422 protein-coding genes, 8 tRNA genes and 8 pseudogenes (1 of these 438 only partly in view) are annotated in these 461373 nt (G+C 71.5%); 261 read left to right on the top strand and 177 right to left on the bottom strand.

Annotated features, from left to right (window positions below; translation table 11 throughout):
- Positions 1-630, bottom strand: partial view of an ABC transporter substrate-binding protein gene (locus OVA28_RS14695; RefSeq protein ID WP_268097461.1) — the beginning only. Its footprint begins 918 nt before the window's first position; 630 of the gene's 1548 nt are visible here — the first part of the coding sequence; the start codon lies at positions 628-630; its stop codon lies beyond the left edge, outside the window.
- A 61-nt stretch (positions 631-691) separates the two neighbouring features.
- Positions 692-1642 (bottom strand): alpha/beta fold hydrolase, encoded by a 951-nt coding sequence (locus tag OVA28_RS14690; RefSeq protein WP_268097460.1) that lies wholly within the window; start codon positions 1640-1642, stop codon positions 692-694.
- 63 nt (positions 1643-1705) lie between these two features.
- On the opposite strand from OVA28_RS14690, the gene OVA28_RS14685 reads away from it, so the two are divergent.
- A complete protein-coding gene (locus OVA28_RS14685; RefSeq protein ID WP_268097458.1) occupies positions 1706-2692 on the top strand; it encodes a siderophore-interacting protein in 987 nt (328 codons plus the stop codon).
- A 4-nt stretch (positions 2693-2696) separates the two neighbouring features.
- Complete coding sequence (locus tag OVA28_RS14680; RefSeq protein WP_268097457.1) at positions 2697-3515, top strand: ABC transporter ATP-binding protein; 819 nt, start codon at positions 2697-2699, stop codon at positions 3513-3515.
- Between the two features lie 225 nt (positions 3516-3740).
- Here the strand turns inward: OVA28_RS14680 and OVA28_RS14675 are convergent, their stop codons facing one another.
- The 5 genes from OVA28_RS14675 to OVA28_RS14655 all read right to left on the bottom strand — a co-directional run bounded on the left by OVA28_RS14675 (position 3741) and on the right by OVA28_RS14655 (position 9324).
- Positions 3741-4097, bottom strand: coding sequence for a Fe-S oxidoreductase (locus tag OVA28_RS14675; protein WP_194625470.1), 357 nt, complete (start codon positions 4095-4097; stop codon positions 3741-3743).
- 3 nt (positions 4098-4100) lie between these two features.
- On the bottom strand, positions 4101-5519 hold the full coding sequence (locus OVA28_RS14670) for a dihydrolipoyl dehydrogenase family protein (RefSeq protein ID WP_268097456.1): 1419 nt from the start codon (positions 5517-5519) through the stop codon (positions 4101-4103).
- Between the two features lie 132 nt (positions 5520-5651).
- Entirely contained in the window at positions 5652-6473 is an 822-nt protein-coding gene (locus OVA28_RS14665; protein ID WP_194660363.1) for an arginase family protein, read from the bottom strand.
- A 56-nt stretch (positions 6474-6529) separates the two neighbouring features.
- Positions 6530-7255, bottom strand: coding sequence for a PspA/IM30 family protein (locus OVA28_RS14660; protein ID WP_194660364.1), 726 nt, complete (start codon positions 7253-7255; stop codon positions 6530-6532).
- 65 nt (positions 7256-7320) lie between these two features.
- Positions 7321-9324 carry a TPM domain-containing protein gene (locus OVA28_RS14655; protein WP_268097455.1) on the bottom strand — a complete coding sequence of 668 codons (2004 nt, stop codon included), beginning with the start codon at positions 9322-9324 and terminating at the stop codon, positions 7321-7323.
- Positions 9325-9541: 217 nt separating this feature from the next.
- Between OVA28_RS14655 and OVA28_RS14650 the strand changes: the two genes are divergently transcribed.
- Both OVA28_RS14650 and OVA28_RS14645 read left to right on the top strand, forming a co-directional pair.
- Complete coding sequence (locus tag OVA28_RS14650) at positions 9542-9745, top strand: hypothetical protein (protein WP_071274881.1); 204 nt, start codon at positions 9542-9544, stop codon at positions 9743-9745.
- Between the two features lie 109 nt (positions 9746-9854).
- Positions 9855-10433: a 4'-phosphopantetheinyl transferase family protein gene (locus OVA28_RS14645; protein ID WP_268097454.1), complete on the top strand. Its 579-nt coding sequence runs from the start codon at positions 9855-9857 to the stop codon at positions 10431-10433.
- Here OVA28_RS14645 and OVA28_RS14640 read toward each other — a convergent pair.
- The 5 genes from OVA28_RS14640 to OVA28_RS14620 all read right to left on the bottom strand — a co-directional run bounded on the left by OVA28_RS14640 (position 10430) and on the right by OVA28_RS14620 (position 17879).
- The gene (locus OVA28_RS14640; protein ID WP_268097453.1) at positions 10430-11773 is read right to left on the bottom strand and encodes a M1 family metallopeptidase; all 1344 of its coding nucleotides are present in this window, start codon (positions 11771-11773) and stop codon (positions 10430-10432) included. The two genes, OVA28_RS14645 and OVA28_RS14640, sit on opposite strands and share 4 nt — an antisense overlap.
- Before the next feature lie 17 nt (positions 11774-11790).
- A complete protein-coding gene (locus OVA28_RS14635; protein ID WP_268097452.1) occupies positions 11791-15825 on the bottom strand; it encodes a Pls/PosA family non-ribosomal peptide synthetase in 4035 nt (1344 codons plus the stop codon).
- Positions 15826-15869: 44 nt separating this feature from the next.
- Positions 15870-16916, bottom strand: a complete 1047-nt coding sequence (locus OVA28_RS14630; protein WP_268097451.1) for a Gfo/Idh/MocA family protein — start codon at positions 16914-16916, stop codon at positions 15870-15872.
- A 68-nt stretch (positions 16917-16984) separates the two neighbouring features.
- Positions 16985-17056, bottom strand: a tRNA-Arg gene (locus OVA28_RS14625).
- 217 nt (positions 17057-17273) lie between these two features.
- The gene (locus tag OVA28_RS14620) at positions 17274-17879 is read right to left on the bottom strand and encodes a hypothetical protein (RefSeq protein ID WP_268097450.1); all 606 of its coding nucleotides are present in this window, start codon (positions 17877-17879) and stop codon (positions 17274-17276) included.
- 41 nt (positions 17880-17920) lie between these two features.
- On the opposite strand from OVA28_RS14620, the gene argS reads away from it, so the two are divergent.
- From argS to prmC, 9 genes are all read left to right on the top strand, one after another.
- Complete coding sequence (gene argS, locus OVA28_RS14615; RefSeq protein WP_268097449.1) at positions 17921-19585, top strand: arginine--tRNA ligase; 1665 nt, start codon at positions 17921-17923, stop codon at positions 19583-19585.
- 70 nt (positions 19586-19655) lie between these two features.
- Entirely contained in the window at positions 19656-20417 is a 762-nt protein-coding gene (locus OVA28_RS14610; protein WP_268097448.1) for an LmeA family phospholipid-binding protein, read from the top strand.
- 67 nt (positions 20418-20484) lie between these two features.
- Positions 20485-21927, top strand: coding sequence for a diaminopimelate decarboxylase (gene lysA / locus OVA28_RS14605; protein ID WP_268097447.1), 1443 nt, complete (start codon positions 20485-20487; stop codon positions 21925-21927).
- A gap of 29 nt (positions 21928-21956) precedes the next feature.
- Entirely contained in the window at positions 21957-23264 is a 1308-nt protein-coding gene (locus OVA28_RS14600) for a homoserine dehydrogenase (RefSeq protein WP_267424444.1), read from the top strand.
- 109 nt (positions 23265-23373) lie between these two features.
- Complete coding sequence (gene thrC / locus OVA28_RS14595) at positions 23374-24453, top strand: threonine synthase (protein ID WP_194660375.1); 1080 nt, start codon at positions 23374-23376, stop codon at positions 24451-24453.
- A gap of 44 nt (positions 24454-24497) precedes the next feature.
- A complete protein-coding gene (gene thrB / locus OVA28_RS14590; protein WP_268098223.1) occupies positions 24498-25442 on the top strand; it encodes a homoserine kinase in 945 nt (314 codons plus the stop codon).
- Between the two features lie 194 nt (positions 25443-25636).
- Positions 25637-27943 (top strand): transcription termination factor Rho, encoded by a 2307-nt coding sequence (rho, locus tag OVA28_RS14585; protein ID WP_442780827.1) that lies wholly within the window; start codon positions 25637-25639, stop codon positions 27941-27943.
- 3 nt (positions 27944-27946) lie between these two features.
- The gene (gene prfA / locus OVA28_RS14580; protein WP_194660377.1) at positions 27947-29029 is read left to right on the top strand and encodes a peptide chain release factor 1; all 1083 of its coding nucleotides are present in this window, start codon (positions 27947-27949) and stop codon (positions 29027-29029) included.
- Between the two features lie 12 nt (positions 29030-29041).
- On the top strand, positions 29042-29917 hold the full coding sequence (prmC, locus tag OVA28_RS14575) for a peptide chain release factor N(5)-glutamine methyltransferase (RefSeq protein ID WP_442780826.1): 876 nt from the start codon (positions 29042-29044) through the stop codon (positions 29915-29917).
- A gap of 71 nt (positions 29918-29988) precedes the next feature.
- On the opposite strand, the gene OVA28_RS14570 is transcribed toward prmC, so the two are convergent.
- The gene (locus tag OVA28_RS14570) at positions 29989-30636 is read right to left on the bottom strand and encodes an HAD family hydrolase (RefSeq protein ID WP_268097444.1); all 648 of its coding nucleotides are present in this window, start codon (positions 30634-30636) and stop codon (positions 29989-29991) included.
- Positions 30637-30674: 38 nt separating this feature from the next.
- Between OVA28_RS14570 and OVA28_RS14565 the strand changes: the two genes are divergently transcribed.
- The 21 genes from OVA28_RS14565 to OVA28_RS14465 all read left to right on the top strand — a co-directional run bounded on the left by OVA28_RS14565 (position 30675) and on the right by OVA28_RS14465 (position 57477).
- Positions 30675-31349 carry an L-threonylcarbamoyladenylate synthase gene (locus tag OVA28_RS14565; RefSeq protein WP_194660378.1) on the top strand — a complete coding sequence of 225 codons (675 nt, stop codon included), beginning with the start codon at positions 30675-30677 and terminating at the stop codon, positions 31347-31349.
- Positions 31346-32599, top strand: coding sequence for an MraY family glycosyltransferase (locus OVA28_RS14560; RefSeq protein ID WP_194660379.1), 1254 nt, complete (start codon positions 31346-31348; stop codon positions 32597-32599). Before OVA28_RS14565 ends, OVA28_RS14560 begins: the two co-directional genes overlap by 4 nt.
- Positions 32596-33090: a hypothetical protein gene (locus tag OVA28_RS14555; RefSeq protein ID WP_194660380.1), complete on the top strand. Its 495-nt coding sequence runs from the start codon at positions 32596-32598 to the stop codon at positions 33088-33090. The genes OVA28_RS14560 and OVA28_RS14555 overlap by 4 nt, the downstream gene beginning before the upstream one ends.
- A 180-nt stretch (positions 33091-33270) precedes the next feature.
- Complete coding sequence (gene atpB, locus OVA28_RS14550) at positions 33271-34056, top strand: F0F1 ATP synthase subunit A (RefSeq protein WP_139200640.1); 786 nt, start codon at positions 33271-33273, stop codon at positions 34054-34056.
- Between the two features lie 61 nt (positions 34057-34117).
- A complete protein-coding gene (gene atpE / locus OVA28_RS14545) occupies positions 34118-34360 on the top strand; it encodes an ATP synthase F0 subunit C (RefSeq protein ID WP_071274929.1) in 243 nt (80 codons plus the stop codon).
- 8 nt (positions 34361-34368) lie between these two features.
- Complete coding sequence (locus OVA28_RS14540; RefSeq protein WP_194660381.1) at positions 34369-34950, top strand: F0F1 ATP synthase subunit B; 582 nt, start codon at positions 34369-34371, stop codon at positions 34948-34950.
- Between the two features lie 2 nt (positions 34951-34952).
- Positions 34953-35747 (top strand): F0F1 ATP synthase subunit delta, encoded by a 795-nt coding sequence (locus tag OVA28_RS14535; protein WP_194660382.1) that lies wholly within the window; start codon positions 34953-34955, stop codon positions 35745-35747.
- Positions 35748-35854: 107 nt separating this feature from the next.
- A complete protein-coding gene (gene atpA / locus OVA28_RS14530) occupies positions 35855-37483 on the top strand; it encodes a F0F1 ATP synthase subunit alpha (protein ID WP_194660383.1) in 1629 nt (542 codons plus the stop codon).
- Positions 37484-38386 (top strand): F0F1 ATP synthase subunit gamma, encoded by a 903-nt coding sequence (locus tag OVA28_RS14525; protein WP_194660384.1) that lies wholly within the window; start codon positions 37484-37486, stop codon positions 38384-38386.
- Between the two features lie 43 nt (positions 38387-38429).
- On the top strand, positions 38430-39884 hold the full coding sequence (gene atpD / locus OVA28_RS14520; RefSeq protein ID WP_071274944.1) for a F0F1 ATP synthase subunit beta: 1455 nt from the start codon (positions 38430-38432) through the stop codon (positions 39882-39884).
- 1 nt (position 39885) lies between these two features.
- Entirely contained in the window at positions 39886-40149 is a 264-nt protein-coding gene (locus OVA28_RS14515) for a F0F1 ATP synthase subunit epsilon (RefSeq protein ID WP_194625493.1), read from the top strand.
- Positions 40146-40916 carry a YaaA family protein gene (locus tag OVA28_RS14510; RefSeq protein ID WP_326493770.1) on the top strand — a complete coding sequence of 257 codons (771 nt, stop codon included), beginning with the start codon at positions 40146-40148 and terminating at the stop codon, positions 40914-40916. The genes OVA28_RS14515 and OVA28_RS14510 overlap by 4 nt, the downstream gene beginning before the upstream one ends.
- 95 nt (positions 40917-41011) lie before the next feature.
- Positions 41012-41566 carry a hypothetical protein gene (locus OVA28_RS14505; RefSeq protein ID WP_194660385.1) on the top strand — a complete coding sequence of 185 codons (555 nt, stop codon included), beginning with the start codon at positions 41012-41014 and terminating at the stop codon, positions 41564-41566.
- A gap of 53 nt (positions 41567-41619) precedes the next feature.
- Positions 41620-42366, top strand: a complete 747-nt coding sequence (locus OVA28_RS14500) for an FHA domain-containing protein (RefSeq protein WP_268097443.1) — start codon at positions 41620-41622, stop codon at positions 42364-42366.
- 39 nt (positions 42367-42405) lie between these two features.
- Positions 42406-43227 carry a PP2C family protein-serine/threonine phosphatase gene (locus OVA28_RS14495; protein ID WP_268097442.1) on the top strand — a complete coding sequence of 274 codons (822 nt, stop codon included), beginning with the start codon at positions 42406-42408 and terminating at the stop codon, positions 43225-43227.
- A 129-nt stretch (positions 43228-43356) separates the two neighbouring features.
- Positions 43357-44769 carry a serine/threonine-protein kinase gene (locus tag OVA28_RS14490; protein WP_194660388.1) on the top strand — a complete coding sequence of 471 codons (1413 nt, stop codon included), beginning with the start codon at positions 43357-43359 and terminating at the stop codon, positions 44767-44769.
- Positions 44766-50639, top strand: coding sequence for an Ig-like domain-containing protein (locus OVA28_RS14485; protein ID WP_268097441.1), 5874 nt, complete (start codon positions 44766-44768; stop codon positions 50637-50639). Before OVA28_RS14490 ends, OVA28_RS14485 begins: the two co-directional genes overlap by 4 nt.
- Positions 50640-50694: 55 nt before the next feature.
- Positions 50695-51666 (top strand): AAA family ATPase, encoded by a 972-nt coding sequence (locus OVA28_RS14480; protein ID WP_194660390.1) that lies wholly within the window; start codon positions 50695-50697, stop codon positions 51664-51666.
- A complete protein-coding gene (locus OVA28_RS14475; RefSeq protein ID WP_268097440.1) occupies positions 51663-53075 on the top strand; it encodes a DUF58 domain-containing protein in 1413 nt (470 codons plus the stop codon). The genes OVA28_RS14480 and OVA28_RS14475 overlap by 4 nt, the downstream gene beginning before the upstream one ends.
- A complete protein-coding gene (locus tag OVA28_RS14470; RefSeq protein ID WP_268097439.1) occupies positions 53072-55585 on the top strand; it encodes a transglutaminaseTgpA domain-containing protein in 2514 nt (837 codons plus the stop codon). Before OVA28_RS14475 ends, OVA28_RS14470 begins: the two co-directional genes overlap by 4 nt.
- A 68-nt stretch (positions 55586-55653) precedes the next feature.
- On the top strand, positions 55654-57477 hold the full coding sequence (locus OVA28_RS14465; RefSeq protein ID WP_268097438.1) for a hypothetical protein: 1824 nt from the start codon (positions 55654-55656) through the stop codon (positions 57475-57477).
- Positions 57478-57525: 48 nt separating this feature from the next.
- Here the strand turns inward: OVA28_RS14465 and OVA28_RS14460 are convergent, their stop codons facing one another.
- From OVA28_RS14460 to OVA28_RS14450, 3 genes are all read right to left on the bottom strand, one after another.
- Positions 57526-57900 (bottom strand): hypothetical protein, encoded by a 375-nt coding sequence (locus OVA28_RS14460; protein WP_268097437.1) that lies wholly within the window; start codon positions 57898-57900, stop codon positions 57526-57528.
- Between the two features lie 116 nt (positions 57901-58016).
- The gene (locus tag OVA28_RS14455; protein ID WP_268097436.1) at positions 58017-58292 is read right to left on the bottom strand and encodes a hypothetical protein; all 276 of its coding nucleotides are present in this window, start codon (positions 58290-58292) and stop codon (positions 58017-58019) included.
- Positions 58293-58330: 38 nt separating this feature from the next.
- Positions 58331-59494, bottom strand: coding sequence for an asparaginase (locus tag OVA28_RS14450; protein WP_268097435.1), 1164 nt, complete (start codon positions 59492-59494; stop codon positions 58331-58333).
- Position 59495: 1 nt separating this feature from the next.
- On the opposite strand from OVA28_RS14450, the gene OVA28_RS14445 reads away from it, so the two are divergent.
- The 12 genes from OVA28_RS14445 (at position 59496) to rbfA (ending at position 73862) form a co-directional block, all read left to right on the top strand.
- Positions 59496-60008 carry an OsmC family protein gene (locus OVA28_RS14445; protein WP_268097434.1) on the top strand — a complete coding sequence of 171 codons (513 nt, stop codon included), beginning with the start codon at positions 59496-59498 and terminating at the stop codon, positions 60006-60008.
- Positions 60009-60024: 16 nt separating this feature from the next.
- Complete coding sequence (locus OVA28_RS14440; RefSeq protein ID WP_268097433.1) at positions 60025-60993, top strand: FKBP-type peptidyl-prolyl cis-trans isomerase; 969 nt, start codon at positions 60025-60027, stop codon at positions 60991-60993.
- 41 nt (positions 60994-61034) lie between these two features.
- Positions 61035-62129 (top strand): 1-deoxy-D-xylulose-5-phosphate reductoisomerase, encoded by a 1095-nt coding sequence (dxr, locus tag OVA28_RS14435; protein ID WP_268097432.1) that lies wholly within the window; start codon positions 61035-61037, stop codon positions 62127-62129.
- An 85-nt stretch (positions 62130-62214) separates the two neighbouring features.
- Positions 62215-63543 (top strand): M50 family metallopeptidase, encoded by a 1329-nt coding sequence (locus OVA28_RS14430; RefSeq protein ID WP_194660399.1) that lies wholly within the window; start codon positions 62215-62217, stop codon positions 63541-63543.
- Between the two features lie 39 nt (positions 63544-63582).
- Positions 63583-65076 (top strand): purine-cytosine permease family protein, encoded by a 1494-nt coding sequence (locus tag OVA28_RS14425; protein WP_268097431.1) that lies wholly within the window; start codon positions 63583-63585, stop codon positions 65074-65076.
- The gene (locus tag OVA28_RS14420) at positions 65073-65627 is read left to right on the top strand and encodes a cysteine hydrolase family protein (RefSeq protein ID WP_268097430.1); all 555 of its coding nucleotides are present in this window, start codon (positions 65073-65075) and stop codon (positions 65625-65627) included. Before OVA28_RS14425 ends, OVA28_RS14420 begins: the two co-directional genes overlap by 4 nt.
- 83 nt (positions 65628-65710) lie before the next feature.
- Positions 65711-66841 carry a flavodoxin-dependent (E)-4-hydroxy-3-methylbut-2-enyl-diphosphate synthase gene (gene ispG / locus OVA28_RS14415; protein WP_194660807.1) on the top strand — a complete coding sequence of 377 codons (1131 nt, stop codon included), beginning with the start codon at positions 65711-65713 and terminating at the stop codon, positions 66839-66841.
- Between the two features lie 59 nt (positions 66842-66900).
- Entirely contained in the window at positions 66901-68652 is a 1752-nt protein-coding gene (locus OVA28_RS14410; protein WP_268097429.1) for a proline--tRNA ligase, read from the top strand.
- Positions 68653-68888: 236 nt separating this feature from the next.
- On the top strand, positions 68889-69881 hold the full coding sequence (nusA, locus tag OVA28_RS14405) for a transcription termination factor NusA (protein WP_194625511.1): 993 nt from the start codon (positions 68889-68891) through the stop codon (positions 69879-69881).
- Between the two features lie 162 nt (positions 69882-70043).
- Positions 70044-70382 (top strand): YlxR family protein, encoded by a 339-nt coding sequence (locus OVA28_RS14400; protein ID WP_083393124.1) that lies wholly within the window; start codon positions 70044-70046, stop codon positions 70380-70382.
- A gap of 74 nt (positions 70383-70456) precedes the next feature.
- The gene (infB, locus tag OVA28_RS14395; RefSeq protein ID WP_268097428.1) at positions 70457-73288 is read left to right on the top strand and encodes a translation initiation factor IF-2; all 2832 of its coding nucleotides are present in this window, start codon (positions 70457-70459) and stop codon (positions 73286-73288) included.
- Between the two features lie 112 nt (positions 73289-73400).
- Positions 73401-73862, top strand: a complete 462-nt coding sequence (gene rbfA, locus OVA28_RS14390) for a 30S ribosome-binding factor RbfA (RefSeq protein ID WP_268097427.1) — start codon at positions 73401-73403, stop codon at positions 73860-73862.
- Between the two features lie 61 nt (positions 73863-73923).
- Here rbfA and OVA28_RS14385 read toward each other — a convergent pair whose 3' ends face one another.
- A complete protein-coding gene (locus OVA28_RS14385; protein WP_268098220.1) occupies positions 73924-74790 on the bottom strand; it encodes an A/G-specific adenine glycosylase in 867 nt (288 codons plus the stop codon).
- A 94-nt stretch (positions 74791-74884) separates the two neighbouring features.
- Here OVA28_RS14385 and OVA28_RS14380 point away from each other — a divergent pair, with 94 nt between their 5' ends.
- The 5 genes from OVA28_RS14380 to OVA28_RS14360 all read left to right on the top strand — a co-directional run bounded on the left by OVA28_RS14380 (position 74885) and on the right by OVA28_RS14360 (position 78152).
- Positions 74885-75331, top strand: coding sequence for a hypothetical protein (locus tag OVA28_RS14380; protein WP_268097426.1), 447 nt, complete (start codon positions 74885-74887; stop codon positions 75329-75331).
- 22 nt (positions 75332-75353) lie between these two features.
- Entirely contained in the window at positions 75354-76295 is a 942-nt protein-coding gene (truB, locus tag OVA28_RS14375) for a tRNA pseudouridine(55) synthase TruB (RefSeq protein ID WP_194660407.1), read from the top strand.
- On the top strand, positions 76292-76657 hold the full coding sequence (locus OVA28_RS14370; protein ID WP_194660408.1) for a hypothetical protein: 366 nt from the start codon (positions 76292-76294) through the stop codon (positions 76655-76657). The genes truB and OVA28_RS14370 overlap by 4 nt, the downstream gene beginning before the upstream one ends.
- A 71-nt stretch (positions 76658-76728) precedes the next feature.
- Positions 76729-77178, top strand: coding sequence for a hypothetical protein (locus OVA28_RS14365; protein WP_194660409.1), 450 nt, complete (start codon positions 76729-76731; stop codon positions 77176-77178).
- Positions 77179-77189: 11 nt separating this feature from the next.
- Positions 77190-78152 carry a bifunctional riboflavin kinase/FAD synthetase gene (locus OVA28_RS14360; RefSeq protein WP_194660410.1) on the top strand — a complete coding sequence of 321 codons (963 nt, stop codon included), beginning with the start codon at positions 77190-77192 and terminating at the stop codon, positions 78150-78152.
- Between the two features lie 88 nt (positions 78153-78240).
- Here OVA28_RS14360 and OVA28_RS14355 read toward each other — a convergent pair whose 3' ends face one another.
- Together OVA28_RS14355 and OVA28_RS14350 are read right to left on the bottom strand one after the other, a co-directional pair.
- Positions 78241-79473, bottom strand: coding sequence for a DUF349 domain-containing protein (locus OVA28_RS14355; protein WP_268097425.1), 1233 nt, complete (start codon positions 79471-79473; stop codon positions 78241-78243).
- A 112-nt stretch (positions 79474-79585) separates the two neighbouring features.
- Positions 79586-80404, bottom strand: a complete 819-nt coding sequence (locus tag OVA28_RS14350; RefSeq protein WP_194660412.1) for a peptidylprolyl isomerase — start codon at positions 80402-80404, stop codon at positions 79586-79588.
- Positions 80405-80519: 115 nt separating this feature from the next.
- On the opposite strand from OVA28_RS14350, the gene OVA28_RS14345 reads away from it, so the two are divergent.
- From OVA28_RS14345 to OVA28_RS14230, 24 genes and pseudogenes are all read left to right on the top strand, one after another.
- Entirely contained in the window at positions 80520-81872 is a 1353-nt protein-coding gene (locus tag OVA28_RS14345) for a replication-associated recombination protein A (protein WP_268098219.1), read from the top strand.
- 235 nt (positions 81873-82107) lie between these two features.
- Complete coding sequence (rpsD, locus tag OVA28_RS14340; RefSeq protein WP_194625521.1) at positions 82108-82737, top strand: 30S ribosomal protein S4; 630 nt, start codon at positions 82108-82110, stop codon at positions 82735-82737.
- Positions 82738-82858: 121 nt separating this feature from the next.
- Positions 82859-83056, top strand: a complete 198-nt coding sequence (locus OVA28_RS14335; protein WP_194660413.1) for a hypothetical protein — start codon at positions 82859-82861, stop codon at positions 83054-83056.
- Between the two features lie 78 nt (positions 83057-83134).
- Complete coding sequence (gene alaS / locus OVA28_RS14330) at positions 83135-85792, top strand: alanine--tRNA ligase (RefSeq protein ID WP_268097424.1); 2658 nt, start codon at positions 83135-83137, stop codon at positions 85790-85792.
- Between the two features lie 8 nt (positions 85793-85800).
- Positions 85801-86247 (top strand): Holliday junction resolvase RuvX, encoded by a 447-nt coding sequence (gene ruvX, locus OVA28_RS14325; protein ID WP_268098218.1) that lies wholly within the window; start codon positions 85801-85803, stop codon positions 86245-86247.
- 353 nt (positions 86248-86600) lie between these two features.
- A pseudogene (locus OVA28_RS19150) lies at positions 86601-87407 on the top strand (endolytic transglycosylase MltG); the annotation flags it as partial.
- 34 nt (positions 87408-87441) lie between these two features.
- Entirely contained in the window at positions 87442-87918 is a 477-nt protein-coding gene (mltG, locus tag OVA28_RS14315) for an endolytic transglycosylase MltG (protein WP_326493758.1), read from the top strand.
- Positions 87919-87975: 57 nt separating this feature from the next.
- Entirely contained in the window at positions 87976-89196 is a 1221-nt protein-coding gene (gene aroC / locus OVA28_RS14310; protein ID WP_194660416.1) for a chorismate synthase, read from the top strand.
- On the top strand, positions 89193-89747 hold the full coding sequence (locus OVA28_RS14305) for a shikimate kinase (RefSeq protein ID WP_268097422.1): 555 nt from the start codon (positions 89193-89195) through the stop codon (positions 89745-89747). The genes aroC and OVA28_RS14305 overlap by 4 nt, the downstream gene beginning before the upstream one ends.
- Entirely contained in the window at positions 89744-90841 is a 1098-nt protein-coding gene (gene aroB / locus OVA28_RS14300; protein ID WP_416354637.1) for a 3-dehydroquinate synthase, read from the top strand. The genes OVA28_RS14305 and aroB overlap by 4 nt, the downstream gene beginning before the upstream one ends.
- 116 nt (positions 90842-90957) lie before the next feature.
- Positions 90958-92649: an ABC1 kinase family protein gene (locus OVA28_RS14295; RefSeq protein ID WP_268097421.1), complete on the top strand. Its 1692-nt coding sequence runs from the start codon at positions 90958-90960 to the stop codon at positions 92647-92649.
- Positions 92650-92753: 104 nt separating this feature from the next.
- Positions 92754-93314, top strand: a complete 561-nt coding sequence (gene efp / locus OVA28_RS14290; protein WP_071275071.1) for an elongation factor P — start codon at positions 92754-92756, stop codon at positions 93312-93314.
- A gap of 9 nt (positions 93315-93323) precedes the next feature.
- Entirely contained in the window at positions 93324-93776 is a 453-nt protein-coding gene (gene nusB / locus OVA28_RS14285) for a transcription antitermination factor NusB (protein ID WP_194660418.1), read from the top strand.
- Positions 93777-93834: 58 nt separating this feature from the next.
- On the top strand, positions 93835-94398 hold the full coding sequence (gene pyrR / locus OVA28_RS14280; protein ID WP_194660419.1) for a bifunctional pyr operon transcriptional regulator/uracil phosphoribosyltransferase PyrR: 564 nt from the start codon (positions 93835-93837) through the stop codon (positions 94396-94398).
- Positions 94395-95372 carry an aspartate carbamoyltransferase catalytic subunit gene (locus OVA28_RS14275; protein WP_071275080.1) on the top strand — a complete coding sequence of 326 codons (978 nt, stop codon included), beginning with the start codon at positions 94395-94397 and terminating at the stop codon, positions 95370-95372. Before pyrR ends, OVA28_RS14275 begins: the two co-directional genes overlap by 4 nt.
- Positions 95369-96736 (top strand): dihydroorotase, encoded by a 1368-nt coding sequence (locus OVA28_RS14270; RefSeq protein WP_268097420.1) that lies wholly within the window; start codon positions 95369-95371, stop codon positions 96734-96736. Before OVA28_RS14275 ends, OVA28_RS14270 begins: the two co-directional genes overlap by 4 nt.
- Positions 96733-97278, top strand: a complete 546-nt coding sequence (locus OVA28_RS14265; protein ID WP_194660422.1) for a PH-like domain-containing protein — start codon at positions 96733-96735, stop codon at positions 97276-97278. Before OVA28_RS14270 ends, OVA28_RS14265 begins: the two co-directional genes overlap by 4 nt.
- Positions 97275-98474, top strand: coding sequence for a glutamine-hydrolyzing carbamoyl-phosphate synthase small subunit (gene carA, locus OVA28_RS14260; RefSeq protein ID WP_194660423.1), 1200 nt, complete (start codon positions 97275-97277; stop codon positions 98472-98474). The genes OVA28_RS14265 and carA overlap by 4 nt, the downstream gene beginning before the upstream one ends.
- Positions 98474-101767, top strand: coding sequence for a carbamoyl-phosphate synthase large subunit (gene carB / locus OVA28_RS14255; protein ID WP_268097419.1), 3294 nt, complete (start codon positions 98474-98476; stop codon positions 101765-101767). The genes carA and carB overlap by 1 nt, the downstream gene beginning before the upstream one ends.
- On the top strand, positions 101764-102654 hold the full coding sequence (gene pyrF / locus OVA28_RS14250; RefSeq protein ID WP_268097418.1) for an orotidine-5'-phosphate decarboxylase: 891 nt from the start codon (positions 101764-101766) through the stop codon (positions 102652-102654). The genes carB and pyrF overlap by 4 nt, the downstream gene beginning before the upstream one ends.
- Entirely contained in the window at positions 102651-103580 is a 930-nt protein-coding gene (gene gmk, locus OVA28_RS14245) for a guanylate kinase (RefSeq protein WP_194660426.1), read from the top strand. The genes pyrF and gmk overlap by 4 nt, the downstream gene beginning before the upstream one ends.
- A 34-nt stretch (positions 103581-103614) precedes the next feature.
- Positions 103615-103881 (top strand): DNA-directed RNA polymerase subunit omega, encoded by a 267-nt coding sequence (rpoZ, locus tag OVA28_RS14240; RefSeq protein ID WP_056124209.1) that lies wholly within the window; start codon positions 103615-103617, stop codon positions 103879-103881.
- Between the two features lie 5 nt (positions 103882-103886).
- Positions 103887-105101, top strand: a complete 1215-nt coding sequence (gene metK, locus OVA28_RS14235) for a methionine adenosyltransferase (RefSeq protein ID WP_268097417.1) — start codon at positions 103887-103889, stop codon at positions 105099-105101.
- Positions 105102-105109: 8 nt separating this feature from the next.
- Positions 105110-105388, top strand: a pseudogene (locus OVA28_RS14230) (primosomal protein N'); the annotation flags it as partial.
- Between the two features lie 1815 nt (positions 105389-107203).
- On the opposite strand, the gene OVA28_RS14225 reads toward OVA28_RS14230, so the two are convergent.
- The gene (locus OVA28_RS14225; protein WP_194660429.1) at positions 107204-107674 is read right to left on the bottom strand and encodes a DUF4383 domain-containing protein; all 471 of its coding nucleotides are present in this window, start codon (positions 107672-107674) and stop codon (positions 107204-107206) included.
- A 112-nt stretch (positions 107675-107786) separates the two neighbouring features.
- On the opposite strand from OVA28_RS14225, the gene OVA28_RS14220 reads away from it, so the two are divergent.
- The gene (locus OVA28_RS14220) at positions 107787-108728 is read left to right on the top strand and encodes a methionyl-tRNA formyltransferase (RefSeq protein WP_268097416.1); all 942 of its coding nucleotides are present in this window, start codon (positions 107787-107789) and stop codon (positions 108726-108728) included.
- Complete coding sequence (locus tag OVA28_RS14215) at positions 108725-110227, top strand: RsmB/NOP family class I SAM-dependent RNA methyltransferase (RefSeq protein WP_268098217.1); 1503 nt, start codon at positions 108725-108727, stop codon at positions 110225-110227. The genes OVA28_RS14220 and OVA28_RS14215 overlap by 4 nt, the downstream gene beginning before the upstream one ends.
- 9 nt (positions 110228-110236) lie before the next feature.
- On the opposite strand, the gene OVA28_RS14210 is transcribed toward OVA28_RS14215, so the two are convergent.
- Positions 110237-110830, bottom strand: coding sequence for a hypothetical protein (locus OVA28_RS14210; protein ID WP_268097415.1), 594 nt, complete (start codon positions 110828-110830; stop codon positions 110237-110239).
- Between the two features lie 45 nt (positions 110831-110875).
- On the opposite strand from OVA28_RS14210, the gene rpe reads away from it, so the two are divergent.
- The 16 genes and pseudogenes from rpe (at position 110876) to OVA28_RS14130 (ending at position 129588) form a co-directional block, all read left to right on the top strand.
- Entirely contained in the window at positions 110876-111541 is a 666-nt protein-coding gene (gene rpe / locus OVA28_RS14205) for a ribulose-phosphate 3-epimerase (protein WP_071275113.1), read from the top strand.
- 9 nt (positions 111542-111550) lie between these two features.
- Positions 111551-111814 (top strand): phosphoribosyl-ATP diphosphatase, encoded by a 264-nt coding sequence (locus tag OVA28_RS14200; RefSeq protein WP_071275117.1) that lies wholly within the window; start codon positions 111551-111553, stop codon positions 111812-111814.
- Between the two features lie 44 nt (positions 111815-111858).
- Positions 111859-112698 carry an ATP phosphoribosyltransferase gene (gene hisG / locus OVA28_RS14195; RefSeq protein WP_194660433.1) on the top strand — a complete coding sequence of 280 codons (840 nt, stop codon included), beginning with the start codon at positions 111859-111861 and terminating at the stop codon, positions 112696-112698.
- Complete coding sequence (gene hisF, locus OVA28_RS14190) at positions 112695-113483, top strand: imidazole glycerol phosphate synthase subunit HisF (protein WP_268097414.1); 789 nt, start codon at positions 112695-112697, stop codon at positions 113481-113483. The genes hisG and hisF overlap by 4 nt, the downstream gene beginning before the upstream one ends.
- Before the next feature lie 7 nt (positions 113484-113490).
- Positions 113491-113862: pseudogene (gene hisI, locus OVA28_RS14185) on the top strand (phosphoribosyl-AMP cyclohydrolase); the annotation flags it as partial.
- Between the two features lie 83 nt (positions 113863-113945).
- The gene (locus OVA28_RS14180; protein ID WP_268097412.1) at positions 113946-115511 is read left to right on the top strand and encodes an anthranilate synthase component I; all 1566 of its coding nucleotides are present in this window, start codon (positions 113946-113948) and stop codon (positions 115509-115511) included.
- Positions 115508-116236 (top strand): Trp biosynthesis-associated membrane protein, encoded by a 729-nt coding sequence (locus OVA28_RS14175; protein WP_268097411.1) that lies wholly within the window; start codon positions 115508-115510, stop codon positions 116234-116236. Before OVA28_RS14180 ends, OVA28_RS14175 begins: the two co-directional genes overlap by 4 nt.
- Entirely contained in the window at positions 116223-116462 is a 240-nt protein-coding gene (locus OVA28_RS14170) for a DUF6704 family protein (RefSeq protein WP_194660437.1), read from the top strand. Before OVA28_RS14175 ends, OVA28_RS14170 begins: the two co-directional genes overlap by 14 nt.
- 16 nt (positions 116463-116478) lie before the next feature.
- Positions 116479-117252, top strand: coding sequence for an indole-3-glycerol phosphate synthase TrpC (trpC, locus tag OVA28_RS14165; RefSeq protein ID WP_268098216.1), 774 nt, complete (start codon positions 116479-116481; stop codon positions 117250-117252).
- A 48-nt stretch (positions 117253-117300) separates the two neighbouring features.
- On the top strand, positions 117301-118515 hold the full coding sequence (gene trpB / locus OVA28_RS14160) for a tryptophan synthase subunit beta (RefSeq protein WP_268097410.1): 1215 nt from the start codon (positions 117301-117303) through the stop codon (positions 118513-118515).
- A complete protein-coding gene (gene trpA / locus OVA28_RS14155; protein WP_194660439.1) occupies positions 118512-119306 on the top strand; it encodes a tryptophan synthase subunit alpha in 795 nt (264 codons plus the stop codon). The genes trpB and trpA overlap by 4 nt, the downstream gene beginning before the upstream one ends.
- Before the next feature lie 214 nt (positions 119307-119520).
- Positions 119521-120510 (top strand): prolipoprotein diacylglyceryl transferase, encoded by a 990-nt coding sequence (gene lgt, locus OVA28_RS14150; protein WP_268097409.1) that lies wholly within the window; start codon positions 119521-119523, stop codon positions 120508-120510.
- Positions 120511-120807: 297 nt separating this feature from the next.
- Positions 120808-125328 (top strand): glutamate synthase large subunit, encoded by a 4521-nt coding sequence (gene gltB, locus OVA28_RS14145; RefSeq protein ID WP_268098215.1) that lies wholly within the window; start codon positions 120808-120810, stop codon positions 125326-125328.
- A complete protein-coding gene (locus tag OVA28_RS14140) occupies positions 125321-126778 on the top strand; it encodes a glutamate synthase subunit beta (RefSeq protein WP_268097408.1) in 1458 nt (485 codons plus the stop codon). Before gltB ends, OVA28_RS14140 begins: the two co-directional genes overlap by 8 nt.
- Before the next feature lie 145 nt (positions 126779-126923).
- Positions 126924-128370: pseudogene (gene pyk / locus OVA28_RS14135) on the top strand (pyruvate kinase).
- A 123-nt stretch (positions 128371-128493) separates the two neighbouring features.
- On the top strand, positions 128494-129588 hold the full coding sequence (locus OVA28_RS14130) for a VIT1/CCC1 transporter family protein (RefSeq protein ID WP_268097407.1): 1095 nt from the start codon (positions 128494-128496) through the stop codon (positions 129586-129588).
- 25 nt (positions 129589-129613) lie between these two features.
- Here OVA28_RS14130 and OVA28_RS14125 read toward each other — a convergent pair whose 3' ends face one another.
- Positions 129614-130153: an HdeD family acid-resistance protein gene (locus tag OVA28_RS14125; RefSeq protein WP_268097406.1), complete on the bottom strand. Its 540-nt coding sequence runs from the start codon at positions 130151-130153 to the stop codon at positions 129614-129616.
- A gap of 116 nt (positions 130154-130269) precedes the next feature.
- Here OVA28_RS14125 and OVA28_RS14120 point away from each other — a divergent pair.
- The 3 genes from OVA28_RS14120 (at position 130270) to OVA28_RS14110 (ending at position 131689) form a co-directional block, all read left to right on the top strand.
- Positions 130270-130351: transfer RNA gene (locus tag OVA28_RS14120), tRNA-Leu, on the top strand.
- Positions 130352-130526: 175 nt separating this feature from the next.
- Positions 130527-131132: an ANTAR domain-containing response regulator gene (locus OVA28_RS14115; protein ID WP_071275157.1), complete on the top strand. Its 606-nt coding sequence runs from the start codon at positions 130527-130529 to the stop codon at positions 131130-131132.
- Positions 131133-131218: 86 nt separating this feature from the next.
- A complete protein-coding gene (locus tag OVA28_RS14110; RefSeq protein WP_268097405.1) occupies positions 131219-131689 on the top strand; it encodes a GNAT family N-acetyltransferase in 471 nt (156 codons plus the stop codon).
- A gap of 5 nt (positions 131690-131694) precedes the next feature.
- Here the strand turns inward: OVA28_RS14110 and OVA28_RS14105 are convergent, their stop codons facing one another.
- Positions 131695-132063, bottom strand: a complete 369-nt coding sequence (locus OVA28_RS14105; protein ID WP_268098214.1) for a PaaI family thioesterase — start codon at positions 132061-132063, stop codon at positions 131695-131697.
- Positions 132064-132190: 127 nt separating this feature from the next.
- On the opposite strand from OVA28_RS14105, the gene polA reads away from it, so the two are divergent.
- From polA to OVA28_RS14070, 7 genes are all read left to right on the top strand, one after another.
- A complete protein-coding gene (polA, locus tag OVA28_RS14100; protein ID WP_268097404.1) occupies positions 132191-134836 on the top strand; it encodes a DNA polymerase I in 2646 nt (881 codons plus the stop codon).
- 22 nt (positions 134837-134858) lie between these two features.
- Positions 134859-136538: a DUF885 domain-containing protein gene (locus OVA28_RS14095; protein WP_268097403.1), complete on the top strand. Its 1680-nt coding sequence runs from the start codon at positions 134859-134861 to the stop codon at positions 136536-136538.
- Positions 136539-136722: 184 nt separating this feature from the next.
- A complete protein-coding gene (gene rpsA, locus OVA28_RS14090) occupies positions 136723-138180 on the top strand; it encodes a 30S ribosomal protein S1 (RefSeq protein WP_268097402.1) in 1458 nt (485 codons plus the stop codon).
- A gap of 99 nt (positions 138181-138279) precedes the next feature.
- Entirely contained in the window at positions 138280-138891 is a 612-nt protein-coding gene (gene coaE, locus OVA28_RS14085) for a dephospho-CoA kinase (protein ID WP_268097401.1), read from the top strand.
- The gene (locus OVA28_RS14080; protein ID WP_268097400.1) at positions 138888-139946 is read left to right on the top strand and encodes a BPSS1187 family protein; all 1059 of its coding nucleotides are present in this window, start codon (positions 138888-138890) and stop codon (positions 139944-139946) included. Before coaE ends, OVA28_RS14080 begins: the two co-directional genes overlap by 4 nt.
- Positions 139947-140009: 63 nt before the next feature.
- A complete protein-coding gene (locus OVA28_RS14075; RefSeq protein WP_268097399.1) occupies positions 140010-141563 on the top strand; it encodes a class I adenylate-forming enzyme family protein in 1554 nt (517 codons plus the stop codon).
- The gene (locus tag OVA28_RS14070) at positions 141560-142750 is read left to right on the top strand and encodes an acyltransferase (RefSeq protein WP_268097398.1); all 1191 of its coding nucleotides are present in this window, start codon (positions 141560-141562) and stop codon (positions 142748-142750) included. The genes OVA28_RS14075 and OVA28_RS14070 overlap by 4 nt, the downstream gene beginning before the upstream one ends.
- Before the next feature lie 52 nt (positions 142751-142802).
- Here the strand turns inward: OVA28_RS14070 and OVA28_RS14065 are convergent, their stop codons facing one another.
- Entirely contained in the window at positions 142803-144128 is a 1326-nt protein-coding gene (locus OVA28_RS14065) for an MFS transporter (RefSeq protein ID WP_194660452.1), read from the bottom strand.
- Positions 144129-144410: 282 nt separating this feature from the next.
- Between OVA28_RS14065 and uvrB the strand changes: the two genes are divergently transcribed.
- The 11 genes from uvrB to OVA28_RS14010 all read left to right on the top strand — a co-directional run bounded on the left by uvrB (position 144411) and on the right by OVA28_RS14010 (position 158675).
- Complete coding sequence (gene uvrB, locus OVA28_RS14060) at positions 144411-146501, top strand: excinuclease ABC subunit UvrB (protein WP_268097397.1); 2091 nt, start codon at positions 144411-144413, stop codon at positions 146499-146501.
- Positions 146491-147432: an SDR family NAD(P)-dependent oxidoreductase gene (locus OVA28_RS14055; protein ID WP_268097396.1), complete on the top strand. Its 942-nt coding sequence runs from the start codon at positions 146491-146493 to the stop codon at positions 147430-147432. The genes uvrB and OVA28_RS14055 overlap by 11 nt, the downstream gene beginning before the upstream one ends.
- A 48-nt stretch (positions 147433-147480) precedes the next feature.
- Positions 147481-150546 (top strand): excinuclease ABC subunit UvrA, encoded by a 3066-nt coding sequence (uvrA, locus tag OVA28_RS14050; protein WP_228504830.1) that lies wholly within the window; start codon positions 147481-147483, stop codon positions 150544-150546.
- Positions 150547-152643: an excinuclease ABC subunit UvrC gene (gene uvrC / locus OVA28_RS14045; RefSeq protein WP_268097395.1), complete on the top strand. Its 2097-nt coding sequence runs from the start codon at positions 150547-150549 to the stop codon at positions 152641-152643.
- Positions 152644-152793: 150 nt separating this feature from the next.
- Positions 152794-153681, top strand: coding sequence for an RNase adapter RapZ (gene rapZ / locus OVA28_RS14040; RefSeq protein WP_194660456.1), 888 nt, complete (start codon positions 152794-152796; stop codon positions 153679-153681).
- 78 nt (positions 153682-153759) lie between these two features.
- Positions 153760-154740, top strand: a complete 981-nt coding sequence (gene whiA / locus OVA28_RS14035; protein ID WP_194625569.1) for a DNA-binding protein WhiA — start codon at positions 153760-153762, stop codon at positions 154738-154740.
- A 166-nt stretch (positions 154741-154906) separates the two neighbouring features.
- Complete coding sequence (gene gap / locus OVA28_RS14030; protein ID WP_194660457.1) at positions 154907-155911, top strand: type I glyceraldehyde-3-phosphate dehydrogenase; 1005 nt, start codon at positions 154907-154909, stop codon at positions 155909-155911.
- Positions 155912-155915: 4 nt separating this feature from the next.
- Positions 155916-157133, top strand: a complete 1218-nt coding sequence (locus tag OVA28_RS14025) for a phosphoglycerate kinase (protein ID WP_268097394.1) — start codon at positions 155916-155918, stop codon at positions 157131-157133.
- Between the two features lie 43 nt (positions 157134-157176).
- The gene (tpiA, locus tag OVA28_RS14020; protein WP_194660459.1) at positions 157177-157956 is read left to right on the top strand and encodes a triose-phosphate isomerase; all 780 of its coding nucleotides are present in this window, start codon (positions 157177-157179) and stop codon (positions 157954-157956) included.
- Positions 157957-158060: 104 nt separating this feature from the next.
- Positions 158061-158312, top strand: coding sequence for a preprotein translocase subunit SecG (secG, locus tag OVA28_RS14015; protein ID WP_071275211.1), 252 nt, complete (start codon positions 158061-158063; stop codon positions 158310-158312).
- Positions 158313-158315: 3 nt separating this feature from the next.
- The gene (locus OVA28_RS14010) at positions 158316-158675 is read left to right on the top strand and encodes an RNA polymerase-binding protein RbpA (protein WP_071275214.1); all 360 of its coding nucleotides are present in this window, start codon (positions 158316-158318) and stop codon (positions 158673-158675) included.
- 315 nt (positions 158676-158990) lie between these two features.
- On the opposite strand, the gene pgl is transcribed toward OVA28_RS14010, so the two are convergent.
- The 6 genes from pgl to tkt all read right to left on the bottom strand — a co-directional run bounded on the left by pgl (position 158991) and on the right by tkt (position 167362).
- On the bottom strand, positions 158991-159761 hold the full coding sequence (gene pgl / locus OVA28_RS14005) for a 6-phosphogluconolactonase (RefSeq protein WP_268097393.1): 771 nt from the start codon (positions 159759-159761) through the stop codon (positions 158991-158993).
- Between the two features lie 109 nt (positions 159762-159870).
- Positions 159871-160815, bottom strand: coding sequence for a glucose-6-phosphate dehydrogenase assembly protein OpcA (locus OVA28_RS14000; RefSeq protein ID WP_268097392.1), 945 nt, complete (start codon positions 160813-160815; stop codon positions 159871-159873).
- Positions 160812-162350, bottom strand: coding sequence for a glucose-6-phosphate dehydrogenase (gene zwf, locus OVA28_RS13995; RefSeq protein WP_194625575.1), 1539 nt, complete (start codon positions 162348-162350; stop codon positions 160812-160814). The genes OVA28_RS14000 and zwf overlap by 4 nt, the downstream gene beginning before the upstream one ends.
- Before the next feature lie 22 nt (positions 162351-162372).
- The gene (locus tag OVA28_RS13990; protein WP_268097391.1) at positions 162373-163998 is read right to left on the bottom strand and encodes a glucose-6-phosphate isomerase; all 1626 of its coding nucleotides are present in this window, start codon (positions 163996-163998) and stop codon (positions 162373-162375) included.
- Positions 163998-165113 (bottom strand): transaldolase, encoded by a 1116-nt coding sequence (gene tal / locus OVA28_RS13985; protein ID WP_268097390.1) that lies wholly within the window; start codon positions 165111-165113, stop codon positions 163998-164000. The genes OVA28_RS13990 and tal overlap by 1 nt, the downstream gene beginning before the upstream one ends.
- Positions 165114-165265: 152 nt before the next feature.
- Positions 165266-167362 (bottom strand): transketolase, encoded by a 2097-nt coding sequence (gene tkt, locus OVA28_RS13980; RefSeq protein ID WP_268097389.1) that lies wholly within the window; start codon positions 167360-167362, stop codon positions 165266-165268.
- A gap of 389 nt (positions 167363-167751) precedes the next feature.
- Here tkt and OVA28_RS13975 point away from each other — a divergent pair, with 389 nt between their 5' ends.
- Positions 167752-168675 (top strand): heme o synthase, encoded by a 924-nt coding sequence (locus OVA28_RS13975; protein ID WP_194660465.1) that lies wholly within the window; start codon positions 167752-167754, stop codon positions 168673-168675.
- A 275-nt stretch (positions 168676-168950) separates the two neighbouring features.
- Here the strand turns inward: OVA28_RS13975 and OVA28_RS13970 are convergent, their stop codons facing one another.
- Complete coding sequence (locus OVA28_RS13970) at positions 168951-169922, bottom strand: COX15/CtaA family protein (protein ID WP_268097388.1); 972 nt, start codon at positions 169920-169922, stop codon at positions 168951-168953.
- Between the two features lie 263 nt (positions 169923-170185).
- On the opposite strand from OVA28_RS13970, the gene sufB reads away from it, so the two are divergent.
- The 5 genes from sufB to OVA28_RS13945 all read left to right on the top strand — a co-directional run bounded on the left by sufB (position 170186) and on the right by OVA28_RS13945 (position 174411).
- Positions 170186-171604 carry a Fe-S cluster assembly protein SufB gene (gene sufB, locus OVA28_RS13965; protein ID WP_267419285.1) on the top strand — a complete coding sequence of 473 codons (1419 nt, stop codon included), beginning with the start codon at positions 170186-170188 and terminating at the stop codon, positions 171602-171604.
- A complete protein-coding gene (gene sufD / locus OVA28_RS13960; RefSeq protein ID WP_268097387.1) occupies positions 171605-172897 on the top strand; it encodes a Fe-S cluster assembly protein SufD in 1293 nt (430 codons plus the stop codon).
- Complete coding sequence (locus tag OVA28_RS13955) at positions 172897-173223, top strand: non-heme iron oxygenase ferredoxin subunit (protein ID WP_194660469.1); 327 nt, start codon at positions 172897-172899, stop codon at positions 173221-173223. Before sufD ends, OVA28_RS13955 begins: the two co-directional genes overlap by 1 nt.
- 85 nt (positions 173224-173308) lie before the next feature.
- On the top strand, positions 173309-174082 hold the full coding sequence (gene sufC, locus OVA28_RS13950) for a Fe-S cluster assembly ATPase SufC (protein ID WP_194660470.1): 774 nt from the start codon (positions 173309-173311) through the stop codon (positions 174080-174082).
- Positions 174082-174411, top strand: a complete 330-nt coding sequence (locus tag OVA28_RS13945; protein WP_123653503.1) for a metal-sulfur cluster assembly factor — start codon at positions 174082-174084, stop codon at positions 174409-174411. Before sufC ends, OVA28_RS13945 begins: the two co-directional genes overlap by 1 nt.
- A 344-nt stretch (positions 174412-174755) precedes the next feature.
- Here the strand turns inward: OVA28_RS13945 and OVA28_RS13940 are convergent, their stop codons facing one another.
- Positions 174756-175355, bottom strand: coding sequence for a biotin transporter BioY (locus OVA28_RS13940; protein ID WP_268097386.1), 600 nt, complete (start codon positions 175353-175355; stop codon positions 174756-174758).
- Between the two features lie 115 nt (positions 175356-175470).
- On the opposite strand from OVA28_RS13940, the gene OVA28_RS13935 reads away from it, so the two are divergent.
- Positions 175471-177069, top strand: coding sequence for an ABC-F family ATP-binding cassette domain-containing protein (locus tag OVA28_RS13935; protein ID WP_194660472.1), 1599 nt, complete (start codon positions 175471-175473; stop codon positions 177067-177069).
- Between the two features lie 150 nt (positions 177070-177219).
- On the opposite strand, the gene OVA28_RS13930 is transcribed toward OVA28_RS13935, so the two are convergent.
- The 3 genes from OVA28_RS13930 to OVA28_RS13920 are packed head-to-tail and all read right to left on the bottom strand — an operon-like array spanning position 177220 to position 178957.
- Positions 177220-178194, bottom strand: a complete 975-nt coding sequence (locus tag OVA28_RS13930) for an SURF1 family cytochrome oxidase biogenesis protein (RefSeq protein WP_268097385.1) — start codon at positions 178192-178194, stop codon at positions 177220-177222.
- Positions 178191-178526: a hypothetical protein gene (locus tag OVA28_RS19220; protein ID WP_416354638.1), complete on the bottom strand. Its 336-nt coding sequence runs from the start codon at positions 178524-178526 to the stop codon at positions 178191-178193. Before OVA28_RS19220 ends, OVA28_RS13930 begins: the two co-directional genes overlap by 4 nt.
- Positions 178526-178957 (bottom strand): DUF3099 domain-containing protein, encoded by a 432-nt coding sequence (locus OVA28_RS13920; protein ID WP_194660474.1) that lies wholly within the window; start codon positions 178955-178957, stop codon positions 178526-178528. Before OVA28_RS13920 ends, OVA28_RS19220 begins: the two co-directional genes overlap by 1 nt.
- Before the next feature lie 177 nt (positions 178958-179134).
- Here OVA28_RS13920 and fabG point away from each other — a divergent pair, with 177 nt between their 5' ends.
- Complete coding sequence (gene fabG / locus OVA28_RS13915) at positions 179135-179848, top strand: 3-oxoacyl-ACP reductase FabG (RefSeq protein WP_268097384.1); 714 nt, start codon at positions 179135-179137, stop codon at positions 179846-179848.
- Positions 179849-179956: 108 nt separating this feature from the next.
- On the opposite strand, the gene serB is transcribed toward fabG, so the two are convergent.
- Together serB and OVA28_RS13905 are read right to left on the bottom strand one after the other, a co-directional pair.
- Positions 179957-180595 (bottom strand): phosphoserine phosphatase SerB, encoded by a 639-nt coding sequence (gene serB / locus OVA28_RS13910; protein WP_268097383.1) that lies wholly within the window; start codon positions 180593-180595, stop codon positions 179957-179959.
- 54 nt (positions 180596-180649) lie between these two features.
- The gene (locus OVA28_RS13905; RefSeq protein WP_194660477.1) at positions 180650-181891 is read right to left on the bottom strand and encodes a glucose-1-phosphate adenylyltransferase; all 1242 of its coding nucleotides are present in this window, start codon (positions 181889-181891) and stop codon (positions 180650-180652) included.
- A 47-nt stretch (positions 181892-181938) separates the two neighbouring features.
- Here OVA28_RS13905 and glgA point away from each other — a divergent pair, with 47 nt between their 5' ends.
- The 3 genes from glgA to OVA28_RS13890 all read left to right on the top strand — a co-directional run bounded on the left by glgA (position 181939) and on the right by OVA28_RS13890 (position 184441).
- Positions 181939-183135 carry a glycogen synthase gene (gene glgA / locus OVA28_RS13900; protein WP_194660478.1) on the top strand — a complete coding sequence of 399 codons (1197 nt, stop codon included), beginning with the start codon at positions 181939-181941 and terminating at the stop codon, positions 183133-183135.
- Between the two features lie 144 nt (positions 183136-183279).
- Entirely contained in the window at positions 183280-184062 is a 783-nt protein-coding gene (locus OVA28_RS13895) for an ABC transporter ATP-binding protein (protein WP_194660479.1), read from the top strand.
- Between the two features lie 130 nt (positions 184063-184192).
- Positions 184193-184441: a type B 50S ribosomal protein L31 gene (locus tag OVA28_RS13890; RefSeq protein ID WP_071275272.1), complete on the top strand. Its 249-nt coding sequence runs from the start codon at positions 184193-184195 to the stop codon at positions 184439-184441.
- A 187-nt stretch (positions 184442-184628) separates the two neighbouring features.
- On the opposite strand, the gene OVA28_RS13885 is transcribed toward OVA28_RS13890, so the two are convergent.
- Both OVA28_RS13885 and treS read right to left on the bottom strand, forming a co-directional pair.
- Positions 184629-185375, bottom strand: coding sequence for an exonuclease domain-containing protein (locus tag OVA28_RS13885; protein ID WP_268097382.1), 747 nt, complete (start codon positions 185373-185375; stop codon positions 184629-184631).
- An 88-nt stretch (positions 185376-185463) separates the two neighbouring features.
- Positions 185464-187218, bottom strand: coding sequence for a maltose alpha-D-glucosyltransferase (gene treS, locus OVA28_RS13880; RefSeq protein WP_194660481.1), 1755 nt, complete (start codon positions 187216-187218; stop codon positions 185464-185466).
- 118 nt (positions 187219-187336) lie between these two features.
- On the opposite strand from treS, the gene OVA28_RS13875 reads away from it, so the two are divergent.
- Positions 187337-188326, top strand: coding sequence for an alpha/beta fold hydrolase (locus OVA28_RS13875; RefSeq protein ID WP_268097381.1), 990 nt, complete (start codon positions 187337-187339; stop codon positions 188324-188326).
- 5 nt (positions 188327-188331) lie between these two features.
- The gene (locus OVA28_RS13870) at positions 188332-189402 is read left to right on the top strand and encodes a glycosyltransferase family 4 protein (RefSeq protein ID WP_268098213.1); all 1071 of its coding nucleotides are present in this window, start codon (positions 188332-188334) and stop codon (positions 189400-189402) included.
- Positions 189403-189482: 80 nt separating this feature from the next.
- On the opposite strand, the gene OVA28_RS13865 is transcribed toward OVA28_RS13870, so the two are convergent.
- Positions 189483-190259 carry a hypothetical protein gene (locus OVA28_RS13865; RefSeq protein ID WP_268097380.1) on the bottom strand — a complete coding sequence of 259 codons (777 nt, stop codon included), beginning with the start codon at positions 190257-190259 and terminating at the stop codon, positions 189483-189485.
- A 170-nt stretch (positions 190260-190429) separates the two neighbouring features.
- Here OVA28_RS13865 and OVA28_RS13860 point away from each other — a divergent pair, with 170 nt between their 5' ends.
- Entirely contained in the window at positions 190430-190639 is a 210-nt protein-coding gene (locus tag OVA28_RS13860; protein ID WP_194660484.1) for a hypothetical protein, read from the top strand.
- 25 nt (positions 190640-190664) lie between these two features.
- On the opposite strand, the gene OVA28_RS13855 is transcribed toward OVA28_RS13860, so the two are convergent.
- Together OVA28_RS13855 and OVA28_RS13850 are read right to left on the bottom strand one after the other, a co-directional pair.
- On the bottom strand, positions 190665-191303 hold the full coding sequence (locus OVA28_RS13855) for a histidine phosphatase family protein (protein ID WP_268097379.1): 639 nt from the start codon (positions 191301-191303) through the stop codon (positions 190665-190667).
- Positions 191304-191384: 81 nt separating this feature from the next.
- Positions 191385-192218 (bottom strand): Sir2 family NAD-dependent protein deacetylase, encoded by an 834-nt coding sequence (locus OVA28_RS13850; protein WP_194660486.1) that lies wholly within the window; start codon positions 192216-192218, stop codon positions 191385-191387.
- A 96-nt stretch (positions 192219-192314) separates the two neighbouring features.
- Between OVA28_RS13850 and OVA28_RS13845 the strand changes: the two genes are divergently transcribed.
- Together OVA28_RS13845 and OVA28_RS13840 are read left to right on the top strand one after the other, a co-directional pair.
- Entirely contained in the window at positions 192315-193133 is an 819-nt protein-coding gene (locus OVA28_RS13845) for a TrmH family RNA methyltransferase (RefSeq protein ID WP_268097378.1), read from the top strand.
- Between the two features lie 90 nt (positions 193134-193223).
- A complete protein-coding gene (locus OVA28_RS13840) occupies positions 193224-194471 on the top strand; it encodes a D-alanyl-D-alanine carboxypeptidase family protein (protein WP_268097377.1) in 1248 nt (415 codons plus the stop codon).
- Here OVA28_RS13840 and OVA28_RS13835 read toward each other — a convergent pair.
- A complete protein-coding gene (locus OVA28_RS13835; RefSeq protein WP_194660489.1) occupies positions 194468-195256 on the bottom strand; it encodes an SGNH/GDSL hydrolase family protein in 789 nt (262 codons plus the stop codon). The two genes, OVA28_RS13840 and OVA28_RS13835, sit on opposite strands and share 4 nt — an antisense overlap.
- A 23-nt stretch (positions 195257-195279) precedes the next feature.
- On the opposite strand from OVA28_RS13835, the gene OVA28_RS13830 reads away from it, so the two are divergent.
- The 5 genes from OVA28_RS13830 (at position 195280) to OVA28_RS13810 (ending at position 201303) form a co-directional block, all read left to right on the top strand.
- Positions 195280-196533 (top strand): acyl-CoA dehydrogenase family protein, encoded by a 1254-nt coding sequence (locus tag OVA28_RS13830; protein WP_268097376.1) that lies wholly within the window; start codon positions 195280-195282, stop codon positions 196531-196533.
- Complete coding sequence (gene dinB / locus OVA28_RS13825) at positions 196530-197780, top strand: DNA polymerase IV (protein WP_194660491.1); 1251 nt, start codon at positions 196530-196532, stop codon at positions 197778-197780. Before OVA28_RS13830 ends, dinB begins: the two co-directional genes overlap by 4 nt.
- A 98-nt stretch (positions 197781-197878) precedes the next feature.
- Entirely contained in the window at positions 197879-199669 is a 1791-nt protein-coding gene (locus OVA28_RS13820) for a DEAD/DEAH box helicase (protein WP_268098212.1), read from the top strand.
- A 31-nt stretch (positions 199670-199700) separates the two neighbouring features.
- Positions 199701-199904: a hypothetical protein gene (locus OVA28_RS13815; RefSeq protein WP_194660492.1), complete on the top strand. Its 204-nt coding sequence runs from the start codon at positions 199701-199703 to the stop codon at positions 199902-199904.
- 70 nt (positions 199905-199974) lie between these two features.
- Positions 199975-201303, top strand: coding sequence for an NAD(P)/FAD-dependent oxidoreductase (locus tag OVA28_RS13810; RefSeq protein WP_071275294.1), 1329 nt, complete (start codon positions 199975-199977; stop codon positions 201301-201303).
- A 73-nt stretch (positions 201304-201376) separates the two neighbouring features.
- Here OVA28_RS13810 and OVA28_RS13805 read toward each other — a convergent pair whose 3' ends face one another.
- The gene (locus OVA28_RS13805; protein WP_268097375.1) at positions 201377-201799 is read right to left on the bottom strand and encodes an alpha/beta fold hydrolase; all 423 of its coding nucleotides are present in this window, start codon (positions 201797-201799) and stop codon (positions 201377-201379) included.
- A gap of 299 nt (positions 201800-202098) precedes the next feature.
- Here OVA28_RS13805 and OVA28_RS13800 point away from each other — a divergent pair, with 299 nt between their 5' ends.
- Together OVA28_RS13800 and OVA28_RS13795 are read left to right on the top strand one after the other, a co-directional pair.
- Complete coding sequence (locus OVA28_RS13800) at positions 202099-203238, top strand: zinc-dependent alcohol dehydrogenase (RefSeq protein WP_268097374.1); 1140 nt, start codon at positions 202099-202101, stop codon at positions 203236-203238.
- A 17-nt stretch (positions 203239-203255) separates the two neighbouring features.
- Entirely contained in the window at positions 203256-203840 is a 585-nt protein-coding gene (locus tag OVA28_RS13795) for a hypothetical protein (RefSeq protein ID WP_268097373.1), read from the top strand.
- A gap of 162 nt (positions 203841-204002) precedes the next feature.
- Here OVA28_RS13795 and OVA28_RS13790 read toward each other — a convergent pair.
- Positions 204003-204088 (bottom strand) — tRNA-Leu (locus OVA28_RS13790).
- 179 nt (positions 204089-204267) lie between these two features.
- Here OVA28_RS13790 and OVA28_RS13785 point away from each other — a divergent pair.
- The 3 genes from OVA28_RS13785 (at position 204268) to mshC (ending at position 207722) form a co-directional block, all read left to right on the top strand.
- Complete coding sequence (locus OVA28_RS13785) at positions 204268-205593, top strand: M20/M25/M40 family metallo-hydrolase (RefSeq protein ID WP_268097372.1); 1326 nt, start codon at positions 204268-204270, stop codon at positions 205591-205593.
- 63 nt (positions 205594-205656) lie between these two features.
- A complete protein-coding gene (locus tag OVA28_RS13780; RefSeq protein WP_194660497.1) occupies positions 205657-206484 on the top strand; it encodes an undecaprenyl-diphosphate phosphatase in 828 nt (275 codons plus the stop codon).
- Entirely contained in the window at positions 206481-207722 is a 1242-nt protein-coding gene (gene mshC, locus OVA28_RS13775; RefSeq protein WP_268097371.1) for a cysteine--1-D-myo-inosityl 2-amino-2-deoxy-alpha-D-glucopyranoside ligase, read from the top strand. Before OVA28_RS13780 ends, mshC begins: the two co-directional genes overlap by 4 nt.
- Before the next feature lie 230 nt (positions 207723-207952).
- Here mshC and OVA28_RS13770 read toward each other — a convergent pair whose 3' ends face one another.
- Entirely contained in the window at positions 207953-208885 is a 933-nt protein-coding gene (locus OVA28_RS13770; RefSeq protein WP_194660499.1) for a proteasome assembly chaperone family protein, read from the bottom strand.
- A 140-nt stretch (positions 208886-209025) separates the two neighbouring features.
- Here OVA28_RS13770 and OVA28_RS13765 point away from each other — a divergent pair, with 140 nt between their 5' ends.
- The 9 genes from OVA28_RS13765 (at position 209026) to OVA28_RS13725 (ending at position 220386) form a co-directional block, all read left to right on the top strand.
- A complete protein-coding gene (locus OVA28_RS13765) occupies positions 209026-209814 on the top strand; it encodes an HAD family hydrolase (RefSeq protein WP_268097370.1) in 789 nt (262 codons plus the stop codon).
- 26 nt (positions 209815-209840) lie between these two features.
- Positions 209841-210878: a tRNA (adenine-N1)-methyltransferase gene (locus OVA28_RS13760; protein WP_268098211.1), complete on the top strand. Its 1038-nt coding sequence runs from the start codon at positions 209841-209843 to the stop codon at positions 210876-210878.
- A gap of 43 nt (positions 210879-210921) precedes the next feature.
- Positions 210922-211827 (top strand): FKBP-type peptidyl-prolyl cis-trans isomerase, encoded by a 906-nt coding sequence (locus OVA28_RS13755; RefSeq protein WP_194660500.1) that lies wholly within the window; start codon positions 210922-210924, stop codon positions 211825-211827.
- A 95-nt stretch (positions 211828-211922) separates the two neighbouring features.
- Positions 211923-212945, top strand: coding sequence for a helix-turn-helix transcriptional regulator (locus tag OVA28_RS13750; RefSeq protein ID WP_268097369.1), 1023 nt, complete (start codon positions 211923-211925; stop codon positions 212943-212945).
- On the top strand, positions 212938-213909 hold the full coding sequence (locus tag OVA28_RS13745; protein ID WP_194660502.1) for a helix-turn-helix transcriptional regulator: 972 nt from the start codon (positions 212938-212940) through the stop codon (positions 213907-213909). Before OVA28_RS13750 ends, OVA28_RS13745 begins: the two co-directional genes overlap by 8 nt.
- 1164 nt (positions 213910-215073) lie before the next feature.
- Positions 215074-215826 carry a twin-arginine translocase subunit TatC gene (gene tatC / locus OVA28_RS13740; RefSeq protein WP_194626190.1) on the top strand — a complete coding sequence of 251 codons (753 nt, stop codon included), beginning with the start codon at positions 215074-215076 and terminating at the stop codon, positions 215824-215826.
- On the top strand, positions 215823-218273 hold the full coding sequence (locus tag OVA28_RS13735) for a DEAD/DEAH box helicase (protein WP_268097368.1): 2451 nt from the start codon (positions 215823-215825) through the stop codon (positions 218271-218273). Before tatC ends, OVA28_RS13735 begins: the two co-directional genes overlap by 4 nt.
- A gap of 101 nt (positions 218274-218374) precedes the next feature.
- Positions 218375-219931 (top strand): apolipoprotein N-acyltransferase, encoded by a 1557-nt coding sequence (gene lnt / locus OVA28_RS13730; RefSeq protein WP_268097367.1) that lies wholly within the window; start codon positions 218375-218377, stop codon positions 219929-219931.
- 104 nt (positions 219932-220035) lie between these two features.
- On the top strand, positions 220036-220386 hold the full coding sequence (locus OVA28_RS13725) for an RNA polymerase-binding protein RbpA (protein ID WP_071275321.1): 351 nt from the start codon (positions 220036-220038) through the stop codon (positions 220384-220386).
- Between the two features lie 68 nt (positions 220387-220454).
- Here OVA28_RS13725 and OVA28_RS13720 read toward each other — a convergent pair whose 3' ends face one another.
- Positions 220455-221660 (bottom strand): SPFH domain-containing protein, encoded by a 1206-nt coding sequence (locus OVA28_RS13720; protein WP_268097366.1) that lies wholly within the window; start codon positions 221658-221660, stop codon positions 220455-220457.
- Complete coding sequence (locus OVA28_RS13715) at positions 221657-222130, bottom strand: NfeD family protein (RefSeq protein WP_268097365.1); 474 nt, start codon at positions 222128-222130, stop codon at positions 221657-221659. Before OVA28_RS13715 ends, OVA28_RS13720 begins: the two co-directional genes overlap by 4 nt.
- A 148-nt stretch (positions 222131-222278) precedes the next feature.
- On the opposite strand from OVA28_RS13715, the gene OVA28_RS13710 reads away from it, so the two are divergent.
- Both OVA28_RS13710 and OVA28_RS13705 read left to right on the top strand, forming a co-directional pair.
- Positions 222279-223040 carry an SDR family oxidoreductase gene (locus OVA28_RS13710; protein ID WP_268097364.1) on the top strand — a complete coding sequence of 254 codons (762 nt, stop codon included), beginning with the start codon at positions 222279-222281 and terminating at the stop codon, positions 223038-223040.
- A 40-nt stretch (positions 223041-223080) separates the two neighbouring features.
- Positions 223081-223539: an NUDIX hydrolase gene (locus OVA28_RS13705; protein WP_194660507.1), complete on the top strand. Its 459-nt coding sequence runs from the start codon at positions 223081-223083 to the stop codon at positions 223537-223539.
- On the opposite strand, the gene OVA28_RS13700 is transcribed toward OVA28_RS13705, so the two are convergent.
- Positions 223523-223921, bottom strand: coding sequence for a VOC family protein (locus OVA28_RS13700; RefSeq protein WP_194660508.1), 399 nt, complete (start codon positions 223919-223921; stop codon positions 223523-223525). The two genes, OVA28_RS13705 and OVA28_RS13700, sit on opposite strands and share 17 nt — an antisense overlap.
- Before the next feature lie 77 nt (positions 223922-223998).
- Between OVA28_RS13700 and OVA28_RS13695 the strand changes: the two genes are divergently transcribed.
- Together OVA28_RS13695 and OVA28_RS13690 are read left to right on the top strand one after the other, a co-directional pair.
- Positions 223999-226365 (top strand): excinuclease ABC subunit UvrA, encoded by a 2367-nt coding sequence (locus OVA28_RS13695; RefSeq protein ID WP_268097363.1) that lies wholly within the window; start codon positions 223999-224001, stop codon positions 226363-226365.
- A 298-nt stretch (positions 226366-226663) separates the two neighbouring features.
- Complete coding sequence (locus OVA28_RS13690; RefSeq protein ID WP_194660510.1) at positions 226664-226816, top strand: hypothetical protein; 153 nt, start codon at positions 226664-226666, stop codon at positions 226814-226816.
- Between the two features lie 79 nt (positions 226817-226895).
- Here OVA28_RS13690 and OVA28_RS13685 read toward each other — a convergent pair whose 3' ends face one another.
- A complete protein-coding gene (locus OVA28_RS13685) occupies positions 226896-227858 on the bottom strand; it encodes an SDR family NAD(P)-dependent oxidoreductase (RefSeq protein WP_268097362.1) in 963 nt (320 codons plus the stop codon).
- A 69-nt stretch (positions 227859-227927) separates the two neighbouring features.
- On the opposite strand from OVA28_RS13685, the gene OVA28_RS13680 reads away from it, so the two are divergent.
- From OVA28_RS13680 to OVA28_RS13665, 4 genes are all read left to right on the top strand, one after another.
- Positions 227928-228560 (top strand): TetR/AcrR family transcriptional regulator, encoded by a 633-nt coding sequence (locus OVA28_RS13680; protein WP_268097361.1) that lies wholly within the window; start codon positions 227928-227930, stop codon positions 228558-228560.
- A 188-nt stretch (positions 228561-228748) separates the two neighbouring features.
- Positions 228749-229675: a GNAT family N-acetyltransferase gene (locus tag OVA28_RS13675; RefSeq protein ID WP_268097360.1), complete on the top strand. Its 927-nt coding sequence runs from the start codon at positions 228749-228751 to the stop codon at positions 229673-229675.
- Between the two features lie 145 nt (positions 229676-229820).
- Entirely contained in the window at positions 229821-230360 is a 540-nt protein-coding gene (locus OVA28_RS13670) for a cupin domain-containing protein (protein WP_268097359.1), read from the top strand.
- Between the two features lie 455 nt (positions 230361-230815).
- Positions 230816-233560 carry a helix-turn-helix transcriptional regulator gene (locus OVA28_RS13665; RefSeq protein WP_268097358.1) on the top strand — a complete coding sequence of 915 codons (2745 nt, stop codon included), beginning with the start codon at positions 230816-230818 and terminating at the stop codon, positions 233558-233560.
- Between the two features lie 73 nt (positions 233561-233633).
- Here the strand turns inward: OVA28_RS13665 and OVA28_RS13660 are convergent, their stop codons facing one another.
- Entirely contained in the window at positions 233634-234119 is a 486-nt protein-coding gene (locus tag OVA28_RS13660; RefSeq protein WP_268097357.1) for a GNAT family N-acetyltransferase, read from the bottom strand.
- A 127-nt stretch (positions 234120-234246) separates the two neighbouring features.
- Here OVA28_RS13660 and OVA28_RS13655 point away from each other — a divergent pair, with 127 nt between their 5' ends.
- The 14 genes from OVA28_RS13655 to OVA28_RS13590 all read left to right on the top strand — a co-directional run bounded on the left by OVA28_RS13655 (position 234247) and on the right by OVA28_RS13590 (position 249345).
- A complete protein-coding gene (locus OVA28_RS13655) occupies positions 234247-235815 on the top strand; it encodes an ABC transporter substrate-binding protein (RefSeq protein ID WP_268097356.1) in 1569 nt (522 codons plus the stop codon).
- A gap of 89 nt (positions 235816-235904) precedes the next feature.
- Positions 235905-236864 carry an ABC transporter permease gene (locus OVA28_RS13650; RefSeq protein WP_194660518.1) on the top strand — a complete coding sequence of 320 codons (960 nt, stop codon included), beginning with the start codon at positions 235905-235907 and terminating at the stop codon, positions 236862-236864.
- Complete coding sequence (locus OVA28_RS13645) at positions 236861-237745, top strand: ABC transporter permease (RefSeq protein ID WP_194660519.1); 885 nt, start codon at positions 236861-236863, stop codon at positions 237743-237745. Before OVA28_RS13650 ends, OVA28_RS13645 begins: the two co-directional genes overlap by 4 nt.
- A gap of 55 nt (positions 237746-237800) precedes the next feature.
- Entirely contained in the window at positions 237801-238814 is a 1014-nt protein-coding gene (locus OVA28_RS13640) for an ABC transporter ATP-binding protein (protein WP_268097355.1), read from the top strand.
- Positions 238815-238828: 14 nt separating this feature from the next.
- A complete protein-coding gene (locus OVA28_RS13635; protein WP_268097354.1) occupies positions 238829-240124 on the top strand; it encodes an oligopeptide/dipeptide ABC transporter ATP-binding protein in 1296 nt (431 codons plus the stop codon).
- Positions 240121-240954: a M55 family metallopeptidase gene (locus tag OVA28_RS13630; RefSeq protein ID WP_268097353.1), complete on the top strand. Its 834-nt coding sequence runs from the start codon at positions 240121-240123 to the stop codon at positions 240952-240954. Before OVA28_RS13635 ends, OVA28_RS13630 begins: the two co-directional genes overlap by 4 nt.
- Positions 240954-241904 carry an isoaspartyl peptidase/L-asparaginase family protein gene (locus tag OVA28_RS13625; protein ID WP_194660522.1) on the top strand — a complete coding sequence of 317 codons (951 nt, stop codon included), beginning with the start codon at positions 240954-240956 and terminating at the stop codon, positions 241902-241904. The genes OVA28_RS13630 and OVA28_RS13625 overlap by 1 nt, the downstream gene beginning before the upstream one ends.
- Before the next feature lie 105 nt (positions 241905-242009).
- Positions 242010-242954 (top strand): MurR/RpiR family transcriptional regulator, encoded by a 945-nt coding sequence (locus OVA28_RS13620; RefSeq protein ID WP_268097352.1) that lies wholly within the window; start codon positions 242010-242012, stop codon positions 242952-242954.
- A complete protein-coding gene (locus OVA28_RS13615; RefSeq protein WP_268097351.1) occupies positions 242951-243730 on the top strand; it encodes an SDR family NAD(P)-dependent oxidoreductase in 780 nt (259 codons plus the stop codon). The genes OVA28_RS13620 and OVA28_RS13615 overlap by 4 nt, the downstream gene beginning before the upstream one ends.
- Before the next feature lie 96 nt (positions 243731-243826).
- The gene (locus OVA28_RS13610) at positions 243827-245530 is read left to right on the top strand and encodes a DUF885 domain-containing protein (RefSeq protein WP_268097350.1); all 1704 of its coding nucleotides are present in this window, start codon (positions 243827-243829) and stop codon (positions 245528-245530) included.
- Between the two features lie 39 nt (positions 245531-245569).
- Positions 245570-246544, top strand: coding sequence for a ketopantoate reductase family protein (locus OVA28_RS13605; RefSeq protein ID WP_268097349.1), 975 nt, complete (start codon positions 245570-245572; stop codon positions 246542-246544).
- 14 nt (positions 246545-246558) lie between these two features.
- A complete protein-coding gene (locus OVA28_RS13600) occupies positions 246559-247605 on the top strand; it encodes a zinc-binding dehydrogenase (RefSeq protein ID WP_268097348.1) in 1047 nt (348 codons plus the stop codon).
- An 88-nt stretch (positions 247606-247693) separates the two neighbouring features.
- Positions 247694-248749: a BLUF domain-containing protein gene (locus OVA28_RS13595; RefSeq protein WP_268097347.1), complete on the top strand. Its 1056-nt coding sequence runs from the start codon at positions 247694-247696 to the stop codon at positions 248747-248749.
- Positions 248746-249345 (top strand): hypothetical protein, encoded by a 600-nt coding sequence (locus tag OVA28_RS13590; protein WP_268097346.1) that lies wholly within the window; start codon positions 248746-248748, stop codon positions 249343-249345. Before OVA28_RS13595 ends, OVA28_RS13590 begins: the two co-directional genes overlap by 4 nt.
- Positions 249346-249432: 87 nt before the next feature.
- Here the strand turns inward: OVA28_RS13590 and OVA28_RS13585 are convergent, their stop codons facing one another.
- The gene (locus OVA28_RS13585) at positions 249433-249771 is read right to left on the bottom strand and encodes a hypothetical protein (protein ID WP_268097345.1); all 339 of its coding nucleotides are present in this window, start codon (positions 249769-249771) and stop codon (positions 249433-249435) included.
- Positions 249772-250506: 735 nt separating this feature from the next.
- Here OVA28_RS13585 and OVA28_RS13580 point away from each other — a divergent pair.
- On the top strand, positions 250507-251136 hold the full coding sequence (locus OVA28_RS13580; RefSeq protein ID WP_268097344.1) for a hypothetical protein: 630 nt from the start codon (positions 250507-250509) through the stop codon (positions 251134-251136).
- Between the two features lie 54 nt (positions 251137-251190).
- Positions 251191-252933 (top strand): AMP-binding protein, encoded by a 1743-nt coding sequence (locus OVA28_RS13575; protein WP_442780802.1) that lies wholly within the window; start codon positions 251191-251193, stop codon positions 252931-252933.
- Positions 252934-253025: 92 nt separating this feature from the next.
- Here the strand turns inward: OVA28_RS13575 and OVA28_RS13570 are convergent, their stop codons facing one another.
- The 3 genes from OVA28_RS13570 to OVA28_RS13560 form a co-directional block, all read right to left on the bottom strand.
- Positions 253026-253514 carry a DUF4396 domain-containing protein gene (locus OVA28_RS13570; RefSeq protein WP_268097343.1) on the bottom strand — a complete coding sequence of 163 codons (489 nt, stop codon included), beginning with the start codon at positions 253512-253514 and terminating at the stop codon, positions 253026-253028.
- A 99-nt stretch (positions 253515-253613) separates the two neighbouring features.
- Positions 253614-254468 (bottom strand): pentapeptide repeat-containing protein, encoded by an 855-nt coding sequence (locus OVA28_RS13565; RefSeq protein WP_268097342.1) that lies wholly within the window; start codon positions 254466-254468, stop codon positions 253614-253616.
- Complete coding sequence (locus tag OVA28_RS13560; protein WP_268097341.1) at positions 254465-255499, bottom strand: alcohol dehydrogenase catalytic domain-containing protein; 1035 nt, start codon at positions 255497-255499, stop codon at positions 254465-254467. The genes OVA28_RS13565 and OVA28_RS13560 overlap by 4 nt, the downstream gene beginning before the upstream one ends.
- Before the next feature lie 169 nt (positions 255500-255668).
- Between OVA28_RS13560 and OVA28_RS13555 the strand changes: the two genes are divergently transcribed.
- Entirely contained in the window at positions 255669-256298 is a 630-nt protein-coding gene (locus OVA28_RS13555; RefSeq protein ID WP_268097340.1) for a copper resistance protein CopC, read from the top strand.
- Between the two features lie 137 nt (positions 256299-256435).
- On the opposite strand, the gene OVA28_RS13550 is transcribed toward OVA28_RS13555, so the two are convergent.
- Positions 256436-257116, bottom strand: a complete 681-nt coding sequence (locus OVA28_RS13550; RefSeq protein ID WP_268097339.1) for an SDR family NAD(P)-dependent oxidoreductase — start codon at positions 257114-257116, stop codon at positions 256436-256438.
- 101 nt (positions 257117-257217) lie between these two features.
- Here OVA28_RS13550 and OVA28_RS13545 point away from each other — a divergent pair, with 101 nt between their 5' ends.
- Positions 257218-258051 carry a helix-turn-helix domain-containing protein gene (locus tag OVA28_RS13545; protein WP_268097338.1) on the top strand — a complete coding sequence of 278 codons (834 nt, stop codon included), beginning with the start codon at positions 257218-257220 and terminating at the stop codon, positions 258049-258051.
- A gap of 61 nt (positions 258052-258112) precedes the next feature.
- Here the strand turns inward: OVA28_RS13545 and OVA28_RS13540 are convergent, their stop codons facing one another.
- The gene (locus tag OVA28_RS13540; RefSeq protein WP_268097337.1) at positions 258113-259369 is read right to left on the bottom strand and encodes a beta-ketoacyl-[acyl-carrier-protein] synthase family protein; all 1257 of its coding nucleotides are present in this window, start codon (positions 259367-259369) and stop codon (positions 258113-258115) included.
- A gap of 30 nt (positions 259370-259399) precedes the next feature.
- Here OVA28_RS13540 and OVA28_RS13535 point away from each other — a divergent pair, with 30 nt between their 5' ends.
- Positions 259400-259963 (top strand): TetR/AcrR family transcriptional regulator C-terminal domain-containing protein, encoded by a 564-nt coding sequence (locus OVA28_RS13535; protein WP_268097336.1) that lies wholly within the window; start codon positions 259400-259402, stop codon positions 259961-259963.
- A 55-nt stretch (positions 259964-260018) separates the two neighbouring features.
- Here OVA28_RS13535 and dhaM read toward each other — a convergent pair whose 3' ends face one another.
- The 3 genes and pseudogenes from dhaM to dhaK all read right to left on the bottom strand — a co-directional run bounded on the left by dhaM (position 260019) and on the right by dhaK (position 262454).
- Positions 260019-260741 (bottom strand): dihydroxyacetone kinase phosphoryl donor subunit DhaM, encoded by a 723-nt coding sequence (gene dhaM / locus OVA28_RS13530; protein WP_268097335.1) that lies wholly within the window; start codon positions 260739-260741, stop codon positions 260019-260021.
- Positions 260738-261363, bottom strand: a pseudogene (dhaL, locus tag OVA28_RS13525) (dihydroxyacetone kinase subunit DhaL). The gene dhaM and the pseudogene dhaL overlap by 4 nt, the downstream one beginning before the upstream one ends.
- Positions 261364-261452: 89 nt before the next feature.
- The gene (dhaK, locus tag OVA28_RS13520) at positions 261453-262454 is read right to left on the bottom strand and encodes a dihydroxyacetone kinase subunit DhaK (protein WP_268097334.1); all 1002 of its coding nucleotides are present in this window, start codon (positions 262452-262454) and stop codon (positions 261453-261455) included.
- Positions 262455-262761: 307 nt separating this feature from the next.
- On the opposite strand from dhaK, the gene OVA28_RS13515 reads away from it, so the two are divergent.
- Positions 262762-263487 (top strand): MIP/aquaporin family protein, encoded by a 726-nt coding sequence (locus tag OVA28_RS13515; protein WP_194660869.1) that lies wholly within the window; start codon positions 262762-262764, stop codon positions 263485-263487.
- A gap of 76 nt (positions 263488-263563) precedes the next feature.
- Positions 263564-265075 (top strand): glycerol kinase GlpK, encoded by a 1512-nt coding sequence (gene glpK / locus OVA28_RS13510; RefSeq protein WP_268097333.1) that lies wholly within the window; start codon positions 263564-263566, stop codon positions 265073-265075.
- Between the two features lie 85 nt (positions 265076-265160).
- Here glpK and trpD read toward each other — a convergent pair whose 3' ends face one another.
- The gene (trpD, locus tag OVA28_RS13505; protein ID WP_268097332.1) at positions 265161-266207 is read right to left on the bottom strand and encodes an anthranilate phosphoribosyltransferase; all 1047 of its coding nucleotides are present in this window, start codon (positions 266205-266207) and stop codon (positions 265161-265163) included.
- 71 nt (positions 266208-266278) lie between these two features.
- On the opposite strand from trpD, the gene ctaE reads away from it, so the two are divergent.
- The 5 genes from ctaE (at position 266279) to OVA28_RS13480 (ending at position 271697) form a co-directional block, all read left to right on the top strand.
- A complete protein-coding gene (ctaE, locus tag OVA28_RS13500; RefSeq protein WP_194660872.1) occupies positions 266279-266917 on the top strand; it encodes an aa3-type cytochrome oxidase subunit III in 639 nt (212 codons plus the stop codon).
- Positions 266918-266938: 21 nt separating this feature from the next.
- A complete protein-coding gene (qcrC, locus tag OVA28_RS13495) occupies positions 266939-267751 on the top strand; it encodes a cytochrome bc1 complex diheme cytochrome c subunit (protein ID WP_194660873.1) in 813 nt (270 codons plus the stop codon).
- Between the two features lie 33 nt (positions 267752-267784).
- Positions 267785-268849 (top strand): cytochrome bc1 complex Rieske iron-sulfur subunit, encoded by a 1065-nt coding sequence (qcrA, locus tag OVA28_RS13490; protein WP_194660874.1) that lies wholly within the window; start codon positions 267785-267787, stop codon positions 268847-268849.
- Complete coding sequence (gene qcrB, locus OVA28_RS13485; RefSeq protein ID WP_268097331.1) at positions 268849-270537, top strand: cytochrome bc1 complex cytochrome b subunit; 1689 nt, start codon at positions 268849-268851, stop codon at positions 270535-270537. The genes qcrA and qcrB overlap by 1 nt, the downstream gene beginning before the upstream one ends.
- A 200-nt stretch (positions 270538-270737) precedes the next feature.
- Positions 270738-271697, top strand: coding sequence for a phosphodiesterase (locus OVA28_RS13480; RefSeq protein ID WP_268097330.1), 960 nt, complete (start codon positions 270738-270740; stop codon positions 271695-271697).
- Between the two features lie 743 nt (positions 271698-272440).
- Here OVA28_RS13480 and OVA28_RS13475 read toward each other — a convergent pair.
- From OVA28_RS13475 to OVA28_RS13460, 4 genes are read right to left on the bottom strand one after another with little or no spacing between them, the layout of a single operon-like run.
- A complete protein-coding gene (locus OVA28_RS13475; RefSeq protein ID WP_268097329.1) occupies positions 272441-273997 on the bottom strand; it encodes a stealth conserved region 3 domain-containing protein in 1557 nt (518 codons plus the stop codon).
- A 50-nt stretch (positions 273998-274047) separates the two neighbouring features.
- Complete coding sequence (locus OVA28_RS13470) at positions 274048-274545, bottom strand: DUF6804 family protein (RefSeq protein ID WP_194660878.1); 498 nt, start codon at positions 274543-274545, stop codon at positions 274048-274050.
- Positions 274545-275132 (bottom strand): GDSL-type esterase/lipase family protein, encoded by a 588-nt coding sequence (locus OVA28_RS13465; RefSeq protein ID WP_194660879.1) that lies wholly within the window; start codon positions 275130-275132, stop codon positions 274545-274547. The genes OVA28_RS13470 and OVA28_RS13465 overlap by 1 nt, the downstream gene beginning before the upstream one ends.
- The gene (locus OVA28_RS13460; RefSeq protein WP_194660880.1) at positions 275129-276658 is read right to left on the bottom strand and encodes an SDR family oxidoreductase; all 1530 of its coding nucleotides are present in this window, start codon (positions 276656-276658) and stop codon (positions 275129-275131) included. Before OVA28_RS13460 ends, OVA28_RS13465 begins: the two co-directional genes overlap by 4 nt.
- Before the next feature lie 43 nt (positions 276659-276701).
- Here OVA28_RS13460 and deoC point away from each other — a divergent pair, with 43 nt between their 5' ends.
- The 3 genes from deoC (at position 276702) to OVA28_RS13445 (ending at position 279334) form a co-directional block, all read left to right on the top strand.
- Positions 276702-277433, top strand: coding sequence for a deoxyribose-phosphate aldolase (deoC, locus tag OVA28_RS13455; protein WP_268097328.1), 732 nt, complete (start codon positions 276702-276704; stop codon positions 277431-277433).
- Positions 277434-277527: 94 nt separating this feature from the next.
- Entirely contained in the window at positions 277528-278493 is a 966-nt protein-coding gene (locus OVA28_RS13450) for an ROK family protein (protein WP_268097327.1), read from the top strand.
- Positions 278494-278785: 292 nt separating this feature from the next.
- Complete coding sequence (locus OVA28_RS13445) at positions 278786-279334, top strand: hypothetical protein (protein ID WP_268097326.1); 549 nt, start codon at positions 278786-278788, stop codon at positions 279332-279334.
- A gap of 27 nt (positions 279335-279361) precedes the next feature.
- Here the strand turns inward: OVA28_RS13445 and OVA28_RS13440 are convergent, their stop codons facing one another.
- From OVA28_RS13440 to OVA28_RS13375, 14 genes are all read right to left on the bottom strand, one after another.
- Entirely contained in the window at positions 279362-281698 is a 2337-nt protein-coding gene (locus OVA28_RS13440) for a RelA/SpoT family protein (RefSeq protein ID WP_228505189.1), read from the bottom strand.
- A gap of 45 nt (positions 281699-281743) precedes the next feature.
- Positions 281744-282094: a rhodanese-like domain-containing protein gene (locus OVA28_RS13435; protein ID WP_268097325.1), complete on the bottom strand. Its 351-nt coding sequence runs from the start codon at positions 282092-282094 to the stop codon at positions 281744-281746.
- Between the two features lie 5 nt (positions 282095-282099).
- A complete protein-coding gene (gene secF, locus OVA28_RS13430) occupies positions 282100-283113 on the bottom strand; it encodes a protein translocase subunit SecF (protein ID WP_194660884.1) in 1014 nt (337 codons plus the stop codon).
- Positions 283113-284849 carry a protein translocase subunit SecD gene (secD, locus tag OVA28_RS13425; protein WP_268097324.1) on the bottom strand — a complete coding sequence of 579 codons (1737 nt, stop codon included), beginning with the start codon at positions 284847-284849 and terminating at the stop codon, positions 283113-283115. The genes secF and secD overlap by 1 nt, the downstream gene beginning before the upstream one ends.
- Before the next feature lie 95 nt (positions 284850-284944).
- Positions 284945-285331: a preprotein translocase subunit YajC gene (locus tag OVA28_RS13420; RefSeq protein WP_071275425.1), complete on the bottom strand. Its 387-nt coding sequence runs from the start codon at positions 285329-285331 to the stop codon at positions 284945-284947.
- A gap of 94 nt (positions 285332-285425) precedes the next feature.
- Positions 285426-286463, bottom strand: a complete 1038-nt coding sequence (gene ruvB / locus OVA28_RS13415) for a Holliday junction branch migration DNA helicase RuvB (protein ID WP_194660887.1) — start codon at positions 286461-286463, stop codon at positions 285426-285428.
- On the bottom strand, positions 286460-287080 hold the full coding sequence (gene ruvA / locus OVA28_RS13410; protein WP_268097323.1) for a Holliday junction branch migration protein RuvA: 621 nt from the start codon (positions 287078-287080) through the stop codon (positions 286460-286462). The genes ruvB and ruvA overlap by 4 nt, the downstream gene beginning before the upstream one ends.
- Positions 287077-287742 carry a crossover junction endodeoxyribonuclease RuvC gene (ruvC, locus tag OVA28_RS13405; RefSeq protein ID WP_194660889.1) on the bottom strand — a complete coding sequence of 222 codons (666 nt, stop codon included), beginning with the start codon at positions 287740-287742 and terminating at the stop codon, positions 287077-287079. The genes ruvA and ruvC overlap by 4 nt, the downstream gene beginning before the upstream one ends.
- Before the next feature lie 4 nt (positions 287743-287746).
- A complete protein-coding gene (locus OVA28_RS13400) occupies positions 287747-288511 on the bottom strand; it encodes a YebC/PmpR family DNA-binding transcriptional regulator (protein WP_194660890.1) in 765 nt (254 codons plus the stop codon).
- Between the two features lie 292 nt (positions 288512-288803).
- A complete protein-coding gene (gene pdxT, locus OVA28_RS13395) occupies positions 288804-289415 on the bottom strand; it encodes a pyridoxal 5'-phosphate synthase glutaminase subunit PdxT (RefSeq protein ID WP_268097322.1) in 612 nt (203 codons plus the stop codon).
- Positions 289405-290331 carry a pyridoxal 5'-phosphate synthase lyase subunit PdxS gene (pdxS, locus tag OVA28_RS13390; protein WP_267423144.1) on the bottom strand — a complete coding sequence of 309 codons (927 nt, stop codon included), beginning with the start codon at positions 290329-290331 and terminating at the stop codon, positions 289405-289407. Before pdxS ends, pdxT begins: the two co-directional genes overlap by 11 nt.
- A 26-nt stretch (positions 290332-290357) precedes the next feature.
- On the bottom strand, positions 290358-290933 hold the full coding sequence (locus tag OVA28_RS13385; protein WP_194660893.1) for an HIT family protein: 576 nt from the start codon (positions 290931-290933) through the stop codon (positions 290358-290360).
- The gene (gene thrS / locus OVA28_RS13380; RefSeq protein WP_442780801.1) at positions 290933-292966 is read right to left on the bottom strand and encodes a threonine--tRNA ligase; all 2034 of its coding nucleotides are present in this window, start codon (positions 292964-292966) and stop codon (positions 290933-290935) included. The genes OVA28_RS13385 and thrS overlap by 1 nt, the downstream gene beginning before the upstream one ends.
- An 88-nt stretch (positions 292967-293054) precedes the next feature.
- Complete coding sequence (locus OVA28_RS13375) at positions 293055-293597, bottom strand: adenine phosphoribosyltransferase (RefSeq protein ID WP_194625690.1); 543 nt, start codon at positions 293595-293597, stop codon at positions 293055-293057.
- Positions 293598-293758: 161 nt separating this feature from the next.
- On the opposite strand from OVA28_RS13375, the gene OVA28_RS13370 reads away from it, so the two are divergent.
- Positions 293759-294817: a glycoside hydrolase family 6 protein gene (locus tag OVA28_RS13370; RefSeq protein WP_268097321.1), complete on the top strand. Its 1059-nt coding sequence runs from the start codon at positions 293759-293761 to the stop codon at positions 294815-294817.
- Positions 294818-294881: 64 nt separating this feature from the next.
- Here OVA28_RS13370 and OVA28_RS13365 read toward each other — a convergent pair whose 3' ends face one another.
- From OVA28_RS13365 to ybaK, 3 genes are all read right to left on the bottom strand, one after another.
- Positions 294882-295124, bottom strand: coding sequence for a hypothetical protein (locus OVA28_RS13365; RefSeq protein ID WP_268097320.1), 243 nt, complete (start codon positions 295122-295124; stop codon positions 294882-294884).
- Positions 295125-295811: 687 nt separating this feature from the next.
- Positions 295812-298400: an ATP-dependent Clp protease ATP-binding subunit gene (locus OVA28_RS13360; protein WP_268097319.1), complete on the bottom strand. Its 2589-nt coding sequence runs from the start codon at positions 298398-298400 to the stop codon at positions 295812-295814.
- Positions 298401-298497: 97 nt separating this feature from the next.
- Positions 298498-298977 (bottom strand): Cys-tRNA(Pro) deacylase, encoded by a 480-nt coding sequence (gene ybaK / locus OVA28_RS13355; RefSeq protein ID WP_268097318.1) that lies wholly within the window; start codon positions 298975-298977, stop codon positions 298498-298500.
- 66 nt (positions 298978-299043) lie between these two features.
- On the opposite strand from ybaK, the gene OVA28_RS13350 reads away from it, so the two are divergent.
- Together OVA28_RS13350 and OVA28_RS13345 are read left to right on the top strand one after the other, a co-directional pair.
- Complete coding sequence (locus OVA28_RS13350; protein ID WP_268097317.1) at positions 299044-299328, top strand: DUF6412 domain-containing protein; 285 nt, start codon at positions 299044-299046, stop codon at positions 299326-299328.
- Positions 299329-299391: 63 nt separating this feature from the next.
- Positions 299392-300129, top strand: a complete 738-nt coding sequence (locus OVA28_RS13345) for a YidC/Oxa1 family membrane protein insertase (RefSeq protein WP_268097316.1) — start codon at positions 299392-299394, stop codon at positions 300127-300129.
- Between the two features lie 6 nt (positions 300130-300135).
- On the opposite strand, the gene OVA28_RS13340 is transcribed toward OVA28_RS13345, so the two are convergent.
- Positions 300136-300330, bottom strand: a complete 195-nt coding sequence (locus OVA28_RS13340) for a hypothetical protein (protein ID WP_071275455.1) — start codon at positions 300328-300330, stop codon at positions 300136-300138.
- A 98-nt stretch (positions 300331-300428) separates the two neighbouring features.
- Here OVA28_RS13340 and OVA28_RS13335 point away from each other — a divergent pair, with 98 nt between their 5' ends.
- Both OVA28_RS13335 and OVA28_RS13330 read left to right on the top strand, forming a co-directional pair.
- On the top strand, positions 300429-301349 hold the full coding sequence (locus OVA28_RS13335) for a hypothetical protein (protein WP_268097315.1): 921 nt from the start codon (positions 300429-300431) through the stop codon (positions 301347-301349).
- Between the two features lie 211 nt (positions 301350-301560).
- Positions 301561-302943, top strand: coding sequence for an MFS transporter (locus tag OVA28_RS13330; protein ID WP_268097314.1), 1383 nt, complete (start codon positions 301561-301563; stop codon positions 302941-302943).
- A 454-nt stretch (positions 302944-303397) separates the two neighbouring features.
- Here OVA28_RS13330 and OVA28_RS13325 read toward each other — a convergent pair whose 3' ends face one another.
- A complete protein-coding gene (locus OVA28_RS13325) occupies positions 303398-305485 on the bottom strand; it encodes a carboxypeptidase-like regulatory domain-containing protein (RefSeq protein WP_268097313.1) in 2088 nt (695 codons plus the stop codon).
- 109 nt (positions 305486-305594) lie between these two features.
- Complete coding sequence (locus OVA28_RS13320) at positions 305595-306059, bottom strand: NUDIX domain-containing protein (RefSeq protein ID WP_268097312.1); 465 nt, start codon at positions 306057-306059, stop codon at positions 305595-305597.
- Between the two features lie 23 nt (positions 306060-306082).
- On the opposite strand from OVA28_RS13320, the gene OVA28_RS13315 reads away from it, so the two are divergent.
- On the top strand, positions 306083-306922 hold the full coding sequence (locus tag OVA28_RS13315) for an alpha/beta fold hydrolase (protein ID WP_268097311.1): 840 nt from the start codon (positions 306083-306085) through the stop codon (positions 306920-306922).
- Positions 306923-306931: 9 nt separating this feature from the next.
- Here OVA28_RS13315 and OVA28_RS13310 read toward each other — a convergent pair whose 3' ends face one another.
- From OVA28_RS13310 to OVA28_RS13300, 3 genes are all read right to left on the bottom strand, one after another.
- Positions 306932-307858, bottom strand: coding sequence for an SGNH/GDSL hydrolase family protein (locus OVA28_RS13310; protein ID WP_268097310.1), 927 nt, complete (start codon positions 307856-307858; stop codon positions 306932-306934).
- A 185-nt stretch (positions 307859-308043) separates the two neighbouring features.
- Entirely contained in the window at positions 308044-308400 is a 357-nt protein-coding gene (locus OVA28_RS13305) for a PRC-barrel domain-containing protein (RefSeq protein WP_268097309.1), read from the bottom strand.
- Between the two features lie 47 nt (positions 308401-308447).
- Positions 308448-309437 carry a glycosyltransferase family 9 protein gene (locus tag OVA28_RS13300; RefSeq protein ID WP_268097308.1) on the bottom strand — a complete coding sequence of 330 codons (990 nt, stop codon included), beginning with the start codon at positions 309435-309437 and terminating at the stop codon, positions 308448-308450.
- A 98-nt stretch (positions 309438-309535) separates the two neighbouring features.
- Here OVA28_RS13300 and OVA28_RS13295 point away from each other — a divergent pair, with 98 nt between their 5' ends.
- The 8 genes and pseudogenes from OVA28_RS13295 (at position 309536) to OVA28_RS13265 (ending at position 316328) form a co-directional block, all read left to right on the top strand.
- Positions 309536-310087 (top strand): D-glycero-alpha-D-manno-heptose-1,7-bisphosphate 7-phosphatase, encoded by a 552-nt coding sequence (locus OVA28_RS13295; RefSeq protein WP_268097307.1) that lies wholly within the window; start codon positions 309536-309538, stop codon positions 310085-310087.
- Positions 310084-311202, top strand: a complete 1119-nt coding sequence (locus OVA28_RS13290; RefSeq protein WP_268097306.1) for a glycosyltransferase family 9 protein — start codon at positions 310084-310086, stop codon at positions 311200-311202. Before OVA28_RS13295 ends, OVA28_RS13290 begins: the two co-directional genes overlap by 4 nt.
- Before the next feature lie 72 nt (positions 311203-311274).
- A pseudogene (locus OVA28_RS13285) lies at positions 311275-312114 on the top strand (glycosyltransferase); the annotation flags it as partial.
- A gap of 150 nt (positions 312115-312264) precedes the next feature.
- Positions 312265-313569, top strand: a complete 1305-nt coding sequence (locus OVA28_RS13280; RefSeq protein ID WP_268098206.1) for a glycosyltransferase — start codon at positions 312265-312267, stop codon at positions 313567-313569.
- Positions 313566-314189 (top strand): D-sedoheptulose-7-phosphate isomerase, encoded by a 624-nt coding sequence (locus tag OVA28_RS13275; RefSeq protein ID WP_194660913.1) that lies wholly within the window; start codon positions 313566-313568, stop codon positions 314187-314189. Before OVA28_RS13280 ends, OVA28_RS13275 begins: the two co-directional genes overlap by 4 nt.
- Positions 314186-314818, top strand: a pseudogene (locus tag OVA28_RS19145) (bifunctional heptose 7-phosphate kinase/heptose 1-phosphate adenyltransferase); the annotation flags it as partial. The gene OVA28_RS13275 and the pseudogene OVA28_RS19145, both read left to right, overlap by 4 nt.
- Before the next feature lie 77 nt (positions 314819-314895).
- Positions 314896-315570, top strand: coding sequence for an adenylyltransferase/cytidyltransferase family protein (locus OVA28_RS19140; protein WP_326493757.1), 675 nt, complete (start codon positions 314896-314898; stop codon positions 315568-315570).
- Between the two features lie 53 nt (positions 315571-315623).
- Complete coding sequence (locus tag OVA28_RS13265) at positions 315624-316328, top strand: SDR family oxidoreductase (protein WP_194660915.1); 705 nt, start codon at positions 315624-315626, stop codon at positions 316326-316328.
- 244 nt (positions 316329-316572) lie between these two features.
- Here OVA28_RS13265 and OVA28_RS13260 read toward each other — a convergent pair whose 3' ends face one another.
- Entirely contained in the window at positions 316573-317676 is a 1104-nt protein-coding gene (locus OVA28_RS13260; protein WP_268097305.1) for a glycosyltransferase family 9 protein, read from the bottom strand.
- Between the two features lie 259 nt (positions 317677-317935).
- Between OVA28_RS13260 and OVA28_RS13255 the strand changes: the two genes are divergently transcribed.
- The 3 genes from OVA28_RS13255 to OVA28_RS13245 are packed head-to-tail and all read left to right on the top strand — an operon-like array spanning position 317936 to position 321767.
- Positions 317936-319414 (top strand): aldehyde dehydrogenase family protein, encoded by a 1479-nt coding sequence (locus OVA28_RS13255; RefSeq protein ID WP_268097304.1) that lies wholly within the window; start codon positions 317936-317938, stop codon positions 319412-319414.
- Positions 319411-320904, top strand: a complete 1494-nt coding sequence (rfaE2, locus tag OVA28_RS13250) for a D-glycero-beta-D-manno-heptose 1-phosphate adenylyltransferase (protein ID WP_268097303.1) — start codon at positions 319411-319413, stop codon at positions 320902-320904. Before OVA28_RS13255 ends, rfaE2 begins: the two co-directional genes overlap by 4 nt.
- A complete protein-coding gene (locus tag OVA28_RS13245; protein ID WP_268097302.1) occupies positions 320901-321767 on the top strand; it encodes a glycosyltransferase in 867 nt (288 codons plus the stop codon). The genes rfaE2 and OVA28_RS13245 overlap by 4 nt, the downstream gene beginning before the upstream one ends.
- 16 nt (positions 321768-321783) lie before the next feature.
- On the opposite strand, the gene OVA28_RS13240 is transcribed toward OVA28_RS13245, so the two are convergent.
- From OVA28_RS13240 to OVA28_RS13210, 7 genes are read right to left on the bottom strand one after another with little or no spacing between them, the layout of a single operon-like run.
- The gene (locus tag OVA28_RS13240; protein WP_194660919.1) at positions 321784-322206 is read right to left on the bottom strand and encodes an SIP domain-containing protein; all 423 of its coding nucleotides are present in this window, start codon (positions 322204-322206) and stop codon (positions 321784-321786) included.
- Positions 322207-322227: 21 nt separating this feature from the next.
- Positions 322228-322878, bottom strand: a complete 651-nt coding sequence (locus OVA28_RS13235; protein WP_268097301.1) for a TetR/AcrR family transcriptional regulator — start codon at positions 322876-322878, stop codon at positions 322228-322230.
- Positions 322875-324926: a CocE/NonD family hydrolase gene (locus OVA28_RS13230; protein ID WP_268097300.1), complete on the bottom strand. Its 2052-nt coding sequence runs from the start codon at positions 324924-324926 to the stop codon at positions 322875-322877. The genes OVA28_RS13235 and OVA28_RS13230 overlap by 4 nt, the downstream gene beginning before the upstream one ends.
- Entirely contained in the window at positions 324923-326713 is a 1791-nt protein-coding gene (locus tag OVA28_RS13225) for a dipeptide ABC transporter ATP-binding protein (protein ID WP_268097299.1), read from the bottom strand. The genes OVA28_RS13230 and OVA28_RS13225 overlap by 4 nt, the downstream gene beginning before the upstream one ends.
- The gene (locus OVA28_RS13220) at positions 326710-327573 is read right to left on the bottom strand and encodes an ABC transporter permease (RefSeq protein ID WP_194660922.1); all 864 of its coding nucleotides are present in this window, start codon (positions 327571-327573) and stop codon (positions 326710-326712) included. The genes OVA28_RS13225 and OVA28_RS13220 overlap by 4 nt, the downstream gene beginning before the upstream one ends.
- Positions 327570-328586: an ABC transporter permease gene (locus OVA28_RS13215; protein WP_268097298.1), complete on the bottom strand. Its 1017-nt coding sequence runs from the start codon at positions 328584-328586 to the stop codon at positions 327570-327572. Before OVA28_RS13215 ends, OVA28_RS13220 begins: the two co-directional genes overlap by 4 nt.
- A complete protein-coding gene (locus tag OVA28_RS13210; protein WP_268097297.1) occupies positions 328583-330202 on the bottom strand; it encodes an ABC transporter substrate-binding protein in 1620 nt (539 codons plus the stop codon). Before OVA28_RS13210 ends, OVA28_RS13215 begins: the two co-directional genes overlap by 4 nt.
- Before the next feature lie 161 nt (positions 330203-330363).
- Between OVA28_RS13210 and OVA28_RS13205 the strand changes: the two genes are divergently transcribed.
- The 3 genes from OVA28_RS13205 to OVA28_RS13195 are packed head-to-tail and all read left to right on the top strand — an operon-like array spanning position 330364 to position 332050.
- Complete coding sequence (locus OVA28_RS13205) at positions 330364-330957, top strand: molybdopterin-dependent oxidoreductase (protein ID WP_194660925.1); 594 nt, start codon at positions 330364-330366, stop codon at positions 330955-330957.
- The gene (locus OVA28_RS13200; RefSeq protein ID WP_268097296.1) at positions 330954-331799 is read left to right on the top strand and encodes an FAD-binding oxidoreductase; all 846 of its coding nucleotides are present in this window, start codon (positions 330954-330956) and stop codon (positions 331797-331799) included. Before OVA28_RS13205 ends, OVA28_RS13200 begins: the two co-directional genes overlap by 4 nt.
- Positions 331799-332050, top strand: a complete 252-nt coding sequence (locus OVA28_RS13195) for a DUF6510 family protein (protein ID WP_268097295.1) — start codon at positions 331799-331801, stop codon at positions 332048-332050. Before OVA28_RS13200 ends, OVA28_RS13195 begins: the two co-directional genes overlap by 1 nt.
- Positions 332051-332166: 116 nt before the next feature.
- Here the strand turns inward: OVA28_RS13195 and OVA28_RS13190 are convergent.
- A tRNA-Gly gene (locus OVA28_RS13190) sits at positions 332167-332238 on the bottom strand.
- Positions 332239-332337: 99 nt separating this feature from the next.
- Between OVA28_RS13190 and OVA28_RS13185 the strand changes: the two genes are divergently transcribed.
- Positions 332338-332553, top strand: a complete 216-nt coding sequence (locus OVA28_RS13185; protein WP_194660927.1) for a hypothetical protein — start codon at positions 332338-332340, stop codon at positions 332551-332553.
- A 4-nt stretch (positions 332554-332557) separates the two neighbouring features.
- Here the strand turns inward: OVA28_RS13185 and OVA28_RS13180 are convergent, their stop codons facing one another.
- Positions 332558-333238, bottom strand: a complete 681-nt coding sequence (locus tag OVA28_RS13180) for a hypothetical protein (protein ID WP_268097294.1) — start codon at positions 333236-333238, stop codon at positions 332558-332560.
- A 93-nt stretch (positions 333239-333331) separates the two neighbouring features.
- On the opposite strand from OVA28_RS13180, the gene OVA28_RS13175 reads away from it, so the two are divergent.
- Complete coding sequence (locus OVA28_RS13175) at positions 333332-334129, top strand: DNA-formamidopyrimidine glycosylase family protein (protein WP_268097293.1); 798 nt, start codon at positions 333332-333334, stop codon at positions 334127-334129.
- A gap of 19 nt (positions 334130-334148) precedes the next feature.
- Here the strand turns inward: OVA28_RS13175 and OVA28_RS13170 are convergent, their stop codons facing one another.
- The 3 genes from OVA28_RS13170 to OVA28_RS13160 form a co-directional block, all read right to left on the bottom strand.
- Positions 334149-336089: a family 43 glycosylhydrolase gene (locus OVA28_RS13170; RefSeq protein WP_268097292.1), complete on the bottom strand. Its 1941-nt coding sequence runs from the start codon at positions 336087-336089 to the stop codon at positions 334149-334151.
- 507 nt (positions 336090-336596) lie between these two features.
- Positions 336597-338141, bottom strand: coding sequence for a HAMP domain-containing sensor histidine kinase (locus OVA28_RS13165; RefSeq protein ID WP_268097291.1), 1545 nt, complete (start codon positions 338139-338141; stop codon positions 336597-336599).
- Positions 338138-338815, bottom strand: a complete 678-nt coding sequence (locus OVA28_RS13160; RefSeq protein ID WP_268097290.1) for a response regulator — start codon at positions 338813-338815, stop codon at positions 338138-338140. Before OVA28_RS13160 ends, OVA28_RS13165 begins: the two co-directional genes overlap by 4 nt.
- A 169-nt stretch (positions 338816-338984) precedes the next feature.
- Here OVA28_RS13160 and OVA28_RS13155 point away from each other — a divergent pair, with 169 nt between their 5' ends.
- Positions 338985-339674, top strand: coding sequence for a hypothetical protein (locus OVA28_RS13155; RefSeq protein ID WP_268097289.1), 690 nt, complete (start codon positions 338985-338987; stop codon positions 339672-339674).
- 99 nt (positions 339675-339773) lie between these two features.
- Here OVA28_RS13155 and OVA28_RS13150 read toward each other — a convergent pair whose 3' ends face one another.
- The 3 genes from OVA28_RS13150 to OVA28_RS13140 all read right to left on the bottom strand — a co-directional run bounded on the left by OVA28_RS13150 (position 339774) and on the right by OVA28_RS13140 (position 342718).
- A complete protein-coding gene (locus OVA28_RS13150) occupies positions 339774-340325 on the bottom strand; it encodes a hypothetical protein (protein WP_268097288.1) in 552 nt (183 codons plus the stop codon).
- Positions 340326-340352: 27 nt separating this feature from the next.
- Positions 340353-341342, bottom strand: a complete 990-nt coding sequence (locus OVA28_RS13145) for an alpha/beta hydrolase (protein WP_268097287.1) — start codon at positions 341340-341342, stop codon at positions 340353-340355.
- A 119-nt stretch (positions 341343-341461) separates the two neighbouring features.
- A complete protein-coding gene (locus OVA28_RS13140; RefSeq protein ID WP_268097286.1) occupies positions 341462-342718 on the bottom strand; it encodes a DUF2254 domain-containing protein in 1257 nt (418 codons plus the stop codon).
- Between the two features lie 91 nt (positions 342719-342809).
- Between OVA28_RS13140 and OVA28_RS13135 the strand changes: the two genes are divergently transcribed.
- Entirely contained in the window at positions 342810-344633 is a 1824-nt protein-coding gene (locus OVA28_RS13135; protein ID WP_268097285.1) for a BCCT family transporter, read from the top strand.
- A 163-nt stretch (positions 344634-344796) separates the two neighbouring features.
- Here OVA28_RS13135 and OVA28_RS13130 read toward each other — a convergent pair whose 3' ends face one another.
- From OVA28_RS13130 to OVA28_RS13105, 6 genes are all read right to left on the bottom strand, one after another.
- The gene (locus tag OVA28_RS13130) at positions 344797-346209 is read right to left on the bottom strand and encodes a hypothetical protein (protein WP_268097284.1); all 1413 of its coding nucleotides are present in this window, start codon (positions 346207-346209) and stop codon (positions 344797-344799) included.
- A 164-nt stretch (positions 346210-346373) separates the two neighbouring features.
- Entirely contained in the window at positions 346374-347369 is a 996-nt protein-coding gene (locus OVA28_RS13125; protein ID WP_268097283.1) for an N-acetylglucosamine kinase, read from the bottom strand.
- Entirely contained in the window at positions 347366-348514 is a 1149-nt protein-coding gene (locus tag OVA28_RS13120; RefSeq protein ID WP_268097282.1) for an SIS domain-containing protein, read from the bottom strand. Before OVA28_RS13120 ends, OVA28_RS13125 begins: the two co-directional genes overlap by 4 nt.
- A gap of 45 nt (positions 348515-348559) precedes the next feature.
- Positions 348560-349459: a carbohydrate ABC transporter permease gene (locus OVA28_RS13115; protein WP_268097281.1), complete on the bottom strand. Its 900-nt coding sequence runs from the start codon at positions 349457-349459 to the stop codon at positions 348560-348562.
- Positions 349459-350415, bottom strand: coding sequence for a carbohydrate ABC transporter permease (locus OVA28_RS13110; protein ID WP_194660942.1), 957 nt, complete (start codon positions 350413-350415; stop codon positions 349459-349461). Before OVA28_RS13110 ends, OVA28_RS13115 begins: the two co-directional genes overlap by 1 nt.
- Positions 350416-350423: 8 nt before the next feature.
- Positions 350424-351761, bottom strand: coding sequence for an extracellular solute-binding protein (locus OVA28_RS13105; protein WP_268097280.1), 1338 nt, complete (start codon positions 351759-351761; stop codon positions 350424-350426).
- 180 nt (positions 351762-351941) lie between these two features.
- On the opposite strand from OVA28_RS13105, the gene OVA28_RS13100 reads away from it, so the two are divergent.
- Positions 351942-352781 carry a DeoR/GlpR family DNA-binding transcription regulator gene (locus OVA28_RS13100; protein ID WP_268097279.1) on the top strand — a complete coding sequence of 280 codons (840 nt, stop codon included), beginning with the start codon at positions 351942-351944 and terminating at the stop codon, positions 352779-352781.
- Complete coding sequence (locus tag OVA28_RS13095) at positions 352781-353779, top strand: DMT family transporter (protein WP_268097278.1); 999 nt, start codon at positions 352781-352783, stop codon at positions 353777-353779. Before OVA28_RS13100 ends, OVA28_RS13095 begins: the two co-directional genes overlap by 1 nt.
- Positions 353780-353924: 145 nt before the next feature.
- Here OVA28_RS13095 and OVA28_RS13090 read toward each other — a convergent pair whose 3' ends face one another.
- Positions 353925-354434, bottom strand: a complete 510-nt coding sequence (locus OVA28_RS13090) for a hypothetical protein (RefSeq protein ID WP_268097277.1) — start codon at positions 354432-354434, stop codon at positions 353925-353927.
- Positions 354435-354934: 500 nt separating this feature from the next.
- On the opposite strand from OVA28_RS13090, the gene OVA28_RS13085 reads away from it, so the two are divergent.
- From OVA28_RS13085 to OVA28_RS13075, 3 genes are all read left to right on the top strand, one after another.
- A complete protein-coding gene (locus OVA28_RS13085; protein ID WP_268097276.1) occupies positions 354935-355963 on the top strand; it encodes a hypothetical protein in 1029 nt (342 codons plus the stop codon).
- Between the two features lie 75 nt (positions 355964-356038).
- Positions 356039-356719 (top strand): fibronectin type III domain-containing protein, encoded by a 681-nt coding sequence (locus OVA28_RS13080; protein WP_268097275.1) that lies wholly within the window; start codon positions 356039-356041, stop codon positions 356717-356719.
- A 763-nt stretch (positions 356720-357482) separates the two neighbouring features.
- Positions 357483-358838, top strand: coding sequence for a fibronectin type III domain-containing protein (locus tag OVA28_RS13075; RefSeq protein ID WP_268097274.1), 1356 nt, complete (start codon positions 357483-357485; stop codon positions 358836-358838).
- Between the two features lie 218 nt (positions 358839-359056).
- Here OVA28_RS13075 and OVA28_RS13070 read toward each other — a convergent pair whose 3' ends face one another.
- From OVA28_RS13070 to OVA28_RS13060, 3 genes are all read right to left on the bottom strand, one after another.
- Positions 359057-359380: a hypothetical protein gene (locus tag OVA28_RS13070; RefSeq protein ID WP_268097273.1), complete on the bottom strand. Its 324-nt coding sequence runs from the start codon at positions 359378-359380 to the stop codon at positions 359057-359059.
- A gap of 278 nt (positions 359381-359658) precedes the next feature.
- A complete protein-coding gene (locus OVA28_RS13065; protein WP_268097272.1) occupies positions 359659-360111 on the bottom strand; it encodes a hypothetical protein in 453 nt (150 codons plus the stop codon).
- Between the two features lie 8 nt (positions 360112-360119).
- The gene (locus tag OVA28_RS13060) at positions 360120-360698 is read right to left on the bottom strand and encodes a recombinase family protein (protein ID WP_268097271.1); all 579 of its coding nucleotides are present in this window, start codon (positions 360696-360698) and stop codon (positions 360120-360122) included.
- A gap of 247 nt (positions 360699-360945) precedes the next feature.
- Here OVA28_RS13060 and OVA28_RS13055 point away from each other — a divergent pair, with 247 nt between their 5' ends.
- From OVA28_RS13055 to OVA28_RS13015, 9 genes are all read left to right on the top strand, one after another.
- Positions 360946-361728: a hypothetical protein gene (locus OVA28_RS13055; RefSeq protein ID WP_268097270.1), complete on the top strand. Its 783-nt coding sequence runs from the start codon at positions 360946-360948 to the stop codon at positions 361726-361728.
- Positions 361729-361758: 30 nt separating this feature from the next.
- Entirely contained in the window at positions 361759-362235 is a 477-nt protein-coding gene (locus OVA28_RS13050; protein ID WP_268097269.1) for a phosphohydrolase, read from the top strand.
- A gap of 81 nt (positions 362236-362316) precedes the next feature.
- The gene (locus OVA28_RS13045) at positions 362317-362550 is read left to right on the top strand and encodes a hypothetical protein (RefSeq protein WP_268097268.1); all 234 of its coding nucleotides are present in this window, start codon (positions 362317-362319) and stop codon (positions 362548-362550) included.
- Between the two features lie 230 nt (positions 362551-362780).
- On the top strand, positions 362781-363842 hold the full coding sequence (locus OVA28_RS13040; RefSeq protein WP_268097267.1) for a LacI family DNA-binding transcriptional regulator: 1062 nt from the start codon (positions 362781-362783) through the stop codon (positions 363840-363842).
- Positions 363843-363878: 36 nt separating this feature from the next.
- The gene (locus OVA28_RS13035; RefSeq protein WP_268097266.1) at positions 363879-365543 is read left to right on the top strand and encodes an FAD-dependent oxidoreductase; all 1665 of its coding nucleotides are present in this window, start codon (positions 363879-363881) and stop codon (positions 365541-365543) included.
- Positions 365544-365598: 55 nt separating this feature from the next.
- The gene (locus tag OVA28_RS13030; protein WP_268097265.1) at positions 365599-367743 is read left to right on the top strand and encodes a hydantoinase/oxoprolinase family protein; all 2145 of its coding nucleotides are present in this window, start codon (positions 365599-365601) and stop codon (positions 367741-367743) included.
- A gap of 2 nt (positions 367744-367745) precedes the next feature.
- A complete protein-coding gene (locus OVA28_RS13025) occupies positions 367746-368384 on the top strand; it encodes a hypothetical protein (protein ID WP_268097264.1) in 639 nt (212 codons plus the stop codon).
- Positions 368385-368386: 2 nt separating this feature from the next.
- The gene (locus OVA28_RS13020) at positions 368387-369706 is read left to right on the top strand and encodes a hypothetical protein (protein ID WP_268097263.1); all 1320 of its coding nucleotides are present in this window, start codon (positions 368387-368389) and stop codon (positions 369704-369706) included.
- Between the two features lie 11 nt (positions 369707-369717).
- Positions 369718-371976: a polysaccharide lyase 8 family protein gene (locus OVA28_RS13015; protein WP_268097262.1), complete on the top strand. Its 2259-nt coding sequence runs from the start codon at positions 369718-369720 to the stop codon at positions 371974-371976.
- A 496-nt stretch (positions 371977-372472) separates the two neighbouring features.
- Here OVA28_RS13015 and OVA28_RS13010 read toward each other — a convergent pair whose 3' ends face one another.
- The 4 genes from OVA28_RS13010 to OVA28_RS12995 form a co-directional block, all read right to left on the bottom strand.
- Positions 372473-373021: a hypothetical protein gene (locus OVA28_RS13010; protein ID WP_268097261.1), complete on the bottom strand. Its 549-nt coding sequence runs from the start codon at positions 373019-373021 to the stop codon at positions 372473-372475.
- A 360-nt stretch (positions 373022-373381) separates the two neighbouring features.
- A tRNA-Val gene (locus OVA28_RS13005) sits at positions 373382-373456 on the bottom strand.
- A gap of 35 nt (positions 373457-373491) precedes the next feature.
- Positions 373492-373565 (bottom strand) — tRNA-Cys (locus tag OVA28_RS13000).
- An 82-nt stretch (positions 373566-373647) separates the two neighbouring features.
- Positions 373648-373719, bottom strand: a tRNA-Gly gene (locus OVA28_RS12995).
- A gap of 202 nt (positions 373720-373921) precedes the next feature.
- Between OVA28_RS12995 and OVA28_RS12990 the strand changes: the two genes are divergently transcribed.
- From OVA28_RS12990 to OVA28_RS12970, 5 genes are all read left to right on the top strand, one after another.
- Positions 373922-373994 (top strand) — tRNA-Val (locus tag OVA28_RS12990).
- A 125-nt stretch (positions 373995-374119) separates the two neighbouring features.
- A complete protein-coding gene (locus OVA28_RS12985; RefSeq protein ID WP_268097260.1) occupies positions 374120-375661 on the top strand; it encodes a DUF3375 family protein in 1542 nt (513 codons plus the stop codon).
- Positions 375658-376479, top strand: a complete 822-nt coding sequence (locus tag OVA28_RS12980; RefSeq protein WP_268097259.1) for a DUF4194 domain-containing protein — start codon at positions 375658-375660, stop codon at positions 376477-376479. The genes OVA28_RS12985 and OVA28_RS12980 overlap by 4 nt, the downstream gene beginning before the upstream one ends.
- On the top strand, positions 376476-379853 hold the full coding sequence (locus OVA28_RS12975) for an ATP-binding protein (protein WP_268097258.1): 3378 nt from the start codon (positions 376476-376478) through the stop codon (positions 379851-379853). Before OVA28_RS12980 ends, OVA28_RS12975 begins: the two co-directional genes overlap by 4 nt.
- Before the next feature lie 194 nt (positions 379854-380047).
- Positions 380048-380368, top strand: coding sequence for a hypothetical protein (locus OVA28_RS12970; protein WP_268097257.1), 321 nt, complete (start codon positions 380048-380050; stop codon positions 380366-380368).
- A gap of 161 nt (positions 380369-380529) precedes the next feature.
- On the opposite strand, the gene OVA28_RS12965 is transcribed toward OVA28_RS12970, so the two are convergent.
- Positions 380530-381996, bottom strand: coding sequence for a peptide MFS transporter (locus OVA28_RS12965; protein ID WP_268097256.1), 1467 nt, complete (start codon positions 381994-381996; stop codon positions 380530-380532).
- Between the two features lie 223 nt (positions 381997-382219).
- Between OVA28_RS12965 and OVA28_RS12960 the strand changes: the two genes are divergently transcribed.
- Positions 382220-384331 (top strand): acyl-CoA dehydrogenase family protein, encoded by a 2112-nt coding sequence (locus OVA28_RS12960; protein WP_268097255.1) that lies wholly within the window; start codon positions 382220-382222, stop codon positions 384329-384331.
- 4 nt (positions 384332-384335) lie between these two features.
- Here OVA28_RS12960 and OVA28_RS12955 read toward each other — a convergent pair whose 3' ends face one another.
- The 13 genes from OVA28_RS12955 to OVA28_RS12895 form a co-directional block, all read right to left on the bottom strand.
- Positions 384336-384593, bottom strand: a complete 258-nt coding sequence (locus tag OVA28_RS12955; protein WP_442780800.1) for a carbon storage regulator — start codon at positions 384591-384593, stop codon at positions 384336-384338.
- Between the two features lie 344 nt (positions 384594-384937).
- The gene (locus OVA28_RS12950; RefSeq protein ID WP_268097253.1) at positions 384938-385939 is read right to left on the bottom strand and encodes a hypothetical protein; all 1002 of its coding nucleotides are present in this window, start codon (positions 385937-385939) and stop codon (positions 384938-384940) included.
- Entirely contained in the window at positions 385914-387968 is a 2055-nt protein-coding gene (locus OVA28_RS12945) for a flagellar biosynthesis protein FlhA (RefSeq protein ID WP_268097252.1), read from the bottom strand. The genes OVA28_RS12950 and OVA28_RS12945 overlap by 26 nt, the downstream gene beginning before the upstream one ends.
- A complete protein-coding gene (locus OVA28_RS12940; RefSeq protein ID WP_194660955.1) occupies positions 387965-389176 on the bottom strand; it encodes an EscU/YscU/HrcU family type III secretion system export apparatus switch protein in 1212 nt (403 codons plus the stop codon). The genes OVA28_RS12945 and OVA28_RS12940 overlap by 4 nt, the downstream gene beginning before the upstream one ends.
- Positions 389177-389179: 3 nt before the next feature.
- Complete coding sequence (locus OVA28_RS12935; RefSeq protein ID WP_194660956.1) at positions 389180-389956, bottom strand: flagellar biosynthetic protein FliR; 777 nt, start codon at positions 389954-389956, stop codon at positions 389180-389182.
- Positions 389956-390231 carry a flagellar biosynthesis protein FliQ gene (gene fliQ / locus OVA28_RS12930; protein ID WP_194660957.1) on the bottom strand — a complete coding sequence of 92 codons (276 nt, stop codon included), beginning with the start codon at positions 390229-390231 and terminating at the stop codon, positions 389956-389958. The genes OVA28_RS12935 and fliQ overlap by 1 nt, the downstream gene beginning before the upstream one ends.
- Positions 390231-391052: a flagellar type III secretion system pore protein FliP gene (gene fliP / locus OVA28_RS12925; protein WP_071275561.1), complete on the bottom strand. Its 822-nt coding sequence runs from the start codon at positions 391050-391052 to the stop codon at positions 390231-390233. The genes fliQ and fliP overlap by 1 nt, the downstream gene beginning before the upstream one ends.
- Positions 391049-391633 (bottom strand): FliO/MopB family protein, encoded by a 585-nt coding sequence (locus OVA28_RS12920; protein WP_268097251.1) that lies wholly within the window; start codon positions 391631-391633, stop codon positions 391049-391051. The genes fliP and OVA28_RS12920 overlap by 4 nt, the downstream gene beginning before the upstream one ends.
- 5 nt (positions 391634-391638) lie before the next feature.
- A complete protein-coding gene (fliN, locus tag OVA28_RS12915; RefSeq protein ID WP_268097250.1) occupies positions 391639-392352 on the bottom strand; it encodes a flagellar motor switch protein FliN in 714 nt (237 codons plus the stop codon).
- A complete protein-coding gene (locus OVA28_RS12910) occupies positions 392349-393227 on the bottom strand; it encodes a flagellar motor switch protein FliM (RefSeq protein WP_194660961.1) in 879 nt (292 codons plus the stop codon). Before OVA28_RS12910 ends, fliN begins: the two co-directional genes overlap by 4 nt.
- 67 nt (positions 393228-393294) lie before the next feature.
- On the bottom strand, positions 393295-394329 hold the full coding sequence (locus tag OVA28_RS12905; RefSeq protein ID WP_268097249.1) for an OmpA/MotB family protein: 1035 nt from the start codon (positions 394327-394329) through the stop codon (positions 393295-393297).
- Positions 394330-394331: 2 nt separating this feature from the next.
- Complete coding sequence (locus OVA28_RS12900) at positions 394332-395150, bottom strand: motility protein A (RefSeq protein WP_194660963.1); 819 nt, start codon at positions 395148-395150, stop codon at positions 394332-394334.
- Between the two features lies 1 nt (position 395151).
- Positions 395152-395454 carry a flagellar FlbD family protein gene (locus OVA28_RS12895; protein WP_268097248.1) on the bottom strand — a complete coding sequence of 101 codons (303 nt, stop codon included), beginning with the start codon at positions 395452-395454 and terminating at the stop codon, positions 395152-395154.
- Between the two features lie 273 nt (positions 395455-395727).
- Here OVA28_RS12895 and OVA28_RS12890 point away from each other — a divergent pair, with 273 nt between their 5' ends.
- The 5 genes from OVA28_RS12890 (at position 395728) to OVA28_RS12870 (ending at position 399895) form a co-directional block, all read left to right on the top strand.
- Positions 395728-396570 carry a DUF4397 domain-containing protein gene (locus OVA28_RS12890; RefSeq protein WP_268097247.1) on the top strand — a complete coding sequence of 281 codons (843 nt, stop codon included), beginning with the start codon at positions 395728-395730 and terminating at the stop codon, positions 396568-396570.
- A gap of 26 nt (positions 396571-396596) precedes the next feature.
- On the top strand, positions 396597-397241 hold the full coding sequence (locus OVA28_RS12885; RefSeq protein ID WP_268097246.1) for a class F sortase: 645 nt from the start codon (positions 396597-396599) through the stop codon (positions 397239-397241).
- Between the two features lie 89 nt (positions 397242-397330).
- The gene (locus OVA28_RS12880) at positions 397331-397879 is read left to right on the top strand and encodes an RNA polymerase sigma factor (RefSeq protein WP_194660970.1); all 549 of its coding nucleotides are present in this window, start codon (positions 397331-397333) and stop codon (positions 397877-397879) included.
- Complete coding sequence (locus OVA28_RS12875; protein ID WP_268097245.1) at positions 397876-398634, top strand: anti-sigma factor domain-containing protein; 759 nt, start codon at positions 397876-397878, stop codon at positions 398632-398634. Before OVA28_RS12880 ends, OVA28_RS12875 begins: the two co-directional genes overlap by 4 nt.
- A gap of 133 nt (positions 398635-398767) precedes the next feature.
- Positions 398768-399895 (top strand): DUF475 domain-containing protein, encoded by a 1128-nt coding sequence (locus OVA28_RS12870; protein WP_268097244.1) that lies wholly within the window; start codon positions 398768-398770, stop codon positions 399893-399895.
- A gap of 21 nt (positions 399896-399916) precedes the next feature.
- Here OVA28_RS12870 and OVA28_RS12865 read toward each other — a convergent pair whose 3' ends face one another.
- Positions 399917-401506, bottom strand: a complete 1590-nt coding sequence (locus OVA28_RS12865) for a Na+/H+ antiporter (protein ID WP_268097243.1) — start codon at positions 401504-401506, stop codon at positions 399917-399919.
- 135 nt (positions 401507-401641) lie between these two features.
- On the opposite strand from OVA28_RS12865, the gene OVA28_RS12860 reads away from it, so the two are divergent.
- On the top strand, positions 401642-402889 hold the full coding sequence (locus OVA28_RS12860; RefSeq protein ID WP_268097242.1) for an MFS transporter: 1248 nt from the start codon (positions 401642-401644) through the stop codon (positions 402887-402889).
- A gap of 84 nt (positions 402890-402973) precedes the next feature.
- On the opposite strand, the gene OVA28_RS12855 is transcribed toward OVA28_RS12860, so the two are convergent.
- The 4 genes from OVA28_RS12855 to OVA28_RS12840 all read right to left on the bottom strand — a co-directional run bounded on the left by OVA28_RS12855 (position 402974) and on the right by OVA28_RS12840 (position 405232).
- Positions 402974-403225, bottom strand: a complete 252-nt coding sequence (locus OVA28_RS12855; protein WP_268097241.1) for a hypothetical protein — start codon at positions 403223-403225, stop codon at positions 402974-402976.
- A 20-nt stretch (positions 403226-403245) separates the two neighbouring features.
- Positions 403246-403674, bottom strand: coding sequence for an Hsp20/alpha crystallin family protein (locus OVA28_RS12850; protein ID WP_194660975.1), 429 nt, complete (start codon positions 403672-403674; stop codon positions 403246-403248).
- A gap of 99 nt (positions 403675-403773) precedes the next feature.
- Positions 403774-403968: a hypothetical protein gene (locus tag OVA28_RS12845; RefSeq protein ID WP_326493756.1), complete on the bottom strand. Its 195-nt coding sequence runs from the start codon at positions 403966-403968 to the stop codon at positions 403774-403776.
- A 100-nt stretch (positions 403969-404068) separates the two neighbouring features.
- The gene (locus OVA28_RS12840; protein ID WP_268097240.1) at positions 404069-405232 is read right to left on the bottom strand and encodes a N(5)-(carboxyethyl)ornithine synthase; all 1164 of its coding nucleotides are present in this window, start codon (positions 405230-405232) and stop codon (positions 404069-404071) included.
- Positions 405233-405331: 99 nt separating this feature from the next.
- Here OVA28_RS12840 and OVA28_RS12835 point away from each other — a divergent pair, with 99 nt between their 5' ends.
- The 3 genes from OVA28_RS12835 to OVA28_RS12825 all read left to right on the top strand — a co-directional run bounded on the left by OVA28_RS12835 (position 405332) and on the right by OVA28_RS12825 (position 408850).
- Positions 405332-406264 (top strand): ABC transporter ATP-binding protein, encoded by a 933-nt coding sequence (locus tag OVA28_RS12835; protein WP_268097239.1) that lies wholly within the window; start codon positions 405332-405334, stop codon positions 406262-406264.
- The gene (locus tag OVA28_RS12830; RefSeq protein ID WP_268097238.1) at positions 406261-407133 is read left to right on the top strand and encodes an ABC transporter permease; all 873 of its coding nucleotides are present in this window, start codon (positions 406261-406263) and stop codon (positions 407131-407133) included. Before OVA28_RS12835 ends, OVA28_RS12830 begins: the two co-directional genes overlap by 4 nt.
- 199 nt (positions 407134-407332) lie before the next feature.
- Positions 407333-408850 carry a glycoside hydrolase family 36 protein gene (locus tag OVA28_RS12825; RefSeq protein WP_268097237.1) on the top strand — a complete coding sequence of 506 codons (1518 nt, stop codon included), beginning with the start codon at positions 407333-407335 and terminating at the stop codon, positions 408848-408850.
- 196 nt (positions 408851-409046) lie between these two features.
- Here OVA28_RS12825 and OVA28_RS12820 read toward each other — a convergent pair whose 3' ends face one another.
- Complete coding sequence (locus OVA28_RS12820; RefSeq protein ID WP_268097236.1) at positions 409047-409763, bottom strand: hypothetical protein; 717 nt, start codon at positions 409761-409763, stop codon at positions 409047-409049.
- A gap of 119 nt (positions 409764-409882) precedes the next feature.
- Here OVA28_RS12820 and OVA28_RS12815 point away from each other — a divergent pair, with 119 nt between their 5' ends.
- Both OVA28_RS12815 and OVA28_RS12810 read left to right on the top strand, forming a co-directional pair.
- Entirely contained in the window at positions 409883-410452 is a 570-nt protein-coding gene (locus OVA28_RS12815) for a hypothetical protein (protein ID WP_268097235.1), read from the top strand.
- A 22-nt stretch (positions 410453-410474) separates the two neighbouring features.
- Positions 410475-411332: a hypothetical protein gene (locus OVA28_RS12810; RefSeq protein ID WP_268097234.1), complete on the top strand. Its 858-nt coding sequence runs from the start codon at positions 410475-410477 to the stop codon at positions 411330-411332.
- 3 nt (positions 411333-411335) lie between these two features.
- On the opposite strand, the gene OVA28_RS12805 is transcribed toward OVA28_RS12810, so the two are convergent.
- Entirely contained in the window at positions 411336-411605 is a 270-nt protein-coding gene (locus tag OVA28_RS12805; RefSeq protein ID WP_268097233.1) for a hypothetical protein, read from the bottom strand.
- A gap of 349 nt (positions 411606-411954) precedes the next feature.
- Here OVA28_RS12805 and OVA28_RS12800 point away from each other — a divergent pair, with 349 nt between their 5' ends.
- From OVA28_RS12800 to OVA28_RS12775, 6 genes are all read left to right on the top strand, one after another.
- On the top strand, positions 411955-412464 hold the full coding sequence (locus OVA28_RS12800) for a hypothetical protein (RefSeq protein ID WP_268097232.1): 510 nt from the start codon (positions 411955-411957) through the stop codon (positions 412462-412464).
- Between the two features lie 108 nt (positions 412465-412572).
- A complete protein-coding gene (locus tag OVA28_RS12795; RefSeq protein WP_268097231.1) occupies positions 412573-413172 on the top strand; it encodes a DUF305 domain-containing protein in 600 nt (199 codons plus the stop codon).
- Between the two features lie 101 nt (positions 413173-413273).
- Complete coding sequence (locus OVA28_RS12790; RefSeq protein ID WP_268097230.1) at positions 413274-414470, top strand: permease; 1197 nt, start codon at positions 413274-413276, stop codon at positions 414468-414470.
- 319 nt (positions 414471-414789) lie between these two features.
- Positions 414790-415017, top strand: a complete 228-nt coding sequence (locus OVA28_RS12785; RefSeq protein ID WP_268097229.1) for a hypothetical protein — start codon at positions 414790-414792, stop codon at positions 415015-415017.
- A gap of 43 nt (positions 415018-415060) precedes the next feature.
- Entirely contained in the window at positions 415061-415198 is a 138-nt protein-coding gene (locus OVA28_RS12780) for a hypothetical protein (RefSeq protein WP_268097228.1), read from the top strand.
- Positions 415199-415203: 5 nt separating this feature from the next.
- Positions 415204-415407, top strand: a complete 204-nt coding sequence (locus tag OVA28_RS12775) for a hypothetical protein (RefSeq protein ID WP_268097227.1) — start codon at positions 415204-415206, stop codon at positions 415405-415407.
- A 44-nt stretch (positions 415408-415451) separates the two neighbouring features.
- Here the strand turns inward: OVA28_RS12775 and OVA28_RS12770 are convergent, their stop codons facing one another.
- The 3 genes from OVA28_RS12770 to OVA28_RS12760 form a co-directional block, all read right to left on the bottom strand.
- On the bottom strand, positions 415452-416291 hold the full coding sequence (locus OVA28_RS12770; RefSeq protein WP_268097226.1) for a class I SAM-dependent methyltransferase: 840 nt from the start codon (positions 416289-416291) through the stop codon (positions 415452-415454).
- Between the two features lie 124 nt (positions 416292-416415).
- Positions 416416-416553 carry a hypothetical protein gene (locus OVA28_RS12765; protein ID WP_268097225.1) on the bottom strand — a complete coding sequence of 46 codons (138 nt, stop codon included), beginning with the start codon at positions 416551-416553 and terminating at the stop codon, positions 416416-416418.
- A 794-nt stretch (positions 416554-417347) separates the two neighbouring features.
- Positions 417348-417824 carry a GNAT family N-acetyltransferase gene (locus OVA28_RS12760; RefSeq protein WP_268097224.1) on the bottom strand — a complete coding sequence of 159 codons (477 nt, stop codon included), beginning with the start codon at positions 417822-417824 and terminating at the stop codon, positions 417348-417350.
- Between the two features lie 248 nt (positions 417825-418072).
- Between OVA28_RS12760 and OVA28_RS12755 the strand changes: the two genes are divergently transcribed.
- A complete protein-coding gene (locus OVA28_RS12755) occupies positions 418073-418564 on the top strand; it encodes a GNAT family N-acetyltransferase (protein WP_268097223.1) in 492 nt (163 codons plus the stop codon).
- A 25-nt stretch (positions 418565-418589) separates the two neighbouring features.
- On the opposite strand, the gene OVA28_RS12750 is transcribed toward OVA28_RS12755, so the two are convergent.
- Positions 418590-419123, bottom strand: a complete 534-nt coding sequence (locus OVA28_RS12750) for a hypothetical protein (RefSeq protein WP_268097222.1) — start codon at positions 419121-419123, stop codon at positions 418590-418592.
- A 55-nt stretch (positions 419124-419178) separates the two neighbouring features.
- On the opposite strand from OVA28_RS12750, the gene OVA28_RS12745 reads away from it, so the two are divergent.
- A complete protein-coding gene (locus OVA28_RS12745) occupies positions 419179-419736 on the top strand; it encodes a tetratricopeptide repeat protein (protein WP_268097221.1) in 558 nt (185 codons plus the stop codon).
- Positions 419737-419740: 4 nt separating this feature from the next.
- On the opposite strand, the gene OVA28_RS12740 is transcribed toward OVA28_RS12745, so the two are convergent.
- The 4 genes from OVA28_RS12740 to OVA28_RS12725 are packed head-to-tail and all read right to left on the bottom strand — an operon-like array spanning position 419741 to position 423737.
- Positions 419741-420568: an ABC transporter ATP-binding protein gene (locus tag OVA28_RS12740; RefSeq protein WP_268097220.1), complete on the bottom strand. Its 828-nt coding sequence runs from the start codon at positions 420566-420568 to the stop codon at positions 419741-419743.
- Entirely contained in the window at positions 420565-421662 is a 1098-nt protein-coding gene (locus tag OVA28_RS12735) for a FecCD family ABC transporter permease (RefSeq protein ID WP_442780799.1), read from the bottom strand. Before OVA28_RS12735 ends, OVA28_RS12740 begins: the two co-directional genes overlap by 4 nt.
- Positions 421659-422687 (bottom strand): FecCD family ABC transporter permease, encoded by a 1029-nt coding sequence (locus tag OVA28_RS12730; protein WP_268097219.1) that lies wholly within the window; start codon positions 422685-422687, stop codon positions 421659-421661. The genes OVA28_RS12735 and OVA28_RS12730 overlap by 4 nt, the downstream gene beginning before the upstream one ends.
- Positions 422688-423737 (bottom strand): iron-siderophore ABC transporter substrate-binding protein, encoded by a 1050-nt coding sequence (locus OVA28_RS12725; protein WP_268097218.1) that lies wholly within the window; start codon positions 423735-423737, stop codon positions 422688-422690. It abuts the gene before it with no gap.
- Between the two features lie 286 nt (positions 423738-424023).
- On the opposite strand from OVA28_RS12725, the gene OVA28_RS12720 reads away from it, so the two are divergent.
- The gene (locus OVA28_RS12720; protein ID WP_268097217.1) at positions 424024-424440 is read left to right on the top strand and encodes a BLUF domain-containing protein; all 417 of its coding nucleotides are present in this window, start codon (positions 424024-424026) and stop codon (positions 424438-424440) included.
- A 22-nt stretch (positions 424441-424462) separates the two neighbouring features.
- On the opposite strand, the gene OVA28_RS12715 is transcribed toward OVA28_RS12720, so the two are convergent.
- Positions 424463-425464 carry a GAF domain-containing protein gene (locus tag OVA28_RS12715; protein WP_268097216.1) on the bottom strand — a complete coding sequence of 334 codons (1002 nt, stop codon included), beginning with the start codon at positions 425462-425464 and terminating at the stop codon, positions 424463-424465.
- A 231-nt stretch (positions 425465-425695) separates the two neighbouring features.
- Between OVA28_RS12715 and OVA28_RS12710 the strand changes: the two genes are divergently transcribed.
- Both OVA28_RS12710 and OVA28_RS12705 read left to right on the top strand, forming a co-directional pair.
- Positions 425696-426454: an SDR family NAD(P)-dependent oxidoreductase gene (locus tag OVA28_RS12710; protein ID WP_268097215.1), complete on the top strand. Its 759-nt coding sequence runs from the start codon at positions 425696-425698 to the stop codon at positions 426452-426454.
- Positions 426455-426580: 126 nt separating this feature from the next.
- The gene (locus tag OVA28_RS12705) at positions 426581-427510 is read left to right on the top strand and encodes a hypothetical protein (protein WP_268097214.1); all 930 of its coding nucleotides are present in this window, start codon (positions 426581-426583) and stop codon (positions 427508-427510) included.
- A gap of 290 nt (positions 427511-427800) precedes the next feature.
- Here OVA28_RS12705 and OVA28_RS12700 read toward each other — a convergent pair whose 3' ends face one another.
- A complete protein-coding gene (locus OVA28_RS12700) occupies positions 427801-428388 on the bottom strand; it encodes a DUF1349 domain-containing protein (protein ID WP_268097213.1) in 588 nt (195 codons plus the stop codon).
- Positions 428389-428447: 59 nt separating this feature from the next.
- Between OVA28_RS12700 and OVA28_RS12695 the strand changes: the two genes are divergently transcribed.
- Positions 428448-428732, top strand: coding sequence for a hypothetical protein (locus OVA28_RS12695; protein ID WP_268097212.1), 285 nt, complete (start codon positions 428448-428450; stop codon positions 428730-428732).
- Between the two features lie 247 nt (positions 428733-428979).
- Positions 428980-430899: an ABC transporter ATP-binding protein gene (locus OVA28_RS12690; RefSeq protein WP_268097211.1), complete on the top strand. Its 1920-nt coding sequence runs from the start codon at positions 428980-428982 to the stop codon at positions 430897-430899.
- 78 nt (positions 430900-430977) lie between these two features.
- On the opposite strand, the gene OVA28_RS12685 is transcribed toward OVA28_RS12690, so the two are convergent.
- On the bottom strand, positions 430978-431916 hold the full coding sequence (locus OVA28_RS12685) for an AraC family transcriptional regulator (RefSeq protein ID WP_268097210.1): 939 nt from the start codon (positions 431914-431916) through the stop codon (positions 430978-430980).
- Positions 431917-432087: 171 nt separating this feature from the next.
- Between OVA28_RS12685 and OVA28_RS12680 the strand changes: the two genes are divergently transcribed.
- A complete protein-coding gene (locus OVA28_RS12680) occupies positions 432088-432444 on the top strand; it encodes a putative quinol monooxygenase (protein ID WP_268097209.1) in 357 nt (118 codons plus the stop codon).
- 17 nt (positions 432445-432461) lie between these two features.
- Here the strand turns inward: OVA28_RS12680 and OVA28_RS12675 are convergent, their stop codons facing one another.
- Positions 432462-433145: a hypothetical protein gene (locus OVA28_RS12675; RefSeq protein ID WP_268097208.1), complete on the bottom strand. Its 684-nt coding sequence runs from the start codon at positions 433143-433145 to the stop codon at positions 432462-432464.
- A gap of 131 nt (positions 433146-433276) precedes the next feature.
- Here OVA28_RS12675 and OVA28_RS12670 point away from each other — a divergent pair, with 131 nt between their 5' ends.
- Entirely contained in the window at positions 433277-434647 is a 1371-nt protein-coding gene (locus tag OVA28_RS12670) for an MFS transporter (protein WP_268097207.1), read from the top strand.
- A 58-nt stretch (positions 434648-434705) separates the two neighbouring features.
- Here the strand turns inward: OVA28_RS12670 and OVA28_RS12665 are convergent.
- From OVA28_RS12665 to OVA28_RS12640, 6 genes and pseudogenes are all read right to left on the bottom strand, one after another.
- A pseudogene (locus OVA28_RS12665) lies at positions 434706-435694 on the bottom strand (aldo/keto reductase).
- Entirely contained in the window at positions 435691-436596 is a 906-nt protein-coding gene (locus OVA28_RS12660; RefSeq protein ID WP_268097206.1) for a helix-turn-helix transcriptional regulator, read from the bottom strand. The pseudogene OVA28_RS12665 and the gene OVA28_RS12660 overlap by 4 nt, the downstream one beginning before the upstream one ends.
- A gap of 9 nt (positions 436597-436605) precedes the next feature.
- Positions 436606-436992 (bottom strand): DUF2255 family protein, encoded by a 387-nt coding sequence (locus OVA28_RS12655; RefSeq protein ID WP_268097205.1) that lies wholly within the window; start codon positions 436990-436992, stop codon positions 436606-436608.
- A gap of 41 nt (positions 436993-437033) precedes the next feature.
- Complete coding sequence (locus OVA28_RS12650; protein ID WP_268097204.1) at positions 437034-437441, bottom strand: cupin domain-containing protein; 408 nt, start codon at positions 437439-437441, stop codon at positions 437034-437036.
- Positions 437442-437571: 130 nt separating this feature from the next.
- Positions 437572-438336 carry a carboxymuconolactone decarboxylase family protein gene (locus OVA28_RS12645; RefSeq protein ID WP_268097203.1) on the bottom strand — a complete coding sequence of 255 codons (765 nt, stop codon included), beginning with the start codon at positions 438334-438336 and terminating at the stop codon, positions 437572-437574.
- Positions 438337-438390: 54 nt separating this feature from the next.
- On the bottom strand, positions 438391-439686 hold the full coding sequence (locus tag OVA28_RS12640; protein WP_268097202.1) for an FAD-dependent monooxygenase: 1296 nt from the start codon (positions 439684-439686) through the stop codon (positions 438391-438393).
- 68 nt (positions 439687-439754) lie between these two features.
- Between OVA28_RS12640 and OVA28_RS12635 the strand changes: the two genes are divergently transcribed.
- On the top strand, positions 439755-440348 hold the full coding sequence (locus OVA28_RS12635) for a TetR/AcrR family transcriptional regulator C-terminal domain-containing protein (RefSeq protein ID WP_194661011.1): 594 nt from the start codon (positions 439755-439757) through the stop codon (positions 440346-440348).
- 113 nt (positions 440349-440461) lie between these two features.
- On the opposite strand, the gene OVA28_RS12630 is transcribed toward OVA28_RS12635, so the two are convergent.
- Complete coding sequence (locus tag OVA28_RS12630) at positions 440462-441361, bottom strand: helix-turn-helix transcriptional regulator (protein WP_268097201.1); 900 nt, start codon at positions 441359-441361, stop codon at positions 440462-440464.
- A 118-nt stretch (positions 441362-441479) separates the two neighbouring features.
- Between OVA28_RS12630 and OVA28_RS12625 the strand changes: the two genes are divergently transcribed.
- Positions 441480-442685 (top strand): MFS transporter, encoded by a 1206-nt coding sequence (locus OVA28_RS12625; protein ID WP_268097200.1) that lies wholly within the window; start codon positions 441480-441482, stop codon positions 442683-442685.
- 47 nt (positions 442686-442732) lie between these two features.
- On the opposite strand, the gene OVA28_RS12620 is transcribed toward OVA28_RS12625, so the two are convergent.
- Both OVA28_RS12620 and OVA28_RS12615 read right to left on the bottom strand, forming a co-directional pair.
- Positions 442733-443626, bottom strand: coding sequence for an NAD-dependent epimerase/dehydratase family protein (locus OVA28_RS12620; protein WP_268097199.1), 894 nt, complete (start codon positions 443624-443626; stop codon positions 442733-442735).
- Between the two features lie 312 nt (positions 443627-443938).
- Positions 443939-444847: a S66 peptidase family protein gene (locus tag OVA28_RS12615; RefSeq protein WP_268097198.1), complete on the bottom strand. Its 909-nt coding sequence runs from the start codon at positions 444845-444847 to the stop codon at positions 443939-443941.
- Between the two features lie 94 nt (positions 444848-444941).
- Here OVA28_RS12615 and OVA28_RS12610 point away from each other — a divergent pair, with 94 nt between their 5' ends.
- From OVA28_RS12610 to OVA28_RS12600, 3 genes are read left to right on the top strand one after another with little or no spacing between them, the layout of a single operon-like run.
- A complete protein-coding gene (locus OVA28_RS12610) occupies positions 444942-445472 on the top strand; it encodes a GNAT family N-acetyltransferase (protein ID WP_268097197.1) in 531 nt (176 codons plus the stop codon).
- Positions 445469-445954, top strand: coding sequence for a GNAT family N-acetyltransferase (locus tag OVA28_RS12605; protein WP_268097196.1), 486 nt, complete (start codon positions 445469-445471; stop codon positions 445952-445954). Before OVA28_RS12610 ends, OVA28_RS12605 begins: the two co-directional genes overlap by 4 nt.
- A gap of 31 nt (positions 445955-445985) precedes the next feature.
- Positions 445986-446585 (top strand): nucleotidyltransferase domain-containing protein, encoded by a 600-nt coding sequence (locus OVA28_RS12600; protein ID WP_268097195.1) that lies wholly within the window; start codon positions 445986-445988, stop codon positions 446583-446585.
- Between the two features lie 114 nt (positions 446586-446699).
- Here OVA28_RS12600 and OVA28_RS12595 read toward each other — a convergent pair whose 3' ends face one another.
- The 17 genes from OVA28_RS12595 to OVA28_RS12515 form a co-directional block, all read right to left on the bottom strand.
- Positions 446700-447875, bottom strand: coding sequence for a flagellar hook protein FlgE (locus OVA28_RS12595; protein ID WP_194661016.1), 1176 nt, complete (start codon positions 447873-447875; stop codon positions 446700-446702).
- 52 nt (positions 447876-447927) lie between these two features.
- Positions 447928-448362 carry a flagellar hook assembly protein FlgD gene (locus tag OVA28_RS12590; protein WP_194661017.1) on the bottom strand — a complete coding sequence of 145 codons (435 nt, stop codon included), beginning with the start codon at positions 448360-448362 and terminating at the stop codon, positions 447928-447930.
- A gap of 25 nt (positions 448363-448387) precedes the next feature.
- Positions 448388-450007: a flagellar hook-length control protein FliK gene (locus OVA28_RS12585; RefSeq protein WP_268097194.1), complete on the bottom strand. Its 1620-nt coding sequence runs from the start codon at positions 450005-450007 to the stop codon at positions 448388-448390.
- Positions 450004-450747 (bottom strand): C40 family peptidase, encoded by a 744-nt coding sequence (locus OVA28_RS12580; RefSeq protein ID WP_268097193.1) that lies wholly within the window; start codon positions 450745-450747, stop codon positions 450004-450006. Before OVA28_RS12580 ends, OVA28_RS12585 begins: the two co-directional genes overlap by 4 nt.
- Positions 450744-451175 carry a flagellar FliJ family protein gene (locus tag OVA28_RS12575; RefSeq protein ID WP_268097192.1) on the bottom strand — a complete coding sequence of 144 codons (432 nt, stop codon included), beginning with the start codon at positions 451173-451175 and terminating at the stop codon, positions 450744-450746. The genes OVA28_RS12580 and OVA28_RS12575 overlap by 4 nt, the downstream gene beginning before the upstream one ends.
- The gene (locus tag OVA28_RS12570) at positions 451172-452503 is read right to left on the bottom strand and encodes a FliI/YscN family ATPase (RefSeq protein ID WP_194661021.1); all 1332 of its coding nucleotides are present in this window, start codon (positions 452501-452503) and stop codon (positions 451172-451174) included. The genes OVA28_RS12575 and OVA28_RS12570 overlap by 4 nt, the downstream gene beginning before the upstream one ends.
- On the bottom strand, positions 452500-453132 hold the full coding sequence (locus OVA28_RS12565; RefSeq protein ID WP_268097191.1) for a hypothetical protein: 633 nt from the start codon (positions 453130-453132) through the stop codon (positions 452500-452502). Before OVA28_RS12565 ends, OVA28_RS12570 begins: the two co-directional genes overlap by 4 nt.
- Positions 453125-454159, bottom strand: a complete 1035-nt coding sequence (gene fliG, locus OVA28_RS12560; RefSeq protein WP_194661023.1) for a flagellar motor switch protein FliG — start codon at positions 454157-454159, stop codon at positions 453125-453127. Before fliG ends, OVA28_RS12565 begins: the two co-directional genes overlap by 8 nt.
- Positions 454156-455835, bottom strand: a complete 1680-nt coding sequence (fliF, locus tag OVA28_RS12555) for a flagellar basal-body MS-ring/collar protein FliF (protein ID WP_194661024.1) — start codon at positions 455833-455835, stop codon at positions 454156-454158. Before fliF ends, fliG begins: the two co-directional genes overlap by 4 nt.
- Positions 455835-456176, bottom strand: coding sequence for a flagellar hook-basal body complex protein FliE (gene fliE / locus OVA28_RS12550; RefSeq protein ID WP_111073323.1), 342 nt, complete (start codon positions 456174-456176; stop codon positions 455835-455837). The genes fliF and fliE overlap by 1 nt, the downstream gene beginning before the upstream one ends.
- Complete coding sequence (locus tag OVA28_RS12545; protein ID WP_194625857.1) at positions 456176-456571, bottom strand: flagellar basal body rod protein FlgC; 396 nt, start codon at positions 456569-456571, stop codon at positions 456176-456178. Before OVA28_RS12545 ends, fliE begins: the two co-directional genes overlap by 1 nt.
- Entirely contained in the window at positions 456568-456912 is a 345-nt protein-coding gene (locus OVA28_RS12540; protein WP_194661025.1) for a flagellar basal body protein, read from the bottom strand. Before OVA28_RS12540 ends, OVA28_RS12545 begins: the two co-directional genes overlap by 4 nt.
- Positions 456913-457072: 160 nt before the next feature.
- Entirely contained in the window at positions 457073-457369 is a 297-nt protein-coding gene (locus OVA28_RS12535; protein WP_268097190.1) for a hypothetical protein, read from the bottom strand.
- The gene (gene fliS, locus OVA28_RS12530) at positions 457359-457793 is read right to left on the bottom strand and encodes a flagellar export chaperone FliS (RefSeq protein WP_268097189.1); all 435 of its coding nucleotides are present in this window, start codon (positions 457791-457793) and stop codon (positions 457359-457361) included. Before fliS ends, OVA28_RS12535 begins: the two co-directional genes overlap by 11 nt.
- A gap of 13 nt (positions 457794-457806) precedes the next feature.
- Positions 457807-459210, bottom strand: coding sequence for a flagellar filament capping protein FliD (fliD, locus tag OVA28_RS12525; RefSeq protein WP_268097188.1), 1404 nt, complete (start codon positions 459208-459210; stop codon positions 457807-457809).
- Between the two features lie 124 nt (positions 459211-459334).
- Positions 459335-460195 (bottom strand): flagellin N-terminal helical domain-containing protein, encoded by an 861-nt coding sequence (locus OVA28_RS12520; protein ID WP_194661027.1) that lies wholly within the window; start codon positions 460193-460195, stop codon positions 459335-459337.
- A 130-nt stretch (positions 460196-460325) separates the two neighbouring features.
- The gene (locus OVA28_RS12515; protein WP_194661028.1) at positions 460326-461144 is read right to left on the bottom strand and encodes a sigma-70 family RNA polymerase sigma factor; all 819 of its coding nucleotides are present in this window, start codon (positions 461142-461144) and stop codon (positions 460326-460328) included.
- Between the last annotated feature and the right edge of the window lie 229 nt (positions 461145-461373).

Raw genomic sequence — 461373 nt, 5'->3', positions numbered from 1 at the left:
GCCCTGCTTCCAGTTCGTGACCTCGAACGGGCCGGTGCCGTTCGCGCTGTCCGACAGGTCGTTGTCCGCGGCCTTCTCGAGCACGAGCCCGGCGCGACCGGTCAGGTTGAAGAGCAGGTCCGAGTCCGGCTTCGCCAGCGTCAGCACGACGGTGTCGGACGACGGCGACGCGATGGAGCTGACCCCGGCGAGCTTGGCCGAGTCGACGTAGGAGTCGTTGCCCTTGACCTGCTCGATCGACCAGACGACGTCGGCGGCGGTGACGGGTTTGCCGTCCTGGAAGGTGATGCCCTTGCGGAGCGTGAACGTGTACGTGCGGCCGTCGTCGGAGACCTCGTGCTTCGCCGCCAGCACGTCGCGGATCCCGCCCGTCGCGGTCCGGCCGACGAGTCCCTGATACACGTTGTCGATCAGGACCTGGTCGAGCGCCGCCCCGGACTGCGTGCGGATGTCGAGGCTGGTCGGTTCGAGCACCAGGCCGACGCGCACGGTCGCGTCCCTGCCGCCCGTGGGCGTCGTCGAGCCGGTGCACCCGGCGAGGGCGACGGTCGCCGCCACGGCGATCGCGGTCGCGGCGAGGACCGAGCGACGGACGTGCTGCCGACCGACGCGGGGGAGGGAGGGGCGCATGGGTGGTGTGTTCCTTCCGGGCGCACGGGGAGCGACGGTCGTCGCGCGCGCTCGGAAGAATCTACCGGCGCTCCGAGCGCTGTTCGACGCCGTACAACAATTCGTTGCGGACGCCCCATTCCCGGATGGCGGCCGCCAGGTCGAGCGGCGCCTGCGTCTGGACGGCGTGCCGGGCCTCCACCGTGACGATGGTCGCGGCCGGCAGCCGGTCGGCGAAGGTCGTGACGAGCTTCGGGGAGACGTAGCCGCGGTCGCCGCGGACGAGCAGGACCGGCACGTCGAGCGACTCCAGGTCCGGCCACGCGTCCGCGAACCGCCCGACCGACGAGGTCCGTCCGGCCGGCAGGTGCGGGAAGTGGTGCCGCCGGACCAGCCGCCCGTCCGCGCCGAGTCGGGTCGTGTGCCGGGCCTCCCGGAGGAGCAGCTGGCGGTCGTCCCCGACCCTGGCCTCGACTGCGCGGTCGACGACCTCGTCGAGGTCCTCGAACGGCGGCTCGGACTCCAGCGCCCGCGCGATCCGGTCAACGGCGCGCTGAGCGAAGTCCGGCGACATGTCGACGAGCACCAGGCCGGTGACGCGCTCCGGCGCCGTGGCCGCGATCCGGGCCGCCAGGATCGCGCCGAGCGAGTGCCCCACGACCACGCCGGGCGGCACCGCGAGCGTGTCGAGCGCAGCGAGCACCGCGGGGGCGGTGGCGGACGCCGCGTAGTCGGCGTCGTCCCGCCAGGCCGAGCGCCCGTGGCCGGGCAGGTCGAGTGCGACCGCCGGCTCGCCGACGGCGATCGCCGTCTGGTCGAAGCTGTGGGCGTCGATGCCGAGCCCGTGCAGGTAGACGACCCGGGCCTCCCGGCCGGCGTCCGCGGGGTCCTGCCAGCGGATCGCGGAGACCGCACCGTGTCCGTCGGGTCCCGGCGTGGCCGGGATCTCCTGCCGGGAGGCTCGCAGCGGCTCCGTCACGCCGCTCGCGCGGGCCAGGTCGGGCAGGTCCCGGAACTCGTCGTCGTCGTGCACACGGCCAGTCTCGCACCGCGCGGACTCTTGGCTGGCTTAGGTAAGGCATGCCATACTTCTGGTGTGGCAGCCCGGTACCGTGTGTTCTCCGTCCGCGTGGCAGCCGTGTCCTCGCTCACGCCCCACTTCGTGCGGGTGACGCTCACGGGCGACGAGCTCGGCGCGTTCTCCTCGGTCGGACTCGACCAGCGGATCAAGGTCGTCCTGCCGATCCCCGGGCACGGGTTCACCGACCTGCCCGACGGCGAAGAGTGGTACACGGCCTGGCGTGCCCTGCCCGACGACACGCGGAACCCGCTCCGCACGTACACCGTCCGGTCCTTCCGCCCCGATGCCCGCGAGCTCGACATCGACTTCGTCGCCCACGGTGACACCGGACCCGCGTCGCGCTGGGTCGCCGGGTGCGCTGTCGGCGACGAGCTCCGCATCGTCGGACCCGCCGTGCCGTCCTCCCCGGACGAGCTGCCCTCCGGCGCCGCCGAGTTCGCGCCGGGTGCGGCCAACCGGATCCTGCTCGCCGGTGACGAGACCGCTGCGCCCGCGATCTGCGCCATCCTCGAGGCACTCGACGTCACCACCGTCGGCCACGTCTTCATCGAGGTCCCCACGGACGCCGACCGGCTGCCGGTGACCGCGCCCGCCGGGGTCGAGGTCCGCTGGATCGCCCGCAACGGCGCCTCGCACGGCGTCCGGATGACGGACCACGTGCACGCGTGGGCGTCGAGCGCGGTGTCGCCGCTGTCGACGTCGGGTCTCGTGCCGGTCGCCGGGGCAGGCGTCGTCGGTCCGGGTGTCCCCGGGGTGGGTCTCCCCGGGGCCGCCGTCGCCGGGGTGGACGTCGCCGACGTGGAGCTCGCGGACGTGGATGTCGACCACCAGACGCTGTGGGACGTGCCCACCGCCGAGTCGCACCGTCCCGTCTACGCCTGGATCGCGGGCGAGGCCGCCTGCATCAAGGAGCTCCGCCGCCACCTCGTGCGGGGCGTCGGCCTCGACCGCAAGCAGGTCGCCTTCATGGGCTACTGGCGGCACGGCAAGGCCGAGAACTAGCCCGGTGTCCGCTCCCGCCGTGCCCGCCGTCGGCACCGTCCCCACGACGGCGCTCGGTGCTCGCGGCCTGACGCTCGCGTACGACGACCGCGTCGTGGTGGACGGTCTCGACGTCGACGTGCCGGACGGCGAGCTCACCGTCATCGTCGGCCCGAACGCGTGCGGGAAGTCCACGCTGCTGAAGGCTTTCGCGCGCACGCTGAAGCCGAGCGCCGGCACCGTGTTCCTGGACGGCGCACCGCTCGGGTCCTACCGCCCCAAGGCCGTCGCGCGCCGCGTGGCGATGCTCCCGCAGACGCCGATCGCCCCCGACGGCATCACCGTCCGCGACCTCGTGTCCCGCGGACGCTTCCCGCACCAGGACCTCTTCCACCCGTCCTCCGGGTCCGACCGTGCCGCCGTGCAGCAGGCGTTGGCGCAGACCGACACCGTCGACCTCGCGGACCGCGGTGTCGACGAGCTCTCCGGAGGGCAGCGGCAGCGCGTCTGGATCGCGATGGTGCTGGCGCAGGAGACCGACATCGTGCTGCTCGACGAGCCCACGACGTTCCTCGACATCGCGCACCAGTACGACGTCCTCGAGCTCGCGGCAGCGCTGCACGCGGCGGGCCGTACGGTCGTCGCGGTCCTGCACGACCTGAACCAGGCAGCGCGGTACGCGACGCACGTCATCGCGATGCGCGAGGGCGCGGTCGTGGCGCAGGGCTCGCCGGCCGCCGTGCTGACGGCTGACCTCGTCGAGGACGTCTTCGGCCTGCCCTGCGTCGTCGTCCCCGACCCCGAGACCGGCACGCCGCTCGTCGTGCCGCGTCGCGCGCGCTGAGGCCGAGCCGCGCCGAGTGGTCGGGACGCCCCGCTCGCGTTCGGCGAGTGGTCGCGTCTGGTCGCCCGGGAGGCCGCCGGCCGACGGGTCGTGACCGTTCGGCGGCACGTCGGCGGGGTGTGGTGACCGGTCGGTGGCGTGCCGGCGGGGTGTCGTGACCGGTCGGCGGGCGGGAGGCGCGGTGCGGGGCCGCCACGGGCCTCCCGTCCGGCGGTGAGCCGGAGGTCAGCGGTAGCCGCCGTCCTCCAGACCGGCCTCGACCTCGAAGCGGTTGCGCAGGGGGTCGCGGCCCGCGGCCGCGTAGAGCACCGGCATGAGCATGCCGTACCGCCGCCACTGCGCCACGTGCACCCGCTCGTGCCGGAGCACCCGGGGGCCGTCGTTGTCGCGCGTCAGGTAGACGGACCCGACGCAGGTGCCACCACGCCGGAACACCCAGCGCGGCAGCCCCGTGCAGACGATCAGCCCGTCGACGACCCGGACGGGACCGGTCGACAGGGGCAGCCCGACGGCGAGACCGACGAGCGTGCCGAACAGCCAACCGACCCGCGAGACGGGGGAGTCGAGCAGGGGGTTGCGCACTCGCTACTCCGGGCGGCCGTAGGTCTCGAGGAGGCGCAGCCAGATCTCGTTCATCGTCGGGTAGGCGGGGACGGCGTGCCAGAGGCGGTTGATCGGGACCTCGCCGACGACGGCGATGGTAGCGCCCTGCAGCATCTCGGCGACGTCCTGACCGACGAAGGTCATGCCGACGACGACCTTGCGGTCCTCGTCCACGACCATGTTCGCCCGGCCGACGTAGCCGTCTGCCTGCAGTGCGGCGCCGGCGATGCTGCCGAGCTCGTACTCGACGACGCGGACGTTGAGTCCCTGCTGCTTGGCCTTCTCCTCGGTGAGGCCGACGCTGGCGACCTCGGGGTCGGTGAAGGTGACCTGCGGCGCGGCGGCGTGGTCGGCGGTGGCCACGTGTGCGCCCCACGGCTCGGTGTGCAGCGGGGTGCCCTGGACGCGGGCGGCGATGGCGTCACCGGCGGCCCGGGCGTGGTACTTGCCCTGGTGGGTGAGGAGCACGCGGTGGTTCACGTCGCCGACGGCGTACAGCCAGTCGGTGCCGGTGACGAGCATGGTGTCGTCGACGTCGAGCCAGTCGCCGGCGGTCAGCCCGACGGACTCGAGGCCGAGGTCCTTCGTGTGCGCGGCGCGGCTGGTGGCGGCGAGGACCTCGCTGGTGATGACGGTGGTGCCGTCGTCGAGGGTCGTCGTGACCAGGCCGTGCTCGTCGCGGTCGACGCGGGTCGGGTTGACGCCGGTGCGGACGTCGATGCCGGAGGCGCGCATCGCGTCGGCGACGAGCTCACCGGCGAACGGCTCCATGCCGCCGAGCAGACCGTGGCGGGCCACCAGGGTGACCTTCGCGCCGAGTGAGGACCAGGCGGTGGCCAGCTCGGACCCGGCGACGCCGCCGCCGATGACCATGAGGCTCTCGGGGACCTGGCGGGCGCTGGTGCCCTCGCGGGTGCCCCACGGCTTCGCGTCCGCGAGACCGTCGATCGGCGGCAAGGTGTGCAGCGACCCGGTGACGACCGCGACCGCCGCGCGGGCGGTGTGGGTCTCGACCTGGCCGTCGGGGCCGGTGACCTCGAGCGTCTTCGGGCCGGTGATCCGGGCGTGGCCGCGGAGCAGGGCGATGTCGGCGGACTCGAGCCAGGCGACCTGGCTGCTGTCGTCCCAGTCGCTCGTGAACGACGTGCGGCGGGCCAGCACGGCGGCGGCGTCGAGCGTCCCGGTCACGGCCTGCTTCGCGCCGTCGAGTCGCCTGGCCGCTGCGAGGGCGTGGCCGCTGCGGAGGAGTGCCTTCGAGGGCATGCACGCCCAGTAGGAGCACTCGCCGCCGACGAGCTCCGCCTCCACCACGGCGACCGACAGGCCGCGCTTGTGGGCGTAGTCCGCCACGTTCTCGCCGACAGCGCCGGCTCCGATCACGATGAGGTCGTAGTCCGTCATGTCGCCGAGCGTACGCGGACCGGCATGGCCCCCGCCGAACGGGCTGTGCCCCGGCGGTGATCAGGAGCGGGCACCGTGGTGATCAGGAGCGGTCACCGTGGTGATCAGGAGCGAGCGCGGTCAGGACTGCCCTCAGGACACGCGGGACGCCGCCGACAGGGCACCGACGGCCCGCAGGATGACGCCCATGTCGTCGACCGCCCGGTCCGGGTCGACGGGAGCGAAGCCGGTGATCGCCGCGCCGACGAGCCGACGGCCGCGGGTCGCCGCCTGGATGCGCTCGACGAGCCCGGCGCCGTCGAGGCCGAACGGCACGGGTTCGAGCAGGCCGTCGACCTCGGACGGGTCGAGGACGTCGAGGTCGACGTGCACGTAGACGGAGTGCGCGCCGGTGGCGTCGACCGCGGCGGCGAGGGCCTCCGGCGTCGCGGCGTCGACGTCGAGGTGGTGGATCCCGGCGCGGGTGACGGCGTTCACCTCGGCGTCCTCCACCCCGCGGGTGCCAGCGAGGACGACGGACCCGGCGGGCACGGTCGGCAGGTCGGGGAAGAGGTCGGCCGGGCGGTCGACCAGCAGCCGGAGCGCCGCGGTCTCGGCGGCGACGGGCTGCGCACGGTTGAGGGGGCGGTAGCCGCTGGAGCCCGAGATCCGCACGAAGGCGGTGCCGGTTGCGAGCGCGACGCTGCCGCCGAGGACACTGGCGCCGTCGCCGCCGATCACGAGCACCGGCTCGCTGGCGATGGCGACCTCCTGTGCGACGCGGTCCGCGACCTGCAGCACCGAGGAGTACCGCGCGACGGCGGTCTCGAGGCGGTCGCCGGCTCCGACCGGGACGTCGACGACGGTGGTGGCGGCGCGGGGGAGGTCGGCTGCGATCGCGGTCGCGCCGTCGCCGAGGCGCATCGCACGCGACGACGCCGAACCCTGCCACTGACCGACGACGAGGAACTGCATGTCCTCATCCTGTCAGGCGGGTCCGGCGTCGTCGCGGATGTCGCTCTCAGACTCGACTAGATCGTCGAGGAGCCGCCCGACTTCAGCGCGGCGAGACGGGCCTCGACCTCGGCGTCGCGGCCGACGTCCTCGAGGCTCTCGAACTGGGCGTCGAGGCTCGATGCCTGGAGTTCCTGCTGGCCGATCACCTTGGCCTCTTCGCGGCGGACCTTCTCCTCGAAGCGTGCGAGGTCGCTCGTCGGGTCGGTGACGTCGATGTTGCCGACGGCGTCGTTGACCTTCGACTGGGCCTCGGCCGTCTTGGCGCGCGCGACCAGGCTGTTGCGCTTGGCCTTGAGCTCCTCGAGCTTCTGCTCCATGCCGGCGAGGCCCTGCTTGAGCTTGTCGACCTGCTCGTTCTGCGTGGCGAGCGGCGACGCGTTGTCCTTGACCTCTTGTTCGGCGGCGATCTGCTTGCCGATGGCGATCTTGGCGAGGTTGTCGAACTTGTCGGCGTCGGCGGACTTGCCCTCGGCTCGGTACTTGTCGGCGGCGACGGACGCGTTGGCGGCCTTCTGGCCCCACTCCTGTGCCGCGCGGATGTCTTCCTCGTTGTCCTGCTCGAGCAGGCGGAGGTTGCCGATCGTCTGCGCGATGGCGCTCTTGGCGTCGGCGATGTTGTTCGTGTAGTCGCGCACGAGCTGGTCGAGCATCATCTGCGGGTCTTCCGCGTTGTCGATGAGCTGGTTGACGTTCGCCCGGACGAGTCCGGAGATGCGACCGAAGATGGACTGCTTTGCCATTGCTGTTCCCTTTCCTGGGGTGGTCTGCTGGGTGTTCGTGGGGGAGTCGAGTGGGCGCTGACGGGTCAGAACCGGCCGCCGCCGGAGAAGCCGCCGCCCCCGCCGCCGCCACCTCCGCCGAAGCCGCCGCCCCCGCCGAAGCCGCCTCCGCCCCCGCCGAAGCCCCCGCCGCCGAACGAGCCGCCGCCGTAGCTGCCGCCGCGGCCGCCGAGGAGCCCGCCGAGCACGATGCCGGTGACGAGCCCGCCGAGCTGGGCGCCGTTGCCGCCACCGCCCGCGCCGGGCCAGCCGCCCATGTCGTTGCCGGCTTCGTCCATCGCGGCAGCGGCGTACTGCTCCGCCGCCCGGGCAGCCTGCAGTCCCTGCTGTGGGTCGTGGGTGGCGAGCTGCACGGCGTCGTCGAGCGCGCGTTCGGCTTCGGACAGCCGCGTCCGTGCCGTGGGGCCGACACCACCACGGCGCAGCGAGATGAACTCGCGCGCCTGGCTGATGCGGGTGCGGGCGTCGCGCAGGGCGGCGTTCAGGGCCTGCTGCGCGCGCTGCTGCTGCTCCTGCGCGGTGCGGGCGGAGGCCAGGGCCGCGTCGATCTCGGTGTTCGCGCGGGTGAGCGAGTCGACCGCGGCGATCGGGTCCTTCGGGTCGAGCCGTTCGCGGAGGACGGTCTCGGCGGTGACGACCGCGGCGGCGAGCGCGGGGGTGGTCGTGCGCATGGCCCGAGCCGCGGCGACGTCGCCCTGGATGTCGAGGCGCATGGCGTCGACGCGGGCTGACGCTTCGCGGAAGGTGGCCTCGGCACCGGTGGCACTGGCGGTCAGCTGCTGGACCTGGGCCAGGGCGTGCTGGGCGTCACGGACGGCGACGACGGCCTGGCCCCTGTCACCGCTCGCGATGGCGGCGTCGGCGGCCTGGGAGCGCTCGGTGGCGAACGTGAGGACCTCGTGGGCCTGGTCCACCGCATCGGCGACCGAGGCCAGGGTGCGGCCGCCGTACGCCGCACGGACACGGTCGAGGGCGGTGGCGGCAGCAGCGAGCTCAGCCGGGGCCGCGCGGACGGCGTCGCCGAGGGCCGCAGCGGCACCCTCGACGCCGTCCTCGAGCGAGCGGAGCTGGTCGAACGACTCCGTCTGCTGCTCGATGGACGCGTGCGCCTGTTCGCAGATCTGGATGATCTGGTTCGACCACTCGGCGCGCTGCTGCGGGGAGTCGGGGATCTCGTCGTCGAGCTGCTGCTGGAACGTGAACGCCCGGCGGACGTCCTTCTTGGCAGCGGCGACGGCCTTGGCGAACGGTTCGGCCGCCTCGGCACCGAACTGGGCGGTGGCGAAGCCGACCTCTTGTTCAGCGGTGCGGAGCTCGTCGTCGATGGTGACGAGTGCCCCACCGGCGGTGCGTTCGAGGTCGGCGAGGGAGGCCGCCTGTGCCCGGGTGGCCTCGGCCCGGCGGCGGAGGTTCCGGCGGCGGATGACCAGCACCACGACGACGATCGCGACGACGATGACGAGCAGCGCGATCCAGAGCCCCGTCAGGTTCGCGGGCTCCTGGCTGTCGCCGAGCCCGGTGGCGAACGCCGTCGCCGCGCCGGCCCAGTCGTTGTCCCGGAGCTTCGGGATGAGGTCGTCGTTCACCGCGGACTGCACGTCCGACGCGGAGATCGAGGTCTCGTTCGTCTGCTGGACGTCGTACGTGCGCGCCTGGGTGGCGATGGAGAGCAGGATGCCGTTGGAGTCGATCTGGTTCTGCGACATGGTCGCGTCGCCCCAGGCGGTGTGGTCGGTCGGGTCGGTGAACTCCGGCACGAACACGACGTAGAGCTGCGTGTCGGTCTGGTCGGCCAGGTCCCGGACCGCGCGTTCCACTGAGGCCTGCTGGGCTCCGGTCAGGGCGTCGGCATCGTCGAGGACGTAGGCGCCGCCGAGGTCGACCGGTGCGGTCGCCTGCGCTGCCGTCGCCGGTGCCACGACCAGGAACGCCGCGACGAGGGCAGCGGCGACGCGCGCCGCCCACCGCCCGGACGTCCCCCTGTCCGTGCTCGACCGCCTGGTGTCCGATCCACGCTGGACCGCTCGCATCCGTTCTCCGTCCGTCCGGCAGCGCCCGCGCCCGCGGCCCGGGAGGCCCGGTGTGCCGCGGAGGGAGCGCCGTCGCCCGAAGTGTATCCAGGCAGCGCACGCGTTCCCCCAGAACCACCATGCCTGTGGACAGACTGCGTCGGGGGACGGGATCTGTCCCCCGACGAGGGGTACCATCGGCGCAAGTGACCGTTTCGACGACGAAAGGGGTCTGCAGATGGAACGAACGATGAACACCGAGGTCGTCCCGTTGGAGGACGGCTTCCACCGGGTGTCGACACCGGCGAGCGGCGTGATCGGCTTCGTGCGGGAGCACAACGGCCGGTACGAGGTCCTGCGGGGACGTGTCCGTCAGGCCACGCGGTCCGAGGGCCAGTACTCCACGATGAACGTGGCGCTGATCGCGCTCACGCACGCCTGACCGACGCCACGGTGCACCCGAGGCACCGTGCCGCACACGGGGCGCCGCCAGCGATGGCGGCGCCCCGTGTGCGTCCGCGGGTGACAACCTGCCCACGTACGCTGCGGGGATGGGTGAGCGGAGCCTCCAGGCCGTGACGGTGCGCCTCGCGCACCAGGGGCGGTCCCGTGCAGCCGACCGGGAGGCCCTCCTCGCGTCCGCCGCGGAGCTCACCGGCGCGGACCCCGCGTCCACCGGCGTCGGCCGCCGGTGCGCGCACTGCGGCAGCGACACGCACGGCCAGCCCTGGGCGACCGTGCACGGTGTCGCCGTCGGGGTGAGCCTGTCCCGGACGCCCGGGGTGCTCGCCCTGGCGGTGGGGCCCGTCGGTCTCGGCGTCGACGTCGAGCGCGTCAGCCGGGTGGCCGCGGCGCCCCTCGACGCGTCCACCCCGGGGGAGCACGCGCGGTACGGGGCCGACCCCGTCCGACTGGCGGCGTGCTGGGCGGCGAAGGAGGCGGTGCTGAAGCGGGACGGCCGCGGGCTCCGTGTCGACCCGGCGGCCGTCGACGTCGACCTCGACGCGGGCACCGCCGTGCTCGACGGCGCCGTGCACCGGGTGCGGGTGCTGCACCTCGACGACGACCTCGTGCTGGCCGTGGCGACCGACACCGAGCGGATCGTGCTCGACGACCAGCGCGACCGTTAGCGCTGGCGCGTCGGCAGCTCCGGGACGCCCGGCTCGTCGATCCACGGCGCCAGCACGGCCGCGATCTCGCTCGCGCTGCGGTCGGCCGCGTCGGCGAACGCGTCGTGGACGTCCTCGGGCGTGACCGTGCCGTGGCGGTGCCGGTCGGTGACGGTGCGGAGCCCGGCGAAGAAGGCGTCGTCACCGACCGTCCGCCGGAGGGTGTGCAGGGCCAGGGCCCCGCGCTTGTAGACCCGGTCGTCGAACAGGTCCGCCGGGCCGGGGTCGGCGACGACGAGGTCCTCGGGCTGGTCGAGCAGGCCCGCCCGTGCCCGCGCTGCCAGGTCGTCCGCCGTGTCGCCGCCGCGGTGCTCGGACCAGAGCCACTCGGCGTGGCAGGCGAAGCCCTCGTGCAGCCAGATGTCCCGCCAGCGCCCGAGGGTCACCGAGTTGCCGAACCACTGGTGCGCGAGCTCGTGGGCGATGAGCCGGTCGGTGCCGTGCTCGCCGTCGACGTGGTTGCGGCCGAAGACGGCGAGCCCGTGGGCCTCGAGGGGGATCTCGAGTTCGTCGTCGGTGACGACCACGCCGTACGCGGGGAACGGGTACGGGCCGAAGCGGTCGGCGAAGAGCGCGAGCATCTCCGGCACCTGGCTGAAGTCCGTCTTCGCGGCCGCGGTGAGGTCGGCGGGGTGGTGCACGGTGACCGGGACGCCGGCGCCGGCGTCCCGGAGCGTGTGGGTGCGGTAGCGGCCGATCTGCACGGTCGCCAGGTACGTCGCCATCGGGTCGGTCGTGGCGTACGTCCACCGGGTGCCGCGGCCGGCGCGCTCCCTGCCGAGCAGCTCCCCGTTCGCGACGACGTCGTAGCCGGACTCGCAGGTGATCTCGAAGCGGTAGGTGGCCTTGTCGTCCGGGCGGTCGTTGCACGGGAACCAGGACGGGGCGCCGGTGGGCTGTGACGCGACGATGACGCCGTCGGTGAGTTCCTCCCAGCCGATCTGGCCCCACGGGCTGCGGAGCGGTCGCGGGGCGCCCTTGTACCGGACGTGCATCGTGAACGGGTCACCCGCGGCGATGGGCGTCGCCGGGGTGACCGTCAGCTTGTGCACGCCCGTCGACGCCTTGCGGGCCCGCTGCCCGTCGACGTCGACCCGGTCCACACCGAGACCGTGCAGGTCGAGCACGACCTTGTCGAGGGCGGTGACGGCGGTGGCGGTGATCGTGGCCTCGGCCTCGAGCCGGTTCGTCGACACCCGGTAGTCGAGGCGGAGCTCGTAGTGCGACGCCCGCCACCGTCGGTCGCCGTCGTGCGGGGTGTACGGGTCGGCGTCGGCGTGCTCGGTCGGTGCGGGGTTCATCGGCTTCACGGTGCCGGTCAGTCTGTCACGGGGTGCGGCACCGACCCGGCGGCGACCGGTTCCGCTGTCCGGGAGACGCCGTCCTCGGGCACGACCCACGGGGCGATCGGGTTGCCGGCCCACCGGGTGCCGCCCGGGACCTGCTCACCACGCATCACCAGGGACGCCGGGGCCACGGTCGCACCCGCGCCGATGCCGGCCGCCGGCAGGATCACGCTGTGCGGGCCGAGGGTGCCGCCACGTCCGAGCCGGACCTGGTCGAGCTGCATCACCCGGTCGTGGAACAGGTGCGTCTGCACGACGGTCCCGCGGGCGATCGTCGCGCCGTCGCCGATGCTGACCAGGTCGGCCTCGGGCAGCCAGTACGTCTCGCACCAGACCCCGCGGCCGATCCGCGCCCCGAGGCTCCGCAGCCAGGCGGCCAGCGCCGGGGTGGCGACGGCCTGCTCGGCGAACCACGGTCGTGCGACGGTCTCCACGAACGTGTCCTGCACCTCGTTCCGCCAGACGAACGACGACCACAGCGGGTGCTCCCTGGCGGTGATGCGCCCGACGAACACCCACTTCGCCACCGTCGACACCACCGCGGCCACCGCACCGGCGACGACGAGGACCACCGCCGCGAGGAGCACCGTCCAGCCGAGCCCGACCGACGACCACAGCGCCAGCAGGGTCCCCCCGACGCCGAGGGCGATCGCGCCGGACACCATCGGGGCGACCAGACGCAGCAGCTCCCAGCAGCCGCGGGCCACCCGCAGCCGACGCGGGGGCCGGAAGGTGCGCTCCTCGTCGAAGATCGTCGCCGCCCGCCGCAGCCGCACCGGGGGCGACCCGAGCCACGACGACCCGCGCTTGGCCTTCCTCGGCACGGCGGAGAGCACCGCGACCAGGGCCTCACGCGGCACCGACCGCCCGGCACCCGTCATCCCGCTGTTGCCGAGGAACGCCCGACGCCCGATCTTCGACCGACCGATGGTCATGCGTCCGCCACCGAGCTCGTACGTCGCGACCATCGTGTCGTCCGCCAGGAACGCCCCCGACGCGATCTGCGTCAGCGACGGCAGCAGCAGCACCGTGGAGATCTCCGTGTTCCGCCCGACCCGCGCCCCGAGCAGCCGCAGCCACAGCGGCGTCACCAGGCTGGCGTACAGCGGGAACAGCAGCGTCCTGGCCGCGTCGAGCACCCGCTCGGTGCACCACGCCTGCCAGCCGATGCGGGAGCGCACCGGGTGCCGACCCTCGTCGAGCCCGATGCCGAGCAGCCGGACCACGGCGACGACGAGCCCCGCGTACACGAGCCCGGCGACCAGGGTGGCGACCGGCACGGACACCAGGGCCCGTGCCAGCGCACCGCCGAGCGTCGGCGCCCGCCCCACCAGCACGACGACCACGGCCAGCCCGGCCGCGACGCCCAGGACGGGCAGCCCGGCCACGGCGACGGACCCGGCCCCGTACGCGACGAGCCAACGTCGACGGGACGGGGGACGAGCCTCCCGGCCATGCCGAGCCGACCCGACGCGCTCCGCCGGTGACCCCGCCCAGCGCTCGCCGGGGACCACGACACCGGTGACGGCGGAACCGGCCTCGACCTCCGCGCCGTCGCCGACCACGGCACCCGGCAGGAGCGTCGACCGGCTGTGCACCACGGCGTCCGCACCCACCTGCACCCGACCCAGGCGGAAGACGTCACCGTCGACCCAGTGCCCGGCCAGGTCGACCTCCGGCTCGATCGACGCCTGCTTGCCGATCGTCAGGAACCCCGTCACCGGGGGCAGCGTGTGCAGGTCCACGTCACGGCCGATCGTCGCGCCGAGCGCCCTGGCGTAGTAGCTGATCCACGGGGCACCAGCCGTCGAGGGGCCGTCCACCGCCTCCGCGATCCGCTCCGCCAACCACACCCGCACGTGCACCGAGCCACCACGGGGGTGGTCACCGGGACGGACACCGACGAGCACCAGCCGCACGAGCAGCACCGTCAGCGCCATCTTCCCCACCGGGGTGACGAACACCAGCAGGGCCAGCACGAGCGCCGGCACGGGCAGCACCGGCAGGAACGGCAGCGTCGTCGCGTGCAGGACCCCCGCGACGAGCGCCGTCCACGTCAGCACCCGCAGGCCCCGGAGCAGCTGCACGGGGAGCCCGAGCAGCGTCATCGCCAGCCCGGTCGCCCGCGGGGTCGGCTGCACGTCCCGCTCCGCCGCGGCCACCGGTCCCGACGCGTCCAGGGCGTCCGCGAGCGCCCCGATCCTCGGGTGGTCGTACACGTCAGCGACCGTCGTCGTCGGGTACCGCTCACGGATCGCCGACACCAGCTGCGCCGCCGTCAGGGACCCACCGCCGTGCGCGAAGAAGTCGTCATCAGGGCTCGCGACCGGCACGCCCAGGATCGCCGCCCACCGCTCCGCGATCCACGCCACCGTCGGCGGCAGCGCGGCCCCGCCGTCCGCGGCAGCCAGCGGCCACGGCAGCGCCGCCCGGTCGACCTTGCCCGACGTCCGCGTCGGCAGCTCGTCCACGACGGCGAGCAGGGGCACGAGCGCCGCCGGCAGCTCCTCACGCAGCCGCGCGTTCGCCGCCTGGACGTCGACCGAGCCGCCGGCGACCGGGGCCACGTAGCCCACCAGCACCTGGTTCCCCGCCGGCGTCCGCTGCACCACGGCCGCCCCACCGGCCACCCCGTCGAGTGCCTGCAGCGCCGCGTCGATCTCCCCGAGCTCGATCCGCCGACCCCCGAGCTTCACCTGGTCGTCCGCACGCCCCTGGAACACCAGCCCCTCGGGGTCGTACCGCACCAGGTCCCCGCTCCGGTAGGCCCGCGCCCACCCGAGCTCCGGGAACGGGGCGTACTTCACGGCGTCCTTCTCCGGGTCCAGGTACCGCCCCAGCCCCACACCGCCGATGACCAGCTCCCCGACCTCACCCGGCGCGACCCGCTGCCCCGCGGCGTCCACGACCGCCAGGTCCCACCCGTCGAGCGGCAACCCGATCCGCACCGGAGCACTGCCGTCGAGGAGGGCCCCGCAGGCCACCACGGTCGCCTCCGTCGGCCCGTAGGTGTTCCAGACCTCCCGGTCCCGACTCGCGATCCGCGCCGCGAGCTCCGGCGGGCACGCCTCGCCCCCGAAGATCACCAACCGCACCTGCTCCAGCGCGTCGTCCGGCCACAGCGCCGCCAGCGTCGGGACCGTCGAGACCACCGTGATCCCACGCACGATCAACCACGGACCCAGGTCCACGCCCGTCCGCACCAGCGACCGGGGTGCCGGCACCAGACACGCACCGTGCCCCCACGCCAGCCACATCTCCTCGCACGACGCGTCGAACGCGACGCTCAACCCCGCCAGCACCCGGTCACCGGGACCGATCGGCGCCCCCTGCAGGAACATCCGCGCCTCGGCGTCCACGAACGCCGCCGCCGACCGGTGCGTCACCGCGACGCCCTTCGGCACCCCGGTGGACCCGGACGTGAAGATCACCCACGCGTCGTCGTCCTGCGTCGGGAGGTCGGCGCTCGCCGCGGGGTCGACGACCGGCGACGGCGGAGCGTCCGCGTCCGCGTCCGCGTCGGCGGTGCCGGCGTCGGCGTCGGCTTCTGTGTCGGCGGCGGGCCGCAGCACGCCGTCGGCGTCGGCGTCGGCTGCTGTGTCGGCGGCGGGCCGCAGCACGCCGCCGGCGCCGATCACGCCCACGACCGCGGCTTCGCCGAACACCAGCGTCGCCCGCTCCTCGGGGTCGTCGGCGTCCACGGGGACGTACGCCGCACCCGCCGCCAGCACCGCGAGGACCGACAGGTACAGGTCACGGCCGCCGGACGGGATGCGGACGCCGACGCGGTCGCCCCGACGGACGCCGCGGCGGGCGAGGTCGTCGGCCTGCCGGTGCACCTCGGCGAGCAGCGAGCGGTAGTCGAGGGCGCCGTCCGGGTCCTCGAGCGCGAGCGCGTCGGGGTGCATCGCGGCGGTGGCGGTGAGGACGTCGAGGAGCGTCCGGGCTGGGGGAGCGGCGTCCCCGCGGGCCAGTTCCGACTGCGGGTTCCCGGTGGCGGTGGTCATCGAGTCCTCTTCCCGGTCGCGTGCAGGACGACCGGCCCGTGATCCTAGAGGGCCGAGGTGTCCTGCTCGGGAACAGCGGTGTCGAGCGCCGCGCGTGCCGCGTCGAGCGAGGCGGCGATCCCGATCGACACGTCGAGGTCGTGCACGGGGGACTCCGTGCGCCCCTCCGCGACGTACTGGGCGAGCGCCGCCGCCTGCCACACGAGTCCCTGTCGGCCCTGCAGCCCGGTCGGCTCCTGCCAGTGCTCGGCGTCCGCCCCGTGGTGCAGCGCGAACGAGGCCGGGAACACGAAGTGGTCGGTGTACCGGATCGTCGCGGTGCTGCCGGCGATGGTGGCCAGGCCGGGGGTCCACGCCGTCATCGACGTGGTCGCGACGGCCTGCGCGCCGCCGGTGGCCGTCGACACGGTGACGGACTGGAGGTCCACCCCACCGTCCGAGACCGCTCCCGTCGTGCGGCTGGTCACCGGGGCGCCGACGGCGAACCGGGCGAACCAGTGCGCGTAGACGCCGGCGTCGAGCAGCGCGCCGCCGCCCTGCGCCGGGTCGAACATCCGGTCGGTGGGGTCGGGGTCGTGCGGCCAGCCGACGTCGACGGACACCAGGTGGACGGTCCCGAGGGCGCCGTCGGCGAGGAGCCGCGCGATGACCGTGGTGCCGGGCAGGTAGCGGGTCCACATGGCCTCCATCGCGAGGACGCCGGCGGCCCGGGCGGCGGTCGCGAGCTTCCTGGTGTCGGCCTCGGAGGTGGTCATCGGCTTCTCGACGAGGACGTGCTTGCCGGCGGCGATCGCGAGCAGGGCGTGCTCGAGGTGCTGCGGGTGCGGTGAGGCGACGTAGACGACCTGCACGGCGGGGTCGGCGACGAGGGCCTCGTACGAGGCGTGCGCGGTGTCGATGCCGTGGCGTGCGGCGAAGGCTGCTGCCCGGTCGGCGGAGCGCGAGCCGACCGCGACGACGCGCTGGTCGGAGTTGGCGTGCAGGGTGCCCGTGAAGTCGTCGGCGATCTGCCCAGGCCCGATGACGCCCCACCGGAGCACCGTCCCGCCGCGCAGCGCCGCCACTTCCGGCTGAGGAAAGAGGAACATCATCCGCCGACGCTACCGCCCCGGCATGACGGAACGCTCGTCGAAGACGGCGCCACGCGGGAAGGTCACTGTGCCCCCAGGAGGATTCGAACCTCCGCCCCTGCCTCCGGAGGGCAGTGCTCTATCCCCTGAGCTATGGGGGCCCTGGGTGACAACAACCGTAGCAGGTCCGAGCGGGCGGCCTGCACCGCTGGCCGGGTGCGCGGTGCCCGGCCCGACGGAGGTCGGTTCCCGTCGAGCACGTTGACGGATCTGGTCAGCGATCGTCGGGGATCGCGAACCAGATCCGTCATCTCCGAGAACGGGAACGGGCGACCCGTCCGGCAAGAGGGAGCCAGCCCGCCGGAGAGGTGGCAGGTGTCAGCCCGCGGGGGTCGCGCTGGAGCTCGGGGACGCGGACGACGTCGGCGCGACTGCCCGGCGTGCGGCGTCGAGCACGGGCTGGGCGGACCCGGGTTCGGTGAACAGGGACGAGGACGTGGTGATCCAGTACGGGTCCGGGAAGGCATCGGCACGTCCGACGCCGTCCCGCAGCGCGAAGTACCCCTCCACCGTGTAGGTCGGCACCGAGCCGCCGCGCTCGAACAGGGCGTCCTTGAGCGTGGTGAGCGACTTCTCGGGCAGGTGGGCGACGGCGAGCGTGACGGTGACGGAACGGTCCCCGACCTGCCGGAACACGCACACCCGACCGCGTTGCCGGTCGATGGTCGCGGCGGCGGACCGTGCTGCCGGTTCGGCGTCGGTGTCGAGCTCGAAGCGCTTGCCGTAGACCGCCAGGGCGGACTCGGGGAGCAGTTCCGCGCAGCGCTGCGTGACGGGCGTGCCGATCGTGCCGGTGGTCGACGTCGCGCCGGGCGACCGCGTGGGGGAGTCGCTGCCGCCACCGGTGCAGGCGGCGAGCACCAGGGCGGCCGGGACGGCGAGTGCGGCGACGACGATGGCCCGTGCGGATCGGCGGGAGGTCATGCGGCCATGATGCTGCATGCCGCCCGGTAGACTCGTCTGCCGTGACTCCTGCTGAACTCTCCGCCGCGTACCTGTCGATCCTGACCGGGATCGTCGAGCGACGAGGGGCTGCGGACACCGTGACCGTCGAGCAGTCGCACGTCGCCCTCGAGCGCCCGAAGAACCGCGCCCACGGTGACTGGGCGTCGAACGCGGCCATGCAGCTCGCGAAGCGCCTCGGCACGAACCCGCGCGAGCTCGCGACGGAGATCGCCGGCGAGCTGACCGAGCTCGACGGCGTGGACTCCGTCGACATCGCCGGCCCGGGCTTCATCAACATCACGCTCGAGGCCGCCGCCGCTGGCGAGGTCGCCCGCACGATCGTCGAGTCCGGCGAGGCCTTCGGGCGCGGCGACCTGTACGACGGCGTGCGCATCGACCTGGAGTTCGTGTCCGCCAACCCCACGGGACCGATCCACATGGGCGGCGTCCGCTGGGCAGCGGTCGGCGACAGCCTGGCCCGCGTGTTCCAGGCGCAGGGCGGTCTCGTCACCCGCGAGTACTACTTCAACGACCACGGCAGCCAGATCGACCGCTTCGCCCGGTCGCTCGTCGCCTCGGCGCTCGGCGAGCCCACGCCCGAGGACGGCTACGGCGGCGCGTACATCCCGGAGATCGCGGCCCGCGTGCTCGCGACCTTCGACGGCGACGTGCACGACCTGCCGCGGGACGAGGCCCAGGAGCTGTTCCGTCGCGAGGGCGTCGACTTCATGTTCGCGGACATCAAGCAGTCGCTGCACGAGTTCGGCGTCGACTTCGACGTCTACTTCCACGAGAACGCGCTGCACGAGTCCAAGGCCGTCGAGCGCGCCATCGAACGGCTCCGTGAGAACGGCCACATGTACGAGGCCGAGGGCGCCGAGTGGCTCCGCACGACCGACTTCGGCGACGACCGCGACCGCGTCGTCATCAAGTCCGACGGGGAGCCCGCCTATATCGCCGGCGACCTGGCGTACTACCTCGACAAGCGCGAGCGCGGGTTCGAACGCAACCTGATCATGCTCGGCGCCGACCACCACGGCTACGTCGGCCGGATGATGGCGATGTGCGCCGCCTTCGGTGACGAGCCGGGCACGAACCTCGAGATCCTCATCGGCCAGATGGTCAACCTGCTCAAGGACGGTGAGCCGATGCGCATGTCCAAGCGCAACGGCACGATCGTGACGATGGAGGACCTCGTCGACGCGGTCGGGGTCGACGCCGGCCGTTACGCCCTCGTCCGGTTCGCCAGCGACACCGCGATCGACATCGACCTCGACCTGCTGACCAAGCGCACGAACGACAACCCCGTGTTCTACGTGCAGTACGCCCACGCCCGCACGCAGTCCGTCGCGCGGAACGCCGCCGCCTCCGGGGTCGACCGCTCCGTGTTCGACGCCTCGCTGCTCACCCACGAGGCCGAGAGCGCACTCCTCGGCGCGCTGGCGGAGTACCCGAGCGTCGTCCGCCGTGCCGCCGAGCTGCGCGAGCCGCACCGGATCGCACGGTTCATCGAGCAGCTCGCGGGGCTCTACCACCGCTGGTACGACGCCTGCCGCGTCACGCCCCTCGGTGACGAGCCCGTGACGGACCTGCACCGCACGCGCCTCTGGCTCAACGACGCGACCGGGCAGGTCGTGCGCAACGGCCTCGGACTCCTCGGGGTGAGCGCGCCCGAGCGCATGTAGCGCGCCGGCCCGCCGGGCCGGCACCGGTCCTCCCGGCGGTCTGACGGTGGGCCCTGGCAGGGTGGGACGCATGTCCGCAACCACCCCCGCCCCGAAGCAGCGCCACCGCGGCCGCACCACGGCGATCGTCCTGGTCAGCGTCCTGGTGGTGCTCGCCGTGCTCGTGGTGGTCGCCGAGTTCGTCCTGCGCGGCGTCGTCGACCGGCAGGTCGCGCAGCAGGTCGAGCAGTCGCTGCCGGACGGCACCACGGGCTCGGTCGATGCGCACGCGAAGGGCGTCATCATCCCGCAGCTCCTCGGCGGGTCCCTCGACGACGTCGACATCCACTCGAAGCGGATCACCGTCGACGGCATCCCGCTGGCGGCCGACGTCACGGTGCACGACGTCCCGCTCGACGGCACCGGTGCGGTGCACGACGTCGACGGCACGGTCACCCTGGCCTCGTCGAGCATCAAGGACCTGGCGAAGTACAGCCCGCTGTTCGACCGGATGTCCCTGGTGGACGGCGGCGTGCAGCTCTCCGGCACGACCGCGGTGCTCGGCTACCAGATCTCGTACCTGGCACGCGGGTCGGTCGTCGCGCAGGACGACGGCCGCGGCATCACGATCACCCCGAAGACCGTGCGGATCACGAACTCGTCGCTCGACCTCGACGTCGGAGCGATCCCCGGCGTCACCAACACGCCGGTCCCGGTCTGCACGGCGCGGTTCCTGCCCCAGGACCTCCGCGTGCGGTCGCTCGACGTCACGAAGCAGCAGGCGACGGTGCGGATCGTCGCCGACGAGCTCCCGCTGAGCGAGCGCGGCCTGCAGACCACCGGACGCTGCTGACGCGGGTTCTGCACAGGTCGCGTCACACGAGCCGGGAGGCCCGGTGCGGCTCGGTAGGATCGGTCGCGTGAGCGAGAACCCCCTTGCCCCGCCGCGGCTGCGGTACCCGTCCGACGCCTCGGCGCTGACGGCCCGCATCTGGCCGGCCTCCGCCACCCGCACCGACGACGGCTCGCTGGTCGTCGGCGGCGTCACCGCCGCCGACCTGGTCGAGCAGTTCGGCACGCCGCTGTACGTCGTCGACGAGCGGGACGTGCAGTCCCGTGCCGTCCGCGTGCGCAACGCCTTCACCGAGGCCTTCGAGCGCATCGGCAGCCGCGCGCACGTCTACTACGCCGCCAAGGCCTTCTTCACGACGCAGGTCGCCGCGTGGATGGCGGAAGCCGACCTGCGGCTCGACGTCTGCACCGCCGGTGAGATGGCAGTGGCCCTGGCCGGCGGCGCTGACCCCGCCCTGATGGGCTTCCACGGCAACGACAAGTCCGACGCCGAGATCGCCCGTGCGGTCGAGATCGGGCTCGGCACGATCGTGCTCGACTCGCACGAGGAGATCGGTCGTGTCGCTCGTGCCGCCGCCGACGCCGGCACGGTGCAGCGCGTGCGCATCCGGATCAACAGCGGGGTGCACGCGTCGACGCACGAGTACCTGGCCACGGCGCGTGAGGACCAGAAGTTCGGGATCCCGCTGAACGAGGCCGTCCGGGCAGCCGAGGCCGTCCGTGCGGACCCCTCGCTGGCGTTCGTCGGGCTGCACTCGCACATCGGTTCACAGATCTTCGACGAGTCCGGCTTCCGTGAAGCTGCCCGGCGACTGATGGACGTGCACGCGACCCTCGTCGCCTCCGGCCCGGTCCCCGAGCTGAACCTGGGCGGCGGCTGGGGCATCGACTACACCGAGGGCGACTCCGCCTTCGAACCCGAGGACGTCGCCGACGCCCTCGCCGCCATCGTCGCCGAGGCCTGCGCGGAGCGCGACATCCCCGTCCCGGAGATCGCCGTGGAGCCCGGGCGCTACATCGTCGGCCCGCCCGGCATCACGCTCTACCGCGTCGGCACGATCAAGCCGGTCGCCCTCGAGCTCGACGGCTCCAGCGGCCTGCCCGGCGGGGGCGGCACCGCGACCCGCACGTACGTCTCCGTCGACGGCGGCATGAGCGACAACATCCGCCCGGCGCTCTACGGTGCCGAGTACACGGCGCGGCTGGCCCGCACGTCGGACGAGCCCGCCGTGCTGACGCGCGTCGTCGGCAAGCACTGCGAGAGCGGTGACGTCGTCGTGCAGGACGAGTACCTGCCGGGCGACGTCCAGCGCGGCGACCTGCTCGCCGTCGCGGCCACCGGCGCCTACTGCTGGAGCCTCGCGAGCAACTACAACCACGTCGGGCTCCCGCCGGTCGTCGCGGTCGCCGACGGCACTGCCCGTATCCTCGTCCGGGGCGAGACGGTCGACGACCTGCTCGCTCGCGACACCGGGGTGTCGCCCGTGGCCGCAGCCGGTGCCGCGCGGTGAACCCCCGAGATCCCGGAGACACGCACCACATGATCGAATACCGCAACGTCCGCGTCGCGCTGCTGGGGGCCGGCTCGGTCGGGTCCCAGGTCGCCAGGCTCCTGCTCGAGCACGGCGACGAACTCGCGTCCCGCGCCGGCGCTGGCCTCGAGCTCGTCGGGATCGCCGTCCGTGACCTCGACGCCCAGCGGGACGTCGACCTGCCGCGCGAGCTCTTCACGACGGACGCCGAGTCGCTCATCCTCGGCGCGGACATCGTGGTCGAGCTGATCGGCGGCATCGAGCCCGCGCGCACCCTCGTGCTCCAGGCGCTGCTGTCCGGCGCCGACGTCGTCACCGGCAACAAGGCGCTCCTCGCCACGCACGGCCCCGAGCTCTTCGCCGCGGCGGAGCAGGTCGGCGCACAGCTCTACTACGAGGCCGCGGTGGCCGGGGCGATCCCGATCATCCGACCGCTGCACGACTCCCTCGCCGGCGACCGCATCGTCCGGATCATGGGCATCGTCAACGGCACCACGAACTTCATCCTCGACCTGATGGACCGGGAAGGCGCCACGTTCGAGGACGCCCTGGCGACGGCCACCGAGCTCGGGTACGCCGAGGCCGACCCGACCGCCGACATCGAGGGCTACGACGCCGCCCAGAAGGCCGCGATCCTGGCCTCGCTCGCGTTCCACACCTCGGTGCCGCTCGTCGCCGTGCACCGAGAGGGCATCACCTCCGTCACCATCGAGCAGGTCCGTGCCGCCCGCAAGGCCGGCTACGTCGTCAAGATCCTCGCCACGTGTGAACGCCTGACGGACGAGAACGGCGTCGAGGGCGTCAGCGCTCGGGTCTACCCGGCCCTCGTGCCGGACACGCACCCGCTCGCCAGCGTGCACGGGGCGAAGAACGCCGTGTTCGTCGAGGCCGAGGCCGCCGGCGACCTGATGTTCTACGGTGCCGGAGCCGGCGGCGTCGAGACCGCGTCCGCCGTGCTCGGCGACCTCGTCTCCGCAGCCCGTCGGCACGTCATCGGTGGCCCCGGCGTCGCCGAGTCGACCCAGTCCGCCCTGCCGGTGTTCCCGATCGGGGCCGTCCGCACGAGCTACCAGATCACGCTGCACGTGACGGACGCCCCCGGCGTGCTGTCGACCGTGGCCGGGGTCCTCGCCGCGCACGGCGTCAGCGTCGAGACCGTCGAACAGTCGAGCGCCCACGGCGACGGCGGCACGGCGACGCTCGTCATCGGCACTCACGAAGCCCGCGAGTCCGACCTCGCCGACACGGTCGTCGCCCTCCGCGGTGAGGACGTCGTGGCCGAGGTCGCGAGCGTCCTCCGCGTCGTCGGCGCCTGACCGCCCGCCCCACGACCTGTCGACGCAGCCCCGCGTCGGCACCGCGAACACCCGGTCCGCCGGCCCAGATCCCACCCGCCCCGAAGCACCAGACAGAGAGAGAACCCTGATGGCCCACCAGTGGCAGGGAGTCCTGCGCGAGTACGCCGACCGACTCGACGTGACCGAGGCGACGCCCATCGTCACGCTGGGCGAGGGCGGCACGCCGCTCATCCCGGCACGACGCCTCTCCGAGCGCACCGGCGCGGACGTGTACGTCAAGTTCGAGGGCATGAACCCGACCGGGTCGTTCAAGGACCGCGGCATGACGATGGCGATCTCGAAGGCCGTCGAGCACGGGGCGAAGGCGGTCATCTGTGCGTCGACCGGCAACACGAGCGCCTCGGCCGCCGCGTACGCCACGCACGCGGGCATCACCGCCGCCGTGCTCGTGCCCGAGGGCAAGATCGCCATGGGCAAGCTCAGCCAGGCCGTCGCCCACGACGCCCAGCTGCTGCAGGTCCAGGGCAACTTCGACGACTGCCTCGACATCGCCCGCGACCTCGCCGCGAACTACCCGGTGCACCTGGTCAACTCGGTCAACAACGACCGCATCGAGGGCCAGAAGACCGCTGCGTTCGAGGTCGTGGACGTCCTCGGCGACGCGCCGGACTTCCACTTCCTGCCCGTCGGCAACGCGGGCAACTACACCGCGTACTCCCGCGGCTACCGCGAGGACGTCGCTGCCGGGCGCTCCACCAAGCTCCCGCGCATGTTCGGGTTCCAGGCCGCCGGTGCCGCACCGATCGTGGGCGGGGCCGTCGTCCCGCACCCGGAGACCATCGCCTCCGCCATCCGCATCGGCAACCCGGCGTCGTGGAAGTACGCGCTCGAAGCGCGAGAGGAGACGGACGGCTACTTCGGCGCCATCAGCGACGCCGGCATCCTCGCCGCGCACCGCATCCTCTCCGCCGAGGTCGGCGTGTTCGTCGAGCCCGCCTCGGCCATCGGTGTCGCCGGACTCCTGGAGCGCGCCGACGCCGGGGAGATCCGCAAGGGCGCGACGGTCGTCATCACGGTCACCGGCCACGGCCTGAAGGACCCGCAGTGGGCCCTCAAGACCGAGGACGGCGGCGACGTGACGCCGACGAGCGTCCCCGTCGACACCCGGGCCATCGCCGAGGTCCTCGGACTGGCCGGCGCCCGGTGACCCTCGACCGCTCGTCCGAGCCGGGGGAGGGCACCACTGCCCGCATCGCTGTACCGGCCGGACGGGCGGTCCGGGTGCGCGTCCCGGCGACGTCCGCCAACCTCGGACCGGGCTTCGACTCGCTCGGTCTCGCGCTCTCCCTCTACGACGAGGTCGACGTCCGCGTCCGTCAGGAGCCCGGTTCGACCGTGACGGTGGAGGGCGTCGGCGCTGGTGAGGTGCCGACCGACGACGCCAACCTGGTCGTGCGTGCCGTCCGTCGTGGCCTCGAGCACGCGGGCGTCGAGCAGCCCGGGCTCGAGCTCCGTGCGGTGAACGCCATCCCGCACGGCCGGGGGCTGGGGTCGTCGGCCGCGGCGATCGTCGCCGGGCTGATGGCGGCCCGAGGCCTGCTCGAGGGCATCGTCGACCTCGACGCCTCGACGCTCCTCACCCTCGCCACGGAGATGGAGGGGCACCCGGACAACGTCGCCCCCGCACTCTTCGGCGGGCTCACCATCGCGTGGATGACGGCGGACGGCCCGGCGTACAAGCGTCTGCTCGTGCACCGCGGCGTCGCGCCCGTGGTCTTCGTGCCGACGTCGACGCTCTCCACGAAGCTCGCACGGTCCCTGCAGCCCGAGAGCGTCCCGCACGCCGACGCCGCGTTCAACGTGTCGCGCTCAGCCCTCCTCGTCGCCGCGCTCATCCAGAGCCCCGAACTGCTCCTCGCGGCCACCGAGGACCGGCTCCACCAGACGTACCGGGCGAGCGCGATGCCCGAGACGGACGCCCTGATCCGGCTGCTGCGGCAGCACGGGCTCGCGGCCGTGGTGTCCGGCGCGGGGCCGAGTCTGCTCGTGCTCGGGTCCGACCCGGCACAGCGGTTGACGGCCGCCGCACTGCTGGAACGACACGCCGAATCGTCCTGGCGGCCCCTCATGCTGGCCGTCGATCTCGGTGGTGCTACAGTGAACGCGCACCCGGTGGACCACGTCGGACGCTCCTAGCGCGGCTCAACAGCCAGCACGAGCTCCCGGTCCGCAGGTGTGATCTCCCTCAGATCACCGCTTCCCGGTCCGTCGTCTGAACGGCGGCCGTCGCACACCCGTGCCAGCGCACACCAGCGCCAGCGCATCGCGTGGGAAGTCGGTGGAAACTCTCCGCGCTCTGCGGTTCGGAAGGAACGAACAACTTGACCAACGTGAACAACTCCGCCTCGGTGGAGATCCCCAGCGACCTGCGTGCCCTGCGCCTCCCCGAGCTGCAGCGCATCGCCTCCGCCCTCGGCATCACGGGGCTCTCGAAGCTCCGCAAGGGCGACCTGATCGCCTCGATCGAGGACAAGCGCCCCGAGGGCCAGCCCGAGGCCCCCGCCGCCACCCCGGCCGCGACCACGACCGGCGCCGACGCCGCAGTGGTCTCGGCCGAGCTCCAGCCGGAGACGCCCACCCACCACGACGCCGGGTCCGAGGTGACCGACAGCGCCGACGTCGCACCGACGCTCCAGGCAGCACCCTCCCGCGCCCGTCGCTCGCGCCGCGCCACCTCGGGCGGCACCGTGACCACCGCGCCGACGACGGCCGCCGAGCACACCAACCACGGCCAGACCGGCACCGAGGACCTCCTCGCCGGCCTCGACCAGGTGCGCGCCGAGAAGGACGCCGAGGAAGCCGCCCAGACGAACGGCCAGCAGTCCGGTGGCCAGCAGTCCGGCGGCCAGCGTCGTCGCCGCGGCCAGAAGGCCGAGCAGCCGCAGGACGCCGAGCAGCCGCAGTCGGCCGCGCAGCCCCAGAGCGCCGACCAGCCGCGCAGTGCCGACCAGCCGCAGAGCGCCGCCACCGACGAGCAGGGCTCCGACTCCGCGCAGCAGGGTCAGGACGACGACCAGAACGGTGACGGCGAGGGCGGTTCGCGCCGTGGCCGTCGCAGCCGTGGTCGCGGTCGTGGCCGCGGTCAGAACGGTGACCAGCAGAACGGTGACCAGCAGGACGCCGAGCAGGGGCGTCAGCAGAGCGGTCGGCAGAACGGCCAGCAGGCCCGCGCCGACCAGAAGCAGGCGGACGACCGGCAGGCCGACGACAAGCAGACCGAGCCGAAGCAGGCCGACGCCAAGCAGGACCAGCAGAAGCAGGGCCAGAACGGCCAGCAGAAGCAGGCCCAGCAGCCGGCGCAGCAGAAGCAGAACGGCCAGCAGGCCCAGAACGGCCAGAGCCAGGCGCAGCAGCAGCGTGACGACCAGCAGCGTCGCGACGAGGAGGCCGAGAACGGCCGCAGCCGTCGTCAGCGGGACCGCAAGCGCGGCCGTGGCGGTCAGAACGACGAGTTCGAGCCGGAGATCACCGAGGACGACGTCCTGATCCCGGTCGCGGGCATCCTCGACGTCCTCGACAACTACGCGTTCGTGCGCACGACCGGGTACCTCCCGGGCCCGAGCGACGTCTACGTCTCCCTCGGCCAGGTGAAGAAGTACCACCTGCGCAAGGGCGACGCCGTCGTCGGTGCGATCAAGCAGCCGCGCGACAACGAGCAGCAGAGCCGCCAGAAGTACAACGCCCTGGTCAAGATCGACACGATCAACGGCCAGACCGCCGACGAGGCCGCGAGCCGCGTCGACTTCCAGGACCTCACCCCGCTGTACCCGAACGAGCGCCTGCGTCTCGAGACCGAGCCGGCGAAGCTGTCGACGCGGATCATCGACCTGGTGTCGCCGATCGGCAAGGGCCAGCGCGGCCTGATCGTCTCGCCGCCCAAGGCCGGCAAGACCGTCGTGCTGCAGGCCATCGCGAACGCGGTCTCGAAGAACAACCCCGAGGCGCACCTCATGGTCGTCCTGGTCGACGAGCGGCCCGAAGAGGTCACCGACATGCAGCGCACGGTGAAGGGCGAGGTCATCGCCTCGACCTTCGACCGTCCCGCCGAGGACCACACCACGGTCGCCGAGCTCGCCATCGAGCGTGCGAAGCGCCTCGTCGAGCTGGGTCACGACGTCGTCGTGCTGCTCGACTCGATCACCCGCCTGGGGCGCGCCTACAACCAGGTGACCCCGCCCTCCGGCCGCGTGCTGTCCGGTGGCGTCGACGCCGCCGCGCTCTACCCGGCCAAGCGCTTCTTCGGCGCTGCCCGCAACATCGAGAACGGCGGCTCGCTGACCATCCTCGCCACGGCGCTCGTCGAGACCGGGTCGAAGATGGACGAGGTGATCTTCGAGGAGTTCAAGGGCACCGGCAACATGGAGCTCCGCCTCAACCGCCACCTGGCGGACAAGCGGATCTTCCCGGCCGTGGACGTCAACGCGTCCGGCACCCGTCGCGAGGAGCAGCTGCTCTCCGCGGACGAGGTCACGATCACGTGGCGGCTGCGTCGCGCCCTCGCCGGGCTCGACCCGCAGCAGGCCCTGGAGATCGTGCTGCGGAACCTCAAGGAGACGCAGTCGAACGTCGAGTTCCTGGTCCAGGTCCAGAAGTCCGTCCCGGCGACCGGGAACGGTCACCTCGGCCACCAGGAGTAACCGGTGTTCGAGTCGGTGGCCGGGCTGCTGGCGGAACACGAGGACCTGACACAGCAGTTGTCGGACCCCGCGCTCCACGCCGACGCGGCCCGAGCGAAGAAGGTCAACCGGCGGTACGCCGAGCTGAACCGGATCCGGTCTGCCTACGAGGCCTGGACGGCGGCGGGGGAGGACCTCGCCGCCGCCCGGGAGCTCGCCCGTGAGGACGAGGCCTTCGCGGAAGAGGTCCCCGGGCTCGAGGAGCAGCTCGCGGAGCGCCAGGAACGGCTCCGTCGTCTCCTGATCCCGCGCGACCCGGACGACGGCCGCGACGTCATCATGGAGATCAAGGGCGGTGAGGGCGGCGAGGAGTCGGCGCTGTTCGCCGCCGACCTCCTGCGCATGTACTCCCACTACGCGGAGTCCAAGGGCTGGAAGACGGAGCTCCTCGAGCGCACCGAGTCCGACCTCGGCGGCTACAAGGACGTCCAGGTCGCGATCAAGTCGACCTCCTCGGACCCCGCGCAGGGCGTCTGGGCACACCTCAAGTACGAGGGCGGCGTGCACCGTGTCCAGCGGGTGCCGGCGACCGAGTCGCAGGGGCGCATCCACACCTCGACGACCGGCGTGCTGGTCTTCCCCGAGGTCGACGAGCCCGAAGAGGTCGAGATCAACCAGAACGACCTCAAGATCGACGTGTACCGGTCCTCCGGTCCCGGCGGTCAGTCGGTGAACACGACCGACTCCGCGGTCCGCATCACCCACCTGCCCACGGGCATCACGGTGGCGATGCAGAACGAGAAGTCGCAGCTGCAGAACCGAGAGGCGGGGATGCGCGTCCTGCGTGCCCGCATCCTCGCGAAGCGGCAGGAGGAGATCGACGCCCTCGCGTCCGACGCTCGTCGGTCGCAGATCCGCGGGATGGACCGGTCGGAGCGCATCCGCACGTACAACTTCCCGGAGAACCGGATCGCGGACCACCGCACCGGGTACAAGGCCTACGACCTCGACCGCGTCATGAACGGTGCGCTCGAGCCGGTCATCGAGTCCGCCATCCGCGCGGACGAAGAGGCCCGGCTGGCCGCCGTGGGCGACCAGGGCGCCTGACAGGAGGCCCTGATCACCGCCGACACGCCCGTCACGTACGCGGCGGATCGCCTCCTCGACGAGGCGACCGCCGCGTTCGTCGCGCACGGCGTCCCGACCCCGCGGGTGGACGCCGAGCTCCTGCTCGCCTGGGCGACCGACACGTCGCGCGGCGCGGTGCAGGCCCGTGCCATGACCGGCGGGACGATCGCGGGGGAGCACGTCGACCGCTTCCGACACGCTGTCGCCCGACGCGCCACCCGGCTGCCGCTCCAGCACATCACCGGTGAGGCGCACTTCCGGGCGCTGACCCTGGCCGTCGGGCCCGGTGTCTTCGTGCCCCGTCCGGAGACCGAGGGCGTCGTCCAGTTCGGCATCGACGCGCTCCGTGCCGCGGCCGTGCCCGAGCCGATCGCGGTCGACCTCGGCACGGGCAGTGGCGCGATCGCGATCGCCATGGACACCGAGGTGCCGAACGCCCTCGTGTACGCCGTCGAGCGGTCGCCGGAGGCGCTCCCGTGGACCCGGCGCAACGTGGCGACGTACGGCGGGACGGTCCGTCTCGTCGAGGGCGACCTCGCCGACGCGTTCCCGGAACTCGACGGCACCGTGTCGGTGGTGGTGTCGAACCCGCCCTACGTGCCGGACGACGCCGTCCCCGTCGACCCCGAGGTCCGCGACCACGACCCGGCCCTCGCGCTGTACGGCGGGCCGGACGGCCTCGACGCGGTCCGTGCCCTCGCCGAGACCGCGTGGCGGTTGCTCGTGCCGGGCGGCCTGCTCGTCGTCGAGCACGCCGAACCGCAGGGCGCCGCCGTGCGCGAGGTCCTGGCGCGCCGGGGGTTCCGGTCCCCGGAGACGCACCAGGACCTGACCGGACGCGACCGCACGACCACCGCGACGCGCTAGGCGGGGCTCAGCCGCGCCTCCAGTCCGGGTCTCGGCGCTGGGTCAGACGGCGCGGGTCAGACGACGCTGGGTCAGACCACGCTGGCGCCAGTGCGGGACGCGACGAACGCGCGGACGGCGTCCCGCAGGTCGGTGTCGTGCTCGACCAGGACCGCGTGGATGCCGACGCTCCTGGCGCCCGCGACGTTCTCGGGCATGTCGTCGGCGAAGAAGGTGTCCGACGCGGCGGCGCCGTGGTGGTCGAGCGCTCGGAGGAAGACCTCGGGTTCCGGCTTCCTCGCGCCGAAGTTGCTCGTGGTGTCGAGGTGCTCGCCGAACAGCGGCGGCAGGGACGGCGCCCACTCGTGGATCCACCGACCGGCCAGCGGACCGTTGTTCGTCAGCAGGGCGACACGCCCGTGCTCGGCGGCGATGCGGACGGCCTCGATGCGCTCCGGCAGCTCGGTCATCGCGGAACCGCGGACCCGCGCCCACTCCGACTCCGGCACCTCGCAGCCCATGGCCTCCTGGAACGCGGCGAGGTACGTGTCGCCGTCCGGGAAGTGCCCGGCCTCGGCGCGCTGCTCCTGGCCGGACACCCACCAGCGTCGCCGCAGCTCCACCAGGTCGTGCCCGGTGAGCTCGGTGAGGCCCGCCATGCGGGTCTCCCAGTCGTAGCGGACCAGGACGTCGTCCATGTCGAAGAGGAACAGGAGGCGGGGCGCTGGGGTCTCGTTCACGATGCCGCCTATTCTGTCGCACTATCATCGTGCGAGTCATGGCATCCCGATACGACTGCACCGACCCCGACGGGCTCCTGACCGGGATGCGGCTCGCACGTGCCGCACTCGGACGGGGCGAACTCGTCGTGCTCCCCACCGACACCGTCTACGGCATCGCCGCGGACGCCTTCGACGCGACCGCCGTGCAGCGGTTGCTCGACGCCAAGGGCCGCACGCGCCAGTCGCCGCCGCCCGTGCTCATCCCCGGCCCGGCGACGCTGGACGCGCTCGCACGCGAGGTCCCGCAGCAGGTCCGCGACCTCGTCGACGAGTTCTGGCCAGGCGGCCTCACCGTCATCCTCGGCGCGCAGCCGTCCCTCGACTGGGACCTCGGCGAGACCCGGGGGACCGTGGCGCTCCGGATGCCGGACTCGCGGATCGCGCTCGAACTCCTGCAGGAGGTCGGCCCGCTCGCGGTCTCCTCCGCGAACTCGACCGGGGACCCGGCCGCGATGGACGTCGACGCGGCCGAGGCGATGCTCGGCGACAGCGTCGCCGTCTACCTCGACGGTGGGTCGCTGGCGCCGCACGACGGCTTCGCGGCGTCGACCGGGTCGACGATCGTCGACGCCACCGGGCTCGCCACCGGCGACGGCCTGCGCATCGTGCGCCACGGCGTGATCTCGGACGCCGAGATCGAACGGGTCGTCGGGGACGACCTCAGGACGTGAAGTACTACCTGCTCGCGGGGGCCATCTCGGCCCTCGTGAGCTTCGTCGTCAGCTTCCTGCTGTGGAAGCTCGGCGTGAAGTACAAGTGGTACCCCCAGGTCCGCGAACGTGACGTGCACCGCACGCCGGTGCCACGGCTCGGCGGCATCGCGATGTTCCTCGGCGTCGTCGTCTCGCTGCTCTGCGCGTGGTTCGTCTTCCCCGAGATCCAGGGCATCGACTTCTTCCGGCTCGTCTTCGCGGAACCGCAGCGCGTCCTCGCCGTGTTGGCGGGCGCCACGATCATCGTGGTGCTCGGCGTGGCCGACGACATCTGGGACCTCGACTGGATGACGAAGCTCGCGGGGCAGATCATCGCCGCGGGCATCCTGGCGTGGCAGGGCGTGGCGATCGTGTCGCTGCCGATCGGCAACACGCTCGGCGTCGGGTCGTCCTACATGAGCCTGATCTTCACCGTGCTGGCGGTCGTGCTGGTGATGAACGCGGTGAACTTCATCGACGGGCTGGACGGCCTCGTCGCCGGTGTCGCGATCATCGCCGGCGGGGTGTTCTTCCTCTACACGTTCTTCATCAACCGCGTCGTCGTGCAGACGGAGTTCTTCTTCAACCTGCCGTCGCTGCTCACCGCGGTCCTCGTGGGGGCCTGCTGCGGCTTCCTCGTCCTGAACTGGCACCCCGCCAAGCTCTTCATGGGCGACGCGGGCGCACTGCTGGTCGGCTTCCTGATGGCCACGAGCGCGGTGTCCATCACCGGCAACATCGACCCGGCCGCCGTCCGCTCCCGTACCGACCTGCTGCCCGCGTTCATCCCGATCCTGCTGCCGTTCGCGATCCTCATCGTGCCGATGCTCGACTTCGGGCTCGCGGTGTCACGACGGCTCAGCGCGGGCAAGTCCCCGTTCTCCGCCGACCGGAAGCACCTGCACCACCGGCTGCTCGACATGGGCCACTCGCACTTCCACGCCGTGCTGATCTTCTACGCCTGGACGGCCACCGTCGCGGTCGGCTGTCTGCTGTTCCTGTTCGTGGAGTGGTGGTGGGTCGTCGTCTTCGTGTCGGTCGGGTTCACCATCTGCGCCATCGCGACGTTCGCACCGCTCGGCCGGAAACGGACCGAGATCGCCGCACAGACCGCTGCGAGGACCGCACGGGTCGCCGGCAGCGTCGTCGACGCCAGCCTGGACCCCCTGGACCGCGCCGCAGCCGTCCGCGACCGCCCGACCCCTTCCCCCTCTGGAGACCCCTCGTGACCACGCCGAACGGCCTCGACCACATCACCCCGCTGTTCCGGCGGATCCTCGTGCAGGGAGCGCTGCTCGCCGGCGCGCTGGCCGTCGTCGGGGGACTGGTCGGCTTCCTCGTCGCCGGGGGACCGGGGCTCGCCGGTGGGCTCATCGGCGCCGTGATGAGCGTCGTGTTCTGCGGGCTGACCGCCGTCAGCGTCCTGCTGGCGATCCGGTTCTCCGGCGGACAGATGATCTCCGGTGCCTTCTTCGGCACGATCATGGGGATGTTCCTCGTGAAGTTCGTGCTCTTCATCGTCGTGCTCGTCCTGCTCAAGGACCGTGACTGGGTCGACACGCCCGTGCTCGCCGTGGCCATCATCGTCGGCGTGGTCGGGTCCCTCGTGATCGACGTCACCGTCATCGCCAAGGGCCGCGTACCGATCGACGTGCCGCTGCCGGGGGACGGCTCGTCGTCCGCCTCCGCGGAGCCTGGGAGCGACGGCCCGCGGGTCTGAGAGCCCGGGAAGGTCCGCGCACCTGATAGGGTTTGACACGTCCGCGTCCGGAGCACTGCTCGGGCGGGACGAGCCTCCACACAGTCCACCATCGCGTGCCATGACGTGCGCGCGCCGACACAGGAGACAGCGCTGCTATCCCACGCTCTTCCCCTGTCTCTCTCCGCCGCGGTCAACACCGTGGCGGCGGGGAGCAGCAAGGCCGCCGAGTTCCATGGCCCGTCGATCAACGAGTTCTTCCCGGACCCCATCTTCTTCGCCGGGACGCCCTTCGAGATCGATCGTGTCGTCATCATCCGCTTCATCGCGGTCGCAGTGCTGCTCGTCTTCGCCTTCGCGGGGACCCGGGCGCTCAAGCTGATCCCCAACCGCGGTCAGGCGTTCATCGAGTACGGCTTCGACGTCGTGCGACGCAACACCTTCGACAACCTCGGTGAGAAGGACGGCAAGCGGTTCCTGCCGCTGCTCGCGACGATCTTCTTCGGCGTGCTGTTCATGAACCTCACGGGTCTGATCCCGGGGCTCAACCTCGCCGGCACCAGCCGCATCGCGATGCCGATGATCCTCGCGATCGTCGCGTACGTCGCCTTCATCTACGCCGGGCTCCGCAAGCACCCGGGCACGTTCCTCCGGAACTCGCTCTTCCCGCCCGGGGTGCCGTGGTACCTGTACATCATCGTGACGCCGATCGAACTCGTCTCGACGTTCGTGCTCCGCCCGGTCACGCTGACGCTGCGACTCCTCATGAACATGGTCGTCGGGCACCTGCTGCTCGTCCTGTTCTTCTCGGCCACGCAGTTCTTCTTCTTCGACGCGTCGCTCGGTTTCAAGGCCTTCGGCATCGGAACCATCGCGTTCGGCATCGCCTTCAGCTTCTTCGAGATCCTCGTCGCGCTGCTGCAGGCCTACGTCTTCATGCTCCTCACCGCCGTCTACATCCAGCTGGCGCTGGCCGACGAGCACTGATTCCTCACTGACCCCCTACGGGACCGGCATCCGTCGGACCCGCACCTCGAAAGGAAAACACGTGGACGCAACGACCGTTCTCGCGGAGATCAACGGCAACATCGCGACGGTTGGCTACGGCCTCGCTGCGATCGGCCCGGCCATCGGCGTCGGCATCGTCGTCGGCAAGACGATCGAGTCCGTGGCCCGCCAGCCTGAGCTCCAGGGCCGCCTGACGACCCTCATGTACATCGGTATCGCCTTCACCGAGGCCCTGGCCTTCATCGGCATCGCCACGTACTTCATCTTCACCAGCACCAACTAAGGCTCTCGATGAACACTGCACTCATCATCGCGGCGGAGGAAACGCACAATCCGCTGGTCCCCCCGGTGTACGACATCGTGTGGTCGCTGGTTGCCTTCGTCATCATCTTCCTGGTGTTCTGGCGTGTCGTCACGCCGCGCATCACGAAGATGCTCGATGAGCGCACCGAGGCCATCGAGGGCGGCATCAAGAAGGCGGAGGCCGCCCAGCAGCAGGCCGCCGCAGCACTCGACGAGTACAACAAGCAGCTCGCCGACGCCCGTGCCGAAGCCTCGCGGATCCGCGAGCAGGCCCGTGCCGACGCGACCGCCATCGGCAACGAGGTGCGCGAGCAGGCCTCGGCCGACGCTGCGCGGATCACGAGCAACGCCCAGGCGCAGATCGAGGCCGAGCGTCAGAGTGCGCTCCAGTCGCTCCGCACCGAGGTCGGTTCGCTGGCCCTCGACCTCGCGTCGGGTGTCATCGGCGAGTCCCTCAAGGACGACGCCAAGGCCACCGCGGTCGTCGACCGCTTCCTCGCCGACCTCGAGTCGTCGAAGAGCGTCGAGTCCTCGCAGGTCCAGGCCTCGCAGGTCGAGACGGAGCGCTGAGCATGCGGAGCGCCACCCGTTCAGCCATGACGTCGACGCAGGCGGTGCTGGCCGACCTCGGCGTCAGCGCTGACCTGGTGACGGGTGCTGAGGTCCTCGCCGCAGGGCGAGTGGTCGCCGGTGCGTCCCAGCTCCTCACGCTGCTGGCCGACCCGACCGCCGACGTCGTCGGCAAGAAGTCGGTCGTCGACCGGGTCTTCGCCGGACAGTCCGACGCCACGCGCGCCGTGCTGACCGCGGTGGCCGGCTCGCGCTGGTCCTCGCAGCAGGACCTGCTCGCCGGCATCGAGGACGCGGGCATCCGCGCCGTCGCCGCCACCGCGGACCCGGGCACCCCGATCGAGGCCGAGCTGTTCGCCTTCGAGACGGCGGTCCGCTCGGACGCCGGTCTCGAGCTGGCGCTCGGCACCAAGCTCGGCAGCCCGGAGCAGAAGGCGGCACTCGTCGAGCGGCTGATCGGCAGCAAGTCGTCGCCGCAGACGGTGACGATCCTGTCGGCCCTCGTCCAGCAGCCCCGTGGCCGCCGGATCGGCGAACTCGTCCGTGATGCCTCGCGCATCGTGGCCGACCAGGCCGACAAGGTCGTGGCGACGGTCATCACGGCCGTCCCGCTCTCCGACGGCCAGGCGGCCCGCGTCGCCCGCGGTCTCTCGGAGCGCTACGGCCGGGACATCATCGTCAACCACGTCGTCGACCCCCAGGTCGTCGGCGGGGTCCGGGTGCAGGTCGGCGGCGACGTCATCGACGGCACCGTGTCCACGCGCCTCGCCGACCTCCGGCTCCAGCTCGCCGGCTGAGCGTACGGTCGAACCCGTCACCCCAAGTCCACAACGGGAACTGTCCCCACCGGGCAGCATCACCCTCTCGGAGCCGCAGGGCCCCGGAAACCAACAAGGAAAATCCCATGGCAGACATCACCATCAGCCCCGATGAGATCCGTGATGCCCTGAAGGACTTCGTCTCGAACTACGAGCCGACGAAGGCCTCCACGGCCGAGATCGGGCACGTCACCGACGCCGGTGACGGCATCGCCCACGTCGAGGGCCTCCCCGGCGTCATGGCCAACGAGCTCATCCGCTTCCAGGACGGCACGCTCGGCCTCGCCCAGAACCTCGACGAGGACTCGATCGGTGCCATCGTGCTCGGCGAGTTCTCCGGCGTCGAAGAGGGCCAGGAAGTCACCCGTACCGGTGAGGTCCTCTCCGCCCCCGTCGGCGACGCCTTCCTCGGCCGAGTCGTCGACCCGCTCGGCGCCCCGATCGACGGCCTCGGCGAGATCGCAGCCGAGGGCCGTCGTGCCCTCGAGCTGCAGGCACCCGGTGTCATGAGCCGCAAGTCGGTCCACGAGCCGATGCAGACCGGCATCAAGGCCATCGACGCGATGATCCCCGTCGGCCGTGGCCAGCGTCAGCTGATCATCGGCGACCGCCAGACCGGCAAGACGGCGATCGCGATCGACACGATCATCAACCAGAAGGCCAACTGGGACTCGGGCGACGAGAACAAGCAGGTCCGCTGCATCTACGTCGCGATCGGTCAGAAGGGCTCCACGATCGCCTCCGTCAAGGGTGCGCTCGAGGACGCCGGCGCGATGGAGTACACCACCATCGTCGCCGCTCCGGCCTCCGACCCGGCCGGCTTCAAGTACCTCGCCCCGTACACCGGTTCGGCCATCGGCCAGCACTGGATGTACCAGGGCAAGCACGTCCTCATCGTGTTCGACGACCTGTCGAAGCAGGCCGAGGCCTACCGTGCGGTGTCGCTCCTCCTGCGTCGTCCGCCGGGGCGCGAGGCCTACCCGGGTGACGTCTTCTACCTGCACTCCCGTCTGCTGGAGCGTTGCGCGAAGCTGTCCGACGAGCTCGGCGCCGGCTCGATGACGGGTCTCCCGATCATCGAGACCAAGGCGAACGACGTCTCGGCGTACATCCCGACCAACGTGATCTCGATCACCGACGGCCAGATCTTTCTGCAGTCGGACCTCTTCAACGCGAACCAGCGTCCGGCCGTCGACGTGGGCATCTCGGTGTCCCGCGTCGGTGGTGACGCCCAGGTGAAGTCGATCAAGAAGGTCTCCGGCACGCTCAAGCTCGAACTGGCGCAGTACCGCTCGCTCGAGGCCTTCGCGATGTTCGCGTCGGACCTCGACCAGGCCTCGCGTCGTCAGCTCGACCGTGGTGCGCGCCTGACCGAGCTGCTCAAGCAGCCGCAGTACTCGCCGTACCCGGTGGAGGAGCAGGTCGTCTCGATCTGGGCCGGCACCAACGGCAAGCTCGACACCGTCCCCGTGAAGGACGTGCTGCGCTTCGAGTCCGAGCTGCTCGACCACCTGCGTCGCAACTCCGACGTGCTCACGACGCTGCGCGAGACGAACCAGCTCAGCGACGACACCGTCGCCGAGATGGGCAAGCAGATCGACGAGTTCACGAAGAGCTTCCAGACGAGCGACGGCAAGACGCTCGGTTCTGAGCAGTTCGATGCCGCGGACTCCGAGGACGTCGACCAGGAGCAGATCGTCAAGGGTCGTCGCTAGATGGCAGCGCAGGTCCGGGTCTACCGACAGCGAATCAAGTCCGCGAAGACCACGAAGAAGGTCACTCGCGCGATGGAGTTGATCTCGGCGTCGCGGATCCAGAAGGCGCAGGCCCGCATGGCCGCTTCCGGTCCGTACTCGCGTGCGGTGACCCGGGCCGTGTCGGCCGTGGCGACGTTCTCGAACGTCGACCACGTGCTGACCACCGAGCCCGAGTCGTCGACCCGTGCCGCCGTCGTGCTCTTCACGTCGGACCGCGGTCTGAACGGCGCGTTCAGCACGAACGTCCTCAAGCAGGGCGAGGAGCTCGCCTCCCTGCTCCGCAGCGAGGGCAAGGACGTCGTCTACTACCTGGTCGGGCGCAAGTCCGTCGGGTACTTCGCGTTCCGTGAGCGCCCGTCCGAGCGGCAGTGGCTGGGCAACACCGACCAGCCCGAGTTCTCGACGGCCAAGGAGATCGGCGACGCGGTCGTGTCGAAGTTCCTCCAGGACACGGCCGAGGGCGGCGTGGACGAGATCCACATCGTCTTCAACCGCTTCCTGAGCCTCGCGACGCAGGAGCCCCAGGTCGTGCGCCTGCTCCCGCTCGAGGTCGTGGACGGCGTGGACGAGCCCACCGGCGACGCCCCGCTCCCGCTCTACGAGTTCGAGCCGGACGCCGATGCGGTGCTCGACTCGCTGCTCCCGGTCTACATCGAGAGCCGCATCTTCAACGCCATGCTGCAGTCGGCTGCTTCCGAGCACGCCGCACGACAGAAGGCGATGAAGGCGGCCAGCGACAACGCCGACTCCCTGATCCGTGACTTCACCCGACTCGCGAACAACGCGCGTCAGGCCGAGATCACGCAGCAGATCTCCGAGATCGTCGGCGGCGCCGACGCCCTCTCGTCGAAGAAGAAGTAGTCCGCGTCGTTCGCGGACAGAACCCACCAGGAAGGCACCAGCCATGACCGACACCGCAACCACCGCGGTCGAGACGTCGTCGGCGCCCGGTGTCGGCCGGATCGCCCGTGTCACGGGTCCCGTCGTCGACATCGAGTTCCCGCATGACGCCATCCCCGAGATGTACAACCTCCTGTTCACGACCATCACCATCGGTGAGTCGTCGCAGGAGATCGGCCTCGAGGTCGCGCAGCACCTCGGTGACGACCTCGTCCGTGCCATCTCCCTGAAGCCGACCGACGGCCTCGTCCGTGGTCAGGAGGTCCGTGACTCGGGCGCCCCGATCTCGGTCCCCGTCGGCGACGTCACCAAGGGCAAGGTCTTCGACGTGCTGGGCAACGTGCTCAACACCGACGAGAAGCTCGAGATCACCGAGCGCTGGCCGATCCACCGCAAGGCCCCGGCCTTCGACCAGCTCGAGTCGAAGACCTCGATGTTCGAGACCGGCATCAAGTCCATCGACCTCCTCACCCCGTACGTGCAGGGTGGCAAGATCGGCCTCTTCGGTGGTGCGGGCGTCGGCAAGACCGTCCTCATCCAGGAGATGATCCAGCGCGTCGCGCAGGACCACGGCGGTGTGTCGGTGTTCGCCGGTGTCGGTGAGCGCACCCGTGAGGGCAACGACCTCATCGGTGAGATGGAAGAGGCGGGGGTCTTCGACAAGACCGCCCTCGTGTTCGGCCAGATGGACGAGCCGCCGGGGACCCGTCTCCGGGTCGCCCTGTCGGCGCTGACGATGGCGGAGTACTTCCGCGACGTGCAGAAGCAGGACGTCCTGCTCTTCATCGACAACATCTTCCGCTTCACGCAGGCCGGCTCCGAGGTCTCGACGCTGCTCGGCCGCATGCCGTCCGCCGTGGGCTACCAGCCCAACCTCGCCGACGAGATGGGTGTGCTCCAGGAGCGCATCACCTCGACGCGTGGTCACTCGATCACCTCGCTGCAGGCGATCTACGTGCCGGCTGACGACTACACCGACCCGGCTCCGGCCACGACGTTCGCGCACCTGGACGCCACGACCGAGCTCTCCCGCGAGATCGCGTCGCAGGGCCTCTACCCGGCGATCGACCCGCTGACCTCCACGTCGCGGATCATGGACCCCCGGTACCTGGGCGCCGACCACTACCAGACGGCCACGCGCGTCAAGCAGATCCTCCAGAAGAACAAGGAGCTGCAGGAGATCATCGCCATCCTCGGTGTCGACGAGCTCTCCGAAGAGGACAAGATCACGGTGGAGCGCGCACGTCGCATCCAGCAGTTCCTGTCCCAGAACACCTACATGGCGAAGAAGTTCACGGGTGTCGAGGGCTCCACGGTGCCCCTCAAGGACACCATCGAGTCCTTCGCCGCCATCGCCGACGGCGAGTTCGACCACGTCGCGACCCAGGCGTTCTTCAACGTCGGTGGCATCAACGACGTGGAAGAGAAGTGGTCGCAGATCCAGAAGGAGAACCGCTGACATGGCGGGTCTCACCGTGAGTGTCGTCTCGGCCGACCGCGAGGTCTGGTCGGGCGACACCTCCATGGTCGTCGCACGCACGACCGAGGGCCAGATCGGCATCCTCGCGGGGCACGAGCCGATGCTCGCGATCCTCGCGCAGGGCCAGGTCCGCATCACGCGTGCCGACGGCTCCACCGTCGCGGTCGACGCCGAGGACGGCTTCCTCTCCGTCGAGCACGACACGGTCACGATCGTGGCGCGGCAGGCCGCGCTGGCGTCCTGACCGGACTGACCGTCCTCCTCCCGCCGTCCGAGACGAAGCGGGAGGGCGGGGACACGGGTTCCACCCTCGACCTGGGTGGGCTCTCGTTCCCGGAACTGTCCGACGAGCGGGCCGCGGTGATCATCGCGGCCCGCTCCGTCAGCTCCGAGGAGTCCTCTGCGCGGGCGGCGCTCAAGCTCGGCCCGAAGTCGATCGCGGAACGCTTCCGGAACCTCGCACTGACGACGTCGCCGACGCTCCCCGCGATCGAGCGGTACACGGGTGTCCTCTACGACCCCCTCGACGTGCCCGGTGCGTCGGCCGCGGTCCGCGACTGGTGGTCCCGCCACGTCGTGGTGCAGTCCGCGATGTTCGGGCCGATCGGTGCCGGTGACCTGATCCCGGCGTACCGCCTGTCCCACGACGCCCGCCTGGGTCCGCTCCGACTCGCGGCGCACTGGCCCGGTCCGTCCCGGGCCGCACTCCGCTCCCGCGCTGACGGGCTGGTGCTCGACCTCCGTTCCGAGGGCTACCGTGCGCTCGGCCCGGCGGAGGGTGCGGTCACACTCCGCGTCGTGAGCGTCGACGGCTCCGGTCGACGGAAGGCCCTGAACCACTGGAACAAGACCGCGAAGGGCCGCCTGGTGTCGCTGCTGGCCCGGACCGACGCCACCGTCGGGTCGATGGACGACCTGGCCGACTGGGCGTCGCAGGTCGGTGTGGTGCTCGAGCGGGTGGACGGCGGCTGGGACCTCGTCGCGGAGAGCCTGCAGCCTGCTGCAGCCTGAGCAGACGATCCCTGCACAGGGACAGGATCGACGCGGTTCTCCACGGGGTCGCGGCCAGCCCGGTCTGGAGGCCCGGATCGCGTCACGATGGCCCCATGAACGCCATCGCACTCCGAAGTCCTGACGCCCTGATCGCCGGCCGCTCCCGCGAGATCGCTGCCGCAGTCACCCTGCCGGTCGCCGCCGCAGCGCTGGTCGCGCCCGGCACGGCGCCCCTCTCGCGGCGCGGCAGTGCCGCGGTGTCGACCGCCTGTGTCGCCCTGGCCACACGCATGGCCCTGATCCCCTTCGTCGCCGCCCCGGCCGACCGGACACCGACGGTCGTCCGCCCCTTCGACCCGTTCCACGACCCGACGCCGCTCGCGCTCCAGGGCGCCGGCCCCGCCCCAGACCGGGACCGGCTCCGAACGGCGGGGGACCGGTGCGTCGGACTCTGGCAGGACTGGCGTCTGCGCGGGTGCCCCGAGGACGAGCGACTGGGTGTCGCCGGCGCGCTCGCACTCGGCGCCTGGTGCTCCTGGGCGCTCGGGTCGCCGGAACGTGCCAGGACCCGAGCACGGCACGCCCTCGACGCCGTCCCCGACGACGCCCTCGCCGGACTCGTGCTGCGGTCGGTCCGGGCACGCACCGCCCCGGCGTGGTGGGGGTGATGCCGGGTGCACCGGATCGTCTACGGTGGTGACGACGAGGAGAGAGGCCCCTGGTGCACGACGACGGCGACGACATCGAGGACACGGTCCTGCGTCCACGTCATCGTGCCGTCGGCACCGACCACGCTGCTGACGCCGTCGAGGACACCGTCATCCGGGTGCCGTTCCGACCCGGGGGAGCAGGCGACGGACGGGTCCCCGCGCCGCTCGACCTCGCGACACCCGCACGGGTCCCTGCAGGCGACGGCGTCATGGCGGAGCCCGACCGCGTGGACGCGCCGGCAGCCGACCCCGAGGACACCACCGTCCGAGCCCGCAGCGGTCGGGTCTCCGACGGAGCGACCGGTGTGCCGGACGTGCCCCCGAGCCTCCCGGCCGTCGTCGAGCCGCCGCGCGTGCGCGTGCCGTCGATCCGGATCGCCGACCGGGTGATCCGACTCGACCGTCCCGTCGTGGTCGGCCGCCGTCCGGCGCTGCCGCGCGTCGTACGCGGACCGGAACCCGAGCTCGTCGTCGTCCGCTCGCCCTCGGGGCAGGTGTCGTCCTCCCACGTGGCCTTCCACGCCGAGGGGGAAGCCGCCGTCGTCGACGACCTGCACTCCACCAACGGCACCGTGGTCCGGCCCGCCGGGGCCGCTGCCTACCGGATGCCGTCCGGTGCGTCGATCGTGGCGTTGACCGGTACGGTAGTCGAGATCGGGGACGGCATCGGGATCGAGATCCTCTCGCCCCACCTCCGGGTGCGGCCTCCGGCGGACGACGTCCCCACGTCCCCGCCGCCACGCCCGACCACTCGTTGACCGGCACGCCCACGACCCCCCAGAGAGCGATCGAAGACCGTGACCGAACTCGGCCGAGCAGCCGCCTCCCACGCCATCGACGTCCCCGGAGCGGGCGGCGCCACCCTCACCCTCTCGTGGGGAGCGGCCACCGACATCGGGCGTCGTCGTGACCACAACGAGGACAGCTACATCGTGGAGGCACCCTTCTTCGTCGTCGCCGACGGCATGGGCGGTCACCTCGCCGGCGACCGTGCGAGCGACGCGGTCGTGCGGCGGCTCGGGGACGCGTCCACCGGCCCGTTCGGGTCGCGGGAGACCATCCAGCACGCGCTGCTGCTGGCGACCGCTGACATCGAGCGCGCCGCCGGGGGCAACGCGATCGGTGCCGGCACGACGGTCACCGGGCTCGCGCTCGTGCAGTCCGACGGTCAGCCAGCCGCCCTCGTCTTCAACGTCGGGGACTCCCGGACCTACCGTGCGGAGAACGGGGTCCTGCGACGGATCACCGTCGACCACTCCGTCGTCCAGGAGATGGTCGACGCCGGTGTCCTGCGCGCCGAGGACGCCGAGGCCCACCCCGACAGCAACGTCATCACGCGGGCCGTCGGTTTCGGGGAGCCGCCGGAGCCGGACTGGTGGACGCTGCCGCTGCGCACCGGTGACCGCTACATCATCTGCTCGGACGGCCTGACGAAGGAGATCGGCGACGTCGGCATCGCGCGCATCGCCGCGAAGGTCGTCGACCCGCAGGAGCTCGCCGAACGACTCGTCGGCGACGCCCTGGTGGCGGGCGGCCGCGACAACGTCACGGTCGTCGTGCTGCAGGTGGACGACGCCCCGGTCGACCGCGGCCTCGAGGACACGCTCCCGCGCCACTGACCCGACCCCCGAACTGGGGCGCGATCGGGATTCCCCGCGCACGCGTCAGCAGATCGGCGACGGTCGGCATCCGTAGACTTGACCGCCTGGACCAGCAACAGGCCGCGTGGGCCGGAGGGAGGAGCCGTCATGGTGCGACGCCTGCCGTCCAGCCCTCCCGTGATCGCCGGTTTCAGCCCCGTGCACGTGCTCGGTTCCGGTGGGTTCGCGGACGTCTTCCTCTACGAGCAGGACATGCCCCGACGACAGGTCGCCGTCAAGGTCCTGCTCGACGAGGTCGTCGACGACCGCGTCCGACAGATGTTCCAGGCCGAGGCGAACCTGATGGCGCGGCTCAGCACGCACCCGTCGATCCTCACGGTCTTCCAAGCGAGTGTCGCGTCCGACGGTCGCCCCTACCTCGTGATGGAGCTCTGCTCGTCGTCGCTGAGTGAGCGCTACCGTCGCGCCCCGGTGCCCGTGTCGGAGGTCCTCTCGATCGGCATCCGCATCGGCTCCGCGCTCGAGACCGCCCACCGCGAGGGCGTGCTGCACCGCGACGTCAAGCCCTCCAACATCCTGCTGACCGCGTACGGCAACCCGGTGCTGTCCGACTTCGGCATCGCGGCCACGATCGGGCAGGCCGACCCCGACGAGCCGATCGGCATGTCGATCCCGTGGTCTGCTCCCGAGGTCCTCATCGACGAGTCCCGCGGCACGATCCAGTCCGAGGTCTACTCGCTGGCGGCGACCGTGTTCTCGCTCGTCGCCGGCCGCAGCCCGTTCGAGGTCCCCGGCGGCAAGAACGGGGCGTCCGACCTGATGGCGCGGATCGACAAGGGCGGCGTCAAGCCGACCGGTCGCACCGACGTGCCACCGTCGCTCGAGCGCCTGCTCGCGACGGCGATGTCCCGGAAGACCCAGCTCCGACCGGCCACCGTGATGGAGCTCGTCCGCGGGTTCCAGCAGGTGCAGGCCGAGCTCGGGCTGCCCCAGACGCCCGCCGACGTCGCCGTCGAGTCGTGGGCCATCGCGACCCCCACGCCCGACGGCGACCGGACGATGGTCCGTGAACTCCAACCGCCGAAGCGGGTCAGCCGTCGACGACGCACGCGGCGCCCCGTGCAGGGCGGCCTGGCCGCCACCGGCTCTCGCAGCGTCGGCACCGTGCACCGGACCGGCTCCGCCACGCGGGCCCGTCGGTCGTCCCGGCGCACCGTCGCCTGGGCCGCGTCGCTCGCGGGCGTCGTGGTGGTCGCGGTGGCGGTGGCCGCGATCGTGGTGGTGGGCCAGGTCGGGTCGGGTGCGATCCCCACGGTGTCCGACATCCGCGCGTCGACGACCGGGCAGTCGGTGACGTTCCGCTGGGACGACCCGGGCCTCGACGCCGGCGACACGTACGTCATCTCCTCGAACGGTTCCTCCAGCCAGCAGTCCGGCACCTCGTTCGTCGTCTCCGGGGAGCGCGGCGACCAGGAGTGCATCTCCGTCGCCGTGAACCGCGACGGCAAGACCGGCGCAGCCAGCGCCGAGCGGTGCGCCACCGTCGGGAGCGGCTCGTGATCCGTCGCCTCGTCGCCCGGCACCGGTCGGCTGCGGTGACGGCGGGCGTCTCGGTGCTCGTCGGAGCGCTCGTGGCCGGTGCCGCCGTCGTGTCGAGCGGGTACCACACGCAGCGGGTCGACCTCGGCGACGGCACGGTGTGGGTGCCCTCCGCGGAGTACGGCGCCGTCGGCCGCGCGAACACCGCGGTCCTCGAGCTCAACACGGCGATCGAGGCCTCGACCGACTCGCTCTCGGTCCTGCAGCGTGGCTCCACCGTCTACAGCGTCGACGAGACCAAGGGCACCGTCGCGAAGGTCGACGTCGCCGACGCCACGGTCGGTGACGCGGTGACCCTTCCCTCCGGGTCGCCGCAGGTCTTCTTCGCCGGGGACACGGCGGTGATCGGCAACGAGGACACCGGTGAGCTCTGGTCCACGCCCGCGGCGGACCTGGCCGACTTCGACGCCTCCACGAAGGCCGACCTGACCCTCGGCGCCGACGCCGTGTTCGACGCCGCCGACGACCACGTCGCCGTCTACTCGCCGCGCACGGGCACGGCGTCCCTCGTCCAGGTCGGCACCACGTTGTCGGTGGCCGAGCGGTGGGACGTCCGGATGGACCGCAGGGACGACTTCCAGGTCGCGGCCGTCGGCGAGCACGTCGCGGTGCTCGACCGCACCTCGGGGCAGCTCTCGATCGACGGTGACACCGTCGACGTCGGTGCTCGGGTCGGTGGGTCCCCGGCGCTGCAGACCTCCTCGTCCGACGGTGACACCGTCGTCGTCGCCGGTGCAGCCGGGCTCGTCCGTGTCACCCCGTCCGGATCGACGACCCGCACCGCGCTGGCGGTCTCCGGTCGTGCCGCGCGGCCGTTCGTCGACGGCACCTGCACGTTCGGTGCGTGGAGCGGGGGCCAGGCCGTCGACACCTGCACGGGTCGAGCGCTCCAGCGACTCGACCGGGTACCGGGGGACGCGGCGCTGCAGATCGTGCACAACGGGGACACCGTGGTCGCGAACGACCCCTCCACCGGGCGCTCGTGGGCGATCGACCGCAGCGGGCAGCTCATCGACAACTGGGCCGACCTCATCACGCGTGACGACGACCAGCAGCAGGAGCAGGTCTCCGACGACGACCCGGAGGTCGAGAAGGACCAGAAGCCGCCGGTGGCGGTCGACGACGACCTGGGCGCCCGTCCGGGACGCACCACGAGCCTCCCGGTCCTGCTCAACGACCACGACCCGAACGGCGACCCGATCGTCATCAGCGAGGTGAGCGACGTCACCGGGGCCGGTGCCCGGGTCACCGTCGTCGAGGACGGTCAGCGGCTCCAGGTCGCGCTGTCCTCGCGCGCGTCGGGCACCGTGACGTTCCGGTACACGATCACCGACGGCAACGGCGGGTCGGACACGGCCACCGTCCGGGTGGCGGTCCGCTCGGCGTCGCAGAACTCGCCGCCGCGCCAGGTCCGGGACACCTCCGCCGACGTCGTGCAGAACGGGCACGTCTCGACCGACGTGCTCGGCGACTGGGTGGACCCGGACGGTGACCCGGTCTACCTGCGCAGCGCGACGGCGTCCGACCGAGACCGCGTGTCGACGACCCCGGACGGTCTCCTCGACTTCCGGAACGCCAGCGGCCGCACCGGTGACCGCAGCGTGCAGCTGGTCGTCAGTGACGGCACCGCCGACGGCCGCGGGTCGCTGACCGTCCGCGTCGCGAAGCAGGGGAGCGTCCCGTTGCGGGCCGACGCGTTCCCGGTGCAGGGGTACGCGGGCAAGCCGTTCTCGGTGTCCCCGCTCGTGCACGTGCGCGGTGGCAACGGCACCGTGACGCTGACGAGCGTCTCGTCGACGAGCGGGGTGACGATCACGCCCAGCTACGACGCCGGCACCTTCCGGGTGCAGAGCAGCGCGGTCGGCGACCACCAGGTCGAGTACACCGTGACCGACGGCACCAAGACCGCGAGCGGCGTCGTGCGCATCACGGTGCTCGCGCCGCCGGACGCCTCGACCGCGCCGATCACCACGCCGAAGACCGTCTTCGTGAACACGCTGTCGACGAAGGACACCGACGTCACCGCCACCGACATCGACCCGGCGGGGGGCGTGCTGCTCGTGACCGCCCTCGACGGCCCGGCGCGGACGTCCGGCGTGCAGGCCAGCGTCCTCGACCAGCACACCGTGCGCGTCACGCTGACGGCCCCGCTCGACGGACCGGTGACCTTCGGCTACACGGAGACGAACGGCCTGGCGTCCTCGACCGGGTCCGTCACCGTGGTCGAGATCCCCAAGCCCGACCGGATCCAACCGCCGGTCGCGCAGCCCGACACCGCCACTGTCCGCGTGGGGGACGTGACGGACATCGACGTGCTGGCGAACGACACCCAGCCCGAGGGTGAGCCGCTCACGCTGCAGCCCGACCTCGTGCAGAACGTGCCCGGTGACGGCGGGCTCCTCTTCGCCTCCGGTGACCACCTGCGCTACCTCGCCCCGGAGACACCGGGCAACTACACCGCGGTCTACCGGGTCGCCGGCCCGGACGGTCAGTCCGCGGACGCCGCCGTCTCGATATCCGTGCGCGAGCAGGACAGCGCCACGAACAACCCCCCGGTGCCGCAGACCGTGACGGCACGCGTGGTCGCCGGGCAGTCCGTCCGCGTGTCCGTGCCGTTGAACGGGATCGACCCCGACGGCGACTCGGTGCAGCTGGTCGGCGTGGCCTCGAACCCGGACAAGGGCTCGGTCAGCGATGTCAGCTCCGACTCGCTCACCTACGACGCCGGGGACTACTCCGCCGGCACCGACGAGTTCACGTACACGGTGGTCGACGCCCTCGGGGCCCGTGCGACCGGGACGGTCCGCGTCGGCATCGCAGCGCGGGCCGAGCAGGCCTCGAACCCGATCGCCGAGGCCGACCACGTGACGATCCGGCCGGGCGGCTCGGTGACCGTCCGTGTCCTGCAGAACGACTCCGACCCCGAGGGCGGCCGGCTCACGGTGAGCAAGGCCGAGCCGACGGCGTCGGGCGTCACGGCGAAGGTGCTGCGCGGGCAGGAGATCCGCGTCAGCCCGCCGGCGTCCGCCACCCGCGGGGACTTCGCCGTGCTCTACACGGCGGCGAACCAGAGCGGCGGATCGAGCACGGCGTTCCTCACGGTGACCGTCGACCGTGACGCCCGCCCCCTCCGCCCCGAGGTCGACGACACCACCCTGGACCTGCAGGACATCCTCCGGCGGAAGACCGTCACCGTGGACGTGCTCCGGAACGTCTTCTTCGCAGAGGGCAGCACGGCCGACCTGCGCGTCGGCGTGGTCGACGGCTACGCCGCCGCGGCTCGGACGACCGACGACGGGCGCATCGTGGTGACGCTCGCCGACGCCTCCCAGGTCATCCCGTTCTCCGTCGCCCGGGCGGACCACCCGGACATCGTGTCCTACGGGTTCATCCACGTCCCCGGGTTCGACGACGCCCTCCCGCAGGTGAACCGCAGTGCAGGCACGGTGACCGTCACGAGCGAGTCGACCGTCAGGATCCCGCTGTCGAAGTACGTCGTCACGGCGAACGGCGAGACGGCGCGGGTCACCGACCCGGGCACGGTCAAGGCGACGCACGCCGACGGTGGCTCGTTGACGGTCGACGCCTCCACGCTGCAGTTCCGGTCCGCGAAGCTCTACTACGGCAACGCGTCGATCTCCTTCGAGGTCACGGACGGGTCCAGCGCGAACGACGGCAAGGGCCGCGTGGCGACGCTCGTGCTCCCGGTGAAGGTGACGCCACGCTCGAACCAGCCGCCGGTCTTCACCGGGTCGACCATCGACATGCAACCGGGGGAGTCACGCACGATCGACCTGTCGAAGCTGACTGACTACCCGTACCCGCAGGACCTCCCCGAACTCCGCTACTCGGTCGTGAGCCGTCCGGCCGCCGGCACGACCGCGACGGTGTCCGGTCAGCAGCTCACGGTCCGGGTCGCCGACACCGCGAAGAAGGACACCACCGCGACGATCGGCGTGGGTGTCACCGACGCGGCGAACGCCGGACGGTCCGGGCTCGTCACTGTCGACGTCGTCGGGTCGACCCGACCACGCGTCCAGCCCGGCGCCGACACCGCGATCGCGAAGCGCGGGCAGTCGACGACGATCGACGTCCTGGCGAACGACCAGCCGACCAATCCCTTCCCGGACGAGCGCCTCCGCGTCGTGGCGATCCGCGGGTTGTCCGGCGGGGTGCCGTCGGGCGTGACGATCACGCCGAGTGCGGACAACTCGCGACTGCAGGTCAGCGTCGCGGCCTCGGCCAGGCCCGTCAACACGAACCTGCAGTACCAGGTGGCGGACGCGACCAACGACCCGGACCGGTACGTCTGGGGTGACGTGACGATCGCGGTGCAGGACGTCCCCGACGCCCCGGGCGTCCCGGTGCGGACGGGTGGTTTCGACGGTGGACAGGCGACGCTGACGTGGTCGACGCCGCAGGCGAACAACTCCCCGATCACTGGGTACCGCCTCACGGGGACGAACGGCGTCGCGAAGGACTGCGGCACCGCGACGGTCTGCACCGTCACGGGCCTGGACCCGGCTGCGTCGTACCGGTTCTCGGTGAGTGCCGTGAACGCCGTGGGGCAGTCGGCACAGTCCGCGCAGTCGGCCCCGGTGAGCGCGGACTTCGTGCCGGCGGCTCCGTCCGGCATCACCGTCACGGCGGACCGGACCACCCCGAACCGCCTCGACGTCCGGTGGAACGCCGTGCCGCGCCCGAACCAGGGCACACCGGTCGGCAACTACGTCGTCAAGATCGACGGACCGAGCGCCTCGACGAGCAAGAACGTCGGCGCGACCACGTCGACGTCGTTCGACGGTCTGCAGAGCGGCGGGAACTACACGGTCACCGTGTCGGCGCGGAACCAGGCGGACCGCGACGGGACGGTCGTCAAGTGGAACAGCGGCAGCGGCAGCGGCACCGCGATCGGGAAGCCGGCGACGCCGACGATCACGGCCACTCCCAACGCCGAGAACGGTTCGACCGCGGTCGAGATCGCCGCCACCGAGACCGACTGGGCGGGCGGCAGCAGCTCGCTCCGGATCGTCCGCTACCCACCTGGGCGCGACATCCCGGGCGGCTGCTCGACGACCGGGTCGGACAAGTCCTGGTCGAGTGCGAGCGCCGAGGACACCCTCGGGAACGGCGACTTCCAGTACGTCGCCCTCGCGGACAACGGGCTGTTCTGCGTCCCGAGCGCGCCGACGACGGTGGAGGGCTACCAGGCCCCGGAGCAGCCGACCGCGCTGATCTCGATCCGCCAGCAGGACCCGGAGGCCGGGACCTTCGGCATCCGCATCACCGGCGCCACGGCGGTCCCGAGCGCGAACGGCACGGTCGACCACTACGCCTACTCGACCGACGGACAGAACTACACGACGATGTCCGACCGCTCGGACTGGGTCGCCGATCCGCAGTGGGGAGTGGCGACACGGGTCTCGGTCGTCGCCTGCGCGGACAGCACCAACAACTTCTGCAGTCCGCCCCTGGTGCAGGACGGCCTCCGACCGGTCCAGACCCGTGCGGCCATCCCCGACTCCTACGACGCCGGCAGCCAGGTGACGGTCTCCGCACCACCGCCGAACGCCGGAGCGGGCCCGCAGCAGTACCGCGTCACGACCTGCCCCGTGCTGAACGTCGGCCTCAACTGCACGACCGGCGTCTACCCGCCGGACGCGCTGCCGACCGTGCCGGCTCAGGGTTCCGTCACCGTCGCTGCGATCGTCGACGGACACGAGGACGGCAACCCCCCGACCGCCACGGTGAACCCGGCGCCGGCCCCGCAACCCGACCCGCCGACCGACCCCGAGCCCGCCCCGTCCCAGCCCGAGGACCCGGCAGGATAGTGGCGACGAGCCACCCTCCCGCCACCCGACCACGACACACGAGGACCCACACCGCATGACCATGACCCCGGAGCAGGCCACCTGGTTCGCCGACGTCGCCGGCCGCATCGTGACCAACGTCGAGCAGGTGCTCCTCGGGAAGACGTTCGTGATCCGCCTGGCGGTCACGGCGATGCTCAGCGAGGGTCACCTCCTCCTCGAGGACGTGCCCGGCACCGGCAAGACGAGCATGGCCCGGGCGCTGGCGCAGAGCGTGCAGGGTTCGACGAACCGCATCCAGTTCACCCCGGACCTGCTGCCGGGTGACATCACCGGCATCAGCGTCTACGACCAGCGCCGGCAGGAGTTCGAGTTCCACCGGGGTCCGGTCTTCTCCAACATCGTCCTCGCCGACGAGATCAACCGGGCGAGTCCGAAGACCCAGTCCGCCCTGCTCGAGGCGATGGAGGAGTCCGCCATCACCGTCGACGGCGTCACCCACCGGCTGGCGGCCCCGTTCATGGTCATCGCCACCCAGAACCCCGTCGAGCAGGCCGGCACGTACCGCCTCCCCGAGGCGCAGCTCGACCGCTTCCTCATGAAGACCTCGATCGGCTACCCGGACCACGCCGCGACCGTGAAGATCCTCGAGACCTCGTCGGCGCCCGCGTCGTCGGTCCCGATCGCGAGCGTCGTGCCCGCGGCCACGATCACCGAGATGGCCGCCGTCGCCCGCACCGTGCACGTCGACCCCACGATCGCCGACTACGTCGCCCGCCTGGTCGACGCCACCCGGTCCGCCAGCGAGGTCCGGCTCGGCGTCAGCGTCCGCGGCGCGATGGGCCTGATGCGCGCCTCGCGGGTGTTCGCCGCCGTGAGCGGACGGCACTACGTCACCCCCGACGACGTCAAGGCCCTCGCCGAGCCCGTCCTCGCGCACCGGTTGGTCCTCGACGCCGAGGCCGAGTTCGACGGCGTGAGCCCGTCGAGCGTCGTCTCGCAGCTCCTGGTCGAGACCGCACCACCCGCCGACCGAGCCGTCGCGTGACCGATCGCCGGCCCGTCTCCACGCGCTCACGCCGCCCCTCGTCGACGTGGTCGCGTCGCTCGAGCACGGCGTACGAACGCACGGGGACCGTGGCCGGTGTCACGAACGTCCGCACCCGGCTGGTCGGCGACCGCGACGGCGTCGCCGCCGAGGCCGTGGTCGGCGTCGTCCGCCTGTGGCGCACCGCCAGGAGGCAGCTCCTCCGTTCCTGGGACGAGGTCTCGTCCGTCGTCACCGGCCTGGGCTGGACGGTGGCGGTCCTCACGATCGTCGCGTTCGTCGTCGGGTACCGCTTCGGGCTCCGCGAGGTCGTCGTCGTGGGCTTCGCCGGTGCTCTGCTCGTGGCGGTGGCGGCCGTCGCGCTGATCGGTCGCTCCCGCCTGCTCATCCGGATGAGCCGCCCGGTGCGCCGGGTCGCGGTCGGTGACGACGCGGCGGTCACGGTGACGGCGGAGAACCCCACGCGCTTCCCGTCGGTGCCGACGACGGTCGAGGTCCCCGTCGGCTCCGGGCTCGTCGACGTCGCGATCCCGTCGATCGCTCCGCACGGCACCTTCGAGCGCGCGGTGCCCGTCCCGACCCTCCGCCGCGGGGTGCTCGACGTCGGTCCGGTGACCGGTGTCCGCGCGGACCCGGTGGGGCTGGTCCGTCGGGAGCTCGTGTGGACCGACCGCGAGCAGGTCATCGTGCACCCGCGCACCGTCGCGATCCCGTCGACGAGCACCGGTCTGGTCCGCGACCTCGAAGGGCAGGCCACGACGGACCTCTCCCCGGCGGACATCTCCTTCCACGCGATCCGCGAGTACATGCCCGGCGACGACCCCAGGACCGTGCACTGGAAGTCCACGGCGAAGACCGGCGCGCTCATGGTGCGGCAGTTCGAGGACACCAGGCGGTCGCACCTCGTGGTCGCGCTCGGGCTGTCGCGCGCCGAGTTCGCCGACGAGGACGAGTTCGAGCTCGCCGTCAGCGCGGCGGCGTCCCTCGGCAGCCGAGCCGTCCGCGACGGTCGCGAGGTCACCGTCGTCGTCTCCGAGCGCACGCCGGAGTTCGCCAAGCGCGCGGTGTACGCCGTGCACCGACTGCCCACGGTCACCCCGACCAGGCTCCTCGACGCCTTCGCCTCGGTCGCCCTCGCCGACGCCACCCTCCCGGTGGCCGAGGTCGCCCGCATCGTCGGGACCGACACCGCCGGGATCTCCGTCGCGTTCCTCGTCGTCGGGTCCACCGTCGAGCTGCCAGCGCTCCGCCTCGCCGCCACCCGCTTCCCGATCGGTGTCGAGGTCGTCGCGGTCATCTGCGAGCCGGAGGCCGTGCCGCGCTTCGTCCGGGTGCCCGGCCTGACGGTGATGACGATCGGCTACCTCGACGACCTCCGCCACGCCCTGCACCGATCGGCCGCGGCGTGAGCGCCCCCGTGAACGCCCCCGGGGGTGCACCGGCGAGTGCGCCGACGCGGTCCCGTCGGGCCGATCGTCGGGCCGACCGCCGGAACGCCCGCCGACTCTCGGTGTCCCGGCTCGTCGGCGGCACCCTCGTCGTCTGGCTGCTCCTCGCCGTGGCGAGCGTCGCCTGGTGGCCGATCCACCGGTCGGACGCGATGATCGTCGCCGCGGTCACCGCCGTGGTCGGCGGCACCGTCGTCGCGCTGCTCGGTGCCGTGTACCGCCTGCCCGCGGCGGCCGTCGCGATCGCGACGGTCGCGCTCTTCGCCCTCACCGGCGTGCCCGCGGCGGTCCCCGGCCAGGCCAGGGGACTGCTGCCGACCGGTCAGGGCCTGCTCGACCTGTTCTCCGGCGTGGCCCTCGGCTGGAAGCGCCTGGTGACCATCAGCCTGCCCGTCGGCAGCTACGAGGCCCTGCTGGTGCCGTTCTTCGTGACGATCCTGCTCGCCACGGTGACGGCCGTGACGGTGGCGACCCGAGCCTCCCGGCAGGAACTGGCGAGCATCCCGCCCCTGGTGCTGCTCGCGGCCGGGATCGTCCTGGGCCCGAGCCGACTCGACACGTCGATCGCCCTCGCTGTCGTGCTCACCGGCATCGCGCTGGTCTGGGCGCTCACGGTGCGCCATGCACGCCGTGCCGTCGCCGTGGCGCGGACCATCGGTGCCCGCGTCGCGGTCCGTCGGTCGGTGCTCCGGCCGGCCCTCGTGGGCACCGGCACCATCGTGGCCGCCGCGGTCGTCGCGACCGGACTCGGGCTCGTCGCGCCGCCCGCCACGTCGCGCACCGTCGCGCGGACCGACGTCGTCAAGCCGTTCGACCCGCGCGACTACGTGAGCCCGCTCAGCGGGTTCCGGGCCTACGAGGAACCGGCGCAGGCGGACGCGACCCAGCTCCGCGTGACCGGACTGCCCCAGGGCGGCTTCGTCCGGGTCGCCACGCTCGACACCTGGGACGGCGTCGCCTACCGGGTGGGCGGTCCCGACGGGTCGTCGGCCTCCGGCACCTTCGAGCGGGTGCCGACCTCCGTCGACGTCCGAGGCGTCCGCGGGACCGCGGTGGACGTCGGTGTGACGGTCGACGGCTACCGCGGCGTCTGGCTGCCGACCGTCGGCGACCTCGAGTCGGTGCGCTTCGCCGGGACGACGGGGGACCGCCAGCGCGCAGCGTTCTTCTACGACCGGGCGACCAGCACCGGAGCCGTCGTCGGCGGCGTCGGGGACGGCACCCGGTACGACCTGTCCGCGGTCGTCCCCGACCAGCCGACGGACGAGCAGCTGGCGGGCGCCCGACCCGGGACGGCGACGGTCCCGGCACCCCGCAACGTCCCCGATGCCGTGCGGGACACCGTCGACGCGACCACTGCCGACGCGGAGACCGACGGCGCGAAGCTCCTGGCGATGATCCGTGCGCTGCAGCGGAACGGGTACGTCAGCCACGGGGTCGGCGACGACCGCGCCAGCCGGTCCGGGCACGGAGCCGATCGCATCCAGGAGCTCCTGACGGCCCCGCTGATGATCGGCGACCAGGAGCAGTACGCCGTGGCGGCGTCGCTGATGGCGCAGCAGATCGGGTTCCCGGCGCGGGTGGTGCTCGGGTTCGCCTCCGGCGGCGACTCGGGCGCAGCGCGCCCCGGTGCCACCGTGTTCGGCGTGACGACCCTGCGCGGCTCCGACGTCACCGCCCGCATCGAGGTCGACACCGCGCAGTGGGGGTGGGTGACGATCAACCCCAACCCCGCGGTCCGGGAGATCCCCCGGGACGAGGACCAGACCCCGAAGCCGGTCACCCGCCCGGAGACCGTCGTGCCGCCGCCCCCCGCCGAGCAGCAGGACCAGGACCAACAGACGCCCCCGCAGACCGACCGGGACACCCCCGACCAGCCCCCGCTGTGGCTGCAGATCCTGCTGGCCGCACTGCCGTGGGTGCTCGGCACGCTCGGGTTCGTCGCCCTCGTGCTGCTGCCCTTCGTCGTCATCGTGGCGATCAAGCGCGCCCGTCGACGCCGCCGCCGCCGTGGTCCCGACGCCCGGGCGCGGATCACCGGGGCGTGGGACGAGTACCGTGACGCCCTCCTCGACCACGGCCACGCGGTCCCCGCCGCCGCCACGCGCCGCGAGGTCGGCGCGGGTGCCCCCGGCGACGGCGGCTCCGGGCTCGCAGCGCTGGCCGACCGTGCCGTGTTCGGACCCGCCGATGCGGACGACCGCGCCGCCGACCGGATGTGGCAGGCGACGGAGACCGCGATCGGCACGCTGCAGGAGGGCCAGAACCGTCATGCCCGGCTCCGCACGGCGGTCTCGACGCGGTCGCTCCGCACGGACACCGTCGCGTCGCGTGTCCGCGATGCCGCCCGTCGGCGGGGCAGGAGCACGCCGGTCGGGGGTCGCCGAGGACGCGGAGCCGACGGTGACTACGATGTCCGGAGGCCCGCCGAGCGTCGCAGCGGGCCGGACGAGGACAGAGGCAACCTGTGATCAGATGCGAACACTGCGGATCGGTGCTCCCCGAGGGAGCGATCTTCTGCGGTGAGTGCGGGCGTGCGGTGAGCGCGGCTGCCAGCCGCCGGACCGTCGCTCCCGAACCCGCCGATCGGGGTACCCCGCCGCCGCTCCAGCAGCCGGACGCGCACGGGCGCCGCCAGGACCCGGCCGCCGAGGCCTGGCTGCCGGAGTCGACCCTCGACCCCGCCACCCGTGCGTGGCTCACCGGTGCTGACCGCCACGACGAGCACCCGCCGGCGGTGCCCGTCAGCACCCCGGACTCCTTCGCGCCGCGGACCGCGCCGACGCACGTGCACGGTTCCGGCAGCGGTCTGGGCGAGTGGAGCGGACGGCAGGACGCACCGGCCGCGCCGGGGGAGCGGGCCGCTGCCCCCCACCAGCACGGCCAGCCAGATCAGCCCGGCCAGCACGGCCAGGCCGGCCAGCACGATCAGCACGACCGTCAGGCAGCGCCGAACGACCGTCCGGCACCCCCGTACGGCGTCAACGAGGACGACCCCGAGGTCACCCGGGTGGCGTCACGGACCCGGGCGTCGGCGCCGGCAGCGGCGCCGGCGGCTGGCCCGGCTCCTGCGCCCGCCCCGGAACCCGTCGTGGACGCGTCGGGCGACCGGGCTGCCGAGCCCGGCACCGGGTCGGCCACGCCGGTCTGGGCACCGCAGGAGCAGCAGCCCCCCGCTGCGCCGAGTGCGCCGTCGTGGTGGATCGGCCGCGCCACGGACGACCGCGCGACCGCCGAACCGGACGAGGCGCCGACGCACGCCGACGCCGGCACGGCATCCGGAGCCGCGGACGGTGCTCGACCGGAGGACCACGACGATGAGTCGTCGTCAGGAGCCTCGACGGTGGGAGCCTCGACGGACGAGGCCACCGAGACGGTGACGCCTGCAGGCGACCACGCGGACGAGCCGTCGGACGACATCGCCCCGTCGGACGGCGCCGCCCCGTCGGGCGACGCCGCTCGACCCGGCGACGCAGCTCCGTTGGGCGACGCCGCTCGCTCCGGGGACACCGCCGTCGTCGAGCCGCTCGTCGACCGGCAGCCGCCGCGGCCCATCTCCCTGGTCCAGCCCGGCGCCCACCACCCCACCACGTGCCACGTGTGCGGGCACCAGCTCGAACCCGACGACATCTTCTGCAACGAGTGCGGCGCAGTCCGACCAGCGGTCACCGCCGCCTTCACCGGCCCGGTCGTGCCACTGCCGATGCTGCGGCCCGACTGGGCAGCGCGCGACCTCGACCCGGCGGTCGGCGACGACTCGACTCCGGCGACCGACGACGAGGTCGCCGAGCCTGCGACCGACACGGGGGAACCCGAGGGCGCGCCGCTGGCGGCACCGCTCCCGCCGTTGCCCGATGCCGCCGAGGACGCGGCCGGTCCAGTCGCCCAGGAGGCCCCGGTCGAGTCAGTCGAACCGGCTCCGCTCCCAGACGCGGTGCCGACGAGCGTCACGCCGGTCGACGAGGTCGAGGACGCTCCTGCACCCGCTGACGACGAGGACGTGGACGAGACGCGCATCGTGGCGAAGACGCCGAGCCGAGCGCCCTTCGTCCTGCACTTCAGCACCGGCGAACGGCTCGGCCTGCACGGCACGGCGCTGTTCGGGAGGCTTCCCCGCCCGGAGCCGGGCGAGCGCTTCGACGACCTGCTCACCATCCACGACCCGGGCAAGTCGGTGTCGAAGACCCACCTGGAACTCGGGCGGGACGGCGACGACCTCTGGGTCTCCGACCGTTTCTCGGGCAACGGGTCGGTCATCCGGCACATCGACGGCTCGATCCGGCGCTGCGAGCCGGGCCGGCGCTACCGCGTCGAGCGGGGCGCGCGCGTCGACGTGGGCGAGCAGTTCTTCCTCGTGCAGTAGTCCCGCCGCAGGAGCATCACTCCTCCACAGCTCGGGCCACGGGCCGGTTCATCCACGGATGGACCGGCCCGTTCCGGTCGCGGTCCGCGCCTGCGGTGGACTCAGGGCATGCGCGCTTCGGTCGTCCGGCTCCTCGTCCTCGCTTCGGCAGTCCTCCTCGGTGTGGTCGCGGTCGTCCACGGCGCGGTGACCGGCGCCGCCTGCGCAGTGTGTCTGCTGGCCGTCGCTGCGCTGGTGCGTGACCGCGTCGGTGTCGAGCAGGAACCGGAGCTCCCGCCGGCGCACCTGCCGGTCGAGACCGATGTCGGCGTCGACCCCGACGTACCCGTCGTCGTGACCCTCGACCGGCTCGCAGTGGGGACGGACCCGGACGGGCGGGTCGTCCACCTCGACGCCACCGCCGGGATCGTCGTGATCGGGCACGGAGCCCTCGCGGTCGGTGTCGTCACGGCACTCGCGTCGTCGCTGAGCGCGGCGGCGGATGACACCCACGTGGTCCGCTTCGCCGCCGGGGCCTGCGTCGACCTCCCGGCGTCCCGTCACGGCGTGGCGGACGGGACGGCCGTCGCGGTCGTGCTCGACGAAGCCGGTGCCAGGGTCGCGTCGGTCGTGCTCGTGCCGGACCTCCGGACGCTGCCGCGACGACCGGCGTCCACGGTGGAGGTCAGCCGGTACGGGTGCACGGTCCGCGCCGATCCGGACGCTCCCAGCGGTGTGGTCGTCGTCCCGGCGCTGCCCGAGCTGCAGCCCGCGCAGACCGCGACGCCATCACCGGCCTCGGCCTCGGCCTCGGCCTCGGCCTCGGCCGACACCACGGTCGCCGCCGCGTGGAGGAGTCAGTCGTCGCCGGCCGTCAGCGCAGACCGTCGCCGACCCGGACGGACCCGACGGGCACGCCACCACCGAGGACCTTCTCACCCGTGGCCTGGAGCACGTCGGCAACACCATCGGTCGGTACCAGGCCGTTGCGCTGCAGCAGGGTCAGCGCAGCGAGCGTCCCCGCACGGAGAGCCCCGTCGAGGACCTTCACGACGACCGCTGCACCACCGGGCACCGCCATCACCATGACGCCCTCGGCGCCGAGCTTCGCGACGAGTCCCAGGCGTTCGATCGTCACCGTGTTCGCCCGCCCGACACCGTCGATGGCCCAGGCATTCGCCAGCACCGCGTCGGTGAGGGCCGCCGTGTCCGCGTCCGATCGCTGGACGAACCCGGCGAGCCCGCGGGCCAGGCCGGTCAGCGTGAGGGGGAACACCGGTGCGCCACAGCCGTCCGTGCCGACCACGTCGACGACCTCACCCGTGGCGTCCTCGACCGTTGACCGGACGAGCTGCTGCAGCGGGTGCGCGATGTCGAGGTAGGTGGCCTCGTCCCAGCCGTTCACCCGGCAGGCGGCGAGCATGCCGGCGTGTTTGCCGGAGCAGTTCATCGCGAGCCGTCGGGGCCCGGTCATCGTCTGCGCCGTCGCTCGGTCGAACGGCATGTCCGGCGGGCAGCCCAGGTCGTCCTCGACGTGGTCGAAGGAGGCGAGCATGTGCTCGGCGAGCGACTGGTGTGACGGCGTCCCCGCGTGGCTCGCCGTCGTCATCACGAGCTCCGGGCCGGAGAACAGCGCGCCGGCTCGGCGGATCGCCAGCGCCTGGAAGGGCTTCATGGTGGACCTGGGGTAGATGCTCGCCGTCGGGTCGCCGACGGCATCGAGCACGGCACCGCTCGCGTCCACGACGACGCCCGCGCCGACGTGCCGGCTCTCGTCGAACCCGGAGCGCTCGAGCACCGCCAGCTCGACGGACCCCGCCGCGGTGAGAGGATGGCGGTCGGTGCGGACTTCGGTGCTCTCCGTCATACGGCGATCGTACCGAGCGGCGGAGCGCCCGAGCAGCAGCACGGCACCGAGCAGCAGCACGGCACCGAGCAGCAGCACGGCACCGAGCAGCAGCACGGCACCGAGCAGCAGCACGGTACCGAGCAGCAGCACCGCGAACCGAGCAGCACCGCGACCGAGACGAGGAGCCACCGTGCAGGACCACAGCTACGAGGTCGCCGTCCGCTGGACCGGCGACCGGGGGACCGGCACGAGCGGGTACCGGGAGTACGGCCGTGACCACGTCGTCAGCGCGGCGGGCAAGCCGGACGTCGACGGCTCGGCCGACCCGACGTTCCGCGGCGACCGCGACCGGTGGAACCCCGAGGAGCTCCTCACGGCCGCGCTCGCCCAGTGCCACATGCTCAGCTACCTGCACGTAGCCGTCACCCAGGGCTTCACCGTCCTGGCGTACGAGGACCGCGCGACCGCCACGCTCAACCTCAACCGCGACGGCTCGGGGGAGCTCACCGGCGCGACGCTGCACCCGGTGGTCACCATCGCGGAACCGGACCGCGTGGCCGACGCCGAGGCCGCCCACGCCCAGGCGAACGCGCTCTGCTTCATCGCGCGGTCCGTGGCCTTCCCGGTGCACCACGAGGCGACCACGCTCGTGCTCCAGCAGGTCGACGAGAGCGCACTCGGATCGGACTCATCGACTGCGTGAGGCAGACTGGGTCCTCGTGAAGCGTCTCCGCCTGCTCCCGATCGCCCTCGTGCCCGTCGTCCTCCTCGGGCTCGCCGCCTGCTCCGGCTCCGGATCCGGGGGTGCGTCCTCGTCGCCCTCCGCCTCTGCGAGCGGGACGCCCGCCGCGATCACCAGCTGCCCCAAGCCCGGCAAGTCATCTGACGCGATCGACGTCTCCGGTGACTTCGGCGGCAAGAAGGCGCCGTCGGTGAAGTTCGACAAGGGCCTCACGGCGTCCTCCCCGCAGGCCACCACGGTCGTCAAGGGCTCCGGCGACGACCTGAAGTCCGGCCAGTACGCGCAGGTGGCCTACAGCGTCTACCAGGCGTCGAACGCGAAGAAGCTCGGCACGGTCGGCTTCGACCAGGGCAACCCCCAGGTGCTGACGGTCGGTGGCAGCGGCTTCGGTGCGCTCCTGGCGTGCTCGACCGTGGGCGACCGCCTCGCAGCGATCGGTTCCTCCTCGGCCCTCGGCTTCACCACCGGTGGCGACATCGTCGTGGTCGCCGACGTCATCGCGAAGACCCCCACCAAGGCCACGGGCACGCCGCAGGACCAGAAGTCCGACCTGCCGACGGTGAAGGACAAGGCCGACGGCGAACCGGAGATCACCATCCCCGACGTCGCGGCCCCGACGACCACCACCCCCGAGGTCGTCAAGCAGGGCGACGGCGACGCGGTGGCCGAAGGTGACACCGTGCTCGTGCAGTACAAGGGCGTCGTCTACGACGGCGGCAAGGAGTTCGACTCCTCGTGGTCGAAGGGCGCCCCCACCACGTTCACGATCGCCGAGGGCCAGCTCATCAAGGGCTTCGTCACCGGGCTCGTCGGCCAGAAGATCGGCTCGCAGGTGATGATCGTCGTGACACCCGAGGACGGCTACGGCGCCACTCCGCCCGAGGGCTCGGGCATCCCGAAGAACGCCACGCTGGTCTTCGTGGTCGACCTCCTCGCGAAGGGCTGAGCGACCGGCCCGTCGCCAGCGGCGTCGGTAGGTTGGGACCCATGGACACCACCCCGGCCCGTCGCCGCGTCGTCATCCTCGGCAGCACCGGCTCCATCGGCACCCAGGCCCTCGACGTCATCGCGCGGAACCCCGACCGCTTCGAGGTCGTCGGGCTCACCGCCGGCAGCAACGCCGGACTCCTCGGAGAACAGGCCAGCGCGTTCGACGTCCACGAGACCGCGCTCGGAGCTCCTGACGCCGAACGCCTGGTCCGCAGCGTCGAGGCCGACGTCGTCCTGAACGGCATCACCGGTTCGGTCGGCCTCGGCCCGACGCTCGCGACGTTGGAGACCGGCGCGACGCTGGCCCTGGCGAACAAGGAGAGCCTCATCGTGGGCGGTCCGCTCGTGCAGGCCGCCGCCGCACCGGGGCAGATCGTCCCGGTGGACAGCGAGCACTCCGCCATCGCCCAGGCACTCCGTTCGGGCACGGACACCGAGGTCCGCCGACTGGTCCTGACCGCCAGCGGCGGTCCGTTCCGGGGACGGAGCCGGGACGAGCTCCGCGACGTCACCCCGGCGCAGGCGCTCGCGCACCCGACGTGGGACATGGGCCTCGTCGTCACGACGAACTCGGCGACGCTGGTGAACAAGGGCCTCGAGGTCATCGAGGCCCACCTGCTCTTCGGCGTGCCCTACGACCGCATCGACGTCACGGTGCACGCGCAGTCGATCGTGCACTCGATGGTCGAGTTCGTCGACGGCTCCACCATCGCCCAGGCCTCGCCCCCGGACATGCGCCTGCCGATCGCGCTCGGCATGGCCTGGCCCGACCGGGTGCCGGAGGTCGGGGTACCGCTCGACTGGACGACGGCCAGCACGTGGACCTTCGAGCCGCTCGACACCGAGGCCTTCGGCGCGGTTGCCCTCGCGAAGCGCGTCGGTCAGCTCGGCGGCACGTACCCGGCCGTCTTCAACGCCGCGAACGAGCAGGCGGTCGCCGCGTTCCACGCCGGCGCGATCGGCTTCCTCGACATCGTCGACACGGTCGAGCGCGTCGTCGAGACACACACGCCGGGGGAGTCCTCGCTCGAGGGCGTGCTCGCCGCGGAACGCTGGGCACGCCAGGCTGCGGACCACGCGTTGACGCGCTGAACCCGCCTGACCCGGCCGGGAGGCTCGACCCACCACCCAGCGCGCGCTCGGCTGGTTCTTCGAATCAGTCCCGTACGCTGCTCCGGTGACCGTCGGAACCGTGCTCCTGTTCGTCCTCGGCGTCGTCGTCTTCATCGTCGGCCTGCTGATCTCGATCGGGCTCCACGAGCTCGGTCACCTCGCGTTCGCGAAGCTCTTCGGGGTGAAGGTGACGCAGTACTCGCTCGGCTTCGGCAAGGCGGTCTGGTCGTTCCGCCGCGGGGAGACCGAGTACGGCATCCGACCGATCCTGCTCGGCGGCTACATCTCGATGGTCGGCATGCTCAAGCCGCGCGCGTCCGGCAGAGCGATCACGAACACCGGCATGTACAGCGCGTTCATCCAGGACGCCCGCCAGGCCAGCGCCGAGCAGATCGCCGAGTCCGGCGGGGACGACTCCCGGGCGTTCTACCGCCTGACCCCGTGGAAGCGGATCATCGTGATGGTGGCCGGCCCGGCGATGAACCTGGTGATCGGCGTCCTGCTCTTCGGCGTGCTGCTCGTCGGGTTCGGCGCACCGACCACCACCTTCACCTCCCGGGTCGACTGCGTCCTGCCCACCACCGCGAGCACCAGCTGCTCCCCGGGCGACGACGTCTCCCCGGCCAAGCAGGCGGGGCTGCGGTCCGGCGACGTCGTCGTGGCCGTCGACGGCCAGCAGGACCCCACGATCACGCAGGTCTCCGATGCCTTCCAGAAGTCGGCCGGCACGCCCGTCTCGGTCGTGGTGCAGCGGGACGGTGACCGGAAGACCGTCGAGGTCACCCCGACCCTCGCGACGCGCGACGTCTACGACGCGCAGGGCAAGATCGTCGAGAACGCCGACGGCACCGCGAAGACGCAGCAGGTCGGCGTCGTCGGGGTCAGCATCGGGCAGACGCTCGTCCGGCAGTCTCCCGCTGCGGTGCTCCCGGCGACGGGCGCGCAGATCGGTGCATCGGTGCACCTCATCGTCGACCTGCCGCAGCGCCTCGTCGCGGTGTGGAACGCGGCCTTCGGATCACAGGCCCGCTCGGCCGACAGCCCCGTGTCCGTGGTCGGCGTCGGCCGGGCCATCGGCACCGTGTCGTCGATGAGCGGCGTCCCCGTGGTCGACAAGATCTACACGATCCTCGGCCTGCTGGCGTCGCTGAACATCGGCCTCTTCGTGCTCAACATGGTGCCGCTGCTCCCGCTGGACGGCGGGCACATCGCCGGGGCGCTGTGGGAGGCGATCAAGCGTCGCGCCTTCACGCTCGTCGGCAAGGCGGACCCGGGGCCGATCGACCTCGCGAAGACGATGCCGCTCACGATGGTCGTCGTCGTCCTGCTGGCCGGCATGAGTGCGCTGCTGATCTACGCCGACATCGTCCGGCCGGTCAACCTCTTCGGCTAGCGGCTGTCCGGGTCCCTCGGGCAGCACTACGCTCTCCGCATGAGCACAGCGCCCGAGGTCCGCACGGTCGAGCGGCAGGGCATCGACGTCATCGCCGAGTCCGAGCGGAAGGGGCGCCCCCGCGGGCTCTTCTGGCCGTGGTTCGCGGCCAACATCTCCGTGCTCGGGCTGAGCTACGGCTCGTTCGTGCTCGGGTTCGGCATCTCCGCCGCCCAGGCCACGATCGTGTCGGTCATCGGGGTGGCGTTCTCGTTCCTGCTCTGCGGCGTCGTCGCGATCGCCGGCAAGCGCGGGTCCGCGCCGACGATGGTGCTCAGCCGTGCGGCGTTCGGCGTCCGCGGCAACCGGCTGCCCTCGTTCCTCAGCTGGATCCTCACGGTCGGGTGGGAGATGGCCCTGGCGTCCCTCGCCGTGCTGGCGACCTCGACCGTGTTCCGCGAGCTCGGGTGGGACGACGGCGTGCTGACGAAGCTCGTCGCGCTCGTCGTCGTCGCGGCGCTCGTCATCGGTGCCGGCATCGCGGGCTTCGACGTGATCATGCGGCTGCAGACCTGGATCACGGTCATCACCGCCGTGCTGACGGTCGTGTACATCGTCCTCGCCGTCCCGTCGATCGACCTCGGCGCCCTCGCCGACCTGCCGTCCGGCAGCACCCAGAACGTCATCGGGGCGCTGGTGCTCGTCATGACGGGCTTCGGGCTCGGCTGGGTGAACGCGGCCGCCGACTACTCCCGGTACCTCCCGCGGTCGGCGTCGACCGGCGGCGTGGTGTGGTGGACGACGTTCGGCGGGGCCCTCGCTCCGGCGGTGCTCGTCGTCATCGGCGTGCTGCTCGCCGGTTCGTCGAAGGACCTCAGCGCTGCGATCGGCGCCGACCCGATCGGTGCCCTGACCACCCTGCTGCCGGTCTGGTTCCTGATCCCGTTCGCCCTGGTCGCCGTGCTCGGGCTGGTGGGCGGTGCCGTGCTCGACATCTACTCGTCGGGCCTCGCGCTCCTCAGCGCCGGCGTCCGCATCCCGCGCCCCGCCGCAGCCGGTGTCGACGGCGTGCTCATGGTCGCCGGCGCGATCTACGTCGTCTTCTTCGCGAAGGACTTCATCTCGCCGTTCCAGGCCTTCCTCGTCACGCTCGGTGTCCCCGTCGCCGCCTGGTGCGGCGTCTTCGTGGCCGACGTGCTGCTCCGGCGCCGGGCCTACGCCGAGGGTGAGCTCGACAGCGTCGGCGGCCGCTACGGCGACGTGCGGTGGGGTGCGATCGCCCTGGTGCTCGTCGGCACCGCGCTCGGATGGGGTCTCGTCACGAACACGTACGGGGTGCCGTCCTGGCTGAACTGGCAGGGGTACCTGCTCGAGCCGTTCGGCCTCGGCGGGCGCACGGGGGCGTGGGCGTACGCGAACCTCGGCGTGCTGGTCGCCCTCGTCGTCGGCTTCGTCGGCACACTCGCCACCGCACGGGGTGCCGTCCGTCGGCAGGAGGAGCAGCCGGTCACCGAGCCGATCAGCAGCGTCCCGGACACGGAGCTGCAGCGATGACCGACCCGTCGACGCCGACCGACCAGTCGCCGTGGCTCGTCGTGATCGACATGCAGCGGGTCTTCACCGGGGACAGCGCCTGGGCCGCACCCGGCTACGAGCGGGCGGCGGCAGGCATCGAGCGGCTCCTGCCGCGGTTCGTCGGCCGGACGGTGCGCACCCGGTTCGTCGCGCCGGAGCACCCGCAGGGTGCCTGGGTCGACTACTACCGCGACTGGCCCTTCGCCCTCGTGCCCGACGCCGACCCGCTGTACGAACTGACCGAGCCGTTCGGGGCGGTGGACGGCCCCGTCGTCACCGAGCCGACGTTCGGCAAGTGGGGGACCAGCCTCCAGGCGGTCGTCGGTGACCACCCGCACCTCGTGCTGACCGGGGTGTCGACCGACTGCTGCGTGCTCGCGACGGCGCTGGCAGCGGCGGATGCCGGAGCCCGCGTGACGGTCGTGGCCGACGCGTGTGCCGGTGCGAGCGACGCCGACCACGAGCGCGCCCTCGACGTCATGCGCCTGTACGCGCCGCTGATCACCGTCGCGGACACCCTCGAGGACTGACGCGCCGGACCCGCCCCGGGCTGGGGGCAGCCGTGTCGGTGTGAGCGCGTAGAGTCCATGTCGTGCCCGCTGTGAATCTCGGTATGCCCAAGGTCCCCGAAACCCTCGCCCCTCGCCGCAAGTCCCGCCAGATCCGGGTCGGCAAGGTGCTCGTGGGTGGCGACGCGCCTGTGTCCGTGCAGTCGATGACCACGACGCCGACCACGAACATCAACGCGACGCTCCAGCAGATCGCGGAGCTGACCGCGTCCGGCTGCGACATCGTCCGCGTGGCCGTCCCCACCCAGGACGACGCCGACGTGCTGCCGATCATCGCGAAGAAGTCGCAGATCCCGGTCATCGCGGACATCCACTTCCAGCCGAAGTACGTCTTCCAGGCGATCGACGCCGGCTGTGCCGCGGTCCGGGTGAACCCGGGCAACATCCGCAAGTTCGACGACCAGGTCGGTGCGATCGCCGCGGCGGCCAAGGCAGCGAACGTCAGCCTGCGCATCGGCGTCAACGCCGGGTCCCTCGAGCCGAGCATCATGCAGAAGTACGGCAAGGCCACGCCAGAAGCCCTGGTCGAGTCCGCCGTGTGGGAAGCCTCCCTGTTCGAGGAGCACGACTTCCACGACTTCAAGATCTCGGTCAAGCACAACGACCCGGTCATCATGGTCAAGGCCTACCGGCTGCTCGCGGAGCGTGGCGACTGGCCGCTGCACCTCGGTGTGACCGAGGCCGGCCCGGAGTTCCAGGGCACGATCAAGAGCGCCACGGCGTTCGGCATCCTGCTCGGCGAGGGCATCGGCGACACCATCCGCGTCTCCCTGTCGGCGCCCCCGGCGCTCGAGGTCAAGGTCGGTCTGCAGATCCTGCAGTCGCTCAACCTCCGCGAGCGCAAGCTCGAGATCGTCTCCTGCCCGAGCTGCGGCCGCGCACAGGTCGACGTCTACCAGCTCGCGAACGACGTCACCTCGGGGCTCGAGGGCATGACCGTCCCGCTCCGCGTCGCCGTGATGGGCTGCGTCGTGAACGGCCCCGGTGAGGCACGGGAGGCCGACCTCGGCGTCGCGTCGGGCAACGGCAAGGGCCAGATCTTCGTGAAGGGGCAGGTCATCAAGACCGTCCCCGAGAACGAGATCGTCCAGACCCTCATCGACGAGGCCAACCGCCTGGCCGACGAGATGGGCCCGGCCGCAGGCACGGGCAAGCCGCTCGTCGTCACGTCCTAGTCGTCCACAGCCAGCGGGCCCGAGCGTTCGGGTCCGCTGCGCGCCGCTAGGCTTGCGTCGTGGTCACACGGCTCTCGCATCTCTTCCTCCGTACGCTCCGCGACGACCCCTCCGACGCCGAGGTGACGAGCGCGAAGCTCCTCGTCCGCGCCGGGTACATCCGTCGCCAGGCCCCGGGCATCTTCGCCTGGCTGCCGCTCGGCCTCCGGGTCCGTGCGCGCATCGAGGGCATCATCCGCCAGGAGATGGAAGCGGCGGGTGCGCAGGAGGTACTGTTGCCGGCCCTCGTCCCGCGTGAGCCGTACGAGGCCACCAACCGCTGGACCGAGTACGGCGACGGCATCTTCCGGCTCAAGGACCGCAAGGACGCCGACTACCTCCTCGCGCCCACGCACGAAGAGCTGTTCGCCCTGCTCGTGAAGGACCTGTACTCCTCGTACAAGGACCTCCCCGTCACGCTCTTCCAGATCCAGGACAAGTACCGCGACGAGGCCCGCCCGCGCGCCGGCCTGCTGCGTGGCCGCGAGTTCACGATGAAGGACGCCTACTCGTTCGACGTCACCGACGAGGGGCTCGACCGCAGCTACCAGACGATGCGCGACGCCTACGAGCGCATCTTCACCCGCCTCGGCCTCGAGTACGCGATCGTCAAGGCCGACGCCGGGGCGATGGGCGGCTCGAAGTCCGAGGAGTTCCTGCACCCGATCGCCGTCGGCGAGGACACCTACGTGCGGAGCGCCGGCGGCTACGCGGCGAACGTCGAGGCCTACGTCACCGCCGTGCCCGACGCCCTGCCGATCGACGGCCAGGCGGAGCCCGTGCTGCTCCCGTCCGCCGACACCCCCACGATCCAGACGCTCGTCGACCACGCGAACCAGGTCGCCCCGCGCGACGGCGCTCCCTGGACCGCCGCGGACACCCTGAAGAACGTCGTGCTCGCGCTCACGCAGCTCGACGGCACGCGGGAACTCGTCGTCGTCGGGCTGCCCGGCGACCGCGACGTGGACCTCAAGCGCGCCGAGGTGGCCTTCGCCCCGGCCGAGGTCGAAGCCGCCGGCGACGACGACTTCCGGAAGCACCGCGGCCTCGTGAAGGGCTACATCGGCCCGCAGGTGCTCGGTGCCGACAGCGCGTCCGGCATCCGGTACGTGGTCGACCCCCGCGTGGTCGACGGCACCGCGTGGCTCACCGGCGCCAACGAGCGCGGCATCCACGTCGCCGGGCTCGTCGCCGGTCGTGACTTCGTGGCCGACGGCGTCGTCGAGATCTCGGACGTCCGTGCCGGCGACCCCGCGCCCGACGGCTCCGGCCCGCTCGAGATCGCCCGCGGCATGGAGATCGGGCACGTCTTCCAGCTCGGTCGGAAGTACGCCGAGGCGCTCGGCCTCAAGGTGCAGGACGAGAACGGCAAGCTCGCCACCGTCACGATGGGCTCGTACGGCATCGGCGTGACGCGCATCCTCGCGATCCTCGCCGAGGCCCACAACGACGAGAAGGGCCTCGCATGGCCCAAGCACGTCGCCCCGTTCGACGTGCACGTGGTCGCGACCGGCAGGGACACCACCGCCTACGACTTGGCGGAGTCGATCGTCGCCGAGCTCGAGGGCGACCGCTACGACGTCCTGTACGACGACCGTCCCAAGGTCTCCCCGGGCGTCAAGCTCCGCGACGCCGAGCTCCTCGGCATGCCGATCGTGGTCGTCGCGGGTCGCGGCGCAGCCGACGGCATCGTCGAGCTCTGGAACCGCGTGACCGGCGACCGCACCGAGGTGCCGGTCGCGCAGCTGCGTGAGGCCGTCAGCGCGATCTAGTGGCGCACGCCAGCCCTGGTCGCGACCAGGACACGGACGGGAGGCCCGGTGCCAGCTGGCACCGGGCCTCCCGTCCGTGCGGCCGGGGTGGGGCTGGCGCGTCGGCCCGGTACCGGCGGCGTGTGCACACGGTCCGTACCGGCGCAGGTGGGCGACCTGCAGTGCGGTAGTCTGGACGCCGACTTCTGCGCGGTTCCAATGCGCCGGAGCGACTCATCTGAATACGGAGGCCCTCGGTGAAGATCGATCTCGCAGTCCTGCGACTCATGGAGCGTGAACGGGAGATCCCGTTCGAAGAACTCGTCCAGATCATCGAGTCGGCCATCCTCACGGCCTACCACAAGCACACCGACGAGAACGGCGAGCCGGCCGACGCACAGTCCCGCGTCGAGCTCGACCGCAAGTCCGGTGAGGTCAGTGTCTTCGTGCCGGAGCGCGACGACGAGGGCACCGTCATCGGCGAAGCCGTCGACCAGCCGAGCGACTTCGGTCGCATCGCGGCGTTCGCGGCGAAGCAGGTCATCAACCAGCGCCTGCGTGACATCGGGGACGACAAGATCCTCGGCCAGTTCCGCGGGAAGGAAGGCGACATCGTCGCCGGTGTGGTCCAGCAGGGCCCGAACCCGAAGATGGTGCACGTCGACCTCGGCACCGTCGAGGCGATCCTGCCGCCCGAGGAGCAGGTGCCGGGGGAGTCCTACACGCACGGCTCGCGCATCCGCGTGTACGTGACGAGCGTCGGCCGCGGCCACAAGGGCCCGCAGATCATCGTCTCCCGCACGCACCCGGGTCTGGTGCGCAAGCTGTTCGCCCTCGAGGTCCCCGAGATCGCGTCCGGCGTGGTGGAGATCACCTCGCTCGCCCGCGAGGCCGGTCACCGCACGAAGCTCGCCGTCAAGGCGAACGAGCCCGGCGTGAACGCCAAGGGTGCCTGCATCGGTGAGCTCGGCGCCCGCGTGCGTGCCGTGACGACCGAGCTCGGTGCCGAGAAGATCGACATCGTCGACTGGTCCTCGGACCTGGCGACCTTCGTGGCCAGCGCGCTGTCGCCGGCGAAGGTGACGAGCGCGTTCGTGCTCGACGCCTCGACGAAGGCCGTCCGCGCCCTCGTGCCGGACTACCAGCTGTCGCTCGCGATCGGCAAGGAAGGGCAGAACGCCCGCCTCGCCGCCAAGCTGACCGGTGCGCGCATCGACATCCAGCCGGATTCGATCCTCGACGAGGACTGAGGATCGACATCCAGGCAGGTCGTCGAGGCTCGATCCTCGACGAGGACTGAGACCGAACCCGGCACCGAACGGGGTCGGCACTGAGCAGCGGAACCGGCGTTTCGCTCGTGGCGAGGCCCCTCCGGGCGCGCCGGATCGCGGTCGTCGGAGGCAGGGAGTAGAGTGGTCGCCGTCAGAACGTGCATCGGCAGTCGCCGTCGCGCACCCCGATCCTCCCTCCTCCGAGTCGTCGCCCTGGGCGAAGACCTCGTGGTGGCGGATCCGAAGGCAGTCATGCCGGGCCGGGGGGCGTGGCTCACACCGACCGTCGAAGCGTACGAACTGGCCGTCAAGCGCCGGGCTTTCCGCCGGGCGCTGCGGCTGGGACGTGAACCGGACACGTCTGCGGTGCTCGAGTACCTGCGGCGTCTGCCCGAAGTGGAACCCATCCACGAGCGGCAGATCGACGCGGACGAGCGCACGGACACGACAGAACAGGCTGAACGGCTTATGGACAACTGATGAGCGGCTCGAAATGAGACCCATCATCCAGTGAGTCCTGCCCCTTGACGGGGTGGGACCCGTGAAGGAGAACAGTGGCGAAACCACGCGTACACGAGATCGCAAGCGAACTCGGCGTCGACAGCAAGACCGCACTCGAGAAGCTCAAGGAGCTTGGCGAATTCGTCAAGGGACCGAGCTCGAGCGTGGAACCCCCCGTGGCACGGAAGCTCCGTGCTGCCCTGCAGGCCGAGAGCGCAGCAGCGTCCTCGAAGCCCGCCGCAGCCCCCGCCGCCGCGGCGGCATCAGCTGCGCCCAAGCCCGGCGGCCCGAAGCCCGGACCGAAGCGTCCCGCGCCGGCCCCGGAGCCCGAAGCCCCCGTGCAGCAGCCCGAGGAGTCCGACGTGCCCGTCACGCCGGCACCGAAGTCCGTCGCGCAGCGTCAGGCTGAAGCTGAGGCTGCCCGCAAGGCCAAGGAAGCCGAGAAGGCCGCCGAGTCGACGGGTGAGTCGTCGTCGACCGATGACGCCCCCAAGAACGACGCCGTCAAGCCGGGCAGCGCCAAGCCGTCCGCAGCCGGTCCCAAGCCGGGTGGCCCGAAGCCGGGTGCCCGTCCCAGCAACAACCCCTACGCGTCGAACCAGGGCATGGGCTCGCGCCCGCCGCGCCCCGGCAACAACCCCTTCGCGTCGAACCAGGGCATGGGACAGCGTCCCGCCGGTGCTCCCGGTGCCGCTGGTGGGTCGGGCATCCCCCGCCCGCAGCCCCCGCGTCCGGGTGCACCCCGTCCGGGTGCTCCGCGTCCGGGTGGTCCCGGTCAGGCCAACCGTCCCAACGGCTTCGGGCAGCGCCCGGGCCAGGGCGGCGGCGGTCGTGGCGGCCCCGGTGGCGCACGTCCGGGTGCCGGTGGCGCCGGTGGCGGTTTCCCGCGTCCGGCGTTCAGCGGCCCGCGTCCCGCCGGTGGCGGCGGCCGTGGTCGTGGCCCCGGTGGCGGTACCGCAGGTGCGTTCGGTCGCGGTGGCGGCAAGAGCCGTGCCCGCAAGTCGAAGCGGACGAAGCGCGCCGAGTACGAGATGCGGCAGGCGCCGTCGCTCGGCGGCGTGCAGGTCCCTCGTGGCGACGGCAACACGGTCATCCGTCTCCGTCGTGGTGCGAGCATCTCGGACTTCGCGGACAAGATCGACGCGAGCCCCGGCAACCTGGTGACGGTGCTGTTCCACCTCGGTGAGATGGCGACCGCGACCGAGTCCCTGGACGAGGCCACCTTCGAGGTCCTCGGCGAGGAGCTCGGCTACCGCATCCAGGTCGTCTCGCCCGAGGACGAGGACCGCGAGCTCCTCGAGGGCTTCGACATCGACATCGACGCCGAGTACGCCGACGAGGACGACTCCGTCCTGCAGCAGCGTCCCCCGGTCGTCACCGTCATGGGTCACGTCGACCACGGCAAGACCCGCCTGCTCGACGCCATCCGCAACTCCAAGGTCGTCGAGGGCGAAGCCGGCGGCATCACGCAGCACATCGGTGCGTACCAGATCGTCGCGCAGCACGAGGGCATCGACCGTCCGATCACGTTCATCGACACCCCCGGTCACGAGGCCTTCACCGCCATGCGTGCCCGTGGTGCGCAGGTGACGGACATCGCGATCCTCGTGGTCGCGGCGGACGACGGCATCATGCCGCAGACGATCGAGGCCCTGAACCACGCGCAGTCGGCGAACGTGCCGATCGTCGTCGCGGTCAACAAGATCGACAAGGACGGCGCCAACCCGGCGAAGGTCCGCCAGCAGCTCACCGAGTACAACCTGGTGGCCGAGGAGTACGGCGGCGACGTCATGTTCGTCGACGTCTCCGCGCGGCAGAACATCGGCATCCAGGATCTCCTGGACGCCGTGCTGCTCACCGCTGACGCCGGGCTCGACCTGCGTGCGAACCCCGACAAGGACGCCCGCGGTGTCGCGATCGAAGCGCGCCTGGACAAGGGCCGCGGCGCCGTCGCGACCGTGCTCATCCAGTCCGGCACGCTCCACGTCGGTGACGCCATCGTGGCGGGCACGGCCTACGGCCGCGTCCGTGCGATGACCGACGAGGACGGCAACCCGGTCTCGGCCGCCACGCCGAGCCGCCCGGTGCAGGTCCAGGGTCTGTCCTCGGTGCCCCGCGCCGGTGACACCTTCCTGGTCACGGAGGAAGACCGTACGGCCCGTCAGATCGCTGAGAAGCGTGAAGCGGCCGAGCGCAACGCCCAGCTGGCCAAGGCCCGCAAGCGCATCTCGCTCGAGGACTTCACCCGTGCACTCGAAGAGGGCAAGGTCGACTCGCTCAACCTCATCATCAAGGGTGACGTCTCCGGTGCCGTCGAGGCACTCGAGCAGTCGCTCCTCGACATCGAGGTGGACGACAGCGTCCAGCTGCGCATCCTGCACCGCGGTGTGGGTGCGATCACCGAGTCGGACATCGACCTCGCCACGATCGACAACGCCATCGTCATCGGCTTCAACGTCCGTCCGGACGTCAAGGCCCGTGAGCGTGCGGCGCGTGAAGGCATCGACGTCCGGTTCTACTCGGTCATCTACAACGCACTCGAGGACATCGAGCAGTCCCTCAAGGGCATGCTCAAGCCCGAGTACGAAGAGGTGCAGTCCGGTGTCGCCGAGATCCGCGAGGTCTTCCGGTCCTCGAAGTTCGGCAACATCGCGGGTGTCATCGTCCGCTCCGGCACGATCACGCGCAACGCCAAGGCGCGCGTCATCCGTGACGGTGTGGTCCTGGCCGACGGACTGGCGATCGAGTCGCTCCGTCGCTTCAAGGACGACGTCACCGAGGTCCGCACGGACTACGAGGCCGGCATCGGTCTCGGCAAGTTCAACGACATCCAGCCCGGCGACGAGATCGAGACCACCGAGCTCGTCGAGAAGCCGCGCGACTGATCCTGTGACCACCCGAGCCCCGGCCTCCCTCAGGGGAGGCCGGGGCTCACCCCGTTCGACCAGGAACCACCAGCGGGACGCTCCGTCCCGCCCCTGCCTCAGGAGGCACCCCATGGCTGACCCGCAGCGCGCACGCAAGATGGCCGACCGCATCAAGGAGGTGGTCGCACGCCGCATCGACAAGGGCCTGCGGGACCCGCGCCTCGGCTTCGTGACGATCACCGACGTCCGGGTGACCGGTGACCTGCAGCACGCCTCGATCTTCTACACGGTGTACGGCACCGACGAGGAGCGCGCCGACTCCGCTGCGGCACTGAAGGCCGCCACCGGGCTGCTCCGCTCCGAGGTCGGCAAGAACATCACCGCGCGGCTCACCCCGTCGCTCGAGTTCATCGCCGACGCCCTGCCCGACACCTCCGCGCACCTCGAGGACCTGCTCGTGCAGGCCCAGATGCGCGACGAGCAGGTCCGCGCAGCAGCCGAGGGCGCCGTGTACGCCGGCGATGCCGACCCGTACAAGCACGACGACGAGGACGACGACACCGAGTCCGACGAGGACCCGGCGCGCGCCTGAGTCGTCGACGCGGCACGCTCCACGTCGCGACCGACGTCCGCGTCGGGGCCGTCGTCGCGCGTCAGGACTGCGGGAGCCGGTAGCCGCTCGCGTCGTCGCCCTCCGCGAGGCCGTCGCGCAGGAGCGACGCGAGCGCCCGGTCCCGCTGGTCGGCGTCCGGCCAGACCATCGCGATCTCGTCCGGCGTGACCGGCACGTCACTCGCGCGGAGTTCGGCCATGACCAGCCCGCGCACCTGGCGGTCGCTCCCGGCGAACGCCGCCTGCCGTGGTGCCCGCGGACCCTCGTGCTCCGGGTAGCCCGCCGCACGCCAGGCGCACCGGTCCGCGATCGGGCAGGCGTCGCACGCGGGGGAGCGGGACACGCACACGAGCGCCCCGAGCTCCATCACCGCCGCGTTGGTCGCGGCAGCGTCGTCGCGGTCGTCCGGCAGCACCGACGCCATCAGCGGCAGGTCCTTCTTCGCGTTCGCTGGGCCGGGCTGTCCCTCGCCGAGCAGTGCCCGGGCGAGCACCCGTCGGACGTTGACGTGCACGACGGGGTGCCGGTCCCCGTAGGCGAAGACCGCCACGGCCCTGGCGGTGTAGTCGCCGATCCCGGGAAGTGCCAGCAGGGCGTCGACGTCCCGCGGGACCACGTTGTCGTGCTGCTCGGCGATCACCGTCGCCGCCGCGTGCAGCGCGAGTGCGCGCCGCGGGTAGCCGAGCCGGTCCCAGGCACGCGCCGCGTCCGCCGGAGGGGAGTCCGCGAGGTCGCGAGGGGTCGGCCACCTGGTGAGCCACGCCTCCAGTCGGGGGACCACGCGCGCGACCTGTGTCTGCTGCAGCATGATCTCGCTGACGAGGGTGCCCCACGCCGGGAAACCGGGCCGACGCCACGGCAGGTCGCGCGCCTCGGCGCGGAACCACGCGATCAGCGGGGTCGCGATGTCGGGTCGGGGGGCGTCCTGTGGACGGTCACCGCTGTCCACAACCGGGTGGGAGGCTCCGCTCGCGTTCACCACGACAGCCTACGGTGGGTGCATGGCACGCTGGGCACCCGAAGAGACCGACACGATGGCCGCGATCGCTGCGGAGGTGATCGCACAGGTCGGCACGAACCGCACCGTCGTCGGCATCGACGGCCAGGACGGCACCGACCTCGAGCACGTGGCCGCCGCACTCGTCGCGGGGTTCGAGCAGCACGGCATCTCCGCGATGGCCGCAGCGGCTCCCTCCTCCGACGTCGACGTGCTGCGCAGCGACCTCGTCACGCCGTTCCGCACGACCGGTGCCGGTGACGGCGTCCTCGTCGTGCACGGCCACGGGGTGCTCGGGCATGGTGCTCGCGCACTCTGGCGCTGGTCGATGTGGGTCGAGCAGGAGTCCGGTCGGCTCGAGCGTCGCGCCGACGTGAAGATCGCCGCCTCGGCGGTGCTCGACGTCACCGACCCGGAGCACCCCCGGCGCGAGTGGAACGACGCCTGCTGACGGGCGCTGCTACTCTCCTCGGGTGCTCGAAACCGCTGCAGACGGCATCCTCCTCGTCGACAAGCCACAGGGGATCTCGAGTCACCGTGTGGTGTCCATCGCCCGGCGACGCCTCGACCTGAAGAAGATCGGGCACGCCGGCACGCTCGACCCCATGGCGACGGGGCTGCTGCTGCTCGGCGCCGGCCCGTCGACACGGCTGCTCACGCACCTGGTCGGCCTCGACAAGACCTACACGGCGACGATCCGCCTCGGTGTGTCGACCGACTCCGACGACGCTGACGGCACCCCGACCGCCGCGGCCGGGGTGGCTGATGCGGACGTGTCCGACGCCGCCGTCGAAGCCGCCGTCGCCCTGCAGCGGGGCCCGATCTCGCAGGTGCCGTCCACCGTCAGCGCGATCAAGGTGGACGGTCGACGTGCCTACGACCTGGCGCGGAAGGGCGAGAGCGTCGAGCTGAAGGCCCGGTCGGTCACCGTCTCCCGCTTCGAGGTCACCGCGCGGGGCGACGACGTCGTCACGTGCCTCGGTGCCGAGACGCACGTCGTGGACCTCGATGTCGTCGTCTCCTGCTCCTCCGGCACGTACGTCCGGGCCCTCGCGCGGGACATCGGCGCGACCCTCGGGACCGGTGCGCACCTCACGGCGCTGCGGCGCACGCTCGTCGGGCCCTTCTCCGTCGAGGACGCCATCGACCTCGAGGACGACGCCGTCGACGTCCGCGCAGCCCTGGCCCGCCCGGCCGCCATCGCCCGCGAGCTCTTCCCGGTCGTCGCCCTCGACGCGATCGCCGCGAAGGACCTCTCCGACGGCAAGCGGGTCGGCGCCGACCACCCCGACACCGACGGCCCCGTCGCCGCGGTGTCCGCCCGGGACGACCGACTGATCGGGCTCGTCTCGGTCCGGCGTGGACTGCTCCGCGTCATCACGAACTTCCCGACCCCGACCGGAGCGAACGCATGATCGAGTGGTTCACGTGGGTGCAGGTCGTGCTCGCCGTGGTCGTGGGGCTGTTCGCCGTCGTGGTCGGGTTCATCGGGTGGAAGCCGAACGACGCCACGGTCGGGTCGCTCGCCCTCGTGGAGCTGCTGCTCGTGGCGCAGCTCGTCGTGGCGCTGGTGGCACCTGCCGTGGGCAACCCGCCGCAGGGGAACGTGCTCGAGTTCTGGGTGTACGCGGTGTCGGTGCTGCTCGTCCCACCCGCGGCCATCGTCTGGGCGCTCGTCGACCGCACCCGGTGGAGCACCGTCGTCCTCGGTGCCGGTGCCTTCACGGTCGCGGTGATGGTCTACCGGATGTACCAGATCTGGTTCGCGCTGAACTGACGAGCGGTCCGGACGCGCCCCGTGGCCGATGCCGTACTGGGGACGGCCCGCACGTCGGTAGAATCGGTCCAATGGCGACCAAGTCCTCCCTCGCGACCGGTGTCGGGCGCGTCCTCATCGCCGTCTATGGCATCCTCGCCCTCGCCGCGACGGGCCGCAGCGTCGTCCAGATCGCCGAGAAGTTCTCGTTCGCGCCCTTCGCCTACACGCTCAGCGCCATCGCCGCCGTCGTGTACATCGTGGCGATGATCGCGCTGATCGTGCCCGGCCGTGCCTGGTACCGCGTCGCCTGCGTCACCATCGTCTTCGAGATGACCGGCGTGCTGGTCATCGGCACCCTGTCGTTGCTCGACCGCCAGCTGTTCCCCGATGACACCATCTGGTCGTACTACGGCCTCGGCTACGCCTTCGCACCGCTGGTTCTCCCGATCGCGGGACTCTGGTGGCTCCGGAAGCACCACCGCACGGCGGGCGCGGCGGCAGGCCCTGCCGAGCAGCCGGTCGTGGCGGCCGGCGAGTGAACGGGGGAGCGATGCAGTTCTACGAGGACGCCGCAGACGTGCCGCAGGGCTTCGGCCCGAGCGCCGTCACGATCGGCAAGTTCGACGGGGTCCACGTCGGGCACCGTGCAGTGATCGCGCACCTGGAGCGGGCGGCGGCCGAGCACGGGCTGGTGTCGACGGTGGTCACCTTCGACCGGCACCCGCTCAGCGTCATCGACCCCGTCAGTGTGCCGCCGGCGCTGACCAGCATCGCGCAGCGCCGTGAGCTCCTCGAAGCCGTCGGGGTCGACGCCACCCTCCTGCTCCGGTTCGACGACGAGCTGCAGTCCTGGTCGCCGGAGGCCTTCGTGTCGAAGATCCTCGTTGACACCCTGCACGCGAAGCTCCTCTTCGTCGGCAGCGACTTCCGCTTCGGCGCGAAGGGCGCCGGCGACGTCGCCCTGCTCCGGACCCTCGGGGCCGAGCACGGCTTCGCCGTCGAGCTCATCGACGACGTCGACCTGGTGGACGACGTCCGCCCGGACGGTGAACGCCGGGTCTCGTCGACGTGGATCCGGGAGCTCCTCAGCCAGGGGCGGGTCGCCGAGGCCGCACGACTGCTCGGTCGCGACCACGCCGTCCGCAGCACGGTGGTGCGGGGCAACCAACGCGGACGGGCCATGGGCTACCCGACGGCGAACCTCGACCCGGCGTGCGAGGGCTTCGTGCCCGACGACGGTGTCTACGCCGCACGCGTGCTGTACGACGGCACGACCTACCCGGCGGCGGTGTCGGTCGGCAACAACCCGACGTTCGAGGGCGTGCCGGCGAAGCAGATCGAGGCCCACCTGCTCGACGTCGACATCGACCTGTACGACGAGACCATCTCGGTGCTCTTCGTCTCGTTCGTGCGGGGCATGGTGAAGTTCGGGTCGATGGACGACCTCGCCGCCCAGATGCGCCAGGACGACCTCGACATCCGCCTGCTCCTCGGGATGTCCGCGCCCGTCTGAGCCGTGACCGTCTGAGCCACGCTCCCGGGACGACGAGACCCCCACGAGCCGTGCGCTCGTGGGGGTCTCGTGGTGTGTCGGTCGGTGCTCAGCCGCCCAGGGCGTCGAGCCAGATCTTGCGGGCGTCGAGGGCTTCCTGGGCGTCCTTGATCTTGCGGGCGTCCCCGGAGGCCTTCGCCGACTCGAGTTCGCCCTCGAGCTTGCCGATGGCGTCCTCGAGCTGGCTCGCGAGGCCGGTCGTCCGTGCCTTGCGCTCCGGGTTCGACTCACGCCAGTGCGCTTCCTCGAGCCCCTTGACGTGCTCCTCGATCGCGCGGATGCGGTCCTCGACACGGCGGACGTCGGCGCGGGGGACCCGGCCGACCTCGTCCCAGCGGCGCTGGATGTCCGTCAGGGTCTTGCGGGCGGCGACGCGGTCGCGCTGCTGGAGCAACGGCTCGGCCTCGGTGAGGATGGCGAGCTTGGCCTCGAGGTTGGCCGAGTACTCCTCGTTCTCCGCGCTGCTCTCGGCGTGGCGCTGCTCGAAGAGGACGTCGCCGGCGGCCTTGAAGCGTGCCCAGAGCGCGTCGTCGTGGCGCTTGCCGGCGCGGCCGGCCTGCTTCCAGTCGTCGAGCAGCTGGCGGTACGCCGGGATGGCGTCGGAGCCGCGCGACGCGAGTGCCTCGGCCTGCTGGACGAGCTCCTGCTTGCGGGTGCGGGCGTCGCGGTGCTGGGCGTCGAGTTCCGAGTAGAAGGCGCGGCGGTGCTGGTCGACCGTCGAGCGGGCGGCACGGAAGCGCTTCCACAGCTCGTTGGCCTCGTTCTTCGGGATCCGGGGGCCGTCGTGCTGGTGCTGCTGCCAGCGCGCGAACACGTCGTCGAGCTGCGCGGTGATCTGCTTCCACTGCGCGCGCGCCGGGTCCACCGCCGCGAGCGCCTCGGCTTCCTCGACCAGGCCGGCGCGGAACGCCAGTGCCTCGGCCAGGGCTGCCTGGTTCTGCTCGGCCTGCTCCTTGGTGAGCGAGCCGAGCTGCTCAGCGAGCACGGCGACCCGGTCCTCGAGCGACTTGAGGTCGCCGACGACGCGGGCTTCGGTGACCAGGGCGGTCAGGTGCTCGACGGTGCGTGCGACGTCGTTCGCCGACGCCCCGCGCTGCACGCGCTGCTCGGCGATCTTCACCTGGCCTTCGAGGTCGGCGTACTTCCGCGCGAAGTAGGCGAGTGCTTCCTCGGCGGTCGCGTCGGGGTACTCACCCACGACACGCTCGGTGTCCTGGTACCGGACGTACACGGTGCCGGCCTCGTCGACCCGCCCCCAGGTCGTTGCTTCGTCAGATCCCACAGGTCTCGCCTCGATCGTGGTCGTGCATCACCGACGTCGCCGTCGGCACGGTCAGGAAGCCACCCTATTGCACCGGCGGCCCCCGCGGCCCGCGGATGCGTCGGGCTGTGGACTACCGCTGCTCGGCGATGGTGGCACCGGTGATGGTGGTGGCCACCTCCGGCGTGCCGGTGCCGTCGCTGCCGGCGTCCTCCACGCCCTTCGACGTGATCTCCGCCTCCAGGTCCGACAGGCCACTGGTCACCTTGCCGACGACCGTGTAGCCGCCGGTCGAGCCGTCGAGCGTCGTGTCGCCGTAGACGATGAAGAACTGCGTGGACTGCGAGTACGTGGAGGCGCTCCGCGCGATCGCGATGGTGCCCTTCTCGTACCGGTCGTCCTTCGGCGTGTTCTCGATCGGTCCGTACTGGAAGCCGGCGTCACCGGTGCCGTCGCCGTTCGCCGAGCCGCACTGCAGGAAGCGGAAGTCGGCGCTGGCGGCGAGCCGGTGGCACGTGGTGCCCTCGTAGAACTGCTTGCGGATCAGGTCGATCTCGACGCTCGCGGCCTGGGGCGCTCGCCTGCCGTCGAGTTCGATGCCCAGCCGGACGTCCTTGTTCAGGGTCAGCGAACCGGTCCAGGTGCGGCCCTTCGCGATCGACCTGCTCGGCACGTCGCCGGTGTTCGCCGCGGTGGCACTCGCCGACGGCGTCGGGGTGGCGGTCGCGCTGGCGGACGCCGACGGGGTCGGGTCCTGGCTGGCGTGTGACCCCGCGTACAGGAGCTGCGAACCGGTGGCGAGGGCGGCGACCGCCACCAGGGCCACGACCCCGACGACGTCGTCCCGGCGCCGACGACGTCGCTGTCGGTCGTGCAGGCCCTGCCGTGCTTCGTAGAGTCGGAGCCGCTCGCGTGCCTCGCGGGTCTCGCGCGCCTGGTTCTTCGGTGCCACGGTGCTGGTCTGCCCTCTCGTCGCAGTGTGCGACGAGCGTATCGGACCGGTCCCGGTGGGATCCGGTGTCGGCGGACGCGCCTACGATTGCGGCATGGCATCGGATCGCTCGGGCATGAACGCGCCCACGACCGGGGGCCGCGTCGGGCTCGCGCAGGGGTCCGTCCCGCTCGCGGTCCGGATGCGTCCCACCAGCCTGCAGGAAGTCGCCGGGCAGCAGCACCTGCTCGGACGGGGCTCACCACTCGTGCAGCTCGCCACCGGCACGCGGGACAACCCCGGCGGCGTCTCCGTCATCCTCTGGGGCCCACCCGGCACCGGCAAGACCACCCTCGCGCAGGCCATCGCCCGGCAGTCGGGACGGGAGTTCGTCGAGCTGTCCGCCGTCACCGCCGGTGTCAAGGACGTGCGAGAGGTCATGGAGAAGGCCCTCACGCACCGTGACCTCTACGGGTCCACGACCGTGCTGTTCCTCGACGAGATCCACCGCTTCAGCAAGGCGCAGCAGGACGCCCTGCTGCCCGGGGTCGAGAACGGCTGGGTGATCCTCATCGCCGCGACGACCGAGAACCCCTCGTTCTCGGTGATCTCCCCGCTGTTGTCCCGGTCCCTGCTGCTCACGCTCACGCCGCTGACCGACGCCGACCTCGGCATGCTCGTCGACCGCGCGGTGGAGGACGCCCGCGGGCTCGGCGGCGGGGTGGTCCTCGGGGACGAAGCCCGCGCGGCGATCGTCCGGCTGGCGTCCGGTGACGCCCGGCGTGCACTCACGGCGCTCGAAGCAGCGGCCGCGTCCGCCACCGCGGCGCAGGACGACGACGACGACACCGTCCCCGTGGTGGACGCCGACACCGTCGCAGCCGCGGTGGACCGGGCACTGCTCCGCTACGACCGGCAGGGCGACGAGCACTACGACGTCATCAGCGCCTTCATCAAGTCGGTCAGGGGGAGCGACGTCGACGCCGCGCTGCACTACCTGGCGCGCATGATCGAGGCCGGCGAGGACTCGCGCTTCATCGCCCGCCGCATCATCATCTCCGCGGCCGAGGACATCGGGATGGCCGACCCGCAGGCGCTCCCCATCGCCGTCGCCGCCGCGCAGGCCGTCCAGCTGATCGGCATGCCCGAGGGCCGCATCCCCCTCGCCGAGGCCGTCGTGTACCTGGCCACTGCCCCGAAGTCGAACGCGGCCTACAACGGTGTCAACGCCGCGATGGCGGACGTCAAGGCGGGTCGGATGGGCGTGGTGCCGAACCACCTGCGGGACGCCCACTACGCCGGGGCGAAGCGCCTCGGGCACGGCAAGGGGTACGTGTACTCACACGACGCCGAGCACGGGGTCGCCGAGCAGCAGTACCTGCCCGACGCGCTCGAGGGCACCGAGTACTACACCCCGACCACGAACGGCTACGAACGTGAGGTCGGCCCGCGTCTCGACCGCCTCCGGAAGATCACCCGCGGCGAGTGAGCGCGGCGCTTCTGCGCCCGCCCGAACCCTGCTATCGTTGGCGGGCCTACGTCCTGGTCCCCACGTGCGGCTGCGTCGGGGACAGAGTGCTGCAGATGCAGCACGGGGGCAGAGGTTCGGACTGTAGCCGTCCGATCCCACAGGCTCATCCCTCTGGATCCCTTCACGGGGTCGTCGACACGTGCGCGTGCCGAGACCCGTGTTCAGTTCAGTTCAGTACAGAGAAAAGGACCCTGTGTCTACCAAGTCACGCACCCGCAGCAAGACCCGCCTGTCGCGCGCGCTCGGCATCCCGCTGACGCCGAAGGCGGCCCGTTACCTCGAGAAGCGCCCCTACGGGCCCGGTGAGCACGGCCGTACGCGCCGTCGTGCGGACAGCGACTACGCCGTCCGCCTCCGGGAGAAGCAGCGTCTGCGCGCCCAGTACGGCATCCGCGAGAAGCAGCTCCGCATCGTCTTCGAAGAGGCCCGCAAGACCACCGGCCTGACCGGTGAGAACCTCGTCGAGCTGCTCGAGACCCGCCTCGACGCCCTGATCGTGCGTGCCGGCTTCGCCCGCACCACGTCGCAGGCCCGTCAGCTGATCGTGCACCGTCACATCCTCGTCGACGGCAAGCTCGTCGACCGCCCCTCCTTCCGCGTCAAGGAGGGCCAGCTGATGCACGTCAAGCCGCGCTCCGAGTCGCTCGAGCCCTTCCAGGTCGCCGCTGCCGGTGGCCACCTGGAAGTCCTCCCGAAGGTGCCGGGCTACCTCGAGGTCGAGATCGACAAGCTCCAGGCCCGCCTCGTGCGTCGCCCGAAGCGTGCCGAGGTCCCCGTGACCTGTGAAGTCCAGCTCGTCGTCGAGTACTACGCAGCTCGCTGATCCACAGCACCACACCGTCAACGGCGGGTCGTCCACAGCGGACGGCCCGCCGTTCGGCGTTCCCGGGGCGGCGACTAAGCTGGTCTGACGCGCGCCACGGCGCCAGCGAGAGGGAGCCACCGTGAAGCAGTTGTTCTTCGTCGTCATCGGCGTGCTCATCGGGTTCGTCGTCGCCAACCGCGTCGGAGTGACCTCCGGCGGTGCCCGGTCCGGCGGTGGCACGTTCCTCGCACAGGTCGATGCCCGCACGAAGGCCTTCACGGGTGCCGTCGTCGACGGCTACCGCTCGCGCGAAGCCGAGCTCCGCACCGACGACTGACACGCCCCCCAGCGCAGTCACCACCAGCGCCGTCACCTCCAACGGCCCCCGCCTCGTCCCACGTCATCAGGAAGCACCATGCAGACCGCAGAGATCCGCCGCCGTTGGCTCCAGTACTTCGGTGACCGCGGCCACACCGTCGTCCCGTCCGCCTCGCTCGTCTCGGACGACCCCTCGCTGCTCTTCACGGTCGCCGGCATGGTCCCGTTCATCCCGTACCTGACCGGGCTCGTCCCGTCGCCGTACCCCCGCGCCACGAGCGTCCAGAAGTGCATCCGCACCAACGACATCGAAGAGGTCGGCAAGACCCCGCGGCACGGCACGTTCTTCCAGATGAACGGCAACTTCTCCTTCGGCGACTACTTCAAGGAGCAGGCGATCCAGTACGCCTGGGAGTTCCTGACGTCACCGGAACCCGACGGCGGGCTCGGGTTCTCCGCCGACGACCTCTGGGTCACGGTGTACGAGGACGACGACGAGGCCATCGCCTTCTGGAAGCAGCACTCCACGCTGCCCGACGAGCGGATCCAGCGCCTCGGCAAGGACACCAACTACTGGTCGACCGGGCAGCCCGGGCCGGCCGGCCCCTGCTCGGAGATCTTCTTCGACCGTGGGCCCGCGTACGGCATCGACGGCGGCCCCGCCACCGACGACGACCGCTACGTCGAGATCTGGAACCTCGTGTTCATGCAGTACCAGATCGCGGACGTGCGCTCGAAGTACGACTTCGAGATCACCGGCGAACTGCCGAACAAGAACATCGACACCGGCATGGGGCTCGAGCGCGTCGCCTTCATCAAGCAGGGCGTCGACAACATGTACGAGATCGACCAGGTCCGCCCGGTCCTCGACAAGGCCGCCGAGGTGTCCGGTCGTCGCTACGGCGCCGTGCACGAGGACGACGTCCGCATGCGCGTCATCGCCGACCACGTCCGGTCCGCGCTCATGCTCATCACCGACGGCGTCTCCCCGTCGAACGAGGGCCGCGGCTACATCCTCCGACGGCTGCTGCGCCGCACCGTGCGTGCCATGCGCCTGCTCGGGGTGGAGGCCGCGACGTTCCCGTCGCTCTTCCCCGCGTCGCGCGACGCGATGAAGGACGCCTACCCCGAGGTCGCGTCCGACTACGACCGCATCGCACGCATCGCCTACGCAGAAGAGGAGACCTTCCTCCGCACGCTCGCGCAGGGCACCACGATCCTCGACGTCGCGGTCGACCGTGCCAAGCAGGACGGCCGTCCCTCGATCGGCGGCGACACCGCGTTCCTGCTGCACGACACGTTCGGGTTCCCGATCGACCTGACGCTCGAGATGGCAGGGGAAGCGGGCGTCCACGTCGACCGCACCGCCTTCGACACGCTCATGGCCGAGCAGCGGTCCCGGGCCAAGGCCGACGCCAAGAGCAAGAAGACCGCGCTCGCGGACCTCAGCGTCTACAGTGCCTTCCGTGCCGCCGGCGAGACCACCTTCCTCGGCTACGACGCACTCCAGGCCGAGTCCCGCGTGCTCGGTATCATCGTCGGGGGCGTCAGCGTCGACCGTGCCGTCGTCGGGGACATCGCCGAGGTCATCCTCAGCGAGACCAGCCTGTACGCCGAGTCCGGCGGCCAGGACGCCGACCAGGGCTCGATCATCGGCAACGGCTTCGACCTCGAGGTCCTCGACGTCCAGAAGCCCGTCACCGGTCTGTGGTCGCACACCGTCCAGGTCCGCTCCGGCGAGGTCGCGGTCGGCGCCCCCGCCACCACGGTCGTCGACGCCGAGTACCGCCGCGGCGCCACGCAGGCGCACTCGGCGACGCACCTCGTCAACGCCGCACTCCGCGACGTCCTCGGCCCCGAGGCACTGCAGGCCGGTTCCTACAACAAGTCCGGCTACATGCGCCTGGACTTCTCCTGGAGCCAGCCCGTCTCCCTCGAGACCCGCTCCGAGATCGAAGAGGTGGTCAACAGCGCGATCCGCTCCGACCTCGCGGTCTCCACGCGCATCCTGCCGATCGACGAGGCCAGGGCACTCGGCGCGCAGGCACTGTTCGGCGAGAAGTACGGTGCCGAGGTCCGCATGGTCGACATCGGCGGCCCGTGGTCCCGCGAACTCTGCGGTGGCATCCACGTGGCCTCCAGCGCCCAGGTCGGCCTCGTCAACCTGGTCGGTGAGTCCAGCGTCGGGTCGACCAACCGTCGCGTCGAGGCCCTCGTCGGGCTCGAGGGCTTCCGCGAACTCGCGGTCGAGCGCACCATCGTGTCCCAGCTCTCCAGTGCGCTCAAGGCCCCCCGGAACGACCTGCCCGCCCGCGTGCAGTCCCTGATGGAGGACCTCCGCATCGCGCAGAAGCGCATCGCGGAGTTCGAGTCCGCCGGCCTGCAGCAGCGCGTGCCGGCGATCGCCCGCCTCGCGACGACCATCGGCACAGCCACCGTGGTGGCCGAGACGGTCGACGGGCTGAAGTCCGCCGACGAGCTCCGGTCGCTCGCCACCAGCGTGCGCGCACAGCTCGGCACCGAGGCGGCCGTGGTCGTCCTCGGCGCCGTGGTGAACGGCAAGCCGGCGGTCATCGTCGCCACGAACGACGCCGCACGCAGCGCGGGCGTCCAGGCCGGCCCCCTCGCGAAGGAAGCCGCCGCGGTCCTCGGCGGTGGCGGCGGGGGCAAGCCCGACCTCGCCCAGGGCGGCGGCACCGACGTGGCGGCACTGCCGGCGGCGCTCCGCGCGGTCACCGACCGGCTCGCGGCCTGAGCGTGACGATCCGGTCCGGACGCCGGCTCGGCATCGACGTCGGCCGCGCCCGGATCGGGGTCGCCGTGTGCGACCGCGACGGCCTCATCGCCACCCCGGTCGAGACCGTCCGGCGTGACGACAAGCACGACCTGCGGCGCATCCTCACGATCGCCGACGAGTACGACGTGCTGGAGATCGTGGTCGGCCTGCCGCTGTCGATGTCGGGCGGCGACACCCCGTCCACGACGGACGCCAGGGCGTTCGCGGCCCGGATCGCCGAGCACCGACCGGTGCGCCTGGTCGACGAACGTCTGTCGACCGTCACGGCCCAGCGGGGCATGCGAGCGGCCGGCCGGACCACGAAGAACTCGCGGGCCGTGATCGACCAAGCGGCCGCTGTTATCATTCTGCAACACGCGCTCGACCACGAGCGTTCGTCCGGCGCCCCGCCTGGGGCCACGCTCCCCGAGTAGGGCTGCCCTCGTCGTCACCGAAGCGACGGAGCCCCGCGGAGTTCCCACCGAGAGATCGAGGACCGTTGGCAGACGACCTGGACTGGAACGCGATCATCGCGACCGGCAACGACGCCGATCGACGGGGCCACCGCTCCCGCCGGGACGGCGCACCAGATGACCGCACCGACAGCCCCGGTGGCGGGGAACCGCCCGCCGGTCGGCCGCTCTCCCGCCGGGAGGCCCGTGCCAGGGAAGCGGCAGCGGCGCGCGACGCGCAGACGGCCGGCTCGACCGCACCCCAGCAGCAGCAGACACAGCAGCAGCAGACACGGCAGCAGCCGACACCGCAGCAGCCGACACCGCAGCAGACGGTGTCCCAGTCGCCGACGCCCGCGGCCCGGAACCGCTTCGACGTGGACGCGCCGGGACGCGACGACGACGCTGGCGTGACGCACCGCGACGACCTCGCCGCCGCGGTCGCACCGGCAGCGGTGGCGGACGACGGTGAGGCCGACCGCGGCACCGGCAACGGTGGTGGCGCTGCGGGAGGCGGCGGAGGTGACGGCCGTGACGGCGGCGGGGGAGCCTCCCGTCCGCCGCGTGGTCCCCACGAGCCGCACCGCCGCTCACGTGGCGCGCTCATCGCGGGGATTGTCATCGTCGCGATCGTCGTCGCTGCCGGCGTCGGCGCGTACGCGTTCGCGGCGCCGAAGGTGCAGCAGGTCGTCGCGGCGTTCAGCGGGGACAAGGAGCCGGAGGACTACTCCGGCGACGGCACCTCGAAGGTGACCATCACGATCAAGCAGGGCGACATCGGCGAGGACGTCGCGAAGACGCTGCAGCGCAGCGGTGTCGTGAAGACGTCCGGGGTGTTCTACAAGCTCCTGCTCGCGAGCCCGAGCGTGCAGTTCCAGCCGGGTTCGTACGCGCTGAAGAAGAAGATGAGCTCGAAGGCGGCGCTGTCGGCGTTGCAGGACAAGGCGAACCGGGTGGAGGACGCGTCGATCGTCATCCCCGAGGGCACGGTCCTGGCGGACATCGAAGCCGGCATGGTGTCGAAGGCCGGCCTGACCGAGGACGAGGTCTCCGCCGCCGCCAAGGACGTCGGCGCGTACGGGCTGCCGTCCGGCGTGACGTCGCTCGAGGGCTGGTTGTTCCCGGCGACCTACCCGATCAAACCCGGGCTGGTCGGCGAAGCAGTACTTCCAGTCGATGGTCGACACGATGAAGCAGCACCTGCAGTCCGCTGGTGTGGCCGAGGCCGACCAGGAGCACGTGCTCGTGTTCGCCTCGCTCGTGCAGAAGGAGGCCGGGCTCGCCGCCGACTACCCGAAGGTCGCGCGGGTGTTCCAGAACCGCCTCGACCAGGGCATGCGGATGCAGTCCGACGCCACCGTGGCGTACGGCACCGGCAACACGCACCGGGTCACGACGACCGACGCGGAGCGGGACGACGCCTCGAACCCGTACAACACGTACCAGCACGACGGACTGCCGCCCGGACCGATCTCGAACCCGGGTGACATCGCGCTGCAGGCCGTCACACACCCGGCCGCGGGCAACTGGCTGTACTTCGTGACGGTCGACCTCGAGTCCGGTGAGACGACCTTCTCGGACACGTACGACCAGCACCTGCAGGCCGTCAAGCAGTTCCAGGCCTGGCTCCGCGCACACCCCTCGTACCAGTAGCCGCGCGGGACCGGGACGATCGTGTCCCGGTCCCGACGGCTGTGGGAGGATGGCACCATGCTTCGTTGGTTGACCGCAGGTGAGTCCCACGGACCCGAACTGATCGCGATGCTCGAGGGCCTGCCCGCCGGTGTCCCCGTGTCGTTCGAGTCCATCCGCACCGACCTCGCGCGGCGCAAGCTCGGCTACGGCCGTGGCTCCCGCATGAAGTTCGAGCAGGACGAGCTCCACGTCTCCGGCGGCGTCCGGCACGGGTACTCGATGGGCAGCCCCATCGCGATCCGCATCGGCAACACCGAGTGGCCCAAGTGGGTCGAGGTCATGAACCCCGAGCCCGTCGAGCAGACCGAGGCCTCCCGTGGGCGCAGCGCTCCGCTGACCCGGCCGCGTCCCGGCCACGCCGACCTCGTCGGGATGCAGAAGTACGGCTTCGACGAGGCCCGGCCGATCCTCGAGCGTGCCTCCGCCCGCGAGACCGCGGCCCGCGTCGCGCTCGGTGCCGTGGCCAAGTCGTTCCTCGCCGAACTCGGGATCCGCTCCGTCGCCCACACCCTGCAGGTCGGCAGCGTCCGCGTGCCCGACGGGTCGGCGCTGCCGATGCCCGACGACGTCGACCGGCTCGACGACGACCAGCTCCGGTGCTTCGACGCCGACACCTCGGCGCGCATGGTGACCGAGGTCGAAGCCGCCAAGAAGGACGGCGACACCCTCGGCGGCGTCGTCGAGGTGCTGTTCTACGGCGTTCCGCCCGGGCTCGGGTCGCACGTGCAGTGGGACCGTCGCCTCGACGCACGACTCGCCGCCGCGATCATGGGCATCCAGGCCATCAAGGGCGTCGAGGTCGGTGACGGCTTCCAGACCGCCGGCCGCCGCGGGTCCGAGGCCCACGACGAGCTGTACCGGGAGGACGGCGAGATCATCCGCACGAGCGACCGTGCCGGCGGCACCGAAGGCGGCATGTCCACGGGCACCGTGCTCCGCGTCCGCGCGGGCATGAAGCCGATCGCGACGATCCCGCACGCGCTCCACACCATCGACGTCACCACGGGTGAGGACGCCTCGGCGCATCACCAGCGTTCGGACGTCTGCGCGGTGCCGGCCGCCGGCGTCGTGGCCGAGGCCATGGTCGCGCTCGTGCTGGCCGACGCCGTGCTCGAGAAGTTCGGCGGCGACAACGTCGTCGAGACCAAGCGCAACCTGGAGTCGTACCTCGCGTCGATCCCCGAGACCCTGCGTTCCCGCCGCACCGAGCCGGCTGAGCCCTCCAGCACCTGGTGAGCGCCGGACCGGTGGGGGACGACCACGGCGGACGCGGCACCGCCCCCGTCGTCGTGATCGGCCCGATGGGTGCCGGCAAGTCCACCGTCGGCAAGCGCGTGGCGAAGCGGCTCGGCGTGTCCTTCACCGACACCGACCGGGTGATCGCGCGCGAGCACGGTCCCATCCCCGCGATCTTCACCGACCGGGGTGAGCCTGCGTTCCGGGCCCTCGAGGCCGACGCGGTCGCCGTCGCCATGCGCACCGGCGGCGTCATCGCCGTGGGTGGCGGTGCCGTCACGCACGCGGACACCCGCCGGGCGATGGACGGCGCACGCGTGGTGCTGTTGACCGTCTCGCCCGAGGCCGTCGCCGACCGCATCGCCGGGTCCGACCGCCCGCTGTTGGCGTCCGGCGGCATCGACGCCTGGCAGACCATCCTCGACGACCGCGCGGCGACCTACGCCGAGCTCGCGCACGTGGTCGTCGACACCTCTCGTCGCCCCATGGCCCACGTCGTCGACGACGTCGTCGCCTGGCTGCGGAGCGACCACACCGAAGGAGCACCGTGACCGAGACGACCCTGCCAGAAGGCACCACCGAGATCCGCGTCGGCGGTGCGGACGGCTACGTCGTCGCGGTCGGCACCGGCCTGCTCGGGTCCCTGCCAGCGCTGCTCGGACCCCGGGTCGCCAAGGTCCTGATCGTGCACGCGCCGACGCTCGGTGCCCGCGCGGAGGAGCTCCGCGCCGGACTCGTGGAGGCCGGCTTCGAGGCCCTGATCGCCGAGGTGCCCGACGCCGAGGCCGCCAAGCGCGTCGAGGTCGCCGCGTTCTGCTGGCAGATCCTCGGGCAGTCGGACTTCACCAGGACCGATGCCGTCATCGGCCTGGGCGGCGGAGCCGTCACCGACCTCGCCGGGTTCGTCGCCGCGACGTGGCTGCGCGGCGTGCCGTACTTCTCCGTACCGACGAGCGTGCTCGGCATGGTCGACGCCAGCGTCGGTGGCAAGACCGGCATCAACACGAACGAGGGCAAGAACCTGGTCGGGGTGTTCTCCGCACCCCGTGCCGTCGTCGTGGACCTCGACCTGGTGCACACGCTGCCGCGCAACGACGTGCTGACCGGGTTCGCCGAGATCGTCAAGGCCGGGTTCATCGCCGTGCCCGAGATCCTGGACATCGTCGAGGCCGACGTCGACCGCGCCACCGACCCCTCGACGCCCGAGTTCCGCCGGGTGGTCGAGCTCGCGATCCAGCTCAAGGCGCAGGTGGTGTCGGAGGACTTCACCGAGCAGGGGCGTCGGGAGATCCTGAACTACGGGCACACGCTCGGGCACGCGATCGAGCACGCCGAGCGCTACCAGTGGCGGCACGGGGCAGCGGTGTCGGTCGGCATGGTCTTCGCCGCCGAGCTCGCACGCCTCACCGGGCACCTCGACGACGCGACCGTCGACCGGCACCGGTCGATCCTCGAGTCGCTGTCGCTGCCGACGAGCTACCCGCTCGGCCGGTGGCAGTCGCTCCTGGCGACCATGCGTCGGGACAAGAAGGCTCGCGCCGGCATGCTCCGGTTCATCGTGCTCGACGGCATCGGCAAGCCCGTCACGCTCGAGGGCCCAGAGGACCACCTGCTCTTCACCGCCTACCAGGAGGTCGGCGCCTAGCCCCGTCACCACCGCAGCACGCGGCGGGGGCGGGCCGACCTGTGGACGGCCCCCGAGCCTCCCGGCTGTGGAGGAGCCAGCCGGGGGCGCCCAGCCCGGGGGAGCATGCTGAACAGGTGCCCACACCACCCCGTCTGAGCGACCTCGGCGCCCGGCCGGACGCCGACGCGGGAACCCTCCGCTCCCGCGCGCGCCGCTTCGCCGAACTGCTGTCCATCGCCCGCCGACACGGCCTCGTGCCGTTCCGTCGCCTCGACTTCTCCCGTGACCCGGAGACCTCGGACAAGCGGCGAGACCAGGCCGAACACCTCCGTCGCGCGCTCGAGGAGGCCGGCGGCGGCTTCGTAAAGATGGGACAGCTGCTCTCGACCCGCGACGACCTGCTGCCGGACGAGTGGACCGAGGGACTCGCGCACCTGCAGCGGGACGTCACGCCCGCGGACCCGCAGGAGGTGTCGGACCTGCTGACGGCGGACCTCGGGGCCCCCGTGGCGGAGGTCCTCCAGTCGTTCGACCCGAAGCCCGTCGCCGCGGCGTCGATCGCGCAGGTGCACCGTGCCCGGCTGCACGACGGCACCGCGGTCGCCGTGAAGGTCCAACGACCCGGCATCGACGCGGCCGTGCGGCAGGACGTCGACATCGCGCTCCGCGTGGTGCGGTTCCTCGCCCGGACGTCGGCCGAGGCCCGTCAGGTCGGGGTGATCGACGTGGCGACCCAGTACGGCGACGACCTCATCCGGCAGGTCGACTTCTCGTCCGAGCTCCGCAACCTCGAGGCGCTCCGCGCGGCCCAGGCCAGGAGCGCCCGGCCGGACGAGGTCCGCTTCCCGACGCCGTACCCCGAGCTCTCGGGCCGGCGGGTGCTCGTGATGGAGTTCCTCGAGGGCGACACGCTCAGCGCGATCCGCGCCTCCCGCGTCGACCGGGACCTCGACGAGCCGATGCGGGCGATCCTCCGGTCGTTCCTGCGGCAGGTCGTCTTCGACGGGATCTACCACGGTGACCTGCACCCGGGGAACGTCCTGCTGCTGCCCGACGGTCGCCCCGCCCTCATCGACTTCGGGTCCGTCGGCCGCCTCGACCCGACGCTGCGCGACACGGTCCAGGAGCTCGTCGCCGCGTACATCCAGGACGACACCTCGCGGATCGCGGACGCCGTGCTGCGGATGGCGCCGGTGCGTCGAGCGCAGGACGAGGCCGACTTCCGCCGGGACATCGCCCGCTTCGTGGCCGACGAGCTCGGCCCGGGCGCGCGCATCGGCGTCGAGACCGTGGACGACGCGGTCGAGGTCTTCGGCCGCTACCGGCTCAAGCCGCCGCCGGACTTCGTCGCAGCCGCCCGGGCACTGGCGATCTTCGAGGGGACGCTGCGCTCGCTGCTGCCCTCGTTCGACCTGCTCGACGAGTCCCGCAACCTGGCGCGCGAGCAGATCCGTGACCAGCTCCGCCCGAGCGTGCTGCGGGACGTCGCCGCGCGCGAGCTCTTCGGCCTGTTCTCCACCGTCCGACGCCTGCCCAGGCGGATCGACCGGATCAGCGAGGCGATCGAGGGCAACAAGCTGTCGGTGAACATCCGGCTGCTCGCCGACCAGCGCGACCGGCGGACCGTCTCCGGCATGATCCGCCGGATCCTGCTCGTGCTGCTGGGGGCAGGGGCCGGCGTGCTGGCGATCGTCTACCTGGCGGCTCCGGCACGGCCGACCGCGGTGCTGAGCACCGGCGTGGCGGGCGGGCTCCTCGGCGGGACGGCCGTGGTGCTGCTCGTGTGGGCGGCGATCGACGCCTGGCGCGCACGGCGGCACGACTAGCGCAGGCGACGGCGCGGGCGCGGGTGAGGCGGTCGGCTACACTCGTCCGGGGCCCCAGCGCCCGCAGGACTCCACTCCTCGACACGAACGGGACATCGACACTCATGGCCAGTACCACTGACATCAAGAACGGCGCCGTTCTCATCATCGACGGGCAGCTGTGGTCGGTCGTCGAGTTCCAGCACGTCAAGCCCGGCAAGGGTGGTGCGTTCGTCCGCACCAAGCTGAAGAACGTCGTCTCCGGCAAGGTCGTCGACCGCACCTTCAACGCGGGCGCGAAGATCGAGACCGCGACGGTGGACCGCCGCGACTACCAGTTCCTCTACGAGGACGGCGACTCCTACGTGTTCATGGACACCGACACCTACGACCAGGTCCCGGTCCCCGCGACGGTCGTCGGCGACGCGAAGAACTTCCTCCTCGAGTCCGCGATGGTCACCCTCGCGATGAACGAGGGCAACCCGCTCTACATCGAGCTCCCGACGTCGATCGTCACCGAGATCGAGACCGAGCCCGGCCTGCAGGGCGACCGTTCGTCCGGTGGCACCAAGCCCGCGACGATCAAGGCCACCGGCTACCAGATCCAGGTGCCGCTGTACCTCGAGACCGACACCAAGGTGAAGATCGACACGCGCGACGGCAACTTCCTCGGCCGCGTCAACTAGGGCCGCCGGATGAGTGCTCGTTCGAAGGCCCGCAAGCGCGCGCTCGACATGCTCTACGTGGCCGAGGTCCGGGAGCTCCCGATCGCCGACGTCCTCGCGACGGAGACGGTCCGTCACCTCGACAACCCCGAGCGGGCGTCGAGCTGGGACTACGCCCGCCAGGTGGTCACCGGGGTCGACGAGGCCCGTCGTGAGATCGACGACGTCATCATCGACCACGCCCAGGGCTGGTCCATCGCCCGGATGCCGGTCCTCGACCGCTGCATCCTCCGCATGGGGGTCTGGGAGATCCGCTTCAACCCCGAGGTGCCCGACGCCGTCGCCATCTCGGAGGCCGTCGAGCTCGCCCAGTCGCTGTCGACGGACGACTCCGCCGGTTTCGTGAACGGCGTCCTCGGTGCCGTCGCCGGTGGTCGTGCACCGTCCGGTCGGACGGTGTCCGGAGACCAGGAGTCCCGCTAGGGTTGAGCACGTCCGCATCCTTTAAATGCCGTCCTGAGAGGCGGGGAAGGAGGTCGGCGTGGGTACCCGCACGGTCCTGCAGCAGTCCGACATCACGCGTGCTCTGACACGCATCGCGCACGAGATCCTCGAGGCCAACCACGGCGCCTCGGACCTGGTGCTCCTCGGCATCCCGACCAGGGGCGCCGTCCTGGCCGACCGGCTCGGCGAGGTCCTCGCCGGCATCGAGCCCGACTGGTCCGGCGGCCAGCAGCGCGTCGGCACCCTCGACGTCACGCTCCACCGCGACGACCTCGGCCACGGCATCGGTCGGGCCCCGCACCGCACGGTGATCCCGGCGAGCGGCATCGACGGCAAGGTCGTCGTGCTCGTCGACGACGTCCTGTACTCCGGCCGCACGGTCCGGGCGGCGCTCGACGCCCTGCAGAACATCGGCCGGCCGCGCGCGGTCCGACTCGCGGTCCTGGTGGACCGGGGCCACCGTGAGCTCCCCATCCGCGCGGACCACGTCGGGAAGAACCTGCCGACGGCGTCCGACGAGCGCGTCACGCTCCGCCTGACCGAGACCGACGGCGTCGACGAGGTCGTCATCGAGCAGCCGGAGCGGGGGGCCGACGCATGAGGCACCTGCTCTCCACCGCCGACCTCTCCCGCACCGACGCCCTCGAGATCCTCGACGTCGCCGAGGAGATGGCCGAGGTGAACACGCGCGAGGTCAAGCGCCTGCCGGCCCTCCGCGGCAAGACCGTCGTGAACCTCTTCTTCGAGGACTCGACGCGCACCCGGATCTCCTTCGAGGCAGCCGCCAAGCGCCTCTCCGCCGACGTCATCAACTTCGCCGCGAAGGGCTCCAGCGTCTCGAAGGGCGAGTCCCTCAAGGACACCGTCCAGACCCTCGGTGCGATGGGGATCGACGGCATCGTGATGCGCCACGGGGCGTCCGGCGCCCCGCGGGTCCTGGCCGACGCCGACTGGATCGACGTCCCCGTGGTGAACGCGGGCGACGGCACCCACGAGCACCCGACCCAGGCGCTCCTCGACGCCTTCACGATGCGCCGACGGCTCCACGGCAGCGCGTCCCGCGGCCAGGGCCTCGACGGCGTCCGCGTCCTCATCGTCGGCGACGTCCTGCACAGCCGCGTCGCCAGGAGCAACGCCTGGCTGCTCCGCACCCTGGGTGCGAGCGTCACCTTCGCCGCGCCGCCGACCCTGCTGCCGGCGACCGAGCGCCCCTTCGGCGCTGCGGTGCACCACGACCTCGACACGGCTCTCGCCGAGGACCCCGACGTCGTGATGACGCTCCGCATCCAGCAGGAGCGCATGAACGACGCCTTCTTCCCGAACCCCCGCGAGTACACCCGCCACTGGGGTCTCACCGCAGCCCGCTTCGCGCGCCTGTCGGAGCGCACCCTCGTGATGCACCCCGGGCCGATGAACCGCGGGCTGGAGATCGCCGGCGTGGCCGCCGACTCGCCCGCGTCGACGATCGTGGAACAGGTCGAGCACGGCGTCTCCGTCCGCATGGCCGTCCTGTACCTGGCCCTGACCGGCGCAGGCACCCCGTCCGGCACCGACCAGAAGGAGTCCGTCGCATGACCGCTCACCTCATCCGCGGCGCCCAGCTGGTCGACGGCTCGCGTGCCGACATCAGGCTGCAGGGGGGACGCATCACCGCGGTCGGGTCCGGTCTCGACACGGCCGGCGCCACCACCATCGACGCCGACGGCCTGATCGCCCTGCCCGGTCTCGTGGACCTGCACACGCACCTCCGCGAGCCCGGTCACGAGGAGTCCGAGACCGTCCTGTCCGGCTCGCGGGCCGCGGCCGCCGGCGGCTTCACCGCCGTCAACGCGATGGCGAACTCGAGCCCCGTCGCGGACACCGCCGGTGTGGTCGAACAGGTCCAGGCCCTCGGCGACGACGCCGGCTACGTCACGGTCCGGCCGATCGGCGCCGTGTCCCAGGGCCTGCAGGGCACGCACCTGTCCGAGATCGGCGCGATGGCGACCTCCCGCGCGAAGGTCCGGGTGTTCTCCGACGACGGCTCGTGCGTGGCCGACCCGCTGCTGATGCGCCGGGCGCTGGAGTACATCAAGGGCTTCGGCGGTGTGCTGGCGCAGCACGCGCAGGAGCCCCGCCTGACCATCGGCGCGCAGATGAACGAGGGCCGCCTGTCCTCGGAGCTCGGGCTCGCCGGGTGGCCGGCCGTCGCGGAAGAGGCGATCATCGCCCGTGACGTCCTGCTCGCCGACCACGTCGGAGCGCGACTGCACGTGTGCCACGTCTCGACCGCCGGCAGCGTCGAGGTCATCCGCTGGGCCAAGTCCCGTGGGATCGACGTCACGGCCGAGGTCACGCCGCACCACCTGGTGCTGACCGAGGACCTCATCGCCGGGGTCGACGGCGCCCCCGGCTACGACGCCCGTTACAAGGTGAACCCGCCGCTGCGCTCCCGCGAGGACGTCGACGCCCTGCGCGCCGCCCTGGTCGACGGCACGATCGACATCGTCGCCACCGACCACGCACCGCACACCGCCGAGGCGAAGTGCTGCGAGTGGCCGGCCGCCGCGAACGGCATGGTCGGGCTCGAGTCCGCGCTGAGCGTGGTGCACGCCGCCCTGGTCGAGGACGGCCGACTCGACTGGTCCGACGTCGCCCGCGTGCTCTCGAGCGCCCCGGCCCGCATCGGCCAGGTCGAGGGCCACGGACACGCGATCGCCGAGGGGGCCCCGGCCGAGGTCACCCTGTACGACCCGAGCGCGGTCCGCGAGTTCGCCGTCACCGACCTGGCGGGGCAGTCGCAGAACTCGCCGTACCTCGGCATGCGCCTGCCGGGCCGGGTCGTCGCGACCTTCCACCAGGGGTACGCGACGCTCCTCGACGGCGCGCTCGTCGACCACGACACCGTCGCGGCCGCAGCGCGCACGGCCGCCCGCGCCACCGAGGGGACCCGGGCATGAGCGGCGACGCCGCCCGGTGGCTCCTCGGCGGGCTGATCCTGCTCGCGGTGGCCGCGCTGTTCGTGGCCATGGTGCGCACCTGGCGGACGCGGGTCAGGAAGCAGGCCGACACCGTGCCTCCCGTCGGTGTGCCGACCGACCTGTCCCCGGCGGCCGGGTCCTGGGACGGCTTCACCGTCGCGACGACCCGCGCCGACCAGCCGCTGGAGCGCATCACGGCGGGAGGACTCGGCTTCCGGGGCCGCGGCGGCGTGACCGTCCACGCGACCGGCGTCGTCCTGCACCTGGCGGGGGAGACCGACCGCTGGATCGCCGCCGACCTGGTCCGCGGCGCCGACCGGGCGACCGCGGCCATCGATCGCGTCGTCGAACCAGGGGGGCTGGTGCGTCTGCGATGGACGGCGACCGGCGCCGCTGGTGCGACGGACCTCGACACCTACTTCCGGTTCCCGGAGGGCGACGCAGCCCCGCTGCACGCACTCCAGGAGCTGGCGACGAAGCACAACCACCCGCAGACCGCGGGCGAAGGGACGAACTCATGACACGCGAACGGGCCGTGCTGGTCCTCGAGGACGGCACCCGACACGACGGATGGGCGTACGGCGCCCGCGGACGCAGCCTCGGCGAGGTGGTGTTCGCGACCGGCATGACCGGCTACCAGGAGACGCTGACCGACCCGTCCTACGCCGGGCAGATCGTGGTGCAGACCGCGCCGCACATCGGCAACACCGGCGTCAACGACGAGGACCCCGAGTCCCGTCGCATCTGGGTCGCAGGCTACGTCGTCCGCGACCCCAGCCGCGTGGTGTCGAACCACCGCGCCACCGCGTCGCTCGACGACCACCTGGAGCGCGACGGCATCGTCGGGATCTCCGGGATCGACACCCGCGCCGTGACCCGTCGCATCCGGGACGCCGGCGCCATGAAGGGCGGCGTCTTCAGCGGCCCCGACGCCGCGCTCTCGCCGGACGAGCAGCTCGCGCTGGTCCGCGAGCAGGCCGACATGGCCGGGCAGAGCCTCTCCGCCGCCGTGTCGACCGACGCCGAGTACGTCGTCGACGCGGTCGGTGAGCAGATCGGCACGCTGGCCGTGCTCGACCTCGGCGTGAAGACGTCGACCACCCGCTACCTCGCCCAGCGCGGCTTCGAGGTGCACGTGCTGCCGCAGGACGTCACCGTCGAGCGTCTCCGCGAGCTCGACCCCGACGCGCTGTTCTACTCGAACGGGCCCGGTGACCCGGCAGCTTCCGACGCGCAGGTCTCCCTGCTGCAGGAGAGCCTGCGGGACGGGCGGCCGTTCTTCGGCATCTGCTTCGGCAACCAGCTGCTCGGCCGTGCCCTCGGCTTCGGCACGTACAAGCTGCCGTTCGGCCACCGCGGCATCAACCAGCCGGTGCTCGACACCACGACGGGCAAGGTCGAGATCACGAGCCAGAACCACGGCTTCGCGGTCGACGCCCCCGTCGGACAGGTCCTCGAGTCCCCGGTCGGCTTCGGCCGCGTCGAGGTCTCGCACTACTCGCTCAACGACAACGTGGTCGAGGGCCTCCGCGCGCTCGACATCCCCGCGTTCAGCGTGCAGTACCACCCCGAGGCCGCCGCCGGACCGCACGACAGCATGTACCTGTTCGACCGGTTCCGCGACATGGTCGTGGCCCGTCGTGCCGGCGAGCCGCTCGACGCGGCGACCGCCGACGCCACGACGCCCGCCGCCGACATCACGAAGGAGGGCAACTGATGCCCAAGCGCCCCGACATCACCTCCGTCCTCGTCATCGGCTCCGGCCCGATCGTCATCGGGCAGGCCGCCGAGTTCGACTACTCCGGCACCCAGGCATGCCGCGTACTCCGGGCCGAGGGCATCCGTGTGATCCTCGTCAACCCGAACCCGGCGACGATCATGACCGACCCCGACTTCGCCGACGCGACCTACATCGAGCCGATCACGAACGCGTCGCTCGAGGAGATCATCCGCATCGAGCAGCCGGACGCCGTCCTGCCGACGCTCGGCGGGCAGACCGCCCTGAACGCGGCGATCGCCCTCGACGAGGCCGGGATCCTGGACAAGCACGGCGTCGAGCTCATCGGCGCCAAGGTCGACGCCATCCAGCGCGGTGAGGACCGCCAGCTCTTCAAGGAGCTCGTCCTCGAGTCCGGCGCGGACGTGGCCCGCAGCCACATCGCCCACACGCTGGAGGAAGCGAAGGAGTTCGCGAAGGACCTCGGCTACCCGCTCGTCGTCCGGCCGTCGTTCACCATGGGCGGCCTCGGCTCCGGGTTCGCGTACAACGAGACCGAGCTCATCCGCTTCGTCGGTGACGGCCTGCAGTCGAGCCCCACGACCGAGGTCCTGCTCGAGGAGTCCATCCTCGGGTGGAAGGAGTACGAGCTCGAGCTCATGCGGGACAACGCCGACAACACGGTCGTCGTCTGCTCGATCGAGAACGTCGACCCGGTGGGCGTGCACACCGGCGACTCGATCACCGTCGCCCCCGCGCTGACCCTGACCGACCGCGAGTACCAGAACCTCCGCGACATCGGCATCGACATCATCCGCCGCGTCGGGGTCGACACCGGTGGGTGCAACATCCAGTTCGCGATCGACCCGGCGAACGGCCGCGTGATCGTCATCGAGATGAACCCCCGCGTGTCCCGGTCGAGCGCCCTGGCCTCGAAGGCCACGGGCTTCCCGATCGCGAAGATCGCCGCGAAGCTCGCCATCGGGTACCGCCTCGACGAGATCCAGAACGACATCACGCGGGTCACCCCGGCGAGCTTCGAGCCGACGCTCGACTACGTCGTCGTGAAGACCCCGCGCTTCGCGTTCGAGAAGTTCCCGGCGGCCGACGCCACGCTGACCACGACGATGAAGAGCGTCGGCGAGGCCATGGCGATCGGCCGGAACTTCGCCACCGCCATGCAGAAGTCGCTGCGCTCCCTCGAGAAGCGGGGGTCGAGCTTCCACTGGGACACCCCGGCCGCCGAGCTCGACAAGGACGCGCTGCTGGCGAAGTCCGCGATCCCGACCGACGGCCGCATCGTCACGGTGCAGCAGGCCCTCGTCGCCGGCGCCACCGCGGCCGAGGTCTTCGACGCCACGAAGATCGACCCGTGGTTCGTCGACCAGATCGTGCTCATCAACGAGGTCGCCGAGGAGATCCGCGCCGCCGACGCCCTCGACGCGGACACGATCCGCTGGGCCAAGGAGCACGGCTTCAGCGACGTCCAGATCGCCTCGCTCCGGAGCACGTCCGACCAGCAGGTCAGCGAGCAGCAGGTCCGCGACACGCGGCACGAGCTGGGCATCCGGCCGGTCTTCAAGACGGTCGACACCTGCGCCGGTGAGTTCCCGGCCCTGACGCCGTACCACTACTCGTCGTACGACGTCGAGACCGAGGTGGCGCCGAGCGACCGCAAGAAGGTCGTCATCCTCGGTTCCGGCCCGAACCGCATCGGCCAGGGCGTGGAGTTCGACTACTCCTGCGTGCACGCGTCCTTCGCGCTGAGCGACGCCGGGTTCGAGACCATCATGGTCAACTGCAACCCGGAGACGGTGTCGACGGACTACGACACCTCGGACCGCCTGTACTTCGAGCCCCTCACCGTCGAGGACGTCCTCGAGGTCATCGAGGCCGAAGCCTCCTCCGGTGAACTCGTCGGCGTCGTCGTGCAGCTCGGCGGCCAGACGGCCCTCGGGCTCGCGAAGCCCCTCGAGGCGGCGGGCATCCCGATCCTCGGCACCACGCCGACCGCGATCGACTCCGCCGAGGAGCGCGGCCAGTTCTCCGCGATCCTCGACCAGGCCGGCCTGCTCGCGCCCCGCAACGGCACCGCGCACGACCTGGCCAGCGCCACCGGGATCGCCGAGGAGATCGGCTACCCGGTGCTCGTCCGCCCGTCCTACGTGCTCGGCGGCCGCGGCATGGAGATCGTCTACGACTCCACCGCGATGGCCGACTACTTCGGCCGGATGGCCGACCAGGCGATCATCGGCCCGGACCTGCCGCTCCTGGTGGACCGGTTCCTCGACGACGCGGTGGAGATCGACGTCGACGCCCTGTTCGACGGCGAGCGGCTCTACATCGGCGGCATCATGGAGCACATCGAAGAGGCGGGCATCCACTCCGGTGACTCGTCCTGCACGCTCCCGCCGGTCGGGCTCGGCCGCGGCGAGATCCAGGCCGTGGTCGACGCCACCGAGAAGATCGCACGCGGCGTCGGCGTGCGCGGCATGCTCAACGTGCAGTTCGCCATCGCCGCGGGTGTGCTCTACGTCCTCGAGGCCAACCCGCGCGCCAGCCGCACCGTCCCGTTCGTCTCGAAGGCACTCGGCATCGCCCTGGCGAAGGCCGCCGCGCGGATCATGACGGGCGCCTCGATCGCGGGCCTGGTCGACGAGGGCATGCTGCCCGCCCGCGACGGCGCGTTCGTGCCGGCGCAGGCACCGGTCGCCGTCAAGGAAGCGGTGCTGCCCTTCCGTCGCTTCCGCACCGCCGAGGGCCAGGTCGTCGACTCGGTGCTCAGCCCCGAGATGCGCTCCACCGGTGAGGTCATGGGCATCGACCGCGACTTCCCGCGGGCGTTCCTGAAGAGCCAGGAGGCCGCCTACGGTGGGCTCCCGACGAGCGGCACCGTCTTCGTGAGCGTCGCGGACACCGACAAGCGCGCGATCGTCCTGCCGGTGCACCGCCTGCAGCAGCTCGGCTTCACGATCACCGCGACGGAGGGCACCGCCGAGGTGCTCCGCCGCAACGGGATCATGGTCGACGTGGTCGGCAAGTACAGCCAGGGCGGCGAGAGCGTGGTCGACCTGCTCGCCCGCAACGAGGTCGACATCGTGATCAACACGCCGTCCGGCGCCGCCGGTCGCGCCGATGGCTACGAGATCCGCGCGGCCACGGTCGCCGCGGACAAGCCGCTGTTCACGACGATCGCCCAGCTCGGTGCCGCGGTCGCGGCCATCGAGACGATCGGCACCCCGCACAGCGTGCGCAGCCTGCAGGACTACGCGCTCGAGCGGGCGGGCTGGTGACGGACCGCCTCGTCACCGCACAACGGGCAGGAGGCCCGGAGCCGTTCGGCGTCCGGCTCGCGTCCGCCATCGGGTCGCGGTCCGCACTGTGCGTCGGGATCGACCCCCACGCCGCCACCCTGGCGGCGTGGGGGCTCGGCCGTGACGAAGCAGGGCTGACCGCGTTCGGCCGCGTCCTGGTGGACGCGGCCGCCGGTCGCGCCGCCGTCGTGAAGCCGCAGGTCGCGTTCTTCGAGGCCGCGGGGGTGGCCGGCTTCCGCGCGCTCGACGCGACGATCCGTCGGGCACGTGATGCGGGCCTCCTGGTCGTCGCCGACGTCAAGCGCGGCGACATCGGGACGACGGGGGACGACTACGCCACGGCGTGGATCGACGCCGACGGGCCGTTCGCGGCCGACGCGATGACGGTGTCGCCGTACCTCGGGTACGGCTCGCTGCGCGGGACGATCGCCGTCGCGCGGCAGCACGGCGCCGGCGTGTTCGTGCTGGCCGCGACGAGCAACCCCGAGGCGCGCGTGCTGCAGACCGCGGTGCTCGCCGAGGGGCCGCGTGCCGGGCGGAGCGTCGCTGCCGGTATCGTTCTCGACGTGGCAGACGACAACCCGGCCGAGGACGACCAGGCCATCGGCGACGTCGGGCTGGTGCTCGGCGCCACCCTCGACCTGACGGACTTCGGCATCGGCGCGGACGAGATCGGGAACGCGCCCGTGCTCGCGCCCGGCTTCGGCGCGCAGGGTGCCCGGATCGAGGACCTCCGCGCGCTGTACGGCTCACGCGCCGAGCAGGTGCTCGTGAGCGAGTCCCGCGGGCTGCTGACCGACGGCCCGGACGGCGTCGCGGCGCACGTGACCGACCGCGCCGAGCGCATCCGGGCGGCCCTGGCATGACCGACGACGGCACGACCCACGACTCCGGCTCCCTGCCCGCGCACCGCACGCCGCCCGAGGTGGACCGCGCCGCGGCCGCCCGCGCCGCCGTCGCCGCCCGCCGGGCCCGCGCCGCGGTGAAGGCCGCCGTCGCCACGGGGGAGCGGTCGGCGCTCGACGTCGCCCGCACCGCCTGGAACGACGCCGAGGCCCCCGCGGAGAAGTCACTCCGGGTCCGTGACCTCCTGACCAGCCTGAACGGCATCGGACCGGCCCGTGCCGAGACGATCATGGGCTCGCTGCGGATCGCGCCGTCGAAGCGCCTCGGCGGCCTCGGCACCCGACAGCGCACGGCGCTCTCGGACTGGCTCGCCGCGCGCGGGCGGAAGCGTGGCGTGTCGAAGCTGGTCGTGCTCGCCGGCCCCACCGCCGTCGGCAAGGGGACCGTCAGCGCGTACATCCGCGAGCAGTACCCCGAGGTGAACCTCAGCGTCTCCGCGACCACCAGGAAGCCGCGGCCCGGCGAGGTCGACGGCGTGCACTACTACTTCGTCGACGACGCCGAGTTCGACCGGATGATCCGCGAGCGTGAACTGCTCGAGTGGGCCACCGTGCACAACTCGTACCGGTACGGCACCCCGCGTCCGCCGATCGACCGCGCGCTGGACGCCGGCGACAAGGTGATGCTCGAGATCGACCTGCAGGGCGCCCGGCAGGTCCGCGACGCCATGCCCGAGGCTGTCCTGGTGTTCCTGCTGCCCCCGACGTGGGACGAACTCGTCCGCCGGCTCATCGGCCGCGGGACCGAGTCGTCCGAGGAACAGGCCCGCCGACTCGAGACCGCGAAGGTCGAACTGGCCGCGCAGGACGAGTTCGACGTGCGGATCGTGAACTCGGATGTCGGCACGGCGGCACGCGAGGTCGTAGACTTGTTCACTGCGCCCTAGCCGGGAGCGCATCCGCTCGTTGTCTGGAGACACCATGGCCAACCCCCAGGGCATCATCGACCCGCCCATCGACGACCTGCTGTCCAAGGTGGAGTCGAAGTACGCGCTCGTCATCTTCGCCTCGAAGCGCGCGCGACAGATCAACGACTACTACGCCGACCTGCACGAGGGCTCGCTCTTCGACAACGTCGGTCCGCTCGTCGACTCCACGATCGACGACAAGCCGCTGTCGGTGGCCCTCCACGAGATCAACGAGGACAAGCTCACCGTCACCAAGCAGCAGCCCCAGCCCACCGTCTGAGCCCGGTGACGTCCAGCACGCTGCGCCTGTTCACGTCCGAGTCGGTGACGGAGGGGCACCCCGACAAGATCTGTGACCAGATCTCGGACACGATCCTCGACGCCCTGCTCGCCGTCGACCCGCACGCGCGGGTCGCGGTCGAGACGATGGTGACGACGGGGCTCGTGCACGTGGCCGGTGAGGTCACCACGTCGGGGTACGTCGAGATCCCGAAGCTGGTCCGTGACGTGATCACGGGCATCGGCTACAACTCGTCCGAGGTCTCCTTCGACGGCGCCACGTGCGGCGTCGAGGTCTCGATCGGCGCGCAGTCGCCGGACATCGCGCAGGGCGTCGACGAGTCGCTGGACTCCCGCTCCGGTGCCGGTGTCGACCCGCTGGACCGCCAGGGTGCGGGTGACCAGGGGATCATGTTCGGCTTCGCGACGAACGAGACGCCCGAGTACATGCCCGTCGCCATCTGGCTCGCGCACCGGCTCGCCGAGCGCCTGGCCGCCGTCCGGAAGTCCGGGGAGCTGACGTTCCTGCGGCCCGACGGCAAGACCCAGGTCACCGTCGGGTACGACGGCGTCGTGCCGAAGAGCATCGAGACCGTCGTCGTCTCGACGCAGCACTCGCCGAGCGTGACGCTCGACGAGCTGACGGCCGCGATCACGGAGCACGTCGTCCGCCCGGTCCTGGACCAGGTGGAGCTCGACTCCGCGGACGTCGAGGTCATCGTGAACCCGACCGGCCGGTTCGAGATCGGTGGGCCCCAGGGCGACGCCGGGCTCACCGGACGCAAGATCATCGTCGACACCTACGGTGGGGCGTCCCGGCACGGTGGTGGGGCGTTCAGCGGCAAGGACCCGTCCAAGGTCGACCGGTCGGCGGCGTACGCGCTGCGCTGGGTCGCGAAGAACGCGGTCGCCGCGGGGCTCGCCGACCGTCTCGAGGTCCAGGTCGCGTACGCGATCGGCCGCGCGAAGCCCGTCGGGCTCTACGTGGAGACGTTCGGCACGGGGCACGTGGACGACGCGGTCATCGAGGCCGCGATCCGTCAGGTGTTCGACCTGCGTCCGGCCGCGATCATCCGTGACCTCGACCTGCTCAAGCCGCGGTACGCGCAGACGGCGACGTACGGCCACTTCGGTCGTGAGCTCCCCGGGTTCACCTGGGAGCAGCTCGACCGTGTCGACGCCCTCCGCCAGGCCGCAGGACTCGTCGCCGCCACCGTCTGAGTGACCGCGTGACCACCGTCGCGCGCGTCGTCCTCGACTCGCCGCTCCCGCAGCTCGACCGACTGTTCGACTACCGGGTGCCGGCCGAGCACGAGGACGCGTGCGTGCCCGGGGTCCGCGTGAAGGTCCCGCTCCGCACCGGCGCCCGGATGTCGGACGCCTACGTCATCGAGGTCGTCGAGGACGGTCCCGGGGCCCCCGGTGGGGCGTTCCCCGGCGAGCTGAGTGCGATCGAGACGCTCGTCAGTCCGGTGCCGGTGCTCGCGCCGGAGATCTGGGCGCTCGCTCGTGCCGTGGCCGACCGGGCCGCCGGCGTGGCGAGCGACGTGCTCCGGCTCGCGGTGCCGACGCGGCAGGTCCGGGTCGAGAAGGCCTGGCTCGCGCGGGATGCCGACCATGTGCTGCCGGCGGTCGAGGCCCCCGCGGTCACCGGGTACGCCGACGGCGTCGTCGAGGGCATCCTGGCGACGAACCATCGTGCCGCCGTCGCGGCGATCCCACACCCCGTGCAGCTGCCGAGCGCGGTACCGGAGGACACCGAGGCCGATGCAGATACAGATGCAGACGCGGACGCGGACGCCGATGCGCCAGCCCCTGTCTCCGTCTCCGTCCCCGACGACCCCGCCTGGGTGCCCGGCTGGGCGCTGACCCTGGCGCAGGCCGCCGCCCGCACCCTGGCCACCGAGCGGTCCGCGGTCATCGCGGTGCCGGACTTCCGCGACCTCACCGACCTGGAACGCGCCCTGCACGCCCTGGTCCCCGCGGAGCGCGTGGTCCGCTTCGACGCCAAGCAGACGAACGGGCAACGCGCGAAGGCCCTGCTGCAGGCCCGCACGCACCCGGTCGTCGCGATCGGCAACCGCACGGCGATGTACGCGCCGGCCAGTGACCTCGGCCTCATCGCGATGTGGGACGACGGCGACGCATCCTTCATCGAGCCCCGCGCGCCCTACGTGCACACCCGGGACGTGGCCCTGGTCCGAGCGGCGCAGTCGGGTGCCGCACTGCTGTTCCTCTCCCACGCACGGAGCACCGACGTGCAGCGCCTGGTGGAGCTGCACTGGCTCGACGACGTGACGCCGCTCCGGGCCGCGGTGCCGAAGGTCATCCCGACGGCGCAACAGGTCAGTGCCGAGGGCTTCGCCGCACAGGCCCGGATCCCGAGCAGCGCCTGGCGTGCCGCCCGGGAGGCCAGCCGCACCGGCCCCGTGCTCGTGCAGGTCGCCAACCCGGGCTTCGGCACCGGGCTCGTCTGCGCCGACTGCGGGGAACGCGCCCACTGCCGGGTGTGCGGGGGACCCCTCGGCAGCCCGACGCACGGCGCCGTTCCCCAGTGCCGGTTCTGCGGGGCCCTCGCGGCGGGGTACCGCTGCCCGACGTGTGGCGGTGGGAAGCTCAAGGCCGTCGGCCAGGGGGCGCAGCGCACCGCGGACGAGCTCGGTCGGGCGTTCCCGGGCACGCGCATCATCGTCGCGGACGGCTCACGCCCGATCGACGAGGTCCCGGCTCGCCCGGCGGTCGTGGTGGCCACGCGCGGTGCGGAGCCGTCGACGCCCGGCGGGTACGCCTGCGTGCTGCTCCTCGACGGCGAGAAGATGCTCGGGCGCGAGGGCCTCCGGGTGCAGGAGGAGGTGCTGCGCTTCTGGACGAACGCAGCTGCCAAGGGCGCTCCCGGGGCCGAGGTCTACCTGGTCGGCATCGGCGGGTCACTGGCGACGGCGATGGCGCTGTGGCGACTCGACACGCCCGCCCACGACGAGCTCGTCGACCGCCGCGAACTCATGTTCCCGCCGGCCGTCCGAGTGGCGACGCTCACCGGGACGGAAGACGCGGTGACCGCGGCGGTCGAGGCCCTCGGAGCGGCGCCGGTCGGGCCGGTGCTCGGACCGGTCCCGGTCGACGACCCCGTGCCCGGCACGGTCCGGGCGATCGTGCGGTTCCCCTACGCCCATGCACCGAGGTCGCCGCGACGCTCAAGGCCGAGGTCATCCGCCGGTCGTCGACACGGCGGGTGCTCCCGGGTGGCAACCGTCGTCGAGCCGCACCCACACTGCGGGCGCGGCTCGACGACGCGGAGCCGTTCGCCGAGGTCTGAGACGACCTCAGGCGGTGGTGGTGCGGTCGCGGCGCTGGCGTCCGTCCGGCCGCGGCAGGAACACGCCGAGGGCGACCATGCCGCCGGCGAGCAGCAGGTGCAGCCAGTTGTCGGCGGTGTTCAGCGGGACGAAGTTCGCGGCGGACGCGTGGTCGGCCGTGAACAGCCCGTAGACGAACAGCACCAGGTAGACGATGCCGCCGATGACCAGGTAGCTGCGGGAGCCGACGGCGCTCCGGGCGGCGGCCAGCCCGACGATCCCGAAGAGCAGGTGCACGATGTTGTGCAGGACCGAGACCTGGAACAGCCCCAGCAGCATGGCCATCGAGCCGTGCCCGGCGCCGCCGAGGTCGCCGGTGGTGATGCCGGGGACGAACCCGGCGATCCCGACGACCAGGAACACGATGCCCACGACGAGCGTGGCCTTCTGGATGGTGGAACCGGCGTACCGGTTGGTGGAGGTGGTGATGTCTGCCATGAGCGGGACCGTACGCACATCGCTCTCGGCTGGTTCCCGGACGGCTCGCTCCTGCGCCGGACGGACAGCGGCGGGCAGCCCGGGGCGGTGCCGGCATGGGAGGATCGAACCCATGCGTCTCGTCGTCGCCGGCAGCCCCGCTGCGGCCGTCCCCACCCTCCGTCGGCTCGCGGCGTCCGACCACGAGATCGCCGCGGTGCTCACACGTCCGCCGACACCGCAGGGCCGCAAGCGCGTCCTGACCCCGACACCGGTCGCCCAGGTCGCGGAGGAGCTCGGGCTGCCCGTGCTCGAGGCCGCCCGCGTCGACGACGAGGTCACCCGCCGTATCGCCGAGCTGGACGTCGACCTGGGCGTCATCGTCGCCTACGGCGCCCTGCTCCGCCGTGCGGCGCTCGACACCCCGCGCCACGGCTGGGTCAACCTGCACTTCTCCGACCTGCCGGCGTACCGCGGCGCCGCACCCGTGCAGCGTGCCGTGATGGCCGGCGACACGCGGACCGCCGCCACGGTGTTCCAGCTCGTGGAGGCGCTCGACGCCGGCCCCGTGTTCGCCAGCGAACCGTTCGACATCGACCCCGAGGCGACGGCCGGCGAGGTCCTGGCCGCCATGGCCGAGACCGGTGCCGAGGTCGTCGCCCGGGTCGTCGACGGCATCGCGGACGGCAGCGCCACCGCCACGGACCAGGTGGGCGAGCCGACCACCGCCCCGAAGACCACCATCGAGGACGGTCGCGTCGACTTCGCCGCGCCGGCCACTGCCGTCCACGCCCACATCCGCGGCGTGACGCCGGAGCCGGGTGCCTTCGCGCACCTCGGGGAGACGCGCGTCAAGCTGCTCCGGTCCCACCGGATGCCCCGGACAGGAGGCCCGGCAGACCCCGCCCCGTCGCTCGCCCCCGGCGCGTTGACGCTCCAGGGCGGCGCCCTCCTCGTCGGGACCGCCGACGAGCCACTCGTGCTCGCTCGGGTGCAGCCGGCCGGCAAGACGGCGATGGACGCCGCCGCCTGGGCCCGTGGCCTCGGCACCCTCGACGGGAAGGTCCTCGCATGAGCCCGCACCAGCAGCACCGTCCCGAGACCCGCACGGTCCGCGGCCCGAGCGCCCGCCGGGTCGCCTTCGACGTGATCCGGGCCGTGCAGGTCGACGACGCCTACGCCAACCTCCTGCTCCCGACGCGCATCCGCCGGGCCGCGCTCTCTGCGCGTGACGCCGGCTTCGCGACCGAGCTCACCTACGGCACCATCCGGATGATCGGTCGGTACGACGCCATCGTCGAGGCCGCCTCCGGTCGGAAGGTCGGCAACGTCGAGGCCGACGTGCTCGACGTCCTGCGTCTCGGGGTCCACCAGCTGCTCGCGATGCGCACGCCCACGCACGCTGCCGTCTCCGCCACCGTCGAGCTCACCCGCGAGGTCGGCGCCCACCGCGCCACCGGTTTCGTCAACGCGGTGATGCGCAAGGTCGCGGCGAGGACGCCCGAGGAGTGGGACACCGAGATCACCCGCGGCCTGTCCGGGGACGAGCTCCTCGCCACGCGCTGGTCGCACCCGGCGTGGGTCATCGCCTCGCTCCGGGACGCCCTCGCGGCCGAGCGCTCCCGCGACGAACTCGTGGCGCTGCTCGCGGCCGACGACGTCGCACCCCGTGTCCAGCTCGCCGCGCTGCCCGGACTCGCGACGGAGGCCGACCTGCGCACCGCGACCACGGCCGTGGAGCCGGTCGACGCCGAGCCGCAGGGCGACGACGCGACCGGTTCCGAGCCTCCCGTCCCGGCCGAGGCCGCCGACGTCGTGGCGGACGCCGACGCGCTGCCCGTGTCGCCCGTCGGCATCCGCGGCGTGACCGGTGACCCCGCCCGGGTGCCGGGCATCGCCGCCGGACGGCTCCGCGTGCAGGACGAGGGCTCGCAGCTCGCCGCCCTGGCACTCAGCCGGTCCTCCGCGATCCAGCCGGGGGAGCGGTGGCTCGACCTCTGTGCCGGACCCGGTGGCAAGGCCGCACTGCTCGCAGCCGAGGCCGCACAGGCCGGCGCGACCCTCGTCGCGAACGAACTCGTGCCGGCGCGTGTCGGACTGGTCCGGAAGGCCCTCGCGGCGTTCGGCGACACCGTCAGCGTCGTCGAGGGCGACGCCCGCCGGTACGGCCAGGACGGCTCCGGCGTGCGGTACGACCGCGTGCTGCTCGACGCTCCGTGCACCGGCCTCGGCGCACTCCGGCGCCGACCGGAGGCCCGCTGGCGCAAGGTGCCCGAGGACGTGCAGGAGCTCGCGGTGCTGCAGACGGAGCTCCTCGACGCCGCGGTGCGCGTGCTCGCACCGGGCGGCACGCTGGCCTACGTCACGTGCTCGCCGCACCTCGCCGAGACGCGCGGGCAGGTCGACGCGCTGATGCGACGGCACGGGGACCTGCTCGAGCAGGTGGACACGGCCTCGGTGGTCCGCTCGGTCGCCGCCCGGGACCCCCAGGTCGCGGACGGCATGACGGCGCAGCTCTGGCCGCACCGCGTGGGGACGGACGCGATGTTCATCGCGCTGTTCCGTCGTCGGTGACGCCTCCGGTCACTCCATCCGGAAGTCGAAGCCGTCGTTGCGGGAGAGCCGCCCCGCGGCGCGGACGAAGCGCAGTCCCTTGCCGAGGGTCCCGTCGGCGGCCGTGACGTTCTGCTCCTCGGCCTCGCGGATGCGCCAGGCGAGGTCCGTGCCGCGGGCGTCGTAGGCGACCCGCTCCATCGCCTCGACCACCCGGCGCTCGGCGTCGGCGTCGACCTGCCGTGCGGTGGGCACGGGGTCGTCGGTCGACGCCGGTGCCGCCGGGTCGTCCGCTGGCGGGCCGCTCCGCGCGGCGGTGAGCAGCACCGCGCCGGCAGCCGCCACGCCCGCGAGGGCGTCGCCGTGCGTCAGTCCGAGGCCGCCGGACATGACCAGCTCGATGTCCACGGTGACCGGCGTGCCGTGGTCGAGCCGTGCCAGTCGGACCTGGCCGCGGCCGCCGCCGTTGTCCCAGCGCACGACGTCGCCGTGCGACAGGAAGAGCGCGAAGTCCATCACCTCGAGGACGTCCTCGAGCTCCCGGATCACGTCGGGCAGCGGTGCACCGGCGTCGGGGGCGAACACGACCTGCACCAGGATGGACTCCGGATCGACATCGGTCATGCCAGCAGCCTAAGTGGACCCGTCGAGCGCCGGTAGGCTCGTCGTGTGACGATCCGCATCTCGCCGAGCATCCTGTCCGCCGACTTCGCGAACCTCGAGCGTGAGCTCGGGCGCATCGCCACCGCCGACCTGGTGCACGTCGACGTCATGGACAACCACTTCGTGCCGAACCTGACGCTCGGGCTGCCGATCGTCGAGCGGCTGCAGCAGGTGTCACCCGTGCCGCTCGACGTCCACCTGATGATCACCGACGCCGACACCGAGGCCCCGAAGTACGCCGAGCTCGGGGTGTCCAGCGTGACGTTCCACCTCGAAGCCGCGACCGACCCGGTGGCGACCGCCGCGGCGATCCGGTCGAACGGCGCCCGTGCCGCGGTCGCGGTGAAGCCCGGCACGCCGATCACCCCCGTGCTCGCGCACCTCGACGCCTACGACATGATCCTGCTCATGACGGTCGAGCCCGGGTTCGGCGGCCAGTCCTTCATGCCCGAGGTGATGCCGAAGCTCGCCGACGCCCGCGCGGCCGTCGACGCCTCCGGACTCGACGTCTGGCTCGAGGTCGACGGCGGCATCGCGGTCGACACCGTGCCCCAGGCCGTGCGGAGCGGGGCCGACACCCTGGTCGCCGGGTCCGCGGTCTACGGCGGCGACCCCGAGTCCCGCATCCGCGACCTCCGTGACGCGGCGCAGCGTGCGCTCGCGGGACGGTAGCCTGGTCCCGTGAAGACGTTCGACGAGCTGTTCGCGGAGCTGACCGAGAAGGCCGCATCGCGCCCCGAGGGCTCCGGCACCGTCGCCGAACTGGACGCCGGCGTGCACCAGATCGGCAAGAAGATCGTGGAAGAGGCCGCCGAGGTCTGGATGGCCGCCGAGTACGAGGGCGACGTCCGCACGGCCGAGGAGATCTCGCAGCTCGTGTACCACCTGCAGGTGCTCATGGTCGCGAAGGGCCTCACCCCGGCGGACGTCTGGCGACATCTGTGACGCGCTGACCAGTCGCCGACCTCCACCAGAAAGCAGACCACCTGATGCTGCGCATCGCCGTGCCCAACAAGGGCTCGCTCTCCGAGACCGCCTCCGAGATGCTGCGGGAGGCCGGCTACGCCGGTCGTCGTGACCCGAAGGCCCTCCACCTCATCGACGAGCGCAACGGCGTGGAGTTCTTCTTCCTCCGTCCGCGCGACATCGCGACCTACGTCGGTTCCGGCGCGCTCGACGTCGGCATCACCGGCCGCGACCTGCTCCTCGACTCGGGGTCCCAGGCACACGAGGTCGACGCCCTCGGGTTCGCCGACTCGACCTTCCGCTTCGCCGGCACGCCCGGGCGCTTCGGCTCGCTGCAGGACCTCGACGGGGTCCGCGTCGCGACGAGCTACCCCGGCCTCGTGGGGGAGTTCCTCGGTCGCCACGGGGTGACCGCCACGCTCGTGCAGCTCGACGGTGCCGTGGAGAGCGCCGTGCGGCTCGGCGTCGCGGACGCGGTCGCCGACGTCGTCTCGACCGGCAGCACCCTGCGTCAGGCGGGCCTGGAGATCTTCGGGCCGGTCATCCTCGAGTCCACCGCGTTGCTGATCTCCACCGACGAGACCATCCCCGGCATCGACGTGCTCCGCCGTCGGCTGCAGGGCGTGCTCGTCGCCCGTGGCTACGTGATGCTCGACTACGACATCCCGACCGACCTGCTCGAGCAGGCGACCGCGATCGCGTCGGGCATCGAGTCCCCGACGGTCTCGCCGCTGCACGGGCGCGACTGGTCCGCCGTCCGCGTGATGATCCCGCGCGACGACGCCAACCTGATCATGGACGCGCTCTACGACCTCGGCGCCCGCGCCATCCTCGTGAGCCCCATCCACGCCGCACGCCTGTGAGCCCCGCCGTGGGCGGCGCCCGTGGCGGCGTCGCGGTCCGTGTCGTCCCGTGCCTCGACGTCTCGGGCGGCCGGGTGGTCAAGGGCGTCAACTTCCTCGACCTGCAGGACGCCGGCGACCCGGTCGAGCTCGCCGCGCGCTACTACGAGCAGGGCGCCGACGAGCTGACGTTCCTCGACGTCGGGGCCACGGTCGAGAACCGCTCGACGATGTACGACACGGTGACCAGGACGGCCGAGCAGGTCTTCATCCCGCTCACCGTCGGTGGTGGCGTCCGCAGTGTCGACGACGTGTCGCGGCTGCAGCAGTGCGGCGCGGACAAGATCGGCGTGAACAGCGCGGCCATCGCCCGGCCGGACCTGGTCGGGGAGATCGCCGACCGCTTCGGCGCGCAGGCCGTGGTGCTCTCGCTCGACGTCAAGCGCTCCGACCGCACCGACTCCGGCTTCGTCGTGACGACCCACGGCGGCCGCACGGAGACCGACATCGACGCCGTCGCCTGGGCGCGCGAGGCCGTCGAGCGGGGCGCCGGTGAGCTGCTCGTGAACTCGATCGACGCCGACGGCACGAAGAACGGCTTCGACCTCGACCTGGTCCGCGCCGTGCGCGCCGTGTCGACCGTGCCGGTGATCGCATCCGGCGGTGCCGGGCGGGTCGAGCACTTCGCACCGGCCGTCGACGCCGGTGCGGACGCCGTCCTCGCCGCCAGCGTGTTCCACCGCGCGGAGATGACCATCGGCGACGTCAAGGACGCCCTGCGGGAGTCCGGGCACGCCGTACGCTAGGAGCCTCATGACCGACAGCACCAGCACCAGCACCGAGGCGGTCCTCGACCGCGCGCGCTTCGGTGCGGACGGACTGCTCCCGGCAGTCGTGCAAGAAGAGTCGTCGAAGGACGTCCTCATGCTCGGCTACATGGACCGCGAAGCCCTCCGCCGCACCCTGACCGAGGGGCGGGTGACCTTCTGGTCCCGCTCGCGGCAGGAGTACTGGCGGAAGGGCGACACCTCCGGGCACGCCCAGTACGTGCGGGCAGCCGCGCTCGACTGCGACGACGACACCCTCCTGGTGACCGTCCAGCAGGTCGGTGCCGCGTGCCACACCGGTGCCCACCGCTGCTTCGACGTCGACCCGCTCGACCCCGTGACCGCGTCGGCCCCGGCCGCCGACTCGACGGTCGCCGACGCGACGGTCGCCGACGCGACGGTCGCCGACGCGACGGTCGCCGACGTGACGGAGGCGACCCGATGACCACGACGACCGCCCCGTCGTCCGCGACGATCCCCGACAAGCCGCACACGACCTCCCGTCCGGAGTTCGACGCCCTGGTGGCGGACGGCCACCGTGTCGTCCCGGTGGTGCGCGCCCTCTACGCCGACAGCGAGACCCCGGTCGGCGTCTACCGGAAGCTCGCCGACGGCCGCCCCGGGTCGTTCCTGCTCGAGTCCGCCGGCCAGGGCGGGCTGTGGTCCCGCTGGTCGTTCGTCGGTGTGCGCAGCTACGGCGTCCTGACGCAGGACGGCGACCAGGCCGCGTGGATCGACACCGGCATGAGCGCCGACCGTGCCGTCGGCTCGCTCGACGGCGCGCCGCTCGAGGTCCTCGCCCGGCTCCACGAGCGCTGGGCCACCCCCCGCGTCCCGGGCACCCCGCCGCTCGTCGGCGGGACGGTCGGGTTCATCGGATGGGAGGCGGTCCGGCAGCTGGAGCACCTGCCGAACGTGCCGCCGGCCGACTTCGAGGTGCCCGGGCAGTCACTCGCCTTCGTCGCCGAGCTCGCCGCCCTCGACCACCGCACCGGACTCGTCCTGCTCGTCGCGAGTGCCCTGAACGACGGCACCGACGACGCCGACGCGCTCTGGACCGGAGCGCAGGAGCGCCTCGACCGGATGCAGGCCGACCTCGTGCAGCCGAGCCCGGCCACCGTCGCCGAGGCCTTCGACATCGCCGAGCCCACCGCCAGGCACCGCACGACCCCGGACGACTACATGGCTTCCGTCGTGCGGTCGAAGGACTTCATCCGCGACGGCGACGTCTTCCAGGTCGTCATCTCGCAGCGGTTCGACCACGACGTCACGGCCGACCCGCTCGACGTCTACCGGGTGCTCCGCACGCTCAACCCGAGCCCGTACATGTACTTCCTGTCCATGGCGGATACCGAGGGCGAGCCGTTCTGGATCGTCGGCGCTTCCCCGGAGGCACTGGTCAAGGTGCAGGACGGCCGGGTCATCACGCACCCGATCGCCGGGTCCCGCCCGCGTGGGGCGACCCCGGAAGAGGACGTGCGCCTCGGCGAGGACCTGCTCGACGACCCCAAGGAGCGGGCCGAGCACCTGATGCTCGTGGACCTGTCCCGCAACGACCTGCAGAAGGTGTGCGAGCCCGGCACCGTCGCGGTGACCGAGTTCATGACCGTCGAGCGCTTCAGCCACATCATGCACCTGGTGTCGAGCGTCGAGGGCGTCGTGCGTCCCGAGCAGTCGGCGATCGACGTGTTCCGGGCGACGTTCCCGGCCGGCACGCTCTCCGGGGCGCCGAAGCCGCGCGCGCTGGAGATCATCGACGAGCTCGAGCCGGCCAAGCGCGGTGCGTACGCCGGGGTCGTCGGCTACTTCGACTTCGCCGGGGACGCCGACCTGGCGATCGCGATCCGGACGGCGCTCATCAAGGACGGCGTCGCGCGGGTGCAGGCCGGAGCGGGGATCGTCGCCGACTCCGACCCGGCGACCGAGCACGCCGAGGCCGTCAACAAGGCCGCGGCGCCGCTCCGGGCCGTCGCCACCGCGAACCGCATGCGCGAGGTCCGGTCATGAAGCGCTCCCGTCCGCTCGTCGTCGTGCTCGGCCTGGCGGTCGCCGGCATCGTGATGCTCTCGTGGACGCAGACGTGGTTCACGCTCCGCCTGGACGCCGACGCGGCCGTGACCCCGACGGTCGTCGCCGACGGGGCCGCTGCGGTCCCGCAGTTCACCGCGCTGGCGATCGCCCTGCTCGCGCTGTTCCTCGCCATGACCATCGCCGGTCGGGTCGTCCGGGTCGTCCTCGCCGGCATCGAGATCCTGCTCGGCCTCGGCATCGTCGTGTCCGGGGTGTCCGCGCTCAGCGACCCGGTCTCCGCGGCGCGCGGTGCTGTCGGTGAGGTCGCCGGCGTCAGTGACCTGGGTGCGGTGCGGCGCATCGTGACCAGCGTCGACGTGACCGCGTGGCCGGCCGTCGGCATCGCCGGGGGCGTCCTCGCGGTGCTGCTCGGGGTCGTCGTGCTCGTCGTGCAGCGGTCCTGGCCGGGCCCGAGCCGCAAGTACGCCGCCACGCCCACTGCGACCGCGCCGGCGTCGGCTCCGGTCCAGCGTGACGCGATCGTCGACTGGGACGACCTCAGCGCCGGGCTCGACCCGACGGACCCCGCCGACCCGGTCACCGTGACCGAGGCCGACCCGGTCCCCGTGACCGAGACGGACAGCCTCGGCACGGTAGGATCAGACACGCGTCGTACGACCGACGACGCCCACGACCACGAGGAGCACCGTGAGCACCACTGAGCCCGCAGATCTCGGCGAAGGCCACTCGCCGGCAGCCTGGACGTCCGTCATCATCATGCTGGCTGGCTTCGCGATCGGGACGCTGTGCTTCTGGTTCGACATCGCGTGGGGCGTCTGGGCGTCCGCCGGGATCGTCGTGATCGGCCTCATCGTCGGCTGGGTCATGGGGCGTGCCGGCTACGGCGTCAACGGTCCGAAGTACGTCGGCAAGCACCACAACGAGTAGGGCGAGCATGCCGAACGTGCTCGAGACCCTCGTCGCGGGCGCGCTCGAGGACGCCGCCGCCCGTCGCCTCGACCGTCCGTACGCCGACGTCGAACGTGACCTCGACCGTGTGACCTCCCCACTCGACGCCCTCGACTTCCTGTCGGCAGGGGAGCGCGTGAAGGTCCTCGCCGAGGTCAAGCGCGCCAGCCCCTCCCGTGGGTCCATGGCCCCGATCGAGGACCCGGCCGCCCTCGCCGCCGACTACGAGCGCGGCGGTGCCTCGGCGATCAGCGTGCTGACCGAGGGCCGGAAGTTCCTCGGGTCGCTCGCCGACCTCGAAGCCGTCAAGGCGCGCGTGTCGGTGCCGGTGCTCCGCAAGGACTTCATCGCCGACCCCTACCAGGTCGTCGAGGCCCGCGCGGCGGGGGCGGACATCGTCCTGCTCATCGTCGCCGCACTCGACCAGGCCCAGCTCGTGGAGCTGCACGGCCTGGCCGAGGAGCTCGGCATGCGCGTCCTGGTCGAGGCCCACTCCGCGGACGAGCTGTCCCGCGGGATCGACGCCGGCGCCCGTATCCTCGGCGTCAACGCCCGGGACCTCACCGACTTCTCGCTCGACCGCGACCTCTTCGGTTCCCTGGCCGACCGCATCCCCACCGGTGTGGTCCGGGTCGCCGAGTCCGCCGTGTCGAGCCCCGCCGACGTCGCGCACTACCGGGCAGCCGGAGCAGACGTCGTCCTCGTCGGGGAGGCGCTGGTCACCGGCGCCGACCCGGCCGCAACGCTCGCGTCGTTCCTCGACGCCTGACCACCCCGTCCGCTCGGCGTCCGCGCCGGGCACCCCTGGAGCACCATCGTGACCTCACTCCGTGACCTCCACGGCCCGTACTTCGGCGACTTCGGCGGACGCTTCGTCCCCGAGTCCCTCGTGCTGGCCCTCGACGAACTCGAAGCCGCCTTCCGCGAGGCCTGGGCAGACCCGGCCTTCCACGAGGAGCTCGACACCCTGCAGCGCGACTACACCGGTCGCCCGTCGATCATCACCGAGGTGCCGCGCTTCGCCAAGCACGCCGGTGGTGCCCGGGTGATCCTCAAGCGCGAGGACCTCAACCACACCGGTTCGCACAAGATCAACAACGTGCTCGGCCAGGCGCTCGTCGCCAAGCGCCTCGGCAAGACCCGCCTCATCGCGGAGACCGGTGCCGGCCAGCACGGCGTGGCCACCGCGACGGCCGCAGCGCTCTTCGGCATGGACTGCGTCGTGTACATGGGCGCCGTCGACACCGACCGCCAGGCGCTCAACGTCGCCAGGATGCGGCTGCTCGGCGCCGAGGTGATCCCCGTCGAGACGGGGTCGCGCACCCTGAAGGACGCCATCAACGACGCCCTCCGCGACTGGGTCGGCAACGTCGACTCGACGCACTACCTGCTCGGCACGGTCGCCGGTCCGCACCCGTTCCCGGAGATGGTCCGCGAGTTCCACAAGGTGATCGGGGTCGAGGCCCGCCAGCAGGTCCTCGACCTCGTCGGTCGCCTGCCCGACGCCGTCGCCGCGTGCGTCGGCGGCGGGTCGAACGCGATGGGCATCTTCGAGGCCTTCCTCGACGACGAGTCCGTGCGGCTCCTCGGGTACGAGGCCGGCGGCGACGGCGTCGAGACCGGGCGTCACGCGGCGAGCATCACCCTCGGCCGCGAGGGCGTGCTGCAGGGCGCCAAGTCGTACCTCATGCAGGACGAGGACGGCCAGACGATCGAGAGCCACAGCATCTCCGCCGGCCTCGACTACCCGAGCGTCGGCCCGGAGCACGCCTACCTGGCGTCCATCGGCCGTGCGCAGTACGAGCCCATCACCGACACCGAGGCGATGGAGGCCTTCCGTCTGCTGAGCCAGACCGAGGGCATCATCCCGGCGATCGAGTCGTCCCACGCCCTCGCCGGGGTGATCAAGCTCGGCAAGGAGCTCGGCCCCGACGGCGTCATCCTGGTGAACCTCTCCGGGCGCGGCGACAAGGACGTGGCCTCGGCCAGCCGGTACTTCGGCATCCTCGACGAGACTGCGGAGCAGCTGTGAGCACGAACCGGACCGTCGCCACCACGATCGACCAGGCGAACACCGACCGCGCGGGTGCGGTCGTCGGCTACCTGCCCGCCGGCTTCCCGACGCTCGAGACCAGCATCGACGCCGCCGTGGCCCTGGCCGAGAACGGCGTGGACGTCATCGAGCTCGGCCTGCCGTACTCCGACCCCGTGATGGACGGCCCCGTCATCCAGCGCGCGGCCGAGGAGTCCCTGGCCAACGGCTTCCGCGTCGCGCAGGTCTTCGACGCCGTGCACGCCATCACCGAGCGCGTCGACGTCCCCGTCCTCGTGATGACGTACTGGAACCCGGTGCTCCGGTACGGCGTCGAGCGCTTCGCCGACGACCTGGTGCAGTCCGGGGCCGCCGGCCTGATCACGCCCGACCTCATCCCCGACGAGGCCCGCGCGTGGATGGACGCCTCCGAGCGCACCGGCCTCGACCGCGTGTTCCTCGCGGCACCGTCCTCGTCCGACGTCCGCATGCACCAGGCCGTCGAGGCCAGCCGCGGATTCGTGTACGCCGTCTCGACGATGGGCGTCACCGGTGCCCGCCTCGGTGTCGACGTCGCCGCCCGCACGGTCGTCTCCCGACTCCGCGACGCGGGCGTCGCCCGCACCTGCGTCGGGCTCGGCATCTCCACGGCCGACCAGGTCGCCGAAGTCCTCGAGTACGCCGACGGCGCCATCGTCGGGTCGGCCTTCGTCCGCGCCCTCGCCGACCTCGGCGTCACCGGCGTCGGGCAGCGGGCCGCCGAGCTGACGGTCGGCGCCCAGCGCCGCTGAGCAGCAGCAGTCCCGGACAGGAGGCCCGGTGCGGGTGAGCAGACCCGCTCACCCGCACCGGGCCTCCCGTCCACACCGCATCACGGTTCCCACAGACAGCGCCGTCGGTTCCTGACCACCGGACCAGCCGCGCTACAGTGATCCGGGGTCGACGCGGGTCGACCCACCGCCCGGCCGCACCGGCTGCGCAGCAACGAAAGGCGAAAGCACCTCCATGCCCCTCCTGAGCATCCCGAGCCCCAGCACGGCCTGGCAGTACTTCGACCTCACCGCCTGGCTGCGCGACGTGTTCGGCTGGTCGCTGCCGCTGGACTTCCGCATCCACGCGTACGCGATCTGCATCCTCCTGGGGATCGTCGCCGCCGTGATCCTGACGAACCGCCGTCTGAACGCCCGCGGCGTCGAGCGCTGGATCATCATCGACATCGCGATCTGGGCGGTGCCGTTCGGCATCGTCGGCGGTCGGCTCTTCCACGTCCTGACGCACTTCAGCGACTACTTCGGTCCCGGGCGCGACCCGTGGTCCTTCCTCTACATCTGGGAGGGCGGCCTGGCGATCTTCGGGGCGCTCATCCTCGGCTCGGTCGGCGCGTACTTCGGCTGCCGCCAGGTCGGCCTGCGCTTCACCGCGTTCCTCGACGCCGTCGCCCCGGCGATGCTGCTCGCACAGGCCTTCGGCCGCCTCGGCAACTACTTCAACCACGAGCTGTTCGGCATGCCGACGAGCCTGCCGTGGGGTCTGCAGATCGAGTCCTCGAACGCCGCGTACCCGACCGGTCTGCCCGAGGGCACGCTGTTCCACCCGACGTTCCTCTACGAGATCATCTGGAACGTCGTCGGCGTCGCGGTGATCCTGCTCATCGACCGCCGGTTCCAGCTGCAGTGGGGCCGGGTGCTCGCGCTCTACCTCATCTGGTACGGCATCGGTCGCTCCGTCCTCGAGTCGATCCGCGTCGACACGAGCGAGACCTTCTTCGGCGTCCGCACCAACGTCTGGGTCGCGTTCGCCGCGATCCTGATCGGCATCGTCGTCTTCGTGGTGCAGTCCCGTCGGCACACCGGCAAGGAACCGAGCCCGTACCTGCCTGGTCGCGAGCCGCGAGCGAAGTCCGTAGACTCGGACGACACCTACTCGGAGCACGACGACGACGTCCCCGTCGGCGCCGGGTCCGGACCGGTCGCCACAGCAGTCGATCGTTCCTGAGGCGGCGGCCCCCGCGCCGTCACCCCACCAGCACCACTCCCAACGGGTCTGCCACAAGCGGTCCCCATCCTCCGCACGGCGTCCCGGCAACCACCGCTGACGCCGCGCACGGGCACCAGTTCCGCCCACTTCGGGCCCGCCCTCCTCGGGCGGAACGCACCACCGGGCCACCGCTGTCCCTGTTCCACTTCCTCGTGAGGACGGTTCCCCATGGCGCTCCTGCCACCCCAGTCCACGGCACCGGCCGAGCTCCTGCCGGCGCACCAGCGGTTCTCGGCCGTGCCGAAGGCCACCGGGATGTACGACCCGGCGAACGAGAAGGACGCCTGCGGTCTCGCGATGGTGGCGACGCTCCGCGGCACCCCCGGGCACGACATCGTCGACGCCGCACTCGGTGCGCTGCGCAACCTCGAGCACCGCGGTGCCGTCGGGTCCGACGCGGGCACCGGCGACGGCGCGGGCATCCTCTGCCAGGTGCCGGACGCCTTCCTGCGTGACGCCGTGCCGTTCGAGCTGCCCGCCGCGGGGGAGTACGCCGTCGGCACCGCCTACCTGCCGTTGAACGACGACGACCGCGCTGCCGTGAAGGCCGCGATCGAGGCCACCGCGGACGACGAGGGCCTCCGCGTCCTCGGGTGGCGCGAGGTCCCGGTCCGCCCGGAGGTCCTCGGCACCCTGGCGCGCGCCGCGATGCCGGCGTTCGAACAGCTCTTCGTCGCGTCGACCCGCCACGACGACCAGGGCGCCGCGTGGAACGGCATCGCGCTCGACCGCCAGGCGTTCCGCATGCGCAAGCGCGTCGAGCGTGAGCGCGAGGTCTACTTCATGTCGCTGTCGGCCCGGACCATGGTCTACAAGGGCATGGTCACGACGCTGCAGCTCGAGCCCTTCTACCCCGACCTCAGCGACGAGCGCTTCGCCTCGAAGCTGGCGATCGTGCACTCCCGGTACTCGACGAACACGTTCCCGTCGTGGCCCCTCGCGCAGCCGTTCCGCACGCTGGCGCACAACGGCGAGATCAACACCGTCCGCGGCAACCGGAACTGGATGCGTGCGCGGCAGTCCCAGCTCGAGAGCGACCTGCTCGGCGACATGGCACCGCTGCTGCCGATCGTCAGCCCCGGCGCGAGCGACTCGGCGTCGTTCGACGAGACCCTCGAGCTCCTGACCCTGTCCGGCCGGTCGCTCCCGCACGCGGTGTCGATGATGGTGCCGGAGGCGTGGGAGAACCAGCTCGACATGGACCCCGACCTGCGGGCGTTCTACGAGTACCACTCGATGCTCATGGAGCCGTGGGACGGCCCCGCGGCCATCACCTTCACCGACGGCTCCCTCGTCGGTGCCACGCTCGACCGCAACGGGCTGCGGCCCGGACGGTTCCTGGTGACCGACGACGGGCTGATCGTGATGGGCTCGGAGACGGGCGTCATCGACGTGCCCGCGTCCAAGGTCGTCCGCAAGGGCCGCCTGCGCCCGGGCCGGCTGTTCCTCGTCGACACCGAGGCCGGCCGCATCATCGAGGACGACGAGGTCAAGCAGACCCTGGCGTCGTCGGGCCCGTGGAGCGAGTGGCTCGAAGCCGGGCGGATCAACCTCCGCGACCTCCCCGAGCGCGAGCACATCGTGCACACCCCGGCGTCGGTCACCCGTCGCCAGCGCGCCTTCGGCTACACGGAGGAAGAGGTCCGCATCCTGCTGCGGCCGATGGCCCAGGCGGGCGCCGAGCCCCTCGGCGCCATGGGGTCGGACACGCCCATCGCGGTGCTGTCCGAGCGGCCCCGGCTGCTCTTCGACTACTTCACGCAGCAGTTCGCGCAGGTCACGAACCCGCCGCTCGACTCGATCCGCGAGCAGGTCATCACGTCGATGGGCCTCGGGCTCGGTCCCGAGCGCAACCTGCTCGACGCCGGCCCCGAGCACGCCAAGCAGATCGTGCTCGACTTCCCGGTCATCGACAACGACCAGCTCGCGAAGGTGCAGCACTTCGAGAGCGAGTCCGGCCGCCACCTCACCGTGACGATCAAGGGCCTGTACCGCGTCGACGCCGGCGAGCAGGCCATGGAGCAGCGCCTCCAGGCCGTGTGTGACGAGGTCGACGAGGCCATCGAGTCCGGCAAGCAGTTCATCGTACTGTCCGACCGCGACGGCAACGCCGAGTACGCGCCGATCCCGAGCCTGCTGCTGCTCGCCGCCGTGCACCACCACCTGATCCGGACCGAGCAGCGGATGACGGCCGGGCTCATCGTCGAGGCCGGCGACGTGCGCGAGGTCCACCACGTGGCGACGCTCATCGGGTACGGCGCCTCGGCGATCAACCCGTACCTCGCGATGGAGACCTGCGAGAACCTGGTCCGCTCCGGCATGATCAGCGGGATCACCCCCGAGCAGGCCGTCAAGAACGTGATCAAGGCGCTCGGCAAGGGCGTGCTGAAGATCATGTCGAAGATGGGCATCTCGACCGTGTCCAGCTACGCCGGCGCCCAGGCGTTCGAGGCCGTCGGGCTCAGCCAGGCGTTCGTCGACCGCTACTTCACCGGCACCTCGTCGATCCTCGGCGGTGTCGACATCGACGTCATCGCCAAGGAGAACGCCCAGCGGCACCAGCAGGCCTACCCGCTCGACGGCTCGGTCGTCGCGCACGAGCGCCTGCAGACCGGCGGCGAGTACCAGTGGCGCCGACAGGGTCCGCCGCACCTGTTCAACCCGGACACGGTGTTCCGCCTGCAGCACGCCACGCGCTCGCGCCGGTACGACATCTTCCGCGAGTACTCCAAGGCCGTGGACGACCAGGCCGAGGAGCTCATGACGCTCCGCGGGCTGTTCCGCTTCAAGCAGGGCGAGCGCACCCCGGTGTCGCTCGAGGACGTCGAGCCGATCGAGTCGATCGTCAAGCGGTTCAACACCGGCGCCATGTCGTACGGCTCCATCTCGAAGGAAGCCCACGAGACCCTGGCGATCGCGATGAACCGGCTCGGTGGCCGGTCGAACACGGGCGAGGGCGGCGAGGACGTCGACCGTCTGCTGGACCCCGAGCGTCGCAGCGCGATCAAGCAGGTCGCATCGGGACGGTTCGGCGTGACGAGCATGTACCTGACCCACGCGACGGACATCCAGCTGAAGATGGCCCAGGGCGCCAAGCCCGGCGAGGGCGGCCAGCTGCCCCCGCAGAAGGTCTACCCCTGGGTGGCACGGACCCGGCACGCCACCGCCGGTGTCGGGCTCATCTCGCCGCCGCCGCACCACGACATCTACTCCATCGAGGACCTCAAGCAGCTGATCTTCGACGTCAAGCGCGCCAACCCCTCGGCGCGTGTCCACGTGAAGCTCGTCAGCCAGTCCGGCATCGGCGCGGTCGCGGCCGGCGTGACGAAGGCCCTGGCCGACGTCGTGCTCGTCTCCGGCCACGACGGCGGCACCGGGGCGTCCCCGCTGAACTCCCTGAAGCACGCCGGCACCCCATGGGAGATCGGCCTCGCCGAGACGCAGCAGACGCTCATGCTGAACGGCATGCGCGACCGCGTGGTCGTGCAGGTCGACGGCCAGATGAAGACGGGCCGCGACGTCGTCGTGGCCGCGCTGCTCGGCGCCGAGGAGTACGGCTTCGCGACCGCACCGCTCGTCGTCGAGGGCTGCATCCTGATGCGCGTGTGCCACCTCGACACGTGCCCGGTCGGCGTCGCGACGCAGAACCCGGAGCTGCGCAAGCGGTTCTCCGGCAAGCCCGAGTTCGTCGTCAACTTCTTCGAGTTCATCGCCCAGGAGGTCCGGGAGCTCCTCGCCGAGCTCGGGTTCCGCACCCTCGACGAGGCGATCGGCCAGGCCGACGCCCTCGACGTCGACCGTGCCGTGCACCACTGGAAGGCGTCCGGCCTCGACCTGGCACCGGTCCTCGCCGGGCCGCAGTTCTCGCCAGACGAACCCCGTCGCCACCACCGCGAGCAGGACCACGAGCTCGAGCAGCACTTCGACGTGCAGCTCATCCACCGTGCGTCCGACGTGCTCGAGCACGGCGGGTCGCTCACGCTCGACCTGCCGATCCGCAACACGGAGCGCGCGGTCGGCACGATGCTCGGCCACGAGGTCACCCTGCGCCACGGCGAGAACGGGCTGCCGGCCGGGTCGATCGACATCACGCTGCGCGGGTCCGCGGGGCAGTCGCTCGGTGCCTTCCTGCCGGCGGGCATCACCCTGCGGCTCATCGGCGACAGCAACGACTACGTCGGCAAGGGCCTGTCGGGCGGCGACATCGTCGTGCGTCCGGCCGAGTCCAGCGGCTTCGAGCCGTCGGAGAACGTCATCGCCGGCAACGTCATCGGCTACGGCGCGACCCAGGGCAGCATGTTCATCCGCGGCATCGTGGGGGAGCGCTTCCTGGTCCGCAACTCCGGTGCCAGCGCCGTGGTCGAGGGCGTCGGCGACCACGCCCTCGAGTACATGACGGGCGGCCTGGCGGTCATCCTGGGCGAGACCGGGCGGAACCTCGGCGCCGGCATGTCCGGCGGTACCGCGTACGTCCGTGGCCTGCGCCGGGAGCACGTCAACACGGACGCGCTCGCGAGCGGCGAGCTCCGGCTCGAGCCGCTCGACAGCGCCGACGTCGAGATCGTCACCGACCTGCTCCGGCGGCACGCCGACGAGACCGGGTCGACCCTGGCCGCCGGGCTGCTCGAGTCCGGTGACCTCAGCGAGTTCGTGAAGGTGCTCCCGCGTGACTACGCGGCGGTGCTCGAGACCCGCAGACAGGCCGTCGACGAGGGGCTCGACCCCGACGGCGACATCGTGTGGAACAGGATCATGGAGGTGACCGCAGGTGGCTGACCCCAAGGGGTTCCTGAAGGTCCAGGAACGAGAACTGCCGCCCCGGCGGCCCGTGCCCGTGCGGCTCATGGACTGGAAAGAGGTCTACGAGCAGCAGGAGTCCGGCGCGCTGAAGCGACAGGCCGGCCGCTGCATGGACTGCGGCGTGCCGTTCTGTCACCAGGGCTGCCCGCTCGGCAACCTCATACCGGAGTGGAACGACCTCACGTGGCGCGGCGAGGGCCGCCAGGCGATCGAGCGGCTCCACGCGACGAACAACTTCCCGGAGTTCACCGGTCGCCTCTGCCCGGCGCCCTGCGAGTCCTCCTGCGTGCTCGGCATCAACCAGCCGCCGGTGACCATCAAGCAGGTCGAGGTCTCGATCATCGACGAGGCCTACCAGCAGGGCTGGGTCACCCCGCACCCGCCCGAGCGCCTGACCGGCAAGACCGTCGCCGTCGTCGGCTCCGGCCCCGCCGGGCTGGCCGCCGCGCAGCAGCTCACGCGCGCCGGGCACACCGTCGCCGTCTACGAGCGCGACGACCGCATCGGTGGTCTGCTCCGCTACGGGATCCCGGACTTCAAGATGGAGAAGCGCCAGATCGACGCGCGCCTCGCCCAGATGCAGGCCGAGGGCACCCGCTTCCGTGCGGGCGTCGAGATCGGCCGTGACATCACCTGGGACGACCTGAAGTCCCGCTACGACGCCGTCGTCGTCGCCACCGGAGCCACCGTCCCGCGCGAGCTGGCGATCCCCGGGCGCGACCTCGAGGGCGTGCACTTCGCGATGGAGTACCTCGTGCAGCAGAACCGCGCGGGTGCCGGCACCGTCGTCGACAACCAGGTCACCGCCGAGGGCAAGCACGTCGTCGTCATCGGCGGCGGCGACACCGGTGCGGACTGCATCGGCACCGCACACCGACAGGGCGCCCTCAGCGTGACGAACCTGGCGATCGGCAAGCAGCCGCCCGTCGAGCGTCCGCAGGACCAGCCCTGGCCGATGTTCCCGACGCTCTACGAGGTCGCGAGCGCCCACGAGGAGGGCGGTGAGCGCACCTTCCTCGCGTCCACGGTCGAGTTCCTGTCGAACGACGCCGGCGAGGTCCGGGGTCTGCGCGTGGCGGAGACCGAGTACGTCGACGGCCGCCGCATCCCGAAGGCGGGCACCGAGCGCGAGATCCCCGCGGACCTCGTCCTCATCGCCATGGGCTTCACCGGCCCGGAGACCCACACGATCGAGCCGCAGCTCGGCCTGCCCGTGGACGCCTCCGGAGCGGTGGCCCGCCAGGCCGACTACACGACGAACGAGCCGGGCGTCTTCGTCGCCGGTGACGCCGGTCGTGGCCAGTCCCTCATCGTCTGGGCCATCGCCGAGGGCCGCGCGGCCGCGGCGAAGGTGGACGAGTACCTCGAGGGCACGACGATGCTCCCCGCTCCGGTCAAGGCGACCGACCGGGCGATCTCCGTCTGATGCACAGCACAGGGTGAGCGGGAGGCCACCGGCACTCGATAGGGTGCTGGTGGCCTCCTCGTCATGCGAAGCCCCACGAGCACGACATGCCGCACGCCCCACCGTTCTCTCGCGAGAGAGACCGTCCACCACACGAAGGAATCCATTGCGACGCGCAAAGATCGTTTCGACCCTCGGACCGGCCACCTCGGACTACGAGACCGTCAAGGAGATCATCCAGGCCGGTGTCGACGTCGCCCGACTCAACCTGAGCCACGGTGACTACAGCGTCCACGAGGCCAACTACGTCAACGTCCGCCGTGCTGCCGAGGAACTCGGCAAGCCGGTCGCGATCCTCGTCGACCTGCAGGGTCCGAAGATCCGCCTCGCCAAGTTCGCCGACGGCCCGCACGAGCTCGCCGTCGGTGACGTCTTCACCATCACGACCGAGGACGTCCCCGGGTCGAAGGAGATCTGCGGCACGACCTTCAAGGGCCTGCCGCAGGACGTCAAGCCCGGCGACCCGCTGCTCATCGACGACGGCCGGGTCCGCCTGCGCGTGCTCGACACCGACGGCGTCCGCGTCCGCACCGAGGTCGTCGTCGGCGGCACCGTGTCGAACAACAAGGGCATCAACCTGCCCGGCGTCGCCCGTGAACGTCCCCGCGCTCAGCGAGAAGGACGAGGCCGACCTCCGCTGGGGGATCCGGCAGGGCGCCGACCTCATCGCGCTGTCGTTCGTCCGGAACGCCTCCGACGTCGACCGGGCGCACGAGATCATGGACGAGGAGGGCAAGCGCCTCCCGGTGATCGCGAAGATCGAGAAGCCCCAGGCCGTCGACGCGCTCGAGGAGATCATCGACGCCTTCGACTCGATCATGGTCGCCCGCGGTGACCTCGGCGTCGAGCTGCCGCTCGAGGCCGTCCCGATCGTGCAGAAGCGTGCGGTCGAACTGGCCCGCCGCATGGCCAAGCCGGTCATCGTCGCGACGCAGATGCTCGAGTCGATGATCTCCTCGCCGATCCCGACCCGCGCCGAGACCTCCGACGTCGCGAACGCCGTGCTCGACGGCGCCGACGCCGTGATGCTCTCCGGTGAGACCAGCGTCGGCGAGTACCCAGTGCAGACCGTCCGCACCATGGCCCGCATCGTCGAGTCGACCGAGGACCACGGCCTGGAGCGCATCGCCCCGCTCGGCACGAAGCCCCGCACCCTCGGTGGTGCCATCACGCTGGCCGCCGTCGAGATCGCGGAGTTCACCGAGGCCTCGTACCTCTGCGTGTTCACCGAGTCCGGCGACTCCGCACGCCGCATGTCGCGCCTGCGCCACGGTCTGCCGATCATCGCCTTCACCCCGAACGAGGCCACGCGCCGTCGCATGGCGCTCACCTGGGGCGTCCGCTCGTTCCTCGTGGAGCGCAAGACCCACACCGACGAGCTCTTCTCGCAGGTGGACGACGTCCTCCTCGAGAACGGCCTGGCCGCCCCCGGCGACCGCGTCATCGTGACGGCCGGGTCGCCCCCCGGACTCGAGGGCTCCACGAACGACCTCCGCGTGCACCGCGTCGGCGACGCACACGCCGAGGCCGCTCCGGCCTACGTCCGGGACTGACCCCGCTCCACGGACACCGCGCGACGGCGCGGACGGGAGACCCCCACAGCGCACAGCTGTCGGCCTCCGGTCCGCGCCGTCGCGCGTCCACCGCCCCCGTCCCGTCGACAGGAGACGACCACGATGCGTGAACCGAGCCTCCCGTCCGACACCGAGGCGCGTCGCCCCGGCGACGTGCGCCGATGGCGGCGCTACCTGGCGGACGAACGCGCCGAGGCCGCCGTGTACCGGAACCTGGCGTCGCGCCGCTCCGGCGAGGAGCGCGACATCCTCGACGCCCTGGCCGAGGCCGAGGGGCGGCACGAACAGCACTGGGTGGACCTGCTCGGCGCCGACGTCGGCCGGCCGCTGCGGGGGAGCCTGCGCACCCGGGTCCTCGCGAGCCTGGCGAAGCGCTTCGGCTCGGTGTTCGTGCTCGCGCTCATGCAGCGTGCCGAGGACCGTTCGCCCTACGCCGACGACGCCGACGCGACCGCACGGATGGCGGCCGACGAGCGGATCCACGGTGAGGTCGTCCGCGGGCTCGCGAACCGCGGGCGGATGCGGCTGTCCGGGACCTTCCGCGCCGCGGTGTTCGGCGCGAACGACGGGCTCGTGTCGAACCTGGCGCTCATCATCGGCATCAGTGCCTCCGGCGCCGACCGGCACTTCGTCCTGCTCAGCGGCATCGCGGGGCTCCTCGCCGGTGCGCTGTCGATGGGCGCGGGGGAGTACGTCTCCGTGCGGTCGCAACGGGAGCTCCTCGAGGCCTCGGCACCACACCCCGAGGCCGGCAGCGCGGTGGCCGACCTCGACGTCGACGTCAACGAGCTCGCCCTCGTCTACCGCGCCAGGGGCATGCCCGAGGACCAGGCTGCCGCGCACGCCGCCGACGTGCTGGCCGGCCTCGGCAGTGCCCCGGAGACCCGACCGACACGGATCCCCGACGACCACGAGGCGGTCGGCAACGGCATGAGCGCGGCGATCTCGAGCTTCTGCTTCTTCGCCTCAGGCGCGGTCATCCCGATCCTGCCCTACCTGTTCGGGCTCGACGGGTGGCCGGCCATCGGCCTCGCAGCAGCGCTGGTCGGCGTCGCCCTGCTCGGGACCGGTGCGGTCGTGGGCGTCCTGAGCGGGGCGTCACCGCTCCGGCGGGCCCTGCGGCAGCTCGCGATCGGCTTCGGCGCCGCCGTCGTGACCTACCTGCTCGGCCTGCTCTTCGGGACCGGCGCCGCCTGACGCGCCGGCGGGACCGCGGGTGTCGTCAGCGTCGGACCGCCGCGCGCGGGGGCAGCAGCAGGAGCGCTCCGGCGCCCACCACGATGAGCGCGATGCCGGCGAGGACCGTGAAGACCGTCAGCGCCAGGCCGGGCGCGAGGAGCACGGCCACGCCGCCGAGGAGCGACAGCACCCCGCTGACGACCGACGGCACGCGAGACGACCCCGGGTGCCCGACCGCTCCGCCGACGAGCGCGGCGACGCCCTCGACGAGGAACGCCACCCCGGCCAGCACGGCGTAGACCACCAGCGGGATCGCCGGGTCGAGCAGGGCCACGAGGCCCGCGAGCGCCACGAGCGTGCCGACGACGCCGGACGTCCAGCGCCAGAGCGGCGGCGTGCCGTGCCCACGCACCGCCGCGACGACGCGCAGGACCCCGGACACGACGAGGTACACGCCGAACACCAGGGCGACGACGACGAGCGACGGACGCGGGAGCACGACGGCGACGACACCGAGCACGACGGCGACGACGGCCGTGACGACCACGAAGACGCGGAACGTGCGGACGGCACGGGAATCCACAGGCACTCCTCCTGACCTGGACTGCTTTGGTCCTCGACGGTACCCGGCGTCCGTCGAGTCCGGCCGTGCGCGTTCGGCATGCAGCGCGGTGGGCTGCTGGTAGCGTGGGAGACCTCGCGAGTGTGGTGGAATCGGCAGACACGGGGCACTCAAAATGCTCTGCCTCACGGCGTGCGGGTTCAAGTCCCGCCACTCGTACCGACGCTCCTCACGGCGTGCGGGGCTGTTCCGGTCCCGCCGTCCCGCCACTCGTACCGACGCTCCTCACGGCGTGCGGGGCTGTTCCGGTCCCGCCGTCCCGCTACTCGTACCGAACGACTTCACGTCAGCGTCACTGCGTGCCGAAGGCGTCAGGTCTAGTAGGCTCTCCGTCGTGAGTGACACAGAAGCAACTGCAACAGCACCCCGTCGCGTCGTCGTCGCCGAGGACGAGTCGCTCATCCGCCTGGACATCGTCGAGATCCTCCGCGACAACGGGTTCGACGTCGTCGGTGAGGCGGGTGACGGTGAGACCGCGGTCCAGCTGGCCACCGACCTGCGCCCCGACCTCGTCATCATGGACGTCAAGATGCCGCAGCTCGACGGCATCTCCGCCGCCGAGAAGCTCTCCAAGAACCACATCGCTCCGGTCGTCCTGCTCACGGCGTTCAGCCAGAAGGAACTCGTCGAGCGTGCGACCGAGGCCGGCGCCCTCGCCTACGTCGTCAAGCCCTTCACCCCGAACGACCTGCTCCCCGCGATCGAGATCGCCCTCTCGCGGTACCAGCAGATCATCACGCTCGAGGCCGAGGTCGCCGACCTGGTCGAGCGCTTCGAGACCCGCAAGCTCGTCGACCGCGCCAAGGGCCTGCTCAACGAGAAGATGGGCCTCACCGAGCCCGAGGCCTTCCGCTGGATCCAGAAGGCCTCCATGGACCGCCGCCTGACCATGCACGACGTCGCCAAGGCGATCATCGAGCAGCTCAGCGCCAAGAAGTAGTCGCGCACCCAGTTCTGCGGAAGCGCCGTCACCCGGTCCGGGTGGCGGCGCTTCCGCGTGTGGTGACCATCTGCGAAGGTGGAGCCGTGAACGACGTCGTGATCCGAGCCTCCCGTCCGACCGACATGCCGTCGGTGGCCGACCTGCGCTGGCGGTGGAGCGTCGAGGAGGGCGGCCAGGCGCCGGTCCACACGGTGGAGGCGTACCGGGCCGCGATGACCGCGTTCGCCGAGGCACACCCGGAGACCCACCGGTGCGTGGTGGCGGAGCGCGACGGTCACGTGCTCGGGATGGCGTGGCTCGGACTGGTGGGCCGTCCGCCGACGCCGGATCGACCCGTGGGGCGCCTGACCGGCGACGTGCAGACGGTGTACGTGCACCCGGACCTGCGTGGGCTCGGCGTGGCTGGCCGTCTGGTCACGGCGCTGCTCGACGTCGCGGACGACCTCGGCGTGGAGCGGGTGTCCGTGCACTCGAGCGTCGACGGCGAGCGGCTGTACCGGCGGCTCGGCTTCGGCGACGCCCGGCTGCTGCTGCAGCGTCCGGCAGAGGACTGAGGCGGTCAGCGCCGCTCGCGGATCATGTTGGTGATCCGCACGGTCGAGCAGCGTCGGCCCTGGTCGTCGGTGAGCACGATCTCGTGGGTCGTGAGGGTGTTCCCGAGGTGGATCGCCGTGCAGGTCCCCGTGACGGTGCCGCTCGTCGCGCTCCGGGAGTGCGACGCGTTCAGCTCGATGCCGACCGCGTAGCGACCGGGGCCGGCGTGGACGTTCGCGGCCATCGACCCGAGGCTCTCGGCGAGCACCACGTACGCCCCGCCGTGCAGGAGCCCGACCGGCTGCCGGTTGCCCTCGACCGGGATGGTGCCGACCGCACGATCGGCGCTCAGCTCCGTGATGACCATGCCCATCTTGTCGGCGAGCTCGCCCATGCCCCGGTCGGCGAGACGTTCGTCGACGGTCCCGGTGGTGGTCGGTTCGTCGGTCACAGCGCTTGACTTCCGTGTCGGGGGGCGTCGGTAGGCTGTCCGGGTGTCGGACTCCGCAAAGCCTACCCTCATGGTCATCGACGGCCATTCGCTCGCCTTCCGGGCCTTCTACGCGCTGCCCGTGGACAGCTTCGTCAACCGTGACGGGCAGCACACGAACGCCATCCACGGCTTCATCTCGATGCTGTTGATGCTGCTCCAGCGCGAGAAGCCGACGCACCTCGCGGTGGCGTTCGACATCTCCCGGTTCTCGTTCCGCACGCGTGAGTACGCCGAGTACAAGGGCACCCGCTCGGAGACCCCGGCGGAGTTCAAGGGACAGATCCCGCTGCTGCAGCAGGCGCTCGAGGCCATGGGCATCACCACCGTCACGAAGGAGGACTACGAGGCCGACGACATCCTCGCGACGCTCTCCTCGCAGGGGGCTGCGCAGGGCTTCCAGGTCTACGTGGTCTCCGGCGACCGCGACTCCATCCAGCTCGTGAACGACGACGTCACGCTGCTCTACCCGTCGGTCCGCGGGGTGTCCGAGCTGACGCGCTACGACCGCGACAAGGTCTACGAGCGCTACGGCATCGAGCCCCACCAGTACCCGGACGTGGCCGCCCTCGTCGGGGAGACCAGCGACAACCTCATCGGCGTCGACAAGGTCGGCGAGAAGACCGCGGTGAAGTGGGTCACCCAGTACGGCTCGCTCGAGGGCGTCCTCGAGCACGCGGACGAGATCAAGGGCGTCGTCGGCAACAACCTGCGCGAGCAGCGGGACCGGGCCGTCCGGAACCGCCGCCTGAACCGGCTGGTCACCGACGTCGAGCTGCCCGTCGGACCGGCCGACGTCGCGCTCCGTCCCCTCGACGAAGCCGCCGTCCGCGAGCTCTTCGCCAAGCTGCAGTTCCGCACGCTGCTCGACCGCGTGTTCAAGGTCGCGGGGAACGGCGAGCCGAGCGACCAGACCGCGGTGGAAGGCGGCGTCGAGGACACCGGCGTCACCCCGCCGCCGGTGAAGACCCTCATCGACGAGGAACTCGGCTACTGGCTCGAGCGCAAGAACGCGGCCGACGCCGAGAACGGCTACGGCGTCGCGGTGGAGGTCATCGACGGCCGCCTCAGCGCGATCGGCATCGCCACGCACGACGACGCGGTGCTGGTGCCCGGCGGCAGCGGCGCGAAGGACTACGAGCAGCTGACCGCCTGGTTCGCCTCGGACGCCCCGAAGCACTTCCACGACGCCAAGGCCGCCATCAAGGCGCTCGGCACCGCCGGGATCGCCGTGAACGGTGTCGCCGGGGACGCCCGCATCATGGGGTGGCTGGCGAACCCGGGCAAGCAGGGCCAGCCGCTGACCGACCTGGTCTACCAGGAGCTCGGCGAGGAACTGCCCACCGCCGACCCGAACCAGCTCGTCCCCGAGACCGCGCCGGTGAACGTCGGCGTGCACGCCTGGTACGTCCTCCGCGTGACCACGGCGCTGCGTGCCCGCATCGACACCGGCTCGCTCGGGGTGCTGGACGACATCGAGCTGCCGCTGGTGTCGGTGCTCGCGCAGATGGAGACCACCGGCGTCGGCATCGACCGTCCGGTGCTGACCGGGCTGTCGAAGGAGCTCGGGGAGCGTGCCGCCGACCTCGCCCAGCAGGCCTTCGCGGAGATCGGCCACGAGGTCAACCTCGGGTCGCCGAAGCAGCTGCAGGAGGTCCTGTTCACCGAGCTGGCGATGCCGAAGACCCGCAAGACCAAGACGGGCTTCTCGACCGACGCCGCCAGCCTGACCGACCTGCAGGAGCAGCACCCGCACCCGTTCCTCGGCCTGCTGCTGCAGCACCGTGACGCCACGAAGCTCCGGCAGATCGTGGACACCCTCGACGCCGCGGTCGTCGACGGCCGCATCCACACCCGGTACGAGCAGACCGGCACGAGCACGGGGCGGGTGTCCTCGACCGACCCGAACCTGCAGAACATCCCCGTGAAGACCGCCGTCGGCCGCCGCATCCGGTCCGCGTTCGCCGTCGCCGAGCCGTACACGACGCTCCTGACGGCGGACTACTCGCAGATCGAGATGCGGATCATGGCGCACCTCTCCGGTGACCCGGGGCTCGTCCAGGCCTTCAACGAGGGGGAGGACCTCCACCGGTTCGTCGGCGCACGGGTGTTCGGCGTCGAGCCGGCGGACGTCAGCCCCGAGATGCGCACGAAGGTCAAGGCGATGTCGTACGGGCTCGCCTACGGCCTCAGCGCCTTCGGCCTGTCGAAGCAGCTGCGCATCGAGCAGAGCGAAGCCCGCACCCTGATGACCGAGTACTTCGCCCGCTTCGGTGCGGTGCGGGACTACCTCCGCAACGTCGTCGAGCAGGCGCGGGAGGACGGCTACACGGAGACGATCTTCGGCCGCCGCCGCCCCTTCCCCGACCTGAAGAGCCCGAACCGGGTGCTGCGCGAGAACGCCGAGCGCGCCGCGTTGAACGCACCGATCCAGGGGTCCGCGGCCGACATCATGAAGATCGCGATGCTCGGCGTGGCCGCCGACCTCCGCGACGGCGACCTCGGCACGCGACTGCTGCTGCAGGTGCACGACGAACTGATCCTCGAGGTCGCTCCCGGCGAGCAGGAGCGCGTCGAGGAGATCCTGCGGGCGCGCATGGGGTCGGCGGCGGACCTGACCGTGCCGCTCGACGTCCAGGTGGGCACCGGCGCCAACTGGGAGGTCGCCGCGCACTGATGCGGGGTCGTATGGTCGGAGCATGACCACAGAGCGTCCCGTCCGCCAGCCCTCCGCCGTCGACCGGGTCGCCGAGGACTGGGTGACCACCCTCGTCGACCTCGACCCGACCGTCGCCACGTACATCGGCGTCCCCGGGCGAACGGGGGAGTACGGCGACACGTCGCCCGCCGGAGCCGCAGCGTCCGCGGACGCGGCCCGAGCAGCTCGGCGTGCACTCGACGCGGCGGAGCCCGTCGACGCCGTCGACCGCGTCACGAAGACCGACCTCGGGGCGGAGCTCGACCTGGTCGTCGAGTCGTACGAGCGCAAGCTGCACCTGCGCGACCTCAACGTCATCACCAGCCCGGCCCAGGCACTGCGCGAGGTCATCGACCTGATGCCGACGGCGACCACGTCCGACTGGGAGGACGTCGCGAGCCGGGTGCGGGCACTGCCCGACGCGCTCGAGGGCTTCCGCGAGACCCTGCTCGAGGGCACCCGCGACCAGGTCGTCCCCGCCCGTCGGCAGGTCGAGCTCGTCGCCGAGCAGATGGCCAGGAGCGGCGCCGACGACGGCTTCTTCCGGCAGCTCGCCACCACGGCGGCGCTCGACGACGGCGCACCGGTGCCCGAGGCACTCCGCGCCGAGCTGGTCCGCGGTGGCGAGGTCGCCGCGGCCGCGTACCGCTCGTTCGGCCGCTTCCTCCAGCACGAGCTGATGCCCCTCGCGACGCCGACCGACGCCGTGGGCCGTGACGACTACGAGCTGCACTCCCGCCGGTTCCTCGGTGCGGTGGTCGACCTCGACGAGACGTACGCGTGGGGCCTCGAGGAGCTCGCCCGGATGCGCGAGGAGCAGGAGCGCATCGCCGACCGGATCGAGTCCGGCGCGTCCGTGGCCCGTGCGATCGAGGTGCTCGACGCCGACCCCACCCGGGTCCTGCACGGCACCGAGGCCCTCCGGCAGTGGATGCAGGAGACGAGCGACGAGTCGATCCGGGCGATGGACGGCCGCTACTTCGACATCGCGGACCCGATCAAGCGCCTGGAGTGCCGCATCGCCCCCACGCAGGAGGGCGGGATCTACTACACGGGCCCGTCCGACGACTTCTCGCGCGCCGGCCGCATGTGGTGGTCCGTCCCCGAGGGCGTCACCGAGTTCGGCACCTGGCGGGAGAAGACCACGGTCTACCACGAGGGCGTCCCCGGTCACCACCTGCAGATCAGCCAGGCCGTGTTCAACCGCGGCGAGCTGAACACCTGGCGTCGGCAGCTCGCCGGCCCCTCCGGACACGTGGAGGGCTGGGCGCTGTACGCCGAGCGCCTGATGGAGCAGCTCGGGTTCCTGGACGACGACGGTGACCGCCTCGGGATGCTCGACGGCCAGCGGATGCGCGCAGCCCGCGTGGTGCTCGACATCGGGGTGCACCTGCAGAAGACGAACCCGGACGGCGGCGGCTGGACGTGGGAGTACGCCCTCGACTTCATGGGGCAGAACGTCAACATGGACCCGGCGTTCGTGCGCTTCGAGGTCGCCAGGTACTTCGGGTGGCCGGGCCAGGCGCCGTCGTACAAGGTCGGCCAGCGCGTGTGGGAGTCCGTGCGTGACGAGGTCGCCGCTCGTGAGGGGGCCGACTTCGACCTCAAGGCGTTCCACCACCGGGCACTGGCGCTCGGCGGAGTCGGTCTCGACACCCTCCGGTCGGCGCTGCTCGACTGACCCCGGGAGCCCCGGACGGACGACCGCGACACGCGCGTTGCCCCGCTTGTGAGGGGTCGAGCGCACCGGTTAGACTTGTGCGGCGCAATCCGCGTCACCACAATCCACCGCCACGGCGGCAGCATGCGGGCACTGTCCCCGCGTCGCCCTGGCCCGACTCATGTCCGTTCGGAGCAATCTCTACATGACAACCACTACGACCAAGGCTCCTAAGCAGGTCGCCATCAACGACATCGGTTCGGCTGATGACTTCCTGGCCGAGGTCGAGAAGACCCTGAAGTTCTTCAACGACGGCGATCTCATCTCCGGCACCGTCGTGAAGATCGACCGCGACGAGGTCCTCCTCGACGTCGGGTACAAGACCGAGGGTGTCATCCCCTCGCGCGAGCTCTCGATCAAGCACGACGTCGACCCCAACGAGGTCGTCAACGTCGGTGACGAGGTCGAGGCCCTGGTCCTCCAGAAGGAGGACAAGGAAGGCCGCCTCATCCTGTCGAAGAAGCGCGCGCAGTACGAGCGTGCGTGGGGCGACGTCGAGAAGATCAAGGAGTCCGACGGGGTCGTCACCGGCACCGTCATCGAGGTCGTCAAGGGTGGCCTCATCGTGGACATCGGTCTCCGCGGCTTCCTCCCGGCATCGCTCATCGAGCTCCGCCGTGTCCGCGACCTCACGCCGTACCTCGGCCAGGAGATCGAGGCCAAGATCCTCGAGCTCGACAAGAACCGCAACAACGTGGTCCTCTCGCGTCGTGCACTGCTCGAGCAGACGCAGTCCGAGTCGCGCACCACGTTCCTGAACAACCTCCACAAGGGCCAGGTCCGCAAGGGCGTCGTCTCGTCGATCGTCAACTTCGGTGCGTTCGTCGACCTCGGCGGCGTCGACGGTCTCGTCCACGTCTCCGAGCTCAGCTGGAAGCACATCGAGCACGCCAGCGAGGTCGTCGAGGTCGGTCAGGAAGTCACCGTCGAGATCCTCGAGGTGGACCTGGACCGCGAGCGCGTGTCGCTCTCGCTCAAGGCCACGCAGGAGGACCCCTGGCAGGTCTTCGCCCGCACCCACGCGATCGGTCAGATCGCGCCGGGCAAGGTCACGAAGCTCGTGCCGTTCGGTGCCTTCGTCCGCGTCGCGGACGGCATCGAGGGCCTGGTCCACATCTCGGAGCTCTCGAACAAGCACGTCGAGCTCGCCGAGCAGGTCGTCTCCGTCGGTGACGAGGTCTTCGTGAAGATCATCGACATCGACCTCGACCGTCGTCGCATCTCGCTCAGCCTCAAGCAGGCCAACGAGGGCGTCGACCCGGAGAGCGCCGAGTTCGACCCGGCTCTCTACGGCATGCCGACCGAGTACGACGACAAGGGTGACTACAAGTACCCCGAGGGCTTCGACCCGGAGACCAACGAGTGGCTCGAGGGCTACGACGCACAGCGCGAGGTCTGGGAAGGCCAGTACGCGGCCGCCCAGGCTCGTTGGGAGGCCCACAAGGCACAGGTCGCCAAGTCCCTCACGGACGAGGCCACCGGTACCTTCGACCTCCCGGCCAGCGCGTCCTCGTCGTTCACCACCGAGCAGGCCGGCCAGGGCACCCTGGCCGACGACGCCTCGCTCGCGGCGCTCCGCGAGAAGCTCAGCTCGACCAACTGATCGAGCTCAGCAGCAACTGAACGCACCGGAAGCCCGGCATCCCTCAGGGGGTGCCGGGCTTCCGGCGTTCGCGGGGGACCCACGCCTAGGCTGGTCGCCGTGCGCATCATCGGACTCACGGGCGGCATCGCCGCGGGGAAGTCGACCGTCTCTGGTCGCTGGGCAGAGCACGGCGCCGTCGTCGTCGACGCGGACCGCCTGGCACGGGACGCCGTCGCCCCCGGCAGCCCGGGGCTCGAGCAGGTCGCGGAACGCTTCGGCCCGTCCGTGATCGCGGCGGACGGAACACTCGACCGGCCGGCCCTCGGTGCGGTCGTGTTCTCCGACCCCGCAGCGCGCAAGGACCTCGAAGCCATCACCCACCCCGAGGTCTGGCGACTCGCCCAGGCCGCGTTCGACGCCGCCGAGCAGGCCGACCCGGACGCGGTGGTGGTCTACGACGTCCCGCTCCTCGCCGAGGCCCGCGGGTCCCGTCCACTGCGCTTCGACGCGGTCGTCGTCGTCGACGCGCCGGCAGCGATGCGGATCGAGCGCCTCGTGCAGCACCGCGGGATGTCCCGACAGGAGGCGGAGCGTCGCGTCAGCGCGCAGGCAAGCGATGCCGACCGCCTCGCCCTGGCCGACCACGTCGTCGACGCCACCGGCACGCTCGAGGACACGGTCCGCTCGGCGGACCAGGTCTGGGCCGTGGTCGCTCCCGTTCCCAGATGAAGCACCGGCTGCTGCTCGTCGTCGCCGCGGTCGTCCTCGTGGCGATCGGGCTGGGCACCCTCGTCGCCGCGAACGTGCTCGCCGGGCAGCGGGTGGCGGACCACGGGCGCGAACCGGCACATGCCCCCTCGCGCAGTCACGCACGCGGGCCCCAGGACGAGTTCCACCGCTTCCGGCTCGGCGCGATCGACGGCGAGCGGCTGGAGCCGAACCGCGACGACTTCGCCGCCAGGACCGCGGCCGACGGACCACTGCTGCTGTTCCTGCCGGCGACCCGTGCGCGGCCGGCGGACTACCAGCGGTTCCTGACGACGGCGCTCGGTGACGGGTACCACGTGCTCGGGCTCGACTACTGGAACCTCGGCAAGACCCTCTCCGGCACGTGCGAGGCCGACCCGCACTGCTACGGCACGGTCCAGCGGAACCGGTTCGACGGCACCCGGCAGTCGGACTACAGCGCAGTGTCCCCGGCGGGGTCGATCGTCTCGCGGTTCCGCGACGCGATCGCGCACCTCGACGACGTCGACCCGACGGGCGGGTGGGGGCGCTTCGTCGGGGCGGACGAGGACATCGCCTGGAGTGACATCGTCGTGGCCGGGCACTCACAGGGTGGGGGAGAGGCGGCGTACATCGCGCACATCCGGCCGGTCCTCGGCGCGCTGATGTTCGCGTCCCCGGTGGAGTCGCTCGGGCCGGTGCACGCCGCCTGGATGGACCGCCCCGGACAGACCCCGGCGTCACGGATGTACGCCGTGGACGACGTCCGCGACGAGTTCGGCCCGCGGATCCGCGGGTCGTGGACGGCACTCGGTCTCGACGTCCCGGCGACCCCGGGCGGACCGGCGGAGCCGTGGCGCACGGACACCGCAGCGCCGCCGGAGGGCTGGTACCCGCACGCCATCCTCACGGACATCAGCATCGGGACGCCGGCGCAGTCGCACTCCCGCATCATCAAGGACACGACGCCGCTCGACGCCCAGGGACAGCCCCGGCTCATCGCGCTCTGGCAGTGGCTGCTCCGACGCTTCCCCCTGCCCACGCAGACGAGTCCCTGACACGCGGTCCCGGACAGCAGGTCCCTGACGGACGGTCATAGCGTCGGGGATTAGCGTGGCAGGGTGCAGCACGACCGCGACCCCCACGCGCCGAACCCCGGCAGCCTCCGCGCCCTGATCCGTCAGCGCGCCACGGACGACCCCGACCACGTGTACCTCGAGGACGCCCGTTCCGACCGGGTGCTCCGCCAGGGCGACCTCGAGACCGCCGTCGCCGCCTGGTCCTCGACCTTCGACGTGATCGGCGTGCCCGACTCCGGCGCCGTGCTCGTCGACGTGGGGGACCCGATCGCGTTCGCCGTCGTCCACCTCGCGGCCGTCGCGAGCGGACGCCGCGCGGTCCCCGTCGACACCGGGCAGCCGACGACCGAACCGGCGCGGCTCGCGGACCTGCTCGGCGGCGCCTCGATCGTGGTCTCGGACCGGATCGAGGACGCGACCATCCCGGGGACGCCCGCCGCCCGTGTGGACCCGGCCACGGGCCTCCCGTCCGACGTCCGTGACGGTGACGTGCCCACCGAGACACCCGACGCACCCGGTGAGGGGTCTGTCGTGCTGTTCACCTCTGGCTCGACCGGGACGCCGAAGGGCGTCGAGCTGCCGGAGTCGCAGCTGCTGTTCGTCGCCCGGGCCGTGGCGGAGCACAACGGGCTGACCGCGGAGGACCGCGGCTTCAACTCGCTGCCGCTGTTCCACGTCAACGCCGAGGTCGTCGGGCTGCTCTCGACCCTCGTCGCCGGCGCCACGCTCGTGCTCGACCGGCGCTTCCGTCGGACCGGGTTCTGGGAGCTGCTCGCGGAACGGCGGGTGACCTGGCTGAACGCGGTGCCGGCGATCCTCGCGGTGCTCGCGAAGACCGGGCCGCTCGACTTCCCCGACGGCCTGCGGTTCGTGCGGAGCGCGTCGGCACCGCTGCCCGACCCCGTCCGCGCCGCGCTGGGTGACGTGCCGCTCGTCGTGAGCTGGGGGATGACCGAGGGCGCGAGCCAGATCACCGCCACACCGCTCGGTGCGCCCGCGCGCGCCGGCACCGTCGGGGTGCCCGTCGGCTGCGCGGTGCAGGTCCGCGACGAGGACGGCGCCGTGCTGCCGGCCGGCACGACCGGGGCGCTGTGGGTCCGCGGGCCGGGCATCGTGCGCTCCTACCTGCACGGCCGCGCTGCCGAGCGCTTCGACCAGGACGGCTGGCTCGCCACGGGGGACGTCGGCTCCGTCGCCGAGGACGGCTGGGTGTCGCTCGCCGGGCGGTCCGACGACGTCATCAACCGCGGGGGCGAGAAGGTCTGGCCCGCCGAGGTCGAGGACGTCCTGCTCGGCGACCCGCGGGTCCTCGAGGCCGTGGTCGTGGCCCGCCCCGACGACGTCCTCGGCAGCGTGCCGGTCGCGTACGTCATCCCGCAGCCACGGGACGAGGACCCAGGCGACGACCGCGACGCCGACGACCGCGACCGCGACACCACGGACGCCGCCCTCGTCGCCGACCTCACCGCCCGCGCCGAACGGTCCCTGACCCGCTTCCGCCGCCCGGTCGAGATCATCGTCGTCCCCGACCTGCCCCGTGCCCCCACCGGCAAGATCCAGCGCGCCCGGGTGCGCGGCATGGCGGAGACCCCGTGAGCACGACGACCGCGCCGGGCACCGGGGTCAGGACGCCGACGCGGACCGCGGAGGGCCGCCCCCGACACCTGTACGAGATCGACGTCCTCCGCATCCTGACGTTCGCGTGCGTGATCGGCGTGCACACGACGAGCCACACGATGGCGTCCGACGACCTCGGGCTCGCCGGGCTCCTCGCGCTGCTGCACTTCACCCGGCTGGTGTTCTTCACGCTCACCGCGTTCGTGCTCGTGTACAGCTGGTCCATCCGCCCGAAGCCGATGTCGGTGTTCTGGCCGAAACGGTTCCTGCTCGTCGGGGTGCCGTACCTGGCGTGGTCGTTCGTCTACGTCGCGTCCGCGTGGCTGCTCGACGCCGGCCAACGCGGTGACGTCCCGGCGCTCGTCGAGACGTACGCCACCGGCATCGTCACGGGGACGGCGAAGTACCACCTGTACTTCCTGCTCGTGACGATGCAGGTGTACCTGCTGCTGCCCGCGATCATGTGGCTCGTGCGGACCACGCGCCGCCACCACGTCGCGGTGCTCGTCGCCAGCCTGCTCGTGCAGCTCGTCGTCTTCGCCGGCTACAAGTACTTCCCCGCGAGCGACGCCTGGATGCACGGCTACCAGAAGCAGTTCTTCTTCTCGTACGTCTTCTTCATCGTCTCCGGGGCGATCGCGGCCGACCACGCGGAGGGGTTCCTCGGGTTCGTGCGCAGACGTCGCCGGGCGATCGGGTGGGCGTTCGTCGGCGGTGCGGTGCTGACGCTCGTCGTGTACGTCGTCCAGATGGCGCTCGGGGACTCGCCCTACAAGGCCGGCACCCCGCTGCAGCCCGTCGAGGTGGTCTGGAGCACCCTCGTCTTCCTCGGGTTCCTCGCCGCGGGGGCGGCATGGTCCGACCGACGCGTCGCCGGCAGCCGACTGGCACGCGTCGTCGACTACGCCTCGGACCGCTCGTTCGGCATCTTCCTGAGCCACCCGCTGGTGATCTGGCTGCTGCTCTACGGCTCGAGTCCGCTCGAGGCCCTCGTGCCGAAGCCGTGGCTCACCCTCGTGACGTACCTGCTCGTCGTGGTGCTCGCCGTCGCCGTCACCGAGGCCTTCCGCTGGACCCCGCTCAGCGTCCCGCTGACGGGGCGGCCCTCGCTCTCCGCGCGGTCGGCGCGGCAGGCGCGGGCCGCGAAGCGCACAGCGACCCGCTGACGGACTGGAGGCTCCCGGCGGCCCCGGTCCGAGCCTCCAGTCCGTCCTGTGGTCAGGCCGAGCGCTGCTCGGCCTTCGGGACGCCGATCTCCAGCACACCATCGGTGGAGGTGAGCCGCTGCGGCTTCATGAACCACGCGACGACGGCTGCGGCACCGAGCAGCACGCAGGACAGCGCGAACGGCAGCTGCCAGCCGGACGCGTCGACGAGCACGCCGAAGACGATGGGCGAGATGACCCCGGCGACGCCGAACCCGGTGTTCATGAAGCCGGACGCCGTTCCGGACCACTGCGGCGCGACGTCCATCGGGATGGCCCAGAGGTTGGCGTTGCAGAGCTCGAGGAAGAAGAACGACAGGGCGAGCGAGATCGTCGCCACGAGCAGGCCCTGCCCGATGACGAGCGGCACCAGACAGACGAGCGACCCGCCGAGCCCGACGACGAGGATGGCCCGTCGGGCGTTCCGGGTGTCACCGCCGCGGTGGATGATGCGGTCGCTGAGCATGCCGCCGACGGTGTCCCCGACGACGCCCGCGAGCAGGATGAGCGTCGTGAACAGGGCGAAGTCGCCGATCGCCAGGCCGTAGGTCGAGCTGAGGAAGGTCGGCAGCCACGTGAGGAACACCCAGAGGGTCCAGCCGTAGCCGAAGTCCACGAACGTGACGGGCAGGATCTGCTTCGCCAGCTGCCCCCACGGCACGGGGGGACGCGTCGCGCGGGTCGCCACGGGCGGGAGCTCGTCGAGCTCGACCTGCGTGATGCCCTTCGCCGACTCGGGCTTGTCCCGGAACAGGAACCACCAGGCGATCGCCCACGCGAAGGACAGCACCGCGGTGGCGAAGAAGGCCAGCCGCCAGCCGCTGATCGCGATGAAGTACGCGACGACGAGGGGGGCGAGGGCGTTGCCGAGCCGCGCCGCTGAGTGCACGACCCCCTGCGCGAAGCCGTTCCGGTCGCGGGGGATCCAGCGGCTCATCGCCTGCGTGGCGGTGGGGAACGCGGCCGCCTCGCTCAGCCCGAGCAGGGCGCGGGCGGCGAACAGCGTCCAGAACCCCACGGCGAACCCGGTCCAGAGCGTCGCCACGCCCCAGATGACCGTGATGACGAAGAGGGCCTTGCGCGGGCCGAACTTCTCGCTGATCGTCCCGCCGAACACCTGGAGCAGGGCGTAGGGCAGCGAGAACGCGGCGACGATGAGACCGGCGGTGGTCTCGTTGAAGCCGAACTCCTCGGTGATGTGGGGGAGCGCGGTCGAGATGTTGGTGCGGTCGATGTACGAGATCGCGTACATGAAGCACAGCAGGAGGAGCACCCGGCCGCGGATGCGTCCGCGGAACGGGGTGCCCTTCGCTGGTGCGGCGGGGGTCGCCGTGGTCATGGGTGGGTGCCTCTTCGCCGGGGGTGCGGTCGTGTCGTTGCTGAACAGACGGAACGGTAGGAGCCTGGCCTATCAGCGTCCTTGGAGCGTGCTCTCCGCGGACGATACGCCGGACGGGGCAGAGGGGAGCGCCGCTGTGCGCTCGACGCGGCGGACGCGACGGACGTGGCGGACGTGGCGGACGCGGCGGACGTGGCGGACGTGGCGGACGCGGCGGACGCGGCGCTACGCCCTGGGCGAGAAGCCGGATCGCTGTCGGTGGGCGCGCCTACCATTGTCGGCATGGCAGTTGCAGTCAAACCGGTCCGCTCGGTCCGTCCGTTCGAGGTGATCAGCGAGTACTCGCCGAGCGGTGACCAGCCCGCCGCGATCGCCGAGCTCGCTGGGCGCATCAACGCGGGTGAGACCGACGTGGTGCTCCTCGGGGCGACCGGTACGGGCAAGTCGGCGACGACCGCCTGGCTCATCGAGCAGGTGCAGCGCCCGACGCTCGTGCTCGCGCACAACAAGACCCTCGCGGCACAGCTCGCGACGGAGTTCCGCAGCCTGCTGCCGGAGAACGCGATCGAGTACTTCGTCTCGTACTACGACTACTACCAGCCAGAGGCCTACGTCCCGCAGACGGACACCTTCATCGAGAAGGACTCCTCGGTCAACGCCGAGGTCGAGCGCCTGCGGCACTCCACGACGAACTCGCTGCTCAGCCGGCGCGACGTCGTCGTGGTCTCGACCGTGTCCTGCATCTACGGCCTCGGGACGCCCGAGCAGTACATGAACGCGTCGGTGGCGCTGTCGGTCGGGCAGGAGATCTCCCGTGACCAGCTGGTCCGCCGCTTCGTCGCCATGCAGTACCAGCGCAACGACGTCGACTTCGCGCGCGGCACCTTCCGCGTGCGCGGCGACACCATCGAGATCATCCCGATGTACGAAGAGCACGCGATCCGCATCGAGATGTTCGGTGACGAGATCGAAGCCCTCAGTTCGCTGCACCCGCTGACCGGCACCGTCATCGACGACCTCCCCGCGGTCTCGATCTTCCCCGCGTCGCACTACGTGGCGGACACCGACGTCATGCACCGGGCGATCGGCACCATCAAGGAAGAGCTGGCCGAGCGCCTCGCCGAGCTCGAGGGGCAGGGGAAGCTCCTCGAAGCCCAGCGGCTGCGCATGCGCACCACGTTCGACATCGAGATGATGGAGCAGATCGGGTTCTGTTCGGGCATCGAGAACTACTCCAGGCACGTCGACGGTCGGATGCCGGGCGAGGCCCCGCACTGCCTGCTCGACTACTTCGCCGACGACTTCCTCATCGTGATCGACGAGTCCCACGTGACCGTGCCGCAGATCGGCGCGATGTACGAGGGCGACGCCTCCCGCAAGCGCACCCTGGTCGAGCACGGCTTCCGACTCCCCAGCGCGATGGACAACCGCCCGCTCAAGTGGGAGGAGTTCCTGGAGCGCGCCGGGCAGAAGGTCTTCCTGTCGGCGACCCCCGGCAAGTACGAGCTCGGGATCACCGACAGCGTCGTCGAGCAGATCATCCGCCCGACCGGGCTGATCGACCCCGAGATCGTGGTGAAGCCGTCCGACGGCCAGATCGACGACCTGCTCGAGGAGATCCAGCAGCGCGTCGACAAGGACGAGCGCGTCCTCGTCACGACGCTGACCAAGCGCATGGCCGAGGAGCTGACCGACTTCCTCGGCAACGCCGGGGTCCGTGTGCGGTACCTGCACTCCGACGTCGACACGCTGAAGCGCGTCGAGCTGCTGACCGAGCTCCGTCAGGGCGTCTACGACGTGCTCGTCGGCATCAACCTGCTCCGTGAAGGCCTCGACCTGCCCGAGGTCTCCCTCGTGGCGATCCTCGACGCCGACAAGGAGGGCTTCCTGCGCTCGGCCACGTCGCTCATCCAGACCATCGGCCGCGCGGCGCGCAACGTCTCCGGTCAGGTGCTCATGTACGCCGACAAGATGACCGCCTCGATGACCCAGGCGATCGAGGAGACCGACCGACGCCGCGAGAAGCAGGTGGCGTACAACCTCGAGCACGGCATCGACCCGCAGCCCCTCCGCAAGAAGATCGGCGACATCACCGAGCAGCTCAACCGGGAGAACGAGGACACCCAGGAGCTCCTCGAACGTCGGGGTGGCGGCGTGCGCGACGGCCGCCGGGCGCCGACGCCGAACCTCAAGCGCACGGGCATCGCCGGCGAGGGCGCCACGCAGCTCGAGGCCACGATCGCCGACCTCAACGACCAGATGCTGCAGGCCGCGGCCGAGCTGAAGTTCGAGCTGGCGGGGCGTCTGCGCGACGAGGTCCAGGACCTCAAGAAGGCGCTCCGGCAGATGGAGTCTGCGGGGCATGTCAACTGAGGACAGCGACGGGGTGACCGACCTGGGCAGCGAGGCGAAGACCGTCGTCGTCACGGGCGCCAGCGCCGGTCTCGGGTACCACGCGGCCGAGCAGCTGGCGCGTGCCGGGCACCGCGTCGTGCTCGCGACCCGCAGCCCCGAGCGGGCGGCGGCAGCGGAGCGGAGCATCCGGCAGCACGTGCCCACGGCGGACCTCACGCAGCTGCACGTCGACCTCGCGGACCTCGACAGCGTCCGCACGGCTGCCGACGAACTCGGGAAGCTGGGACCGATCGACGCGCTGGTGAACAACGCGGGCGTCGTCGGGGCGAGCACGGAGCGTTCCACCGCCCAGGGCGTCGAGCTGCAGGTCGGCACGAACCACCTCGGGCACTTCGCCCTCACCGGCCTGGTGCTGCCGCTCCTCGAGCGCACCGCGGGCCGGGTCGTGCACCTCGGCTCCATCGCCCACCGCTGGGCCTCGCTCTACCACACCGACCCCCTGCGCGTCGGGCACTACTCGAGCTACCGCCAGTACGGCCGCAGCAAGCTCGCCGTGATGCTGTTCGGCTTCGAGCTGGCGCAACGCCTGGCCGACGCCGGTTCAGCGGTGTCGAGCGTCGTCGCCCACCCGGGGCTGGCGCTCGAGGCCCTCTCACCAGCGCGCCCCGACGTGGCACCGGCGCGGAGCGAACCCGGGTGGACCCGCCCCGGTCAGCGGCTGTACGCCCAGGGCAAGGACTCCGGCGCGCTGCCGCTCGTCCACGCGGCGGTCGCCGCCGGCGTCCGCTCGGGGGAGTACTGGGGCCCGAGCGGTCCCTTCCAGCTGCGGGGTCCATCAGCGCTCGTCCGCGCCGAACCCCGGGCGCACGACCGCACCCAGGCGGCACGGCTCTGGCACGCCAGCGAGCAGGTCTCCGGGGTGGCGTTCGCTCTCGACGCACTCGCGTGAGGCCCTCGGGTCGGCGAATGTCGGAGTCGGTTCGTACAATCGTCGGTGATGACCATCACTTCTGACCGCGACTCCGCGACCTCCGGCCGGAACGCCTTCGGCGACTCCGCGGACCTCGAGCCTGCAGACCTGCACCTCCCCGGCGGCACCGCTCCGCACAGCACGTCGACGCTCAGCGTCCGTGGTGCGCGCGTGCACAACCTGCGTGACGTGGACCTCGAGATCCCACGCGACTCGCTCGTCGTGTTCACGGGCCTGTCCGGCTCGGGGAAGTCCTCGCTGGCGTTCGACACGATCTTCGCCGAGGGGCAGCGACGCTACGTCGAGTCGCTGTCGGCGTACGCGCGCCAGTTCCTCGGGCAGGTCGACCGCCCGGACGTCGACTTCATCGAGGGCCTGTCGCCCGCGGTGTCGATCGACCAGAAGTCGACGAACCGCAACCCGCGCTCGACCGTCGGCACGATCACCGAGGTCTACGACTACATGCGCCTGCTCTGGGCGCGCATCGGCATCCCGCACTGCCCCGTCTGCGGAGAGGTCATCAGCAAGCAGAGCGTGCAGCAGATCGCCGACCAGCTGATGACGCAGGAGACCGGCACCCGGTTCCAGGTCCTCGCCCCGATCGTCTCCAAGAAGAAGGGCGAGTTCGTCGACCTCTTCCAGGAGCTCGCGGCCTCCGGGTATTCCCGTGCGATCGTCGACGGCGAGCGGATCCAGCTGAACAGCCCGCCGACGCTGAAGAAGCAGGTCAAGCACGACATCTCGGTCATCATCGACCGCCTGGTGGCGAGCGACGACATCCTCGGCCGCCTGACGGACTCCCTCGAGACCGCGCTGCGCCTGACGAACGGCACGGTGGCGATCGACCTGGTGGACCACGAGGGGCCCGGCGCCGTCCGGACCTACTCCGAGAACCTCTCCTGCCCGAACAACCACCCCCTCGCGCTCACCGAGATCGAGCCCCGCACGTTCTCGTTCAACGCGCCGTTCGGTGCCTGCCCGGAGTGCTCCGGCCTGGGCACGCGCATGTCCGTCGACCCCGACCTGGTGCTCGGTGACCCGGAGGCCACGCTGTCCGGCGGCGTCCTGCTGCCCTGGACCGGCACGAGCGGGCTCTACTCCTACTTCGAGAAGCTGCTCGGCGGCCTCGGCAAGGAGCTCGGCTTCAAGCTCGACACCCCGTGGAACCAGCTCGACCCAACGGTGCAGGCCGCGATCCTCACCGGCAAGGACTTCGAGGTCTCGGTGTCCTGGCGCAACCGCTTCGGCCGTGAGATGCGCTACACCAGCGGGTTCGAGGGCGTCATGCCCTACATCGAGCGCAAGTTCGCCGAGGCCGAGTCGGACTCGCAGCGGCAGCGCTTCCAGGGCTACCTGCGCGAGGTCCCCTGCCCCGTCTGTGACGGCACCCGCCTGAAGCCCGAGGTCCTCGGCGTCACCGTCGCCGACCACAGCATCGCCGACGTCACCCAGCTCAGCCTCGACGACGCCTACGCGTTCATGGACACCCTGTCGCTCACCGACCGCGAAGCCCACATCGCGGCGGCGGTCCTCCGGGAGATCCGCGCCCGACTCGAGTTCCTGCTCGAGGTCGGCCTGAACTACCTCACCCTGTCGCGTGGCGCCGGGTCGCTCTCCGGCGGCGAGGCCCAGCGCATCCGTCTGGCGACGCAGATCGGCTCCGGTCTGACCGGCGTGCTCTACGTCCTCGACGAGCCGAGCATCGGGCTGCACCAGCGTGACAACCGTCGACTCATCGACACCCTCGTCAAGCTCAAGAACCTCGGCAACACGCTCATCGTCGTCGAGCACGACGAGGACACCATCCGCACGGCGGACTGGGTCGTCGACATCGGCCCCGGTGCCGGCGTGAACGGCGGCAACGTCGTGCACTCGGGCTCCTACGCCGAGATGATCGAGAACCGCGAGTCGATCACCGGGGACTACCTCGCCGGTCGTCGCGCGATCGAGATGCCCGCGTCGCGCCGCAAGGTCAACCGCAAGCGCGTCATCAGCGTGCAGGGTGCCCGCGCCAACAACCTGCAGGAGGTCGACGCCGACTTCCCGCTGGGCGTGTTCACCGCGGTGACGGGCGTCAGCGGTTCCGGCAAGTCGACCCTGGTCAACGACATCCTCTACAAGGTGCTCGCCAACCAGCTCAACGGCGCCCGGCACATCGCCGGCAAGCACACCCGCGTCAAGGGCCTCGACCAGCTCGACAAGGTCGTGCACGTCGACCAGGCCCCGATCGGTCGCACCCCGCGCTCGAACCCGGCGACCTACACCGGCGTCTTCGACCGCATCCGTGGGCTCTTCGCCGAGACGACCGAAGCCAAGGCGCGCGGGTACCTGCCCGGCCGCTTCAGCTTCAACGTCAAGGGCGGTCGCTGCGAGAACTGCTCCGGTGACGGCACCATCAAGATCGAGATGAACTTCCTGCCCGACGTCTACGTCGCGTGCGAGGTCTGCGGCGGTGCGCGCTACAACCGCGAGACGCTCCAGGTCCACTACAAGGGCAAGGACATCTCCGAGGTCCTCGACATGCCCATCAGCGAGGCCGCCGAGTTCTTCGAGCCGATCTCCGCGATCCACCGCTACATGGCGACCCTCGTCGACGTCGGGCTCGGCTACGTCCGCCTCGGGCAGAGCGCCACGACCCTGTCGGGTGGCGAGGCCCAGCGCGTCAAGCTCGCGACCGAGCTGCAGCGCCGCTCGAACGGCCGCACCGTGTACGTGCTCGACGAGCCGACGACGGGGTTGCACTTCGAGGACGTCCGCAAGCTGCTCCTCGTGCTGCAGAGCCTGGTCGACAAGGGCAACACCGTCATCACGATCGAGCACAACCTCGACGTCATCAAGTCCGCCGACTGGGTCATCGACATGGGACCGGAGGGCGGCTCCGGTGGCGGGACCGTCCTGGCCGTGGGTACCCCCGAGCACATCGCCGAGGTCCCCGAGAGCCACACAGGGGTGTTCCTCCGCGAGATCTTCGAGGCCCAGGATGCCCGCGTCGGCAAGGAGCGCTCCGTCGGTGCCCGCACCGTCGACGAGTCGACGCTCGGTTCGCTCAAGCGCGGCAAGGCCGCCGACACGCAGAAGGCTGGTGCTCGGTAGGTGACGGACACCGTCTCGTGGCGGCCGAAGGCGGGGGAGATCCCGACCGACCCGGGCGTCTACCGGTGGCGTGACGGCAACGGCCGGGTGCTCTACGTCGGCAAGGCCAAGAACCTCCGCGCACGCCTCAGCAACTACTTCGCCCCGCTGCCCACGCTCCACGAACGCACCCGGCGGATGGTCCTCACCGCCCGGAGCGTCGAGTGGACGACGGTCGGCTCCGACATCGAGGCCCTGCAGCTCGAGTACACCTGGATCAAGGAGTTCGACCCGCCCTTCAACGTCAAGTTCCGGGACGACAAGTCGTACCCGTACATGGCGATCACGCTCGGGGACGAGGCCCCGCGGGTGATGGTGACGCGCAACCGGAAGATCCGGGGCGCGAAGTACTTCGGGCCGTACCCGAAGATCTGGGCCGTGCACGACACCATCGACCTGATGATCAAGGTGTTCCCGATCCGCACGTGTTCGGACTCCTCCTACAAGCGCGCCATGCAGACGGGCAAGCCGTGCTTCCCGGGGCAGATCGGCAAGTGCGGCGGCCCATGCTCGCAGCGCGTCACGATCGCCGAGCACCGCGCGATGGTCGAGGAGTTCGTCCGCTTCATGGGCAGCTACGACCGGCGGATCATCACGCAGCTCCGGCAGCGGATGGGCGCGTCGGCCGACGCGATGCAGTACGAGCAGGCCGCCCGGTTCCGCGACCAGGTCGAGGCCCTCGAAGCCGTGCTCGAGAAGTCCGCCGTCGTGCTGAAGGACTCGGTCGACCTCGACCTGTTCGGCATCGCCGAGGACGAGCTCGCGGCCGCGGTCCAGCTGTTCTCCGTCCGCGGCGGCCGCATCCGCGGTGTGCGGGGGTGGGTCGTCGACAAGGAGCTCGACATCAGCACGGGCGACCTCGTCGAGCAGATCGTCCAGGGCGTCTACGCCGACGGCGAGCTGGCGCCACAGACCGCCGGCGCGCTCACCAGTCCGAGCATGGAGGAGCCCCCGCGCGAGGTCGTCGTGCCCGAGCTCCCCGAGGACGCCGACGCGCTGCAGCAGTGGCTCAGCGACCGTCGGGGTGGGCGTGCCACGAAGCTCAGCACCGCCCAGCGTGGCGAACGCGCCGGCCTCGCCCGCACGGCCTCGCAGAACGCGCAGCAGGCCCTGATGCTCTACAAGACGAAGCGCTCCGCCGACTACACCACGCGCGCCGCGGCCCTGGCGGACATCCAGGAGGCCCTCGGCATGACCGAGGCGCCGCTGCGCATGGAGTGCTACGACATCTCGCACCTGCAGGGCACCAACGTGGTCGCGTCGATGGTGGTGTTCGAGGACGGCCTGCCGCGCAAGGACCAGTACCGCCGCTACTCGATCGCCGAGACCCGCGACGACACCGACAGCATGCACCAGGTGCTCACCCGTCGGTTGGCGCGGCTCGACGAGGACGCCGAGCTGCCGGACCAGCCCGACCACAACGCCGACGGCGTCGTGGCGGTGGAGAAGCCGACGAAGCGGTTCGCGTACCGCCCGCAGCTGCTCATCGTCGACGGCGGCCAGCCCCAGGTGGCGGCTGCCAAGCGCGCGATGGACGAGGCCGGCGTCACCGACATCGCGCTCGTCGGCATCGCCAAGCGGCTCGAGGAGCTCTGGCTGCCGGACGACGACTTCCCGGTGATCCTGCCGCGCAACTCCGAGGCCCTGTTCCTCATCCAGCGCATCCGTGACGAGGCGCACCGCTTCGCGATCACGCACCAGCGCGGGCGCCGCAAGCGCGACGTCCGCACGCAGCTGTCCGAGATCCCGGGCCTCGGCCCGAGCCGGGTCAGCGCGCTGCTGAAGCACTTCGGCTCGGTCGCGCGGCTCCGTGGTGCCACCGCCGAGGAGATCGGCGTGGTCCCGGGCGTCGGACCGGCCACGGCCGCCGCCGTCGTCCGGAAGCTGCAGACCGTCCCGACGAGCACTCCGACCGGGGAGTCCCCGGAGGGGCCGACCAGCCCGACCGGTCCCACGAGCGCCGACGACACCGGCACGACCGCCGGCACTGACGACCGAACGGGAGGGCCTGTGCGGGTCCCCGAGGTGACCAGCGACGGGCCCACGCTGCCGTCGTGACGCCACCACGAGCCTCCAGGCCGGCCCGTCCGCTCGCCCCTGCCGGACGGTAGCCTTGACGCCGAGCCACCAGACCACCGGCCCGCACTGCGGGCCGCCGGACCACCCGGGCGACGCGCCCGGGCAGCGACGACGGAGCACATCTCCCAGATGACGGACACCGAACCGAAGCCCCAGCACGACGTCCTCATCGTCACCGGGATGTCCGGTGCCGGCCGGTCGACGGTCGGCAAGGCGCTCGAGGACCTCGACTGGTACGTCGTCGACAACCTGCCGACGCAGATGCTCGGGCCGCTCACCGACCTGGCCGACCGCGCGGGGGAGAAGATCCCGAAGCTCGCCGCGGTCGTGGACGTCCGCGGTGGTCGCTACTTCACGGCGCCGGAGCACGCGGTCGAGCAGCTCCGCTCGAGCACGTCCGCACGGGTGCGCGTGTTGTTCCTCGAAGCGACCGACCAGGTCCTCGTGCGACGGTTCGAGCAGGTGCGGCGACCGCACCCGCTCCAGGGCGAGGACACCCTCCTCGACGGCATCGCGCGGGAGCGCACCCGGCTGCTGGGGCTGCGCGAGGCCTCCGACGTGATCATCGACACGTCCGACCTGAACATCCACCAACTCGCGAACACCATCACCGAGAAGTTCGCCGAGGACCGCTTCACCGGTGTCCAGGTCACGCTGATGAGCTTCGGCTTCAAGTACGGCCTGCCCACGGACGCTGACATGGTCGCCGACGTCCGGTTCATCCCGAACCCCTACTGGGTGCCGGAACTCCGCGAGCACACGGGCCTCGACGAGCCGGTGTCGGACTACGTGCTGGCCCAGTCGGGGGCCCGGCAGTTCGTCGACCGGTACGCAGCCGTGCTCGAGCCCGTGCTCGCCGGGTACCAGCGCGAGAACAAAAGACACGCTACGATCGCCATCGGCTGTACCGGCGGGAAGCACCGCTCGGTCGCCATCGTCGCCGAGTTGGCGAGCGTCCTCCGCGGGATGCCCAACGTCGCCGTGCGTGTGAAGAACCGAGATCTCGGCCGGGAGTGACCGTCCCACCGGCCGCTGCACACGGGTGCGCCAACGGGACCGACGAGCCCCACCACCAGAAACGTTAGGAATGATGCTGTGCCGTTGACTGCCGAGGTCAAGGACGAACTGGCCAGGGTCGTCGTGGGCCGCAACACGGTCCGTGCCGCCGAACTCGCGACGATCCTCCGGTTCGCGGGTGGCCTGCACGTCATCTCCGGCAGGATCGCCGTCGAGGTCGAGCTCGACACCCGGATCATCGTGCACCGCGTGCGCAAGGACCTCGCCGAGCTCTACGGCGTGCGGAGCGAGGCCTCGGTCGGTTCGACCGCCTCGGCCCGTCGCGGCACCCGCTACCTGGTCCGCGTCCTCGAGGCGGGGGAGACCCTGGCCCGACAGACCGGCCTGATGGACGCCCGTCGTCGTCCCGTGCGCGGGCTCCCCAACCGGCTCACCACGGGCAACCGCGAGGACCTGGCCGCCATCTGGCGCGGTGCGTTCCTCGCCGCCGGCACCCTCACCGATCCGGGTCGAGCCGCTGCGCTCGAGGTCACCTGCCCGGGCAACGAGGCAGCGATGGCCCTGGTGGGGGCTGCGTCCCGTCTCGGCGTCGCCGCGAAGGGCCGCGAGGTCCGCGGGGTGCACCGCGTCGTCATCCGTGACGGCGAGGCCATCGGGCAGATGCTGACCGTCATGGGCGCCGCGCGCACCACCGCCGAGTGGGAGGAGATGCGCCAGCGCCGCGAGGTCCGTGCCACCGCCAACCGCCTGGTGAACTTCGACGACGCCAACCTCCGTCGCTCCGCCCAGGCAGCCGTCGCGGCGTGCGCCCGGGTCGAGCGTGCCCTCGAGATCCTCGGCGACGAGGTCCCCGACCACCTGCAGTACGCCGGGTCGCTCCGCCTGCAGCACCGTGACGCCTCGCTCGACGAGCTCGGCCAGCACGCGGACCCGCCCATGACGAAGGACGCCATCGCTGGCCGGATCCGCCGCCTCCTGGCGATGGCGGACAAGCGTGCCGTCGAGCTCGACATCCCGGGCACCGAGGCCAGCGTCCCCGAGGAGCTCGAGGGCGTCTGACGCCCGCTGCACGGTCGACGTCGTCCAGGCGGCGTGTGGGGCGCTGACTGCTAGGCTCGTTTCGGTGGCGTTACGGGGCGTATCGTCAGCCACCCGCGTTCCCGTCACGGGTGCGTGACTCCCGAAAGCAGCGTCCTCGGGCGCTCCACACCCCACAGGAGATCCTTTGACCGTCAAGATCGGTATCAACGGCTTCGGCCGGATCGGCCGCAACTTCTTCCGGGCCGCCCTGGCCAAGGGCAGCGACCTCGAGATCGTGGCGGTGAACGACCTCACCGACAACGCCGCACTCGCGAACCTGCTCAAGTTCGACTCGATCACGGGTCGTCTCGGCGTCTCCGTCGAGCTGGACGGCGACAACATCGTCGTCGACGGCAAGGCGGTCAAGGTCCTCGCGGAGCGCGACCCCGCGAACCTCCCCTGGGGCGAGCTCGGCGTCGACATCGTCGTCGAGTCGACCGGCTTCTTCACCAAGGCCGCCGATGCGCAGAAGCACATCGACGCCGGCGCCAAGAAGGTCATCATCTCCGCCCCGGCCACGGGTGACGACGTCACCATCGTGCTCGGCGTGAACGAGGACCAGTACGACGCCGCGAACCACCACATCATCTCGAACGCCTCGTGCACCACGAACAGCCTCGCGCCGCTCGCCAAGGTGTTCCACGACAAGTTCGGCATCGAGCGCGGTCTCATGACCACGGTCCACGCCTACACCGCGGACCAGAACCTGCAGGACGGCCCGCACAAGGACCCCCGCCGTGCCCGCGCCGCCGCGCTGAACATCGTGCCGACCTCGACCGGTGCCGCCAAGGCCATCGGCCTGGTCATGCCCGAGCTCGCCGGCAAGCTCGACGGCTTCGCCCTCCGCGTCCCGGTCCCCACCGGCTCGATCACCGACCTCACCCTCGAGACCAAGTCCGAGGTCACCGTCGACGAGATCAACGCTGCGTACAAGGAGGCAGCCGAGGGCCCGATGAAGGGCATCCTGCTCTACAGCGAGGACCCGCTGGTGTCGACCGACATCACCACTGACCCGCACTCCTCGATCTACGACTCCGGTCTGACCAAGGTCATCGGCGGTCTCGTGAAGATCACCTCGTGGTACGACAACGAGTGGGGCTACTCGAACCGCCTCGTCGACCTCACCGAGTACGTCGGCGCGCGGCTCTGAGCGCATGACACTCCACACCCTCGAGGACCTCGGCGACCTCGCCGGCAAGCGTGTCGTCGTCCGCTGTGACCTGAACGTCCCGCTCAAGGACGGCACGATCACGGACGACGGCCGCGTGCGGGCGTCGCTCACCACGTTGAACACGCTGATCACCGCCGGTGCGCGGGTCATCGTGGTCTCCCACCTCGGTCGTCCCGACGGCGAACCCAAGCCCGAGTTCTCCCTCGCGCCGGTCGCCCAGCGGCTCTCGGAGCTGCTCGGGAAGCCGGTGACCTTCGTCGGCGAGACCGTCGGCGACGAGGCCACCGCGGCCTCCGAGGACCTCGAGGACGGTGACGTCCTGCTGCTCGAGAACCTCCGCTTCAACCCGGAGGAGACCTCGAAGGACGCCGCCGAGCGCACGGCCTTCGCGAAGCGCATCGCCGCTCTCGGTGACGCCTTCGTGTCCGACGGCTTCGGTGTCGTGCACCGCAAGCAGGCCTCCGTGTACGAACTGGCCTCCGCCCTGCCGTCCGCGGCCGGGCAGCTCATCGAGCAGGAGCTCACCGTGCTCGAGCGCTTGACCAAGGACCCGGAGCGCCCCTACACGGTGGTGCTCGGCGGGTCGAAGGTCAGCGACAAGCTCGGGGTCATCGACCACATCCTGCCGAAGGTCGACACGCTCTGCATCGGTGGCGGCATGCTGTTCACCTTCCTGGCCGCCGAAGGCCACGGGGTGGCGAAGTCCCTCCTCGAGCAGGACCAGCTCGACGTCGTCCGCGAGTACGTCTCGCGGGCGAAGGAGCTCGGCGTCACCATCGACCTGCCGACCGACGTGGTGGTGGCCTCCGGGTTCGCCGCCGACGCCGACCACGAGACCGTCCCGGCCGACGCGATCGAGTCCTCCTCGTTCGGCGCCGACGGCATCGGGCTCGACATCGGCCCGGAGACCGCAGCGCGGTTCGCGAAGGCCGTGTCCGGCTCGAAGACCGTGTTCTGGAACGGCCCGATGGGCGTGTTCGAGTTCCCGGCCTTCGCCGCGGGCACGAAGACCGTCGCGCAGGCCCTGACCGAGGTCGACGGCCTCGGCGTCGTCGGCGGTGGTGACTCGGCCGCAGCGGTCCGGTCCCTCGGCTTCACGGACGACCAGTTCGGGCACATCTCGACCGGTGGCGGTGCGAGCCTCGAGTTCCTCGAGGGCAAGTCGCTCCCCGGCCTCGAAGCCCTGGGGTGGTCCGCATGAGCCGCACCCCGCTGATCGCTGACGACGCGCAGGATGGTGCAGCATGAACCGCACGCCCCTCATCGCTGGCAACTGGAAGATGAACCTCGATCATCTGCAGGCCATCGCGACCGTGCAGAAGCTCGCCTGGACCCTGAAGGACGCCCGCCACGACTTCGACGACGTCGAGGTCGCGGTCTTCCCGCCCTTCACGGACCTGCGCAGCGTGCAGACGCTCATCTCCGCTGACAAGCTCCCGATCCGGTTCGGCGCCCAGGACCTGTCGCAGCACGACTCCGGTGCGTACACCGGTGACGTGTCCGGCGCGTTCCTGGCCGCGCTCGACGCCGCCTACGTGATCGTCGGACACTCCGAGCGCCGCACGATGCACGGGGAGACCGACCAGGTCGTCGCCGCCAAGACCGCCGCGGCCGTCAAGCACGGGCTCGTGCCGATCGTCTGTGTCGGCGAGACCGGGGAGCAGCGTGACGAGCGCGGCCCCGGGGTCGTGCCGGTCGAGCAGCTGCAGGTCGTCCTCGACACCGTGCCGTCGTCCGAGATCGTCGTCGCGTACGAGCCGGTCTGGGCCATCGGCTCCGGGCAGGCCGCCACCGCCGAGCAGGCCCAGGACGAGTGCGCCGCACTCCGTCGTGGGATCGCTGCGGCCTGGGGCGAGGAAGCAGCCGCGGCGACGCGAGTGCTCTACGGCGGCTCGGTCAAGTCCGGCAACATCGCGGGGTTCCTCCGCGAGCCCGACGTCGACGGCGCGCTCGTCGGCGGGGCGTCCCTCGACGTGCAGGAGTTCGCCGCGATCGCGCGGTTCCGCCAGCACGTCGGTCTCTGACACCGCACCCGGGGCACCTGCTCCCGCACCACTCCCGTGCCGGTACCGGCCGAGCCCTGCTCGGCCGGTACACTGGTACGGCTGACTGACACGAAAGGTACGTCGTGGCGATACTCTCCGTCGTGCTGCAGGTCCTGCTCGCTATCACGAGCCTCCTGCTCACGCTCCTCATCCTGCTGCACAAGGGCCGCGGTGGCGGCCTCTCCGACATGTTCGGCGGTGGCGTGACGAGCAACCTCGGGGCGTCCGGCGTGGCCGAGCGCAACCTGAACCGCATCACGGTGATCCTCGGGCTCCTGTGGATCACGAGCATCATCGTGCTCGGTCTCATCAACAAGTTCACAGCGGGGAGCTGAGCCATGGCATCCGGAGGCAGTGCAATCCGAGGGTCTCGCGTCGGCGCGGGCCCGATGGGGGAGCAGGACCGTGGGGTCCAGGCAGAGCGCGTGGCGATCTCGTACTGGGATGCCCTCGGGAACGAGGTCGTGCGGTACTTCTCCGCCACCCTCCCCGACGAGGAGATCCCCGAGACGGTCGACTCGCCGTCCAGCGGGCTCCCGGCCGGCCGCGACAAGGAGAACCCGCCCGTGGTCTCCAAGACCGAGCCCTACAAGACGCACCTCGCGTACGTGAAGGAGCGCCGCACCGAGGAAGAGGCAGCCCAGCTCCTCGAAGACGCGCTGCAGCAGCTCCGCCAGCGTCGCGGCACCGCGAAGTAGGCACCTGTTCCACGCGAAGGCCCCCGCACCCACGGTGCGGGGGCCTTCGTCGTTCCTGGGCTTGCGGGGGCGCGGTCCCAAGCCCCCGGCCTGAGTGGTCACGACACCCCGCCCGTCGATCGCCGACCGGTCGCAGACTGTCGCCGCCGCGGCGCCGAAGCGACGGTCGTGGACCACTCGCGGGACGTGAGCGGGGAGTCGTGACCCCTCGGGAAGATGACGTCCGCGGACAGGGGAACACGCGACGGCACGCGACCGCAGACAGACGGGAGGCCCGGTGCCAGCTGGCACCGGGCCTCCCGTTTGTGGAGTGCGTCAGTAGGTCGACGCGATGAGGTTCTCCGGGACGTCGCGGGCGGCGTCCTGGTCCACGAAGAAGACCGTGCGCTTGCGGCCCTGCACGCCACCGACGGGGACCTCGTCGACGGACGCGCCCGCGAGGGCGAGTCCGAGGACCGAGGCCTTCTCGGCACCGGACAGGATGACCCACACTCGCTGCGACGCGTTGATCGCCGAGTAGGTCAGGGTGAGGCGCTGCGGCGGCGGCTTGGGGGAGTCGTCGACCGGCACGACCACGCGGTCGGTCACCGTGAGCTGCGGGAACTCCGGGAACAGCGACGCGGTGTGCCCGTCGGGGCCGACGCCCAGCAGGGTGATGTCGAACTTCGGCGCGATCGCGGAGTCGGGCGCCGCAGCCTGGAGCTCGCGCTCGTACTGGGCGGCGGCCTCGTCGATGCTGAGTCCGGCGTCCGAGGCGGCCATCGGGTGGATGTTCGCCGCGGGGATGCCCACGTGGTCGAAGAAGTCGGACTGCGTACCGGTGACGTTCCGGTCGGCGTCGCCCTCCGGTGCCCAGCGCTCGTCGACCCACCAGACGTGCACCTTGGACCAGTCGACGCTCTCACGAGCCTGCGACTGCCCGATGGCGGCGAGGACCAGTGTGGACACGGAGCCACCGCTGACGGCGATGTCCGCGCGCTCCTGCTCGTCCAGCACGTCGATGATCTTCGTGATGAAGCGTGCGGCGACGGACGCGCCGAGGGCCTGCTTGTCCGGGTGCACCAGCACCCGCCGTTCGTTGGTCACGTGACTCCCGTGTTCGTGGAGCGGCCAGAGGATGTGGTCGCGATCGGCCCGTCCGGTCCGCCCCTGCCGTGACGACAGGGGCGGGACGGTCGGACCGCGGTGGTGCTGGTCAGCTGGCGATCGAGTCGCGGAGCTGTGCCACGCCGTGCTTGACGACGTCTCCGAAGAGGACGTCGGGGTCGAGTCTACGGAGTTCCTCGGCGAGGCAGTCACGCAGGTTCCGGCGTGGCAGCGACAGGTCGTGCACCGGCTGACCGGGCATCGACAGCGTGGCCACGTCGACGAGGGAGCGTTCCAGCTCGATGTTGCCGGACTCGCGGGACAGTGTGACGCCGTGGATGCCGCTCGAGCCCGTCGCACGGGGCGACGTGACGACCGAGACCGGCACCTGGAGCCGCAGCTGGAGCCAGGCGGCGAGGAGGAACGTCGACGGGCTGTCGCTCGCCCCGGAGACCTCGACGCCGGTGACCGGCTCGTACGGCGGCTGGTCGAGCGCCGCGGCGAGCTGGTTCCGCCAGAGCGTCAGGCGTGTCCACGCGAAGTCGGTGTCGCCGGGCACGTAGGACTCGCTCAGGGCGGTGATCGCCGTGTTCGGGTCCCGCTGTGCGGCGGCGTCGGTGATCCGCCGCTGGGCGATCCGCCCGAGCGAGGACTCCGCCGGCTTCGGCGGGGCGATCCCGGGCCACCAGGCCACGACCGGTGCGTCCGGCAGGAGCAGACCGGTGACGAGGCTCTCCTCGTCGGTGGCCGTCTCGCCGTAAGCACGCAGGACGATGACCTCGCTGGCGCCGGCGTCGCTCCCGACGCGGATCTGCGCATCGAGGCGGCCGGGCGACGCGATGTCGCCGTCGTTCTTCGACACGATGATCACGCGCATGGGGTGCTCGCGGGATGCCTCGTTCGCCGCCGCGATCGCCTCTTCCTCGTGGCCGAGGGCCGTCGAGATGATCAGCGTGAGGACACGGCCGAGTGCGACCGCGCCCCCTTCCTCGCGGATGTGGACGAGGGTCTTCTGGATCTTCGAGACCGTGGTGTTGGGCAGGTCGATCTTCATGGACGCCTCCAGGTCCGGCCGTCGCGGGCGAGGAGGTCATCGGCCGACGCCGGACCCCACGTCCCCGGACGGTACTGCTCGGGCTGGCCCTGCGTGGCCCAGAACTCCTCGATGGGGTCGAGGATCTTCCAGGACAGCTCGACCTCCTGGTGCCGCGGGAACAGCGGCGGGTCACCGAGGAGCACGTCGAGGATGAGTCGCTCGTAGGCCTCGGGGGATGCCTCGGTGAACGCGTGTCCGTAGCCGAAGTCCATCGTCACGTCACGCACCTGGGTACCGACGCCGGGGACCTTCGAGCCGAAGCGGAGCGTGACGCCCTCGTCCGGCTGGACACGGACGACGAGCGCGTTCTGGCCGAGGGGGGACTGCGGGATGCCGAACACGGCTTCCGGCACGCGCTTGAACACGATCGCGATCTCGGTCACACGGCGTCCGAGGCGCTTGCCGGCGCGCAGGTAGAACGGCACGCCCTGCCAGCGTCGGGTCGCGATGTTGAGCTTCACCGCGGCGAAGGTCTCGGTCGTGGACTCGGGGTTCATGCCCGCTTCGTCCAGGAACCCGAGGACCTTCTCGCCGCCCTGCCAACCGCCCGAGTACTGGCCGCGAGCGGTGGCGGTGGACAGGTCCTCCGGCAGCTCGACCGCGGAGAGCACCTTCTCCTTCTCGGCGCGGAGGTGTCCGGCCTTGAACGAGACGGGTTCCTCCATCGCCGTGAGGGCGAGGAGCTGCAGCAGGTGGTTCTGGATGACGTCGCGCGCCGCCCCGATGCCGTCGTAGTACGCGGCACGCCCGGCGACGCCGATGTCCTCGGCCATCGTGATCTGGACGTGGTCCACGTAGTTCGAGTTCCAGATGGGTTCGTACATCTGGTTCGCGAACCGCAGCGTCAGGAGGTTCTGGACCGTCTCCTTGCCGAGGTAGTGGTCGATGCGGAAGACGTCGTCGGGCGCGAAGACGCTCTCGACGATCGCGTTCAGCTCGCGTGCGGTGCGGAGGTCGGACCCGAAGGGCTTCTCCACCACGACACGGCTCCACGAGCCCTCGGGCTTGTCGGTCAGCCCGGACAGCTTGAGCTGCTCGGTGACGACCGGGAACATCTTCGGCGGGATGGACAGGTAGAACGCGTGGTTCCCCAGGGTGCCCCGCTCGGCGTCGAGGGCGTCGACGGTCTCCTTGAGCTGGACGAAGGCCTCGGGGTCGTCGAACGACCCCTGGACGAAGCGGATGCCCTGTTCGAGCTGCCGCCAGACGTCCTCGTCGAAGGGGGTCCTGGAGTGTTCCTTGACCGCGTCGTGGACGAGCTGGGAGAAGTCCTGGTCCTCCCAGTCGCGCCGAGCGAACCCGACCAACGCGAACCCCGGGGGCAAGAGCCCTCGGTTCGCGAGGTCGTAGACCGCGGGCATCAGCTTCTTGCGGGACAGGTCGCCTGTCACGCCGAAGATGATGAGGGTGCTCGGACCCGCGATCCGGTTCAGTCGACGGTCCGTGGGCAGCCGGAGCGGGTTGTGCTCCGGGGTGATCGCCACCGGTGACATGTGTCGGTGAACTCCTTTGGTGTCAGGAAGTGGGTGTGGGCCCCTGGACCGCGGCGGTGACGACGTCTGCCAGGGCGGGGAGGTCCCCGGACGACAGCGTCAGCACCGGGCGGCCGTGCTGCGCGAGGACGCTGGCGTCCCCGGCTGCCTGGGCCCGGATGAGCTGGCCGAACGTGAAGGGCCGCCCGGGGATCGGCAGGTCGCCTGCGTCGTCCGCGAGGATCTGCAGGAACACCCCCGTCGCGGGTCCGCCCTTGTGGTACTGGCCGGTGGAGTGCAGGAACCGCGGGCCGTAGCCGAACGTGACCGGTCGGCCGACGTGCTCCGCGACGATGTCCCGGAGCACCGCGAGCTCGCGGTTGACGCCGCGGTCCACGTACGCCTGGATGGCGACGTAGCCGTCGGGGCCGACAGCGGACAGGAGGCTCGTCACGGCCTGGGCGATGCTGCCGCCGGTCTCGAGACCGGTCGCGGACACCCCGATGCCGGAGTCCCGGTACGCGGGCTCGGCCAGCGCGGACGCCGGCTGGTCGCCGTCGCCGTCGAGCAGTGCGCGCGTGGCGACCTTGGCGGCCTCCACGTCGGGCTGGTCGAACGGGTCGATGCCGAGCAGACGCCCGGCGACGGCCACGGCGTACTCCCACACGAGGAACTGGCCACCGAGCGTGCCGGTGATCTCGACCTCGTGGTCGGCGACGTGGCGTTCCTCGTTGGCGGACCCGACCAGCCGGATGACCTGCAGGTCGGGCAGGTCCGCGGTGAGCTCCGGGGCGTCCACGTCGAGGACGACGGGGAGCAGTCCCCGCCCGGACTTGCCGGTGGACTCGGCGATCAGCTGTTCGGCCCAGTCGGCGAACCCGATGATGTGGGTGCCGTCCGCGACGATGCCGATCTTGTCGCGCAGCGGGTCGGTGCCGGCGAGGACCGCACCGAGCACGAGCCCGGGGTTCTCGTCGATGTCGACCGCCAGGAGCGCCGAGATGGCGTCGGCCTCGTCGAGCAGCTCCTCGATGTCCGCGCCGGCGAGACCGGACGGCACGAGGCCGAACGCGGTCAGGGCCGACCAGCGGCCGCCGACGGTGGGGTCGGCCGTGAAGACGCGGTACCCGGCGTCGGTCGCGGCCGCCTCGAGCGGGGAGCCCGGGTCGGTGACGACGACGATGCGGCCGGTCGGGTCGATGCCGGCGTCCTGGAACGCCTGTTCGTAGACGCGGCGCTGCGAGTCGGTCTCCAGCGTGGAGCCGGACTTCGACGACACGACGAGCACGGTGCGCTCGAGGCGGTCGGTCAGCGCTGCGGTGACCTGGGCGGGGTCGGTCGAGTCGAGCACCGTGAGGGGGACGCCCGCCGTGCGGGTGATGACCTCGGGTGCCAACGACGAGCCGCCCATGCCGGCGAGGACGACGTGGTCGATCCCCTCGGCGCGGAGCTGCTCGCGCAGTTCGACGATCTGCGGGACGAGCGGTCGCGAGGTCGCGACGGCTTCGACCCACCCGAGGCGCGAGGAGGCCTCGGTCTCCGCCGCCGGGCCCCAGAGGTCGGGGTCCTGGGCGGTGATGCCCGACGCCACCAGGTCGGTGACGAGGCGCGGGACCACCTGTTCGATGGCCCGCGCCGCGTCACCCCTGGCGGCGATGGAGACAGTCACTACTTCTTGGCGTTCTCGAGTGCCGTCTTGACGGTCTCGACGAGCTCACCCCAGGAGACGTTGAACTTGTCCACGCCCTCCTTCTCGAGGAGCCCGACGACGTCGTCGTAGTCGACGCCGGCAGCAGCCAGCTTGTCCATGAACTCGTTGGCCGAGTCGAACGTGCCGGCGATCGCGTCGCCGTGGACCTGGCCGTGGTCGAACGTGGCCTCGAGCGTCTTGCCGGGCATCGTGTTGACGGTGTTCGGCGCGGCGAGCTCGGTGACGTAGAGCGTGTCGGAGAGCGACGGGTCCTTGACACCGGTCGAGGCCCAGAGCGGACGCTGCGTGTTGGCGCCGGACTCGAGCAGGCCGAGGGCACGCTCCGTGGCGAAGGCCTGGGTCCAGACCTGGTAGGCGAGCTGCGCGTTGGCGATGCCGGCCTTGGACTTGAGGGCCGTGGCCTCGTCGGTGCCGACGGCGTCGAGACGCTTGTCGATCTCGGAGTCGACGCGCGACACGAAGAAGGACGCGACCGAGTGGATCTTGGACAGGTCGTGGCCGGCGGCCTTGGCCTTCTCGAGCCCACCGAGGTAGGCGTCGATCACGGCGCGGTAGCGCTCGAGCGAGAAGATCAGGGTGACGTTGACCGAGATGCCGGCGCCGATGACCTCGGTGATGGCCTCGAGGCCCTCGAGCGTCGCGGGGATCTTGATGAGGACGTTCTCGCGGCCGACCTTCTCGAACAGGAACTTGGCCTGCTCGATGGTCTTGGCGGTGTCGTGGGCGAGACCCGGCTCGACCTCGATCGAGACACGGCCGTCGAAGCCCTTGGTCTCGTCGTAGATCGGCTTGAAGACGTCGGAGGCGTTGGCGACGTCCTGCGTGGTGATCGCGAAGATCGCGTCGGTCACGTCGGTGTCCGCCGCGGCGAGCTCCTTGACCTGCGCGTCGTAGCGCTCGCCCTTGGCGAGGGCCGACGCGAAGATCGTCGGGTTGGTCGTCACGCCGACGACGTTGCGGTCCTTGATGAGGTTCTCGAGGCGCCCGGTCTCGAGGAGCTCGCGGGAGAGGTCGTCGAGCCAGATGCTCACGCCGACGGCGGAGAGGGCTTCGGTGGGGGTGGTGTCAGTCATGTGTTTCTCTTCTTTCGTCGACGTGCGCTCGCTCTGAGCGGTGAGTCGGGGTCTGTGGGGTGAGCGTCTGAGGACGGGAGGTCCGCTGCGGAGCCGCTGCGGGCCTCCCGTCGGAAGGGCCGGGTCCGTGATCCGGACCCGGCCCTCGTGACTCAGGACGCTGCTGCGATGGTTTCCTTCGCCGCGGCGAGGACGTGCTCCGTGGTGAAGCCGAACTCGTCGTACAGCTTCTGGTAGTCGGCCGAGGCACCGAAGTGCTCGATCGACACGCTGCGGCCGGCGTCACCGACGATGTCGCGCCAGCTCATGCCGATGCCGGCCTCGACCGAGACGCGGGCCTTGATCGCGGCGGGGAGGACCGACTCGCGGTAGGCCTCGTCCTGCTCGAAGAACCACTCGAGCGACGGAGCCGACACGACGCGGGCGTTGATGCCCTCGCCCTTGAGCTGCTCACGGGCGTCGAGCGCGATCTGGACCTCGGAGCCGGAGCCGATGAGGATGACGTCCGGGGTGCCGTTCGGCGCCTCGGCGAGCACGTACGCGCCCTTCGCGACGTTCGCGGCGGACGCGAGCGTCTCGCCGAACGCGTCGCCCTCGCCACGCTCGAACACCGGGAGGTTCTGGCGGCTGAGCGCCAGACCGGCCGGGCGGTCGGTGTGCTTGAGGATGGTCAGCCAAGCGTGCGCGACCTCGTTGGCGTCGGCCGGACGGACGACGTCGAGACCCGGGATCGCACGGAGGGCCGTGAGCTGCTCGACCGGCTGGTGCGTCGGGCCGTCCTCGCCCAGGGCGATGGAGTCGTGGGTCCAGACGTAGATCGCCGGCGCCTTCATGAGCGCGGCAAGACGGACTGCCGGACGCATGTAGTCGCTGAAGATCAGGAACGTGCCACCGAACGGACGCGTGTTGCCGTGCAGCACGATGCCGTTCAGGATCGATCCCATCGCGTGCTCGCGGATGCCGAAGTGCAGCACGCGGCCGAACGGGTCGGTGCTCCAGGTCGACGTCGAGGCCTCGGCCGGACCGAAGGACTTGGCGCCCTCGATCGTGGTGAGGTTCGACTCGGCGAGGTCGGCGGACCCACCCCAGAACTCGGGCATGAGCGGCGCGATCGCGTTGATGACCTTGCCGGAGGCGGCGCGGGTCGAGACGGCCTTCTCGGTGCTGAACACCGGGAGTGCTGCCTCGAGGCCCTCGGGGAGCTCCTTGGCGTTCATGCGGTCGAGCAACGCCTTCTTGTCGGCGTTGGCCGCGGCCCACGCGTCGAAGGACTTCTGCCACTCGGCGTGCTGCGCCTGGCCCTTGGCGACGGCGCCACGGGTGTACTCGAGGACCTCCGGGGCGACCTCGAAGGTCTTCTCGGTGTCGAAGCCGAGGATCTCCTTCAGGCCCTTGATCTCCTCGGCGCCGAGCGCGGAGCCGTGGATCTTGCCGGAGTTCTGCTTGGTCGGCGACGGCCAGCCGATGATCGTCTTGAGGACGATGAGCGACGGCTTGTCGGTGACCTGCTTGGCGGCCTCGACGGCTGCGTACAGCTCCTCGACGTCCTCGGAGTACTCGCCGGTCTTCTTCCAGTCCACGATCTGGACGTGCCAGCCGAGGGCCTCGTACCGCTCCGGGACGCTCTCCGAGAAGGCGATGTCGGTGTTGTCCTCGATCGAGATCTGGTTCGAGTCGTAGAACGCGATGAGGTTGCCGAGCTGCTGACGACCGGCGAGCGAGCCCGCTTCGTTCGTCACGCCCTCCTGCATGTCGCCGTCGCCGGCGATGACGTAGGTGAAGTGGTCGAAGGGGGACTGGCCGGCCGGGGTCTCCGGGTCGAACAGGCCGCGCTCGAAGCGCTGCGCGTAGGCGAAGCCGACCGAGGACGCGAGGCCCTGGCCGAGCGGGCCGGTCGTGATCTCCACGCCGTCCGTGTGGCCGTACTCCGGGTGACCCGGCGTCTTCGAGCCCCACTTGCGGAGGTGCTGGAGGTCATCGATCTCGAGACCGTAGCCGTGCAGGTAGAACTGCACGTACTGGAGGATGGACGCGTGACCCGCGGAGAGGATGAAGCGGTCGCGGCCGATCCAGGTGGAGTCGCTCGGGTCGCGGTGCATCACCTTCTGGAAGAGGAGGTGTGCGAGCGGGGCGAGGCTCATCGCGGTGCCGGGGTGACCGTTGCCGGCTGCCTCGACGGAGTCGGCGGCGAGTACGCGCGCCGTGTCGACGGCCTTCTTGTCGATGGCGTCCCAGGTGAATTCAGCCACTTGGATGTTGACCCTTCTTGATGCGACGTGTGCGAGGGCTCGTGCCACCGCACGGACATGGTGGCCACCCGGCGCCCCGTCAGGTCGCCGGTCAACGGCGGCCGACCGACTCGTTCGCGGGCCGACGTCTTCGGGGCACACTGCGGGTGGCCCCTCCAGCATAGTGAACCGGCACTCAGAAGGTGTCCAGGTCACCCCGACTGTTCACAACTGTGGTCGGAAGGCGTCGCCGTGTCGCTCGGGTTCACCGCTCCGTCGGTCGCATCGCGTAAAGTGGGTGGCGACCCGTGGACATTCCGGGTCAGCGCACGCCCGGACGCCGAGGACGCCGTCCACCGAGTGTGCGAGCTGAAGCGACACAGACTGAGGTCCCCTTGCCGACTGCCACCGTGACCAGGCCCGACATCGAGCGACGCTCGACGCTGTCCCGCAAGGTCCGGGCGTACGTCTCGTTGACGAAGCCGCGCGTCATGGAACTGCTGCTCGTCACGACCGCCCCGACGATGTTCCTCGCCCAGCGCGGGGTGCCGGACCTGTGGCTCGTGTTCTGGACGCTCCTCGGTGGTGCGATGTCGGCCGGTTCGGCGTCGGCCTTCAACTGCTACATCGACCGCGACATCGACCGCCTGATGAAGCGGACCAGCACGCGCCCGCTGGTCACCGGCGAGCTCACCGATCGCCAGGCCCTGGTGTTCTCTTGGATCCTCGGCATCGGGTCGACGGCAGTCCTCGGCTTCCTGGTGAACTGGCTCGCCGCCGCGCTCAGCGTCGCCGCGATCCTGATCTACGTCTTCGTCTACACGCTGTGGCTCAAGCGCCGCACGCCGCAGAACATCGTCTGGGGCGGGTCTGCCGGCTGCATGCCCGTGCTCATCGGCTGGGCCGCCGTCACCGGGTCGCTGACCTGGGCGCCGGTCATCCTCTTCATGGTGATCTTCCTGTGGACGCCGCCGCACTACTGGCCGCTGTCGATGAAGTACCGCGACGACTACGACGCCGCTGCCGTGCCGATGCTCGCCGTGGTCCGGGGTCGCACGGTGGTCGGGCTGCAGGTCGTGCTCTACGCCTGGGCCACGCTCGTCTGCTCGCTGCTGCTCATCCCCGTCGCGCACATGGGACCGCTCTACACGGTGGTCGCGCTGGCCGGCGGCATCTGGTTCGTCGTCGAGTCGCACAAGCTCTACACGCGGGCCATCCAGCACGTCGAGCACGTGCACCCGATGCGGGTCTTCCACAGCTCGATCACGTACCTGACGCTGCTGTTCATCGCCGTGGGCATCGACCCGCTGCTGCCGCAGGTCTTCAGCTTCTAGGGGCGGGGCGGGCGCGCACAGGCCGATCCTGCCGCTGAACGACGAAGTCGACGTCGCACGACGTCGACTTCGTCGTTTCCGGGGTGCAGTCCGTCAGTCGCATCGGACGGGAGGCTCGTACCGGGCCCGGCCCGAGTCTCCCGTCCGGTGCGTGGTGCCGAGCGGTGCGTTGTGCGGAGCGGTGCGTGGTGCGGGGCGCGCTGTGGAGCGGTGCGTGGTGCGGTGTGCGCTGCGGGACTGCGAGACAGCGGTGTCCCGGGGCGGGCGTCCCGGCCTCAGCGCGAGACGGGCTGGCGCGTGGCGGATCGTCCCGCGGTCGCCCTCGTGGACAGCGTGACCACGGTGACGGCACCGACGAGCAGCCCGGCGAGCACCATGTGCGTCCCGACGAGCCCGACGGGCAGTGCCGTGCGGGCCTGGGTCAGCCCGACGGCGATCTGCACGAACTCGACGACGAGCAGCAGGAGCGCCCACTTGCTCGACAGCTGCAGCCGGACGGCGCCGACCACCAACACGAGGGTGAGCGCGAAGAGGACGTACGCGGGAACGGCGTGCACGTGCTGCAGGACCGCCGGGTCGAGGCCCGTGCGGTGCAGGCGGCCGCCGTCGACGGCTTCGTCGGCGCCCGCGTGCGGGCCGCTGCCCGTGGTCAGGATGCCGAGGAGCACGGTGACGGCGGTCGCCGCGATCGTGCCGCGGACCACGCCGACGTACCAGTTCGGCACGAGGCGACGCGCCAGGCCGGGCCCGTTCATCGCGCGGTGGACCAGGGTGGCGGTGATCGCGGTGAGCGCCATCGAGACCACGAAGTGCAGACCGACGACGTAGGGGTTCAGGTTCGTCAGCACGCTGAGACCGCCGATGACGGCCTGGACGGGGATCGCTGCGCCCTGGGCGAACGCCAGCCAGAACAGTTCGGGTCGGGTCCGTCGCATCCGGACCACGGCGAGGAACATCGCGATGGCCACGACGACGAGCACGAACGTCAGCAGACGGTTGCCGAATTCGATGATCCCGTGCACGCCCATCTCGGGGGTGGAGACGAGCGAGTCGGCCGTGCACCGCGGCCAGGTGGGGCATCCGAGCCCCGACGCGGTCAGGCGGACGAGGCCACCGGTGCCGATGAGCACGACCTCCACCACGAAGGACGCCCAGGCGAGGACGACCACGCGAGGGTCGACGACCCGGGGCAGTGCCCACCACCGTGTGCGGACGTCCTGGTCGACGGGGGATGCGACGCGAGTCACGAGGGTGGTGCCTTCCTGTTGTTCCGCGCTGCGGGCCTGTAGGATTCGAGGGTTCAGCAGCAGTCAAGTCTAGGCAGGCGCCGGCTCCGAATGGGCCGAGATCGCCGATCACACCCAGGACTGCGTGGAACCATGACGTTGCGAGGCAGCAGCTGCGTGACCACCGTCGACGGGTTCGTCCTGTCGGTGGTCCGCGATGGAATGGTGACCGGCAGCCGCCGGTTGCCACCAGGGAACTGCCGCGAGAAGGAAACGAGGAGATCATGTCCGACGTGCTCATCGACCGTCCGGAGCTCGAGGGGCTCGGCCAGTACGAGTTCGGTTGGTCCGACTCCGACTCCGCCGGTGCCTCCGCCCGTCGCGGTGTCTCGGACGAGGTCGTCACCGACATCTCGAACCTCAAGGCCGAACCCGAGTGGATGCTGAAGAACCGTCTCAAGGGGCTCCAGCTGTTCGACCGCAAGCCGATGCCGACGTGGGGCGCCGACCTCACCGGGATCGACTTCGACAACATCAAGTACTTCGTGCGCTCCACGGAGAAGCAGGCCCAGTCGTGGGAAGACCTGCCCGAGGACATCCGCTCCACGTACGAGAAGCTCGGCATCCCCGAAGCCGAGCGCCAGCGCCTCGTCGCCGGCGTGGCCGCGCAGTACGAGTCCGAGGTCGTCTACCACCAGATCCGCGAGGACCTGGAGCAGCAGGGCGTCATCTTCATGGACACCGACACCGCGCTGCGCGAGCACCCGGAGCTCTTCCAGGAGTACTTCGGCACCGTCATCCCCGCCGGTGACAACAAGTTCGCCGCGCTGAACACGGCTGTCTGGTCGGGCGGTTCCTTCGTCTACGTCCCCAAGGGCGTCCACGTCGAGATCCCGCTGCAGGCCTACTTCCGGATCAACACCGAGAACATGGGTCAGTTCGAGCGGACGCTGATCATCGCCGACGAGGACTCCTACGTCCACTACATCGAGGGCTGCACCGCCCCGATCTACAAGTCGGACTCCCTGCACTCGGCCGTCGTCGAGATCATCGTGAAGAAGAACGCCCGCGTTCGCTACACGACGATCCAGAACTGGTCGAACAACGTCTACAACCTCGTCACCAAGCGTGCGATCGCGCACGAAGGCGCGACGATGGAGTGGATCGACGGCAACATCGGATCCAAGGTGACGATGAAGTACCCGTCGATCTACCTCGCGGGTGAGCACGCCAAGGGCGAGACCCTCTCCGTCGCCTTCGCGGGCCCCGGTCAGCACCAGGACGCCGGCGCGAAGATGATCCACATGGCGCCGTACACGACGTCCTCCATCGTGTCGAAGTCGATCGCCCGTGGCGGTGGCCGCGCCGGCTACCGCGGCGAGGTCCGCGTCGACCCGAACGCGCACCACTCGGCGAACACGGTCCGCTGCGACGCGCTGCTCGTCGACACCGTCTCGCGCTCGGACACCTACCCGGCGATCGACATCCGCGTCGACGACGTCCAGCTCGGCCACGAGGCCACGGTCTCCCGCGTGAGCGAGGAGCAGCTGTTCTACCTCATGTCGCGCGGCATGGCAGAGGACGAGGCCATGGCGATGATCGTCCGTGGCTTCATCGAGCCGATTGCCCGCGAGCTCCCGATGGAGTACGCGCTCGAACTCAACAAGCTCATCGAGATGAGCATGGAAGGATCCGTCGGCTAGATGTCGAGCTCCACCCCCACCCCCCGAATCGACCAGCCGATCGAGCCTGCTGCCCCCACGGGGACCGAGCGCGGTGCCGGTCAGGAACAGCATGGCGCGCGGGCCCACTCCGACGGCGCCTGGGACTCCAAGGTCCCGGTGCAGACCCGTTCGGAGCGCCCGCAGTCGGGTGACATCGACGCCTTCGCCGCGGTCACCGGCCGTGAGGTCAACTGGAAGTTCGCGCCGCTCGACAAGATCGCGCCGCTGCTCGCGCCCGGTCTCGACGGCTCGGCCTACCCCTTCCTCGCGACCCAGACCGACGGCGCCGACATCGAGTGGGGTCGCAGCGACGACCCGCGTGTCGGCACTGCCGGCCTGCCGGAGGACCGGGCAGCGGCTGCAGCCTGGACTGCGCGCGACGCCGTCCTCGCGGTCACCGTGAAGGCGACGGACGCGCACGAGTCGATCGCGATCACGCGCTCGGACTTCGGGCGGCAGCCGCGGGCGGCACACACGGTCATCACGGCCGAGCCGAACGCGCAGGGCATCGTCGTCATCGACAACCGCGGTTCCGCGCTCCTCTCGGAGAACGTCGAGATCGTCGTCAAGGACAACGCACGTCTGACCGTCGTGACGGTCCAGGACTGGGACGACGACGCCGTGCACGTCTCGACGCACTTCGCCGAGGTCGGCCGTGACGCCTTCCTCAAGCACGTCGTGGTGTCGCTCGGCGGCGACGTCGTCCGCGTGAACCCGTCAACGCACCTCGGTGCGCAGGGCGCCGACGTCGAGATGTACGGCGTGTACTTCGCCGACGCCGGGCAGTACATCGAGCAGCAGGTGTACGTGAACCACGACGCCCCGAACTCCCGCAGCCGCGTCAACTACAAGGGCGCCCTGCAGGGGGCCGGAGCGCACACCGTGTGGATCGGTGACGTGCTCATCGGCCGCACGGCTCTGGGCACGGACTCCTACGAGCAGAACCGCAACCTGGTCCTGACGGACGGCACGCGCGCCGACAGCATCCCGAACCTCGAGATCGAGACCGGCGACATCGCCGGTGCCGGTCACGCGAGCGCGACCGGACGTTTCGACGACGAGCAGCTGTTCTACCTGCAGGCCCGCGGCATCCCCGAGGAAGAGGCCCGCCGACTGGTCGTGCTCGGCTTCCTCGTCGAGGTCATCCAGAAGATCGGCGCGCCCGAGCTCGAGGAACGCCTCGTCGCCGCGGTCGAACAGGAGCTGCTCGAGGGCAAGACCGTCCTCGCCGCGCCGATCGCCGACGCCTCCCTCACCGAGACCTCGGTCTGATGGCCGAGAAGGTCTGCGCCGAGGGCGACATCGCCGTGGACAGCCCCATGCGGGTCGTCGTCGACGGCACCCCGGTCGCCATCGTGAAGGACTCCGCCGGCGTCGTGCACGCCATCGGGGACACCTGCACCCACGGGGAGATCTCGTTGGCCGAAGGCTTCGTCGAGGGCGACTCGCTGGAGTGCTGGGCACACGGTTCGCAGTTCTCGCTGACGACCGGCAAGCCCAAGAACTTCCCGGCGTACGAGCCCGTGCCGGTCTTCCGGGTCGAGGTCCGCGACGGCGACGTCTACGTCGACGTGCAGGACCCGGTCCCCGTCGACTGAACCGATCGGCCCCGGCCGCCTGCGCCTGACACCCACACTCCTCCCGCGGCTGACGCCGCACCCCAGCTGCAACCGAAGGAACGCAATGTCCACTCTCGAAATCCGCGACCTCAAGGTCTCGATCGACACCGACCAGGGTGTCAAGGAGATCCTCAAGGGCGTCGACCTCACCATCAACGAGGGTGAGATCCACGCGATCATGGGGCCGAACGGCTCGGGCAAGTCGACTCTCGCCTACACGATCGCCGGGCACCCCCGCTACCACGTCGTCGGTGGCTCGATCACCCTCGACGGCCAGGACGTCCTCGCGATGAGCGTCGACGAGCGTGCCCGCGCCGGCATGTTCCTCGCGATGCAGTACCCGGTCGAGATCCCCGGAGTGACCGTCTCGAACTTCCTCCGCACCGCCAAGACGGCGATCGACGGCGAAGCCCCCGCGCTGCGTGGCTGGGTCAAGGACCTCCGCTCGTCGATGGCGGACCTGAAGATGGACCCGTCGTTCGCCGAGCGCAACGTCAACGAGGGCTTCTCCGGTGGCGAGAAGAAGCGCCACGAGATCATGCAGCTCGAGCTCCTCAAGCCGAAGTTCGCCGTCCTCGACGAGACCGACTCCGGCCTCGACGTCGACGCGCTGAAGATCGTGTCCGAGGGCGTCAACCGCGCCAAGGCTGCGACCGGCCTCGGCGTGCTGCTCATCACGCACTACACGCGCATCCTCCGCTACATCACGCCGGACTTCGTCCACGTGTTCGTCGCGGGCAAGGTCGCGGAGCAGGGCGGCCCGGAGCTGGCCGACCGTCTCGAGAACGAGGGCTACGACCGCTACGTGCAGGCCGCAGCCGCAGCAGCGGGGAACTGATGATCACCACACTCGCACCGGAGAAGTTCGACGAGGTCGTCGAGGGCCTGAAAGAGGTCCAGGACCCGGAACTCGGCGTCAACATCGTCGACCTCGGGCTCATCTACGACCTCGCCTGGGACGACGAGGCCTCGGCGCTCATCATCAGCATGACGCTGACGAGCGCGGGCTGCCCCCTGACCGACGTCATCGAGGGTGACACCGCGAACGCGCTCGACGGCATCGTCGACGCCTTCCGCATCAACTGGGTCTGGATGCCGCCGTGGGGCCCGGACCGTATCACCGACGACGGGCGCGAGATGATGCGCGCCCTCGGGTTCTCGATCTAGTCGCGACCCGACGACGAACAGGAGGCCCCCTGCCAGCTGGCAGGGGGCCTCCCGTTCGTGTGGGCCGATCGCGCGCAGGGGCGACACGCTCCACCGGTCGCGACTCCCCGTTCACGTTCGTCGGATGGTCAGGGATCGTCGGCTCTGCGTCCATCCGCCGACGTTCCGCGACCGGTCGGCGCGCTGCTGTCGGGGTGTCATGACCGGTCGTCGCAGCCGCAGCCGCAGCCGCAGACGCTGACGCAGACACACACGCAGCCGCAGACGCAGGCGCAGCCGCCGCACGCTCAGACGCACGAGGGCCCCGTACCAGCGGTACGGGGCCCTCGTCTGATCGGACGAGCTCAGCGGCGGCGGAGCAGGCTCCACACGAGCGGGACGATGCCGGCGGCGATGAGCGCCTTCACGACGCCGCCCACGATGAACGGGTACAGGCCGGCGGACAGCACCGCCTGCAGGTCGTTCGGCAGGCCCAGGGCTCCGAGCGTCAGTGCCAGGTACGGCAGACCCGTGACGAACGGGATCGCACTGGCGAGGGTGAACGCGACGACGGCGAGCCCGACCTTGCGGTCCCAGTTGCGGCGAGCGAGCCATCCGATGACGCCGGCGGCCGGGATGAAGCCGATGACGTACCCGAAGCTCGGGACGCTCAGCATGTGCAGGCCACCGGACATGCCGGCGAAGAACGGGGCACCGGCGAGGCCGACGATGGCGTACACGAGCATCGAGAGGACACCGCGGCGGGCTCCGAGGGTCGCGCCGACGAGCACGACGGCGAGGGTCTGACCGGTGATCGGGACCGGCCACATCGGGACCTCGAGCTGGGCCATCGCGGCCGTGAACAGGGCGCCGCCGGCGACGAGGGCGGCATCGGTGGCCAGCCCGTGCGTCCGAAGACGGTCGGCGAGGACTGCGCGGGGAGCGAACCCGGTGGCGTTCGTCATGGATTCTCCTAGAATGGACTGCTGGTCCCCTTCGGGACTGTCGGTCCCGTCAGCGTAGCGGTGAACCTCCCGCACACACCGTTGTGCACAACCACCAACTGATTGGACCACCACTGTGCTTGCCGTGCACGAACTCGAGATCCGCGTCGGGGCTCGCCTCCTGATGGAGAACGTGTCCTTCCGTGTGGAGAAGGGTGACAAGATCGGGCTGGTCGGCCGCAACGGCGCCGGCAAGACGACGATGACCAAGGCCCTGGCGGGCGAACAGCCGCCGACCGACGGCAAGATCGACCGCACCGGCGAGATCGGCTACCTGCCGCAGGACCCCCGCTCCGGCAACCCCGAGGACACCGCACGCAAGCGCATCCTCGACGCCCGTGGGCTCGGTGAGCTGGTGGAGGGCATCCGCCAGGCCACGCTCGACATGGCGAGTGCGGACACCGCCGTCGCCGAGAAGGCGATGCGCCGGTACTCCCGGCTCGACGACCAGTTCAACGCGCTCGGTGGCTACGCCGCCGAGGCCGAGGCGGCGTCCATCGCGTCGAACCTCAAGCTGCCCGACCGCATCCTCGACCAGCAGCTCAAGACGCTCTCGGGTGGTCAGCGCCGACGCATCGAGCTCGCGCGCATCCTGTTCTCCGACGCCGAGACGATGATCCTCGACGAGCCGACCAACCACCTCGACGCCGACTCGGTCGTCTGGCTCCGCGAGCACCTGAAGACCTACCCCGGTGGCGTCATCGTGATCTCCCACGACGTCGAGCTCGTCGACGAGGTCGTCAACCGCGTCTTCTACCTCGACGCCAACCGCCAGACCATCGACATCTACAACATGGGCTGGAAGCTGTACCAGCGGCAGCGCGTCGCCGACGAGGAGCGCCGCCGCAAGGAGCGTGCCGGCGCCGAGAAGAAGGCCGCCACGCTGAAGGACCAGGCAGCGCGCTTCGGTGCGAAGGCGTCGAAGGCCGCTGCCGCGCACCAGATGGTCGCGCGTGCCGACAAGCTGCTCGCGGGTCTCGAGGACGAGCGCGTCGCCGACCGCGTCGCGAAGATCCGATTCCCCACGCCGGCCCCCTGCGGCCGCACGCCGCTGATGGCCGAGGGACTGTCGAAGTCCTACGGGTCGCTCGAGATCTTCGCGGGCGTCGACCTGGCGATCGACCGTGGTTCCCGCGTCGTCATCCTGGGCTTCAACGGCGCGGGCAAGACGACGCTGCTCCGCATCCTCGCGGGCGCCGACGCACCGGACACCGGCGCGATCCTGCCCGGTCACGGCCTGCGCATCGGGTACTACGCGCAGGAGCACGAGAACATCGACGTCAACCGCACCGTGATCGAGAACATGGTCTCCGCGTCGACCGACCTCAACGAGACCGAGGCCCGCCGCGTCCTCGGGTCGTTCCTGTTCACCGGTGACGACGGCTACAAGAAGGCCGGCGTGCTCTCCGGTGGCGAGAAGACCCGACTGTCACTCGCGATGATCGTCGTGTCGGGTGCGAACGTGTTGCTGCTCGACGAGCCCACGAACAACCTGGACCCGGCATCGCGCGAGGAGATCCTCAGCGCCCTGGCGAACTTCGAGGGGGCCGTCGTCCTGGTCTCCCACGATGCCGGCGCGGTCGAGGCCCTCAACCCGGAGCGCGTCCTGCTCCTCCCGGACGGCACTGAGGACCACTGGAACAAGGACTACGCGGAGCTCATCGAGCTCGCCTAGCCCGCGCAGGCGACTGCCGGGCGCTGACCCGGCCCGGCTGATTCCCGTGACCGGGTACGACGTCCCGCGCACGTCCGTCGCTCGGTCGCGATGGCGGACTGGAGGCTCGTGGCGGCGCCGCCATGGGCCTCCGGTCCGGAGCGTGACCCGTCAGCGACGTGACTCGAGGAGCTCGTCCTCGATGTCCGCGTCCGTCTTCGGCTTGGCGTCCTTGCGGCGCTGCCGCTCGAGGGCGCGCTCGCGCTCCTCGGGGTCGTCCTGGTTGAGGTTCCGGTACTCCTGCACCATCAGGTACGCCAGGAACCCGAAGCCCCCCGCGGCGAACATGAACCACTGGATGAAGTAGCTCAGGTGCAGCCCGGTGTCGGCGCTCGGGCGGTCCCAGCCGAGGGGACGGGCCTCGGTCGGCGCGGGGGACTCGGACGCGAGCTGCCCGTACGCCCCGGTCCAGATGGGGGCCTCGGTCTTCGCGGCCACGTCGGTGAGCGTGACGGACTGGACCTGGTCGGTGTGGGCGGGGTCGGTGCGGCCGGGGATGCGTGATTCGGACTGCTGCAGCCGAGCCGTGACGGTGACCTGCCCCGACGGGGGAGCGGGCACGTGGTCGGGTGCGTCCTGCCGGTTGCCGGTGGGCACCCACCCGCGGTCGACGATGAACGCGCGGCCGTCGGCGGTGACGAGCGGCGTCAGGACCTCGAAGCCGGGCTGGCCGTTGTGGACGCGGTTCCGGACGAGGAGCTGGTCGTCGGTGTCGTAGCGCCCGGTGGCGGTGACGCGGAGCCAGGTCTGGTCGTTCGTCCAGCTGGAGGCCCGGGGGAGGGCGTCCTGCACGGCGACCGGGGTGTGGTCGTAGTTCGTGGCGATCTGCAGGTTCTCGCGGACGGCCTCGTTCCGGCGGTCCCACTGCCACATGCCGAACAGCGTGCAGAGGATCGCGAAGGCCACGGCGATCGCGAAGTACCCGAGCCAACGACGGCTCCGGACGAAGTGCCAGCCGACGAAGGGCTCGTCGGGGTCGTGCACGGCGGTCTCGACCTCGGCGGCACGTTCCCGAGCCGTCGCCTGACGGATGCGCTCGGCGTGCTTCCGGCCGTAGCGCGACTGCGGGTCGAAGTCGTCGGTCATCGCTCGTTCGCCGAGCGGGTCCGTTCACCCACGTCGTTCTTCGGGCCGCCGTGGAGTGCGCCGTGCTGGACGGCGTCGGGGCGGTGGGAGTCGTCCAGCTGGTCGACGTCCTCGTCGATGCCGGTGACCTTGACGGGGAAGGTACGGGACCGCAGGTACCCGGCGAGGAAGTCGCAGTGCTCGTCGCACGCCGCCCAGATCTTCACGCGGTCGAGCGGGTGGATGCGCGGGTTCCGCCAGTTGACGCGCCAGCTCGCGGCGGTGGAGCACCCGGCGCGGGAGCACACGGGCGTGGAGCCCGGCTCGGTGAACAGGTCGAAGGTCGCACCCATCAGCGGTGGCCCCACATGCGGGACCGGTCGCCGTTGCGCTGCCATTCCTCTTGCGCATGCTGAGCCGACTGGCGCAGGCGTTCCTGCTCGTCGCGGTAGGCCTGCGCGCGGGCGTCCTCCTGCTGCTGGCGGAGTGCCGGGTCGTAGTCGGCGGCGCGCACGAGGGCACCGGCCGGGGCGATCGCGTCGGATTCGACGTGACTGCCCGCGTTCGCGATGACGACGGCGATCCAGGGGATGACGCCGGCGAGCACGATCGGGATGATCGCGAGGATCGGGTTGTGCCAGACCGTGTAGACGAGCACGGCCCCGACGAACAGGAACACGCGGACGGCCATCTGCCAGATGTAGCGCGACAGACGGTGGTGCCGGTCACGCGTCGGTGACTTCGGAAGTGCCGTGATGCTCTGCGTCGTACGCGTCGTCTTCATGCCTTCGTTCTCCGTCTGCCCACACACCAGCCTAAGCCCGGCCACCGACACTTGACCGCGCGATCTGGGGCCGTGTGGCCCCGGGTAGGCTCGTGCGGGCGTGTCGGGCGGAGCGTCGTCCGTGCGCCCTCGCAAGCAACCCCGTGCACCCCGAGCACACCACTGAACGGAGCGCCCATGACCACCCCCCGTACCGTCCTCATCACCGGCGGCAACCGCGGCATCGGCCACGCCCTCGCCGAGCGGTTCGTCGCCGCCGGGCACCGGGTCGCGGTCACCTCCCGGAACGGCCAGGGCGGTCCCGAGGGTGCGCTGACGGTGCAGGCCGACATCACGGACACCGCCTCGGTCGACGCCGCGTTCACCGAGGTCGAGAACGCGCTCGGCCCCGTCGAGGTCCTGGTCGCGAACGCCGGCATCACGAACGACGGTCTCCTGCTCCGCATGAGCGAGGAGGACTTCACGAGCGTCATCGACACCAACCTGACCGGCACGTTCCGCGTGGTGAAGCGGGCGACGAAGGGCATGATGCGCGCGAAGTTCGGCCGCATCGTGCTGATGTCGAGCGTCGTCGGCGCCTACGGACAGGTCGGGCAGGTCAACTACGCGTCCTCGAAGGCCGCGCTCGTCGGCATGGCCCGGTCGATCACGCGGGAGCTCGGGTCCCGCGGCATCACGGCGAACGTGGTCGCGCCCGGGTTCATCCAGACCGACATGACGGCCGCGCTGCCCGAGGAGCTGCAGGCCGAGTTCAAGAAGCAGATCCCGGCGGCGCGCTACGGCACGGTCGACGACGTCGCGGACGCCACGCTCTTCCTCGCCGGGGACGGTGCCGGGTACATCTCCGGCGCGGTCGTGCCGGTGGACGGCGGCCTCGGGATGGGCCACTAGCCAGCGGTGGTCGCCGAGACTCGGCCGGGCGGACACCGTGCGGGCCGTGGCGCCCAGGAACTGTCCGTGGGGCCGAGACTCGGGCACGGGGCCGGCCGGCCGGCGGCGTCAGCCGCGTAGGCCCAGGGCAGCCAGCACGGCGGAGAGGTCGCGGTCCACGACGGCGAGGTCAGCGGCCTCCCGCACGCGTGGCTTCGCGTCGAACGCGACGGACAGCGCCGCGACCCGCATCATCTCGACGTCGTTCGCGCCGTCGCCGACCGCCACGGTGCGGGCGAGCGGGACGCCGTCGGCCTCGGCCCACGCCAGGAGCGCGTCGGCCTTGGCGTGCGCGTCGACGACGTCGCCGAGGACCTGCCCGGTGAGGACGCCGTCCACCACCTCGAGTCGGTTGGCCTGGCAGTGGTCGAGCCCGAGCGCTGCGGCGAACGGGTCGAGCACCTCGTGGAACCCGCCGGACACGACGCCGACGGTCCCGCCGGCTGCGTGGACGCCGCGGACCAGGTCGTCGGCACCCCGCGTCACGCGGACCGCCCGCTGTGCCTGCACGACGACGTCGGACGGGAGGCCCGCCAGGGTCGCGACCCGCTCCCGGAGGCTCTCGGTGAAGTCGATCTCGCCGCGCATGGCGCGCTGCGTGACCGCCTCGACCTGTGGTCGGGTCCCCGCGGACTCGGCGAGCAGTTCGATGACCTCGTCCTCGAGCAGGGTGGAGTCGGCATCGAGGACGACGAGGAAGCGCGGCACGCCACCACGGTAGCGGTGCCGCGCACCTCGTTACGCCGGGGGTCCTCGCCGGGGCTAGGCCTCGACGCGGACGCCCTTGCCGACCACGGTGATGCCCGACTCGGTCACGGTGAAGCCGCGGGCGACGTCGGCCTCGCGGTCGACACCCACCCGGGCGCCGGGAGCGAGCACGACGTCCTTGTCCAGGATCGCCCGGTTCACGACGGCACCGGCACCGATGGTCGCCCGCTCGAAGACGATCGAGTCGAGGACCTTCGCCCCGGAGTCGGCGGTGCACCAGGGACCGATGACGCTGCGCTCCAGCTGGGCGCCCGACATCAGGCAGCCAAGCGACACGATCGAGTCGACCGTCGCACCGGTGTTGCCGTTCGCGTCACGGACGAACTTCGCCGGCGGCAGGTTCGTCTGCTGGTTGAAGATCGGCCAGTCCGTGTTGTACAGGTTGAAGACCGGCACCGGGGCGATGAGGTCCATGTGGGCGTCGTAGAACGAGTCGATCGTCCCCACGTCGCGCCAGTAGTACTTGTCACGGTCGTTCGACCCGGGCACTTCATTGCGCTGCAGGTCGTACACGCCGGCGTCGCCCCGGGCCACGAAGTCGGGGACGATGTCGCCGCCCATGTCGTGCGCCGAGGTCTCGACCTGGCCGTCGCGGAGCACGGCGTCGACGAGCGCGTCGGCGTCGAAGACGTAGTTGCCCATCGACGCGAGGATCTCGCCGGGGGAGTCGGGCAGGCCGGTGGCGTCCTTCGGCTTCTCGAGGAAGGCCTCGATGCGCGTGGGGTCGTCGTCGTCCACCTTGATGACGCCGAACTGGTCGGCGAGGGCGATCGGCTGCCGGATCGCGGCGACGGTGGCGCTGCGGCCGGAGGCGATGTGGGCCTCCACCATCTGGGAGAAGTCCATCCGGTACACGTGGTCGGCACCGACGACGACGACGATGTCCGGGCGCTCGTCACGGAGCAGGTTGAGCGACTGCAGGATCGCGTCGGCCGAGCCGGCGAACCAGCGCTTGCCGAGTCGCTGCTGCGCGGGGACGGACGCCACGTAGGACCCGAGCAGGCCCTCCATGCGCCAGGTCTCCGCCACGTGGCGGTCCAGGCTGTGGGACTTGTACTGCGTCAGGACGACGATCTTCTGCAACCCGGAGTTCACCAGGTTCGAGAGCGCGAAGTCGACGAGGCGGAAGTTGCCACCGAACGGGACGGCAGGCTTTGCGCGGTCGGCGGTGAGCGGCATGAGCCGTTTCCCTTCGCCCCCGGCGAGGACGATCCCGAATATCTTCTTCGATGGCATGGGGTTCACAGTAGGCGAGCGCACTGGGAACCCGTTACGTTGAACGCGTGCGAGTCGATCTACTGACCAGGGAGTATCCGCCGGAGGTCTACGGCGGAGCGGGTGTCCACGTGGCCGAACTGACCGCAGCGCTGCGGTCCGGGACGGACACCGAGGTGCGCGTCCGGGCCTTCGGGGCCTTCCGCGACGAGGCCGACGTGTGGGCGTACCGCACGCCCGAAGGCCTCGAGCAGGCCAACGGCGCGCTGCAGGCGCTCGGCACCGACGTGCAGATCGCCGCGGACGTCGAGGGCGCCGACGTCGTGCACTCGCACACCTGGTACGCCAACGCGGCCGGGCGCATCGCGCAGCTGACCCACGGCATCCCGCACGTCGTCACCGCCCACTCCCTCGAGCCCCTGCGCCCGTGGAAGGCCGAGCAGCTCGGCGGCGGCTACCGCCTGTCGAGCTGGATGGAGCGCGAGTCCTTCGTCGAGGCCGACGCCGTCATCGCCGTGTCGAAGGCCATGCGCGCCGACATCCTCCGCTCGTACCCGTCGATCGACCCCGCCAAGGTGCACGTCGTCTACAACGGCATCGACGTCGAGGAGTGGAAGCCCGAGGTCGACCACGACGCCGTCCGTGCGCTCGGGATCGACCCGGAGCGTCCGAGCGTCGTCTTCGTCGGGCGCATCACCCGGCAGAAGGGCCTGCCGTACCTGCTCCGCGCGGTCGCGGCCCTGCCGCCCGAGGTGCAGATCGTCCTGTGCGCCGGCGCGCCGGACACCCCCGAGATCCTGGCCGAGGTCACCGGCCTGGTCGAGGACCTCCGCCAGCAGCGCGACGGCGTCGTCTGGATCGACCGGATGCTGGCCCACCGCGAGATCGTCAACGTGCTGTCCTCCGGCACCGTCTTCGTCTGCCCGTCGGTCTACGAGCCCCTCGGCATCGTCAACCTCGAGGCCATGGCCTGCGGCATCCCCGTCGTCGGCTCCGGCACCGGCGGCATCCCCGAGGTCGTCGCCGACGGTCTCACCGGCCGCATCGTGCCGATCGACCAGGTCACCGACGGCACCGGCACGCCGACGAACCCGGACAAGTACGTCGCCGACCTCGCCGCCACCCTGAACGAGGTCCTGTCGGACCTCGGACTCGCCAAGCTGATGGGGCGCGCCGGCCGGCTCCGCGTCGAGAGCGAGTTCACCTGGGACGCGATCGCGACGCGGACCCGGGCGGTCTACGACCAGGTCCTGGCGGCTCGCTGAGGCGAGCTGGCAACCGAACCAGCCGGGAGGCCCGGGTGACGTCCGTGACGAACGTCACCCGGGCCTCCCGTCCGTTGGTCCCACGGCTGCGACGCGCGCGCCCTGCGGACATCGGGTGACGGTCCGCTCGCGTAGGGTTGGGGCATGCCCTCGGTTGTGCGCTTGTCAGACGTGTCCGTGGTCCGGAACGGGGCCACCATCCTCGACGCGGTCTCGTGGGAGGTGCAGGACGACGAGCGGTGGGTCGTGCTCGGCGCGAACGGTGCCGGCAAGACCACGCTGCTCCAGGTCGCGGGGGCCCAGAGCTTCCCGACCTCCGGAGAGGTCGAGGTCCTCGGGACCGAACTCGGCGGCGCCGACCTGTTCGAACTGCGGCCCCGCATCGGCTTCGCGTCCACCGCGCTCGCCCGTCGCATCCCGGTGACCGAGAAGGTCATCGACGTGGTCCTCACCGCCGCGTACTCGGTCACGGGTCGCTGGAACGAGGAGTACGAGGAGCTCGACGTCCGTCGCGCCCAGCGGGTGCTCGACGAGTGGGGCCTCGGGTCCTTCACCGACCGGACCTTCGGCGAGCTCAGCGACGGCGAGCAGAAGCGCGTGCAGATCGCCCGGGCCGTGATGACCGACCCCGAGATCCTGTTCCTCGACGAGCCGGCCGCGTCGCTCGACCTCGGCGCCCGCGAGAGCCTGGTGCGCACCCTCGGCGGGTACGCGCAGAGCTCCGACTCGCCCGCGATCGTCATCGTGACGCACCACGTCGAGGAGATCCCGGCGGGCTTCACGCACGCGCTGATCCTGGCCTCCGGGCACATCCAGGCCGCCGGACCCATCGACGACGTCCTGACCGACGCCACCCTGAGCGAGGCCTTCGGCATCGCGCTGACCGTCACGAAGGACGCCGGACGCTTCACGGCACGCGCCGCCTGAGCCGGTCGGACGACGTGTCCTGCTCCCGTTCGTGCCCGCTGTCTGGTAACGTGGACGGCTGGCGTGAGCCGCAGACTTCCGGGGCGACCGCCCCGCTCTCAACACCGCTATCCACCCAAGGAATCACCTCATGAAGACCGAGACCCACCCCGAGTACCGCGCCATCGTCTTCCGCGACCTGGCCTCCGGTGAGACGTTCCTGACGCGTTCGACCGCGAACAGCGACAAGACCATCGAGCTCGACGGTGCCACCTACCCGGTGATCGACGTCGAGATCTCGTCCGCCTCGCACCCGTTCTACACGGGCAAGCAGCGCATCCTCGACTCGGCCGGTCGCGTCGAGAAGTTCAACCAGCGCTTCAAGGGCTTCAGCAAGTAAGCAGCCCCCACGCGTCACACGGGCGGTCCTCCTTCGGGAGGGCCGCCCGTTCGCGTTGCCGGTCCCGTCTCCGCGGAACACCGGCGTCCAGCAGTCGCTCTCCGCGGAACACCGGTGTCCAGCAGTCGCGCCGCGGATGTTCGCGGCGCGGAGCCTGAACACCGGTGTCGTGCGAGGGGGCGGGGCGTCAGTCGGCGGTGCGGTGGGGCCAGCGGCCGTCGGCGATGAAGGAGGGGTCGCGCTTCTTCCGCATGTACTCCTGGAAGGAGACGGCCTGGTCGGCGCACCAGGCGACCTGCTTGCGGTGGAGTTCCTCGGCCGAGACGGTGAGGTCGTCCGGGTACTTCAGGGCGATGGCCTGGGCGACACGTCCGGCAGCGATGGCGTCCGCGCCGGCGTCGTGGGCGTCGGAGAGCGTGACGCCGTAGGTCTCCGCGGCGGCTTCGAGCGTGCGCTTGCCCTTGCGGTAGGTGTCGAGCGCCTTGTCCATCACGAGCGGGTCGACGACGTTGCCGATGACCGGGGAGGCGATGCCGTGCCGCTTGGCTTCTCTGTCGAGCAGCGTGAGGTCGTACGGGGCGTTGTAGATCACCAGGGGGATGCCCCGGGCGAAGACGGCTTCGATCGCGAGGACGATCTCCGCGACGACCTCCCCAGCAGGACGGCCCTCGGCCTGGGCGCGCTCGGTGCTGATGCCGTGCACCGCCGAGGCCTGCTCGGGGATGGGCACACCGGGGTCGGCGAGCCAGGCGCCCTCGACGATGCTGCGCCCGGTCATGTCGATCAGGCCCACGTGGGCGGTGACGATCCGGGCGGTCTCGACGTCGATGCCGGTGGTCTCGAGGTCGAAGACGCCGAGCGCGTGCCACCAGGGCCGTGCTGAGAGGTCCTGAGCGGTGGCCGGGGCGTCCAGCTCGGTTGCGGAGTACGTCACACCACGAGGCTAACCGGAGCGACCGACACCTCGACGCGACGCGCCCGCCGGGGGCGAGTGGGGCCTCCCGGCGGGCGTGTGGTGGTGACTACGCGGCGGGTGCCGCCGGCGCTGCCGGAGCGACCGGCGCCTGCTGCGTCGGTGCGGCACCGACGTGCAGCCAGTAGAACGACTGCGTGCCGAGGGTCAGCGTGACGTTGCCCTCGTCGTCGAACGACGGGAACGAGGCCCCGCCGAACAGGTCGTAGAGCGGGCGTCCGGCGTACTCGGGTGCCGAGATCGTCGCCGTCGTCGCGTTGACCGCGAAGGAGAACACGCAGAGGACGTCCTCGGCGGACGGGCCGAACTGCGTGCCGGCACCCTCCCACGAGCGGACGAACGCCAGGACGCTCTCGTTGTCGGTCTGCTGGACGGCCAGGGAGCCCATGCCGAAGACCGGGTGGGCCTTCCGCACGTGGATGACGTTGCGCACCCAGTGCAGCAGGGACCGGGACTGCGCCAGCTGGGCCTCGACGTTCACCTGCGCGTAGTTGTAGACCAGCGACTGGACGACGGGCAGGAAGAGCTTGCCCGGGTCGGCGCTCGAGAAGCCCGCGTTGCGGTCCGGCGTCCACTGCATCGGCGTGCGCGAGGAGTCGCGGTCCGGCAGCCAGATGTTGTCGCCCATCCCGATCTCGTCGCCGTAGTACAGGAACGGCGAGCCGGGCAGCGAGAACAGCAGTGCGTGGATGAGCTCGAGCTCGGCGCGGGAGTTGTCGAGCAGGGGCGCGAGACGACGGCGGATGCCGATGTTGGAGCGCATGCGGGGGTCGTAGCCGTACCAGCCGTACATCGCCTGGCGGTACTCCTCGCTCACCATCTCGAGGGTGAGCTCGTCGTGGTTGCGGAGGAACACCCCCCATGCGGCGCTCTCGGGCACGTCGAGGGTCTCCGACAGGATCGCGGAGAGCTCCTTGGCGTGCTGGGCACGGAGCGAGTAGAAGATGCGCGGCATCACCGGGAAGTCGAACGCCATGTGGCACTCGGGCTCCTCGTCGGTGCCGAAGAACGCGGCGGTCTCCCGGGGCCACTGGTTCGCCTCGGCGATGAGCACGCGGCCGGGGTACTCCTCGTCGACCATCTTGCGCATCTTCTTGATGAACTCGTGGGTCTCCGGCTCGCCCTCGCCGTTGCCCTCTTCCGACTCGAAGAGGTACGGGATCGCGTCGAGGCGCAGGCCGTCGACGCCGAGGTCGAGCCAGTGCCGGACGACGTCGTAGATGGCCTCGACCACGGCCGGGTTCTCGAAGTTCAGGTCGGGCTGGTGGGAGAAGAACCGGTGGAAGAAGAACTGGCGACGGACCGGGTCGAACGTCCAGTTCGACTCCTCGGTGTCGACGAAGATGACGCGGATGTTCTCGTAGTGCTCGTCGGTGTCGCGCCAGACGTAGAAGTCGCCGTAGGGGCCGTCCGGGTCCTCGCGGGACTGCTGGAACCACTCGTGCTGGTCCGACGTGTGGTTGATCACCATGTCGATGACGATGCGCATGTTGCGCTCGTGCGACTTCGTGACGAGCTCGCGGAACTCCTCGAGCGTGCCGAACTCCGGCAGGATCGACTTGTAGTCGGAGATGTCGTAGCCGCCGTCGCGCAGGGGCGAGCGGAAGAACGGCGGGAGCCACAGCGCGTCGACGCCGAGCCACTGCAGGTAGTCGAGGCGGCTGATGAGCCCCTGGAGGTCGCCGGTGCCGTCGCCGTTCGAGTCCACGAAGGACCGGATCATGCACTCGTAGAACACGGAGCGCTTGTACCAGAGCGGATCGAGCGTCAGTCCGGGCAGCTGGATCGGGGCTGTGAAGGTCACCGTGCTCCTCGTCGTCAGATACGGACCGGTTGTCACCAGGCCCGCCCCGGACACGATAGGCGCGTCCGGCCGAACATGTTCCAGGGTCAGGGCGAACCGCAGTCCTAGACTGACGCGGATGCGATCGCCCGTCCTCTCCCCGTACCAGTCGCTGATGGCCTCGACCCCGGTCGTGCACCGCGCCGTCGAGGTCGACGGCCGCACCACGCACTACTGGGAGTACGGTCCGACGGACGCCACGCAGACCGTCCTGGCGGTCCACGGGTTCCGCGGCGACCACCACGGACTCGAGTCCCTCGCCGCGCACCTGGTGGGCGTGCGGGTGATCGTGCCGGACCTGCCCGGTTTCGGCGTGTCGGACCCGCTGACGGTGTCCGACCTCGACTCCTACGTCGGGTGGCTCCGCGCGTTCCACAGCGCCCTGGGTCTCGACCGGAGCGCCGTCGTGCTCGGGCACTCGTTCGGCTCGATCGTGGTGTCCGCCGCGGTGGCAGCCGGACTCGACACCCGGCTCCTGGTCCTCGTGAACCCGATCGCCGCGCCGGCCCTGCAGGGTCCGCGTGCCGTGGGCACCGGCATCGCGATCGCGTACTACCGCGCCGGTGCCGCCCTGCCGCGGCCGCTCGGCCTCGGGATCCTGCGCAACCGGGCGATCGTCCGCGCGATGAGCGTCGCGATGCTGAAGTCGCACGACCCCGACCTGCGACGGTGGGTGCACGACCAGCACGACCGGTACTTCTCCGCCTTCGCCGACCGCACCAGCGTGCTCGAGGCCTTCCGCACGTCCGTCACCCACGACGTGTCGGAGTACGCGGACCGCATCACCGTCCCCGTGCTGCTCATCGCGGCCGAGCGCGACGACATCACCGCAGTCCCGGAGCAGCGGGCCCTGGCCGAGCGGCTGCGGGACGCCGAGCTGGTCGTCATCCCGCGGGTCGGGCACCTGGTGCACTACGAGACGCCCGCCGCCGCCGCGGAGGCGACGCTGCGTCGCATGGCCGACCCCGTGCGGAAGCCGGGCGGGGCGGCCAAGCCGGGTCGAGCCTCCAGGCCGGATCGAAGCGCGTCGGACCGGGGCAGCGCGTCGGACAGGGGGAGCGCGTCGTGACCCGCCTGCGGATCGGCATCGACTGCCGGTACGTCCGCATCGGACGCCACGACGGCATCAGCCGGTTCACCGCCGGGATCGCCGCGCACCTGCCGGACCGCCACGACGCCGTGCTGCTCGTCAACGACGAACGGCAGCTCGCCTCGCTGCCACCGGACCTGCCGTGGGAACTCGTGCCGGCGCCGACCGAGCCGGGGGAACCGCTCGTCGCCCGGCGCGTCAACCGACTCGGGCTCGACGCCGTGTTCTCGCCGATGCAGACGATGGGGTCGCGCGGCCGCTCCTACGCCCTCGTGCTGACGCTGCACGACCTGATCTACTACCGGAACCGCACGCCCCCGCGCGAGTTCGCCTGGCCGCTGCGCCTGGGCTGGCGGGCCTTCCACCTGGCGTGGTGGCCGCAGCGGATGCTGCTGAACGGCGCCGACGGCGTCGTGACGGTCTCCGAGACGACCGCGGGGCTGATCGCGGACCACCGGCTGACCAAGCGACCGGTCACCGTCGCGTACAACGCGGCCGACCCCGCGACGCCTCGGCCAGTCGGGGGAGCCCGGACGAAGTCCCTCGTCTACATGGGGTCGTTCATGCCGTACAAGAACGTGGAGACCCTCGCGGCGGCGCTGCCGCTGCTCGGAGCCGACTGGACGCTGCACTGCATGTCCCGGGTGTCGGCTGCCGACCGTGCGCGCCTCGAGGGCCTGGCGCCCGCCGGGGCGATCGTGTTCCACGACGGGGCGTCGGACGAGGAGTACCTCGACGCGCTGCGGTCCGCGACGGCCCTCGTCACGGCGTCCCACGACGAGGGCTTCGGCATCCCGCTCGTCGAGGCGATGGGCGTCGGCACCCCGGTCGCGGTGAGCGACATCCCGATCTTCCGGGAGATCGGCGGCGACGTCGCGGAGTACTTCGACCCGGACTCGCCGTCCGCGGTGGCCGCTGCCGTGCGGCGGCTCGAAGGGCGGTGGGACGAGGCGTCCGCCGCGTCGCTCGACCGTGCGGCGCGGTTCCGGTGGGCGGACTCGGCCGAGCAGGTCGTGCGGGCCGTGGAACGGGCCGTGGCGGACCGGCGGGGCTGAGGTCCGTCGATGCTGTCCGGGACAGGTCCGCCGGACGCTGCCCGGGACAGGTCCGTCGGACGCTGCCCGGGTCAGGTCCGTCAGACGCTGCCCGGCACCGCCGTCGTGACGGTGGCGCCCGGGAACTCCTTGAGCACGATCTTCTGCCCCGCGTCGGCCACCGCAGCCAGCCCGACGCCGGTGCCGGCGGTCTCGACGATCACCCGCTGCGCCTTGGCGTCGTCCGACCGGCTGCCGTCGTCGCCGTCCGTCTCCCAGACCGCGTGCACCCGGAGGACGCCACCGATCGCCTTGACGTCCTCGGCCACGGCGAGCCGCTGGGCGCTGACCTCGGACGACCCGGACACGCCGACGACCATGTCGCCGAAGTCGGTGAGGGCGTACACGTGCACGCCGGTGCTGCCGGAGGAGGCTGCGGCGGTGCTGACCTGTCGCACCAGCTCGGCACGGCGGGCCCGGGACAGGTCGCGGTCGGCCTGCACGGCGCTGACCACGTCGTAGCTGATGAGCGACGTCTTCGTCGGGTCGGCGGTCTTCGCCGACGCGATGCCGGACACGTCGCGGACGGCGGTGGTGAACTGCGCGGCACTCCGCTCCGGTCGCGGCACGAACCCGCCGACGCCGTTCTGCACGCTCGACAGGATCAGGCCGAGGACGACGACGATGACCCCGGCGGCGAGGACGACACCGACGAGGAGCAGGCCCCACGAGCGCACCCGCTGTGGGCCGCTCCGCGTGGCGACGGCGCCGGTCTCCGTCCCGAAGGCACGGTCGAGGTCGTCGTCCTCCTCGTGCACGGTGGGAGCGGTCGGCTGCTCGCGCTGCCAGCCGGTGCCACCCGGACCCTCGATCGTCATGTCACCCCCGGTGTCGCACGCGGCACGGCCATCGATGGCGTCGTGTCGTCGAGTGCTTCAGGATCGTAGTCCGGCTGCCCGACCGGACACGCCAGCGGCGGACAACGATCGCGCAACGACCACCGCGGGCCGCCTGTCGGTGTGCGGTCGGCGGGGCTAGCGTGGCGGGCATGTGGATCGTGTTGCTGGCCGTGTTCGTGGCACTCGTCGCCTTCGGGGCGGTCTTCGCGGTCATCGGTGTCCGGCGGGACCGCTCGCTGCGCGGCCTCGAGGACCCGCTGGCTCCGCGCACGCAGGACGACGGCGCCCACGGGGTGCAGACGGCGCAGGCGAAGGCCGCGCGACCGGACAGCGGCGTCGGCGGGTTCAGCGCCTTCTGAGCCGGCCTCGGCAGCGGCCCGCGGCTCAGTTCCGCTGCTCGAGCGGGTTCTGGTCGTCGAAGGCCGCGGACTCCGGCGCTGCCGGCAGCTCCTCGACCGGGTCGTCGAAGCGGACGAGCTCTGCGTGGAACCGCTCCGGGTCCCAGCGGAACGAGTGGATCGAGCCGTTCCGGATCGGGGTGTGCCGGCGGTCGGCGGTGCCCGGAGCGGCGGCGTTCACCACGCTGCGGATGACGGCACCGTGGGTCGCGACGACGATGACCCCGCCGTCGAACCGCACCGCGATCTCCCCGAGGGTCTCCGTGACGCGGGCGAGCAGCGCGGAACGGGACTCCCGCCCGGGGATGGCGTCGTGCGGGTACTGCGCGAGGACCTCGTCGTCCGTCAGCCCGTCGGCGTCGCCGTAGGCCCGCTCCGCCAGCCCCGGGTAGGCCGTCGGGGTCGGGAGTCCGAGCCGCTCGGCGATGAGCGACCCGGTCTCGAAGGCCCGCGAGAGCGGCGAGGCGACGACCGCGTCGAACGAGCGCCGGGCGAGCAGCTCCGCGGCGGCCCGTGCCTGCGCACGTCCGGTGTCGTTGAGCGGGATGTCGGTCGAGCCCTGGATGCGGCGTTCGGCGTTCCAGTCGGTCTCGCCGTGCCGGACGAGGTACAGGTGGGTCGTCACACCACGATCATGACAGAGCAGCCCGGCGCGCCCCGGATCAGCTCCAGTGCGCAGTGCGCAGTGCGTCAGTGCGTCAGTGCGTCAGCGCGCCAGTCGCTCCGCCAGGGCCACCAGCGTCTCGGTGGTGCCGCCCTCGATCTTGACGGCGGCGCGGCGGTCGCTCCGGGTGGCGCCGCGGTTGACGATCACGACGGGGTGCTTCCGCCGGGCCGCGTGGTCGACGAGCCGCACGCCGGAGTTCACGGTGAGCGAGGACCCGACGACGAGCAGCGCGTCCGCGTCGGCCACGATCGACACCGACTCGGTGAACTTCTCGGTGGGGACGAACTCGCCGAAGAAGACGACGTCGGGCTTCAGCACGCCGCCGCAGACCGAGCAGCCCGGCACCACGAAGCGCTCGACGTCGGTGATCTCCACGTCGCCGTCCGGCTGGAGCTGCACGGACCCGGGTTCGTCGATCCAGGGGTTCGCGCGGTCGATGGTCGCGGCGAGGTCGGCGCGGGCGAACACCTGCCCGCACGTCAGGCAGAGGGCGCGGTCCATCGACCCGTGGATCTCCACGACCCGGCGTGACCCGGCGCGGAGGTGCAGCCCGTCGACGTTCTGCGTGATGACCCCGGTCACGACGCCGCGGTCCTCGAGCGCGGCGAGGGCACGGTGGCCGTCGTTCGGCCGTGCGGCCGCGAAGGTGCGCCAGCCGAGGTGCGACCCGGCCCAGTACCGCTGGCGCTTGCCCGGGTCGGCCAGGAACTCCTGGAACGTCATCGGCTTCCGCACCACCCGGCCGGCACCGCGGTAGTCGGGGATGCCGGAGTCGGTGCTGAGCCCGGCCCCGGACAGCACGGCGATCCGCTTCCCCGCCAGCAGCTCAGCGGCCTGGTCGAGGTCGGTGCTCGTCGCGTCGCTCGTCGCCATCAGGTTCACGGTACCCTCAACAGCCGACCGGCCCCGCCACTTCCCGTCCGCGACGGCACGGTCGCCAGCCACCGCCGCCCGACCGGAACGAGACCCGTGCACCCCGTCCGCATCGACACCCTCGACGACCCGCGCCTCGACGACTTCGCCCGCCTGACGGACGTCGCGCTCCGCCGGGTCAGCGAACCCGAGGGCGGCCTGTACATCGCCGAGTCGAGCACGGTCATCGAGCGTGCGATCCGTGCCGGACACGTCCCGCGGAGCGTCCTGGTGCAGGAGAAGTGGCTCGACGACGTGCTGCCCCTCGTCGCCGAGCACGACGGGCCCGTCTTCGTCGGGCCGGACCCGTTGCTCGAGGAGCTCACCGGGTTCCGGATGCACCGCGGCGCGATCGCGTCGATGCAGCGCCCCGAGCTACCGACCGTGGCCGACGTCGTCCGGGACGCCCGCCTGGTCGTCGTGCTCGAGGACATCGTCGACCACACCAACGTCGGCGCGGTCTTCCGGAGTGTCGCCGGCCTCGGCGCGGATGCCGTGCTCGTCAGCCCGCGGTGCGCCGACCCGCTGTACCGACGCAGTGTCCGGGTCAGCATGGGCACCGTCCTGCAGGTGCCGTGGACCCGCATCGGCGACTGGCCCGCCGCCGGCGAGGAACTGCGGGACCAGGGCTTCCACCTCGCCGCGATGGCGCTGACGGACCGCTCCGTCGACCTGGACGCCTTCGCCGCGGACGTCCCGGAGCGCGTCGCCCTCGTGATGGGCACCGAGGGACAGGGCCTGACGCCGGCGGCCATCGCGGCCGCCGACACGACCGTGCGGATCCCGATGCACCACGGCGTGGACTCGCTGAACGTCGCGGCGGCGAGCGCCGTCGGGCTCTGGGCGGTCGCCGCGGCGCAGCGCGCGCGGCACTGACGGACCCGGCCTGGAGGCCCGTCCCGCGTTCTCCACGCCCCCGGCGGTTCCCCAGATGGCCGGTCGGCGCCGCCGGTACGCTCGGCTGTCGTGTCCCGTGTCGTCCGCCGCCCCCGCTCCGCCGTCCGCCGGCCGGTGACGATCGCCGTCGTCGCCGTGCTGCTGCTGGCCGTCGCCTACCTCGTGGCCGCGGCCCTGGTGCCCTTCTCCCCGGCGAGCGCGACGACCACCAGGTACGCGGCCCCGACCTCGACGGTGCCGGCGCTGGACTTCCCGGGGTACGGCGCCACGGCGGTCGAGGCCACCGACTTCCCGGAGAGCCTGCGGACGAGCGGGGACGAGCAGCGGCGGTCGATCGCGAGCATCTCGAAGGTCGTGACCGCGCTCGTGGTCCTCGACGCCAAGCCGCTGCGGCCGGGACAGGACGGCCCCTCCATCGCCTTCACGCCGGAGATGCAGGGCCTCTACGCCAAGTACCTCGCGGTCAACGGCGAGGTCGCTCCGATGCCGGCGGGACTCCGGCTGTCGGAGCACCAGACGCTGCAGGTCATGTTGATGAAGTCCGCGAACAACTACGCCGGTGCGCTGGCGATCTGGGCGTTCGGCTCGCTCGACGCCTACGAGGAGGCCGCGGCGTCGTGGCTGGAGGCACACGATCTCGACCACACCACGATCGAGGAGCCGACGGGCCTCGACGCCGACAACCGGTCCACGGCGACCGACCTGGTGGACCTCGGGCAGCTCGCGCTCGCGAACCCCGTGGTGAAGGAAGTGGTGGGCACGAAGACCGTGTCCGTCCCGGGCGTCGGCGACATCGAGAACTCGAACAAGCTCCTCGGGATCGACGGGGTGGAGGGCATCAAGACCGGCACGCTCGACGAAGCCGGCGCCTGCCTGCTGTTCGCGGCGCAGTACGAGCGGGGTGGGCGCACCGTGACGGTCGTCGGGGCGATGCTCGGCGGGGTCGACCACGACACGCTCGACGGGGACGTCCAGCGTCTGCTGCACTCGGTCGCGGACGGCTTCCACGTGGTGACGCTGACGCACGGGGGGCAGTCCTTCGGCACCTACTCGACCCCGTGGAAGGACGGCACCGACGCCGTCACCCGGTCGGCGGCCCAGGTCCTGGTGTGGGGCAGGGCGACCGTGCGGGCGACGACGGAGCTCGACGCGGTGACCCTCGGCACGAAGGGGGAGCGGGTCGGTCGGGTGCGGTTCGACGTCTCGGACCACGACCCCGTGACGGTGCCGCTCGTCCTCGAACAGGACATCCCGGACCCCGGCGTCTGGTGGCGGTGGACGAACCCGTTCCAGGGAACCTCCGCCGACGCCGCCTAGGCCCGGTCGCGACCGCCGAGGGGCTGCAGCTCCGGCCGCTTCGGCGTGATCCCGTCGCCGGAGGACGTGTGCCGGATCCGCCGGACGACCCACGGCACCAGGTACTCGCGCGCCCAACCGAGGTCCTCCGCGCGGGCCTCACGCCAGGGCCGGGCCGCGAGCGGCTCGGGCGTGAACGGTTCGAGCTCGTGGTCGACGCCGAGCGTGTCCAGCACCGCGGCCGCGATCGTGGCGTGGCCGACGGGGGAGTGGTGCAGCCGGTCGGGGGCCCACATGCGCGGGTCCCGCAGCACACGGAGCGCCCACATGTCCGCCACGAGGGCGCCGTGCTTCAGGGCGATCGCGTGGATGTGCTCGTTGTAGATGGCGGCCTTGCCGCGCACCAGCCCGAGCACCGGGGTCATGCCGACGTCCGGCCCGGTGAACACGACGACGGTCGCGCCGTCGCGCCGCAGGTCGGCGACGAGCCGGTCGAAGCGCGCGGCGACCTCGTCCGGGTCCGAGCCCGGTCGGATGATGTCGTTGCCACCGGCGGAGACGGTGACCAGGTCGGGGCCGAGGGCGAGCGCCGACTCGACCTGTTCGTCGATGACCTGCTGGAGCAGTCGCCCGCGGACCGCGAGGTTGGCGTAGGCGAAGTCGTCCGTGCGGCTCGCGAGGACCTCGGCCACACGGTCGGCCCAGCCGCGGTTCCCGCCCGGCGCCCCGGGGTCCGGGTCACCGAGTCCTTCGGTGAACGAGTCACCGATCGCGACGTACCTGGACCAGGGATGACGATCTGACACGCCTCGGACCATAGTCTCGTGCCATGACCGAGGCCAACTCGACCGGCAAGCGCCGCTCCTGGACCCTTCCCGAGGACCTGCTCGTCCGGATCGCGGAGCGGGCGCCACGGTACGACGCCGAGAACGCCTTCGCCGCCGAGGACCTCGACGAGCTCCGGGCGGCCGGCTACCTGCGCATCGGTGTGCCGATCACGGACGGCGGCAGCGGCCTCGGGCTGCGTGCGACCGCGGCCGTCCAGCGCCGGCTCGCCCGGGCGGCACCGGCGACGGCGCTCGGGCTCGGGATGCACCAGGTCTGGGTGCAGGCGGCCCGCAGCGTGTCCGCGCGGGGCGAGTCGTTCCTCCAGTCCGTCACGACCCACGCCGCGGCGGACCGCCTGCTCGCCTTCGGGGTGAGCGAGCCCGGCAACGACCGCGTGCTGTTCGACTCGCTGACCGTCGCGGAGCCGGACGGCGACGGCGGCTACCGCTTCACCGGGACGAAGGTCTCGACGTCCCTCGCACCCGCGTGGGACGTGCTCAGCGTGTTCGGCAAGGACGTCAGCGGGGACGAGCCGCGGCTGGTGCACGGCTTCGCGCTGCGGGCCGACGGCGGCATCCGACACCTCGACGACTGGGACACGCTCGGCATGCGGGCGACGCAGAGCCGGACGACCCTGCTCGAGGGCGTGCACGTGCCGGCGGACCGGATCGTGCGGTCGCTGCCCGTCGGTCCGACGGCCGACCCGCTGGTCTTCGGGGTGTTCGCGGCCTTCGAGCTCCTCGTCGCGTCCGTGTACGTCGGCATCGCCGAGCGGGCCGTGGAGCTCACCGTGGCGCACGTGCGTGACCGGCGCGGGCTGGACGGCCGGGCACGCGCCGACGACCCGGACGTCCGGCGCGCGGTGGCGGACATGCAGGGCGCGGTCGACGCGGTCGCGCTGCAGGTCGACGCGCTCGCCCGCGACGTCGACGAGCTCGAGGACCACGGGGCACGGTGGTTCCCGTTGCTCGTCGGGACGAAGGCGCGGACGGTCGACACCGCGCAGCACGTGGTGGACGAGGCCATGCGGGTCGTCGGTGGTGGCGCGTTCCGGGCGACGGGCGAGCTCGCCCGCCTGGCCAGGGACGTCCGGGCCGGGCAGTACCACCCGTCGACCAGGGACTCGGCGGCCAGGACGATCGCGGCCGCGATGCTCGGACCGGTCGCGGCTGCGGAGCCGGTGGCCGGGCCGGCCGTGGCATCGGGACCGGTCGCGGCGCCGATGTCGGCGGCCGGTGGCACCATCTCCTCGTGAGCAAGCAGGACGGACGCAACCGGCTCGTCTCCGACCAGCCGGTCGCAGACGTCACCGCGACGGTGCTGCACGTCGACATGGACGCCTTCTTCGCCTCCGTCGAGCTGCTCGACCGTCCCGACCTCGTCGGCCTGCCCGTGATCGTCGGGCACGACTCGGACCGCTCGGTCGTCACCGCCGCCACCTACGAAGCCCGCAAGTACGGCATCAACTCCGCGATGCCGATGGCCGTCGCCAAGCGCCGCTGCCCGGGCGCGGTGATCGTCGAGCCGCACTTCGAGAAGTACCAGGCCAAGTCCCGCGCCGTGATGCGGGTGTTCGAGCAGTTCACCCCGCAGGTCGAGCGGCTCGGCATCGACGAGGCCTTCCTCGACGTCGCCGGTGCGCTGCGGCTGTACGGCACGCCGTGGGAGATCGGCCAGGCCATCCGCCGCGCGGTGTTCGCCGAGACGGGGCTGCACTGCTCCGTCGGCGCCGCGTCGACGAAGTTCGTGGCGAAGCTCGCCTCCAGCCGGTCCAAGCCCGACGGGCTCCTCGTCGTGCCCGCCGCCGACACGGTCGCGTTCCTGCACCCCCAGCCCGTGTCCGCGCTCTGGGGCGTCGGCGGCAAGACGCAGGAGACCCTCGAGAACCGCGGGCTCCGCACGGTCGGCGACCTCGCGACGACACCGCTCGCCTCGCTCGTGGCGTTGCTCGGTCCCGCCGGCGGGCAGCGACTGCACGACCTCGCCTGGGGCCGCGACCCCCGCCGGGTCGACACCGCCGTCGGCGAGAAGTCCATCGGGCACGAGGTCACCTTCGGCACCGACCTGACCGACCGCGACGCCGTCGCACGGGAACTCCTGCGGCTGTCGGAGAAGGTCGCCGTGCGGATGCGCCGTGCCGACGTGCAGGCCAGGACCCTTGCTCTCAAGGTCCGGTACACCGACTTCACCACGCTGACCCGGTCCCGCACCCTTGCCGAGCCGACCGACGTCGCCCGCCGCATCCACCGCGAGGCCGTCGAGCTCTACGACGTGCTGCACAAGCCGGGCAACCGCATCCGGTTGATCGGCGTGCGCGGGGAGAACCTCGTGCCGACGGCCGCGAGCAACGCCCTGTGGGACGACGACGCGCCGTGGCGGGAGACCGAGACGACCGTCGACGCCGTCACCGCACGCTTCGGCGCCGGCGTGCTGCGACCGGCATCGCTCGTCCGGGGCGCGCCCCAGCAGCGACCGCCCCATGCTCGGCAGGACCTCGGGTGACGGTAGAATCGCCTGAAGTGAGCGCAGCGGAGTACGACGACCAGCAGCCCGCCGCACCCGGCGGTCAGGGCCCCGAACTCGACCTCGGGCCGGCCGAACTGGCGGAGATCGCGGGCAACGCGGCCGCCGAGCACCTGTCCCCGGCCTTCCCGGACCGTGCGGCGTGGGGCACGGCGTCGAAGCTCCGTGCCTGGCAGGTCGAAGCCCTCACCAAGTACTTCGAGTCCGAGCCGCGCGACTTCCTCGCCGCGGCCACCCCCGGCGCCGGCAAGACCACGTTCGCGCTCCGTCTCGCCACCGAGCTCCTGGCCCGCGGCACCGTCGACCGCATCGTGGTCGTCGCCCCGACCGAGCACCTGAAGCGGCAGTGGGCCGACGCCGCCGACCGCGTGAACATCCGCATCGACCCGATGTTCAAGAACGGTGACGGCATGTTCGGCCGGCACTACCAGGGCGTCGCGATCACGTACGCCCAGGTCGGCATGAACCCCGAGGTCCACAAGCGCATCACCGAGGGCGGCCGCACGCTCGTGGTCCTCGACGAGGTCCACCACGGCGGCGACGCCCTGACGTGGGGCGACGGCATCAGGGAGGCGTTCAGCGGCGCCACCCGCCGGTTGTCGCTGTCCGGCACGCCCTTCCGCTCCGACACCGCGCCGATCCCGTTCGTGCAGTACGCCCCCGACGAGCAGGGCATCCGCACGTCGATCTCCGACTACAACTACGGGTACGGCCGCGCCCTCGCCGACGGCGTCGTCCGCCCGGTCCTGTTCATGGCCTACGCCGGACAGATGCGCTGGAAGACCCGGATGGGCGACGAGATGTCGGCGTCCCTCGGCGAGCAGGTCACGAAGGACATCACCGCCCAGGCCTGGCGGACGGCGCTCTCGCCCGAGGGCGAGTGGATGCCGGCCGTGCTCCAGGCCGCCGACACGCGCTTGACCGAGGTCCGGCGCGGGGTCCCCGACGCCGGCGGGCTCGTCATCGCCACGGACACCACGACCGCTCGGGCCTACGCCAGGATCCTGCAGCAGATCACGGGGGAGCGGCCGACGGTCGTGCTCTCCGACGAGGCTGCCGGGTCGAGCCGCATCGGCGCGTTCGCAGCGGACACCTCGCGCTGGATGGTCGCCGTCCGGATGGTGTCGGAAGGCGTCGACGTACCCCGGCTCTGCGTCGGCGTGTACGCCACGAGCGCCAGCACGCCGCTGTTCTTCGCCCAGGTCATCGGCCGCTTCGTGCGCGCCCGTCGTCGTGGCGAGACCGCGTCGGTGTTCCTGCCGAGCGTGCCGGGGCTGATGGCCCTCGCCGCGACCCTCGAGCTCGAGCGCGACCACGCCCTCGACCGCCCGAAGGACGCCGAGGACGGGCTGTACAACCCCGAGGACGCGATGGTCGCCGAGGCCAACAAGGAGGACCGCGCCTCCGAGAGCCTGCTCGACATGCAGCCGTTCGAGGCCCTCGACTCGCAGGCGTCCTTCGACCGGGTCCTCTACGACGGCGGCGAGTTCGGCACCGGCGGCGAGATCGGGTCCCTCGAGGAACTCGACTTCATCGGCATCCCCGGGCTCCTCGAACCCGACCAGGTGCGTGACCTGCTCCGCGCGCGCCAGGCCACCCAGGCGAAGCGGTCGAAGGGCCGCGCGGTCAAGGACGGTCAGCCCAAGGCGCCCGAGCCGGACCGCCCGATGTACATGACGATCAAGGAGCAGCGCTCCGAGCTGCAGCGCCTCGTGTCGATCTGGTCGCGGCACTCGAACGAGCCGCACGGGTCGATCCACGCCGAGCTCCGCCGCATCAGCGGTGGTCCGGCCGTCGCACAGGCGAGCATCGAGCAGATCCAGAAGCGGATCGACGTCCTCCGGTCCCGCATCGGCGGCCGACGATGACCCGGTCGCGAGCGACGACCGCTCCGGCGCCGTGATCGTCGAGGTCGACGACCGCACCTGGCTCGTCAAGCGCGACGAGTCGTCGTCTCCAGAGGCGGTGATCGACCGCTTCGGCGGCGGCTACCGGCTCCGCCGCTTCAGCCTGGTCGAGTCACGCCGGACGGCACACGGCGTCTACACGGGCCTGGAGCTCGCGGAGACCGCCTGGTGGCGGTTGCGCGACAACCGTCGTTGATCGACATCCGATCTGCCCGATCCGCGCGGCGATGATGACGCTGTGAGCCCGGATCGAGTAGACCGGTCTCATGGCAGATTCGATCCCTCACGTCCTCGTCCTCGGTGGCGGCTCCGCCGGCTACTCCACCGTCAAGCAGCTGCAGAAGCACGCCGCGACCGTGCCGATGCGCATCACCCTCGTGGACCAGAACACGTACTACACGTACCTGCCGTTCCTGCCCGAGGTCGCCGGCGGTCACATCGCCCCGAAGGACGTCACCGTGGAGCTCCGTCGGGCGCTCCGCAAGACCCGCGTCATCCAGGGCAAGGTCACCGGGATCTCCTCCGCTGACAAGACCGTCTCGATCGCCACGGCCGGCGGCGACGACCGCACGCTCGGCTACGACCAGCTCGTCGTCGCGCTCGGCTCTGTCACGCGCACCTTCCCGACCCCGGGCCTCGACGAGGTCGGCGTCGGCTTCAAGACCGTGGAAGAGGCCGCCTACGTCCGCGCGAAGCTCCTCGACAACATCGCGAAGGCCGCTGCCACCCGTGACGACGACGAGCGTCGCCGTCTGCTCACCAGCATCTTCGTCGGCGGTGGCTACACCGGCGTCGAGGCCATCGGCGAGCTGTTCGACGTCTCGCAGGCCGCGATCAAGACGTACCCGTCGCTCGCCGGCGAGCAGCCCCGCTGGGTGCTCATCGACGCCCTCGACCGCGTCGCGCCCGAGGTCGGCCCGGAGCTGTCGAAGTGGACCCTCGAGTCCCTCCGCGCCCGCGGCATCGACGTCCGCCTGAAGACCACCATGCCGAGCTGCGAGGGCGGCGTCGTCAAGCTCTCCGACGGCGACGAGTTCGCCACCGGCCTGCTCGTCTGGACCGCCGGCGTCAAGCCGAACCCGCTCCTCGACGCCTCCGACCTGCCGCGCGGACCGAAGGGCCACCTCGCCGCGAACGCGAAGCTCCAGGTCGAGGCCGAGGACACCCACGAGGTCGTCCCCGGCGTCTGGGGCCTCGGCGACGTCGCGCAGGTCCCCGACCTGACCGCCGACAAGCAGCCGGCGTACTACCCGCCGAACGCGCAGAACGCCGTCCGCCAGGCCGTGGTCGCCGCGGACAACGTGGTCGCCACGATCACGGGCAAGCCGCTCGAGGAGTACCGCCACGTCTCCGTGGGCACGGTCGCCTCGTACGGTGTCGCCAAGGGTGCCGCCAACATCAAGGGCATCAAGATGACGAACCTGTTCGCCTGGCTCGCGCACCGCTCGTACCACGTGTACGCGATGCCGACGCTGAACCGCAAGGCGCGCATCGTCATCGGCTGGGTCACTGGCGCCGTCTCCGGTCGCGATGCGACCTCGCTCATCAAGGAGACCGACCCGCGTCGCTCCTTCGTGGACGCCAGCAAGAGCTGATCAGTTCCACACAACGGACGGGAGGCTCGGTGCCAGCTGGCACCGAGCCTCCCGTCCGTCGTCTGGTCGCCGATCAGACCGTGTGGTCGGCCGTCTCGCTGAGCGCCCGGACGATGACGCGCACGACGTCGGCCGGGTGGGTGTGCATCAGCAGGTGCGGGCCGTCGACCTCGATGACCTCCCGGAACCCGGCGCGCTCGTACCCGGAGCGTTCCACCTCGGGCTGCACCGTCTGGTCAGCCGTCGCGACGATGCCCCAGCTGGGCTTCCCCTTCCAGGCCGCAGCAGACGCCGCCTCCGTGTAGGCGGCCACCGCGAACGGGCGCTGCGAGACGGCCAGGACCGCTGCGGTCTCCTCGTCCATGCCGGCGGCGAAGACCGGCAGGAACGCCTCGGGAGCGACGGACAGGTCGACGTCCTGGTCGTCGGCAGGGTCCGTGGTGGGCAGCGAGACGAGGTGGTCGCGTAGCGAGGTGGCGGGGAAGCGAGCGTCCATGTCCGACGGGCTCTCACCCTCGTCGGGCGTGCTGCTCCTCGTTCGTGTAGCCCGCGGTCGCTGACGGCGAAAGCGCGGCGAGCCCGGGGGCGGTCGCCGTAGGTGACCGTTGCCGGACGGGAGGCTCGGTGCCAGCTGGCACCTGGGCCCACGCCGGCCGGTACCGGACCGACGCGCCAGCGGCGGGACGGCCGTGACCGGTGGGGAGCCTCCCGTCCGTCATTGGTCACCATGCGCAGACCTGGAACGGCTCCCACGCGTCGCTCGCCACCCTGGGCGGACGAGCGAGAGGAGCGTCCATGCGCGCCATGACGTACCGCGGTCCGTACCGCGTCCGGGTCGAGGAGAAGCCCGACCCGCGCATCGAGCACCCGAACGACGCGATCGTCCGGGTCGAGCGGGCCGCGATCTGCGGATCCGACCTGCACCTGTACCACGGCATGATGCCCGACACCCGGGTCGGCCACACGTTCGGCCACGAGTTCATCGGCGTCGTCGAGCAGATCGGGTCGTCGGTCGAGACGCTCAACGTCGGCGACCGGGTGATGGTGCCGTTCCACATCTCCTGCGGGACCTGCTGGTTCTGCGCCAGGGGCCTGTTCACGAACTGCCACAACGTCAACGCGAACGCCACCGCGGTGGGCGGGATCTTCGGGTACTCGCACACGACCGGTGGCTTCGACGGCGGGCAGGCCGAACGCGTCCGCGTGCCGTACGCCGACGTCGGGCCGCAGGTCATCCCCGACTGGCTCGACCCCGACGACGCACTGCTGATGACCGACGCGCTCGGCACCGGCTACTTCGGGGCGCAGCTCGCCTCGATCCGCGAGGGCGACACCGTCGTGGTCCTCGGCGCCGGCCCCGTCGGGTTGTTCGCGGCGAAGTCGGCCTGGTTCATGGGTGCCGGCCGCGTGATCGTCATCGACGCGTTCGAGTACCGCCTCGAGAAGGCGCGGACGTTCGCACACGCCGAGACGATCAACTACGCCGAGGTCGACGACGTGGTCGTGGAGATGAAGAAGCAGACCGACCACCTCGGGGCCGACAGCGTCATCGACGCCGTGGGTGCCGAGGCCGACGGCAACTTCCTGCAGCACGTCAGCGCTGCCAAGTTCAAGATGCAGGGCGGCTCACCGGTCGCGTTGAACTGGGCGATCGACGGCGTCCGCAAGGGCGGCACCGTCTCGGCCATGGGCGCGTACGGGCCGATCCCGAACCTGGTGAAGTTCGGTGACGCCATGAACAAGGGCGTCACGATCCACATGAACCAGGCACCCGTGAAGCGGCAGTGGCCGCGGCTGCTCGAGCACATCCAGGCCGGACACCTGAAGCCGAGCGACATCATCACGCACCGCATCCCGCTCGAGCACATCGCCGAGGGCTACCACCTGTTCTCCGCGAAGCTCGACGGGTGCATCAAGACGGTGATCGTGCCGTGAGCAGGGAGGACGAGGAGATGACGGACCACATCGCGTACATCGCCGACGGCAAGCGCAACGCGCCGAGTGCGGACGAGCTCCGGGCGCGGATCCCCGGGTGGGGGAGCGACCTCGACCCCGCCGACCGGCCGAGCGTGCCGAAGCTCTCGAGGGAGGCCGGTTCCGCCACCGGTGCCCACTGGGACAAGCCGGAGCAGCAGCCGGGCGGGACGGGACGCGAACGCTCGATCGAGCACGCGCACCTGACGCCCGTGTTCGGGACCGCCCAGCCGCTCCGGGGGCTCGCCGGGGCCGTACGGCGGTACGCCTACCGCCGTTTCAGCGAGGGACGTCTGGCGCACTGGATGCTGCTCGTCGTGGGCGACCGGATCGACGTCGCGACGCACCGGGTGACCGATGCGCTGCGCGGGCGGCCGGACGACCTGATCGGGGAGACCGGCATCGGTGCCGAGCGGGGGAAACGTCCCGTCGCGTCGCGGCTCGGGAGCACGCGGCCCGACACGCACCACACGTGGATGGACCCGTTCGTCGTGAACTGGCCCGCGGTCGTCGCCGGTGGCGTGCTGCTGCTCGTCGTGCGGCGGGTGCTGCGGCGGCGGTAGGGGCTGGTTCCGGGGGCCGACTCGGAACGACGTCGTCGAGGTCGTACGACAGCGATGATGTCGTTCCGAGTCGGGAACGCGCGGCACCCTCAGACATCCGGGCGCACCAAAACGAACGGCCCACCCAAAGGTGGGCCGTTCGCCGCGTGTCTCAACACTGCGTGTCCGAAGGGGGACTTGAACCCCCACGCCCTAATACGGGCACTAGCACCTCAAGCTAGCGCGTCTACCAATTCCGCCATCCGGACAGGATGTCTTGCTGTCGTGCGACGGCCCCGGCGGGTTTCCCCGGCGTTGCTGCCGGAGAAGACATTAGCACGGGTCTGAACGTCCGTTGAACACGGCTGGACATCCCGGGCGCGTTGACGGCGCGTCGACGCGGGGCAGCGCTGCCGGTGCCGTCGGACCCGGCCGGTAGCGTGGTGGCATGACGACGGACGCGCACGGCACCACGACCGACCAGGAGCTCGAAGCCACCGCTCGGATCGCCCGCGACCTCATCCGGATCGACACGACCAACTGGGGGGAAGGTCGCTCGGCCGGCGAGACCGAAGCCGCCCACTACGTCGAGGCAGCGCTCCGGGACCTCGGCGCGACGCCGCAGCTGTTCGAGTCCGAACCCGACCGCGTCAGCGTCGTCGCGCGCTTCCCGGGGCGCAACCCGGACAAGCCCGCGCTCGTCGTGCACGGGCACCTCGACGTCGTCCCCGCCGACCCGGCCAACTGGAGCGTCGACCCCTTCGGCGGCGTGGTGCAGGACGGCATGCTCTGGGGTCGCGGTGCCGTGGACATGAAGAACATGGACGCGATGATGCTGACCGCCCTCGGTGACGTCATCGCCGAGCACGGTGCCCCCGAACGTGACCTCGTGGTCGCGTACTTCGCGGACGAGGAAGCCGGCGGCGTGCTCGGCGCCCACCACGTGGTGTCGAACCATCCGGAGGTCTTCGCCGGGGCGACGGCCGCCATCAGCGAGGTCGGCGGCTACTCCGTCACCCTCGACGACCGGCGTGCCTACCTGTTGCAGACCGGCGAGAAGGCCCTCATGTGGATCAAGCTCGTCGCCCGCGGCACGGCGGCTCACGGGTCCCACGTCATCCGGGACAACGCCGTCACGAAGGTCGCGGCGGCCGTCGCCAGGATCGGGAGCGAGGAGTGGCCCGTCCGGCTCTCCGCGACGACCGAGTCCATGGTCACCGAGATCGCCCGCTTCCTCGGGGTCGACCCGACGGTGACCGGCCCGGACGAGATCGCCCTCGCGACGGGGTCCGCCTCGCGCTTCATCCACGCGGCGCTGCACACCACGACCAACCCGACGGTGCTGCGGGCCGGCTACAAGCACAACGTGATCCCCGACGCGGCCGAGGCGCTCATCGACGTCCGCTGCCTGCCCGGGGACGAGGACACCGTGCTCGCCCGCGTGCACGAACTGGCGGGGGACGACGTCGAGGTGGTCATGTCGCACCGGGACATCGGCATGGAGCAGGACTTCGGCGGGCCGCTCGTCGACGCCGTGCGGGACGTCCTCGGTCGTCACGACCCGGGTGCCCCCGTGCTGCCGTACCTGCTCTCCGGCGGCACGGACAACAAGGCCCTGTCGACCCTCGGCATCGCCGGCTACGGCTTCGTGCCGCTGCAGCTGCCGGCCGGCATCGACTTCCCGGCGATGTTCCACGGGGTCGACGAGCGTGTGCCGCTCGAGTCGCTGGCGTTCGGTCGGCGCGTGCTCGGCGACCTGCTCGGCTCGTACTGAGACACTGGACGGTCGCCTGAACCGGCGGCGCCCGACGACGACCCACCCTGAAAGGCCGCGCCAGTGCACATCCTCGAGGCCATCTTCCTCGGCTTCGTGCAGGGACTGACCGAGTTCCTGCCCGTCTCCTCCAGCGCGCACCTGCGCATCGTCGGGCTGTTCCTGCCCGACGCCAAGGACCCGGGCGCCGCGTTCACCGCCGTGACCCAGCTCGGCACCGAGACCGCCGTGCTCATCTACTTCTGGCGGGACATCACGCGGATCGTCGCCCGCTGGTTCGGCTCGCTCTCCGGCAGGGTGCCGCGCACCGACCCCGACGTCCGGCTCGGCTGGCTGGTCATCCTCGGCACGATCCCGATCGGCGTCGTCGGGCTGCTGCTGCAGGACACGATCGAGACCACGTTCCGGTCGCTCTGGATCGTGGCGGTCGTGCTCATCGTCTTCGGTGTCGTGCTCGGTGTGCTCGACCGCGTCGGCCGCAAGGAGCGCCGCATCGAGCAGATGACCTTCGGCGGCGGCATCCTGGTCGGCCTGGCCCAGGTGCTCGCCCTCGTCCCCGGTGTCTCCCGCTCGGGCGCGACGGTGTCGATGGGCCTGGCGCTCGGGTACACCCGCGAAGCCGCCGCCCGGTTCGCGTTCCTCCTCGCCGTGCCCGCCGTGTTCCTGTCCGGGCTGTACGAGGCCGCGACCAGCCTCGGCGACACCGGCGCGCCGTTCGGCCTGGCCGACACGCTGATCGCGACCGTCGTCGCCTTCGGGGTGGGGTACGTCGTGATCGCCGCGTTCATGCGCTACATCAGCACGCGGAGCTTCATGCCCTTCGTGTACTACCGGATCGCACTGGGTATCGTGCTGATCGTGCTGCTGTCGCTCGGAGTGATCAACCCGTGAGGGCCTGGCAGGCCCCGTCCGTCCCCGAGGTCCCCGGCAACGGCCCTCGCCCCGTCGTGCACGACACGGCCGTGGGCAGGCCCGTCGACCCGACGCGCGGGGACGACCGCGCAGCGCTCTACGTGTGCGGCATCACCCCGTACGACGCCACCCACCTCGGCCACGCGGCCACCTACCTGGCGTTCGACACGCTCGGGCGGGCCTGGCGTGACGCCGGCTTCGACGTGGAGTACGCGCAGAACACGACCGACGTCGACGACCCGCTGCTCGAACGCGCCGCGCGGGACGGCGTCGACTGGCAGGACCTCGCCGCGTCGCAGATCGACCTGTTCCGACGGGACATGGAAGCGCTGCGCATCCTGCCGCCCGACGACTACGTCGCCGTCACGGACGAGGTCGAGCGCATCGCCGAGGCGATCGCGTTCCTGCAGGAGACCGGCTACGCCTACAGCGTCCCGACCCCCGACTCCGAGGGCGACGACCTCTACTTCGACGTGAACCGCCCGACCGAGTCCTGGGCCCTCGGCGACGAGAGCCGCCTGGACCGCGAGACGATGCTGACGCTGTCGGCCGAGCGTGGCGGCGACCCCGACCGCCCGGGCAAGCGCGACCCACTCGACCCGCTGCTCTGGCGCGCCGCCCGAGCGGGGGAGCCGAGCTGGGAGACCGAGGTCGGCCCGGGGCGTCCCGGCTGGCACATCGAGTGCAGCGTCATCGCCGGCGACCGTCTCGGCCTGCCCATCACCGTGCAGGGCGGCGGCAGCGACCTCGTCTTCCCGCACCACGAGATGAGTGCGGGACACGCTGCGGCCCTGGCGCACCAGCCGCTCGCGAACGCCTACGTGCACACCGGGATGATCGCCTACCAGGGCGAGAAGATCTCGAAGTCGCTCGGCAACCTCGTCACCGTGCGCGGACTGCTCGACGACGGCGCCGACCCGCGGGCCATCCGGCTGGCGCTGCTCTCGCACCGGTACTCGGACGACTGGGAGTGGTTCGACGGCGAGCTCGCGAGCGCGACCCGTCGCCTCGCGACCTGGGACGCCTGGGCCTCCGGCGGTGCGGGACACGCCGACGACGCCGACGACGTCGTGGCACGACTCCGTGCCCGCGTGGCGGACGACCTCGACACGCCGGGCGCCGTGGCCGCCGTCGACACCGCCGTCGCCGGCGGCACGCGCTCGACCCCGGCGCTCGTCGACGTCGTCGACGCGCTCCTCGGCATCCGCATCGGTTGACGCGCTGCTCCGTCTCCTGGGAGACGGGCCGGCCACAGGACGGACGGGAGGCTCGGTGCCAGCTGGCACCGAGCCTCCCGTCCGTCATGGGTTTGCGATCCGACCCCTGTCACCTGCGATGACATGTCGGAACGCGCGTTGCGGTTCCGAAGGAACGACGCGCTACGCGCGAATCGACCTGCAACGCACGAGACGACTCACCACGCGCGGGACCACCCGCCTCCAGCGCGCTACTGCGGCGGCTGCGGCGGCCGCCAGGGGCCCTCGCCCGCGGAGCCGCCCCCGTCCTTGCCGTCCTTGCGCTCCCGACGGCGCAGGTACTGCTCGAACTCCTGCGCGATGGCGTCGCCGGAGGCCTCGGGGGAGTCGACCGTGTCGCGGGCCTGCTCGAGCTGCCCGATGTAGGACGCCATGTCCTCGTCGTCGGCGGCCAGGGCGTCGATGCCCTCCTCCCACTCGGAGGCGTCGTCGAGGAGGGTGCCGCGCGGGACGGTGACGTCCGTGAGCTCCTCCATCTTGTCGAGCAGTGACAGCGTGGCCTTGGGTGACGGCGCGTTGTGCACGTAGTGCGGCACCGACGCCCAGAGCGACAGCGTGGTCAGCCCGGCCTTGTCCATCGTGTCGGACAGCACGCCGAGGATGCCGGTCGGGCCCTCGTACGACGACTTGTCCACGTCGAAGGCCTGGCGGACCTCCGCGTTCTCGCTCGACACGAACACCGAGATCGGCCGGGTGTGCGGGACGTCGGCGAGCATCGCGCCGACGAAGACGACGGCGTCGATCGAGTACACGTCGGCGAGGTCGATGACCTCGGCGCAGAACGCCCGCCACGTGCGCGAGGGCTCGGGGCCGACGAGCACGAAGACGTCGCGGTCCGCGGGGGAGCCGGTGGCACCGATGACCGGGCGGCCGAGCTCACCCGGGCCGTGCAGCACGATGCGGGGCCACTCGATCCCGCGCACGCCGTTGTCGTCGCTGCCGACGTTCGGCCGGTTGAACTGGTAGTCGACGTACCGCTCACCGTCGATCTCCCGGAGTTCGTCGAGCCCGAGCGCGTCGACGATGCGTCGAGCGAGACCGCTGGCGGCCTCACCCGCGTCGTTCCAGCCCTCGAACGCGACGACCAGCAGCCGGCCGTCGTTGAAGGGGGAGTGCTGTGGCACGGAGCGGACCTCCTGGAGGTGGAGTGGAGCGGGTCACCAGCGCGCGGACGGCGCGCCGGACGACCGGACACGATCAGGCATCCACTGTAGGCCCCTCGGGCGGGTCGGCCCCGCGCCGGCCGCCGGTAGACTCGACGCCCGTGACTGCGCATCCCCCCGCCCTCGTCCAGCCCGCAGCCGTGCTGTGGGACATGGACGGCACGATCATCGACACCGAGCCGATCTGGCAGCAGTCCCAAGTGGAGCTGACCGGTCGCTACGGCGCCACCTGGACCCACGAGGACGGCCTGTCCCTCGTGGGCAGCGGGCTCGAGCGCTCGGGGGAGATCCTCCGCGACCGTGGCGTCGACATGGAGGTCGAGGAGATCGTGCAGTGGATGACCTCCTACGTGATGGAACGCCTGCAGGGCGACGACCTGCCGTGGCGCCCCGGTGCCCGCGAGCTCGTCGAGGAACTGCACACCCGCGGCATCCCGACCGCCCTGGTCACGATGTCCCGCCGCACCATGGCGCTCGTGGCCGCCGACGCCCTCGCCGACCACGCGTTCCGCGTCGTCGTCGCCGGTGACGACGTCGAGCACCCGAAGCCGCACCCCGAGGCCTACCTCCGTGCCGCCGCCGAGCTCGGTGTCGACGCCACGGCCTGCGTCGCGATCGAGGACTCCGCCACCGGCGTCGCCGCCGCCGTCGCGTCCGGTGCCGTCACGATCGCGGTCGAGCACATCGTCCCGCTCCCCGAGACCGCCGGGGACGTCTACCTGACGTCGCTGGCCGGCATCGACGTGGACCGGCTGGTCGAGCTGACGTCGCCGGCGCTGGCTGCGCGCGCCGGTGGGTCGTCCGCGTCGTCGGCACCCGCGTCGTCTCGGCCTGGAGGCCCTGGTGCCGTGGACCGGGCCGCCACCGACACCGAGGGGGTCACCTCGTGAACGCCGAGCTCCCCGACACGACCGGACTGCCGCACACCGCCGGCGGTGCGCCGCACACCCCGCCGCGTGGCCCGTTCCGCGCCGGGGACCGCGTGCAGCTGACCGGACCGAAGGGCAAGCTCACGACGCTGTCCCTCGAGCCCGGCGTGATCTACCACACGCACCGCGGCATGCTCGCGCACGATGACGTCATCGGGCAGCCCGACGGATCGGTCATCACCGCGAGCTCCGGCGACGAGTACCTGGCGCTGCGCCCCCTGCTCAACGACTACGTGATGTCGATGCCCCGTGGCGCGGCGATCGTCTACCCGAAGGACGCCGCCCAGATCGTCGCCTTCGCGGACGTCTTCCCCGGTGCCCGCGTGGTCGAGGCCGGCGTCGGCTCCGGGGCACTCTCGCTCTGGCTGCTCCGCGCGATCGGTCCGACCGGCCGCCTGCAGTCGTTCGAGCGTCGTGACGAGTTCGCCGAGATCGCCCGTGGCAACGTCGGCACCTTCCTCGGCGCCGTGCCGGACAACTGGAGCGTGACGGTGGGCGACCTCGTCGAGGAGCTCCCCGGAGCCGTCGAGGAGCAGAGCATCGACCGGGTCGTCCTCGACATGCTCGCGCCGTGGGAGTGCGTGGACGCCGCCGCGGACGCCCTCGTCCCCGGTGGCCTCATCGTCTGCTACGTCGCGACGGTCACCCAGCTGTCCCGCACGGCCGAGGCGCTCCGCGACACCGGACGCTTCACGGACCCGCAGTCGAGCGAGACCCTGGTCCGCACCTGGCACGTCGAGGGCCTCGCCGTCCGGCCGGACCACCGCATGGTCGGACACACCGGGTTCCTCGTGACCGCGCGTCGCCTGGCCGACGGTGTCGTGCTCCCGAACCTCAAGCGCCGCGCGAGCAAGGCCGAGTTCTCCGACGAGGACGTCGAGGCCTGGACCCCCGGGGCCGTCGGCGACCGGACCGCGAGCGACAAGAAGCTCCGCAAGGTCGCGCGTCAGGCGGCCACACAGGCCCGCAAGGTCGCCGCTGCCGAGGCCGGCAGCCCGGCCGAGACCGATGGTGGCGACCGGTAGGCTTCCGCTGTCGCTCGTCCTGCATCGAACGGAAAGAGGGTCCGTGCGCACCATCCCCGCACTCCTGGTCACCATCGGACTGGCCGCGTCGCTGACCGCGTGCGCGTCGAGCGGCGCGGGCACGTCCCCGACGAGCTGTGACGCCCCCGGGCCTGCGTCCGAGGCCGTCACCGCGTCCGGCCGCTTCGGTGCCGAGCCGAAGGTGAACATCCCGACAGGCCTCACGACCAAGGGCACGCAGGTCTCGGTCCTCAGGCAGGGTGAGGGCCGCCGCATCGACGACGGCACCCCGGTGCTCATCGAGTACACGCTCGTCGACGGCGCCACCGGCAAGGTCGCGCAGACCAGCGGGTACACCGGCAAGACCGCCCCGATCACCGCGGGGTCGTCGAACGCCGGGGCCCTGGGCGACGCCCTGCAGTGTGCGAACGTCGGGGACCGCCTCGCGGTGGCGCTGCCGCAGAGCGCGCTGGCGAGCGGCGCGAAGGCCACGAAGAAGACCGAGGACGCCGTCGTCGCCGTCATCGACGTCAAGCGCGCGTACGACGCCCGTGCCACCGGCACCCCGCAGGTCGCCGCGGACGGCATGCCCGCGGTCGTGCTCGCGCCGGACGGAGCGCCCGGCATCACGGTGCCCTCGACCACGGCGCCGAAGGGCGACGAGACCCACCTGCTCCGCAAGGGCTCCGGCGCGGTCCTGACCGCGAAGGACACCGCGGTCATCAAGTACACCGCCGTCACGTGGGGCGAGGACTCCACCGTCGCCGGCTCGAGCTGGACCGACGGCACGGGTGCGCAGACCGTCCCGCTCACCAAGGGACAGGTGCAGGAAGGCGTCCGGAACGCCATCGTCGGCAGCCGCGTCGGCGACCAGGTGCTCGCCGTCGTCCACCAGCAGGGCATCGCCTACGCGTACGTCATCGACGTCCTCGGGGTCATGCCGTCCTGATCACCGGAACGGCCCCACGGACGGCCCTGAGCGACTGTCCACCACCTCGCGCGAGGGTGCACTCCTGCACCCTCGCGCTGCCGTAGGATCGGCTCGTGCCAGCCACCCGTGTGCCCCGCGTACCGGCGGAAGAACGCCTGTTCAGCCTCGTGCTCGCGCTGCTCTCGACCGAAGCCGGGCTGACCAAGTCGGAGATCCTGGCGAACGTACAGGGCTACCGGCAGCGGTTCACCACCGGCGGTGACAACGCCTCGCTGGAGCGCCAGTTCGAGCGCGACAAGGACGACGTCCGCGAGCTCGGCATCCCGCTCGAGACCATCGAGACCCCGGGTGCTGCCGGCAACAACCAGACGCTCCGCTACCGGATCCCCAAGGGCGAGTACGACCTGCCGCTCGACGTCCGCTTCACCCCGGACGAGTCCGCGCTGCTCTCCCTCGCCGCGATGGCCTGGCGAGAAGGCGCCCTGTCGTCCGACTCCCGCCGCGGCCTGCTCAAGGTCCGGTCGGCCGGGGACGACGAGGGGTCGGGTGAGGCCTTCGGCATCGACGCCTACGCCCCGCGCCTCCGCACCCGTGACGCCGCCTTCGAGCCGCTCCGTGCCGCGCTCGACCGCGCCGCCGGCGTCCGCTTCGACTACATCACCCCCGGCGAGCACGAGCCCCGCCGCCGCGAGCTCCACCCGATGGCGCTCGTGCAGCACGGCGGTCGCTGGATGCTCACGGGGTACGAGCCCTCGACCGACGGCGTGAAGAACTACCTGCTGTCCCGGATCGTCGGCCCGGTCACCTCGTTCCAGGCCGGTCAGCACCCGGCGCCGGCGGGGGCCGGGGAGCGCGCCCTGACCGAGCTCGACCGGCTCTGGTCCGAGCGCACCGCCACCGTCGCCGTGCAGCTCGGCTCGGACGCCGAACGCCGGCTCGCCCGCCGCCGCGACACCACCACCACGACCGACGGCGCCCTGGTCATCCACTACGTCGACCCGCAGATCCTCGCCGAGGAGCTCGCCGCCTTCGGGCCGGAGCTGCGCGTGCTCGAACCGGACGAGGTCCGCGAGCGCGTCGTCGCACGGCTCCGCGCACTCGTCGCCGACCACGCCGAGGGAGCGCTCCGTGGCTGACACCCAACCGTTGCAGGCCCAGGACAAGCTCGCGTTCCTGCTCGCCCTCGTGCCGTACCTCATCGACCGCGAGCGCGTCTCCGTGGCCGAGGCCGCCCGGCACTTCGGTGTGCCCGAGGCCCGCATCCGCCGTGCCGTCGAGCTCATCGCGGTGTCCGGCATCCCCGGCGAGACCATGCAGTACCAGCACGGCGACCTGTTCGACATCGCGTGGGACGACTTCGAGCAGAACGCGATGATCGTGCTGACGAACCTCGTCGCGATCGACGACTCGCCGCGGCTCTCCGCCCGAGAGGCCTCGGCGCTCATCGCCGGGCTGCAGTACCTCTCCGCCCTGCCCGAAGCAGCCGACCGCGACGCCATCCGCGCGCTCATGGCCAAGCTGTCCCGCGGTGCCGGGGGAGCGGCCGCGAACGTCGCCGTCGGGCAGGAGCTCCACGACGCCACCCTGACGACGATCCGCCGCGCGATGTCCGAGTGCCGCGGGTTGGTCTTCGACTACGCCGGGCCCCGCAGCAAGGGCAGCACCCGACGGGTCGACGCCCTTCGGGTCGAGTCGATCGACACCGACTGGTACCTCCGCGCCTGGGACCTCGACCGCCAGGCGCTCCGGACCTTCCGCCTCGACCGGATGACGAACGCCCGCGTGGACGACCGCCCCGCCGAGCGCTCCATCGAGGACGTCGTCATCCCGGACACCCTCTTCCAGCAGAGCTCGAACGACGTCATCGTCACGCTCGAGCTCGACGCCTCGTCGTTGCCCCTCGTGGCCGACTTCCTCGCGGACACCGCCGACGCCCCCGACGACGGCGGCCGGGTGCGCATCCGGCTGGCCGCGTCCGCCGGGTTCGACGGCGTCGTCCGCCTCGTCGCCGGCCTGCCGGGTCGTGCCGTCGTGATCGACCCGCCCGCGGCGCGGGACGCGGTCCGCGACTTCGCGGCGTCGGCGCTCAGCGCCGACTGACCCGGGCCGACTGACCCGGGCTGACCGGCCCGAGCTGACTGACCCGAGCCTCCCGGCCGCGCCGCCACCGGTCACGACGCCCCGCAGGTCGAGCGGCGAGTGGGCACGATCCGTCGGTTGAGGCCGCCGGAGGCGACGGCTGGCGACCGCTCGGCGGACGTGAGCGGGGTGTCGTGACCACTCGCGCCGGCAGGCGGCCGCGCAGCGGCGGACGGGAGGCCCGTGGCGGCGCCGCACCGAGCCTCCCGTCCGCCGCGCCACCGGTCACAACGCCCCGTCGGTCGAGCGGCGAGTGGGCACGACCCGTCGGTCCGGGCCGCCGGAGGCGACGGCTGGCGACCGCTCGTCGGACGTGAGCGGGGTGTCGTGACCACTCGCGCCGGCAGGCGGCCGCGCAGCGGCGGACGGGAGGCCCGAGGCGGCGCCGCACCGAGCCTCCCGTCCGCCGCGCCACCGGTCGCCACACCCCGTCGGTCGAGCGGCGAGTGGGCACGATCCGCCGGTTCGGGCCGCCGGAGGCGACGGCTGGCGACCGCTCGGCGGACGTGAGCGGGGTGTCGTGACCACTCGCGCCGGCAGGCGGCCGCGCAGCGGCGGACGGGAGGCCCGTGGCGGCGCCGCACCGAGCCTCCCGTCCGCCGCGCCACCGGTCACAACGCCCCGTCGGTCGAGCGGCGAGTGGGCACGACCCGTCGGTCCGGGCCGCCGGAGGCGACGGCTGGCGACCGCTCGTCGGACGTGAGCGGGGTGTCGTGACCACTCGCGCCGGCAGGCGGCCGCGCAGCGGCGGACGGGAGGCCCGAGGCGGCGCCGCACCGAGCCTCCCGTCCGCCGCGCCACCGGTCGCCACACCCCGTCGGTCGAGCGGCGAGTGGGCACGATCCGTCGGTTCGGGCCGTCGGAGGCGACGGCTGGCGACCGCTCGGCGGACGTGAGCGGGGTGTCGTGACCACTCGCGCCGGCAGGCGGCCGCGCAGCGGCGGACGGGAGGCCCGTGGCGGCGCCGCACCGAGCCTCCCGTCCGCCGCGCTGTCCGACCTGTGCGTTCCCGGCTCACGCCGCGGACTGTCGGTCCCGCTGCCGTAGGATCGGGACATGGCTTCGACGACCGCGCGCGGGCGAGAGAAGCGGCAGGGTCGCCAGTCCAAGGAACCCGAAGGCCGCATGTCCCTCGGGCAGCACCTGATCGAGCTGCGCAACCGCCTGTTCAAGGCCGTGGTCGCAGTGCTCCTCGGGGCGGTGGGCGGCTGGTTCCTCACGCCGTTCGTGCTCGACTCGCTGCGGGCACCCGTGACCGAGCTCGCGAAGGTCGGCGGCCACACGGCCGAGCTGAACTTCCCGATGATCACGGGCGCGTTCGACCTCCGGCTGCAGATCGCGATCACCATCGGCGTCGTCATCGCCAGCCCGGTGTGGCTGTACCAGATCTGGGCGTTCATCGTCCCGGCGCTCGTGCGTCGTGAGAAGCAGTACGTCTGGGGCTTCCTCGGCACCGCGATCCCGCTGTTCTTCGCCGGCTGCTGGTTCGGCTGGTACGTCCTGCCGCACATCGTCGGCATCCTCGGCAGCTTCGTGTCCAGCCAGGACACCTCGATCGTCGACGCCAAGGCCTACTACGACTTCGTCATCAAGCTCATCGTGGCGGTCGGCATCGCGTTCGTCCTGCCGGTGTTCCTGGTGCTGCTGAACTTCGTCGGGGTGCTCTCCGCGAAGGCGATCATCAAGTCCTGGCGTGTGGCGATCCTCTGCATCCTCGTCTTCTGCGCCATCGTCACACCGAGTGCCGACGTCATCTCGATGTTCCTGCTCGCGGTCCCGATGGTCGTGCTCTACATCGCGGCGTGCGTCGTCACGTGGTTCCACGACCGCCGCCTGGCGAAGCGTCAGGCGAAGCTCGACGCCGAGTACGGACTGTGAGCGACACCGGGCTGAGCGCTGCCGAGCGCTTCCAGGCCGCCAGGATCCGCAACCGGTCGCGCAACCTCGAGCTGTTCCGCGCCGACCTCCGCTTCGACCTCGACCCGTTCCAGTTCGCCGCGTGCGACTCGCTCGACCAGGGCCGCAGCGTGCTCGTCGCGGCACCGACCGGCGCCGGCAAGACGATCGTCGCGGAGTTCGCGATCTGGCTGGCGATGCGGCAGCCCACGGCGAAGGTGTTCTACACGACGCCGATGAAGGCGCTGAGCAACCAGAAGTACCAGGAGCTCGTCGACGTCTACGGCGAGACCGAGGTCGGGCTGCTCACCGGCGACACGAACGTCAACCCGCGGGCACGGGTGGTCGTGATGACGACCGAGGTCCTCCGCAACATGATCTACGCGGACTCCGACCTGCTCGACGACCTCGCCTGGGTCGTCCTCGACGAGGTGCACTACCTGGCCGACCGGTTCCGCGGCGCAGTGTGGGAAGAGGTCATCCTGCACCTGCCGACCGAGGTCCGGCTCGTCAGCCTGTCCGCGACGGTGTCCAACGCCGAGGAGTTCGGCGACTGGCTGCAGACCGTCCGCGGTGAGACCGACGTCATCGTGTCGGAGGACCGCCCCGTCCCGCTGGAGCAGCACGTGCTCGTCGGGAACAAGATGGTCGACCTCTTCGACTCCTCCGGTGCCGCGGCGACCAACCGGGTGAACCCGGAGCTGCTGCGCCTGGTCGGCGGTGCCGCCCGCAACGAGGGCCGCGGCGGCGGACACCACGGCCGACGGGTTCGCGGTGGGTACCCGGAACGCCGCGGGCCGCGCACCGAGAAGCTGCACCGCGAGCACATCGCCCGGATGCTCGACGAGCGCATGCTCCTGCCGGCGATCTTCTTCGTGTTCAGCCGCGCCGGCTGCGACCAGGGCGTCCGGCAGGTCCTGCGCTCAGGTGTCTCGCTCACCACCTCGCAGGAACGCAACGAGATCCGGGAGACCGCCGAGTACCACTGCCGCACGCTCCTCGACGAGGACCTCGCCGTGCTCGGCTACTGGGAGTGGCTCGAGGGCCTCGAGCGCGGGGTCGCCGCCCACCACGCGGGCATGCTGCCCGCGTTCAAGGAGGTCGTCGAGGACCTCTTCCAGCGCAAGCTGCTCAAGGTCGTCTTCGCGACGGAGACCCTGGCGCTCGGCGTCAACATGCCCGCGCGCACGGTCGTCCTCGAGAAGCTCGAGAAGTTCAACGGCGAAGCCCGCGTCCCGATCACGCCGGGGGAGTACACCCAGCTGACGGGCCGCGCCGGTCGCCGGGGCATCGACGTCGAGGGCCACTCGGTCATCCAGTGGTCGGACGGCCTCGAGCCGCAGGCGGTCGCGTCCCTCGCCAGCCGTCGGACGTACCCGCTCAACTCCTCGTTCAAGCCGACGTACAACATGGCCGTGAACCTCATCGACCAGTTCGGCCGGCAGCGCACCAGAGAGGTCCTCGAGACCTCGTTCGCGCAGTTCCAGGCGGACCGCTCCGTCGTCGACCTCGCGCGGAAGGTGCGGTCGCAGCAGGAGTCGCTCGACGGCTACCAGAAGTCCATGCAGTGCCACCTCGGCGACTTCACAGAGTACGCGGCACTCCGTCGGGAGCTCTCCGACCTCGAGCGCTCCAACGTCCCCGGCGGCCGTGAAGCCTCGCACGGTGCCCGCGCCGAACGCCAGGCCTCGATCACCGAGGTCCGGCGCGCGCTGCAGCGGCACCCCTGCCATGCCTGCCCGGACCGCGAAGCCCACGCCCGCTGGGCCGAGCGCTGGTACAAGCTCAAGCGCGTCAACGACAAGCTCGTCCAGCAGATCCGGTCGCGCACCGGTGCCGTCGCGACGACGTTCGACCGCGTCACCGACGTGCTGCTGCAGCTCGGCTACCTCGTGCCCACGGACGACGGCACCGGCGAGGCCACCGTCGCCGCCGGTGGCCGTCGACTCCAGCGCATCTACGGTGACCGCGACCTGCTCGTCGCCGAGTGCCTCGAAGCCGGGGTCTGGAAGGAACTGACGCCGGGGCAGCTCGCCGCGATGGCCGCGACGATCGTCTACCAGCCCCGCCGCGAGGACGCGCCCGGCACCGAGCACGCCCTGCCCCGCGGTGCGTTCCGCCCGGCGCTCGACCAGACGCTGACGATCTGGGCCCGGCTCGACGACGTGGAGCGGGACGCCCGCCTTGCCGGGTCGCAGCCGCCCACGCCGGCGATCGCGCTCGGCATGTTCCGCTGGGCCTCGGGCTCGGCCCTCGACGACGTCCTCCGCGCCCTCGACCTGGCTGCCGGCGACTTCGTCCGGTGGTCCAAGCAGGTCATCGACCTCCTCGACCAGATCAAGAACGCCGGAGACCCCGACCTCGCCGAGACCGCCCGCCGTGCGACCGACGCGGTCCGCCGCGGCATCGTCGCGTACGCGACGGTCTGACGGGAGGCCCGGTGACCGTCCGCGAGTCCGTCGCGCCTCCGCGAGACGGTGACGTCCCACCGCGAGGCCCAGGCGCGTCCGGGACACCGCCGGTCCCGACGGTGTCCGGCGGCTTCGGCGGCGTCGCCGGGCCGTCACCCTTCACGGCGCTGCCGGTGCGCGTCGCGCTGCCGCTCGCGGTGATCGGCGGCGTGCTCTTCGCGCTCGCGTTCCCGACGCCCGGGTGGTGGTTCCTCGCCTACCCGGCTGTGGCGTGCACGCTCGTGGCCGCGATGGGCCAGACCTGGCGCCGCGCGGCGTGGATCGGCTACCTCGGCGGAGTGGCGTTCTGGGTGCCGGCGATCTCCTGGGCCGGACGCTACCTCGGACCGGTCCCGTGGCTGGCGTTGGCGCTGTTCGAGGCGGCCATGTTCGCCCTCGGCAGCGTGGCCCTCGCCCTCACGTACCGCTGGGTCGCCCGGGTGGTGACGACGACTGCGGGACGTGTGTGGGGCCTCCCGGCCGTGGTGGCCGCGATCTGGACCGGACGTGAGTGGTTCTCCGGGAGCTGGCCGTACGGCGGGTTCGCCTGGGGCCGCGTCGGGCTGTCGCAGTCCGAGAGTCCGTTCGCGCACCTGGCCGCCTACGTCGGTGTGCTCGGGGTGTCGTTCGTGGTCGTCTACTGCGTCGCCGTCGTCGTCTCGCTCGGACTCGTGGCGGGCGTCCGGCTCCGCATGCGGGTCGCGACGGCGGGCCTGCTCGTCGCCGCGGTGCTCGCCGTGCCCGCGTGGCCGACCGCCACCGACGGCACGATCCGCATCGAGTCCGTGCAGGGCAACGGCCCGGCGGGGTACTTCGACCGCGCCCAGCCGGGTGACGTCCTCCGGTCGCAGGTCGCCGCCACCGACGTCGACGCCCGCGGGGTCGACCTCGTGGTCTGGCCCGAGGCCTCGGCCGAGTACGACCCCCGAGCGCAGCCGGTCATCGCGAACGACCTGGACCAGGTCGTTCGCGGAGTCGGAGCCCCGATCGTCGCCGGCGCGATCACGCAGACGCCGTCCGGGGTGCTGCACAACACCTCGTTCGTGTGGACCGCCGACGGCTGGCAGTCCTCGTACGACAAGGTGCGCCCGGTGCCGTTCGGCGAGTACGTGCCCGACCGCTGGTTCTTCTCCAAGCTGGCACCGTCGCTCATCGGGCTGCTGCAGCGTGACTACACGCCGGGGACGAAGCCGAACGTGCTCTCCGTCGCCGGGGTCAAGGCGGGCATCGCGATCTGCTTCGACATCGTCGACGACGGCCTGACCGCCGACATGGCGCGCGGGGGAGCGCAGGTGATCCTCGCGCAGACGAACAACGCCGACTTCTCCGGGACCGACGAGAACCTGCAGCAGCTCGAGATCGCCCGGATGCGAGCCATCGAGAGCGGACGCTCGCTCGTGAACATCTCGACGGTCGGGGCCTCGCAGGTCATCGACCCGACCGGCCGGACGATCGACCGAGTGCCGGAGTACACCGCGACGTCGATGATCACCGACGTGCCCCTCGGCACCTCGACCACGCCCGCCACGGTGGCGTCCGGGTCGATCACCCTGGTGCTCTCCCTCGGCGGCCTGCTCGTGCTGCTCGCCTGCGCCCCGTGGCGTCGTCGTCGCCGCCGAGGTCCCGCCGGCGTCTGACCCTCCCCGGTCGCGGCACTGGGAACCCACTGTGAATGCGCCGGTCCCGGAACGGAAGCGCGTGGGACAGTGTTGGAACGGGGGAACGACGAGAGGAGTCCACCATGGCTGATCGGAGTCTCCGCGGCATGCGGCTCGGGAGTCAGAGTCTCCAGAGCGAAGAGGGCGTCGAGCTCTCAGATCGCAAGCGTGCGGTGTACCAGGCGGCGACGGGCGAGACCTTCGACGTGGTGTTCTCGGCCGACGCCGAGGTCCCGCAGAGCTGGTCCGACCCGCGCAGCGGTTTCGAGGGACGCCTGCTCGGCGACGACGGCGTGCCCGTCGAGGTCGCGGCAGAGGACGTCAAGGCACCGCGAACGCACTGGGACATGCTGCTCGAGCGGCGGTCCCGCGAGGAGCTCGAGGAACTGCTGCAGGAACGTCTGCAGTTCCTCCGCGCTCGACGCGGCGCCTGACCTGCAACGAGTGACGGCCCGCTCCCCTGATCGGGGAGCGGGCCGGCGTCGTTGGTGGACGGTTCCTGCTACTGCTGCCGCTGCTGGTCGTCACCGTCGCGGAGCTGCGCGCGGGTGGCGTCGGCGGCAGCGGCGAGCTTCTCCTCGACGCTGCGGTTCGACTCGGCCAGACGCTCGTCGAGCACGGAGTCCGGGATGATGTCCGATGCGGGAGCGTTCGCCCGCGTCGCCGCCGAGGTGTTCGTGCCGTCGGCCGCGGCGCTGTTCGCCAGGCTCTCGTTCGCGAGCTGCGAGATCTTCGCGAGGAAGTCGCTGCCGCCAGCTGCACCCGCCGCGCCGCCGGCCGCCGAGCCACCGGTCGACCCACCAGCAGGTGCGCCGCCCATGCGGGGTGCGGTGAAGCCCTTCGCGATGCCGGACAGGGCCTCGGTGAACTCGCTGGGGATCATCCACACCTTGTTCGCGGTGCCCTCGGCGATCTTCGGGAGCATCTGCAGGTACTGGTACGACAGGAGCTTCTCGTCCGGGTCGCCGACGTGGATGGCGTCGAAGACCGTCGCGATGGCCTGGGCTTCACCCTCGGCGCGGAGGACCTGCGCCTTGGCGGCACCCTCGGCCTGCAGGATCGCCGCCTGACGGGCACCCTCGGCCTCGAGGATCTGGGACTGCTTGGTGCCCTCGGCCTGCAGGATCGCGGCGCGTCGGTTCCGCTCGGCACGGAGCTGCTGCTCCATCGCGTCGACGATCGACACGGGCGGCTCGATGGCCTTGAGCTCGACTCGGCCCACGCGGATGCCCCACTTGCCGGTGGCCTCGTCGAGCACGACGCGCAGCTGGCCGTTGATGTTGTCGCGGCTGGTCAGGGCCTCTTCGAGGTTCAGGCCACCGACCACGTTGCGGAGCGTGGTGGTCGTGAGCTGCTCGACGGCGCCGAGGTAGTTCGCGATCTCGTACGTCGCCGCACGGGCGTCGGTCACCTGGAAGTAGACGACCGTGTCGATCGAGACGACGAGGTTGTCCTCGGTGATGACGGGCTGCGGCGGGAAGGACACGACCTGCTCGCGCATGTCGAGCAGCGGCCGGAGCCGGTCGATGAACGGCACCAGCAGGTTCAACCCTGGGGTGAGGGTCTTGTGGTACTTGCCCAGTCGTTCGACCACGCCGGCCGTCGCCTGGGGGACGATCCGGATCGCCTTGGCGAGGACGACGATCACGAAGATGACGATGACGGCGATCAGTACGAAGAGCACGATCGTCCCGGGTGCGAGGGTCATTGAGCTGCCTTCTGTTGGATGCGGACGACGGCGGTCGAGCCCTCGATGGACTCGACGACGACGCCGGTGCCGAGCGGCGGGGTGCGGTCGGGAGCGGCTGCGTCGATGCGCGCGCTCCAGGTCTCGCCGTTGGCCAGGCGGACCTGACCGGGTGCTGTGGTGGTGAACGCGACCGCGACCGTGCCGGGCATGCCGACGAGGCCTTCCATCCCGGTGCGGCGCGGGTCAGCGCCGCGGCCGAGGGCGGCGAGCACGCGGGGCCGCACCAGCGAGAGCAGCACGAGCGCGAGGACCGCGGCGATGATCGTGGAGAGCCACCACGGGGCGCCGACCAGGGCGGCGATCAACCCACCGGCGGCTCCTGCGGCCAGCATGATGAAGATGAAGTCGAGCGTGAAGACCTCGACCACCCCCAGCACGAGGACCAGTGCGATCCAGACGATCGTCTGGACCCATTCGGTGATGTGCACGCGAGCTCCCTCCCTGTGTCGCGACGGCACCGCGACGCCGCGGAGCCGGTTCAACTCCGTTCAACATATCGGACGACCACCGACATCTCGCAGGGGATTGGTAGGCTCGCTGCGGTCGACCGGACCCTTCGAACAGGAGAACAGCACTGTGAGCAACCCCCTCGCCCCCGGAGCACTCACCGGCACGCGCGCCCTCGTCACCGGGTCCTCCCGCGGCATCGGCGCCGACACCGTCGGGTACCTGGCAGAGGCCGGCGCGAAGGTCGTCGTGAACTACCGCAACAAGGCCCGTCGTGCCGAGCAGATCGCCGAGCGGGTCGTCGCTGCGGGCGGGGACGCCCTCGCCGTGGGCGCGGACCTCACCGACCACGACTCCGTGCAGGCCATGGTCGACACCGTGGTGCAGGCCTGGGGTGGCATCGACCTGCTCGTGCTCAACGCCTCCGGCGGCATGGAGTCGGGCATGGGCGACGACTACGCGCTCCGGCTGAACCGTGACGCCCAGGTCGACATGCTCCAGACCGCCGTGCCGCACATGCCCGCCGGCTCCCGCGTCGTCTTCGTCACGAGCCACCAGGCCCACTTCGTCGAGACCGCCGAGACGCTGCCCGAGTACGTGCCGGTCGCCAAGAGCAAGCGCGCCGGCGAACTCGCCCTGCGCGAGCTCGTCCCGCAGCTCGAAGCCGCCGGCATCGAGTTCGTCGTGGTCTCCGGCGACATGATCGAGGGCACCATCACCGCCACGCTCCTGAACCGGATCAACCCCGGCGCGATCGAGGGCCGCCGTCAGGAGGTCGGCAAGCTCTACAGCGTCTCGGAGTTCGCCGCGGAGATCGCCCAGGCCGCCGTCGACCCGGTCCCCGCGGACCACACCCGCCTGGTCGGCGACGTGAGCGGCTTCGTCGGCTGACGCACCACCCGGTCACGCCGCGTCCGCTAGCGTCGACGGCGTGACTGCCACGCCCGGCCTGCGCCGAACCTCCCGGATCCTGCTCCTCGACCCGGAGGGGCGCGTGTTCTTGATGGACACCAACGCGCCGTCCTCCGACGGTGCCCACCGCTGGATCACGCCGGGCGGCGGTGTCGACCCGGGGGAGTCGCACCGCGACGCCGCGATCCGCGAGCTCCGCGAGGAGACGGGCATCGTCATCTCGGACCCCGGTGAGCCGGTCTGGTCCTGGGACTTCGACGTCACGTGGGACCAGGCCGACCACGACCGCGGCCACTCCGAGTTCTACGTGGTGCGCACCCCGGGCTTCTCGCTCTCGAGCGAGGAGTGGACCGAGGACGAGCGCGTCGACATCCTCGACGCCCGGTGGTGGACGGCGGACGAACTCGACGCCACCGACGAGCCGTTCGAGCCGCGGGAGCTGCCCGACCTGGTCCGGCGGTTCACTCCCGAGGGGTGAGGACGCAGAACTCGTTGCCCTCGGGGTCGGTGAGGACGACCCACGGGACGTCCTGCTGTCCCACGTCGGCACGGGCGGCACCCCGGGCGACCAGGGCGTCGACCGCGTCCTGCAGCGACTCGTCGGGCGCGGGTGCCAGGTCGATGTGCAGGCGGTTCTTGACCGTCTTCGCCTCGGGCACGGGGACGAAGACGAGTCCCTGCGGCTGCTGCTCCCGCGGGACGGTGCCGGCGAGCTCGTCGGCGAAGGGCGGCGCGATGACCGCCTCGTCGCCGTCCTCGGACTCGTACACGAGCGGCCAACTGAGGGTCTCACCCCACCAGCGGGCGAGGGCCGCGGGGTCGCGGCTGTCGATGACGATCGAGTACCAACGGAGTGCCATGGCGCCAGCATGGCGGTTCTCCACAGCGTCGTCCAGAGCCCTTCGCGCGGCGGACCGGTACCGCTACCCTGACGCGCATGGACACCAGCACGGGGCACGTCGCCGACAGCCACGACCGCATCCGCGTGCGTGGTGCGCGCGAGAACACGCTGCGTGACGTCGACGTCGACCTGCCGAAGCGCCGGCTGACCGTGTTCACCGGGGTGTCCGGGTCGGGCAAGAGCTCGCTCGTCTTCGGCACCGTCGCCGCGGAGTCGCAGCGGATGATCAACGAGACCTACAGCGCGTTCGTGCAGGGGTTCATGCCGTCGCTCGGCCGTCCGGACGTCGACCTGCTCGACGGTCTGACGACGGCGATCGTCGTCGACCAGGAACGCATCGGCGCCGACCCCCGCTCCACGGTGGGCACCGCGACGGACGCCAGCGCGATGCTCCGGCTCCTCTTCAGTCGACTCGGTCAGCCGCACATCGGCGGGCCGAACGCGTTCTCGTTCAACCTCGCGACGGTCACCGCTGGTGGCGCCATCACCGTGCAGCGTGGGACGGAAGCGAAGGCGGAGAAGGTCTCGTTCAGCCGACTCGGCGGGATGTGTGCCCGGTGCGAAGGCCGGGGGAGCGTCAGCGAGATCGACCTGACCCAGCTCTTCGACGACTCCCGCGCGCTGGACGACGGCGCGCTGACCGTGCCGGGCTACGGCACGGACGGCTGGAACGTGCGGATGTACGCCGAGTCCGGCTACTACCCCGGCGACAAGCCGATCCGTGACTTCACCGAGCAGGAGCGGCAGGACTTCCTGTACCGCGAGCCCACCAAGCAGAAGATCGCGGGCATCAACATGACGTACGAGGGCCTCGTGCCCCGCGTCCGCCGGTCACTGCTGCAGAAGGACCGCACGGCGATGCAGCCGCACATCCGCGCCTTCGTCGACCGGGCGGTGACGTTCACCACGTGCCCGGACTGCGACGGTACGCGGCTCAACGACGTCGCACGGTCGTCGAAGATCGACGGGAAGGACGTCGCCCAGGTCGCCGCGATGCAGATCACCGACCTCGCCGCCTGGCTGCACGGCCTCGACGAGCCGTCGGTCGGACCGCTGCTCGACGGGCTCCGCGACGCCGTCGACGCCTTCGTCGAGATCGGGCTCGGCTACCTGTCCCTCGACCGTCCCACCGGCACGCTCTCCGGGGGCGAAGGGCAGCGCGTGAAGATGGTGAAGCACCTCGGCTCCTCGCTCAGCGACATCACCTACGTCTTCGACGAACCGAGCACGGGGCTGCACCCGCACGACATCGAGCGGATGAACCGGCTGCTGCTGCGCCTCCGCGACAAGGGCAACACCGTGCTGGTCGTCGAGCACAAGCCGGAGGTCATCGCGATCGCCGACCACGTCGTCGACCTCGGTCCCGGAGCGGGCACCGGCGGCGGCACGCTCTGCTACCAGGGACCGGTCGACGGCCTCCGCGCGAGCGGCACGGTGACGGGTCGCCACCTGGACGACCGCGTCGCCGTCAAGCCGACCGTGCGGCAGCCCACGGGCGTCATCGAGATCCGCGGCGCCGACCAGCACAACCTGCAGGACGTCGACGTCGACGTGCCGCTCGGGGTCCTGACCGTGGTGACGGGCGTCGCCGGGTCCGGCAAGAGCACGCTCGTGCACGGGTCGCTGTCCCACCGAGACGACGTCGTCACCGTCGACCAGAGCGGCATCCGGGGGTCGCGGCGCAGCAACCCCGCCACGTACACCGGGCTGCTCGAACCCGTCCGCAAGGCCTTCGCGAAGGCGAACGGCGTCAAGCCCGCGCTGTTCAGCGCCAATTCCGAGGGTGCCTGCCCCGCGTGCAACGGCGCTGGCGTCATCTACACGGACCTCGGGATGATGGCTGGCGTCTCCACCACCTGCGCGGAGTGCGAGGGGCGCCGGTTCGACCAGTCGGTCCTCGCGTACCGGCTCGGTGGCAAGGACATCAGCGAGGTGCTGGCGATGTCCGTCGCCGAGGCCCTCGGCTTCTTCGGTGCCGGGGACTCCCGCCTCCCGGCCGCGCACACCCTGCTCACCCGGCTCGCCGACGTCGGGCTCGGCTACCTGACGATCGGCCAGCCACTCACCACGCTCTCGGGCGGGGAACGGCAGCGCCTGAAGCTCGCGACGCACCTCGGGGAGCCCGGCGGTGTGATCGTCCTCGACGAGCCGACCACCGGCCTGCACCTGGCGGACGTCGCCCAGCTGCTCGGCCTGCTCGACCGGATGGTGGACGCGGGCAGGACCGTCGTGGTGATCGAGCACCACCAGGCCGTGATGGCGCATGCCGACCACCTCATCGACCTCGGACCGGGCGCCGGGCACGACGGCGGGCAGGTCGTGTTCCAGGGCACGCCGGCCGCGCTGGTCGCCGCACGGTCGACCCTGACGGGGCAGCACCTGGCGGCCTACGTCGGCGCCTGACGCCCGTGGCGTGGGTGCGGCGCCTCGCGCGCTGCGCGCCACGGGGCGCGCAGCGTCGGCGGCCGGCGAAGCCGTGGCGGCCGTGGCGCGACGTGACGTGGCATCGCCGATGTCGGCTCGAACCACGGAAGTCCCTGGTTCGAGCCGAGGTGCGTTGTGCGTCGCCATCGCGCGCCGCCCTGCGTAGGCAGGACGGGAGGCTCGGTGCCGGACCCGGGGTGAGCCTCCCGTGCGGCACCGGTGACCGATCGGCGCACCTCGCGCCCGTCCCCAGGTCGGCGCGCGTAGCGTCCCGCCCATGAGCTACAGCCAGCCGGATCCGGCAGAAGAGACCACGCAGGCAGACGCACCGGAGCAGCCGGACACGGCCTCCACCAACGTCGAGGAACAGGGCGAGGAACACGCCGCGCTCGAGATCGACGCGGACGACGTGCCGACCTCCGAGGCCTGAGCCCCGACACACCCACCGGACCGCGGTCTGGACGCGAGCACCCGCAGCGACGCGGTGCGGTGTCCGGGCCGCGGTCCTGTCATGCCCGGTGAGCGGCGAGAGCGGCCGAGCCGAGGTCCCACAGGGCGTCGGCCGCAGCCGGGTCGACCGACCAGGACGCCACCCCGGGCTCGGCGCCGTCCCCACCCTCGACGACCGGGGACTCCTGGCCGTCCTCGAAGTACCGCCCGGTGACCGCCGCCGTGACGGGCGACGCCGCGAGCATCACCTGGTCGGCGGCACCTTCCTCCGGGGTCTTGAACCAGTCCGGCGTGTGCAGCTGGCCGTCCTCCTCGTACACCCCCATGGCGCGGAGGGCGTCGGGGTCGACGTGGCGCTGGAGTCGGGTCCTGATCCAGCCGGGGGCCACGGCGTTGGCGGTGACGCCGAGCGGGGCCCAGCGGCGGGCGAGCCCGACCGCCAGGAGCACGCCCGCCGTCTTGGACTGTGCGTAGGCGACCCACGGGTCGTACGGCCGCTCGTGGAACTGCGGGTCGGCGAAGTCGACCGGGGCGAGGCGCTGCGCCCCGGAGCTCACGACGACGACCCGCGCACCGTGGGCCGCCTCGAGGTGCTCCTGCAGCCCCACTGCGAGGGCGAAGTGCCCGAGGTAGTTGGTGGCGAGCTGCAGTTCCCAGCCGTTGGCGGCCTCGCGGCGCTCGGGCAGGGCCATCACGCCGGCGTTCGCGAGGAGCCCGTCCACCGGCCCGCTCCACCCGTGGACGAAGTCCCGCACCGAGTCGAGGTCGGCGAGGTCGAGCTGCCGGACGTCGACGAGGTCGCCGAGCACCTGCACGTCGACGGTGTCGGGGTTGCGCGTCGCGATCGTGACCGATGCCCCCGCGGCGGCGAGGGCCTGCACGCTCGCCGCACCGAGGCCCGAACCACCGCCGGTCACGACGTACCGGCGTCCGGTGAGGTCGACGCCACGCAGGACGTCGGTCGCGGTGCTCCCGTGTCCGAAGGGGGTGCTGACGCGCTCGGCGTCGGTTCCGTGGTCCATGTGCTGTCCGTTCCGCTCATTGTTCGGACACGTTGTCCGAACAGTGTGTCCGAACAGTATCATCGAGGCATGCCCTCGATCACCCGTGGTCCCACGCGCACCACGACGCGTCGGACGGACACCCGCCAGCGCATCCTCGACGCCACGGAACGACTCCTCACCGCAGGCGGGTCGTTCACCGAACTGGGCGTGCTCCGCATCGTCGGTGAGGCCGGCGTCGCGCGGTCGAGCTTCTACGCCCACTTCGACGACAAGACGGACCTGCTGCTGGCACTCGCGCCGCAGCTCTCCGCCGTGGCGTACGACGCGCATGCTTCCTGGGACCCGACGGACGCGGACGCGTACTCCACCATGCTCGACGGCTTCACCGCGATCGTCACGCACTACCGCGACCACGCCGAGGTGCTGGCGGCGGTGCTCGAGGTCGCCGGGTACGACGAGCGCGTCGCTGCCCGGTGGGACGCCGAGGTCGCGGTCTTCCGACGGCGCGCAGAGGGCTGGCTCGCGGGGGAGCGGGACGCCGGGCGGACCTCGGCCGAGCTCGAGCCCCGTCCGGCGGCGCGCATCGTGGTCGACGGCGGGATGCGGGCCATCACCGACCAGGTGATCCGCGGCGACGCGTCCGAGGACGCGGCGTTCGCCACCGAGCTGACCGCCATCTGGTGGTACGGCGCCTACCGACGGCCGTCGCCGCCGGCCTGACAGGATCCGGACCCGCGGCAGGGGACCGCGCCGCGGACCGGACCGGACCTGCCGCACGGGGCCGCGCCGCGGGTCCGGATCCGCGTCCCGGAGACCCGTGGTTCCGCGGAGGTGCGACCCGGCACGGCCAGCGATCATCGACGAGCCCAGGGCGTCCGTCCGCAGGCACGGACCCGTCAGGAGAACGCATGCACCTCGAGCCGTGGGACCCGGACACGATCGACACCGTGGTGGACCTGCTCCAGCCCGCGTGGCCTGACGGGCAGGGGCACCGCATCCGTCCGAGGCTCCTCGCGGGCGCGCGACTCCACGGTGTGACCGAGGTGGCGAACGACGACGCGGGACGTCCGGTCGGGGTCGTCCACGTCTCGCTCGACCCGACGTACCCGGGCGTCGTCGGAGGAGCGGTCGGCGTGGCACTGGGGCACCGTGGCCAGGGCCTCGGTCGTGTGCTCGCGACGCGGGCCTCGGATCTCCTGCACGCCGGTGCCCGCCGGCCCGACGGTGACCCCGCACGCGTGCAGCTCGTCGTGCTGCCGGAGGAGTCCACCGTGGCGCAGCACCTCGCCGAGCAGCACGGCTTCCGGGTCTCGTCACGCAGTGTCGGGTGGACGGCCGACCTCGACGCACAGGCCGTCGCCACCCACCAGCGAGCACTGGACGACGTCCTCCGGGACACCGCTCTGTCGATCGAGACGGTCACGTGGGCGAGCCACCGCGACGTGATGTCCGACCTGACCGACCGCGTGACGCAGGGGCTGCCGCGAGCCACCGGCGCCGACGACGCCATCGACCCGTCGTCGGTGGGGGAGTTCTTCTTCGCCCCCGGGACCGTCTTCTTCATCGCCTGGCTGGACGGCGACGCCGTCGGGTACTCGGGAGTCAGCCCGTCGACGGACGGCACCGGGTGGTACGTCGAGTTCACCGGGGTCGTCCCGGTAGCCCGCGGTCGTGGGGTCGCGCGGGCCTTCAAGCACGCGCAGTTCGTGACCGCGGCGCGCTCGGGGGGCGGACGACTGTTCACCTTCAACGAGGAGCACAACGCCGCCGTCCTCGCCCTGAACGCCTCGTCGGGGATGCACCGGCGGGACGGGTACGTCGGGATGGTGCGGTGACCGACCGCGCCCGCGAACACGACCGCGGCCCGGACGGCGACCCCGACCGCGCCCGCCGCGGCACGTGGTTCCACCGACGACACGGTGGTGCCCCGACCACAGGCTGGGCACGAGCGACACGTCGTCGCCACCGGGAGGGAATGCCATGACCGACACAGAACAGTTCGACGCCGTCCACCGGATCGGTGCCTCGGCGATCGCCGACCCGGACGCCCAGCAGGCCGTCTGGTTCCTCGGCGCACTGATCCGCGAACGGATCGGTGGGTCGTCCACGGGCGACGCCCTCGCCGTCCTCGAGCACACCGGGCACCGTGGCTACAACAGCCCGATGCACCGCCACACGCGCGACGACGAGACGTTCGTGGTCCTCGACGGGCAGGTCGAGCTCACCGTCGACGGCGAGCACCACGTCGCCGAGGCCGGGTCGGCGATCTGGCTCGCGCGGCAGTCGCTGCACGGGTTCGTCGTCGCCAGCGCCGGCGCGAAGTTCCTGACGCTGCACACCCCGGCGGGCTTCGACCGGTTCACCGTCGAGGCGGGCGCCCCGGCCCGGGTCGACGAGGGCGAGCGCGCGATCCACCAGCCCGACTCCGTCGTCCCACCGTCGCCGGAGGAGCTGACACGGATCGCGGCGACCTACGGGATCGAGATCGTCGGTCCGCCGCCGGGCATCACGATCGCCTGACCGCCGCACCACCACCGCCGACGCCGCCCTGGTCGCCGCATGGGTCGTGGCGGCGGCCAGGACCCTGCACGGCGCGGTCGTCACCGGCGCGCTCCTCCAGGCCCCGAGCCCGTCGTGACGCGGCACGCGTCCGCAGCATCCAGGGCGCGGTGCGGCCTGCTCCGGACCGGCGACCGCCGGACGGGAGGCTCGGTGTGCGACCGCCACCGAGCCTCCAGTCCGGCGGGTGCTGCGGCAGACAGCCGCGACGCGCGCCGCCGCTGTGAATCCCGCTCGAAGACCGGTCCGGACGTGTACGTGTTCCCATTCCGATCGACGGACCGACTGCGTAGCGTCGGACCAGGAACGGGAACGACGTCGCGGTCGAGCCGAGCTGCCCGCATCGGGCCAGCGGCGACCGCGAGTGGTCCGTCGGCTCTCCACCCACCCTGCGGCGCCCGGTCAGGAAGGTCGTCGTGACTGAGCAACGGAACCCCGACACCCGGGCGCAGGTGCCGATAGAGCGCCAGGCGGTCCTCGGGCGCCTGGTCAGGGCCGCCACCGCCGGGGGCGGTCGCGCGATGCTCGTCGGTGACCCCGGCATCGGGAAGACCCACCTGCTCCGCGCCGTCGTCCGGACCGCGACCGCCGTCCGGGTCGTGCTGACGGCACGAGCGGACCAGCACGACGACCGTCGGTGCGCCGTCCTCGCCGACCTGGTGTCGAAGACGCCGGAGGAGGCGTTCCCGGCGCTCGCACCGGTCCACCGCGAGACCCTCGAGACGCTCGTCGCCGACCCGGCCGCCGCCGAACCGACGGCCGTCGTGTCCGCGTTGACCCAGCTGCTCGCGCACCTCGCGAAGCCCGGGACGACGATCGTGATCGACGACTGGCAGTGGGCGGACGTGGTCAGCCGACGTGTGCTCGAGCGGGTCATGAGCCGGTCGTCCACCGTGGCCGTCACCGCCCTGCTGGTCGCCCGACGCTCCGACGGGTCCGGCGACGACTTCGCGGTCAAGCCCCTGTTCACGGCGGCCGACGTCGTCCCGGTCCCGCCGTTGTCCCGGACCTCCGTCCGCTGCGTGCTGGAGTCCGTGAGCGTCGGGCACCTCACCCCGTCGGCGATGGACGACGTCGCCGACGCCTCCGCCGGCAACCCGCTCTGGGCGATCGAGCTCGCGACGGCACGGACGGAGGGCGACCCGCGGGCACTCGCCCCGAGGACGGTGACGGAGGTCATGCGCCAGCGGCTCGGGTCGCTGCCGGAGCAGGTCCGCACCGCGGTGGCCGTGGCGTCCGCCGCGCGCGGTGGCCTGCGGTCGGGCGACGCCTCCGCGTTCTGCGACGACGGCGACGCCGCGGTCCACGAGGGCGTCCGTCGCGGTGTCCTCCGTGTCACCGACGACCACGTCCACGTGGCGTCCCCGCTGCTCGGGGCGGCCGCGCTCGAACTGCTGCCGCCCGCAGCACGGCGTGCGGTGCACGCGACGCTGGCGGACCTCCCGCTGCCCCCGACGGCGCGTCTGCTCCACCGGGACGACGCCGCGCCGGTCGGTGCGGACGAGGGGCTCGCCGTGCAGCTCATCGAGGCGGCACGGGCGGCACGGCGCTCCGGTGACACCGCTGGCGCGCTCCTGCTGGCCCGTCGCGCCGTCGCCAGGACCGCCGAGGAGCACGGGGACCGGCACGAGCGCGTCGTCGAGACGGCCGAACTCGCGTTCGCGGCCGGGGACATGACACTGACCCTCGAGGTGCTCGACCGGTTCGACGTCGAGCGGCTGTCGCTCCCGCTGTTCGACCGCGCGGTCGCCGTGCTGGCGGACTCGCTCGACCGCGTCGGCGGACAACCGCTCGTGACACGGCGCATGGAGGCGCTGCAGCAGGTGCTCGGAGCGCGCGGAGCCCGGTGGATGGTCGCCGAGGTGCACCTGCTGTCGTTGAGTCGTGCCCGGCTCGCGTCGGTCCGGGACGAACTGGCGTCCCTCGCGCAGCAGCTGTCGCCGACCGAGACGCCGCGGACGCTGGGCAAGGCGCTGGGATGGATCAGCTACTTCGACCTCGACGCCGGCCAGGGGATCGACGACGACCTGCTCGGACGGCTCCGCGGACTCGAGCACCGCCTGACCTCGCTGCCGCTCGAGGAGACCACCGACGCCATCGAGGCGCTGTGGCCGTACCAGACCGACGACCTCTCCCGGTCCCGCGCCGGCCTCACCGCGTACATCCGCAGTGCGAAGGTCGCGGGGGAGCACTACGCCGTGGCGCAGGGACTCGCGCACGCGTCGGTCGTCGAGGTCCTCGCCGGACGGACCGACATCGCCGACCGGTTCCTGATCGACTGCGAAGCACAGGTGGGACGGGCCAGCAGCGTCCCCCCGAGCGTCTTCCGCGCCCGCGCGCTCCGCGCGTTGGTCGCCGACGACCGGGAGGCGATCGCCGCGGTCACCGGCGGGTGGCTCAGCCCGGCGGCCGAGTACCGCGGGGGCCTGCTCCGTGCCGCCGTCGCCGGCCTCGACGCCGCGGCGTCCGAGCGGTGGGAGGACGCGATCGTCGAGCTCGGCCGCGCGCGCTCGCTCGCCGAGGCACGCGGCATCGTCGAACCGGGGCGCCGCATGTGGCTGGACGTCGAACTGGGACGCGCGCTGGTGCACACGGGGGACCTGCTCCGGGCGAGCAGCATCGCGTCGGCGCTGACCGCGATCGGGCTCCGCTCGCGGCGGGCGCACGTCCAGGGGCAGGGCACCCGTCTCCGCGCGCTGCTCGCCTGGAGCAACGGCGACCACGCACACGCCCGTGCACTGTCGGACCAGGCGCTGGTCGACCTGGAACGCGGCGGCTTCCTGCCGGAGGTCGTCCGCGCCCGCATCGAACGGGCGGCGATGGCCGGCGACGCCGACGACCGTGCCGCAGCGCTCCTGGCACTCGAACGAGTCCGTCCCGCCGCCGACCGTGTCCGCGACCCCCGGTTGGACCGTCGTCTGACGCGTGCCGTCGACGAGCTGCAGCAGGCGGACCTCCGCGGGGTGCTCACGACGTCCGAGGACCGGGTGGCGGGACTCGCCGCCGTCGGGTGGAGCAACCGGGAGATCGCGGACGAGCTGGTGGTCAGCGTCAGGACGGTCGAGACGCACCTGGCAGCCGTGTACCGGAAGCTCGGGTTGCGGTCCCGCACGCAGTTGGCGCTGGCCTTCCGGAACGGGCAGGCGTCCCAGGGGCGCTGAGCTCCGGGTGCGCTGAGCTCCGGGTGCGCCAGGCGCCCGGCGTCTCGGCGTCTCGCCGTCCGGGCTGCCTCGGTCAGGCCACCTGCCTGACCAGCCGCACGTACTCGGGGTGCTCCCGGTCCGGTGCAGCGCGGACGAACCCGGCGGCCGCGTAGGCCCGCAGCGCCGGGGTGTTGCCCGGCACCACGAACAGCGCGAGCTCGGTGAGTCCGAGTGCCCGGGCCTCGGCCACGGCGAGCGCCACGAGTTCGCCGGAGTGGCCCCGCCCGCGGAGCCGTGGTGCGAGGACGATCCGCGCCAGCCGCCCGGTGGTCGGCGTGACGCGGACGACCGCCACGTGCCCGACGACGTCGTCGGGGTCGTCGACGGGCGTCACGGTCAGCGGGCGTCGGTCGTCCCCGGTGGACGCGGCGACCAGGTCCGCCGCGCGGTAGGGCCACGGCGCTCCGGTGCCGGCGACCGCGAGGGCGTCCTCGGGCGTGCGGAACCAGGCGACGACGGTCTCGGCGTCGTCAGCGCGGAAGGGGCGGAGGGCTATCTGTGCTGTGCCGTGGTCCATCGTCTTCCAAACGTAACAAAACCGAAAAGATCGTGTCGTACTGTAATCATCACTACAGCACCAATCGCTCCACCTCCCCGACACGGACTCCGCACCAGCACCGGTGCACAGAAGCGAAGAGGCAACGATGAGACAACGGAATCGGGCGGCCGTGGCCGCGGTGACAGCGGCAGCAGCCCTGGTCCTCGCGGGCTGCAGCGCCGGCGGCTCGGCGGACACCGCCGGCACCGCCTCCGGTGGACACCCGAAGGGCGGTGTCCTGACGATGGCGCGCTCCGCCGACATCATCTCGATGGACAACACCACGACCTTCGACAACAACTCCATCCACGTGATGCAGCAGATCATGGAACCGCTGTTCAACGTGAGCGCGGACGGCAAGAAGCTCCAGCCGTGGCTGGCGACCGGGTACGACGCGTCGGAGGACGGCACGAAGTACACGATCCACCTCCGCAAGGGCGTCGAGTTCTCCAACGGGGACCCGATGACCGCCAAGGACGTCGTCTTCTCCATCAACGCCGACACCGCCACCGGCGCCTCGGGCTGGGGCTACATCAACGCGGCGATCGACAAGGTCAGCGCCGTCGACGACGAGACGGTCGAGATCGACCTCAAGTACGCGTGGGCACCGCTCATCGCCGACCTGTCGCTGTTCAGCAACGCGATCGTCCCCGACAACTACGGGGGCGAGTCCAAGAAGGAGTTCTACACGCACCCGGTCGGCACCGGCCCGTTCGTGTGGGAGTCCTGGAAGAAGGGCCAGTCGCTCAGCCTGACGGCGAACGACGACTACTGGCAGAAGGGCAAGCCCTACCTCGACGGCGTCAAGTGGACCGTCGTGCCGGACGCCAACACCCGCAAGCTCCAGGTGCAGGGCGGTCAGGTCGACATCGACGACACCCCGGACTGGTCGAGCCTGTCGTCGCTGAAGTCGGCGGCTGGCGTGAAGGCCGACACCTTCAAGTCGACGCAGATCGACTACGTGGCGTTCAACCAGCAGCGCAAGCCCTTCGACGACGTCCACGTGCGCCGCGCGATCGCCTTCGCCCTCGACCGCAAGGCGATGGTCAAGGCGGTGCTGTTCGGCAACGGCACGACGGCGAACTCGCTCCTGTCGCCCGGCACCCCGTACTACGACGCGAAGGCCGAGGGGCCGACGTACGACGTCAAGCAGGCGAAGGCCGAGCTGGCGAAGTCGTCCAAGCCCGACGGGTTCACGACGACGCTGCTCATCCGGTCGGGTGACCCGAACCAGACCTCCATCGCGCAGATCATGCAGTCCGAGCTCAAGGAGATCGGGATCACGATGAAGATCAAGCAGCTCGACCCGACGGCGAACAAGGAAGCCCGACTGGCCGGCGACTTCGACATGGCGTGGTCCGCCTGGACGATGGACATCCCGGACCCCGACGAGTGGACCTCCTTCGCGGTCGACCCCGAGGGCGGGTCGAACTCGGCCTTCACGCACTACGACAACCCGGACGTCATCGCGGTGAACAAGCAGGCCCAGAAGGAGACGGACCCGGCCAAGCGCCAGGAGCTGTACTCCGAGCTGCAGCAGAAGACCGGTGACGACGCCTTCCTGGCGTACCTGTACTACTCGCCCTACGTGTTCGCGACCACCGACAAGGTGAACGACTTCCACGTGACGCCCCTCGGCAACTACCAGCTCGAGGACGTCTCCAAGAGCAAATGACTCCGTCGGGGTCCGGCTGCGCGCCGGACCCCGACACCGGTGGGGTCCGGCGCCGATCGGACCCCACCGCCCCTCTCGGAAAGGCAGTCATGCTCCACCGGCTCCGGTTCATCCCCGGACGGCTCCTGCAGGCCGTCCCGGTCGCGTTCGGCGTGACCATCATCGTGTTCTTCCTGTCCCACCTGCTGCCGGGCAACGCGGCGCTCGCGCTCCTCGGTGAACGGGCGACGAAGGCCAGCGTCGCCGCGCTGACCGAACAGCTCGGTCTGGACCGGCCGCTGTGGGAGCAGTACTTCCGGTTCCTCGGGCAGATCGTGCACGGCAACCTCGGCACGAGCCTGACCTACCAGCTCCCCGTCGGGCAGCTGGTGCTGCAGGCGGTGCCGGTCACCCTGTCGCTCCTCGGCCTGGCGCTCGTGATGTCCCTGGTGATCAGCATCCCGCTCGCCTCCCTGGCGGCGAGCCGACCGAACCGCGCCGGCGACCTGTTCGCCCGCGGCTTCACCCTGCTCGGCCAGGGCATGCCGCAGTTCTGGGTCGGCATCATGCTGATCCTGCTGCTCGCCGTGAACGTGCGGGCCTTCCCCGTCGGTGGCTACGGCGACGGTGCCGGCGCCCACCTGTACTTCCTGTTCCTGCCGGCGCTGACGCTGGCGATCGCGATGTCCCCGACGATCATCAGGAGCCTCCGGGCGTCGATGATCGGGGTGCTCGAGTCCGAGTACGTGGGCACCGCGAAGTCGAAGGGCGCCGCCGGCATGCCGCTGTTCCGCGACCACGTGCTCCGGAACGCGGCGATCCCGACGGTGTCGATCATCGGCGTGAACCTCGGGTACCTGGTCGGCGGGTCGCTCGTCATCGAGAAGGTCTTCGCGCTGCCGGGCCTCGGCTCGCTCATGGTGAACGCGATCTTCTCCCGCGACTTCCCGACGATCCAGGGCGTGACCCTGTTCGTCGCGATCTTCGTCGTCGTGGTCGGGATCCTGACCGACGTCGTCTACACGATGCTCGACCCGCGGGTCGACCTGGCCGGAGGCACCACCCCATGACCACCCCCACCGCCGCGCTCGTGGGCTTCAAGCAGCGCCGTCGGGCGTCGCGCTCCCGGTCGCTCCGCGCCTGGTACCGCAACGGCTCCCTGATGGCGGGCATCGTCATCGTCGGCCTGCTGGTGCTCGTCGCCGTGCTGGCCCCGGTGATCGCCCCGTACGACCCGATCGCCCAGCACCTCGAGCAGGCGCTCGAGTCCCCGAGCGCCGCGCACTGGCTCGGCACCGACAAGTACGGCCGCGACGTGCTGTCCCGCCTGATCTGGGGCGCCCGTGTCGACCTGCGCGTCGGGTTCCTCGCGGTGCTCATCCCGTTCGTCGTGGGCAGCGTCATCGGGGCGATCGCCGGGTACGTCGGTGGCATCGTCGACACGGTCCTGATGCGCATCGTCGACGTGTTCTTCGCGTTCCCCTTCTACGTCATGGTCATCGTGCTGGTCTTCGTCCTCGGCGCGGGGGAGACGAGCATCTACCTCGCGATCGCCGCGGTCTCGTGGGTGTCCTACGCCAAGATCGTCCGCGGCGAGGTCATCGTCGCCCGCCAGCAGGACTACGTCGTCGCCGCCCGGCTCGGTGGCATGTCCCACACCCGGCTGCTCGTCCGCCACATCGCCCCGAACGTGATGAGCCAGGCGGTGATCTACGCGATGAGCGACATCGTGATGGACATCATGGCGATCGTCACGCTCGGCTACCTCGGCCTGGGCATCGAGCCGCCGACGGCCGAGTGGGGCTCGATGATCGTCGACGGCCAGGAGTTCATCACCACCCAGTGGCAGCAGACCACCATCCCCGGGCTGGTCGTCGTCGTCACGAGCCTCGGCCTGTCCTGGCTCGGCGACGGCATCAGCGACCTGCTGAGCCCCGACCGGAGGCGCTGACATGCCGAGCACCAGCACGAGCACCGACACCAGCGTCCACTCGGAAGGACCGCGCATGACCGCCCCACTGCTCGAGGTCGACGCCCTGACGATCGGCATCCGCCGTCGTGGCCGCGACGACGTGCGCATCGTCGAGGACCTCTCCTTCGCGATCCAGCCCGGCGAGCGCTTCGGCATCGTCGGTGAGTCCGGCTCCGGGAAGTCCCTGACGCTCCGCGCGATCGCCGGGCTCCTGCCGAAGGGCGTCGAGGTGCTCTCCGGCACGATCCGGTACCGCGGCGAGGACCTCGGCGGCATGTCCGCCGCCGCCCGTCGGAAGCTGATGGGCCCGCAGATCGCGATGGTGTTCCAGGAGCCGATGACGGCGCTGAACCCCGTCGTCCGGGTCGGCGAGCAGATCGCCGAGGGGCCGCGCCGGCACCTCGGGCTCTCCCGCGCGGCCGCCGCGGAGCTGGCCGTCGAGATGATGCGCCGTACCGGCATCCCCGACCCGGCCCGTCGCGCCCGGGCGTACCCGCACGAGCTCTCCGGCGGGCTCCGGCAGCGCATCATGATCGCGATGGCGCTCTCGTGCTCCCCGCGGCTGCTGCTCTGCGACGAGCCCACGACCGCGCTCGACGTCACGGTGCAGCACCAGGTGCTCCAGCTCGTCGAGGAGCTCTGCGACGAGACCGGCACCGCGCTGGCGTTCGTCACCCACGACCTCGCCGTGGTGAACCAGACGTGCACCGAGCTCGCCGTGATGTACTCCGGCCACCGCGTCGAGGCCGGCCCGGTGAAGGACGTCTTCCGCGACCCCCGGCACCCGTACACGCGCGGTCTGCTCGAGTCCGCGCCGGACTTCGACGACCCCGACCGCGCCCTGATCCCGATCCCGGGGTTCCCGCCGAACGTCGCCGCCCGCCCGGACGGGTGCCCGTTCGCCCCGCGCTGCCGGTTCGCGATCGAGGCCTGCACCACGGCGATGCCCGCGCAGGAGGACGTCGGCCCCGGCCGCACCGCCGCCTGCATCCGCACCCACGAGATCGGCTCCGCCGCCCCCGGCGAACCCGTGGAGGTCCTGGCATGAACAGGAGCACGAGCATGGACACGAGCACGAGCACCGGCACCGGCACCGGCACGAGCACGGTCACCGGCACGGGCACCACCCCCGTCCTCCGCGCCGAGGCCGTCACCAAGCGGTACCAGCTGCCCGTCACCGTCATCGACCGGATGCGCCGGTCCGCTCCCACCGCCCTGACCGCGCTCGACGGCATCGACCTGGAGCTCCGCCGCGGCGAGGTCCTCGCCCTGGTGGGGGAGTCCGGCTCCGGCAAGTCGACCCTGGCGAAGATCCTGGTCGGCAGCGTCACCGCCACCACCGGGACCCTCGACGCGGACGGCGAGCGCGTGCCCGTCCACCGCGACAAGGACGCCTCGCGCCGGATCCAGATGGTGTTCCAGGACCCGTACTCGTCCCTGAACCCGCGGATCTCGGTCGGTTCGATGCTCCGGGAGCTCCTGCTGCTGCACCGCATCGTGCCCCGGGCCGAGGTCCGCGCGGAGAGCATCCGGATCCTCAACCTCGTGGGCCTCGAGGAGGACGCGCTCGACGCCTACCCGAGCCAGTTCTCCGGCGGGCAGCGGCAGCGCATCGCGATCGCCCGGGCCATCGCGGTCCGACCCGACGTGCTCATCGCCGACGAGCCGGTGTCTGCGCTCGACGTGTCCGTGCAGGCGACGATCCTGGAGCTCTTCGCCCGGCTGCAGCGCGAGCTCGGCCTGAGCATCCTGATCGTGGCGCACAACCTGGCCGTCGTGCAGCACCTCAGCCAGCGGGTCGCCGTGATGTACCTCGGTCGGATCGTCGAGGTCGCCGACACCGACGAGCTGTTCCGGAACCCCCGGCACCCGTACACGCGGGCGCTCATCGACTCGATCCCGCGGATGGGTGCCGAGAGCGTCACGGCCCGGCTCGCCCTGCAGGGCGACCCGCCGAGCCCGTTCGACATCCCGACGGGCTGCCGCTTCCACCCGCGCTGCCCGTACGCGGTCGATGCCTGCCGCACCACGGACCCCGCACTCGCGCCGGTCCCGCTGGTGCTCGGCACTCGCCCGGGAGGCCCGGTGTCGGTCCCGACGTCGGCTCGCGGTGCCGACACGACCGCCGCACAGGCGACGGCACCGCAGGCCCCGCACGTCGCCGCCTGCATCCGCTCGGCGGAGCTCGGCGACGTGGACCCGCTCCACGAACCCGCCATCGAAGCCGACGACCCCGCACTCACCCGTCCCGACGTGCTCCTCGACCCCGAACGGGTCGTCGAGACCGACCTCAGCGAGGTCGCACCAGCCGCACCGGCCGCCTCGGCCGCGCACCACCAGGAGGAACCGTCCGCATGAAGATCTGGATCTCGTACGACATGGAAGGCGTCGCCGGCATCGTCGACTGGGACCAGTGCCGCCCGGGCAGCGACGGCTACGCCCAGGGGTGCGCACTGCTCCTCGACGAGGTGAACGCCGCCATCGAGGGCGCCGTCGCCGGCGGTGCCACCGAGGTGCTGCTCAACGACTCGCACAGCCGGATGTCGAACCTCGACCCGCGTGCCGTCGTGCACCCGGACAAGGTGCGGTTCATCACCGGCCGCCACAAGCCGATGTACATGATGCAGGGCCTCGACGCCACGGTCGACGGGGCGTTCCTGGTCGGGTACCACGGCTCGATCTCAGGGGCGCCGTCGGTCCTGTCGCACACGTACAACCCCGAGGTGTTCACCGGCGCCCGCGTCGACGGCACCTGGGTGGGGGAGAGTGGCATCAACGCCCTCGTCACCTCCCACCACGGCGTGCCGATCGCCCTCGTCACCGGCGACGAGGTCACCTGGGACGAGACCGAGCCCTTCGCACCCGACGCCGAGCACGTCGTCACGAAGACCTCGATCACCCGTGCCAGCGCCGACGCCCTGCACCCGACCGAGTCGTGCCGTCGCATCCGCGAGGCAGCGACGACCGCGGTCGACCGGATCCCCGAGATGCGCCCCCGGGCGATCGCGGGACCGGCCACCCTCGAGCTCGACGTCGCCACGGCCGACATGGCCGACGTCGCGACCTGGGTCGGCGGCGTCGACCGGATCGCCACCAGGACCATCGCGATCAGCGGTGAGGACCTGCTCTCCGTGTTCACGCGCTTCGTCGCCGTGAACTACATCACCCGCCAGGCCGGAGGCCGCTGATGCCCGCCGAGGAGTCCATCGCCCCGCCGCGCGACACCGTCCTGTTCGACGTGCCAGCCGTCCGCGGCTGGTCGCTCGCCCTGCACGGTGGCGCCGGCGGACGGATCCAGGAGCTCGCCGCCGAGGAGCGCGAGCGCTTCGAGGCGGGCCTGACCCGCGCCTACCGGGCCGGTGAAGCGGTCCTCGACCAGGACGGCACCGCGCTCGACGCCGTCTGCGCGACCGTCGAGCAGCTCGAGGACGACCCGCTCTTCAACGCCGGGCGGGGCGCCGCCCTGACGACCGACGGCGAGGTGGAACTGGACGCTGCCGTGATGGACGGCCGCACCGGCCTGGCGGGGGCGATCGCAGCCTCCCGGCATGCCCGCAACCCCGTGCACCTGGCGCGCGCCGTCATGGAACGGTCCGCCCACCTGCTCCTGGTGCACCCGACGCGCGCGCTCGTCGAGTCGTGGGGACTCGCGACCGCGGAGCAGGACTACTTCGTCACCGAGGCCCGGCAGGCGCAGCTCGCCCGCATCCTGGCGGACCGGCTCGTCGCACCGCGGCACGGGACCGTCGGAGCCGTGGCCCGCGACCGGAGTGGTTCCATCGCGGCCGCCACGTCGACCGGCGGCATGGCGAACCAGGAGGACGGCCGCGTCGGTGACTCGCCGATCATCGGTGCCGGCACGTACGCGCTCGACGGGTTCGCCGCGATCTCCTGCACGGGGGAGGGCGAGGCGTTCATCCGCGGGGTGGTGTCCTACGACATCGTCGCGCGGATGCGGTACGGCAGCAGCGTGCTGCCCGACGCCGTGGCCGCGACCATCCAGCAGGAGCTGACCGAGGAGCACGCCAGCGGCGGGCTCGTCGCGGTCGGCGCGGACGGCCGCGTCGTCGTGGCGCACAACTCGCCGACGATGTTCGCGGCGTTCGACGACGGCAGCGGGCTGGTGCTCCGGACCTGAGTCGCGGGCGGGCGCCCGTCCGGGCGTCCGTCCGGTCGGACCTGCCAGGCTCGCGATCACGAGCACGACGAGCACCACGACCACCACCGACGACGAGGAGCTGGGATGCCCATCAACGACGAGGTCTTCGCCCGCATGGACGAGCTGAGCCCGGCGGAGCGCAAGGTCGCCCGCGCACTGCTGGCCGCCTGGCCCACCGCGGGCACGGAGAGCGCCGCGAGCCTCGCCCGCACCGCCGGGACGAGCACGCCGACGGTCCTGCGGCTCGCGAGCCGACTCGGCTTCGGCAGCTGGCCGGACTTCCAGGCGCGGGTCCGCGACGAGATCGCCGACCACCTGAACAGCCCGCTCCGCCGCTCGCAGGAGGGCATCGCGCTCGGCGACGGCGGCACGCTCGGCCGTGCCATCGCGGACCGCGTCGCGCTCGTCGAGTCGCTCGGCACGAGCGTCCCGCCGAGCGAGTTCGACCGGGCCGTCGCCGTGCTCGCCGACCGTCCGAAGCAGGTCGCGCTGCTGGGCGGCTACTTCAGCCGCTACTTCGCGATGGTGCTCGCGGCGCAGCTCGACCAGATCCTGCCGAACGTGGACTTCGTCGCCGAGCCGCTCGGCCACGACGTCGGTCGGTTCCTGCAGCTCGGCAAGGGCGGGGTCGTCGTCGTGATGGACTTCCGCCGGCACGAGCTCGTCGCGCAGCAGGCGGCGGCCGCGGCGAAGCGCCAGGGCGCCACCGTCCTGCTCATCACCGACACGTCGCTGTCGCCCGTGGTCGAGAGCGCCGACATCGTGCTCCCGGTCACCGTCGACGGCATCCCGTTCGACTCCATGACGCCGCTGCTCGTGCTCATCGAGGCCCTGGTCGAGGGCGTGCTGCGCGCCGCCGGGCCCCGCGGGCTGGAGCGGATGCGACAGTGGGAGGAGTCGGTGCGGATCACCCGCGCCTCCCGTGCTGCGCACGCCGAGGAGGACGTCCGAGACGACACCGGACCCCGCGAGGTCGGGGCCGGCAACGTCGAGGCGCTCGCCCTGCCGGGGACCGGGGGCGGGCTGTGAGCGCGGGTGTCGACGGGTCGGCCGCGTCGGCTGGGTCCGCTGCTCCGGCCGCGTCGGCTGCTCCGGCCGGGAGGCCCGGGGAGACGCTCGCAGGTCGGGTCGCGGTGGTCACGGGTGCGGCCCAGGGCATCGGGTCCGGCATCGCGGACCGACTCGCCGCCGACGGTGCCGTCGTGCACCGGGTGGACCGGGACGACGTCGACCTCAGTGACACCGCGGCGACCGATGCCTGGTTCGCCGGGCTCGGTCCCGTCGACGTCCTGGTGAACGTGGCCGGAGGCGTGGTCGGGCAGACGCACACCCCGATCGAGGAGCTCTCCGACGAGGCCTGGGACGCCGTCCTGTACGCCAACCTCACGACCACGCGGAACTGCACCCGCGCCGCCGTCCGGAGCATGAAGCCGCGCGGGTGGGGCCGGATCGTGATGATCGCCTCCGGTGCCGGGCGCAGCGTCAGCCTGACCGGCATCCAGGCGTACACCGCGGCCAAGGCGGCGCAGATCGGCTTCACCCGGCAGATGGCGCACGAGCTCGGCCAGTACGGCATCACCGCGAACTGCATCGCCCCCGGCTTCGTGCTGTCGAACCCGACGACGCAGGCGCAGTGGGACTCCTACGGGCCCGAGGGCCAGCGCGCCCTGGTCGAGCGGATCGCGGTGCGCCGGACCGGCACGCCCGAGGACATCGCGCGTGCCGTGTCCTTCTTCGTCGCCCCGGACGCCGGCTGGGTGAGCGGGCAGACGCTCTCCGTCGACGGCGGCCACTCGCTCTTCTGAGTCGGCTCCGCGAGCCTCCAGTCCGTCCTGTCCCTGTTCGTCCGGTTCCTGTTCGTCCTGTTCCTGTTCGTCCTGTTCCTGTCCTCTGGAGGACCCTTGACCACCGACACCGCCACCCGACTGCACGCCCTGGGCGAGCGGTACTTCGTCGCGCAGCACACGTACGACCCGTACAACGCGACCCTGCTCGGGATCACGGAGTTCGACCACCTGCCGGGGGACCCGTCGCGGGCAGCCAGCGACCGCGCAGCCGACCTGCTCGACGCCGTGGCGGAGGAGGCCGCGGCGCTGCCGACGGACGACCTCGACGACGCCGGCCGCACCGACCGGGACGTGCTCGTCGCGCTTGCCCGGGGTGCGGCGGCGGACGCCCGGCACGCGCTCTGGGCAGCGAACGCGTCGGCGAAGGGCTACGTCAGCCGGCAGGGCCTCGTGTTCCAGGCCGTGCCCGCGATGACGGTCCCGAACCGAGCTGCGGCCGCCCGGTACACGTCCCGGCTCGCCGGGCTCGGCGCGATGTTCGTCGCGCTGGGGGAGCGGTACGCCGACGAGGCCGCCGCCGGCCGTGTCCCGACGCGGATGGGTGTCCTGCACGCCGTGGAGCAGCTCGAGGGGTACCTGGGGCTGCCGCTCGCGGAGGACCCGTTGCTCGAGCCCGCCCGCACGGCGACGGTGGCGGAGGCGGCGTCGCTGGCCGCGCAGTCGGAGGAGCTCGTCGCGCAGTCCGTGCGCCCCGGGATGGCCGCACTGGCCGATCGGCTCCGCGCACTGCTGCCGGTGGCCCGTGACGACGAGCACGTCGGCATCAGCGAGGTGCCCGGCGGGACCGAGGGCTACGTCGCCGCGGTCGCCCGGCACACCACGACCGACCTGACCCCGGACGAGGTGCACCGGATCGGGCTCGAGGAGCTCGAGGGCATCCGCGCCGAGGCCGCCGAGATCGGGGACCGGCTGTTCGGGCTGCGCGACTTCACCGCCATCGCGACGCGACTCCGCGACGACCCGGCGCTCCGGTTCACCTCGAGCGAGGAGATCATGGCGGTCGCACACGACGCCCTCGCCCGTGCCGAGGCCGTGCGCGACCGGTACTTCCCCGCGGACGACATCACCGACTGCGCCATCGAACCGATCAACGAGGTCGACGCCGCCTCGAGTGCGCTCGGGTTCTACCGCCCGCCCGCCGTCGACGGCAGCCGTCCCGGGACCTTCTGCATCAACGCCAGCGCGCCCGAGACGCACTACCGCTACGAGTACGAGGCCCTGACCTTCCACGAGTCGGTCCCCGGCCACCACATGCAGCTCGCGATGGCCCAGCGGCTCGACATCCCGCGGTACCGGCGACACCTCGACGTCGAGGCCTGCAGCTTCAACGAGGGCTGGGGGCTGTACTCCGAGCAGTTCGCGGACGACGCCGGCCTGTACTCCGACGACCTCTCGCGGCTCGGGATGCTCTCGATGCGGGCCGTCCGCGCCTGCCGACTCGTGGTCGACACCGGCATGCACGCCTTCGGCTGGTCGCGGGAGCGTGCCGTGCAGTTCATGCTCGACAACACCGCGACCACGGACGAGCACGTCCGGAGCGAGGTCGACCGCTACATCGCCTGGCCCGGACAGGCGCTGGCGTACATGATCGGCCGACGCGAGATCCTCCGGCTCCGCACCGGCGCGCGCGAGGCCCTCGGTGACGCGTTCTCGATCCGCGACTTCCACGCGACCGTGCTCGGCAACGGCGCGGTCCCGCTGACCGTCCTCGCCGACGCCGTGACCCGCTGGCAGCAGCAGGCCACCGCCGCCGTCTGATCCGCACCACCCCCGTCCGTACGACCCTGGAGGACCCCCGTGGACATCACGATCATCGGCGCCGGCGCGATCGGCGGCACCATCGGCGCACACATGGCCCGTGCCGGGCACGGCGTGCTGCTGTGCGACGCGGACGCCGACCACGTCGCCGCGATCAACGCCCACGGGCTGCACATCGAGGGGCCCGTCGAGGACTTCACGGTCCGCGTGGACGCCGTCACCCCGGAGGAGCTGCCGTCGCGTGTCGGTGCCGGCGGGGTCGGCGCAGCGGTCGTCGCGGTGAAGAGCCTGCACACCGCGTCCGCGGCCCGGGTGCTCGCCGAGGTGCTCGCCCCGGACGGGTACGTGCTCACCACCCAGAACGGGCTGACCGCCGACACCCTGTCCGCGGTCGTCGGCGCCGAGCGCGTGGTGTCGAGCTTCATCAACGTCGGCGCGGACTACCTCGAGCCGGGGCGGATCCTGCAGGGCAACATCGCCGCGTTCCGGATCGGCGAGCTCGCCGGGGGAGCGATCACCCCACGCGTCGGTCTGCTCGCGGACGCGATGCCGTACGCGCTGCCGACGGAGAACGTCCTCGGGTACCTGTGGGGCAAGGAGGCCTACGGCGCGATGCTCTGGGCCGGTGCCGTCTCGGACCTGACGATCGCCGACTCGCTCTCGCTGCCGGAGTACCGCGAGCTGATGATCGCCGTCGCGCAGGAGGCCATCGACCAGGCACCCGTCCAGGTCGAGTCCTTCGACGGCTTCGTGCCCGACGACCTGCCCGGCTCCCTCGACCGCCTCGCCACGTTCAACCGCCGCAGCGCGAAGGCCCGGTCCGGGATCTGGCGCGACCTCATGGTGCGCAAGCGCAAGACCGAGGTCGACGAGGTGCACAAGGACATCCAGGGCCCCGTGTTCGACCGGATCGTCGCCATGGTCCACGACGTCGAGGAGGGCCGACGCACGTGCGAGCGCGCGAACCTCGACGAGCTCGCCGCCTTCGTCCACGACCTCCCCACCCACGTCTGAACCGGAGCCATCCCATGCGCGCAGCCCTCTACCAGGCCGCCGGCCACGTCACCGTCGATGACGTCCCCGACGCCGCCCTGCACGAGCCCACCGACGCGGTCGTCCGCGTCGTCCGGTCCTGCGTCTGCGGGTCCGACCTCTGGTCGTGGCGCGGGGTGACCCAACGCGAGCCCGGGTCGCGCCTCGGCCACGAGTTCATCGGCGTCGTCGAGGAGGTCGGCCAGGACGTCCACACCGTCGCGGTGGGGGACCTCGTCGTCGCCCCGTTCCAGTGGTCCGACGGCACCTGCCCGGCCTGCCTGGACGGCATCAACACGCGGTGCGAACACGGCGGGACGTTCGGCGCGCCCGGTGCCGACGGGGGACAGGGCGAGGCCGTCCGGGTGCCCCTGGCCGACGGCACGCTCGTCGTCGTGCCCGGCGGCCTCGCCGGAGTCGACGAGCACCTGCTCCCGTCCCTGCTCGCGCTGAGCGACGTCGCGGGCACCGGCCTGCACGGCGCCGTCCTCGCCGACGTCTCCGAGGGCTCGACCGTCGCGGTCATCGGTGACGGCGCCGTCGGGCTCGCCGCGGTGCTCGGCGCCCGGTCCGTCCTCGGCGCCGAGCGGGTCATCCTGATGAGCAGCCACGAGGACCGCGCGGCCATCGGTCGGGCGTACGGCGCCACCGACGTCGTCAGCGTCCGCGGGGACGACGCCGTCGCCGCCGTCCGCGAGATGACCGGGGGCCTCGGGGTCCGCCACGTCGTCGAGGCCGTCGGGACACCGGAGTCCTGGGCGACGGCGATCGGCATGGCCCGGGTCGGCGGCACGATCGGCGCAGTCGGTGTCCCGCACACCAGTCCGCAGCTCGGGATCTTCCAGCCGTTCGTGCAGCACCTGACCCTGCGCTTCGGCCTCGCCCCGGTGCGCCGGTACCTGCCCGACCTCGTCGCGCGCACGATGGCCGGGACGTACGACGCCGGATCGGTGTTCGACCTGACGCTGCCGCTCGCGGACGTCGCCGAGGGCTACCGTGCGATGGACGAACGACGCAGCATCAAGGCGATGCTCGCGGGCTGACGGTCAACCCCCAGTTCGCGATTTCCGCCCGGGCGGGGGAGGTGCAACGGTGTGGAGGACTCGTTCACCGACTGATCAGGGGATCCAGATGCGGGCAGTCGTCTTCGCGATGGTGCCGTCGACGCCGTGGACGGACGGAGCGTTCGCGGTGCTCCTCGCCGCACTGCGGGAAGGCAACGCCGCGGTCGACGTCACCGGGGTCCTGACCCGGCACCAGGACCGAGCCGTCGGCGTGGTCGAGGGCGATGACGACGACGTGTCCGACCGTCTGGCGCAGCTGCAGGCGGACCCACGGTACGGCGCCGTCCGCGTGCTGTCCTCGGAGACCTCCCGACGCCGGGTCTTCCCCGAGTGGGCGGCGGCGTACCAGCAGGCCGACCCGCTCCTGCACGGCGACGAGGACGTGGCCGATCTGCTCACCGCACCGCTCGACGCCGACCCGGTGCTCCTGGCTCGTCGCGGGGAAGCGTTGCTGACCTGGTTCCGAGCGCACCCGAGAGCACCCCTGTCCGCCCAGCACCACACCGACAGCACCTCCGAGCCGGTGCGCGTCGTGAACGTCGCCATCGAGGTGCTGCACGAGACCGGCATCGAGGACTGCTCCCTGGAGCTCGTCGCCGACGTCGCCAGCATCAGCCTCGACGAACTCGTCGTGCTGTTCCCGACCCGCCCCGACCTCGTGCGCGCCATGATCGAACGGTGGGCGGGAGCCCTGTCCGGCCCGCTGCTGCCGATCGCCGCGGAACTCGGCGCCGTCGCCTACCTCCTGGCCCTCGTCCGGGCGCACGCGGAACAGCCGGCCCTGATGCGGCTCGTCGCGAGCACGCTCAGCACGAGCACCAGCTCGACCCAGCCCGGCGGGGAGTACTTCCGGGCGATGTACTCGGGCTTCAAGGCCGTCATCCGCGACGCGCTCGAGGACGACGTGCGAGCCGGTCGGGAGCCGGCGACGATGGACGCCGAGCGCGGGGCGCAGCAGCTCCTGGCCCTGTTCGACGGCCTCCGTGTCCAGGCGCTCCTCGAACCGGGACTCGACATGGTCGACGCGTTCGACCGCGCCACCGCACGAACCCGACGCGGCTGGTCCGAGCCGTACGAGCAGCACGACCCCTTCCGACAGCTGATCGCGGGCGTACGCCCATGAGCGACAGCGGGTCGACCGCCCTGGCGGGGGAGCAGGCGGAACGTGGGCGTGTCATCGCCGGCGCCGTCCAGGCCGCGCGGCGGGACGGCTTCGACACCATCGACTACTTCGTCGTCGCGCGTGCGGCGAACGTCGAGGTGTGGATGGTCAAGAAGCTCTTCCCCACGTGGGACGCGCTCGTCGTCGCAGCGGCGTCGCACTGGATCGAAGCCGGTCGACGCCAGTCACGTGTGATCGCCGAGACGAAGGGCGCCGTGCCGTACCTCCGGCACCTGCTCCGGCTCGGGCAGCTCGACCCGGCGATGATGCGCGCGCGGATCCACCTGATGAGCACGGCCTGCAGCGCACCGGACACCGACGCCGGCTGGTACCGGGAGCAGTACGCGCAGCTGCTGCAGGACACGACGCTGTTCCTGACGCGTGACATGGTCACCGGGCGTGAGCCGCGGTCGATGGCTCCTCGGCACGCGGCCAAGCAGCTCGTCGCGCTGTACGACGGGCTGCAGCTGCAGTACCTGCTCACGGTCGAACCCGACCTGCTCGGGACCTGGGACCGTGCGGTCGCTCGCATGCGGAGTGGCTGGAGCGACGAGTAGGCGCCCCCCGCGGAGTGAGCCCTGCCGCAGCCTGGGATCGAAGCACCTGTCCTGCTGACCCATCCGCTCCCGAGCGCGGTTTCCCGGTCAGGCGCAGACCGCGATGAACGCGCAGCCGTCGCCCGCGGCTCGGATCGACCGGGTGGCTTCCGGTGTGACCGCGGCCGCGGAGCCGGGGACGAGTTCGACCGCTGTCCCGTCGACGACGAGCCACCCGGAGCCGCGGACGAGGACGTACGCATCCTCGACGCCGTCGGTGCGGTGATCATGCGGCACAGTCTCGGCACCGGCCGGGAGATCGACGTGGTACAGCCCGAAGGCCTCGACGCCGAGCGCCGCGTTCAGGCGCCGGTCCCACGGGCTGGAAGCGGGATGGCCCGCAGCGGACGGCGGTACGTCGGAGACGTGGATGACGGAGTAGCCCATGTGTCGCTTGTACCACTGGCGCATTCTGCAGCGGCCGTTCCCAGCGAGCCGATGACGGATCGGCGACCGGACGGCCTCAGTTGGCGATGGCTCCTGCTCCAGGGCGCAACCAGTGTCGGAGGCTGGTCAGGGCGAGGGCCCGGTCGTCTGCCCCGAAGGCTCGGTCCTCACGGAACAGCAGGAAGACCTCGCGCTGTGTACTTCCCCAAGAGTCTCGCCGTTCAATCACCGCGGCTGCAGGGAAACCGACGATGTCGCTCTTCGCGATCCTGCGTGTGGTCAACACGTCTCGAAGGATGAGCGCGTCGGGAGTCAGTACGTACGCCGCGCGCACTGCCCGAGCCGAACCCACAACCGCAACAGCAGCCACGACGCTGGCAAGGACGCTTTGCAGTGGTCGATGTGGTTGGTAGCTCGCGGCGAACACGGCGGCCGCCCCCACGACTCCGAGGAGGCCGGAGACCAGAGCTCGCACGGCGAGTGGGGCCGGGATCGTCGTACTGGAAGTCACCGCACTAGCTTGCACCGTCAGCCGACCGTCCATCGAGACGGTCCAATGGGGGTTGCCCCGGCCGGCGTTCGCTGTCAGTGGGAAGGAGTGAGGAGCCGGGAGATGACGTCGTGTGAGATGTCCGCGATCTTCTCGACGAGGTCGAGTCCTGCAAGCTCTGAAACCGCAACGACCAGCTGAACTCGAGATCGGCCGTCGGGACGGTGTTCTCGTAGTGTGCGGGGATGCAGTGGCAGCAGGCGCTTCTCGATCAGCTCGGTGATGCGAGCCCGGCAGTGTGTGCGGTGCGGCCGTATGGTTCCGTCCTCACACCCTTGGAACTTGATCGGTGGAGCGACCTCGATGCGGAGGTCGACCTCTCCACAGACGTTGGTGCGCGAACGCTCCTCGCGGCGGAGCTCTGGGCGTGGCAGAGCACCCTCGATGACGGTGTGCAGCGTGTCCGCGCAGTCCTCCGCGACGGCCGCCGCTGCGACCTTGCCGTGCGCGGCGCGACGCTCGTGCTTCCACGCCCGCCCGTCGACAACGCCGTGCGGTTCGACCTCGCCCTCGCGGCGACACGCTTCGGCCGTGGCGCGAACGTCATCGGACTGCATCTGACCCTCGGGGTGGTGCGCGAAGCCCTCGTGCACAGCATGGTTCTGGCTGATCGGCAGAGCGGCAGTGTGCATCACCGGTCGGGAGGGCCTACCGACGCCGTTGCTACGCGAGCACTGACGCTGCTGGCCGCCGACCCGGCGCCGGCCATGACGATCCGAGTCGCGGAGTTCTATGCCGAGAGCCGCGCGCTGATCGACGCCGACTACGAATCGGACTGGAGTGGGCTGACCGCGATCGTCGCTCCACCCAGCTAGGTGTCGGCCGCCCGGTCACCCATCGGCCTTCGGGACGGCACCGGACCCGGACGGATGCGGCATGATCGGACGGTGCCACCACTGACCCCGACCGCTGCGTACCGCGCTGCCCGTGACCAGCTGCTCGCCGCGGAGTCCTCCGAGACCGCGCGCGCCGACTTCCGGTGGCCCGACCTCGGGGACACCTTCAACTGGGCGAACGACTGGTTCGACGTCGTCGCCGCCGACAACGACCGCACCGCGCTCTGGATCGTCGATGCGGCCGGCACGGAGCAACGGCTCAGCTACGCGGAGATGGCAGCCAGGTCCGACCGCTTGGCCGCGCGCCTGTATGAACACGGCGTGCGGAAGGGGGACCACGTCCTGGTGATGCTCGGCAACCAGCTCGAGCTCTGGGAGACGATGCTGGCGGTGATCAAGCTCGGTGCCGTGATCCTGCCGACGTCGACGATGCTCGACACCTCCGACCTGCAGGACCGCGTCGACCGCGGAGCCGTGGCGCACGTCGTCACGAACCACGGCGAGACGGCGAAGTACGACGGTGTCCGTGGGGCCTTCTCGCGCATCGTCATCGGTGGTGCGGCGGACGGCTGGACGGAGTACCCGTCGGACCTCGGTGAGCGCGCACCCGCGGGGGAGTCGCGACCCGTCGTGGTCACCCGTACGTCCGACCCCTGTCTCGTCTACTTCACGTCCGGGACGACGTCGAAGCCGAAGATGGTGGTGCACACGCAGACGTCCTACCCCGTCGGGCACCTCAGCACGATGCACTGGCTCGGTCTGCGGCCCGGGGACGTGCACCTGGCGATCAGCTCTCCCGGCTGGGGGAAACACGCCTGGAGCTGCTTCTTCGCGCCGTGGATCGCCGAGGCCACGGTGTTCATCCACAACACCCCGCGCTTCGACCCCGCTGCGCTCCTGGCCCAGATGGACGCGGCCGAGGTGAGCACGTTCTGCGCGCCGCCGACCGCGTGGCGGATGATGCTGCAGTCCGATCTGGGGGAGCGTCCCCGGGCGCTGCGGGAGATCGTGTCGGCCGGGGAACCACTGAACCCCGAGGTGATCGACCGGGTCGCCGAGGCCTGGGGCTTGACCATCCGTGACGGCTACGGCCAGACCGAGACGACGGCGATCATCGGCAACGCTCCGGGCGCCGACGTCACGCCGGGCGCGATGGGGCGCCCACTGCCCGGGGTCACCGTGACGTTGCTGGACCCGGTGACCGGGCAGCCGGGCGACGAGGGGGAGGTCTGCCTGGACCTCCGCGAACGGCCGGTCAGCCTGATGGCGGAGTACCTCGGCGACCCCGATCGGACGGCAGCATCGATGCGCGACGGGTTCTTCCACACGGGCGACATCGCCTCCCGGGACGCGAACGACGAACTGACCTTCATCGGCCGGACCGACGACGTGTTCAAGTCCTCCGACTACAAGGTCTCGCCGTTCGAGGTCGAGAGCGTCCTGCTGCAACACCCCGCCGTGGCGGAGAGTGCCGTCGTGCCGGCTCCCGACGACGCTCGACTCAACATCGTGAAGGCGTACGTGACCCTGGCCGCCGGGTGGGAGCCGACGGCCGAGACTGCGAAGCAGGTGCTCGAGCACGCTCGGACCGCACTGCCGGCCTACGCGCGCGTGCGAAGGGTCCAGTTCGCGGAGCTGCCGAAGACGATCTCGGGCAAGATCCGTCGGGTGGAGCTGCGTGAGCGCGAGGAGCGTGCCGCGGCCGCAGGTGGCGCGGGCATCGACGGCGAATGGCGAGACGAGCAGTTCCCGGAGCTCCGCGCATCCCGTCCGTAGCCCGAGGCGCGCGCCGATAATGCATATTATGTCAGGTCGCTCGTCGGGAAGGCTCGTTTCAAGCCTCCCCTCGAGCCCCGCCCGATGTCCGGTCAGTGGTGCCCGTGCACGACGGCGTGCCCGAGTCCCCGGCTGATCATCCACCGGTTCACCGGCGTCGTGACGATGAACGCGAGGACGAGTGAGACCGCCAGCGAGCCCCAGAACAGCCAGTCGCTCAGCTGGGCGTCCAGAGCGCCCGGCATGGCCGCGATCACCGAGTTGTCGATGAGCTCCATCACCGCGATGGACACGGTGTCCGCGGCCAGGGCCACCTTGAATGCCGCAGCGACGGTCAGCCCGGATCGGATGACGCCGCGCATGGTCAGGGCGTAGCCGAACACGAAGGCCAGGACGATCGACAGGACGACCGTGCCGGCGTTGTGCAGGCCCGCAGCGGTCCCGATCACCATGCCGAGGACCTCACCGATCGCGCAGCCGGTCAGGCAGTGCAGCGTCGCCTGCGCCGCCATCGCCCACGTCGTCGAACCGTGCGCGCTCGTGCCGTGGTCGGCCATGTCGTGGTGCTCGTGTGCGTCCATCCCGGTCCTCCGGTCCCGTTCCGATCTCGATGATACCCCCAGGGGGTACCGAGAGGCCAACACGGGAGCGCGCAGGACATTCCCGCGGGCAGCGATCGTTCAGGACCAGTGCGTCGGCCGCTCGAACCCCGTCGGCAGGAGCGTCCCGGCGTCGCCCTGCGCGCTGTTCACCTGCATCTGCGTCAGGTAGATCGCCTCGGTCAGGTCCGCGCCGGACAGATCGGCGTCGCGCAGGTCGACTCCGAGCAGGTCGCAGCGGTGCAGTCGAGCGTCACGGAGGTCGGCGGCGATGGCGATGCTCCCCCGCAGTGTCACCCCGCTGAGGTCACGCCCGCGGAGCCGAGCGCCGATCAGGTCGGCGCCCGGCTCGAGCGCTCGCTGGGACCGCGGTTGCCGGATGGTGGCGACGTCCTGTCGGGCGATGTCGCTCGCACGCACGAGCAGCGCCCGGGCCGCGTCGTACTCGGCATCGACGTCGAGCTCGGCCAGTGCCGAGGGCGTCCCGTCGCTCAGCACCCGGACGTGCTCGAACGCCGTTACCCACGGAGCAGGGTCGACGGCACCCGTGACCAGGTCGATCGCCTCGTCGAGGTACCACAGCAGTTCGTGCAGCCGGCGGACGATCGGGAACGTCCCGAACATCGCCGTGCGGGTGGCGTCGTCGTCGCGCCACGATCGTCCGGCGAACGTCTGCCGCGACACCTTCTGCCCGGCGCCGAAGCAGTCGAAGACGGTGCAGCCCTTGAAGCCGCGCTCCCGCAGGTGCGGGTGGATGCGGCACCCGTCGGCACCGTCGAGGTTCGTGCAGGGCTCCCCCGCGTCCTTGTCGAACGGGAAGTCCGCGGACTTCGTGAAGGCGAGGGCGACGCAGCACAGCCCGAAGCAGTTCGCGCAGTCGGCACCGAGGTCCTCACGGCGACCGAGCTCGATGCGCGTCCGCCCGGCTCCGGTCACCCGAACACCGCGACGGTCATGCCCGACCCGGTGGCTGGCAGGTCCATCGCCACCAGGGCCTCGGGCAGGTCGTCGAACCCGATCGTCCGACCGATCGTGGCGTCCGGACGCAGCCGACCGGCCACGACGTCGTCGAGCATGGCCGCGTACTCCCCCACGGCGATGCCGTGACTGCCGAGCAGTTCGAGCTCCTCGCTGATCGCCCGCCCCATCGGGATCGCCGGTGTCGCTTCGTCGCCGAGGAGCAGCCCGACCTGCACGTGCCGTCCGCGCGGCCGCAGCGACCCGACCGCGGCGACGGAGGTCGCCCGGCTCCCGAAGGCGTCCACGGTCACGTGCGCTCCCCCGTTCGTGCGTCGTCGGACCTCACCGACGGCGTCGGGTCCGGACGCCACGCTCTCCGCGCCGAGTGCGGCCGCCCGCTCGAGCGCCGCGGGCGAGACGTCCACGGCGACCACGTGTGCGCCGGCGGCGACCGCGACGATGATCGTCGACAGCCCGACACCGCCGCACCCGAACACGGCGACGTGCTCCCCGGCCCGGAGCCGCCCTCGGGCGTGCAGCGCGTGGTACGCCGTCCCGAAGCGGCAGCCGAGCCCGGCCGCCTCGGCGAACCCGATGCCGTCGGGCAGCGCCACGAGGTTGACGTCGGCCTGCGGCACGACGAGCTCCTCGGCGAACGACCCCGGCAGCGTGAACCCGGGCTGCTGCTGACGCGTGCACACCTGGGTCGCGCCGGCGAGGCACTCGTCACACGCCCCGCACGCGAAGACGAAGGGCGCGGTGACCCGGTCCCCGACCCGGTGCTGGGTCACGTCGGACCCGGCCTCGACGACGACCCCGGCGAACTCGTGTCCCGGGACGTGCGGCAGCGTCACGGAGTCGTCGTGACCCCGCCAGGCGTGCCAGTCGCTCCGGCAGACCCCGGTCGCGGCGACGCGCACCACCACGCCGTGTGGCGGGCACACCGGCCGCTCGACGTCGACGATCTGCGGGGTGTCCCCGAACTCCCGGTACATGACTGCGCGCATCCCGTCATCCTGCCAGCAGGCGGACTTCCCCGAGACGATCGACCGGTCACACGACCGACCCGTCAGACGACCGCCCGGTCAGACGACCGGCCCGTCAGACGACCGCCCGGTCAGACGACCGGCCCGTCAGACGACCGCCCGGTCAGACGACCTCTCGTAGGATCGGCGGATGTCCTCCACCGCGATCCGTCGCAGCGCCCGGATGTCCCTCGTCGCGATCGTCGTCGCCCTGACCGGTCTCGCTGGCCTGGCCTCGGCTGCTCCGGCCCAGGCGCACTCGGCCCTCGTGTCGAGCGACCCGACCGACGGGCAGACGATCACGACGCCGATCGACCGAGTCGGCCTGACCTTCTCCGAGGCGCCGCTCACCGGGCTCGACGCCGGCCTCCGCATCGAGGTCCGCGACGCCGCCGGCACGGACCGGGCGTCGGGCGACGTCACTGTCGACGGCACGACGATGTCCCGCACCGTCGACCTGGCCGACGGCGCGTACACGGTCCTCTGGCGCTACGTCTCCCCCGACGGCCACCCGGTCACCGGCGAACTCGGCTTCACGGTCGCGCTCCCTGCCCCCACGCAGGGGCCGTCCGCGTCGGCGACGCCGACCGCACCCTCCGACGAACCCACCGAGACCAGCGCGACGGTCGAGCTGACCCCTTCCGCCACCCCGGCAGCGAGCGACGCCGGTTCCGGCGCCGGTGGAGCCGCACTCTGGCTGGGTGCGGGCGCCGTCCTCGTCGCCGGCCTGGTCGCGGTCCTGGCGGTGGCTCGCCGACGCCGCGCACCCACCGAAGACTGACCCGCCCGGTCGACCCGACGACGGTCGGCGCGCCACCATGACGGACGGGAGGCCCGGTGCCAGCCGGCACCGGGCCTCCCGTCCGTCAGGTGGTGGCGTCGGCGACGCCGGTCCCAGAACGGGACCGTCCGTCCGCCTCAGTACTCGATGCGACCGCGCCGGTCGTGGAACTCGCCCGTCGGTCCGTCGGCGCCGAGCGTGGCGAGCATGACCGTGGCGTCCGTGCCCTCGGTGATCGTCTGGTGCCCGCCGAAGCCGTTGAACTCCGTCGCCGTGTAGCCGGGGTCGCTCGCGTTCACCCGGAACGTCGGCAGGTTCTTGGCGTACTGGACGGTGAGGGCGATCACCGCGGCCTTCGACGCGGCGTACGGGATCGACGGCACGGGGTACTCGTCGTGCCCGGGCGTCGAGAGCCAGCGGGTGAAGCCGACCCCGGAGGCGACGTTCACGACGACGGGGTTCGACGACGCCTGCAGCAGCGGGAGTGCCGCCTGGGTGACACGGACGATGCCGACGACGTTCGTGTCGAGCACGCCGGTCATGACGGCGGCGTCGAGGTCGTCGACGCCGAACGAGGCGCCGAGCACCCCGGCGTTGTTCACGAGCACGTCGAGCTCGGGGATCGACGCGATCGCGCTGTCGACACTGGACTGGTCGGTGACGTCGAGCTGGACGACGTGGGCACCGAGTGCGCGGGCGTCGTCGCCGGTGGACGGGTCGCGCATGCCGGCGTACACGGTGTGGCCGGCCTCGATCAGGCGGCGGACGGTCTCGAGTCCGAGGCTGCGGTTGGCCCCGGTGATGAGTGTGGTGGTCATGTGCCCAGCCTGTCCCCTCCGCCACCGGACTCCCAGGTGCCGCTCGACGGTGGGACTCCGAGTACCACCCCGGACGGTCACGGACAGGCGAGGATGGGGACATGAGCGAGTTCGCGAACGTGCTGCGGTCGTGGCGGGACCGGGTCCGGCCGGAGGAGGTCGGGCTGCCCGCCGGCGCCGGACGCCGGACGCCCGGGCTCCGACGCGAGGAACTCGCGGCACTCGCGGGGGTGAGCGGCGACTACGTCGTCCGGCTCGAGCAGGGCCGGTCGGTGAACCCGTCGCCGCAGCTGCTCGGCGCCCTCGCGACGGCACTGCGCCTGACCACGGAGGAGCGCGACCACCTGTTCCGCGTCGCCGACGCCGCCCCGCCGTCGCGGAACGTCGTCCCGCGGCACATCACCCCCGGCGTGCAGCGGATCGTCGACCGGCTCGGGGACGTCCCGCTCGCGGTGTTCACCGCGACGCACGACATCCTGCTGTGGAACGACCTCTGGGCGGCGATGAACGGCAACCCGGAGCGCCTGGTCGGGCTCGAGCGCAACCTCGTCTGGCGGCACTTCATGGTCGGGCAGCACAACGTGGACTACGACGACGAGCACGCCGAGGAGTTCTCCAGCGACCTCGTCGCCGACCTCCGCACCGCGTACGGGCGCTACCCGGGCGACCGCGCCCTCGCCGACCTGGTCGCACGGCTCCGCGCCGAGTCGCTCGAGTTCGCCCGCCGCTGGGACACGGCCCGGGTGGCCGAACACCGGGCGAGCCGGAAGACGGTCCACACCGCGGCCGGGCCGATCGAGGTCGACTGCGACGTGATGACCGTGCCGGGCGGAGACCTGCGGATCGTCGTCTACACGGTGGTGCCCGGCTCCGAGGCAGCGACGACGCTCGACCTGCTGCGGGTCACGGGACTGCAGGACCTCGCGCCGCGCTGACCGCGAGCAGGCCGGACGTCCGGACCGCGCACACCGCGAGTCGGCCGAACGACCGGACCGCTCACACCGCGAGCAGCGCCAGCGACGCGTTCTGCCCGCCGAAGCCGAACGAGTTGTTCAGCGCCGCACGGAGCGGCGTCCGACGCGCGGCACCGGACACGACGTCGAGGTCGATCGCCGGGTCGAGGTGCTCCAGGTTCAGCGTCGCCGGCACGGTCCCGGTCTCGAGCGCCTTCACGGTCAGGATCGTCTCGACCGCACCGGCCGCGCCGAACATGTGCCCGATCGCGCTCTTCGGGGCGGTGACCACGGCGTCGCGGCCGACGACCCGGGCGATCGCGGCTGCCTCGCTCGCATCGCCGAGCGGGGTGCTCGTCGCGTGCGCGTTGACGTGGTCGACGTCCGCGCCGGTGAGCCCAGCCATCCGGAGCGCCTGCGTCATCGCCCGCCCCTGCCCCGAACCGTCGGCGCGCGGCGCGGTGATGTGGAACGCGTCCGAGGTGATCCCCCACCCGGCCAGCCGAGCGTGCACCCGGGCGCGACGGGCAGCGGCGTGGTCGGCCCGTTCGAGCACGACGATCCCGGCTCCCTCGCCGAGCACGAACCCGCGGCGGCTCAGGTCGAACGGCCGCGAGAGCGTGGTCGGGTCCTCGCCCTCCGGCTTCGCGAGTGCCTGGGACTGGGCGAACGCGGCCATCGTCACCGGGGTGACCGCCGCCTCCGTGCCTCCGGCGATGACGACGTCGGCCTCGCCGGAGCGGATGAGTCGCGCACCCATCGCGATCGCCTCGGCGCCCGACGCGCACGCCGACACCGTCGTGTACGCCCCCGCCCGGGCGTCGACCTCGATGCTGATCTGCGCCGCGGCCCCGTTCGCCATGAGCATCGGCACCGTCCGCGGTGACACCCGGCGGGCCCCGCTCCGACCGAGTTCGTCGTGTGCGTCCAGCAGCGTCTCGATGCCGCCGATGCCCGTCCCGACGACGACGGCGAGCCGCTCCGGGTCGAGCCCGGTCGCGGCTCCGGCGAACCCGGCGTCCGCCCAGGCCTCCCCCGACGCGACGAGTGCCAGCTGCTGACTCCGGTCGAGCCGGGCAGCCCGCACCCGGCCGAGCGCCCCCTCGGCGTCGAGGGCGGCGTCGGCCCCGACGCGGATCGGCACCCGGGCCCACAGGTCGCCGTCGCGACCGAGCTCGTGCACACCGGACCGGCCGGCCACCAGGGCGTCCCAGAGCGGGTCGACCCCGTGCCCGAACGGTGAGACCGCGCCGTACCCGGTGATGACGATGTCGCTGCTGTCGCTGTTTGTATGCTGCACAAGTTGAGTTGTATCACGTACAATTCGGCCATGGCAACACCACGTGGCACGGCGACGCGCGCTCGGATCCTCCAGACGGCGGCAGACCTCCTGGCCGACCGGAACCCCCGCACCCTGACGGTCAGCGAGGTCGCGCGGTCAGCCGGGGTCTACCCGAACCAGATCACGCACCACTTCGGCTCGAAGGACCGGCTCGTGGTGGACGCCGCCTTCGTCCGGTTCCTCCGCGACACCACCCGGCTGCAGGCGGCGGGACGACGGGCGTCGACGTCCGAGGGCTTCCGCGACGTCCTCGCCCGGACCGCCCTCGCGATGCCGTCGACGGGCCTCCTCGTGACCGCCCTCGGGCTGGCGCAGGGCGACGCCGCGCTGCGGGAGCGCACGAGCACCCTGCTCGCCGTGCTGTTCCGCCAGTCGGAGCGCTGGCTCGAGCGGGTCGTCGCGGACCACGGCTGGACGAGCGAACGCGGGGTCGCACGGGACGCCAGGACGTTCTGGAGCGCCGTGTTCGGTGCCGTCCTGTTCGCCACGGCCGGGGCGGTCGGTGGCCCCTCGGACGTGGACGTCGCCGCGACCGTCAGCATCCGGGGCTGACGACCGCGGCGACGCGAGCACTCAGTGGTGGGCCGGTCTCAGTGGCTCGTCGGGCTCACTCGCCGAAGCCGGACCGGACCAGGGCTTCGAGCGCGTCGACGGCGTCCTGGGCGTCGGCGCCCGTCGCCTCGATCGACACGGTCGCGCCCTTCGGCAGGGCGAGGGCCATGATCCCGAGCAGGCTCTTCGCGTCGACGCCGTTGACGCGGACGGCCGCCTCGTACTTCGCGGCCGTCTTCACGAACTCCGCCGCGGGGCGGGCATGCAGGCCGGTCTCGTTGACCAGCTGCACGGTGGCGGACGCGGCCACGTCGTCAGCGGGGCCGGCTCCGGTGTCCGGCACCGGGCCTCCAGGCTGGTCGCCGTCCGGCCGGGAGGCTCCCCCCGCGTCCGCCTCGGACGCTGCGGCCGAGCGAGCGGCTGCGAGCACCGCGTCGACGTCGCCGCCGGTCTGGGCGGCGACCGCCGCGGCGACCGTGCCCTCGACGACGGGGGCGTCGGACACGTGGACTCGTGCGCGGACGTCGTCGTCGAGGAAGTCGAGCGCGGTGTCGGTGGTCAGGTAGGCGGACCCGAGGTCGCACAGGACGACGACCGCGTCGGCGGAGGCGAGTTCCTCGATGCCGGCGGTGATGGCGTCGAAGGACGTGCCGATCCCGCCGTCGTCGGTGCCGCCCGCGGCGACGAGCTGGACGTCGGCGGCCATCTGCCGGGCGAGCTCGACGGTGCCGGAGGCGATCGCCGCGCTGTGCGAGACGACCAGGATGCCGACGCTCACGCCGCGTCCACCGCGGCGCGCAGGATGTAGGCCGTCGACTGCGCCCCGGGGTCCCGGTGCCCGACGGCGCGTTCGCCGAGGTAGCTCGCGCGGCCCTTGCGGGCGACGAGCGGCTCGGTGGCCTCGGCCCCGCTGCGTGCGGCGTCGGCGGCGGCCTCGAGGACGCGTTCCGGGGACTCCCCGCCTGCGCTGCCGTGGTGGCGGCGTCGACCGCCGGGGTCCACGCGTCGATCATCGTCTTGTCGCCGACCGCGGCCTTGCCGCGGGAGACGACGCCGTCGCGGGCCGCGGCGAGCACCTGCACGAGCGTGTCGGCGTCGAGCTCGGTGGCGTCGCCGGCCGCCTGGGCCGCCTTGAGGTACGCCGTGCCGAACAGCGGGCCGGCGGCGCCGCCCACGGTGGAGATGAGCTTCGTCGCGACGGTCTTGAAGACGGCGCCGGGGGTGTCGAACGTACCGGACTCGACGGCCTCGAGCACGGCGCGGAACCCGCGGTCGAGGTTCTCGCCGTGGTCACCGTCGCCGATCTCCCGGTCGAGCGTGACGAGCTCCGCCCGGTGCTCGTCGATCGTCGCGGCGGTGCGTCGGACCCAGTCGGTGGCCCATGCGGTGTCGAGCGCCAATGTCGTTCCTTCCTGCGGGGTCACGCTCGGCCCTGCGTGCGGGCCGGGCGTGACCGGTTCGGCGGCCGGGGGTGCCGGCCGGTCGGGTGTCAGCGACCCCAGCGCAGTGCCGGGGTCTCCACCGGTGCGTCCCAGAGGGTGAGCAGGTCGTCGTCGAGCACCGTGACGGTGATCGAGAAGCCCTGCATCTCGAGGGACGTGACGTAGTTGCCGACCAGGCTACGCGCGACCTCGTGGCCGCGATCGGAGAGCACCTCGGCGGCGCGTCGGTAGGCGATGTAGAGCTCGGAGAGCGGCGTGCCGCCCATGCCGTTCACGAACAGGAGCAGGCGCGACCCGGCCGCCAGGTCCAGGTCGGTGAGGACGGGCTCGAGGACCCGGTCGACGAGTTCGTCGGCCGGCGCCATCGCGATGCGCTCCCGACCGGGCTCCCCGTGGATCCCGATGCCGAGCTCGACCTCGTCGTCGGCCAGCGTGAAGGACGGCTCCCCCGCGTGCGGCACGGTCCCCGGTGCGAGCGCCAGGCCCATCGACCGCGTGACGTCGTTGACGTGCCGGGCGACGGCCGCGACCGCGTCGAGGTCGTCCCCGCGCTGCGCAGCGGCTCCGGCACACTTCTCCACGACGACGGTGCCGGCGACCCCGCGCCGACCGGCCGTGTAGAGCGAGTCCTGCACGGCCACGTCGTCGTCGACCACGACGGTCTCCACGCGGATGCCGTCCATCTCGGCGAGCTCGGCCGCGGTCTCGAAGTTCAGGACGTCTCCCGTGTAGTTCTTCACGATGTGGAGCACACCCGCGCCGCCGTCGACGGCCTTGGTCGCGGCGACGACGGGGTCCGGCGTCGGGCTCGTGAACATCGGCCCGGGCACCGCGGCGTCGAGCATGCCGAAGCCGAGGAAGCCGGCGTGGAGGGGCTCGTGCCCGCTGCCGCCACCGCTCACCAGCGCGACCTTGCCCGCCACCGGGGCGTCCGCGCGGTGCAGGTGGACCGGGTCCTCGACCAGCACGACGTGTCCGGCGTGGGCCGCGGCGAACCCGCGGACGGTCTCGGTGACGACGTCGTGCGGGTCGTTGATGAGCTTCTTCATGGCGGGAGGACTCCTCGGGTCGGGACCGGGACGAGGCCTGCACACCGCCGACGTCGTCCGGAGTGGAGCCAGGCTACAGCGGGCGGGTGTTCCCGGAGGGTGCACGTCCGTGCACCGCCTGGCAGGCGGGAACCGGGGTGTCGATGGTCGGACGCCCGCTCCTCGTGCACGTTCGTGCACTTTTCTGTCGAAGGCTCACGAGGACCCCCCGTGGGCTGGAAACCCGGCAGTATGCTCGCCCCAATCACTCGATGGGGAGTGCCGAGCACCAGCGGGCATCCCCAACCAACACAGTTGGAGGTCACCGATGGACGACATCGGCGTCAAGTTCCTTTCCGAGCTCGTGGGCACAGCGATGCTCATCATCCTGGGTGGCGGCGTCGTCGCCGCCGTCTCGCTCAAGAAGTCGAAGGGCTTCGGCGCGGGCTTCCTCATGGTCACGATCGGCTGGGGCTTCGCGGTCTTCGCCGGCGTCACGGTGTCGTACAAGTCCGGCGGCCAGCTCAACCCCGCGGTCAGCCTCGCGCAGGCCATCCTCGGCAACATCTCCGTCGGCACGATGCTGCTCTTCTGGCTCGCGCAGATGATCGGTGCGGTCATCGGTGCCGTCATCGTCTGGCTCGCGTACAAGCAGCACTTCGACGAGGAGCCCGACCCCGCCGCCAAGCTCGGCGTGTTCTCCACCGGCCCCGCGATCCGCTCGTACGGCTGGAACCTCGTCACCGAGATCATCGGCACGTTCGTCCTCGTCTTCACGGTGATCGCCTTCACGAACGGCAAGACCCCGTCGGAGCTCGGCGCCATCCCCGTCGCCTTCCTCGTGATCGCGATCGGTGTCAGCCTCGGTGGCCCGACCGGCTACGCCATCAACCCGGCACGTGACCTCGGCCCGCGCATCGCGCACGCCTTCCTGCCGATCAAGGGCAAGGGCTCGAGCGACTGGGCCTACGCCTGGGTGCCGGTCGTCGGACCGCTGCTCGGTGGCGCGATCGCCGCCGGCCTGTCCTACGCACTCCTCCCCGTCGTCGCCTGACGCCGACCCCTCCCAGCACCACGGTCGACCCCGACCCGGGGCCGAGCGCAGCACCGACCACCCAGAAGGAGCACCCATGGCCGACTACATCGTCGCCATCGACCAGGGCACGACCAGCACCCGCGCCATCGTCTTCGACCACTCCGGCTCGATCGTGTCGAGCGGTCAGAAGGAACACGAGCAGATCTTCCCGCGCGCCGGGTGGGTCGAGCACGACCCCAGCGAGATCTGGGACAACACCCGTGAGGTCATCGGCCAGGCACTGTCCCGCGCCGACATCACCCGCCACGACGTCGCGGCGGTCGGCATCACGAACCAGCGCGAGACCGCGGTCGTCTGGGACAAGACCACCGGCAAGCCCGTCTACAACGCGATCGTCTGGCAGGACACCCGCACGCAGGCACTCGTCGACAGGCTGGCCGCCGGTGACACCGACCGCTACAAGTCGATCGTCGGCCTGCCCCTGGCCACGTACTTCGCCGGCACGAAGATCATGTGGATCCTCGAGAACGTCGAGGGTGCGCGTGAGAAGGCCGAGGCGGGCGACCTGCTCTTCGGCACCACCGACACCTGGGTCCTCTGGAACCTGACCGGTGGCACCGACGGCGGCGTCCACAAGACCGACGTCACCAACGCGTCCCGCACGCTGTTCATGGACCTCGAGACGCTGCAGTGGCGCGACGACATCCTCGCCGACTTCGGGGTGCCGAAGTCGATGCTCCCCGAGATCGTCAGCTCCTCCGAGGTCTACGGCCACGTCGAGTCCTCGAGCCTGCTCCGCGAGGTCCCGATCGCGGGCATCCTCGGCGACCAGCAGGCCGCGACCTTCGGGCAGGCCGCGTTCGACAAGGGCGAGTCGAAGAACACCTACGGCACCGGCAACTTCCTCATCTTCAACACGGGCACGGAGATCGTCCGCTCGGAGAACGGGCTGCTCACCACCGTCGGCTACAAGCTCGGCGACGGCGAGACCCACTACGCCCTCGAGGGCTCGATCGCCGTCACGGGCTCGCTCATCCAGTGGCTCCGCGACAACCTCGGCCTCATCCAGAGCGCGCCGGAGGTCGAGGCCCTCGCCAAGACCGTCGAGGACAACGGCGGCGTGTACTTCGTGCCGGCGTTCTCCGGGCTCTTCGCGCCGTACTGGCGTCCCGACGCCCGCGGCGCGATCGTGGGCCTGACCCGCTACGTCAACAAGGGCCACATCGCGCGTGCGGCCCTCGAGGCGACGGCGCTGCAGACCCGCGAGGTGCTCGACGCGGTCAACGCCGACTCCGGCGTCGACCTGACCGAGCTCAAGGTCGACGGCGGCATGACGGCGAACAACGCCCTCATGCAGTTCCAGGCCGACATCCTCAACGTGCCCGTCGTCCGTCCGGTCGTCGCCGAGACGACCGCGCTCGGTGCCGCCTACGCCGCCGGCCTCGCGGTCGGCTTCTGGGCCAACCTCGACGAGCTCCGTGCCAACTGGCAGGAGGACTCCCGCTGGGAGCCGCAGCTCGACGCCGCCGAGCGCGAGCGCACGCTCCGCCTCTGGAAGAAGGCCGTCACGAAGACCTTCGACTGGGTCGACGAGGACGTCCAGTAACACGGCACAGCAGCACTGACGGCCTGGAGGCCCGGTGCCGGTCCCTGGGACCGGCACCGGGCCTCCCGGCGTTGTCCGGTACGCGCTACGCGGCGCCGACCCAGTCGGCGAGTTTCTGCTCGGCCGCGCCGGAGTCGACGGCCTCGGCCGCGACCAGGAGCTGCTCGCGGAAGCGGTGCAGGATCGGGCGGTCCCACTCGGCCGGGTCCTGTGCCAGTCGGAACGAGACCAGGCCGGCGGCTGCGTTCAGCAGCACGATGTCGCGGACCGGGCCGGTCTCGCCGGCGAGCACCCGACGGACGATCGCGGCGTTCACCTTGGGCTCGCCGCCGAGCAGGTCCTCGGTCCGGGCGCGGGGGATGCCGAGGTCGCGGGGGTCGAGGTCGTGCTCGGTGACCCGGCCGCCGGTGACCTCCCAGATGTGGCTGTGCCCCGTGGTGGTGAGCTCGTCGAGGCCGTCGTCGCCACGGAACACGAGTGCCGTCGCGCCGCGGGTCTGGAACACGCCCGTGATGATCGGCACGAGCTCCAGCTGGGCGACACCGACCGCGTTGGCCTCGCATCTGGCGGGGTTCACGAGCGGTCCGAGGAAGTTGAACACCGTCGGGACGCCGATCTCCCGCCGGACCGAGGCCGCGTGGGCGAACCCGGGGTGGAACGCGCTGGCGAAGGCGAAGGTCAGGCCGACACGACGGAACGTCTCGGCGACGCGCTCGGCGTCCATCGTCAGGTCGAGCCCCAGGGCCGCGAGCACGTCGGACGACCCGCTCTTGGACGACGACGCCCGGTTGCCGTGCTTCACCACGGGGACCCCGGCGGCGGCGATCACGACGGCCGCCATCGTCGAGACGTTCACCGTCCCGACGACGTCCCCGCCGGTGCCGACGATGTCGAGCGCCATCGGGTCGACGTCCAGCGGGACCGCCGCCTCGAGGATCGCATCACGGAAGCCGACGACCTCGTCGACCGTCTCGCCCTTGGCGCGGAGGGCCACCGCGAAGGCGCTGATCTGCGCGTCGGTGGCGCGCCCGGCGACGATCTCCTCCATGGCCCATGTGGACTGTCTGATGCTCAGGTCCTCGCGCGCCATGAGCGCACTGATCACCACGGGCCAGGTCAGGAGGTCAGACATGCCGACGATCGTACTGTTTTCGAACGACCCGCCAGTTGACTGGCAAAACACTGTCGGTGGTTTCGGCCATAATGGAGAACGTGACAAGCACCCCTCTCTCCAGACCAGCCAGCGGTACGGTCCTCAACAGGCCGAACCCCGTTGCCGTGGGGACGATCGTGTGGCTGGGCAGCGAGGTCATGTTCTTCGCCGGCCTGTTCGCGATCTACTTCACGCTGCGCAGCACCTCGCCCCAGCTGTGGGCCACCGAGACTGCGCACCTCGAGGTGCCCTTCGCCTCGGTGAACACGATCATCCTGGTGCTGTCCAGCTTCGCGTGCCAGTTCGCCGTCTTCGCGGCCGAGCGCTTCCAGGTGCACCGCACCAGCTGGAAGCCGACCGACTGGGGCATGACGGAGTGGTTCTTCGTCACGTACTGCATGGGTGCGATCTTCGTCTGCGGCCAGATCTTCGAGTACGCCAACCTCTGGCACGAGGGCATCACGCTCTCCTCGAGCGCCTACGGCTCCGCCTTCTACTTCACCACCGGCTTCCACGGCCTCCACGTCACCGGTGGCCTGATCGCCTTCCTCCTCACGATCGGTCGTGGCTTCGCCGCCAAGAACTTCGGTCACAAGGAGGCCACCACGGCCATCGTCGTGTCGTACTACTGGCACTTCGTCGACGTGGTCTGGATCGGCCTCTTCGCCGTCATTTACCTTCTCAAGTAGGAAACGGACAGCACCAAGCGCATGTTCAACAGCAGCAAGTCCAAGAAGAAGGGCCGTCGCTCCCCCGTGGCGACCGTCTCGCTCATCGTCGTGGGTCTGATGACCACCGGTGGTGCGTACGCCCTGTTCAGCTCGACGGCCAGCGCCGACGACAACGTCAGCACGGTCGCCGCGTCGAGCCAGTCGCAGGTGAACGAGGGCGAGAAGCTCTTCGCGTCCAACTGCGCCACGTGCCACGGCCTGTCCGCACAGGGCACCAGCGAGGGCCCCTCGCTCATCGGTGTCGGCGCCGCGTCGGTCGACTTCCAGGTCGGCACCGGCCGCATGCCGCTCGCGCAGCAGGGCCCCCAGGGCGAAGAGAAGCCCGAGCAGTTCACCAACGACCAGGTCGACGCGATGGCGGCGTACGTCGCCTCCCTCGGCCCCGGCCCGTCGGTGCCGTCCGAGTCGCTCACCAACGGTGCTGACGGTGACGCAGCCGAGGGCGCCGAGCTCTTCCGCATCAACTGCGCCATGTGCCACAACGTCGCCGGTGCCGGTGGCGCCCTGACCGAGGGCAAGTACGCCCCGAACCTCGAGACGGTCACGGGCAAGCACATCTACGAGGCCATGCAGACCGGCCCGCAGAACATGCCGGTGTTCAACGACCTGAACATCACGCCGGAGCAGAAGGCCGACATCATCACGTACCTCAAGTACGTGCAGGACAACAAGTCCCCCGGTGGGTTCGCCCTCGGGTCCCTCGGCCCGGTGGCAGAGGGTCTGTTCATCTGGATCTTCGGACTCGGCGCAGTGGTCGCGATGACCGTGTGGCTGACCGCGAAGTCCAACTGATCGTCCGTGTCGCACGACACTGAAGGGAACACCATGGCAGAGCACGACGACGAGGCGCTGAACTCGTCCTCGGCTGTCGAGAGGCACGCGGCATCGGTCGGCGGCGGGACCGCGGTCGTCCCCGCGGAACCGTTCGAGAACCCGGGCGAGCCGCCGCACCGTCCGCGTCGCACCGACGTCGACCCGAAGAAGGCCCGCCTGGCCGAGCGCCAGGTCGCGACGTTCTTCTACCTGTCGATCGTCGGCAGCGTCCTGTCGATCGCCGCGTACATCGCGTTCCCGATCAGCGCGGACGACTTCGGCACGGTCCGCCTCGCGAACCTCTTCCTGGGTCTCTCGATCTCCCTCGCCCTGCTCTCGCTGGGCATCGGCGCCGTCTACTGGGGCAAGTCCCTCGTCACGGACCGCGAGATCACGGAGCAGCGCCACCCCACCCGTGGGACCGACGCCACGCGCGCCAAGGCCGTAGAGGCCTTCCAGCTCGCCGACAAGGAGTCCGGCTTCAGCCGTCGCAAGCTGATCCGCAACTCGATGATCGGCGCGCTCGTCGCGTTCCCCCTCCCCGGCATCGTGCTCGTGCGTGACCTCGCACCGGCCGCCGACCCGAACGAGCTCCTCCGCCACACCATGTGGGCCAAGGGGACTCGTCTCACGAAGGACCCGACCGGACTCCCGATCAAGGCATCGGACGTCACGATCGGCTCTGTCTTCCACGTCATCCCCGATGGGCTCCTGGACAAGGAGCACATGCTCGAGGAGAAGGCGAAGGCCGCGGTGCTGCTCATGCGCCTCGACCCGAAGGACCTCAACCCGGCGAAGGGGCACGAGAACTGGGGCTACGACGGCATCGTCGCGTACTCCAAGATCTGCACCCACGTCGGATGCCCGGTCGCGCTCTACGAGCAGCAGACGCACCACCTGCTGTGCCCTTGCCACCAGTCGACCTTCGATGTCTCGAACAACTGCGAGGTCATCTTCGGACCGGCTGCCCGTCCCCTCCCCCAACTTCCTATCGCGATCGACGACGACGGCTACCTGGTGGCGCAGAGCGACTTCCATGAACCCGTCGGGCCGTCCTTCTGGGAGCGTGCACGCTGATGACAACCACAACCACGACACGAGCGCCGGAGACCAGCAACAAGCCGGCTCCGGAGCGCGGGTCCCGCATCATCGGCGGGATCTCCAACTACATCGATGAGCGGACCAGCATCTCCGGCCTGGTGAAGGAGGTCGGGCGCAAGATCTTCCCCGACCACTGGAGCTTCATGCTCGGTGAGGTCGCGCTGTACAGCTTCGTCGTCATCCTGCTGTCGGGGACGTTCCTGACGTTCTTCTACCAGGCCTCGATGGCCGAGGTCGTCTACAACGGCACCTACGTCCCGCTCAAGGGCGTCGCGATGTCGACGGCCCTGCAGTCCACGCTCGACATCTCGTTCGACATCCGCGGCGGGCTCTTCGTCCGGCAGATCCACCACTGGTCGGCTCTGCTCTTCGTCGCCTCCGTGATGCTGCACATGGCCCGCGTGTTCTTCACCGGCGCCTTCCGCAAGCCCCGCGAGCTCAACTGGGTCTTCGGCTTCGTGCTGTGGGTCCTGGCCATGGCCGAGGGCTTCACGGGCTACTCGCTCCCCGACGACCTGCTCTCCGGCAACGGTCTGCGCATCATCGTCGGCATGATCGAGGGCGTCCCGGTCATCGGCGTCTGGATCGGCTACATCCTGTTCGGCGGCGAGTTCCCCGGGACCGCGATCGTCGGGCGTCTGTACACGCTCCACATCCTGCTGCTGCCGGCGATCCTCGTGGCGGTCCTCGGTGTCCACCTCGTGCTCGTCGTGATCAACAAGCACACGCAGTACGCGGGCCCCGGCAAGACCAACGACAACGTCGTGGGCGTCCCGATCCTCCCGGCGTTCGCCGCGAAGGCCGGTGGCTTCTTCTTCATCGTCGCGGGCATCCTCGCCCTCATCGCCACGCTGTTCACGATCAACCCGATCTGGAACTACGGCCCGTACGACCCGTCCCCCGTGTCCGCCGGTACCCAGCCTGACTGGTACATCGGCTTCGCGGACGGCGCGCTCCGACTGGTGCCGCCGCACTGGGAAGTCCTGTGGTTCGGCTACACGGTCTCCTTCAACCTGCTGGTCCCCATCGGGGTCCTGGTCGCGTTGATCCTGGCGATCTTCCTGTACCCGTTCCTCGAGGCCTGGGTCACCGGTGACAAGCGCGAACACCACATCGCCGACCGTCCCCGCAACGCCCCGACCCGCACCGCGATCGGTGCCGCCGGCATCACGCTGTACGCCAGCCTCTGGGCAGCGGCGAGCTCGGACATCATCGCGACGCACTTCATGGTCTCGGTCGACCACGTGATCCACGTGATCCAGGCCACGACGGTCCTCGGCCCGTTCGTCGCTTTCTGGATCACCAAGCGCGTGTGCCTGGCACTGCAGAAGAAGGACCGCGAGATCGTGCTCCACGGCTACGAGTCGGGCCGCATCGTCCGCCTCCCGCACGGTGAGTACATCGAGGTCCACGAGCAGCTCGACGAGTACGAGCGCTGGCGTCTGCTGCAGTTCAACGAGTACAAGCCGCTGATGATCCGCCCGAACGCCAAGGGTCAGATCACCCCCGCGCAGAAGGTCCGCGCCGGCATGACGCGCTTCTTCTTCGAGGACCGCATCGCCCCGGTGTCCAAGGCCGAGCTGGAAGCCGCACACGCGGCCCACCACGGTCCCGACCTCGAGGGCAGCCACCAGGCCCCGCAGGTCGGAGCAGGCGGACACTAGCCGTCACTGTTCGACGAACAACCCCCATCACGCTGTGGTGGGGGTTGTTTCGTTGCCGGCGACAACACGCCGTCTGGGGTTCACCTGCGATTCAAGGTCACGTGTTGGACTGCTCCAGGACGATGTGGCAATGTGTTGCACCGTGCACTCCCCCAGCGGGAGATCCTCTGCCGAGGAACCACCAACGGAATGAGAACCCGATGGACGCCCGGACGGCTGAACACCCCAGGCCGAACCACTTCCTGCTCCACCTCAGCGACACCCACCTCATCGCGGGCGACGGCGACCTCTACGGAGCCGTCGACTCAGCAGCCCGGCTGTCGCAGATCATCGACGAGATCGAGGCCTCCGGCGCTCGACCCGAAGCGATCGTCGTCACTGGTGACGTGGCCGACAAGGGCGAACCGGGTGCCTACGCCCGTGTCCGACAGATCATCGAACCGGCGGCGGACCGCATCGGCGCCCAGGTCATCTGGGCCATGGGCAACCACGACGAGCGCGGCGCCTTCCGCCAGGAGCTCTTCGGGCTGCAGCCAACCGACCGACCCGTCGACTTCGTGTACGACGTGAACGGTCTCCGGGTCATCACGCTCGACACCAGCGTCCCCGGAGCCCACCACGGTGTCGTCACGCCGGAGCAGCTCGACTGGCTCGCCGAAGTGCTCTCCGAGGCCGCACCGCACGGGACCATGCTCGCCATGCACCACCCGCCCGTGCCGAGCGTGCAGGACCTCACGGTCCTCGTGGAGCTCCGCGAGCAACAGGCCCTCGCCGAGGTCCTCGAGGGCTCGGACGTCCTGACGATCATCGCCGGGCACCTGCACTACTCGACCAACGCCGTGTTCGCCGGGATCCCGGTGTCCGTCGCCAGTGCCACGTGCTACACGCAGGACCTCAACGAGTTCCAGCGCGGTACCCGTGGTCGCGACGGAGCGCAGTCGTTCAACCTGGTCCACGTGTACGGACACACTGCCGTGCACTCGGTGGTGCCCATCGGGACGTACTCCACCGTCGGACAGCCGGTCTCGTCCGCGGAGACCGAGGCCCGTCTCGCCGCGGCCGGCGTCACGATCCCCGCTGCCGTCGAGCCGGCCCCCGTCACGTCGAGCATCCCGGTGTTCACGCTCGACGCGGTCCCCGTCTCCCCCATCCGCCGCTGACCCGCCCGGCCCTCGTGCCGACCCTGCCTGGGGCGTCGTCTCGACCGGTCGCACTCCGTCGCTCCCACAGCGCCGAGTGGTCACTCGTCGTCGGTTGCCAGCGGCGCAGACGACAACCGGTGGCCGCCCGGCGGACGTGAGCGGGATGTCGTGACCGGTCGCGCCGTCGAGTGCATCGGACGGTGTCCCCTCCGACTGGCAGTGAGATCGCACTCCGTGTCGGGTCCGGCGGACCGGAGGCGACGCGAAGTGGGATATCACCGGGGCCAGACGGGGACCCGGGGTGCGGCGCCGAGTGGTCACACTTCGTCGGTGCCCGGCGGCGCGGACGACAACGGGTGACCGCTCGGCGGACGTGAGCGGGGTGTCATGACCGGTCACGACAAGCGGACGCGGCCGGGTCTTGCGGACTCGGCACGGGCCTCCCGGCCGAACGCGGGCGCCCTCCGGCGACGAGATCGCACTCCGTGTCGGGTCCGGCGGAACGGAGGCGACAGGAAGTGCGATCTCAGCGGGGACAGACGAGGAACCAGGGCGCGGCGCCGAGTGGTCACACGTCGTCGGTGCCCGGCGGCGCAGACGACAGTCGGTGACCGCTCGGCGGACCTGAGCGGGACGTCGTGACCGCTCGCGACGCCGAGCGCGTGCGAGCGCTCCCCGGCCGGTGAGATCGCACTCCGTGTCAGGTCCGGCGGACCGGAGGCGACACGACGTGCGATCTCACCGAGGGGCGACGGCGGGCGTCAGGCCTCGTCGGGGCGCTCCCAGGGCGCCGGGAACGGGAAGTAGCGCTCCAGGAAGTCGGTGACACGCGTGGTGCGCTCGTCGTCACTGACCTCGGGGAAGCTGCCGTCGTTCAGGCAGAAGAAGTCGGCGTTGCGCTTCTTGAGCAGGTCCTCGAGCTCGCGGAGCCCGGAGAGCATGGTCGTGTCGATGTAGCCGACGGGGACGTTCTCCTGCACGATCGCCCGGCCCGTGAGCAGCGCGTAGTAGTGGTACAGGGAGTTCGTCACCGAGATGTTCTCGGCGGCACGGAAGCGGGAGGCCGCGGTGGCGCGGAACTCGTCCGCGAACTCGTGCTCCATCTCCGTCATGATGCTGGCACGGAGCGGTGTCGGCGCGTGCTCGAGGTGACGCGTGGTGACGGCCCCGAAGCGCTGCTGCAGGAGGCGACGGTTGACCCGCGCGGAGTTCTCGAAGCCGCTGCGCCGCGGGTTGTTCGACCCGAGGCCGATGCGGGTGTCGGCGAGCAGGAACTTCGTCACCGAGCCTGGGCTGAAGAACACCGAGGGGTCGACCGGTCGCCCGAAGAACATGTCGTCGTTCGAGTAGATGAAGTGCTCGCTGATGCCCGGGATGTGGTGCAGCTGCGACTCGACGGCCTGCGAGTTGTGCGTCGGGAGCACCGAGGGGTCGGCGAAGAACTCCTCGCTCCGGACGATGCGGACGCGGGGGTGCTCGGCGAGCCAGGCCGGAGCCGGGGAGTCGGTCGCGATGTAGATCGTCCGCACCCACGGCGCGTACATGTAGACCGAGCGCAGGGCGTACTTGAGCTCGTTGATCTGCCGGAAGCGGGCGGGGGCGTCGTCGCCCTCACCGAGCACGGCGGAGGACTGCGCTGCCTGACGGGCGCGCTGGTACTCGATCGCGTTGCCGTCGACCCACGAGAACACGATGTCGATCGGGAAGCGGATGTCGGAGACGTGGTCGTCGAACATGTGCTCGACGGTCTGCCACGTGCGCCCGTAGCGCTCGATGTCGACGAGGACGAACTCCTCGATCGGCAGGCTGCGACGCATCAGGGCGTTCTCGACGGGGGCGAGGACCTCGGTGTCCGTCACCCGCCAGAACTCCATCTGCACGCTGGTCTCGGCGCCGTAGCGGAGCCGTCCGATGGGTTCGAGCCGGGGGCGGAACACGCGGAGGACCGTCTCGTCGACCGGGCCGAGGCCGTCGTCGACGACCAGGACCGCCGGCTTGCCCGGGGGCTTGGCGTAGAAGGGCTCCCCCACGGCGGCGTCCATCACGGCTGACTCAGCACGCTGCCGGTCACGCTCGTCGAGGGCGATCACCGGGCGCTGGTCGTTCCCGCGGATGAGCAGGTGGTCCACTTCGCCGGCGGTGAGCGCGTCGTCGAGGAAGAGCAGGTCGTCGATCATCGACTGCTGCGGCGTGAGGTGCCCGTTCAGCAGGGTGAAGCGCCCTTTGCGGAGGACGACGTCGGACCGGTCGAGACCGCCGGAGGACGGTCGAGGGTGCAGCAGAGGACTCTCGGTCACCGGCTCGGTCTCGTTGCTCATCCATGCCCTTCTGGTCGTGCGGTCGGGACCTGCACCCGACCCCAGCGATCCTACCGGGCGGCCGGTGTCTCCGTGGTTCGGGGCACCTTGACCGCCAGGCCCATCACCACGAACAGCGCCGCGGCGACGATCTGGAGCGCCGCCCACAGCTGTCCCGGGATGGGCACGGTGACGAGCGGGTTCCAGCAGACGGCGATCGCGGCGGTCACCACGAGGGCCCACCAGGCACGGCCGCGGAGCGCGAACACCAGGATGATCAGCGCGAGGACCGTGATCCCCCAGCGCACGGCGACGAACGCCGGAGCGTCGAGGAACGCCACGCAGGCGAGCAGGACGATCGCGGCGATCAGGCCGGGTGCCAGTGCCGGCCGGGTGAAGTCCGGGACGGGACGGGAGGCTCGACCACCGCCGCCAGCGCGGCCGCCGGTTCCGGCGCGATCGGCACCGGGGCCGGCCGCACCATCCCTGGTCGCGCCGGTCCCGAACGAGGACCCGCGCGTCGAGCCGAGCGACGACCCCACTGCGGGCCGTCCCTTCCGCGCCGCCATCAGGCCGAGGCCTCGTCCACTTCGATCGCGGTCATCGAGCGGGACATGGGCGGCAGGCCGCGGAGCCGCTCGAGGGCCGGCACGAGCTCGTCGACGTAGGCGCGGTAGCCCTCGTCGTTGAGGTGCAGGCCGTCGTCGGTGTACTTGTCCGACAGGTGGTCGCCGTCGGCCAGGGCGGGCCAGGCGTCGAGGTACTGCGCGTGGCACGTGGCGACGAACTGCCGCAGGTGCCGGTTCGCCTCTTCGATGCGCGGCGTGTGGTCGGCCTGTCGCGGCAGGATCGACACGAGCAGCAGGCGGACGCCCGGCAGCTCGCGACGGAGCGTGACGAGGATCGTCTCGACGTTGCGGACGACGTGCTCGGCGCTCTTGCGGTGGTTGCCGAAGTCGTTCGTGCCGATGAGCAGCACGATCACGTCGGGGGCCGCCGCGACCACGGAGTCGATCCGGGCCAGGACGCCGTCGGTGGTGTCCCCACCGATGCCCTGGTTCAGGGTGCGTTCGTCGGGCAGCCGCTGGTCCCAGGAGCCGCCCTCGGTGATGCTGTCCCCCAGGAACAGGACCAGTTCTCGGTCGTTCTCGGTCATGATGCCTCCTCGTGCGACGGCGCGCGGGACCCATTCTGCTCGGTCCGGTTGGTCTGCGTCGAGTCCGTGCGGTGGGCCTCCCGCTCGGCTCGGGCGGTGATGCGCTCGACCATGCCCGGGAAGATCACCCCGTGGAAGGGCAGGATGCCGTACCAGTACAGGCGTCCGGCCAGGCCCTGCGGGAAGTAGATCGCGCGCTGGTGGTAGTCGCAGCCACCGTCGTCGGTCGGGGTGACCGTCATCTCGAGCCAGGCGCGTCCGGGCGACTTGAACTCGGCGCGCAGCCGCAGGTAGTGCCCGCGGTCGAGCCGCTCGACACGCCACCAGTCGAGCGCATCGCCCTGCTCGAGCCGCTTGGGGTCGCGACGCCCGCGGTTCAGGCCGACGCCGCCGAGGACCTTGTCCATCCAGCCGCGGGCGACCCAGGCGAGCGGGAAGGAGTACCAGCCGTTCTCGCCGCCGATGGACTCGACGACGCTCCACACGGCCTCGGGCGGTGCGGACGAGTGCCGGTTGCGGTCGTCCACGTAGACGGTGTGCCCCGCCCAGTCCGGGTCGCTGGGCAGCGGGTCCGCGGTGCCGGTCAGGGTGGCGTTGCGCCAGCTGGTCGTGACCTCGCCGGCGCGCATCTTCCGCAGCGCGAGCCGCACGGAACGCCGGTACGAGGTGAGGCCGCCCTCGGGGCGGGGCACCACGTCGTCGATGTCGTGTTCACGCTGCACGCACTCGAACTGCAGCGACTCGATGATCGGCGTCGCGAGCTTGCGCGGGATCGGGGTCACCGCGTTGAACCAGTGCGCGGCGAGGCCCGGCGTCATCACGGGCAGCGGGCTGATGGGGCGCTGCGGGAGCTTGGCCTCGACCGCGTAGCCGTTCAGCATCTGGCCGTACCGCAGGACGTCGGGACCGCCGATGTCGAACGTGCGGTTGACGTCGGCCGGGATCTCGAGCGCCTTGACGAGGTAGTAGAGGACGTCGCGGACGGCGATCGGCTGGATGCGGTTGCGCACCCACCGCGGCGCGGGCATCCAGGGCAGGACGTCCGTGACGTGGCGGATCATCTCGAAGGACGTGCTGCCGGAGCCGATGACGACGCCGGCCTGGTAGGCGATCGTCGGGACGCCGGACCCCAGCAGGATGTCCCCGACCTCTTTCCGGCTGCGGAGGTGCTTCGACAGCTCACCGTCGGGGTGCAGCCCGCCGAGGTACACGAAGCGGCGGACGCCGGCGGCCTTCGCCGCGTCGGCCATCGTCTGGGCGGCGACCCGCTCGGCCTCCTCGAAGTCGCCGTCGGCACCCATCGCGTGGGCGAGGTAGTAGACCGCCTCGACGCCGTCGACGGCGGTGCGGACGGCGTCGGCGTCCTGCAGGTCGCCCTGCACGACGTCGACCCGGTCGTGCCAGGGGACGTCGTCGAGCTTCTGCGGGGTGCGGGCGAGGACGCGGACCGAGTGTCCGGCGTCGAGGAGGTGTGGGACGAGACGACCGCCGATGTAGCCGGTGGCCCCGGTGACGAGGACGCGCATGCCTGGCACGGTACGCGCTGCCCCTTGAGGCTAGGCTTGCCCGGTGGACAACGCACCCTTCTCCGTCACCGCCGACGCCGTCCGTCGGCTCATCGACCACGCGATCCTGAAGCCGGAGCTCACCCGCGCCGACGTCGACGCGCAGCTCGACGAAGCTGCGACCCACCGCGTGTTCAGCGTGTGCGTCCGCCCGAGCGACGTCCAGCACGCGGTCGAGCGGCTGCAGGGCACCGGCGTGGGCGTCGGCACAGTGATCGGCTTCCCGCACGGCACCACGACGACTTCCACCAAGGTCGCCGAGTCGCTGCAGGCCCTGGCCGACGGTGCCTTCGAGCTCGACATGGTGCAGAACATCGGCGCTGCGAAGTCCGGGGACTGGCAGCGCGTCGAGCAGGACGTCCGCGCAGTGGTCGACGCCGCCGGGGACACCGTCGTGAAGGTCATCCTCGAGACCGCGTTCCTGACCGACGACGAGATCGTCGCCGCCAGCCGTGCCGCCGTCGCCGGTGGTGCCGCGTTCGTGAAGACGTCGACCGGGTTCGCCGGCGGCGGGGCCACGACCGAGCACATAGCTCTGATGCGCCAGACGGTCGGTGCCGACACCGGTGTGAAGGCCTCTGGCGGTGTCCGCGGGCTCGACACCCTCGTCGACATGGTGCACGCCGGCGCCGACCGGATCGGCACGAGTGCCTCGGCCCGCATCCTGGACGAGGTCGCGCACCGCGTCGCGACCGGTGCTGCCTCCGGTGTCGGCGACGACACCACCTCCTACTGACCCGTACCCACCAGCACCGAGCCGGTGCGCGCCCGACGTGACGCCGCGTCGAGGAGCCGCTCCGAGCCTCCAGAGAAGACGCATCGGAGCGCCCATGTCGAACCCCGCACCCGCCACCGACGACCTGAGCGGGTCGCTGGCCCTCGCCGTCGACCTGGGCGGCACCAAGGTCGAGGCCGCGCTGGTCACCGAGCAGGGCGTGGTCCTGCCCGGCAGCCGCTTCCGCAGCCCCACCGGGCCGCAGCGGACCTCGGACGAGCTCCAGGCCGCCGTCGACGAGGCCGTCACGAACGCCCTCGGCGCTCTGCCCGAAGGCGCTGCGCTGGCCGGGGTCGGCATCGGCTCCGCCGGACCCGTCGACGAGGTGAACGGTCGCGTCTCACCACTCAACATGCCCGTCTGGCGCGGGTACCCCCTCCGCGACCGCGTCGCTGCCCACGTCCCCGCCGGCACGCCAGTCGTGCTCCGGATGGACGGCCTGGCCATCACGCTCGCCGAGCACTGGCTCGGTGCGGCGCAGGGCCACGACCACGTGATGGGCATGATCGTGTCCACCGGCGTCGGCGGCGGCCTGATCCTGCACGGCCGCACCGTCCGCGGGCCGACCGGCAACGCCGGCCACATCGGCCACGTCGAGTGCGGTGGGTTCGACGACCCGTGCGCCTGTGGCGGCACCGGCTGCCTGGAGGCCGTGGCCAGCGGCCCGAAGACCGTCGCCTGGGCGCGGCGCCAGGGCTTCACCGGGGAGACCGGCGAGGACCTGTCGGCGGCGTACGCCGCCGGGGACGCGATCGCGGTCGCCGCCGTCAAGCGCAGCGGCCGGGCGCTCGGCCAGGCCATCGCCGCCGCCACGTCGCTCGTCGACCTCGAGGTCGTGGCGATCGGCGGCGGGTTCTCCCACGTCACGCCCGACCTGTTCGAGTACGCGCGACAGGCCGTCGCGGAGCGCGTCGAGTTCGGCTTCGTCACGAAGGTGAAGATCGTGCCGACGGGGTTGTCGCAGGACGGCCCCCTCATCGGAGCAGCCGCGCTCGTGCACCGGGCGCACGTCCTGCGCTGAGCCGCCGGGAGGCCCGTGGGGCGTCGTGCCTGGTGGCTCGGCTCGCGCGGTGCGCGTCGTGCGGATCGGCTCGGCGCGGCCGAGTGGTCACGACACCCCGCTCAGGTCCACCGAGCGGTCGCAAGACGTCGCTGCGCGGCTCCGGCGACGACGGACCGTGACCAGTCGACGGACCGCCGCGGGGTGTCGTGACCGGTCGGGAGGCTCGGATCCGGTCTGCGGCGCTGGGGTGCCGGTGGGGCGCTGTCCACAGCGTGCCCGGTCGTCGTGGTGGGTGGGGCAGGATGTGCGGGTGCCCTCCTCGCGCCTGCTGACCACGGACGACTGGCCAGCGGCAGAACTGCGGGCCGCCACACTGGCGGGCGAGCTGGTCGAGGTCGGCGCGTGCTGGGCCTCCATCGCGGAACCGCAGGACGCAGGCCTGCGAGCGGCGTCGTTCGCGTGGAGCACCGGCGACGCGAGGGTCATCGCCGCGGGTCGGACGGCAACGTGGATCTGGGGCGCCCGCTCACGACCGCCGCTCCCCCACGACGCCTGCGTCCGGGCCGGCCAGCGCATCCACCGACGGGGCGGGGAACGGATCCGAGAGGTCGCGATCACCGCCGAGGACCTCGTCCACCCGGGCGGCGTCGCTGTGACGACCCCGGTCCGAGCCGCCCTCGACCTGCTCCGGGTGCACGGACAAACGGCCTGGGATGCGTCCGCCGATTCGGTCGCGGGGCTCATCGCCATCGGTGCGGTCGAGCCGCCGGCCCTGCGGCACCGCTTGGAGCTGCTGGGGACCGTGCCCATGGTGCGACAGGCCGAGCGGCGCCTCGCGGAGCTGCTCAGACCGACATGAAGTCGATCCCGCCCGGTCGGACGATGCTCAGCCGGCGCTGACGCGGTAGACGTCGTAGACGGCGTCGATGCGTCGGACGGCGTTGAGCACGCGGTCCAGGTGCGTGGTGTCGCCCATCTCGAACACGAACCGCGAGAGTGCCAGTCGGTCCGAGGACGTCGAGACCGTCGCGGACAGGATGTTGACGTGGTGGTCCGTCAGCACGCGGGTGACGTCGCTGAGCAGGCCGGAGCGGTCGAGCGCCTCGATCTGGATCTGGACGAGGAACACCGACTTCGACGACGGGGCCCACTCGACCTCGATCATCCGGTCGGGCTCGTTCATGAGCGACTTCACGTTGGTGCAGGTCGCCTGGTGCACGGAGACGCCCTGGCCGCGGGTGATGAAGCCGACGATCTGGTCGCCGGGCACGGGGGTGCAGCACTTCGCGAGCTTGACGAGGATGTCCGGCGCACCGCGGACGAGCACGCCGCTGTCGCTGTTGCGGAGCTGCCGGCTCGTGACCTGGCGGGGGAAGGCGAGTTCGGGCTCGTCGGTCTCGGTCTCCGACTGGACGCCGGCGAGGACCTTCTCGATGACGGACTGCGTCGAGACGTGGCCCTCCCCGATGGCGGCGTAGAGCGCGGACACGTCGTCGTACCGCATCGCCGAGGCGACCTCGGAGATCGAGTCCTGGCTCATGATGCGCTGCAGCGGGAGGTTCTGTTTGCGCATGGCGCGGGCGATGGCGTCGCGGCCCTGCTCGATCGCCTCTTCGCGGCGCTCCTTGGTGAACCACTGCTTGATCTTGTTGCGGGCCCGCGGGCTGCGTACGAAGGTCAACCAGTCCTGGCTCGGTCCGGAGTCGGGGTTCTTCGACGTGAAGATCTCGACGACGTCGCCACTCGACAGCGAGCTCTCGAGCGGGACGAGGCGTCCGTTGACCTTCGCACCCATGGTCCGGTGCCCGATCTCGGTGTGCACGGCGTAGGCGAAGTCGACGGGGGTGGCGCCGGCGGGGAGACCGATGACCTTGCCCTGCGGCGTGAAGACGTAGGTCTCCTTGGCGCCGATCTCGTAGCGGAGCGAGTCGAGGAACTCGCCCGGGTCGCTGGTCTCCGCCTGCCAGTCGGTGATGTGCGCGAGCCAGGCCATGTCCTGGTCGGTGGCGCTCGACGTGTCGACGTCGCGACCGGCAGCGCGCTGCTTGTACTTCCAGTGCGCGGCGACACCGAACTCGGCGCGCTGGTGCATCTCGTGCGTCCGGATCTGGATCTCGACCGGACGCCCCTGCGGACCGAGCACGCTGGTGTGCAGCGACTGGTACAGGTTGAACTTCGGCGTCGCGATGTAGTCCTTGAACCGCCCGGGCAGCGGGGTCCATCGCGCGTGCACCGAGCCGAGCATGGCGTAGCAGTCGCGCACGGTCGGCACGAGGACGCGGATGCCGACCAGGTCGTAGATCTCGTCGAACTCACGACCGCGCACGATCATCTTCTGGTAGATCGAGTAGTACTGCTTCGGTCGGCCCATCACGTCGCCGCGGACCTTCGCGGCCTTGAGGTCCTTCTTCAGCGTGCCGATGACGTTCTGGACGAACTGCTCGCGCTTGGGCTGGCGTTCCTTGACGAGGCTGTCGATCTCGACGTAGAGCTTCGGGTGCAGGACCGCGAACGACAGGTCCTCGAGCTCGAGCTTGATCATCTGGATGCCGAGACGGTGCGCGAGCGGCGCGTAGATCTCGAGCGTCTCCTTGGCCTTGCGCGTCGCCGAGGTGGACTCGACGAAGCCCCACGTCCGGGCGTTGTGCAGGCGGTCGGCGAGCTTGATGACGAGCACGCGGATGTCCTTCGACATCGCGATGACCATCTTGCGGACGGTCTCGGCCTGGGCGCTGTCGCCGTACTTGACCTTGTCGAGCTTCGTGACGCCGTCGACGAGCATGGCGATCTCGTCGCCGAAGTCCTGTCGGAGCTGGTCGAGCTGGTAGTCGGTGTCCTCGACGGTGTCGTGGAGGAGCGCCGCCGCGATGGTGATCGGGCCGATGCCGAGGTCGGCGAGGATCTGCGCCACGGCCACCGGGTGCGTGATGTACGGCTCACCGGACTTGCGCTTCTGGCCGTCGTGCGCCCGCTCGGCGACGGAGTACGCCCGCTCGATGAGCGTGACGTCGCCCTTGGGGTGGTGCGACCGGACGGTGCGGATCAGGGTGTCGACGGCTCCGGCGGGCTGTGCGCGCGAGAAGAGCCGCGGGAGCAGGGACCGGAGCGATCCGAGGTTGCCCGTGGTGTTGGGGCCGAGTGGCGGACTGGTCGGCTCGGAGGGCGATCCCGGGCGGCTGGGCGCGGAGTCGTCCTGCTTCGAGGATTCACGGATGTCCGTCATGCTGCGCCTCCCAGGACCTGATCCGACAACACTACGCGCGTCGGGTCAGTGCCCGTGACCGTGTTCGCCGGAGGCTGCGGAGTCGGCGTCGTCGCGGACGACCGGGGCACCCGCCGACTCCCAGGCGACCATGCCGCCGGCGAGGTTGACCGCCGGCACGCCCGCCTGTTCGAGCGCGGCGACCACACGGGCGGAACGCATCCCCGAGTGACAGACGATGATCGCGGGCTCGTCGGTCGGTTGGATCTCGCTCCACCGTTCCGTGAACTCGGACATCGGCACGAGGGTCGCCTGCGGGGCGTGGACCTCGGCCCACTCCCCCGGTTCGCGGACGTCGTACAGGCGGGAGCCGGACTCGATGCGGGCGAGGGCGTCCTCGACGGTGATCTCCTGCACGGCGATCAGGCCTCGGCCGCTGCGTCTGCCGGCACGCCGACTTCGGCCCGCCGCTTGGCGTTCGCGGCTTCCTTCTTGGCGTCCGCCTGCTTGATCTTCGGCTCGTTCTCGCGCAGGTGCGCGTACATCGGCGAGGCGATGAAGATCGTCGAGTACGTGCCGACGATGATGCCGATGAACAGGGCGAGGGAGATGTCGCGCAGCGTTCCGGCGCCGAGGATGTACGACCCGATGAACAGGATCGCCGCGACCGGGAGGAGCGCCACGATCGAGGTGTTGATCGAGCGGACGAGCGTCTGGTTGACCGCGAGGTTGACCGACTGCACGAAGGTGCGGTGCGACTCCATCGCGGTGTTCTCGCGGACCTTGTCGAACACCACCACGGTGTCGTACAGGGAGTACCCGAGGATCGTCAGGAAGCCGATCACCGCCGCGGGCGTGACCTCGAGCCCCACGATGCCGTACACGCCGGCCGTGATGAGCAGGTCGTGGAGCAGCGCCACCATGGCGGACAGCGACATCTTCCAGGTGCGGAAGTAGAGCGCCATGAACACGGCGGCCAGGGCGAGGAAGATCACCAGGCCGCGGATGGCCTGCGCGAGGACGTCGGCACCCCACGTCGCACCGATGAACGTCGAGGCGACCTCGGACTCGTCGACGTCGTACGCCTTCGCCAGTGCCGACTGGACCTCGGTGGTCTCCCGGTCGGTCAGCTGGCCGGTCTGCACGCGGATGCCGTGCGTCCCGAGCTGCGAGACGCGCGGGATCTCGTCGGACACGATGTCCTCGACGGCGTTCGTCGCGAGGTTCTGGTCGACCGACTTGACGTCGGAGATCGTGAACTCGGACCCGCCGGTGAACTCGATGCCGAGCTGGTAGCCCCCGCGGAGCCACGGCACCGCCAGGGAGACCACGATCGCCACGACGGCGATGAGGTACCAGGTGCGGCGGCGGCCGACGATGTCGTACGACCGCTTGCCGGTGTAGAGGTCGTTGCCGAACTTGCTGAAGCTCGCCATCAGCTGTCCTTCCCGTTCGGAGCGCCGCCGTTGCCGGCCTTGCGCTCCGCGATGGTCTGTCGTCGCTGTGCCTCACCGGCACTGCGCTGCCGCTTGCCGTCCACGACCGGCGCGCGGAACTGTGCGCGACCGCGGTAGACCGCGCCGAGGGCCGCCGGGTCGAGCCCGGAGAACCGGTGCCCCTCGTTGAAGAAGCGACGGCGGGAGATGAGCTGGAGCATCGGGTGGGTGAAGAGGATCACGACCACGATGTCGATGAGCGTCGTGAGGAGCAGCGTGAACGCGAAGCCCTTCACGTCGCTGACCGCGAGGACGTAGAGCACGATCGCGGCGAGGAAGTTGATCGAGTCGGACGCGATGATCGTCCGGAAGGCTCGCTTCCACCCCGACTCGACGGCACCCTCGAGGGCCCGTCCGTCGCGCAGTTCGTCGCGGATGCGCTCGAAGTACACGATGAAGGAGTCCGCCGTGATGCCGATCGCCACGATCAGACCGGCGACACCCGCCAGCGACAGGCGGTAGTCGACGCGCCAGGACATGATCGCGATGACCAGGTACGTCAGGGCGGCGGCCACACCGAGGGACAGGACCGTCACGAACGCGAGGGCCCGGTACTGGATCACCGAGTAGATGATCACCAGGATCAGACCGATCAGCCCGGCGACGAGGCCACCGATGAGCTGTGCGGTGCCGAGCGTCGCCGAGATGTTCTCGTTCGACTGCACCTGGAAGTTGATCGGCAGCGCACCGTACTTGAGCTGGTCAGCCAGGGTCTTGGCGGACTCCGACGTGAAGTTGCCGCTGATCTGCGCCTTGCCGTTCGTGATCGCGACGTTCGTCGTCGGCGCGGTGATCACGTTGCCGTCGAGGACGATCGCGAACTGGTTCTGCGGCTGCTGGAGCGACACGAGACGGTTGGTCACCGTGCGGAAGTCCTTGGTGCCGGCGCCGTTGAACGTCAGGTTGACGGCCCACTCGCCCGTGGTGGTGCCCTGTGAGCTCGTGGCGAGGCCCGAGGTGGCGTTCGAGATGTCCGCACCGGAGACCTCGACCGGGCCGAGGATGTACTTGCCGGCACCGTCGGCGTCGCAGGTGACGAGCGGCTCGTCGTCCGGCGCCGTCGTGACGTCGTCAGGGGCCTTGCAGTTGTAGTTCGTGAAGAGGTCCTGCAGCTTCGGCGTCACCCACGCGAGGTCGCTCGCGTTCGACGGCTTCGTGCTCGGCGTGGCCGCGAGGGACGCGGGCGGCGAGTACGGCGTCGGCGATGCGCTCGACCCGGAGTCCCCGCCGACCGAGGTGTTCGCTGCGGCCTCGGTGTAGAGCACCGGGCGGAACGTCAGCTTGGCTGCCGCTTCGATGCGCTGGATCGTCTGCTGGTCCGGCTTGCCCGGGATCGAGACCACGATGTTGTTGGCGCCCTGGGTGTTGATCTCGGACTCCGAGACACCGGTGGCGTCGATGCGCTGGCGGATGATGTTCACCGCCTGCTGCAGCTGCTGCGAGGTGACGGATCCACCCTCGGTGTTCTGCGCCGCCAGGGTCAGCTGTGTGCCGCCCTGCAGGTCGAGGGCGAGCTCGGGGACCCAGCTCGCGCCCTCGTACCACTTGCCCGTGTCGTCCTTGCTGGTGGCCGCGAGGATCGACGCGGCCGTGTTCAGGCCGGCGAGGATCGCGATCAGGATCACCAACCAGGTGAGCGAGCGCAGCGCCTTCTTGACGGGTGTCGATCGTGCCACCGGTCGTCTCGTCTTTCTGTCAGGACCGTCGGCGGTGTGCGCCGACGGAAGAGTGTCGCCACCGGGTCACGGTCGTGTCCCGGTGCCCGAGGGGTTCAGTCCTCGGTCTTGCGCTTCGCCTGCTCGGCGTCGTCCGCACGCTCGCCGTAGATCGGCTCACCGTTGAGTTCGGTGACGTGCTTCGGCTCGTCGTCGGTGGTGGTCGTCGTCTCGATGTCCGAGGCGGTGTCGTCGACGACGCGGGACAGCGTCTGACGGTGCACGGTGACGACGGTTCCGGGAGCGATCTCGACGTCGGCGGTGACCTTCTCGTCGTCGACGGAGAGCAGCGTGCCGTACAGGCCGAAGGACAGCATCACGCGAGCACCCGGCACCATCTTGGTGGCGAGCTCGCCCTGCTGCTTCTTGCGCTTGCGGCTGTTGTAGAACATGAAGGCCGCGAACGCCACGACGATGACGATGAGGATGACTTCTTGACCCATGGTTGCATTGCCTTCTCTGGTATTTCGGTTTCGGGCCGTAGCAGTCTAGGGCACCGGGCTGTGGCTGGCGTCGCGGCCGGTTGACGGGCCGGGACTACTCGTCGTCGAACAGCCCCGGGAGGGCCGAGGCGCCCGGCTGTCCGGGCGTGAGACCGAGGTGACGCCAGGCCGACGGGGTCGCGATGCGCCCGCGTGGCGTCCTGGTGACGAGCCCGATCCGGACGAGGAAGGGCTCCACGACGGACTCGATGGTCTCGGACTCCTCGCCCACGGAGACGGCGAGGGTGTTCAACCCGACCGGTCCCCCGTCGAAGCGGGTCAGCATGGTCTCGAGCACGGCACGGTCGAGGCGGTCGAGGCCGAACTCGTCCACGTCGTACAGCTCGAGCGCGCCCTGCACCGCGGCCATGCCGTCCCCGGTGGCGTGCACGAGCTCGTAGTCGCGGACACGGCGCAGCAGACGGTTCGCGATGCGCGGTGTCCCACGCGACCGACCGGCGATCTCGCGCAGGGCGAAGCGGTCGAAGTCGAGGCCGAGCAGGTGTGCTGCACGGATGAGGACCTGCTCGAGCTCGTCGCGCTCGTAGAACTCGAGGTGCGCGGTGAAGCCGAAGCGGTCCCGCAGCGGGTTCGGCAGCAGCCCGGCACGGGTGGTGGCACCGACGAGGGTGAACGGCGCGAGGTCGAGCGGGATGCTCGTCGCCCCGGCGCCCTTGCCCACCATGACGTCGATGCGGAAGTCCTCCATCGCCAGGTAGAGCATCTCCTCCGCCGAACGCGCCATGCGGTGGATCTCGTCGATGAACAGGACCTCGCCCGGCATCAGGGACGAGAGCACCGCGGCGAGGTCGCCGGCGTGCTGGATCGCGGGCCCGCTCGACATCCGGAGCGGTCGTCCGGACTCGTGGGCGACGATCATCGCGAGGGTGGTCTTGCCGAGGCCGGGAGGACCCGCCATCAGGATGTGGTCCGGCGTGCGGTCCTGCATCGCCGCGGCCTTGAGCAGCAGGTCGAGCTGCCCGCGGACCTTGCGCTGCCCGACGAACTCAGCCAGGGACTTCGGTCGGAGGGCGCCCTCGAAGGCGAGTTCCTCGGGTGACTGGGCGTCGGCCGCGGTGATGCCGCCGCTCATCGAGCGGCCCCGGTGGGCCGGAGGGCACCGAGCGCTGCACGGAGGAGCGCCTGGGTGCCCATCGCCGCCACGCCGGGCTCGGTGGCGATCGTGTCGTCAACGGCAGTGCGAGCGGTGTCCTCACGCCAGCCGAGCCCGACGAGCGCGGTGACGACGTCCTCCGATGCCGGGTGCGCGACCCCGCCACGGGCGCCGGTGGGGGCGGTGGACGTCTCGAACGCGACGAGCTTGCCCGAGAGCGCGACGATGATGAGCTTGGCGGTCTTGGGCCCGATGCCGGACACCTTGCGGAACGCGCCGTCGTCGTCCTTCGCCACGGCGTTCGCGATCTGCGCCGGGTCCATCTGCCCGAGGACGCCGAGCGCCGACTTCGGTCCCACGCCGGACACGCTGCGCAGCAGGTCGAACACGCGGAGGGCGTCCGTGGACTCGAAGCCGAAGAGCAGGTGCTCGTCCTCCCTGACGATCATCGCGGTGCGCAGGAAGACCTCTGCCCCGTGGCGGAGCGTCAGCGCGTGCGCCGGCGTGACGGTGACGAGGTAGCCGACCCCCGCGCACTCGACCACGACGCTCGAACCGGCGATGTCGATGCAGGTTCCCCGGAGACTCGCGATCATGCCCCGAGCCTAGGGGCAGCGGCCGACGACGACGCGCGCCGCGCTGCGGCCTCGGCACGCTGGAGCGGTGAGGTGGCGCGGCTGATCGGCGACGCCGCACTGCGGCCGGTGGTGCCGGCCTGTGCGTCCCGCCACGCACGCTGCGCCGGGGTGAGGGTCCCGGTGCCGGTGCTCACCGCGTCGGGCGCGCCGAGCCTCCAGGCATGGCACACGGCCAGTGCGAGCGCGTCGGCCGCGTCGGCCGGCTTCGGAGCCTCTGCGAGTCCGAGCACGCGGGCGATCATCGCCTGCACCTGCCGCTTGTCGGCGTTGCCGTAGCCCGTGACGGCCGCCTTGACCTCGGACGGGGTGTGGAGGCCGACCGGGATGCCGCGGACGGCCGCTGCGTGAAGGGCGAGTCCGGCTGCCTGCGCGGTCCCCATCACCGTGCGGACGTTCGCCTGCGCGAAGACGCGCTCGACGGCGACGGCGTCCGGGTGGTGGGCCTCGATCTGCTCCGCGATGCCCGAGGCGATCAGCACCAGGCGCTGTTCGAGCGCCATGTCCGCCGGGGTACGCACGACCGTGACGTGCACCAGGCGGGCGCGACGGTCCGGGGTGACCTCGACCACCCCGACACCGCAGCGGGTGAGCCCGGGGTCCACCCCGAGCACGCGGAGCACCGGCTCAGTCCTCGTCCTCGTCGAGCTCGGCCTGGACGTCGGCGGGCACGTCGAAGTTCGCGTAGACGTTCTGCACGTCGTCGCTGTCCTCGAGCGCGTCGATCAGCCGGAACACCTTGCGGGCGGTCTCGGCGTCGACGGGGACCTTGAGGCCGGGGACGAACTCGGCGTCGGCGGAGTCGTAGTCGATGCCGGCGTCCTGCAGCGCGGTGCGTGCTGCGACGAGGTCGCTGGCTTCGGTGATGACCTCGAAGCCACCGCCCTGGTCGATGACGTCCTCGACACCGGCGTCGAGCACGGCCGTCATGACGTCGTCCTCGGTCAGGCCGTCGGTCTTGGTGACGGAGATGACGCCCTTGCGCGCGAAGTTGTAGGCGACGCTGCCCGGGTCGGCCATGGTGCCGCCGTTCCGCGACATCGCGGTGCGGACCTCGGCAGCAGCGCGGTTCTTGTTGTCCGTCAGGCACTCGATCAGCATCGCGACGCCGTTCGGGGCGTAGCCCTCGTACATGATGGTCGTGTACTCGATCGACTCACCGGTCAGGCCGGCACCACGCTTGACGGCGCGGTCGATGTTGTCGTTCGGCACCGAGGTCTTCTTGGCCTTCTGGATGGCGTCGACCAGGGTCGGGTTGCCCGACAGGTCGGCACCGCCCATCTTCGCGGCGACCTCGATGTTCTTGATGAGCTTGGCGAACGACTTCGCACGTCGGCCGTCGATGACGGCCTTCTTGTGCTTGGTGGTCGCCCACTTGGAATGCCCGGACACGGTTCTCCTTGCGTCGTGCGGAAAGTCCCGATCAGTTTACCGGCCGGGAGGCTCGGCGTGCGCCCGGCACGCAGGCCCTGTGGACAGGGGCTCACCCTGGGCGGCCTGTGGGGAACCGCCCGGGACGGCGGGACACCGGTGTCGTGTCAGGGAGGCGCGGCACGACACCGGTGTTCGGGTGTGACGCCGCGGATCCCGGCGGTGTCCCGCCGGAACGCCGGTGTTCAGCTCAGCAGGCACGGCGGCACGCATGGCGAGACGCCGGTGTCGTGCGGACGAGCGGACGCGCCGGTCAGGCGTGCCGGACGAGGTCGAGGAAGCGCCGGTGGAAGCGGTCCTCCCCCGCGACCTCCGGGTGGAAGGCGCTGGCGATGACATTGCCCTGCTGCACCGCGACGACCTGGCCGTCGGACAGTGCCCCGAGGACGTGGACGTCGTCGCCGTGCTGCTCCACCACGGGTGCGCGGATGAACACCGCGTGGACCGGGGCCTCGCCGAGGTCGGGCATCGGGATGTCCGTCTCGAAGGAGTCGTTCTGACTGCCGAACGCGTTGCGCCGCACCGTGGTGTCGAGGACCCCGAGGGTCTGCTGCCCGCCGATCGCGTTGGTGATGCGCTCGCTCAGCATGATCATGCCGGCGCAGGTGCCGTAGGTGGGCAGCCCACCCTGGATGGCCTCGGCGAGGGGCTCCGCGACACCGAACGCCCGGGACAGCTTGTCCATGACGCTGGACTCGCCGCCGGGGATCACGACACCGTGCAGGCCCGCGATCTCCTCGGGCCGGCGGAGCGGCACCACCTCGGCGCCGAGCTCCGTCAGCGAGGCGATGTGCTCGCGGAAGTCGCCCTGCAGCGCGAGCACCCCGATGCGGGGTGCCGCGCCCCTGGTCGGACTACCAGCCACGCTCGGCGAGGCGGTGCGGGGCGGGGACGTCGGCGACGTTGATGCCGACCATCGCCTCTCCCAGACCACGCGAGACCTCGGCGATGACCTTGGGGTCGTCGTGGAAGGTCACGGCCTTGACGATGGCGGCGGCACGCTTGGCCGGGTCGCCGGACTTGAAGATGCCGGAGCCGACGAAGACGCCGTCCGCGCCGAGCTGCATCATCATCGCCGCGTCGGCCGGGGTGGCGACACCACCGGCGGTGAACAGGACGACGGGGAGGGTGCCGGTGCTGGCGACCTCCTTGACCACGTCGTACGGCGCCTGGAGCTCCTTGGCGGCGACGTAGAGCTCGTCGTCCTTCAGGTGGCGGAGCGCTGCGATCTCCTTGGCGATGGTGCGGATGTGGCGGGTGGCCTCGGACACGTCACCGGTGCCGGCCTCGCCCTTGGAGCGGATCATGGCTGCGCCCTCGGTGATGCGACGGAGTGCTTCGCCGAGGTTCGTGGCGCCACAGACGAAGGGCGTCGTGAAGTTCCACTTGTCGATGTGGTTGACGTAGTCGGCCGGCGACAGGACCTCGGACTCGTCGATGTAGTCGACGCCGAGTTCCTGCAGGACCTGGGCCTCGACGAAGTGACCGATGCGGGCCTTCGCCATGACGGGGATGGACACCGCGGCGATGATCTCCTCGATCATCGAGGGGTCCGACATGCGGGCCACGCCGCCCTGCGCACGGATGTCGGCGGGCACGCGCTCGAGGGCCATGACGGCGGTGGCGCCGGCTTCCTCGGCGATGCGGGCCTGATCGGCGTCGATGACGTCCATGATGACGCCGCCCTTGAGCATCTCCGCCAGACCGCGCTTCACGCGGGACGATCCGGTGATGGAGGTGCCGGGAGTGCTGGTGTCGGGGGTGCTGGTGCTGTCGCTCATGATGCTCCCATCCTAGTGCTGAGCGCTCAGGACTGCTGTGCGGACCAGCCGTCCGCGACCAGTCGTCGGGTGTCCCCGAGCATCTGCGACATCGACTTCGTCCTGGCGATGACGGGGAAGAAGTTCGAGTCCGACTCCCACCGCGGCACGACGTGCTGGTGCAGGTGCGCAGCGACACCGGCGCCCGCGACCTCGCCCTGGTTCATCCCGATGTTGAAGCCGTCGCAGTGTGACACCTCCCGCAGGACGCGCATCGCGGTCTGGGTGAGCTCGCCGATCTCGCGGAGCTCCTCGGGGGTGGCTTCGTCGTAGAGCGGCACGTGCCGGTACGGGCAGACCAGCAGGTGGCCGTTGTTGTACGGGTACAGGTTGAGCAGCACGTAGGCGTGCTCGCCCCTGGCCACGATGAGGGCGTCCTCGTCGGACTTCCGCGGGGCCTCGCAGAACGGGCAGTCGTCCTTGTGCCCGCGGCCTTCGCCGGCCCGCCCGGAGTCGATGTACGCCATCCGGTGCGGGTTCCACAGGCGCTGGAAGGCATCCGGGACCGCGGCCTGCGTGGCCGCGTCCCGGATGACCAGCCGGTCGTCCTCGGTGTCGGACATCAGACCTGCGCGCGCTCGCGGATCGCGGTGAGGATGCGCTCGACCGCCTCGTCGACGGGCACGGCGTTGTCCTGGCGCCCGTCACGGAAGCGGAAGCTCACGGCGCCGGCGTCGCGGTCCTCGCCACCGGCGATGAGCTGGAACGGCACCTTCTGCTTGGTGTGCGTACGGATCTTCTTCTGCATCCGGTCGTCGGAGTGGTCGACCTCGGCGCGGACGCCCTCGGCACGGAGCTTGGCGATGACCTCGTCGAGGTAGTCGCCGTACTCCTCAGCGACGGGGATCCCGACGACCTGGACCGGGGCGAGCCAGGCCGGGAAGGCACCGGCGTAGTGCTCGGTGAGGACGCCGAAGAAGCGCTCGATCGACCCGAACAGCGCACGGTGGATCATCACGGGGCGCTGGCGGGTGCCGTCGGCGGCGGCGTACTCGATGCCGAAGCGCTCCGGCAGGTTGAAGTCGAGCTGGACGGTGGACATCTGCCAGGTGCGGCCGATGGCGTCACGGGCCTGCACGGAGATCTTCGGGCCGTAGAACGCCGCACCCGCGGGGTCCGGCACGAGCTCGAGCCCGGACTCCTCCGCGACCTCGCGCAGGGTGTTGGTGGCCTCCTCCCAGACGTCGTCGTCGCCGACGTACTTCTCCGGGTCCTTCGTGGAGAGCTCGAGGTAGAAGTCGTCGAGGCCGTAGTCGCGGAGCAGCGACAGCACGAACTCGAGGGTCGTGGTGAGCTCCTCCTTCATCTTCTCCTTGGTGGTGAAGATGTGGGCGTCGTCCTGGGTCATGCCACGGACGCGGGTGAGGCCGTGGATGACGCCGGACTTCTCGTTGCGGTAGACCGTGCCGAACTCGAACATGCGGAGCGGCAGGTCGCGGTAGGACCGGGGCTGCGAGCGGTACGCCAGGATGTGCATCGGGCAGTTCATCGGCTTGAGGTAGTAGTCGGCACCCTGGCGGGTGACGTTGCCGTCCTCGTCCGTGGCCTGGTCCATGTGCATGGCCGGGAACATGCCGTCCTTGTACCAGCCGAGGTGCCCGGACTGCTCGAACAGGTCGCCCTTGGTGATGTGCGGCGTGTAGACGAACGAGTAGCCGTTCTGCTCGTGCCGACGGCGCGAGTAGTCCTCCATCTCACGACGGATGATGCCGCCCTTGGGGTGGAAGATCGCCAGTCCCGAGCCGATCTCGTCCGGGAACGAGAACAGGTCGAGCTCGGCGCCGAGCTTGCGGTGGTCGCGCTTGGCGGCTTCCTCGAGACGCACCAGGTACGCCTTGAGCTGGTCCTTGTCGGGCCACGCGGTGCCGTAGATCCGCTGCAGCTGCGGGTTCTTCTCGGAGCCGCGCCAGTAGGCGGCCGCGACGCGCATCAGCTTGGCGGCGTTGCCGATCCACCGGGTGTGCGGCACGTGCGGGCCACGGCAGAGGTCCTGCCAGACGACGTCGCCGGACTTCGGGTCGACGTTCTCGTAGACCGTGAGTTCGCCGGCACCGACCTCGACGCTCTCGCCGGAGTCGCCGTCGGCCGCGGCACCCTTGAGCCCGATGAGCTCCTGCTTGTAGGGCTCCCCCGCCATCAGCTCGCGGGCTTCGTCGTCCGTCACGACCCGGCGACGGAAGCGCTGGGCCTGCTTGACGATGCGGTCCATGCCCTTCTCGATGGCCTTCAGGTCCTCGGGCGTGAAGGGCTCGGCGACGTCGAAGTCGTAGTAGAAGCCGTCGGTGACGGGCGGGCCGATCCCGAGCTTGGCGTCCGGGTTGATCTGCTGGACGGCCTGCGCGAGCACGTGCGCGGCCGAGTGGCGGAGGATGTCGAGCCCGTCCTGCTCGTCGAGGGTGACGGGCTCGGCGGTCTGGCCGTCCTGCACCTCGGCGGCGAGGTCCTTGAGGACGCCGTCGACACGGATCGCGACGACACCGCGGACACCGTCGAAGAGCTCGGTGCCCGTCGTGGTCGTCGTCGCGGTGCGGGGCTCGGGTGCCTGGGGCACGTCTGCGGGCTGGCCGGCTTCCGGCGATGCGACTGACTCGGTCACGATGGTGGGACTCCTCGGTAGGAACGGTTCGTCAAGACTAGTGCGCGAGCGGGCGCCACCAGGTCTGGCCCGGAGGCGTCGGCGCGACTCAGGCGGGGACGGCGCCGAGCGTGGTGACGGGCAGGCGCGACTCGAGCCGTTCGCGGCCGGCGAGCCCGTCGAGCTCGAGCAGGGCGGCGAACCCGATCGCCTCGTACCCGGCACGCTCGAGCAGCGTGATGGTGGCGGCACCGGTGCCACCGGTCGCGAGCACGTCGTCGACGACCAGCACGCGGGTGCCCGCCGGGAGCTGCGCGGGACGGAGCTCGAGTTCGGCCTCGCCGTACTCGAGCGCGTACTGCTCGCTGAGCACCTCGCCGGGGAGCTTGCCGGCCTTGCGGACCGTCAGGACGCCGACCTGGTGCTGCGCCGCGATGCCGCCGGCGAGCGCGAACCCGCGGGCCTCGATCCCGGCGACGGCGGCGAACCCGCCGCCGACTGCGAAGGGCGCCGCGAGCGCTTCGCACACCCGGCCGAACGCGACGGCGTCGGCGAACACCGGGGTGACGTCGCGGAACAGGATGCCGGGCTTCGGGAAGTCCGGCACGATCGCCGTGAGTCGCTGGACGAGGTCGGACGCGGTTTCGGTCATGCACCAACCGTACGGTCAGCACGGCCCCTGCCCGGACACCGCCCGCATGGTCAAGCCCCACGTTCTGGTCCTGGCCGACGACCCGTTGCTCGGGGTCCCCTGGACCGGTCGGGACACGGGCGCACCGGGCGCCCGCCGGCAGGGACAGGGGATGCGACACCGTGGACGAACGCACCAGGACCAGGACCAGGACCCGTACGAGCAGCACGACCAGCAGGAGGACCAGGACCAGGACCGCGGTCTCTGCCGTCACAGCGCTCACCGTGACCGCGGTGGTCGCCGGGCTCGTCGCGGCGAGCCCGGCCCAGGCAGCGCCGACCGTGACGACCGCGACCATCCGAACCGCGACGACCGGCCAGGTCTTCGCCGGTGGCCTCTTCGTCCAGCCGGACGGCCAGGCGGCCCAGGCGGCGACCGCGCTGACCGCGTCCGGCGACACCGCTGGCGTCGCTGCGGCACGGACCATCGCTGCGCAGCCCGTCGCGATCTGGCTCGGCGAGTGGTTCCGGGGCGACATGCTCGACCGGTACCTGGCCCGTGCCCTCGCGGCGGCCGAGGCAGCCGGCCGGACCCCGGTGTTCGTCACCTACGCGATCCCGAACCGGGACTGCGGCGGGTACTCGGCCGGCGGCCTGTCCGCCGCGGACTACCTGGCGTGGAACCAGCGGATCGCGGACGACCTCCGCGGTCACCGGGCGGTGGTCCTCGTCGAACCGGACTCGCTGTCGGCGCTCCCCCGGTGCACGAGCGAGGCCGCGACGCGTCCGCCGCTGCTGGCGGAGGCCGTGGCCGCGCTGTCCGCGGCCGGCGTCCCCACGTACCTCGACGGCGGCAACAGCACGTGGAACACGGCCGAGGCGCAGGCGGCCCTGCTGCGGTCGGCCGGCGTCGCCCAGGCGCGCGGGTTCTTCACGAACGTCGCGAACTTCCAGCTCGTCGACCAGGAGCGTGCGTACGCCGACCGGGTGAGCGCGCTGACCAGTGGCTCCCACTACGTCGTCGACGTCTCCCGGAACGGCCGTGGGTGGAAGGGCACGTGGTGCAACCCGACCGGAGCGGGGCTCGGGCAGACACCACGGGTCAGTGCCGGCACGACGGCGATGGACGCACTCCTCTGGGTGAAGACACCGGGGTCGAGCGACGGCACGTGCAACGGCGGTCCGGCTGCGGGCACGTGGTGGTCCGCGCAGGCGCAGGCGCTGGTGGCGAACCGGCGGTAGCACGAGGAACGGGTGGCCCGGCCGTCGAGACGGTCGGGCCACCCGTCGGTGGTGCGCGGTGCGCTCATCGCCACATGTGCATCGTGGCGCCGAGCATCACCCACTCGGCCTCGCGAGCGGCGCGCTCCCGGCGGAGCTGCTCGGCGAGGAGGAGGTCGACGGGCAGCCGCTTCGGGCGGGTGCGTCGACTCCAGACGATGAGTGCCATCCCGAGGCGCATCGCGAGCCGGTCGGTCAGGGAGACCGAGCGGGCTGCGGTGGTCGCGCCGGGCTGGCGGAGGACGGACTTCGTGGACATGGTGGTCACCGGTTCTGGTTCGGGGTGGTTCCGGGGCCCTGAGGGCGCGACGGATTCGCCGGCGCTCGGGCAGGGAGGATCGACCGACAGGCGCACAGGAATGCACGCCGATCGGTCACGAGAATGCAGTTCGACATTCCGCGACGACGCACGTCCGCATGCTCGGACGGCATTCCGGACACATTTCCCCGACCCCGCACGACCGGGTCGTGGAGAGCGCAGGACGTGTCCGGCGTCACGATCCGACCCGACGGGACGACCGACCGGTCAGCCCCGCTGATCGAGGACGATCAGCGGGAGACGACCACGGCACGAGCAGTGCTCGGCATCACCCCGGATGGGATGTGGTGGTCAGGACCGGCGGGCCGCCGTGGCGACGGACCAGTGCGTGGCGACGAGCCTGAGCGTGGCGGACGCGGTCGCGTCAGCAGGACCCGGCGGAGGAGCCGGTGGTCCCACGGACTGCACGGAACGGCGTCTGCGTGGTGATGATCGAGATCATGGTCGGCCCCCTTTCGGCGCGGGTCAGGAACAGCAGCTGGCGGTGTCGGGAACCGTGGTTCGCGACGTGTGAACAGTAGCGACAGTCTCTCCGACCGCGCAACCCATTCCCCGAAATGCGTCGGAATTGCAGAACTGAACACACGAGAACGCCCCGGGACCGATCGGTCCCGGGGCGTTCTGTGGGTCGTCTGCCTAGACGGCAGCCGGTGTGGCGACCCGTGCGACGAGCGACCCGTCCGACACCGCGATGCGGACGGTGTCCCCGGCCTGCACGGCACCCTCGACGACGAGCGTCGCGACGCGGTCGTCGACCTCGCGCTGGATCAGACGACGGAGCGGACGGGCGCCGTACTCGGGCTCGTACCCGTGCTCGGCGAGCCAGTCGACCGCGGCCTCGTCGACCGAGAGCACCATGTCCTGCGCGATGAGGCGCAGCGAGGTCTCGGCCAGCAGCAGCGACACGATCGAGCGCAGCTGCGTCCGGTCGAGCTTGCGGAAGAGCACGATCTCGTCGATCCGGTTGATGAACTCGGGGCGCATCGACTCGCGCAGCTTGCCCATCACGCGGTTCCGGAGGTCGTCCTCGCCGTAGCCCCCGTCCGCCGACGCGGAGAACCCGAGTGCGCCGGAGCGCGACGCGAGGAACTCCGACCCGATGTTCGACGTCATGATGACCACGGTGTTGCGGAAGTCGACGGTGCGGCCCTGTCCGTCCGTGAGTCGACCGTCGTCGAGCACCTGCAGCAGCAGGTTGAACACGTCGGGGTGTGCCTTCTCGACCTCGTCGAGGAGGATCACCGAGTACGGGTTGCGGCGGACGCGCTCGGTCAGCTGGCCGGCCTCGTCGTAGCCGACGTACCCGGGAGGGGCACCGACCAGCCGGGACACGGTGTGCCGCTCGCCGAACTCGCTCATGTCGAAGCGGAGCATGGCCGACTCGTCACCGAACAGCGACGACGCGAGGGCCTTCGCGAGCTCGGTCTTGCCGACACCGGTCGGTCCGAGGAACAGGAAGCTCCCGACCGGACGATCCGGGTCACCCATCCCGGTCCGGCTGCGCCGGACAGCGGTCGCGATGGCGCGCACCGCATCCTCCTGTCCGACGACCCGCTGGTGCAGCTCGTCCTCCAGTCGGGCGAGACGGGTCCGGTCACCCTGGGTGAGCCGCGCCGCGGGGATGCCGGTGGCACGGGACACGACGGCTGCGATGTCCGCTTCCGTGATCACGGAGTCGGTCTGGTTCGGACGGGAGGCCCGCCCAGCGTCCGCCGATCCAGCAGCGGTGATCCGGGCCTCCAGGTCCGCGGTCTGGTCGCGGAGGCGGGACGCCTCCTCGTAGCGCTCCTCGGTGACCGCGCGGTCCTTCTCCGCCATCAGCTCAGCGAGCTGGTCGCGGAGCGCCTCGACGTCGACGTCCCCCGATCGGAGGAGGCGGCTGCGTGCGCCGGCCTGGTCGATGAGGTCGATCGCCTTGTCGGGCAGGTGCCGGTCGGTGACGTAGCGGTGCGAGAGCTCGACCGCGGCGCGCAGGGCACCTTCGGTGTAGGTGACGCCGTGGTGCTCGGCGTACCGCGGGCTGAGCCCGGTGAGGATCGCGACCGCGTCCTCGACGCTCGGCTCCCCCACCGTGACGGGCTGGAAGCGACGCTCGAGGGCGGCGTCCTTCTCGATCCGGCGGTACTCCGAGAGCGTGGTGGCGCCGACCATGTGCAGGTCGCCCCGGGCCAGGCGCGGCTTGAGGATGTTGCCCGCGTCCATCGAGCCGCCCTCACCGCCGCCACCCGCACCGACGACGGTGTGCAGCTCGTCGACGAACACGATGAGCTCGTCGGCGTGCGCGCTGATCTCGTCGAGGGCCTTCGTCAGGCGTTCCTCGAAGTCACCGCGGTAGCGGGTGCCGGCGAGCATGGCGGGCAGGTCGAGGGCGACGACGCGCTTGCCCTGCAGCAGGGCGGGGACGTCGCCGTCGACGATGCGCTGGGCGAGGCCCTCGACGATCGCGGTCTTGCCGACGCCGGGCTCACCGATCAGGACGGGGTTGTTCTTGGACCGACGGAGCAGGATCTCGACGGCCTGCTCGATCTCGTCCGCACGGCCGATCACCGGGTCGATGTGCCCGTCGCGGGCGCGCTGGGTGAGGTCGGTGCCGAACTGGTCGAGCGTCGGCGTCTCGCTGTCGGTGCGGGTGTCAGCCGCTTCGCTGGTGCCTGGCATGGGGCGCCCCTCTCGTGCCGCGTCGGCGGCCTGCTGTGCGTAGGACTGCATGACGGCCGGGGTGATCCCGGCGTTCGCGAGGAGCTGGCCAGTGACCGTCTCCTGGTCCATGACGAGCGCGAAGAAGACGTGCTCGGGGTCGGTGTAGGTGCTGCCGAAGCCGCGTGCGGCCTGGGTGGCCTCGACGAGGATCCGCTGGGCGGAGGGCGTCAGCGCGGGACGACCCTCGACGGGCTCGGACGACGGGGCGGGGAGGCGCTGTTCGACCTCGGCCGCGAGGCGCTCGGGGTCGACGCCTGCGGACCGGACGACGGCGTCGAACGGCTGCGTGCGGACGAGCACGTGCAGGACGTGCAGGGCGTCGATCTCCCGCTGCCCCTGCTCGACCGCGTACTCGGCGGTGCGCTGGAGCATCTCGTGGGACCGACGGCTGAGCAGTCGGGTGATGTCGACGGGGCGGCCGAACGGCATGGAGCGCTGCTGGCCGGTGTTCTGGGCGGCGAGGAGGCGTGCGAGGAACTCGTCGAACGAGTCACGCCCGCCGATGGGGCCGGATTGTTCTGGCAACGGGACCTCCTGGGGGTACTTGAGTGCCTTCGACTCAATGCAACGCAGGGGGTACCGGGGCATTCCCGGTCATGGAAGAAAGTTGCGCCGACTCGACTCAGGTCCGCGCGATGGCCGCCGTGGTCGCTTCCGTGACGCGGAGCAGGTCCCCCGGGGCGATCTCGATGTCGAACCCACGACGACCGCCCGAGACGAAGATCGTGGCGTACCCGGACGCCGACGCGTCGAGCACCGTGGGGATCTTCGAGCGCTGCCCGACGGGGCTGATGCCGCCCACGACGTACCCGGTGCGCTTCTCCGCCAGGGCGGGGTCGGCCAGGGTCGCCTTCTTGCCACCCACCGCGGCGGCGATGGCCTTGAGGTCGAGCCGGTTCGCCACGGGGACGATCGCCACCGCCAGGGCGCCGTCGACGGACACGACGAGCGTCTTGAACACCTGCTCCTCGCGGAGCCCGAGCGCGGCGGCGGCCTCTTCACCGAAGTTCGTCGCCGTCTCGTGGTGCTCGTAGACGTGTGGGACGAACGGCACGCCCGCACGCTCCAGCGCCAGCGTCGCGGGGGTGCTCGGGGAGGTCATGCGGCGATCCTCCCGTGCCCGACGCACCTGGGGACCGCGGCACGCGGGGGTTACGCTGAACGGACCATGACCGTCATCGAGGTGATCCTGCGCGCCGTCGCCGCGCTGCTCGCCGTCGACCCCTCCACCGGCGTCCTGCCGCTGCTCGCCGTGGCCGCACTCGGTGTCGCGGCTGTCGGCACCGCCGTGGTCGTCGCGCAGCTGGTCGCCCTGGTGCTCGGGATCCGGGTCGGTCCGGCAGCGTCCGAGGCAGACCGGCCGGTGGACGCCGGCACGCGCATCGCGTGGAGCCACCCAGACGCCGCGGGGCACGCCCGCCCGAGGGCTCCTGGGGTGGTCCTCGCGACCTGACGCCGATCGATCGGTGGCGGGTCGCACACGTGACCTCGACCACACCTCTCGAACGGAACCGTCATGGACCTCTCCACCCTGCCCCTCGTCGGCGCACTGCTGCAGCTCGGCGCCGACCTGCTCGCCTCGCTCTCCGGGGCGCTCTCCCCCGTCGCCGGACCGCTGGCCGCGACGCTGGCCGTCGTGCTCGTCACCCTCGCGGTGCGCGCCGTGCTCGTGCCCCTGTCCGTCCTGCAGGTGCGGGCGGAGCGGGACCGCCGCCGACTCGCGCCGCAGCTGGCTGCGCTGCGGAAGCGCCACGGGGCTGACCGGGAGCGACTGCAGCGCGCTGTCCAGGAGCTGTACACCGCCGAGCAGGTGTCGCCCCTCGCCGGATGCCTGCCCGTGCTCGCGCAGGCCCCGGTCGTGTCGCTGCTGTACGCCCTCTTCACGCACACGACGATCGCGGGGACGTCGAACGTGCTGCTCCAGGCCACGCTCGCCGGGGTGCCGCTCGGACAGTCCCTGGTGGCGGTGGTCAGTTCCCCGCTGTGGGTGCACGCCTGGGTGGTGGTCGTGCTGCTCGTCGTCCTCGCCGTCGTGGTCGAGGCCACCCGCCGGTCGGCCCTGCACTGGAACCCGGTCGCCGCACCGGACGCCGACGTCCCCGGCGCTGCCGCCGCGGCCGTGATCGGGCGGTGGGCACCGTTCCTCACGGTGGTCTTCGCCGCGATCGCACCGCTCGCCGCCGCGGTCTACGTCGTGACGAGTGCCACGTGGACGTACGGCGAGCGGGCGGTGCTGCGGCGGCTGGTGCGCTGAGGCGGCTCAGCCCTCGTGCTTCGGCCCCTCGTCGACCGGGTCGTACTCGGTGTCGCGTCCCTGCTCCTCGGACGGGAGCGGGACGTGGCGCTCGGTGCCGCTGCCGCCGGGGCTCGTCGCGACGTAGTCGGCCTCACCGGACTGGGTGTCGTGGCTGAGTGGCTCGAGGGTCTCGGGGTCGGGCTCGCGTGCGTCTGTCATGTCCCCGGCGTACTCCCCCCGATCTGGGTGCGCGCCGGAGCGGTCCGAGTGCCAGCATGAGAACCGACGAGAGCAACGACCGGAGCCCGGGAGTGCGCATGGCCGACGACGACCGCGACACCGCTGGCGAACGCGCGCGCCTCGAGGGCATCGCCTGGGGCGCCGGCTCGAGCGAGGCCGAGGCCGCCCGGGCGCGGATCGCCCTCGGGGACCTGCAGCGCGGACGTGGGCGGGCGCGCGCAGCGGTGCCTGGCGACGCGACCGACGTCGAGGAGGCGCAGCCCCGTGGCCAGGCCGTGCCGAGCCTCCAGGCCGACCGTGTCCACCTGCCGAGCCTCCAGGCCGACCGTGTCCACATGCCGGACCGGGTGCCGGGCGACGGTGCCGGCCTGCTGGACCGGGCGCCGAACGACGGTGACGACCTGCGAGACCGGGAGCCGGGCGACGGTCCTGCCCAGGACGACGTCGGCGACCAGGACGCCGCGCCGACCCGGGCACCAGGCCGTCCGTGGGCCAGACCGCTCCGACTGGCTCGGTGGGCGCTGGCACGGCCGTGGGTGGCCGGCGGGGTCGCGGCCGTCGTGGTCGTGGCGTTCGGGACGGGGCTCGCCGTCGGGAACGCCCACCCGGTCACGCCCTCGTCGCCCTCGGTGACGCCGACGGCGGGATCGGTGACGCTCGAGCAGCTGCTCGACGCACCGCAGACGTACGCCGACCAGCTGCCGGGGGCCTTCGAGGCGCCGGTCAGCCTGCACACCACGCGGCTCGTGTTCACGAACCGGTCGCTCAGCGGGGACGACGCAGCCACGCCGTGGGCGGTGTGGGCCGGGGTCGGCACGGACCGGGCGACCATCTGCCTGGTCGCGACCGCCGACCGCCGGCACGCGACGAGTGCCTGCTACCCGCGCCAGGACGCCCTGCACGGGTCGGTGTCGCTGTCCGCGTCGTCGCTGAGCGGCACGATGACGGTCGACCTGGTCGGCGGCGGGGTGCGCGGCACGGTGACGAACGAGTTCTGACGACGGGGCCGTTGGAGCGCTCCTTCGAAGTTCCTCCGCACACTCGCGCTCCTGCGTGGTGGCGTGCAACACTGGATGGATCGCACTCGCCGTGGAGTGACCAACCACCCATCCCACCCGCGAGCGCGCACTGCCCGACCGACCAGGTCGTGGTGTCGTCGACGTGACGAACCCGTCGCGCGCTCCACCACGTCCCGAGGAGGTCAGCCCCGTGTCCACGAGCACCGCGTCCGTCATCACCACGTCGACCGCGACGACCACGTCGTCCGTCACGACGTCCGTCCTGACCTCGAAGGCCGTCGTCGGCATCGCCGTCCTCGGCCTCGCCACGTTCTTCGCCATCACCACCGAGCTGATGCCCGTCGGGCTGCTCGGCACCATGAGCACCGACCTCGGCGTCACCGAGTCGCAGATGGGGATCGTCATCACCGTGTACGCCGCGGCCGTGGCGGTCCTGGCGCTGCCGCTGACGTCCTTCACCGCGCGGCTGCCCCGGAAGGCCGTGCTCGTCGCGACGCTGATCGGGTACGCCGTGTCGAACCTCATGGTCGCGCTCGCGCCGTCGTTCGCCGTGGTCTGTGCCGGGCGCGTGGTCGGGGGCGTCGCGCACGCGCTCTTCTTCTCGGTCGCATCGGCGTACGCCACCCGGATCGTCCCCCCGCGTCTCGCCGGGCGGGCGATCGCGTTCGTGTACTCGGGCAGCTCGCTCGGCTTCGTGATCGGCGTGCCGCTCGCCACCGGGGTCGGACAGTCGATCGGGTGGCGCCCCGCCGTCGGGTCCGTGGCCGTGTGCGCCGCGGCACTCGCCGTCGTCGCGGCCCTGTTCCTGCCGGCCGTCCGCGGCACCTCGTCGCCGCACATCGGGTCCCCGCGGGCGTGGGCGCGCACCGGGCTGCTCGCCGTCGTCGTCGCCGACCTGCTGCTCTTCGCCGGGCACTACGTCGTCTACACGTACGTCGGTCCCTACGCGATCGACGCCGGGCTCGACACGGGCCTGGTCAGCGGGGCACTGCTGGTCCTCGGCGGGACCGGGGTCATCGGGCTGTGGCTCGCCGGCGTGTTCGTCGACACCGCCCCCCGGCAGACGCTCATCGTGTCGGTCGCGGTGATGGCGGCCGCGTTCGTCGCGCTGCCGTTCGTGCACGGCTCGATCATCGGGACGATGGTCGTCGCCGGCGTGTGGATGGCCGCGAACGGCACGACGGGCACGCTCTTCATGGCGGCGGCGATCCGTGCCGGGGGCGTCTCCCCCGACATCGCCGGCGCACTGGTCAACGGGGCGTCGAACATCGGCATCGCGGGCGGTGCGGCCATCGGCGGGCAGGTGCTCGGCATGACGGGCATGCAGACCCTGCCGATCGCCGGGGCAGTCGTGTTGCTCGGGTCCCTCGGCGTGGTCGTGGCCGCGCGGCGGGGCTTCCCGCTGCACTCGTCGCACCAGGAGCACCTGTCGACGTCCTCGATCGAGGCGATCACGTCCTCGCTCGCCGTCGTCACCACGTCGATCCCGACGATCAGCCGGGCGATCCAGACGATGACGGGCTCGGTCGCCACGGTGACCGGGTCGACGCGGACGCGGCACGTGGCGGAGTAGCGCGGCGGGTGGCCGGGTGGTCGGGTGGCCGGGCAGCGGGGCGGCGGCCGGCGGGGCGGCGGGCGGCCGGGTGGTCGCAACACCCCGACCGCAGCTCGCCGAGCGGTCGCAGGACGTCAGTCCTCGGTGCTCGATGCGACGAGCTCCGACCGTTCGGCAGCACTGAGCGGGGTGTCGTGACCGGTCGGCGAGGCCCGGAGCCGCGCAGTCCCCGAGTCGCGCAGGCTCCGACGGCGGCGCAGTCCCCGACGGCGACGCAGTCCCCGACGGCGGCGCAGTCTCCGACGGCCGCGCGCACGACGGAAGACGGCGCAGTCCCCCACGGTGGCGCACGACAGAAGACGGCTCGCGCCACGGGATTCCGTGGTGCGAGCCGTCTTCGGTTGTACGAGAGCGGAGCTCCGCGCCCAGGTCAGGTCGACCAGGAGGCTCGGCGCACCTGCCAGCGCGGGCGTCAGTCCTGCAGGTGCTCCGTCCGACGGCGGTTGCGGACAGCGCGGAACGTGAGCAGCCCGGCCCCCAGGAGCACGAGCACCCCGGCCGCCAGGGCTGCTGGCAGGACGTCCGCGCCCGTGTAGGCCAGCGGCCCGCCCGTACCGGTGCCGCCCGTCGACGAGGACGGCGTGGTCCCACCGCCGATGGTCGGGGGCGTGCTCGGCTGCGTCGTCGGCACGGGGCTCGGCGTCGCGGTCGGCGTGGGCGTCGGGGTCGGCGTGGGCGTCGGCACCACGGCCGCGGGCACGACGAGTGCGAGCGGCACGGCCGACCCGGTCTCCGGCGTCACGATCGTCTGCGGCTCCCCGGCGGAGTCACCCGTTCCCGCGACGACCTGGTAGGACGTGGTCGGCTCCAGGCCGGTCAGGTCGAAGGTGCCGTCCCGGCCGGTGGTGGCGGTCACGGCATCGCCCGAGTCGGGCTCGGTCGGGGTCGCGACGACCGTCACGCCGGCCGCGGGTTCGCCGTCCGCGTCGGTCACGGTGCCGGGCTGGTCGACGACCACGGCCGTCGGGGCAGCGGGCGTGGCGAACGGGAAGTCCACGGCGGTCGCGTCGCCGGTCGTCGTGACCGCAGCACGCTCGACCCCGCCGGTCGCTCCGGGCACGGGCGTCGTCGTCCGCACGGTGTAGGTGCCGGGTGCCGCGGCGAACAGGTAGGCGCCCGCGGCGTCGGTCTCGGTGGAGCCGACCAGCGTGCCGTCCGCGTCGAACAGCTCGACGACGACCCCCGCGGGCACGGGGGTGCCGTCGATGGTCACGGTGCCGGTCACCGTGTTCACGGCACTCGGCGCCGCGATCGGCTCCTGCGGCACGGGCGCGACCCCGGCGGCGCCGGTCGTGATGGTTGTGGGCGCCTCGTCACCGACGGCCACGGCCAGGTCGGTTGACGCGGGCAGGTTCGCCTCGGCGTAGACATCGTCGCTGATCGTGACGACCTGGACGGGTGCCGTGTCCGGCGAGGAGGGGTTGGTGATCACGACCGGGACGTTCGCGGCGGGGTGACCGGCGCCGTCCGTCACGGTGCCGATCACGGACGTCGTCGCCGGGGGCGAGGTGAACGGGAAGTCCACGGTGCGGTCGACCCCGCCCGGCGCAATGTTCAGCGAGACGCCGGGGACGGACGCGGTGCCGGTCGCTCCCGAGGGCGCGGCGACGTCCACGCGGTAGTCGTTGATGACCGGCAGCTGCGGGAACACGTAGCGCCCCTCGTCGTCGGTCGTCGTGGTGTAGCTCGTGCCGCGCAGCGCGGTGACGGTGACCGTCGCGCCGGGGACCGGCGTGCCGTCGAGCGTCGCGACGCCGGAGATCGCCGCCGTGCGGTTGGCGAACCAGGTCTGGTACACCGGGAAGCCGCTCCGCTGCTGGTACGTGATCGTCAGCGAGTCGAGCGGCACCGTGGGCGTGAACCACGCCGTGGCACCGGCGGTGTCGTTCGCCGCGGAGTTGCCGGTGAGCGTGCGCGTCGCGGGGTCCCACGTCGGGACGTCCTGGCCCGCAGCCACGCCGCCGGGGTCCGCGGGGCACGACCAGCCACCGGTCGAGACCGACGAGCAGGAGTTGTAGGAGCTCCGGTAGCCGAGCTGTGCGGCGGTCGCCGGCGCACCACCCTGCACCGTCGCGGAGATCGTGGCCTGGTCGGCGTCGATGTCCCCGAGCACGAAGGACCAGCTGGACGCACCCGGCGTCGGGGTCGCGAACCGGTAGGTGGTGGTCGACGCACCCGTCGCAGAGTCCGTCGTCGGACGCTGGTTCATGTAGGTGGAGTTCCGGCTGGTGCCGTAGACCGCACCGGGTGCCGTCGCGGGACCCTGCCACGTCGAGGCCCCGCTGATCACCGTGGACTGCCGCGAGTTCGACGTGAAGGTCGTCTCGGGGAACCCCGGCAGCGTCATCGTCCCCGTGTAGGCCCTGCTCGCGCCGCTGACCGTGAAGGTGCCCCAGTGTCCGTTCGGCTCGGCCGAAGCACTGGTCGCCCCGCCGAGCGCGAGCCCGGCTCCGAGCACGATCCCGGTCAACCCGGCCGTCATCATCCGCCACCGGCGCATGCGATCTCCCCTGTCCGCGCGCCGGCCCGTCCGCCGCGACGTCCGTCCAGGCTATCCACCACGCGAACGCCAGGGACAGATCGAGACGGGATCGTCACCCCGACCTCGGTCAGCCCGACCGACCGAGCAGCCCGACGAGTGCGTCCACCGCCGCGACCTGCCCGGCGACGAGCATCGTCCGGGCGTCGTCGACGGACACCCACCGGGCGTCGTCGACCTCGGGTACGTCGACGAACCGGCCGGAGCCCCGCGGCAGCTCGAGCTTGACGGTGTTGCTCCGCACCGCCGTGACGGAGAAGGCCGGCGCCGCGCCGGCGAAGACGACGACCCGCTTGCCCGAGGCCTGCCGGAACTCCCCCAGCTCGGTCCACGGCACGTCGGGCGCCGGCACGCCGATCTCCTCGTGGAACTCCCGCAGCGCGGCCTCGAGCGGCGGCTCGTCGGTGTACTCGCCCTTCGGGATCGACCACGCGCGCTCCCGCCGACGCCAGAACGGACCGCCCATGTGCGCGATGAAGAGCTCGGCCCCGGACGCAGCGCTCCGGTACAGCAGCAGTCCCGCACTCCGCACCACACCCCGAGGCTACGCTCGCCCGCATGACGCCCCTGCACCTCGCCGACGGTCGCACGGTCCTCGTCGCCGACACCGGCCCGACCACCACCGGCAGCACCACCGGCACCGGCACCGCCACCGTGGTCTGGCACCACGAGACCCCGCACACCGGTGCCCACCTCGCCCCGGTCCTCGCCGCCGCCACCGCACGCGGCCTCCGCCTGGTCGCCGTCACCCGCCCCGGCTTCGGCGGCGCCGACCCCCTGCCGGGTCGCACCGTCGCCGACGGCGCCCGCGACCTCGAGCAGGTCCTCGACACCCTCGGCATCGACCGGGTCGCCGCGATCGGCGGGTCCGGCGGCGGCCCACACGCCCTCGCCGCGGCGGCTCTCCTGCCCGACCGGGTCACCGCGGTCGCGACCTTCGCCTCCCCCGCCCCGTTCGTCGATGCGCCAGCCTGGTGGGACGGCATGGCCGATGACGGCGGCCTGCGTGCGGCGGTCCTCGGACGGGAGGTTCGGCTCACCTGGGCGGACACCGCCGGCTTCGACCCGGCGCAGTTCACCGACACCGACTGGGCAGCGCTCGACGGCGACTGGGCGGCGCTCGGTCAGGACGCGCAGGCCGCCGGCGAGACGGGTCGCGTGGGCAGCGCCGACGACGACCGGGCGTTCGTCACCGGGTGGGGCTTCGCGCTCACCGACGTGCACGTGCCGACCCTCGTCGAGCAGGGCGTGGACGACCGGGTGGTCCCGGTGGCGCACGGCCGAGCGATCGCCGCAGCCGTCCCCGGCGCCGTGTTCCACGAACGACCGGGTGCCGGACACGTCTCGGTCCTGGCCGGCGTCCCCGCGGCCCTGGACTGGCTCGCCGCCCCGAGGTGAGGGAGCGGGTCAGCCGGCGACGGTGCGGAGCTCGGCCGCGACCTGTCGGCTCAGGTAGGCGACGCCCCGGTTGTTGGGGTGCAGCGCGCCCGGCTCCAGGTCGATCCGGCGGAACCCGCTCGTGGAGTCGAGCGTGACGCCGGACACGTACGCGCCGGAGCGGGCGCAGCTCGTCCGTCCCTGGGTCCTCCGGAAGACGTCGAGGTAGCGGACACCGGCCGCCGTGGCAGCGGACCGGGCGACGTCGTCCAGTTCCTCCTGCACGCCGTGCAGGTACTCGACGTCCGTGTCGGTGAACGGGTAGGTGTCCGTCGGGAACGACCCGGTCAGCGTGCCGAGGTCGAGCCCGGCGCGGAAGCACCCCCTCGCCGGCGTGTGCTCGGCGTCGGGGAAGATCGCGGGGTACCCGAGGAACAGCACGCGGGCGTTCGGCGCGGCCCGGCGGACCGCGGCGAGGGTGTCGGCGATGCCGAGCGCCACGCGGGACTGGATCTTGGCGCCGAGCTGGTCCTCGCCGTCGTGCACGAGGGTGCTCCGGCAGGAGGAGGCGTCGCGGCCGGAGAACACCGGGCCCTTCGCCGTCAGTGCCAGGCAGGACGCGGCCGTGCCGAACAGGTCGGCGTCGTTCCCGCCGATCGTCAGCGTGACCAGCCGCGTGCGCGCCGACAGGGCCTCGATCTGCGGGGGGACGCCCTTGAACTGGTGCCGTTCGGTGACGTCCTCGCTCGTGGCCCCGCCGCAGGTGACGTCCTGCAGCGCGAGCCCGAAGCGGGCTGCGATCCGGTGCGGGTAGTCCCTGGCGGACTGCCCGCACGCGGACACCGGCAGCCGGGTCGGGTCGGCCAGGCCGTACCCGGCGGAGTACGAGTCACCGAGGGCGACGTACTCGCTCCCCGGGGGCAGCCCGTCGAGCTCCTCCGCGGGCGGGGACGCCACCCGGTAGGGCTGCGGGACCGGCCAGGACGGTGCCGCCGAGGCCGGAGCCGGAGCGACCGCCCCGACCGCGAGCACACCGACGAGCGCCAGGGCGGCGAGCAGCGTCGAGCGGGCGGAGCGGAACAGGGCGGGTCCCTCGGGTGCGGGTCGGGTGGTCGGGGACGATCACCCTACCCGCAGGCCGATCAGCGTCGGCCGAGTCGCCGCTCGCCGCCGCTGCCCGTGCGGTACTCGAGGCCGTAGTGCGCGAACACCTCGGGCTCGAGCTCCGCCGTCAGCTCGCCGTCCGTCGCGATCGTCGGGGCGTCCTTGATGAGCTTCTTGCCGAACGTCACGCTGAGGTGCTTCGGGGTGACGGTCGCACCGATCAGGGGCACGAACACGAGCTTCGTGAAGCCCATCACACCGGTGGTGACCGAGCCGAACGCGGGCTCGGACGTCGCGGTGTCGTAGTAGATGCTCTCGAGGTTCCCGACCTTGTCGTCGCTCTCGTCGACGACCGGCAGGCCGATCCAGTCCCGGATGTTGGCCGCTTCGAACACGGTGCTCCCTCCGCGGCCTCCGGACGATCCGAAGCCGCGCCTCGACGCTACCGGTCGGTCGTCGCCGTCGTCCGCAGGTCGGGCGCGACGCCGAGCTCGTCCACGGCCCCGAGCACGTCGGCGGCGTGCACGGCGAGGATCGCGGGGTCGGGGTCCTCGGCGAAGACGTCACCGCGGCGGACCGAGGCGTCCGTCAGCACGATGTGCGGTCCGGTCGCCGGCGGTCCCCACGACTCGGGCGGGGCCGGGCCGAAGAGGACGACGGACGGGATGCCGTAGGCGGACGCCAGGTGCGCGGCACCGGTGTCGACGGTGACGACGAGCCGCGCCGCGGCGACCACCGCGGCGAACGGCTGCAGGTCCAGGACCCCGGCCAGGACGGCCTCGGGTGCCAGACCGACCGCGTCGGCGACGGCGGCGGCGCGCTCGACGTCCGCCGAGCCTCCCGTCAGGACGACGTGGAAGCCACGCTCCTGCAGCCCGCGCACCACCTCGGCGAAGCGGTCGACGGGCCAGTGTCGGGCGCCGTGGAAGGCGCCGACGTGCACGACCGCCGCGCCCTCGACGACGGGCGGCGCGACGGGGCGCGCGATGGCGACGTCGTCCGCGTCGGCCGCGTACCCGTGGGCGGTGAGCAGGCCGGCCCAGCGTTCGCGCTCGTTGACCGGTCCGTGCTCCCACGCTGGCCCCTCGGCGCCACCGTGCGCGATGACGAGCCGGGCACCGAGTGCGTCGACGAGGTCCTGCGACTCCGGGCCGGCACCGTGCAGGTTGACTGCGACGTCGGTGACCCCGGCGGGCACGCCGATCGGGTGGTCGAAGCCCTGCTGCGCGAGGTGCACGTCGACGTCCGGGATGAGCTCGACGACGGGGGCGAGCCAGGCGGTCGTGGCGAGGCTGATGCGGTGGTCGGGGAAGGCCCGGCGGATGGCGTGCAGCGCGGGGACCGCCACCAGCAGGTCGCCGAGCTTGATCGCGCGGAGCACGACGAGTTCGGGGCGGCCGTCGGACGGGGGCAGGGCTTCGAGGGCGGTCACGCTCCCGACGCTAGCGGCACGGCGGCAGCCACGCCCGGGACGCGCGGTCCGCGGCCTTCCTGCCGCCCGCGACACACGTCCTTGGTAGAACTCAGGGCATGGCTCTCTCCGTGGACCGTGTCGTGCGCGGTCTCCTCTTCGACCGTGACGACACCCTGGTCATCGACGTCCCCTACAACGCCGACCCGCACAAGGTGGTGCCCGTGCCCGGTGCGCACCGGGCGGTCGAGCGTGCCCGCGCCGCCGGGCTGCCGGTCGGGGTCGTCACGAACCAGTCGGTGATCGCCAGGGGCGGTGCCACCCGCGAGCAGGTCGACGCGACGAACGCGCGCGTGGACGAGCTCGTCGGGCCGTTCGACGTCTGGTGCGTCTGCCCGCACGGCTCCGCCGACGACTGCGCCTGCCGCAAGCCCCGACCCGGCCTGGTGCTCGAGGCCGCCGAACGGCTCGGCGTCCCCGCGTCGGAGCTCGTCGTGATCGGGGACATCGGCGCTGACGTCGGGGCGGCCGCCGCTGCCGGGGCGCAGTCGATCCTGGTGCCGACCCCGCGCACCCGGCAGGAGGAGGTGGACGCGGCCCCCACCGTCGCGGCCACCATCGAGGACGCCGTCGCGCTGGCGCTCGCCCGCGTCGCAGCGGCCCGGGCATGAGCGAGGCGGCCCGGCGCACCGGACCACGGGTGCTCGTCGCCCGGCTCGACTCCTTCGGTGACGTCCTGGTCACCGGTCCCGCCGTCCGCGCGGTCGCCGCCGGGGCGTCGCACGTCACCATGCTCTGCGGTCCGCAGGGCGCCCCGGCCGCCGACCTGCTGCCCGGCATCGACCGGGTCCGGGTGTGGGCGGCGCCGTGGGTCACGGAGACCGCCCGCCCGCTCGACGACGCCGTCCTCGCCGAGTTCCGCGCGGTGGTCGCCGAGGAACAGGTCGACGAGGCCGTCGTGCTGACCTCGTTCCACCAGTCGCCGCTCCCGGTCGCGATGCTGCTCCGCCTGGCCGGCGTCGAGCGGGTCTCCGGAGCGTCCGTCGACCACCCCGGCTCGCTGCTCGACGTCCGGCTCCGCCCCGGCGAGGACCTGCCCGAGGACCTCCCCGAACCCGAGCGCGCCCTCCGCATCGCCGAGGCCGCCGGGTTCGCGCTGCCGCCCGAGGACGACGGGAGGCTCGTGGTGCGGCACGACGCCGTCGCACCCGCTGCGGTGGCCGCGCTCGAGCGCTACGTGGTCGTCCACCCCGGCGCCAGCGTCGAGGCACGCTCGTGGCCGCCGGAGGCCCACCGTGCGCTCGTGGCCGCCTACCGCGACCTCGGCGTCCCGGTGGTCGTCACCGGGTCGCCCGGCGAGCGGGACCTGACGGCGTTCGTCGCCGGTCCTGACGTTGCCGCGGACCATGACACCCCCGTGCTCGACCTGGGCGGACGGACGAGTCCGGCCGAGCTCGCCGCCGTGCTGGCGGGAGCCGAGGTCGTCGTCGTCGGCAACACCGGACCCGCCCACCTGGCCGCCGCGGTGGGCGCGAGGATCGTCAGCCTGTTCTCGCCGGTGGTGCCCGACGTGAAGTGGGCGCCGTACGCCGAGCACGTCGAACTGCTCGGCGACCAGGACGCGCCCTGCCGCCTCAGCCGGGCCCGCGACTGCCCCGTCCCCGGGCACCCGTGTCTGACCTCCGTGACCCCCGACGACGTGCTCGACGCCCACGAGCGCCTGACCGGTTGCGTTCTACGGACGAAGCAGAGCACCCTGCGAACTGCTGCAGCCGACGAGCAGTAGCGTGCGGCACTGCTTCTCCTTCTCCTGTTCTCCCGGTCGACGGTCTGTCCGCTCGACGAACGAAAGGCCTGCATGCGCATCCTCCTGTGGCACGTGCACGGCGGCTGGATGGACGCCTTCGTCCGCGGGCCGCACGAGTACCTCGTCCCGACCACCGCGGCTCGGGACGAGTGGGGCCTGGGAGCGGGTGGCCGCGACTGGCCGAACGTCGTCGAGATCGCGCCGGAGGACGTCGCCGACGCCGAGGTCGACGTCGTCGTGCTGCAGCGCACCGAAGAGATGGCTGTCGCCGCGGAGCTCCTCGGCGGCCGCGACGTGCCGATCGTCTTCGTCGAGCACAACGCCCCGCGGGTGGACGTGCCGAACTCCGTGCACCCCCTCGGCGACCGCGACGACCTGACGATCGCGCACGTCACGCACTGGAACGCCCTGATGTGGGACTGCGGCACCACGAGGACCACCGTCGTCGAGCACGGCGTCGTGGACCCGGGTCCGCTCTACACGGGCACCCTCGAGCGCTTCGGCGCCGTCATCAACGAGCCCGTGCGCCGGAACCGCGTCGTCGGCACGGACCTGCTCCCCCGGTTCGCGGAGGTCGCCCCCGTCGACGTGTTCGGCATGGGGACGGACAAGCTCACCGAGCTCGGGCTCGGCGACCGCCTGGTCGGGCTCGGCGACGTCAAGCCCGACCCGATGCACGCCGCACTCGCGGAACGCCGCGCCTACCTGCACCCGAACCGGTGGACCTCGCTCGGCCTCTCCCTCATCGAGGCGATGCACATGGCCATGCCGGTGCTCGTCCTCGCGACGACCGACGCGTCGCGCACCGTGCCCGCCGAGGCCGGCGCGATCGCGACCGACGTGACGGAGCTGACCCGGGCCTCCCGGCTGCTCCTCGACGACCCGGACGAGGCGCGCCGACGCGGTGCCGTCGCCCGGGAGGCCGCACTCGCGCGGCACTCGCTCGCCCGGTTCCTCGGCGACTGGGACGAGCTGCTCGACGACGCCGTGACGCGCCACCGGCGCACGCGGGGCGAGCCCCGCCCTCGAAGGGAGCTCCCGATGAAGATCGCGATGGTCTCCGAACACGCCAGCCCGCTCGCGGTGCTCGGTGGTGTCGACGCCGGCGGGCAGAACGTGCACGTCGCCGCCCTCTCCGGTGCCCTGGCCGACCGTGGCCACGAGGTGACGGTCTACACGCGCCGCGACGACCCCGAGCTCGCCGCCCGGGTGATGCTGCGCCCCGGCGTCGAGGTCGTGCACGTCGACGCCGGTCCCGCCCGCGCCGTGCCGAAGGACGACCTGTTCCCGTTCATGGGGACGTTCGCGCAGGTGCTGGCCGCCGAGTGGTTCCTCGACCGCCCCGACGTGGTCCACGGGCACTTCTGGATGTCCGGCCACGCGGCGCTCGAGGCCGTCACGCAGGTGCAGTCCCGCACCGGTGGCACCCGGATCCCGATCGTGCAGACCTTCCACGCGCTCGGTGTCGTGAAGCGCCGCCACCAGGGCTCCGCGGACACCAGCCCGGACGAGCGCGAGTGGATCGAGCCCACCGTCGGCCGCGGTGTGGACCAGGTCGTCGCGACCTGCTCCGACGAGGCGTTCGAGCTCAAGGCGCTCGGCGTGCCGCTGCACGCGATCTCGGTCGTGCCGTGCGGGGTCGACGTCGACCGCTTCCGCCCCGACGGCCCCGTCGAACAGCGTGGCCGGACCGAGCGCGTGCTCACCGCGTCGCGCCTGGTGCGCCGCAAGGGCGTCGGCACGACGATCGCCGCTCTGGCTGCGCTCGTGGAGGCTGGTCGCGACGTCGAACTCGTCATCGTGGGCGGTGCCGGCACGGCCGGGGCCGACCTCGCCGACGACCCCGAGTACCAGCGCCTCGACGCACTCGCCCGGTCGCTCGGCGTGCGCGACCACGTGTCGTTCCGCGGCCAGCTCGGCCAGGACGCCATGCCCTCGGTCTACCGGAGCGCCGACGTCGTCGTCTGTGCCCCCTGGTACGAGCCGTTCGGCATCGTGCCGCTCGAGGCGATGGCCTGCGGCCGACCCGTCGTGGCGTCACAGGTCGGCGGCCTCATCGACACCGTCGTCGAGGACGCGACCGGACTCCACGTCCCGCCGCGTGACGAGGCCGCCGTCGCGGCGGCCGTCACGGCGCTCCTGGACGACCCGGAACGGCGCGAGGCCTACGGCGCTGCAGGACGGGAGCGGGTCGAGTCCCGCTACGCATGGACCCGGGTCGCGGCGGACACCGAGCGGGTGTACGAGCGACTCATCAGCGGAGGGGCCACCACGGCGCCGCGGACACGGACGACCCCGACGCGCGCCACCCGCGCCGTGCGTGCGACGGAGAGGACGGCACGATGACCATCGAACAGACCGGGATCGGCGCGACCGAGCAGATGCGCGACAGCGCGCAGGCGGTGCTCGACCACATCACGGCCTCCGTGCCCGTCATCGCCTCGCTCGTCGACCACCACGACCACATCGCGGCCTGGGCGGACGACATCGCGTCGCGGCTCGTCGCCGGACGTCGGCTCCTCGCCGCAGGCAACGGCGGGTCGGCCGCCGAGGCCCAGCACCTCACCTCCGAGCTGACCGGCCGGTTCGACGGCGACCGGCCCGCGTACTCGGCGATCTCCCTGCACGCCGAGACCTCCGCGGTCACGGCCATCGGCAACGACTACGGCTTCGAGGAGGTGTTCGCCCGGCAGGTCCGGGCGCACGCCAGGACCGGCGACGTCGTCGTGCTGCTGAGCACGAGCGGCAAGAGCCCGAACCTGCTCGCCGCCGCTGCTGCCGCACGGGCCGTCGGAGCCCGCGCGATCGCCCTGACCGGCGCCCGTCCGAACCCCCTCGCCGACGCCGTCGACGACGCGATCTGCATCGACGGCCCGTCCGCGAACGTGCAGGAGGCCCAGCTCGTCCTCGTGCACGCCCTGTGCCGCGCCATGGAGCCCGCGCTCCGCCACGGGGTGCGCCGATGAGCGCCCCGCTCCGGATCGCCGTCGTCGGCGACACGCTGCTCGACGTCGACGTCTCGGGCACCAGCGAACGCCTGAGCCCCGACGCGCCCGTCCCCGTCGTGGACGTCCGCACCGACGACCGCCGCGCCGGTGGTGCCGGACTCGTCGCCACCATGCTCGCCAAGGACGGCCACGACGTCACGCTCGTCACCGTGCTCTCCGACGACGCCCGGGCGGCCGAGATCCGCGACCTGCTGCCCGGCGTCCGCATCGTCGCCGGACCGTCCGGTGTCGCCACGCCCGTGAAGACCCGCGTGCGCGTCGGCGACCACGCCCTGGTCCGGATCGACGAGGGCTGCGACACGCCCCCGGTGCCGTCCGCGACGCCGGAGATGACCGCGGCGCTCGACGACGTCGACGCCGTGATCGTGGCCGACTACGGCCGCGGGGTCGCCGCTGCCCCGGCCGTCCGCGAGGCCATCGCCCGAGCCACCGCGCACACCCCGGTCGTGTGGGACCCGCACCCCAAGGGCGCCGTCCCCGTGGCGGGCATCACGGTAGCCACGCCGAACGCCTCCGAGGCCCGGCGCTTCACCGAGCTCAGCGGCGAGGGCGTGCCCTTCGCCACCGACGCGGCCGCCGCCCTGGTCGACGCGTGGGACGTCCGCGCCGTGGCCGTCACGCTCGGCGACCGCGGCGCGCTCGTCGGCCGCCGCACCCCCGTGGCATGGACTCCCGCTTCCTGCCGGCGCCCTCCGTCACCGCCGGTGACCCCTGCGGTGCCGGTGACCGGCTCGCCGCCGGTGTCGCCGTCGCGCTGGCCGGCGGTGCCGACGTGCCGGACGCCGTCGCGGCCGGGGTCGCCGACGCCTCGGCGTACCTCGCCGCCGGCGGGGTCACCTCGCTCCTCGCTGACGCCCCCGCGCCGGTCGAGGTCCCCGGCGTCGACCGCGACGCCCTGCGGGTCGTGCACCGCGTCCGGAGCGGCGGCGGGACCGTCGTCGCGACCGGCGGCTGCTTCGACCTGCTGCACGCGGGACACGCCAGGACGCTGTCGGCAGCGCGGGCGCTCGGCGACTGCCTGGTCGTCTGCCTCAACTCGGACAGCTCGGTGCGCCAGCTCAAGGGCCCCGAGCGGCCGTTCATGACGCAGGACGACCGCGTCGAGCTGCTGCTCGCGCTGGACTGCGTCGACGCCGTCGTTGTGTTCGACGAGACGACGCCCGACGAGGCACTGCGCCGCTTCCGCCCCGACGTGTGGGCGAAGGGCGGCGACTACACCGCGGACGAACTGCCAGAGGCCGTCACGCTCGCCGAGTGGGGCGGGCGCGTCGTCACCGTGCCGTTCCACCCGGGCCGCTCCACCACCCGGCTCGCCGCCGCGATCGAACGCGTCAGCTGAACCGCTCCCCGCTCGTCCCTCCCCACACCAGCACCACAACGCAAAGGACATCCATGCCCGTCCCCACCACCCCCATCGGTCGCGTCCTCGTCACCGGCGGCGCATCCGGACTCGGCGCAGCCGTCGTGGCCGCCGTCACCGAGGCCGGCGGCACCCCGATCGTCCTCGACCTGCGGATCGACGCCGTCCCCGAGGGCGTCGACGCCGTCGCCGTGGACGTCTCGGACACCGATGCCGTCGAGCAGGCCGTGCGCGAGGCCGTCGAGCGCCACGGTGGCCTGGACGCCGTGGTCACCGCCGCCGGCATCGACACGCCGGCCCCGATCGACGCGATCTCGTCCGGCAACTGGGAGAAGATCGTCGGCGTCAACCTCATCGGCACCGCGTCGACGGTGCGCGCCGCCCTCCCCGCCCTCGAGGCCTCGCACGGTCGCGTCGTGACGATCTCCTCGTCGCTCGCCCTGCGCGGTGTCGGCCACGGCACCGCGTACTCGGCGTCGAAGTTCGGCGTCCGCGGCTTCTCGCAGGCCCTGGCCGCCGAGACGGCCGGGCGCGTCGGCGTCACGAACGTGATCCCCGCCGGCATGCGCACGAACTTCTTCGCCGACCGCACCGAGCAGTACAAGCCGGGCCCGGACGCGCAGCTCATCGAGCCCGAGTACGTCGCGAACTCGATCATGTTCGCGCTCTCGCAGCCGGCAGGCTGCGAGATCCGCGAGCTGTCGATCATGCCGGCCACGGAGCCCAGCTGGCCGTGATGCGCTGACCGCGCCCACGCGACGGACTGGAGGCTCGGTGCCAGCTGGCACCGGGCCTCCAGTCCGTTGGGGGGCGTGTTCCTTCCCCTGTCGCGCGCGATGGGATGTGAGATCGCGCGTGGAGGGTCGGAAGTTCCGACTCGCAACGCGGGATTCGACTCGCAACGCGGGATTCCACTCGCAACGCGGGATTCGACTCGCTGTGCGCGGTTCCGCCCGCTCCGCGCTGTTCCGCCGGCGCGCGCTAGCGGGGCGGCGCCGTGCGGAGCAGGTCCTCGACGTCGGCGAGCACCTGCTCCGGCGTGACCTGGTCGACGTAGGACGGGTCGTGTTCGCAGCGCTCCGCGGTCCAGCCGACCTGCGTGACGTCGATCCCGCAGACCGGGCAGCGCGTCACGAAGGACATCAGGACGCGGTGCCGGCCGCGGTCGAGCGGACCGGCGTTGATGACGTTGCCGAACCAGAACACGCCGACCGTGCGGGTGCCGACGGCCAGGGCGAGGTGGCGTGGACCGGAGTCGTCTCCGACCATCACGTCGGCGGCCCCGAGCACCGCGGGCAGCTCGCGGAGCGGGAGCGATCCGACGAGGTCGTGCAGGCGCTCCGTCGAGCCGAGGGCCTGCTGCACGGCCGCGGTGATCCGGTCGGTCGCGGGCCGGTCGGAGTCGTCGCCGACGACCACCACGTCGTCGCCGGCGCGGAGTCGGGCGATCGCCACGGCCGCGAAGTGCTCCGGGCTCCAGCGGCGCCGTGGGTCCGTCGCGCCCGGGTGCATCGCGACGAGGGTGCCCGTGACGCCGAGGCGGGCGCGCACGACGGCACGCTCGTCGTCGGTGACGGCGAGCCGGGGGTCGAGCGTGACCGGTTCCGCACCGGCGAGGGCGGCGACCTCGAGCCCCCGCAGGACCTCGTGCTGGTAGTAGACGTAGCGGACCCAGCGCTCCAGGACCTCGGCGTCCTCGGTCGCGGTCCCCACGGTGTGGCGGGCAGCGAGGCGGAGCAGGAAGGGGTTCGAGTTGCGTCCGCCGCCGTGCAGCTGCACCGCGAGGTCGAACCGGCCGTGCAGCCGGTCGAAGAAGTCCTCGGCCGTCGGCGCGCCGTCGCCGGCGTCGCGGACGCCGGGCGCGACCGGGAGCTCCTCCACCGCGTCGACCGCGTCGCTCCGGCCGTCGAGCAGGGCCGCCGCCGCCGGCGTGCCGAGCAGGGTCAGCCGGGCGTCGGGGTAGGCAGCCGCGAGTGCCTCGATCGCGGGCATCGCGAACATCAGGTCGCCCAGGCCTCCGCCCCGCAGGACCGCCACCTCGCGGACCCCCTCGAACCGTTCGCCGCCCTCGCCGATCCGCACCACGTCCACTGTCTCCTGTCGTCGTCGGTCGAGACCGACCGACGTCCTGTCTACCGAGCATCGCTGGGCGGTGTGCCGCCTGACCGCGGAACGCAGAACCGCGACCACGTCCAGAGAAGAAGGAGCAGTGTCGTACTCCTCATGGCCATCGGCCTGACGCACCAGCACCGCACCAGCACCAGCACCAGCACCGCACCATCAGCACCACCACCAGCACTGCTCCATCAGCACTGTCCCATCAGCACCACCCGGAAGGACGCGCATGACGCTCGAAGCCCCCACCACCACGGACGAGGTCGTCGTCCTGGACGCCGTGACCGGCGACGTCGCCTCCACGACCCCGGTCGCAGGCCCCGACGCCGTGCACGACGCGGTGGCACGGGCACGAGCGGCGTTCCCCGGCTGGGCCCGCACCGCTCCGGCCGAGCGCGGTTCAGCACTGCGCGCGGCAGCCGAGCACCTCCGGGCGCACGCCGAGGAGCTCGCCGAGCTGAACACCCGCGAGACCGGCAAGGTCCCCGGCGACGCGGCCGGCGGCGTCGAGGCCGGCATCGGAACGCTGCTGCAGTACGCCGAGCTCGGCCCGCTGCACCGCGGTGAGGCCCTCCGCGGCCAGCACGGCGCCGCGGACTGGACCGTGCCGCACCCGCGCGGCGTCGTCCTGGCGCTCACCCCGTGGAACGACCCGGTCGCCGTCGCTCTCGGCATCATCGGCGCCGCCGTCGTCACCGGCAACACCGTCGTGCACAAGGGCAGCGAGCGGTGCCCCGCGACCTTCGCGCGCCTCAACGAACTGCTGGCCGAGGCCCTGCCCGCCGGCGTGTTCGTCGGGGTCGACGGCGACGCCGCCACCGGCGAGGCGCTCCTCGCCGAGGACGGCATCGCGGTCTACGCGCACGTCGGCTCCACCGCCACCGGCGACCGGCTCAGCGAGGTCGCCGCCGGCACCCGCGCGCACGTGATCCGCGAGAACGGCGGGAACGACGCGCTCGTCGTGGACGCCGGCGTCGACCCCGTGTGGGCCGCCGGGCAGGCCGCCCTGGGTGCCTTCGCGAACACCGGCCAGATCTGCACGAGCGTGGAGCGCGTCTACGTGCACCGCGACGTCGCCGACGCCTTCGTCGAGGCACTCGTCGCCGCGGCCGAGGCGAAGACCGCCGCCCCCGCCGCCCAGTACGGCCCGCTCGTCGACGACCGGCTCCGCGTCCTCGTGCAGCAGCACGTCGACGACGCCGTCGCCAAGGGCGCCGAGGTCCGCACGGGCGGCTCCGTGCCGGACGGCGCCGGGACCTTCTACCCCGCGACCGTGCTCACCGGGTGCTCCGACGACGCGCTCGTGCTGACCGAGGAGACCTTCGGCCCGATCGCCCCCGTCCGCGTGGTCGACTCGTTCGAGGAAGGCCTCGAGCTCGCCGCCGCCGACCGGTACGGCCTCGCTGCCTCGGTCCTGACGAACGACACCGCGCACGCGCTGCTCGCCGCCGCGACGCTCCCCGTCGGCACGGTCAAGGTGAACGCCGTCTTCGGTGGCGCTCCCGGTGGCAGCGCCGAGCCCCGCGGCGCCTCGGGCTCCGGCTTCGGGTACGGCCCGCACCTGCTCGACGAGATGACGACGACCACCGTCGTGCACATCGAAGCGGCCCCCGCCGCACCCGCCGCACCGGCCGCACCGGCCGCAGCCGCAGCGTCGTCGGCGTCCGACGAGGGCGTCACCGCACCCGCCGAGGGCTTCGACCGATGACCGCCGACGTCCGCCTGGTCCGCGACCTCATCGGGCGCATCGACGACCGCGAGCCGCTCGTCGTCGTGATCGGCGACTGCATCCTGGACCGCTGGACGATCGGCGAGGCCGAACGCGTCTCCCGCGAGGCCCCCGCCCCCGTCGTCCGCGTCACCGAGACCATCGCGGTCCCCGGTGGTGCGGCGAACACCGCCGTGAACGCCCGCGCCCTGGGTGCCCGCGTCCGCATGGTCGGCCTGCTCGGGGACGACGAGGCCGGGGCGGTCCTCCGCCAGCGTCTCGACGCCGCCGGGGTCGACACCTCGTACATGGTGACGATCCCGGGTGCGACGACCACGTCGAAGTCCCGGATCGTCGGCGGCGATCGCGTGGTCGTCCGCGTGGACGAGCTCGCCGCGATGCCGACCGACGGGCACACCGAGCAGCTCGCCGCCGCCGTGGCCCGCGCGGTCCGCGCCGCCGACGCCGCCGTGGTCTGCGACTACGGCCTCGGGGTCACCCCGGAGAGCGTCCTGCCCGTGATCGACCGGGACCGACCCGACGTGGTCGTCGTCGACGCCCACGACCTCGGTGGCTGGCGCGAACTGCGCCCCGACCTCGTCACGCCGAACGCCGGTGAGGCAGCCGCGCTGCTCGGTCGCCCCCTCGGCGACGGTGTCGAACGCGCCGCGACCGTCGTCGCCGCTCGCGACGAGGTCTTCGCCGCCACCGGTGCCCGTGCCGTCGTCGTCACCCTCGACCGCAACGGCACCGTGCTCCTGGAGCCGGGCGAGGACACCGGCTTCCGCACCCGCGCCACCCCGGCCTCCGAGCAGCAGGCATCCGGCGCTGGCGACACGTTCTGCGCCGCCGCCTCGGTCGCCCTGGCCGTCGGCGCCCCCGCGCGCGAGGCCGTCGCCTTCGCGCAGGCCGCCGCCGACGTCGTCGTCCGCGAGGCCGGCACGTCCACCTGCGACGCCGCCGCGCTGCTCCGCTCCGTCGAGGCCCCCGCGGAGACGGTCGTCGACCACGACGACCTCGCCGCCGCGGTGGCCGTCGCCCGCAGCGAGGGTCGCCGGGTCGTGTTCACGAACGGTTGCTTCGACGTCGTGCACCGCGGGCACACCTCGTACCTCCGCCAGGCCAAGGAGCTCGGGGACCTGCTCGTCGTCGCGCTGAACGACGACGACTCGGTGCGTCGACTCAAGGGCCCCGAGCGGCCGATCAACACCGCCGAGGACCGCGCCGGCGTCCTCGCGGCCCTGGCGTGCGTCGACCTGGTGACGGTCTTCGCGACGGACACCCCCATCCCGCTCATCGAACGCGTGCAGCCCGACGTCTACGTCAAGGGCGGCGACTACTCCCCCGAGATGCTCCGCGAGACCGAGGTCGTGCGCAGCTACGGCGGCGAGGTCGTCATGGTCGACTACGTCCCCGAGCACTCCACGAGTGCCGTGGTCCGTCGCATCCGCGAGACGTCGGGAGGGGCGACGGGAGGCGAGGCCGTGTGAGCACCGCCCGCTGGTCAGGAGCCTGGGCGCGCGACGGTCGACCCGACGACGCGCCGGACGTCGACGTCCTCATCCCCACCGTGGGACGCACCGCCGAGCTGGCGACCACCCTCGCCGGGCTCGCCGCCCAGACGGACGCCTCGTTCCGCGTGGTCCTCAGCGACCAGTCGGAGACCAGCGACGTCGCGTCACGTCCGGCAGTCGCCGCGATGGTGCGCGTCCTGGAGGCCCAGGGCCGCCCCGTCACGCTGCTCACCCACCCGGAACGGCGTGGCCTGGCGGAACACCGGCAGTTCCTGCTGGACCGTGCGTCAGCGCCGGCCGTGCTCTTCCTCGACGACGACGTGTGGCTCGAACCCGGGTCCGTGTCCCGGATGCTCGACGCCCTGCGCACGCTCGGCTGCGGCTTCGTCGGCAGCGCCGTGCAGGGGTTGTCGTACCTGGCCGACCGCCGACCGCACGAGACCGCCCCGTTCGAGCCGTGGGACGGTCAGGTGGTGCCCGAGGTGATCCGCCGCGGCTCCCCCGGCTTCGAGCGCTGGTCGCTGCACAACGCCGCCAACCTCGCGCACGTCGCCGCCGGTCTCGACGTCGAACCGGGCGGGTGGATGCCCTACCACGTCGCCTGGGTCGGGGCCTGCGCGCTGTACGACCGGGCCGCGCTCGTCGAGGTCGGCGGGTTCGAGTTCTGGGACAGGCTGCCGGTCGGCCACGCGGGCGAGGACGTCGTCGCGCAGTGGCGGGTCATGGAGCGCTTCGGCGGCGCGGGGATCGTGCCGTCCGGCGCCGTGCACCTCGAGGCCCCGACGACCGTCTCCGACCGCTCGGTGGACGCCCCCGACGTCGTGCTCGGACCGGCCTGACCGGTCCGACCGGCGTTCAGCCGCCGAACTCGACCTGGACCTGCTGGCCGGCGTCGGTGAGTCCGTGCTGCACCGCGGCCCGGGTCTGCTCGATCCAGGGGCTGTCCGAGCACCCGATCCAGACGACCGTGCGCGGCTCGGAGTCGGTGACGCACCACTCGCCCGCCCACGCGAGCACGGCGGCCGCCAGGGCCTCACCGTGGTCGGCGAAGCAGAGCGACGGCACCGCGGACGGACGGTCGCTGCGGACGAGCCACGACACCGTCACACGCGGGGGTGCCGGCAGGATGCGGACCTGTTCCTCGAGCGCGACCTCGACGAAGACCTGGCCGTAGGCGGTCTCGGGCAGGTCCTCGAGCAGCCGGTGGATCTCCGGCAGGTCCTCGACCGCCCCGGCGATGAGCACGCGGTCGCTGGGCTGTCGAGGGGTGCGGTCCATGTCCCAACGGTAGGACCGCCCTCAGCCCAGGACAACCCCGAGTTGCTGGGAGAGGAACTCCCACATCCACGTCAGCGCCACCGCGTGGGTCAGCCCCGGGGCGTTCTGCGCGATCTGAGTCGCCACGCCGTCGCTGTACGCGGCGAGCTTGAGCGCCACGACGGACGGGTCGATGCCGCCGGGGGCCGTGAACGTGCCGTCGGCGACCCCGCGGCGGACGACCCGCACCAGGCAGGCCTCCCACACGCGGATGCGTTCGGCGTACTCCTCGGCGACCTCAGGCCGACGGGCGACGGCGGTCCAGTAGTCCGACCAGATGCGCCAGTGCTGCCGGACCTGTTCGCTGTCGTCGAAGAGCGGCTCGACGAGCATCCGCAGGGCCACGACCGCATCGGGTTCGGCGTCGACCGCGGCGACGATCGCGCCGTAGAACCGCTCGGTCTCGAGCACGACGACCTCGTTGAGGATCTCCGCGACGCTCGCGAAGTGGTACGTCACCGTGCCCACCGAGACGCCCGCCTCGGCCGCGATGTCGCGGAGGCCCGTGGCGCCGAGCCCCTGCCGGACGATGACCGCCCGCGCGGCGCGGACGATCATGGCGCGGCGGACCTCGGGGCGCTGTCGCACGCGTGGCGCCGGGGACCCGGGCTGCGCGGGCACCGCGGCGCTCACGCGGACGTCCTCGGGACCTCGTCGTGGTGGGTGTGCTCGGCGACGAGCTCCTCGGGGGTGCCGTCGACGCCGTCCCGTGCCCAGGCCCGGACGGTGTTGACGACCGTGAACGCCTCGGCCGTGGCCGAGACGCGCGAGGTGGTCTCGAGCCGTGCGGCCCAGTCCGTGTGCGTGAGCCCGATCGCCCACCGCGACTCGGCGACGGCGGAGGTCGGGTCGCCGCTGACGATGTGGTACGTCTCGCGGGCGTCCTCGTGGAACACCAGGCCGTCCGGGTAGACCCGGCCGCCGCCGTACCCCGGGTCGACGTCGAGCGTCCACGCCCCCGTCTCGACGTCGTGCGTGACGGTGCGCTGCGGCAGTGCATCGGTCGGTTCGACGCGCGTGATCGCGAGCGGCGTCGACCGGGTCGGCTCCTCGAAGTGGACGCCGTCGTCGGTCGAGCGTGTCCAGACCGGCAGCGTCACCGTGCTGGCGGCGGGGTCGACCGTGACGGTCGCCGCCGTGCCGTGCGGCCAGACCCACGGCCAGTACGCGGTGGACACGGCGAGGCGCAGGCGGTGTCCGGCGACGAACCGGTGCCCGGTCGAGACGAGCCGCACGGGCAGCGTCGTCGGCTCCCCCGGCGCGAGCGGCACCGAGGCGTCCATGCCCGTCCGCCGGAGCCCGTTCAGCACGCCGCGGGTGACGAGGGTCGAGCTGCCGTCCGGGGCCACGTCGCACAGCCGCACGGTCACGGTCGCCCGGGGCTGGTCGCTCGTGACGGCGAGGTCCAGCAGGACGTTCCCGAGCAGGTCGAAGGACGTCTCGACGGGCAGGTCGAAGCACACGGAGCGGCCGTCCTCGGCGCGCTGGTCCGGCGGCAGGTCGGTCTGGTTGCCGAACGGGAAGAACCGTCCGGCGTCCGCACCGGTCTCCTGCGGGGACGCGACGACGACGGGGCCGTCCCCGCCGCCGCGCAGGGCGTCGAGCGTGGTGGTCCTCGGCGCCGTGGCGTCCTCGGGCCACGAGGACGCTCCGACCCAACGACCGGAGCGCACGGGGTAGTACGTGGCGGGCGGCTCCGGGTCGTTGATCCACGCGCGGAGCGCTGGTTCGTCCTCGACGCCGGTGTCGACGCCGCGCAGCCAGCGGTCCCACCAGCGCAACGACTCCTGCAGGAACCCGATCGACGGCCCCGGGGCGAGCCCGCGGTCCGGGTACTGGTGCGACCACGGCCCGACGATCCCCTTGACGGGCGCGTCGACGTGTTCCACCAGTCGGAGCACGGCGTCCCGGTACGGGTCCGCCCACCCGCCGACGGCGAGCACCGCGGCGGAGATGCCCGCGTAGTCCTCGGCGGCGCTGCCGTGGCGCCAGTAGTCGTCGCGCTCCTGGTGCGACAGCCACACCGGCGTCATCGGCCGGTTCGACGCCAGACGCGCACGCCACTGCTCCACCCACGACGGCCCGACGACCTCGGGGCGCGGGGGCCGTGCGTTGAACGCGAACATCGTCCCGCCCCACGCCGCCATGTCGATCCCGAGGACCGCACCGCCGACGTAGTGCACGTCGTTGTCGTAGCGGTCGTCGGTGGAGCACACCGTGACGACGGCCTTGAGCGCTGCCGGTGCGCGGGCGGCGAGCTGCAGGGCGTTGAAGCCGCCCCACGAGATGCCGAACATGCCGACGGCACCGGTCGACCACGTCTGCGCGGCCAGCCAGGCGATCACGGCCTCGCCGTCGGAGAGCTCCTGCTCGCTGTACTCGTCGTCGAAGACACCGTCCGAGGACCCCGTGCCGCGGATGTCGACCCGGACCGAGGCGTACCCGTGCTCGGCGTACCAGGGGTGTCGCTCCGAGTCACGGGGGGCCATCCAGTCGTCGAGTCGGTACGGCAGGTACTCCAGGAGCACGGGGACCGGGGCGTCCGGTCCGGCGGTGCTCGGTGCCCAGATCCGGGTGTGCAGGCGCACCCCGTCGGGCATCGGGACCCAGGTGTCGCGGACGGTCACCCCGTCGGGCAGGTCGACCGGCACCCCGATCCCCGTGAACGAACCGTCGGTCATGCGTCCTCCCAGTTCCGGATGCGGTGCCCGTCCCCGTGGTCGGTCCACCCGTCGGCGTGCCGCCAGTGCTGCACGCCGTCGTCGACGTCCGGCAGGTCGGTCACACCGGGTTCGAGCGTCGCGGCGAGCAGCGTCCGCGTGTACGGGTGGTTCGGGCCGGTGAAGACCCGCTCGGTCGGTCCGATCTCGACGATCCGGCCGCCGGTCATCACGGCCACCCGGTCGGCGACGCCACGGACCACGGCGAGGTCGTGGCTGATGAACAGGCAGCTCAGCCCGTTCTCGCGCTGCAGGTCGGCGAGCAGCGCCAGGATGCCGGCCTGCACCTGCACGTCGAGCGCGGTCGTGATCTCGTCGGCGATCACCAGCCGGGGTCCGGCGGCCAGTGCGCGGGCGATGCCGACGCGCTGTCGCTGCCCGCCCGAGAGCTGTGCGGGCAGCCGGGTGGCGAACCCCGGCCCGAGGCCGACCTGGGTCAGCAGGTCAGCCACCCGCGCGCGGGACGACGACCCGGTGAACAGCCGCAGCGGGCGGGCGATCGCCGCGCCGACGGTCCGCCGTGGGTTCAGCGAGGTGTCCGCGTTCTGGAACACGAGCTGCACGGCACGACGGAGCTCCGGGGAGCGTGCACCGACCGGCTGGCGCAGGTCACCCGTCGCGGCGTCGTCGGCGTACGTGAATGTGCCCGACTCGGCGGGCACCAGACCCGCCATCGCCGTCGCGAGCGTCGACTTGCCGCTCCCCGACTCGCCCACCACGGCGAGCGTCTCGCGTGCACCGATCTCGAAGGACACGCCGTCGACGGCGGCAGGCAGGCCGCGTCCGTAGCGGACGACCAGGTCGCGCGCGGTCACGACCGGACGGCCTGGAGGCCCGGTGTGCGCAGTCGTGTCGGTGACCGTCCCGGGGACGGTCGGGTCCTGGTCGTGGTGATCCGAGCCTCCCGTCCGGATGCGACCGTCGGGGACGGCTGCCAACAGGGCGCGCGTGTACTCGTGCTGCGGGTCCGCGAAGAGCGCGGCGGTGTCGCGGTGCTCGACCACCTCGCCGTCCCGCATCACCGCGATCTCGTCGGCCATCGCGGACACCACGCCGAGGTCGTGGCTGACGAGGAGGACGGCCATGCCGAGCTCACGGCCGAGGTCGGCGACCAGGTCGAGGACCGCCGCCTGGGTGACGACGTCGAGCGCGGTGGTCGGCTCGTCGAGGACGAGCACCCGCGGACGGGCGGCGACGGCCATCGCGATCGCGACCCGCTGCTGCTGCCCGCCGGAGAGCTGGTGCGGGTAGCGGCGGACGATCGTGTCCGGGTCGGGCAGCCGGACGAGCCGGACCAGCTCGGCCACACGCTCCGGGGAGTCGGGCTCGCCGTGGGCGCTCAGGGCCTCGCGGATCTGGGCGCCGACGCGCATCGACGGGGTCAGCGCCTGCCCGGCGTTCTGCGCGACCACCGACGCCGTGCCGCCGCGGAGGGCGCGCGTGGCCGAGGGCGACAGGGTGAAGACGTCCTGGTCGGCGACGACGACCGAGCCGCGGACGATCCGGGAGCCGGTGCGGAGGTGCGCGAGCAGCGTCCTGGCGACGGTGGACTTGCCGGAGCCGGACTCGCCGACCAGGCCGAGGGTCCGGCCGGCCGCGATCGTGAACGAGACGCCGCGGACGACGGGGACCTCGCTGCGTCCGGCGGCGTAGGAGATCGCGAGGTCGTCGACGCGGACGGCGGCGGTGGTGCCGTCCGGCGTCGTCGTGCTCGTGGTGGTATCGGTTGCTGGGGTGTCGCGGTTCATGCGCGGGTCGCTCCCTGCGTGGCGCGGTCGACGCCGAGCGACTTGCTCAGTCCGTCGGCGGCGAGGTTCAGGCCGACCACGAGCGTCGCCAGCGCCACGATGGGCGCCAGCGTGCCGAGCGGCACGACGGTGAGTGCGGTGCGGTTCTCCTGCACCATGAGGCCCCAGTCCGGCGTCGGCGGGTTCGCCCCGAAGCCGAGGAAGGACAGCGACGCCACGAGCAGCACGATCCACGACGCCCGCATCGCGTACTCGACGAGCACGACGTCGAGGACGTTCGGCAGGATCTCGCGGAACACGATCGACAGCGGCTTCTCGCCCCGGGCCCTGGCCGCGGTGACGTAGTCCTGCGTGATGACGGTGCGGGCGGCACCGCGGACGACCCGGGTGACGGCGGGGGCGTAGACGACGGTGACGGCGAGCACGATGACCCAGAGCCCGGCGTCGAAGACGGTCACGACGACGAGCAGCGCCAGGATCGACGGCACGCTGAGCAGGGCGTCGACGACGCGCATCACGACCTCGTCGAACCAGTTGTCGGCGTAGGCGGTGACGGCGCCGAGCACGGTGCCGACGGCGACCGCGATCGTCGTGGCGAGGAACGTGACGAGCAGCGCGTACCGGCCGCCGTTCAGCGTGCGGGACAGGATGTCGCGGCCGTACTGGTCGGTGCCGAGCCAGTGCGTCCACTCGGGGCCGGCGAGCACGTCGGCGGAGTCGGTGGCGACGGGGTCGTGCACGCCGATGACCGGGGCGAGGACGGCGAGGACGAGGTGCAGGGCGATGAGCCCGAGGCCGACGGAGAGTGCCGTCGAGCTGCGGAGCGGCGCGACGACGCTGCCGATGACGCTGGTGCTCATGCGGAGACCTTCCCTTCGGGTGCGCGACGTCGCCGGACTGGCGGGCGGACGCGGGTGCGTCGCTGCCGGGTGCGGAGCCGCGGGTCGAGCGCGAGTGCCACCAGGTCGGCGGCGAGGTTGCACACGACGTAGACGACGGCGCTGAGGAGCGCGATGGCCTCGATCACGGGCAGGTCCCGGTTGAAGACCGACTCGAGCATGAGCTTGCCCATGCCGGGGTAGTTGAAGACGTTCTCCACGACGACCACGCCGCCGAGCAGCCACGCCACGTTGAGCGCGACGACGTTGAGCGTCGGGAGCAGCGCACTCGGCACGGCGTGCTTCCACACCACCCGACGCATCGTCAGGCCCTTCAGCTCGGCGGTCGTGACGAACTCGGACGCCATCACGTCGATCGTCGACGAGCGGGCGGTGCGCACGATGTACGCCGCCATCGCCAGGGTCAGCACGATGATCGGCAGCCAGATCGTCGGCAGCAGCTCCCCCACGGTCGCGTCGCTGCCGCGGAGCACCACGGCCGGGAACAGCGGGATGCCGATCGCGAAGAGCAGGACGAGCACGGTCGCGACCATGAACTCGGGGACGCTCATCACGACCAGGCTGACGATCGAGATGACCCGGTCGGTCGGCCGTCCGCGCCGGACACCGGCGACCACGCCGAGCGTGAGCGACAGGGTCACGCCGACGAGCATCGCGGGCACGGCGATGAGCATGCTGTTGCGGAACGCGGTGAACAGCGTCGGGGCGACGGGCTCTCCGCTGACGAGCGACGTGCCGAAGTCGCCGTGTGCCGCGCCGACGAGCCACTGCCCGTAGCGGAGCCACACGTTCTGGTCGAGCCCGAGCGTCTCGCGCAGCTGCTTGACGGCGTCGGGCGTGGCGTTCTGCCCGAGGAGCTGCTGCGCGACGTCGCCGGGCAGGGCCTGCACGGCGAGGAACACGAACAGGGACGCCAGGACCACCGTCAGCAGGGCGATCCCGACGCGCCGGAGCACGGGGAGGAGGACGTTCATCGGGCCAGTCCGATCCTGAGGTAGTCGAACTCGAAGCCGAACTCCGCGTAGTTGACGACGTCGCGGGACAGCCCGACCAGGCGGTCGCCGAACATCGGGGTCATGTCCGCGCCGTCCGCGACGACGAGCCGCTGCGCGTCCTGGTAGAGCGTCAGTCGCTTGGCGTCGTCCATCTCGGCGCGGGCGTCGTCGAGGAGTGCGTCGAAGGTCGGGTTCGACCAGGCGCTCTCGTTGTAGGACGACCCGGAGCGGAAGATCTGGTTGAGCAGCTGGTCGATCGGACGCCCGGTGAAGAAGTAGCTCACCATGAGCGGCTTCTGCATCCAGATCTGCGTGTAGTACGAGTCCGCAGACGCGTTCTTCACGGTCAGGTCGATGCCGGCCGCCTTGACCTGGTCGCGGTAGGCGACGGCGAGGGGCGTGAACACCGACTCGTAGCTCGACGTGTGGATCGAGGTCTGGAAGCGTTCGTGGCCGGCCCGCTTGAGCAGGCTCCTGGCCTTGTCCGGGTCGTGCTCGCGGGGTTCGTCGAGGAACGCGGCGAGCTGCGGCGGGACGGGGTTGTCCCACCCGGGCGACCCGGTTCCCTGGATCGCCGTGTCGACGATCTTCCGCGGGTCGTACGCGAGCTTCATGGCCTGGCGCACCAGCGGGTCGGAGAACTGCTCGCTCGTCGCGAGCATCGGCATCGTGTACCACTGCGCGTTCACGACCCGGGCGACGGTGGCGCGCTGGGACGCGGCGACGACCCGCGCGGTGGCGAAGTCGAGGTTCGTCTGTGAGATGAGGTCGATCTGGCCCGCGAGCAGCGCGTTCACCCGCGCGGTGGTGTCCTGGATCGAGAAGAAGTCGATGCCGTCGAGCGCGGGACGTCCGGCGAAGTGGTCGTCGAAGGCCTCGATGCTGCCGGTGCCGGCCGGTGCGAAGGACGAGAGCCTGAACGGGCCCGTGCCGATGCCGGTCGTGCCGATGGTGTCGATCGCCCCGGCTGGCACGATGTAGCACTGGTACGCCGTCAGCAGCGAGGGGAACTCCGCGTTCGGCTTCGTCAGCTCGAACCGCAGCGTGTACGGGTCGAGCGCCCGCATCGAGTCGGCGGTCATCACCTCGCCGAGCACCCCGGCCTGCGGCGACGCGGTCTTCTCGTCGAGGATGTGCCGGATGCTGGCGATCGCGTCGTCGGCGGTGAACCGGGAGCCGTCGTGGAAGCGGACCCCCCGGCGGAGCGCGAACGTCCACACGGTGCCGTCGTCGTTGCCGGACCACTCGCGTGCCAGGTCGGGGACGGTCTGCCCGGACTCGTCGAGCCGGACCAGGCGGTTGTAGAGCGCGCCGAGGTACTCGTAGGCCGAGAGCGAGCTCGCCGAGTCGAGGGTCTCGGCGGCGGACGCGGCCGGTCGGGCGATGCGCAGCCGACCACCGCGTCGGGCGACGCCGGTGGCGGCCTGCTCCGGGATGGTGACGGCACCGGCGCCGGTGCTGCACCCGGTGAGGGTGAGGAGCCCGAGGCCGGCGAGCCCGGCGGCGCCGGTGAGGAGCGCGCGGCGGCTGGGACCACGGCCGTCTCGGGCGGCTCGCTGGTCGGGGTGGTGGTGCTGCTGGACGACGTGCTGCATTCGGGGTGACCCCTCCTGGTAATCGTTCCGGTGAACGATAGAGGGCCTCGCGCTCCCTGGCCAATCCCGTGACGGGTCCGGGCGCGAAGATTCACGAATCCGTTACACGCGGACCGTGTCGACGGGCCAGGATCGACAGGAGCAACGACGAGGAGCAACCGATGGCGACCTTCACCCGCGGGTTCGGCGGACGACGACGCAACGAGGACGACGACCGCACTCCGCCCGGGCAGACGCTCGTGCGCGACTGGCCCGTGCTCTCGGCCGGCGCCACGCCGGAGATCGCACCGGCGGACTGGAGCTTCTCCATCCAGACCGAGTCCGGACTGCACGAGTGGACGTGGGACGAGGTCCACGCACTCGGTGTCGAGGACGTCACCGTCGACATCCACTGCGTGACGCACTGGTCGAAGCTCGACATGCCGTGGCGCGGGGTCCCGCTCGACGCCCTGTTCGCCCAGGTGGAGACGTCGCTGGACTACTGCATGGTGCACAGCTTCGGCGGCTACACGACGAACGTCCCCCTCGACGAACTGCTCGGCGGCAAGGCCTGGGTCGCGTTCGAGGCCGACGGCGAACCCCTCGAGCCCGAGCACGGCGGCCCGGCACGGCTGCTGGTCCCCGCCCTGTACTTCTGGAAGAGCGCGAAGTGGGTGCGCGGCATCGTCATGCAGGCCGACGACGAACCGGGCTTCTGGGAGAACGCGGGCTACAACATGCACGGCGACCCCTGGAAGGAAGAGCGGTACTGGTGAGCGCGTCCGCTTCCGTGGAGTCCGTCGAGTCCGTGTCGGTCCGGTCCGCCGAGACCCCGGAGACCGGCCAGGAGGCTCCCCCGTCGCCCGCCACGCCAGCTCGCGTCCGCAGGCGGCCGGACTGGCACGCCGCGACCGTCGCCGCCGTGCGTGCCGAGAGCCCGACCGCGCGACGCCTGGTGCTCGACGTCCCCACCTGGCCGGGCAACGACCCCGGGCAGCACCTCGACCTGCGGCTCACGGCCGAGGACGGCTACCAGGCGACCCGCGCGTACTCCGTGGCGTCAGCCGGTGACGACCCGCGCGTGACCCTGGCGGTCGACCGCGTCGACGACGGCGAGGTCTCGCCCTTCCTGGTCGACGCGATCGAGGTCGGCGACGCCCTGGAGGTCCACGGACCCCTCGGCGGCTGGTTCGTGTGGCGCCCGTCCGCGGAGTCGACCCGGCCCGTGCAGCTCATCGCGGGCGGGTCCGGGATCGTGCCGCTCGTGGCGATGGTCACCGCGCACGCCGAGGCCGACGACCCCACGCCCTTCCGGCTCCTCTACGCCGTCCGCACCCCCGAGGACGTCTTCTTCCGCCCGGAGCTCGACGCCGCCCTCGCTGCCACGGCCCCGCTGGACGTCACGGTCGTGTACAGCCGCACGGCACCGGCGGACTCCACCGTTCCGCCGGGTCGACTCACGAAGGAGACCCTGGCCATGGCGGTGCTGCCCCCGGAGGACGGCGCCCTGGTCTACGTGTGCGGGTCGACGCCGTTCGTCGAACAGGTCCTCCGGTGGCTCGGCGAGCTCGGGCACGACGTGGCGGACGTCCGCGCAGAACGGTTCGGAGGCAGCTGATGACCCTGCTCGACGGCAATGCCCTCGCCGGTGAGCTGTTGGACGTGCTCGGAGCCGACCCCACGACGGCGCGCCTGCGGTGCACCGGCTGCGGGTCGCTCGGGTCCCTCGGCGAGACCCGGGTGTACCGCACGGCGATGGGGTCGGTGGCCCGGTGCCACGGCTGCGACACGGTGCTCGTCACGGTGGTGTCGGACGGTGTCCGGCGTCGCGTCGGGTTGCCGGGGGTCCGAGCGGCGTCGATCGCCTGACGGCCCGTACCCGCTCGCCTGACCGCCCGGTCCTGTTCGCCGGACGGCTCCTGGAACCAGAAAACCCCGACCGAGGTCGGGGTTGTCCAGGGGCCGGGTGGAGCCGGTTGTTCCCGAGCGGATGACGAGATTCGAACTCGCGACCCTCACCTTGGCAAGGTGATGCGCTACCACTGCGCCACATCCGCATGCGCTGCCTGACGGCCGCGCTCGGATGACGATACCAGTGTTCCCGGGTGCCGCCGACGCACGGCCGGTGCCGGGCGTGTCCGTGTTGGATGGAGGGCATGAGCGACTTCGTGAAGGAAGTACCGGCGCACCAGCCGGACGAACCAGACGCGCACGGCGTGGACCTGGTGGACGGCGACGAACCGGCGGTGCGCATCCTGGTCCGGGGCGTCCTGCCCGCGACCCTCGAACACGACGGCCGCACCTGGGCAGCGACGGACGAGACCCACGACGCCGGGGACGCCCCGGCGATCTCGGTCTACCGACCGGCCTGACGCCTCAGAGCCCGGCTCGCGGTTCGGCGTCCTGCCGGACCCCGGCGGCCACCGCGACCGCTCGGACGCGTTCGGTGAGCTCCTCGCCGCGGAGCGTCTTGGCGAAGCCGACGACGGTGCGGTAGAGCGGCAGGTCGACCGCCGCCCACTGGCCGGTGTCGACCAGCACGCGGAGGGCGTCGACGGTGCCGAACGCGTACCGTCCGGCCGCCGAGGTCTCGCCGTTGCCGACCGACCGCACTGCGGACCGTGGGATGCCGAGCAGCAGGCGCGGGGTGCTCCCGCCGACGTACAGGCCGAGTCCCTGGTGGTCGGCGACGAGCGTCGCCAGTCCCCGACGAGGCACGTCGCCGTCGGGCGCCGTCCCGAGCATCGCCGCCGTCCGTCGGATCTCCAGCACGAGGTCGCGCTTGAGCTGCACCGGGGCCAGGTGCGCGCCGGGGTGCAGCTGTGCCAGGGCCGACTCGCGCTGCCGGGTCCTGGCGTTCTGGATCCCCAGGACGATCTGCAGGACGACGAAGATGCCGGCCGCGTAGAGCACGAGCGTGCCGATGACCGCCGCCGTCGACATCCCCTGCTCGTGCTCGCGCCAGGCCAGGAACCCGAAGCGCAGCACGAGGTACCCCCCGACCAGGAGCATCGTGATGCGTCCCCCGCGCCGGCCGCTGCTGTTCCCGTTCCCCATCCTCGACACCCTAGGTCGACGGTCGCTGGCGGACGCGCATCCTGCACGTCCTCTCAACCGCGGTCTGTCGGCGGCTCTCGGTAGCGTGCCACCGTGCCAGAGGGTGACTCCGTCTTCCGCCTCGCCGCACGGCTGCGTCAGGTCGACGGCGCTCGGGTCCTCAGTGGGGAACTCCGCTCCGGCGGTGCCGCTGGGCGCTCCCTGGCCGGGCTGCGGGTCGTCGGCCACGCCACGCACGGCAAGCACCTGCTGACGCGCTTCGACGACGGCACCACCCTGCACACCCACCTCCGGATGCAGGGCTCGTGGACGGTCACGGCGCCGGGCCGACGACTCCCCACGGCGGCGGCTCGCAGTGCGCGGGTGCGGCTGGCGCTCGAGGACGGCCGCACGGTCTGGGGCCTCGACCTGCCCGTCGTGGACGTCCTCGACACCGCGGACGAGTCCCGGGTGCTCGGCCACCTCGGCCCGGACCTGCTCCACGACGACTTCGACGCGGACGTGGCCACCGCCCGGGTCCTCCGCGACCCGACGGCCCCGGTGCGGCGCGTCCTGCTCGACCAGCGGAACGTGGCCGGCCTCGGCAACCTCTGGGTCAACGAGCTCGGGTTCCTCCGCGGCCTGCACCCCGACCGCATGATCGGGACCGTGGACGTGCCGGCGCTGCTCGACCTCGCGCGCCGCATGCTCGTGCGGTCCGCCACGGTCCCCGATGCCTACCAGGTGACGACCGGTGTCCGGCGTCGCGGGGAGCGGCACTGGGTCGTCGGCCGCGCTGGGCGTCCGTGCCTGCGGTGCCGGACGCCGGTGCTCGGTCGTGACGCCGTCGAGGTCGTCGGCTCGGCACCGCGGCGCACCTGGTGGTGTCCGCGGTGCCAGCCGACGACCTGACTGACTGGGGCGTCGCGCCTCAGCGGTGGGAGGGCCTGACCGTGCTGACGCGCAGGTCCTCGAAGGTGCTGGTGAAGCCGGACCCGCCGAGCGAGATCAGCCCGACGCGCGGACTGTCCCCGAGGTCGGCCGTCCACGTCCCACCGCGGACGAAGTGCCGGCCGTCGGCGCTCGTGTACGCGGTGTACTGCCCCTCACCCCGCACGGTGCGGTGCACGATCCGCAGCGTCGTGGTGTCCCCGACCGAGCCGACGACCATGTTGCCGTACATGGGCGCCCCGGCCGGCTGCCCGGACACCTGCTTGCCGAACTCCGTCTGCCGCGTGTTGAAGATCGAGTTCGACACCAGCCGGACGTAGTTGCCGTCGTCCCCGTAGACGATCAGGCCGCCCTGGACGTAGTTCACGCCGTCGCCGGTGGCCGGGGTGTCGACCGCGACCGTCGTCTGCAGCACCCAGTCCCCGCGGGGTGCCGGCTCGGTGAGCACGGACGCGAGCGGGGTCTGCGGCGGGTGCAGGTCCGCGGCCTGGGTCTGCCAGCGGAACGTGCTGTCCCGGACCGAGTACGTCGAAGCGTCGGGCTCCCGCGTCCACGTCAGCTGGGACGGCAGCGTCGAGCCGTCGAACCCGGTCGAGGCCGAGCGGATGAGCCGTCCGGGTTCGTCGACGGGTGCGCTGGTCGCTTGGTACGTGGGTCGTTGCCCGGGCTGTGCGACCGGACCCGGTTGCACCGTGTCGGACGGCCCCGCTCCCCCGCGGACGACGGGCCAGCCGCCCTGCCAGTCCAGCGGGTCGATCAACACCGGCCGCTTCGTGTAGGTGGCCTGCCCCGCGTAGTACGGGTCGTTGCGGTCCACCGCGTGGTAGATGATCCAGTCCTGACCCGCGAAGTCGGTGACCACGGTGTTGTGACCGGTGCCCACCCAGCGGTTGCCGTTCTGCGCGAGCAGGGGCGAGCCTCCGACCCGGGTGCTGGTGATCGCGACCCCGTCGCGGTCGACGAACGGTCCGAGGGGGCTCCGTGACCGGGCGACGAACACGCCGTAGCCCGTGAGCGAACCGGCGCAGCAGTTCGTCGCCGACCCCATGAAGTACCACCAGCCGGCATGGCGCATCAGGTAGGCGCCCTCGTAGCGGTTGTCGATCGCGATCTGCCGCTCGCTCGCCGGGTCGGAGCGGAGCCCGTCGGCGCTCAGCGTCCGCACGACCACGCCGCCGAAGTAGCTGCCGAAGTACAGGTAGGTGGTCCCGCGGTCGGTGATGACCTCGGGGTCGAACTCCCACCGGTCCCCGCCCGTCGGTCCGGAGCGCGGTGCCACGACCGGCGCTCCCGAGTCCGTCCACGGGCCCGTCGGGCTCGAGCTCGTCGCCACGCCGACGGCCGACCCGCCGCCGGTCGGACCCGTCGCGCTCGGGGTGTCCGAGGCGGCGTAGTACAGGTACCAGGTCCCCGCCCGCCCGCGCGAGCCCGCGCGGTACACGACGTCGGGCGCCCAGATGCCGTTGGCGTCCCCGACCCAGGCGGGCTTCGCGCTGAAGGCGTCGCCGACGTACGTCCAGTTCGTGAGGTCCGTCGAACGGTACGTCGGCACGGTGTGCTGCACGAGCGTGCCGTCGGGGTTCTCCTCCGTCGCCGACAGCGCGTCGGTCGTGCAGTACAGGTACCAGTTCCGGTCGCGCCCGACCCCGTGGATCGCGGTCGGGTCGGCGCAGCTCGCCGCCGTCTCCCCGTCCGGCAGGCGGAGGGCCATCGGGTTCTGGTGCGTCGGCGCGGCGCGGCCGCCCCGCGACGCGATCGACGACGCGGGGATGATGGAGGCCGTGTCGGTGGAGCTGGTGGTGCTGGTGCGGGTGGTGGTCGCGCTGACGGCGGGTGCCGCCACGGCCGCAGCCGGGAGGCCCGGGGTCGCGACCCCGGCCAGTGTCGCGATCGCGATCAGTGCGGTGAGTGCTCGGCGCACAGGGTCTCGCTCTCTCTCGTCGTTGAGGAGGTGCTCGGACACCGCTTCCGTTCCGGCGGTGCTGGGCGCGAGCGTACGCCCCGGCCGCGGGGACGACCAGGCGCACTGCGTCCTTCGACCCGCGCCGCGCGTCAGACAACCCGCACCGCGCGGTCGTGCCCATGACGCCCGCGATGGGGAGCGGCATCGCGCGTTGGTGGTCGGAACGAACGACCTCCTGCGCGCGATCCGCCCTTCCGAGCGCGGGACGACGCACCACGCGCGGAACGACCCGCTTCTGTGACGGCGTGACGGCGTGACGTCGTCCCCACTCCCCCCCACCCCGATCTCCGGACGACGGCGTTCGTCGAGGAGGATGACGAATCCGGTCGGCTCGGCCCGAGTTTCGTGAACCGGATTCGCCAGCGCGGAGAACGGAAACCGGTTCTCCGCCGCGACGACACTGAGTCCGCCGCGACGACACTGAGTCCGCCGCGACGACACTGGGTCCGCCGCGACGACACTGGGTCAGTGCCGGATGCCCACCCCTGCGGTCGCTCGCTCGGGTTCCGACACGGGCACGGGCACGGGCGCGGGCACGACGACGGGGAGGGTGAGGACGAACGCGGTGTCCCCGCCGCGCGGGCAGACCAGGTCGCCGCCGTGGGCCCGGGCGATGCCACGAGCGATGGGCAGCCCGAGTCCGGCACCACCGCGACGGTCGTCCCGTCCGGCGTCGAGGCGCACGAGTCGGTCGAACACGCGCTCCCGGTCGGCCTCGGGGATCCCGGGTCCGTCGTCGGTCACCCGCACGACGCCGTGCCCGTCGGCCGAGGTCACGACCACGGAGACGACACCGCTGCCGCCAGTGGCCCGCGCCGCGTTCTCGAGCAGGTTCGAGAGGACCTGCCCGAGCCGGTCGTCGTCGCCGGGGACACCGACGGCACCGTCCGGCTCCACGACCTCGACCCGGAGCGCGGGGGCCCGGAGGAGGGCTCGCGACGCCTCGAGGCGAGCGACGGCACCGAGGTCGACGGGCGCCAGGTCGAGCTCGAGCCCGCGGTCGACCCGTGCCATCAGCAGCAGGTCGTCGACGAGCCGGCCGGCGCGACCCGCCTGCCGGACGACGTGCACGGCGAGGTCCTCGCGTTCCGCGGGGTCGAGCGGCGTCCGCACGAGGGTGTCCGCCGCGGCACGGATGCCGGCGACCGGGGTGCGGAGCTCGTGTGCGGCGTCCGAGAGGAACGCGCGCATCCGGGCCTCGGCGGCGAGGGCCTGGTGCTCGGCTCCCTCGACCGCGTCGAGCATCTCGTCGAAGGCCACGGCCACGCGGCCGATCTCGGTGTCCCGACGTGCCGGACGGAGCCGTCGGCCCCGGTCACCGTGCGCGATCGACCGCGCGGCCCGCGTCATCGTGTCGAGCGGCCGCATCGTGCGCCGCACCACGAGCACCAGCCCGACGGCAGCGACGAGCAGGAACACCGCGGAGGCGCCGAGCATCACCCAGCGGAGTTCCCCGAGCACCTCGTCGACCGACCCGGTCCCCGCAGTCAGTCGGATCGTCGAACCGTCACTGAGCCGGGAGACCAGCGTCACGAGCCGCCCCTCCTCACGCACCGAGGAGGACGTGATCCGCACCTGCCCCGTCGCGGCGGCGGACCCGGCCGCGGCGGCGGACCCGGCCGCCCCGTCGGCGGTGGCCGACCCGCTGGCTGGTGTCGAGCCTCCCGGCCCGGCCGGACCGGACAGTCCCGGCGGCTCGGGCGGACCCTGCCGGAGCTGCTCCGGGGTGGGGCCGGCCTCGACGGAACCACCATCGCTCGTGGTGATCGTGACCGCGAGGCCCTGCATCGACAGCCGGTCGGCCAGGTCGTCCGCGTCCACCGTGCCGACCAGCGCGGCGGCCGCGGAGGCCCGGTCGCGCAGGCGGTCCTCGATCTGGGTGCGCAGGCGCTCGCCGAGTGTCGCCTGCACCGCGACGGACAGCAGGCCGAGGAGCACCGCGAGCAGCACCAGGACGGCGACCACCGTCCGCGCGCGCAGCGATCCCGTCCGGAGCGGTCCGGCGCTCACGCGGCGACCGCGCTCATGCGGTAGCCGAGCCCGCGGACGGTGTGGATGAGCCGAGGCCCGTGCGCCTCCATCTTGCGGCGGACGGCACTGAGGTGGACCTCGACGAGGTTCGGGTCGACGCTGTCGTACCCCCACACCTGCGTCAGGATCTGGGTCTTGGAGAGCGTGCGCCCGCGGCTCTCGGCCAGGAACGCGAGCAGCCGGAACTCCGTCGCGGTGAGGTCGAGCGTGATGCCGGCGCGACGGACCACGGCGGCGTCCGGGTCGAGCACGAGGTCCGCGACCTCGACCACCGACGGGATCCGACCCCGGCGTCGCAGCACCGCCGTGACCCGCGCGACGAGCTCGGCCATCGCGAACGGCTTCACCACGTAGTCGTCGGCGCCCTCGGCGAAGCCGCGCAGCCGGTCGTCGACCTCGTCCCGCGCGGTGAGCATGACGATGGCGGCGTCGGACGTGGTCCGCACCCGGCCGGCGAGCTGGATGCCGCTCGCACCGGGCAGCATCCAGTCGAGGACGACCAGGTCGGGCACGAACCGGGCGAGGTCCTGCTGCAGGGCGTCCCCGTCGGGTGCGTCGAGGACCACGAGTCCCTCGTCACGGAGGGACCGGGCCACGGACAGGCGGATGGTCTCGTCGTCGTCGATGAGCAGGACGCGGGCAGGGGTGGGCACGGCGACACGCTGGTCGATGCGGCAATCACCGGGCATGGAGCCACCTGGGCAGCACCTGGGCTTCAGTCCTGCTTCAGATTGGACTTCGAGCGTGGTCGTCACCGGCAGGACCGCCGGACCGGCACGTCGGCCGGTCCGGCTCACCGCCGGACGACGAACTGGAGCGATCATGACCACGAACCACGACCACCACGACGACGCCGACGAGCCCACCCGCGAGTACCCCCGCGACGGCTTCGCCCGTGACGCACAGCCGACCGAGCAGTTCCCGCAGGCCTCCGAGACCCGGCCGGGAGGCTCGGCACCGGTCGCGTCCTCGGCCGCCGCTGGGGAGCGGGGTCGCCGCCAGGGCCTGGGTCGCCGACTCGGGATCGGTGCGGCCGTCGTGGCCGTGCTGATCGGCGGAGTCGGTGTCACCGCGGCGGTCGCCGCGGGCAACGACGGTGGGGGCAGCAGTGCGGTGGGGGTGCCGACGGGGGCGCCGACCGGAGCGCCGTCGGGGGCTCCTTCTGGTGCGCCGAGTGGTGCGCCGAGTGGTGCGCCGAGTGGTGCGCCGAGTGAGGGGCCCGGCGCGGGCGGTGCCGCTGGTGGGCCCGCCGCCGGCGGTCCTGCTGCCGGTGGTCCTGCTGCCGGCGGTCCCGGCGGGACGTGCGGGCCGGTCGGTGGGGCGGCGGGTGGCGCGGCTGGTGCTCCCGAGGGCGACGCCGCGCCGAAGCCGCCGGCCGGGGCACCGAAGCCGGGCGCAGACGCACCGAAGGCGGGTGCGGACGCGCCGAAGCCGCCGAAGCCGGGGACGGACGCACCGAAGCCGACCGATGCGCCGTCCGCTCCGACCGAGGCTCCGACGACCGGGTCCTGACGCCCGGGTCCTGATCCGGGTCAGGACCCGCCGGCGCTGCGGCGGGGGTGCCCGACGAGCATCGGCTCGTCGGGCCGTCCGGTCACACGTGCAGCAGGACTACCGGGGCTCGGCGTCGTGCCGCTCGAACCAGGTGTCTGCCTGTTCCCGTTCGTCCTCCGCCAGGAGCCGCCGGGCGCGCGGCATCGACCGTCGGGCGAACACCAGCGTCGAGACGCCGATCCCCGTGAAGCTCACCGCCGCCACGAACGAGAAGACGCTCGACCACGGGTCCTCACCCTCGAAGACCGTCGTCACACCACCGACCGCGTTGAGCAGGCCCGCCGCGAGGCTCACCCAGCCGACCCACGCGCCACGCTCGGTGACCCGCCGGAGGTACCGGATGCGGACGGGCACGGGGACCTCGGCCGGGAGGTCGCTCCCCCGGACCCAGGCCTCCAGCCGGCGCTGCTGGCGGTACCCACCCGCGACCGCCCAGCTCGTGACGACTGCGGCGACCAGGACCACCAGCACGGCCGCGGCGACGAGCACCACGACGACGGGTGCCAGGGCGAAGTCCTTCACCGCGAGGAGCGTCCAGAGGCCCGCGGCGAGGAGTCCCGGCCCGAGCAGTCGGACCCACCCGCCGGTGTCGATCTCACGGAGTCGCATGGGCCGAGCGTAGCCATCGGGCGCGCATCACGACTCCGGGTCCTCCGGCAGCGACCCTGCGAGCAGTCGCGTCGTCCAGTCGGCGAGTGCGGCGACCGCACGGCGGGACACGACCGCGTGCGGCACCATGCTGGTGAACCCGTGGAAGGCGCCGGGCCAGACGTGCAGCTCGGCGTCGACGCCCGCCGCCCACAGCCGGGTGGCGAAGGCGACGGTCTCGTCGCGGAACACCTCGGCGCTCCCACAGTCGAGGTACGTGGGCGGCATCCCGCGCAGATCGGTCGCGCGTGCCGGTGCCGCGTGCACGGAGACCTCACCGTCGCGGTGGTCCCCGAGGTACGCGTCCCAGCCGAACCGGGTCATCGCCCGGTCGGCCACGCCGATGCCGTCGATCTGGTGGGTGGACGTCGTCGAGTCGCTGTCGTCCAGCATCGGCGAGACCAGGACCTGGGCGTGGACAACGGGCCCGCCACGGTCCCGGGCGAGGAGCGCCGTCCCCGCGGCCAGGCCACCGCCGGCACTCTGTCCGACGAGCACGATGCGTGCCGGGTCGATCCCGAGTTCCTCGGCGTGGTCGGCGGTCCAGACCAGGCCGGCGTAGCAGTCCTCCACCGGCACCGGGTCCGGGTGCTCCGGCGCGAGACGGTAGTCGATGCTCAGCAGGACCACGTCATGGGTCAGCAGCCAGTCGTCGTAGGACTCGAGGTTGCCGAGGTGGTGCCCGAACATCATCCCGCCGCCGTGGATGGTGAAGAACGCCGGTGCTGTGCCCGTCCGACCGATGCGCTGGATGACCGCGAGGGCGATCGTCGTGCCGTCGTCGACGGGCACGCGAACCGACCGGCGTTCGAGCCCGCGTTGCCGGAGTCGGTCGTCGAGCTCGGCTTCGGACACGTCCAGCGCTCGCATCGCCGGCAGCATCTCGCGCGTGAGCACGAACGGCCCGCGGGCACGGAGGCGGTCGAGGAAGCCCTGCAGCTCCGGGTCGAACGGGGGACGGGGCATCGTGTCGGTCACGGCACACTCCTGATGATCCAGAAGTGGCGGTCCACTCGGACCACGTGTCGCCACGGCTGACGACAGCCGCGTTTTTCCCTCCCGAGAACCATACCCCGCTGGGAGGCGGACCCCGGTCGTCAGGGGAGCAGGGCGCGGACGCGGTTCTCGAACTCCGCAGCCGCATCGCGTCGCGACCGGGGAGCGTCGTCCTGGAGCCGCCTGGCGAGGTCGACCGCAGCGGTGAGCACGAGGGGGTGCTCCTGCCCGTAGGTGGCCACGCCGTCGAAGACCGTGCCGACCAGGTCCTCGATCTCCGGCCAGTGCGGGAGCACCCGGGCGACGCCGTCGTCGTCGAGACACGCGGTGACGGTCGCCCGGTCGCGCCAGGTCGGGACCAGCGCAGCAGAGGCGAGTTCCAGTGCCCCGACGGCCGTGTACGGGTCGTTCGTCCCGCTGGCCAGTCCGCGGACCGCGATCTCCACGAGCTGCTGCAGCGCGAACCGGACGTCCTGGTACGGGGTCCTCGCGGTGCCCGTCGTGACACACGCGCGCAGCTGCCGGACCGCGCGGTCGTCGAGGTCGACGCGCTCGCCGGCCTCGGTCGTGACGACCAGGACCGGGTCGCCGGGGAGCACGTGCCGCCCCGGCATCGCGCGCACGTCGACGACCGCGTGCTGGTCCACCGCCCAGCGGACGAGCCGACGCCAGGCCACGGACTGCACGTAGCCGTCCTCCCCCGCCCGGATCGTCGTGCCCAGGGCAGCGCTCGACGAGCGCGGCGTGGTGCTCACCCGGTCGTCGTCGTCCGTCGCGAACGCCTCGTCGAGGGCCGCACCGAGCTCCACCTGCACGCGTTTCTGCAGGGAGGTGATCTGCACGCTCGACGCGATGTGGTGGATGAAGAACACCAGGACGGCGACGTCGACGAGCCCGATGAGGACCGCGACGTGCACCGCGATCACCGGCACGAACGCCGTGCCGTCGTCGACGTCGGTGTGCACCGAACGCAGCACGACGACGGCGTAGACGAAGGTCGACGTGAACACCGCGAGCACGAGCTGGTTGGCCCGGTCCGCCATGAAGTTGCGCACCAGGCGAGGACCGTACGTGGAGGAGGTGGTGGCGAGGACCGAGATGGTGATGGAGAACGACGTCCCCGCCACGGTGAGCATCGCCGTCCCGATCGTGGTGAGGATCGACCGGCCACCGCTCGCACTCAGCGCGTCCAGCACGGCGATCTGGATCCCGTGGTCGATGACGACCCGGTCCACCGCGACCAGCACCTCGGCCAGCACGATCGCCCCGAGACCGAACACGGCCGGCAGGAACCAGAACGACTCACGGATGCGGAGCGCCAGAGCCTGCACGCTGACCACCAGCCTCTCGGGACGCACGACGGGGTCCAGCACCACCGAGTGCCGGCAACAGTACCGGGCGACACGCCTGGGTGAACGCACAGCAACGCGAGCAGGCACCATGGAGTGCATGGCAAGCACAGCTCCACCCCTGCCCGACCCCGTCACCACCACCCCGCAGCTCCGGCGGTGGGTGTTCTGGCCCGCAGCCGTCATCGTGCTCGGCTTCGTGGCGTTCACCCTCGTCTCCCCCTCCACCGCCGAGGGGCTGTTCCTCGGGCTGCAGGACGGCATCGTCCGCAACTTCAGCTGGTACTACGTCCTGGTCGCCGCGTTCTTCGTCGGCTTCTCCCTCTTCGTCGGCTTCAGCCGGTACGGCGACATCAAGCTCGGGAAGGACGCGGACGAGCCCGAGTTCTCCACCGGGTCCTGGTTCGCCCTGCTCTTCGCGGCGGGCATGGGCATCGGCCTGGTGTTCTACGGCGTCTCCGAACCACTCAGCCACTTCGCGTCGCCGCGTCCCGGGGTCACCGGGACCGAGAAGGAACTCGCGCAGCAGGCCCTGACCCAGACGTTCCTGCACTGGGGACTGCACGCCTGGGCGATCTACGTGGTCCTCGGGTTGGCGCTCGCCTACGCCATCCACCGCCGCGGCCGGCCGGTGTCGATCCGGTGGGCGCTCGAGCCGTTGCTCGGCAACCGCGTCCGCGGCGGCTGGGGCAACCTCATCGACGTCATCGCCCTGGTCGGCACCCTGTTCGGCGTCGCCACCTCGCTCGGTCTCGGCGTCATCCAGATCGGCGCGGGTCTGGAGGCCGCCGGCATCGCCGAGAGCAGCATCGTCAGCCAGGTCGCCATCATCGCCGTCATCACCGCGGTGACCATCGTCTCCCTCGTGACCGGCGTGACCAAGGGGATGAAGATCCTCTCGAACTTCAACCTCCTCCTCGCGGCCGCGCTGCTGCTGTTCGTGCTCATCGTCGGACCGACGCAGTTCCTGCTCCGTGACTTCGTGCAGTCGATCGGGTCGTACCTGCAGAACATCGTCGGCCTCTCCTTCAACGTCACCGCCCAGCAGGGTGCCGAGGGCGAGGCCTGGCAGGGCGCGTGGACCACGTTCTACTGGGGCTGGTGGATGTCCTGGGCCCCGTTCGTCGGCGTCTTCATCGCGCGCATCTCGAAGGGACGCACGGTCCGTCAGTTCGTGTTCGGGGTGCTCCTGGTACCGACCCTGCTCACCTTCCTCTGGTTCGCGGTCCTCGGCGGCACGGCGATCCACCGTCAGACGGACGGCGCGGGCGGCCTGGTCGGGTCCGACGGTTCGGTCGACGTCGAGGGGTCGCTCTTCGCGCTCCTCGGCGACCTGCCCGCCGGTGCCGTCCTGACGTTCGGGGCGATCCTGCTCATCGGCGTCTTCTTCGTCACGTCGTCCGACTCCGGTTCCCTGGTGATGGCCATGATCGCGTCCGGTGGTGACATCGAGCCGAAGAACTGGCTCCGCGTGTTCTTCGCCGCCGTCTCGGCCCTCCTCGCGGTCGCCCTGCTGCTCAGCGGTGGTCTCAACGCCCTCAAGACCGCGGCGATCACCACCGCGCTGCCGTTCAGCATCGTCCTGCTGCTCACCTGTTGGTCGACGATCATCGCGTTCTCGCGGGAGCGCCGGGCGTACGACAAGGCCGAGCGTGACGTCCTGCTCGAGCACGTCGGCGCGTACTACGGCCTCGAGGTCGAGGCGCCCAGCGAGAGAGCTCCTCGCTCCGGCCTCGCCCGTCCGTGGGCAGCGGTGAAGAACCGGGTCCGCGGCGGCCGCCCGACCGGAGCCCCGGGGAGCGGCACGGCCACGATGGACGACTTCCCCGTCCGGCCGGAGACCGTCTCGTCCGACCCCGCGACGGACGCGGGGCTCGACGCCACCACGGAACCGACGACCGGGCACCCGGGCCAGACGGACTGACCGACCCCGACTGTGTCACCGGGCACAGTTCGTCCTCACGGCTGATGTGCGGTGTCCGTCCCGGGGCCAGAGTGGTCCGTGGGATGGGGAATCCGGTCGACCGCGACCGCTGCCGTGGGGGCAGCGGTCGCGGCGCACCCCTCGTGTATCCGTCAGGACCGGGTCAGCCGTTCCAGGCGTCGCGGACAGCGTCGCCGAGACGTGTCCGGGTGTCGTTCCGCTCGGACTCCGACCGGAGCGCGTCGACGCTCAGGGTGCCGTCGCGCAGGGTGAGCTCTGCTGACGTCTCGGACGGCTGGCCCGCCAACTGCACCTGCAACGCTGTCCCACTCGGCACGACCGGCTTCAGCGCCGCGACGAGGGCCGGGGCGTCCTCCGCCGTCGTCAGCGTGACCGTGACGGCGGCGTTCGCGTCGAACAGGGACACCCGAGCGGGCAGGAACCCCGTGAGCTGCCGACCCACCGTGACCGAGTCACGGAACCGCGTCGGGGAGCCACTCAGCAGCAGGCCGTCCTCCGCGCGGTCCTCGAGCGCGGCCTTCGACGAGCCGACCTCGAGGGTCTGCACCGGTGCCGCCGGGGACGCGGCCACGAGCGTCGCCGCAGCGCTGAGCGCGTTGTCCGTCCCGTCGGCGGTGACCGTCACCCAGGCCGGCTTCACGACGATCGCCGAGACTCCCGGACGGTCGATCGTGTGGGCGAGACGGTTCGCTTCGCCGTACTCAGCGGGGTCGGCCTTCTCCCCGGCGTCGCCGGAGTCGTCGGTGGTGATGATGCCGCCGTCGACGACCGCTGCGGTGTCCGGTGCTGCCCGCGTGATCAGCGCAGTGGCATCGGCGATGTCCGCGCCGTCAGCGAGGTGGACGTGGATGCGTCCGGGCTGGACGGAGGCGCTGGTCACCGCGTGCGCCGCGCTCACCGCCCGGTACGCGGCGACCTCAGCGGACGGGTCGCCGTCGACGTCCTCGGCACGGCTGTCGGCGTTCGCGATGCTGTAGTCGGGGTTGTGCCGGGTGAGCGTGCTCTTCTCCGGCGTGTTCCAGGCATCGGCCGACAGGGACACGTCCTTCCACCCGGACGTCGCGGCGACTCGCTGGACCGTGTCCCAGCCCCTGACGAGGTCCGACGGGCGCTCCACGTCGAGCTGGATCGAGGAGCTCCCCCGGCCGGACGCATCCGGAGCACTGACGCTGCCGCCGAGCCAGTGCCCGCTCGCGCGGAGGTCGTCGACGACGCCGAGGACCTCCTTGCTCTCCGACGCGTGCCGGCCGACGAAGAAGCCGAACCCGTCCGCGTCGATGCGTGCCGAGTACGACACGGAGGCTCCGGTGTGCTGCACTGCCCACCGGCCGACCGCGTCGGTGACGGTCTGCAGTTCCCGGTTCGACAGGTCGTCGTCGGTGACGACGAACGCCGTGACGGTGCCGGCGAACGGGAGGTTGTTCGTCCCCAGGCCGGAGACCGACCGCACGCCGTCGATCTTGGCCAGCGCCTGCTCCGCCTTCACCGCGCCGGCCGAACCAGCGTCGACGTGGACCGAACAGCCGCTGACCATCAGCACAGAGGCGACCCCCACAGCCGTCAGCACCGTCACCGAACGTGTCCGTCGTCTCCCCCAGAGCATGGCGGGAGCGTAACGCAGTCGCCTGACCGGACCAGACGGCCGTCCTGGAGGCTCGGTGACGGACCCGTGTCGAGCCTCCCGGCCCTGCCTGGTCGCCTCCACCACCGACCACGCGGTCAGCGCTGGACGGGGGCCGCGTCGCTCCACGTGCCGGGGACCGGGTCACCTGCTCGTCGGATCGCGTAGACGACCGCGCCGAGCTCGGGAGGCAGCACCGGTTCGACCAGGGTGAAGCGCGGGCGCGCGCCCGCGTCGCGCTCGGCTGCGACCCGAGCGACGAACCGGTCCCGGAAGCCGTCGTCGGAGAACATGCCGCCGGAGGACGACACGGCCGTCGGCGCGCCGTCGGGACGGTCTCCGATGCGGTCCGCGACGGCGCGGACCTGCTGGACGAGCTCGTCGACGGCGTCGTCGAGGACCGCGGCGGCCACGGGGTCACTCGCGGCGGCCGCAGCGGTGACGACCCGGGAGAACCCGGCGACGGCCGCGCGCTCGGCCTGGAGGTCCTGCATCAGCAGGCCGACGAGGTCCAGGTCCTCCGCGATGCCGGTGTGTTCCCGCACGAGTCCGTACAACGCGGTCCGTGGGAGGCGGCCGTCCGCCATCCTGCTGAAGGCGTTGAGGCCGCGCCGGGCCACCCAGTGCGCGGAGCCCTCGTCGCCGATGAGCTCGCTCCAGCCGCCGACGCGGTGGGTGTGCGTGCCGCGTTCGCCGTAGGTGATCGAGCCCGTGCCCGCGACGACGTTGATGCCGTCCCGGCCGCCGAGGGAGCCGGCCCACCCGGCGAGCACGTCGTTGCCGACGGTGGCGCGGTCGTGCCCGAGGGCGTCACGCGGCAGTGCGTCGAGCAGGACGTCGGTGCTCGCGGACTCGCCGTGACCGGGGAGGCCGTAGAACGCGTGCGCGACCTCGTCGGCGGACCGTCCCGCCGCAGCGAGGACCTGGTGGGTCCCCTGCCGGACGACGGCGGCCGCAGCGTCGACCCCGTCGTCGAGCCAGGAGCACCCCGGGCCCCGCCACCGCGCGAGGACCGCTCCGTCGTCGCCGTCCGTGTCGACGAGCACGACGGCCGTCTTGGTCCCTCCGCCGTCGAGGCCGAGGAACAACGTCATGCCCGCGCTCCGCGCTCGCCGTCGAGGGGGTGGATGACGACGCCGCGGACGACCCGGTTCACGGAGCCGTCCGGGAACGGGTTGTCGGGCGTGCACCCGAGTCGCACCGAGGCGTGCAGCGCGAGGAGCTGCGCGACGGCGACGAGCGCGACGGCACGGAGGCCGTCGTCGAGTCCCTCTGCCTCCGGGAAGGCGAGGTCCAGGTCCGTCCCGGGCGTCCCCGACAGCCCGTCGGCGCCGACCACGACCACCTGCCCGGGCCGGTCGGCTCGGAGTTCGCGGACGATGTCGTCGTCGTACCGGCGCACGGTCGGGTCCGCCGAGCGCAGGACGACCACGACCGTGTCGTCGTCGAGCACCGCCTTCGGACCGTGTCGGAACCCGAGCGGGGTGTCGTGGAACGCCGCGATGGTGCCGGCGGTCAGTTCGAGGGTCTTGAGCGCGCACTCCTCGGCGAGCCCGGCGAGGGTGCCTCCGCCCAGGAAGACGATGCGCCGCGGCGAGGCGTCGAGGACCCGCTGCAGGACGCCCTCGGTGCCGAGCGCCCGCTCGCCCGAGGCGACGACCCGGTCGAGCGCGGCAGCGTCTGACGGGACGAACGCCACGAGGGCAGCGAGCAGCATGCTGGAGAAGCTCGACGTCATCGCGAAGCCGGTGTCGTTGGTCTGCGGCGGCATCACGAGCACGAACGAGTCCTCGCGGTCGTGGTGTGCGACGGCCAGCGCACCGGAGGGGTCGCACGTGACGACGAGGTGGTGCGCGGTGGGGGCCAGCGCGTCCACGAGCTCCGTCGCCGCAGTGCTCTCCGGCGAGTTGCCCGACCGGGCGAACGACACCAGCAGGACGGGGAGGTCCTCCGCGAGCACCGTCCGTGGTGCCGCGACGATGTCGGTGCTCGCCACGGCGTCGAAGCGGCGGCCGGACCGACCGCGCAGCGACTCGGCGGCGATGCGGCCGGCGAAGGCCGACGTCCCGGCGCCGGTGAAGACCACGCGGGTGCGGGGGTCCTCGAGTGCTCGGCCGAGGAAGGCGTCGAGGTCCTCCCGTGCCTGGTCGAGGAGCACGGCGAGGTCGCGCCACGCCTGCGGTTGCTGGTGGATCTCGCCGAGGGTGGCGCTGGCGGGGATGGTGACGTCTGTGGTCACGGTCTTCCTTTCCGGTGGTGACGTGTGGTGGGGCTCGCCGGGCGGTCAGCCCTTGAGGCCCGCCGACGCCATGGTCGCGACGAACTGCTTCTGGGCGACCAGGAACAGCAGGATGAGCGGGAGCGTCGCGACGACGTTCCCCGCCATGAGCAACGACCAGTCGGTCCTCCTGGACCCCTGGAAGTTGGTGATACCGAGCTGCAGCGTGAAGGCGTGGTCGTTGTTGATGGCGACGAGCGGCCAGACCAGGTCGTTCCATGAGCCCAGCAGGGTGAAGATCGCCAGGGTCGCCAGGGCCGGGCGTGCGAGCGGCAGCACGATGCGGAAGAAGACCTGCAGCCGGTTGCAGCCGTCGATCATCCCCGCCTCCTCGAGCTCCGCCGGCAGCGACAGGAAGAACTGGCGCATCAGGAAGATCCCGAACGCGGACGCGAGCCACGGGACGATCGCGGCGCCGAGGTGGTCGACCAGGTGCAGCCGCGCGAACATCACGTACGTCGGGATCATCAGCAGCTGCGACGGGATCATGATCGTCGCCAGGATCGCGAGGAAACCGAACGTGCGCCCCGGGAACCGCAACCGCGCGAAGCCGTAGCCGGCGAGTGAGCAGAGCACGAGGTGGGACACGATGGCCGACGCCGAGACGATCACCGTGTTCAGCAGCCAGTGCAGGATGTCCGAGTCGGCGAAGAGCCGCGCGTACCCACTGAGCGTGAACTGCGTCGGGATGAACGACGGCGGGAACCTGTTGATCTCCGACGCCGGTTCGACGGACGTCAGGAACATCTCGACGAACGGCAGCAGGAAGAGCAGCGACACCGGCAGGAGCAGCAGGTGCCACGGGCTGAAGGGCCAGCGGCGGCGGCGGACGGTGCCGTCCGCACGGGAGGCCGTCACGACCCCCTGTCGGAGCGGGGTGTCGAGGACCTGGGTCTCGGTGGACATCAGGAGGGGGTCCTTCCTGCGCGGCGCTGCACGAGCGTGACGACGACGGTGGCGAGGAGCGTGACGAAGAACATCCCGTACGCGATCGCCGAGCCGTAGCCGAACTGGAGGTTCTGGAACGCGGTCTTCCAGAGGTAGTAGACGATGGTCTGCGTGGCGTCGAGGGGGCCGCCGCGGGTGGTGGCGTAGACGAGGTCGAAGAGCTGCACCGCCTGGAGGGTCTGGTAGATCGCGACGAACGCGGTGACCGGGCCGAGGTGCGGCCAGACCACCCGCCAGAAGGTCTGCCACGCGTTCGCGCCGTCGATCCGGGCCGCCTCGATGACGTCTCCCGGGACGTCCTGCAGCGCTGCGAGGTAGATCACGGTCGTGAAGGCGGCCTGGCCCCAGAGCGACATGACGACGATCACGAGCATGGCCTCGCCGCGGTCCTCCAGCCAGCCCTGCTGCGGCAGGTGCAGGACCCGCAGCACGTTGTTCACGATGCCGAACTGCGGGCTGAACAGGTAGGTGGTCAGGATGCCGGTGGCGGCTGCCGAGGCGACGAACGGCACGAAGATCGCGGTGCGGTAGAGCCCGATGAAGCGGATGCGCCGGTTCAGGGCGACGGCGAGGGCCAGTCCGAGGAGCAACGAGGCCGGCACGAAGAGCACGGTGTAGAGGACCGTGTGCACGACGGCGGCGCGGACGCCCTCGTCGGTCACCAGGTCGGCGTAGTTCTGCCCGCCGATGAAGGTCGCCGGGCTGAAGCCGTCCCAGCTCTGGAACGACAGGAGCAGGGCCCACACCCCGGGGAAGACGGTGAGTCCGAGCACGATGAGCAGTGCCGGGCCGACGAAGCCCCACCCGGCGAGTCCTTCGCGGACGGACGCGGCGGACCGACGGCGACGTCGTGGCGTCCCGGGGTCGTCCGGGCGCTTCGCGGGTTCGGTGGGGCGGAGTGCGAACGTGGTCATGGGTCCTCCTAGCCTTGGCGGAGTGCCTTGTCGGCGGCGACGCTCGCCTGCCGCAGGGCGGTCTTCGGGGTGCCCTCGCCCTGGAGCACGTGAGCGACGGCGTTGCCGAACGCCTCGGACAGGCCGTTGTAACCGGGGACGGTCGGCCTGGTCTGCTTCGCGTTCGCGGAGTTGGCCTGCATGACGTCGAGTCCGGGGAGGGTCTTCGCCTGCCGCAGGAACGCCTCGCTGGTCGCTTCGCTGGAGCGCAGCGGCAGGTTGCCCACCGCGACGTTGAAGCGTTCGTCCTGCTCCTTCGCGGTCAGCCACGTGGTGAAGTCCGTCGCCCAGTGGGCGCGGTTCACGTCGTGGTTGTCGAAGAGGGTCCAGAGGTCGGGACCGGACACGGTCTGGTGGTCGCCGTCGGTCCCGGGGAGCTGGACGACGCCGTAGGACGTGCCGGCGGTCTTCAGGGCGGAGAGCTCCCACGGTCCGGAGGTGATCATGCCGATCCGGTCGCTCTCGAACAGCTGCGCGAACTTCGTGTCCGTCTGGTCGAGGTACACGCTCTTGTCCTTGACGGCCATGTCGCGGAGCAAGCCGAGCGACTCCACCCCGGCCCGGGAGTCGAACGCGGCCCGCTTGCCGTCCTTCGACAGGATCGACCCGCCGTTCTGCCAGAGGTGCGGCCACATCTGCCAGGTGGTCTCCTCGCTGCCGGACACGGAGTAGCCGTAGCCGAACGTGTTGCTGTCCTTGTCGGTGAGCTGCTTCGCGGCCTTCCGGAAGTCCGCCCACGTCCAGTCCGCCGTCGGGTACGCGACGTGGGCGCGGTCGAAGACCTCGGTGTTGTAGAGCAGCGAGATGTTGTCCACCACCGCCGGGAACCCGATCACCTTGCGACCGGTCGGTTGCGCGGTGTTGCGGGCAGCGGCGGTGAACTCGTCCCAGTGCACGGCCGGTTCGGCGACGGTCTCGCGGAGGTCGAGCGTGCGGTCCGACCGCTCCAGCTGGCTCGCCCACGACCCGAAGGTGTACGAGATGTCCGGCGAGTCGTTGCCCGCGAACGACGCGGCGAGCTTCTGCAGGAGCTCGTCCGTCGAGGAGGCGCCTGGCGACATGTCGATCGTCACGTTCGGGTGATCGCGCTCGTACTCGTCGACGAGGGCCTGCAGCAGCTTCTCGGCCTGGTCGCTCTGCCCCGACCACATCGTGAGGTGCACCGGCGCCTCCGTGTCGAGGGTGGTCGCTCCCCGGGTGGCGCAGCCGGCGAGTGCGGACGCGGTCACCGCGAGGACAGCGGCCGCGGCGATCCACCGCGCACGGCGACGACTGGCGGGGGCGCGGCGGGTTCCTGTTCGTGTCACTGCGGACTCCTTCGTCATCGCATCAGAGCAGGTCGGCCAGCAGCGGTCGCGGGGAGCACAACGCTGCCGGCGCCGGTGGAGGGGACACGGGTCATGCTCAGGAATCCTGGAACCTCGGCCGCGATTCGACCAGCATTCCGAGCGAAACGATCAGAATGACTGACCGCTACGCTCGATCTCATGGTCGACGACTCCGCCTCCGCCCTCGTGTCGGCGTCTCCGGCCTCGGGCTCGGGCAAGCGGTCCCGCCGCATGCTCGCGATCCTCGAGCTCCTCACCGACCAGGGCGCCGTGACCCTGCAGGACCTCGTCACCACGCTCGGGGTCTCCCCCGCGACCGCCCGCCGCGACCTCGCCGACCTCGAGCAGCAGGGACTGCTCGCGCGGACGCACGGCGGCGCGCGGATCGCGCTGCCGACCTCGGAGATCCCGGTCCGCCTGCGGGAGGGGCGGTCGCGCGGGGTGAAGCAGCGCATCGGACGAGCCGCAGCCGCACTCCTGCCCGACGGACCCTTCGCCGTGGCGATCGGCGGCGGCACCACGGCGGCGAGCGTCGCCCGGTCCCTCGTGTTCCGGAACGGCCTGACCATCGTGACGAACTCGCTCACGACCGCCAGTGAGATCGGTGCCCGACCGAACCTGCGCGTCGTGATGACCGGGGGCACCATCCGGCCGCACTCGTTCGAACTCGTCGGCGTGCTGGCCGAGAACGCCTTCGCGGCGATGAACGTCGGGGCGGCCATCGTCGGCATGGACGGGGTGAGCGCCGCGGGCGGTGCCACCACCCACGACGAGACCGAGGCCAGGACGAACGCGGCGATGATCGGCAACGCGCAGCGGACCATCGTCGTGGCCGACTCGTCCAAGATCGGCCGGACGACGCTGGCACCCGTGGTCGGCATGCGTGGTGTCCACGACCTGGTCACGGACGACGGGGCCGACCCGGCGGAGCTCGAACGGATCGCCGAGCTCGGGGTGCGGGTGCACGTGGTCGAGCGTCGGTCGCGGGCGACGGACTGATGCGACGCACCACGACGACGTCCCCGTCGGCGTCCGCTCCCGCTCCCGCTCCCGGGCGCGACCCTCGTCGTCGGCTCGACCTCCTCTGGCGTTCGAGTGCGTTGGTCGTGCTCCTCGCCTCCACCTGGCTCATCGTCGGTGCATCACTGCACGAGGCGAGCACGGCCGTCGTCTCCGCCGGTCGGACGGTCTTCACCGTCGGCGGGCTCGTGGCCCTGAGCGGGTGGCTGTCGGCACGGGCGGCGACCACCGCGGCGAGGACGTCTGCCCCCGACGTCCGCAGTGCCACCGACCCGTACCGCTGGTGGCAGCTCGTCCTCCTGGCGCTCTCGGGAGTCAGCGCCTACACGGTGTTCTCCACGGTGGCGATCGGGTTCGCCGGACCCGTCCTCCCGACCCTCGTCATGGCGTTGACCCCAGCCGCCGTGCTCATCGCCGAGAGCGTCATGGCCCGGACTGCGCCGCCACTGTCCACGTGTGTCGGCACCGTGCTGGCGATCGGCGGGGCGCTCCTGTACGTGCTGCCCCGCCTGGGCGGCACACTCGGAGGAGACGTCGTCATCGGCACCGTGTTCGCGCTCGCCGCCATGGGGTCGATGGCCTTCTACGGGGTCTTCTTCGCGCGGGTCAACCGCCGACACGTCGGTCCCATGGCGCCGCGGATCCTTCCGGTCTTCGCGGTCGGGAGCATCCCGCTGGTGCTCTGGGCCGCCACCGCGATCATCGGCGGGGAGCGGGTGAGCTGGAACGTCGTCGGGATGCTCGCGGTGCTCGGCGTCGTCGTCTACGTGCCCGTGTACCTCCTGCAGCACCGCCTGATCCTGACCGCGGGGGCGTCCTACGCGGCGCTGCTCGGCCTGGCCGTCCCACCGCTGGTCGGGGTCGGGTCGGCGCTGCTCCACCTGGCGTCCGTCCCTGTTCCCGCGCAGTTCGTCGGCGTCCTCGTCACCGTCGTCGGCATGGCCCTCGTGATCCGTCGCAGGCCCGCCTCCGGGTAGGAGGTCGGCGTCGGCGCCCGACGGGAGTCCACAGCGTCGTTTCGCCCTGGCGAGACTCCTGCTCCCAGGTGAACGCCCCGCCGGCGGATGGCACTGCATGCGAGCTCGACCCGGGGCGCGCGAGGGAGCTGTTCCCCGCTTCGTGTCAGTGACTGTCAGTGAGTCCGCCGCCGAGGAAGGTGGACGTGACGGTGTCGTCGGTGAGGGCGCAGTTGTACATGGCGTACGGGTCGGAGTGGCCGTCGAGGAACGCGAACGGGTAGATGAGCAGGTACCTGTCGTCGGAGGTGTACCCGGATGGGTGCTCGGTGAAGACGAGGCGGACACCTGCGTCTGCTGCTCCGACGTTGCACTGGTCGTAGACGTGCTGTGCGAGCGCGGACCGAGTGGGTGCCGGAGCTGCCGTGGTCGGCGGTTCAGCCGCCGTCGGGTCGGTGACGGCGGCCTCGGTCACCGCTGAGGCTGGCGCCGGAGCAGGGGTCGCGACTGCCTTCGGAGTGGCGGTCGGCGTGGCCGTCACGGCTGCCTTCGGAGTGGGTGTGATCGATGCGGTCTTCGTCGCGGTCGGCACTTGGTCCGGCGTTGACGATGTGCAGCCGGTGAGTGCCGCGGCGACGGTGAGTACTGCGGTGGTGGCGATGATGAGACGACGCATGGTGATTCCCCCTGGTGGTTGTTGGCCCTTCACTGAGGAATGTCTCGACGGGGGCCGATCCTGACAGGTGCAACGGCCGCTACTTCCTGGGATGGTGTCGTAGCGCCAGCTGTTCTCGTCGCCGACGATCCTGATGGGTCCGTACTGACTCATGAGTGGACTCTGCGGGAGTCATCCGACGTTGATGACGCGGATCCCGTTGAGCAGGGTCAGGCAGGACCAGCGCGTGGGACCCCAATGCCATGCGACGCAGTCGCAGTCGCACTCGACGACCCTGGGGCTCAGGCAGTGTGTTCCCCGTGGTCGCGGTCCGGCGTCCGAAGTCGATGAGCATGGCGAGGTCGCTCAACGACGCGTCTGCCCCGCACCGGCCCTGTGCGCGGAACACCGTCGAGCCATGCGTGTTCTCGCATCGGGTGGTCCACGAGGTCGGGCGCCCGGGTAGCGTCACGGTGGTCGTTCCGGGCCGGGACTGACCTGGGGACCAGAACGGACCACACATGCAGCGCTTCAACCGCGCGGCGGCGCTGACTGCTGCCACGCTTCTCATCGCCAGTGGCCTGGGGCTCACGGGACTTCAAGCAGCGTCAGCTTCCGCACCGACACCGATCGGGACCGGTGGAGTGCTGCAGATCCTGTCGCCGAACCTCGCCGACCGCGGCACACCGCTGTTCGCCGACGGGACGAACGTGCAACGCCTCGTCGCTGACACGGCGCGCGGCATCGACGCGCGGATGACGATGTCACCGACATCGACCGCATCGTTCACGCTCACGCCACCGGACGGAAAACCCCTCGCCGCTGGCTCGTTCCGACTCGTCGGGCCGCAGCAGGCTGACTTCGCGGCAGTCCCGACCCTGACGATCAACGGGGACTACGTCTACGGCGCGTTCGACATCCTCGACGTTGCCTCCAACCCCACCGACGGCACCATCAGCCGATTCGACGCGCTCGTTCCGGGCGTCGGCGAGTTCCACTTCGGAGAGGACACGGCGGGCACCGTCGTGCTCGGCGCGAATAGCTTCTCCTTCAAGAAGACGTTCATCGGCCTGGCGAAGCCCGCGGAGCAGGTCGAGACGGTACACAACACGGGGACGACCACGGTCGCTCTCGGATCACCTTCGGTCACCGGCATCAACGCTTCGTCGTTCTCCGTCACGAGCAGCACCTGCCGCACCACTCTCGCCGCCGGCGCAGGATGCACCTTCAGGATCGGGTTCGCGCCGAAGACCGCCGGTCCGTTGACCGCGACAGTCACGATGAAGATCGGCACGGCGACCAGAGCTGTGCCGTTGACCGGAGCGGCGTACCTCGGCACGACCAGCATCACGTCCTCCGGGAAGGACATGGTCAACAAGGGCAAGACGACGAGCGTGAACAGCTCGAACACCGCGATGACCGTCGGAGCGGCCGGCTACGGCTGGACGTTCAACGCTGACCGCCTCGACGGCTCCGGCAGCGCCATCAGTGTCCATGTCGAGGGCCCCTATCGCCAGCCGCTCGCGGTCGGCACCAGGAAGACCACATAGACCTCAGCCGCCGGAGACTACGAAGTCCTCACCACCGTCAACTCCAGCGGCTGCGACACCACCGGTACCGAGACGGTGAAGCAGTTCATGAACGACCCGGTCACCGGCCTCCCGGACACGGCCGACATGTCCTTCACCCAGTACTGCTTCGACAAGATCCCGCAGGCCGGGACGCTGAAGTGGCAGGCCCGCTCCGACGTGACTGCGCCCGCGGCGCCGACCGCTGCGAAGGTGTCCGCGACCATACCGCGAAAGGTCACCTGGAAGGCCTCCGCCTCGAAAGACGCGAAGACCGTCGTCGCACGGCTCGTGCAGGGCACCGGCGCGAGTGCCACCGCGCAGAGCGGGACACCGCTGACCGTCTCCGGTACGACCGCCACGGTCCCGTCCGTTCCTTCGGGACAGCAGTACACGGTGCTGTTGTTCAGCGTCGACGCTGCTGGGAACGTCAGCAAGCCGGCCACTGCCCGGTTCGGGTCGGCACCGGCGCTGGTGACGGCGCCGAGTCGGCCGACCATCACGGCTGTCACGTCGGGCCCGGGGACGATCACGGTGTCGTTCACCCCGTCGGCGAACAACGGTGGGCTTCCCACCAGTTACACCCTCTCTGACAGCCACACGGAGGTCACGGGTATCACCAGCCCGCCGCTGACACTCACCGGCGTGCCCGCTGGCAACGGGTTCGTCTACGTCACCCCGGTCAACGCGGCTGGGGAGGGCAAGGCGTCCTACTCCGTCGCGGTGACCGTCGAGTAGCTGCAGAACTGAGTGAACGCCCCGGCCACGTGAGGTGGTCCGGGCTTCCCCTGCGTCGCACGGCCAAGCGCCTGCGGTCGCTGTGTCGTGGTCGGTGACTTCAGATCCTGCTCCGAGGCCGGCGGCGCCGATCCAGGTCATGCGCTTCTCGTGGAGGTGCGTCAGTCGGATGACGCCGAGTCTGCAGACCTCGATGCGATGCTGTTCTGCGACGGTCGTGTCTTCCTGGTCGGTGGGTGTGCTGCCGACTCTCCTGTGCGCGGACGAGGTCTCGTCGACCTTCGCGGTGATGTCGGAGTCGAGGACGTGGTTCACCTTCACAGCTGTGACGCCGTCCTGGACCTTCCATGTCGTCGTCGCGTCGTCGTCGGAGCGGTGCATGCCCGGATGGCTCCGCGTGGACGCAGTCGTGCAGTCTGAGAACAGCAACAGGGGCGCCTTCCCCGAGGAGCCGAGGTAGCAGCTGGCCGACGTGCGCTCGCGGCCGGGACGGCCGAAGAGGGCGAGCAACAGCGAGGCAACGGTCAGCAGGGCGACTGCGACCTTCACGACGATTGCGTCCGCGTTTTGGCGTTGGCGTGGATCAGTGCAATGCGGTGAGGCGCGGAGCACCGTCGGCCCCCACGGGAATGAACGAGAGGTTCCTCGTGCGGGCTGCCGCACCCTTTCCCGCCGTTCTGTCCCGCACCGCTCTACGAATGCGCTCGAGCCAGTTTGATGAGCGGAACTCGGACTAGGAAGTTCGAGGTGAAAAGGGGAACTCATGTACAAAGCCGTACTCACCGTCGCCGCAGCGACGGCTCTCATCATCGGGGGTGCTGCTCCGGCGCATGCGGCGCCGCCGGCTGCACCGGGTGTGCCAACCGCCGTTCAAGTGAGCGGTTCCGCGACGACCGCTGACGTCAGCTGGGGTGCACCCTCTGGGCGGGTGAAGGTCACCGGGTACACGGTCACCATCACCCCCGCGGAGCGGCAACCGCACCACGGCGTGGACCAGCTCCCAGCATCGGCTCGGACCGACGACTTCGGAGCCCTGACGACCGGTAAGACGTACACGTTCGCGGTGCGGGCAGTCGCCGGGCGAGCATCGAGTGCGCCCGTCACCGTGAAGTACACGCCGTCTCGACCTGTGCAGCAGGAGCAGTCCTTGTTCGCGCTCACCGCGACCGGTGAGGTCCTTCAGTACCCGACCACCGGCGTTGGACCGGCGACGACCGTCACCACCACCGGTGTCGGCTTCACCGCGAACAAGCGAGGAGACGTCTTCGTCCCCTCGGCCGACCTGACCTCGATCGTCGCCTACCCGGGAGACGGAAGCCCTGCGAGGACAGTGGCCACCGGGCTGCAGCTCACCGCTGACCTCCGCTCCGACGACGCGGGGAACATCTACTGGAAGACACCGGGCGGACCCATCAGCACGATCCCCGCAGCTCAGACTCTGGGCACGGCACCCGGGACCGGTACGTCACCGACTCCGGCGGGATTCTCCGGACCGGCAACGACAGACCCGATGTGGGCAGTTGGAGGTGACGGCACAGTTGCAACCGTCGGCGGCACCTTGGGACGATTCACCGTCGGAACGAGGAAGGGGTCAGTGGTCACGAGCCGCACGCTGGTGGGCACCAGCACTTCGTACGTGGGCAACCCCACAGCGATCCTCGTCGGTCCCGGCGGTGACCTGTACATCAACCAACGCCCCTCCGGCGGTGCAGGCGCGTGGCAGTGGTTGCTCCTGAAGTCCGGCGCGACAGAGCAGACGAGGATCGAACCGCGGACCGCGTTCCAGTACGCGGCCGTCAACAGCTCCGCGTTCTTCCTCCTGCAGTCCAAGGAATGGTGCACCCTCCAGGGCGAGTACAGCGGGTCGGGTGCCTGCGACGTTGACCGGAGCATCCCCGACGTCCTCAAGCTCACCGCGGGCGGCGCGGCCACCACAACGCCCGTCACTGGAGTCACAGCCGGCGGTCGAGGCCCCTGGATCGGCGTCGCGGACACAGCAGGAGACGTGTTCTTCAACGTGGACACCGGACCCACCCCGGGTCTCTGGAGAGTCCCCGCAGGCGGCGGAGCTGCGCAGCAGGTGAACAGCGGGCAGATCTCGCGACTGGTCGTCATCTAACACCAAAGCCCCGCACGACCTCGGTCGGTCGACGTCTCGTCAGGCGTACCGATTGTGGACGTGCGGGGCTTCTCCGCGTGCTGAGATGAAGCGGGTGAATAGCGGAGACGTTCAGCGTCACGGCGTGGCAAACGCGTTCGGGGCGACGAAGGAATCATTGGCATCACCGGCGGTTCTCAACGAGTGCACCTGCGAGTGGAACCATTCGGGGTGTGGTGTCAGAGTTGGCTGAGGGCGACGAAGACATAGCCCGCGAAGCCGAGCTCCGCGACACAGAGGAGTGTTCCGGCAGCACCGATGACGGCGCCGGGTACCGATAACGGCCGTGTCTGCTTTCGGTCTTGGACGCCGACGACTGTTGCAGCGATGCCGAGGACGCAGCCGGCGAGGGCCCAGAACTGCAACAGCATCGTCGCGATGTAGATGGTGAAGTTCCGGGAAGCGAACACGATCAGCACGCTGAGGACGACGGACGCCGGCCCTGAGATGGCAAGCCATCCCCGCAGCCACGCCTTCGACCGGTGTTGGACGACGTCGGTCATCAGCTCCCCCTTGCTCCCCTGCTCGTCAGCGTATCGGTGGCGCTTCGCGCGCTGGCCCGGCAGCGGACGCCGACCACGACCGCGAGCTGTCGCCGTCGCCGCCGACAACCGACTCCCGCAGGTCGTCGGACCAGTCGTCCCTGTCCGACCGTCCCGCGTGTCGGCGACCGTCGAGTGAGGACCCTGGTGGCGGTCGTGTCCAGCGCCGCCGACTGTCCCGCGCCCCTCCAGACGCGGTACTGGTAGGTGTTGTTTCGACCAATGGCGAAACCGCACCCTCACCAAGGAGCTTGCGATGACTGCCCCCGTACCTCGAAGCCGAGCACGACGACCGAGCGCACCCAGTCGATGACGGCGCGCACGCAGTCGTTCTCGTACCAGCCCTCGCGGTCCGCCCTAGCTACTCGGTCCTGGAACACGGTGCAGCGCACCCCGGCCGGTCCGGAACGTCGAGCAGCAATCGCCCGACATTTTTGGACGTCGAGCGTGGCTTCGAGGAACGCCGCGCCAGGGTCTGCGGCGCGGAGCACGGACGACGCGGACCGGCTGATGCCCTGCGCGAGCCGCGCGTCCACATGCGCGAGCTCGCCCTCGACGCGCTCGGTGAACTTCCGCAGCTGGCCCCCGGTGATGTTCCCGAGGGCGTAGTCCGTCTCGAACGCTTCGAGGCGCGCGGTCAACGCCACTCGACGCTCTCGGTCGGCCGCGAGGTGCGCGTCACCAGGGCTCATGGCGGCCACTATTCGTGGGTCTCGGACGAGTTCGGCCACCACATTCCGCACATGCTCGTCGGTCTGCTTCTGCCCGATCGTGAGGTGCGCGGATGACGAGCAGCGGAACAAGTACCGGCGCTCGTACTTGCGGACGGCTGTGCCTCCGTGGGGCGTCGCACGGAGGACGCCTCCGCACGGGCGCTCGGCGCCGTCCTCGCCAAGCACCGGCACGCCGCAGCGGTACAGACCGAGCCAAGCCACTTCTTCTCGTTGCCCTGGTTGTTGCGCCGCGAGGGGTCAGTGAGCATCGTCACGATCGCGCGCCACTCGTGCTCGGGGATGATCGCCTCCCAGGACGCGGGACCGATTTCCTCATAGGCGTACGACTGGCCGGACTTGCCTGGCAGACCGCGCGCGAGGAGGCCTGCATCGCGGGGCCGAATCAGCATGTCGCGTAGTGCGCCGTACTTCCACTCACCCGAGCGGTCGGAGGTCTGCACGCCCTGCTCGTTAAGCTCCCGGGTGAGTGCGGCGAGTGTGCGCCCGGCGAGGACCGATTTCGCGGACTCGCGGATGATCTTCGCTTCTGACTCGCGGATCGTCATGCCGTCCTTCTCGAACCCGAACGGCCGGATCCCGCCACGGCAGGTGGAGGCCATCGTCTCGGTCCGACTGTGTTTTCGTGCACAATCCGCACGTCTGGCTCATCGGCTGGCACCAGGCCGCGGCACAGTGTTGCCTGTGTGGGGAATCCGGTGGGTCGCGGCCGCTGCTGTGGGGGCAGCGGTTGCGGCCACCCTCTCCGGCTGCTCCGGCACTGGCTGGTGCGCCCCGTTGGAACCCGGACCGTCGGTGACAGCGGAGTACGCGCCGTCGTCGTCTCATCTCGAAGCGCTGCCGGGCGTGACCCGGGTGTGCGCGCGGTTCTGGCAGCCGGACGACTCCCACTGCGTCTCCCGCAAGTACCTGCGGACGGCGCCGTGGTCGGCGGACTTCACCGTGCACGTCCGATCCGGGTTCACGCTCGAGCAGGTCCGCGCAGTCCGCGCGGCACTCGGACCGTCAAGGGGAACGGTCAGCGCTGCTGCAAGCGGCGACCTCTCCGCGTGGGAACTGGAGCTGTCAAACCCGTCCGGTGCGACACCGTCACCAACTGCTGCGCCGCTGCTGGTGGACGACCAGGGGTACCGCGTGGCGACGGAGGCAGCGGCCCTGCCCGGGGTGACCGTCACGCAGGTGGACGGAGGCTCCACGACCCTCCGTGTCCGGACTCCAGGATCGGTGAAGGCTGCCACGGCCTGGCTGCGGGCGCACTTCGATAACCCGGCGGACACGTGGGTGTACGTCGGCACTTCGAGGAACTGGTCGATGTCCACTGGCGTGACGGGACAGTTCGGAGCGTCGGACACCACCATCGCCACGGCAGCGCGGGTCGTCACGGACCACCCGGGCGTCCACCGGATGGAAGTCGGTGGAACAGGGGTGACAGCGGTCGTCCCGACGAGACGGCAAGCGCAGCAAGTCATCGCCGCGTTCGAACAGACACCCCGGGACCAGGACGGGCAGACCGTGTCCGTGTGGTGGCCGGACGGGAACGGAACGGAAGTGTCCGGCGTCGTCGGTTCTCGCCGTTGACCTGTCGGCTGGTCGTGCCACGCTGAGGTCATGACGAAGGACCTGGTGCGACTGGCTCACGAGGTGGCGACCCGGGCGCATGCCGGGCAGGTGGACAAGGTCGGCCGACCGTACATCGAGCATCCGACCGCGGTGGCGGTACGGCTCACCACCGACGACGAGCAGGTCGTCGGGTTCCTCCACGACGTCGTCGAGGATACCGCCATCACCCTCGCCGAACTCCGAGCGATGGGGTTCACCGTGGACCAGGTCCTCGCTGTCGACGCGGTGACGAAGCGCCGCGGTGAGACGCTCGAGCAGTCGATCGCTCGGGTCGTCGCCGACCCCTCGGGCATCGCGCTCCGGGTGAAGCGCGCGGACGTCAGCCACAACGGTGACCCGGCTCGGCTCGCGATGGTCTCCGACGAGGACACCCGCGCACGGCTCCAGCAGAAGTACGAACGGACCGCCGCTCTGCTGGGGACGACGCTCGCCGACGTGCTCGACGAGTTCGGCGTGCTGCGGTAGCGCTTCCGCTTCCAGCTCATCGTCCCTCGGACACCCGTTCTTCCTCGCGACGCGAGCATCCACTGGGACGATGCTTCACTGGTGCTCTCGAACGAGTACCGCCCGGAGGTACCGTGGGCGCTCAGCACCCTCACCATCGGCTTCATCGGGACTGCTGTGGGAACCGTGTGGACCGCGTTCACGCCAGTGGGTACCGGCGTGAACTTCGGAGCAGGCATCGTCCTGGTGCTCGGACTGCTCGTCGGAGTCGTCGGTGTGGCCCTCGGCAGCGTCGCACTGCTGGGTGTCCGGCATGCAGCGCGCTCGTCACGGTGACACACGGTCGCACCGGAGACCTGGGCTGACCGTCGAGCCGTCGAGCCGTCAACTCGTCCCAGCAGCGTTGCCGTGCAAGGCCGGCTCCCACCGGCCGGGTTCCTGATGGCGTTTCGCCATGCTCTTGGAGCGAGTTCAACCCATTTCGCCTGCTCATACGTATGAGCGACTTTTCTCCTCTACCGTCGTACGTATCACCTCGATGGCGAGCCGATGGGAGCACAGACCGCATGAGCACGACCACGCGCGTCACCCAACGCATGATCGCCGACATGGCTGGTGTGAGCCAGTCAACCGTTTCGCTCGTGCTCAACGGCAAGGCGGACGAGGCCCGGCGTATCCCAGCCGCCACCCGTGACCGCGTCCTCGAGGTCATCCGCGAGACCACCTACGTGGCGAACCCGGTCGCCCGCAGCCTGGTCGGCGCGGCCACTGGGCTGATCGGGGTCTTCACGTACGAGCCGGCGTTCCCGAGCCGGTCGTCGGACTTCTACACGCCCCTGCTCACCGGCATCGAGAGCGCCGCCGAGAGCGTCGGTGCCGACCTGCTGCTCTTCACGAGCACCCCCGTCGTCGCCGGTCGCCGTCGGCTCTTCCACGAGTCGAACCGGCTCCGTCTCGCGGACGGCTGCATCCTGCTCGGTCGGGAGATGGACCCCGTCGAACTCGAACGGCTGATGGACTCCGCCTACCCGTTCGTCGCGATCGGCCGACGGGAGGCCGCCGACGGTCGGGTGCCCTACGTCGGGGTCGACTACGCCAGCGCGACCCACAGCCTCGCCGTCCGCGCACTCGGCCTCGGGCACCGGCGCGTCGGCCTCCTCCGGCTGCCGCAGGACGCGGAGTCCAGCCGCGACCGCCGCGCCGGCATCGTCGCCGCTGCCTCCGAGGTGGGCGCGAGCGTCATCGAGGCAGAGGTGACCACCGACCGGAGTGTGACGGAGGCGTGGGCGGCGATCCGTGCCTCCCGACCGACAGTCGTGTTCGTCGAGGACCCGACTGACGCGCACGAGCTGCACGCGCAACTCGCAGCAGATGGCACATCCGTCCCTGACGACCTGTCGGTGGTCGTCCTCGGCGAGCACAACAGGGCCGCCGACGGCCCCGCCGACTTCACGAGACTGCGCGCACCCCGCACCGAGCTCGGTGCACACGCGGTCCGGGCGCTCACCGGCGTCCTGGAGGCCCGGCGAACGCCCGCCCCGGAGCGCAGCTTCGCCACGGCACCGGTCCAAGAGCTCCTCGATTGCAGCCTCGTACCGGGCGGCACGCTCGCCGCTCCCGCAGCCTGACCCCTCCCGACCCCGCCCACACCACCCAGGAGCACCATGTCCAGCACCACTCCCGAGCGCCCGTCCACGCCCGATGGGATCATCCGCGCCGACGTCGTGATCGTCGGCGGCGGCCTCGGCGGCGTCGCGGCAGCGATCGCCGTCTGCCGGTCCGGGCGCACCGCCGTCCTCACCGAGGAGACCGACTGGCTCGGCGGCCAGCTCACCAGCCAGGCGGTACCGCAGGACGAGCACCCCTGGGTCGAGCAGTTCGGCGTCACCGCGAGCTACCGCGCGCTGCGGGACGGGATCCGTGACCACTACCGCCGCGTCTACCCGCTCCGGCAGGAAGCCGCGGCGCTGCCGGACCTCAACCCGGGTGCCGGGCGGGTCAGCAAGCTGTGCCACGAGCCGCGCGTCGCGGTCGCGGTCATCGACGAGCTCCTGCAGCCGTACCGGAGTGCGGGTCGCCTGACAGTGCTGCTCGAGCAGCGACCGGTTGCGGCCGGAACCGACGGTGACCGCTGCACCGACGTGACCGTGGAAAGTCCGGACGGCCGACACACCCGCCTCGTGGGCGCGTTCGTCCTCGACGCGACCGAGACCGGCGAGGTACTGCCGCTGGCCGGGGTCGAGCACGTGGTCGGCGCGGAGGCCCGGAGCGAGCACGACGAACCCCACGCGCCCGAGACGGCACAGCCTGGCAACCAGCAGGGCATCACGTTCTGCTTCGCCGTGTCCCACCACGAGGGCGAGGACCACACGATCGACCGGCCGTCGATGTACGGCTTCTGGCGGTCGTACCAGCCGGACTTCTGGCCGGCGCCCCTGCTCGGCTTCCTGGCGCCCGACCCGCGCACCCTCGAGGCGCACCCGCGGACGTTCGAGCCGAACCCGGACACCGACCCGCTCGCAGTGAGCGCCGACCAGAGCGCCGACGCCGGTGACAAGGAGCTGTGGGGCTTCCGCCGGATCCTCGCCCGCAAGCTGTTCACCGAGGGCGCGTTCGACTCGGACATCTGCCTGGTGAACTGGCCGCTCAACGACTACTGGCTCAAGCCGGTCATCGGCACAGGCGAGGACCGCGCCGCCGACTCCGCCACCGCTGAACAGGCCGTGCACGAAGCACGGCAGCTCTCGCTCTCCGTCCTGTACTGGCTGCAGACCGAGGCCCCGCGTGCCGACGGCGGCACCGGGTTCCCGGGACTGAAGCTGCGCGGTGACGTCACCGGCGGCGAGGACGGCCTCGCGAAGGCGCCGTACATCCGCGAGTCACGCCGCATCAAGGCCGTGACGACGATCCGCGAACAGGACGTCGCGGCTGAGATCGTCGGAGTCACCGGACGCACGCGGTACCGGGACTCGGTCGGTGTCGGCAGCTACCGACTCGACCTGCACCCGTCGACCGGTGGCGACAACTACGTCGACGTGCCGAGCGTGCCGTTCGAGATCCCGCTCGGCGCCCTCGTGCCACAGCGGGTCCGGAACCTGCTGCCGGCGGGCAAGGACCTCGGCACGACGCACATCACCAACGGCTGCTACCGGCTCCACCCCGTCGAGTGGAACGTCGGCGAGGTCGCCGGCGCCCTGGCGGTGCACTGCATCGAGCACGGCCTCGACCCGCAGGACGTCCAGGCAGATGACGACCGGTTCACCGTGTTCGCCGCAGAGCTCGACCGCGCCGGTGTCGAACGGCACTGGCCCGAGGTCCAGGGCTACTGACCCGCACACCGCACTCCCCACCCGAACCACTCCCCCGCAGGAAGGTCACGACGACGTGGAACCCAACGCACTGCGCATCGGCATCGACGTCGGTGGCACGTTCACCGATGCCGTCGCCATCGACGCCGCAACGCTCCGGCTCATCGGCCAGGCGAAGACCCCGACGAGCCACGACCACCCCGACGGTGTCGCGCACGGCATCGTCACCGCGCTCCACGAACTCCTCGCGACGATCGGCCGGTCGCCGGACGACGTCGTGTTCCTGGCGCACGGCACGACCCAGGCGACGAACGCACTGCTCGAGGGTGACGTCGCCCCGGTCGGCTTGATCGGCATCGGACGCGGAGCCTCCGGCTTCTTCGCGAAGCGGCTCCGGCGGCTCGGTCGGATCGAGATCGCGGACGGCAAGCGCCTCCCCGTGTCGTACGAGCACCTGCGCCGAGCCGACGACGACGCTGCGCTCGGCGCCGCCCTCGACCGCTTCCACGCCGCCGGCATCGAATCGGTCGTCGTCACCGAACCGTTCTCCGTCGACGACGCGATCGGCGAGGAGCGCGTCGCGGCCACCGCCCGCGAGCGCGGCTTCCTCGTCACCGCGACCCACGAGATCACGTCGCTGTACGGGTTGAGCAAGCGGACCCGCACAGCCGTTCTGAACGCGGTGATCCTGCCGCGGATGTTCGCCACGGCCGACCTCGTCCAGACGAGCATCGACGCCGCCGGCATCACCGCGCCGCTCATGGTGATGCGGTGCGACGGCGGTGTGATGTCCCTCGACGAGATGCGTCGTCGTCCGCTGCTCACCGTCCTCTCCGGTCCCGCGGCAGGCGTCGCCGGTGCCCTCATGCAGGAGAAGCTGAGTGACGGTCTCTTCCTGGAAACCGGCGGCACCTCCACCGACATCTCGGTGATCCGCCGCGGCAAGGTCGCGGTCCGCTACACCGAGTTCGGCGGCAGCTCCACGTACCTGTCCGCGCTCGACGTGCGCACCGTCGGCGTCGGCGGCGGGTCCATGGTGCGGATCCGGACGGGAGGTGCTGCCCAGGTCACGCACGTCGGCCCGCGCAGCGCCCACATCGCCGGGCTCCCCTACGCCTGCTTCGCCCCGGAGGAGAAGCTGCTGGGTGCCCGGCTCGTGACGATCGCCCCGATCGAGGGCGACCCCGCTGACCACGCCGTGTTGGAGACGGAGGGCGGCGACCGGTTCGCCGTCACCATGACCTGCGCGGCGAACGCGCTCGGTCTCGTCCCTGAGGGCGACTACGCGCACGCCCCGTCCGACGCGGCCCGTGCCGCACTCGCACCGCTTGCATCGGCGCTCGGCACGGACGTCGAGGGGGCCGCCAAGGCCGTGCTCGACGCCGGGGTCGCGCCCGTGCTCGACGTCATCGCGACGATGGCGGACGACTACGACATCGCGAAGGACGACGTGCTCCTCGTCGGTGGGGGCGGCGGGGCGGCTTCGGTCACCCCGCACGCGGGCACCAAGCATGGAGTCGAATGGCGGATCGCCGAGCACAGCGAGGTGATCAGCCCGATCGGCGTCGCCCTGGCCCTCATCCGTGAACAGGTCGAGCGGGTGATCCCTGGCGCGACCGACGACCAGATCCTCGCCGTCCGTCGGGAAGCCGAGCAGGCCGTCATCGCGCAAGGCGCTGCGCCCGCGGAGGTGTCGGTCGACGTCACGGTCGACCCGCAGTCGAACACGGTGCGTGCGGTCGCGACAGGCGCGACGGAACTGCGCACGCAGGACCGGACCCAGCGCCGCACGGACGGTGAGCTGCGCGCGATCGCTGCGGAGGGCCTGAAGGTCGACGCGGCCGCCGTCCGCGTCCTCGCCGCGACCGACAACCACGTCGTCTTCGGCGCGCCGGAACGGCGCCGGTTCCTCCGGAAGGCGACGCACCCGGTCCGCGTGCTCGACCGCGACGGGGTCGTGCGGTTCGCGTCGCTGGACGCCCGGGTGCAGCAGAGCACCGTGGGTGCCGGCGCCGGCACGCTCCCGGAACTCATCGCCGAGCACACCGCCTACGGCGACGGCGGATCGCGCGCCCCGGCATTGCAGCTGCTCATCGGCCCGCGGATCGCCGACCTGTCCGGCGTCCTCGACGAGTCGCAGCTCATCTCACTGGCCCGCACCGAGGTCGAGGGGCAGGACCGGTCGGAGCCGCTCGTCGCCGTCCTCGAGGTCCGGTCGTGAGCATGGCCGCGGGCGTGCTGCCGGCCGCTGACCGTCGCCGCATCGCCGCGCTGGCGGACCGCTCCGACGACGCCCTCGGCGTCCGTCTCCTCCGGGGAACGCCGACGAACGAGGCCCGGTCGGAGGAGCACCTCGCCGACCTCAGCCGACGGGCCACGTCGTTCGGAGCCGCGCTGGCGGACCGGGCTTCCGGGGCTCCGGCCGCGATCACCGTCGTCGAGCGCGACGGCGGGCTCGCACAGGGCGGCCTCCTCGCCCGGTACGGATCCCGCGAGCACCGCGTCGAGCTCTTCACTGACACGGTGGACTTCTGTGAGCGCCTGGTCGACGACCTCGGCTGGCGCAGCTGGTTCCCGGCTGGCAGCGTCCGGGCGGCAGCCGTCGAACACGAGCGGGCGCACCACCTCGTGACAGTGGACCGCTCGCGGGACCTCCGCGCGGCGCTCGGGCTCGAGGTGCTCCGGTTCCGCCGGTTCCGCCGGTTCGGCACCGTCGCCGGGGCCGACGAGGTCGCGGCGCATGCGTTCGCGGCCCGCAGCGTGCGGCTCGGCCGCTCACCACTCCTCCTCACAGCGGCCGCGCAGGCCGCCCTCGCGACACGCACCGGCGCTCGTCGCGCACCGACCACCAGGGAGAACTGACCATGGGCATCGCCATCATCGTCGTCATGGCCATCGGCGTCGCGCTGATCCTGACCGGCAAGGTCCCCACCGCCTTCGCGCTCGTGCTGCTCGCCGTCGCGATCGCCCTCGTGTCCGGCGCACCGTTCGTCGGCGCCGAGAACAGCGTCCTCAGCACCGTGCTGCAGGACGGTGCGATCCGACTCGCGTCCACGATGATCGCGATCCTCCTCGGCTCGTGGCTCGGGTCGCTCATGCGGGACACCGCGATCGCCAGCACCCTGGTCCGGAAGACCGTCGAGTTCGGTGGGGACCGGCCGGTCGTCGTCGCGCTCGGGGTCCTCCTGATCTCCGCCCTGTGCGGCGCCGTGACCGGTTCGGCGCCGGCCGCGTTGCTGGCCGGCGTGATCGGCATCCCCGCGATGATCGCCGTGGGCGTGCCGAAGGTCACCGCCGCCGGGACGATCCTGATGGGCATCGGTGCCGGCGTGCCGTTCGAGCTGCCGGTCTGGCAGTTCTTCTCGACCGCACTCGACCTGCCGGTCGCCGACGTCCGGTCCTTCATGGTGCTGCTGTTCCCGTTCGCCGCCGTCGCGGCGGTCGCCTACGTCCTGGTCGAGACGCGTCGCCGCGGGACCGTCCACCAGTGGTCGCTCGCGTCGATGTCCGACGCGGACGCCGACGCGGGCTCCACTGCTCCGGCGGCCGACACGCGCAGTCGTCGACAGCGCCTCGGCGACGCGCCGTGGTTCGCCCTGCTGACGCCGCTGGTGCCGATCGTGCTCGCCCTCGTCCTGCAGGTGCCGATCATCCCGTCGTTGCTGGCGGGTGTGCTGTTCGCCGTGGTCACCACGACCCCGCCGCGGCTCATCGCGACGCGCATGCTCCGCTCGCTGTACGACGCATTCCACGTGGCCGCACCGCCGATCGCCCTCTTCATCGCGATCGGGATGCTGCTCGCCGCGGTCGGACTACCCGGTGCCGTCGCCGCCCTGCGCCCGATCGTCGAGGCCGTCGCGCCGACGAACGTCGTGCTCTACGTGGTCGTGTTCTCGGTCCTCGTCCCACTCTGCCTCTACCGCGGACCGCTCAACATCTTCGGGCTCGGTGCTGGGATCGCCGGTGCGATGACCGCGATCGGCTTCTACTCGCCGATGGCCGTCCTCGGGCTCATGACGTCGTACAACCAGGTGTTCGGCGTCGCCGACCCGACCAGCACACAGACCGTGTGGGCTGCGCAGTACTCGGGCGTCACCCCGCAGCAGGTGATGGTCCGCGTCCTCCCGTACGTCTGGGTGGTCGCCATCGCTGGCATCGTCCTGTCCGCCGTCCGCTACCTCTGAGAGGCTCCGTCATGACCGACTCCACGCCCACCGCCGGACCCTCCCGGCGCACCGTCCTCGTCGGGGCAGCGGCCGTCGCCGCCCTCGCCGGCACCCGGTCACTCCTGCCCGGAGGCGCCGCCCACGGTGCCGGGACCACCGCGGCTCCGCCGTTCGCGACCGTGCGGTCGCAGTGGCTCGCCACCCTCATCGGTGACGTCGACCTCGCCGACCCGGTCGTCGCCCGGTACGCGACCGACCTCGCCGCGGCGGCGAAGCCCCTGTGGGACAGCCTCGAGACCGGCGCCGGCCGGACGTTCCTCTGGGCCGACCTCGACAGCGGCTCGACGTCCGCGCTGCAGACCACGGCGATCGGACGGATCCGCACCCTGGCGTTGGCGCTGAAGACCCCCGGAAGCGCCCTCACCGGCGACACCGCGCTCGCAGCGGACCTCGTCTCGGCGTTGGACTGGTTCCTGGCGCACAAGTACGGCGGTGGAGTCGGCCGGTACGACAACTGGTGGGACTTCCAGATCGGCATCCCCCTGGCGCTGAACGACGTCTGCCTGCTGCTGCACGATCAACTGACAGTCACGCAGGTCGGCACCGCGATGACGGCGATCCGGAAGTACGCGCCCGACCCGCGCATGACGGCGGAGATGACCTCGACCGGCGCCAACCGCAACTGGGCCTGTTCGATCGCCATCGTCCGTGGTGCCCTGAGCGAGGATGCTGCCGTGATCGCCGATGCGAAGAACGCCTACGTCCCGGTGTTCGACTACGCAACGAGCGGCGACGGCTTCTACCCGGACGGCGGGTTCGTACAGCACGAGTACTTCGCGTACACCGGCAGCTACGGGTTCTCGCTGCTGCAGTACCTGACCTACAGCATGCTCGCGGTCCGCGGAACCGAGTGGGCGTTCACCGCGTCGCGACTCCAGCGCGTCGTCGACTGGGTGGAGCAGAACTTCCGTCCGTGGATGCACGCAGGGGCGTTCATGGACATGACCCGCGGCCGGGCGCTGTCTCGCTTCTACCAGACCGACCACCGCCTCGGACACCTCACGGTGGCGACCCTGGTGCAGCTCGCCGACGTCCTGCCTGCCGCGGACGGCGCCGCGCTGCGATCCGTGTGCAAGGGGTGGATCGCCGCCGACACGACCCAGCCCTACTTCGACCACGACGACGTCCCCATCGAGCAGGTCCGGATCCCGTCCGTCGTGCGGGGGCGCGCTCTCGTCGCCGATGGGTCCGTCCCGACGGGGTCCGAGTCGACCCGGTCCGTCGTCGCGACGTCGATGGCCCGCGCAGTGCACCGCCGGTCCGGCTTCGCGCTCGGCATCGCGATGGACAGCACGACCATCAAGCCGTACGAGACCGCGAACGACGAGAACCTGCAGGGCTGGTACACCGGCGAGGGCGCAACCTACCTGTACCTGCCGGACAAGCCGGGCCACTGGGCGAACCAGTACTGGCCCACGGCCGACAAGTACCGGATCCCCGGCACCACCGTGCAGGTCAAGCCGCTCGCCCTCGGCGCCGGGCGCGGATCGACGAACACGTGGACCGGCGGTGTCGTGCAGGACGACGTCTCCGCCGTCGGGATGGGCCTGTCGTTCGGGAAGCAGACCCTGCGCGCGCGCAAGTCGTGGTTCGGCTTCGGCGACGTGGTGCTGCACCTCGGAGCCGGGATCACCAGTTCCGACGGCGTCCGTGTCGAGACGGTCGTCGAGCAGCGGAACACCGGGCCCGACGGGCAGACGGTCCCGGTGGTCGACGGCCGCGCGACACTGACCACGACGAGCAGCACGGCGACGACGTTGACGCCGCGCTGGGTACACGTGCCCGGCACCGGCGGCTACGTCTTCCCTGCCGGTACGAGCGTGCGTGCGCTCCATGAGGACCGCACCGGCAGATGGACCGACATGGATCACCGTGGGACGTACGAGGACGCCACCGCCCACACCCGCCGGTTCGTCACGCTCTGGCTCGACCACGGCATCGACCCGACGAACGCCTCGTACTCCTGGCTCCAGCTCCCCGGAGCAACGCAGGCGCAGGTGTCTGCCGCCGCCGTGTCAGAAGATGTGTCGGTCCTCGCGAACACGGCGAGCCTGCAGGCTGCACGACAGGCGAGCACCGGCGTCACTGCGCTCAACGCGTGGACGAGCGGAACCGCTGCGATCGGTGGCATCCGTATCGACCGCACAGGATGCGTCGTCGTCAGGCGGGACGACGACGGCATGGCTGTCTCGGTGAGCGACCCGACCGGGAAGCTCACCGGGACATAACGGTGACGATCGATGGCTCTGCGGGGACTGTTCTCGAGACCGACCCTGGGGTGAGCGTCACGACCGGCTTGCAGGCAACCGTCGTCCGGGTGGGCGTCACAGGTTCAGCCGGCCGCACCGCTACGGCGCGGTTCGCTCCGGCATGACAACGGAAGTGAGCCATCCGGTCACCTGTGTCACCGGTTCTGCCTCGCCGTGCGGCTGGGCGGCCGGAAGCGCGCGGGAGGGCGCTCGGTGATGCTCCTCCGTGAAGCCACCAGCAGGAGCACCAGGGCTCCTCCCGTCAGGACCCGAAGATGTAGCGGCCCGCGTCGCGACGGTTCGTGAAGACCGCGAGCGCCTGCACGCGAAGCAGGTCAAGCGCGTCGTCGAAGGACAGCACAGCGATGTCGGCATGAGCTCCCTCGGCTGCTGGAACGCCGCAGCCAACGGGTGTGTCCACCGAGTCTTGCGGTGGTGCGTCCGTGGCGTCCGCTGACCCTGTGCGTGGGCTCCGTCAGCTGGCAGTCCCACGTTCGGGCGTCGGCTGCATCGTGTGCTCGCGTCGGTCGAGTTCCGCGAGCATCGCGTCTGTGTTGCGGAGCACTCGCGGTGTGACGATGACGGTGTAGATGCCGATGGCGAGGAAGAACGCGGCACCGACCCAGAACAGCGGCTGCCCGGTGACCGCCAGCCAGACGGCGAGTGCGGTCATCGGCAGGTAGAGCGCTGGCGCCGCCCACCGCAGGGGCCGGTACTGCCGCTGATGTGCGAGTACCGCGCGACGCCACTCAGGGATGTCCACGTCCGGTGGGACGGTGCCGTGACGGACAGCGCGGCTGAATTCTGGACGGCTGGCCGCACGGCCATACCTACGGCGTGCGACGCCGAGCCAGATCCCCATGCCGAGTCCGTACATCGCGCCGACGATCCCGGACACCAGTGCTCGAGTTCCGAGGTCGAGTTCTGGGCTCGTGATCAACGTCACGCCGAACCAGAAGACGGCGAACAGGACCGCCATGATGAGGCCGGCTACCCACGTCGGCGCTTGCTTCATCCACCCCATGACCTGAGCCTCCCAGATTCTCCTGCGTCCCGGCGGTCGCCAGGCTCCTTCGTCCCCTGGTCGCGGTGAGCACGTGAACGTCCTCCTCAGGACCTCGACGAATCACTGCAAGTACTCGTCCGGCAGTGGCACCACGTCCCGTTCCACGGGCGGACCAGTGAAGCGGAGTCCTGCCCGCGTCGTCGTGCCATCGAGCGAGGGCTTGGACTTCGAGGCGAAACGGCTTCGACGGAACCGATCAAGCGAACACGCCCGCTGGAGTTGCCGTGCCAGGACAGCGGATCCGTCCATTCAACCGGCTGACGGGAACGACGAAGCCCCCGACCGGACCTGGTGGTCCTGCCGGGGGCTTCGTCGTGCTGGTGGGCGATACTGGGATCGAACCAGTGACCTCTTCCGTGTCAGGGAAGCGCGCTACCGCTGCGCCAATCGCCCAGAGAGTCCCTGCAGACCGAGGTCCGACAGAGTCTTGGAGGTGGGGACGGGATTCGAACCCGCGTGGACGGCTTTGCAGGCCGCTGCCTAGCCTCTCGGCCACCCCACCATCGAGGTTCACGTCTCCGTGAGTACCCGAACGGTGGGATACCCTCTGGTGAGAAACCGGCCCCCGAGGGAACCAGTACTCGAGCGGATGACGAGATTCGAACTCGCGACCCTCACCTTGGCAAGGTGATGCGCTACCACTGCGCCACATCCGCATGTCGTTGTCCGCTCTCGCGGCGACTCGTAAACTGTATCTGACTCAGGGCCTTTTCTCCAAAATCCTTCCCGTTCACCGGGCGTGTCCCCCGGGTTCATGCGGATCGGGGGCGTTCGGGCGAGCACGACGCGCGCGAGGGCGACACGCGGTTCGGCACACCGCCGCGCATCCGCTATTATCGATCCGCACGCAAGTGCAGGGGGCGATTGGCGCAGTTGGTAGCGCGCTTCGTTCACACCGAAGAGGTCATCAGTTCGAGTCTGGTATCGCCCACGAGCCCATCCAGGGCCTGAAGAACACCAAGAGAGCCCGACGCAGCCGCGTCGGGCTCTTTGCATCCCACGGCCAGACCGACCGCGACCAGCCAGACCACGACCCGACCGACCACCAGGGGCAGCATGACCGACGTCGACCTCGAGTACGCACGCGTCCGTGCCGTGCTCGACCGTCCGACGCTCCGGCTGATGTCCCGCCCGACGAGCGGTGTCGTGCTCGCCGTCTTCCGCACGGTGTTCGACCGCGACGTGCAGTACGTCCCCGCCGACCGGATGCACCTGCAGGTCGAGGAGCACGTCACCCGCCTGCAGGCCACTGGCGCCCGGGTCCCCGCGAGCGAGCAGCCAGCACCACAAGCACAGGCACAAGCACAAGCACCCGACGAGAACCGCCCGAACGGCCGCGCCCTCTGCCGCGAGTGGGTGACGGCGCAGTGGCTCGTCCGTTCGAACTCCCCCGACGGCGACGAGCAGTACTCGCTGACGTCGCACGCGCTCGAGGCCCTGAGCCTCGTCGACGCCCTGTCCTCCGACCGGGCGCTCATCAGTGAGAGCCGCCTGGCGATGATCGTCGACGCCGTGCACCGGTGGGCTGCCCGCGCCGAGCCCGACCCCGCGGTGCAGATCCGCCGCCTGGACGCCCAGATCGCGGAACTCCAGGCCGAGCGCGACCGTCTGGCCTCCGGCGACGAGCCCGCCGTGGTCGACGCCGACCGGATGCGCGACGGCTACACGAACATCACCGACCTGATCCGGCAGCTGCCCAGCGACTTCAAGCGCGTCGAGGAAGCGGTGGCGTCGATGCACCGCGCGATCGTCGAGGACTTCCGCAACGAGGTCCGTCCGATCGGCGAGATCCTCGACGACTACCTCGCCCGCACGGACACCCTGATGGAGGCCACCCCCGAGGGCCGGGCCTTCGAGGGCGCCTTCGAGCTGCTCCGCGACGACGCCCTGCTCCTGCGCCTCCGCGACGACATCGCCACGATCCTCGAGCACCCCTTCGCCGCGGGACTCACCGCCGCCGAACGCCGGACCTTCCGCAACACGGTCAGCATCCTGCGTCAGGGCATCGAGGACGTGCTCGCCCAGCGTCGGCTCCTGACCGGCACGCTGCGCGACCAGATCGTCGCGCACGACGTCGTCCGGGACCGCGAACTCGACGCCGTCCTCCGCAGCGTCAACCGCCGGCTCGCCGCGCTCATGGACGGCGGTGGCGCTCGGGACCGCGTCCCGCTGGAGCTCCTGCCCCCGGTCGCCGAGGTCGGCACCCTGCGCGAGCGCTTCTACGACCCCGACACCGAGGCGGTGCCGCCGCTCATCGAGGAACCCGACGACGATGTCTTCGAGGAGCTCGACGTCGAGTCCCTCCGGCGGCACGGCGGTCCGCTGCTGGCAGAGCTCCGCACCGTGCTCCGGTCGGGCACCGCCGAGTCGAGTGACCGCGCGTTCCACGGGCTGCCGCCCGAGCACCGCCGCCCCGTCGAGCTCTTCGGCCTGGCACACCTGCTCACGGGCCGCCCCGACTTCGAGACCGCGGCCGCCACCGTCCCGCACCACACGGTGCGCCCGGACGGCACCGCGGTCACCTTCACCATGCCGACGGCGGACCTGGCACCACCGGTCCCGTCCGGCGACGACGACGACACCCTGGAGGCCCGGTGACCGACACGACGCCCGCATCCGTCGACGAGACGGACGAGTTCGACGGCATCGACCCCTTCGACGACGCCGCTTCCGTCCCCGAGGACGACCGCGACGAGTCGAGCTTCGCCCTCTTCGAGGGCGACGAGGGCCGGCTCGACGACGCGCAGCGCCGTGCGCTCGTCGCGCTCCTGCGGCACTCCTACGTCAGCGCCCGGACGCATGCGGACGAGTGGCGGGCCGTGCTCGACGCCGAACACCAGCTGCGGTCCCGCCTGAACGACCTGTTCCTCGAGCTGCACGTGGACCGCGACCGCGAGGTGGCGTGGAAGCGCCAGGCCCGCTCGGAGAGCCAGCGCCGGGGCTTCCCGACGCTGCTCCGCGACGTGCCGTACACCCGCGAGGAGACGATCGTCCTCGTCTGGCTCCGCATGCGCCTGCGCGCCGACACCCGACCGGGCCCCGACCAGGTGGTGGTCGACCGGTCCGAGATCCTCGCGCACGTGGCGGGGTTCCGACCGGCCACCGCGACCGACCGCACCCGCGACGAGGGCCGCGTGGCGAAGGCCGTCGAACGGCTCGTCACCGCGCGGGTGCTGCTCAGGACGAGCGACCCGGACCGGTTCCGGATCGCGAGCGTCGTGGAGGTGCTGCTCCCCCTCGAACGGCTGCTCGAACTCGACACCTGGTTGGCGAGCACGGCGTTGGCGAGCACGGCGCTGGCCGGCGCGACCACCGCGGATGGCGACGCTCCCGACGGAGCCGAGCCGAGCCTCCCGGCTGACCTGGACCTGGACCTGGACGCCGAGACCGACGACACCGAGGAGGGGTCCGCGTGAGCGACCACCGGATGGACGGCGGGATCCCCGCGCTGTTCGACACCGTCGCGCAGTGGCGCGCCGAGTCCATGCAGGTCGTGAACTGGGGCGGCTTCCACGGGCACCGGCAGATCGAGCTGTCCGGCACCGCGACGCTCATCTCCGGCGCCTCCGGAACGGGCAAGTCCACGCTGATGGACGCCTACCTCGCCGTGATGATGCCGTCGGACGTGCCGTTCAACGGCGCCTCGAACGACGCCACCACCGGTCGGGCGCGCAGCGCGGACCAGCGCAACCTGCTCACGTACCTGCGCGGCAAGGTCGACACCCGGCGCGACCCGGAGTCGGGCAGCCTCCGCGACGTCAACCTGCGCGGCGACGACACGACGACGTGGGGCGCGGCCGCGGTGACGTTCCGCAACGACGACGAGCGTCAGTTCACCGTGCTGCGGGCGTACGTCGTGCCGAAGCGGGCCCGCGGGGTCGGCGACATCCAGATGACCATGGCGACGGTCGACGACGCCTTCGACCTGCGGCGGCTCGAGGACTTCGTGCCGTCGCGGTTCAGCCACCTCGAGCTGACCGGTCGCGTGCCGGGACTCGTCATCCGGGACACGTACCAGGAGCTCGCGTACACGCTGCAGACGCGGCTCGGGATCGGCGACTCCGGCGGGGGCAACCGGGCGATGCGCCTGCTCGCGCGGATCCAGGCCGGGCAGCACATGCCGACGGTCGACTCGCTCTACAAGTCGCTCGTGCTCGAGACCCCGGGCACGTACGAGGCCGCCGACCGGGCGCTGGCACACTTCGCCGCGCTCGACGACGCGTACGAGGCGATGGACACCGAGGAGCGCAAGGTCCGGATACTGTCCCCGATCACCGAGCTGCACCTGGAGATCGAACGCTCCCGTGCCGCGGCCGAGGCCCTCGGCGGGATCGCCACGGGCTCCGAGGTCTCCCCGTTCGCGCACTGGACGGCATCGCGGAAGCGGGAGCTGCTCGACGACGAGGTCGCGCGGAACGGCCGGGAGCGCACCGCTGCCCGCGCTGAGGTCGAGGCAGCGTCCGCCCGGCACGCCGCCGTCGAGATCGAGCTCCGCGAGGCCGAGGGCCGGCTCCGCGACTCCGGCGGCAACGCCCTCGCCCAGCTCGAGGACCGGATCGACCGACGCACCCGGGAGCGTGAGGTCGTCGCCCGCGCGCGGGCCACCTTCGACGACCGGACGGACGTGCTCGGGGCGCCGGTGACGTCCGAGCAGGAATTCGTCGAGGCGCAGCGCGCGTCCCACGAGTTCCTCGGGACCTTCGCCGCCGCCCGCGACGACCTGGACGCCCGACGCGACGCCCTGACGCGCGAGGAGTACCCGCTCCTCGACCGTGAACGCTCGCTGCGCCAGGAACGTCAGTCGCTCGAGCACCGCCAGGGCGCGATGCCGCTGCCGATGCACGAGGCCCGGGTCGCGATGGCGCGCGCCGCCGACATCGACCCCGCGGACCTGCCCTACGTGGCCGAGCTCCTCGACGTCCTGCCCGGAGAGGAGCGCTGGCGCACGGCGATCGAGTCCGTGCTCGCGCCCGTCGCCCGCACGCTGCTCGTCGACCAGGACCGGCTCGACGACTTCAGCGCCGCGATCGACGCCCTGCAGCTGAGCGTCCGCGTGCAGTTCGAGGGCGTGCCAGCGGGCCCGCACCTCGACGTCGACGGCGACACCGCGATGGTGTCCGGCAAGCTCGCGATCAAGGACTCCCCCTTCAGCACCTGGGTGCGGTCCCGGATCGAGTCGGACCGGATCGACGCCAGGTGTGTGGCGTCCGCCGCCGAGCTCGGTGGTGGTGGCCGTCGGGTCACCGAGTCCGGCCAGCTCCGCGACGGCCGACGTGGCGCGCACGGCGACCGGCGCCAGGCCAACGTGATCGGGTTCACGAACGAGGCGCGGGTCGTCGCCGTGGAGACCGAGCTCGCGTCGATCGCCCAGGACCTCGCGACGCTCGAGGCCCGGCGCACCGACGTCGCGCAGGACATCGCCGCGCTCGACGCCCTCCGAGCGGCACACCAGCACCGGGTCGACACCACGTGGGACGGCATCGACGTCGCCGGTGTCGACGCGTCACTGGCTCGGCTGTCGGCAGAGCGGGACGCCGTGCTCGCGGCCGACGACGGCCTGCGGACGCTGCGGGCCTCGGTCGCCCGGCTCCGCGCATCGCTCGACGAGGCCGCTGACCGTCGGGCCGCCGCACGCCTGTCCGTGCAGCGGCTCGAGGAGCGCCACGGGGTGCTCGTCGACGGCCAGGACGCCGCCGCGGAGATCCTGTCCCGCTTCGACGACGCCCCCGCGGCGCTGCCGGACGACGAACAGGCGCGGCTGCTGGCCGAGACGTTCGAGGAGGTCGGCGCCCCGGCAGGGGTCGACGGCTTCGACGACGCCACGAAGCGTCTGCGCCGCCGGCTCGAGGAACGCCTGACCCAGGCGCTCGACGGAGCCGCCTCGGCGTCCCACGCGCTGACCCTGACGTTCCAGCGGTACCAGGACGCCTGGGCCGACCCGAACCTCGGCACCGGGGTGGCGTCGTACCCGGACTACCGGGCGATCCTCGACCAGATCGTCGCGACCGGCCTGCACGCCCGTCGCAGCGAGTGGCGCCGTCGGCTGTCGCAGTGGAGCGGCGAGGACCTCGTCCCGCTCGCCGGCGCCTTCGACCGGGCCGTCGTGGAGATCGAGGAGCGCCTGGAGCCGGTCAACGAGATCCTGCGCGACCTGCCCTTCGGCGCGAACCGGGACCGCCTGAAGATCGTCATCCGGCGGGTCACGCGCGAGGACGTCTCGCAGTTCCGCCGGGAGCTCCGAGCGCTGTCCGCGTCGGTCGACACCGAGCTGACCGACGACGTGCTGGAGACCCGGTTCCGCCGACTCCGGCGCTTCATGGCCGTCATCCGGGTCGAACCGGACGCCGCCCGCGGCCGCACGACCCAGCGCGACGCGGTGCTCGACGTCCGCCGGCACATGGAGATCACCGCCGTGCGCTACGACACCGAGGGCAACGACCTGGGCGTGTACTCGTCCCTCGGCGACAAGTCCGGCGGCGAGACGCAGGAGCTCGTCGCGTTCATCGTCGGGGCCGCGCTGCGCTACCAGCTCGGCGACGAGACCCGGCCGCGGCCCCGGTTCGCGCCGGTGTTCCTCGACGAGGCGTTCATCAAGGCGGACTCGGAGTTCGCCGGGCGTGCCGTGACGGCGTGGCTCCGGCTCGGGTTCCAGCTCGTGGTGAGTGCGCCGCTCGACAAGGTCACGGCGCTGGAGCCGTCGATGGAGCGCCTGCTCTCGATGCGGAAGCACCCGGACACGGGCCACTCGTCCGTGACGGAGATCCGTCGGGAGCCCGCGCTGACGTCCTGAGCCGTCACGACGCCCCGCTCACCTCCGCCGAGTGGTCAGGATCCGTCGGTGTCGGCGCGTCCGGGCGACGGTTCGTGGCCGCTCGACGCCGCACGAACGGGGTGTCGTGTCCGGTCGGCGGGGCCTGGTGCGCGGGAGACCGACGATCCGTGGCCGCTCATGGGAGCACCGGGGGCGCGCGGTACGGTCGTCGGGTGATGTGGAACCGGAAGAGACGACCCGCGGCGCCCGAGCAGCACGGCGCACTCGGCATCGGCGCCCTGGTGCGGGTCGTCGATGCGACGTCGGGCGGCGAGCAGTGGGTGGACTCGATCGGCTCGAGCGACGTCGTCGGCGTCATCGTCGCACCCGGCGGCAACCAACTGGTCGGCTACCCCGGCGTCGGCGAGCCGCTGTCGTGGACCGTCGCGTTCGACGAGCCCGTGTACACGAAGGACGGCCGCGGCCCCTTCGAGCGCGCGACCGTCCTGAGTCGTCAACTGGTCCCGGTGGAACCCGTGCAGCCTGAGGCCTAGTACTCGTCCCCACCGCTCTTGAGCATGGCAGCCATGGCCATGCAGGTCCCGACGCCACCGATGACGCCGATGCCGATGATGACTGCGCCGACGAGTTCGAGCATGGTGGTCTCCTGGTTCCGCGGGGTCCGACGAGGTTCGCCTCCAGGCTACCGGAAGCGCTACCGGATGCCGCGCATCAGGCGCAGCACGGGGCGCGCGGTCACGAGCAGCAGCACGCCGACGACGACCGCCACGGAGCCGAGGACGGCGAAGTAGGGCACCTCGTTGGTCGGGTCGTAGTACTTCGAGAGCACGCCGGTCACCGCGGTGCCGAGCGACACCGACAGGAAGAAGAGCGCCACCATCTGCGTCTGGAACTTCGGCGGCGCGAGCTTCGTGGCGACGGACTGCCCGATCGGGGAGAGCAGCAGCTCGGCGACCGTGAACACGAGCAGGATTCCGGCGAGGACGAGCACGGGGGTGCCGTTCCGGCCGGTCCCGGTGAACGGCAGGAAGAGCAGGAACGCGACGCCCATGATCCCGGTGCCGAGCGCGAACTTCGTCGGGGTGGACGGCTGCCGGTCCCCCAGCCGGGTCCACAGCGCCGCGAAGACCCCGGACAGCACGATGATCATGATCGGGTTGATCGACTGCACCCACGACACGGGCATCTCGAACCCGCCGATCGACCGGTCGAGGCGCTGGTCGGAGTAGATCGTCACGACGGTGAACTGCTGCTGGTACAGCGACCAGAACACGGCGCTGCCGATGAACAGCGGGATGAAGGCGAGCACCCGCGACCGCTCGTCGGCGGTGATGCCGCTCGTCAGGATCACGATGAAGTAGGACACGGTCGCGACGACCACGACGGCGACCACGACGAGTGGCAGGGTGCCGACGGTCAGCAGCCCGGTGACGACGGCGACCACGACGACCGCGAGCGCCACGACGACGCCGACCGCGACCAGGGGGTACCGACGCCGGTCGAGCGGGTTCGCGACCTGCCGGACGACGTCGGGGAGCTTCCGTCGGCGGATCGCGTACTGCACGAGCCCGGCGGCCATGCCGACCGCGGCGAGCCCGAACCCGACGTGGAAGCCCGCTCGGCTCTGCAGCAGGCCGGTGAGGATCGGTCCGGCGAACGCGCCGATGTTCACGCCGAGGTAGTACAGCGAGAACCCGGCGTCACGACGGGGGTCCTCCTTCGTGTAGAGCCCGCCGACGATCGTGGTGGCCGTCGCCTTGAGCCCGCCGGACCCGAGGGCGATGAGCACGAGGCCGACCCCGACGCCCGCGACACCCGGCAGCACCGCGAGGGCGATGTGCCCCAGCATCACGACGACCGCGCTGCCGAACAGCGTGCGGTCGGCCCCGATCAGCCGGTCGGCCGTCCAGGCGCCGAGGATCGTGAACAGGTAGACGGACCCGCCGTACGCGCCCATGATCCCGGTGGCGACGGTCTGGTCGATGCCCAGCCCGCCGCGGGTGAGCGAGTAGTACATGTAGATGAGGACGATGCCCTGCATCCCGTAGAACGAGAACCGCTCCCAGAGCTCGACCGCGAAGGGCGTGGACAACTCGAACGGCTGACCGAAGAACGTGCGCTCGGGTCGCGTCCCGGGCTCGGGGGTGGTGGTGCCTGACATGCCAGCCAGTCTGGCCCGGAGGCGTACGGGACGGCCAGTCGACGAGGACCGCTCGTGATTGGAGGGTTCCCACGAGCCGCCGTGCACCGGCCGCGCCACGCGTTGTCGTGCCGGTACCGCTCTCGTGCGGCTCACGGCCAGGGTGCATAGCGTTGCATCCAGGAACGTCGTCCTGCGCCCCTGCGCGGACGACACCGGACAGTGCAGTTCAGGAGGCACCCCGATGGTCGACATCGCACCCGGCACGAAGCAGACCGACCGTGCGCAGCGCGGCACGAGCCCGAAGGCCGACGCCGGCGGTGACCCGGCACGCGGGACACCGACGGCGGGCACCGACCGCGACGTCCGCATCGACGTCGACCTGCTCGCGGAGCACCTGCTCGGACGCTGGGCCGAGGACCGCCGGATCTCTCGTCGGCTCGTGCTCGACCCCGCGCTGCACAAGACCGAGGGACTCGGCACGATCGAGCACCGCCAGCGCGCCTTCGAGCAGCTGCAGGTCCTGGTCGACGCCGGGGCGATCCAGCGGCCCTACCCGGTCGAGCTCGGCGGCCAGGACAACCACGGCGGCAACCTCGCCGCGTTCGAGGAGCTGACGACGGCGGACCCGTCGCTGCAGATCAAGGCCGGCGTGCAGTGGGGCCTGTTCGGCTCGGCCGTGCACCACCTCGGCACCGCCAGGAACCACGACGAGTTCCTGCCGGGCATCATCCGCTTCGACGTGCCCGGCTGCTTCGCGATGACCGAGACCGGGCACGGCTCGGACGTGCAGAGCATCGCCACCTCGGCGACGTACGACCCGGACACGCGGGAGTTCGTCGTGCACACGCCGTTCCGCGGCGCGTGGAAGGACTACATCGGCAACGCCGCGCTGCACGGCAAGGCGGCCGTCGTGTTCGCCAAGCTCGTCACCCAGGGCGTCGACCACGGCGTGCACGCGTTCTACGTCCCGCTCCGCGACGACGACGGGGAGTTCCTGCCGGGTGTCGGCGGCGAGGACGACGGCGTCAAGGGCGGCCTCAACGGCATCGACAACGGCCGGCTGCACTTCGACCACGTCCGCATCCCCCGCACGAACTTGCTGAACCGCTACGGCGACGTCGCCGAGGACGGCACCTACAGCTCCCCCATCGACTCCCCCGGTCGCCGCTTCTTCACGATGCTCGGCACCCTGGTGCAGGGGCGCGTGTCACTCGACGGCGCGGCCGTGGTCGCGCAGAAGATCGGGCTGCAGATCGCCCTGACGTACGCGATGGAGCGCCGCCAGTTCCCGACCGGCGGCGGCACCGAGGGCGTGCTGCTCGACTACGGCCGGCACCAGCGCCGGCTCATCCCCCGCCTGGCCACCGTGTTCGCCCAGTCCTTCGCGCACGAGCAGCTGCTCCGCACGTTCGACGACGTCTTCAGCGGCCGCCTCGACACCCCGGAGCGCCGCGAGGACCTCGAGACCCAGGCAGCGGCGTTCAAGTCGCTGTCCACGTGGTCAGCGCTCGACACCCTGCAGGAGTGCCGCGAGGCCTGCGGCGGCGCGGGCTTCCTCGCCGAGAACCGGCTGACCAGTCTCCGCGCCGACCTCGACGTCTACGTGACGTTCGAGGGCGACAACACCGTGCTGCTGCAGCTCGTCGGCAAGCGCCTGCTCACCGACTTCCGGAAGAAGGCGCCGAAGGACGCGGCCTCGACCGCGAAGTTCGTCGCCGCGCAGGTCGGCGCCAAGCTCGCGGACGCCTCGGGCATCCGCCGCCTGGGCCAGACGGTCGCCGACCGCGGGTCGCTCGCCGCGAGCGTCACAGACCTCCGCGACGCCGGGACCCAGCGGGCGCTGCTCGCGGGCCGGGTGGACACGATGGTGAGCGAGATCGGCATGCGGCTGAACACCGCCGGCAAGGACCGCGCCCGCGCCGCCCTGCTGCTGAACCGCTCGCAGCACGAGCTCATCGAGGCCGCCAGGGCACACGCCGAGCTCATGCAGTGGGACGCCTTCACGGCCGCGATCGAGGAGGTCCCCGAGGGCGACACCCGCCGCGTGCTCGTCTGGCTCCGCGACCTGTTCGCACTCGGGCTGCTCGAACAGCACCTGGAGTGGTACCTCGTCCACGGGCGGCTCTCCGCGCAGCGTGCCCGCGCGGTGTCGGCGTCCATCGACCGCCTGGTCGCCCGGCTCCGCCCGCTCGTGCCGCAGCTGCTCGAGACGTTCGGCTACGAGCCCGGGCACGTCCGCGCCCCGATCGCCCTCGGCGAGGAGCGCGCACGGCAGGAGGAGGCCGCCGCGTGGTTCGCCACGGAGCGCGCCGCGGGACGGTTGCCGGAGCAGGAGAAGAAGCCCCGCCCCTAGGGGCTCAGGCGCTCGGGTCGTCCGTGGGGGCGGGCGACCCACCGAGCGCCGCGCGCAGCCGAGCCTCGGCGTCGTCGGACGCCGCACGGGTGGCCTCGACGTTGGCCTCGGTCACCGCGCGGACCACTTCCTCGCGCTGGATCTTGACGCCGCGGGGGGCATCGATGCCGATGCGGACGCCGTCGCCCCGGGAGTCGAGCACCGTGATGACGATGTCGTCCCCTATGAGGATCCTCTCGCCGACCTTCCTCTTGAGTACCATCACCCGACCAGCCTAACCACGATGTCCGGTGAGGCTCGCCCGCGGCGCGGCGGTCAGCCGACCGGACGGCGGTTCCCGAAGCGAGACATGACGGATCCGGTCGGCGAACGTCGGAGATCGTGAACCGGATCCGTCACCGCGCAAACGGAACGCCGGCTCACCGTCCGCGCGGCCGGACCGGCCGGACCGGCCGGACTGACACGACCCGCACGACCGGCGCGACCGGCGCGGCGGTCAGCCGACCGGACGGCGGTTCCCGAAGCGAGACATGACGGATCCGGTCGGCGAACGTCGGAGATCGTGAACCGGATCCGTCACCGCGCAAACGGAACGCCGGCTCACCGTCAGCGCGGCCGGACCGGCAGCCCGAGCTCGTGCACGCTGTCCGGCGTGGTCGTCTCCCGGGTGCCGACGGCGAGCACCCCGGCGACCGGCACCACCGCGGCGACGGCGTGCACCATGAGGAGCGAGTCCTCGTGCTTCCGCCCCGCGTCGACGACGACCCACACCTGGTCTGGCGCCAGGCCCTCGAGCGCCGCGTGGTCGTCCCAGGCGACGGCACCGAGCAGCGCGTGGCCCGCGCGGACCCCGTCGGCCCGCGCCAGGATCCCGCCACGGCGGTCGAGGGCGTCGGTCTCCCGCAGGTCGTGCCGCGCGGCGAACGCGGCACGGGCAGCGTCGACGTCGGCGCCGCGCCCGACCAGCAGCACCAGGTCGCCGTCACCCGACAGGACCGGCGGCACCGGGGGCCGCCCCGCGGCCAGCGCACGCCGTCCGCGACGCGTGGTGAGGTCGTGGACGGGAGCCGCGCCTCCAGTCGGTCCGGCCAGGAGGACCGGCGCGGCCTCCAGGGGCGGGCGCGACCCCGAGACGGGGTCGGTGGGGAACGGGATCGCCTCCGGCACCGGGACGGGCGCTGCGACGGGCGCGGGGCCGGTCGCGAGGACGGTCGCGAGGACGGGGACCGGGCCGCTGGGCGCGGCCGGGGCGATGCCGTCGGCGGCGAACCCGCCGAGCACGGACGCGAACGCGTCGGCCCGGGCCTCGCGCGCGCCGTCACCGCTGGCGATGCGGGCCTCGGCCTCGTCGGCGTCGGCGAGGAGCGCGGCGATCCCGATCCGGGTGGCGGGTCCGTCGGCGATGGCGACGCGGGCGGTCGGGACCTCGTCGGGGTCGAGCACCTCGACGGTGGCCTCGACGTGCGCACGGCGGAAGAGCCCGCCGACACCGCCGCTGGTGACGCGCTCGGCGGCGATGATCCGCGCGCCGGCGCCGAACTCGGCTCGGACGGCGTCGCGGACGTCGTCGAGCGTCGCGCCGCTACGCTGCAATCGGGTCGGCGGCACGGACCACTCCCACGGTCTCGATGGTGGAGCCCGCCGCCGTTGCCTCCTGGTAGGAGAGCACGGGGAGGCCGTCGGACTGGGCGGACACCATGCGGTGCACGGCCGGGCGGAGCTGCGGGGCGCAGACGAGCACGGCGGACAGGCCCTGCTCCTCGACGCTCCGGACGGCGTCGCGCACGGAGCCGAGGACCTGTTCGATGCGATGGGCGTCGAGGACGATCTGGGTGCCCTGCTCGGACGGCCGGAGCCCCTCGAGCATGGCCTGTTCGAGCAGCGGGTCGATCATGATCACGCGGAGGACGCCCTGGTCCAGGTGTCGTGCCGGCAGCGCCGGGCCGAGTGCGGCGCGGGCGGACTCGACGAGCCCCTCGGGGTCGGTCGACACCTTCGCGCGGAGCGTCAGCGCCTCGCAGATCCGGCCGAGGTCGTTGATCGGGACGCGCTCGACGAGCAGCCCCTGCAGCACGCGCTGGAGCTCGGCCATCGAGAGCATGCCGGGGACGAGCTCCTCGACGGCGGCGGGGTTGACCTGCTTGACGCCCTCGGCCAGGACCTTGACGTCCTCGCGGGTGAGCAGGCGGGCGGCGTTGTCGCCGATGACGGCCTGCAGGTGGGTGACGAGCACGGACACGCGGTCGATCACGGTCGCGCCGGTCATCTCCGCCGCGTGCCGGAGCTCGGCGGGGACCCACTTGCCGGCCAGACCGAAGACCGGTTCGACGGTGGCGTCGCCCGGCAGGCCGTCGAGCTGGTCGCCGAGGGCCAGGACGCTCCGCGCGGGGGCGGTGCCGCGACCGGCCTCGACGCCGGCGATCCGGATGGCGTACGTCGACGGCGGCAGCTCGATGCTGTCCCGCGTGCGGACGGGCGGCACGACGATGCCCATGTCCATCGCGATCTTGCGGCGGAGCGCCCGCACGCGGCCGAGCAGGTCGTCCGAGGCGCCGGAGACCATGTCGACCAGGTCGGGGGCGAGCTGGATCTCGAGGGCGTGCACGCGCATCTGCTCGACGAGGTCCTCGGTGGTGTCGCCCGACGGTGCGGCAGCGGCGAGGGCCTGCTGCTCGGCCGCGGTGGCCTCGGCCTTCGCGGTGTTCTGCCCGATGCGCCAGCTCGTGAACAGCAGCGTCGCGCCGACGAGCAGGAACGGCACGATCGGCATCCCGGGGATGAAGCCCATCGCGATGGCGGCGACGCCGGCGATCATGAGCGCGTTCCTGGACTGCCCGAGCTGCTTCGTCGCCGAGGCGCCCATCTCGCTCTCGGCACCGGAGCGGGTGACGATCATGCCCGTCGAGACGGCCATCAGGAGCGCGGGGATCTGGGTGACCAGGCCGTCGCCGATCGTCAGGATGCCGTACTTCGACAGCGCGTCCGTGACCGAGAGGCCGTTCTGCAGCATGCCGATCGCGATGCCGCCGATGAGGTTGATGACGATGATGAGGATGCCGGCGATGGCGTCGCCCTTGACGAACTTCGACGCACCGTCCATGGCGCCGTAGAAGTCGGCCTCGGCGGACACCGACGCGCGGCGCTCCTTGGCCTCGGCGTCGGTGATGAGCCCGGCGTTCAGGTCGGCGTCGATCGCCATCTGCTTGCCCGGCATCGCGTCGAGGGTGAAGCGCGCCCCGACCTCGGCGACGCGCTCGGCGCCCTTCGTCACGACGACGAACTGGATGACGATGAGGATGAGGAAGATCACCGCGCCGATGATGATCGACCCGGAGACGGCGACGTGCCCGAACGCCTGGATGACGTCGCCGGCGAACCCCTCGCCGAGCACGAGCCGGGTCGACGCGACGTTGAGCCCGAGCCGGAACAGCGTCGCGACGAGGAGCAGCGACGGGAACACCGAGAAGTCGAGCGGCTTCTTCACGAACAGCGTCGTGAGCAGGATCACCAGCGCCAGCAGGATGTTGCAGATGATCAGGAAGTCCAGCAGGAACGACGGCACCGGCAGGATCAGCAGCAGGATGATGCCGACGATGAGCACCGGGACGGCGAGCTTCGGCAGGTCCTTGAGCTTCATGCGGGGACTCCCTGGGTGGTGGACGCGGCGGGCGTCGGGTTCGTGGTGGGTCGGGGTGTGCGGAGCTTGCGGGGTCTGAGGTCCCCGGTGAGCGTCGCGGGGTCGAGCACGGTGGCGACCTCGTCGGGCGTGGTGGGCCGGGGCGGTGCGTGCGTGCCGGCCGCCGCTCCCCTGGCCTTGAGCGCCATCACGAAGGACAGCACACGGGCGACCGGCGTGTAGAGGTCGACGGGGACCTCGTGGCCGAGCTCGCACGCGGCGTGCAGGGCGCGGGTGAGAGGGACGTCGCGGACGATCGGCACGCGGGACTCCTCGGCGCGGGCACGGATGACGTCGGCGACCGGACCGGCCCCCTTCGCCACGACCCGCGGCGCGGACTTGCCCGGCTCGTACTTCAGCGCGACGGCGTAGTGCGTCGGGTTCGTCATCACGACGTCCGCGTCGCCGACCGCCTGGATCATCCGGTTGCGGCTCATCGCGAGCTGGCGGGAGCGCCGCTGGCCCTTGACGTGCGGGTCGCCCTCGGCGGACTTGTTCTCGTCCTTGACCTCGCGCTTGGTCATCATGGTGCGCTTGCGGTTGCGGCGGATGACGACGAACACGTCGAGCGCGGCGAGCACCAGGCCCGCGGCGATCGCGGCGCGGAGGAGCGTCCCCGCGCCCTCGCCGGCGGCGCCGAGCACGGCCGACAGGGGCAGCGACCCGCTCGTCATGAGGACGGGCACGAGTCCCTGCACGGCGAACCAGAGCACGAGGCCGACGACGGCCGTCTTCACGAGGGCCTTGACGCCGTTCCAGAGCGCCTGGGTGCCGAAGACCCGCTTGAGGCCCTGCACGGGGTCGAAGTGCTCGGGCGTCGGGGCGATGGAGCGGACGTGCACGCCGCCCTGGGCGACGGCGGTCGCGGTGACGGCGACGAGCACGACGAGGAGCAGCGGGCCGAGCGTCGCCGCCATCGATCCCATCGCGTCCTCGAAGACGCCGCGCATGGTGCCGATCGACGGGTCGGCGATGACGGTCTTGACGGCGTCGAGCTGTTCCTGCCCGGCACCGGCGGCGCGGCCGATCGTGGCCGGGATCATCAGCGCCGCGACGGCGATGCCGATCCACGCGCCGAGGTCCTGGGACCGGCCGAGCTGGCCCTTCTTGTGGACCTCCTTCATCCGCTTGGAGGTGGCCTTCTCGGACTTCTCACCGCTGTCGGACATGGCTCACCCCCTCCCGGTGATCGCCTGCACGGCGTCACCCGTCAGGCTGGACACCACGGACGGCAGCGCCATGAAGAGCGCCCCGGCGAAGATGACGGTCAGGCCGATCTTGATCGGGAAGCCCATCTGGAAGGCGTTGAGCGCGGGGGCGACGCGGGTGAGCAGGCCGAGGCCGACGTCGGCGAGGAACAGCACGACGACGAGCGGGCCGGCGATCTGCAGCGTCGCGAGGAACATCTGCGACAGTGCCGCGACGAGGAGCCCGGCGACGCCGCCGAACGCCATCGTGCCGACGTGCCCGGTGCCGTCGACCAGGGGCACCGCATCGAACGAGCGGACGATGCCGGCGACGATGAGCTGGTACCCGCCGCTGGCGAAGAGCAGCGCGAGCGCCGCCATCTGGAACAGGCGCGTGAACTGCGCACCGTTCACCTGCGACTGCGGGTCGTACGCCTGCGCGAGCGTGAAGCCGCCGAACAGGTCGATGAGGGCACCGGCCGACTGCACGGCGGAGAACACCAGGTACACCAGGAACCCGAGGACGAGTCCGACGCCGAGCTGTGTGACGAGCGCGACGAGGAAGGCGCCGGTGTCGAGCGAGGTGTACCCGGCGGTGACGCGCGGGGCGACCCCGACGGCGAGCCCGAGCGCCAGGATGAGCTTCGCCGTGGCGGGGAACGCCTTGTACGAGAACGGCGGGGCGATCATGAAGAACGCGATGAGCCGGACGCCGGCGAGCATGGTGCCCTCGAGCCCGTCGAAGTCGATCGCGAGCTCCATCAGGCGGCCCCGAGCAGCTTCGGGATCTGGTCGAACGCGAAGTGCGTGAACCCGATCATCTCGGAGATCATCCAGTTGCCACAGACGACCAGCGCGACGGCGACCGCGAGGGCCTTCGGCACGAACGACAGCGTCACCTCCTGGATCTGGGTGACGGACTGGAAGAGCGAGATCGCGAAGCCCACGACGAGCGACGTGACGAGCACGGGCGCCGCGAGCTTGCCGGCGACGACGAGTGCCTGGAGGACGAGGTCGATGACCGCCTGCTGGTCCATCAGTGCACCACCTGGTAGCTCTCGATGAGCGACTTGATGATGAGCCCCCACCCGTCGACGAGCACGAACAGCAGCACCTTGAACGGCAGCGAGATCATCACCGGTGGGAGCATCATCATGCCCATCGACATCAGGGCCGCGGACACGACGAGGTCGATCACGAGGAACGGGATGAAGATGACGAACCCGATGATGAACGCGCTGCGGAGCTCGGAGATGATGAACGCCGGGATCACGGTGGTCATCGGCACGTCGGCGAGCGTCTTCGGGTTGTCGAGGCCGGCGGCGCGGGTGATGAGCGCCACGTCCTCCTCACGCGTCTGGTGCAGCATGAAGGTGCGGAGCGGCTTCGTGCCGATGTCGACGGCCTGCTGGAAGTCGAGGTGTCCGGCGAGGTAGGGCTGCAGCGCGTCGTCGTTGATGTGCCCGATCACCGGGGCCATCACGAACAGCGACAGGAACAGGGCCAGGCCGGCGATGACCTGGTTCGGCGGGATCGACTGCAGGCCGAGCGCGTTCCTGGTCATGGCGAGGACGACGAAGATCTTCGTGAACGACGTCATCATCAGCATCAGCGCCGGGGCGACGCTGAGCAGCGTGATGCCGATCAGCGTGACGACGGCGGACGAGGGCGCCCCGTCCGGGCCGTTCACGTTCACCGAGAAGCCGCCGCCGGTGGGGGCGGTGGGCGTCGCGGGAGCGGTGGGCTCGACGACGCCGGCCGCGTGGGCGCCGGTCGCGGTGAGCATCAGGAACCCGGCCACCACCGCCACGCCGAGGATCGCGAGCAGGACGAGCCTGGCACCGCGCGCCGCGGTCACCCGGCCCGCCGGGAGCGCAGCGCGGCGGCGGCCTGCCGCCAGGTGTCGGCGGACAGGAGCGATCCCTGCAGCTGCGCGGACGTGGGGACGACGGTGCGCTGGGGGCGACGGTCGCGGTTGCGCGGACGCATCGGGAGCGGCTCTGCCGCCGGAGCGGACGGGAGGCTCGTGGCGGCCTGGTCCTGCAGCGCGAGTTCCTGACGGAACGCCTCCGCCGACGGGGTCGGCATCGGGACCGCAGTCGGGGCCGAGGTCGCGGCCTGGGTCGCGCGGACGGGCAGCTGGACCGGTCCGGTGACGATGGTGAGCTCGGGCGCGGGGGCCTCGCCGCTCGTGAGCAGGCTCACGCCGTGCTCGGTCACGCCGAGGACGAGGCGCTCGCCCTCCACGTCGACGACGACCACGCTGGCCTTGCCGCCGATGCCGGTGCGGCCGACGACCTCGATCGCGGCGGACCGACGACCCCTGGCCTTCGCCCGGCCGAACTGCCCCTTCGCCATGCGGCGGTGCAGCACCCACATCAGGGCGAGCACGACGCCGAGCGAGAGCACGACGCGGAGGGTGATGACGAGGGTGTCCACGCGGGTCAGACCGTCTCGGCGACGTCGAGGATCTTGGTGATGCGGACGGCGTAGTCCTGGTCGACGACGACGACCTCGCCGTGGGCGATGAGGCGGCCGTTCAGCAGCACGTCGGCGGGGGCACCGGCGGATCGGTCGAGCTCGACGACCGCGCCGGGCTCCATGCCGAGCACGTCGCGGACGGACATCCGGGTGCGGCCGATCTCGACCGTCAGGGTCATCTCGACGTTGTTGATGCGACCGAGGTTCCCGCTGGGGATCCCGAGCGCGGGCGCCTGGGTGGTGGCACCGAGGACGCCGTTCTCGCGGATGCGCACGGCGAACCAGCCACCGGGCACGCCGCCGGCGGTGAGCTCGAACACGACGGTGTCGGCGTCGGCGAAGAGCGACGCGGCGGACTCACGGCGGGCCTCGCCGAGGACGCCCACGCCGAGGACGGACGCGGCGGCCTCGAGCGACGGACGGAGCACGTCGGTGACGTCGACCAGGCCGTGGTCGGTGCCGCCGGCGGCGGTGACCCCGTCGAGGTCGGTGAGGACCAGCGCGAGGTCCGCGGAGAGCCCGCCGACGAACGAGGCGACCACGCCGTCGACCGCGGCCTGCATGCCGGCGGGGGTCGAGCCTCCCGGCAGGACCGACGCGTGCAGCGGGACCGTCGTCGGGAGCTGACCGACGAGTGCCTCGGCGGCGCCGGTGTGGAGGGTGGTGGTGGCGGTCATGCGGGCTGCTCCGATGTGGTGGTGACGACGATGCCGGCGAGGCGCGAGCCGTTCGCGCCGACGGCGGCGGTGCCGACGGGCTCGCCGTCGACCGCGATGGTGAGGGGACGGTGCTGCGGGTGGGGCAGCGGCAGGACGTCGCCGACGGCGAGCCGCAGCACCTGCGACGGCAGCACGGTGGCGGGTGCGAAGTGCAGGGCGACGCCGACGGGGACGCTGGCGAGCTGCACGTCGAGGAGCGCTCGGGCGTCGGCGGGCGTCACGGTCGCCGCGGCCTCGCCGAGCTGCGGCAGGACGGCCTCGGCGGGCAGGGCCAGCGTGCCGGGGGCGATGCGCTCCCCCACGCGGATGTCGAACGAGGCGACGATCATCAGGTCGCCCTTCTGCGCGGCCTGGGCGAACTGGCTGTTGTACTGGAAGCCGCTCACGCCGATGTCCTGCGCGAGCAGGCCGCCGAACGAGTACCGGAGGTCGTCGAGGGCGTCCTCGACGAGTTTGCGGACCAGGGCCTGTTCGATGGGCGTGAAGGTGCGGTCCGGGGTGGGCAGCGGGCGCGAGGCGCCGAGCGCGTGCGACACCCAGGTCAGGGCGGCGTCGAGCGGGACCTGCAGCACGCCCTTCGGGGCCGTGTCGACGATCGGCAGCAGTGCCATGCCCGTCAGTGCGGGCAGGGACGCGGCGTACTCGTCGTACGTCATCATCTGGACCTGCTCGCACGTGACCTGGCTCACGACGCGGACCTTCGCGGTCAGCTGCGTGCCCCACTGTCGGGCGAAGGTCTCGAAGGCGAGCTCGAGGACCCGGGCGTGCTCGCGGGCGAGCGTCGAGGGGCGCGCGAAGTCGTACACCTCGGGTGCGGGCAGGGTCTCGGTCACGGAGGCGTCTATCGGCCGCCTGAGTGTCCTCCGTCAGTGCTGTACCCCGTAGTGGGGCGGTGGGCGGTCAGTGCCCGGCATCGCTCCCGGAGTCGCCGTGGGTGTCGGCTGCCGCGGTGTCCTTGGTCGTCGTCGCCTTCTCCGTCGTGGTCGTGGTGGCGGCGGCGCTGCCGCCGGTCCCGCGGGCGTGGTCCTGCGCCGCGGCCAGTGCCGGCATCAGGGAGCTGACGTCCTGGTCCTGGTTCGACAGCACCACGATGTCGACCCGGCGGTTCAGGGCGAGGTCCGCGTCGGTCTCCCCCGTCGCCAGGGGACGGCTCGACCCGAACCCCACGCTCTGCACGTGGTCGCCCGGCATCCCGCCGCGCTCGACGAGGTCGCGCAGCACCCCGGTCGCCCGGGCCGAGCTGAGCTCCCAGTTGGTGGCGTACGGGGCGGTCGAGTTCCGCTGGTCGGCGTGGCCCTCGATGCTGACGTCGTGCCCGGCGGTCTTCAGCACCGGCGCGATGGCGTCCATGATCGTCTTGGCCTGACCGGAGAGGTCCGCGCTGTTCGTGCCGAAGTACGTCTCGCTGCCGACCAGGCGCACGATGAGCCCGCGGGCGTCGACGGTGAACGTGACGTTGGCGGTCTGCCCGGCCTTCTGCAGGTTGCCCGTGATGGCCTTCTGGATGGCCTTGAGGTCGTCGAGCTCCTGCTCCGCCGCGGCGAGGTCCTTCTTCGTCGCGGTGACCGGCACGACGGTCGACGCGGGGTCGACGTTCGTGTCCTTCGCCCCGGACGCCGCCGTCGAGTGGTCCGCCTGGGCCTTGTCCGTGGAGTAGCCGGAGCCGTCCTCGACCTGGTCCTTCGTCACGACGGTGCCGCTCGCGGTGTCGACCTTCTGCGACTTCACCTCGCCGAAGCCCGTCGCCAGGGAGTTCTTCAGCGCGATGTACTTCTCCTGGTCGACCGTGGACATCGCGAAGAGCACCAGGAACATGCACATCAGCACGGTGATCATGTCCATGTAGGACGCCATCCACCGCTCGTCGGGGTGCTCGGCGTCGTCGTGCCCGCCCTTCTTCCGACCACGACCGCGGCCGCGGGGGTTCGCGCTCATCGTCAGGCCGCCAGCTGCTGGTCGTCGGCCGTCGCGCCCTTGGCCGCCTTGCCCTTGCCGCCGGTGTCGTTGCGGGCGGCGGGCGGGACCATGGCCTTCAGCCGCTCCCCGAGCAGGCGGGGCTGACTGCCGGCCTGCACCGCGAGCAGCCCCTCCATCAGGAGCGTCTGACGGTCGGACTCGAGCTGCGCGAGCTTGCGGAGCTTGCCGCCGATCGGCAGCCACATGAAGTTGGCGGTGAGCAGGCCCCACAGCGTCGCCACGAAGGCGCTCGCGATGAGGGGGCCGAGCTCGTCCGGCTTGCCGAGGTTGGCGAGCACGTGGGTCAGCGACACGACGGTGCCGATGATGCCGACGGTCGGGGCGAACCCGCCGAGGCCCATGAAGAACGAGCTCGCGCTGCGCATCGGTGCGGCGTTCGACTCGATCTCGTCCTCGAGCAGGATCCGGAGCTCGTCGCCGTCGGTGCCGTCGGCGATGTTCTGCAGCGCCTTCTTCATGAACGGGTCGTCGTGCTTCTCGGCCTCCTGCTCCAGGGCGAGCAGGCCGTTCGAGCGGGCGACCTCGGCCAGGCCGACGACGTCCTCGATCACCGACGCCGGCGGGGTGACCTTGCCGGTGAAGGCCTTGGGCGCGGCCTTGAAGCTCGCGATGGCGTCCTTGAGCGTGGTGCTCGCGACCCCGGCGCCGATGGTGGCACCGAACACGAGCAGGATCGGCGCGGGGAGGAACAGTCCGCCGAGTTCGACATGCTCCATCTCGATCATGCCGAAGAGGGCGCCGAAGGCGAGGAGGATGCCGACGATCGTCGCGATGTCCATGTCAGCGACCCCCGTCCTGCGTCCAGGCCGCTGCGTGCAGGGCGGGCGCCGCGTGCAGGGCGGCGACGGGAGCGAGCGTCGGCTGCGGCCCGGTGACGGTGCGCGGCTCGGTGCCGTAGGCCATGGTGACGATGCGGGCGCGGTACGCGGCGATCCGCTCGATGACCTCGGCCATCGACTCGCGGACGATGTACTTCGCGCCGTCGACCATGATGAGGGTCGTGTCCGGCGTCTCCTGGATGCGCTCCACGAGGTCGGGGTTGACAGCGAAGCCGCTGCCGTTGAGTCGTGTGACGACGATCATGGGGTCCGTCCCTGGGGTGTCTCACCTGCCACCGTCCGTGGGGCAGGTCGTCCGACCACCCGTCCGTGGGTGGTCAGTGCGCTCTATCGGCCGTCGGCGTGTCCCCGTTAGTGACGACACGGACGGGAGGCTCCTGGCGGGGTCCGGCAGGAGCCTCCCGTCCGGCAGATCCCGGGCGGGTGCATCCGGGCGGGCCCTCCGGACGGTAGTGGGGGTAGGCGTCGATGACGACGCCCACCCGACCCGGCCTGACGGCCGACCTGGAGGCACACCATGCGCAAGAACCTCGTGACCGGCATCGGCGCCGGCGCACTGCTCGCGGCGTTCGCGATCGCGGTCCCCGCGACCGCGGCGACCGCAGCACCCGGCGACGCCACGCTGAGCGTCCTGCACGCCGTCCCCGACACCACGGTCGACGTCTGGCTCGACGGCGCCCGGGCGATCGACGACTTCACGCCCGGCACGATGGCCGGACCGATGTCCGTCGCCGCCGGGGCGCACACGCTCGCGATCACGGCGAGTGACGCGACCGACGACTCGAAGCCCATCATCGGCCCGGCCGACGTGTCGTTCGCCGCCGGCAGCAACTCCACCGCGGTGGCCCACCTGAAGGCCGACGGCACCCCGACGGCGACCGTCTTCACGAACGACACCTCCGCGGTCCCCGCCGGGCAGGGTCGTCTCGTCGTGCGGCACGTCGCAGCCGCACCCGCGGTCGACGTCCTCGCGGGCGGGAAGGCCGTCGTGTCGAACCTGTCGAACCCGGACGAGCAGGCGCTCGTGCTGCCGGCCGGCACCGTGTCCGCCACGGTCGCGGCGACCGGGACGACCGCTCCGGTGATCGGCCCGGCCGACGTCGCCGTCGCCGCGGGTGCCGACACCATCGTGTACGCGTGGGGCAGCCTGGAGGACGACAACCTGATGCTCGCCACGCAGACGATCAGCGACCTCGGCGGTGACCCGAACGGCGTGCCGGCCGGGAACGCCGGACTCGTCGCGACGAACGGCACGGGGACCACCCCGCTCGTGATCGGCGGCAGCGCCGTCGTCCTCGCCGGGCTGGCGCTCCTGGTCCTCCGACGTCGCGTGAGCGCCGTCCGAGCCGCACGGCGCTGACCGTGCACCACCGGGTCGGGGCGGCGGTGGCGGTCCCCCTCGCCGCCGCCGTCGCCCTGGCCTGCCTGACCGGGTGCTCGTCGGCGGACCGTGTCCCCGGCGGGCGCTCGCTCTCGGGGGACGGTGCGTGGTCGTCAGCGGCCGCCGCGCCGACACCGGCACCGTCGGCGTTCTCCACCGCCGTGCCCCTGCGCGACGCGGCGCTCCCCGACGAGGTGCCGGTCGTGGTCGCCCCCGTGCGCGTCGCCGTCCCGGCCCTCGGCATCGACCAGGCCGTCCAGCCCGAGGGCGTCGACCCCACCGGCGCGATGGCACTCCCCGCGGACCCGGCAGTTGCCGGCTGGTGGCGGTTCGGCTCGACCCCGTCCTCCGCGGCCGGCTCCACCGTCCTCGCCGCGCACGTGGACGCGGTCGGGTACGGCATCGGCCCGTTCGCGCACCTGGTCGACGTGCCCGTCGGTACGCGGGTCACCGTCACCAGCGAGGACGGCACCACGACGCGGTACGCCGTCGCGACGGTCGACCTGCTCGCGAAGACCGGCGTGCCCTGGGCGAGCGTGTTCGACCACGACGGACCTCGGCGTCTCGTGCTCGTCACCTGCGGCGGCACGTTCGACACCACCACGCACCACTACCGCAGCAACCTCGTCGTCACCGCGACACCGCTGTGACCGATCCCCGACTCCCCACCGCCACCCGGCCCCGCGCCCTACGATCAGGGCAGGGGTCCCGAGCGGCCCCCGGAAGGCACCACGACGACGTGACGACCAACCAGCCCGACGAGCGCGACCTCGCCGACGCCTTCGGCAGCGGTGACGAGCGCGTCCTCCGGGCGGTCTACGAGCGCTGGTCGTCCCTCGTGTACACGCTCGCACTGCGTTCGCTGACCGACGCCGCGGCCGCCGAGGACGTCACCCAGCAGGTCTTCGTCCGGGCCTGGCGTGGACGGCACACCTACCACCCCGACACGGCTCCGCTCGGCGCGTGGCTCGTCGGCATCACCCGGAACTGCGTCGCCGACGCCCTGGCCGAACGGGCACGGCACGAGCGGGTCGCCCACGCCGTCGCCGACGAGGAACGGACCACTCCCGCCGAGGACCCGCACGACGGGATGGCGGAACGCGTGCTCGTCGCCGGGGAGCTCGACCGGCTCGAGGAGGTGCCGCGCACGGTGATGCGACTGGCGTTCTTCGAGGAACTGAGCCACCGTGAGATCGCGGAACGGCTCGGGCTGCCGCTCGGCACCGTGAAGAGCCACATCCGTCGAAGTCTGGCTCGGCTCCGAACACGTCTGGAGGTGATCGAATGAACCACATCGACGAGGAGTCCCTCGCGTTGCTCGCCATCGGCGACGACGCGCCCTCCGGTGCGGCCGCCGAGCACCTCGCCGCGTGCCCGGCGTGCCGTGCCGAGCTGGAGGACCTGCGGCACGTGGTGACCGTGGCGAAGTCGTCGCAGAGCGTCGAGCTCCAGCAGCCGTCCGCGCGCGTGTGGGACCGGATCGCGACGGACCTCGGGTTCGACGACCGGTCAGCCGCGCCGGCAGCGGCGCCCGCGCCTGCTCCTGCTGCTGCCGAGCACGTCGCTCCGCTCCGTCGGTCCCGGGTCCGTCGTCGCACGGCGCTGCTCCTCACCGCGGCCGCTGCCGTCGTGGGCCTGGTGCTCGGCCTCGGCGGTGGCTGGTACCTGTTCGCCGGCGGCCCGGGCCGCTCCGACACGGTGGTGTCCCGCACGGCGCTCGACCCGCTGCCCGGCTGGTCCGGTGCCCGCGGGTCCGCCGAGCTCGAGCGGGACGGGGACGGACGGCTCAGCCTGGTCGTCGACCTCGACCACCGGGCCCGCGACGGCGCAGCACCCCTCCGCGAGGTCTGGATGATGCGCTCCGACCTCAGCGGGCTGGTCAGCGTCGGGTTCCTCGACGGCGACACCGGCCGGTTCGTGGTGCCCGCGGGCGTCGACCCGACGCGGTACCCCGTCGTGGACGTCTCCGCCGAGTCGAACGACGGCGACCCCGCGCACTCGGGCAACTCCGTCGTGCGCGGCACGCTCCACACGCGGGCCTGACGCCGCAGCCCACCCGCAGGTCCACGCAAGGGGGGACGGGCCGTCACCCGACCGGGCGGACCGACCCGGTCCTCCCGGCCGTTGCCCAGGCCCACCACAGCACCAGCGCAGGTCGGGAGCGCTCCATCGAGAGATGGCCAGATCCCTGCTGACCGTCCCCCTGTCCCTCACCGTCGTCGCGGCCGCACTCGCCTGGATCGTGCTCGGGCCGGCCGCCGCGCTCGCGTTCGTCGCGCTGGCGCTGCTCGAGATCGCGATGGCGGCCGACTCCTCCGTGCCGATGGCCGGCATCGCCGGACGCCTGCACTCCCCTGCCAGACGGCTGTTCCTGTCGCTCGGGATCGTCGCCGGCGTCCTCGCGATGCGGCTCATGCTGCCGCCCGTCGCGGTGGTCGTGGGCTCCGCCGAGGACCCGACCGCCACCGTCGGCGAGGCCGTCTTCGCCCCCGGCGCGTTCGCCGCCCACCTGCAGGAGGTCCGGCCCGCCCTCGCCGCCTTCGGCGCCGCGTTCATCTGGCTGGTGTTCGCGGAGTACCTGTTCAACACGGACCGTGCGTCGCGTCGGTCCTGGCTCGGCCGCCTGGAGGCCCGACTCGCCGCCGTCGCGCGCCCTCGCGTCTGGTCGCTGGTCACCGCCACGGCCGGGGTCGCGCTGACGAGCGTCCTGGTCGCCTCCGCCGCCGCGTGGGAGCCGTCCGAGGTCGTGCCGGTGGTCGTCGGCGGCCTGCTCGGCATCGGCGCGTACCTCGGGTCGAAGCGGCTCGCGCGATGGGCGTTGCACGGGGGTGCGACTGCCGGCACTGACACCGGCTCGGTCGGAACGGGTCGCGGTGCCTGGCGGATCCACGTGTACGCGTCGACCGTGGTGTTCGAGCGCGGGCTCGTCGTGTTCATGCTGTTCGAGATCCTCGACGGCGTGTACTCGCTGTCAGGGTCCGGCGTGCTCGGCGCGGACGGGCTCAGCGCGCTCGAGCAGGCCGCGGTCGGTGCTGCGGCGATCGGTGTCGGAGCGCTGTTCCTGGCGCGGTTGACCTCGCGCCTGGACCAGGCCGCGGGACTGAAGCGGCTGCGCTACCTCAAGGCCGGTGCGGCGTACGTGCTCGGGGTGCTGGCGGTGCTCCTGTGGACGAGCCTGCTCGTGCCGATCCCGGGCGTGCTCGTCGGGTGGTTCGGCACGGTCGTGATCGGCCTGGCGCTGGCGTCGTCCCTGCCGTGGCGGGCGTGGGTGCGGCGCGCGGGCCTCCGTCCGGTACGGGGCTGAGGCGGGCGCGCCCGGTCGTGCCTACTCCCGCTCGCCCTGCCGGAGCAGCCGGGTCTCCTCGGCGTCGTACTCCGCGCGCACCTGGCGCAGCACGAGGTCGTCGATCTCGCCGTCGTCGCGCATCTTGATCACCTTCGCCGACTTCAGCCGGACGAGCGCGAGTTCGAGCTCCACCGCTGCGCCCCGCTGCTGCAGGAGCGGGTGGTCGTCGTCGTCGCTCTGCTCGGCGCGCACGAGGGCGAGGTGGCCCTCGTACTCGTCCTGGATGCGCTGCACGACCTCGGCGTCGGCGCCCGACCGCTTGGCCAGGCGGGGCAGGGCGTCGAGCGCTTCCTCGATCGCCAGGCGCTCGGCCCGGCGGCGTTCCTCGACCACCTCGCCGCTGCCGTCGAAGTCCGCCCACCGGACCACCGCGGGCAGCACGAGCGACTGCGCGACGATCGTCACGACGACGACCCCAGCGACCACGAAGACGATGAGGTCACGCTCGGGGAACGCGCCGCCGCCCTCGACCATGCGCGGCACGGCGACCGCCGCCGCGAGCGAGACAGCGCCGCGGAAGCCCGTGAAGCCGCTCACCACGCGGTCGCGGTGTCCCTCGCGCGGGCTGCCACCGGTGCGCAGGGTCACGAGTCGGATGGTGCCCCACGACAGGTTGAGGAACGCGAAGCGGAGCACGACGACCGCGAGCGACACCAGCCCGATCATGCCGAGGCCGACCAGGAGCTCGCGGGCCTCGAGTTCCCGGATGGCGATCGTGGCCTCGATCCCGACGAGCACGAACAGGGCGCCGTTGAGCAGGAACGTGGCGAACGACCAGAACGAGCGCACCTGCTGTCGGGTCTCCGCGCGGTCCAGCTTCGGGGCGACCTGGCTGACGACGAGCCCGGCCACGACGACCGCGAGCACGCCGGAGGCCCCGATCGCCTCGGCCGCGAGGAACGCGACGAACGGCACGAGCAGCGTCAGCATGTTCTCGAGGATCACCGCCGACACCCGGCGCAGCACCAGCATCCCGAGCCAGGACACCAGCAGCCCCGCCGCGATGCCCCCGACGTAGGAGAGCAGCAGCATGCCGGAGACGTTCCAGACCGTGAGTGTCTGCTCCCCCGCCGTCACCGCGACCGCGATGCCGTAGATCACGAGCGTCGTGCCGTCGTTCACCAGGCTCTCCGCGCGGAGCACCGTGGTGTTCCGCCGCGGCAACGACCGCGTCAAGGCACCGACGGCGGTGGCGTCGGTCGGGGCGACGGCAGCGCCGAGCACCCACGCCGGTCCCCACGGCATCCCGAGCAGGTGCAGCAGCGTGGCCACCCCGCCGGCCGTCAGCACGACGAGCAGCGTGCCCATGAGCAGGATGCCGCGGAAGTTCGCGCGGATCTCCCGCAGCGAGATCGTCAGGCTCTCCCAGTACAACAGCGCCGGCAGGAACAGCAGCAGGACCGCGTCGGCCGGCAGCTCCAGCTTCCCGAAGACGGGGATGAACGCGATGCCGGCGCCGAAGGCGAGCAGCAGGACGGGCGGTGCGATCCGCAGGCGTCCGGAGACCGCCGTGGCGACGGCGATCGCCGTGGCGAGCACGACGACGAGTTCGGGTGCGATGAGTTCCATGGGTGTCACAGCCTGACATGGCGTCGATGTGGGCGGTGCCGGGAAGTGCGCACCTGTGGAGAGTCAGCGCGACGAGGTGCCCTGGGCATTCCACACCCGGGCGCGCGCACCTCACCGACCTGCCAGAGTGGACACGTGGGAACCGCAACGGCGCCGCTGCCGACCCGACGTCACCGTGTGGCACTCTTCGCCACGTCCACCATGACCGGGTTCGGGATCGCGTCCTGGATCACCCGCACGCCGGCCGTCCGCGACGACCTCGGTGCCTCGCTCGAGGCGATGGGCCTGGTCCTCTTCGGCCTCTCGGTCGGCTCGATGATCGGCATCCTCGGCGCCGGCGCGCTCATCCGCCGCGTCGGGACCCGACCGCTCGTGCTGCTCGGCGGCGCACTACCCGTGATCGGAGTCCTGCTGGTCGGGCTCACGGCACCGGCGCAGCTGCCCGCCGGGGTCTGGATCGGCCTGTTCCTCGTCGGGTTCGGGGCCGGGGTCGCCGAGATCGGCCTGAACGTCGAGGCGGCTGCAGTCGAACGGGTCATCGAGCGCCCGGTCGTGCCGGTCCTGCACGCCTGCTTCAGCCTCGGCACCGTCGCCGGCGGACTCGTCGGAATCGCGATGACCGCGGCTCGGGTGCCCGTCGTGGTGCACCTGCCCGTGGCCGCCGTCGTGATGGCCGCGCTCGCCCTCGTCGCCGCGCTCAACCTCCGCCCGATGCCCCGTCCCGACCCGGACGCGGCTGCGGCTGCGGCTGCCGACCTCGACGCGGCCGCCGAACCCGGCATCCCTGGTGCCCCGGCGCGCACCGCCCGCCGACGCTCCGTGATCACCGTGCAACTCCTGCTCATCGCCGTCATCACCCTCGCGATGGCCTTCGCCGAGGGGGCCGCGAGCGACTGGCTCCCCCTCCTCATGACGAGCGACCACGACGCTCCGGAGGTCCTCGGCTCCCTCGTCTTCACCGGCTTCTCCGTCGCGATGCTCATCGGCCGCTCCGCCGGGACGCCCCTCGTCACCCGGTTCGGTCGGGCGACGGTCATCCGCACGTGCGCGGTCGTCGGCGCCGTCGGCGTGGTGGCCGTCGTGCTGTCGCCGTCACCGGTCGTGACCGCCGCGGCCGCCGCCGTCTGGGGGCTCGGCGTCGCGCTCGGGTTCCCGCTCGCCGTGTCGGCCGCCGGCGACCACCCCACCGACGGTGACCGCCGGGTGTCCGTCGTCGCGACCGCCGGCTACGTCGCGTTCCTGGTCGGCCCGCCCGCCCTCGGGTTCCTCGGTGAGCACCTCGGCCTGCGGGTCGCGATGCTCGTCCCGCTGGCGCTGCTCGTGGTCGCCGTCGTCATCGCGTCGGCGGCCGGACGGCAGACACCGACACCCCGCACCGCCTGAGACGTCGACGTCTCGCCGCTGCGACGCGGCAGCGCCACGGACTGGAGGCCCGGTGCCAGCTGGCACCGGGCCTCCAGTCCGTGGTCAGGGAGTGTGCGCCGGGGGCGACCTCGCCCACCAGCCGATCCACGAGCGGACCTCCCGCAGCGGGCGGTGCGCCCGCCGGACCAGCCAACGGGGCCGGCCGTCGACCGGACGGCTCCCGGCGGGCGAGGTCGTCGTGGTCGTCGTCAGGACCAGCCCGCGGACGACGTCCGCGAACAGCGTGTCGACGACCACGGCCTCCGCGTCGTGGACCGCTGCGTCCGGCGTCTCCACCGAGGCAACGAGTTCCACTGCAGTGCCGTCCGTGTGCCTCAGCCGGCGATGGCCTGCTGGTCGGTGGGGGCGCCGCTCGAGATCGCGATCTTCCGGGGCTTGGCCTTCGGCGTGACCGGGATGACGAGGGAGAGCACGCCGTTGTCGTAGTGCGCGGAGATGGCATCGGAGTCGACGCCCTCGCCGAGGCTGAACTGCCGCAGGTACGAGCCGTGCGGACGCTCCTGCAGCAGCCAGCCGCTGCCGGACCGCTCCGGGGCGCTGCGTTCGGCGCGGATCGTGAGGAGCTGCCCGTCCACGTTGACGTCGACCGAACCGGGGTCGATGCCGGGCAGGTCGGCGTTGAGGACGTACTGGTCGCCGTCGCGGTGCAGGTCGACGGGCATCGGCTTGAGGCTCTGACGGCCGCCGAGCAGTGCCCCGGTGAGACGGTCCAGTTCGGTGAAAGGATCGAACGTCATGGTCATGAGGGAGTCCCCTTTCGGTGTCGTGGTGTCGTGGTGTCGTGGTGTCCGACCTGGACGCCGGATCTGCCGTCATCGTAGGACTGCCCCGGACCGTGTTCCTCAGGGCTCGCTCCGAGGTCGCTGCGTGGTTGCTCGGAGGCCGGACCCCCGTTCGAACTGCAGCTCGTCGGTGCGTCGCTCGAACGTCAGGTGCGCCACGCCGGACGGGGACGGGGTGGTGGTGACCTCGAAGCGCTCCTCCATACCTTCCAGCCCGTCCCGGAGCCGCTCGCCACGACCGAGCACGATCGGCACGACCACCACGTGCAGGTGGTCGACCAGACCTCGACGCCGATGCCCGGTCCTCAGGCGCTGGCGAACCCGTCGTCCAGCCCGGTGTCGCCGCCGGGGGCGCTCACGAGGCCTCGTGGGGGTACTCGGCTGCGCGACCCTGGAACGCGAGGATCGCCTCGTTGCGGACCTGCCCGTCCTCGATCTCGATCGCGCGGCGGATCGGCTCGCACTCCTGCCAGGACGTGCTGCCCTCCATCACCGGTCGGAGGAACGGCAGCAGCGCCTCGCTGATCTCCCACGTCGCCGAGTTCCAGAGCAGCGATGGGCTGTGGTCGACGGCGTAGTAGTTGGTCCACTCCCCGACGGTCACCAGGGGCTCGTCGAAGGACGTCGCGCGGGCCCAGTCGAAGCCCATGCCCGGGTCGATGGAGACGTCGACGACGAGGCTGCCGGGACGGAAGGCCCCGAGGTCGACCTCGCGCAGGTACGTCAGGGGTGCGTTCGGGTCCTGCAGCGTGCAGTTCACGACGATGTCGTGGTCGGCGAGGTACGGCGCGAGTGCGACCGGCCCGTCCGGGGTGTCCACCGTGCTGGCGTAGGGCGCTTCCGGGTCGTGCTCGAAGTGCAGCATGTCGACGGACGGGATCGGCGACCCCACCGCGGCGATGTCCCGGTTCGTCAGGACGCGCACGTCGTGGACCCCGTGGGCGTTCAGCGCGGTGACGGCACCGCGGGCCGTGGCCCCGAAGCCGATCACCACGGCGGAGAGCCGGCGGCCGTAGTCCCCGGTCGACCCGCAGAGCTGCATCGCGTGGATGACCGAGCAGTAGCCGGCGAGCTCGTTGTTCTTGTGGAAGACGTGCAGCCCGAAGCCGCCGTCGGCGCGCCAGTGGTTCATGGCCTCCCAGGCGATGAGCGTCAGACGCTTGTCGATCGCGGACTGGGTCAGCGCTCGGTCCTGCACGCAGTGCGGCCAGCCCCAGAGCACCTGGCCGTCGCGCAGGTCCTCGAGGTCGGCGGCGAGGGGCTTCGGGAGCAGGACGACGTCAGCGGCGGCGATGACCTCGGCACGGTCGGCCATCGCCCCGACGAGCGGTTCGATCTGGTCGTCCGGGACACCGAACCGCAGCCCGTACCCACGCTCCAGCACCATCGCGGCGCGCAGGTCGGGGTCGATCCGGGCGATGTGCGCCGGGTGGACGGGGAGTCGCCACTCGTCGGCCTTGGCGGAGTGCGCCAGGACGCCGAGTCGGAGCAGCGGCGTCGCGGTTCCTGCAGTGGTCATGGGGCGACACTACGGGGCGCTCGCGGCGGCCGATCACACATCAGATCTCATACTCCCGGGGGAGGCGCCCGACGCACCGGTTGTCCTACCGTGGCGGGCGTGATCGAAGTCGACCATCTCACCAAACGTTACGGTCCCAAGCTCGCCGTCGACGACGTCTCGTTCGTCGTGCGGCCGGGCAGCGTGACCGGATTCCTCGGCCCCAACGGCGCCGGGAAGTCCACCACGATGCGCATGATCATGGGACTGGACCGGCCGAGCGCCGGCACCGCGACCGTGAACGGGAAGCCCTACACCGCCTTCCGTGACCCGCTCCGGCAGGTCGGTGCCCTGCTCGAGGCCAAGGCGGTCCACTCCGGCCGCAGCGCCTACAACCACCTGCTCTCCCTCGCGGCCACCCACGGCATCCCCAAGTCCCGCGTGCACGAGGTCATCGACATGACCGGGCTCGACTCCGTCGCCCGCAAGCGCGTCGGGGGCTTCTCGCTCGGCATGGGCCAGCGCCTCGGGATCGCCGCGGCACTGCTCGGCGACCCGAAGACCCTCATCCTCGACGAGCCGGTCAACGGCCTCGACCCCGACGGCGTGCTGTGGGTCCGACAGCTCGCCCGACGGATGGCCGCAGACGGCCGCACCGTCTTCCTCTCCAGCCACCTGATGAGCGAGATGGCCCAGACCGCGGACCGCGTGGTCGTCCTCGGCCGCGGCAAGGTGCTCGCGGACGCCCCCATCGCCGAGTTCGTCGCCGGTGGCGGTTCCGCCGACGGCCAGGGCGGTGGCAGCCGCGTCGTCGTGCGCACCCCGTCACCCGACCAGCTCTTCGCCGCGATCGGGCAGGCCGCCACCACGGTCACCCCGCGGGAGGACGGCTCCTTCCTCGTGGTCGGCCCCGACGCCCCGACGGTCGGCACCATCGCCGCCCGGGCAGGCGTGGTGCTCCACGAGCTCACCCCGATGGGCGCCAGCCTGGAAGAGGCGTACATGGCCCTCACCCGCGACGACGTCGAGTACCGATCGGAGGGCGTCCGATGAGCGCGCCGAACACCGCCCCGGCCCAGCAGCACCGGCACCGCGAGGCCTCCGTGCCGGACAGCGTCGGCCTGAGCTTCCCGCGCCTGGTCCGCAGCGAGTGGATCAAGCTCCGCAGCATCCGCTCCACCGTCTGGTGCTACGCGATCCTGGTCCTGTTGACGATCGCGATGGCCGTGCTCCTCGGCGCCGTCATCGACCAGGGCGCGGGACAGATGCCGCAGGAGGCCGTCAACGGCGGCTTCGTCAACATCAACACGGTCAGCGTCTCCCTGACGGCGCTCGTCGTCGGCGTGCTCGGCGTGCTCATCATCACGGGTGAGTACGGCACCGGGCAGGTCCGCTCCACCTTCACGGCCGACCCGGGCCGCACGGGCGTCATCCTCGCCAAGGCGTTCGTCCTGGCGCTCGCGACCTTCGTCGTCAGCGTCGTCTCGACCGGGATCGGTGTCGCGGTCTCCGCCGGCCTGCAGGCCAGCAAGGACATCCACCCCGAGTTCACCGACCCGGCGGTGTGGATGCCGATCCTCGGCGCCTCCGTGTACGTGACGCTGGTGGCACTGTTCGCCTACGGCATCGGCCTGCTGGTCCGGTCGAGCGCCGGCGGCATCGCCATCACGCTCGGGATCTTCCTGGTGCTCCCGGTGATCCTGTCGATCTTCGCCGAGCTGACGCAGGCCCAGTGGGTCGCCGACGTCGCGACCCTGCTGCCGTCCGCGGCGGGCGCCGAGCTGTACGCGTACTCGTACAGCGGTGCGAGGGACGTGACCGGTCTCGTGCTGAACGGCTGGGGCGGCTTCGGCGTCCTCGCGGTCGAGGTCGTCGTCATCGGCGCGATCGCCATCGCGGTGGCGCGTTCGCGCGACGTCTGACCCGACCGCGACACAGGACCCGACCGCGACGCCGGGCCCGACCACCACTCCGGACCGGCCGCGATGCCGGACCCGACCACCTCCGGACAGGAGGCCGCACTCGCCGGACGCGCGTGGAGCCTCCTGTCCGACGTCGTGTCGCGGCCATACGCTCGATGATGGCCGCGCACCGTGGCACCGGACGACGAGGACGTACGCCATGACCCGACCACTCCACTTCGACGGGACGACCATCGCCGACGCGGAGGGACTCGACGCCACCGCGCAGGGGTGGCTCGTCGGCTCCGGTCCGGCCTCCGTCACGCTCGACACGGACGTCACCGACTTCCACCGCCAGGGCTGGACCTCGTGGTCGCCCTCGGGCTGGGCGCCGCTCGACGAGAGTCCCCTGCGGATCTGGGGTGACGACGAGCGTCGCCAGACCGCCGACGACGCCGCCAACGACACGCCGGACCGGCACGAGGGCAACGGCGTCGGCGCCGTCCGCCTGGCCGACGGACGCGTGCTGCTGCTCGGCGCCCTCGGCCTCGGCACGCCGCGCGTCGGGGCGTCGCACACGGAACTCAGCGGCACCGTCGAGCACGACGACGGCTCGGGCTGGTTCCTCGGCCTGGGACCCGAGGACACGGTCTTCGCCCGGTACGCGGAACTGCTCCGGGAACGCCTCGGGACCCCGACCGCTCCCCCGGTCTCGACGCTCTGGTGCAGCTGGTACTCGTACTTCGAGGACATCGACGAACAGCTGATCACGACCGCCGTCGACGACCTCGGCACGCTGCCGATCGACGTCGTGCAGGTCGACGACGGGTGGGAGACGATCGTCGGCGACTGGCTGCCGAACGAGAAGTTCCCGTCCGGCATGGACGCCCTCGCCGAGCGACTGGCCGCACGGGGTTCGCGCCCAGGGCTCTGGCTCGCCCCGCTGATCTGCCTGCCCGGTTCACGGACGGCCACGGAGCACCCCGAGTGGTTGGTGCAGGACCCGTCCGGCGGCCCGCTCGTCGCCGGGCACAACTGGGACTCGCACTACTTCGCCCTCGACACCACCCGACCCGACGTGCAGGAGCACCTCGACACGGTCATCCGTCGGGTGGTCGGCTGGGGCTTCCGCTACCTCAAGCTCGACTTCATGTACGCCGGGGCCCTGCGTGGTGTCCGGCACCAGGACCTGCCGCGCGAGCGCGTCTGGCGTGACGCCGTCGAGCTGATCCGGGCGGCGGCCGGCCCCGACGTCTACCTGCTCGGCTGCGGTGTGCCGATGGTGCCGTCCGTCGGGGTCTTCGACGGCGTGCGCGTCGGACCGGACACGGCATCCGACTGGACCTACCCGGCCTGTGTCGCCGATCCGAGCCACGAGGGCGGGCTCAACGGCGTCGCCGCGTCGGTCCCCCGGCTCTGGATGCGCGACCTGTACCAGGTCGACCCCGACGTCGCGTACTTCCGCTCCCGCGAGACCACCCTGACACCCGAGCAGCGACAGACGATCGCCGACCTCGCCGTCGTGTCCGGCTTCCGGTCGACCTCGGACCCCGTCGCGTGGCTCGAGGCCCCGGAGCGCGAGGCGCTGAAGCGGTTCCTCGGACAGTCCCCCGTCGTCGAGCGTCTCGCGGACGACCGGTTCCTGGTGGACGGCCGGACGGTGGACTTCGGTCCGGCGGTGCGCGAAGCGCGCGCCGGTCGCGAGCGGCTGACCGAAGCAGGGTCCCGCTCCGTCTGAGGTGACCAGCTGCGGACTGGAGGCTCGGTACCGGCCCGGCACCGAGCCTCCAGTCCGTCCGGGATCGTGTCGCCGGACGCGACCGGTCACGACATCCCGTCGGCCAGCCGCCGAGTGGCCATAGATGGTCGCTGCGCGCCGCCTCGGCCGACGGGTGGTGACCGCTCGGCAGACGTGAGCGGGGTGTTGCGGCCGGTCAGGGGACGTCGCTGGGGCGACTCGCCGCGGTCTCGACGCCGAGCTGTTGGGCGAGCCGGTCGACGCGGCCATGGATCGCGTCGCGGACGGCCGACCACGCGACGACTCCGCTGGCTCCGGCCTCGACGAACCAGTCCTGCACCTGGGTCCCGCGTGGCACGGGGCAGGTGTCCCGACAGCCGATGCGGACGACGAGGTCAGCGTCGATGAGGTCCTGCGGCTCGACGCGGACCGGGACCGCGTCGGGGGCGATTTCGACACCGTCGAGGTGCATGGCGACCACCACCTCGGGGTCGACCCGGACGGCAGGGTCGAGCGCCCTCGCGGTGACCTCGACGTCCGGTGGCAGGAGCCGGCGGAAGTACGCCACCGCGATCGGAGCGCGACCGGCGCCGTGCGGACTCACGACGACGAGCCGGCGGACGACGTCCTGCGGCAGGTCAGTCGACGCCCCGGGCGTGTGCCCGGTCAGCACGCGGACCTGGCGCACGATGCCCACCACGACGCCCGCGCCGAACAGCGGTCCGCCGAGCAGGAGGAGCAGCCAGAGCGGGGCGTGTCGGGAACCGCCGCCGATCGTCGCGCCGAGGTCCCAGTCGACCGACGCGGCGATCCAGAGCATCGCGAGGACGAAGCCGGCGCTGCCGAGGGAGACCGCCCAAGGGTTCCGGAGGAGCCAGGCCTGCGACTCCTGGGGCGGCGAGTGGTTCGTCACGCTGCGATCGTAGGGCGCGGCCGGGGTGCGGGGGTCCGGCGCGGCCGGGGTGCGGGGGTCCGGCGCGGCCGGGGTGCGTATGCTCGACGGACGACGACGACGACGGCGAGGGGGCCATCATGCGCAGTGTCACTGATGGGGACGGTCGGCTCGTCATGCGCGTCGCGGCGACGCGGATGGTGGTCGTGCCGGTCGTGGTGTTCGTCGTGACGAGCATCCTCGTCGGATTCCTCGTCGGTCTGGGCTGGCGCTCCGTGGTCATCGGGGCCTCGGTTGCGGGGCTGGCCCTCATGATCACGGCGTTGACGCTGCGGGCGTCGTTGGGGACGCCCTGGTCGAACGGCAGGCGGTTCGGTGACCAGGACGCCGTCCGCCGGATCCGCCGGGCGATCCGACGCGACTCGATCGACGACCTGACCGCGGACGAACGGCTCGTCGTCGCCGACTACGCGTTCCAGTTCCGGGACGGCATCGTGCTGTCGGCGGTGCAGAGCGCTGGGCTCGGGCTGTCGATCGCGATGAACCAGCTGGCGCGGGTCATCGGTCACGGAGCGGACGTGTCCAGCAGCGCGCTCCTCGTCGCCGCCGTCGGGCTCGTCGTCGCAGCGGTCATGATCGCCGTGGTGCAGCAGCGGCGGACCCGGCGGTTCCTCGAGCACTACGAGCGGATCGACCCCGTCCGGGTCTGAGCCCGCCGGTACGCTCCCGGGCATGGACCTCATCCCTGACACCGGCCGTGGCACGTGGCTGCTCGCGCGGGCCGGCCACCGCGACGACGTCGGCGGCATCGCGGGGACGGGTTTCGCGGCGTACGCCCGCATCCTCCACCCACTGACCGCGGTGCTCGAGGACCGGTCGATCGCTGACGAGTACGGGGACCACCCCACGCTCGACGAGGTGCGCTGGCGATGGGCCGACGTCGCGATACGTACCGGGAGTGCCGTGCATCCCTCGGTGACCTGGGCGACCGCCAGCGGGCGGGACGATGAGTCCGACGTGCCGTTCCCGGACGGGTGGCGCGCGTCGCCGCCCGAGGAGGGCTGGTTCGACCCCGTGGTGCTCGCAGCGCTCACGGAACACCTGGCTCGCGCGACCTCGACGCCCGACGACCTCGTGGCCGGGTTCTGGGACGGCTGGAGCGACCTCAGCGGCGGCTCGACGCTGGCGTTCGGGTGGCAGGGCGACGACGCCCCGTGTGCCGAGGAGCGCGCGGAGGTCCGCCAGTTCATGGCTGTGCGCACCGCGGAACACCGGCGAGACCAGGACGCGATCACGTCGTCGTTGTCCGTGCCTCGGTTCGCCTGGCCCGGTCGAGACCTCATCCTGTCGGCGACCGACCTGCCGACGCTGGCCGACCCGACGTGGCTCGAGCACACGCGCCTCGGGCCCCTGGTCCCGCTGGAACACACGCCACAGATGCTCTGGGCCGAGGACCACGCCTGGGTGATGGCATCGGAGATCGATTGGGACTCGACGATCATTGCCGGCTCACGGTCCCTGGTCGACGCCGTACTGGCCGACGAGCGGTTCGAGGCGTTCGAGGTGGCCGAGGAGAGCTCGCCGTCCTGACGGTCAGCCGAACTGGTACCCGACCTGGGGACCCCAGACGATGTCCGCGACGGCAACGGCGAGGAATGCCGCGCTGAGCACGGCGACCACGATCAGCACGACGACGAACGAGCGGGTCAGCCGAGCTCGTCGCCACCAGAGCAGCGCCACGAACGCGATGCCGAGGCCCGGGAGCACGAAGTTGCTGAGCACCTGCAGGACGACGACCAGACCGAGCAGTGCCGGGGCCACCCGTCGGGGCGGAGCCGTGTCGACATCGGTCGTCGTGGTCATGCGCGCTCCTCGGTCCGGGGCCGCTGGGTCAAGCGGCGGTCAACCGTAGCGACTGTCAGCGGAGGGCGTCCAGGACGGCGGCTTCCTCCCAGCAGATCGCCCTTGCGTACCGTGGCAAGAACTTCGCAGAGTCCCGGGCATGCACGGTTCGTCCCGGACGTGCCGTCACCGGGAGCGCGGCGCTCGACCCGCGTCGTTCTGCGGCCCGATGATGCCGAGCTGCGCGAGAACGGCCTGCTCGCCTGTGGTCGTGACGCTCCTACCCCTGTGCTGATCGATCGGCGAGCCGCCAGAGACAGCGCATACCCCCAGGGGGTACAGTTCTATTTGGTCGACCTCGCAACGGAACGTGCTTCCGCTGCAGCTCGACGATCCGCCACCCGTCGTCCTGATCGAAGAATCGATGCTCACCACCACCGCCTCCCCGCGTCGCCGGCTGCTGTTGCAGGTCACGGCGACGCTGGCGTTGCTGCTGCTGGTCGGGTTCACGGTCCTGATGCACACGATGGCCGGCCACACCGCCGGCCACGAGCACCCGATGGCAGCTCCCGCCGCCACCACCGAGCACGTCCATGCCGTCGGAAACCGCCACGGGGAGCATGCCGCTCCCGCGGCCGCGGTGCCGACGGTCCTCACCGACGCCGGCTGCGACAGCGGCCTGTGCGCGCTGATGTGCTCGCTGATGGGGATGGGGTGCGCGCTGACGATCGCCTTGTTCGCATGGGCGCTACTGCGCGCACGGACCGGCGGCGTCCTCGCGCTGCTGTCGCGACTGCTTGCGCTGGCTGACCGGCTGCCGCGCCACATCGCAGCACCGAAACCACCGTCACTGACGGCACTGCAGATCATCCGCATCTGATCCACCCCCTGCGGGACCACACCGCCGCAGGGTGGCTCCCGCATGCCCAGAACCGGGAGGCATCCGCCTGCCCGGACCAATTGACGCATCCACGGGAACGGACCTTCCATGCACACCACCACGACCACGCGCACCCTCGCGATCGCCGCCTCGCTCACCCTCGGCCTGACCCTCGCGAGCTGCTCCACCAACAACAGCAGCTCCGACGCGGGCTCGTCCGCGTCGTCGAGCTCGGCCGCGTCGGCGCACAACGACCAGGACGTGATGTTCGCGCAGATGATGCTGCCGCACCACGAGCAGGCCGTCGAGATGAGCGACGTGCTCCTCGCCAAGGGCGACGGTGTTGACCCCGACGTCGCCACCCTGGCGAAGCAGATCAAGGCCGAGCAGGGTCCGGAGATCACTCAGCTCACCAGCTGCCTGCAGGGCTGGGGTGAGCACACGGAGTCGGAGCACCCTGGGTCGGGGCACTCCATGTCCGGGATGATGTCCGATTCCGACATGACCGACCTCGATCAGGCATCCGCGAAGGACGCCGGGAAGCTGTTCCTGCAGCAGATGCTCCAGCACCACGAGGGCGCCGTCGACATGGCCAGGAGCGAAGTCGACAAGGGCAAGAACACCGACGCGGTCGCGATGGCGAAGTCAATCGTGTCGAGCCAGACCGAGCAGATCACGCAGATGAATGACATGCTCGCGTCCAAGTGACACCAGTCGCGGGTCGAGGCGGGCAACGCAGTCCGCCTCGGCCCGAGACCGGTCCTTCCCCCGTTCGTGACCACCCTGTCGCGGCAGAACATGCCCGCGACGTGAAGAAGCAGGTGTACATGTTCGTGATCAACGCAGTCGGTGACGCCGTAGTAGCAGCCGGCTCGATGGGGTGGGAGATCCTCTGGCCTCTCATCCTCGGCTTCACCCTCTCCGGCATCATCCAAGCCGTCGTCCGCACCGACCAGATCACCAAGCTCATGCGCGACGACTCCCCCCGAGCGATCAGCGTCGCAACCGGCCTGGGCGCACTGTCCTCGTCCTGCTCCTACGCCGCCGTCGCCCTCGCACGGGCGCTCTTCCGCAAGGGCGCGAGCCTGTCGTCGGCCATGGCGTTCGAGGTCGCCTCCACGAACCTCGTCGTCGAGCTCGGCCTGATCCTCGCGTTCGTCATGGGCTGGCAGTTCACCGCAGCGGAGTTCGTCGGCGGACCGCTGATGATCACCCTCATCGCCCTCGGATTCCGGCTCTGGATGCGCGGGAAGATCGTCGACGCCGCCCGCGAACAGGCCGACAAGGGCCTCGCCGGCGCGATGGAGGGCCACGCAGCCATGGACATGTCCGTGCAGGGCGACCAGGGCTTCTGGCGGCGACTGTTCTCGAGGCCTGGGCTCACGAGCGTGTCGCAGTACTTCGTCATGGACTGGGCATCCGTCATCCGCGACATCGTCATCGGCCTACTCATCGCCGGCGCCTTCGACGCCTGGGTCCCGAAGGCGTGGCTGCAAGCACTGTTCCTCGAGGGACACCCGACGCTCGCGTTCCTGATCGACCCGCTCATCGGACCGATCCTGGCGATGGTGAGCTTCGTCTGCTCCGTCGGCAACGTCCCCCTCGCAGCGGTCCTCTGGAACGGTGGGATCAGCTTCGGCGGTGTGATCAGCTTCATCTTCGCCGACCTGATCATCATCCCGATCATCATCATCTACCGGAAGTACTACGGCTGGAAAGCCGCCCTCCGCATCACCGGGATCTTCTACGGCGCCATGGTCCTCGCCGGCTACGCCGTCGAACTGCTCTTCACCCCGCTGCACCTCATCCCCACGAACCGGCACCTCACCATCGTGACGACCTCGATCAGCTGGAACTACACCACCTGGCTCAACATCGTGTTCCTGCTCGTCGCGGCGTTCCTGCTCGTCGTCTTCACCCGCAGCGGCTCATGGCCCATGCTCCGCATGATGAGTGACCACCCCGATACCCACGACGAGGCAAACGCCAAGCACAGCCAGCCCTGACCCGACCGGCCACGCCGACAGGGCAAGCCAGGCCACACAGTATTGTCGGAAACACGCCACAAAGCGTTCCCAGCAACAGTGTCGAGGTCGCCGGCGCACGTGGTCAGAAACGATCGTTTCTGACCGTTCAACCTGCCTCGTTCGCGGCACCTTCACTGAGACGACTACCGGACCACCTCTGTGCGACAGACTCGACGCCCCCTTGACGAAGCGCTGTAGGCAGCTTTGCCCGGTGTCGCCTTTCTCGCCGCGCTGAACGTCGCGATCGCGTCCGGCAAGCCGATCCCTCGACGGGCGTGAGCGAGTTGGCTCGTCAGTCATGAGAGACAAACGACGAGAAGCCGGACGACGTGCTCGCATCGCGCTGGCTGCGGCACTCGTCGCCTGCATCGCCTGCATCGCCTGCATCGCCTGCTTCGTCGTCGGGATCGCCGAAGTCGTTTCACCGACCGGATCAATTTGGCTCGCCGTCCTGATGTTCGTGCTGGCCGCTTCGGCTGGGTGGCGCGTGACGATCTACTTTCGGCTGCTCAGGCGGTCTCAGTAGCCGATCGGCTACCGAGACACAGGGCGTTCTCTAGGCTGGGAACATGGAAGCCGCAGGACTGCTGGCCGTCATGAACCCGCCGGGCGCATCGCACGGTCTGCCGCCGCAGATCTGGGTTGCTGCGGTGGTCGTGATCCTGATCGTGGGCGCTGCACTGTCGATCCGGCGACGGAGAAAGTAGTCCTCATGATGGTCCCCGTTCAGGTGGTCGTCGTCTTCGTGATCGGAGCCGCGTTCTTGATGGCAGCGATCGGATACGCCTTCTATCGGAAGCTTGAAGGCTCAGCGGAGCCAACAAATCGGCTCTCGAATGCGCTCGCCACCGTAGGGGGAGTGATTGCGGGCGGTGCGATGCTCTGGGAGCTCGCGCATCAGGGCATCTTCACCTGATCCTTCGTCGGGTGGCCCGACGGCCATGTCCGCAGAAGGATCGGCTAACGAGACGGGTGGTGCTGCTTCCGCGCAGCGATAGAGAACATCATTGGCACGCGTTCGTTGCCGTCAGCAAGCGCGTAACCAGCCGGCGTCTTGACGAGATTCGGAATGGGTTCCCATGGCATGGCGGTGTATTCGTGGAAGGCTTCGATTTGAAGCCCCGCAGCCAAAATCGAGGTAAAGATTTCGTCCAGGGAGTGGGGCCACTCGTACGTGGTTCGGTTCGTGAGAAGGGTCTCGCTCGCGTAAGTGGTCCCGGAGTCGAATCGTTGGGCTTCGCCCGCTCCGAAGTACGGCTCGGTGACGACGAGGGCGGTGTCCTGTCGGTCGTATTGGAGGGTCATGACCATGGGGTGTGCTTCGTAGAGGAAGAACAGCCCGCCCGGTTTCAGGAGCCGTTCGACGGCGCGCGCCCACGTGGTGAGGTCCGGGAGCCACGCGAGGACGCCGACGGTTGTGTAGACAACATCGAATTGTCGGCCGAGCTCATCGGGGGCGTCTTCGTTGGATGTTTGGACGAAGGACGCATCGACGCCGGCCCGAGCAGCAAGCGAGTTGGCTGCTGCGATCGCGTCACCGGAAAAGTCGGTGCCGACGACTCGTGCCCCAAGCCTGGCGAGGCTGATCGAGTCAACCCCGATGTGGCATTGAAGGTGCACGACGTCGAGCCCGGTGAGAGACCCGTCCGGGAGGTGGGGAGCCATGACCTTGGCTTCGAACAGGACCCGGTTCGCGGAGGGGTCGTCGGCGAACGCAGCCGCCTTGTAGGCGACGAGGTGATCTGAAACTCGTTCGTCCCAGTTCGCTCGGTTGGTCTCGATCTGGTCATGAGTGGACACGGCAACCCCCTAGTGAATGAGTAAAGCCGACCAGCTTCCCAGAACGCTCCGCAGGCCGCAACACGTGCAAGGGGAAGGAACGGGAGGCCCATCCCAGTAGGCGATCGGCTGCCGGACGACTGGTTCAGCGCTTGCGACGCAGACGCATGATCACCGCAACGATTACGAGGACAGCGACGCCCGCGAACCAGAGCGCTGGGGGAATCGAGTTGCCTTGATTCGAGATCACGGCAAGCAATGAAGCAAGCACTACTGAGTTCATGTGTTCAGGCTAGCGATCACGAGGTCCTAGCTTGAGCTTCAAGTTCGGGTGAGCGACGTCACCATCGAGTCGGTGTCCCGTTCGACGGTCCGCTACCGGGCGGGATCTAGCAGGGCTCGGGTGTGGCGGTTGACGAGGGCTTTGGCTGGGCACCCTTCGCCGATCGCTGTCGTGCAGTGTGGCCGCTAGAGGACTACGGCCAGGACGACCCATCCGACGATCGCTGATGTCACTACCAGCAAGAGCGGGGAGACCGAAACTGGTCGTCCCTCAGGTGGTCGTCGCCGTTCTTGCACGACGACGAAAACGACGCTGGCTATGAGAATCCCAAGTACGACGGCCCATACCGCCCACCAGGCACCCCCACGTCCCACTGCGAAGGCAAGCCAGCCGCCCTGGGCCGGAAGTAGGAGGGCTCCGCCAACTCGGTCGGCCACCTCACGTCGTCGCCGGCCACGGTTCCGCCGCGCGCCGGGCTCACGATCACGGACCATCCGCTCAATCTAGCGAGCAGGCTGTGAGCCGATTCTGTCAACCGCCGTGGTTTCGGAGCTTCCAGAGCGTCCGGTCAACGATCCGCTACCGGGGAGCGTGTAGAACAGCTTCTGTGCGTCGCGCCCCCCTTGTCCAGGGCCCTGATCGCGCTCGGAGGCCTGGACCTTCTTGCCGGCGAACTGCTTGCGATCATCTCGAACCACCAGCAGACCGCACTGCCTCTCCGGGAGCCGACCGGCTGTCAAGACGGCACCTGCAAGGGCCGGAAGGACCGTTGAGCGCGATCCTCCCGGCCTCGTTCACAGTGCCCGGGCGTAGTCGACTGTTGGGTAGGCGATGAAGCCGAGCGATTCGTAGAGCGCTCGTGCTGGCGCGTGGAACTCGTCACCTCCGGTCCCGATGTGGACAACGGTGACTCCGACCTGTTCAAGGCGGCTCAGGACGGTCGAGCAGAGGGCTCGCGCGACTCCTCGACGTCGAGCGTCCGGGTGGACAGCGACCATCTCCAGCCGCCCGGACGAGTCACCCGTGGTGTTCCAGCCGACGTATCCGAGGAGCTTGCCGTGTTCCTCCGCCAGGGTGATGAGCCTCCCCTCGTCGGGAGCGAGCAGGGACGGGACCTCGTGGCGGTAGTCGTCTTCCCAGCGTCCGTGGTCGTGCGCGGTCACTTCGGGTCGAAGTTGGACGAGCGAGCCGGTAAGGAGCGGTCGGAAGACCTCGATCGTCAAGTCGGTCAGCGCGGGCAGGTCGAGCGGTGTGCAGTCGCGGATGTGCATGGTTCTGCTTCTTTCATGAGCAGGCTGAAGGCTCCGCGCCCGTGGTCGGGGTGGAGGAGAGCAACGGCCGGTGCCGTCCCTTCAGGAGCGCGTGCGCCAGCTCGCGAAGCAGTTCATTCGGCCACGGTATCCGGCGGAACGGCGCCGGGAAAGAGCCCGCTGCCCCTCGGCTGCTGAGGCAGCCCTAGGATCACTGGATGCAACTCGAGCGTCCGTCCGAACGGCTCTTCAGATCGTTCCAGCAGTCCATGCTCGAGTGGGAGGGCGCGCACCAGGACGGTGCCGGTATTCGTGAGGCAGCGCTGTTGGCGACGGAAGGCGGCTTCGCTCGGTGGGTGACGCAACTGCGCGCCGAGGAGGACGTCCCAGCGGGCGACGGGTTCGTCACCTGCAGCTACTACTGGCTGGTCAAGGACGACGAGTACCTGGGAAGCATCGCGCTCCGTCACGAGTTGAACGACTTTCTCCGCTCATACGGCGGTCACATCGGCTACAGCGTTCGCCCGAGTGCCCGACGCCGAGGACATGCCACAAGCGCACTCCGGGGCGTCCTCCGTATCGCTCACCAGCGTGGTCTCGAAGGAGTGCTGCTGACCTGCGACGCGAAGAACCTCGGCTCCCGTCGCGTGATCGAGGGCAACGGGGGTCGATTCGAGAACGAGGTGACCGACTCCGCGGGGCGAGTGTTCCACCGTTTCTGGATGTCGACGGACGCTGAGCCCGCCGAGCTGCATCGCTGACGGATCGCATCTCGGGCGCTTCGACTCAGACCTGTTCAGCGCGGTGGTCGAAGGCAAGCGGCAGCAGGTCGCTCGCTGTCACGCTGATGACGCCGTCTGGTCCACCGTCGACGGCTTCCACGTCTCCCGACTCATCACCGAAGTGAGCGCTCTCGCCGCCGATCCGAGCTGGATCGACTGACGGGAGGAACAGCCAGACCTGCAGGAGCCGACCGTCTACCCGGCAGTGGGTCGTCGCCCGAGTGACGACTGGAACCGCACGAGGTATCCGTCCGGGTCCTGGACGAGGAATCTCCGGAGCCATGAAGAGGTCGACGCCAGCACGTCCGAGCACCTGCGTGAGGGCCGCTGTGTCCGGCACCGTGATCTGGAGGTTGATCCCCCGGCCCAGCGGAAGCTCAAGTGGTCCGGTGATCCAGTTGCGACCCACTCCCGCTTGTTCCAGCATCAGGTGCGCAGAACCGAGCGCGATGTATGCGAAGCGTTCCTCAGGGCGCGAGTAGGCGACGCCGAAGCCGCACCCTGCGGGTGGTCCCGGGAGCGGATCGGCCATCGACACGACCGGTACTGTGTCGTCGCGGTCGCTCGACTGCTCTTATCCGGGGGTGCTGACCATGTCTGACGCAATCGAGGCGCAGCTCGACGCGATCTTCGCGGCCCGGGACCGCGAGGACATGCAACCGACCATCGACGCGCTGCTTCCCGTCCACACCGAGCACCCGGAGGACCCTCGCGTCCTCTACGAGCTCGGTGGTGCCTACGACACGGCGGGAGACGAGGCGACGGCGATCGGCTTCTACGAGCGAGCGATGGAACGAGGACTCGCCGGCGACGTCCGACGCCGCTGCTGGCTCCAGTACGGGAGCACCCTCCGGAACCTCGGCCGGATCGACGACTCGCTCCGGGTGTTCGCGCGGGCGCGGGCTGAGTTCCCTGACTCCGTCGCCCTCGGAGCCTTCGAGGCCCTGACGTTGCACGCCGATGGCCGGCCGAACACCGCCCTCGCCAGCCTCCTCGTGCTCCTCGCGGAGCACGTGGACGCCCCGGAACTCGACCGGTACAAGCCGGCCTTGCGCGGCAACGCCGACCACCTCGCCTCGCTGGACGCAGGAGACGACGCCGCGCACGCGGAAGTCCGACAGGGCCCCGCTGACGGACAGCTGTCGATCTGATAGCTCACACCGACGCCGAACGACCCCCTGCACCACCCGCATGGTGCCGCCCGATCGGGACCATCAGCGGCGACCCCGACACCGGGTCCGTCGTGATCACGCTCTCGAGCCCGAACACCCGGCGCACGGTCTCCTCGGTGAGCACCGCGGCGGGCGTCCCCGCAGCACACACCGTGCCGTCGGCCAGCGCCACCAGGTGGTCCGCGTACCGCGCCGCGAGGTTCAGGTCGTGCAGCACCATCACGATGGTGGTCCCGTTGCGGAGGTTGAGGTCCCGCAACAGGTCGAGCACCTCGACCTGGTGGGCGACGTCGAGGAACGTGGTCGGCTCGTCGAGCAGCAGCACGTCGGTCTCCTGCGCGAGCGCCATCGCGATCCAGACGCGCTGCCGCTGCCCACCCGAGAGCTCGTCGACGTTGCGGTCCGCGAGCTCGGCGGTGCCGGTGACGTCGAGGGCGGTCCCGACGGCGTCGTCGTCCGCCCGGCTCCACCGCTGGAACGCCCGCTGGTGCGGGTGCCGTCCGCGGCCGACCAGGTCGGCGACGGAGATGCCCTCCGGGACGATCGGCGACTGCGGCAGCACCCCGAGCGTCCGGGCGAGTTCGCGCGCTGGGGTCTCGTGCACGGCACGGCCGTCGAGCAGCACCTGCCCGCCCGCGGGCCGCAGCAGCCGGGACATCGACCGCAGCAGGGTCGACTTGCCGCAGGCGTTCGCGCCGACGATCGCGGTGATCCGGCCGGTGGGGAGCTCGAGCGACAGGTCGTCGATGACGGTGCGGTCGTCGTAGCCGAGGGTGAGACCGGTCGTGCGGAGGTCGTGGGCGGTGGTCACAGCGAGGTCCCCCTGCGGTTGGTGCGGATGATGAGCCAGACGAGGTACGGCGAGCCGAGCACCCCGGTGACGACGCCGACCGGGTACCGGACCCCGAGTGCGTTCTGCCCGACCAGGTCCGCGAGCAGCACGAGCGCGGCACCGATGAACCCGGCGGGCACGAGCGGCGACGTCCCGGCACCGACGAGCCGGGCGGCGATGGGCCCGGACAGGAACGCGACGAACGCGATGGGCCCCGACGCCGCGGTCGCGAACGCCACCAGGCCGACAGCCGCGACGATCACGAGCACCCGGGTCCGTTCGACGCGGATGCCCTGCGCGGACGCGGCGTCGTCGCCGAGCCGAAGCCCGGCCAGGGCGCGCCCCTGTCCGAGGAGCACGGGTCCCAGGACCGCGAGGGCGACGACGGTCGGGAGCACAGCCTCCCAATCGGCACCGTTGAGACTGCCGGTCAGCCACCGCGTCGCCTCCTGGAGGTCCCACTGGGCCGCGCGCGACAGCACGTACGCCGTCACGGACTCCAGCATCGCGGCCACCCCGATGCCGATCAGGATGAGCCGCGTGCCAGCGACCCCGTCCCGGTACGCCAGCAGGTAGACCACCAGGGCGACGCCGAGGGCGGCGACGATGGCGAAGGCCGAGACGGCCGCACCGCCCAGGCCGAGCGTGATGATCGCGAAGGCGGCCGCGGCGCTCGCGCCGGAGCTGATGCCGATGACGTCGGGGCTGGCGAGCGGGTTGCGGAGCATCGTCTGGATCGCGACGCCGGCGAGCCCGAAGCAGAAGCCGGTGACGGCGCCGAGGACGGCCCGCGGCAGGCGGAGTCGACCGACGGTGAACGAGGCGCCCGGGACCTCGTGGCCGGTGACGACGGCGACGACGTCCGGGATCGAGTACCAGCGCTCGCCGACGACGAGGGTCGCGGTGAACGCGACGAGGACGACGGCGGCGAGCACGCCGACGACGACGCCGGCGCGCACGGCACGGCGACGTCGGATGCGACGGACGGTCGCCGCGGTGCTGCCGGGCGTCGGGGTGCCGGGGACGTCCTGTCGGACGGCCTCGAGGTGCGGGAGCGGCTGCTGCGTGCTCACAGGGACCGGACCTTCCGACGGCGGATGATCGCGATGAAGACGGGCGCGCCCACGATCGCGGTGATGATGCCCACGTCGATCTCCTCGGGCCGGGCGACGACCCGACCGGGCACGTCCGCCGCGACGAGCAGCACGGCTCCCCCGACGGCGGAGAACGGCAGCAGCCAGCGGTGGTCCGTGCCGACCAGCAACCGGTACGCATGCGGGACGACGAGCCCGACGAACCCGATCGGACCGGCGACGGCCGTGCTCGCGCCGCACAGCAGCACGGCACCGGTCGCGGCGAGACCGCGGGTCAGGGCGACGCGCTCGCCGAGTCCGGCGGCGAGGTCGTCGCCGAGCGCCAGCGTGTTCAGGCCCTTCGCCGTCGCGGCGCAGAGCAGGGCCCCCGCTGCCAGGAACGGCAGCACCTGCAGGATCCGGTCGGCTGTGGCTCCGCCGACGCCGCCGATCTGCCACGACCGCACGCCCTCGGCGATGTCGCCGCGGGGCAACGAGACGGCGATGACCAGCGACGCGAAGGCCGCGGACGACGCAGCGCCCGCCAGCGCGAGCTTGAGCGGGCTGGCTCCCCCGCGGCCGAGCGAGCCCACGACGTAGACGAAGACGGCGGCGACCGCCGCTCCGGCGACCGCGACCCACATGGTCGCGACCGCGGCGGAGAGCCCGAACCACGCCATCCCGGTGACCACCGCGAGCGAGGCGCCCGCGTTGACGCCGAGGATCCCCGGGTCGGCCAGCGGGTTGCGGGTCACGCCCTGCATGACGGTCCCGGCGATCGCCAGGGAGGCTCCGATCACCACCGCGAGCAGGGTGCGTGGCAGACGCACGGTGACCGCGGCCTCCCCCACCGTCCGCGACGAGCCCGTCAGTCCGGCGAGCACCTCGTCCGCGCTGACGGCGCGGGCGCCGACCGTCACCGAGAGCAGGACGAGGCCCGCCAGCACGGCGAGGCTGACGACGAACCACACCGGTCGCGCCGAGGGGCGCGACCGGTGTGGTGTCGTCGTGACGAGGGCGGTCACCTACGAGGCGTCGGCGGAGTCCGCGTCCGCCTTGTCGGCGGCGTCGGCCAGCATCTGCACGTAGTCCTCGAGGACCCACGAGATCGCCAGGGGCGTCGGGTTCGCGGCGGTGCCGATCGGGTCGTCGGAAGGCAGGGCGACGATCGCGTTGTTCGCGACCGCGGGCATCTTCGACAGGAGCGGGTCGGACTCGAGCGTCGTGACCAGGCTGTCGTCGCCGTACGTGACGATCATGTCGACGTCGTCGAAGGTGTCGACCTTCTCGGCGCTGATGGTCTTGGAGAACGCCGTGCCCTTCGACGCCTCGGCGATCGACTCGGGGGCCTCGAGGCCGAGGTCCTCGAAGAACAGCGCGCGGGTGTCCTTCGTCGTGTAGAAGCTGACCTCGCTGAGGTCGCTCGCGTCGACGTGGGTGAGGAACATCGTCGACTTGCCCTCGAGCTGCGGGTGCTTCGCGACGACGGCTTCGATGTCGTCCTCGATGCCCTCGACCAGGTCGTCGCCCCGGTCCTCGAGCCCGAGCGCCTCGCTGCTCATCTCGATGGACTCGCGCCAGTTGGTCGCCCAGGCGGCCTCGGGGTACGCGACCGTCGGGGCGATCTCGCTGAGGGTCTCGTAGTCGTCCTCCGTCAGGCCGGAGTACGGCGCGAGGATGACGTCGGGGTTCGTGTCCGCGACCGCCTCGAAGTCGATGCCGTCCGTCTCGTCGAACAGGACCGGGGTCTTCGCGTCGAGCTCCTCGAGCTTGTCCGCGACCCACGGCAGCACGCCGTCACCGTCGTCGTCCCCGAAGTCGGCCCGGGCCATGCCGACGGGCACGATGCCGAGCGCGAGCGGCACCTCCTGGTTCTCCCACTGCACCGTGGCGACGCGCTTCGGTTCCGCGTCGATCGTGGTCGTGCCGAGCGCGTGCTCGATCGTCACCGGGAAGGCACCGTCGGCAGTCGCGGCCGAGGTGCTCTCGGCTGCGGGGGTGGTCGAGCTGCAGGCAGCGGTGAGGAGCACGGCAGCGGCGGCCGCCGCGACGGCGACGGGACGGAGTGGGCGCACGGGAGGGTCCTTACTGGGCGCGGTCGAGTGACCGGGCAGGGGTGTGGTGTCGGCCTCGGCTCGGTCTGCGGCGTCGGCTCTGCGGGGACGGGATGGTCCCGGCGGCGGGCGACGGATCGCTCCGGCCGCCGGGCAAGGCAAGCCTAACCTAACAACGGGCTTGTCTGTACAGCCCCACAGCACGTCGCTGTCCGCGATCCGTCGCCGGGACGCCCTCCGCCCAGGAGGACACGAGTTCAGTGGGCCGCGTCTGCGCGGATGCACCGCGCGTCGTCGGAGGAACCACATGCTGTCCTTGATCTACTCCAGCGTCGCGACGAGCGTCCTCGAACCGCAGGAGCTCACGGCGCTGCTGGCCCAGAGCCGTGCGTCGAACGAGCAGACCGGCATCACCGGCATGCTGCTGTACCGGAACGGCTACTTCCTGCAGGTGCTCGAGGGCCCGGACGCCGTGGTCCGACGCAAGATGCAGACGATCCGCGACGACGGACGCCACACGAAGGTGTCCGTTCTGCTCGAGGACGTCATCGAGGACCGCCAGTTCCCGGAGTGGACGATGGGCTTCCCCGCCGACGCTGAGCTCGAGGACGTGCCCGGCTACCGCGCCACCTTCGACGACCTCGACGCGCACGAGGGCGACGCCGTCTCGTCGGTGCCCGCACTCCGCGCGCTGGTCGGCTGGTTCCAGGCGCGCGCGTCCTGACCATCCCGCCGCGCCGAGGTCCTCAGCGGTAGATCTCCGTGCGGGCCAGCACGGCGAAGTCGCGGAGCAGGTCCACCTCGACGGTCCGTCCGCTCCGCGGTGCGGGGTCGAAGACACACACCGCCCCGACTCGGACACCGTCGAGAGTCTCGATCGGGTGACCGGCGTAGAAGCGGATCGCGTTGCGCGGCAGGCCACCGGCGTCGTGCCAGGCGTCGCCGACGACCATCGGGCCAGGTCCGGTCACCGTCGTCCGGCAGAACGAGTCCTCGAGCGCGGTGTCCCCGGGGGCGTTCCAGGTGCCCGACTTCGTCCACTGGCGACCCTCGGGCAGGAAGTTGATCGCCGCCCCCTGGGTCCGGAACAGCCGGCGCATCCCGTCGACGATGCGGTCGAAGCGTTCCTCCCCCGGGGTGTCCAGGATGCCGAGGCGGTCCAGGGCGTCGTACCGCCGCTGCTCCTGCTGCGGCGCGTGTCGGTGTCCCTGCGGGCTGTCGGTCCGCGCGCGCTGCTCCGCCAGGACCGCCCGCACGACCTCGATCACCCGCGGCCGTCCGTCCGGTCCGCTGTCCACCGCGAGTGCGACGATCCCGGGGCCGGACGCCTGGACGGCAGCGGCGAGGAACCCCCGGTCGGCTCCGCCGGGGATCGCCACCACGAACACCGCTGCGCGGTCGGCACCCGGCCGGACCGCGTCGATCAGGGTCGTGACGCTCAGGACGACGTGCGACGGCGACTGCCCCTGCACCGCGCGCTCCGGGACGGCGAGGAGCACGACGTCGTACGTCGACGTGTCCACCCCGAGGTCGGCGTCCACGGGTCCCGAGCCCGACGACCACCACGCCGTTGCCGTGACGTCCGTGCCGCGCCCGGTGCTCGCCGCGAGTTCGTCCGCGATGAGCCGTGCTCCGGTCGACCGCCCGACACCGTGCGGCGCCAGGGCGTCCCCGAGCACCAGCACGCGATCGGGGTCGAGCCCGCTGGCAGAGACGGTCGTGGCCGACGGCGTCGTGTCCGGGTTCATCGGTTCTCCGTTCTCCGAGGAGCGGCGCAGAGCACCTGCCGCGACCTCGGCCGTCTCCCTGTCGAGACAGCAGCCCCGCTGCTCGACGTCGGTTGAACGCGAGACCCTGCGGGATCCGCACCACGATACGCGAACGACGACGGCAGGACGGCTCGACGACACGGGGACACGACGCCCGGTCGTAGGCTCGCGACCATCAGGACGACGAGCACCACGACGACCGGAGGAACGATGACCGACCTGCACCACGTCCGAGCACTCATCACCGGCGGGACCTCGGGTCTCGGGCGCGCCATGGCCGAGGGGCTCGTCGAGGCCGGTGCCCGGGTCGCCGTCACCGGGCGGTCGGCGGACCGTGTCGCCGAGGCCGCGTCGGCGATCGGCGACGACACCGTCGGCATCGTGATGGACAGCCGTGACGAGGCCTCGGTCGATGCCGGGACGGCGGCCGCGTGGGACGCGCTCGGCGGGGTCGACCTGCTGGTGAACAACGCCGGGATCGGGATGCGCACGGTGAACCCGGACTTCATGACGACGCCGCAGGGCTTCTGGGACGTCACGCCGGAGGGGTTCCGCGCCGTCGTCGACACGAACCTGACGGGGTACTTCCTGGTCGCGCGGGCCGTGGTCCCCCGGATGCTCGCCGCCGGCAGCGGCCGCGTCGTCACGGTCAGCATGAACCACGGCACGATGAACCGACGCGGGTTCGTCCCGTACGGGCCGTCCCGCGCCGGGGCCGAGGCGCTCGCGCGGATCATGGCAGCGGACCTCGCGGACACCCCGGTGCGGGCGAACATCCTGCTGCCGGGCGGCGCGACGGCGACCGGGATGCTCGACGGCGCGGCGCAGCCCGCGGGGCTGACGGTGCTCTCCCCCGACGTCATGCGGGACCCGATCCGGTGGCTCGCCTCCGGCGAGGCCGCCGACGTGCACGACGAGCGGATCGTCGCGACCGAGTTCGCGGACTGGCTGGCCGCACGGCGCGAGTGACCACCGGACTGGAGGCTCGGTACCAGCTGGCACCGAGCCTCCAGTCCGGTGGGTGGTGACGCATCGTGACCGTCGGGCCCGACGACACCCGGTGCGCTACCGTCGTCCTGACCAGAGGGGGGTCTGATGACGGACAGCACGGAGACCGGGACACGCGGGCTCGAGCCGGCCTGGGCACGGGTCCGCCCACTGGTGTTCCGGACGGTGATCGGGGCGGTCGTCGCCGCCGGGCTCGTGGGGATCATCGCGGTCCTCGTCGGGGACTTCGGCCTGGTGGCGGTGCAGCTGCTCCTGACGATCGTGGTCGTCGTCGTCTTCGCGCTGCTCTCCTGGTACGACGCCGACGTGTCGTCCCGGCGATCGGGGGTGTTCGCGTTCGCGAGCATCCTGACGTCGATGTACCTGTTGGCGACCGGGCTCCTGAAGACCTGGGTGCTGCGCACGGACCTCGGCGACGCCGACGACTTCTCCGTGGTCGGCCGACAGTTCTCCGAGTGGATCGGGCTGGTCGCCATCGCCCGCGTCGCGCTGCTGCACGTGCACCTGCTGCTCGTCATCCACAGCCGACGACCGACAGCCCTGCTCCGGGTGGTGGCACGGTCGACCGTCGGCGTGATCGCGGTGCTCGCGGCGCTGCTCTCGTTCCCGTTGCTCGTGAGTGACCTCGACCAGCCGGAGGCGCTCTGGCGCACCGTGTGGGTCGTCGTGATCCTCGACCTGCTCGGCACGGTGGTCATCCCGCTCAGCAACGCGCTCTTCAGCCCCCGCCGCGCCGAGCAGCCCGCCGCCTGGACGGTGCAGTCGCCCCCGCCGCCGTCATGGTCCGAGGCGCCGCGGTCGTGGTCCGAGGCACCGTCACCCGCTGCCGGCGGTCCCGCGCCCGCCGACGTCGAGCGCTTCGTCGTCGACACCGCTGCCCCGGCCCCGACGGCCTTCGTGTACGAGGAGCGCCCCGAACCGCAGCGTGTCCTCGCCTGGCCGCGGTACGTCGACGGCACGCCACTGCCGACGCTGGCGGACGGCTCCCCCGACTTCTCGGGCGTCCTCCGGCGCTGAGCGCCCGTTCCCTCGCTGGGCCCGGTCCGCGTCGTCGTCGACTCAGGCGCGGAGCACGAGCTGCACCTGGGCGCGGACGTCGCGACAGATCTCCTCGTTCGACGCGTGCAGGTGAGCCGGTGAGCCGGTGAGGCGAGACTCACGAACATGACCGCCGAGATCGTCGCCGCCCGACCTCCGCTCGGGTCAGCCGGACGTGGTCCGGCAGGTGGCGGCGGACTGTCGCTGCCTCGTCATCGGTCTCTCAGACGGGATGCCCGGTGCACCGGACCTCGGCGTCCGTCCCTGGTTCAGGCCTCGGGGTGCAGGCTCGTGTCCGCCGGTCCGGTCCGCCACGCGGTGAAGTGGACCGTGAGGTCGTCCCGTGACGGGGCGCAGCACATCGGCCCCGCGGTGACGACCGCATCCGGGTCCAGGGGCGCCACCCGCACCAACCGCCACGGCTCGTCGTCGACCCGGGCGCGGACGGTCAGCGCGTCGCCGGAGCGGCTGGCGCGGACCGTGACGACCCGGTCGTGCCATCCGGGGACGGGCGAGAGCGACCAGTCGGAGATTCCCCGTGTGACGACCGCGCCGAGGCTGTCCTCGCCGTCGCTGCGTTCCACACCGGTCTTGATCCAGGTGCTGTCGTCGACCTTGACGAAGACACCGGCCTGGTCGAACTGCGCGGAGAAGTCGAGGAGGAACGACACCTCCACGGCGCTGTCCTGCTCGAACGGCGCGAGGAGGGCGTGTTCCGTGTCGTGGACGAACCCGTACGAGGTGATCCGCCAGGCATCGCTCTCCTCGACGGCGGTGACGTGCATCCCGTCGTCGGCGATCTCCACGTGCGCGGGCGCGGTCGTCCAGGTGCCGGAGTTCCAGTCGATGTCGGTCATGGTCCCGAACGTACCGGCCGTCCGGTCGACCGGTGGTGGTCCGCGGTACCGTCAGGTCCGTGAAGTGGTTGCTCGGGTTCTTCTCGCTGCTGAAGTTGCCGTTGCTGGCGCTCGCGGCTCTGGCGATCGTCGCGTTCACCACCGCGCACGGTGACCTCGGACGGATCGGACTGGGATGTCTGGCCGCAGTGGGTGCGGCAGCCTGCTTCGTCCTGATGTGGCTCGCCGAGCGAGCGGTGCGGAACCGCGCTGCGGACGATGCCATCGCTCGGAGCATCGAATGGGACGCCGCTGCTGATCGTGAGCGGGCGGCTTCGGCCGACAGCGCCCCAGATCGTCCGTAGGGCGAGGGATGCCTCCCAGACGGAGAGCGCCGGCTGAGGCGCGACCTCCGTTCCTCCCCCGTCGACGCCATGCGCTCTCGCACCCCTGCGTCGTGGTCTGCACCGGGTCGGTGCTGTCGTCGCGGCCAGTCCGCACGGCCGTCGGTACCGGGCCGTAGGCTGAGGCCGGCTCGCCGCCGCCGGGGAGGACCCCGAGCTCGGGCGCCCGGCATCCACGTCGGGCCTGGAGCCCACGGAAGGAATCGCAATGAGCATGGAAGGCGTGGCCTGGAGCTCGCTCTACAAGATCTCCACCGCCAGGGACGGCAAGCACGGCATCTCCCGCGAGTCCGTGCGGCGGATCATGACCTTCGCCGTGCCGTACCGGGCCAAGCTGGTGGTCTTCATCGCCCTCTCCGTGGTGGGCGCCTTCCTGGCGGTCGCGACGCCGGTGCTCGCCGGCCAGGTCGTCGACGTCATCGCCGCGCGTGGTGCGGTCGACACGATCGTGTGGCTCGCCGTCGTCATCGCCCTGGTCGCCGTCGCCGATGCCGCCACGTCACTGGTGACCCGCTGGTACTCGGCACGGATCGGTGAGGGCGTGATCCTGGACCTCCGCACCGCCGTCTTCAACCACGTGCAGAAGATGCCGATCGCCTTCTTCACCCGCACCCGGACGGGCGCGCTCGTGAGCCGTCTCAACAACGACGTGATCGGCGCGCAGCAGGCCTTCAGCGGCACGCTGTCCGGCGTCGTCACGAACATCGTGGCGCTGGTCCTCACCCTCGCCGTCATGCTCAGCACCTCGTGGCTCGTGACCGTGCTCGCGGTGGTCATGCTCCCGATCTTCCTCATCCCTGCACGCCGGATGGGCAGTCGCCTCGCTGCGCTGCGCCGCGAGGCCGCCGACCACAACTCCGCGATGAGCACGCAGATGACCGAGCGGTTCTCGGCGCCCGGCGCCACGCTCGTCAAGCTGTTCGGCCGTCCCGACGAGGAAGCCGAGGAGTTCCGTGTGCGCGCCGCCCGCGTCCGCGACATCGGGGTCCGGAGCGCACTGCTGCAGTTCGTCTTCGTCACCGCGCTCACCCTGGTCTCCGCCCTCGCGCTCGCGCTCGTCTACGGGGTCGGCGGTTCCCTCGCACTCGGTGGTCGACTCAACACCGGTGACGTGGTGACGCTGGCCCTCCTGCTCACCCGCCTCTACGCACCGCTGACCAGCCTCGCGAACGCCCGCGTGGAGATCATGAGCGCCGTCGTCAGCTTCGAGCGCGTGTTCGAGGTGCTGGACCTGAAGCCGCTCATCGAGGAGAAGCCCGACGCCGTCACCGTCCCCGACGGCCCCGTCTCCGTCGAGTTCGACGACGTCCGCTTCGCCTACCCGTCCGCGGACAAGGTGTCGCTCGCCTCTCTCGAAGAGGTCTCCACCCTCGACACCCGCGGCGGTGACGAGGTGCTGCACGGCGTCTCCTTCCGGATCGAGCCGGGGCAGACCGTCGCCCTCGTCGGCACGTCGGGCGCCGGCAAGTCCACCGTCGCGCAGCTCCTGTCGCGGCTCTACGACGTCGACAGCGGTGCCGTCCGCCTGGCCGGCACGGACGTCCGCGACGTGACCTTCGCCTCCATGCGGCACACCATGGGCATGGTGACCCAGGACGGCCACCTGTTCCACGAGACGATCCTCTCCAACCTGCGCCTGGCGCGGCCCGAGGCCACCGAGGCCGAGGTGTGGGACGCCGTCCGCCGCGCACGGCTCGAGCCGCTCATCCGGTCCCTGCCGGACCAGCTCGACACGATGGTGGGCGAGCGTGGCTACCGGCTGTCGGGTGGTGAGCGTCAGCGGATGACCATCGCGCGGCTCCTGCTCGCCCAGCCGCGCGTCGTCATCCTCGACGAGGCGACGGCGGCACTGGACTCCACGTCCGAGGCTGCCGTGCAGGAGGCCCTGAGCGAGGCGCTCGAAGGCCGCACCGCGATGGTGATCGCCCACCGGCTCTCCACCATCCGCAGCGCCGACATGATCCTCGTGGTCGAGGACGGCTCGATCGTGCAGCGCGGGACGCACGAGGAACTGCTGGCAGCGGGTGGGCGCTACGAGGAGCTGCACCGGACCCAGTTCGCGGTGCAGAAGGACGTCGCGCCGGACGAGGAAGCTCTGACTGGGGCCGAGTCCGCGAGTCGCGCCTAGGGTCGGCGCACCAGGGCACCACGATGCGGACGGGAGGCTCGGCACCAGCTGGCAAGGAGCCTCCAGTCCGGCGGGTGGTCACCGCGCAGGTGACCTGTCCTCGGTGCGCGAGGTTGTCCGGTACCGACCGGGCGGGAGCGAGCGTTCGCGACGGAAGGCCCGGTTGAAGGCGTAGACGGAGGTGTAGCCGACGTCGGCTGCGATCGCTTCGAGCGTGTCGTCGGTGTCGCGGAGTCGACGAGCCGCCAGGCTCATCCGCCACCGCGTGAGGTACTCCCCTGGCGTCGTGCCCGCGAACGTCGCGAAGCGGCGCGTCAGCGTCTGCTTCGACGTCGTGACCTCACGCGCCAGCGCCTCGGCTGTCCAGGGACGGCCTGGGGCCTCGTGGATCCTCGTGACGGCCTGCAGGAGGAGGGGATCGCGGAGGACCCCCCACCACGAAGGGTCAGCGTTCGGGGACGAGGCGAGCCAGGCGCGCAGGACCTCGACGAGGAGGACGTCGACGAGACGGTCGAGGACCAGGTCGGTGGCCAGACCGGAACGGGCGAGTTCTCGTCCGAGGAGTCGGACGATGGCCTCGAGGTCCGCGTCGAGCTGCTGCGCCCGGAAGTGGACGACGGGAGGGAGCAGCGCGAAGACCGGCGTGGAGCCAGCAGGGTCGTGCGAGTACGAGGCACCCAGGATCTGCGTCTGCGCGTCCCCGTCGCCGAGACGCAGGAGGTCACCGTGTCGGCGAGCTTCGTCGGCAGCCGCGACGTCGCACGAGTGGATGTCGGCGCCGGGTTCGCTGGAGAGTGAATGGGCGGCACCCGTCGCGAGGACGACGACGTCACCCGTCATCAGGAGCCGGGGAGCGTCGCCCTCGACGGTCAGGTAGGCGATGCCGGCCGTGACCGCGTACACGACGGCGTCACGGTCACGGACCCACTCGACGCCCCAGTTGCCGGCCGCCGCGATCCGGGCCCCCGCACTGCCACGGACACCGGAGACGTCGAGCACTTCGGAGAGGACGTCCATGCAGCGACCCTACGACCGTTGGTCCAGAATTACCAGGAAGTCCTCCGTGGTGGTGCGCTCGGACAAGAACATGGCGTTCTGGGGCATTGAGCGTCTCAGCGGCCACTCCTAGCGTTGAGGTCGTCCGGAGCGCACGCCCCGGGCGACCACGACACGAAGGAAGACGCCCCCATGAGCACGACTGACGACACCGTCCCCGACGGCCTGATGCCCGCCGACGTCCTGGCCTCGACCACCCCGGTGGCCGTCTACGGCTTCGCCCGAGCCAAGTCCGGCAAGGAGCAAGAGCTCGAGGACGCGATCCGCGCGGTCATCCCGGCGGTGCGGGCCGAGCAGGGCCACGAGCAGTACTGGGTGCACACCTCGAAGGAGCAGCCCGGGGCGTTCGCGTTCTACGAGCGCTGGTCGTCCGGCGCGGACATCGCCCGGCACGTGCAGCAGCCGCACATGCAGGAGTACTTCGGCGCGTTGGCCGACCTGGTCGAGGGCGACCTCGAAGCCGAGTGGCTGTGGCCGCTCAGCGACTGAGCTCGCAGGGGCGGAACCTACGTCAGCACCACCTGCGCGTGGACGAGGATGTCGTGCACGGCCGGACGCAGCCCCTCGTGCGTCGGCGTCTGCACCTTCACGATGAGCGCCGCGCCGGGCTTCGCGAACGCCCGCGCCACCGTCGCGGACCACGACCCGTCGGTGGTGTGTCCGGCGATCGAGAGGAACTGCGCCGTACCGCCGGTCATCGTCGGCAGGAGCTGCTCCTCGAGCTGATCGCCGGGCATCCCCGCCGCAGTGAACAGCTGCTCGGTGGCGGCGCGGTCGCCCATCGACGGGTCGAGGTCGGTGATCCGCTGCTGCGTGATGGTCGCGACCGAGCCGTCCGACTTCGTGTACTCCCGCGACCCGACGGACGAGTCCTCCCCCGTCTGCTCCCAGTCATCGAGCGCTGAGACCTCGAGCCCGAACGCCGGCAGCGTGGTCGCGGGCAGTGCGGCACCGTCCTCGAACGTGAGGTCGGTGGTCGCTGCCGCCGCGTCGGTGGCCCTCGTCGGCGCCGGCGACGGCGTCCGTTCCGCAGACGGCGGCGACGACTGCGACTGCGACTGCGACTGCCGGGCCTCCGGTACTTTGCCGCTGGTTCCCGCGCACCCGGAGAGGGCGACGACGGCGAGCACGACGGCCGCCCCCACGATGGTGGCCCTGCGCGTGACGGGCAGGACGGTCGTTCTGGACATGTGGTTCCCCCTTGCCTCCGCCGTGCGCCCCGTGCACCGGCGAGTACGGCACCGAGCCTACGGGTCGTGGACGAGGAAGGGTTCCCCGCCAGGGCCTCCCCCGGACGTGGTCCGCACGCGACGATCAGACGGTGGCAGCCCCGACGACGACCGACACCACCCCACCGCCGACCCGGAGCGCCGCGCGGCTGACGCTCGTGCTCGCTTCACTCGGGTTCTTCCTGATCACCCTCGACATCCTGATCGTCAACGTCGCCCTCACCACGATCGGCCGGGAGCTCGGCGGCAGCACCTCCGGGCTGCAGTGGGTCATCGACGCGTACACGCTGCTGTTCGCTTCGCTGCTGCTGTTCGCCGGCAACCTGTCGGACCGCATCGGTGCGAAGCGGGCCATCGGCTGGGGCATCACCGGCTTCCTGCTCGCGTCCGTCGCCTGTGCACTCGCACCGACGCTCGGCGCGCTCATCGCCGCCCGTGCCGTCCAGGGCGCGACGGCCGCGGTGATGCTGCCGGCGTCGATGGCCCTCGTCCGCGAGGCCTTCCCCGACGCCCACGAGCGCGCACACGCACTCGGCCTCTGGGCGGTCGGTGGTGCGGTCGCCGGGGCCGTCGGGCCGGTCCTCGGCGGCGCACTGACCACGCTCGACTGGCGTCTGGTGTTCGCGATCAACCTGCCGGTCTGCGTCGTCATGCTCGCGCTGCTGACCTGGGTAGCCCCGTCACCGCGACGACCGAGCCGGTTCGACCCCGTCGGTCAGGTGCTGGCGCTGGTCACGCTCGTGGGACTCGTCTTCGGGCTCATCGAGGGCGGCGCGGACGGGTTCGGCGCCTGGTACGTGGTGACCGCGCTCGTCGTCGCGGCGGCGGCACTCGTCGGGTTCCTGGTCGTCCAGGCCCGAGGCCGCGCCCCGATGATGCCGCTCGACCTGTTCCGCTCGAGCGGGATGCGGATCGCGCTCGGCGTCGGCTTCGCGTTCATGGTCGGCAACTTCGGCAGCGTGTTCGTCTTGAGCCTCTACCTGCAGCAGCACCTCGAACTGACGCCCCTGGCCGCTGGCCTGGTGTTCCTGCCCTCCGCAGCCTTCAGCATCGTCGGCAACGTCGTCAGCGGCACGCTCGTGAACCGGTTCGGTGCTCGCGTCCCGGTCGTCGCCGGACTCCTGTCGATGGTGCTCGGCCTGGCCGTGATGGTCGTGCTCGCACCGTCCGACTCGGTCGTCGCCGTCGCCGTGTGCACGATCCTGACCGGCGCGGGCGGGGCGGTGGCCATGCCGCCGGCGACCTCCGTCGTGCTCGCCGCCGTCCCGTCGGGACGGGCCGGCACCGCGAGTGCGGTGTTCAACACCTTCCGCCAGGTCGGTGGTGCCGTCGCGATCGCCGTGTTCGGGGCGTTCCTCGCGGACCCGGCACACGTCGTCGCCGGCACCCAGCTCAGCTGCGTCGTCGCCGGTGCCGTCATCCTCGTGGCCGCGCTGGCGGCCACCCGGATCCGGACCAGATGACGGACTGGAGGCTCCCCACCAGCAGATGGGGAGCCTCCCGTCCGTCACCGGGTCGCGATCAGCGGTTGGTCTGCTCTTCGAGGAAGTCCGGGTAGCGTCCGCCCACGATCTCGACGGAGTCGGAGAGCGCCGTCAGTCGGTCGACGTCGGCGGCGGACAGGTCGACGTCCGCAGCACCGATGTTCTCGGTGAGCCGGTGCGGCTTCGTCGTGCCGGGGATCGGGACGATCCACGGCTGCCGGGCCAGGAGCCACGCCAGCGCGACCTGTCCCGGCGTCGCCCCGAGTCCGCCGGCGATGGCCTTCACGCCGTCGACGAGCGCCACGTTCGACGTGAGCGCGTCGCCCCCGAACCGCGGGATGCTGGCGCGCAGGTCGTCGGCACCGAACGTCGCCGACGCGTCGATGGTGCCGGTGAGGAACCCCTTGCCCAGCGGGCTGAACGGCACGAAGCCGATGCCGAGTTCGGCGCACGCGTCGAGGACCCCCTCTTCCGGGCGGCGCCACCACAGCGAGTACTCGCTCTGGATCGCGGTCACCGGCTGCACGGCGTGCGCGCGGCGGATGGTCGTCTCGGCGGCCTCGGACATGCCGTAGCGGAGCACCTTGCCCTCGGCGATGAGGTCGCGGACGACGCCGGCGAACTCCTCGATCGGGTGGTCGGGGTTCACGCGGTGCTGGTAGTAGAGGTCGATGTGGTCCGTCCCGAGGCGCCGGAGGGACCCCTCGGCGGCGGCGCGGACCTCGTCGGGCCGGAGCAGGCGGCCGAGCGGCTCATGCGTGTCGGGGTCGATCGCGTTCGCGAACTTCGTGGCGATCGTCACGCGGTCACGGACCGGCGCGAGCGCTTCGCCGACGAGCTCCTCGTTGCGGTGCGGGCCGTAGGTCTCGGCGTGTCGAAGAGGGTGACGCCCTGGTCGACGGCGCTGCGGATCAGGTCGACCATCGCGGAACGGTCGGGACTGCCGCCGTAGCCGCCGGTCATGGTCATGCAGCCGAGGCCGATCTCGGCCACCTCGAGGTCGGGTCCGAGGGTCCTGGTCGTCATGCGCGTCCTTCTGTCTGATGGGGTTCGGCTGCGGCGTGCAGTGCATCGCGGCGGTCGGTGGCGTCGACGGACCCGAGCAGTCGGAGCGCGTCGGCGGTCGGGGAGCCGGGTTCTGCGGTGTAGACCAGGAAGCTGAGGCTCGGGTCGCTCATCAACCGGGCCCCCTCGAACACGAGGTCGAGCGCACCGACGACCGGGTGGACGAAGTGCTTCTCCCCCGTCGCGTGCCGGCGCACGTCATGCGCGCCCCACTTCGTCCGGAACTCCGGGCTGCGCGTCGAGAGCTCGCCGATGAGGTCCTGCAGGTCCTTGTCGTGCGGGTCGTGCCCGGCGGCGGCGCGGAGGATCGCGACGCTCTGGTCGGCGGCGAGGTCCCAGTCCGGGTAGAACGCGTCCGCCCAGTCGCGGTCGAGGAAGGCCGCGCGGGCGAGGTTCGGGCGTTCCGCCGTCCGGAAGAGGTCCGCGTAGAGGGCCCGTCCGAGCGCGTTGGCACCGAGGACGTCGAGGTGGTCGTTCCGGATGAACGCCGGACCGCCGGTGAAGGTGTCGAGGGTGAGCTGCAGGCTGACGCGGAGCGTCCTCGGCGTGGTCGAGCGTCGTCCGGCGCGGACCGGGGAGGCGTTCGCGGCGCGGGCGAGGTCGAAGAGGTGGTCGCGTTCGGCGTCGTCGAGGAGCAGTGCGCCGGCGATGGCGTGCAGCACGCTGTCGGAGGCCCCGGAGAGGCTGCCGCGCTCGAGCCGGGAGTAGTACTCGACGCTGACGTCGGCGAGCATCGCGACCTCACCGCGACGGAGGCCGGCCACCCGGCGGTTCGGTCCCGTCGGCAGGCCGACCTGTTCCGGGCGGACCCGGGCACGGCGGCTGACCAGGAAGTCCTTCACGTCCTCGCTGTTCGTGCTCATGAGGCGACCCTACGAGTGCGTGTCGAGACGTGGGTGGATGCGGACGGTCGCCGAGGTCGGGCCGTCCTGCAGCATCGGGGGCAGGTACTGGCTGCCCGCGTACTTCGTCTCGTACGCGGCGTCGATCCGGCTGTTCAGGTCCGGTCCGATCGCTTCGAACGTCACCTCGTGGTCGGCTCCGGCGACGGTGATCCTGCCGGCGCCCTGCTCGACGGCCGAGCGGTACCAGCGGGAGCGGCGCCCGTTGTACGCGCGGACGTAGAGGTCGCCGTCGACGACGACCGACCAGATCCAGGTCGGCGTGCCGTACGTCGTGCCGTCGGCGCGGAAGGGACTGACGTGGAGGTCGTCGCTGGCGGCGATCGCAGCGATGGTGTCGGGGGTCCAGTCGGACATGGTGCTCCTGTTCAAGCGGTCGGTGGGTCGGATCCCGTTCGTCAGCGACCGGCGAGGTCCTCGTCGGAGACGTGCTCGAGCCAGGTGGTCGTGGTCGAGGGGTCGTCGGCGTTCTCGAGCATCGCGACGTGCTCCATGAAGGTGCCTTCGGCGGACGCGTGGAAGTGCTCCTCGCCGGGCGAGACGTGCACGGTGTCACCGGGGCGGGCGGTGATCACCGCGCCGTCACGGGTCCCGAAGCGGGCGACGCCCTGCGTGATGCGCAGGAACTGGCCGCGGGCGTGGGAGTGCCATGCGGTGCGAGCACCGGGAGCGAACTTGACGAGGGCGAGCGTGGCGCGCTGGTCGTCGTTCTGCGGGGCGGCGATCAGGTCGACCCAGACGTCACCGGCGAACTGCTCCGGCGGGTTCTTGACGGTCGGTGTCCTCGGCAGGATCTCCTGCGACATGGTGGTCCCCTTCGGTTTCGGTGTCCAGGCGGCGCCTGGGAGTTCGGATCGGGTGCGCCGCGCTGCCCTCCACGCTACGAGCGGGGGCAGCGCCGAGGGATGCCCTGACGGGGCAGCCCTCACCGCTGAATCACTGGTCTTCTGCGGGCGCGGCGGCGTTCACCTGCGCGAGCCCGTTCAGGGCGCGCGGGTAGCCGACGTGCGGCAGGAGGACCGTGAGCACGTCGAGGAGCTGGGCACGGGTGTTGCCGACGTTGCGGTTCGCGGCGACGTGTCCCTTGACCTGGGCGTCGGCACCGCCGAGTGCGACGAGGAGCGCGAACGTGATCAGTTCACGCTGCTGCAGGTCGAACCCGGTGCGCGTGTAGTGGTCGCCGAAGCAGTTGGCGGACAGGAACCGCTGGAACCGGAGTGCGTCGGCCGGAGCGTCGTCGTACATCCCGTCGACGGTCTCCGTCCCGACGATCTGACGCTGCACCGCGATCCCGAGGTCCGTACGGTCCTCCGGTGTCGTGGTCGACTGCCCGGGGAGGGGCAGCGCGACACCGCGTTCCGTGAGGACCTCGTTGGTGATGGCGATGAAGTCGACGACGCGGGCGGCCCCGACGTACGCGACGGCCTGGTAGGCGACCTCCTTCACCTGGACCGGGGTGACACCGTTGTCGAGTGCGGCTCCGAGCAGTCTGCGGAACGGTGCGTGCGCGCCGACGGCGATCGTCGCCGCGAGCTGGTAGGTGAGGCGGTCGGGACGGCTCAGCGCGCTGTCGGCGAGCACCTCACCGAGCGCGAAGTCGGAGTGGTACGCCCAGAACTCCGGGTCGGTCTCGGCCAGCGAGGTGGTCATGTCCGGGAACAGCGTCGCGAGTTCCTGCTGTGCGTCGTCATGGGTGGCCATCGGGGCTCCTGTCGTCCTGGGTGCAGCCGGTGCTCCGACTGCACCCGTTCGACGCTAGGAGCGGGTGTCCTGACGTGGGATCCCCTGACAGGGAACCACTGTCGGGACCGCCGGTCCGTCGCCTTCGTAGCGCGGAAGCGCCCACGCTCCCCCTCGATCCGTCGTGGCTCGCGCCGCGATGCGTTCGGGGATGCGCAGAGCACAGGCGACGGCGAACGCCGCCTGGAGTGCAGCGACGGCGATCCTCGGTCGCGGGAACCCGAAGGCGAGCAGGCGGGGCTTCACGGCCGCCTGGATCTCGTCGACGAAGGGGCGGAGGGTCGAGTCGTACCGCGCGAGTGCGCCGTCCAGGTCATCCGGTGTGGCGTTGACCTCACCGGCGAGGACGTACGCACCGACGAGCCCGCCGGAGATGCCCATGCCGCTGTAGGGCGACGCGCAGTGCGCGGCATCGCCGAGCAGGACGACGCGGCCCGTCGACCAGGTGTCGGTGCGGACCTGCAGGACTTCCTGCGAGTAGAAGAACGGCGCTTCCGCCATGCCGTCGACGAACCGCTGCGTCTGCCATCCGGCATCCCGGAACCGGTCAGCCCAGAACCGCTGCTGGTCCTCGACCGGAGCACGGTGGACCGCGGAGGCCTCGTCCGACGAGTCGCGGAGGATGAAGTACGCCTGCGTCTCGGTCACGTTGTGACTCCGTCGCATGATCTGCCGTCCGCCTGGAGCCGCGTAGGTCTCGCGCACGTCACTGTCGGAAGCGACCCGCGGCACGAACCAGTAGGCCATGTGCAGCCCGGTCCGCCAGTACACGTCCGCGCCCTCGGGGAGGACGTCGCGACGGATCCGGGATCCCTGACCGTCGGCACCGACGAGCAGGTCGAACGTCTCGTCCGAGCCGTCCGAGAAGTGCGCGACGACCTCGTCCTGCGTCTGGTCGAACCCCTCGACGGTCAGCCCGAAGCGGTACTCGACGTCCTCCTTCGTGGCGTCATGGAGGATGCGGACGAGGTCGCCGCGCATGATCTCGTACTCCGAGGTGAGCGTCTGCTTCCCCTGACCGGAGGTGTTCGCCATGATCGCGCCGAGCCGTCGTCCCGACCGGCTCACGAATGCGACACCGGGCTCGGCGACGAGGTGCGCCCGGACCTCGTCCAACAGGCCCATCGCCGTGATCGCCTCGATGCCCTGCCCGCGCAGGTCCACCTGCGCACCCGTTGCCCGGAGGGCCGGGTACCGCTCCGCCACCGTGACGCGGTGACCGGCTCGTGCCAGCCAGAACGCGAGCGCCGGACCGGCGACTCCCCCACCGGCGACGAGCACCTTCAACGACTTCTCCTGCTTCGCGACCATGGTGCATCTCCCGCTTTCCCTATCAGTGATAGTGGGAGGGTGCGCCTATCAGCGATAGTCTGTCAAGCATGGCGAAGATCGATCGGGCTGTGGCAGTCCGGGAAGCACTGGCGTTGCTCGACGAGGTGGGCCTCGACGGCGTGAGCACCCGGGCGGTGGCGCGACGGCTCGGCGTGGAGCAGCCGTCCCTGTACTGGCACTTCAAGAACAAGCAGGAGCTGTTGGCCGCGATGGCCGCGGCCGCGCTCGAGCCGCAGGACGCGCTCCCGTTGCCGCAGACGGGCGACGACTGGAGGTCGTGGTTCCTGGAGAACTACCGGAGCTTCCGCAGCGCCCTCCTGGCGCATCGCGACGGGGCGCGCCTCCACGCTGGGTCGGTCCCCGACGGCGCGTCCCGGGAACGGCTCCTGCAGAAGTTCGCGTTCCTCGTCGACGCCGGTGTGCCCCAGTCACATGCGATCGCTGGGATGCTCGCGGCGAGCCGGTTCACCGTCGGGAGCGCGCTCGAGCAGCAGGCCGACCCGGACGCCGACGAGGCCGCGGCCCCGACACCAGGCGAGCACCTCGCCGTCCCCACGCACGAACAGGCCTTCGAGGCGGGCTTGCTGATGCTGCTGACCGGCCTCGAGAGCGGGAGCGGGAGCGGGAGGGATCAGAGGTGACGTGTGGCGCTGTGGCCATGACGGACTGGAGGCTCGGTGCCAGCTGGCACCGAGCCTCCAGTCCGTCCCGTGCCCCGGCAAGTCAGGTCAGCGCTCAAGGCGCCACCCCCTGATCAGTGCGCAACGACCTCGTCGTCGTTCGCTGCCGGAGCGGCGTCGGACGTGCGACGGGTCGCTGCCCACGACTCCAGGAGTCGCAGCGCTTGCTCCGTCTCGGAGGCCGGCTCAGCGGTGTAGATGCAGAGGTTCAGCCGCCGGTCGATGCTGAGGTCGGCCGTCTCGTACGTGAGACTCAGATCGCCGACGGCCGGGTGGTGGAAGGTCTTGACGCCCTCGGCGTGGTTGCGCACGTCGTGTCGGCCCCATCGGGAGCGGAAGTCGTCGCTGACGGTGGAGAGCTCCCCGACGAGGTCGTGCAGGTCTCGGTCATGCGGGTCGCGCCCGGCTTCCGTGCGGAGGATCGCGACGGCGACGTCGGCGGCGCCGTCCCAGTCCGGGTAGAACTGCTCGGCGCGAGCACGGTCGAGGAACGTGAACCTCGCGAAGTTCGGGAGCTCGCCGGCTCGTGGCTGCACCTCCGAGTAGAGCGCCCACCCGAGGCTGTTCGCGGCGACGAGGTCCATCCGACCGTTCCGGACGATCGTCGGCGCGTGGACGATCGCGTCGAGCGTCCGTTGCAGTCCCGGTCGCACCGCGGCAGTCCGCTGTCGACGGGCCGGCCGTCGCGGGGTGGTCCCGGCAGCGCGAGCGAGGTTGAACAGGTGCTCGCGCTCGGCCTCGTCCAGCTGCAGTGCCCGGGCGATCGACGAGAGGACCGGTTCGGAGACGCCGACCAGGTCGCCGCGTTCGATGCGCGCGTAGTACTCCGAGCTCATGTCGGCAAGGAGCGCCACCTCAGACCGGCGCAGGCCGGGCACCCGGCGGTTCGGACCGCTCGGGAGCCCCACCAGGTCGGGCGTGACGCGGGCGCGCCGGGAGGAGAGGAACGCCGATGCCTCCTGCTTGCTGTCCATGCCCCGACGCTACGTCAGGACACCCTCGTCTGGCGTGCCTCGTCAGGGCACGCTCCAGCGCTTCCGCACCGTCCGCGCTCGGGGCATCGTTGCAGTCCAGCCACGAGGAAGGACCTGCATGACCACCACCGGATCCGTCCCGGTCGTCGCACGACGGCCGGCTCCGGCAGACACCCGTTTCCCGTTGCCCGCACTGGTCGTCCTCGCGGCGACGGGGTTCGTCCTGATCGGAGCGGAGACGATGCCGGCAGGTCTGCTCCCGCAGATCGCGGACGGCCTGTCCACCTCAGAGGGAACCGTCGGTCTGCTCGTCAGTGCGTACGCACTCGGCACGGTGGTCGTGACGATCCCTGCCATCACCCTCACCCGAGGGATCGATCGCAAACCCCTCCTGCTCGCCGGTGTCGCGGGGCTGCTCGTCGCGAACACGATCACGGCGTTCTCCGACTCGGTGACGCTGTCGCTGATCACCCGGTTCCTCGCCGGTGCGTTCTCCGGAGTGCTGTGGGGCATGCTCGCCACCTACGGACGACGGATCAGCCCACCGGCATCGGCCGGCCGGTCGCTGGCGATCGTGTCGACGGGAGCGCCGGTCGGGATCGCATTCGGCACACCGCTCGGCTCCTGGCTCGGGACCACGTTCGACTGGCGCTGGTCGTTCGGCGGACTCAGCATCATCACCGCCGTGGTGTTCGTGCTCGTCGTGCTGCTCGTGCCGAACGTCCCCGGCCAGGCGGCGGAACAGCGGAAGCCCCTCGGGCAGGTCGTCCGCATCCCGGGTGTCGGGATGGTCCTCGCCGTGATCGCCGTGTGGATGCTCGGACACAGCACCGCCTACACGTACATCGCGCCGTTCCTGCGGGCGGCGGGCCCAGGTGTGGGTGTGGACCTCGTCCTCGTCGTCTTCGGTCTCGCCTCGATCGCCGGCATCGCCGTCACCGGCGCGCTGCTGGACCGGTTCCCGCAGCTGCTCCTGCACGGCACGGTGCTCGTCTTCACGGTCGCCGGCGTGCTGCTCCTGGTCGGCAACGGCTCCACGCTGCTCGTCGTCGTCGCCGTCGCTCTGTGGGGCATCGCGTTCGGCGGCGCCCCGGCGCAGCTGCAGTCCGCTCTGACGATCGCGGGCGGTGCTGACGCCGACGTCGCGAACTCGTTCCTCCCCGTCGCGTTCAACATCGCGATCTTCGGCGCCGGCATCCTCGGCGCCGGTGTCCTGGCTGCCGGCGGAGGCCTCGCGCCCATGGTGGTCATGGTGGTGCTCGGCCTGGCAGCGCTCGCGCTCACCGTCGTCGGTCGCCGCACCGCGTTCCGCCCGGCGTCCTGACCGCGCCGGCCCCGCCCTGCCCCGCGGTTACAGTGCGTCGTCCGCTGTCAGCGCCGTCCTGGCAGCCGGAGGTCCCGCGCGGTGAAACCGCCTCGGGTTGGGAGTGCCGCCTGGATGTGCTCCTCGTCGAACCGGCCCTTCGGCGCGAGGTCGTCCGGGAGCTCGCCGGCCGGCTGTGTCGCCTCCGTGACGCCCTCGGCGAGCATCCGCACCTGCGCCTTGGCGACGAGCGGCACGTGCATCGTCCACTCGGTGACCTGGGCGAGCACCCGGTGTGCCCAGACGGGCGCGGGGAACACCCGCACCGGACGACCGACCACGCTGGCGACGCGGCGGACCGCCTCGCTGAGCAGCAGCGCCTCACCACCGCGGACCGCGACCGTTCGGCGGGACAGTCGCCCTTCCAGTGCGCCGACCAGCACGTCCACGAGTTCGGCGACCGGGATCGGACTGATCGTCTTCTCGCGGAGACCGACGGACGCGAACACCGGCACGGTCTGCACGGTGTGGCTGAGGTGGTCGACGAGGTGGTCACCGTGGCCGTAGATCATCCCGGCCTTGAGGACGGTGTAGTCGAGCCCGGAGGAACGGACCATCTCCTCCGCGGCCCACTTCGTCTCGTGGTACGGGGATCCGGTACCGGGCCGGGCCCGCAGGAAGCTCAGGAGGACGACGCGCTGGGCACCTGCTCGACGCGCTGCCTCGAGCACGGCGGCGGTCCCCCGGACGTGCACTCGCTCGAACGTCTGGTCACCGATCTCGCGGTTGATGCCCGCGCAGTGCGCCACGGTGTCGACACCCGCGAAGGCCTTGGTGAGCGCGTCGACGTCGTCGATCTCGACCCCGGTCCGACGGGACACGACCACGACGTCCTCGGGTGCGTACCGCTCTGCCAGATGGCGTCCGACGAAGCCGGTCCCGCCCGTGATCGCCACTCGCATGTGTCGTGCTCCCCCCGGGACGCCGCGCGTCCCTGATCCAGACCCTAGAGGGTTCTCGATTGCGCCCGCCCCTGGCCACGAGTCCCGTCGCAGCGATCCACTCGGCTTCATCACGCCCTGGTTGCGTTCCGCGACGTCGACTGGTCGAGAACGTCCGTGTGTGTCAGCGTGGTCGCCTTCTCCATCTGGCAGATCGTCCGAGCCGCGCGTTCATCGGAGCAGGTCGAGGTCCCACGCCTCGGCGAGACCACGCCCGAGGCATGAGCTGGAGAACGTCGGCCGCCGGATCGTCGCGTTCGTCGCACGCGCCGATCAGTCTCCGGACGGCGAGTCCACCGTCAAGCGACCGTGATCGACGTCGAGCACCGCCGCTGTTCCGAGCGGCACGGTGACCAGGTCCTCGATGTGCCCCAGGGGAAGCCCGCCGAGCACCGGCACGCCGAGCGCATCGAAGTGGTCGCGGAGGGTGTCGACGATGGTCCAGCCGCGGTCCTCGTAGCCGGCGAACTGATCGATGCTGCCGAGTGCGACACCCACGACACCGTCGAGCGCTCCAGAGTACCGGAGCTGTGTCAGCGCCCGATCGACCATCCCCAGTCCAGCCGCCCGGTTGATCTCGAGGAGGAGGATCCCGCCCGCCACGTCGAAGTCCACCACGCCGACCGACCGTGCCAGCATCTCGAGGTTCCCACCGAACAGCCGCCCCTCCACGCTCCCACTCGTCGTGAGCTCAGCCGACAGCGCGCCGCGATCGGCTTCGACGACCGTGTCCGCGTCCTCCATGAGCAGTCGCCGGACGTGGTCACCATGGGCGCCGGCGATCGCACCGTGCAGCGTCGGGACGCCGGCAGCGTTCCACACCTGGTGCAGAGCCGTGATGTCGCTGTACCCGACGAGCATCTTCGGGTCGGCGCGGAGCGCATCAACGTCGACGTCTGGTACGAGGCGGAAGCTGCCGCACCCGCCGACGGAGGCGATGACGGCGCGGATCTCCGGATCCCGGATGGCTTGGTTCAGGTCGGCTGCGCGGTCCGCGTCGCTGCCCGCGAGGTAGCCTCGACGGTCGAGCGTGTGTGGCGCGATGACCGCATGGAGACCCCATGACTCGACCTGCCGAGCAATCCAGGCCGGCACGGACTCCTCCGGCCACGACGCAGGCGAGACGATCGCGACCATGTCGCCGTTGACCAAGGTGCGCGGTTCCAGCCTCGTTGCTTCCATGCTCCGGGACCCTACCGACCGGAACGGGGTGTCGATCGACCATGGGTCACCGGGGTCTTCTCGTGTCAGGCAGGACTCCCGCTACGGTCGTCCCGTGAACCGAGAAGTGCTGGTGGTCGACTGTGCCGGTGTCGCCGACGTCCCCGCTGCTCAGGGCCTGATCGACGGCGCGAGGCAGTGGCTGCGCTCGCGCGGGATCGACCAGTGGCAGGACGCGGTGCCGGACGCCGTTCTGCGCCGCGACGCAGAGCGGGGAGACCTCTTCGTCGTCCGTCAGGACGGGATGATCGTGGCGATGGTCACCCTGTCCGACTCGGACTCCGAGACGTGGGGCGTGGACAGCAGTCCCGCTGTGTACGTGCATCGGCTGGCCGTGGCACAGACGCACCGTGGCGGCCGCCTCGGGCAACGACTGCTGGCGTGGGTGGGGGCGAGGGCTGCCGAGCGCGGAGCGGCCTCCGTGCGGCTCGACTGTGCGACGGACAACCCCGACCTGCGGCGCTTCTACGAACAGCAGGGGTTCCGGCACGTCCGTGACGTGACGGTGACCTCGCTCGATGGCGGGCGGAAGCTCGCTTCCAGCCTGTACGAACGCGAGCTGGGCCTGGGACCCTGGGGAGCATGACACTCCTCGGTGACCGCGTCGCGCTCGAGCCGATCTCACCAGCGCTGGCGCACCGCATCATCGCGCGTGACGAGCGTCCCGACGACGCCTGGCATCCCGACTACCCGTTCGTCGACGAACTGGACCCCCTCCGGTCTCTCGCTGCTGAGACCGCAGCGGAACAGGACTTCACCATGTACCTCGTGCGGCGTCGCTCAGATGGCCTCGCCGTCGGCGGCTTCGGGTTCTTCGGTCCGCCGGACGCCACCGGGACCGTCGAGTTCGGGTACGGCCTGGTCCCCGCAGCCCGAGGAGCGGGACTCGCGAGCGACGCCGTGCACCTGGGGCTCCAGCACGCCGCCGAGTGCGGTGCGCGGATCGCACTGGCTGACACGGACCTGGGGAACGTCGCCTCCCAACGTGTCCTGGAGAAGAACGGGCTCACCGAGATCCAGCGCAACCAGACCCACGTGTTCGACCGTCGCGCACTCGCTGCCGCGTAGGCGATCACCGGGCAGGTCGTATCGTGACGGCATGCGCCGACGCCACGACCCGTCCGTGGACCGATGGGCGCCGCTGTCCGTGGCGCACGTGCGAGAGGTCATCGCCGGGAGCCCCGCGTGGCTCTCGGGCGGGTTCGGCATCGACGTCGTCCTCGGGTACACGTCACGTGCGCACGGCGACATCGACGTCAGCATCGTCGATGCGGACTTCCCCGCCTTCGCCGCGACACTCCCCCGGTGGATGCAGCTCTTCGCCGCGCATTCCGGGCACCTCGCACCGATCGACGACGCCGTCGACACCGAGCCGCTGGACAACATCTGGTGTCGTGACGAGCGATCCGGGCTCTGGTGCCTGCAGGTCAACCGAGAGACCGGCAACAGCGACACCTGGCTCTACCGCCGCCACCCCACGGTCCGACGCACGTGGTCCGTGGCCGTCCTCGACGTCGAGGGGTTGCGGGTCGTGGCGCCCGAGGTGCAACTGCTCTGGAAGTCGGCGGACCCGTCCGCGAAGGACGAGTCGGACCGAGCAGCGGTGACGCCGTTGCTGGACGACGAGGCGCGTCAGTGGCTCCACGAAGCGATCGCGCGGGCGCACCCCGCATCAGCATGGGCGGACGTGTTCCGGTGAGGGCGTGGCAGCCAGCCGGCCGCCCTGATCCGGAACCCACGACGGACGGGAGGCTCGGTGCCAGCTGGCACCGGGCCTCCCGTCCGTCATGTCGTCGCGGTCATGACCCGACGACTACCGCTTGAGGTTCGTCAGCTCCTGCAGCACCTCGTCGGAGGTGGTGATGATGCGGGCGTTCGCCTGGAAGCCGCGCTGCGCGACGATCAGGTTCGTGAACTCCTGCGACAGGTCCACGTTCGACATCTCGAGCGTGCCCGACGCCAGCGATCCGATGCCCGCGGAGCCCGGGGTGCCGACGTTCGCCTGGCCCGAGTTGGCGGTGGTGCGGTAGCCGGACGCACCGGTCTTCTCGAGGCCGGCGGGGTTCGCGAAGGTCGCGAGGGCGATGCGGCCGATGGCGAGCGACGAGCCGTTGGAGAAGCTGCCGACGACGGTGCCGTCCTTCGAGATCGAGTAGCCCTGCAGCGACCCGGCCTCGTGGCCGTTCTGCGACGAGATCGACGCGGTGTTGAGCGTCGCGAAGCCGGAGAGCTGCGTCATGTCGACGGTGATGCCGCCGACCGCGATGGTGCCGCCGGAGGCGATGGTGCCGTCGGCCTTGAAGGTCATGTCGGCGGTCTTCGAGGTGCCCTGGCCGTTGCTGGCCGTGACGGTCCAGCCCGTGGTGGTGCGCTGGTACGCGAGGGACATCGTGTGCTTGGTGCCGTACTGGTCGTACACGGTGGCGTCGCGGTTCAGCGTCTGGCCGACGGCGGTGTCGGACGGCAGGTTGCCCGTGACCGTCGCCGAGCTGGTGGCCGTGGCGGGGGCCGCCGCGTCGATCGGCAGGGTGATGTCGGTGAGCGCGCCGCCGTCGTTGACGACCCCGTTGGTGGCCGGGTAGCCCTGGACGATCTTGCCGTCCGAGCTGACCAGACGGCCGTTCGCGTCGAAGTCGAACGCGCCGGCGCGGCTGTAGACGGTGTCGTTGCCGAGGCGGGTGACGAAGAACCCGTCGCCGGAGATCATCAGGTCGGTCGCCTTGCCGGTGGCCTGCGCCGAGCCCTGCGCGAAGTTGGTGGAGACGCCGGCGACCTGCACGCCGAGGCCGATCTGGGCGGGGTTCGTGCCGCCGATCCCGGTCTGCGGTCCCCCGGCGCCCTGGGTCATCTGCGACAGGGTGTCCTGGAAGACGGTCGACGATGCCTTGAAGCCGACGGTGTTCACGTTGGCGATGTTGTTGCCCGTGACGTCGAGCATCTCCTGGTGCGAGCGGAGGCCGGAGATCCCGGAGTAGAGCGAGCGGAGCATGGTGTGTCCCTTTCAGGGCGAGGAAGAAGAGTGGAGAGCAGGGGGAGGTGGATCAGGAGGCGGTCTTGATACCGGAGATCACGTCGAGATCGACCTCCTTCCCGTTCACGGTCACGGTCGGGACGCTCTTGGCGTACGAGACCGCTGATGCGGTCCCGGTGATCGAGGCCCCTGACACGGCGTCCGTGTAGCTGACCTGCTTGCCCACGAGGTTCGCCGCGGCGATCCGCATCTGCAACGAGAAGTTCTCGTTCCCCGTGGTGGTCTGGTTGGTGACCTGTTCCATCATCGCGAGCTGCGTCTGCTGGCTGATCATCTGGTTGGTGTCCATCGGCGACGACGGGTCCTGGTTCCGCAGCTGCGTGACGAGCAGCTTCATGAACACCTCGGAGTCCATCGTCTGGGACGTCTTCGAGCCGCTGTTCGCAGCGAGTGCGGCGGCCTGCGCGGCCTGGTCCACACTCCCGGTGATCCCGTCGATCGGCATGGTGTCTGTTCCTTGTCGTCAGGCCTCAGGCGAGGACGTCGAGTCCCGCGGTGCGGACGGTGGTGGGTGTGGGACGCAGGGTGCGTGCGGTGGTGGGGCGAGCCTCCCGGTCGTCGTCGGCTCCGGTCCCACCGGCTGCCGGACGTCCGTCGCGACCGGCGGAGTCGCCGGCCGGTCGGTCCGGGTGGTTCTGCGACGACAGGTCGAGGGTCGTCGCGACCCCGCTGCCGGCGGCGTCGCGGCGCAGGTCCGGCAGGACCTGGCGGACCGCGTCGCGCCCGGCGTCCGAGGCGGCGAACAGCTCGACGTGCATCCCGTGCACGCCGACGGCTGCCCGGACCGTGACCGGGCCGAGCGAGTCGGGGACCAGGTGGACGGTGACGACGTGCTCACCGGTGCCGGCCTGCGCGAGCGTGAACAGCGGTCGGGCGAGCTGCTGAGCGAGCGGTGCGGGCGCGGGGGCGGTCGTCGCGGCCGGTGCCGTGGCCGTCTCCGGCGCGGCGGGTGCGGTCGTCGGGAGGGCGAAGGCCACCTCCGGCGCGCGGCCGGTCGGTCCAGCCGGGAGGCCCTGGTCGGCCTGCGCGCGCTGGCCCACCTCGGCACGGTGACCGGGCTCGGTCGTCGTGGTCGCGACGATCGCGACGGCGGCGGCGGCTGGCGTGGTGGCGGTGACCGGGGTGGCGGGCATGGCGGGCGGCGTCGGGGCAGCCTGTACGAGCGGCGCGGCAGCAGCAGTCGGTGTGGCGGCGTCCGGGGCCGGGGCGGTCGGCGCGGCTGCGGCGCCCGTCGTGCCGGTCGGCGACGGTGCTGCCGCGCCCGACGGGTCGGTCGGCCCCGCCGCGGAGGTCGCACCGGTCGTCGTGGTGCTCGCAGCCGAGGCGCTCGTCGGCGTCGTGCTCGCCGCCGTCGTGCTCGTCGCCGGGTCCGCCGTCGTCGTGCTCGTCGCCGTCGGGCTCGTCGTGCTCGTGCTCGTCGCGGTCGGGCCAGCCGTCGTCGTGCCCGCGGTGGTCGTGCCCGCGGTCGTCGTGCTCGTCGTCACGGTGCCGGTCGTCGGCGCGTCGGTCGTCGTCGCGCCGGTCGTCGTCGTGCTCGTCGTCGGTGCCGCGAGGGTCGCGGCGGCCACGAGCACGGCCGAGGACACCGGCGCGGGGGTGCCTGCGGCCGAGGCCGTCGCACCAGCCGCATCGGCCGTCGTGCTGCCCGCTGCGCCGGTCACCGCGGCGGACGAGGCCCGTGCCGCGCGGCCGAAGTCGACCCCGGCGACCCGAGCCATCTCGCTCAGCGCGAGTCTCGGGGCCGTTGCGGCCGCGCCCGCCGCGCCGGCCGCAGCATCCGCGGCCGAGTCTCGCGCTCCCGGACCGGACTCGGCCCCCGCGTCACGAGGACCGTCCGCCTGGGCGAGACTCGGCTCCGTGGCCGGCGCGGTCGCGGCGTCAGCCGTCGCAGCGGCGTCGGCGGCGGCAGCGGCGTCACGGCGCTCGTCGTGCCCGGCGTCGGTCCGGGGGCGGTCGCGGCGTGCGCCGTGGTCGCTGCCGACGGCGCGCATGGCGGCGTCGAAGCCGGTGCTCGTGCCGGCTGCGGCAGGGGTGCTCGATCCGCTCCGGGCGGGGGTCGCCGGCGCGCTCGGTGCGATGGTCATGCTCATGCGGCGGCCTTCCCGGTCTGCAGCAGCGACATCAGCGCGGCGGTCTGCAGGTCGGTGCCACCGGCTGTCGGCGTGGCGGAGACGGCCTGGGCTGCCTTCGTCGCGGCGGCGTCCTGCGCGGACGGCACGATGCGACGGATGGTCGCGATGTCGCTGTCCTTGTACCAGTTGTCGACGATGCGGACGTCCTTGCCGGGGTGCGGTGCGTGCAGCACCTTGCCGTCGCCGACGTAGATGACGACGTGGCCCTTGCCCTTGGGGATGATGAGGTCTCCTGGCTGCGCGTTCGCGAGCGACCCGACCTCGGTGCCCATCTTCGCCTGGTCCGGGACGACCCGGGGCATCGTCACGCCGAGGTCCTTGAAGACGGTCTGCACGAGTCCGGAGCAGTCCATGCCGGCGGTCGTGGTGCCGCCGAACACGTACGGCACACCGAGGTACTTCTTCGCGTCGGCGACGACGTCGTCCCCGGTGGCACCGCTGCCCGTCGCGACGGTCCCGGCGCCGGCGTCCACGGAGGTCGCCGGGGCAGCGGGAGCCACCGCGGCAGCAGCCGCCGCCCCGGTCGTCGTCCCGGTGCCCGTCGAGCCGTTCGCGCCGGCGAGGGCCGAGGCGAACGCGGTCGACGAGTCCGCCGTCGACCCGGGGGCCGCCGACGTCCGGGTGGCGCCCCCGTTCTGCAGGGTGTCGATCTGGGAGCGGATCTCGGAGATCCGGCTCAGCACGGCGTCGAGGCTCATCGAGCACCACCTTCCACGCGGCCACGTGCCGCGATCTCGTCGAGCACGGTCTGTTCCGTGCGGAGTTCCTCGGCCGCCACGCGGGTGCCGTGCTGCTCCTCGAGCTTCTCCAGCCCGAGTGCCGACCGGCGTGCGGTGTTGTAGTCGTCCTGCGCCCGGTCGGCGTCGACGCGGCGGTTCTGCACCACGGCGTCGAGCTCCTGGAGCATCCCGCGGGTCGCGGCCCGGGCAGCGGCCACGGCGCTCAGGGTCGCGGCGTCCTGGATCGGCATCGCGACGCCGGTGTCCTCGAGCGTGCGACGGGCGGCGATGCGGGCGTCGGCGGCCTCGCGGACGCGGTCGTTCGCGGCCGCAAGGGACGCTGCGGCACGGTCCTGTTCGGCGTGCCGGAGGCGCAGGAGCCCGGCCAACGGGAAGCGGCGGTTCACCGGACGCCCCCGAGCTGCCGGACCAGGCCGCCGAGGCGCTGCCAGGAGTCGGCGGACGTGACACGCTCGTCCATCCCCTGGCGCAGGAACGCGTCGATCGCGTCCTGGTGGTCCACGGCGGCGTCGACGAGCGGGTTCGACCCGCGCTGGTACGCGCCGACGTCGAGCAGGTCCTGCGCCGCCTTCCGTGCGGCCATCACCTTCCGGAGCGCCGTCGCCGCGGACCGCTCCTCGGGGGACGTGACCTTCGACGCCACGCGGGAGATCGACCCGAGGGCGTCGACGGACGGGAAGTGCCCGGTCACGGCGAGCTTGCGGTCGAGCACGACGTGCCCGTCGAGGATGCTGCGCGCGGAGTCGGCGATCGGCTCGTTGTGGTCGTCGCCGTCCACGAGCACCGTGTACAGGCCCGTGATGCTCCCGACGCGGTCGGTGCCGGCGCGCTCGAGCAGCCCGGCGAGGACCGAGAACGTCGACGGCGGGTAGCCCCGCGTGGCCGGCGGCTCCCCCACGGACAGGCCGATCTCCCGCTGCGCCATCGCGACGCGGGTGAGCGAGTCCATCATCAGCACGACGTCCTGCCCGGCGTCACGGAACGACTCCGCGATCCGGGTCGCGACGAACGCGGCACGCAGGCGCATCAGCGCCGGCTCGTCCGAGGTGGACACGACGACGATCGAGCGCGCCAGGCCCTCGGCGCCGAGGTCGTCCTCGAGGAACTCGCGCACCTCGCGGCCACGCTCCCCGACCAGGGCGATCACGTTGACGGCGGCGTCGCTCCCCCGCGCGATCATCGACAGCAGCGAGGACTTGCCGACGCCGGACCCGGCGAACAGGCCCATGCGCTGCCCGCGGCCGACGGTCGTCAGGGTGTCGAGCACCCGGACGCCGAGCTGCATCGGGGTGTCGATGCGGGTGCGGGCCATGGCGTTCGGGGTGGCGTGGTCGAGCTCGACCCAGTCGTCGGCGTCCAGCGGACCGCGGTCGTCGATCGGACGACCCAGCCCGTCGAGCACCCGGCCGAAGAGCCCGCGGCCGGTCGGTACCAGCACCGGACGACCCGTGGGCCGTGCCGGGGTGCCGGCGGTGATCCCGGTCAGGCGCCCGAGCGGCATGCAGCGGACCCCGGTGACGTCGGTGGCGACGACCTCGACGGCGGTCTGCGGTCCGTCCTCGTGGCCGACGAGCACGACCTCGCCGATGCGGGCGTCGAGGCCGGCGACCGTCAGGCCGAGGCCGACCGCGCTCGTGACGACGCCGACCCGCTGCGGTGCGGCGAGGGCGACGGCCGCGTCGAGGGCGCGGGGACGGAGGAGCGTCGCGGTCACGCGGACACCCCCAGTGCGTCCTTCGCGCGGTCGAGCGCGACACCGATGCGGGCGTCGAGCACGCCGTCGGGCAGGTCGACGACGGCGTCGCCGTCGTCGAGCATGACGTCGGCGCGCACGGCGACCGGCAGGTCGAGGGCGGCGACCGCGGCAGCGTCGGCCGGGCTGAGCCGGACGGCGATCGCGACGGTGTGGTCGACCAGGGCGAGGGCGCGGCGGACGGTGGCCTCCGCGCCGGAGTCGGGACGAGCCTCCAGGCCGTCGGCTGTGCCACCCACCGGACGGGAGGCGCGGATCGCGTACCCGACGGCGGCGTCGGCGAGCTCCATGGCCGCGTCGACGACCGACTGCTCGGCGGACTCCAGGACCGGCACGGTGCGCGCGAGGAGCGCGTCGGTGGCGGCGACCAGCGCCGCGACCCGACGGGCCGTCTCGGCCTCCAGGGCGGCGGACCGGGCGGCGTGCTCGGCGTCGAGCCGGGCACGGAGCGCCTCGGTCTCTGCGTGCGCGACACGGAGCCCGGCGGCGTACCCGGCGGCGTGGCCACGGACCTCGGCGCTGGCGACCCGGTTCGCGAACCCGGCGTCGGCGACGACGGGGAACGCCAGGCGTTCGAAGGTGTCAGTCAACGAGCTCGTCCTCCTCGGCGCGGTGCACCGTGATGACGCCCTGCGCCTCGAGCTCGCGCACGGAGCGGACGACCTCGGCACGCGCTTCCTCGACCTGCGAGACGCGGACCGGGCCCATCGACTGCAGTTCGTCGTCGAGCAGCTGGCGGTTGCGCTCGGACACGTTCGCGCGGATGGTCTCGGTGACCGGGCCCGCCGCGCCCTTCATGGCGGTCGCGAGGATCTTCGAGTCGATGCCGCGCAGGACCTGCTGGATGTCGCGGGACTCGAGCTTGACGATGTCCTCGAACGTGAGCATGCGGGAGCGGATGTCCTCGGCGAGCTCGGGGTCGCGGGCCTCGAGGCCGTCGAGCACGGCCTTCTCGGTGGCGACGTCGGAGCGGTTGATGATGTCGACGAGCGGCTGGATGCCCCCGACGACCTCGACGCTCTCGCGCGGCGACACGACGGCCCCGGCACGCTGGCGGAGCACGCCGGCGACGATCCCGACGGACTCGGGGGTGGCGGAGCCCATGGTGGCGAACGCCTGCGCGACGTCGGTGCGGGCGCGGTCGTCGACCCCGGCGAGCACGGCGCTGGCCTGCGCGGGCTTGAGGTGGGCGAGCACGAGCGCGATCGTCTGCGGCAGCTCGCCCTCGAGCAGGGACACGACCTGCCCGGGTTCGGCGTCGTCGAGGAAGTCGAACGACTGGCCGGCCAGGTTCGACGCGAGCCGGTCCATCACGCCGGCGGCGCGCTCGGAGCCGAACGAGGCCTCGAGCAGGCCCATCGCGGCGTCCTTGCCACCGCGGCGCTGGCGACGACCGCTCTGGGTCATCCGGTGGAACTCGCTGAGGGTCTGGTCGACGACGGTGTCCTCGACGCGGCGCATCCGGACGATCTCGGCGGAGATCTCCTCGGCCTCGAGCTCGGAGAACTGCTTCATCACCTCGGCGGCGCGGTCGGTCTCCATCTGCATGAGGATCAGCGCGACCTTCTGCGCGCCGCTCAGGGAGCGGTCGCCGGCCTTGACGGCGGGGCCGTTCACACCGGGCTCCGGTCGTCGAGCAGCCCGCGGAGCAGGTCGGCGGTGCGCTTCGGGTCACGCTCGGCCAGGGCGGAGATGTCCTGGCGGCGGCGCTCGGCCGTGACCTCGTCGGTGGTGAGGATCTCGGTCGGGGCGTCGTCGTGCGGCAGCGTCGGCAGCGCGACCGTGGCCGGGTCGCTCCCGGCCAGCAGCCCGGCTCGGGCGTCGGCGGCGTCGACGGCCATCGGCAGTTCGAACGCGGTGCCGAAGGCGTCGAGCTCGCCGACGTCGACGGTCTCGCGCTCCTGTCGGCGGCCGCGGCGGACCAACACGATCATCAGCGTGATGAGGGCGAGGGCGATGCCGACCACGATGCCGGCGGTGCGGATCGCGGACCAGAGGGCCTCCTGCTGGTCCGACTCCTGCTGGGCCTTGAGCGCCTTGGCGGCGTCGTCGGCGGCGCTGGTGTCGAAGTCCATCATCGCGACCTTCACCTGGTCACCGCGGGCGGTGTCGGTGCCGGCGGCGGCGGACACCAGGTCGTTGATGCTCTGCAGGTTCGCGCTCTGCACCGACGGGGCCTTGCTGTTCAGGGCGACCGAGACCGTCTGGCGGTCCACGGCACCGGCCGGGATCTGCGTCGTCTCGGTGGTGTGGTCGACGGCGTTGTTCTTCGTCGCCGACTCGTTCTTGTAGCCGTCGTCACCGGTCGAGGACCCGCTGGCGGCCGTGCCGTTCGGCACCGCGATGTTGTCCGGGCCGAGGACGCCCGTCGCGCCCTTGCCACCGGCGCCGGTGCCGGCGCCGTACTGCTCGGTGGTGGACGACTCGTTCAGCGCGACCGGGCCGGTCGTCGGCGTCGTGTACGACTCCGACGTGCGGGTGCCCGTGTTCTGGTTCATCGTCGCGGAGACGACCACGCTGGCGTTCCCGACGCCGAGCGTGGTGTCGAGCAGGTCCTGGATCTTCTTGCTCGTCGCGGCGTCGTAGTCGGCGGCCTGGTCGCTGCCGGAGCCGGTCGCGCCGGTGCCGACCGCGGAGAGGGTCTGGCCCTTCTGGTCGACGACGGAGACGTCCGTGGTCTGCATGCCCTCGACGGCGGCGCTGGTCAGGTGCACGATCGCCTGGACCTGGTCGGTGGAGAGCTCGGTGCCGTTCTTCGTGGCGATGAACACCGACGCCGTCGGGTCCTTCTCCTCGGACACGAACACCGACTTCTTCGGGATCGCGAGCTGCACGGTGGCGGTCTGCACGCCGTCCATCGCGGAGATCGTCTTGGCGAGCTCGCCCTCGATCGCGCGCTTGTACGTGACGTCCTGCTGGAACTCCGAGCTGGTCACGCCCATCGTGTCGAGCAGCGAGTAGCCGCCCTCGTTCGACGACGGCAGCCCGTTCGACGCGGCCTTGAGCCGCTCCGTGTACACCTTCGACTGCGGGACGAGGATCGTCGCGCCGCCGTCGGTGAGCTGGAACGGGACGCCGTCGGTGGTGAGCTGGTCGGTGACCGAGCTCGCGTCCGCCGCGGCCAGGCCGGTGAACAGCGGCGCGTAGGACGGCTTGCCGAGCCACGATGCCAGCGCGAAGCCACCGAGCACGAGCGCGGCGACACCGATGATCGCGATGGTGCGCTGGGCGGCGGTGAAGCCCTTGACGTAGCCGCCGAGGCGACCGAACAGGTTCTGCAGTGCAGCGGGCATCAGGCCTGCATCCTCATGATCTCGTTGAAGGCGTCGACGCCCTTGTTGCGGACCGCGGCGACGAGCTCGAGCGTGACCTGTGCGCGGGTGGACGCAATGGTGGCGTCGTGGATGTCGTCGAGGTTGCCGGTGACCGCCTTGAGCGCGAGCGTCTTGGAGTCGCTCTGCAGCTGCTGCAGGCCGTCGACCGCGTTGCCGAGGGACGCGGCGAAGCCGCTGCCCCCGGTGCCCTCGGTGCCGGAGGTGGCCGAGGTGCCGATGTCGCTGCTCGTCCCGGAGACCGAGGTGAGCGCGTTCGTCATGGCGTTCGTGGTGACGCCGTTCACGCCGTCGATGGGCATCAGTTCTTCCCGATCTGCAGTGCCGCCTCGTAGGCGGTCTTGGCACGGTCGACCACGGCGGCGTTCGCCTGGTAGCCGCGCTGGGCCATGATGAGGTCCGCCATCTGCGTACCGAGGTCGATGTCCGGCATGCGGACGTACCCCTCGGCGTTCGCGAGCGGGTTGTCCGGGTCGTACGTGACACGGCCGGCGGCGCTGCCGAACGCGGCGCCCTTGACGTAGGCGCCGGACACGCCGTTGCCCTCCTGCACCTCGACGTAGCGGGCCTGGAAGGCGGTGTCGTCCATGGACTTGACCGTGTTGACGTTCGCGATGTTGTCGGAGATCGCGTCGAGCCACTTGCGGTGCACGGTGAGGCCGGTGCTCGCGATCCCGATCGCGTCGAACGTGGTCACGAGTTCGTCCGCATCGCCGCACGGACGCTGGTGAGCTCGGAGTTCATCGCCTGCGTGGCGAACTGGTACCGGAGCACGGTGTCGATGTTCGACAGCGTCTCCTCGTCCAGGTTGACGTTGTTGCCGTTCGTGTTCGTCGGCTCGAGGCTCCGCGCGATGGTCGGCGTCGTCGAGCCCTTGCCGTCGACGATGGACTTCGCGAGCGCGTCCTCGAACTGCACCTTCTCGGCGTGGTAGTTCGTGGTGTTGATGTTCGCGATGTTGTTCGCGATCACGCGCTGGCGCATCGACAGGCCGTCGAGCGCGCTCTGCAGCGCTGCCGACGTGACGGAATCGAACACAGGGGTCCCCCTCGGACGCGGCGCCGTCACCGGTGGTGACGTCGCCGTGCGGTGGTGGCCGATCCCTGGCCGGTTGTCGAGCGATCCGTGCTCGTGTGGCGCTATCGGAACCCGTCGTGAGGGTCGTTAGCGCTCGCCCCGAACGGGGGCCGGGTGTGGCTCAGGCCGAGGCGTCGAGGTACACCGAGCGCTGCGGCGCACGGGTCGCGTCGACCTGGCGGAGCGCACCGAGGTGCTCAAGCGCCTGCCGGCGGTCCCGGTCGAGGGTCGCCATCCGGTCCCGCTGCGCGGCGAGCAGCCGGGAGGCTCGACCCGCCAGTCCGCGCGGCATCGGACCCAGCCCGGTCGGCTCGCGCCACGGGGCCGGGTCGTCGTCGACCGTCGCCTGTTCCAGGGACGTGAGGACGGCCTCCCAGGCGGTGACGCGGTCGGCGTTGACGGTCTCGTCAGGCGACACCGAGTGCTCCGCCCGCGTGCGCGCCGACGACGGTCGGGGCGGTCGGCATCGCGGCGGCCGCGTCGTGCCAGGCCTGACGCAGGGGCTCGAGGATGCGGACGCAGTCGCGCGTGGCCTGCACGTCGCGGTGCACGTTCGCGGTGATGAGCGAGGTCGAGGCGTAGTTGTAGATCGCGAGCAGGCCCTCGCCGCCGTCCCACGCGTCGATGCGCAGGGTCGAGGACAGCTCCCCGACGATGGCCTGGGCGTGCAGGAGCTGGTCGCGGGCGGCGTCCCAGTCGGACCCGACCTGGGCGGCCTCGGCGCGGTGCAGGTCGAGCAGCAGGCGGTCGTAGAGCATCGTGACGAGCTGCGCGGGCGTCGCGGAGAGCACCGACTCGTTCGTGTACTGGGCTCTGCGGCGCTGCGTCTGGTTCGTGTACATGGGGGTCTCCTGCTCAGCTCGACGAGGTCGAGGCGAGGTGGCTGGCGATGAAGCTCGACTGCGACTGGAGCTTGCTGAGGCTGGTCTCGAGCGCCGCGTACTGCGTCTGCAGCGTCGACTTCCGCGCCGCGAGGCGGTCGGTCCAGCGGTCGATCTGGTCGTTGAGGTCCTTGACCACGGCCTGCTGGCCGGTGATCGCGGTGGTGATGGAGCCGGTGTACTTGTCCGACGCCGACGTCGCAGCGGCACCGACAGCGGTGGCCATCCCGGACAGGATCGCCTGGGTGCCCTGCGGGTCCGCGGCGAGGGCCTTCTGGAAGACGTCCGCGTCAAAGGTGAAGTCACCCGAGCGGGTGATCGAGATGCCGATCGACGACGGGGACTTGCCGTTCACCGGGGCCGACATCGTGCTCGTCAGCCGCTGCACGGCGTCCCGGCTGCTGGCGTCGCCGAGGAGCACACCCGCGGTGGTCGTCGTCGCGCCGGTGGACGGGCTCGTCGTGCTGGTGACCTTGGTGTTCGAGGCGTAGTAGGACGCGACCGCGTTGATCGCGTCGACCAGGCCGGACGCGACCGCCTGGGCCTTGGTCGTGTCCTGCGCGACCGAGACGGTGACGGGGTCGGTGGTGGCCTGGGAGACGGTGACGTCCACGCCGGGCACGAGGTCGCGGAAGGTGTTCGACGCGCTCGTGACGGTCTGCGCGGCAGCCGTGCCGGCCCACAGCGTGACCGAGGCGTCGCTCGCCTGCTTGACGACCGCGGCACCGGCCTCCGTGAGCACGTTCGTCGCCGTGCCCGCGGCGACCTCGTCGGCCGTTCCGCGGTGGATCGTGAAGGCGCCTGCTGAACCGGAGGCGGTCGAGCTGAGCTGGAGCCGCCAGAGTCGGGTGCCGTCGGCCGCAGTCCCTGCCTGCACCTTGGTGGCGGTCACCCCGGCACCGGACTTGGTGATCGCGGCGGCGACGTCGTCGAGCGAGCCGGACTTCGGCGTGACGGTCGTGGTCGTGCCGTCGGCCTTCGTGATGGTCAGCGGCTGTGCGTCGGCGGACCACGTCGACATCGCCGCGGTGACGCCGACCTGGGCGGACGCGGTCGACCCGACCGAGAAGCTGATGGACCCGGGCGCGGCGGTGGCGCTCGTGGCGACCGTGACCCCGGGGGCCGAACTGGTGGCGGAGAAGACGTCGAGGGACGCGGGCTTGGCGGCGTCGGTTGCCTTCGTCGCGAGGGTCTGCACCAGGGAGTTGATGGTCTGCAGGGACGAGACGAACGCGGTGGTCGCGGTGACCTTGTTCTTGAGGAGCGTCTGCGGGACCGTCTCGATGGACATCAGCGAGTTGATGAGGCTCGTGGTGTCCAGGCCGGAGACGAGTCCGTCGATGGCGAAGCTGCCGCTCGACACGGAGGACGTTGACATGGGTGCTCCTGTTCAACGGGGCAGATCGGGGCGCGCGCCGACGACGGCACGCAGGGGTGCGCCGCCCCCCGGGAGGCCTGAACTGTCCCGGAGGGCGGCGCGGGTCACGCGTTGCGCGTGGTGGCTAGCGGAGCAGCGACAGGACGCCCTGCGTGCTCTGGTTCGCCTGCGCGAGCATCGACGTGCCGGCCTGGCTGAGGATGTTGTCGCGCGTGTACTTGACCATCTCCTCCGCCATGTCGACGTCGGTGATGCGGGACTTCGCAGCGGTCAGGTTCTCCTTGGCCACGTTCGTCACGTTGATGGCGTGGTCGAAGCGGTTCTGGACGGCACCGATGTTGCTGCGAGCGGTCGAGACCGACTTGATCTGCGCGTCGATCGCGGTGATCGCCAGCTGCGAGTTCGCGTTCGTGTCGAACGCGAGCTTGCCGCCGGTCCCCGTGGTGAGCGCGTCGGCCACCGTCTTCACGTTCGCGCCGGAGAGGTCGACGTCGATCTTGCTGGCGTCGTCGCCGTTCGCCCCGACCTGGAACGTCAGCTTGCCGTCCTTGCCCGCACCGGCGGACCCGTCGAGCAGGTTGATGCCGTTGAAGTTGGTCGAGGCCGAGATGCGGGTGAGCTCCTTCTGGAGCTCGCCGACCTCGGTCGTGATGGCGGTGCGCGAGTCGGCGTTGTTGGAGTCGTTGCCGGCCTGCACGGCGAGGTCACGCATGCGCTGGAGGATGGAGTGGGTCTCGGTGAGGCCACCTTCAGCGGTCTGCACGACGGAGATGCCGTCCTGCGCGTTGCGGGCGGCGACCGTGAGGCCACCGACCTGGGACTTCAGCCCCTCGGAGATCGACAGACCGGCCGCGTCGTCGGCAGCACGGTTGATGCGGAGACCCGTCGAGAGCTTCTCGAGGGACTTCGACAGGTCGTTCTGCGTCGAGTTCAGGTTCCGGTACGTGTTGAGTGCCGAGAGGTTGGTGTTGATGGACATACCCATGGTGATTTCCTCCGTGAAGTGTGGGTCTTCGCCGGCCCGTCCGTGGGCTGGCATCGTTGCCTGTCGGCCGGGCGGCCGGAGGCGTTAGGAGAACCGGAGCGTTTTTTCCGCGCCGAGCGTCCTCCTGGTCTCAGCTCGCGGCCACCTGGTGGGTCGCGGTCGCGTGCTGGACGGCTCGGGCGACGCCGGCCGTGGCGTTCGCGGCCACGCGGGCCAGGTAGGCGCTGCGGCGCGCGGCGGTGGTGCGCGACGCGGGTTCGGGGGCCGGCTGGCCGTCGCCGTAGTGCGTGGCGAGGCCGTCGCGGAGCAGGCGCATCGCCTCGGAGCGCTGCTGCGAGACCGCCGAGTGGGTGATGCCGAGCTCGGCGGCGACGTCGGTCACCGAGCGGTCGCCGAAGTAGACGGCCTCGACGACGAAGCGCATGCGCTCCGGCAGGGCCTCGACGGCGGCGCGGAGGTAGCGGTCACGCTCGGTGTCGACGAGCTCGTCGCCGGGAAGTGGCAGGTCGGCGGCGACGGTGTCGTGCACGGTCTCGTCGATCGGGCTCGTCGTGCGGCCGGCGTCGCTCATCGCGTCCACGGCGGTCTGACGGTCCACACCCATCGCGTCGGCGATCTCCTGCACGGAGACGCTGCGGCCGAGACGAGCGGACAGGGCTTCCTGCGTGGCGAGGACCTCGCGGATGCGCTTGCGGGTCCCGCGGCTCGCCCAGTCGGCGGAGCGCATGTCGTCCGCGAGCGCACCGGTGATGCGCGTCCGGGCGTAGGCGCCGAACGGGACGCCGAGGGTGGGGTCGAACGCGTCGGCGGCCGCGACGAGCGCGAGCGAACCGACGGCGGCGAGGTCGTCGCGGTCGAGGTGGGTGGCACGGGCGCGGACGTCCGCGACGATGTAGCCCACCAGCGGCAGGTGTTCGACGATCATCGCGTTGCGTTCGGTGCGGTCCATTGGTCTTCCCCTGGTCGACTCGTGCTGACTGACCCCGTCCGTGGGCACGACGAACACCGGCCGCGTGGTGGCCGGTCGGTACGCCGAGGTCCCGCTCGGTTCCCTCCGAGCGGTGCACCTGCGCCGTTCCCGACGCCGTCCGGGTGTCCCCCGGTGGTGCGCTTCTGAAGGTATCGGCTGGCAATCGCTTGGACACCCCTGTGAACGGCCCCAATGCGGGGGGACGAGG

It is taken from the genome of Curtobacterium sp. SL109, assembly GCF_026672405.1.
In the GTDB taxonomy this organism is placed as follows: domain Bacteria; phylum Actinomycetota; class Actinomycetes; order Actinomycetales; family Microbacteriaceae; genus Curtobacterium.
Note: the sequence above shows the minus strand (reverse complement) of the source record. Positions and strands in the feature narration are given on the sequence as shown.

What these genes read in the sequence shown, in the direction of transcription:
- ctaE (WP_194660872.1), top strand. Translation starts at nt 266,279, where the DNA reads ATGGAGAACGTGACAAGCACCCCTCTCTCCAGACCAGCCAGCGGTACG.
- OVA28_RS13920 (WP_194660474.1), bottom strand. Translation starts at nt 178,957, where the DNA reads ATGAAGACGACGCGTACGACGCAGAGCATCACGGCACTTCCGAAGTCA.
- OVA28_RS12935 (WP_194660956.1), bottom strand. Translation starts at nt 389,956, where the DNA reads ATGGAGCTCGCGATCGACTTCGACGGGCTCGAGGGCACCATGCTCGCC.
- tatC (WP_194626190.1), top strand. Translation starts at nt 215,074, where the DNA reads ATGTCCCTCGGGCAGCACCTGATCGAGCTGCGCAACCGCCTGTTCAAG.
- OVA28_RS12785 (WP_268097229.1), top strand. Translation starts at nt 414,790, where the DNA reads ATGAGAGACAAACGACGAGAAGCCGGACGACGTGCTCGCATCGCGCTG.
- rpoZ (WP_056124209.1), top strand. Translation starts at nt 103,615, where the DNA reads ATGGCCAACCCCCAGGGCATCATCGACCCGCCCATCGACGACCTGCTG.
- OVA28_RS13025 (WP_268097264.1), top strand. Translation starts at nt 367,746, where the DNA reads ATGGCCGCGGGCGTGCTGCCGGCCGCTGACCGTCGCCGCATCGCCGCG.
- OVA28_RS12955 (WP_442780800.1), bottom strand. Translation starts at nt 384,593, where the DNA reads ATGGTACTCAAGAGGAAGGTCGGCGAGAGGATCCTCATAGGGGACGAC.
- OVA28_RS12635 (WP_194661011.1), top strand. Translation starts at nt 439,755, where the DNA reads ATGGCGAAGATCGATCGGGCTGTGGCAGTCCGGGAAGCACTGGCGTTG.
- OVA28_RS12775 (WP_268097227.1), top strand. Translation starts at nt 415,204, where the DNA reads ATGATGGTCCCCGTTCAGGTGGTCGTCGTCTTCGTGATCGGAGCCGCG.
- rapZ (WP_194660456.1), top strand. Translation starts at nt 152,794, where the DNA reads ATGACGGACACCGAACCGAAGCCCCAGCACGACGTCCTCATCGTCACC.
- OVA28_RS13340 (WP_071275455.1), bottom strand. Translation starts at nt 300,330, where the DNA reads ATGACAGACGCACGCGAGCCCGACCCCGAGACCCTCGAGCCACTCAGC.
- OVA28_RS14220 (WP_268097416.1), top strand. Translation starts at nt 107,787, where the DNA reads ATGCGTCTCGTCGTCGCCGGCAGCCCCGCTGCGGCCGTCCCCACCCTC.
- fliE (WP_111073323.1), bottom strand. Translation starts at nt 456,176, where the DNA reads ATGCCCATCGACGGCGTGAACGGCGTCACCACGAACGCCATGACGAAC.
- OVA28_RS12905 (WP_268097249.1), bottom strand. Translation starts at nt 394,329, where the DNA reads ATGAGCGCGAACCCCCGCGGCCGCGGTCGTGGTCGGAAGAAGGGCGGG.
- OVA28_RS13860 (WP_194660484.1), top strand. Translation starts at nt 190,430, where the DNA reads ATGTGGATCGTGTTGCTGGCCGTGTTCGTGGCACTCGTCGCCTTCGGG.
- OVA28_RS14000 (WP_268097392.1), bottom strand. Translation starts at nt 160,815, where the DNA reads ATGAAGATCGACCTGCCCAACACCACGGTCTCGAAGATCCAGAAGACC.
- OVA28_RS13720 (WP_268097366.1), bottom strand. Translation starts at nt 221,660, where the DNA reads ATGACCCTCGCACCCGGGACGATCGTGCTCTTCGTACTGATCGCCGTC.
- fliN (WP_268097250.1), bottom strand. Translation starts at nt 392,352, where the DNA reads ATGACCGCCACCACCACCCTCCACACCGGCGCCGCCGAGGCACTCGTC.
- OVA28_RS13110 (WP_194660942.1), bottom strand. Translation starts at nt 350,415, where the DNA reads ATGACCACGTTCGCACTCCGCCCCACCGAACCCGCGAAGCGCCCGGAC.
- qcrB (WP_268097331.1), top strand. Translation starts at nt 268,849, where the DNA reads ATGACAACCACAACCACGACACGAGCGCCGGAGACCAGCAACAAGCCG.
- OVA28_RS12660 (WP_268097206.1), bottom strand. Translation starts at nt 436,596, where the DNA reads ATGAGCACGAACAGCGAGGACGTGAAGGACTTCCTGGTCAGCCGCCGT.
- OVA28_RS13090 (WP_268097277.1), bottom strand. Translation starts at nt 354,434, where the DNA reads ATGCGTCGTCTCATCATCGCCACCACCGCAGTACTCACCGTCGCCGCG.
- OVA28_RS14490 (WP_194660388.1), top strand. Translation starts at nt 43,357, where the DNA reads ATGGTGCGACGCCTGCCGTCCAGCCCTCCCGTGATCGCCGGTTTCAGC.
- fliD (WP_268097188.1), bottom strand. Translation starts at nt 459,210, where the DNA reads ATGTCAACGTCCTCCGTGTCGAGCGGCAGCTTCGCCATCGACGGACTC.
- OVA28_RS12595 (WP_194661016.1), bottom strand. Translation starts at nt 447,875, where the DNA reads ATGCTCCGCTCGCTCTACTCCGGGATCTCCGGCCTCCGCTCGCACCAG.
- OVA28_RS13800 (WP_268097374.1), top strand. Translation starts at nt 202,099, where the DNA reads ATGCGCGCCATGACGTACCGCGGTCCGTACCGCGTCCGGGTCGAGGAG.
- ruvA (WP_268097323.1), bottom strand. Translation starts at nt 287,080, where the DNA reads ATGATCGCGAGTCTCCGGGGAACCTGCATCGACATCGCCGGTTCGAGC.
- secF (WP_194660884.1), bottom strand. Translation starts at nt 283,113, where the DNA reads ATGGCGAGCTTCAGCAAGTTCGGCAACGACCTCTACACCGGCAAGCGG.
- dxr (WP_268097432.1), top strand. Translation starts at nt 61,035, where the DNA reads ATGGACACCACCCCGGCCCGTCGCCGCGTCGTCATCCTCGGCAGCACC.
- OVA28_RS14105 (WP_268098214.1), bottom strand. Translation starts at nt 132,063, where the DNA reads ATGGGCGAGCTCGCCGACAAGATGGGCATGGTCATCACGGAGCTGAGC.
- OVA28_RS14660 (WP_194660364.1), bottom strand. Translation starts at nt 7,255, where the DNA reads ATGGCAAAGCAGTCCATCTTCGGTCGCATCTCCGGACTCGTCCGGGCG.
- OVA28_RS12900 (WP_194660963.1), bottom strand. Translation starts at nt 395,150, where the DNA reads ATGGACATCGCGACGATCGTCGGCATCCTCCTCGCCTTCGGCGCCCTC.
- OVA28_RS14535 (WP_194660382.1), top strand. Translation starts at nt 34,953, where the DNA reads ATGCGGAGCGCCACCCGTTCAGCCATGACGTCGACGCAGGCGGTGCTG.
- OVA28_RS13040 (WP_268097267.1), top strand. Translation starts at nt 362,781, where the DNA reads ATGAGCACGACCACGCGCGTCACCCAACGCATGATCGCCGACATGGCT.
- alaS (WP_268097424.1), top strand. Translation starts at nt 83,135, where the DNA reads ATGCAGACCGCAGAGATCCGCCGCCGTTGGCTCCAGTACTTCGGTGAC.
- OVA28_RS14080 (WP_268097400.1), top strand. Translation starts at nt 138,888, where the DNA reads ATGAAGCACCGGCTGCTGCTCGTCGTCGCCGCGGTCGTCCTCGTGGCG.
- OVA28_RS13315 (WP_268097311.1), top strand. Translation starts at nt 306,083, where the DNA reads ATGACGCCCCTGCACCTCGCCGACGGTCGCACGGTCCTCGTCGCCGAC.
- OVA28_RS13945 (WP_123653503.1), top strand. Translation starts at nt 174,082, where the DNA reads ATGATCACCACACTCGCACCGGAGAAGTTCGACGAGGTCGTCGAGGGC.
- OVA28_RS13805 (WP_268097375.1), bottom strand. Translation starts at nt 201,799, where the DNA reads ATGGACGCTCGCTTCCCCGCCACCTCGCTACGCGACCACCTCGTCTCG.
- hisG (WP_194660433.1), top strand. Translation starts at nt 111,859, where the DNA reads ATGCTGCGCATCGCCGTGCCCAACAAGGGCTCGCTCTCCGAGACCGCC.
- OVA28_RS13185 (WP_194660927.1), top strand. Translation starts at nt 332,338, where the DNA reads ATGAGCGACTTCGTGAAGGAAGTACCGGCGCACCAGCCGGACGAACCA.
- OVA28_RS12825 (WP_268097237.1), top strand. Translation starts at nt 407,333, where the DNA reads ATGACCCGACCACTCCACTTCGACGGGACGACCATCGCCGACGCGGAG.
- OVA28_RS14225 (WP_194660429.1), bottom strand. Translation starts at nt 107,674, where the DNA reads ATGGCAGACATCACCACCTCCACCAACCGGTACGCCGGTTCCACCATC.
- OVA28_RS12715 (WP_268097216.1), bottom strand. Translation starts at nt 425,464, where the DNA reads ATGAACCCGGACACGACGCCGTCGGCCACGACCGTCTCTGCCAGCGGG.
- OVA28_RS13535 (WP_268097336.1), top strand. Translation starts at nt 259,400, where the DNA reads ATGGCAACACCACGTGGCACGGCGACGCGCGCTCGGATCCTCCAGACG.
- OVA28_RS14540 (WP_194660381.1), top strand. Translation starts at nt 34,369, where the DNA reads ATGAACACTGCACTCATCATCGCGGCGGAGGAAACGCACAATCCGCTG.
- OVA28_RS12580 (WP_268097193.1), bottom strand. Translation starts at nt 450,747, where the DNA reads ATGAGCCTCGACGCCGTGCTGAGCCGGATCTCCGAGATCCGCTCCCAG.
- OVA28_RS12645 (WP_268097203.1), bottom strand. Translation starts at nt 438,336, where the DNA reads ATGGCCACCCATGACGACGCACAGCAGGAACTCGCGACGCTGTTCCCG.
- fliS (WP_268097189.1), bottom strand. Translation starts at nt 457,793, where the DNA reads ATGTACACGAACCAGACGCAGCGCCGCAGAGCCCAGTACACGAACGAG.
- OVA28_RS12865 (WP_268097243.1), bottom strand. Translation starts at nt 401,506, where the DNA reads ATGGAACTCATCGCACCCGAACTCGTCGTCGTGCTCGCCACGGCGATC.
- OVA28_RS12585 (WP_268097194.1), bottom strand. Translation starts at nt 450,007, where the DNA reads ATGAGCATGACCATCGCACCGAGCGCGCCGGCGACCCCCGCCCGGAGC.
- lgt (WP_268097409.1), top strand. Translation starts at nt 119,521, where the DNA reads ATGCCCCTCCTGAGCATCCCGAGCCCCAGCACGGCCTGGCAGTACTTC.
- OVA28_RS14275 (WP_071275080.1), top strand. Translation starts at nt 94,395, where the DNA reads ATGAGGCACCTGCTCTCCACCGCCGACCTCTCCCGCACCGACGCCCTC.
- OVA28_RS12810 (WP_268097234.1), top strand. Translation starts at nt 410,475, where the DNA reads ATGGACCTCATCCCTGACACCGGCCGTGGCACGTGGCTGCTCGCGCGG.
- OVA28_RS13240 (WP_194660919.1), bottom strand. Translation starts at nt 322,206, where the DNA reads ATGGACCGCACCCCTCGACAGCCCAGCGACCGCGTGCTCATCGCCGGG.
- OVA28_RS13545 (WP_268097338.1), top strand. Translation starts at nt 257,218, where the DNA reads ATGAGCGAGTTCGCGAACGTGCTGCGGTCGTGGCGGGACCGGGTCCGG.
- sufC (WP_194660470.1), top strand. Translation starts at nt 173,309, where the DNA reads ATGTCCACTCTCGAAATCCGCGACCTCAAGGTCTCGATCGACACCGAC.
- OVA28_RS13470 (WP_194660878.1), bottom strand. Translation starts at nt 274,545, where the DNA reads ATGGCGGCGCGGAAGGGACGGCCCGCAGTGGGGTCGTCGCTCGGCTCG.
- thrC (WP_194660375.1), top strand. Translation starts at nt 23,374, where the DNA reads ATGGCCCACCAGTGGCAGGGAGTCCTGCGCGAGTACGCCGACCGACTC.
- OVA28_RS13475 (WP_268097329.1), bottom strand. Translation starts at nt 273,997, where the DNA reads ATGAGCAACGAGACCGAGCCGGTGACCGAGAGTCCTCTGCTGCACCCT.
- ispG (WP_194660807.1), top strand. Translation starts at nt 65,711, where the DNA reads ATGCCCAAGGTCCCCGAAACCCTCGCCCCTCGCCGCAAGTCCCGCCAG.
- OVA28_RS12780 (WP_268097228.1), top strand. Translation starts at nt 415,061, where the DNA reads ATGGAAGCCGCAGGACTGCTGGCCGTCATGAACCCGCCGGGCGCATCG.
- OVA28_RS14010 (WP_071275214.1), top strand. Translation starts at nt 158,316, where the DNA reads ATGGCATCCGGAGGCAGTGCAATCCGAGGGTCTCGCGTCGGCGCGGGC.
- OVA28_RS12705 (WP_268097214.1), top strand. Translation starts at nt 426,581, where the DNA reads ATGACGGACAGCACGGAGACCGGGACACGCGGGCTCGAGCCGGCCTGG.
- OVA28_RS13620 (WP_268097352.1), top strand. Translation starts at nt 242,010, where the DNA reads ATGCCCATCAACGACGAGGTCTTCGCCCGCATGGACGAGCTGAGCCCG.
- OVA28_RS12830 (WP_268097238.1), top strand. Translation starts at nt 406,261, where the DNA reads ATGAGCGCGCCGAACACCGCCCCGGCCCAGCAGCACCGGCACCGCGAG.
- OVA28_RS13670 (WP_268097359.1), top strand. Translation starts at nt 229,821, where the DNA reads ATGACCGACACAGAACAGTTCGACGCCGTCCACCGGATCGGTGCCTCG.
- nusB (WP_194660418.1), top strand. Translation starts at nt 93,324, where the DNA reads ATGAGTGCTCGTTCGAAGGCCCGCAAGCGCGCGCTCGACATGCTCTAC.
- OVA28_RS14175 (WP_268097411.1), top strand. Translation starts at nt 115,508, where the DNA reads ATGAAGCGCTCCCGTCCGCTCGTCGTCGTGCTCGGCCTGGCGGTCGCC.
- OVA28_RS14215 (WP_268098217.1), top strand. Translation starts at nt 108,725, where the DNA reads ATGAGCCCGCACCAGCAGCACCGTCCCGAGACCCGCACGGTCCGCGGC.
- OVA28_RS13830 (WP_268097376.1), top strand. Translation starts at nt 195,280, where the DNA reads ATGACCGAGGCCAACTCGACCGGCAAGCGCCGCTCCTGGACCCTTCCC.
- OVA28_RS13580 (WP_268097344.1), top strand. Translation starts at nt 250,507, where the DNA reads ATGCAGTGGCAGCAGGCGCTTCTCGATCAGCTCGGTGATGCGAGCCCG.
- OVA28_RS13650 (WP_194660518.1), top strand. Translation starts at nt 235,905, where the DNA reads ATGCTCCACCGGCTCCGGTTCATCCCCGGACGGCTCCTGCAGGCCGTC.
- OVA28_RS13660 (WP_268097357.1), bottom strand. Translation starts at nt 234,119, where the DNA reads ATGGACCACGGCACAGCACAGATAGCCCTCCGCCCCTTCCGCGCTGAC.
- OVA28_RS13515 (WP_194660869.1), top strand. Translation starts at nt 262,762, where the DNA reads ATGGACGACATCGGCGTCAAGTTCCTTTCCGAGCTCGTGGGCACAGCG.
- OVA28_RS13255 (WP_268097304.1), top strand. Translation starts at nt 317,936, where the DNA reads ATGACGCTCGAAGCCCCCACCACCACGGACGAGGTCGTCGTCCTGGAC.
- OVA28_RS12625 (WP_268097200.1), top strand. Translation starts at nt 441,480, where the DNA reads ATGACCACCACCGGATCCGTCCCGGTCGTCGCACGACGGCCGGCTCCG.
- OVA28_RS14065 (WP_194660452.1), bottom strand. Translation starts at nt 144,128, where the DNA reads ATGACCACGGCGACCCCCGCCGCACCAGCGAAGGGCACCCCGTTCCGC.
- OVA28_RS13595 (WP_268097347.1), top strand. Translation starts at nt 247,694, where the DNA reads ATGCGGGCAGTCGTCTTCGCGATGGTGCCGTCGACGCCGTGGACGGAC.
- OVA28_RS13275 (WP_194660913.1), top strand. Translation starts at nt 313,566, where the DNA reads ATGACCATCGAACAGACCGGGATCGGCGCGACCGAGCAGATGCGCGAC.
- OVA28_RS13955 (WP_194660469.1), top strand. Translation starts at nt 172,897, where the DNA reads ATGGCCGAGAAGGTCTGCGCCGAGGGCGACATCGCCGTGGACAGCCCC.
- OVA28_RS13625 (WP_194660522.1), top strand. Translation starts at nt 240,954, where the DNA reads ATGCCCGCCGAGGAGTCCATCGCCCCGCCGCGCGACACCGTCCTGTTC.
- sufD (WP_268097387.1), top strand. Translation starts at nt 171,605, where the DNA reads ATGTCGAGCTCCACCCCCACCCCCCGAATCGACCAGCCGATCGAGCCT.
- OVA28_RS12815 (WP_268097235.1), top strand. Translation starts at nt 409,883, where the DNA reads ATGCGCAGTGTCACTGATGGGGACGGTCGGCTCGTCATGCGCGTCGCG.
- OVA28_RS14180 (WP_268097412.1), top strand. Translation starts at nt 113,946, where the DNA reads ATGACCACGACGACCGCCCCGTCGTCCGCGACGATCCCCGACAAGCCG.
- OVA28_RS12765 (WP_268097225.1), bottom strand. Translation starts at nt 416,553, where the DNA reads ATGAACTCAGTAGTGCTTGCTTCATTGCTTGCCGTGATCTCGAATCAA.
- OVA28_RS14505 (WP_194660385.1), top strand. Translation starts at nt 41,012, where the DNA reads ATGAACGCCATCGCACTCCGAAGTCCTGACGCCCTGATCGCCGGCCGC.
- OVA28_RS14345 (WP_268098219.1), top strand. Translation starts at nt 80,520, where the DNA reads ATGAACGCGCCCACGACCGGGGGCCGCGTCGGGCTCGCGCAGGGGTCC.
- OVA28_RS12640 (WP_268097202.1), bottom strand. Translation starts at nt 439,686, where the DNA reads ATGGTCGCGAAGCAGGAGAAGTCGTTGAAGGTGCTCGTCGCCGGTGGG.
- OVA28_RS13560 (WP_268097341.1), bottom strand. Translation starts at nt 255,499, where the DNA reads ATGCGCGCAGTCATGTACCGGGAGTTCGGGGACACCCCGCAGATCGTC.
- OVA28_RS14525 (WP_194660384.1), top strand. Translation starts at nt 37,484, where the DNA reads ATGGCAGCGCAGGTCCGGGTCTACCGACAGCGAATCAAGTCCGCGAAG.
- OVA28_RS13280 (WP_268098206.1), top strand. Translation starts at nt 312,265, where the DNA reads ATGAAGATCGCGATGGTCTCCGAACACGCCAGCCCGCTCGCGGTGCTC.
- OVA28_RS14650 (WP_071274881.1), top strand. Translation starts at nt 9,542, where the DNA reads ATGGAACGAACGATGAACACCGAGGTCGTCCCGTTGGAGGACGGCTTC.
- uvrA (WP_228504830.1), top strand. Translation starts at nt 147,481, where the DNA reads ATGACCATCACTTCTGACCGCGACTCCGCGACCTCCGGCCGGAACGCC.
- OVA28_RS12795 (WP_268097231.1), top strand. Translation starts at nt 412,573, where the DNA reads ATGCACACCACCACGACCACGCGCACCCTCGCGATCGCCGCCTCGCTC.
- tal (WP_268097390.1), bottom strand. Translation starts at nt 165,113, where the DNA reads ATGACTGACACCACCCCCACCGAAGCCCTCTCCGCCGTCGGCGTGAGC.
- OVA28_RS12650 (WP_268097204.1), bottom strand. Translation starts at nt 437,441, where the DNA reads ATGTCGCAGGAGATCCTGCCGAGGACACCGACCGTCAAGAACCCGCCG.
- OVA28_RS12965 (WP_268097256.1), bottom strand. Translation starts at nt 381,996, where the DNA reads ATGTCAGGCACCACCACCCCCGAGCCCGGGACGCGACCCGAGCGCACG.
- OVA28_RS13295 (WP_268097307.1), top strand. Translation starts at nt 309,536, where the DNA reads ATGGCTCTCTCCGTGGACCGTGTCGTGCGCGGTCTCCTCTTCGACCGT.
- glpK (WP_268097333.1), top strand. Translation starts at nt 263,564, where the DNA reads ATGGCCGACTACATCGTCGCCATCGACCAGGGCACGACCAGCACCCGC.
- OVA28_RS14600 (WP_267424444.1), top strand. Translation starts at nt 21,957, where the DNA reads ATGATCGAATACCGCAACGTCCGCGTCGCGCTGCTGGGGGCCGGCTCG.
- OVA28_RS14095 (WP_268097403.1), top strand. Translation starts at nt 134,859, where the DNA reads ATGACCACAGAGCGTCCCGTCCGCCAGCCCTCCGCCGTCGACCGGGTC.
- OVA28_RS14265 (WP_194660422.1), top strand. Translation starts at nt 96,733, where the DNA reads ATGAGCGGCGACGCCGCCCGGTGGCTCCTCGGCGGGCTGATCCTGCTC.
- zwf (WP_194625575.1), bottom strand. Translation starts at nt 162,350, where the DNA reads ATGTCACCGGTGGCGATCACCCCGGAGCACAACCCGCTCCGGCTGCCC.
- OVA28_RS14565 (WP_194660378.1), top strand. Translation starts at nt 30,675, where the DNA reads ATGGCATCCCGATACGACTGCACCGACCCCGACGGGCTCCTGACCGGG.
- OVA28_RS13555 (WP_268097340.1), top strand. Translation starts at nt 255,669, where the DNA reads ATGTCCTCCACCGCGATCCGTCGCAGCGCCCGGATGTCCCTCGTCGCG.
- OVA28_RS12520 (WP_194661027.1), bottom strand. Translation starts at nt 460,195, where the DNA reads ATGGGTATGTCCATCAACACCAACCTCTCGGCACTCAACACGTACCGG.
- OVA28_RS13940 (WP_268097386.1), bottom strand. Translation starts at nt 175,355, where the DNA reads ATGACGAACGCCACCGGGTTCGCTCCCCGCGCAGTCCTCGCCGACCGT.
- OVA28_RS13460 (WP_194660880.1), bottom strand. Translation starts at nt 276,658, where the DNA reads ATGCGCGTCCTCGTCACCGGGGCCACCGGCTACATCGGCGGTCGTCTC.
- mltG (WP_326493758.1), top strand. Translation starts at nt 87,442, where the DNA reads ATGGTCGACACGATGAAGCAGCACCTGCAGTCCGCTGGTGTGGCCGAG.
- OVA28_RS13350 (WP_268097317.1), top strand. Translation starts at nt 299,044, where the DNA reads ATGACCGTCATCGAGGTGATCCTGCGCGCCGTCGCCGCGCTGCTCGCC.
- fliQ (WP_194660957.1), bottom strand. Translation starts at nt 390,231, where the DNA reads ATGGACCAGCAGGCGGTCATCGACCTCGTCCTCCAGGCACTCGTCGTC.
- OVA28_RS14370 (WP_194660408.1), top strand. Translation starts at nt 76,292, where the DNA reads ATGATCGAGTGGTTCACGTGGGTGCAGGTCGTGCTCGCCGTGGTCGTG.
- OVA28_RS12760 (WP_268097224.1), bottom strand. Translation starts at nt 417,824, where the DNA reads ATGCACATCCGCGACTGCACACCGCTCGACCTGCCCGCGCTGACCGAC.
- sufB (WP_267419285.1), top strand. Translation starts at nt 170,186, where the DNA reads ATGTCCGACGTGCTCATCGACCGTCCGGAGCTCGAGGGGCTCGGCCAG.
- OVA28_RS13575 (WP_442780802.1), top strand. Translation starts at nt 251,191, where the DNA reads ATGCGGCATGATCGGACGGTGCCACCACTGACCCCGACCGCTGCGTAC.
- OVA28_RS14210 (WP_268097415.1), bottom strand. Translation starts at nt 110,830, where the DNA reads ATGACCGATGTCGATCCGGAGTCCATCCTGGTGCAGGTCGTGTTCGCC.
- OVA28_RS13465 (WP_194660879.1), bottom strand. Translation starts at nt 275,132, where the DNA reads ATGACCGAGAACGACCGAGAACTGGTCCTGTTCCTGGGGGACAGCATC.
- OVA28_RS14025 (WP_268097394.1), top strand. Translation starts at nt 155,916, where the DNA reads ATGACACTCCACACCCTCGAGGACCTCGGCGACCTCGCCGGCAAGCGT.
- OVA28_RS14670 (WP_268097456.1), bottom strand. Translation starts at nt 5,519, where the DNA reads ATGACGGACTACGACCTCATCGTGATCGGAGCCGGCGCTGTCGGCGAG.
- OVA28_RS12850 (WP_194660975.1), bottom strand. Translation starts at nt 403,674, where the DNA reads ATGACCATGACGTTCGATCCTTTCACCGAACTGGACCGTCTCACCGGG.
- OVA28_RS14365 (WP_194660409.1), top strand. Translation starts at nt 76,729, where the DNA reads ATGGCGACCAAGTCCTCCCTCGCGACCGGTGTCGGGCGCGTCCTCATC.
- OVA28_RS13685 (WP_268097362.1), bottom strand. Translation starts at nt 227,858, where the DNA reads ATGGACCACGGAACCGACGCCGAGCGCGTCAGCACCCCCTTCGGACAC.
- OVA28_RS13585 (WP_268097345.1), bottom strand. Translation starts at nt 249,771, where the DNA reads ATGGGCTACTCCGTCATCCACGTCTCCGACGTACCGCCGTCCGCTGCG.
- OVA28_RS13630 (WP_268097353.1), top strand. Translation starts at nt 240,121, where the DNA reads ATGAAGATCTGGATCTCGTACGACATGGAAGGCGTCGCCGGCATCGTC.
- OVA28_RS13325 (WP_268097313.1), bottom strand. Translation starts at nt 305,485, where the DNA reads ATGCGCCGGTGGCGGATGATGACGGCCGGGTTGACCGGGATCGTGCTC.
- OVA28_RS13385 (WP_194660893.1), bottom strand. Translation starts at nt 290,933, where the DNA reads ATGTCCGACACCGAGGACGACCGGCTGGTCATCCGGGACGCGGCCACG.
- OVA28_RS13015 (WP_268097262.1), top strand. Translation starts at nt 369,718, where the DNA reads ATGACCGACTCCACGCCCACCGCCGGACCCTCCCGGCGCACCGTCCTC.
- OVA28_RS19140 (WP_326493757.1), top strand. Translation starts at nt 314,896, where the DNA reads ATGGACTCCCGCTTCCTGCCGGCGCCCTCCGTCACCGCCGGTGACCCC.
- OVA28_RS12700 (WP_268097213.1), bottom strand. Translation starts at nt 428,388, where the DNA reads ATGACCGACATCGACTGGAACTCCGGCACCTGGACGACCGCGCCCGCG.
- OVA28_RS13850 (WP_194660486.1), bottom strand. Translation starts at nt 192,218, where the DNA reads ATGGCGACGAGCGACGCGACGAGCACCGACCTCGACCAGGCCGCTGAG.
- OVA28_RS13135 (WP_268097285.1), top strand. Translation starts at nt 342,810, where the DNA reads ATGGCAAGCACAGCTCCACCCCTGCCCGACCCCGTCACCACCACCCCG.
- OVA28_RS13150 (WP_268097288.1), bottom strand. Translation starts at nt 340,325, where the DNA reads ATGCGACTCCGTGAGATCGACACCGGCGGGTGGGTCCGACTGCTCGGG.
- OVA28_RS12720 (WP_268097217.1), top strand. Translation starts at nt 424,024, where the DNA reads ATGCTGTCCTTGATCTACTCCAGCGTCGCGACGAGCGTCCTCGAACCG.
- OVA28_RS13345 (WP_268097316.1), top strand. Translation starts at nt 299,392, where the DNA reads ATGGACCTCTCCACCCTGCCCCTCGTCGGCGCACTGCTGCAGCTCGGC.
- OVA28_RS13700 (WP_194660508.1), bottom strand. Translation starts at nt 223,921, where the DNA reads ATGGCACTCCGTTGGTACTCGATCGTCATCGACAGCCGCGACCCCGCG.
- atpD (WP_071274944.1), top strand. Translation starts at nt 38,430, where the DNA reads ATGACCGACACCGCAACCACCGCGGTCGAGACGTCGTCGGCGCCCGGT.
- OVA28_RS12870 (WP_268097244.1), top strand. Translation starts at nt 398,768, where the DNA reads ATGGCCAGATCCCTGCTGACCGTCCCCCTGTCCCTCACCGTCGTCGCG.
- OVA28_RS13655 (WP_268097356.1), top strand. Translation starts at nt 234,247, where the DNA reads ATGAGACAACGGAATCGGGCGGCCGTGGCCGCGGTGACAGCGGCAGCA.
- ruvB (WP_194660887.1), bottom strand. Translation starts at nt 286,463, where the DNA reads ATGAGCGGCGGCATCACCGCGGCCGACGCCCAGTCACCCGAGGAACTC.
- OVA28_RS12840 (WP_268097240.1), bottom strand. Translation starts at nt 405,232, where the DNA reads ATGACCACTGCAGGAACCGCGACGCCGCTGCTCCGACTCGGCGTCCTG.
- OVA28_RS14420 (WP_268097430.1), top strand. Translation starts at nt 65,073, where the DNA reads ATGACCGACCCGTCGACGCCGACCGACCAGTCGCCGTGGCTCGTCGTG.
- OVA28_RS14270 (WP_268097420.1), top strand. Translation starts at nt 95,369, where the DNA reads ATGACCGCTCACCTCATCCGCGGCGCCCAGCTGGTCGACGGCTCGCGT.
- pdxS (WP_267423144.1), bottom strand. Translation starts at nt 290,331, where the DNA reads ATGAGCGACAGCACCAGCACCCCCGACACCAGCACTCCCGGCACCTCC.
- OVA28_RS13895 (WP_194660479.1), top strand. Translation starts at nt 183,280, where the DNA reads ATGCCCTCGGTTGTGCGCTTGTCAGACGTGTCCGTGGTCCGGAACGGG.
- OVA28_RS13195 (WP_268097295.1), top strand. Translation starts at nt 331,799, where the DNA reads ATGACCCTGCTCGACGGCAATGCCCTCGCCGGTGAGCTGTTGGACGTG.
- tpiA (WP_194660459.1), top strand. Translation starts at nt 157,177, where the DNA reads ATGAACCGCACGCCCCTCATCGCTGGCAACTGGAAGATGAACCTCGAT.
- OVA28_RS13100 (WP_268097279.1), top strand. Translation starts at nt 351,942, where the DNA reads ATGGTCGACGACTCCGCCTCCGCCCTCGTGTCGGCGTCTCCGGCCTCG.
- OVA28_RS13095 (WP_268097278.1), top strand. Translation starts at nt 352,781, where the DNA reads ATGCGACGCACCACGACGACGTCCCCGTCGGCGTCCGCTCCCGCTCCC.
- carA (WP_194660423.1), top strand. Translation starts at nt 97,275, where the DNA reads ATGACACGCGAACGGGCCGTGCTGGTCCTCGAGGACGGCACCCGACAC.
- ybaK (WP_268097318.1), bottom strand. Translation starts at nt 298,977, where the DNA reads ATGACCTCCCCGAGCACCCCCGCGACGCTGGCGCTGGAGCGTGCGGGC.
- OVA28_RS14655 (WP_268097455.1), bottom strand. Translation starts at nt 9,324, where the DNA reads ATGCGAGCGGTCCAGCGTGGATCGGACACCAGGCGGTCGAGCACGGAC.
- OVA28_RS14480 (WP_194660390.1), top strand. Translation starts at nt 50,695, where the DNA reads ATGACCATGACCCCGGAGCAGGCCACCTGGTTCGCCGACGTCGCCGGC.
- OVA28_RS14055 (WP_268097396.1), top strand. Translation starts at nt 146,491, where the DNA reads ATGTCAACTGAGGACAGCGACGGGGTGACCGACCTGGGCAGCGAGGCG.
- OVA28_RS12945 (WP_268097252.1), bottom strand. Translation starts at nt 387,968, where the DNA reads ATGAAGCTCAAGGACCTGCCGAAGCTCGCCGTCCCGGTGCTCATCGTC.
- OVA28_RS12875 (WP_268097245.1), top strand. Translation starts at nt 397,876, where the DNA reads ATGAACCACATCGACGAGGAGTCCCTCGCGTTGCTCGCCATCGGCGAC.
- trpD (WP_268097332.1), bottom strand. Translation starts at nt 266,207, where the DNA reads ATGTCTGACCTCCTGACCTGGCCCGTGGTGATCAGTGCGCTCATGGCG.
- OVA28_RS12600 (WP_268097195.1), top strand. Translation starts at nt 445,986, where the DNA reads ATGCGCCGACGCCACGACCCGTCCGTGGACCGATGGGCGCCGCTGTCC.
- OVA28_RS13085 (WP_268097276.1), top strand. Translation starts at nt 354,935, where the DNA reads ATGCAGCGCTTCAACCGCGCGGCGGCGCTGACTGCTGCCACGCTTCTC.
- OVA28_RS13570 (WP_268097343.1), bottom strand. Translation starts at nt 253,514, where the DNA reads ATGGACGCACACGAGCACCACGACATGGCCGACCACGGCACGAGCGCG.
- OVA28_RS12630 (WP_268097201.1), bottom strand. Translation starts at nt 441,361, where the DNA reads ATGGACAGCAAGCAGGAGGCATCGGCGTTCCTCTCCTCCCGGCGCGCC.
- OVA28_RS12805 (WP_268097233.1), bottom strand. Translation starts at nt 411,605, where the DNA reads ATGACCACGACGACCGATGTCGACACGGCTCCGCCCCGACGGGTGGCC.
- OVA28_RS13690 (WP_194660510.1), top strand. Translation starts at nt 226,664, where the DNA reads ATGAGCTACAGCCAGCCGGATCCGGCAGAAGAGACCACGCAGGCAGAC.
- OVA28_RS13060 (WP_268097271.1), bottom strand. Translation starts at nt 360,698, where the DNA reads ATGACGATCCGCGAGTCAGAAGCGAAGATCATCCGCGAGTCCGCGAAA.
- OVA28_RS14425 (WP_268097431.1), top strand. Translation starts at nt 63,583, where the DNA reads ATGAGCACAGCGCCCGAGGTCCGCACGGTCGAGCGGCAGGGCATCGAC.
- OVA28_RS13210 (WP_268097297.1), bottom strand. Translation starts at nt 330,202, where the DNA reads ATGCAGCACGTCGTCCAGCAGCACCACCACCCCGACCAGCGAGCCGCC.
- OVA28_RS14635 (WP_268097452.1), bottom strand. Translation starts at nt 15,825, where the DNA reads ATGACCACCGCCACCGGGAACCCGCAGTCGGAACTGGCCCGCGGGGAC.
- OVA28_RS13115 (WP_268097281.1), bottom strand. Translation starts at nt 349,459, where the DNA reads ATGTCCACCGAGACCCAGGTCCTCGACACCCCGCTCCGACAGGGGGTC.
- OVA28_RS12890 (WP_268097247.1), top strand. Translation starts at nt 395,728, where the DNA reads ATGCGCAAGAACCTCGTGACCGGCATCGGCGCCGGCGCACTGCTCGCG.
- OVA28_RS19220 (WP_416354638.1), bottom strand. Translation starts at nt 178,526, where the DNA reads ATGGGTGCGACCTTCGACCTGTTCACCGAGCCGGGCTCCACGCCCGTG.
- OVA28_RS13785 (WP_268097372.1), top strand. Translation starts at nt 204,268, where the DNA reads ATGACGACGGACGCGCACGGCACCACGACCGACCAGGAGCTCGAAGCC.
- OVA28_RS13065 (WP_268097272.1), bottom strand. Translation starts at nt 360,111, where the DNA reads ATGAGCCCTGGTGACGCGCACCTCGCGGCCGACCGAGAGCGTCGAGTG.
- OVA28_RS12690 (WP_268097211.1), top strand. Translation starts at nt 428,980, where the DNA reads ATGAGCATGGAAGGCGTGGCCTGGAGCTCGCTCTACAAGATCTCCACC.
- OVA28_RS13035 (WP_268097266.1), top strand. Translation starts at nt 363,879, where the DNA reads ATGTCCAGCACCACTCCCGAGCGCCCGTCCACGCCCGATGGGATCATC.
- polA (WP_268097404.1), top strand. Translation starts at nt 132,191, where the DNA reads ATGGTCATCGACGGCCATTCGCTCGCCTTCCGGGCCTTCTACGCGCTG.
- OVA28_RS13695 (WP_268097363.1), top strand. Translation starts at nt 223,999, where the DNA reads ATGGACACCAGCACGGGGCACGTCGCCGACAGCCACGACCGCATCCGC.
- OVA28_RS14380 (WP_268097426.1), top strand. Translation starts at nt 74,885, where the DNA reads ATGGCACGCTGGGCACCCGAAGAGACCGACACGATGGCCGCGATCGCT.
- OVA28_RS12675 (WP_268097208.1), bottom strand. Translation starts at nt 433,145, where the DNA reads ATGTCCAGAACGACCGTCCTGCCCGTCACGCGCAGGGCCACCATCGTG.
- OVA28_RS13180 (WP_268097294.1), bottom strand. Translation starts at nt 333,238, where the DNA reads ATGGGGAACGGGAACAGCAGCGGCCGGCGCGGGGGACGCATCACGATG.
- OVA28_RS12960 (WP_268097255.1), top strand. Translation starts at nt 382,220, where the DNA reads ATGGTCGACATCGCACCCGGCACGAAGCAGACCGACCGTGCGCAGCGC.
- OVA28_RS13450 (WP_268097327.1), top strand. Translation starts at nt 277,528, where the DNA reads ATGTCGAACCCCGCACCCGCCACCGACGACCTGAGCGGGTCGCTGGCC.
- uvrB (WP_268097397.1), top strand. Translation starts at nt 144,411, where the DNA reads ATGGCAGTTGCAGTCAAACCGGTCCGCTCGGTCCGTCCGTTCGAGGTG.
- OVA28_RS13420 (WP_071275425.1), bottom strand. Translation starts at nt 285,331, where the DNA reads ATGGGTCAAGAAGTCATCCTCATCGTCATCGTCGTGGCGTTCGCGGCC.
- fliF (WP_194661024.1), bottom strand. Translation starts at nt 455,835, where the DNA reads ATGCCCGCTGCACTGCAGAACCTGTTCGGTCGCCTCGGCGGCTACGTC.
- dhaK (WP_268097334.1), bottom strand. Translation starts at nt 262,454, where the DNA reads ATGAAGAAGCTCATCAACGACCCGCACGACGTCGTCACCGAGACCGTC.
- OVA28_RS12620 (WP_268097199.1), bottom strand. Translation starts at nt 443,626, where the DNA reads ATGCGAGTGGCGATCACGGGCGGGACCGGCTTCGTCGGACGCCATCTG.
- OVA28_RS13375 (WP_194625690.1), bottom strand. Translation starts at nt 293,597, where the DNA reads ATGACCGAAACCGCGTCCGACCTCGTCCAGCGACTCACGGCGATCGTG.
- OVA28_RS14130 (WP_268097407.1), top strand. Translation starts at nt 128,494, where the DNA reads ATGCGTGAACCGAGCCTCCCGTCCGACACCGAGGCGCGTCGCCCCGGC.
- OVA28_RS12745 (WP_268097221.1), top strand. Translation starts at nt 419,179, where the DNA reads ATGTCTGACGCAATCGAGGCGCAGCTCGACGCGATCTTCGCGGCCCGG.
- OVA28_RS13865 (WP_268097380.1), bottom strand. Translation starts at nt 190,259, where the DNA reads ATGACGATCGAGGGTCCGGGTGGCACCGGCTGGCAGCGCGAGCAGCCG.
- qcrC (WP_194660873.1), top strand. Translation starts at nt 266,939, where the DNA reads ATGTTCAACAGCAGCAAGTCCAAGAAGAAGGGCCGTCGCTCCCCCGTG.
- OVA28_RS13440 (WP_228505189.1), bottom strand. Translation starts at nt 281,698, where the DNA reads ATGACGGACATCCGTGAATCCTCGAAGCAGGACGACTCCGCGCCCAGC.
- OVA28_RS14515 (WP_194625493.1), top strand. Translation starts at nt 39,886, where the DNA reads ATGGCGGGTCTCACCGTGAGTGTCGTCTCGGCCGACCGCGAGGTCTGG.
- OVA28_RS13205 (WP_194660925.1), top strand. Translation starts at nt 330,364, where the DNA reads ATGGCGACCTTCACCCGCGGGTTCGGCGGACGACGACGCAACGAGGAC.
- OVA28_RS12680 (WP_268097209.1), top strand. Translation starts at nt 432,088, where the DNA reads ATGAGCACGACTGACGACACCGTCCCCGACGGCCTGATGCCCGCCGAC.
- OVA28_RS14665 (WP_194660363.1), bottom strand. Translation starts at nt 6,473, where the DNA reads ATGCAGTTCCTCGTCGTCGGTCAGTGGCAGGGTTCGGCGTCGTCGCGT.
- OVA28_RS13225 (WP_268097299.1), bottom strand. Translation starts at nt 326,713, where the DNA reads ATGAACCGCGACACCCCAGCAACCGATACCACCACGAGCACGACGACG.
- OVA28_RS14645 (WP_268097454.1), top strand. Translation starts at nt 9,855, where the DNA reads ATGGGTGAGCGGAGCCTCCAGGCCGTGACGGTGCGCCTCGCGCACCAG.
- OVA28_RS13155 (WP_268097289.1), top strand. Translation starts at nt 338,985, where the DNA reads ATGACCACGAACCACGACCACCACGACGACGCCGACGAGCCCACCCGC.
- rbfA (WP_268097427.1), top strand. Translation starts at nt 73,401, where the DNA reads ATGGCTGACCCGCAGCGCGCACGCAAGATGGCCGACCGCATCAAGGAG.
- OVA28_RS13215 (WP_268097298.1), bottom strand. Translation starts at nt 328,586, where the DNA reads ATGAACGTCCTCCTCCCCGTGCTCCGGCGCGTCGGGATCGCCCTGCTG.
- OVA28_RS14610 (WP_268097448.1), top strand. Translation starts at nt 19,656, where the DNA reads ATGTCCGCAACCACCCCCGCCCCGAAGCAGCGCCACCGCGGCCGCACC.
- OVA28_RS13905 (WP_194660477.1), bottom strand. Translation starts at nt 181,891, where the DNA reads ATGCCATCGAAGAAGATATTCGGGATCGTCCTCGCCGGGGGCGAAGGG.
- OVA28_RS12895 (WP_268097248.1), bottom strand. Translation starts at nt 395,454, where the DNA reads ATGATCGTCGTCACACGACTCAACGGCAGCGGCTTCGCTGTCAACCCC.
- OVA28_RS13230 (WP_268097300.1), bottom strand. Translation starts at nt 324,926, where the DNA reads ATGACCGACGGTTCGTTCACGGGGATCGGGGTGCCGGTCGACCTGCCC.
- OVA28_RS13290 (WP_268097306.1), top strand. Translation starts at nt 310,084, where the DNA reads ATGAGCGAGGCGGCCCGGCGCACCGGACCACGGGTGCTCGTCGCCCGG.
- OVA28_RS13635 (WP_268097354.1), top strand. Translation starts at nt 238,829, where the DNA reads ATGGACACGAGCACGAGCACCGGCACCGGCACCGGCACGAGCACGGTC.
- OVA28_RS12590 (WP_194661017.1), bottom strand. Translation starts at nt 448,362, where the DNA reads ATGCCGATCGACGGGATCACCGGGAGTGTGGACCAGGCCGCGCAGGCC.
- OVA28_RS13810 (WP_071275294.1), top strand. Translation starts at nt 199,975, where the DNA reads ATGGCAGATTCGATCCCTCACGTCCTCGTCCTCGGTGGCGGCTCCGCC.
- OVA28_RS12940 (WP_194660955.1), bottom strand. Translation starts at nt 389,176, where the DNA reads ATGTCCGACAGCGGTGAGAAGTCCGAGAAGGCCACCTCCAAGCGGATG.
- OVA28_RS13890 (WP_071275272.1), top strand. Translation starts at nt 184,193, where the DNA reads ATGAAGACCGAGACCCACCCCGAGTACCGCGCCATCGTCTTCCGCGAC.
- OVA28_RS13050 (WP_268097269.1), top strand. Translation starts at nt 361,759, where the DNA reads ATGACGAAGGACCTGGTGCGACTGGCTCACGAGGTGGCGACCCGGGCG.
- OVA28_RS13265 (WP_194660915.1), top strand. Translation starts at nt 315,624, where the DNA reads ATGCCCGTCCCCACCACCCCCATCGGTCGCGTCCTCGTCACCGGCGGC.
- efp (WP_071275071.1), top strand. Translation starts at nt 92,754, where the DNA reads ATGGCCAGTACCACTGACATCAAGAACGGCGCCGTTCTCATCATCGAC.
- OVA28_RS13480 (WP_268097330.1), top strand. Translation starts at nt 270,738, where the DNA reads ATGGACGCCCGGACGGCTGAACACCCCAGGCCGAACCACTTCCTGCTC.
- OVA28_RS13590 (WP_268097346.1), top strand. Translation starts at nt 248,746, where the DNA reads ATGAGCGACAGCGGGTCGACCGCCCTGGCGGGGGAGCAGGCGGAACGT.
- rpsA (WP_268097402.1), top strand. Translation starts at nt 136,723, where the DNA reads ATGACAACCACTACGACCAAGGCTCCTAAGCAGGTCGCCATCAACGAC.
- fabG (WP_268097384.1), top strand. Translation starts at nt 179,135, where the DNA reads ATGACCACCCCCCGTACCGTCCTCATCACCGGCGGCAACCGCGGCATC.
- OVA28_RS13600 (WP_268097348.1), top strand. Translation starts at nt 246,559, where the DNA reads ATGCGCGCAGCCCTCTACCAGGCCGCCGGCCACGTCACCGTCGATGAC.
- OVA28_RS13075 (WP_268097274.1), top strand. Translation starts at nt 357,483, where the DNA reads ATGTACAAAGCCGTACTCACCGTCGCCGCAGCGACGGCTCTCATCATC.
- OVA28_RS13550 (WP_268097339.1), bottom strand. Translation starts at nt 257,116, where the DNA reads ATGACCACCACACTCATCACCGGGGCCAACCGCAGCCTCGGACTCGAG.
- OVA28_RS13125 (WP_268097283.1), bottom strand. Translation starts at nt 347,369, where the DNA reads ATGACGTTGTTCCTCGGCCTCGACGGCGGAGGGACCAAGACGGCCGTC.
- OVA28_RS14630 (WP_268097451.1), bottom strand. Translation starts at nt 16,916, where the DNA reads ATGATGTTCCTCTTTCCTCAGCCGGAAGTGGCGGCGCTGCGCGGCGGG.
- gltB (WP_268098215.1), top strand. Translation starts at nt 120,808, where the DNA reads ATGTACGACCCGGCGAACGAGAAGGACGCCTGCGGTCTCGCGATGGTG.
- OVA28_RS14640 (WP_268097453.1), bottom strand. Translation starts at nt 11,773, where the DNA reads ATGAACCCCGCACCGACCGAGCACGCCGACGCCGACCCGTACACCCCG.
- OVA28_RS12685 (WP_268097210.1), bottom strand. Translation starts at nt 431,916, where the DNA reads ATGGACGTCCTCTCCGAAGTGCTCGACGTCTCCGGTGTCCGTGGCAGT.
- OVA28_RS12605 (WP_268097196.1), top strand. Translation starts at nt 445,469, where the DNA reads ATGACACTCCTCGGTGACCGCGTCGCGCTCGAGCCGATCTCACCAGCG.
- OVA28_RS13070 (WP_268097273.1), bottom strand. Translation starts at nt 359,380, where the DNA reads ATGACCGACGTCGTCCAACACCGGTCGAAGGCGTGGCTGCGGGGATGG.
- OVA28_RS13010 (WP_268097261.1), bottom strand. Translation starts at nt 373,021, where the DNA reads ATGGGGTGGATGAAGCAAGCGCCGACGTGGGTAGCCGGCCTCATCATG.
- OVA28_RS13875 (WP_268097381.1), top strand. Translation starts at nt 187,337, where the DNA reads ATGCGATCGCCCGTCCTCTCCCCGTACCAGTCGCTGATGGCCTCGACC.
- OVA28_RS13795 (WP_268097373.1), top strand. Translation starts at nt 203,256, where the DNA reads ATGACGGACCACATCGCGTACATCGCCGACGGCAAGCGCAACGCGCCG.
- OVA28_RS12985 (WP_268097260.1), top strand. Translation starts at nt 374,120, where the DNA reads ATGACCGACGTCGACCTCGAGTACGCACGCGTCCGTGCCGTGCTCGAC.
- OVA28_RS12515 (WP_194661028.1), bottom strand. Translation starts at nt 461,144, where the DNA reads ATGGACCGCACCGAACGCAACGCGATGATCGTCGAACACCTGCCGCTG.
- OVA28_RS14360 (WP_194660410.1), top strand. Translation starts at nt 77,190, where the DNA reads ATGCAGTTCTACGAGGACGCCGCAGACGTGCCGCAGGGCTTCGGCCCG.
- OVA28_RS12615 (WP_268097198.1), bottom strand. Translation starts at nt 444,847, where the DNA reads ATGGAAGCAACGAGGCTGGAACCGCGCACCTTGGTCAACGGCGACATG.
- OVA28_RS13020 (WP_268097263.1), top strand. Translation starts at nt 368,387, where the DNA reads ATGGGCATCGCCATCATCGTCGTCATGGCCATCGGCGTCGCGCTGATC.
- OVA28_RS13725 (WP_071275321.1), top strand. Translation starts at nt 220,036, where the DNA reads ATGGCTGATCGGAGTCTCCGCGGCATGCGGCTCGGGAGTCAGAGTCTC.
- atpA (WP_194660383.1), top strand. Translation starts at nt 35,855, where the DNA reads ATGGCAGACATCACCATCAGCCCCGATGAGATCCGTGATGCCCTGAAG.
- OVA28_RS12710 (WP_268097215.1), top strand. Translation starts at nt 425,696, where the DNA reads ATGACCGACCTGCACCACGTCCGAGCACTCATCACCGGCGGGACCTCG.
- aroC (WP_194660416.1), top strand. Translation starts at nt 87,976, where the DNA reads ATGCTTCGTTGGTTGACCGCAGGTGAGTCCCACGGACCCGAACTGATC.
- qcrA (WP_194660874.1), top strand. Translation starts at nt 267,785, where the DNA reads ATGGCAGAGCACGACGACGAGGCGCTGAACTCGTCCTCGGCTGTCGAG.
- OVA28_RS13220 (WP_194660922.1), bottom strand. Translation starts at nt 327,573, where the DNA reads ATGAGCACCAGCGTCATCGGCAGCGTCGTCGCGCCGCTCCGCAGCTCG.
- OVA28_RS12755 (WP_268097223.1), top strand. Translation starts at nt 418,073, where the DNA reads ATGCTCGAGTGGGAGGGCGCGCACCAGGACGGTGCCGGTATTCGTGAG.
- OVA28_RS13335 (WP_268097315.1), top strand. Translation starts at nt 300,429, where the DNA reads ATGGCCGACGACGACCGCGACACCGCTGGCGAACGCGCGCGCCTCGAG.
- OVA28_RS13930 (WP_268097385.1), bottom strand. Translation starts at nt 178,194, where the DNA reads ATGACCGACGACTTCGACCCGCAGTCGCGCTACGGCCGGAAGCACGCC.
- OVA28_RS13680 (WP_268097361.1), top strand. Translation starts at nt 227,928, where the DNA reads ATGCCCTCGATCACCCGTGGTCCCACGCGCACCACGACGCGTCGGACG.
- OVA28_RS14620 (WP_268097450.1), bottom strand. Translation starts at nt 17,879, where the DNA reads ATGACCTCCCGCCGATCCGCACGGGCCATCGTCGTCGCCGCACTCGCC.
- gmk (WP_194660426.1), top strand. Translation starts at nt 102,651, where the DNA reads ATGACCGACGACGGCACGACCCACGACTCCGGCTCCCTGCCCGCGCAC.
- OVA28_RS13675 (WP_268097360.1), top strand. Translation starts at nt 228,749, where the DNA reads ATGCACCTCGAGCCGTGGGACCCGGACACGATCGACACCGTGGTGGAC.
- OVA28_RS13645 (WP_194660519.1), top strand. Translation starts at nt 236,861, where the DNA reads ATGACCACCCCCACCGCCGCGCTCGTGGGCTTCAAGCAGCGCCGTCGG.
- carB (WP_268097419.1), top strand. Translation starts at nt 98,474, where the DNA reads ATGCCCAAGCGCCCCGACATCACCTCCGTCCTCGTCATCGGCTCCGGC.
- OVA28_RS13640 (WP_268097355.1), top strand. Translation starts at nt 237,801, where the DNA reads ATGACCGCCCCACTGCTCGAGGTCGACGCCCTGACGATCGGCATCCGC.
- rfaE2 (WP_268097303.1), top strand. Translation starts at nt 319,411, where the DNA reads ATGACCGCCGACGTCCGCCTGGTCCGCGACCTCATCGGGCGCATCGAC.
- OVA28_RS12655 (WP_268097205.1), bottom strand. Translation starts at nt 436,992, where the DNA reads ATGTCCGACTGGACCCCCGACACCATCGCTGCGATCGCCGCCAGCGAC.